The 460,008-nt window shown below is 70.0% G+C and carries 384 protein-coding genes, 7 tRNA genes, 2 pseudogenes and 3 riboswitches (2 of these 396 running past the window's edge); of the genes and pseudogenes, 186 read left to right on the top strand and 207 right to left on the bottom strand.

Annotated features, from left to right (window positions below):
• The 6 genes from ACOPJ3_RS03800 to ACOPJ3_RS03775 form a co-directional block, all read right to left on the bottom strand.
• On the bottom strand, nt 1-1,642 hold the 5' portion of the coding sequence (locus tag ACOPJ3_RS03800; RefSeq protein WP_427870505.1) for a flotillin family protein. Its footprint begins 116 nt before the window's first position; the window shows 1,642 of its 1,758 coding nt (coding positions 1-1,642); its start codon is at nt 1,640-1,642; the stop codon falls past the left edge of the window.
• Entirely contained in the window at nt 1,642-2,223 is a 582-nt protein-coding gene (locus ACOPJ3_RS03795; RefSeq protein ID WP_427870504.1) for a hypothetical protein, read from the bottom strand. The genes ACOPJ3_RS03800 and ACOPJ3_RS03795 overlap by 1 nt, the downstream gene beginning before the upstream one ends.
• A gap of 85 nt (nt 2,224-2,308) precedes the next feature.
• Nucleotides 2,309-4,813, bottom strand: a complete 2,505-nt coding sequence (locus tag ACOPJ3_RS03790; RefSeq protein WP_427870503.1) for an ATP-binding cassette domain-containing protein — start codon at nt 4,811-4,813, stop codon at nt 2,309-2,311.
• Nucleotides 4,810-5,829 carry an ABC transporter permease gene (locus ACOPJ3_RS03785; RefSeq protein ID WP_427870502.1) on the bottom strand — a complete coding sequence of 340 codons (1,020 nt, stop codon included), beginning with the start codon at nt 5,827-5,829 and terminating at the stop codon, nt 4,810-4,812. The genes ACOPJ3_RS03790 and ACOPJ3_RS03785 overlap by 4 nt, the downstream gene beginning before the upstream one ends.
• 37 nt (nt 5,830-5,866) lie before the next feature.
• Nucleotides 5,867-7,456, bottom strand: coding sequence for an ABC transporter substrate-binding protein (locus ACOPJ3_RS03780; RefSeq protein ID WP_427870501.1), 1,590 nt, complete (start codon nt 7,454-7,456; stop codon nt 5,867-5,869).
• Nucleotides 7,453-8,751, bottom strand: a complete 1,299-nt coding sequence (locus ACOPJ3_RS03775) for an amidohydrolase family protein (protein WP_427870500.1) — start codon at nt 8,749-8,751, stop codon at nt 7,453-7,455. The genes ACOPJ3_RS03780 and ACOPJ3_RS03775 overlap by 4 nt, the downstream gene beginning before the upstream one ends.
• 101 nt (nt 8,752-8,852) lie before the next feature.
• Here ACOPJ3_RS03775 and ACOPJ3_RS03770 point away from each other — a divergent pair, with 101 nt between their 5' ends.
• Entirely contained in the window at nt 8,853-9,218 is a 366-nt protein-coding gene (locus tag ACOPJ3_RS03770; RefSeq protein WP_427870499.1) for a DUF2568 domain-containing protein, read from the top strand.
• A gap of 112 nt (nt 9,219-9,330) precedes the next feature.
• A complete protein-coding gene (locus tag ACOPJ3_RS03765; protein ID WP_427870498.1) occupies nt 9,331-10,506 on the top strand; it encodes an LLM class flavin-dependent oxidoreductase in 1,176 nt (391 codons plus the stop codon).
• 578 nt (nt 10,507-11,084) lie between these two features.
• Here the strand turns inward: ACOPJ3_RS03765 and ACOPJ3_RS03760 are convergent.
• From ACOPJ3_RS03760 to ACOPJ3_RS03735, 6 genes are read right to left on the bottom strand one after another with little or no spacing between them, the layout of a single operon-like run.
• Nucleotides 11,085-12,149, bottom strand: a complete 1,065-nt coding sequence (locus ACOPJ3_RS03760; RefSeq protein WP_427870497.1) for a C45 family autoproteolytic acyltransferase/hydolase — start codon at nt 12,147-12,149, stop codon at nt 11,085-11,087.
• A gap of 43 nt (nt 12,150-12,192) precedes the next feature.
• Nucleotides 12,193-13,029: an ABC transporter ATP-binding protein gene (locus tag ACOPJ3_RS03755; RefSeq protein WP_427870496.1), complete on the bottom strand. Its 837-nt coding sequence runs from the start codon at nt 13,027-13,029 to the stop codon at nt 12,193-12,195.
• Nucleotides 13,026-13,892 (bottom strand): ABC transporter ATP-binding protein, encoded by an 867-nt coding sequence (locus tag ACOPJ3_RS03750; RefSeq protein WP_427870495.1) that lies wholly within the window; start codon nt 13,890-13,892, stop codon nt 13,026-13,028. Before ACOPJ3_RS03750 ends, ACOPJ3_RS03755 begins: the two co-directional genes overlap by 4 nt.
• On the bottom strand, nt 13,892-14,827 hold the full coding sequence (locus ACOPJ3_RS03745; RefSeq protein ID WP_427870494.1) for an ABC transporter permease: 936 nt from the start codon (nt 14,825-14,827) through the stop codon (nt 13,892-13,894). The genes ACOPJ3_RS03750 and ACOPJ3_RS03745 overlap by 1 nt, the downstream gene beginning before the upstream one ends.
• A complete protein-coding gene (locus ACOPJ3_RS03740) occupies nt 14,824-15,774 on the bottom strand; it encodes an ABC transporter permease (RefSeq protein ID WP_427870493.1) in 951 nt (316 codons plus the stop codon). The genes ACOPJ3_RS03745 and ACOPJ3_RS03740 overlap by 4 nt, the downstream gene beginning before the upstream one ends.
• 28 nt (nt 15,775-15,802) lie before the next feature.
• Entirely contained in the window at nt 15,803-17,455 is a 1,653-nt protein-coding gene (locus ACOPJ3_RS03735; RefSeq protein ID WP_427870492.1) for an ABC transporter substrate-binding protein, read from the bottom strand.
• 198 nt (nt 17,456-17,653) lie between these two features.
• On the opposite strand from ACOPJ3_RS03735, the gene ACOPJ3_RS03730 reads away from it, so the two are divergent.
• Nucleotides 17,654-18,694, top strand: a complete 1,041-nt coding sequence (locus ACOPJ3_RS03730) for a LacI family DNA-binding transcriptional regulator (RefSeq protein WP_427870491.1) — start codon at nt 17,654-17,656, stop codon at nt 18,692-18,694.
• A gap of 82 nt (nt 18,695-18,776) precedes the next feature.
• On the opposite strand, the gene ACOPJ3_RS03725 is transcribed toward ACOPJ3_RS03730, so the two are convergent.
• On the bottom strand, nt 18,777-19,991 hold the full coding sequence (locus ACOPJ3_RS03725) for an NADP-dependent isocitrate dehydrogenase (RefSeq protein ID WP_427870490.1): 1,215 nt from the start codon (nt 19,989-19,991) through the stop codon (nt 18,777-18,779).
• Nucleotides 19,992-20,233: 242 nt separating this feature from the next.
• On the opposite strand from ACOPJ3_RS03725, the gene ACOPJ3_RS03720 reads away from it, so the two are divergent.
• From ACOPJ3_RS03720 to ppk2, 4 genes are all read left to right on the top strand, one after another.
• Complete coding sequence (locus ACOPJ3_RS03720; RefSeq protein ID WP_427870489.1) at nt 20,234-20,686, top strand: GNAT family N-acetyltransferase; 453 nt, start codon at nt 20,234-20,236, stop codon at nt 20,684-20,686.
• Between the two features lie 3 nt (nt 20,687-20,689).
• Nucleotides 20,690-21,592: an EamA family transporter RarD gene (rarD, locus tag ACOPJ3_RS03715; RefSeq protein ID WP_427870488.1), complete on the top strand. Its 903-nt coding sequence runs from the start codon at nt 20,690-20,692 to the stop codon at nt 21,590-21,592.
• A 69-nt stretch (nt 21,593-21,661) separates the two neighbouring features.
• Nucleotides 21,662-22,021 (top strand): metal-sensitive transcriptional regulator, encoded by a 360-nt coding sequence (locus tag ACOPJ3_RS03710; protein WP_427871169.1) that lies wholly within the window; start codon nt 21,662-21,664, stop codon nt 22,019-22,021.
• Nucleotides 22,022-22,148: 127 nt separating this feature from the next.
• Nucleotides 22,149-23,105, top strand: a complete 957-nt coding sequence (gene ppk2 / locus ACOPJ3_RS03705) for a polyphosphate kinase 2 (protein ID WP_427870487.1) — start codon at nt 22,149-22,151, stop codon at nt 23,103-23,105.
• Nucleotides 23,106-23,113: 8 nt separating this feature from the next.
• Here ppk2 and ACOPJ3_RS03700 read toward each other — a convergent pair whose 3' ends face one another.
• Both ACOPJ3_RS03700 and ACOPJ3_RS03695 read right to left on the bottom strand, forming a co-directional pair.
• On the bottom strand, nt 23,114-23,572 hold the full coding sequence (locus ACOPJ3_RS03700) for an adenylyltransferase/cytidyltransferase family protein (RefSeq protein WP_427870486.1): 459 nt from the start codon (nt 23,570-23,572) through the stop codon (nt 23,114-23,116).
• Nucleotides 23,569-24,972, bottom strand: a complete 1,404-nt coding sequence (locus ACOPJ3_RS03695) for an O-antigen ligase family protein (protein WP_427870485.1) — start codon at nt 24,970-24,972, stop codon at nt 23,569-23,571. Before ACOPJ3_RS03695 ends, ACOPJ3_RS03700 begins: the two co-directional genes overlap by 4 nt.
• Before the next feature lie 93 nt (nt 24,973-25,065).
• Here ACOPJ3_RS03695 and ACOPJ3_RS03690 point away from each other — a divergent pair, with 93 nt between their 5' ends.
• Nucleotides 25,066-26,286, top strand: a complete 1,221-nt coding sequence (locus ACOPJ3_RS03690; protein ID WP_427870484.1) for a YveK family protein — start codon at nt 25,066-25,068, stop codon at nt 26,284-26,286.
• A gap of 16 nt (nt 26,287-26,302) precedes the next feature.
• On the opposite strand, the gene ACOPJ3_RS03685 is transcribed toward ACOPJ3_RS03690, so the two are convergent.
• The 7 genes from ACOPJ3_RS03685 to ACOPJ3_RS03655 all read right to left on the bottom strand — a co-directional run bounded on the left by ACOPJ3_RS03685 (nt 26,303) and on the right by ACOPJ3_RS03655 (nt 37,246).
• Nucleotides 26,303-27,031: a CDP-alcohol phosphatidyltransferase family protein gene (locus ACOPJ3_RS03685; RefSeq protein WP_427870483.1), complete on the bottom strand. Its 729-nt coding sequence runs from the start codon at nt 27,029-27,031 to the stop codon at nt 26,303-26,305.
• Nucleotides 27,032-27,034: 3 nt separating this feature from the next.
• Nucleotides 27,035-29,926: a fibrinogen-like YCDxxxxGGGW domain-containing protein gene (locus ACOPJ3_RS03680; protein WP_427870482.1), complete on the bottom strand. Its 2,892-nt coding sequence runs from the start codon at nt 29,924-29,926 to the stop codon at nt 27,035-27,037.
• 26 nt (nt 29,927-29,952) lie between these two features.
• A complete protein-coding gene (locus ACOPJ3_RS03675; protein WP_427870481.1) occupies nt 29,953-30,615 on the bottom strand; it encodes a hypothetical protein in 663 nt (220 codons plus the stop codon).
• Between the two features lie 40 nt (nt 30,616-30,655).
• Entirely contained in the window at nt 30,656-32,128 is a 1,473-nt protein-coding gene (locus ACOPJ3_RS03670) for a polysaccharide biosynthesis C-terminal domain-containing protein (protein WP_427870480.1), read from the bottom strand.
• Complete coding sequence (locus ACOPJ3_RS03665; protein WP_427870479.1) at nt 32,125-32,892, bottom strand: WecB/TagA/CpsF family glycosyltransferase; 768 nt, start codon at nt 32,890-32,892, stop codon at nt 32,125-32,127. The genes ACOPJ3_RS03670 and ACOPJ3_RS03665 overlap by 4 nt, the downstream gene beginning before the upstream one ends.
• The gene (locus ACOPJ3_RS03660; protein WP_427870478.1) at nt 32,892-34,274 is read right to left on the bottom strand and encodes a sugar transferase; all 1,383 of its coding nucleotides are present in this window, start codon (nt 34,272-34,274) and stop codon (nt 32,892-32,894) included. Before ACOPJ3_RS03660 ends, ACOPJ3_RS03665 begins: the two co-directional genes overlap by 1 nt.
• 278 nt (nt 34,275-34,552) lie before the next feature.
• On the bottom strand, nt 34,553-37,246 hold the full coding sequence (locus ACOPJ3_RS03655; protein WP_427870477.1) for a LuxR C-terminal-related transcriptional regulator: 2,694 nt from the start codon (nt 37,244-37,246) through the stop codon (nt 34,553-34,555).
• Nucleotides 37,247-37,418: 172 nt separating this feature from the next.
• On the opposite strand from ACOPJ3_RS03655, the gene ACOPJ3_RS03650 reads away from it, so the two are divergent.
• Together ACOPJ3_RS03650 and ACOPJ3_RS03645 are read left to right on the top strand one after the other, a co-directional pair.
• Nucleotides 37,419-38,570: a hypothetical protein gene (locus tag ACOPJ3_RS03650; RefSeq protein ID WP_427870476.1), complete on the top strand. Its 1,152-nt coding sequence runs from the start codon at nt 37,419-37,421 to the stop codon at nt 38,568-38,570.
• A 91-nt stretch (nt 38,571-38,661) separates the two neighbouring features.
• Nucleotides 38,662-39,546: a chlorite dismutase family protein gene (locus ACOPJ3_RS03645; RefSeq protein ID WP_427870475.1), complete on the top strand. Its 885-nt coding sequence runs from the start codon at nt 38,662-38,664 to the stop codon at nt 39,544-39,546.
• 54 nt (nt 39,547-39,600) lie between these two features.
• Here the strand turns inward: ACOPJ3_RS03645 and ccsB are convergent, their stop codons facing one another.
• Nucleotides 39,601-40,680 carry a c-type cytochrome biogenesis protein CcsB gene (ccsB, locus tag ACOPJ3_RS03640; RefSeq protein WP_427870474.1) on the bottom strand — a complete coding sequence of 360 codons (1,080 nt, stop codon included), beginning with the start codon at nt 40,678-40,680 and terminating at the stop codon, nt 39,601-39,603.
• Nucleotides 40,681-40,912: 232 nt separating this feature from the next.
• Between ccsB and ACOPJ3_RS03635 the strand changes: the two genes are divergently transcribed.
• On the top strand, nt 40,913-41,797 hold the full coding sequence (locus tag ACOPJ3_RS03635; protein ID WP_427870473.1) for an oxygenase MpaB family protein: 885 nt from the start codon (nt 40,913-40,915) through the stop codon (nt 41,795-41,797).
• A 109-nt stretch (nt 41,798-41,906) separates the two neighbouring features.
• Entirely contained in the window at nt 41,907-43,727 is a 1,821-nt protein-coding gene (locus ACOPJ3_RS03630; RefSeq protein WP_427870472.1) for a glycerophosphodiester phosphodiesterase family protein, read from the top strand.
• Between the two features lie 11 nt (nt 43,728-43,738).
• Here the strand turns inward: ACOPJ3_RS03630 and ACOPJ3_RS03625 are convergent, their stop codons facing one another.
• The 4 genes from ACOPJ3_RS03625 to ACOPJ3_RS03610 all read right to left on the bottom strand — a co-directional run bounded on the left by ACOPJ3_RS03625 (nt 43,739) and on the right by ACOPJ3_RS03610 (nt 48,271).
• Complete coding sequence (locus tag ACOPJ3_RS03625; protein WP_427870471.1) at nt 43,739-44,443, bottom strand: VTT domain-containing protein; 705 nt, start codon at nt 44,441-44,443, stop codon at nt 43,739-43,741.
• 167 nt (nt 44,444-44,610) lie between these two features.
• Entirely contained in the window at nt 44,611-45,489 is an 879-nt protein-coding gene (locus tag ACOPJ3_RS03620) for a bifunctional methylenetetrahydrofolate dehydrogenase/methenyltetrahydrofolate cyclohydrolase (protein ID WP_427870470.1), read from the bottom strand.
• 5 nt (nt 45,490-45,494) lie between these two features.
• A complete protein-coding gene (gene glyA, locus ACOPJ3_RS03615) occupies nt 45,495-46,778 on the bottom strand; it encodes a serine hydroxymethyltransferase (RefSeq protein ID WP_427870469.1) in 1,284 nt (427 codons plus the stop codon).
• A 48-nt stretch (nt 46,779-46,826) separates the two neighbouring features.
• A riboswitch (ZMP/ZTP riboswitch) is annotated at nt 46,827-46,910 on the bottom strand.
• Between the two features lie 59 nt (nt 46,911-46,969).
• A complete protein-coding gene (locus ACOPJ3_RS03610; RefSeq protein WP_427870468.1) occupies nt 46,970-48,271 on the bottom strand; it encodes a hypothetical protein in 1,302 nt (433 codons plus the stop codon).
• Between the two features lie 72 nt (nt 48,272-48,343).
• Here ACOPJ3_RS03610 and purU point away from each other — a divergent pair, with 72 nt between their 5' ends.
• Nucleotides 48,344-49,228, top strand: a complete 885-nt coding sequence (gene purU / locus ACOPJ3_RS03605; protein WP_427870467.1) for a formyltetrahydrofolate deformylase — start codon at nt 48,344-48,346, stop codon at nt 49,226-49,228.
• A gap of 456 nt (nt 49,229-49,684) precedes the next feature.
• Here purU and ACOPJ3_RS03600 read toward each other — a convergent pair whose 3' ends face one another.
• Entirely contained in the window at nt 49,685-50,410 is a 726-nt protein-coding gene (locus tag ACOPJ3_RS03600; RefSeq protein ID WP_427870466.1) for a TetR/AcrR family transcriptional regulator, read from the bottom strand.
• Nucleotides 50,411-50,574: 164 nt separating this feature from the next.
• Here ACOPJ3_RS03600 and ACOPJ3_RS03595 point away from each other — a divergent pair, with 164 nt between their 5' ends.
• The 3 genes from ACOPJ3_RS03595 to ACOPJ3_RS03585 all read left to right on the top strand — a co-directional run bounded on the left by ACOPJ3_RS03595 (nt 50,575) and on the right by ACOPJ3_RS03585 (nt 55,224).
• Nucleotides 50,575-51,984, top strand: coding sequence for an APC family permease (locus tag ACOPJ3_RS03595; RefSeq protein ID WP_427870465.1), 1,410 nt, complete (start codon nt 50,575-50,577; stop codon nt 51,982-51,984).
• A gap of 133 nt (nt 51,985-52,117) precedes the next feature.
• Nucleotides 52,118-53,761: an amidohydrolase gene (locus tag ACOPJ3_RS03590; RefSeq protein ID WP_427870464.1), complete on the top strand. Its 1,644-nt coding sequence runs from the start codon at nt 52,118-52,120 to the stop codon at nt 53,759-53,761.
• Between the two features lie 41 nt (nt 53,762-53,802).
• The gene (locus ACOPJ3_RS03585; protein WP_427870463.1) at nt 53,803-55,224 is read left to right on the top strand and encodes an APC family permease; all 1,422 of its coding nucleotides are present in this window, start codon (nt 53,803-53,805) and stop codon (nt 55,222-55,224) included.
• A 312-nt stretch (nt 55,225-55,536) separates the two neighbouring features.
• Here ACOPJ3_RS03585 and ACOPJ3_RS03580 read toward each other — a convergent pair whose 3' ends face one another.
• Nucleotides 55,537-56,382: a biotin--[acetyl-CoA-carboxylase] ligase gene (locus ACOPJ3_RS03580; RefSeq protein WP_427870462.1), complete on the bottom strand. Its 846-nt coding sequence runs from the start codon at nt 56,380-56,382 to the stop codon at nt 55,537-55,539.
• A gap of 254 nt (nt 56,383-56,636) precedes the next feature.
• On the opposite strand from ACOPJ3_RS03580, the gene ACOPJ3_RS03575 reads away from it, so the two are divergent.
• The 7 genes from ACOPJ3_RS03575 (at nt 56,637) to ACOPJ3_RS03545 (ending at nt 64,202) form a co-directional block, all read left to right on the top strand.
• Nucleotides 56,637-56,810 carry a CsbD family protein gene (locus ACOPJ3_RS03575; RefSeq protein WP_427870461.1) on the top strand — a complete coding sequence of 58 codons (174 nt, stop codon included), beginning with the start codon at nt 56,637-56,639 and terminating at the stop codon, nt 56,808-56,810.
• Between the two features lie 174 nt (nt 56,811-56,984).
• Nucleotides 56,985-58,928 (top strand): TPM domain-containing protein, encoded by a 1,944-nt coding sequence (locus ACOPJ3_RS03570; protein WP_427870460.1) that lies wholly within the window; start codon nt 56,985-56,987, stop codon nt 58,926-58,928.
• An 87-nt stretch (nt 58,929-59,015) separates the two neighbouring features.
• Nucleotides 59,016-59,750, top strand: a complete 735-nt coding sequence (locus tag ACOPJ3_RS03565; RefSeq protein ID WP_427870459.1) for a PspA/IM30 family protein — start codon at nt 59,016-59,018, stop codon at nt 59,748-59,750.
• A 123-nt stretch (nt 59,751-59,873) separates the two neighbouring features.
• On the top strand, nt 59,874-61,187 hold the full coding sequence (locus tag ACOPJ3_RS03560) for a hypothetical protein (protein WP_427870458.1): 1,314 nt from the start codon (nt 59,874-59,876) through the stop codon (nt 61,185-61,187).
• Nucleotides 61,188-61,293: 106 nt separating this feature from the next.
• Nucleotides 61,294-62,898 carry an acyl-CoA carboxylase subunit beta gene (locus ACOPJ3_RS03555; RefSeq protein WP_427870457.1) on the top strand — a complete coding sequence of 535 codons (1,605 nt, stop codon included), beginning with the start codon at nt 61,294-61,296 and terminating at the stop codon, nt 62,896-62,898.
• Complete coding sequence (locus ACOPJ3_RS03550; RefSeq protein ID WP_427870456.1) at nt 62,895-63,251, top strand: hypothetical protein; 357 nt, start codon at nt 62,895-62,897, stop codon at nt 63,249-63,251. Before ACOPJ3_RS03555 ends, ACOPJ3_RS03550 begins: the two co-directional genes overlap by 4 nt.
• 159 nt (nt 63,252-63,410) lie before the next feature.
• Nucleotides 63,411-64,202 carry an RNA polymerase sigma factor gene (locus tag ACOPJ3_RS03545; protein WP_427870455.1) on the top strand — a complete coding sequence of 264 codons (792 nt, stop codon included), beginning with the start codon at nt 63,411-63,413 and terminating at the stop codon, nt 64,200-64,202.
• 9 nt (nt 64,203-64,211) lie between these two features.
• On the opposite strand, the gene ACOPJ3_RS03540 is transcribed toward ACOPJ3_RS03545, so the two are convergent.
• From ACOPJ3_RS03540 to ACOPJ3_RS03515, 6 genes are all read right to left on the bottom strand, one after another.
• A complete protein-coding gene (locus ACOPJ3_RS03540; RefSeq protein ID WP_427870454.1) occupies nt 64,212-64,793 on the bottom strand; it encodes a hypothetical protein in 582 nt (193 codons plus the stop codon).
• Between the two features lie 251 nt (nt 64,794-65,044).
• On the bottom strand, nt 65,045-65,614 hold the full coding sequence (locus ACOPJ3_RS03535) for a hypothetical protein (RefSeq protein ID WP_427870453.1): 570 nt from the start codon (nt 65,612-65,614) through the stop codon (nt 65,045-65,047).
• 91 nt (nt 65,615-65,705) lie between these two features.
• A complete protein-coding gene (locus ACOPJ3_RS03530) occupies nt 65,706-69,194 on the bottom strand; it encodes a hypothetical protein (RefSeq protein WP_427870452.1) in 3,489 nt (1,162 codons plus the stop codon).
• Nucleotides 69,195-69,363: 169 nt separating this feature from the next.
• Nucleotides 69,364-71,952, bottom strand: a complete 2,589-nt coding sequence (locus tag ACOPJ3_RS03525; protein WP_427870451.1) for a LuxR C-terminal-related transcriptional regulator — start codon at nt 71,950-71,952, stop codon at nt 69,364-69,366.
• Between the two features lie 117 nt (nt 71,953-72,069).
• On the bottom strand, nt 72,070-73,143 hold the full coding sequence (locus ACOPJ3_RS03520; protein ID WP_427870450.1) for an HTTM domain-containing protein: 1,074 nt from the start codon (nt 73,141-73,143) through the stop codon (nt 72,070-72,072).
• Complete coding sequence (locus ACOPJ3_RS03515; RefSeq protein WP_427870449.1) at nt 73,140-73,898, bottom strand: DUF5819 family protein; 759 nt, start codon at nt 73,896-73,898, stop codon at nt 73,140-73,142. Before ACOPJ3_RS03515 ends, ACOPJ3_RS03520 begins: the two co-directional genes overlap by 4 nt.
• A gap of 809 nt (nt 73,899-74,707) precedes the next feature.
• Here ACOPJ3_RS03515 and ACOPJ3_RS03510 point away from each other — a divergent pair.
• Together ACOPJ3_RS03510 and ACOPJ3_RS03505 are read left to right on the top strand one after the other, a co-directional pair.
• Complete coding sequence (locus ACOPJ3_RS03510) at nt 74,708-75,154, top strand: hypothetical protein (RefSeq protein ID WP_427870448.1); 447 nt, start codon at nt 74,708-74,710, stop codon at nt 75,152-75,154.
• Nucleotides 75,155-75,206: 52 nt separating this feature from the next.
• A complete protein-coding gene (locus ACOPJ3_RS03505; protein ID WP_427870447.1) occupies nt 75,207-75,905 on the top strand; it encodes an NUDIX hydrolase in 699 nt (232 codons plus the stop codon).
• A 7-nt stretch (nt 75,906-75,912) separates the two neighbouring features.
• Here the strand turns inward: ACOPJ3_RS03505 and ACOPJ3_RS03500 are convergent, their stop codons facing one another.
• Together ACOPJ3_RS03500 and ACOPJ3_RS03495 are read right to left on the bottom strand one after the other, a co-directional pair.
• On the bottom strand, nt 75,913-76,581 hold the full coding sequence (locus tag ACOPJ3_RS03500; protein WP_427870446.1) for a class II aldolase/adducin family protein: 669 nt from the start codon (nt 76,579-76,581) through the stop codon (nt 75,913-75,915).
• Nucleotides 76,582-76,583: 2 nt separating this feature from the next.
• Nucleotides 76,584-78,200, bottom strand: a complete 1,617-nt coding sequence (locus tag ACOPJ3_RS03495) for a deoxyguanosinetriphosphate triphosphohydrolase family protein (protein WP_427870444.1) — start codon at nt 78,198-78,200, stop codon at nt 76,584-76,586.
• A 95-nt stretch (nt 78,201-78,295) separates the two neighbouring features.
• On the opposite strand from ACOPJ3_RS03495, the gene ACOPJ3_RS03490 reads away from it, so the two are divergent.
• The 4 genes from ACOPJ3_RS03490 to ACOPJ3_RS03475 all read left to right on the top strand — a co-directional run bounded on the left by ACOPJ3_RS03490 (nt 78,296) and on the right by ACOPJ3_RS03475 (nt 82,395).
• Nucleotides 78,296-78,865, top strand: a complete 570-nt coding sequence (locus tag ACOPJ3_RS03490) for a hypothetical protein (RefSeq protein WP_427870443.1) — start codon at nt 78,296-78,298, stop codon at nt 78,863-78,865.
• 25 nt (nt 78,866-78,890) lie between these two features.
• Complete coding sequence (locus ACOPJ3_RS03485; RefSeq protein WP_427870441.1) at nt 78,891-79,898, top strand: diacylglycerol/lipid kinase family protein; 1,008 nt, start codon at nt 78,891-78,893, stop codon at nt 79,896-79,898.
• Nucleotides 79,899-80,002: 104 nt separating this feature from the next.
• A complete protein-coding gene (locus ACOPJ3_RS03480) occupies nt 80,003-80,716 on the top strand; it encodes a YceI family protein (protein ID WP_427870440.1) in 714 nt (237 codons plus the stop codon).
• A gap of 140 nt (nt 80,717-80,856) precedes the next feature.
• Nucleotides 80,857-82,395, top strand: a complete 1,539-nt coding sequence (locus tag ACOPJ3_RS03475) for a hypothetical protein (protein WP_427870439.1) — start codon at nt 80,857-80,859, stop codon at nt 82,393-82,395.
• Between the two features lie 515 nt (nt 82,396-82,910).
• On the opposite strand, the gene ACOPJ3_RS03470 is transcribed toward ACOPJ3_RS03475, so the two are convergent.
• The gene (locus tag ACOPJ3_RS03470; protein WP_427870438.1) at nt 82,911-84,107 is read right to left on the bottom strand and encodes a RimK family alpha-L-glutamate ligase; all 1,197 of its coding nucleotides are present in this window, start codon (nt 84,105-84,107) and stop codon (nt 82,911-82,913) included.
• Nucleotides 84,108-84,131: 24 nt separating this feature from the next.
• On the opposite strand from ACOPJ3_RS03470, the gene ACOPJ3_RS03465 reads away from it, so the two are divergent.
• The 4 genes from ACOPJ3_RS03465 (at nt 84,132) to ACOPJ3_RS03450 (ending at nt 88,788) form a co-directional block, all read left to right on the top strand.
• A complete protein-coding gene (locus tag ACOPJ3_RS03465; protein WP_427870437.1) occupies nt 84,132-84,611 on the top strand; it encodes an ATP-dependent zinc protease family protein in 480 nt (159 codons plus the stop codon).
• A gap of 140 nt (nt 84,612-84,751) precedes the next feature.
• Complete coding sequence (locus ACOPJ3_RS03460; protein WP_427870435.1) at nt 84,752-86,077, top strand: heparan-alpha-glucosaminide N-acetyltransferase domain-containing protein; 1,326 nt, start codon at nt 84,752-84,754, stop codon at nt 86,075-86,077.
• A 54-nt stretch (nt 86,078-86,131) separates the two neighbouring features.
• Complete coding sequence (locus ACOPJ3_RS03455; protein WP_427870433.1) at nt 86,132-87,382, top strand: MalY/PatB family protein; 1,251 nt, start codon at nt 86,132-86,134, stop codon at nt 87,380-87,382.
• Entirely contained in the window at nt 87,379-88,788 is a 1,410-nt protein-coding gene (locus tag ACOPJ3_RS03450) for an O-acetylhomoserine aminocarboxypropyltransferase/cysteine synthase family protein (protein ID WP_427870432.1), read from the top strand. Before ACOPJ3_RS03455 ends, ACOPJ3_RS03450 begins: the two co-directional genes overlap by 4 nt.
• 116 nt (nt 88,789-88,904) lie before the next feature.
• On the opposite strand, the gene panB is transcribed toward ACOPJ3_RS03450, so the two are convergent.
• The 7 genes from panB to ACOPJ3_RS03415 form a co-directional block, all read right to left on the bottom strand.
• On the bottom strand, nt 88,905-89,750 hold the full coding sequence (gene panB, locus ACOPJ3_RS03445) for a 3-methyl-2-oxobutanoate hydroxymethyltransferase (RefSeq protein ID WP_427870430.1): 846 nt from the start codon (nt 89,748-89,750) through the stop codon (nt 88,905-88,907).
• Nucleotides 89,751-89,806: 56 nt separating this feature from the next.
• Nucleotides 89,807-90,655, bottom strand: coding sequence for a pantoate--beta-alanine ligase (panC, locus tag ACOPJ3_RS03440; RefSeq protein ID WP_427870429.1), 849 nt, complete (start codon nt 90,653-90,655; stop codon nt 89,807-89,809).
• Nucleotides 90,652-91,413 (bottom strand): DUF2520 domain-containing protein, encoded by a 762-nt coding sequence (locus ACOPJ3_RS03435; protein WP_427870428.1) that lies wholly within the window; start codon nt 91,411-91,413, stop codon nt 90,652-90,654. Before ACOPJ3_RS03435 ends, panC begins: the two co-directional genes overlap by 4 nt.
• Before the next feature lie 7 nt (nt 91,414-91,420).
• Complete coding sequence (locus ACOPJ3_RS03430) at nt 91,421-92,533, bottom strand: UDP-N-acetylmuramate dehydrogenase (RefSeq protein ID WP_427871168.1); 1,113 nt, start codon at nt 92,531-92,533, stop codon at nt 91,421-91,423.
• Nucleotides 92,534-92,595: 62 nt separating this feature from the next.
• Nucleotides 92,596-93,021, bottom strand: a complete 426-nt coding sequence (locus ACOPJ3_RS03425; RefSeq protein ID WP_427870427.1) for a MaoC/PaaZ C-terminal domain-containing protein — start codon at nt 93,019-93,021, stop codon at nt 92,596-92,598.
• A complete protein-coding gene (locus tag ACOPJ3_RS03420; RefSeq protein WP_427870426.1) occupies nt 93,018-93,467 on the bottom strand; it encodes an FAS1-like dehydratase domain-containing protein in 450 nt (149 codons plus the stop codon). The genes ACOPJ3_RS03425 and ACOPJ3_RS03420 overlap by 4 nt, the downstream gene beginning before the upstream one ends.
• Nucleotides 93,468-93,555: 88 nt before the next feature.
• Nucleotides 93,556-94,266: a DUF937 domain-containing protein gene (locus tag ACOPJ3_RS03415; protein ID WP_427870425.1), complete on the bottom strand. Its 711-nt coding sequence runs from the start codon at nt 94,264-94,266 to the stop codon at nt 93,556-93,558.
• Nucleotides 94,267-94,453: 187 nt separating this feature from the next.
• Between ACOPJ3_RS03415 and ACOPJ3_RS03410 the strand changes: the two genes are divergently transcribed.
• The 4 genes from ACOPJ3_RS03410 (at nt 94,454) to ACOPJ3_RS03395 (ending at nt 99,273) form a co-directional block, all read left to right on the top strand.
• On the top strand, nt 94,454-96,223 hold the full coding sequence (locus tag ACOPJ3_RS03410) for an acetyl/propionyl/methylcrotonyl-CoA carboxylase subunit alpha (protein WP_427870424.1): 1,770 nt from the start codon (nt 94,454-94,456) through the stop codon (nt 96,221-96,223).
• Nucleotides 96,224-96,435: 212 nt separating this feature from the next.
• Nucleotides 96,436-97,806, top strand: a complete 1,371-nt coding sequence (locus ACOPJ3_RS03405) for an MFS transporter (protein WP_427870423.1) — start codon at nt 96,436-96,438, stop codon at nt 97,804-97,806.
• Nucleotides 97,807-97,882: 76 nt separating this feature from the next.
• Entirely contained in the window at nt 97,883-98,869 is a 987-nt protein-coding gene (locus ACOPJ3_RS03400) for an LLM class flavin-dependent oxidoreductase (RefSeq protein ID WP_427871167.1), read from the top strand.
• 74 nt (nt 98,870-98,943) lie between these two features.
• Nucleotides 98,944-99,273: a hypothetical protein gene (locus ACOPJ3_RS03395; protein WP_427870422.1), complete on the top strand. Its 330-nt coding sequence runs from the start codon at nt 98,944-98,946 to the stop codon at nt 99,271-99,273.
• A gap of 27 nt (nt 99,274-99,300) precedes the next feature.
• Here the strand turns inward: ACOPJ3_RS03395 and ACOPJ3_RS03390 are convergent, their stop codons facing one another.
• On the bottom strand, nt 99,301-99,903 hold the full coding sequence (locus ACOPJ3_RS03390; protein ID WP_427870421.1) for a TetR/AcrR family transcriptional regulator: 603 nt from the start codon (nt 99,901-99,903) through the stop codon (nt 99,301-99,303).
• Nucleotides 99,904-99,951: 48 nt separating this feature from the next.
• Between ACOPJ3_RS03390 and ACOPJ3_RS03385 the strand changes: the two genes are divergently transcribed.
• Nucleotides 99,952-100,680 carry a CPBP family intramembrane glutamic endopeptidase gene (locus ACOPJ3_RS03385; RefSeq protein ID WP_427870420.1) on the top strand — a complete coding sequence of 243 codons (729 nt, stop codon included), beginning with the start codon at nt 99,952-99,954 and terminating at the stop codon, nt 100,678-100,680.
• 44 nt (nt 100,681-100,724) lie between these two features.
• On the opposite strand, the gene ACOPJ3_RS03380 is transcribed toward ACOPJ3_RS03385, so the two are convergent.
• Together ACOPJ3_RS03380 and ACOPJ3_RS03375 are read right to left on the bottom strand one after the other, a co-directional pair.
• A tRNA-Met gene (locus ACOPJ3_RS03380) sits at nt 100,725-100,801 on the bottom strand.
• Between the two features lie 28 nt (nt 100,802-100,829).
• Nucleotides 100,830-100,901 (bottom strand) — tRNA-Thr (locus tag ACOPJ3_RS03375).
• Nucleotides 100,902-101,031: 130 nt separating this feature from the next.
• Between ACOPJ3_RS03375 and ACOPJ3_RS03370 the strand changes: the two genes are divergently transcribed.
• Nucleotides 101,032-101,508 (top strand): hypothetical protein, encoded by a 477-nt coding sequence (locus ACOPJ3_RS03370; RefSeq protein ID WP_427870419.1) that lies wholly within the window; start codon nt 101,032-101,034, stop codon nt 101,506-101,508.
• Nucleotides 101,509-102,139: 631 nt separating this feature from the next.
• Here the strand turns inward: ACOPJ3_RS03370 and ACOPJ3_RS03365 are convergent.
• From ACOPJ3_RS03365 to serS, 3 genes are all read right to left on the bottom strand, one after another.
• Nucleotides 102,140-102,230 (bottom strand) — tRNA-Ser (locus tag ACOPJ3_RS03365).
• A gap of 13 nt (nt 102,231-102,243) precedes the next feature.
• Entirely contained in the window at nt 102,244-103,131 is an 888-nt protein-coding gene (locus ACOPJ3_RS03360; protein ID WP_427870418.1) for an HAD family hydrolase, read from the bottom strand.
• Between the two features lies 1 nt (nt 103,132).
• Nucleotides 103,133-104,419 (bottom strand): serine--tRNA ligase, encoded by a 1,287-nt coding sequence (gene serS, locus ACOPJ3_RS03355; protein WP_427870417.1) that lies wholly within the window; start codon nt 104,417-104,419, stop codon nt 103,133-103,135.
• 131 nt (nt 104,420-104,550) lie between these two features.
• On the opposite strand from serS, the gene ACOPJ3_RS03350 reads away from it, so the two are divergent.
• Entirely contained in the window at nt 104,551-105,552 is a 1,002-nt protein-coding gene (locus ACOPJ3_RS03350) for a diacylglycerol/lipid kinase family protein (protein ID WP_427870416.1), read from the top strand.
• Nucleotides 105,553-105,586: 34 nt separating this feature from the next.
• Here ACOPJ3_RS03350 and pheA read toward each other — a convergent pair whose 3' ends face one another.
• Nucleotides 105,587-106,561 (bottom strand): prephenate dehydratase, encoded by a 975-nt coding sequence (pheA, locus tag ACOPJ3_RS03345; RefSeq protein WP_427870415.1) that lies wholly within the window; start codon nt 106,559-106,561, stop codon nt 105,587-105,589.
• Nucleotides 106,562-106,596: 35 nt separating this feature from the next.
• On the bottom strand, nt 106,597-108,264 hold the full coding sequence (gene pgm / locus ACOPJ3_RS03340) for a phosphoglucomutase (alpha-D-glucose-1,6-bisphosphate-dependent) (protein ID WP_427870414.1): 1,668 nt from the start codon (nt 108,262-108,264) through the stop codon (nt 106,597-106,599).
• 129 nt (nt 108,265-108,393) lie between these two features.
• Here pgm and ACOPJ3_RS03335 point away from each other — a divergent pair, with 129 nt between their 5' ends.
• Nucleotides 108,394-109,188 (top strand): HAD-IIA family hydrolase, encoded by a 795-nt coding sequence (locus tag ACOPJ3_RS03335; protein WP_427870413.1) that lies wholly within the window; start codon nt 108,394-108,396, stop codon nt 109,186-109,188.
• 7 nt (nt 109,189-109,195) lie between these two features.
• Here the strand turns inward: ACOPJ3_RS03335 and ACOPJ3_RS03330 are convergent, their stop codons facing one another.
• The 8 genes from ACOPJ3_RS03330 to ACOPJ3_RS03295 all read right to left on the bottom strand — a co-directional run bounded on the left by ACOPJ3_RS03330 (nt 109,196) and on the right by ACOPJ3_RS03295 (nt 118,715).
• On the bottom strand, nt 109,196-110,725 hold the full coding sequence (locus ACOPJ3_RS03330; protein ID WP_427870412.1) for a carboxyl transferase domain-containing protein: 1,530 nt from the start codon (nt 110,723-110,725) through the stop codon (nt 109,196-109,198).
• Nucleotides 110,722-111,918 carry a CaiB/BaiF CoA transferase family protein gene (locus ACOPJ3_RS03325; protein WP_427870411.1) on the bottom strand — a complete coding sequence of 399 codons (1,197 nt, stop codon included), beginning with the start codon at nt 111,916-111,918 and terminating at the stop codon, nt 110,722-110,724. Before ACOPJ3_RS03325 ends, ACOPJ3_RS03330 begins: the two co-directional genes overlap by 4 nt.
• An 11-nt stretch (nt 111,919-111,929) precedes the next feature.
• On the bottom strand, nt 111,930-113,195 hold the full coding sequence (locus ACOPJ3_RS03320; RefSeq protein WP_427870410.1) for an amidohydrolase: 1,266 nt from the start codon (nt 113,193-113,195) through the stop codon (nt 111,930-111,932).
• A 93-nt stretch (nt 113,196-113,288) separates the two neighbouring features.
• Nucleotides 113,289-114,416: an ABC transporter substrate-binding protein gene (locus tag ACOPJ3_RS03315; RefSeq protein ID WP_427870409.1), complete on the bottom strand. Its 1,128-nt coding sequence runs from the start codon at nt 114,414-114,416 to the stop codon at nt 113,289-113,291.
• Between the two features lie 3 nt (nt 114,417-114,419).
• Nucleotides 114,420-115,214: an ABC transporter permease gene (locus tag ACOPJ3_RS03310; RefSeq protein WP_427870408.1), complete on the bottom strand. Its 795-nt coding sequence runs from the start codon at nt 115,212-115,214 to the stop codon at nt 114,420-114,422.
• Nucleotides 115,211-116,176, bottom strand: coding sequence for an ABC transporter permease (locus ACOPJ3_RS03305; protein ID WP_427870407.1), 966 nt, complete (start codon nt 116,174-116,176; stop codon nt 115,211-115,213). Before ACOPJ3_RS03305 ends, ACOPJ3_RS03310 begins: the two co-directional genes overlap by 4 nt.
• Nucleotides 116,173-117,252 (bottom strand): ABC transporter ATP-binding protein, encoded by a 1,080-nt coding sequence (locus tag ACOPJ3_RS03300; protein ID WP_427870406.1) that lies wholly within the window; start codon nt 117,250-117,252, stop codon nt 116,173-116,175. The genes ACOPJ3_RS03305 and ACOPJ3_RS03300 overlap by 4 nt, the downstream gene beginning before the upstream one ends.
• Nucleotides 117,249-118,715 (bottom strand): amidase, encoded by a 1,467-nt coding sequence (locus ACOPJ3_RS03295; RefSeq protein WP_427870405.1) that lies wholly within the window; start codon nt 118,713-118,715, stop codon nt 117,249-117,251. The genes ACOPJ3_RS03300 and ACOPJ3_RS03295 overlap by 4 nt, the downstream gene beginning before the upstream one ends.
• Nucleotides 118,716-118,890: 175 nt before the next feature.
• On the opposite strand from ACOPJ3_RS03295, the gene ACOPJ3_RS03290 reads away from it, so the two are divergent.
• A complete protein-coding gene (locus ACOPJ3_RS03290; protein ID WP_427870404.1) occupies nt 118,891-119,880 on the top strand; it encodes an Lrp/AsnC family transcriptional regulator in 990 nt (329 codons plus the stop codon).
• Nucleotides 119,881-119,942: 62 nt separating this feature from the next.
• Here the strand turns inward: ACOPJ3_RS03290 and ACOPJ3_RS03285 are convergent, their stop codons facing one another.
• From ACOPJ3_RS03285 to lysA, 8 genes are all read right to left on the bottom strand, one after another.
• Complete coding sequence (locus tag ACOPJ3_RS03285) at nt 119,943-120,716, bottom strand: sulfite exporter TauE/SafE family protein (RefSeq protein WP_427870403.1); 774 nt, start codon at nt 120,714-120,716, stop codon at nt 119,943-119,945.
• Between the two features lie 88 nt (nt 120,717-120,804).
• Nucleotides 120,805-122,379 carry a gamma-glutamyltransferase family protein gene (locus ACOPJ3_RS03280; protein ID WP_427870402.1) on the bottom strand — a complete coding sequence of 525 codons (1,575 nt, stop codon included), beginning with the start codon at nt 122,377-122,379 and terminating at the stop codon, nt 120,805-120,807.
• Nucleotides 122,376-123,128 carry a FadR/GntR family transcriptional regulator gene (locus tag ACOPJ3_RS03275; RefSeq protein WP_427870401.1) on the bottom strand — a complete coding sequence of 251 codons (753 nt, stop codon included), beginning with the start codon at nt 123,126-123,128 and terminating at the stop codon, nt 122,376-122,378. The genes ACOPJ3_RS03280 and ACOPJ3_RS03275 overlap by 4 nt, the downstream gene beginning before the upstream one ends.
• A gap of 151 nt (nt 123,129-123,279) precedes the next feature.
• Complete coding sequence (gene pyrE / locus ACOPJ3_RS03270) at nt 123,280-123,834, bottom strand: orotate phosphoribosyltransferase (RefSeq protein WP_427870400.1); 555 nt, start codon at nt 123,832-123,834, stop codon at nt 123,280-123,282.
• A 527-nt stretch (nt 123,835-124,361) separates the two neighbouring features.
• Entirely contained in the window at nt 124,362-125,168 is an 807-nt protein-coding gene (locus tag ACOPJ3_RS03265) for an amino acid ABC transporter ATP-binding protein (RefSeq protein ID WP_427870399.1), read from the bottom strand.
• On the bottom strand, nt 125,165-126,148 hold the full coding sequence (locus ACOPJ3_RS03260) for an amino acid ABC transporter permease (RefSeq protein WP_427870398.1): 984 nt from the start codon (nt 126,146-126,148) through the stop codon (nt 125,165-125,167). The genes ACOPJ3_RS03265 and ACOPJ3_RS03260 overlap by 4 nt, the downstream gene beginning before the upstream one ends.
• On the bottom strand, nt 126,145-127,074 hold the full coding sequence (locus ACOPJ3_RS03255) for an ABC transporter substrate-binding protein (protein ID WP_427870397.1): 930 nt from the start codon (nt 127,072-127,074) through the stop codon (nt 126,145-126,147). The genes ACOPJ3_RS03260 and ACOPJ3_RS03255 overlap by 4 nt, the downstream gene beginning before the upstream one ends.
• 94 nt (nt 127,075-127,168) lie before the next feature.
• Nucleotides 127,169-128,476: a diaminopimelate decarboxylase gene (gene lysA / locus ACOPJ3_RS03250; RefSeq protein WP_427870396.1), complete on the bottom strand. Its 1,308-nt coding sequence runs from the start codon at nt 128,474-128,476 to the stop codon at nt 127,169-127,171.
• An 89-nt stretch (nt 128,477-128,565) separates the two neighbouring features.
• Here lysA and ACOPJ3_RS03245 point away from each other — a divergent pair, with 89 nt between their 5' ends.
• Both ACOPJ3_RS03245 and ACOPJ3_RS03240 read left to right on the top strand, forming a co-directional pair.
• Nucleotides 128,566-130,185 carry a PucR family transcriptional regulator gene (locus ACOPJ3_RS03245; protein ID WP_427870395.1) on the top strand — a complete coding sequence of 540 codons (1,620 nt, stop codon included), beginning with the start codon at nt 128,566-128,568 and terminating at the stop codon, nt 130,183-130,185.
• Nucleotides 130,182-131,045, top strand: a complete 864-nt coding sequence (locus ACOPJ3_RS03240) for a Sir2 family NAD-dependent protein deacetylase (protein WP_427870394.1) — start codon at nt 130,182-130,184, stop codon at nt 131,043-131,045. The genes ACOPJ3_RS03245 and ACOPJ3_RS03240 overlap by 4 nt, the downstream gene beginning before the upstream one ends.
• 393 nt (nt 131,046-131,438) lie before the next feature.
• Here the strand turns inward: ACOPJ3_RS03240 and ACOPJ3_RS03235 are convergent, their stop codons facing one another.
• On the bottom strand, nt 131,439-132,479 hold the full coding sequence (locus tag ACOPJ3_RS03235) for a YeiH family protein (RefSeq protein ID WP_427870393.1): 1,041 nt from the start codon (nt 132,477-132,479) through the stop codon (nt 131,439-131,441).
• A gap of 83 nt (nt 132,480-132,562) precedes the next feature.
• On the opposite strand from ACOPJ3_RS03235, the gene ACOPJ3_RS03230 reads away from it, so the two are divergent.
• On the top strand, nt 132,563-133,552 hold the full coding sequence (locus ACOPJ3_RS03230; protein ID WP_427870392.1) for a LysR family transcriptional regulator: 990 nt from the start codon (nt 132,563-132,565) through the stop codon (nt 133,550-133,552).
• A gap of 38 nt (nt 133,553-133,590) precedes the next feature.
• Here the strand turns inward: ACOPJ3_RS03230 and ACOPJ3_RS03225 are convergent, their stop codons facing one another.
• The 3 genes from ACOPJ3_RS03225 to ACOPJ3_RS03215 all read right to left on the bottom strand — a co-directional run bounded on the left by ACOPJ3_RS03225 (nt 133,591) and on the right by ACOPJ3_RS03215 (nt 137,006).
• On the bottom strand, nt 133,591-134,970 hold the full coding sequence (locus ACOPJ3_RS03225) for a pyridine nucleotide-disulfide oxidoreductase (RefSeq protein WP_427870391.1): 1,380 nt from the start codon (nt 134,968-134,970) through the stop codon (nt 133,591-133,593).
• A 75-nt stretch (nt 134,971-135,045) separates the two neighbouring features.
• Nucleotides 135,046-136,104 (bottom strand): polyprenyl synthetase family protein, encoded by a 1,059-nt coding sequence (locus tag ACOPJ3_RS03220; protein WP_427870390.1) that lies wholly within the window; start codon nt 136,102-136,104, stop codon nt 135,046-135,048.
• Nucleotides 136,101-137,006, bottom strand: coding sequence for a class I SAM-dependent methyltransferase (locus tag ACOPJ3_RS03215; RefSeq protein ID WP_427870389.1), 906 nt, complete (start codon nt 137,004-137,006; stop codon nt 136,101-136,103). Before ACOPJ3_RS03215 ends, ACOPJ3_RS03220 begins: the two co-directional genes overlap by 4 nt.
• A gap of 83 nt (nt 137,007-137,089) precedes the next feature.
• Here ACOPJ3_RS03215 and ACOPJ3_RS03210 point away from each other — a divergent pair, with 83 nt between their 5' ends.
• Complete coding sequence (locus tag ACOPJ3_RS03210) at nt 137,090-138,439, top strand: isochorismate synthase (protein ID WP_427870388.1); 1,350 nt, start codon at nt 137,090-137,092, stop codon at nt 138,437-138,439.
• A gap of 392 nt (nt 138,440-138,831) precedes the next feature.
• On the opposite strand, the gene menD is transcribed toward ACOPJ3_RS03210, so the two are convergent.
• Together menD and ACOPJ3_RS03200 are read right to left on the bottom strand one after the other, a co-directional pair.
• Nucleotides 138,832-140,616 (bottom strand): 2-succinyl-5-enolpyruvyl-6-hydroxy-3-cyclohexene-1-carboxylic-acid synthase, encoded by a 1,785-nt coding sequence (gene menD / locus ACOPJ3_RS03205; RefSeq protein WP_427870387.1) that lies wholly within the window; start codon nt 140,614-140,616, stop codon nt 138,832-138,834.
• The gene (locus ACOPJ3_RS03200) at nt 140,613-141,161 is read right to left on the bottom strand and encodes a PLDc N-terminal domain-containing protein (RefSeq protein ID WP_427870386.1); all 549 of its coding nucleotides are present in this window, start codon (nt 141,159-141,161) and stop codon (nt 140,613-140,615) included. The genes menD and ACOPJ3_RS03200 overlap by 4 nt, the downstream gene beginning before the upstream one ends.
• Nucleotides 141,162-141,243: 82 nt before the next feature.
• Between ACOPJ3_RS03200 and ACOPJ3_RS03195 the strand changes: the two genes are divergently transcribed.
• Complete coding sequence (locus tag ACOPJ3_RS03195) at nt 141,244-141,519, top strand: DUF4229 domain-containing protein (protein ID WP_427870385.1); 276 nt, start codon at nt 141,244-141,246, stop codon at nt 141,517-141,519.
• Between the two features lie 62 nt (nt 141,520-141,581).
• Here ACOPJ3_RS03195 and ACOPJ3_RS03190 read toward each other — a convergent pair whose 3' ends face one another.
• The 5 genes from ACOPJ3_RS03190 to ACOPJ3_RS03170 form a co-directional block, all read right to left on the bottom strand.
• Entirely contained in the window at nt 141,582-143,399 is a 1,818-nt protein-coding gene (locus ACOPJ3_RS03190; RefSeq protein WP_427870384.1) for an ABC transporter ATP-binding protein, read from the bottom strand.
• A complete protein-coding gene (locus ACOPJ3_RS03185; RefSeq protein ID WP_427870383.1) occupies nt 143,396-145,222 on the bottom strand; it encodes an ABC transporter ATP-binding protein in 1,827 nt (608 codons plus the stop codon). Before ACOPJ3_RS03185 ends, ACOPJ3_RS03190 begins: the two co-directional genes overlap by 4 nt.
• Nucleotides 145,223-145,520: 298 nt before the next feature.
• On the bottom strand, nt 145,521-146,477 hold the full coding sequence (locus tag ACOPJ3_RS03180; RefSeq protein ID WP_427870382.1) for a 1,4-dihydroxy-2-naphthoate polyprenyltransferase: 957 nt from the start codon (nt 146,475-146,477) through the stop codon (nt 145,521-145,523).
• Nucleotides 146,474-147,766: an AMP-binding protein gene (locus ACOPJ3_RS03175; protein ID WP_427870381.1), complete on the bottom strand. Its 1,293-nt coding sequence runs from the start codon at nt 147,764-147,766 to the stop codon at nt 146,474-146,476. The genes ACOPJ3_RS03180 and ACOPJ3_RS03175 overlap by 4 nt, the downstream gene beginning before the upstream one ends.
• 74 nt (nt 147,767-147,840) lie before the next feature.
• Entirely contained in the window at nt 147,841-148,653 is an 813-nt protein-coding gene (locus ACOPJ3_RS03170) for an IclR family transcriptional regulator (protein ID WP_427870380.1), read from the bottom strand.
• A 101-nt stretch (nt 148,654-148,754) separates the two neighbouring features.
• Between ACOPJ3_RS03170 and ACOPJ3_RS03165 the strand changes: the two genes are divergently transcribed.
• On the top strand, nt 148,755-150,944 hold the full coding sequence (locus tag ACOPJ3_RS03165) for a malate synthase G (RefSeq protein ID WP_427870379.1): 2,190 nt from the start codon (nt 148,755-148,757) through the stop codon (nt 150,942-150,944).
• 576 nt (nt 150,945-151,520) lie between these two features.
• On the opposite strand, the gene ACOPJ3_RS03160 is transcribed toward ACOPJ3_RS03165, so the two are convergent.
• Nucleotides 151,521-152,435 carry a 1,4-dihydroxy-2-naphthoyl-CoA synthase gene (locus ACOPJ3_RS03160; protein WP_427870378.1) on the bottom strand — a complete coding sequence of 305 codons (915 nt, stop codon included), beginning with the start codon at nt 152,433-152,435 and terminating at the stop codon, nt 151,521-151,523.
• A gap of 96 nt (nt 152,436-152,531) precedes the next feature.
• Here ACOPJ3_RS03160 and ACOPJ3_RS03155 point away from each other — a divergent pair, with 96 nt between their 5' ends.
• Nucleotides 152,532-153,542 carry an o-succinylbenzoate synthase gene (locus tag ACOPJ3_RS03155; protein ID WP_427870377.1) on the top strand — a complete coding sequence of 337 codons (1,011 nt, stop codon included), beginning with the start codon at nt 152,532-152,534 and terminating at the stop codon, nt 153,540-153,542.
• 80 nt (nt 153,543-153,622) lie between these two features.
• Nucleotides 153,623-154,033 carry a VOC family protein gene (locus ACOPJ3_RS03150; protein ID WP_427870376.1) on the top strand — a complete coding sequence of 137 codons (411 nt, stop codon included), beginning with the start codon at nt 153,623-153,625 and terminating at the stop codon, nt 154,031-154,033.
• Nucleotides 154,034-154,051: 18 nt separating this feature from the next.
• On the opposite strand, the gene ACOPJ3_RS03145 is transcribed toward ACOPJ3_RS03150, so the two are convergent.
• Nucleotides 154,052-154,879, bottom strand: a complete 828-nt coding sequence (locus tag ACOPJ3_RS03145; protein ID WP_427870375.1) for a FadR/GntR family transcriptional regulator — start codon at nt 154,877-154,879, stop codon at nt 154,052-154,054.
• A 126-nt stretch (nt 154,880-155,005) separates the two neighbouring features.
• Between ACOPJ3_RS03145 and ACOPJ3_RS03140 the strand changes: the two genes are divergently transcribed.
• Entirely contained in the window at nt 155,006-155,911 is a 906-nt protein-coding gene (locus ACOPJ3_RS03140; RefSeq protein WP_427870374.1) for a proline iminopeptidase-family hydrolase, read from the top strand.
• A gap of 26 nt (nt 155,912-155,937) precedes the next feature.
• A complete protein-coding gene (locus ACOPJ3_RS03135) occupies nt 155,938-157,344 on the top strand; it encodes an APC family permease (protein ID WP_427870373.1) in 1,407 nt (468 codons plus the stop codon).
• 150 nt (nt 157,345-157,494) lie between these two features.
• Here the strand turns inward: ACOPJ3_RS03135 and ACOPJ3_RS03130 are convergent, their stop codons facing one another.
• Genes ACOPJ3_RS03130 through ACOPJ3_RS03120 form a run of 3 tightly spaced genes read right to left on the bottom strand, consistent with a single transcriptional unit; the run spans nt 157,495 to nt 163,009 of the window.
• Complete coding sequence (locus ACOPJ3_RS03130) at nt 157,495-159,261, bottom strand: AMP-binding protein (protein WP_427870372.1); 1,767 nt, start codon at nt 159,259-159,261, stop codon at nt 157,495-157,497.
• Nucleotides 159,262-159,266: 5 nt separating this feature from the next.
• A complete protein-coding gene (locus ACOPJ3_RS03125) occupies nt 159,267-162,392 on the bottom strand; it encodes a hypothetical protein (RefSeq protein WP_427870371.1) in 3,126 nt (1,041 codons plus the stop codon).
• A gap of 44 nt (nt 162,393-162,436) precedes the next feature.
• Nucleotides 162,437-163,009 (bottom strand): adenine phosphoribosyltransferase, encoded by a 573-nt coding sequence (locus ACOPJ3_RS03120; protein ID WP_427870370.1) that lies wholly within the window; start codon nt 163,007-163,009, stop codon nt 162,437-162,439.
• A 113-nt stretch (nt 163,010-163,122) separates the two neighbouring features.
• Between ACOPJ3_RS03120 and ACOPJ3_RS03115 the strand changes: the two genes are divergently transcribed.
• The 7 genes from ACOPJ3_RS03115 to ACOPJ3_RS03085 all read left to right on the top strand — a co-directional run bounded on the left by ACOPJ3_RS03115 (nt 163,123) and on the right by ACOPJ3_RS03085 (nt 170,582).
• A tRNA-Arg gene (locus tag ACOPJ3_RS03115) sits at nt 163,123-163,196 on the top strand.
• Between the two features lie 213 nt (nt 163,197-163,409).
• A complete protein-coding gene (locus tag ACOPJ3_RS03110) occupies nt 163,410-164,744 on the top strand; it encodes a hypothetical protein (protein ID WP_427870369.1) in 1,335 nt (444 codons plus the stop codon).
• Between the two features lie 48 nt (nt 164,745-164,792).
• Entirely contained in the window at nt 164,793-165,698 is a 906-nt protein-coding gene (locus ACOPJ3_RS03105; protein WP_427870368.1) for a GlcNAc-transferase family protein, read from the top strand.
• Between the two features lie 107 nt (nt 165,699-165,805).
• A complete protein-coding gene (locus ACOPJ3_RS03100) occupies nt 165,806-166,708 on the top strand; it encodes a TIGR01777 family oxidoreductase (protein WP_427871166.1) in 903 nt (300 codons plus the stop codon).
• A 335-nt stretch (nt 166,709-167,043) separates the two neighbouring features.
• Nucleotides 167,044-169,071 carry a hypothetical protein gene (locus ACOPJ3_RS03095; protein WP_427870367.1) on the top strand — a complete coding sequence of 676 codons (2,028 nt, stop codon included), beginning with the start codon at nt 167,044-167,046 and terminating at the stop codon, nt 169,069-169,071.
• A 20-nt stretch (nt 169,072-169,091) separates the two neighbouring features.
• Nucleotides 169,092-169,385: a response regulator transcription factor gene (locus ACOPJ3_RS03090; RefSeq protein WP_427870366.1), complete on the top strand. Its 294-nt coding sequence runs from the start codon at nt 169,092-169,094 to the stop codon at nt 169,383-169,385.
• A gap of 498 nt (nt 169,386-169,883) precedes the next feature.
• Entirely contained in the window at nt 169,884-170,582 is a 699-nt protein-coding gene (locus ACOPJ3_RS03085) for a hypothetical protein (RefSeq protein WP_427870365.1), read from the top strand.
• An 11-nt stretch (nt 170,583-170,593) separates the two neighbouring features.
• Here ACOPJ3_RS03085 and ACOPJ3_RS03080 read toward each other — a convergent pair whose 3' ends face one another.
• From ACOPJ3_RS03080 to ACOPJ3_RS03070, 3 genes are all read right to left on the bottom strand, one after another.
• A complete protein-coding gene (locus ACOPJ3_RS03080) occupies nt 170,594-171,385 on the bottom strand; it encodes an SDR family oxidoreductase (protein ID WP_427870364.1) in 792 nt (263 codons plus the stop codon).
• Nucleotides 171,386-171,507: 122 nt separating this feature from the next.
• Nucleotides 171,508-171,765, bottom strand: coding sequence for a DUF7218 family protein (locus ACOPJ3_RS03075; RefSeq protein WP_427870363.1), 258 nt, complete (start codon nt 171,763-171,765; stop codon nt 171,508-171,510).
• Nucleotides 171,766-171,901: 136 nt separating this feature from the next.
• A complete protein-coding gene (locus ACOPJ3_RS03070; protein WP_427870362.1) occupies nt 171,902-173,089 on the bottom strand; it encodes a carboxylate-amine ligase in 1,188 nt (395 codons plus the stop codon).
• A gap of 236 nt (nt 173,090-173,325) precedes the next feature.
• Between ACOPJ3_RS03070 and ACOPJ3_RS03065 the strand changes: the two genes are divergently transcribed.
• Together ACOPJ3_RS03065 and ACOPJ3_RS03060 are read left to right on the top strand one after the other, a co-directional pair.
• Nucleotides 173,326-173,598, top strand: a complete 273-nt coding sequence (locus ACOPJ3_RS03065) for a GlsB/YeaQ/YmgE family stress response membrane protein (RefSeq protein ID WP_427870361.1) — start codon at nt 173,326-173,328, stop codon at nt 173,596-173,598.
• Between the two features lie 56 nt (nt 173,599-173,654).
• Nucleotides 173,655-173,888 (top strand): hypothetical protein, encoded by a 234-nt coding sequence (locus ACOPJ3_RS03060; protein WP_427870360.1) that lies wholly within the window; start codon nt 173,655-173,657, stop codon nt 173,886-173,888.
• 51 nt (nt 173,889-173,939) lie between these two features.
• Here ACOPJ3_RS03060 and ACOPJ3_RS03055 read toward each other — a convergent pair whose 3' ends face one another.
• Nucleotides 173,940-174,230 carry a hypothetical protein gene (locus tag ACOPJ3_RS03055; RefSeq protein WP_427870359.1) on the bottom strand — a complete coding sequence of 97 codons (291 nt, stop codon included), beginning with the start codon at nt 174,228-174,230 and terminating at the stop codon, nt 173,940-173,942.
• Between the two features lie 2 nt (nt 174,231-174,232).
• The gene (locus tag ACOPJ3_RS03050) at nt 174,233-174,664 is read right to left on the bottom strand and encodes a hypothetical protein (protein ID WP_427870358.1); all 432 of its coding nucleotides are present in this window, start codon (nt 174,662-174,664) and stop codon (nt 174,233-174,235) included.
• An 84-nt stretch (nt 174,665-174,748) separates the two neighbouring features.
• On the opposite strand from ACOPJ3_RS03050, the gene ACOPJ3_RS03045 reads away from it, so the two are divergent.
• The 10 genes from ACOPJ3_RS03045 (at nt 174,749) to ACOPJ3_RS03000 (ending at nt 188,272) form a co-directional block, all read left to right on the top strand.
• Entirely contained in the window at nt 174,749-177,025 is a 2,277-nt protein-coding gene (locus tag ACOPJ3_RS03045) for a bifunctional alpha,alpha-trehalose-phosphate synthase (UDP-forming)/trehalose-phosphatase (RefSeq protein ID WP_427870357.1), read from the top strand.
• Between the two features lie 256 nt (nt 177,026-177,281).
• Nucleotides 177,282-178,784, top strand: coding sequence for a polysaccharide biosynthesis tyrosine autokinase (locus ACOPJ3_RS03040; protein ID WP_427870356.1), 1,503 nt, complete (start codon nt 177,282-177,284; stop codon nt 178,782-178,784).
• A gap of 25 nt (nt 178,785-178,809) precedes the next feature.
• Nucleotides 178,810-179,460: a low molecular weight phosphatase family protein gene (locus ACOPJ3_RS03035; protein WP_427870355.1), complete on the top strand. Its 651-nt coding sequence runs from the start codon at nt 178,810-178,812 to the stop codon at nt 179,458-179,460.
• A gap of 305 nt (nt 179,461-179,765) precedes the next feature.
• Nucleotides 179,766-180,434, top strand: coding sequence for a hypothetical protein (locus tag ACOPJ3_RS03030; RefSeq protein ID WP_427870354.1), 669 nt, complete (start codon nt 179,766-179,768; stop codon nt 180,432-180,434).
• Nucleotides 180,431-181,867, top strand: coding sequence for a sugar transferase (locus tag ACOPJ3_RS03025; protein ID WP_427871165.1), 1,437 nt, complete (start codon nt 180,431-180,433; stop codon nt 181,865-181,867). The genes ACOPJ3_RS03030 and ACOPJ3_RS03025 overlap by 4 nt, the downstream gene beginning before the upstream one ends.
• On the top strand, nt 181,867-182,853 hold the full coding sequence (locus ACOPJ3_RS03020) for a glycosyltransferase family 2 protein (RefSeq protein WP_427871164.1): 987 nt from the start codon (nt 181,867-181,869) through the stop codon (nt 182,851-182,853). The genes ACOPJ3_RS03025 and ACOPJ3_RS03020 overlap by 1 nt, the downstream gene beginning before the upstream one ends.
• Nucleotides 182,854-182,858: 5 nt before the next feature.
• Entirely contained in the window at nt 182,859-183,983 is a 1,125-nt protein-coding gene (locus ACOPJ3_RS03015; RefSeq protein ID WP_427870353.1) for an EpsG family protein, read from the top strand.
• Between the two features lie 15 nt (nt 183,984-183,998).
• Nucleotides 183,999-186,287 (top strand): glycosyltransferase, encoded by a 2,289-nt coding sequence (locus ACOPJ3_RS03010; RefSeq protein WP_427870352.1) that lies wholly within the window; start codon nt 183,999-184,001, stop codon nt 186,285-186,287.
• Complete coding sequence (locus tag ACOPJ3_RS03005) at nt 186,284-187,216, top strand: glycosyltransferase family 2 protein (RefSeq protein WP_427870351.1); 933 nt, start codon at nt 186,284-186,286, stop codon at nt 187,214-187,216. Before ACOPJ3_RS03010 ends, ACOPJ3_RS03005 begins: the two co-directional genes overlap by 4 nt.
• Before the next feature lie 15 nt (nt 187,217-187,231).
• The gene (locus ACOPJ3_RS03000; protein ID WP_427870350.1) at nt 187,232-188,272 is read left to right on the top strand and encodes a glycoside hydrolase family 88 protein; all 1,041 of its coding nucleotides are present in this window, start codon (nt 187,232-187,234) and stop codon (nt 188,270-188,272) included.
• 32 nt (nt 188,273-188,304) lie between these two features.
• Here the strand turns inward: ACOPJ3_RS03000 and ACOPJ3_RS02995 are convergent, their stop codons facing one another.
• Nucleotides 188,305-189,702, bottom strand: coding sequence for a lipopolysaccharide biosynthesis protein (locus ACOPJ3_RS02995; RefSeq protein WP_427870349.1), 1,398 nt, complete (start codon nt 189,700-189,702; stop codon nt 188,305-188,307).
• 281 nt (nt 189,703-189,983) lie between these two features.
• Between ACOPJ3_RS02995 and ACOPJ3_RS02990 the strand changes: the two genes are divergently transcribed.
• Entirely contained in the window at nt 189,984-191,030 is a 1,047-nt protein-coding gene (locus ACOPJ3_RS02990) for an LCP family protein (RefSeq protein ID WP_427870348.1), read from the top strand.
• A gap of 710 nt (nt 191,031-191,740) precedes the next feature.
• On the opposite strand, the gene ACOPJ3_RS02985 is transcribed toward ACOPJ3_RS02990, so the two are convergent.
• The 6 genes from ACOPJ3_RS02985 to ACOPJ3_RS02960 form a co-directional block, all read right to left on the bottom strand.
• Nucleotides 191,741-192,487: a TetR family transcriptional regulator gene (locus ACOPJ3_RS02985; protein WP_427870347.1), complete on the bottom strand. Its 747-nt coding sequence runs from the start codon at nt 192,485-192,487 to the stop codon at nt 191,741-191,743.
• Between the two features lie 87 nt (nt 192,488-192,574).
• Nucleotides 192,575-192,666 (bottom strand) — tRNA-Ser (locus ACOPJ3_RS02980).
• A gap of 83 nt (nt 192,667-192,749) precedes the next feature.
• Entirely contained in the window at nt 192,750-194,033 is a 1,284-nt protein-coding gene (locus ACOPJ3_RS02975) for an LCP family protein (protein WP_427870346.1), read from the bottom strand.
• 157 nt (nt 194,034-194,190) lie between these two features.
• Entirely contained in the window at nt 194,191-194,991 is an 801-nt protein-coding gene (locus ACOPJ3_RS02970) for an LPXTG cell wall anchor domain-containing protein (RefSeq protein WP_427870345.1), read from the bottom strand.
• Nucleotides 194,991-195,965, bottom strand: coding sequence for a hypothetical protein (locus tag ACOPJ3_RS02965; RefSeq protein WP_427870344.1), 975 nt, complete (start codon nt 195,963-195,965; stop codon nt 194,991-194,993). Before ACOPJ3_RS02965 ends, ACOPJ3_RS02970 begins: the two co-directional genes overlap by 1 nt.
• Before the next feature lie 107 nt (nt 195,966-196,072).
• Nucleotides 196,073-198,715 (bottom strand): LuxR C-terminal-related transcriptional regulator, encoded by a 2,643-nt coding sequence (locus ACOPJ3_RS02960; RefSeq protein WP_427870343.1) that lies wholly within the window; start codon nt 198,713-198,715, stop codon nt 196,073-196,075.
• A 222-nt stretch (nt 198,716-198,937) separates the two neighbouring features.
• Between ACOPJ3_RS02960 and ACOPJ3_RS02955 the strand changes: the two genes are divergently transcribed.
• The 11 genes from ACOPJ3_RS02955 to ACOPJ3_RS02905 all read left to right on the top strand — a co-directional run bounded on the left by ACOPJ3_RS02955 (nt 198,938) and on the right by ACOPJ3_RS02905 (nt 211,283).
• Nucleotides 198,938-199,816: an exodeoxyribonuclease III gene (locus ACOPJ3_RS02955; RefSeq protein ID WP_427870342.1), complete on the top strand. Its 879-nt coding sequence runs from the start codon at nt 198,938-198,940 to the stop codon at nt 199,814-199,816.
• 58 nt (nt 199,817-199,874) lie between these two features.
• Nucleotides 199,875-200,738 (top strand): exodeoxyribonuclease III, encoded by an 864-nt coding sequence (locus ACOPJ3_RS02950; protein WP_427870341.1) that lies wholly within the window; start codon nt 199,875-199,877, stop codon nt 200,736-200,738.
• Between the two features lie 45 nt (nt 200,739-200,783).
• Complete coding sequence (trpS, locus tag ACOPJ3_RS02945; protein WP_427870340.1) at nt 200,784-201,794, top strand: tryptophan--tRNA ligase; 1,011 nt, start codon at nt 200,784-200,786, stop codon at nt 201,792-201,794.
• Nucleotides 201,795-202,038: 244 nt separating this feature from the next.
• On the top strand, nt 202,039-204,192 hold the full coding sequence (locus ACOPJ3_RS02940) for a bifunctional lysylphosphatidylglycerol flippase/synthetase MprF (protein ID WP_427870339.1): 2,154 nt from the start codon (nt 202,039-202,041) through the stop codon (nt 204,190-204,192).
• A complete protein-coding gene (locus tag ACOPJ3_RS02935; RefSeq protein WP_427870338.1) occupies nt 204,189-204,884 on the top strand; it encodes a DUF1345 domain-containing protein in 696 nt (231 codons plus the stop codon). The genes ACOPJ3_RS02940 and ACOPJ3_RS02935 overlap by 4 nt, the downstream gene beginning before the upstream one ends.
• Before the next feature lie 28 nt (nt 204,885-204,912).
• A complete protein-coding gene (locus ACOPJ3_RS02930) occupies nt 204,913-205,335 on the top strand; it encodes a DUF1801 domain-containing protein (RefSeq protein WP_427870337.1) in 423 nt (140 codons plus the stop codon).
• A 96-nt stretch (nt 205,336-205,431) separates the two neighbouring features.
• Nucleotides 205,432-205,569, top strand: a riboswitch (FMN riboswitch).
• A 57-nt stretch (nt 205,570-205,626) separates the two neighbouring features.
• On the top strand, nt 205,627-206,757 hold the full coding sequence (ribD, locus tag ACOPJ3_RS02925; protein ID WP_427870336.1) for a bifunctional diaminohydroxyphosphoribosylaminopyrimidine deaminase/5-amino-6-(5-phosphoribosylamino)uracil reductase RibD: 1,131 nt from the start codon (nt 205,627-205,629) through the stop codon (nt 206,755-206,757).
• Nucleotides 206,757-207,416 carry a riboflavin synthase gene (locus ACOPJ3_RS02920; RefSeq protein WP_427871163.1) on the top strand — a complete coding sequence of 220 codons (660 nt, stop codon included), beginning with the start codon at nt 206,757-206,759 and terminating at the stop codon, nt 207,414-207,416. Before ribD ends, ACOPJ3_RS02920 begins: the two co-directional genes overlap by 1 nt.
• Entirely contained in the window at nt 207,413-208,678 is a 1,266-nt protein-coding gene (gene ribA, locus ACOPJ3_RS02915; protein ID WP_427870335.1) for a GTP cyclohydrolase II, read from the top strand. The genes ACOPJ3_RS02920 and ribA overlap by 4 nt, the downstream gene beginning before the upstream one ends.
• Nucleotides 208,679-208,747: 69 nt before the next feature.
• The gene (gene ribH / locus ACOPJ3_RS02910) at nt 208,748-209,236 is read left to right on the top strand and encodes a 6,7-dimethyl-8-ribityllumazine synthase (RefSeq protein ID WP_427870334.1); all 489 of its coding nucleotides are present in this window, start codon (nt 208,748-208,750) and stop codon (nt 209,234-209,236) included.
• 103 nt (nt 209,237-209,339) lie between these two features.
• On the top strand, nt 209,340-211,283 hold the full coding sequence (locus ACOPJ3_RS02905; protein ID WP_427870333.1) for an ABC transporter ATP-binding protein: 1,944 nt from the start codon (nt 209,340-209,342) through the stop codon (nt 211,281-211,283).
• On the opposite strand, the gene ACOPJ3_RS02900 is transcribed toward ACOPJ3_RS02905, so the two are convergent.
• From ACOPJ3_RS02900 to ACOPJ3_RS02880, 5 genes are all read right to left on the bottom strand, one after another.
• Nucleotides 211,280-212,395, bottom strand: coding sequence for an acyltransferase family protein (locus ACOPJ3_RS02900; protein ID WP_427870332.1), 1,116 nt, complete (start codon nt 212,393-212,395; stop codon nt 211,280-211,282). The two genes, ACOPJ3_RS02905 and ACOPJ3_RS02900, sit on opposite strands and share 4 nt — an antisense overlap.
• A gap of 889 nt (nt 212,396-213,284) precedes the next feature.
• Nucleotides 213,285-213,357, bottom strand: a tRNA-Thr gene (locus tag ACOPJ3_RS02895).
• Between the two features lie 92 nt (nt 213,358-213,449).
• The gene (locus tag ACOPJ3_RS02890; protein WP_427870331.1) at nt 213,450-215,027 is read right to left on the bottom strand and encodes an alpha/beta hydrolase; all 1,578 of its coding nucleotides are present in this window, start codon (nt 215,025-215,027) and stop codon (nt 213,450-213,452) included.
• 14 nt (nt 215,028-215,041) lie between these two features.
• Nucleotides 215,042-216,187: a DNA polymerase III subunit delta' gene (locus ACOPJ3_RS02885; RefSeq protein ID WP_427870330.1), complete on the bottom strand. Its 1,146-nt coding sequence runs from the start codon at nt 216,185-216,187 to the stop codon at nt 215,042-215,044.
• Nucleotides 216,188-216,291: 104 nt separating this feature from the next.
• Entirely contained in the window at nt 216,292-216,924 is a 633-nt protein-coding gene (locus ACOPJ3_RS02880) for a YigZ family protein (protein WP_427870329.1), read from the bottom strand.
• An 82-nt stretch (nt 216,925-217,006) separates the two neighbouring features.
• On the opposite strand from ACOPJ3_RS02880, the gene ACOPJ3_RS02875 reads away from it, so the two are divergent.
• Both ACOPJ3_RS02875 and ACOPJ3_RS02870 read left to right on the top strand, forming a co-directional pair.
• Nucleotides 217,007-217,381, top strand: a complete 375-nt coding sequence (locus ACOPJ3_RS02875) for an RNA-binding S4 domain-containing protein (protein ID WP_427870328.1) — start codon at nt 217,007-217,009, stop codon at nt 217,379-217,381.
• A 545-nt stretch (nt 217,382-217,926) separates the two neighbouring features.
• A complete protein-coding gene (locus ACOPJ3_RS02870) occupies nt 217,927-218,895 on the top strand; it encodes a CPBP family intramembrane glutamic endopeptidase (RefSeq protein ID WP_427870327.1) in 969 nt (322 codons plus the stop codon).
• 53 nt (nt 218,896-218,948) lie between these two features.
• On the opposite strand, the gene ACOPJ3_RS02865 is transcribed toward ACOPJ3_RS02870, so the two are convergent.
• Nucleotides 218,949-228,107 (bottom strand): isopeptide-forming domain-containing fimbrial protein, encoded by a 9,159-nt coding sequence (locus ACOPJ3_RS02865; protein WP_427870326.1) that lies wholly within the window; start codon nt 228,105-228,107, stop codon nt 218,949-218,951.
• Between the two features lie 178 nt (nt 228,108-228,285).
• On the opposite strand from ACOPJ3_RS02865, the gene ACOPJ3_RS02860 reads away from it, so the two are divergent.
• The gene (locus ACOPJ3_RS02860; RefSeq protein ID WP_427870325.1) at nt 228,286-229,251 is read left to right on the top strand and encodes a 3-methyladenine DNA glycosylase; all 966 of its coding nucleotides are present in this window, start codon (nt 228,286-228,288) and stop codon (nt 229,249-229,251) included.
• A 163-nt stretch (nt 229,252-229,414) separates the two neighbouring features.
• Here the strand turns inward: ACOPJ3_RS02860 and ACOPJ3_RS02855 are convergent, their stop codons facing one another.
• From ACOPJ3_RS02855 to ACOPJ3_RS02830, 6 genes are all read right to left on the bottom strand, one after another.
• The gene (locus tag ACOPJ3_RS02855; RefSeq protein ID WP_427870324.1) at nt 229,415-229,795 is read right to left on the bottom strand and encodes a hypothetical protein; all 381 of its coding nucleotides are present in this window, start codon (nt 229,793-229,795) and stop codon (nt 229,415-229,417) included.
• Between the two features lie 129 nt (nt 229,796-229,924).
• The gene (locus ACOPJ3_RS02850; RefSeq protein WP_427871162.1) at nt 229,925-231,805 is read right to left on the bottom strand and encodes a heavy metal translocating P-type ATPase; all 1,881 of its coding nucleotides are present in this window, start codon (nt 231,803-231,805) and stop codon (nt 229,925-229,927) included.
• A gap of 224 nt (nt 231,806-232,029) precedes the next feature.
• Nucleotides 232,030-233,100 carry an Rv2578c family radical SAM protein gene (locus ACOPJ3_RS02845; RefSeq protein ID WP_427870323.1) on the bottom strand — a complete coding sequence of 357 codons (1,071 nt, stop codon included), beginning with the start codon at nt 233,098-233,100 and terminating at the stop codon, nt 232,030-232,032.
• Between the two features lie 57 nt (nt 233,101-233,157).
• Nucleotides 233,158-233,469, bottom strand: coding sequence for a chorismate mutase (locus ACOPJ3_RS02840; RefSeq protein WP_427870322.1), 312 nt, complete (start codon nt 233,467-233,469; stop codon nt 233,158-233,160).
• A 59-nt stretch (nt 233,470-233,528) separates the two neighbouring features.
• Nucleotides 233,529-234,815, bottom strand: coding sequence for an adenylosuccinate synthase (locus ACOPJ3_RS02835; RefSeq protein WP_427870321.1), 1,287 nt, complete (start codon nt 234,813-234,815; stop codon nt 233,529-233,531).
• A gap of 84 nt (nt 234,816-234,899) precedes the next feature.
• Nucleotides 234,900-235,313, bottom strand: a complete 414-nt coding sequence (locus ACOPJ3_RS02830; RefSeq protein ID WP_427870320.1) for a DUF3151 domain-containing protein — start codon at nt 235,311-235,313, stop codon at nt 234,900-234,902.
• Between the two features lie 644 nt (nt 235,314-235,957).
• Between ACOPJ3_RS02830 and ACOPJ3_RS02825 the strand changes: the two genes are divergently transcribed.
• From ACOPJ3_RS02825 to ACOPJ3_RS02805, 5 genes are all read left to right on the top strand, one after another.
• Complete coding sequence (locus tag ACOPJ3_RS02825; RefSeq protein ID WP_427870319.1) at nt 235,958-237,592, top strand: ABC transporter substrate-binding protein; 1,635 nt, start codon at nt 235,958-235,960, stop codon at nt 237,590-237,592.
• Nucleotides 237,593-237,687: 95 nt separating this feature from the next.
• Entirely contained in the window at nt 237,688-238,713 is a 1,026-nt protein-coding gene (locus tag ACOPJ3_RS02820; RefSeq protein WP_427870318.1) for an ABC transporter permease, read from the top strand.
• Nucleotides 238,710-239,573, top strand: coding sequence for an ABC transporter permease (locus ACOPJ3_RS02815; protein ID WP_427870317.1), 864 nt, complete (start codon nt 238,710-238,712; stop codon nt 239,571-239,573). The genes ACOPJ3_RS02820 and ACOPJ3_RS02815 overlap by 4 nt, the downstream gene beginning before the upstream one ends.
• Nucleotides 239,570-241,303 (top strand): ATP-binding cassette domain-containing protein, encoded by a 1,734-nt coding sequence (locus tag ACOPJ3_RS02810; RefSeq protein ID WP_427870316.1) that lies wholly within the window; start codon nt 239,570-239,572, stop codon nt 241,301-241,303. Before ACOPJ3_RS02815 ends, ACOPJ3_RS02810 begins: the two co-directional genes overlap by 4 nt.
• Nucleotides 241,300-242,415 (top strand): peptidase C39 family protein, encoded by a 1,116-nt coding sequence (locus ACOPJ3_RS02805; protein ID WP_427870315.1) that lies wholly within the window; start codon nt 241,300-241,302, stop codon nt 242,413-242,415. Before ACOPJ3_RS02810 ends, ACOPJ3_RS02805 begins: the two co-directional genes overlap by 4 nt.
• Nucleotides 242,416-243,058: 643 nt before the next feature.
• On the opposite strand, the gene ACOPJ3_RS02800 is transcribed toward ACOPJ3_RS02805, so the two are convergent.
• Both ACOPJ3_RS02800 and ACOPJ3_RS02795 read right to left on the bottom strand, forming a co-directional pair.
• Nucleotides 243,059-243,793, bottom strand: coding sequence for a hypothetical protein (locus ACOPJ3_RS02800; RefSeq protein ID WP_427870314.1), 735 nt, complete (start codon nt 243,791-243,793; stop codon nt 243,059-243,061).
• Nucleotides 243,794-243,857: 64 nt separating this feature from the next.
• Entirely contained in the window at nt 243,858-244,346 is a 489-nt protein-coding gene (locus ACOPJ3_RS02795; RefSeq protein WP_427870313.1) for a YajQ family cyclic di-GMP-binding protein, read from the bottom strand.
• A gap of 149 nt (nt 244,347-244,495) precedes the next feature.
• Here ACOPJ3_RS02795 and ACOPJ3_RS02790 point away from each other — a divergent pair, with 149 nt between their 5' ends.
• Nucleotides 244,496-245,902: a dicarboxylate/amino acid:cation symporter gene (locus tag ACOPJ3_RS02790; RefSeq protein WP_427870312.1), complete on the top strand. Its 1,407-nt coding sequence runs from the start codon at nt 244,496-244,498 to the stop codon at nt 245,900-245,902.
• 10 nt (nt 245,903-245,912) lie between these two features.
• Here the strand turns inward: ACOPJ3_RS02790 and ACOPJ3_RS02785 are convergent, their stop codons facing one another.
• From ACOPJ3_RS02785 to ACOPJ3_RS02775, 3 genes are read right to left on the bottom strand one after another with little or no spacing between them, the layout of a single operon-like run.
• Nucleotides 245,913-246,623, bottom strand: a complete 711-nt coding sequence (locus tag ACOPJ3_RS02785) for a hypothetical protein (protein ID WP_427870311.1) — start codon at nt 246,621-246,623, stop codon at nt 245,913-245,915.
• On the bottom strand, nt 246,620-247,567 hold the full coding sequence (locus ACOPJ3_RS02780) for an ABC transporter ATP-binding protein (protein WP_427870310.1): 948 nt from the start codon (nt 247,565-247,567) through the stop codon (nt 246,620-246,622). Before ACOPJ3_RS02780 ends, ACOPJ3_RS02785 begins: the two co-directional genes overlap by 4 nt.
• Nucleotides 247,564-247,923, bottom strand: a complete 360-nt coding sequence (locus ACOPJ3_RS02775; protein WP_427870309.1) for a GntR family transcriptional regulator — start codon at nt 247,921-247,923, stop codon at nt 247,564-247,566. Before ACOPJ3_RS02775 ends, ACOPJ3_RS02780 begins: the two co-directional genes overlap by 4 nt.
• 158 nt (nt 247,924-248,081) lie before the next feature.
• Between ACOPJ3_RS02775 and ACOPJ3_RS02770 the strand changes: the two genes are divergently transcribed.
• The gene (locus ACOPJ3_RS02770; protein ID WP_427870308.1) at nt 248,082-248,891 is read left to right on the top strand and encodes a siderophore-interacting protein; all 810 of its coding nucleotides are present in this window, start codon (nt 248,082-248,084) and stop codon (nt 248,889-248,891) included.
• A gap of 43 nt (nt 248,892-248,934) precedes the next feature.
• On the opposite strand, the gene ACOPJ3_RS02765 is transcribed toward ACOPJ3_RS02770, so the two are convergent.
• The 5 genes from ACOPJ3_RS02765 to ACOPJ3_RS02745 all read right to left on the bottom strand — a co-directional run bounded on the left by ACOPJ3_RS02765 (nt 248,935) and on the right by ACOPJ3_RS02745 (nt 254,860).
• A complete protein-coding gene (locus ACOPJ3_RS02765) occupies nt 248,935-249,591 on the bottom strand; it encodes a response regulator (RefSeq protein ID WP_427870307.1) in 657 nt (218 codons plus the stop codon).
• Complete coding sequence (locus ACOPJ3_RS02760; RefSeq protein WP_427870306.1) at nt 249,588-250,919, bottom strand: sensor histidine kinase; 1,332 nt, start codon at nt 250,917-250,919, stop codon at nt 249,588-249,590. Before ACOPJ3_RS02760 ends, ACOPJ3_RS02765 begins: the two co-directional genes overlap by 4 nt.
• Nucleotides 250,920-250,976: 57 nt before the next feature.
• On the bottom strand, nt 250,977-251,861 hold the full coding sequence (locus tag ACOPJ3_RS02755) for an ABC transporter permease (protein ID WP_427870305.1): 885 nt from the start codon (nt 251,859-251,861) through the stop codon (nt 250,977-250,979).
• Entirely contained in the window at nt 251,858-252,808 is a 951-nt protein-coding gene (locus ACOPJ3_RS02750; RefSeq protein ID WP_427870304.1) for an ABC transporter ATP-binding protein, read from the bottom strand. The genes ACOPJ3_RS02755 and ACOPJ3_RS02750 overlap by 4 nt, the downstream gene beginning before the upstream one ends.
• A gap of 81 nt (nt 252,809-252,889) precedes the next feature.
• On the bottom strand, nt 252,890-254,860 hold the full coding sequence (locus tag ACOPJ3_RS02745; protein WP_427870303.1) for a hypothetical protein: 1,971 nt from the start codon (nt 254,858-254,860) through the stop codon (nt 252,890-252,892).
• 63 nt (nt 254,861-254,923) lie between these two features.
• Between ACOPJ3_RS02745 and ACOPJ3_RS02740 the strand changes: the two genes are divergently transcribed.
• Nucleotides 254,924-255,994, top strand: a complete 1,071-nt coding sequence (locus ACOPJ3_RS02740) for a threonine aldolase family protein (RefSeq protein ID WP_427870302.1) — start codon at nt 254,924-254,926, stop codon at nt 255,992-255,994.
• Between the two features lie 277 nt (nt 255,995-256,271).
• Here ACOPJ3_RS02740 and lysE read toward each other — a convergent pair whose 3' ends face one another.
• Nucleotides 256,272-256,886, bottom strand: a complete 615-nt coding sequence (gene lysE, locus ACOPJ3_RS02735; RefSeq protein WP_427870301.1) for an L-lysine exporter — start codon at nt 256,884-256,886, stop codon at nt 256,272-256,274.
• Nucleotides 256,887-256,984: 98 nt separating this feature from the next.
• On the opposite strand from lysE, the gene ACOPJ3_RS02730 reads away from it, so the two are divergent.
• On the top strand, nt 256,985-257,869 hold the full coding sequence (locus ACOPJ3_RS02730) for a LysR family transcriptional regulator ArgP (RefSeq protein ID WP_427870300.1): 885 nt from the start codon (nt 256,985-256,987) through the stop codon (nt 257,867-257,869).
• A gap of 327 nt (nt 257,870-258,196) precedes the next feature.
• Here the strand turns inward: ACOPJ3_RS02730 and ACOPJ3_RS02725 are convergent, their stop codons facing one another.
• Nucleotides 258,197-259,579, bottom strand: coding sequence for a TRAP transporter large permease subunit (locus ACOPJ3_RS02725; protein WP_427870299.1), 1,383 nt, complete (start codon nt 259,577-259,579; stop codon nt 258,197-258,199).
• Nucleotides 259,580-259,659: 80 nt separating this feature from the next.
• Nucleotides 259,660-261,318: an amidohydrolase gene (locus ACOPJ3_RS02720; protein ID WP_427870298.1), complete on the bottom strand. Its 1,659-nt coding sequence runs from the start codon at nt 261,316-261,318 to the stop codon at nt 259,660-259,662.
• A gap of 134 nt (nt 261,319-261,452) precedes the next feature.
• On the opposite strand from ACOPJ3_RS02720, the gene ACOPJ3_RS02715 reads away from it, so the two are divergent.
• The 3 genes from ACOPJ3_RS02715 to ACOPJ3_RS02705 all read left to right on the top strand — a co-directional run bounded on the left by ACOPJ3_RS02715 (nt 261,453) and on the right by ACOPJ3_RS02705 (nt 263,760).
• On the top strand, nt 261,453-262,160 hold the full coding sequence (locus ACOPJ3_RS02715) for a TetR/AcrR family transcriptional regulator (protein WP_427870297.1): 708 nt from the start codon (nt 261,453-261,455) through the stop codon (nt 262,158-262,160).
• Nucleotides 262,160-263,080 (top strand): AEC family transporter, encoded by a 921-nt coding sequence (locus tag ACOPJ3_RS02710; protein WP_427870296.1) that lies wholly within the window; start codon nt 262,160-262,162, stop codon nt 263,078-263,080. The genes ACOPJ3_RS02715 and ACOPJ3_RS02710 overlap by 1 nt, the downstream gene beginning before the upstream one ends.
• A 104-nt stretch (nt 263,081-263,184) precedes the next feature.
• Nucleotides 263,185-263,760, top strand: coding sequence for a nitroreductase family protein (locus ACOPJ3_RS02705; RefSeq protein ID WP_427870295.1), 576 nt, complete (start codon nt 263,185-263,187; stop codon nt 263,758-263,760).
• 232 nt (nt 263,761-263,992) lie between these two features.
• Here the strand turns inward: ACOPJ3_RS02705 and ACOPJ3_RS02700 are convergent, their stop codons facing one another.
• The 11 genes from ACOPJ3_RS02700 to ACOPJ3_RS02650 all read right to left on the bottom strand — a co-directional run bounded on the left by ACOPJ3_RS02700 (nt 263,993) and on the right by ACOPJ3_RS02650 (nt 275,624).
• Nucleotides 263,993-264,427 (bottom strand): hypothetical protein, encoded by a 435-nt coding sequence (locus tag ACOPJ3_RS02700; RefSeq protein ID WP_427870294.1) that lies wholly within the window; start codon nt 264,425-264,427, stop codon nt 263,993-263,995.
• Between the two features lie 4 nt (nt 264,428-264,431).
• The gene (locus tag ACOPJ3_RS02695; protein WP_427870293.1) at nt 264,432-265,226 is read right to left on the bottom strand and encodes a uroporphyrinogen-III synthase; all 795 of its coding nucleotides are present in this window, start codon (nt 265,224-265,226) and stop codon (nt 264,432-264,434) included.
• A gap of 186 nt (nt 265,227-265,412) precedes the next feature.
• The gene (locus ACOPJ3_RS02690) at nt 265,413-265,673 is read right to left on the bottom strand and encodes a DUF3618 domain-containing protein (RefSeq protein WP_427870292.1); all 261 of its coding nucleotides are present in this window, start codon (nt 265,671-265,673) and stop codon (nt 265,413-265,415) included.
• On the bottom strand, nt 265,670-266,128 hold the full coding sequence (locus tag ACOPJ3_RS02685; RefSeq protein ID WP_427870291.1) for a phage holin family protein: 459 nt from the start codon (nt 266,126-266,128) through the stop codon (nt 265,670-265,672). Before ACOPJ3_RS02685 ends, ACOPJ3_RS02690 begins: the two co-directional genes overlap by 4 nt.
• The gene (locus tag ACOPJ3_RS02680; RefSeq protein ID WP_427870290.1) at nt 266,125-266,511 is read right to left on the bottom strand and encodes a YtxH domain-containing protein; all 387 of its coding nucleotides are present in this window, start codon (nt 266,509-266,511) and stop codon (nt 266,125-266,127) included. Before ACOPJ3_RS02680 ends, ACOPJ3_RS02685 begins: the two co-directional genes overlap by 4 nt.
• Before the next feature lie 109 nt (nt 266,512-266,620).
• The gene (locus ACOPJ3_RS02675; RefSeq protein WP_427870289.1) at nt 266,621-267,970 is read right to left on the bottom strand and encodes a hypothetical protein; all 1,350 of its coding nucleotides are present in this window, start codon (nt 267,968-267,970) and stop codon (nt 266,621-266,623) included.
• On the bottom strand, nt 267,963-269,111 hold the full coding sequence (locus tag ACOPJ3_RS02670) for a CPBP family intramembrane glutamic endopeptidase (protein WP_427870288.1): 1,149 nt from the start codon (nt 269,109-269,111) through the stop codon (nt 267,963-267,965). Before ACOPJ3_RS02670 ends, ACOPJ3_RS02675 begins: the two co-directional genes overlap by 8 nt.
• A gap of 194 nt (nt 269,112-269,305) precedes the next feature.
• The gene (locus tag ACOPJ3_RS02665; RefSeq protein ID WP_427870287.1) at nt 269,306-270,691 is read right to left on the bottom strand and encodes a glycine--tRNA ligase; all 1,386 of its coding nucleotides are present in this window, start codon (nt 270,689-270,691) and stop codon (nt 269,306-269,308) included.
• Nucleotides 270,692-270,765: 74 nt separating this feature from the next.
• Entirely contained in the window at nt 270,766-271,326 is a 561-nt protein-coding gene (locus ACOPJ3_RS02660; protein WP_427870286.1) for a pyridoxine/pyridoxamine 5'-phosphate oxidase, read from the bottom strand.
• Entirely contained in the window at nt 271,323-272,264 is a 942-nt protein-coding gene (locus ACOPJ3_RS02655; RefSeq protein WP_427870285.1) for a 2-hydroxyacid dehydrogenase, read from the bottom strand. Before ACOPJ3_RS02655 ends, ACOPJ3_RS02660 begins: the two co-directional genes overlap by 4 nt.
• A gap of 723 nt (nt 272,265-272,987) precedes the next feature.
• Nucleotides 272,988-275,624: a DUF7507 domain-containing protein gene (locus tag ACOPJ3_RS02650; RefSeq protein ID WP_427870284.1), complete on the bottom strand. Its 2,637-nt coding sequence runs from the start codon at nt 275,622-275,624 to the stop codon at nt 272,988-272,990.
• 264 nt (nt 275,625-275,888) lie between these two features.
• Here ACOPJ3_RS02650 and ACOPJ3_RS02645 point away from each other — a divergent pair, with 264 nt between their 5' ends.
• From ACOPJ3_RS02645 to ACOPJ3_RS02630, 4 genes are all read left to right on the top strand, one after another.
• Complete coding sequence (locus ACOPJ3_RS02645; protein WP_427870283.1) at nt 275,889-276,551, top strand: dihydrofolate reductase family protein; 663 nt, start codon at nt 275,889-275,891, stop codon at nt 276,549-276,551.
• A gap of 284 nt (nt 276,552-276,835) precedes the next feature.
• On the top strand, nt 276,836-279,787 hold the full coding sequence (locus ACOPJ3_RS02640; RefSeq protein ID WP_427870282.1) for a hypothetical protein: 2,952 nt from the start codon (nt 276,836-276,838) through the stop codon (nt 279,785-279,787).
• A gap of 72 nt (nt 279,788-279,859) precedes the next feature.
• Nucleotides 279,860-281,350, top strand: a complete 1,491-nt coding sequence (locus ACOPJ3_RS02635) for a SpaH/EbpB family LPXTG-anchored major pilin (RefSeq protein WP_427870281.1) — start codon at nt 279,860-279,862, stop codon at nt 281,348-281,350.
• Nucleotides 281,331-282,278, top strand: a complete 948-nt coding sequence (locus tag ACOPJ3_RS02630) for a class C sortase (protein WP_427870280.1) — start codon at nt 281,331-281,333, stop codon at nt 282,276-282,278. Before ACOPJ3_RS02635 ends, ACOPJ3_RS02630 begins: the two co-directional genes overlap by 20 nt.
• A gap of 248 nt (nt 282,279-282,526) precedes the next feature.
• On the opposite strand, the gene ACOPJ3_RS02625 is transcribed toward ACOPJ3_RS02630, so the two are convergent.
• The 5 genes from ACOPJ3_RS02625 to ACOPJ3_RS02605 all read right to left on the bottom strand — a co-directional run bounded on the left by ACOPJ3_RS02625 (nt 282,527) and on the right by ACOPJ3_RS02605 (nt 287,964).
• Complete coding sequence (locus tag ACOPJ3_RS02625; RefSeq protein WP_427870279.1) at nt 282,527-283,561, bottom strand: P1 family peptidase; 1,035 nt, start codon at nt 283,559-283,561, stop codon at nt 282,527-282,529.
• A complete protein-coding gene (locus ACOPJ3_RS02620; RefSeq protein WP_427870278.1) occupies nt 283,558-284,322 on the bottom strand; it encodes an amino acid ABC transporter ATP-binding protein in 765 nt (254 codons plus the stop codon). Before ACOPJ3_RS02620 ends, ACOPJ3_RS02625 begins: the two co-directional genes overlap by 4 nt.
• Complete coding sequence (locus ACOPJ3_RS02615) at nt 284,319-285,296, bottom strand: amino acid ABC transporter permease (RefSeq protein ID WP_427870277.1); 978 nt, start codon at nt 285,294-285,296, stop codon at nt 284,319-284,321. Before ACOPJ3_RS02615 ends, ACOPJ3_RS02620 begins: the two co-directional genes overlap by 4 nt.
• 27 nt (nt 285,297-285,323) lie before the next feature.
• Nucleotides 285,324-286,307, bottom strand: coding sequence for an ABC transporter substrate-binding protein (locus tag ACOPJ3_RS02610; protein ID WP_427870276.1), 984 nt, complete (start codon nt 286,305-286,307; stop codon nt 285,324-285,326).
• A gap of 64 nt (nt 286,308-286,371) precedes the next feature.
• Nucleotides 286,372-287,964 (bottom strand): amidohydrolase, encoded by a 1,593-nt coding sequence (locus ACOPJ3_RS02605; RefSeq protein WP_427870275.1) that lies wholly within the window; start codon nt 287,962-287,964, stop codon nt 286,372-286,374.
• Between the two features lie 132 nt (nt 287,965-288,096).
• Here ACOPJ3_RS02605 and ACOPJ3_RS02600 point away from each other — a divergent pair, with 132 nt between their 5' ends.
• Nucleotides 288,097-289,047: a LysR family transcriptional regulator gene (locus ACOPJ3_RS02600; protein ID WP_427870274.1), complete on the top strand. Its 951-nt coding sequence runs from the start codon at nt 288,097-288,099 to the stop codon at nt 289,045-289,047.
• 31 nt (nt 289,048-289,078) lie between these two features.
• Here the strand turns inward: ACOPJ3_RS02600 and ACOPJ3_RS02595 are convergent, their stop codons facing one another.
• A complete protein-coding gene (locus tag ACOPJ3_RS02595) occupies nt 289,079-290,308 on the bottom strand; it encodes an amidase (protein WP_427870273.1) in 1,230 nt (409 codons plus the stop codon).
• A 177-nt stretch (nt 290,309-290,485) separates the two neighbouring features.
• Here ACOPJ3_RS02595 and ACOPJ3_RS02590 point away from each other — a divergent pair, with 177 nt between their 5' ends.
• Entirely contained in the window at nt 290,486-291,244 is a 759-nt protein-coding gene (locus ACOPJ3_RS02590) for an aspartate/glutamate racemase family protein (RefSeq protein WP_427870272.1), read from the top strand.
• A gap of 194 nt (nt 291,245-291,438) precedes the next feature.
• A complete protein-coding gene (locus ACOPJ3_RS02585) occupies nt 291,439-291,861 on the top strand; it encodes a hypothetical protein (RefSeq protein WP_427870271.1) in 423 nt (140 codons plus the stop codon).
• Nucleotides 291,862-292,322: 461 nt separating this feature from the next.
• On the opposite strand, the gene ACOPJ3_RS02580 is transcribed toward ACOPJ3_RS02585, so the two are convergent.
• Nucleotides 292,323-292,407: transfer RNA gene (locus ACOPJ3_RS02580), tRNA-Tyr, on the bottom strand.
• A gap of 87 nt (nt 292,408-292,494) precedes the next feature.
• Here ACOPJ3_RS02580 and ACOPJ3_RS02575 point away from each other — a divergent pair.
• Nucleotides 292,495-292,965, top strand: coding sequence for a GNAT family N-acetyltransferase (locus ACOPJ3_RS02575; RefSeq protein WP_427870270.1), 471 nt, complete (start codon nt 292,495-292,497; stop codon nt 292,963-292,965).
• A gap of 158 nt (nt 292,966-293,123) precedes the next feature.
• Here ACOPJ3_RS02575 and ACOPJ3_RS02570 read toward each other — a convergent pair whose 3' ends face one another.
• From ACOPJ3_RS02570 to ACOPJ3_RS02555, 4 genes are all read right to left on the bottom strand, one after another.
• Nucleotides 293,124-297,110 (bottom strand): aldehyde dehydrogenase family protein, encoded by a 3,987-nt coding sequence (locus ACOPJ3_RS02570; protein ID WP_427870269.1) that lies wholly within the window; start codon nt 297,108-297,110, stop codon nt 293,124-293,126.
• Nucleotides 297,111-297,539: 429 nt separating this feature from the next.
• Nucleotides 297,540-298,331 (bottom strand): ABC transporter ATP-binding protein, encoded by a 792-nt coding sequence (locus ACOPJ3_RS02565; protein ID WP_427870268.1) that lies wholly within the window; start codon nt 298,329-298,331, stop codon nt 297,540-297,542.
• 2 nt (nt 298,332-298,333) lie between these two features.
• On the bottom strand, nt 298,334-299,344 hold the full coding sequence (locus ACOPJ3_RS02560; protein ID WP_427870267.1) for an ABC transporter permease: 1,011 nt from the start codon (nt 299,342-299,344) through the stop codon (nt 298,334-298,336).
• Nucleotides 299,345-299,389: 45 nt separating this feature from the next.
• Nucleotides 299,390-300,412 (bottom strand): ABC transporter substrate-binding protein, encoded by a 1,023-nt coding sequence (locus ACOPJ3_RS02555; RefSeq protein WP_427870266.1) that lies wholly within the window; start codon nt 300,410-300,412, stop codon nt 299,390-299,392.
• Nucleotides 300,413-300,867: 455 nt separating this feature from the next.
• Between ACOPJ3_RS02555 and ACOPJ3_RS02550 the strand changes: the two genes are divergently transcribed.
• Complete coding sequence (locus ACOPJ3_RS02550; protein WP_427870265.1) at nt 300,868-301,518, top strand: Lrp/AsnC family transcriptional regulator; 651 nt, start codon at nt 300,868-300,870, stop codon at nt 301,516-301,518.
• Nucleotides 301,519-301,551: 33 nt separating this feature from the next.
• Here ACOPJ3_RS02550 and ACOPJ3_RS02545 read toward each other — a convergent pair whose 3' ends face one another.
• Nucleotides 301,552-302,109, bottom strand: coding sequence for a YbhB/YbcL family Raf kinase inhibitor-like protein (locus ACOPJ3_RS02545; RefSeq protein ID WP_427870264.1), 558 nt, complete (start codon nt 302,107-302,109; stop codon nt 301,552-301,554).
• A gap of 153 nt (nt 302,110-302,262) precedes the next feature.
• On the opposite strand from ACOPJ3_RS02545, the gene ACOPJ3_RS02540 reads away from it, so the two are divergent.
• Nucleotides 302,263-303,036, top strand: a complete 774-nt coding sequence (locus ACOPJ3_RS02540; protein ID WP_427870263.1) for a FadR/GntR family transcriptional regulator — start codon at nt 302,263-302,265, stop codon at nt 303,034-303,036.
• 33 nt (nt 303,037-303,069) lie between these two features.
• Here ACOPJ3_RS02540 and ACOPJ3_RS02535 read toward each other — a convergent pair whose 3' ends face one another.
• Nucleotides 303,070-303,930: a MerR family transcriptional regulator gene (locus ACOPJ3_RS02535; protein WP_427870262.1), complete on the bottom strand. Its 861-nt coding sequence runs from the start codon at nt 303,928-303,930 to the stop codon at nt 303,070-303,072.
• A gap of 136 nt (nt 303,931-304,066) precedes the next feature.
• Here ACOPJ3_RS02535 and ACOPJ3_RS02530 point away from each other — a divergent pair, with 136 nt between their 5' ends.
• Together ACOPJ3_RS02530 and ACOPJ3_RS02525 are read left to right on the top strand one after the other, a co-directional pair.
• On the top strand, nt 304,067-305,035 hold the full coding sequence (locus tag ACOPJ3_RS02530; protein ID WP_427870261.1) for a rhodanese-related sulfurtransferase: 969 nt from the start codon (nt 304,067-304,069) through the stop codon (nt 305,033-305,035).
• An 85-nt stretch (nt 305,036-305,120) separates the two neighbouring features.
• Nucleotides 305,121-306,170 (top strand): hypothetical protein, encoded by a 1,050-nt coding sequence (locus tag ACOPJ3_RS02525; protein ID WP_427870260.1) that lies wholly within the window; start codon nt 305,121-305,123, stop codon nt 306,168-306,170.
• 207 nt (nt 306,171-306,377) lie between these two features.
• Here ACOPJ3_RS02525 and ACOPJ3_RS02520 read toward each other — a convergent pair whose 3' ends face one another.
• The gene (locus tag ACOPJ3_RS02520) at nt 306,378-307,874 is read right to left on the bottom strand and encodes a CoA transferase (protein WP_427870259.1); all 1,497 of its coding nucleotides are present in this window, start codon (nt 307,872-307,874) and stop codon (nt 306,378-306,380) included.
• A gap of 349 nt (nt 307,875-308,223) precedes the next feature.
• Nucleotides 308,224-310,209 (bottom strand): M13 family metallopeptidase, encoded by a 1,986-nt coding sequence (locus ACOPJ3_RS02515; RefSeq protein ID WP_427870258.1) that lies wholly within the window; start codon nt 310,207-310,209, stop codon nt 308,224-308,226.
• A gap of 104 nt (nt 310,210-310,313) precedes the next feature.
• On the opposite strand from ACOPJ3_RS02515, the gene ACOPJ3_RS02510 reads away from it, so the two are divergent.
• The 4 genes from ACOPJ3_RS02510 to ACOPJ3_RS02495 all read left to right on the top strand — a co-directional run bounded on the left by ACOPJ3_RS02510 (nt 310,314) and on the right by ACOPJ3_RS02495 (nt 314,413).
• Nucleotides 310,314-311,639 carry an MATE family efflux transporter gene (locus ACOPJ3_RS02510; RefSeq protein ID WP_427871161.1) on the top strand — a complete coding sequence of 442 codons (1,326 nt, stop codon included), beginning with the start codon at nt 310,314-310,316 and terminating at the stop codon, nt 311,637-311,639.
• 133 nt (nt 311,640-311,772) lie between these two features.
• Nucleotides 311,773-313,113, top strand: a complete 1,341-nt coding sequence (locus ACOPJ3_RS02505) for an MFS transporter (protein WP_427870257.1) — start codon at nt 311,773-311,775, stop codon at nt 313,111-313,113.
• A 35-nt stretch (nt 313,114-313,148) separates the two neighbouring features.
• Nucleotides 313,149-313,841, top strand: a complete 693-nt coding sequence (gene nucS, locus ACOPJ3_RS02500; protein WP_427870256.1) for an endonuclease NucS — start codon at nt 313,149-313,151, stop codon at nt 313,839-313,841.
• 404 nt (nt 313,842-314,245) lie between these two features.
• Nucleotides 314,246-314,413 (top strand): hypothetical protein, encoded by a 168-nt coding sequence (locus ACOPJ3_RS02495; RefSeq protein WP_427870255.1) that lies wholly within the window; start codon nt 314,246-314,248, stop codon nt 314,411-314,413.
• Nucleotides 314,414-314,499: 86 nt separating this feature from the next.
• Here the strand turns inward: ACOPJ3_RS02495 and lepB are convergent, their stop codons facing one another.
• Nucleotides 314,500-315,033, bottom strand: coding sequence for a signal peptidase I (lepB, locus tag ACOPJ3_RS02490; RefSeq protein WP_427870254.1), 534 nt, complete (start codon nt 315,031-315,033; stop codon nt 314,500-314,502).
• Between the two features lie 361 nt (nt 315,034-315,394).
• Between lepB and ACOPJ3_RS02485 the strand changes: the two genes are divergently transcribed.
• Nucleotides 315,395-315,553, top strand: coding sequence for a hypothetical protein (locus ACOPJ3_RS02485; RefSeq protein WP_427870253.1), 159 nt, complete (start codon nt 315,395-315,397; stop codon nt 315,551-315,553).
• A gap of 58 nt (nt 315,554-315,611) precedes the next feature.
• On the opposite strand, the gene ACOPJ3_RS02480 is transcribed toward ACOPJ3_RS02485, so the two are convergent.
• Both ACOPJ3_RS02480 and ACOPJ3_RS02475 read right to left on the bottom strand, forming a co-directional pair.
• The gene (locus ACOPJ3_RS02480) at nt 315,612-316,385 is read right to left on the bottom strand and encodes a TerC family protein (protein ID WP_427870252.1); all 774 of its coding nucleotides are present in this window, start codon (nt 316,383-316,385) and stop codon (nt 315,612-315,614) included.
• A 90-nt stretch (nt 316,386-316,475) separates the two neighbouring features.
• On the bottom strand, nt 316,476-316,715 hold the full coding sequence (locus tag ACOPJ3_RS02475; protein WP_427870251.1) for a hypothetical protein: 240 nt from the start codon (nt 316,713-316,715) through the stop codon (nt 316,476-316,478).
• A gap of 146 nt (nt 316,716-316,861) precedes the next feature.
• Between ACOPJ3_RS02475 and ACOPJ3_RS02470 the strand changes: the two genes are divergently transcribed.
• Together ACOPJ3_RS02470 and ACOPJ3_RS02465 are read left to right on the top strand one after the other, a co-directional pair.
• Nucleotides 316,862-318,415 carry a carboxylesterase/lipase family protein gene (locus ACOPJ3_RS02470; protein WP_427870250.1) on the top strand — a complete coding sequence of 518 codons (1,554 nt, stop codon included), beginning with the start codon at nt 316,862-316,864 and terminating at the stop codon, nt 318,413-318,415.
• 237 nt (nt 318,416-318,652) lie between these two features.
• Nucleotides 318,653-319,756 (top strand): fatty acid desaturase family protein, encoded by a 1,104-nt coding sequence (locus tag ACOPJ3_RS02465; protein ID WP_427870249.1) that lies wholly within the window; start codon nt 318,653-318,655, stop codon nt 319,754-319,756.
• Nucleotides 319,757-319,762: 6 nt separating this feature from the next.
• On the opposite strand, the gene ACOPJ3_RS02460 is transcribed toward ACOPJ3_RS02465, so the two are convergent.
• Entirely contained in the window at nt 319,763-320,338 is a 576-nt protein-coding gene (locus ACOPJ3_RS02460) for a TetR family transcriptional regulator (protein ID WP_427870248.1), read from the bottom strand.
• Nucleotides 320,339-320,431: 93 nt separating this feature from the next.
• On the opposite strand from ACOPJ3_RS02460, the gene ACOPJ3_RS02455 reads away from it, so the two are divergent.
• The 4 genes from ACOPJ3_RS02455 to ACOPJ3_RS02440 are packed head-to-tail and all read left to right on the top strand — an operon-like array spanning nt 320,432 to nt 322,927.
• Nucleotides 320,432-321,094, top strand: a complete 663-nt coding sequence (locus ACOPJ3_RS02455; RefSeq protein ID WP_427870247.1) for a biotin transporter BioY — start codon at nt 320,432-320,434, stop codon at nt 321,092-321,094.
• Nucleotides 321,095-321,111: 17 nt separating this feature from the next.
• Nucleotides 321,112-321,831 carry an energy-coupling factor ABC transporter ATP-binding protein gene (locus tag ACOPJ3_RS02450; RefSeq protein WP_427870246.1) on the top strand — a complete coding sequence of 240 codons (720 nt, stop codon included), beginning with the start codon at nt 321,112-321,114 and terminating at the stop codon, nt 321,829-321,831.
• Complete coding sequence (locus tag ACOPJ3_RS02445; protein WP_427870245.1) at nt 321,828-322,442, top strand: CbiQ family ECF transporter T component; 615 nt, start codon at nt 321,828-321,830, stop codon at nt 322,440-322,442. Before ACOPJ3_RS02450 ends, ACOPJ3_RS02445 begins: the two co-directional genes overlap by 4 nt.
• A gap of 26 nt (nt 322,443-322,468) precedes the next feature.
• Nucleotides 322,469-322,927 carry an SseB family protein gene (locus ACOPJ3_RS02440; RefSeq protein ID WP_427870244.1) on the top strand — a complete coding sequence of 153 codons (459 nt, stop codon included), beginning with the start codon at nt 322,469-322,471 and terminating at the stop codon, nt 322,925-322,927.
• A 35-nt stretch (nt 322,928-322,962) separates the two neighbouring features.
• On the opposite strand, the gene ACOPJ3_RS02435 is transcribed toward ACOPJ3_RS02440, so the two are convergent.
• The 7 genes from ACOPJ3_RS02435 to pxpA all read right to left on the bottom strand — a co-directional run bounded on the left by ACOPJ3_RS02435 (nt 322,963) and on the right by pxpA (nt 328,255).
• A complete protein-coding gene (locus ACOPJ3_RS02435; RefSeq protein ID WP_427870243.1) occupies nt 322,963-323,550 on the bottom strand; it encodes an HdeD family acid-resistance protein in 588 nt (195 codons plus the stop codon).
• A 243-nt stretch (nt 323,551-323,793) separates the two neighbouring features.
• Nucleotides 323,794-323,988 carry a tautomerase family protein gene (locus ACOPJ3_RS02430; protein WP_427870242.1) on the bottom strand — a complete coding sequence of 65 codons (195 nt, stop codon included), beginning with the start codon at nt 323,986-323,988 and terminating at the stop codon, nt 323,794-323,796.
• A 1-nt stretch (nt 323,989) separates the two neighbouring features.
• The gene (locus ACOPJ3_RS02425) at nt 323,990-324,964 is read right to left on the bottom strand and encodes a biotin-dependent carboxyltransferase family protein (protein WP_427870241.1); all 975 of its coding nucleotides are present in this window, start codon (nt 324,962-324,964) and stop codon (nt 323,990-323,992) included.
• Nucleotides 324,954-325,847, bottom strand: coding sequence for a 5-oxoprolinase subunit B family protein (locus ACOPJ3_RS02420; RefSeq protein ID WP_427870240.1), 894 nt, complete (start codon nt 325,845-325,847; stop codon nt 324,954-324,956). The genes ACOPJ3_RS02425 and ACOPJ3_RS02420 overlap by 11 nt, the downstream gene beginning before the upstream one ends.
• The gene (locus ACOPJ3_RS02415; RefSeq protein ID WP_427870239.1) at nt 325,844-327,199 is read right to left on the bottom strand and encodes an acetyl-CoA carboxylase biotin carboxylase subunit; all 1,356 of its coding nucleotides are present in this window, start codon (nt 327,197-327,199) and stop codon (nt 325,844-325,846) included. The genes ACOPJ3_RS02420 and ACOPJ3_RS02415 overlap by 4 nt, the downstream gene beginning before the upstream one ends.
• A gap of 28 nt (nt 327,200-327,227) precedes the next feature.
• Complete coding sequence (locus tag ACOPJ3_RS02410; RefSeq protein WP_427870238.1) at nt 327,228-327,464, bottom strand: acetyl-CoA carboxylase; 237 nt, start codon at nt 327,462-327,464, stop codon at nt 327,228-327,230.
• 56 nt (nt 327,465-327,520) lie between these two features.
• Nucleotides 327,521-328,255, bottom strand: a complete 735-nt coding sequence (pxpA, locus tag ACOPJ3_RS02405; protein ID WP_427870237.1) for a 5-oxoprolinase subunit PxpA — start codon at nt 328,253-328,255, stop codon at nt 327,521-327,523.
• A 92-nt stretch (nt 328,256-328,347) separates the two neighbouring features.
• Here pxpA and ACOPJ3_RS02400 point away from each other — a divergent pair, with 92 nt between their 5' ends.
• Complete coding sequence (locus ACOPJ3_RS02400) at nt 328,348-329,814, top strand: PucR family transcriptional regulator (protein ID WP_427870236.1); 1,467 nt, start codon at nt 328,348-328,350, stop codon at nt 329,812-329,814.
• A gap of 550 nt (nt 329,815-330,364) precedes the next feature.
• Here the strand turns inward: ACOPJ3_RS02400 and ACOPJ3_RS02395 are convergent.
• From ACOPJ3_RS02395 to ACOPJ3_RS02385, 3 genes are all read right to left on the bottom strand, one after another.
• On the bottom strand, nt 330,365-331,759 hold the full coding sequence (locus ACOPJ3_RS02395; RefSeq protein ID WP_427870235.1) for a purine-cytosine permease family protein: 1,395 nt from the start codon (nt 331,757-331,759) through the stop codon (nt 330,365-330,367).
• A gap of 302 nt (nt 331,760-332,061) precedes the next feature.
• Nucleotides 332,062-334,092 (bottom strand): hydantoinase B/oxoprolinase family protein, encoded by a 2,031-nt coding sequence (locus ACOPJ3_RS02390; protein WP_427870234.1) that lies wholly within the window; start codon nt 334,090-334,092, stop codon nt 332,062-332,064.
• Nucleotides 334,089-336,131 (bottom strand): hydantoinase/oxoprolinase family protein, encoded by a 2,043-nt coding sequence (locus tag ACOPJ3_RS02385; protein ID WP_427870233.1) that lies wholly within the window; start codon nt 336,129-336,131, stop codon nt 334,089-334,091. The genes ACOPJ3_RS02390 and ACOPJ3_RS02385 overlap by 4 nt, the downstream gene beginning before the upstream one ends.
• Nucleotides 336,132-336,319: 188 nt before the next feature.
• On the opposite strand from ACOPJ3_RS02385, the gene ACOPJ3_RS02380 reads away from it, so the two are divergent.
• Nucleotides 336,320-337,564, top strand: a complete 1,245-nt coding sequence (locus ACOPJ3_RS02380; RefSeq protein ID WP_427870232.1) for a PucR family transcriptional regulator — start codon at nt 336,320-336,322, stop codon at nt 337,562-337,564.
• 73 nt (nt 337,565-337,637) lie between these two features.
• Nucleotides 337,638-337,928 carry a cupin gene (locus tag ACOPJ3_RS02375; protein WP_427870231.1) on the top strand — a complete coding sequence of 97 codons (291 nt, stop codon included), beginning with the start codon at nt 337,638-337,640 and terminating at the stop codon, nt 337,926-337,928.
• A 465-nt stretch (nt 337,929-338,393) separates the two neighbouring features.
• Here the strand turns inward: ACOPJ3_RS02375 and ACOPJ3_RS02370 are convergent, their stop codons facing one another.
• Nucleotides 338,394-338,795 (bottom strand): acyl-CoA thioesterase, encoded by a 402-nt coding sequence (locus ACOPJ3_RS02370; RefSeq protein ID WP_427870230.1) that lies wholly within the window; start codon nt 338,793-338,795, stop codon nt 338,394-338,396.
• Nucleotides 338,796-338,884: 89 nt separating this feature from the next.
• Between ACOPJ3_RS02370 and ACOPJ3_RS02365 the strand changes: the two genes are divergently transcribed.
• Nucleotides 338,885-339,100: an SCO4848 family membrane protein gene (locus ACOPJ3_RS02365; protein WP_427870229.1), complete on the top strand. Its 216-nt coding sequence runs from the start codon at nt 338,885-338,887 to the stop codon at nt 339,098-339,100.
• A 43-nt stretch (nt 339,101-339,143) separates the two neighbouring features.
• Here the strand turns inward: ACOPJ3_RS02365 and ACOPJ3_RS02360 are convergent, their stop codons facing one another.
• The gene (locus ACOPJ3_RS02360; protein WP_427870228.1) at nt 339,144-339,323 is read right to left on the bottom strand and encodes a hypothetical protein; all 180 of its coding nucleotides are present in this window, start codon (nt 339,321-339,323) and stop codon (nt 339,144-339,146) included.
• A gap of 111 nt (nt 339,324-339,434) precedes the next feature.
• On the opposite strand from ACOPJ3_RS02360, the gene tagD reads away from it, so the two are divergent.
• On the top strand, nt 339,435-339,833 hold the full coding sequence (tagD, locus tag ACOPJ3_RS02355; protein WP_427870227.1) for a glycerol-3-phosphate cytidylyltransferase: 399 nt from the start codon (nt 339,435-339,437) through the stop codon (nt 339,831-339,833).
• Between the two features lie 76 nt (nt 339,834-339,909).
• Here the strand turns inward: tagD and ACOPJ3_RS02350 are convergent, their stop codons facing one another.
• Genes ACOPJ3_RS02350 through ACOPJ3_RS02340 form a run of 3 tightly spaced genes read right to left on the bottom strand, consistent with a single transcriptional unit; the run spans nt 339,910 to nt 342,649 of the window.
• Nucleotides 339,910-340,689 (bottom strand): amino acid ABC transporter ATP-binding protein, encoded by a 780-nt coding sequence (locus tag ACOPJ3_RS02350; RefSeq protein WP_427870226.1) that lies wholly within the window; start codon nt 340,687-340,689, stop codon nt 339,910-339,912.
• Nucleotides 340,686-341,726, bottom strand: coding sequence for an amino acid ABC transporter permease (locus ACOPJ3_RS02345; RefSeq protein ID WP_427870225.1), 1,041 nt, complete (start codon nt 341,724-341,726; stop codon nt 340,686-340,688). The genes ACOPJ3_RS02350 and ACOPJ3_RS02345 overlap by 4 nt, the downstream gene beginning before the upstream one ends.
• 38 nt (nt 341,727-341,764) lie before the next feature.
• Nucleotides 341,765-342,649, bottom strand: a complete 885-nt coding sequence (locus ACOPJ3_RS02340; RefSeq protein WP_427870224.1) for an ABC transporter substrate-binding protein — start codon at nt 342,647-342,649, stop codon at nt 341,765-341,767.
• Nucleotides 342,650-342,926: 277 nt separating this feature from the next.
• Here ACOPJ3_RS02340 and ACOPJ3_RS02335 point away from each other — a divergent pair, with 277 nt between their 5' ends.
• Nucleotides 342,927-343,946, top strand: coding sequence for a methyltransferase family protein (locus ACOPJ3_RS02335; protein WP_427870223.1), 1,020 nt, complete (start codon nt 342,927-342,929; stop codon nt 343,944-343,946).
• Nucleotides 343,947-344,150: 204 nt separating this feature from the next.
• On the opposite strand, the gene ACOPJ3_RS02330 is transcribed toward ACOPJ3_RS02335, so the two are convergent.
• The 3 genes from ACOPJ3_RS02330 to ACOPJ3_RS02320 form a co-directional block, all read right to left on the bottom strand.
• Nucleotides 344,151-346,205 (bottom strand): BCCT family transporter, encoded by a 2,055-nt coding sequence (locus ACOPJ3_RS02330; RefSeq protein ID WP_427870222.1) that lies wholly within the window; start codon nt 346,203-346,205, stop codon nt 344,151-344,153.
• Between the two features lie 103 nt (nt 346,206-346,308).
• Nucleotides 346,309-347,028 carry a hydrogen peroxide-dependent heme synthase gene (gene hemQ, locus ACOPJ3_RS02325; protein WP_427870221.1) on the bottom strand — a complete coding sequence of 240 codons (720 nt, stop codon included), beginning with the start codon at nt 347,026-347,028 and terminating at the stop codon, nt 346,309-346,311.
• A gap of 79 nt (nt 347,029-347,107) precedes the next feature.
• Nucleotides 347,108-348,208 (bottom strand): ferrochelatase, encoded by a 1,101-nt coding sequence (locus ACOPJ3_RS02320; protein ID WP_427870220.1) that lies wholly within the window; start codon nt 348,206-348,208, stop codon nt 347,108-347,110.
• Nucleotides 348,209-348,505: 297 nt separating this feature from the next.
• On the opposite strand from ACOPJ3_RS02320, the gene ACOPJ3_RS02315 reads away from it, so the two are divergent.
• Nucleotides 348,506-349,288 carry a FadR/GntR family transcriptional regulator gene (locus ACOPJ3_RS02315; protein ID WP_427870219.1) on the top strand — a complete coding sequence of 261 codons (783 nt, stop codon included), beginning with the start codon at nt 348,506-348,508 and terminating at the stop codon, nt 349,286-349,288.
• Between the two features lie 305 nt (nt 349,289-349,593).
• Here ACOPJ3_RS02315 and ACOPJ3_RS02310 read toward each other — a convergent pair whose 3' ends face one another.
• From ACOPJ3_RS02310 to ACOPJ3_RS02280, 7 genes are all read right to left on the bottom strand, one after another.
• The gene (locus ACOPJ3_RS02310) at nt 349,594-350,370 is read right to left on the bottom strand and encodes a response regulator (RefSeq protein ID WP_427870218.1); all 777 of its coding nucleotides are present in this window, start codon (nt 350,368-350,370) and stop codon (nt 349,594-349,596) included.
• Nucleotides 350,367-352,916, bottom strand: a complete 2,550-nt coding sequence (locus tag ACOPJ3_RS02305) for an ATP-binding protein (protein ID WP_427870217.1) — start codon at nt 352,914-352,916, stop codon at nt 350,367-350,369. The genes ACOPJ3_RS02310 and ACOPJ3_RS02305 overlap by 4 nt, the downstream gene beginning before the upstream one ends.
• A gap of 2 nt (nt 352,917-352,918) precedes the next feature.
• Complete coding sequence (gene kdpC / locus ACOPJ3_RS02300; protein ID WP_427870216.1) at nt 352,919-353,536, bottom strand: potassium-transporting ATPase subunit KdpC; 618 nt, start codon at nt 353,534-353,536, stop codon at nt 352,919-352,921.
• Between the two features lie 92 nt (nt 353,537-353,628).
• Nucleotides 353,629-355,788, bottom strand: coding sequence for a potassium-transporting ATPase subunit KdpB (kdpB, locus tag ACOPJ3_RS02295; protein WP_427870215.1), 2,160 nt, complete (start codon nt 355,786-355,788; stop codon nt 353,629-353,631).
• Between the two features lie 2 nt (nt 355,789-355,790).
• Nucleotides 355,791-357,464, bottom strand: a complete 1,674-nt coding sequence (gene kdpA, locus ACOPJ3_RS02290) for a potassium-transporting ATPase subunit KdpA (protein ID WP_427870214.1) — start codon at nt 357,462-357,464, stop codon at nt 355,791-355,793.
• Nucleotides 357,464-357,553 (bottom strand): potassium-transporting ATPase subunit F, encoded by a 90-nt coding sequence (locus ACOPJ3_RS02285; protein ID WP_427870213.1) that lies wholly within the window; start codon nt 357,551-357,553, stop codon nt 357,464-357,466. The genes kdpA and ACOPJ3_RS02285 overlap by 1 nt, the downstream gene beginning before the upstream one ends.
• Complete coding sequence (locus tag ACOPJ3_RS02280; protein ID WP_427870212.1) at nt 357,550-357,804, bottom strand: hypothetical protein; 255 nt, start codon at nt 357,802-357,804, stop codon at nt 357,550-357,552. Before ACOPJ3_RS02280 ends, ACOPJ3_RS02285 begins: the two co-directional genes overlap by 4 nt.
• Nucleotides 357,805-357,897: 93 nt before the next feature.
• Between ACOPJ3_RS02280 and ACOPJ3_RS02275 the strand changes: the two genes are divergently transcribed.
• Both ACOPJ3_RS02275 and ACOPJ3_RS02270 read left to right on the top strand, forming a co-directional pair.
• Nucleotides 357,898-358,329: a DUF2871 domain-containing protein gene (locus tag ACOPJ3_RS02275; RefSeq protein WP_427870211.1), complete on the top strand. Its 432-nt coding sequence runs from the start codon at nt 357,898-357,900 to the stop codon at nt 358,327-358,329.
• Between the two features lie 159 nt (nt 358,330-358,488).
• Entirely contained in the window at nt 358,489-359,853 is a 1,365-nt protein-coding gene (locus tag ACOPJ3_RS02270) for a DUF2254 domain-containing protein (RefSeq protein ID WP_427870210.1), read from the top strand.
• Nucleotides 359,854-359,991: 138 nt separating this feature from the next.
• Here ACOPJ3_RS02270 and ACOPJ3_RS02265 read toward each other — a convergent pair whose 3' ends face one another.
• Nucleotides 359,992-361,644, bottom strand: coding sequence for a DUF7507 domain-containing protein (locus ACOPJ3_RS02265; protein WP_427870209.1), 1,653 nt, complete (start codon nt 361,642-361,644; stop codon nt 359,992-359,994).
• A 415-nt stretch (nt 361,645-362,059) separates the two neighbouring features.
• Here ACOPJ3_RS02265 and ACOPJ3_RS02260 point away from each other — a divergent pair, with 415 nt between their 5' ends.
• Nucleotides 362,060-363,574, top strand: a complete 1,515-nt coding sequence (locus tag ACOPJ3_RS02260) for a helix-turn-helix domain-containing protein (RefSeq protein ID WP_427870208.1) — start codon at nt 362,060-362,062, stop codon at nt 363,572-363,574.
• Between the two features lie 122 nt (nt 363,575-363,696).
• Here ACOPJ3_RS02260 and ACOPJ3_RS02255 read toward each other — a convergent pair whose 3' ends face one another.
• Nucleotides 363,697-364,062: an META domain-containing protein gene (locus ACOPJ3_RS02255; RefSeq protein WP_427870207.1), complete on the bottom strand. Its 366-nt coding sequence runs from the start codon at nt 364,060-364,062 to the stop codon at nt 363,697-363,699.
• Between the two features lie 195 nt (nt 364,063-364,257).
• Here ACOPJ3_RS02255 and ACOPJ3_RS02250 point away from each other — a divergent pair, with 195 nt between their 5' ends.
• Together ACOPJ3_RS02250 and ACOPJ3_RS02245 are read left to right on the top strand one after the other, a co-directional pair.
• Complete coding sequence (locus tag ACOPJ3_RS02250; protein ID WP_427870206.1) at nt 364,258-365,763, top strand: basic amino acid/polyamine antiporter; 1,506 nt, start codon at nt 364,258-364,260, stop codon at nt 365,761-365,763.
• Between the two features lie 38 nt (nt 365,764-365,801).
• The gene (locus ACOPJ3_RS02245) at nt 365,802-367,049 is read left to right on the top strand and encodes an arginine deiminase (RefSeq protein WP_427870205.1); all 1,248 of its coding nucleotides are present in this window, start codon (nt 365,802-365,804) and stop codon (nt 367,047-367,049) included.
• Here the strand turns inward: ACOPJ3_RS02245 and ACOPJ3_RS02240 are convergent.
• Nucleotides 367,043-367,804, bottom strand: coding sequence for an alpha/beta fold hydrolase (locus tag ACOPJ3_RS02240; protein ID WP_427870204.1), 762 nt, complete (start codon nt 367,802-367,804; stop codon nt 367,043-367,045). The two genes, ACOPJ3_RS02245 and ACOPJ3_RS02240, sit on opposite strands and share 7 nt — an antisense overlap.
• A gap of 646 nt (nt 367,805-368,450) precedes the next feature.
• Between ACOPJ3_RS02240 and ACOPJ3_RS02235 the strand changes: the two genes are divergently transcribed.
• Nucleotides 368,451-369,857 carry a YibE/F family protein gene (locus ACOPJ3_RS02235; protein ID WP_427870203.1) on the top strand — a complete coding sequence of 469 codons (1,407 nt, stop codon included), beginning with the start codon at nt 368,451-368,453 and terminating at the stop codon, nt 369,855-369,857.
• A 73-nt stretch (nt 369,858-369,930) separates the two neighbouring features.
• Here ACOPJ3_RS02235 and ACOPJ3_RS02230 read toward each other — a convergent pair whose 3' ends face one another.
• Nucleotides 369,931-370,806 (bottom strand): class I SAM-dependent methyltransferase, encoded by an 876-nt coding sequence (locus ACOPJ3_RS02230; RefSeq protein WP_427870202.1) that lies wholly within the window; start codon nt 370,804-370,806, stop codon nt 369,931-369,933.
• Between the two features lie 200 nt (nt 370,807-371,006).
• Here ACOPJ3_RS02230 and ACOPJ3_RS02225 point away from each other — a divergent pair, with 200 nt between their 5' ends.
• From ACOPJ3_RS02225 to ACOPJ3_RS02210, 4 genes are all read left to right on the top strand, one after another.
• Nucleotides 371,007-371,915 carry an ABC transporter substrate-binding protein gene (locus ACOPJ3_RS02225; protein WP_427870201.1) on the top strand — a complete coding sequence of 303 codons (909 nt, stop codon included), beginning with the start codon at nt 371,007-371,009 and terminating at the stop codon, nt 371,913-371,915.
• A gap of 104 nt (nt 371,916-372,019) precedes the next feature.
• A complete protein-coding gene (locus ACOPJ3_RS02220; RefSeq protein ID WP_427870200.1) occupies nt 372,020-373,060 on the top strand; it encodes a FecCD family ABC transporter permease in 1,041 nt (346 codons plus the stop codon).
• Nucleotides 373,060-373,872 carry an ABC transporter ATP-binding protein gene (locus tag ACOPJ3_RS02215; protein ID WP_427870199.1) on the top strand — a complete coding sequence of 271 codons (813 nt, stop codon included), beginning with the start codon at nt 373,060-373,062 and terminating at the stop codon, nt 373,870-373,872. The genes ACOPJ3_RS02220 and ACOPJ3_RS02215 overlap by 1 nt, the downstream gene beginning before the upstream one ends.
• Before the next feature lie 380 nt (nt 373,873-374,252).
• Nucleotides 374,253-374,537, top strand: coding sequence for a PLDc N-terminal domain-containing protein (locus ACOPJ3_RS02210; protein WP_427870198.1), 285 nt, complete (start codon nt 374,253-374,255; stop codon nt 374,535-374,537).
• Here ACOPJ3_RS02210 and nrdF read toward each other — a convergent pair.
• Together nrdF and nrdI are read right to left on the bottom strand one after the other, a co-directional pair.
• On the bottom strand, nt 374,534-375,577 hold the full coding sequence (gene nrdF, locus ACOPJ3_RS02205) for a class 1b ribonucleoside-diphosphate reductase subunit beta (RefSeq protein ID WP_427871160.1): 1,044 nt from the start codon (nt 375,575-375,577) through the stop codon (nt 374,534-374,536). The two genes, ACOPJ3_RS02210 and nrdF, sit on opposite strands and share 4 nt — an antisense overlap.
• A gap of 23 nt (nt 375,578-375,600) precedes the next feature.
• Complete coding sequence (gene nrdI, locus ACOPJ3_RS02200; protein WP_427870197.1) at nt 375,601-376,092, bottom strand: class Ib ribonucleoside-diphosphate reductase assembly flavoprotein NrdI; 492 nt, start codon at nt 376,090-376,092, stop codon at nt 375,601-375,603.
• Between the two features lie 283 nt (nt 376,093-376,375).
• Between nrdI and ACOPJ3_RS02195 the strand changes: the two genes are divergently transcribed.
• The 15 genes from ACOPJ3_RS02195 to ACOPJ3_RS02125 all read left to right on the top strand — a co-directional run bounded on the left by ACOPJ3_RS02195 (nt 376,376) and on the right by ACOPJ3_RS02125 (nt 394,548).
• On the top strand, nt 376,376-376,780 hold the full coding sequence (locus tag ACOPJ3_RS02195) for a hypothetical protein (RefSeq protein WP_427870196.1): 405 nt from the start codon (nt 376,376-376,378) through the stop codon (nt 376,778-376,780).
• A gap of 262 nt (nt 376,781-377,042) precedes the next feature.
• Complete coding sequence (locus tag ACOPJ3_RS02190; RefSeq protein ID WP_427870195.1) at nt 377,043-377,645, top strand: alternate-type signal peptide domain-containing protein; 603 nt, start codon at nt 377,043-377,045, stop codon at nt 377,643-377,645.
• Nucleotides 377,646-377,801: 156 nt separating this feature from the next.
• On the top strand, nt 377,802-378,401 hold the full coding sequence (locus ACOPJ3_RS02185) for a hypothetical protein (protein WP_427870194.1): 600 nt from the start codon (nt 377,802-377,804) through the stop codon (nt 378,399-378,401).
• Nucleotides 378,391-379,761, top strand: a complete 1,371-nt coding sequence (locus ACOPJ3_RS02180; RefSeq protein WP_427870193.1) for a hypothetical protein — start codon at nt 378,391-378,393, stop codon at nt 379,759-379,761. Before ACOPJ3_RS02185 ends, ACOPJ3_RS02180 begins: the two co-directional genes overlap by 11 nt.
• Nucleotides 379,762-379,767: 6 nt before the next feature.
• On the top strand, nt 379,768-380,556 hold the full coding sequence (locus ACOPJ3_RS02175) for a hypothetical protein (RefSeq protein WP_427870192.1): 789 nt from the start codon (nt 379,768-379,770) through the stop codon (nt 380,554-380,556).
• A 210-nt stretch (nt 380,557-380,766) separates the two neighbouring features.
• Complete coding sequence (locus ACOPJ3_RS02170) at nt 380,767-381,372, top strand: alternate-type signal peptide domain-containing protein (protein WP_427870191.1); 606 nt, start codon at nt 380,767-380,769, stop codon at nt 381,370-381,372.
• Between the two features lie 72 nt (nt 381,373-381,444).
• On the top strand, nt 381,445-382,062 hold the full coding sequence (locus ACOPJ3_RS02165; RefSeq protein ID WP_427870190.1) for a hypothetical protein: 618 nt from the start codon (nt 381,445-381,447) through the stop codon (nt 382,060-382,062).
• A complete protein-coding gene (locus tag ACOPJ3_RS02160; protein WP_427870189.1) occupies nt 382,052-383,446 on the top strand; it encodes an RICIN domain-containing protein in 1,395 nt (464 codons plus the stop codon). Before ACOPJ3_RS02165 ends, ACOPJ3_RS02160 begins: the two co-directional genes overlap by 11 nt.
• A gap of 6 nt (nt 383,447-383,452) precedes the next feature.
• On the top strand, nt 383,453-384,229 hold the full coding sequence (locus tag ACOPJ3_RS02155) for a hypothetical protein (RefSeq protein ID WP_427870188.1): 777 nt from the start codon (nt 383,453-383,455) through the stop codon (nt 384,227-384,229).
• Nucleotides 384,226-384,804, top strand: coding sequence for a signal peptidase I (locus ACOPJ3_RS02150; protein WP_427870187.1), 579 nt, complete (start codon nt 384,226-384,228; stop codon nt 384,802-384,804). Before ACOPJ3_RS02155 ends, ACOPJ3_RS02150 begins: the two co-directional genes overlap by 4 nt.
• 206 nt (nt 384,805-385,010) lie before the next feature.
• Nucleotides 385,011-385,448 carry a hypothetical protein gene (locus ACOPJ3_RS02145; RefSeq protein WP_427870186.1) on the top strand — a complete coding sequence of 146 codons (438 nt, stop codon included), beginning with the start codon at nt 385,011-385,013 and terminating at the stop codon, nt 385,446-385,448.
• Nucleotides 385,449-385,703: 255 nt separating this feature from the next.
• Complete coding sequence (locus ACOPJ3_RS02140) at nt 385,704-389,372, top strand: HtaA domain-containing protein (RefSeq protein WP_427870184.1); 3,669 nt, start codon at nt 385,704-385,706, stop codon at nt 389,370-389,372.
• A gap of 305 nt (nt 389,373-389,677) precedes the next feature.
• On the top strand, nt 389,678-390,118 hold the full coding sequence (locus ACOPJ3_RS02135; RefSeq protein ID WP_427870183.1) for a hypothetical protein: 441 nt from the start codon (nt 389,678-389,680) through the stop codon (nt 390,116-390,118).
• Entirely contained in the window at nt 390,070-393,717 is a 3,648-nt protein-coding gene (locus ACOPJ3_RS02130) for an HtaA domain-containing protein (RefSeq protein WP_427870182.1), read from the top strand. The genes ACOPJ3_RS02135 and ACOPJ3_RS02130 overlap by 49 nt, the downstream gene beginning before the upstream one ends.
• Nucleotides 393,718-393,867: 150 nt before the next feature.
• Nucleotides 393,868-394,548, top strand: a complete 681-nt coding sequence (locus tag ACOPJ3_RS02125) for a hypothetical protein (protein ID WP_427870181.1) — start codon at nt 393,868-393,870, stop codon at nt 394,546-394,548.
• 78 nt (nt 394,549-394,626) lie between these two features.
• On the opposite strand, the gene ACOPJ3_RS02120 is transcribed toward ACOPJ3_RS02125, so the two are convergent.
• Nucleotides 394,627-396,003: an NAD-dependent succinate-semialdehyde dehydrogenase gene (locus ACOPJ3_RS02120; protein ID WP_427870180.1), complete on the bottom strand. Its 1,377-nt coding sequence runs from the start codon at nt 396,001-396,003 to the stop codon at nt 394,627-394,629.
• Between the two features lie 155 nt (nt 396,004-396,158).
• Nucleotides 396,159-396,251, top strand: a riboswitch (TPP riboswitch).
• Here ACOPJ3_RS02120 and thiM point away from each other — a divergent pair.
• From thiM to thiD, 3 genes are all read left to right on the top strand, one after another.
• Nucleotides 396,243-397,091 (top strand): hydroxyethylthiazole kinase, encoded by an 849-nt coding sequence (gene thiM / locus ACOPJ3_RS02115; protein ID WP_427870179.1) that lies wholly within the window; start codon nt 396,243-396,245, stop codon nt 397,089-397,091. Its footprint overlaps the riboswitch before it by 9 nt.
• Nucleotides 397,091-397,780 carry a thiamine phosphate synthase gene (gene thiE, locus ACOPJ3_RS02110; RefSeq protein ID WP_427870178.1) on the top strand — a complete coding sequence of 230 codons (690 nt, stop codon included), beginning with the start codon at nt 397,091-397,093 and terminating at the stop codon, nt 397,778-397,780. Before thiM ends, thiE begins: the two co-directional genes overlap by 1 nt.
• Nucleotides 397,777-399,336 carry a bifunctional hydroxymethylpyrimidine kinase/phosphomethylpyrimidine kinase gene (thiD, locus tag ACOPJ3_RS02105; RefSeq protein WP_427870177.1) on the top strand — a complete coding sequence of 520 codons (1,560 nt, stop codon included), beginning with the start codon at nt 397,777-397,779 and terminating at the stop codon, nt 399,334-399,336. Before thiE ends, thiD begins: the two co-directional genes overlap by 4 nt.
• Here the strand turns inward: thiD and ACOPJ3_RS02100 are convergent.
• A complete protein-coding gene (locus tag ACOPJ3_RS02100; protein ID WP_427870176.1) occupies nt 399,333-400,682 on the bottom strand; it encodes an oxygenase MpaB family protein in 1,350 nt (449 codons plus the stop codon). The two genes, thiD and ACOPJ3_RS02100, sit on opposite strands and share 4 nt — an antisense overlap.
• Before the next feature lie 203 nt (nt 400,683-400,885).
• Here ACOPJ3_RS02100 and ACOPJ3_RS02095 point away from each other — a divergent pair, with 203 nt between their 5' ends.
• The 9 genes from ACOPJ3_RS02095 (at nt 400,886) to ACOPJ3_RS02055 (ending at nt 410,732) form a co-directional block, all read left to right on the top strand.
• Nucleotides 400,886-401,755, top strand: a complete 870-nt coding sequence (locus ACOPJ3_RS02095; RefSeq protein ID WP_427870175.1) for a LysR family transcriptional regulator — start codon at nt 400,886-400,888, stop codon at nt 401,753-401,755.
• A gap of 4 nt (nt 401,756-401,759) precedes the next feature.
• A complete protein-coding gene (locus ACOPJ3_RS02090) occupies nt 401,760-402,653 on the top strand; it encodes a LysR substrate-binding domain-containing protein (RefSeq protein ID WP_427870174.1) in 894 nt (297 codons plus the stop codon).
• A 93-nt stretch (nt 402,654-402,746) separates the two neighbouring features.
• Nucleotides 402,747-403,592, top strand: coding sequence for a tryptophan synthase subunit alpha (locus tag ACOPJ3_RS02085; RefSeq protein ID WP_427870173.1), 846 nt, complete (start codon nt 402,747-402,749; stop codon nt 403,590-403,592).
• Complete coding sequence (locus ACOPJ3_RS02080) at nt 403,589-404,440, top strand: GntR family transcriptional regulator (RefSeq protein WP_427870172.1); 852 nt, start codon at nt 403,589-403,591, stop codon at nt 404,438-404,440. Before ACOPJ3_RS02085 ends, ACOPJ3_RS02080 begins: the two co-directional genes overlap by 4 nt.
• A gap of 20 nt (nt 404,441-404,460) precedes the next feature.
• Nucleotides 404,461-406,059 (top strand): sugar ABC transporter ATP-binding protein, encoded by a 1,599-nt coding sequence (locus tag ACOPJ3_RS02075; RefSeq protein WP_427870171.1) that lies wholly within the window; start codon nt 404,461-404,463, stop codon nt 406,057-406,059.
• Nucleotides 406,056-407,036: an ABC transporter permease gene (locus ACOPJ3_RS02070; RefSeq protein ID WP_427870170.1), complete on the top strand. Its 981-nt coding sequence runs from the start codon at nt 406,056-406,058 to the stop codon at nt 407,034-407,036. Before ACOPJ3_RS02075 ends, ACOPJ3_RS02070 begins: the two co-directional genes overlap by 4 nt.
• Nucleotide 407,037: 1 nt before the next feature.
• Nucleotides 407,038-408,519, top strand: coding sequence for an FGGY family carbohydrate kinase (locus ACOPJ3_RS02065; RefSeq protein ID WP_427870169.1), 1,482 nt, complete (start codon nt 407,038-407,040; stop codon nt 408,517-408,519).
• A gap of 68 nt (nt 408,520-408,587) precedes the next feature.
• Complete coding sequence (locus ACOPJ3_RS02060; protein ID WP_427870168.1) at nt 408,588-409,529, top strand: sugar ABC transporter substrate-binding protein; 942 nt, start codon at nt 408,588-408,590, stop codon at nt 409,527-409,529.
• Nucleotides 409,530-409,805: 276 nt separating this feature from the next.
• Nucleotides 409,806-410,732 (top strand): EamA family transporter, encoded by a 927-nt coding sequence (locus tag ACOPJ3_RS02055; protein ID WP_427870167.1) that lies wholly within the window; start codon nt 409,806-409,808, stop codon nt 410,730-410,732.
• A 158-nt stretch (nt 410,733-410,890) separates the two neighbouring features.
• Here ACOPJ3_RS02055 and ACOPJ3_RS02050 read toward each other — a convergent pair whose 3' ends face one another.
• On the bottom strand, nt 410,891-411,670 hold the full coding sequence (locus ACOPJ3_RS02050; protein WP_427870166.1) for a GntR family transcriptional regulator: 780 nt from the start codon (nt 411,668-411,670) through the stop codon (nt 410,891-410,893).
• Nucleotides 411,671-411,849: 179 nt separating this feature from the next.
• Between ACOPJ3_RS02050 and ACOPJ3_RS02045 the strand changes: the two genes are divergently transcribed.
• The 6 genes from ACOPJ3_RS02045 to ACOPJ3_RS02020 are packed head-to-tail and all read left to right on the top strand — an operon-like array spanning nt 411,850 to nt 418,520.
• Complete coding sequence (locus ACOPJ3_RS02045; protein ID WP_427870165.1) at nt 411,850-412,776, top strand: phosphate/phosphite/phosphonate ABC transporter substrate-binding protein; 927 nt, start codon at nt 411,850-411,852, stop codon at nt 412,774-412,776.
• 45 nt (nt 412,777-412,821) lie between these two features.
• On the top strand, nt 412,822-413,667 hold the full coding sequence (gene phnC, locus ACOPJ3_RS02040) for a phosphonate ABC transporter ATP-binding protein (protein ID WP_427870164.1): 846 nt from the start codon (nt 412,822-412,824) through the stop codon (nt 413,665-413,667).
• The gene (locus ACOPJ3_RS02035) at nt 413,664-415,424 is read left to right on the top strand and encodes a PhnE/PtxC family ABC transporter permease (RefSeq protein WP_427870163.1); all 1,761 of its coding nucleotides are present in this window, start codon (nt 413,664-413,666) and stop codon (nt 415,422-415,424) included. The genes phnC and ACOPJ3_RS02035 overlap by 4 nt, the downstream gene beginning before the upstream one ends.
• Nucleotides 415,421-416,638 (top strand): TIGR03364 family FAD-dependent oxidoreductase, encoded by a 1,218-nt coding sequence (locus tag ACOPJ3_RS02030; protein ID WP_427870162.1) that lies wholly within the window; start codon nt 415,421-415,423, stop codon nt 416,636-416,638. Before ACOPJ3_RS02035 ends, ACOPJ3_RS02030 begins: the two co-directional genes overlap by 4 nt.
• Nucleotides 416,635-417,366 carry an HAD family hydrolase gene (locus ACOPJ3_RS02025; RefSeq protein WP_427870161.1) on the top strand — a complete coding sequence of 244 codons (732 nt, stop codon included), beginning with the start codon at nt 416,635-416,637 and terminating at the stop codon, nt 417,364-417,366. The genes ACOPJ3_RS02030 and ACOPJ3_RS02025 overlap by 4 nt, the downstream gene beginning before the upstream one ends.
• The gene (locus ACOPJ3_RS02020; protein WP_427870160.1) at nt 417,366-418,520 is read left to right on the top strand and encodes a zinc-binding dehydrogenase; all 1,155 of its coding nucleotides are present in this window, start codon (nt 417,366-417,368) and stop codon (nt 418,518-418,520) included. The genes ACOPJ3_RS02025 and ACOPJ3_RS02020 overlap by 1 nt, the downstream gene beginning before the upstream one ends.
• Here the strand turns inward: ACOPJ3_RS02020 and ACOPJ3_RS02015 are convergent.
• Complete coding sequence (locus tag ACOPJ3_RS02015) at nt 418,436-420,010, bottom strand: PLP-dependent aminotransferase family protein (RefSeq protein ID WP_427870159.1); 1,575 nt, start codon at nt 420,008-420,010, stop codon at nt 418,436-418,438. The two genes, ACOPJ3_RS02020 and ACOPJ3_RS02015, sit on opposite strands and share 85 nt — an antisense overlap.
• Nucleotides 420,011-420,104: 94 nt before the next feature.
• On the opposite strand from ACOPJ3_RS02015, the gene ACOPJ3_RS02010 reads away from it, so the two are divergent.
• The 4 genes from ACOPJ3_RS02010 to ACOPJ3_RS01995 all read left to right on the top strand — a co-directional run bounded on the left by ACOPJ3_RS02010 (nt 420,105) and on the right by ACOPJ3_RS01995 (nt 425,764).
• A complete protein-coding gene (locus ACOPJ3_RS02010) occupies nt 420,105-421,421 on the top strand; it encodes an MFS transporter (protein WP_427870158.1) in 1,317 nt (438 codons plus the stop codon).
• 8 nt (nt 421,422-421,429) lie between these two features.
• Nucleotides 421,430-421,894 carry an N-acetyltransferase family protein gene (locus ACOPJ3_RS02005; RefSeq protein ID WP_427870157.1) on the top strand — a complete coding sequence of 155 codons (465 nt, stop codon included), beginning with the start codon at nt 421,430-421,432 and terminating at the stop codon, nt 421,892-421,894.
• A 541-nt stretch (nt 421,895-422,435) separates the two neighbouring features.
• Complete coding sequence (locus ACOPJ3_RS02000; protein ID WP_427870156.1) at nt 422,436-423,989, top strand: FMN-binding glutamate synthase family protein; 1,554 nt, start codon at nt 422,436-422,438, stop codon at nt 423,987-423,989.
• Nucleotides 423,990-424,027: 38 nt separating this feature from the next.
• A complete protein-coding gene (locus tag ACOPJ3_RS01995) occupies nt 424,028-425,764 on the top strand; it encodes a thiamine pyrophosphate-dependent enzyme (protein WP_427870155.1) in 1,737 nt (578 codons plus the stop codon).
• 84 nt (nt 425,765-425,848) lie between these two features.
• Here ACOPJ3_RS01995 and ACOPJ3_RS01990 read toward each other — a convergent pair whose 3' ends face one another.
• From ACOPJ3_RS01990 to ACOPJ3_RS01940, 11 genes and pseudogenes are all read right to left on the bottom strand, one after another.
• On the bottom strand, nt 425,849-426,352 hold the full coding sequence (locus tag ACOPJ3_RS01990; protein ID WP_427870154.1) for a GNAT family N-acetyltransferase: 504 nt from the start codon (nt 426,350-426,352) through the stop codon (nt 425,849-425,851).
• A complete protein-coding gene (locus ACOPJ3_RS01985; protein WP_427870153.1) occupies nt 426,340-426,687 on the bottom strand; it encodes a TraR/DksA family transcriptional regulator in 348 nt (115 codons plus the stop codon). Before ACOPJ3_RS01985 ends, ACOPJ3_RS01990 begins: the two co-directional genes overlap by 13 nt.
• Nucleotides 426,684-427,079 (bottom strand): MmcQ/YjbR family DNA-binding protein, encoded by a 396-nt coding sequence (locus tag ACOPJ3_RS01980; RefSeq protein ID WP_427870152.1) that lies wholly within the window; start codon nt 427,077-427,079, stop codon nt 426,684-426,686. The genes ACOPJ3_RS01985 and ACOPJ3_RS01980 overlap by 4 nt, the downstream gene beginning before the upstream one ends.
• A 78-nt stretch (nt 427,080-427,157) precedes the next feature.
• Nucleotides 427,158-431,735, bottom strand: a complete 4,578-nt coding sequence (locus ACOPJ3_RS01975; protein ID WP_427870151.1) for an FtsK/SpoIIIE domain-containing protein — start codon at nt 431,733-431,735, stop codon at nt 427,158-427,160.
• 224 nt (nt 431,736-431,959) lie between these two features.
• Nucleotides 431,960-433,555 carry a mycofactocin biosynthesis glycosyltransferase MftF gene (gene mftF / locus ACOPJ3_RS01970; RefSeq protein WP_427870150.1) on the bottom strand — a complete coding sequence of 532 codons (1,596 nt, stop codon included), beginning with the start codon at nt 433,553-433,555 and terminating at the stop codon, nt 431,960-431,962.
• Between the two features lie 56 nt (nt 433,556-433,611).
• Entirely contained in the window at nt 433,612-434,886 is a 1,275-nt protein-coding gene (mftD, locus tag ACOPJ3_RS01965; protein WP_427870149.1) for a pre-mycofactocin synthase MftD, read from the bottom strand.
• Between the two features lie 130 nt (nt 434,887-435,016).
• Nucleotides 435,017-435,871: a vWA domain-containing protein gene (locus ACOPJ3_RS01960; RefSeq protein ID WP_427870148.1), complete on the bottom strand. Its 855-nt coding sequence runs from the start codon at nt 435,869-435,871 to the stop codon at nt 435,017-435,019.
• 135 nt (nt 435,872-436,006) lie between these two features.
• Nucleotides 436,007-437,002 (bottom strand): AAA family ATPase, encoded by a 996-nt coding sequence (locus tag ACOPJ3_RS01955; RefSeq protein ID WP_427870147.1) that lies wholly within the window; start codon nt 437,000-437,002, stop codon nt 436,007-436,009.
• Nucleotides 437,003-437,016: 14 nt separating this feature from the next.
• On the bottom strand, nt 437,017-437,859 hold the full coding sequence (locus tag ACOPJ3_RS01950; RefSeq protein ID WP_427870146.1) for a mycofactocin-coupled SDR family oxidoreductase: 843 nt from the start codon (nt 437,857-437,859) through the stop codon (nt 437,017-437,019).
• Nucleotides 437,860-437,877: 18 nt separating this feature from the next.
• Entirely contained in the window at nt 437,878-438,705 is an 828-nt protein-coding gene (locus ACOPJ3_RS01945) for a mycofactocin-coupled SDR family oxidoreductase (protein ID WP_427870145.1), read from the bottom strand.
• 108 nt (nt 438,706-438,813) lie between these two features.
• Nucleotides 438,814-439,638 (bottom strand): annotated as a pseudogene (locus tag ACOPJ3_RS01940) (mycofactocin-coupled SDR family oxidoreductase).
• 228 nt (nt 439,639-439,866) lie between these two features.
• Here ACOPJ3_RS01940 and mftR point away from each other — a divergent pair.
• Together mftR and ACOPJ3_RS01930 are read left to right on the top strand one after the other, a co-directional pair.
• On the top strand, nt 439,867-440,508 hold the full coding sequence (mftR, locus tag ACOPJ3_RS01935) for a mycofactocin system transcriptional regulator (RefSeq protein ID WP_427870144.1): 642 nt from the start codon (nt 439,867-439,869) through the stop codon (nt 440,506-440,508).
• Nucleotides 440,505-442,169: a GMC family oxidoreductase N-terminal domain-containing protein gene (locus tag ACOPJ3_RS01930; protein WP_427870143.1), complete on the top strand. Its 1,665-nt coding sequence runs from the start codon at nt 440,505-440,507 to the stop codon at nt 442,167-442,169. The genes mftR and ACOPJ3_RS01930 overlap by 4 nt, the downstream gene beginning before the upstream one ends.
• An 84-nt stretch (nt 442,170-442,253) precedes the next feature.
• Here the strand turns inward: ACOPJ3_RS01930 and ACOPJ3_RS01925 are convergent, their stop codons facing one another.
• From ACOPJ3_RS01925 to ACOPJ3_RS01910, 4 genes are all read right to left on the bottom strand, one after another.
• A complete protein-coding gene (locus ACOPJ3_RS01925; RefSeq protein ID WP_427870142.1) occupies nt 442,254-442,901 on the bottom strand; it encodes a response regulator in 648 nt (215 codons plus the stop codon).
• 207 nt (nt 442,902-443,108) lie between these two features.
• Entirely contained in the window at nt 443,109-443,240 is a 132-nt protein-coding gene (locus ACOPJ3_RS01920; RefSeq protein WP_427870141.1) for a carbohydrate-binding protein, read from the bottom strand.
• Nucleotides 443,241-443,481: 241 nt separating this feature from the next.
• A complete protein-coding gene (locus ACOPJ3_RS01915) occupies nt 443,482-444,279 on the bottom strand; it encodes a Fic family protein (protein WP_427870140.1) in 798 nt (265 codons plus the stop codon).
• Nucleotides 444,280-444,734: 455 nt separating this feature from the next.
• Nucleotides 444,735-445,202, bottom strand: a complete 468-nt coding sequence (locus ACOPJ3_RS01910; RefSeq protein ID WP_427870139.1) for a hypothetical protein — start codon at nt 445,200-445,202, stop codon at nt 444,735-444,737.
• Between the two features lie 393 nt (nt 445,203-445,595).
• Between ACOPJ3_RS01910 and ACOPJ3_RS01905 the strand changes: the two are divergent.
• Nucleotides 445,596-445,910: pseudogene (locus ACOPJ3_RS01905) on the top strand (integrase core domain-containing protein); the annotation flags it as partial.
• Here ACOPJ3_RS01905 and ACOPJ3_RS01900 read toward each other — a convergent pair.
• The 3 genes from ACOPJ3_RS01900 to ACOPJ3_RS01890 all read right to left on the bottom strand — a co-directional run bounded on the left by ACOPJ3_RS01900 (nt 445,907) and on the right by ACOPJ3_RS01890 (nt 448,667).
• Nucleotides 445,907-447,205 carry a lytic polysaccharide monooxygenase gene (locus ACOPJ3_RS01900; RefSeq protein WP_427870138.1) on the bottom strand — a complete coding sequence of 433 codons (1,299 nt, stop codon included), beginning with the start codon at nt 447,203-447,205 and terminating at the stop codon, nt 445,907-445,909. The pseudogene ACOPJ3_RS01905 and the gene ACOPJ3_RS01900 sit on opposite strands and share 4 nt — an antisense overlap.
• A gap of 189 nt (nt 447,206-447,394) precedes the next feature.
• Nucleotides 447,395-447,958: a WHG domain-containing protein gene (locus tag ACOPJ3_RS01895; protein ID WP_427870137.1), complete on the bottom strand. Its 564-nt coding sequence runs from the start codon at nt 447,956-447,958 to the stop codon at nt 447,395-447,397.
• Nucleotides 447,951-448,667, bottom strand: a complete 717-nt coding sequence (locus ACOPJ3_RS01890; RefSeq protein WP_427870136.1) for an alpha/beta fold hydrolase — start codon at nt 448,665-448,667, stop codon at nt 447,951-447,953. Before ACOPJ3_RS01890 ends, ACOPJ3_RS01895 begins: the two co-directional genes overlap by 8 nt.
• 285 nt (nt 448,668-448,952) lie before the next feature.
• On the opposite strand from ACOPJ3_RS01890, the gene ACOPJ3_RS01885 reads away from it, so the two are divergent.
• The 8 genes from ACOPJ3_RS01885 (at nt 448,953) to ACOPJ3_RS01850 (ending at nt 458,159) form a co-directional block, all read left to right on the top strand.
• Nucleotides 448,953-449,525: a hypothetical protein gene (locus tag ACOPJ3_RS01885; protein WP_427870135.1), complete on the top strand. Its 573-nt coding sequence runs from the start codon at nt 448,953-448,955 to the stop codon at nt 449,523-449,525.
• 42 nt (nt 449,526-449,567) lie between these two features.
• Entirely contained in the window at nt 449,568-453,317 is a 3,750-nt protein-coding gene (locus tag ACOPJ3_RS01880; protein WP_427870134.1) for an MBG domain-containing protein, read from the top strand.
• 47 nt (nt 453,318-453,364) lie between these two features.
• On the top strand, nt 453,365-454,180 hold the full coding sequence (locus tag ACOPJ3_RS01875; RefSeq protein WP_427870133.1) for a class I SAM-dependent methyltransferase: 816 nt from the start codon (nt 453,365-453,367) through the stop codon (nt 454,178-454,180).
• On the top strand, nt 454,177-455,379 hold the full coding sequence (locus ACOPJ3_RS01870; RefSeq protein WP_427870132.1) for a hypothetical protein: 1,203 nt from the start codon (nt 454,177-454,179) through the stop codon (nt 455,377-455,379). Before ACOPJ3_RS01875 ends, ACOPJ3_RS01870 begins: the two co-directional genes overlap by 4 nt.
• A gap of 3 nt (nt 455,380-455,382) precedes the next feature.
• Nucleotides 455,383-456,420 (top strand): ABC transporter permease, encoded by a 1,038-nt coding sequence (locus ACOPJ3_RS01865; protein WP_427870131.1) that lies wholly within the window; start codon nt 455,383-455,385, stop codon nt 456,418-456,420.
• Entirely contained in the window at nt 456,417-457,118 is a 702-nt protein-coding gene (locus ACOPJ3_RS01860; protein WP_427870130.1) for an ABC transporter ATP-binding protein, read from the top strand. The genes ACOPJ3_RS01865 and ACOPJ3_RS01860 overlap by 4 nt, the downstream gene beginning before the upstream one ends.
• Complete coding sequence (locus ACOPJ3_RS01855; protein ID WP_427870129.1) at nt 457,102-457,746, top strand: Crp/Fnr family transcriptional regulator; 645 nt, start codon at nt 457,102-457,104, stop codon at nt 457,744-457,746. Before ACOPJ3_RS01860 ends, ACOPJ3_RS01855 begins: the two co-directional genes overlap by 17 nt.
• A 68-nt stretch (nt 457,747-457,814) precedes the next feature.
• A complete protein-coding gene (locus ACOPJ3_RS01850; protein ID WP_427870128.1) occupies nt 457,815-458,159 on the top strand; it encodes a cupin domain-containing protein in 345 nt (114 codons plus the stop codon).
• A gap of 61 nt (nt 458,160-458,220) precedes the next feature.
• Here the strand turns inward: ACOPJ3_RS01850 and ACOPJ3_RS01845 are convergent, their stop codons facing one another.
• Both ACOPJ3_RS01845 and ACOPJ3_RS01840 read right to left on the bottom strand, forming a co-directional pair.
• Nucleotides 458,221-459,216 carry an ABC transporter ATP-binding protein gene (locus tag ACOPJ3_RS01845; protein ID WP_427870127.1) on the bottom strand — a complete coding sequence of 332 codons (996 nt, stop codon included), beginning with the start codon at nt 459,214-459,216 and terminating at the stop codon, nt 458,221-458,223.
• Nucleotides 459,213-460,008, bottom strand: the 3' portion of a protein-coding gene (locus ACOPJ3_RS01840; protein WP_427870126.1) for an ABC transporter ATP-binding protein. It continues 224 nt past the right edge of the window; only the last 796 of its 1,020 coding nucleotides appear in the window; its start codon lies beyond the right edge, outside the window; it ends in the stop codon at nt 459,213-459,215. Before ACOPJ3_RS01840 ends, ACOPJ3_RS01845 begins: the two co-directional genes overlap by 4 nt.

The following is a 460,008-nucleotide window of genomic DNA, read 5'->3' as shown; positions in this document are numbered from 1 at the left end:
CCGCGTCTGCCGCGTTCCCGGCGGAGTCGGCGAGCGCCTGCGCGGACTCGGCCGCGCGGCGCGCCGCCTCGCCCGCGGCGTTCGCCTCGATGGCCGCGGAGGGCGCGCCGGCTGACCCGCGGGCTGAGCCCGGCTCGGCGCCGCCGGCGCCGCGGGATCCGGATCCGGATCCGGATCCGGATCCGTCCGAAGAAGCCCCGTGGTCGCCCGCCGCCGCGCGCCTCGGCGCGCGCTGCTCGGAGGAGGCGCGGCCCGCCGCGGCGCCCGCGGCGCCGCCCGCGACGACGCCGTTGAGCATGCCCGCGAGGTCGATCCCGACCGTGTCCTTCGCCATCTCGAGGAGGCCCTTGATGTTGCCCATCGCGTCGGCCGCGACCTTGCCCGTGCCGTCGGCGGAGACGACCGTCATCTGGTCGATCGCGCCGATCGCCTGCGCGTACTCGCCCGCGATCTCGGGCAGCAGGTGGATGAGCTCCTGCGCGAGCACGGCCTGCGACTGCGTCTCGAGCGCGCGTGCGCGTGCGTCGATCGCGGCGGCCTCGGCCGTACCCTTCGCCTCGATCGCGGCGGCCTCTGCGCGGCCCTCGGCGGCGAGCGCCTCAGACGCCGCGATACGGGCGGCCCGGCTCGCGAGACCCTCGCGCTCGATCGCGGCGGCGCGGCCCTCGGCCGCGGAGATCGCGGCGGAGGCCTCGGCCTTCGCGAGCGCCTCGACCTTGTAGGCCTCGGCCTCGGCGACGGCGCGCACGTCGGCGTTCAGCTTCTCGGTCTTGAGCGCGACCTCCTTCTGCGCGGTGATCTGCTGCTGCTGCACGATCGCCTGCTGCTGGATCGCCTGCTCGAGCGGCTCGGCGGCCGACGCCTGCGCGGTCGCCTTGTCGGTTTCCGCCTGGATCTCGGCCTGGCGGAGCTTCAGCTCGCGGTTGCGGTCGAGCAGCACGCGCTCGGCGGCGATCTTCGCCTCCTGCGAGGCCTGGTAGGCGTTCGTCTCGGCGATGTCGGCGGCCTGGCGCACCTTCGCGGCCTCGGGGCGTCCGATGTTGGAGATGTAGTCCGCGCCGTCGCGGATCTCCTGGATCTGCAGGGTGTCGACGACGAGCCCCTGCTTCGTGAGCGCCTCCTCGGCCGCCTCGAGCACGCTCTGGGCGACGACCGCGCGATCGCGGATGATCTGGAGGACCGTGAGGCCGCCGATGATCGAGCGCAGCGAGCCCGAGAGCACCTCCTGCGTCGACTCGTCGATCTCGTCGGAGTTCGAGAGGAAGCGCTGGGCGGCCGCGCGGATCATCTCCTGCGTCCCGCCGACCTTCACGACCGCGACGGCCTGCGCCTGCATCGTGATGCCGTCGGTCGTCTGCGCCTCGGTCGTGATCGAGAGGCGGCGCGAGCGCAGCGAGATCGTGAAGGACTTCTGCACGAACGGCAGCACGAAGACGCCGCCGCCCGTCACGACCTTCTGGCCCGAGAGGTCGCGGGTGCGCTGGCCGCTCGCGTCGACGACCTCCTTGCCCTTGCCGCCCGTGACGATGATCGCCTCGTCGGGCTTCGCGATCTTGTACCGCTTGATGATGACGAGCGCGATCAGCACAAGTGCGATCACTGCCCCGAAAATGCCGATGATGGCCGGGGTGGCGAGGATCATTACGTCTCCTGTTCGAGGTTCGTGGTCTCGGGCTGGGGTGAAGCGTCAACGGCTTCGACGCGCACGGAGGTGGAGGTCACCGTCTGCACGATGCGGACCCGCGCGCCGCGTGGGATCGCCGTGTCGGCCGTCGCGGAGAGCGAGATCCGCTCGCCGTTGCGGATCACGGCGACCTCGCCGAGGCCCGTCTCGGGGATCGCGAGCACGACGGCGCCCGTCGCACCGATCAGGTCGTCGCCGCTCACCGCGGTCGTCGACTCGGCGCCCCTGATGAGCTTCGAGAGCCAGAACGCGGCCGCCCCGCCGACGAGGCCGGCGAGCGCGCCGACGACGGAGGCCGTCGGGGTGGACATGCCGGCGCCGACGCTCGCGAACGCGGTGAAGCCGAAGATCGCGGTGAACGCGGCGATCGTGGTGAGGCTGAGCGGCCCGTCTCCGAAGTCGAACGCGTCGAAGATCCCGTCGAGCACGAGCGAGATCAGCAGGAGCACGCCGCCGACGATGCCGATGATCAGGAAGATGCCACCGGCCACGAGCGACCCATCGAGCAGGCGATCGAGCCAATTCATGATCCCGTCCACGGGCTGGCTCCTCTCGGTCGACGCGGTCGATCTCAGCTATTACATGGAGCGTAGCAAGGTTGCGGGCCGGGGTGGGAGGCTGTCGTCATGAAGGGACGCCCAGGCGAGGAACCGAGGCAAGCAGCTCACGCGCATATCCGGAACGCGGCAGCGCGAAGAAGCTGCGCGCGGCCGAGCGCTCCACGACCCTGCCGGAGCGGAGCACGAGCACCTCGTCGCAGAGCGCGTGCACCACGGCGAGGTCGTGGCTCACGAAGACGAGGGTGAGCCCCAGGTCGCGGCGGAGGCTGTTGAGGAGCGCGATCACCGAGGCCTGCACGGAGACGTCGAGCGCGCTCGTCGGCTCGTCGGCGATGAGCACGTCCGGCTCGACGGCCAGCGCGCGGGCGATCGCGACGCGCTGCCGCTGCCCGCCCGAAAGCTCGTGCGGGCGGGCCGCGGCGATCCCTGGGTCCAGCCGCACGGTCGCGAGCAGCTCGGCGACGCGGGCATCGATGCGCCCGCGCGGCACGATCCGGTGCACGCGCAGGAGCTCGCCGAGGGTCTGGGCGACCGTCATGCGCGGGTTCAGCGAGGAGTAGGGATCCTGCGGCACGAGCTGGATCGCGCGCCGCTCGGCCGGCCCCCTGCGCGCTCTGAGGAGGCGGCCCGCGAGGCGCACCTCGCCCGCGTCCGGCCGCAGCTCACCCGCGAGGACGCGCGCGAGGGTCGTCTTGCCCGAGCCCGATTCCCCCACGATCCCGAGCGCGCGCCCCTCGCCGACCGCGAGATCGACGCCCTCGAGCGCGAAGCCGCTGCGGTAGCGGGCGGTGATGCCGGTGGCCGTCAGCCCGCCGGCTGGCGCGGGATCCTGATCCGGCGCGGGATCCGGATCCCGAGCGAGCGCGGGATCCGGCAGCCTCGGCACCGCGGCGATGAGCTCGCGCGTGTAGGGCTCGGCCGGCGCACCGACCACGCGCGCGACCGGCCCGGACTCGACCTCGCGCCCCGCGCGGAGCACGACGAGCCGGTCGCACACCGAGGCCGTGACGGCGAGGTCGTGGCTCACGAACACGAGCGTGAGCCCGCGCTCGCGCCTGAGCTCCCGCAGGAGGTCGAGGATCTGGCGCTGCACCGTGACGTCGAGGGCCGTCGTCGGCTCGTCGCAGAGGAGCACCGCGGGGTCGCCCGCGAGCGCCATCGCGATGACGACCCGCTGCCGCTGGCCCCCCGAGAGCTCGTGCGGGAAGCGCCTGGCGAGCTCGGCCGCGTCCGGCAGCCGCACGAGCGCGAGCAGCTCGAGCACCCGGTCGGCGGCGTTCTCACGGGCGGCGCCGGCCGCGAGCACCGCCTCGCGCAGTTGCGCGCCGACCCGGGTGAGCGGGTCGAGCGCCGTGAGCGGGTCCTGGAACACCATGCCGACGGGGCCGCCGACGCGCACCGCTCCCCCGCGCTGCTCGACCCCGTCGGGCAGGATCCCGAGCAGCGCGCGCAGCGTCAGGCTCTTGCCCGAGCCGGACTCGCCCACGATGCCGAGCGCCTCGCCGGGCGCGGCCTCGAGGTCGATGCCGTCGCCGGCCGAACCGACGAGCGGCCGGCCGTCGCGCGCGGCGATCCGGAGGCCCGCGACGCTGATCCGGCCGGGTTCCGCGTGCGCGTTCCCGGCCGCATTCCCGGCCGCATTCCCGGCCGCGGGCCGTCCGCTCGCGCCGGGCCGGCGCCTCCGGCGCAGCGCGGCGGGTGCCGGCCGCGCCCGCAGCGCGTCGGCGATCCCGTCGCCGAGCAGCGAGCAGGTGATGCCGGTGAGCACGACGGCGAGCCCGGGGAACGCCGCGAGCCACCACTGCGTCGTGAGGAACGGCTGGGCGTCCGCGATCATCGTGCCCCAGTCGGGCGTCGGCGGCTGGATCCCGAGCCCCAGGTAGCCGAGGGTCACGATCGCGACCATGATGAGCACGATCTCCGTCGCGAGCAGCACGATCGCCTGGGGCAGCACGTTCGGGAGCACGTGCCGCAGCAGCACGCGGGCGTGCGAGAGGCCGCCGCCGCGGGCGGCCGCGACGAAGCCGGACTCCCGGAGCGCCGAGGTCATGGCGCGGATCACCCGCGCGTAGCCGACCCAGCCGACGAGGGCGAAGGCGAGCACGATCCCGCCAGGCCCCGCGCCGACGGCGAAGACGATCGCGATCACGAGCACATAGAAGGGGAACGCGATCACGGTGTCGGTGATCCGCGAGGCCACCCAGTCGACCGCGCGCCCGAAGTACCCGGACACGAGCCCGATCCCGACCCCGATCACGAACGGGGCGAGGGCCGCGAGGGCCGCGAGCCCGAGGTCGGTGCGCGCCGCGAAGAGCATGCGCGAGAGCACGTCGCGGCCGAGCTGGTCGGTTCCGAGCGGGTGCGCCGCCGAGGGGGCGGCGAGGCCGTCCGAGAGGCTCTGCTCCCCCGGCGGGAACGGCGCGAGCAGGGGCGCGAGCAGCGCCGCCGCGACGAGGAGGAGCGCGAGGATCGCTCCCGCGACGAGCGCGGGCGACGGGCCCCCGCGGCGGCGCTCGGGCAGCGCGAGCGGGATCGAGAGCTCGGCCGTCTGCGGCCGCGACGCGCTCACGATCCGGCCCCGATCCCGCGCCGCAGCCGCGGGTCGAGCAGCGCCGACAGGCCGCTCGACACGGCCGTCACGATCACGACGAGCACGGCGCAGTAGAGCGCGACCCCCTGCACGACCGGGAAGTCCCTGCTGCCGATCGACTGAAAAAGAAGCGTGCCGATGCCGTTGATCCCGAACACCTTCTCGACGACGAGCGTGCCGCCGATGAGGTACGCCGTGTTGACCCCGAGCAGCGCGATGGTCGGGATCGCGGCCCCGCGCAGCACGTGCCGCACGAGGATGGTGCGCCGCGGCACCCGCGCCGCGCGAAGCGTCGTCACGAAGTCGGCCGAGAGCACCTCGATGAGCTGCGCGCGGAGCGAGCGGATGAGTGGCGGCGCGAGCCCGATCGCGACGGCGAGCGCCGGCAGCACGAGGCTCCGAAGCGGCTCGCCCGGGCCGTCGCCGACGCCCCCGACCGGGAGCCAGCGCAGCCGCACGGCGAAGAGAAGGATCAGCAGAAGCCCCACCCAGAAGAGCGGCATGCCCATGCCGACGGCCGGGATCACCCGGATCACGTGGTCGGCGATCCCGTCCTTGCGGAGCGCGGCGGTGAGGGCGAGCGGCACGGCGATGAGCACGGCGAAGACCACGGCGAGGCCGACGATCCCGAGGCTGATCGGCGCGCGCTCGAACACGAGCTCGCGCGTCGATGCGCCCGTGACCAGGGAGTTCCCCGTGTCGAAGCGGGTGAACACCTGGCCGAGGAAGTCGAGGAACTGCTGCCAGAGCGGCTGGTCGAGGCCGAGCTTCGCCCGGAGCTCTGAGATCGCCTGCGGCGTCGCCCGCTCCCCGAGGATCATCGCCGCCGGATCGCCTGGCACCATGCGCAGCAGGAAGAACACCGCGACGACGACCCCGAGCGTTACGGGGACGATGCGGGCGAGCCCGCCGCCCGCGGCGCGCAGGAGTCGGGGCAGCCGCGCGGCGCGCGTCGACGCGGATTGCGTCCGCGCGGCTGCCTCCCGATCCTCCACGACCGTCAGAATATCTCCCTACGTACCCGCTCAGCGGCTACTTCGCGGGCGTGAGCCAGGCGTTCTCGAAGCGGACGCTACCGTTCGGGAGCACCTCGAAGCCGTGCACCTCGTCCGTCGTCGCCTTCAGGTTCGAGGGGAAGAAGAGCGGGATGTACGGGGCCTCTTCCGCGAGGATCTTCTGGATCTCGCGGTAGATCTCCGTGCGCTCGTCGCCGTTCGGCGTCGTGCGGCCCTCGTGCATGAGCTTCGTGACCCGGTCGTCGGTGAAGTGCGTCCAGTAGGACTTGCTGAAGCCCTCGGGGTCGGCCTGGAACGTGATGAAGCCGTTCGGATCAGGGGCGTCCGACTGGCCGCTGTTGATCATGAAGTCGTAGTCGTAGGCGAAGAAGCGCTCGCGGAACACCGCGATGTCGAGCTGCTCGATTTTCACCTGGATCCCGATCTTGGCCAGGGACTCCTGCACGATCTGGGCCATCTGCGCGCGCTGCGCGTTGCCGCTCGGGATCATGAGCGTGACCTCGAAGCCGTCGGGGTACTTCGACTCGGCGAGCTCCTTCTTGGCCGCGTCGACGTCGAAGTCGAGGGCGACGCCCGGGTCGTTCGCCGAGTCGGTGATCGTCGGCGGGAGCAGGGCGTTCGCGACCTCGGCCGTGCCGAAGGTCGTGGCCTTCGTGATGCCCTCGCGGTCGAGCGCGTGGGCGATCGCGCGGCGCACGTGGCGATCGGCGAACTCCTCGCGCTGGGTGTTGAAGAACACCTGCTCAGTCGACCATCCCGCGGTCTTCGAGAGCCTCGTGTCGCCGGCCTGCTCGACCTCGGCGGCGTTCGCGGCCGGGACCGTGTCGATCGCGTCGAGCTGGCCCGCCGCGAGCTGCTGGCGCAGCTGCGTGTCGTCGGCCACGAACTTGTAGACGAGGCCGTCGAGGTAGGGCTTGCCCTCCTGCCAGTAGTGCTCGTTCTTCACGAAGCTCAGGTCGCCGTTCGGATCCCACTCGTCGACCGCGAACGGGCCGGTGCCGATCGGGGACTTGAAGAACTCCTCGGCGGTCTTGCCGCCGAAGTCGGCGGGGAAGATCCCGTTCGAGAAGCCCGCGAGCTCCGAGAGGAACGGGGTGTAGGGCTCGCGCAGCGTGATCGTGACGTCGTTCTCGCCGGACTTTTCGATCGCCTGGATCGGCGCGGAGAGCGGGAGTGGGCCCTCGACCTCGATGTGGCGGTTGAGCGAGAAGACGACGTCCTCGGGCGTGACCGGGTCGCCGTTCGAGAACGCCAGGCCGTCGCGGAGGGTGAAGACGTAGCTCAGCCCGTCGTCGCTCTCCGAGAACTCCGCGAGCCACGGCACGATCTTGCCGTCGGCGTCGAAGCTCACGAGGGGCTCGAAGATCTTGTCGATCGCGAAGGCGTTGTTCGCGGTGATCTGCTGATTCAGGTCGAGGTCCGTGACCGTGGCCACGCGGCCGAACGTGAGCGTGCCGCCAGCGACCGGCTCGCCGGCCGCATCGCCAGCGCCGCCCGCGCCCGATCCGCCTCCGCACGCGGAGAGGAGGAGGCCGGCCGCGAGCACGGCGGCCGCCGCCGCGATGCCGCGGCGCGCGGGGCGCTGGTTGTGTGGAGTGGAATTCACTGCTCGTCCTTTCGAGGGTGGGATGCGCGGAGGCCGCGCGCCGCGGCGCGAAGCGCCTCGGCCGAGTGGGTGACGCCGTCGAGCACGACGGCCTCGATGAGTTCCGGATCCCGGGCTGCGCCCGGCTCCCGGGGGTCGCGCCGAAGCAGCACAGCGTCGGCGAAGTCGGGGAAGTGGTGCGGGGCGGGATCCTGTGCCGGGGCGAGATCCGGAGCGGGATCCGGAGCACCGCTTGCGACCTTCGCGAGAAGCGCCGCGCCCGCGACCGTCGCTGCGAGGAGCGCCTCGCCCGGCTCGAGACCGGCCGCGACGAGCGCGTCCAGCTCGCTCCATCCGGAGGCGTGCTGCGCGGGCGTGCCGGAGTCGGTGCCGAGCGCGATCGGCATGCCAGCGTCGCGCGCGATGCGCACCGCGCCCGGGTGCGCGGCGATTGCTTCCTCGACGCGCGGGCGGAAGGCCTCGGGCAGCTCACCCTCGTCGATCATGTCGCGGACCTCGCGGTAGATCCGGAGCGTCGGCACGAGCGTAACCCCGCGCTCTGCGCCGCGTCGCGCCTGATCGGGGGTGAGGAAGATCCCATGCTCGATGCTGAGCGCGCCGGCCTCGATGGCGTCGTCGATGGCGCGGCCGCCCCAGGCGTGCACCATGACCCCGGCACCCCGCTCGGCGGCGACGGCCACGGCCTCGCGCAGCTCGGCGGCGCTGAATACGGGGTCGAGTCCGGTGCCCGCGGGCGAGGCGACGCCCGCGGTCGCGACGAGCTTCACCCAGCGGGCGCCGGCGTCGAGGGCGCGCTCGGCGGCCCGCGCCACGCCTCCGGCCGCGTCGGCGACCGCGCGGTCGATGAGCGTGACGGAGAGCTGCACTCGGGGAAGCGGGCTCGCCGTGGCCCCGGCGGCCGCGAGCGAGGCTCCCGGGCCCGCAAGCGACGCCCCCGGGCCCGCGCCAGCGAGCGCCGCGGCGCTCAGGCCGCCCGCGTCGCGGACGCTCGTGAATCCCGCCGCGAGCAGGGCCGCGAGCGCAGCGCTCGTGAGGCGCGCGGCGTCGGCGGGGTTTCGGCGAGCGCGGTCTGCCGCGTCGACGTCGTGCCAGGCGAGGTGCGCGTGGGCGTCGACGAGGCCTGGGATCAGCCAGCGCTCGGGCGACTCGGGCGCGCGCCCGGCCTCCGGCTCGGCGATCCGGATCCCGCGCTCACTCCATGCGACGTCGACGGGCGCGCTAAAGCCGCCGTCCGCGCGGAGCACGCGCACGGCCCGGGCGCTGCGAGCAGCGCCGACGTCGCCCCTTTGGTTCATTCTTCGAAGCTATATGAACCATCTCCAATGGACCACTTTGCGAGCGGGCCGCTGGACCACCGGCGGCATTCCGGGGATCCCGCGCCGGGTAGACTGTCGGGGTGACCAGCGCCTCCCCCCAGACCTCGACCCGTTCCAGCATGATCCTGCAGCTTCTGCGGTCGATCTTTCACCTCCTCGCGGTCGTGATCGTGACGGTCTGGGGCTTCCTCGCGTGGCCACTGCCCTTCCCCGGCATCCTCACGGGACTCGGCCTCCTCGTGCTCTCCGTGCTGCTCTGGGCGCTCTTCCTCTCGCCGCGCCCCGTGCTGCGCGTCGACCGCTTCGGCCAGGCGCTCTTCGAGCTCCTCCTCATCGCCGCCGCGGTCGCGGCGCTCCTCGCGCTCGGCGTGCACTGGGCGATCGCCGCGGTGTTCGGGATCGCGGCCGCGGCCGTCGGCTTCGTCGCCTCGGCGCGCGCGCACTAGCGGCGCGGGCGGGGTATCCGGGCGGGTTTCCGACGCCCCTCTTTCCGGCACCCTGGCTTTCCGGCACCCTGCGGAGCGGAATAGCAGCGAGCCGACTCTCGTTGCTTCGGGCATGACAGCATCCCCGGGCGCCGCCCAGCGCACCCCGCTCACCGCACCCGCCCCGCTCCGGGCGGTCGCGGGCGCGAGCCCCGCAGAACTCATCCTCGGCCTCGACACCTTCGGCGACGTCACGCTCGCCCCCGACGGATCCCGCAGCCCCCACGCGCAGGTCCTGCGCGACGTCGTCGAGCAGGCGGTCCTCGCCGATTCGCTCGGCGTCGACGCCATCACCCTCGGCGAGCACCACCGCGACGACTTCGCAATCAGCTCCCCCGAGATCGTGCTCGCGGCCATCGCGGCCCGCACCGAACGGATCCTGCTCGGAACGGGCGTGACCGTGCTCTCGAGCGACGACCCCGTGCGCGTCTACGAGCGCTTCGCGACCCTCGACGGCGTGAGCTCGGGCCGGGCGGAGGCGATCCTCGGCCGCGGATCCTTCACGGAGTCGTTCCCGCTCTTCGGCTACGACCTCTCCGACTACGACCAGCTCTTCTCGGAGAAGCTCGAGCTCTTCGCCCAACTCCGCGGCGAGGGCCCCGTGACCTGGTCGGGGCGGCTGCGCTCGCCGCTCGTTGAGCAGGAGGTCTTCCCGAAGACGGAGCAGGAGGGCGGTGTGCGCGCCTGGATCGGCGTCGGCGGAAGCCCGCACTCCGTGTTGCGCACCGTGCAGGTCGGCATCCCCATGATGCTCGCGATCATCGGCGGCGAGCCCTCGCGCTTCCTCCCCTTCGCGAAGCTCTACCGTGAGGCGCAGCAGGAGCTCGGCGTCGATCCCATGCCGCTCGGCGTACATTCGCCGGGACACATCGCTTCGAGCGATGAGGCCGCCCGCGAGGCGCTCTGGCCCCACTTCGCGCGAAACCGCAACCGGATCGGGGCGGAACGCGGCTGGGGCCCCGCCCGCCGCGAGGACTTCGAGGCGGAGGCCGACTCCGGATCCGTCTACGTCGGCTCCCCGGAGACCGTCGCCCGCCGGATCGCCGCGACGGTGCGCACCCTCGGCGCCGACCGCTTCGACCTGAAGTATGCGAACGGCGGCATGCCCCACGCGGAGCTCATGCGCAGCGTCGAGCTATACGCGACCGAGGTGATCCCGCGCGTCCGCGAGCTCCTGGCGGCCCCTGCGCCTGATTCGGCCCCCGCCCCCGCCTCCGCCTCCGCTGAGTTGACCGAAAGTGACGCCTAACCGCCATTATGCGTCACTTTGGGTCAACTCTTCCGGGCCCCCGGCCCGGCCGAGTGGGGAGGGCCTTGAGCGCGGCGCGCCGCAGCTCGAGTCGGCCGGAAGGCCCCATTCAGCCGCGCGAATGGGGCCTTACAGCCGACTCGACCCCACGATTGGGGCCTTACGGCCGACTCGACCGCAGGCACGGGGCAGGGACCGCGCAGGATCCCGCACCAGCTCACATCCTTGACCCGCACCACCCCTGAGTTGACCCAAAGTGACGCCTAACCGTCGGTTGGCGTCACTTTCGATCAACTCTTCCGGGGCCCCCGGCCCGGCCGCGCGCGGAGGGGCCGCAGCGCGGGGAGGGGCCGCAGCGCGGCGCGCCACAGCTCGAGTCGGCCGGAAGGCCCCATTCAGCCGCGCGAATGGGGCCTTACAGCCGACTCGACCGCGCGAATGGGGCCTTCCGGCCGACTCGACGGGCTCGGTGCGCGAAGCTCCCCTCTGAGTTGACCCAAAGTGACGCCTAATCGCGATTAGGCGTCACTTTGGGTCAACTCTTCCCAGGGGCAGGGCATGGCCGGCGCCGCGCGGCGCTACACCTCGAGCTCGCGCCAGGTGCCGGTCTCGGCCTCGGGCGGCATGCCGTCCAGGATCCGGATCGCGCGCGCCTCGGGGTCCGTCACGATCGTCGCAAGGGTCGCCCAGTGCTCGCCGTACGGCAGCGCCATGTCGGGGCGGCAGGTGAGCGGCGCCTCCCCTTCCGCGGATTCCAGCAGCCGGATCAGGGATTCTTCGCTGTCTGGCAGTCCGTGGGCGAGGCGGGAGCGCACGAGGCTCAGCCGCTCAGACGAGTCTGGCTCGTAGAGCTCGGACTTCTGCTCCGACAGCGGCTCCGCGCTGAGGAAGTGGTTCATGCGCTGCACGCTGCCGTCGCGCTCGGCGAGCTCGTACACGCCGACCGGGCTGATTTCGAGCGACACCGCGCGATCCGCATCCAGCATGGTGAACGAGGAGGACGAGCCGATGGGTGCTTCCCGCACGAGCTCGATCGCCTCGGCCACCGTGGCGCACTCGGAGAGCACCGCGGCGCTGAGCACGTGCATCGGGATCCCGCTCGTGCCATCGCCCGCGTGCCCCAGGATGTTGAAGTGGAGCGCGAGGCCCGCCGAGTTCACGCCGATCTTGCTCAGGATCCCCTGCTCGGTGAGCCCGGCGAAGGCGAACTTCGCGCCGCTCACTCGCTGGGTGTGCCAGTACGGGTCGAGTTCGACGTGCCAGTCCCAGGTCTGGGCACCGATCCGGCGCCCGTCGATGAGGGCGGTGACGGTCGAGCACTCGGCGGCGCCCTTGCGTCCGAGCGCGAGGATCTCGGTGCGCGCATTGAGTGCGGCGACCGCCTCGATGCTCAGCCCGGATCCCGAGGCGACGCCTGCGAGCTCCTCGACGAACGCGGGACGCCACGCCTCGATGTTGTCGAGCACCTGCTCGGCGCCCGCCCGCTGGGCCTCCTCAGAGACCCCCGCGGCGCGGAACAAGCGCTCGTACGCGACCAGGGCCTCTCCGAGGGTGTCCCGCAGCGCCTCGCCGCGCTGGAGCCCGCGGGTGCGCGCCGTGTCGCCCGCCACGTCGATGTGCAGTCGATCTGGTGTGTGAGTCATGTGTTCTTCCTGGTCCATCTGATCAGTGTTCGAGTCCCGGCCTCTACCCCGTCGCCCCGAGGAGCGCGTCGCGCATGCCGCGCCGCGGCCGCCAGCCGGGCCGCGGCGCCGAGGCGATGAGCAGTTGCGTGTAGGCATCCTGCGGCGCGTCGAGCACCGCGTCGACGGTGCCGCGCTCCACGATCCGCCCCTTCCGCATCACCACGACGTCGTCGGCGATGTCGCGCACGACCGACAGATCATGGGTGATGAACAGGTAGGACAGCCCGTGCTCGTCTCGGAGCTTCTTGAGCAGCTGGAGCACCTGCGCCTGCACCGAGACGTCGAGCGCGGAGACCGCCTCGTCGAGCACGATGATGCGCGGCTCGGCGGCGAGCGCGCGGGCGATGGCTACGCGCTGCTTCTGCCCGCCGGAGAGCGCCGCAGGCTTCGCGTCCGCGTGCCGCTCGGTCAGGCCCACCTCGTCGAACAGCTCGAGCACGCGTGCGCGGCGCCCCCGGGCGTCGAGGTCGGGGCGGTGGGCCCGGAGCATCTCGTCGATTGTTGCGCTGACCGCGAGGGAGCGATTGAGCGAGCCCTGCGGATCCTGGAACACCATCTGCACGAGCTTGGCGCGCTCGCGCAGCTGCGCTCGCGCCGTCGTCGGCTTGACCTCGGTGCCGGCGATGCGCACGGTGCCGGAGTCTGCGGATTCGAGGCCGACGATGACCCGGGCCAGCGTCGACTTGCCGGATCCGGACTCTCCAACGACCGCCAGGCACGTGCCCTCGCGCAGCTCGCACGACACGTCGTCGAGCGCGGCAACGCTCGCCTTCCGCCCGAGGTGGAAGGTCCGGCTGAGGTGCTCGACCTCGATGATCGCGTCTGCGTTGCGGTTCACAGCTCCCCCTCCTTCGCGGTCGCCTGGCTCGTGCCTTCCCCGTTCGGGCCTTCCGCGAGGAAGGCTGCCGGGTGACCCTCAGGGTAGAGCATGGGGCGAGCCTCCATCAGCTTTCGTGTGTACTCGGTCTGGGGCCGGTCCCGGATGTCCTCGGGCGTGCCGATCTCCAGGATCTCGCCGTTACGCATCACGGCGAGCCGGTCGCAGACCGCGGCGGCGAGATCCAGGTCGTGCGTCACGAAGATCATCGAGAGGCCGTGCTCGCGCCGCTTTTCGTCCAGGATCGCGACCACTTCGGCCTGGGTGGTGACGTCGAGGGCGGTCGTGGGCTCGTCCGCGAGCAGGAGCTTGGGCTCGCCAGAGATGGCGCCCGCAATGACGACGCGCTGGAGCAGCCCGCCGGAGAGCTGGTGCGGGAAGGAGGCCATGACGCGCTCCGCGTCGTCGATCCCCACCTCCCTCAGCAGCTCGGCCGCGCGCCGCGCCGCCTCGGCCCGCGGCAGGGTGCGCGCGTCGCTCATCCCCTCGATGAGGAACTGGCCGACGGGCAGCACCGGGTTGAGCGCTCCGTGCGGGTTCTGCGCGATGAGCGCGAGGTCCTCGGCGCGCACCCGGCGCAGCTGTTCGCCCTGCATCGCGAGCAGGTCGGCGCCGTCGAGCTCGATGGTGCCGTCCACGCGCGCGCCGGAGGGTTCGATCCCGAGAATGCACTTCAGGGTCATCGACTTCCCGGATCCGGACTCGCCGACGAGGCCGAGGGCCTCGCCCTGGCGCAGTTCGAAGGAGTTGCCGTGGAGGATCTCCGTCTCGGCGCCGGTGTCCGGGTCGGTCACCGTGAGCACGAGGTCGTTCACGTTCAGCATCAGCGGATCCTTCCTGCGGCACGTCGTCCGCCGAGTTGCTCGCCCACGTACCCGAAGGCGGCGACGGTGATCACGATCGCGAGGCCGGCGAAGACGCTCTGCTCCCAGTAGCCCTGCTGGAGCGAGGCCTGGCCGTTCGAGACCATGAGGCCCCAGTCCGGCGTCGGCGGCTGCACGCCGAGCCCGAGGAAGGAGAGCGCGGCGAGCTCGATCATCGCGTAGCCGAAGTTGATGGTCATGCCGGTGAGGATCTGGGTGCGCACGTTCGGCAGGATGTGTCGCGCCGTGATGAGGAAACCCGAGATCCCCTGCAGCTGAGCGGAGGACACATACGGCAGGTTCCGCTCGCGCAGCGCGACCGAGCGGATCACCCTGGCCGAGTACGGCGTGAAGCCGATGGCGAGCGCGATCGACGCCGTGATGAGCGACGGCCCGAAGATCGCGACCGCGAGGATCGCGAGGAGCATGTTGGGGAACGCGAACAGGATGTCGAGCACGCGGCTGATGAGCGCGTCGACCTTGCCGCCGAACCAGACGGCGGTCAGCGCAAGCGTCGTCGCGAGGAACGCCGTGATCAGGATCACGATCGTCGGGCCGATGAGGCTCGTGCGCGCACCCCACACGATGCGAGAGAGGATGTCGCGGCCGGACTGATCCGTGCCCATGAGGTGTGCGAGGCTCCACGCTTCGTGCCTCGCGGTGACGCTGCCCTCGTAGGGGTCGTAGGGAGCGATGAGCGGCGCGAAGGCCGCCATCAGGATGACGAGCACGATGATCGCGAGGCTCGCGATCCCGATGGGGCCGAGGCGCCTGGCGAGGAGGCGCCACCCGGTGATCGGGACATCGTTCCGGTGCTTCCGGATCAGCTGGACCGCCACGGTGTCCTGCGCTCGGGTGTTGGTGTTCCGAGCGGGCTTGAACTTCTGGTCGCTCATCGCGCACCTGCTCCCTTGCTCAGCCGCACGCGGGGGTCGATGACCGCGTACAGGAGGTCGACAATGAGGTTGATGAGCCCGAAGGCGAGCACCATGATCAGGGCGATCGCCTGCACGACCGCGAAGTCCTTCTTCTGCACGGAGTTCACGAGCAGCGAGCCGATGCCGTCGAGCGTGAAGGCGTACTCGATCACGAAGGCGCTCGCGAGCAGGCCGGCGATGTTGGTGCCGATGACGGTCGTGACCGGCAGCATCGAGTTCCGGATCGTGTGCCGCCAGAGCACGACCCGCTTCGGCACGCCGCGCGCGATCGACATGATGACGTGCTCCGAGCCCTGCTCCTCGCGCACGGCGGTCCGCGTGATGCGCGCCACGACCGCGATGCCGGGGAACGCGAGCGCGATCGCCGGGAGCGTGAGGTGCCAGATGCGATCCGCGAAGCCGGATCCGGATCCGGACACCGGGAACCATCCCAGGTTCGAGCCGAACAGGAACATGAGGATGAGCGCCGCGAAGAAGGTGGGGACCGCAAAGCCGAGGTTCGAGCCGAACACGACGAGCTTCTCAAAGACGCCGGAGCGCGTCGCGGCGAGAACGCCGAGGCCGACGCCGAACACGACGATCAGGATGGCGGCGAACGCGGCGAGGAAGAGCGTGGTGGGCAGCCGGGACGCGACGAGGCCCGTGACGTCCTGCTGCGTGAGCAGCGAACGACCGAGGTCGCCCTGCAGAACCTGCAGGAACCAGTTCCAGTAGCGCACGAGGAAGGGATCGTCCAGACCGTACTGCGCCCGGATTGCGGCGAGCACCTCCGGGCTCACGGTGCGTCCCTGCACGAGGAACTGCTCCGGGCTTCCGGGCGCGAGATACATTCCCGCGAACACGATGAAGCTGGACACGACGAGCACGGCGGCGAGCGCGCCGAGCCGTTTGAACACGTAGATCATGGACGATCCCTCCCTGCGGGGTCAGGCCCTACTCGGCGGAGCCGAGGTCGGCCGCCCAGGGGTAGTAGAGGTAGACGAACGAAGCGGGCGCGCCCGTGATCGACTTGTCCATGTACAGGCGCACATTGAGGTCGTTGATCGGGACCCAGGGCTGCTGCTCCATGATCAGGGCCTCGGCCTTGACCGTGAGCTCGGCGCGCTTGTCGGCGTCGGTCTCTGCGAGCGCGGCGTCGAGCGCGGCGTCGACCGCGGGATCCGAGAACCCGGAGTAGTTCTGGTCGCTTCCGGTCTTCGCGATGCTGATGAGGTGGAGGAGCGGCTCCGGGGCGCTCAGGTAGTTCGTGGTGACGAAGCCGTCGAAGCCCTCGCGCGCTGCCTCGTCCGAGAAGAAGGCACCGAACTGCGCGCTCGGCACACCCGTGGGCTCGAGGGTGAGCCCGAGTTCCTTCGCACCGTTCGCCATCTCGTTGAGGATGTCGGCGTAGAAGCCGCGCTCGCTGGGGTATCCGATCTTGATCGGCTTCGAGGTGTCGACCTTCGCGTCCTTGAGCGCTTCCTTCGCCGCCTCGATGTCGTAGCTCAGGTCGGGAAGCTCGGCGTCGCGCTGCTTGGCGACCTCGGGGTAGAGGCCCCAAGCGGACTCGGGCACGATCGAACGCGAGGCGTCGCCGGTGCCCTCGTAGACGGTCTCGGCGATCGCCGAGCGATCCGAAGCGCGGGTCAGTGCGAGGCGCACGGCCGGGTCGCCGAATGCACCGTTGCCCGTCGAGATGATGGCCATGTTCTGGAGGCCCTCGCCGGCGTAGAGCGTGCCGTTCGAGCTCGCGCCGAGCTCGCCGAGCGCGGGCAGGGGGACGTCGTAGGAGCCCTGGACCTCGCCGGTCGACAGGCTGTTCGAGATCGCGGTGGGATCGACGACGAAGCCGATCTCGATCTCCTTGGCCTTCGCGCGCTTGTCCGCGTTCCAGTAGTCGTCGAAGCGCTTGAGCGTGATCGACTGGCCCTGCTTCCAGTCGCCGGGCGTGAACTGGAGGGGCCCCGTGCACATGACGCCGGTCTCGGGGTTGCCGTAGTTCTCGCCTGCGGCCTTGCGCTGCTCCTGCTGCACGACGGTGCCGATCACGGTCGAGAGCGAGGACGGCAGCAGGGCGTCGGGCGCCTTGAGCGTCATCGTGATCTCCCAGTCGCCGGTCTGCGTGATGTCGGCGATGTTGTCGACGACCCCGCCGCCCCAGTAGCTGCCCTCGGCGGGATCCAGGTGGCGCTTCAGCGAGTAGATCACGTCGTCGATGGTCATGGGCTTGCCGTCCCAGAAGGTGACGTCGTCGCGGATCCCAATCGTCCACACGGTGCTGTCGGCGTTCGGCTCGGCGCCGGTCGCGAGGTTCTCGGTGACCGAGAAGTCCGGCTGCATCTGGAACAGCGACTCGCACAGGTTCGCCACGATCGTGTTCTCGGGGTAGTTGAACGCCTTGACCGGGTCGAGGCTCGCGAGCTCGCCGTAGGTCGAGTTCCAGGTGACCTTGTCGGCCTCCGACTTCGCTGCAGGGGTGACCTGCAGGAGTTCCGCGTCCGCGCCGCCCGCGTTCCCGCCGCCTCGGCTGCCCGTTGCGCAGCCCGCAAGCGCGAGACCCGAAATGGCCACAAGGGCGATGAGGGCCCTCGCCTTTCCGTGAGTCATGTAGTTCTCCTCGTTCGAAGTTTCGTCGTTGAATCTCCCGCGACCCGCGACTCGCGGGACGAAGACCCACGCAGGATCCTAGCACCCAAAACGATTTGTGAAAAACGGTTTGGTTTTGGCGCCTCGGACCGGGCGCGGCGCGCCATTTCACCCCCGCAGCGGAGTACCGAGCGCCGTCACTCGCGCTATCCTGACGGGGTGCAGCGAAGCGAACGACCGACGATCAAGGATGTGGCGAAGGCCGCAGGCGTGTCGCCGACGACCGTCTCGCACGCGCTCAACGGCAAGGGCGTCGTCCGCCGGGAGACGGTCGAGCGCATCGAACGCATCGCCGCGGAGATCGGCTACCGGCCGAGCCCGGTGGCTCGCGGGCTCCAGAACTCCCGCCTCGGCCTGCTCGCGCTCGTGATCCGGCCGCTGCACAGCCTCGACACGTTCCTCCCCACGGGCGTCGACTACTTCCTCCGGATGGCCGGCGCCGCATCGCTCGCCGCCATGGAGCACGGCTACAGCATGATGCTCGTCGACGACCCGACCAGGCCCGGGGCGCCGTTCAGCGCGCTCGCGGCGGACGCGTACATCGTCTCGGAACCGTTCGAGAACGACCCCGTGCTCACGCTCCTCGCCGAGAAGCGCATCCCGTTCGTGGCGGTCGGCGCGGATCCGGCGCGACCCGGCGAGTTCGTCGAGCTCGCCACCCGCGATCGCGAGGAGACCGTGCTCATGCTCGAGCACCTGCGCGACGCCGGGGCGAAACGGATCGCGCTCGTCTCGGGCACCGACCGCAACGCCTGGAACCTGCAATCGGAGCTCGCATACCGCGAATGGTGCGAGGCCAACGGGCAGGATCCCATCATGGAGTCGTTCCCCGAGGTCGACGGCGAGGGCATCGGCCCGGAGGCCGTGCTCCGCCTCTTCGTCCACCCGAGGGCGCCCCGGCCCGACGCGGTGTTCTGCCTGACGGGCCGCCACGCGGCCGGGCTCATGCGCGCGGCGATCGAGGCGGGCATCCGCGTCCCCGAGGCGCTCCTCGTCGCCGCCGGATCCGGGGCCACGCAGAATCGCCTCTCGCGCCCGTCCGTAACGACGCTCGATCTCAACCCCGAGGGCGCCGCGCAGCGCGCCGTGGAGGTTGCCGTGCAACTCGCGGAGGGCCGCAAGGTCACGGGGAGCATGACGGTGCCGCCGGCGACGCTCACCGTGCGCGAGTCGACCACTCGCCAGCTTCCCGCGGGATAGTCGAGGCGAGTCGACGCGAATGCAGGAACGCCGAAGGGCGCCGGCACACCGTGCCGACGCCCTTCGATCTGCGAGCCGCCCCTTAGGCCAGGCGCTGCTGCAGGTTCTCGTCGATCGCCGCGAGGAACTCCTCGGTCGTGAGCCACTGCTGCTCGGGGCCGACGAGGAGCGCGAGGTCCTTCGTCATCTTGCCCGACTCGACCGTCTTGATGACGACGTCCTCGAGGGTCTGCGAGAAGTCGATGAGATCCTGGTTGCCGTCGAGCTTGCCGCGGTGGGCGAGGCCGCGCGTCCAGGCGAAGATCGAGGCGATCGGGTTCGTCGAGGTCGGCTTGCCCTGCTGGTGCTGGCGGTAGTGGCGGGTGACCGTGCCGTGGGCCGCCTCGGCCTCGACGGTCTGCCCGTCGGGCGTCATGAGCACGGAGGTCATGAGGCCGAGCGAGCCGAAGCCCTGCGCGACCGTGTCCGACTGCACGTCGCCGTCGTAGTTCTTGCACGCCCAGACGTAGCCGCCCTCCCACTTCATGGCGGAAGCGACCATGTCGTCGATGAGGCGGTGCTCGTAGGTGAGGCCGCGCTCGTCGAACTCCTGCTTGAACTCGGCGTCGAAGACCTCCTGGAAGATGTCCTTGAACTGGCCGTCGTAGGCCTTCAGGATCGTGTTCTTCGTCGAGAGGTAGACGGGGTAGTTGCGCGAGAGGCCGTACTTGAACGAGGCGCGAGCGAAGTCGCGGATCGAGTCGTTGAAGTTGTACTGGCCCTGGATCACGCCGCCGCCCTCGGGGAGCGTGACGACGTCGAACTTCTGGGGCTCCGAGCCGTCCTCGGGTTCGAAGGTGATCGTCACCTTGCCGGGGCCGGCCTTGAAGTCGGTCGCCTTGTACTGGTCGCCGTGCGCGTGGCGGCCGATGATGATCGGCTTGTTCCAGCCCGGGACGAGCCGCGGAATGTTCGAGATGATGATCGGCTCGCGGAACACAACGCCGCCGAGGATGTTGCGGATCGTGCCGTTCGGGCTGCGCCACATCTTCTTCAGGCCGAACTCCTCGACCCGCGCCTCATCGGGCGTGATGGTGGCGCACTTGACGCCGACGCCGTGGCGCTTGATCGCGTTCGCCGCGTCGACCGTGACCTGGTCGTCGGTCTCGTCGCGGTGCTGGATCCCGAGGTCGTAGTACTCGAGATTGACGTCTACATACGGATGGATCAGGCGGTCCTTAATGAACTGCCAGATGATCCGCGTCATCTCGTCGCCGTCGAGTTCGACGACCGTGCCTTCAACCTTGATCTTCGCCAACGCTACTCCCAGTGTCGTGATGTGATGAGCTCGGGGGCGCGTGGCCCTGCTGGCGCCGCGCGCTGTCTTCGCGGGCGCGCGACGGTTGACGGCGCGCCCGTTCTTGGGCCCGATGGGACCGCGATCCAGTCTAGCCGAGATCCACGCGGTGTCTCGACATCGAGATAATCGGGGGCTCGTTCGCGCAGTGAATCCGCAGGTGGGGGGCTTGCGAACCGGCGGACAAGCGCTAGCCTGTACCCATGAGCGCCCTCCGACTCGAAGAGCTTTCCGCCGCGACCATCGTCGCCGTCAACAGCCTCGGCCTGAAGCCCGGCCAGGAGCAGTTCATCACGCCTGTCTCGTACGCAGCTGCTGCGGCGGTCACGCCCGCGCACAGCGCGTGGCAGCGGGTCGTGCTCGACGACGACCAAGTCGTCGGCTTCATCCACGGCAACTTCGATCCCGACGCGCCCGAAGAGGAGTTCCGCGCGGCGCTCTGGCGGATCAACGTCGACGCCGAGGCCCAGGGCATGGGCGTCGGCACCTTCGCCGTCGAAGCACTCATCCAGGAGGCGCGCAAGCGCGGCGTCGAGCGCCTGACGGTGCTCTGGGAGCGCGGCGAGGACGGTCCGGAGGAGTTCTTCCTGCACATCGGGTTCGTCCCGGTCGGCGAGACGCCCTACGGCGAAGTCATCGGCGCGATCGACCTGTAAGGGGTGCAGGGGGGCCACGGCCAGGGAACACGGGGAGCGCTCGCTTCCGTAGGCTCATCGGTTGCGTTCGCGGGCGTCTATTTCGTGACCCCGATGCTCGCCCCGGCCTCGGCCGAGTCGATCTGGGCGCTCCGCAACTTCATCGCGATCCCGCTCATCGCGCTCGTCCTCCTCGCGGTGCGGCAGTGGTACCTCGTCGTCGAGATCACCGCCCGGATCAGGCGAAAGCCGATCCTGGTGCTCCCGATTCTCGCCTGCGGCCTGCTCATCGGCGCGCAGCTCTGGGTGTTCAGCTGGGCACCCCTCCACGACCGCGGCCTGCAGGTCGCGCTCGGCTACTTCCTGCTGCCGCTCTTTCTCGTCATCATCGGCAAGTTTCTCTACAAGGACCGGCTCAGCTGGTGGCACTGGCTTGCGGCCGGGATCGCGGCGGTCGGCGTCATCTTCGAGATCGTGCGCGTGGGCGGGATCTCGTGGGAGACCCTCCTCGTCGCGCTCGGCTATCCCGCGTACTTCGTCCTCCGCCGGGCGGTCGGGACCGCCCACATCGGCGGCATGTTCTGGGAGTTCCTGCTCGTCGCGCCGCTCGCCGTCATCTTCCTCGGGCGGGAGCTCGCCGACGGGGCTGCGATCGCCGCGAATCCCGCCCTCGTCTGGTCCGGCCCGCTCTTCGCGCTCTGGACGGGCGTCGCCCTGATCCTCTACGTCGCCGCCTCGCGCCTCCTCACGATCAGCATCTTCGGCCTCCTCAGCTACCTTGAGCCCGCGCTCCTCGTCGTCGCTTCGATGCTCAACGGCGAGCGGATCGAGGGCGGCGAGTGGTTCATCTACGGCGCGATCTGGACCGCCGTCGGCGTTCTGCTCGTCGGCGGGACCGCGCAGCTGCTCCGCCGGCGCGGGCCCTGATCCGGGGAGGAACTGCGGCTCGCACCATCCCTCGCCGCGTGCGTGTAGGGTGCTGGCATGAGCGAAGAGATGGCCAGCCAGGCGGGCGGGGACATCGGCGCTGACAGTGGCGCTGCCACCGGCGCCGACGGCGAGGCGTGCGGGCACCAGACGCACGGCTACATCGACCACAAGGATCAGCTCCTGAAGCGGCTCCGCCGCGCGGAGGGCCAGGTCAGGGGCGTCCACCGGATGATCGAGGAGGACGTCTACTGCATCGACATCCTCACCCAGGTGTCCGCGGCGACGAAGGCCCTCGAGCGGGTCGCGCTCGAGCTCCTCGACGACCACCTCCGCCACTGCGTCGCGTCGGCCGCCGAGGAGGGCGGCCAGGTGGCGATCGACAAGCTCGAGGAGGCCTCGGCGGCCATCGCGCGGCTCGTGCGGTGACCAGACCCGGATCCGGATCCGGATCCGCAGCTCCTGCAGCCGCCAGAAAATGAGTCGTCCCCAGGTCCCACCGTCGTTTTAGACTGAAGGTGGAACGCGCACGCGCGCGTCCGGAGAGGCGCCCCGCATGGCCAACGAACCCCACGAGCAGAGCTCCGACGTTTTTGAGATGGCCGATCCCGGCCAGATCGACGTCACCCCCGAGATCGACGAGATCGGAGAACTCCTCGGGCGCGACCGACCCTCGGACGACGGCCCGGACGCCGCGTGGCGGCAGGGCTACCCCTACGACACGAAGATCTCGCGCAAGGAATACGAGAAGCAGAAGCACAAGCTCCAGATCGAGCTGCTGAAGCTGCAGGCGTGGGTGAAGGAGTCCGGCGAGAAGATCGTGATCCTCTTCGAGGGCCGCGACGCCGCGGGCAAGGGCGGCGCGATCAAGCGCTTCACCGAGCACCTGAACCCCCGCGGCGCGCGCGTGGTCGCCCTCGAGGTGCCGACGGAGCGCGAGCGCACCCAGTGGTACTTCCAGCGCTACGTGCAGCACCTGCCCTCGGCCGGCGAGATCGTGCTCTTCGACCGCTCCTGGTACAACCGTGCGGGGGTCGAGCGGGTCATGGGCTACTGCACGCCGCAGCAGTATCTCGAGTTCACGCGCTCCGCCCCCGAGTTCGAGCGGATGCTCGTGAACTCGGGCACGCACCTCATCAAGTTCTGGTTCTCGGTCGGCAAGGCCGAGCAGCACGAGCGCTTCATGTCGCGCTCGCTCGATCCGGTGAAGCAGTGGAAGCTCTCCCCCACCGACCTCGCGAGCCTCGACAAGTGGGACGACTACTCGGCCGCGAAGGAGGCGATGTTCTTCTACACGGACACCCCGCAGGCGCCGTGGACCGTCGTCAAGTCGAACGACAAGAAGCGCGCCCGCCTCGAGGCGATGCGCTGGGTGCTGTCGCGATTCGACTACCCGAACAAGGACCATGAGGTCGTGGGGACCCCCGATCCGAAGCTGATCGGCGCGCCGGATAGCGTGTACGACGACGGCGAGACCCCGACGGGCAGTTTCCCCGTCGTCGGCGGGAAGTAGGCACCGGGCTACGCGGCGGCCGAGTGACGCCCGCTGCTCACGCGGCCGAATGCGCCGAGTTCATCGAGGGCGCGGCGGATCTCCGTGCTCGAAGTAAACGAGGTGTACGGGAAGTAGACCACCTGCACCCCGACCCCGGCGAACCTGCGCTCGAGGCGCTGCCCCTTCCGCGTCCCCTGCCAGTCGTCGCCCTTGAAGAAGTGGGTGAACTGCACCTCGTGCCACACGTCGAGTTTGTCCGGTGTGCGCTCGATGTGCACCTCGTCTACGAAGTCGATGTGGCTCACGATCTCGGCCCGCTCCTCGGTGGGAATCACGGGAGATCTCCCGCGGGCACGCAGGAGCATCTCATCGCTCACCACCCCGGCAATGAGGGTGTCGCAGTGCAGGCGCGCCTGTCGCAGCAGGTTCAGATGCCCAACGTGGAAGAGGTCGAACGCTCCAGCGGCGTAGCCGACCCGCATCATGCCCTCCCCTTCCCGCCAGCTTCTCGCGGCGCACTGACCCTTCTGGGCCTCGACGCGCTCCGAGCGAGTCCCCGTTCCCTCACCGTACGCACGCCGCGCCTGCGGCGCATCGGCACTGATTGCGTAGTCCGGGCGTCATCGCGGGCGCGCGGCGGCGCGCCCTCTCGCAGGGCCGCGGCCCCCGCGATGAACGACACGATGAGCCCGTGGGGAAGCAGCCCGTAGAAGAAGCTCTCGACGAGCGTGACGAGTTGAATGGTGTGCAGCACCAGCACGTGCGGACCGCGCCATCTCGCCGTCGCGAGCACGAGCCAGACCAGCGCGAGGAGGAAGCAGGCGAGCGCGGGGAGCCCGTGCGAGAACATCACCATCCAGACCTGCCCCTGCGTTCCCACCGCGGGCTCTGCGACCTGCGAGGGCCGCGGGGCGCCGTATCCGAACAGCGGCGATTGCAGGGTGCGCTCCCAGGCCTCGAGGTAGAGGTTGGAGCGGGTCGTCGTTGAGGCGCTCACCTCCGTCCGCGCCGACAGCCGCTCGGGGAGGTCGAGCAGGAACACGGCGACGAAGCCCACGATCCCCACGCCGCCGAGCGCCCGCACCTCCCGCGCCCGGCCCGCGAGCGCGAATCGCAGCAGGAGGTAGGCTCCCGCAACCCCGAGCCCGAGCAGCATCCCCCGATTGAGTGAGAACGCGGCCGGGACAAACGAGACGGGGAAGGCGATGAGCAGCCCCTGGAATCGCCGCCCGCGCCCGAGCTCGCCCGCGTACGCCACCGCCGCCGGCAGCGTGAGCGAGTACACGCTCCCCCACGAGTTCGTATAGAGGAACGGCGCGGACGGGCGGGGCGCCAGCTCCAGGTGCCCGTCCGGGTTGTACTGCGCTGTGCGCCGGATCGCCATCTCGCCGACCAGTTCGTTCGAGAGCAGTGCGTCTGGCAGCACCCAGGCGAGCGGCGTGGCGAAGGCGAACTCCGGGAAGAGGATCCCCGCGTATCCGCCGATCCACGTGTAGACCCACAGCAGGGTGAGCAGGCCGAGCACCGTGCGCATCGGTAGGCGCTCAGGTGCGTTCAGCACGTAGACAAACACGACCGTCACCGACAGGTAGAGCAGCGCGCGATACCCGAAGGCGAGGAGCCGGCCCGAGCTGTCAATGCCGATCACCGAGACCAGCATGAGCACGAGAAAGAGTAGCCACAGCCCCATGCCGCGCGGGATCGAGATCCGGCCGCGACGCAGCATGAGCGCCGCCATGCAGCCGGCGATCGGGATCCAGACGATTTCCGCGAGGCCAGAGAACCACCACAGTGGCAGCCCCGCGATCATGAGCGTGAGCGGCCAGCTCGGCAGGACCGTCGCGCTGGCGCGGCTCCCGATGGCGCGGTCGTTGCGGCGGTTCATGGCTCTCCCGGAGATGACATAGGCTGGAGAACAGAAACCGGTGTCTGGGGGGACACTGCAACATCAGGCATTTCCCCGGAGGTCGGTTTTCTCATGTCTCGTGCCGAACACATCGACGAATCGCTTGGGCTCTGGCAATACGTGCGGGTGCTGCGCAGACAGCGCTTGTGCGTCCTGATCGGGACGGCCGCCGGGTTCCTCGTGGCCGCCGCCATCCTGCTCATCGGCCCGCACTCGTACACGGCCACCACCACGGTGAGCCTCAATGTCATCTCCACCGAGCCGTTCAGCCAGCAGCGCAACGCCGCGAGCCTCATCGACCCCCAGACGGAGGCCGACATCGCCCGCTCGCACGTGGTCGCGGAGAGCGCCTCGAAGGCGCTCGGAGGGGACCCGACGCCCTGGGAGCTCAGACGCGACTCCACGGTGCAGGCCCCGGGCGACGCGACCGTCGTGCGAGTGTCGTACACGGGCCCGAGCGAGGCGCTCGCCACCAAGGGCGCCGACGCCGTCGCGACGGCGTATCTCGAGTACCGCAGCGCGCAGGCCGAGGCCCGCCTGCAAAAGATGCAGACCCATGTCAACGAGCAGATCGAACGCCTCAACGAGGAGCTCGTCGAGGCCAACACCGCGGCAGCGGCGTCGGACGCGGACGAGGCCGAACGCGGGCGGGCGGCGGCGCTGCAGCAGCAGGTGCAGGTCGAGCTCGACAGCCTCCTCACCCACCGCATCGCGCTCGCGAACGTCGACACGACCGGGGGTGCGATCATCACTCCCGCCGAGGACTCGCCGCGCGAGCTGTCCCCCGGGATCTGGCTGACCCTCGGCACCGGGACCGGAGCGGGCGTGGTGCTCGGCATCGTTCTCGCGTTCGTCCGCGACCCCTTCGACCATCGTCTCCGCACCGAGGCCGACATTGCGGAGGCCCTCGGCGCTCCCCTCCTCGCCAAACTCACCGGAGAGCTCGGGCAACCGCTCTCCGAACAGGCCGCCGGCGAGGAGATGCGCGTCGTTCGTGAGCAATTGCTGCAGGTCGGCGCGGGCCACGGCCCGGTCCTCGTGTTCGATGCGCGGAGGTCTGAATCCCAGTCGACGGCCGCGGCTGCCCTGGAGTGGGCGGCGTCGAGATACTTCACCGTCGGCACCCTGCGGGCGACCGAAAGCCGTGCAGACTGCCTGGCAGCCCTGCGCACCAGCACCGCGACGCTCGTCGTGTGCTGGCCGCGGACGGCCCTGACGGACGACCTCAGCTGGTTTGCCCGGGAGGCCCAGCGGGCAGGCACGCCCGTGACGGGCTTCGTGATCGAGCCGTGAACCGAGGGGCGGCCGATCATGCCGGAACCGCGAGCGCCAGGTACTTCCGGCGCATGGAAACGACCGCGTAGGCGGCACTGACCAGGAAGAGCAAGCTGTACAGGCTCGCAAACGCGAGCGGGAAGCCCCACAGCACAAAGCTCCAGTACAGCGTCCCGGTGTCGACGGGCAGCAGGAGGAACGATCGCCACGGGCCGGCCCGATCGGTCCCGGAAGGCCCCGAGATCCGGCTGCGCAGCGCCAGCTGCTCCGCGAGGATCTGGCTCAGAAACTGTGCAGAGCCGAGCACCGAGAAGAGGAGCGGAACGAGCGCCCACCACGGCGGCAGCGCGCCGCGGGCAAGCATCCCCACGGCGACCGCGAGATGCACGAGCGGGCCCCGAGCCGCGTCGACCACGTGGTCCAGCCACTCGCCGGCGGGCCCGCCCGCGCCCGTGAGCCGCGCGAGTTGGCCGTCCGCCGAGTCGAGCGCGAAGCCCAGCGCGAGCAGGATCGCCGCCAGCACACCCGCGAGCACCGCGGAAGGCACGCAAACGAGGCAGGCGAGAGCCACGAGGGAGACGAGCCCGCTCGTGAGCGTGACCGCGTTCGGCGAGCAGCCCGCCACCGCCGCGAGGGCGGCGAGACGCCTCCCGACCCAGCGATTCACCCAGCGCATGTAGGCAGGCACGCCCTCGCCGCGCTTCTGCGCCCGATCGAGCTGAGCTACCGCCTCCCGGTACTTCCATCGCCTCGTTCCCGGCACCGGCTACCCCCGGGTCGCGCGCGGCACGGCCACGGCTTCGAGCTCGAAGCTGTGGCTCGAGGTGAGCCGGTACCCGGAGTGGACCGAAACCGCGATCGTGTTCGCGCCGCTGCGCAGCTGCTCGGCCGGAACGTCGATCACGACGGGATGGGCCAGGGCGGCCTGAGCGTTCGGCGAGCTGTCCGCATAGCTGCCGTGGCCCGCGAGCGGATCGCTCACGTTCGCCCTGCCAACCTCCGCGCCGTTCACGTACACCACGATGCCGTCGTCGGCGCGGGTCGTGAGGCGCAGCTGCGAGACCGCGGCCGCGTCCTCGATCTCGAAGGTCTTCCGGTAGACCGAGACGAGCGGTTTCGGGGTGTCGGCCTCCAGCTTCGTGGCGATGTCGGCGTGCCCCCAGCCGAACGGCGCGGGCCCCCGATCCCACGCAGAATCGTCGAACCCGGGGGCCGCCCAGTCCGCGGGGAGCGGCTTCGCGGAGAATGCGAACGACCACTCCGATCCCGCGTCGATGACCGGGAGGGGTTCCGGCGACTCGGGGTCAGGCTCCGTGGCCTCTCCCACGCGGGTGGCCGCTGTCGAAGCCGAGGCGTTCCCCCTGGCGTCGATCGCGCGCACGAAGTACCTCGCATCCGGCTCCTCCGCGGGCAGCGTCGCCTCGGTCCCGGTGACCGTCGCGAGCACACGGTCCTCGCGCAGGAGCTGGTACGCCTTCACCCCGCGATCATCGCTCGACGCATCCCAGCGGAACACGAGCTCGTCGCCCGCGCGCTCGATCCCGAAGCGCGCCGGCGTGCTCGGGGCCTGGGAATCGCGCAGTGGTTGCCGGGTGAAGCCGCTCGACCACTGCTTCGCGTAGCGCGCGTCGGTCGAGTGGGAGTAGTCGCCGCCCTGCCAGAGCGTCCCGGCGGAGTCGACGAACAGGGCCCAGGAGCCGGCGCCCCGATAGTTGCTGAACGAGCCGTTGAAGCCCGTGATGCGCTCCCCCGTGGCGGCGTCCCACGCGCCCGTGCCCCAGATGGGGTTGACCTCGCTCCAGGCGCTGCCGACGTTGGGCCAGGTGAAGGCGCCCTCGTACTGATCTCCGAAGCAGTGACAACCCCCGTACACGGCGTCACCGGCGGCCGCGAGCGCCTGGAAGTCGCCTCCCGGCAGCCCGATCGAGCCGCTCAGCCGCGTGAAGTCATCTCGCGAGAAGCTGAAGAGCGAGTGCTCGGAGCCCGCGAGCCAGACCCGGTCCCCCACTTCGAGCACGGCCTGCTGATACCCGCTGCGATTCGACGCGGAGTACTGCGGTCGCCAGGTGAAGAGATCGTTGCCCACCGCGGTCACCGCCGCAGCCTTGTTCGCGGTGCGCCCCCGTGACGCGGTGAAGTATCCGGCGAGATAGACACGGTCTTCCCGCTCCGAGGCGTCGATGGAGACGACGGTGCCGTTCAGTTCGGGGTTCCACGTGTGATCGGGTGTTCCGTCGTGCACGCTGAACCGCCCGGCCGCGCGCATGTACTGCTCGTTCGCGACCGTCCCGCCGAGGCCGTGGGTGAAGGACCCCGCGACATACAGCCAGTCGCCCTGCACGTCGAGCGCGCGCACGATGGGCACGCCCCCGCTCAGCCGGTTGACGAGCCTCCCCGTGAACTGCCGGTCAATCTCCCCGGTCACGGCGTCGAGAACGACGAGACCCTGGTGGCGCTCGTCGTTCACCCTCGTGAAGTATCCCCCGACGGCCACTCTGCCCCCGGGGAGCTCTGCGAGTGCTCGGATGGCGTTGTCGAAGCGAGGACGGAATGCTGGATCCCACTCGCCCGAGTCGCGATCGAACGCCGCAAGGTAGCGCTGATCGGCCTTGCCCGCGCCGGCCGCGGTGCGCTGCACCGCCGTGAAGTTGCCGCCGACGAACACGCGGCCACCGGATTCGGTGAATGCTGCGGCCTCGTTGAAGCCCTCGAGGCTCTGCGGTCCGGCGCCGAGGCCGGTCACGCTCCAGGGCTGCGGCAGGGCGAGCGAGTCGACGACCGTCGTCCCCGTGCGGGCGGGGGTGCCGGAGTCCGGGATCGGCGCGAAGAGGTCGCCGCTCTTGAGTTTCGGTCGGAGATAGACCTGCGTGAACGGCCTCGCATACCCGCTGCGGGTGTCCTTGGACCAGAGGTAGCTCGAGTCGCTCGGGTTGCCGCGCACGAGGCGGCCGAAGCCGAAGCCGCCCTGCCATCCCTGGGTCGCACCGGTCGTGGAGGACACCCGTCGATAGGAGCTATCGCTCCCGAAGTCGCGAGTGACGCCCCCGGATCTCGTCCGTCCATCGATCGTGAAGGATCGCACGCGCTGGTCGTTCTCGAACTGCCAGCTCCAGTCTCCGCGCGGGGTCGCGAAGGTGAAGCTCGCCTCCTGCCAGCTCGTTCCCCCCTGGTTCTTCGCGCGCACGAGTCGCACGCCGTCCTGGAGCTGATCGACGCGCTGCCCGCCGAGCAACTCCCCGATCGTCTCGGATGAGAGCTGCCGCGGCGAGAACGCGGACGGGCCGGTGACGGCGCTGCGCACCTCCGCGACCTCGCCCACTCCCGCATTCGCTGCAGACCACCCCTCGCGCCCGCGCCCGATCAGCACCCATCCACCGCCCTCGCGCTCCTGATCGCAGTAGAACTGCTCAGGACCGACCATCTCCGGGGTCGAGAGCCAGTACACCCCGCTTTTCGCCCGCGGGAACTCCTGCTTGATCTCCCAGCACGAGGCCGCGGCGGTAGCCTCGGTGCTTCCGTCCACCCGCGCAGCGGCCGAGGCGGCGTCGCCCCACGGCTGCGACCCCGGGGGGATCCCGAGCACCGTGGCTCCGACGCCGAGCGCCACGAGGGTTGCGAGGGTCCGTCGAAGGCCCCGTGAACCGGATGTCACACGCATGAGTCCGTCCTTTCGTCGTGCGGAGTTCAGCACCTGGCATCCTCCGGAAAATCGTGCCGTGCGATGCGCCACTGCCCGTCGTCGCCGAGGGCGAGGACCAGCCGGTGACGCGAGACGGCCTGCTCGTCGTCCTGCGCGCCGATCGGGGCGCCCTCCGAGTCGCGCAGCACGACGTCGCTCGAGTCGATGCACGCGATCACCTCAGCTCGGCCGTCGGCCGTGTCGCCCGTGATGGGGTCCACGTCGAGCACTCGCGGGGATCCGGAGAGGCTCCAGCCGTTCACCACGAGCTCACCCCACAGTGCTTCGATTTCGAGCGCGTACTCGTCAACCGCGACCCTGGCGAGCAGGGCGTCGAGCTCGTCCTCGGTCGTTTCCGCTGCGAGGCTCGGAGCAAGGCCCTCCACCAGGAGGGCCTCGGTGCGCTCGGGTGTGAGGGAACCCGCCCCCTCCGGTGGGTCTGGCCTATCGGTGGGGGGACCAGAGTCACCGGAGGGAACGGGGGCTTGGGGACCGGTCGTGGCGGGGAGCTCCGTCGCCACGACCGGAACGGTGACGGCGAGCAGGACGCCGAGCATCGCGCCAGCGATTGCGGCGGAACACGCCACGAGCATCGCCGTGCTGACCTTCCGTGGCTCGGGCCACGAGATGCGACGGCTGCGACGGCTGCGACGGCTGCGGCGACTCATCGGGCCATCTCCCGCACCGAGAAGCCGGGTCCCTGGTAGGTCAGGCCCAGGGCGCGGCGATCGAGCCGCAGAGACCGAATGCCACCCCGCCGACGAGGAGGGCGACGAGCAGCCCCACCCCGGTCGCGCCGAGGATCCATCGCGCGAGCACCGCGGGCAGGGCAATCGCGCCGCAGGCCACGGCAAGCCCGCGCAACCCCGCCGCCGCAGCGAGGGGAAGCCGAAGGATCCAGCGCACCTCGGCCCAGGCGAGCGCCGCATCGAGGGCGGTGGCGATGGTCCAGGCAACCGCCGCGCCCGCGATGCCGAATCGTGGCGTGAACAGGATGATAAGCGCGACGTTGACCGCGACGACAACCGCCTTGTTGGCCGCTGCGAGCCCGCTGCGGCCCGCCGTAAGGAGAATCGTCTGCACGTTCCCCGCGAGCGAGGTGATGATGGCGCCGACCGCCATGATCCCGAGTACCGGGGCGCCCTCCGCAAAGCTGTCGCCGAGGAGTCCGAGCCCGAACGGGGCGAACACGGCGAGGAGCACAAACAGCGGCGCACTGAACAGCACCAGCCAGCTCGTGGCGAGCTGATGCAGCTCGCGCACGCCGGCGCGCTCACCCCGGTGCAGCATTCGACTGAAGTTCGGAGCGAACACGATCCTGATCGTCGTGTCGACGATCAGTCCGGCCGCCACCAGGCGGCTCGCGACCCCGTACACTCCGGCCGCCGAGGGGCCGGACACGGCGCCCACGATCAGCACGGAAAGCCAGAGCAGCAGCTGTTCCAGGCCGGCGGAGACCACCCTGGGGACGGCGAAGCCCCAGACCTGCCGCACGGGCACCATCTCCGAGAGCCGAAACGCGCCCGCCGCGAAGAGCCCGCGCACCCCTCTGGCTGCAACGAAGAGCATCACGATCAGGCCGAGGAGGAACGGTAGCGCCCAGGCGACGAGCACGCTGGACAGGCTCGCGCCCCACAGAATGGCTGCCCCCACCGTCAGCAATCGGACCACCGGCACCCCTACGCTCCCGATCAGCACGTACTCGCGGATCCGGCCGAGCGCGCGGCTGACCGCGAGCACGGTCAGCAGCATGGCCGCGATCGGGAGGAAGGGCGTCACCGCACGAATCGCCGCCTGCAACTCCCGGCCGCCCTCTCCGTCGGGGATGAGCCCGTTTCCGCCAGCGACGACCGCCCAGGCGACGCACCCGGCGATCCCGGCCGTGGCAACCAGCATCAGAATCGTGGGTCGCAGGCTGCGCTGCTGATCGATCGCGAGCCGCGGAAGCAGCCACACGGCCGCGGAGTCCATCCCGAAGCGAGAGAATCCGAGCGCGATCATGAACGCCCCGACCGCCTGCAGCACGATGCCGGCATCGCGGTCGCCCAGGGCGCGCGCGATCCCGACGATGAACACGAAGCCCGCGATCGAGCTGCAGGCGGATCCGGCAAAGCTGAAGAGACTCTTGCGGGCCAGGCGCTCCTCGGCGCCGGCGCTCCGGCGCGGAACGGCGACCGTCATGGCCTGCCCCGTCCCGCAAGCTGCCGTGCGAGCGCGAACAGGAACTTCGCGTTGCCGATCACGTAGCGGCCGGCGAGACGGCGAGGCTCGCGGATCAGGCGCCACAGCCACTCCAGCCCGGCGTCGATCATCCAGCCGGGCGCCCGGCGCTGCGCACCGCTCAGCCAGTCGAAGAGCCCTCCGCAGGTCAGCACCACCGGGGGAAGATCCTCAGCGTGTTCGGCGATCCACCGCTGCTGGGCGGGGTCGCCAAACCCGACGAACAGGATCCCGGTCTCGTGGTCCGCGATGGCATCGAGCACCTCGATCGTCTCACTCGCACCGAAATAACCGTGCTGGGTCTTCACGCGCAGCTCCGGGATCCGTGCCCGGAGCCTGCGCGCGGCCTCCTCGGCGACGCCGACGTCGGATCCGAGGAAGAATACGGGGATCCCCTGTTCCGCGGCGGCGGCGAGCAGGGGTTCGGCGATGTCGGTCGTCGCGAGGCGCTCTTCGTGGCGACCGCCGAGCAGGCGCGCCGACCACACGATGGACTGGCCGTCGGCGTAGCACGCGCTCGCGGCGAGGAAGTCGCGCAGCCGCTCATCCCGTCGCGCCAGGTTGCACACGTGCGCGTTGACGCCCACCGCAACGTCGACGCCCGGGCGGCCCACCCACTCCATGACCGCGTCCGTGATGCTTGCCTCGCAGAAGGGCTCGACCGGCACCCCGACGACATCGACCGTGCCGGAGAGCGGCTCCCGCACGTTCATCTCCCGCTTCATCAGTACGCCCCCTCGCGGCTGACCACGGCCCGAGCCGTCCGCCAGATGATCTGCAGGTCGCTCATGAGCGACCAGTTCTCGACGTAGCTGAGGTCGAGCCGCACGCTCTCGTCCCACCCCAGCTCGCTGCGGCCACCCACCTGCCACGGCCCGGTAATGCCCGGCTTCACGTACAGTCGGCGCGGCACGGCCCCTCCGTAGACCTCGACCTCGCTCGGCAAGGGCGGCCTCGGCCCGACGACGCTCATGTCCCCGCGGAGCACGTTCCAGAACTGGGGCAGCTCGTCGACCGAGAAGGCGCGCAGGATCCGTCCCACGCGAGTCACCCGCGGGTCGTTGCGGATCTTGAAGAGCGCCCCGGCGGCCTCGTTCTGCGCCCGAACCTCGTCGAGCCTCCGCTCGGCGTCCCGGTGCATGGTGCGGAACTTGTACATGGTGAAGGTGCGTCCATCGCGCCCGACCCGCGCCTGGGCAAACACCGCCGGACCCCGGGAATCCACGCGGATCGCGAGCGCAATCAGGGGAAAGAGCACCCCGATCAGCAGGAGAGCCGGAATGGCGATCCCAATGTCGAGGGCCCGTTTGAGCAGGTGCCTGCCGCCCTCGTAGCTCGGGATCCGGATCCTGAGCATGGGGAGCCCCTCGACGGGGCGATAGGAGATCCGGGGGCCCGCCGCGTCGGTCAGGCGGCTCGAGACGACGATGTCCGCCGCCGAGCCCTCGAGCTGCCAGCTGAGCTGGCGCAGAAAGTCGGTCTGCCGCTCCGGGAGGCTCGCGACCACGATCGTGTCCGCCCCGAAGAGCACCGCGACGTCCCGAATCTCGCCGATGTCACCCTCGACCGGGATCCGGCGCCCCGCAACGACGAGGTGGTCGATCGGCTCCTCCCCGCTGCCGTGGCCTCCGGCCGAGAACAGGGTCGCCCCGACGACCAGGAACTCCGGGGCTCCCGCGTCGAGCGTGTGCACGGCGTAGCGCACGCTCTCAGCGTCTCCGATCACGAGCGTCCTGGCGGCGTAGCGCCCCTCCTCCTGCCTGCGGTGCAGCCAGGTGCGCCAGGCCCAGCGACTGACGAGCAACGTCAGCGTTCCCACGGGAAGCGCGGTGAACACCAGCACGCGCTCCGCGGTCTGATCGAACAGGACGAGGAAGGAGGCGATCGTGCCGAAGGTGAGCGCTGTCGCGTTGGCGACGCGCTGATACTCGACGGTGCCCGATCCGAGACAGTCCAGCTCCCGGCTCCTGAGGCCCGCGAGGAAGAGCCACCAGACTCCCACGAGCGCCCCGGCGACGAGCCCCGTCAGCGGCCGCACCTCGGCGACGGCCCATTGCACCAGGATCCCGGCTCCCGCGGCAGCCAGCACGCCGAGGCCGTCGGTCACCGCGAGACGGGCCCGCAGCGAGCGGCTCCATCGACGTCGGCGTTCCAGCGCGGGCAGGGGGCGAGGTGACACGGGAGAGGCGCACGCCCCGAGTTCGACGGGGGCGGCGTCTGCACGGGGTGTCCCCTCGCTCGCCCCGTGGGCACGCAGCAACATGCTCTCCTGCCAATCCCGCCGATTCACCGTCGTCTGTCCCGCACCGCCCCGGCTCATGAGGGAGCGGTGTCGCGGTCAGATTACGTTTGGGATTCTGCCGATCAGCGCGAAATGCGTATTCCTTACGGCCCCTGCGAGCGAGGTTCGGAACCCCCGTTGCGGGCGCTGTGTCCCGCCCGGAACCAGTCCCTGAGCCCGTCGCGACCCGCGACGCCCAGCTTCGTGAAGATGTGACGCAGATGCGTGTCAACGGTGCGGACCGACAGGAAGAACCTCGCCGCAATCCACTTGCTCGAGTAGCCCAGCGCGGCCAGCATCGCGATTTCCCGCTCCCGCGGCGTCAGCACGTCCGTGGGCGGAAGCGGCTGCCAGCGCCCCAGCTCGGCGAGGTTGCGCGCGCCAGGGGTGTCCGCGCCTCCCGCCCCGGCGAACAGCTCCTCGCTGTGCTGCGCCAACGCGTCGGAAAGCGGAGAGTTGATCGCCCTCGAGAGCGCGGAAACACGGGAGCCGAGCTGACGCGCATCGGAGCCGCCAACCGTCACGGCGATGTGGAGCGCCTGCAACTCGATCGCTGGAAGGCCCTGGCGCTGGGACCATTCGGCGAGCGCGAGCGCGGCGGTGCCCGTGTCCGCCGCGGCGTTCCAGAGCCGCGCCCTGAGCAGCAGCAGCCGGAGGCTCCCGCCCAGCACGCGCGAGAATCCGAAGCCCTTTGCCAGCGATCGCGTCATCGCCCGGCGGCTGAGCTCCACCTCTCCCAGGGCGGCGAGGGCGAGGGCGTGTGCGGCCTGGGCGAATCCGCTGAGCCCAAACCGGTCGAACGTGGCGAGGCCGGTGAGCAGCCGCTCGGCCCGCTGCGCGGCGAGTCGCCACGATCCATCGGACAGAGCGAGGAGGGTCCCGGCGGTCTCCACAAGGCACACCGAGCGGTCGTTGCCGAGCGACACCTCCTGATTTCGCCGCAGTGTGGCCCGCGCGCTTTCGACGGCCCCGCTCGCCCACGAGGCAAAGAACTCGCAGAAGAGCAGTAGTTCGCGGTGCTCCGAATGCGGGTTGCCTCCGAGCATGGCGAGCGCCCCTGCCGACTCGGCCACTTCGAGCGCGCAGCTGAACCTGCCCTGCTGGGCGAGCAGCAGGGAGGACACGGCACGTGCGCGGGCGCGCTCCCACTCGACGGGGATCGCCTCGAGCATCCCGGGGGGCGGGCACGCATCGTCCGCCGCCCGCAGCTGCCCCGAACGCGCCAGCAGGAGCATTCTCGCCGCCCGGATCGACTCCCGCTCGGCTTCGGCCCCGCCGAGCGGAGGCGCCGCCTCATGCGCTTCACGCTCCTCGTGCTCCTCGTGCGCCTCCTGCGCCTCGTGCGCCTCGTGCTCTCGCTCAGCTTCGTCGAGGAGGCGCGACGCCCCTTCGAGGTCGCTCGCCGTACACAGGAGGTGTTCGACGAGGTCCAGCTGGATACGCAGCCGCAGTGCCCGCCGCTCGCCGGGATCGCCGCTCGCGTTCCGAGCGCTCGACTCTTCGCCGCTGAGCCGGCGGAGCGCCTCACGCTGCGACTCGGCAAGTCCCGCCAGCGTTCGCGCGTCGCCGAGGATCCAGGCGGCGCGCACCGCGAGGATCGTCGCCCGCGCAAACTGCACGGCTGACGCGTCGGGGTGCGAGACGACGGCGAGTGCGATGCGCAGGTCAGCCGCCGGATCCTCGAGGCGGGCGGAGCGTTCGAAGGCGTCCCAGAGCCAGGCGATCGGGATCCGCGCGCCCGCGTCGAGGCCCGCGTTGACGGCGCGCATGATGAGTCGCCGGTCCGCCACGCCGTCGCGCGCGCCAAGCTCGCGGACGAGCCGCTCGAACACGGCCTGGGACATTGCGACTACGCGCCCGGTCGGCGTCAGCGCGCGCAGCGCTTCCCGGAGGAGCGGCGCACTCACGGAGAGGCCGGTCACCCCCTCCTCAGCGGTCGCTGCGACCACGAGGCCGCGGTGCCGCAAGGAGTCAACGACCCCGCCGTCGAGCTCTGCCAGCAGGGCGGCCTCGGTGACCGGCTCGAAGTTCGCGAGAAACTCCAGGGTGCGAAGCTCCTCCGGCGAGCAGGTCTCACGCAGGGACGCCTCGAGCTCCGGGGGCACGAAGCGCCCGTCGCCACGCTCGTGCACCACGCCCCGATCGCGTGCGAGTCGGCCCGCGCGGTCGAGCGCGGTCGCGAGGAGCGAGAGCGACTTCGCGTTTCCAGCGGTCGCACGAAACCAGCGGCCCATCGTGCGGAGGTCGATGGACTCCGCGCCGAGCACCCGCGCGACGTAGGGCTCGGCCTCGTCGAGCGCGAGCGGCGGGACCGCGAGCGTGCGCACCCGGGGGTGGCTCGCCAAGTACGAGGCCGCCCCGCTGAGGCGGCGCGCCGTCCCAATGACGCGCGCGCCGCCGCTCCGCACGACCCGCTCCAGTTCGCGCGTCTCGGCCGCCGAATACTCATTGAGCGACGGCGCCACCACGATGACCGCGCGGCCGTCCGCCCGGCGTTCGATGTCCCGCACGAGGTCGTGTGGCTGTCGCTCCCCTTCGGCGCGCGGCTCAGCATGGGCTCGGTGCAGGCCGACCACGACGATCTCCTCTGCGTGCTCCCGCACGAACGTCTCGACAGCCTCGCGGGCGAGACGCAGCTTGCTCGATCCCGCCTCGCCGACGAGGAGAACCGCGCTCCCCTCGCCCGAGAGCGCTTGCGTGATCTCCCCGATCCTGCTTGCGGAGAAGTTCAACCGCGCTGATTGGGCGTCGAGTCCCTCGCCGACCCACTGGTCGACGACCGACAACTGATACTCCACGGGCAAGCCCCTACTAACAACTCAATGAATCCTTAGCAGTCCCCCTTGCTGCGCGTAGCCATACCCAATGACTACGCATTACCCAGTCTGTGCCGTCCGCCCCAAAAGTACAATTTGGCCGTTCAGTCCAGACATTCAGGATCACGTCGCCCGCCCATCGGAGGTGTCACCCATGCGGCAGAATGACGCCGCCCACGGCCCCGCTCCGGCTTCGCCCTCGCCGAACCTGCTCGTCATGCTGAGCTCGGTGAAGTGGAACTTTGCCTGGCAGCGGCACCACTCCCTCGCACGAGCGGCGGCCGAGGCCGGGATGCGCGTCGTCTTCGTCGAACCACACCCTCGAAGCTGGCGCCAGGCAATCGGCGCGGCACGACGAGCCCTCGCACGCCTCGCCCCCGTCCGGCAGCACCCGGGGGCCGCTCCCGCGAGACCACGCCAGGCCGTGCCGAGCGGGGTCGCAGTGCTCCGTTGGACTCCGCTCGACGCCCTGCCCGGCTACACCGCGGGCCGCATCCGCGCACGCGCGGGCGCGACAGACGCGCCTCCGCTCGTGATCCAGTACGTCCCGTCCCGCTCCGCGCTCTCGCTCGCGCGGCGTCTGCGGCCCGCCGCGCACCTCTACGACCGCGTCCTCGACTGGGCCAGCGTGCCGCGGAGCTGGCATCCGCCCCGTGATTGGGAGGACGTCGAACGGCAGCTTCTCAGCGAGGCACGGCTCATGACGGACTCTGCGGAGATGCAGGAGCAGTGGCAGGCGCACGGACGCGGCTCACTGCTCCTCCCCCCGGCTGCCGATGAAGAGTTTGTCGAGCATCCGTGGTCGGCTCCACCCCCAGATGGCCCCGTCGGCTACTTTGGAACGGTGCAGCACGACATCGTCGACGTCCAGCTGCTCTGCGAAAGCGCGCGTCACGGACCGGTCGAGGTCGTGGGAAGCGTCGATGACGATGCCGCAGCGGCGTTGCGGGCCGCAGGGGTGCGCGTTCGCCCGCAGGTGCCCCTCGCGGAGCTCCCCGCCATCATTGACCGGTGGAGCGCCATCCTCCTTCCGTACCGCGTCGGCGCCCGGCGCGAGACCCTCGTCCCCGCCAAAGTCTGGAACGCCATCGCGACGAGACGCCCGGTGTTCACGAGCGGGCTCAGCCTCCCCGCGGAGCTCACCGCCAGGACAATCTCATTCGAAACGATCACGAACGGTGAGCGCCCGGTGCTGAGCGGGGCCCGATCCCGCGCACGGACCGCCGGGGGCATTCCGACGTGGACCGCGGCGTGGGCCGCCGTCCGCCGTCACGCGAGCGCGCAGAGCGGAGGGCCGGATGCCTGAGCACCTCGGCAACCGAATGCACCACAACATTTCTCCTGCCGGACGCACGCTCACCCTTGCGTTCGCGCGCGGTCCGCGGGACGATGAGGGCATGAGCGATACCCGAGTCGACGACACCGCAGGCCACACGACGGCGGAAGCCGATTCGACGGAGGGGGTCTCCCTCGAACCCGCTGCGGCGATGTTCGCCGTGTTCCGGCTGAGTTCTTCGCACCCCCTCGTGCTCGACGGCCGCGAGGTCGTCGGCGCCGTGCAGGAGCTCGAGGACGTCGTCGGCCTCGTCGAGAACGAGGGCGTTGCGGTGCGCGGCTGGTACGACGTAAGCGGTCTCCGCACCGACGCCGACCTCATGGTGGTGCTCTCGGGCGCGGCGGTCGAGGATTTGCAGTGGGCGCTGCGGGAGCTTCGCCGCACCGCCCTCCTCCAACCACTCATCAAGACGTGGAGCGGCGCCGGCTTCGCGCAGGACTCGGAGGCGTTCGGCGGCTCCGCGCCCCTGCAGTGGCTCACGGTGTCCCCCGCGTGGCCCGGAAGCGCCGAGGACCTGCTCGAGTTCCCGGACAGCGAGCTCGACGAGTCGGAGTACGGCGCATCTGAATTTGGCGCGGCGGAGTTTGGTGCGGCGGAGTTTGGTGCGGCGGAGTTCAGCGAAGCGCAGCTCGCGGGAGCATCGTCCGCGGGCAATGCTCGCGGGAGCGGCGACCTCGATGACGAGCTCGCCGACGCTGGTCCCGGTCGGACCGAGGGCGAACTACTCGACGAGGACTTCGCCGACGGAGACCTCGCGGTGCACCAGTTCGCGGCGTTCGGGCTCGGCGATCACGCCTGGCTGCTCGCCCTCGAGGGCGACGACCTGTACGAGCTCACCACGATCGTGGGCGAGCTCGTGAGCAACGACGAGGGCGTCATGCTCGACGAGCCTCGGATCACCGGCCGCCTGATCGAGCCTGCCGAGATCGTCGAGGTGCTGCAGTAGCGGGATCCGGATCCGGACCTGGAGCCCACTCCGGATCCGGATCCGAACGCCGGCTTACAGGCCCGAGTAGGCGTGCAGGCCCTTGAAGAAGACGTTGACGATCGCGAAGTTGAAGATCACCGCGGCGTAGGCAACGATCGACAGCCAGGCCGAGCGGGTACCGCGCCAGCCGCGCGTCGCCCGGGCGTGGATGAAGCCGGCGTAGAGCACCCAGATCACGAAGGTCCAGACCTCCTTCGTGTCCCAGCCCCAGTAGCGGCTCCACGCCGCTTCGGCCCAGATCGATCCTGCGATCAGGGTGAAGGTCCAGAACACGAAGCCGATGATCGCGAGGCGGTAGGCCAGGTCCTCAAGACGGACCGCCGTGGGCAGTCCGGTGAGGTAGTTCATGCCGGCGAAGTCGCCCGCCGCTGTGCGGTTCTCGCGTCGATTCTGCAGGAGCTGCAGCAGGGAAAGCCCGAACGACAGCGTGAAGAATCCGACGGCGAGGACCGCGACGAGGATGTGGATCACGAGCCAGTACGAGTCGAGGGCCGGCTGTAGCGGCACGATCTCCACGTAGTAGTTGACCTTGGTGATGCCGAGGAAGAGGACGGTGAGGCCCGTCACGAGCGTGCCGAGGAAGCGCAGGTCAACGACGAACTGGACGAGCAGGAAGATGAGCACGATCGCGCACGTCGCGGTCAGCGCAAACTCGTACATGTTGGCCCACGGAACCCGCTCGGCGCCGATGCCGCGGAGCACGGTGGCCGCGAGGTGCAGGAGGAAGCCGAGCGCCGTGAGCGAGAAGCCGATGCGGAGCGCCTTCGAGCGGCCGGCCTTGCCCGGGCCGTCGACGGGTGCGCTCGCGCCGGCGCGCGGCTGTACCGCGGGGGCCGGGCGAACCTTCGTCGCGGTCGATCCGACGGCGATCGATCCGGTGGCCGTGGCCTCGAGCGAGGAGGTGGCCGCTGCGGCGTGTTCGTCCGCAGGAGCGGCTCCCGCGGCCGCGTTCGCGTCCGCGCGGCCATCGGCCTGAGCGGCGTCGCCGCTCCGATTCGCCAGGTCCACGGCGTAAAAGACGAACGCGATCGCATACACGATCATGGCCGAATAGAGGGCGATCGTCGAGAAATGTTCCAGCTGGCTCAGCACAGTTTCCCAGGGTACCCGGAATGGGCGGAAGATGTCTGGGAACTGAACTCCCTGCGGGGGTGCGGAACCGAGTGGCCCTGCGCTAAACTTGGATAACATCCACTTTGCGGTCTCCTCGATCACCGGGGATTCCGGCCGCGGGGGTCGCGCGGCAACGCGCAAATTGTGGAAGCGCTGGTTTCGGCGCGCAGAGAGGCGACGCATGAATACTTCAGGATCAGGAGCGTGCCCGGTGGCGCACGGGGCCGGCAAGGACGGATCCCGATCCGGAGCCGGATCCGGAGCCGCCGCCCGCGCGGACGAGGGCTACTTCGGCCCGGACAGCGTGAGCTGGCGGGTCTTCTCGGACCCGTCATCGAAGCTCGGGGGCGTCGCCGCACTGCTGCTGCAGTCGCTCAATCCCATGATGATGCGGGTGTTCGCCGGCACGAGCGGGTATGCGACCGACATGGAGGGGCGCGGCGAGCGGACGGGGCGCTACGTCGACACCACGATCTTCGGCGACCGCGCGCACGCCGATGCGGCCGGGGCCGCCGTGCAGCGGCTGCACGCGGCGAGCGTGTGGACCGACCCGCGAACAGGCGAGGAGCTGCGGGCCGACACGGAGGAATGGCTCGCGTGGACGCACAACTGCATCGTGTACGGCGTGCTGCGCGCGGCCGACGCGTTCGGGCCGATCCTGACGGTCGCCGAGCAGGACCGCTTCGTGGTCGAGCAGCACGAGGCCGCGCGGATCGTCGGCATCACCGACCAGTCGTTCCTGCCCAGCACGCGGCAGGAGCTCGACGACACCATCGACGACAACAAGGACTGGATGGCGCTCACCCTCCCCGCCGCCGAGCTTTCCGCGAACATGCGGAAGCCCGTGCTCAAGGGGAACCCGTTCAAGGTGTGGATCGGGGTGAACATCCAGGACGGGATCCTGTCGCTCCTGCCGGACTGGGCCAGGACCCTCTTCGGTATCGAGGGCCGGCCGATGAATCTGCGGGCGGCCGCGGCGACGACGCGCCGCTTCATCGAGCGGGCGCGCACCCAGAAGTCGGCGGAGGAGCTCGTCACCGAGATCACCTCGCGCGTCGAAACCCACCCGTACGCAAAGGTCCGCCTCCGCCCCTAACCCATATCTTGCCGGTACTGCCCTGCCTGCGTGTTTTATCGGCGATACACCGCACAGGCAGGGCAGAACCGGCAAGGTCGGGGCGGAGTTGGGCGAGTGAAGGAGTGAAATGGGCGGCGTGTGGCGGCAGACCGGCGGGATGATCCGGGACGGGGTGCGACGCGTGCGCGCGGGCGGCTGGCGCCTCGCCGGCTTCTTGCTCGCGACCCAGCTCGTCATCGTGGGGGTCGCAATCCCCCTGATCGGCTGGCTCTTCCGCGAGGCGATCCGCGCCGGCGGCATGCACGGCCTCGACCTCGACGACTTCTCCTCCGCCGCGACTCTCCCCCTCACCCTGCTCGGCTTCGGGGTCATCGTGCTCATCGCGTTCTGGCTGCTCGCGCTCCAGTTCGCGGCGCTCGTCTTCCTCCTGCGCTGGCCGGAGGCCGGCTGGCGCGAGCAGCTCGCGCGCCTCCGCAGCACGGCGAGGCGCCTCGCGCATCCGCGGGTCATTCCGCTGCTCCTCTACCTGTTCCTGCTGCTCCCGCTCACCGGCTTCGGCTTCGCCTCGGTGCTCACCCAGGGCATCGCGATCCCGTCGTTCATCTCCGGCGAGCTGCTGAAGAGCCCGGTATCCGCGATCGCGCTCACCGCCTTCCTGCTCGCACTCGGGATCCTGAACCTCAGGCTCGCCCTCACCTTCCCGGCGTTCGCGCTCACCGACACCCGCGGCCCCGGCCGCGAGAGCCTGCGCCTCACCCGCGGCGTGCGCGGCTGGCTCCCGCTCGCGCTCGCGACCTTCGCGATCCTCTTCGTCGGCTCACTCGCGGGCTCGATCATCATCCTGCTCGCGCTCGGCCCGACCGCGATCAGCGACGCCATCAGCCCCGATGCCTCCCACATCGTCGCCGCGTACTCGCTCGGCGTCGCCCAGGTGCTCGGGATCTTCGTGAGCGGCCTCACGACGGCGACGCTCGCGGGCGCGCTCGTCGGCCGCGTGGTCGACCGCGCCGAGCACCTGCGACCGGGCACGAGCCTGCTCGTGGTCGCGCCAGGAACCCCGGCCCTGGCACCCCAGCGGGGCCGCCGCGCGCCCCTCATCGTCCTCTCCGCGGCGCTCGTCACCGCGCTCGGTTTCGGCACGCTCTCGATCGGGACCATGCGGTCGCTCTCCGAGTTCCCCGACACGCTCGTCCTCGCGCACCGCGGCTTCTCAGACGGCGGCGTCGAGAACACGATCGGCGGCCTCGAGGCCGCTGCGGCCGCGAACGCAGACCTCGTCGAGATGGACGTCATGCAGACGAAGGACGGCGAGTTCATCGCGATGCACGACGCGAACCTCAGCCGTCTCGCGGATCGCCCCGAGGCCGTCAAGGACCTCACCCTCGCCGAGCTCACGAAGATCGAGGTGCGCGACCAGGCCGGCCACACGGGACTGATCCCGAAGTTCTCCGACTACGTGCTGCGCGCGAAGGAGCTCGGGATCCCGCTCCTCATCGAAATCAAGCTCGGCGGTGCAGATACTCCCGATCACGTCGAGCGGCTCGTCGCCGAGCTCGAGGAGCTCGACGCGCTCACGAGCAACATCTACCACTCGCTCGACCCGAAGAGCGTCGCCAGGCTCAAGCAGCTGCGCCCCGACCTCACGGTCGGCTACACGATGGCCTTCGCGGGGGCGGAGGCCCCGGAGACCCCCGCCGACTTCATCGTCGTCGAGGAGTGGAGCGCGACCTCGGGCATGCAGGCCTCGGCCGAGCGCGCCGGCCTCGGCTTCATGGCCTGGACCGTCAACGACGACGCCGGCATGCGCGAGCTCCTGCGGCGCAACATCGACGGCATCATCACGGACCACCCCGACGAGGCGCTCAGCGCGCGCGAGGAGATGCAGGAGTCGACGGGACTCGCCGACGTGTTGCTCGACGCACTGAATCGCTTCGTGACCGTCGTCTGAGCCTCGCGGCGTCAGCCGAGCTCGCCGGCCTTCGCCGCGCGCCGCTTCGTACGCCAGGAGTTGAACGCCCTGATCGCCTCGATGAGGATCGGGATGCCCGGGATCAGCACGAGCACGATGATGAACACCTCGCTGTACTGGCGCACGAACGGGATCTGCCCGAGGAAGTAGCCGAGGAGCGTGACGCCGACACCCCAGAGGAGCGCGCCGATCGCGTTGTAGGCGACGAAGTGGCGGTAGGTCATGTTGCCGACGCCGGCCGCGGCGGGCACGAACGCGCGAAAGACGGGAAGGAAGCGGGCGATGATGATCGCCTTGGGGCCGTGCTTCTCGAAGAACTCGTGGGTGCGGGCCACGTTCTCCGGGTTGAAGAACTTGCTCTTCTCCTTCTTGAAGATCGCGGGCCCGAGTTTGCGGCCGATCATGAAGCCCATCTGGTCGCCCGCGAAGGCGAAGATGAAGAGCAGGATGCAGGTGATCCAGATCGGGATGTCGATGATCCCGGTCGCGGAGAAGAGCCCCACTGTGAAGAGCAGCGAGTCGCCCGGCAGGAACGCGAGCACGAGCACGCCGGTCTCGAGGAAGACGAAGGCGCACGCCAGGATGAGGGCGGCCCAGCCGCCGGCCTTGAGCAGTGTTTCAGGATCGAGCCAGTCGATACCGAGAAGCGCCGGGACGGCAATCGTCGAGTGCAGGACGGTATTCAGAAGGGGCACGCGCTGGCTCGCCTTTCGGTTGGTACACGGGAGTTTCGTCGTGTGGACGAGATCCAGTATCGCCGATCTCCCTGAGCCGACCCAGAAAACCGGGCCAGGAGAGCACGAAAGCGGCCGCCCGAACCGGGGCGGCCGCTTTCGGCGGCGTGATGTGGCGGCGCGCGCGGCTAGGCCCGCTCGGCCATTTCTACGACGTTCTTCAGGAGCAGCGCGCGCGTCATCGGCCCGACGCCGCCGGGGTTCGGCGACACCCAGCCCGCGACCTCGGCGACCGCGGGATCGACGTCGCCGACCACGCGGCTCTTGCCCGTCTCGGGATCGGTCTTGCGCGAGACGCCGACGTCGAGCACGATCGCGCCCGGCTTCACGTCCTCAGCGCGCACGATGCCCTCGACGCCTGCCGCGGCGACGATCACGTCGGCGCGGCGCAGCTCGGCGCCGAGATCCGCGGTCCCCGTGTGGGTGAGCGTCACGGTCGCGTTGTACTCGCGGCGCGTGAGCAGCGGCCCGATCGGGCGGCCAACGGTCACGCCGCGGCCGACGACGACCACGTTCTTGCCCGCCCACGACAGGCCGTTGCGCTCCACGAGCTCGATCACGCCGCGCGGCGTGCACGGCAGCGGCGAGGTGATCTCGGTGTTCGCGTTGAGCACGAGGCGGCCGAGATTCGTCGGGTGCAGCCCGTCGGCGTCCTTGTCGGGATCGATGCGCTCGAGGATGCGATCCGTGTCGATGTGCTTCGGGAGCGGCAGCTGCACGATGTAGCCCGTGCACTCGGGGTTCGCATTCAGCTCGTCGAGGACGGCCTCCAGCTCCTCCTGCGTCACGGACTCGGGCAGCTCGCGCTTGATCGACGAGATCCCGACCTCGGCGCAGTCGCGGTGCTTACCCGCGACGTACCACTGGGATCCGGGATCCTCGCCCACGAGCACGGTCGCGAGGCCCGGCACGATCCCGCGCTCGCGGAGCACTGCGACCCGTTCGGCGAGCTCGGCCTTGATGTCGGCCGCGGCGCGCTTGCCGTCGAGGACCTGAGCGGCGCTCACGCCGCTCACCACTCCTCGAGGCCGGGGTACAGCGGGAACTTGTCGGCGAGGGCGGTGACGCGCGCCTTGAGGGCCTCGATGTCGCCGGCCTGCTGCAGCGTGAGGGCGATGATGTCGGAGACCTCGCGGAACTCCTCGTCGCCGAAGCCGCGGGTCGCGAGCGCCGGGGTGCCGATGCGGAGGCCGCTCGTCACCATCGGGGGGCGCGGATCGAAGGGCACGGCGTTGCGGTTGACGGTGATGCCGACGGCGTGCAGCGCGTCCTCGGCCTGCTGGCCGTCGAGCGGCGAATTGCGCAGGTCAGCGAGCACGAGGTGCACATCGGTGCCGCCCGTGAGCACGTCGACGCCTGCGGCGCGCGACGCGTCGGTCGTGAGGGCCTCGGCGAGGAGCTTCGCGCCCGAGAGGGTGCGCTCCTGGCGCTCCTTGAACTCGTCGGTCGCAGCGAGCTTGAACGCGGTCGCCTTCGCGGCGATCACGTGCATGAGCGGGCCACCCTGCTGGCCGGGGAACACGTTCGAGTTGAGCTTCTTGTGGAGCTCCAGGTCGTTCGTGAGGATGAAGCCGGAGCGCGGGCCGCCGATCGTCTTGTGCACGGTCGAGGAGACGACGTGCGCGTGCGGCACGGGGCTCGGGTGCAGGCCGGCGGCCACGAGGCCCGCGAAGTGCGCCATGTCGACCCACAGGGTCGCGCCGACCTCGTCGGCGATCTCGCGGAACGCCGCGAAGTCGAGCGTGCGCGGGTAGGCCGACCAGCCGGCGATGATGACCTTCGGCTTGTGCTCGCGGGCCTTCTCGCGGACGACGTCCATGTCGACGAGGAAGGTCTCCGGATCGACGCCGTAGGAGACGACGTTGTAGAGCTTGCCGGAGAAGTTCAGCTTCATGCCGTGCGTGAGGTGGCCGCCGTGGGCGAGCTCGAGGCCGAGGATCGTGTCGCCCGGCTCAGCGATCGCCGAGAGCACCGCGGCGTTCGCCGAGGCGCCCGAGTGCGGCTGCACGTTCGCGTACTTCGCGCCGAACAGGGCCTTGGCGCGCTCGCGCGCGAGCTCCTCAGCGACGTCGACGAACTCGCAGCCGCCGTAGTAGCGGCGGCCGGGGTAGCCCTCGGCGTACTTGTTGGTCAGGACCGAGCCCTGCGCCTCGAGCACCGCGCGGGGCACGAAGTTCTCGCTCGCGATCATCTCGAGCGTGCCGCGCTGGCGGCCGAGCTCGTTCTTGAGGACCTCGGCGATCTCGGGGTCGACGACCTCAAGGGGCTCGTTGAAGAAAGCAGACTGGGTGGACATGGTGCTCCTCATCACTTCAGGTTCCGCGCGCGGAAATCATCTCGGAAATCTTACGACCCAGGCGAGCGGCCATTCCCTGACGAGTGTCGTTCCCCGATGGTGACCATCTGTACGCCAGTCACGACGGGTGACAGTCTACCCGGTTTCGGCTGCGCTCGACCAGGGCGGGACGCGTCACAGGCTCCCGGGGCTCAGCGCCGATCCGGGCCCGAAATCGTGCCCTCGATCTGGGCGAGCTCCGGCCATTCGTCTGCTGCGAACTCCCGCGAGCCAGGCCCGCTGCGATCCGCGTCCGGATCCTGCGCGACCTTTTTCAGCCAGTCGGTGAGCTCGCCGCCAACCCAGTAGTCGCCGCTCGCGATCCGGACGGAGAGGAGCCGACGCTCCCCCGGCCGCCACTCGTCGTCGCTATCCCCGGCGGGGTCTCCGGCGGTGCGGCCCTCGGCGATCACGAGCCGGTACCCGCGCTCATCCTCGAGCTGGTAAACGACGTTCGTGATCTGGCCGGCGTCGTTCCGGAATACCCGCTCGGCGTCCTCCTTCTGCCCGAAGCGGTCCTGACTGTGCGGAGGCTGCCAGCCGAGATCCCGAGCGGCGGCGCGCGCCTCCTCGGCGGCCGCGCCCGGCTCCTCCATCACATAGCGCTCCCAGCTGGCCTGCGCCGTGAACGTCGTCCACTCGCCGGTAACCTGTTCGCCCACGATCCCGCCCGTGCCGACGAGCCAGCCCCCGGGCGCGATCCGCTCCCGCAGCGGGACGAGCGCCTCCTGCGCCTGATCCCAAGCCTGCTCCTCGCGCGCCGTGCGCTCATCGGCCGTGAGCGACACGACGTCGACCTCCTGTTTGCCGGAGAAGTCCGGGGCGCCGTGCATCGCGATCCGCTCGCCAACGAGCGCGATCCCGACCATCACGACGGGCACGAGCACGAGCGCGAGCAGGGCGAGCCAGGTGTGCGGCCGCGCCCCCGTGCGCTGCGGCAGCGCGCTCGCGAGCACGAGCGCGACGATGAAGGCCCCGATGAACACGAGAAAGCCCATCGTCGAAAGCACGTCCTCCGCGCGCGGAGTGAGCGCCGGGAACGCGAGCCCCAGCGGCGAGTCATCGGTGCCGCTGTCGCCGGACGCCCGCATCGCGAGCAGCCCGAAGAACAGGCCCCAGCCGCTCGCCACCATGAGCGCGACGACGCTGCCGGGCGCCGCGGCGAAGCCGCGCTTGCGCAGGATGAAGCGGGGCAGGATCCCGAGGAAGCCGCACGCGGGGATCCAGAGCGGCGCCCCGAGCAGGAGAAACATCACCTCCCAGCCGGCGGACCCCGAGAACATCTTCACCAGAAAGAGGCCGGCGGGCAGGATCCAGACGAGCGGGAGCCAGGCCCGCCAGGCGACCCCCGCGAGACCCGTCGGCTTCACGAACGGCTGCCGCGCGGGCCGCTGCGCGGCGCCCTGCGCGCCGGGAGGTGCTGTGAGCTGGGGATCCTGCATCGGCTGCTCCATATCGCCCATCGTAGGCACCCCTCCGAGCAGCGGGCGGATCCCGCGCCAGGGAATCCACTACCCTTGAGGACCGTGAACACGATCGCGACGACAACCGACGACACCCAGTGGGTGCTCACCCTCTCCTGCATCGACGGCCCCGGGATCGTGCACGCGATCAGCGGCGCGATCGTGGCGGCGGGCGGCAATATCGCGGAGAGCCAGCAGTTCGCGTCGGCAGACACGGGCCGCTTCTTCATGCGCCTCCAGGTCGAGGCCGTCGCGCAGCCCGACACCTTCCAGGCGCGCTTCGAGGGTGCGCTCGCGCCCGTCACCGAGCGCTACCACATGACCTGGCGCCTCGACCGCGTCGGGCGGCCCGTGCGCACCCTGCTCCTCGCGTCGACCGCGACGCACTGCGTCAACGACCTGCTCTACCGCAGGCGCGGCGGCCAGCTGCCGATCGAGGTCCCGCTCATCCTGTCGAACCACGAGACGGTGCGCGACATCGCCGAGTTCTACGACGTGCCGTTCGAGCACCGCGCGATCGCGAACCCCGATGACCGCGCCGCCTTCGAGGCGCGCGTGCTCGAGGCCGTCGAGGAGCTCGACATCGAGCTCGTCGTGCTCGCCCGCTACATGCAGATCCTCTCCCCCGAGCTGTGCGCCGCGCTCGAGGGCCGCGCGATCAACATCCACCACTCGTTCCTGCCCGGCTTCAAGGGTGCGAACCCGTACAAGCAGGCGCACCAGCGCGGCGTGAAGCTCATCGGCGCGACGGCGCACTTCGTCACGACCGACCTCGACGAAGGCCCGATCATCGAGCAGGACGTCACCCGCGTCGACCACTCATACACGCCCCGCGAGCTCGTGCAGCTCGGCCAGGACGAAGAGGCGCGCGTGCTGCGCCGCGCGGTCGGCTGGTTCGCCGAGAACCGCATCCTCGCCGACGGCGACCGCACGATCATCTTCCGGTAGGGGTTCGGAGGGCCGGGCCGGGCCCCGCCTCGGCCAGCCCCGCCCCGCCCCGCCCCGGCAGTCGCTCGCAAATCTGCGCTCGCTCGCAAGCTTGGGCCCAGATTCGTAGGAGCGACCGCAGAAAGCGGAGCGAGCGCAGGGGGCAGGGCGCCGAATCCCGACTCAGCGTGGGGACGAGCTCGCCCCTCACCGCTACCGCCCGCGGCCGTCGCTCGCAAAACTGCGCTCGCTCGCAAGCTTTACCCCGGAATCGTGCGAACGACCGCAGAAAGCGGAGCGAGCGCAGGGGGCAGGGCGCCGAATCCCGACTCAGCGCGGAGACGAGCTCGCCCCTCACCGCTACCGCCCGCGGCCGTCGCTCGCAAAACTGCGCTCGCTCGCAAGCTTTACCCCGGAATCGTGCGAACGACCGCAGAATGCGGAGCGAGCGCAGGGGGCAGGGCGCCGGATCCCGCCTCAGCGCGCCGCAGGATCCGGATCCGGCCCCTTCAGCTCCTCCAGCTCGACCCGCAGCCCCGCGAGCAGCGCGCGCAGCCCCGTCTCGAAGGAGAGGTCGGCCGCCCGGCGCCCCCCGGCGGCGAGCCGCGCCGCCCGCGCGCGGTAGGCGGCGAGGTACTCGGGCACGTCGGTGCGGGATCCGGGGTTCATCATGTCGTCGTCGGCCGCGAGGTCGAGGGCCGCGCCCAGGATGAACGCCTCGACCGCGACGAGCACCTCGAGGTGCCGCTCCACGGGCCAGCCTGCGCGGCCGAGTGACGCGACGACGCGCTCGTACATCTCGGTCGTGACCGAGTCCTCGGAGAGCGGCAGCACGGCGAGGAGCGCGATCGTCGGCGGGTGGGCGGCGAAGGCCGCGCGGTAGTGGTGCGCCCACTCGGAGAGTGCCTGATCCCACGGCAGGGTGTCGAACATGTCGGTCGGGATCCGCTCGCTGATCAGCTCCCGCACCCCGGCGACGAGCTCGGGGTAGCCGGCGACGTGGTTGTAGAGCGCGGAGGGGCGGACGCCGAGTTCCTTCGCGATCGCGCGCATCCCGGCGCCATCGGCGCCGCGCTCGTCGATGAGCCGGAGCCCCGTCTCGAGGATGAGTGTGCGGGAGAGGATGCTCGTGGCCGGGCGGCCGGCGCGGCGGCGCGGCGGATCCGCCACCTCGGGAATACCGGGGGTTCCTCGTGTCGCCATCGTCACTCTCCTCGTCGAGCATGCAGCGGGCAGAAAACTCAGACTCGCGCCGGAGCGCATTTCGTACTATTCTCTACCCGATTCGTTTAACGAACCCTGTTCATTTACGATCATATCCGACGCCGCACCCGGCGCCTGCAGGACAGCATCAAAGGAGATCCACGGTGAGCGACACCGCGCAGCAGACCCACCTGAAACGAGAACTCGGGCTGGGGGGCCTGATCCTCTTCGGCCTCGCCTACATGGCGGTCGCGACCGTGTTCACGACGTACGGCATCGTGAACCAGATCACCGACGGGCACCTGCCCCTCTCCTACGTCGTGGCGTTGCTCACGATGCTCTTCACGGCCAACAGCTACGCGGCCATGGTGCGCAAGTTCCCGGTCGCGGGATCCGCCTACACCTACGTGCAGCAGGGCTTCGGCGGCGGCGTCGGCTTCCTCACCGGCTGGGTGCTGCTCCTCGACTACCTGTTCATCCCGATGATCAACTTCATGATCCTGGGCCTCTACGTGAGCACGCAGTTCCCGAGCATCCCGGCGTGGATCCCCTCGCTCCTCACCCTCATCGCGGTCTTCATCTTCAACATCACGGGCATCAAGCTCGTGAGCAAGCTCAACATCGCGGTCATCAGCATCTCGGTCGCCGCGGTCATTCTGTTCGCCGTGTTCGCGATCAAGACGGCGATCGGCGACCCCGATGCCCCCAGCATGATCGACCCCTTCATTCCGGGCCGCGAGGGCTTCAGCCCGATCTTCACGGGCGCCGGCGTGCTCGCGCTCTCCTTCCTCGGCTTCGACGCGGTCTCGACACTCTCCGAGGAGGCGAAGCACCCTCGCCGCGATATCCCGCGCGCGATCATGCTCACGACGCTCATCGGCGGCGCGATCTTCATCTTCGTGTCGTGGGTCGGCGCGATCTCCTACCACCTCGACGACTGGAGCGCCGCCCCGCGCGCGCTGCTCGACGCGGCCGGCATCGTGCTCGCGAATCACGTTGCGGGCGACTGGCTCGGGATCATCTTCGTCTTCATGTCGGTCACGGGCTGCTTCGGATCCGGACTCGCCGGCCAGGTCTCGGTCGCGCGCATCCTGTACTCGATGGGCCGCGACGGCACGCTGCCGAAGCCGCTCGGGATCCTGTGGTCGCGCTTCGGCACGCCCGTCGTCGCAGCGGCCGCGGTGTCGGTCTTCGCGCTCGCGAGCCTCTTCCTCTCGCTCGAGCAGGCCGCGTTCATGATCAGCTTCGGCGCGCTCGCGGCCTTCGCGATGGTGAACCTCTCGGTGATCCGGGTCTACATCTTCCCGAAGCGCGGCGAGGCGGCCCAGCGCAGCGCGAAGGACCTGATCCTGCGCGGCCTCTTCCCGCTCATCGGCCTCGCGCTCTCGCTCTGGCTGTGGACCTCGCTCGAGCCGATGACCTGGGTCGTCGGCGGGATCTGGTTCCTCATCGGGCTCGGGATCCTGCTCGCCAAGACGCGCTTCTTCCGCCGGCCCGTGCCGCGCATGGACTTCTCGGAGGGACCGGCCACCGAGGTCATCGACCAGATGACCGAGAGCACCCCCTTCAAGTAAGGAGCGTCGGGCTCCCCGCGATCGCCGCGGGGAGCCCGATTCAGCATCTGCGGGGAAATTCCCGCCCATCAGCCCATCACCCAGCCCCACGCGAGAGAATCGGACTCGCACCCAACGCCGCAAGGAGGCAGCCATGAGCACGACCGTCTTCACCGGGGGAACCATCCTCGTCGATCCGACCGCGGAGCACGGGCCGCTGTACGCGCCCGCGATCGCGTTCAGAGACGGCCGCGTCGTGGCGCTCGGAGGCGATGCGGACGAGCTGATCCCCGGCCTCGACCCTGCGGCGGGAGACGAGCACATCGACCTCGCCGGCGGCACGCTCGCCCCCGCGCCAGGCGACGGCCACGCGCACCCGCTGCCCGGCGGCGTCGAGGCGCTCGGCCCGCGGATCCGGCAGGCTGAGGATCTCCAGGGCATCATCGCCGCCGTCGCCGAGTGGAAGCGCGAGCACCCCGATGCCGCGTGGATCGTGGGCGGCAGCTACGACGCAACTTTCTCCGAGAACGGCCTCTTCGACGCCAGCTGGCTCGACGAGGTGACGGGCGACACCCCCACGATCCTGCGCGCCTGGGATTACCACACGGCCTGGGTCAACTCTGCGGCGCTCGCGGCGGGCGGGATCACCGCGGAGACCCCGGATCCCCCGCTCGGACGCATCGTGCGGCGCGCGGACGGCAGCCCGCTCGGCACGCTGCAGGAGTCTGCGGCCAACAATTTCCTCGGCGAGGTCGTGCCCCCGTTCTCGCTCGAGGATCGGCTCGACGCGCTCGAGCGCGCGACGCTCGCCTACGCGGCGCAGGGCACCACCTGGGTGCAGGACGCCTGGATCGAGCCCGTCGACCTCGAGGTCTACCACGCGGCCGTGGCGCAGGATCGCCTGCACACGCGCGTGAACCTCGCCCAGCGGGCCGACCCGCTCACCTGGCGCGAGCAGGTCGTGCGCTTCGTCGCCGAGCGCGAGCGGATCCGGGAGCTGGGGGCGGAGCGGCTCACGGCCGAGACGGTCAAGTTCTTTGTCGACGGCGTGATCGAGAGCCACACGGCGGCGCTCCTTGAGCCCTACGCCGACATGCCTGGCGAGTACGGCCTGCCGAACTGGACCCCGGAGGAGCTCGCCGCGGCCGTCACCGCGTTCGACGCCGAGGGCTTTCAGATCCACCTCCACGCGATCGGCGACGGCGCGAACCGCTTCGCGCTCGACGCGCTCGCGGCCGCGCGGGCGGCGAATCCCGCGCGCGAGCGGCACGACGTCATCGCGCACGTCGCACTCCTCGACCCCGCCGACCTCGGCCGCTTCGCCAAACTCGACGTCATCGCGAACTTCGAGCCCTACTGGGCGCAGTGCGACGCGGTGATGCGCGACCTCACGATCCCGCACCTCGGCCACCCCCGGGAGGACTGGCAGTACCTCATCGGATCCGTGGCCCGGAGCGGGGCGACGATCTCGTTCGGCAGCGACTGGCCCGTGACCACGATCGACTGGCGCCCCGCGGTCTCGACCGCGATCACGCGGCACAGCCACGAGGAGCCGGAGGCGAGCGCCTGGCTGCCGGATGAGCGGATCGATGCGGCGAGCGCCTACGCCGCATACACGAAGGGCATCGCGCGGCAGGCGCTCGCGGGCGAAGACCGGGGTACGCTGAGCGTGGGGAGGGTGGCCGACGCCGTGTGGCTGTCGGCGGATCCGCTCTCGGTCGAGCCGGAGACGATCCCGGGCATCTCGGTGCAGGGGACCTGGCTCGCGGGCGAGCGGACGTTCGCTCCGGCGCTGTGAATCACAGGCGTGAACCGCAGAATCCAATCGAGGGAGAAGCAGTGAGCGAGACGACGCAACCGCACCTGAAGCGAGCACTCGGCCTCACCGGCCTGACGCTCTTCGGCGTGACGTACATGACCGTGATCACGGTCTTCACGACCTACGGCATCGTGAACCAGGTCACCGACGGGCACCTCCCAGCGGCGTACATCGTGGCCGTCGTGACGATGCTCTTCACCGCGGCGAGCTACGGCGCCATGGTGCGCCGGTACCCGGTCGCGGGATCCGCGTACACCTACACGCAGCAGTCGTTCGGCGGCGCCGTCGGCTTCCTCACCGGCTGGGTGATGCTGCTCGACTACCTGTTCATCCCGATGATCAACTTCATGCTGATCGGGATCTACCTGAACACCCAGTTCCCGGCGGTGCCGGTGTGGGCGTTCACGCTCGCCGCCCTCCTCCTCGTGCTGCTCTTCAACGTGCTCGGGATCAACCTCGTCAGCAAGGTGAACATGGCGATCATCGCGCTCTCCGTGGTGCTCGTCGTCGTGTTCATGGTGCTCGCCTTCAAGTTCGCCTTCGGCGGCGACATGTCGGTGAACCTCATCGAGCCATTCACCTTCGGCGAGGGCGGGATCGGCGCGGTCGCCTCCGGCGCCGCGATCCTGGCGCTCTCCTTCCTCGGATTCGACGCGGTGTCGACCCTGTCCGAGGAGGCGAAGCGCCCGCGCAAGGACATCCCGCGCGCGATCGTGCTCGCGACGCTCGTCGGCGGCTTCTTCTTCATCCTCGTGTCGTGGGCCGGCGCCGTCGCCTACCACCCCGACTGGGCAGCGCTCAGCGACTCTGAGCTCGAGGCCGCCGGCGTCACCGTGATGAACAACATCGGCGGCGAGGCGTTCACCGCGTTCTTCGTGGCCGTCTACGTCGCGTGCGCCTTCGGATCCGGCATGACGGGCCAGGTCTCCGTCTCGCGCATCCTGTACGCGATGGGCCGAGACGGCATGCTGCCGAAGCCGCTCTCGCGCCTGCACCGCCGCTTCGGCACGCCGGTCGTCGCAGCGATGGTGGTGTCGGTGTTCGCGCTGTCGAGCCTGTTCCTCTCGCTCGACACGGTCGCGTTCATGATCAGCTTCGGCGCACTCGCCGCCTTCGCGCTCGTGAACCTGTCAGTGATCAGGACCTACCTCTTCCCGCGCGGCGGCAGGCGCGAGCCCGCGACCGCGTGGGAGTGGATCCGCTACGGCCTGCTCCCGCTCATCGGCTTCGGCCTCACCATCTGGCTCTGGACCTCGCTCGAGGCCACGACCTGGCTCGTCGGCGCTGCGTGGCTCGCCGTCGGCGTCATCATCATCGCGATCGTGACGGGTGGCTTCAAGCGGCCGGTGCCGAAGATGGACTTCTCGGAGGGCGATCCGACGACCCAGCAGATCGACCAGCTCGGGGAGGACTTCCCGCTCGAGGGCGACCGGCGAGAGTAGGGGCTGCCCGGCGGCCCGGCGGCCCGGCGCGGGGCGCCGGATCCGGAGCCTGCCGCGCTCGCTCCGTAATCTGCAGTCGCTCCTACGAAAGCAGGCCAAAACGTAGGAACGAGCGCAGAACACAGAACGAGCGCGGGGGCCAGGGTGGCAACCAACCTCTAGCACCTGCGGGCGCCGGATCCGGAGCCTGCCGCGCTCGCTCCGTAATCTGCAGTCGCTCCTACGAAACCCGGCCGAAACGTAGGAACGAGCGCAGAATTCGGAGCGAGCGCAGGGCGCCGGGCGCCGCGGCGCGCCCGCCCCGCCTCGCCCCTACCGCAGGTGCTCGACGTCTCCGGCGGAGACGGTGAGCTCGCCGCCCGTGGGGAGGTCGACGGTGAGCGACCCATCGGCGGCGAGCGCCCGTGCGCGGCCGTCGATCGTCTCACCCCCGGGCAGGTGCACGCGCACCTCGGTGCCGAGCGTGAGCGAGTGGCGGGCGACGCGGGCGCGCGCCGCTCCGGGATCCGACGTCGCGAGCCGTACGAGGCGGAGGAGCTCGCCCGCGTAGGCGTCGAGCACCTCGTCGGCGAGGCCGGCGCCCGCCGGGTCCGCGAGCGACTGAGCGCCCCCGACGTCGGCGCCGGCGGCGAGCAGCGAGGTTGCGCGCTCGGTGGGGAGGTCCCACTCGTCGATCAGGAGGTTGATCCCGGCGCCCACGATCACGGAGCCGTCGGGCAGCATCTCGCACAGGATCCCGCAGAGCTTCTTGCCCGGCCGGCCCGCGACGGCGTCCTCCTCGTCGCGCACGTGCACGTCGTTCGGCCACTTCACGCCGACGCGCATCCCCTCTCCGAAGCGCGGCTGCAGCGCCGCCGTCATCGCGGACCCCACCAGGAGGGGCAGCCACCCGATGCCGAGCGGGTCGGCAGCCGGATCCGGATCCGGACCCGCACCGAACGACCGGATCAGGATCGAGCTCGCGACGGCGCTCGCGGGCGGCGTTACCCAGCCGCGGTCGAGGCGGCCCCTCCCCGCGGTCTGGTGTGCGGTCGCGAGCAGGGTGCCGTGCGGCAGCTCGGCCGCGCTCGCGAGCTCGCGGAGCTCTGCGTTGGTCGACGGGGAGCTCTCGCGCCAGAGGACTCGCGGCAGGCGGGCGCGGGTGAGCGGCAGTTCCATGGTTCCCGAGGGTAGCGGAGCCAGCGCTTCCCGGTGCGGGAGAACGCGACACGCCCGCGATCCCCACCCAGCAGAAACACAGAGGATCCACAGATAAGACACCAACAGTATTGATTCCCCAAGTCCGCCGCGTTAGCGTGGTGACGCGGGCCTCAGGGGGGCAGCGCCGGAAGATCTTGTTCCGGGCCGGTTGGCCCTATCGAGTCGAGTTCCCTCGATTCGCTGGTCCGCTTCCTACCAGGAAGGACACCAACATGAGCGCTGAAGACAAGATCAAGGCCGCCGGCGAGAAGACGGGCGGCAAGGTCAAGGAGACCGTCGGCAAGATGACCGACAACGAGAAGCTCGTCGCAGAAGGCAAGGCCGATCAGGCCAAGGGTCACCTCCGCGACGCCGCCGAGGACGTCAAGGACACCTTCAAGAAGTAGGTGCAGCTGTGAAAAGCGGGGCGGTCGCTGAGCGGCCGCCCCGCTTTTTCGTCCCTGGAAGCCCCGGGAAAAGCCCTAGAACTCGCAGGTCAGGACTAATACACTCCGAGTGTGAGCAACTCGCGTTATCCACTCCGCAGACTGGCACTGGGCACGTTGGTTGGAGCAGCGTGGATGCTGGCCGCCGTCGCCTCGGCCTCCGCGACGCCGCCCGTCGCCCTGAATGACAGCTTCGTCACCGACCAGTCGGACGTCCTGTCACCCGCCGATGAGGCGCAGGCGAACGAGCGCCTCGCAGCGGCCTTCGACGAAACTGGGATCGACCTCTTCGTCGTGTTCGTCGACGACTTCACGGACCCGTCCGACCGCATCGAGTGGGCCGACGCCACCGCGATCAAGAACGGGCTCGGCGACTCCCAGTACCTCCTCGCGGTGTCGACCGACGGCAGACAATACTTCATCTCGGCCTCGAACGACGGCCCACTCCGCGACTCCCAGCTCACGAACATCGAGGAGCGGATCCTGCCGGAGCTGCGCGACAGCGACTGGCTCGGCGCCGTCAGCGTCGCGGCCGAACAGGTCGAGTCCGAGAAGGGCGCGTCGGGTCGCACCACTGCCGCGGTCGTGGGCACCATCGCGGGCGGCGGTGCGATCGCCGGCGCCGGCTACGGGATCTGGCGCGCGTCGAAGAAGCGCCGCACCAAGCGCGAGACCGAGGAAGAGCTGCAGGAGCTGCGCCGCACCGCGGGCTCCGCGCTCGTGGCCGCAGACGATGACGTCAAGGCCGGCCAGCAGGAGCTCGAGTTCGCCCGCGCCCAGTTCGGCGACGCTCCGACCCGCGAGCTCGCCGCCGCGCTCGAGACCGCGGGCACCGAGCTGTCCGAGGCCTTCGCCCTGCAGCAGAAGCTCGACGACGGCGTGCCCGACACCGAGGAGGACACCCGCGCCTGGCTCACCAGGATCATCGAGCTGTGCACCGGGATCGACGCCTCGCTCGAGGCGCAGTCGAAGTCGCTCCAGGACCTCCGCGACATCGAGAAGGACACCCCGCAGGCCCTCGCAGATCTGCAGGCCCGCGCCGCCGAGTCCGAGCAGGCGGGCCCCGCGGCCGAGGCCGAGCTCGCGCGGCTCCGCGGCATCTACTCCGAGGAAGCCCTCGCCGGGGTCGCCCAGGCCCCCGAGCAGGCCGCGGGCCTCGTGCGCTTCGCGCAGGAGCGGGGCGGGATCGCGCAGACCGCGGTCGCCGAGGGCCGAAACGGCGACGCGGCGATCGCGATCCACGAGGCCCAGATCGCACTCATCCAGGCGGGCGACCTGCAGAAGGCCCTGCTCGCGATCGGCACCGACCTCGGCACCGTCGAGGCGCGCGCCGCCGAGCTCATCGCCGACATGCAGAACGACGTGCAGCAGGCCCGCGCGATGCCGGATCCGGACGGCCGGATCGCGCTCGCAGCCCAGGAGACCGAGTCCCAGCTCGCCCGCGCGGCTTCGGATCTCGGCGCAACCGGCAAGCACCCGGCCCGCGCCGTGCAGGCGCTCGAGGCCGCGAACACCGCGATCGACGGCGTGCTCGAGACGGCCCGCGCGACCGAGCGCGCCCGCCAGCTCCTCGACGCGAGGCTTGCCCGCGCGAGCGAGAGCGTCTCAACGGCCGAGCAGTTCATCGCCTCCTACCGGGGCGGGATCGGACCGACCGCCCGCACCCGCGTCTCCGAGGCGCGCGCGGCGCTCGCCCGCGCCGAGGGGTCGAGGCAGACGGATCCGAACGGCGCGCTGCGCGAGCTCGACCGGGCCGAGCAACTCGCGAACGTGGCGCTCTCCACCGCGCAGTCCGAGATGAGCAACTGGAACAACGGCTACGGCGGGGGTGGATACGGCGGCGGTTACGGCGGCCGCAGCTCGGGCGACGACCTGTCCGCGATCCTCGGCGGCATCCTCGGCGGCTCCATCAGCAGCGGCTGGGGCGGCGGAGGCGGAAGCTGGGGCGGCGGCCGATCGAGCGGCGGCAGCAGCTGGGGCGGCGGCCGTTCCAGTGGCGGCCGATCGAGCGGTGGCGGCGGACGCCGGTCCGGCGGAGGCGGCGGCGGACGCCGCTCGAGCGGGGGCGGCCGATTCTGACGCCCCTTCCTCGACGCCCCGATCCCTCGTCCACGCATTCATAGACACGCACACGAACCCGAACACGCCACGGCGAAAGGAAACCCCATGAGCAAGCAGTCCATCTTCGGTCGGATCTCGACCCTCGTCCGCGCGAACATCAACGCGATCCTCGACTCCGCCGAGGATCCCGAGAAGATGATCGACCAGCTGATCCGCGACTACTCGAGCAACATCTCTGATGCCGAGGCCGCGATCGCCGAGACGATCGGCAACCTCCGCCTGCTCGAGCAGGACTACCAGGAGGACGTCCGCACGGCCGACGAGTGGGGCCGCAAGGCGCTCGCCGCGAGCAGCAAGGCCGACGAGCTCCGCTCGGCCGGCTCCTCGGCAGACGCCGACAAGTTCGACAACCTCGCGAAGGTCGCGCTCCAGCGCCAGATTACGGCCGAGGGCGAGGCCCGCACCGCCGAGCCGACGATCGCGCAGCAGCGCGAGGTCACCGAGAAGCTGAAGACCGGCCTCAACGGGATGAAGGACAAGCTGCAGCAGCTCCAGACGAAGCGCTCGGAGCTCGTCGCCCGCGCGAAGACGGCCGAGGCGCAGAACAAGGTGGCCGACGCGGTGAAGTCGATCGACGTGCTGGATCCCACGAGCGACCTCGGCCGCTTCGAGGACAAGATCCGCCGCCAGGAGGCGCTCGCCCGCGGCAAGCAGGAGATCGCGGCATCGACTCTCGACTCGCAGTTCAACGAGCTCGAGGAATTCGAGGCTGTCACCGAGGTGGAGGCCCGGCTCGCGGCGCTGAAGAGCGGCAAGTCGCAGCAGGCGCTCGAGCAGTAGACGGGCTCGACACGGGATCGGCGGGGGGCGCCGCGCACGGCGCGCGCCCCCCGCTTTTTCGTCCCTCTTCACGGTTTTCAGATGCTCTGCCGGGCATCAGACAAGCAGAACTAGGATCGGATCATGGCAGGTATTTGGGGGCGCCGCGGGCGCGAGCAACAGGCGGCGCAGCTCGCCGCCGACGAGCAGCTGTCGCGCACCGCGCGGGCGGCGCTCGTCACCGCCGACGAGCGGATCCGGGCCACGGGCGACGAGCTGGACTTCGCCACGGCCGAGCTCGGCGAGTCGGCGACCCGCCCGCTCCGCGAGGGCCTCGACGCCGTGAAAAAGCACATGGGCGAGGCGTTCCAGCTGCACCAGCTGAACCACGACCACATCCCCGACACCCCGGAGGAGCTGCGCACGCGCAACGCCCGCATCGTGCAGCTGTGCGAGTGGGCCGAGTCGGTGCTCGACGAGCGCACGGAGGCGCTCGAGGAGAAGGTGGCCAGGATCCGGCGCGCACCCGAGGTGCTGCAGCGGGTCCGAGCCGACGCCGAGCGGCTGCGCGAGCGGCTGCCGGAGATGCGGTCGACGCTCGAGAGGCTCGCCGCGCGATACCGCACGGACTCCCTGCAGCGCGTCCGCATGTCCGCCGGCGAGGTCGAGCGGCTCCTCGACTTCGCCCTCCACTCGGCCGATGTCTCCGAGCGCCGGCGCGCGGCCTCCCGGCCGGAGGACGCGAACGTCGCGCTCGAGGCGGCGACCGAGAGTGTGCGGCGCGCGGAGTCGATCTTCGACGGCGTCGACTCGTTCGAGATCGAGGCCCTGCGCGCCCAGAACACGCTCGCGGACGTGGTCGAGGACTCGCGCGGCGACCTCTCCGAGGCGCTTGCGGCGCAGCGCACCCCGGCGGTCGACCAGGCGATCCAGCGACTGCAGGACGCGCTCGCGTCGATCGACGCCGGCGGGGAGCGGGATCCCTTCGCTGATCTCGCGCTCGTCTCGGCGGCGAACGCGGCGCTCGACGCTGCCCGCGAGAAGGCCGCGAAGCCCGTTCCGTCGCTCGAGCATGTCCAGCACGACGTGTCCGCGGCCGACCACGCGATCAGCATCGCCTCGAGCCTCATCGAGGGCCAGCGCGGCTGGATCGGCGCCGACGCGCGCACCAGGCTCGCCGAGGCGCGCCGGACCCGCTCGGAGATCGACGCGCTGCCCGTCGAGGAGGAGACGCGCGAGCGCGCACAGCAGCTCGCGCGACGCGCGCAGGGCCTCGCCGACGAGGCGCTCAGGCTCGCGCAGCGCGACATCGACTCCTCCCGACCCGACGGCGACGACTGGGGCTGGGGCGGCGGACGCGGTCGTGGCGGCCCCCGCGGCGGCGGCGGATCCGGCATGCTCGGCCCCGTGATCGGGGGCGTCATCCTCGGCGGCCTGCTCGACGACATCTTCGACTGAGCCGCCCCGTGACCGCCGCGCTTCGTAGGGTTTCAACCAAGGTTTCTTCGTTCCATTGGAGAGAGTCGGAGAGTTTCGGCATGACCCCCGCGCTAGGCTGGCACTCGTGACTGCAGAGAACGCCACTGAAGCAGACGAGCTCGCGACGACCGCGGGCCGGATCGCCGACCACCGCCGGAAGTATCAGGAGGCCGTCGGGGACCGCGACGCTGCCGCCGCCGCGAAGCAGCACGCGCGCGGCAAGATGACGGCCAGGGAGCGCATCACCGCGCTCCTCGACCCGGGATCCTTCGTCGAGTTCGACAAGTACGTGAAGCACCGCACCCACGGCTTCGGCATGGAGAACTCGCATCCCTTCGGCGACTCGGTCGTCACTGGCGCGGGCACGATCCACGGCCGCCAGGTCGTCGTCTACTCGCAGGACTTCACGACCTTCGGCGGCTCGCTCGGCGAGGTCGCGGGCGAGAAGATCGTGAAGGCGATGGAGTTCGCCCTCAAGACGGGCGCGCCCGTGCTCGGCATCCTCGACTCGGGCGGGGCACGGATCCAGGAGGGCGTCGTGGCCCTCTCGAAGTACGCGAGCATCTTCCGCCTCAACACGATGTGCTCGGGCGTGATCCCGCAGATCTCGATCGTCATGGGCCCGTCGGCCGGCGGCGCTGTCTACTCCCCCGCGCTCACCGACTTCGTCATCATGGTCGACAAGACGAGCCACATGTTCGTCACGGGTCCCGATGTCATCAAGACGGTCACGGGCGAGGAGGTCGGCTTCGAGGAGCTCGGCGGCGCGCTCACGCACAACAAGACGAGCGGCGTCTCGCACTACCTCGCCGCGGACGAGCACGACGCGCTCGACTACGCGCGCACCCTCATCAGCTACCTACCGGACAACAACCTGGCCGAGGCGCCGATCTACGACAGTGACACCGCGCTCGAGATCACGGACGCGGATCGCCGCCTGAACACGCTGATCCCGGACAGCCCGAACCAGCCCTACGACATGAAGACCGTGATCGAGACGATCCTCGACGGCGGGGACTTCCTCGAGGTGCAGCCCCTGTTCGCGCCGAACATGCTCATCGGCTTCGGCCGCGTCGAGGGCCGCACGGTCGGCATCGTCGCGAACCAGCCGGCGCAGATGGCCGGCACCCTCAATATCGACGCGAGCGAGAAGGCCGCGCGCTTCGTGCGCTTCTGCGACTCCTTCTCGATCCCGATCCTGACCCTCGTCGACGTGCCGGGCTACCTGCCCGGCACCGACCAGGAGTTCCAGGGTGTGATCCGGCGCGGCGCGAAGCTCCTCTACGCGTACGCGGAGGCGACCGTGCCCCTCGTCACGATCATCACGCGCAAGGCCTACGGCGGCGCGTACATCGTCATGGGATCGAAGCAGATGGGCGCCGATTTCAACATCGCGTGGCCGACCGCCGAGATCGCGGTCATGGGCGGCGCCGGCGCCGTCAACATCCTGTACCGCAAGGAGCTCAAGGCGGCCGAAGAGGCCGGTCAGGACGTCGAGGCGCTGCGCGCCGAACTCACCGCGAAGTACACGGCCGACGTGACGAGCCCGTTCCTCGCGGCCGAGCGCGGCGAGCTCGACAACGTGCTGGAGCCCGCCGGCTCCCGCCTCGCGGTCATCAAGGCACTCCGCGGCCTCCGCGGCAAGCGCACCGAGCAGCCCGCCAAGAAGCACGGCAACATCCCGCTGTGAGCGAGCACGCGATGGAGCAGCAGGAGCAGCGGCGCGGCAGGCACCGCGCGGAGGAGCCGGATCAGGATCCGGCACCGGATCAGGATGCGGACCTGCCGCCGGACGCCGCCGCGCGCGACGCGTCGCGCCGCGCCGAGGCCGGCGATCCGGAGCCGCCGCTCGGCGAGACCGATATCTCCTTCGTGACGCGCGGCGTCTCCGCCGAGGAGCGCGCCGCGGTCATCGCGGTACTGACCCAGGTGCGCGAGGAAGAGACCCAGCAGGTGAAGCGGGTTGCGCGGCGCGACCGCGAGCCGTGGGCGCGCTCGCAGCGCGTGCCGGAGGGCATCTACGATCTGCTCGCGGAGGGCTGATCCGGTATTTTTCCGTGTCGCGCGGGTTCGGAAGAACCACTCGCAGCGCTCGCTGTGGCGCACCCAAGCGCGGCCTTTTGCCACCCAATATTGGGAGGCACCGCGCCTAGTTCACGATAGTCACCGCTCGTCGCGTATTTCGCGGCCGAGGCTGTCTATGTGTCAGCAATCACTGTTCAAGAACGGGTTCGCCGCGAACGCACCACAGGTGCCCCGAGCGACGCCGAGCTCATCGGCGCCGTGCGCCAGGGCTCAGCGCGCGCAAGCGCGGAACTCTGGCAGCGGCACTGGCGCTCGGCCGTGCGCGCGGCTTCCCGGCTGCTGTCCTGGAGCGACGCCGAGGACCTCGCATCGCATGCGTTCCTCCGGGTCCTGGAGACGATACGTAAGGGTCTCGGGCCAGAACAGTCCTTTCGCGCCTACCTCCTTTCTACCGTGCGCCACTCGGCCTACGAGCTCGTGCGGCGACGAGTTGAGATCCCATTCGGGTTCGCAGAGGATCTCCCCGCAGTCGACGAGATCTGGCCGATTGGGGTCGACGCGCAGCCGATCGCTCGAGCCTTCACGCGGTTGCCCGAGCGCTGGCGCCGTGCCCTCTGGCTCAGCGAGGTCGAAGGACTCAGCGTTGGCGAGGTCGGCGAGAAACTCGGAATTTGCGCCAACGCCGCAGCCGCACTGACCTTCCGCGCCCGCGCGGGCCTGCGTAACGAGTGGGTCGTCGCGACCGTGGAGCCTGACCTCACCTGCCCGACGCACGCCGCCTGGATGGCCGAGCACATGGTCGGCTATCTCAGGAATTCCCTCCGCAAGCGCGAGCGCGCGCGAGTCGAGGAGCATGCCGAGGCATGCGATGGTTGCAGCGCGGCTCTCGAACGCGCCGGCAGGCTATTTGAGGCGATCGAGGCCAAGAGCAAGCGGCAGGATCGAGCGGCGGCCTGCTCAGCTCGGTAGTGGTTGGGCTCATCCCTGAGGCTTGCTCGGCTTCTGCTCAGTCCCACCAAGTTCGACCTTGACGCCGCCCTGATACACCTCGCTCACGGGCGGCGGTGCGATGGACACCGGCTGCTTGGTTGAGGCGAGTTCGACGGTGCGCGCCCCACCGCCTGGCACCTCGGCGACGACGGACTGGATCCAAGGGTCCCCGTCCTGAGACACCGCTATCAGGTGTCGGGCCTCATCGAGAGTGACCACGAATTTGCCCTCGTCGGCCCCGGAGGTCAGGATCTCTGGCTCGTTGATCTCGTATGTCATGGTAAGCGTTTGCAGGAACGCCGTGACATCTGCGAAGGCGACGAGCGACTTCGCAGCATCTCCATTGAACGTCGCAAAGAGCTGCTGGCTGCCAAGTTCCCTCGCCGTTTCAGTCGGAACGCCGAGCGCCTCCCAATACTGCTGGGGCGCGCGGATCCAGGCAACCTCCCCGACGCGGATGATGGAGAGCGGCATCCCATCCGCAATAAAGTCGCCCTTCCAGGAGAGCAAGTCGCCGCTCACGAGCGCCTCACCGGACAGAATCTCGCGCGTCGTGGAGCCGACCGACATTCGGACTGCGATGCCCTTCTGATGCCGGATCGCCGCGCGGGCCTCGTCATACCGGGATTGTTCGGCCCTGCTGGGTGGGGCGGTCACCGGGTCCTGCGGCGGCACGGGGGTCTGCGTTGGCGTGGACGTTGCCGCGTCCTTTCCCGGCGGCGCATCTTCCGCGCCCGCGCAGCCAACCGCGCCGAAACAAAGTGCCGCAACGACCGCTCCAGTGGCAAGGCGTCGGGCAGACGCACGTGAACACCGGATCACTACTTCTGTACTCCCGCGCCGGAAGCAAGGAGTGCTTCGAGGTCGACGTCGCACCGCTCTTGCACGTCATCCGCATGAGCTTTGACGGCTGCACTGTAGACGAGGCTCAGATCGCCGAGAGAGGTGAGCGTCTCCTCGTTAAGCACCTCGCCGCCATACTGCGCGAGCGTCGCCTTCGTGGTCAGCGCCTGCTCACTGATGCGGGCCCAAGACTCTTGCTCAGCGGGGTCCTTTGCCACCTTCGCGAGCCGCGCGAATAGGCCGGACGTCTGTTCGAGGCGGTCGCCGATCGTCCCCGCTACGGACTCGGCGTCGAGCTCCTTCGTGAGCCCATCAACGTCCTCCATGACGTCGAACACCGCACAGTCGTCTTTCGCGTCATCGGCGTTCAGTGCGGCCAGCTCGGTCAGCGCCCTCTCGCTCCTGACCTTTGGATCATCCTGCTGGCTCGTCTGGTTCTGAGGCTCGGGCTTCTCGCCGTCCTGCGTGCACGCAGTCAGCGGCAGAAACACGAGAGCGGTCGCTGCCGCGACCGCTGCGAGCCGACGCCCACGATACTTCTCTTTCACTGTCAACCGTTCCTCGGTCTAGCCCCATGAGGGGGTGTGGAGAGCAGGATGCGGGGAAGCGTCGCCGCTCCCCCGCACCCGTGCTCAGTGGTTACTCCGCGCGAACCGCGCGGCGCTGACGGAGGGAAACCCCTCCGACGAGCGCACCCGCGAGCAGGAGCGCGATCGCAATGGTCCAGACCATCGCGCCACTGTTGTCACCGGTGACCGCAAGGTCCCCGCTCGCCGAGGCGTTGCCCTGGGCGCTGCCCTTCGGGCTCGCCGTGGCCGAGGCCGACGAGGTGCCCTTGTCAGCGGCCGAGGCGTTCGCCGCGGTGGTCGCCGACTTCGAGCCCTGATCGGCCGCGGATGCGTTGGCCTCAGCCTGCTGAGCGGCCTGCTCAGCCGTGGACGCGTTGGCCTCGGCCTGCTGAGCGGCCTGCTCGGCCGTGCTGGCGTTGGCCTCCTCGGTGCCCTGATCAGCAGCCGTGGCATTCGCCGCGGCCGTGGTCGAGGCATCAGTCGACGAGGTTGCGTTCGACGCGGCAGCAGCCGACGCCTCGGTGTTCGCCGTCGCGGCAGCAGAAGCTGCAGCGTTCGCCGAATCCGATGCGCTCGCGGCGACGTTCGCAGCAGCGTTCGCCGCCGTCGTCACGTCGGTCGACGCCTCGGTCGAAGCCGTCGTCTCGGAGGCCGCTGCAGCAGCAGCGTTCGCCGACACGTCAGCAGCAGCCGAGGCGACCTTCGTCGCATCCGCCATCGCAGCCTGCTGCGCAGCAGCCTGGGCTGCAGCGTTCGCCTGCGAGTCAGCCTTCGCCGACGCCGCAGCCGAAGCCGCAGCGTTCAGGTTGCCGTCAGCCGCAGCATCAGCGTTCTGGTCCGTCGTCGCATTCGCCGCGGCCGTGGTCGAGGCATCAGTCGACGAGGTTGCGTTCGACGCGGCAGCAGCCGACGCCTCGGTGTTCGCCGTCGCGGCAGCAGAAGCTGCAGCGTTCGCCGAATCCGATGCGCTCGCGGCGACGTTCGCAGCAGCGTTCGCCGCCGTCGTCACGTCGGTCGACGCCTCGGTCGAAGCCGTCGTCTCGGAGGCCGCTGCAGCAGCAGCGTTCGCCGACACGTCAGCAGCAGCCGAGGCGACCTTCGTCGCATCCGCCATCGCAGCCTGCTGCGCAGCAGCCTGGGCTGCAGCGTTCGCCTGCGAGTCAGCCTTCGCCGACGCCGCAGCCGAAGCCGCAGCGTTCAGGTTGCCGTCAGCCGCAGCATCAGCGTTGACATCCGCGGCGGCGTTCGCCGACGCCTCCGTCGACGAGGTCGCGTTCGACGCGGCAGCAGCCGACGCCTCGGTGTTCGCCGTCGCGGCAGCAGAAGCTGCAGCGTTCGCCGAATCCGATGCGCTCGCGGCGACGTTCGCAGCAGCGTTCGCCGCCGTCGTCACGTCGGTCGACGCCTCGGTCGAAGCCGTCGTCTCGGAGGCCGCTGCAGCAGCAGCGTTCGCCGACACGTCAGCAGCAGCCGAGGCGACCTTCGTCGCATCCGCCATCGCAGCCTGCTGCGCAGCAGCCTGGGCTGCAGCGTTCGCCTGCGAGTCAGCCTTCGCCGACGCCGCAGCCGAAGCCGCAGCGTTCAGGTTGCCGTCAGCCGCAGCATCAGCGTTGACATCCGCGGCGGCGTTCGCCGACGCCTCCGTCGACGAGGTCGCGTTCGACGCGGCAGCGGCAGCGGCCGTGGCGTTTGCGTTCGCGGCGGCCGTAGCCTCCGTGGTCTCCGTGCCGGTCGAGGCAGCGGCAGCGTTCGCCGAAGCGTTCGCAGCCGTCGTCACGTCGGTCGACGCAGCGGTGGAGGCCTCGGTCTCAGCAGCGGCAGCAGCGGCAGCGTTCGCTGACACGTCTGCAGCGGCAGACTGGGTCGTGTCCGCGTTCGCGGTCGCTGCGGCCTGAGCAGCAGCAATAGCGGCGGCGTTCACCTCGGAGTCGGCCTTTGCCGAGGCAGCAGCCGAAGCGGCGGCGTTGGCGTTCGCCTCAGATGCGGCCCGTGCGGACGCCTCGGTCGACGAGGTCGCGTTCGACGCGGCAGCCGCAGATGCCTCGGTGTTCGCGGTACCTACGACCGAAGCAGCGGCGTTTGGCGTTCCCGACGCGGCTGCGGCAGCGTTCGACGAAGAGTTCGCTGCGGTCGACACGTCGGTCGACGCCTCGGTCGATGCCGTGGCGGTGGCCGCAGCAGCAGCAGCAGCGTTCGCCGTCACGTCGGCAGCGGCGGACTGAGTCGTCTCCGCATCCGCCGTTGCGGCGGCCTGGGCGGCGGCCACGGATGCAGCGTTCATGTTGGAATCGGCCGATGCCGACGCCGAGGCAGAAGCTGCAGCGTTCAGATTCGGGTCAACCGGCTCTTCCGGAGTGCAGGAGATGCCGCCCGGCTGCATGTTTGCGCCGACGTCCGTCTTCATGATGCCGAACTCGAGGTTGCCGAGTGCGCCGACCAGCGGAATGTTGATGACGCTCACGTCCATGTCGAGGCCGTTCATCGTGCCCGAGGCGTGGGTGCCGTCAGGCAGCACGCTTTCGTTCGTGAGGCCCTCGTACGAGATCTCACCGTTCAGGATTGTCTGCAGGCCCGCGGGCAGCATCTGATCGAGTTCGAGAGACATGCCGGGGTGAAGCGAAACCGAGGTGTTGGGATCGTCGAACAGCGAGACCGTCATGTCCGGCATCTCCGTCGCCGTCAGGCTCGCGCCATCGGTCAGGCCGTTCGCCCGGGCCACGAGCTCGGGCCACTGGTTCGGATCCTGGCCAGCGCCCCACGAGATGCGGATGAGATTGCCGAGCACGGCGGCCTCTCCGAACTTCCAGCGGGACGACGACTCGATCGCGGTGCCGTCGATACAGGCGGCGTCAGCAACGAGGGACACGTCACCCTGCGTCTCGCCGATGTTCGCCTCGGCGAGGGGAAGGATGGGCGTCAGGACCGGAGGCAACCCGGGAACGTTGGGAAGCACATCAACGTTGAACGTCGACTGTTCCACCGCTGCGAGCACACCGTTCTTCGCGGTTACGACGGGCGTCCATGAACTGTCAGCGCTGCCGACAAGGCCATTGATCGAGAGGAGCGGATCGAGGTCGACGACCCCGAAGTCCTGCACGTCGAGCGCGCCCTCAGTGGTGGTCCGGGAGAACGACTCGGCCTTAATCGGTTGCACGGGAATTCCGAGAGCGCCGATCCCGAGGGGGGTGGCTCGCGCATAAGAGCGGGCATCGACGTCGTCAGTGATGGCGTCCGGAACTCCGAGGTCAAAGGCCCCGAGGTTACCGTACTTGGCGAGGCCAGCGGAGTCGGCGACGGCGATCGACTCGGCGATGTTCGCCCGAGCATTGATCAGGTTGCCGAGGATACCGCCTCCCAGGTCGGCAGCGGCAAACGCACCATAAGCACGCACGTGACCGCTAAAGTCACCGGTAATCGGCGCGGCCGACGCGGCAGTCGCGCCACCCGCGAGTCCCATTGCGACAACCGTCGCGGCGACGCCTGCGGCGGTAACCCTGCGCGCGACGCGCGCCGGATCCGCCGGGCGTGGGCGCTTCTTCGCCCGGAATCGTGAAGTCATGCTTCTCCATTCATTTGCTGAGTGGCCGCGCCCGTGTGACCCGTCCACGAGGGAACCGCGCCAGCGCGGCTGCCGGATGGCAACCCTCACAAAGAAGAGAGTGGGAAGCGCGAAGACCATTACGGTCGAAACTTGTTTCCTGCGAAACTCTCGGTGTGCTGATTCCGGATCAGGCGCTTTTCACTTCTGATTCGCGTGCGCTGCGACGCGGCTGGGCCACACGCACGAAGCCGGCGAGCTCGCCGCGCTGCTCAACTCCGGCCTTCCGCAGGATCCGATTCAGGTGGCTCTCGACCGTCCGAACGCTCACGCCAAGGCGTGAGGCGATCCCGGCGTTGCTGAGCCCCTCGACGACGGCGCTCACGATTTCGGACTCGCGCGGGGTGAGCTCAAGAAACAACCGGGAGAAACGTTCGCTGTCGAGGGCCTCAGAACCGAAGCCGGAGCGGAGGGTGCGGCGCGCGTCGCCGCACCGCTTCGCCAGTTCCTCATCGCCGGCAGCGGTCGCAAACTGCACGGCAAAGTTCCATGCGCGGAGCGCGTTGCCCTCTTCGCCCCGATCCTGCATGAGCTCAGCGATCTGCGCAATGCTCGCGGCGTCCTGCGCCGCGATGGCCTCGGCAAGATCGAACTGCAGCTGGAAAAGCGCGCTATCCACTTCTGAGAGCCAGCCGCGGATGAGTTCGAAATCGCTGGGCAAGGGGTCGATCTCAAGCGCCGCCAGTGCGTGCACGAGCGCGGCGGTACGCAGACCGCTTCCCCAACTGCCAATTGCTGACTCACGGAGCGACTCTGCCGCCTCCTCTCGACGCCCCTCGGTGACCCGGAGCTGCGCGATCGCAAGCGCTCGCCCCAGGCCGGGCCGTTCATCCGAGAAGTACGGGATCGTTGGCGCCCGGCGCACGAGCTCGGCCCCCTCCTCGACCTGGCCGCCGCGGACGAGCGCCAGGGCGCCGAGGTGCATGGCGTCCGCGTGGGCCTGAACCTGCAGGGAGGTCAGGCTCTCGGTCGCCCGAAGGGTATCGAGGAGCGGTGGGATCGGTGTGTAGCGCCCGCGGAACGTGAGGATAAGCAGGAGCACGAAGCGGGAGATGTGGGCGCGGTCGAGATCATACGCGGCACGCGCCTCCCGCAGTCCCTGCTCGGCCCGCTCCTGCGCTTCAGAGAGTCGGCCTTCTAGCCAGAGCAGCAACGCTTCGGAGCTCGGTTGATACGGGCCGTCGGCGCTGCGCATGCGCAGCAGGTCGTCGAGTGTCTGGCGCGCGTGTGCGATGTGCCCGAACCAGATTTCCCCCAGGAGACGAATGCTGTAGGTCGCGCGGACCTGCGCAACTGGGGTGAGCCCGGGAACGCGGAGGTGCACGTCTTCCTCGCCGATAATGCCACCCGATTCGAGTTTCAGGCTGAGCGCCATGAGGTCGACGGTTCCCGGTTGCAGCTCCCCCACGACTCGATGGAGCCTCGCGATCTCATCCTCAACTGATTCGCCGTCGGAGATCCGCATTCTGCTCCTCACGTACTCGAGCGAGCACTGCGATAGCGGATCGTCGTCGGCCATGAAGGGCCAATCGAGTATTTCCTCAATTTCCCTTCCCGAGCACGGTTTCATCGTGAGCGCGCGGACGTACTCAAGCGCGGCTGCGCGTGTGCGCCGGGTCTCCCACTGGTTGCGCAGTTCGAGTCGCTGTTGCTCGACCCGGTCGGCGAGCACTCGCGCGTAGAGCGGGTCGACCGCGATCCCTCTGGGCTTCTTAGCCCAGCGCTTCTCCTCTCCTCCGAGTTCGGACTCCCGAAGTGCACGTTGCCGCACGAGCTGGGCAGCTTCGGCCCGAAAGTAGTCGACGACTACGGGCGGGGAGACACTCACGCTCGGCTCACCCTCGACCTCAAAGGCAACGAGAAGGCCCTGGTCGTCGAGACGATCGAGGCACTCTCTCCCCACGAGTTGTTCAGCCGCCTCAATCGACGGCCCGCCCTCAAGCGCGAGCACCTGGAGCGCATTGCGTTTCGCCGGATCGAGGGTACCGAGGAACCCCTCGACGGTTCCCCGCAGCAGCTCGTCCCACAGCGTCTCTTCGAGCACCCAATACCCGTCGCTACTTTTCTCAATCCGCTCGGAAAACAGCATGGCATCCAGGATCCCGAGCGAGAGGCCGGCAATGCCGGCCGAATAGATGTAGATGCGGCTGGCCGAGGCGCGCTCGAGGGGTCCACCGAGGCGCCCTTCCAGCATTCGCTGCATGGCGGCAAACGGAAGGGCCTGGATCTGCACGACAAACGTGGATCGGGTCGACGCCCCGCCGAGCCCACTCGGCGTCTGGCGCGTCCCTGAATTGGGGCGTCTGGCGAGGACCATCGGGAGGCGCGTGCGGGCTTTCACCGTCTCGATGACCCCCCACGAGACCTCATCGAGGTCATCCCAATCATCGACGACGAGCGCCGCCCGGCCGACGCCCGCGAAGGCCTCGAGCGCCTGAACCGCGGCAACAATGGCGCCGAAGCGACCCTCATTCTGGGTACCGATCTCGGCGGCATGCAGTGCTGCAAGCGAGTGGGCTCGCAACGACGGCACGCCCTGGATTCGGAGCACACGCCACTCGCGTTCCTCCAGATGGAATGCGACCGCACGCAGCGTCATGCTGAGGCCGTGTCCGCGACGCCCAACGAGGTCAACATCGTGGCCGCGTTCGAGCATGGAGGCGATGCGTTGCACCATGCTTTCGCGGCCGATCATGGTCGCGCGGTCGAACGAAGTCATGCTCTTCACGGTCGCCTACACTTCCCCATTGATTGTGTTTCCCCAGCGCAACAACATGTACCTTCCTCTTCAGTAGAAGACATCTGTGTGGCAAGGGAATTCGGACGGAACTCCCGTTCAGCGGGATAGAGTCTGCTCAGGGCGCAATGCCGCCCTCGCCCGCTGCCACCGCGTTTCGAGTCCGGCCCAGCTTCGGTCACTGATGAAGATGGCGTCGAGTGCAATCATCCCCATCGAGAACCAGGGCAGACCCATCATCACGCCGATTGCGGCATGGAAGCTCATGATCACAATGAGCGCAATGACCCGGGTAAAGCGACGCATGAGCATGAGCGGGAACGCGGTCTGGATGAGCACCGTGCCAATCGTGCCGACGGCCACCATCGGTCCCCAGCGAGTGATGAGGTCACTCAGGATCGGCCAGGTGCCAAACTCCATGGTCTGCAGCGGTGCGTACACCGCAATTCCAGCTTGCCAGGGTTGACCGCCCGCTTTGAAGAGGCCGCCGGCCGCATATACAAAGCAAATCTGCACGCCGATCACGACAACCGCCGAGTTGTGCATCAGGTTCGACGCCCAGGCCGGCAGCACCGGCTGGAAGTTCCAGGCGCGACGAAGCAGCGAGCCGCCGCGATCCGCCGTCCGCGCCCGCCTTCGGGCATCGAGCGACCACCGCTCGGAAAGCCCGCTAAAGATGAGCGCGATGAACGCAATCCGAGTCAGATTGTCGCTCTGGTTCTGAACGAACAGGTTGATGTTCACGAAGCCCACCCAGAGAACAAACAGGGGGAACATCACGAGTCGCGTGCGGTATCCGATCATGAAGAGGAACGCACACAGCATGAGCAGCAGCATCACCGTGGTGATGCCTGCGTCGGTGCGGGCGGCTTCGCGGATAAGGCTGAAGGGCCACAACACCGAGAAACTGCTCGTCGGATACTGCAGCTGGCCCGTCCAAGCGGCACCCGGACCCCAGGTGTAGTTGCGCGTGCCAAACTCGGTCAGCGCACTCCCGAGAACCGTGAAGCCGAGAAGGATCCGCACCACGGCCATGCCGTACTGCGCGCGTTTTGCATCGAGCGCCCACACCTCGACGAAGTCGAATGCGCGAGCGAGCAACGCAACAGTCGACGCCCAGAGGCCTGCAAGCACCCTGCCTGTGGTTCGAACGACGGTCTTGACTGCGCTCACTGGCCGGACCTCCTCAATGCATCACGGAACGTCTTCGCGAAGGCCTCTTGCGATTGCCCTTCGAGCTCGAGCATTCCCCGCCAACCGGTTTGGATGATTTGCTCGTCCGGCCGCACGGCGTTCGGATCGTTTCGTTGTTCGAATGGGATCACGTTCTGTCGCATCACCTGGAACTGCACCTGTTCAACACCCTCGCCCCACACCGCCCGGGCGACCTGTGCCGCATACCCGGAGGCGTAGCGCTCGGACACGATGTACGAGATCACGTTCGGGTCCGTCTTGCCGCCGTCCATCTCAATCTTCATGCGACCGAGCCAGTCGTCCCCCTTGTAGTAGTTGAGCTTTGCGATCTCCTTCTGCTCATCGGTCAGCTTCATGTAGTCATCACGGAAGTCCGAGGACATCTGTGCGCCAAGGCCCGATCCGCGTGGAGGAAACAGGTTGTACCGCGAGAGCGAGAGTTCCGCGACCGCGGCGTCCACCCACTCGGTCTCCCGGTAGCTGCCGTCCTCATTCTTGACTTGCGCGCGCACCTTGAAGTGGTGATCACCATTGATCGGCTCAGGCGCGAACACGCTCCAGCTCTGCCCATACCAGGGGATCATGTATTCGGTGAGGAGGTTCCCCGGCACGAGTGCGCGAAGCTCGCTTGGCGGGCTGATCCAGAGGAACGATGCGAACACGTGCCAGCCGGTAAGTAACGCAACCACGGTGAGTCCGATGCGCGCGGCAACGGAGCGTTTCGGTCGGTCCAAGGCACAGCCTCCTACGGTTGGTGAAGGTTGCCCTCGCGGGCACAGCGCCACCCGTGATCGTGGGGGCATTAGATATCACCCGAAGATAGTGAGCCGCCGAGGATTCGACGCCTGACCGGGTCGATTCAGTACTCAAAGGGGCGGCCCTGCGTAGTGCCTCGTCCGGCTTCCGTGCGTGAGGCCGCGCGAATCGGTGAGCCCACGGCATGTCTCCGAGGCGCGGAGCCGTTGGGCACGGTCGAGCGGACGCGGATCAGCCGCTTCGACTTCGGCGGTCACCCGCCATCAGGTTGTCGCCCGGGGCGGCTTGTCACCTGGACCGGCTCGCAAGCGCACTCAAAAGGCCCGGATCACCACCCAATTTCACGCCCAAGGTACGGAATCGCGACCGCGTCCAACAAAGGACCGCCCCGCCCCGTTAGTGTCCAAAGTGTCTCGCGAGCGCCAGCCCCCCCCCATTTCGGCGCTCGGGAGACGCAACCAGACCGCGCGGGTCCGATGACACCGATACCTCTTCCCAATTCGAGACCTCGGGTGCCGCGCGGCTCCGATGGGCGGTCCGCAGCCTACTGGCGCGGGCCGCCCATCGCTGTTGAACACTCGTTAAACAACTGCAACATTCCTATGGAGTTCCCCTGCTAGCATCAGACCCACGAGAGCCGTACAGGAGATCAACCCCCACTATGAGTCCGCTCAGCTGCTTTCTCCTCTGTCTCGTGAGCGTGCGGGAGCCCTTTCCGCACGATCTCGTCAGGCTCGTGGAGACGGAAGGCCCGCTCCTCGTCGGAGTTACCGACCAGGGCGCGGTGATGCATGAGATCACTTGCCTCCTCGACAAGGACTTCATCACCGCCGTCCCGACGGGCGAGGCGCAGTATCCCGAGGGCCAGCGCTTCCGCGCGACGACCGCCGGCAAAGAGGCGCTGCAGGCGTGGCTCGCGTCGCCGTACACCCCGGCCCCGCGGGTCGAGGACACCGACATCCAGCTGCGGCTCATGGCGGCCTCGGTCCTTGACCAGTTCACGGCGCTCAGCCTGCTCGAGATCGAGGTAGGGTTCCGCCAGGCACAGCTCGACTACATTGAGCGGGGTGCCGCCGCCGCGGCTGCGCGGCGTCCCACGGACCATACCGACCCCGAGTGGTGCTTCACTGTCCTGCGCGATTACCACGCATCGACGCTTCGCCGGTGGTTGGATCTGCTGAATCAGTTGCACGCGCGGTTGACCACGCGTGAGAACGAGGACCCCGCCGGCTGATCGCGGCACCGCCCCGCCGTTCCAAGCTGCCGCGGCGGATAGGCTGGGATCCATGCTGGTCACGGTCGAAGACGCGGAGCGGGATCTCCGCGCGCTCATGCGCCGGGACGTACCGCTCGCCTATACCCCGCAGGGCGCGCTCGCGGACCTTCCGCTGCGTCGCTCCGCGGTGCTCATCCTCTTCGGCGCGCTCGACCGCACCCTGGCCGAGCCGCGCGGATCCAGGGCCGGCCTGGCTGCTCCGGCCGAGCTCGACGTGCTGCTCACCCTTCGTTCGGGCGCCATGCGCCACCACGCGGGCCAGTTCGCGTTCCCCGGCGGCGGGGTCGAGCCGGGAGACGCCGATGCTGCGGCCACGGCCCTGCGCGAGGCGAACGAGGAGACGGGCCTCGACCCGGCCGGCGTCGATATCCTTGGCGCCCTCGCCGACGTTCACGTTCCGGTGAGCAACAACCTGGTCACGCCGGTTATCGGGTGGTGGAGGCGGCCGAGCGAGGTCGCCGCGGACCACGCCGAGTCGGTGGAGGTGTTCCGCGCCCCGGTCGCCGAGCTGCTCGATCCCGCAGCGCGCGGCTTGTCGCTCCTCGCCAGGGACGGCGCGAGCTTCCGCGCACCGGCCTTCCGCCTCGCGCCCCGCCTCGGCGGCGGCATCGTCTGGGGGTTCACCGGCATCCTGCTGGCATCCCTCTTCGACGAGCTCGGCTGGTCGGTGCCGTGGAGCCGCGAGCAACTATTCCCGGTCAGCCCGTAGTTCCGGATCAGGCGTGCGTTGCCCCGAGGTCGGGGAATTGCGTGCGCTCGTCCCCCAGCTGCAGCGCCAGCGCGGTTGCCTGTGCCGCGTCCTCGAGGTTCAGCGCACGGCGATACGCCATGCCGATCGTGTCCGCGACGACGGAGCAACCGTGGTGCTGCATGATCACGCAATCGTGCGAACGGAGCTCCTCGGCCGCCGAGTCGGCGAGCTCGTCAGTGCCATTGTGATAGAACGGCGTCACGCCGATCGAGCCGAGGTAGTAGGCGTGGTCCAGCGTGAGCCTGCGAACCTCGCGCCCGAGGCTCGCGAGCACGACGGCGGTGCGCGGGTGCAGATGCAGCACGCACTCCACGTCGGGCCGCGCGCGGTAGGCGCGGTGGTGCAGTTTCCACTCGCTCGAGGGCTTCGGCCCGCCGGAGCGCGGTGCCCCGTCCTCGGAATCCGCGATCGTGAGCTCCGCGAAGTCGCCTGGCGTGAGCCGGTCGAGCCAGGTCCCGCTCGCAGAGACCACAAACGTGTGCTCCGAGACCCGCGCCGAAAGGTTGCCCGCGCTCGCGAGCACGAGCCCCCGCGCGACGGCGTCGCGCCCGACGTCGATCAGCTCGGCGATCAGGCCATCCCGATCCCGATCCCGATCCCGATCCCGAGGCTTGTGCGTTTCCTGCTGCGTCACGGTCAGTTCCCTCCTGAGAGTGCGCGGTGCGTGGTGAATGCCTGCTGGTCGCTGAGCGAGGCAACGTAGTCGAGGATCGCGCGTGCGCGCCCCTGCCGCCTGAGGCCGGCGTCGCTCGTGTCGCCCATGAGCAGCTCAGGCCGCGTGGCGCGCAGCGCGAAACTCGCGGCCGTCGCCTCCTCGACCCACTCGAGGAGCCGGCGCGGGGCGCGGCCAGAGTCGTAGGGGTCGGCGAGCCACTCGTCGAAGCCGAGCGCGAGGTTCTCGACGATGCGCGCCATGCCGCGCTGCGGCTGGCCGAGCTCGGGACGCTCGAGCACGAAGTGCGCGTGCACGAACTTCAGCACCATGACCTCGTGCCATGCCCCCGAGTCGAGCCGCACGTAGCCGCTTCGCACGTTGGGCCGCTCCTCCACCACGATCGAGGTGCGCAGGTGGTCGATCCAGCGTCGCGTGAAGCCCGAGACGGCGCGCTCGCTGTCGATGCCGCCGTCGTACGGGATCGCCAGTAGCGACTCGCCGACCTCCTCGGCGACCCGCTCGACCGCGGCGGCGAAGGCGTCGCGGTCCGCGATCCAGCCGTCCTTGTGCTCGAGGCGGCGCCAGAGCAGTTCGAGCGCGTGACCGGGATCGCGCCAGTCGGCGAGCAGCTCCTGCTCCGGCACGGCTGCGAGCGTCGCACTCCCCGAGAGCCACGCGCGCAGCTCCCCCATCACGGCCGACTGCTGCAGCATGCCCGCACGGGTGAAGTCGTCGAGATCGTGCACCGCGTAGGCGATGTCGTCCGCCAGATCCATGACGGCGCACTCGATCGTCTGAGATCCCTGCGCGATGCCGGGGAACGCGGCGAGCGCGTCCTCCATCTCCGGCGCGTCGAGGGAGTACGCGGAAAACTTCTCAGCGCCGCCAGCCGGATCCGCCCCCACGCCGCGGGGCCGCTCCCAGACCGGCAGGTCGCTCCCCGTCACTCCAACCCATGCCGCGCGGGTCCACGGATACTTGAGCGTCGCCGCCCTCGTGGCCGCGGTGAGGTTCAGCCCGGGAAAATCCCTGCCGAGCGTGTCGAGCTGGGTCAGGATCCGGAAGCTCTGCGCGTTGCCCTCGAAGCCCTCCTGCAGGCCGAGCCGCTCGCGGGCGACGCGGTCGAGCACGCGCTCGCCCAGATGCCCGAACGGCGGATGCCCGAGGTCGTGCGCGTGGGCCGCGGCCTGGGCCACGATCGTGTCGCAGCCGCCGAGCCGCGCGACGATCGCGCCGACCGCGTCGTCTTCGGCCCGCTCCCCGCGCGCGAACGCCTCGTGCCTAGCGACCCGGCCGGCGAGCTGGGCCGCGATGACGCGCGCCACGGCGCTGACCTTGAGGGAGTGCGTGAGCCGGTTGTGCATGACCGGGCCGACGCCCGACTGCGGCATCACCTGCGTCACGTCCGAGAGCCGGCCGAAGTAGGAGGAGAACCTGATCCGCTCGAGGTCGACGCGGAACTCCTGCGGCTCGTACCTGCCACTGCGCGTCGCGAGCAGCACGGCCTCATCGTCCGGCCGGTGCTGCGACGTCTCCTGTTCGACGTAGCGGCGGGCCTCGCGGGGCTCAACCTCCCGGTCCGCAACGGATCCTTGCATGCCTCCATTCAAGCACCTCGCTCGCGAACTGCCGCGCGGGACCTGCCGCGCGGCGGCCGGCGCGAGTACACTTTCGGCAAGGACAGGGGGGTTCGGTGGCAGCAGCTGAAACCGGTGGCAATCGCACGCGCGCGGAGAGCACGCAGAGCATTGAGCGCGCGACCGGGCGCTCCTGGAGCGAGATCGTCGCCGACTTCGATGCGGCAGGCGCCCGCGAAATGCGGCACCCGGAGATCGCGAAGCTCGCGCGCCGGGGCATGCCAGACTCCCTCAAGAATCCGGACTGGTGGGCGCAGGCGGTAGCGATCGCCTACGAGCAGCACGTCGGACTCAGGGTGCCCGGGCAGTCGTCTGCCGGCACCTTCCGGGTGAGCGCGAGCCGCACCTTGGAGCTCGACCGAGACGCCGCGATCGACGCGTTCGTGCGCGCCCACGGGGAGCGCACCGAGCACCTCGGCCACGCCGCGGGCTCCCCGCGCCCGTCACGCACTGAGAAGCGCACGTTCTGGCGATTCTCCCTCGAGGGGGCGGGCAAGGTCGAGGTCTCGGCGACGCCGAAGGACGACGGCCGCTCCTCCCTCGCGATCAGCCACGACGGACTCACGACGCCAGACGACATCGAGAACTGGCGCGCACACTGGAAGGCGCTGCTCGCAGAGCTGTAACGGCGCCGCGAACTGGGGAGGAACTATGGCAAAGGACGGGAGCACGGCCGAGCGCATCGGGATCGTGTGGAACCCTTCGAAGACGTCGGAGCGGGAGCTCCGATCCGCCCTCGAGGAGGCGCTCGCCGAGAGCGTCTTCGAGGCCGAGCGGCCCCACGTGAGCTGGTTCGAGACGACGCCGGAGGACCCGGGCCACGGGGCGGCACGCTCCGCCGTCGCGGCCGGCTGCGGGCTCGTGATCGCCGCGGGTGGCGACGGCACCGTGCGCGCGGTCGCAGAGGAGTTGGGGCTCGGCGAGCGCGGGTCGGAATCCGGGTCGGGATCCGGAGCGGCCTCGGCCGAGCTCGGCATCGTGCCGCTCGGCACCGGCAACCTGCTCGCGCGGAACCTCGGTGTGCCCCTCGGAAACCCGCAGGCCGCGTTCGCGCGTGCCCTCGAGAGCGAGGCCGTGGCCGTCGACCTGGGCGAGGCGAGGGTGACGCGGGCCGGCGGCGAAGACGAGACGTTCGGCTTCGTCGTGATGGTCGGCTTTGGCGTCGATGCGCAGATGATCGTCGAGACCGACGACGAACTGAAGGCCCGCTCCGGCTGGCTTGCGTACGTGGAGTCGCTCGGGCGCGCGATCAGCGGGAGCGATGTCGTCGAGTTTGAACTCTCCGTGGACGGCGGCGAGCCCCGGCGCGAGCAATCGCATACCCTGCTGGTCGCGAACTGCGGAACTCTGCAGGCCGGGATCACGCTGCTGCCGGACGCGTCTCCGTCGGACGGCGTCCTCGACGTGCTCATGCTGAGCGCCGACGACGTCGCCTCCTGGCTGGACACGATGCGCAACATGGTCTGGGACAACGGGCTCAAGCGCCTCATCACACGCTCCGAGCGTGCGGAGAGTTCGGACTCGACCGCGCACCTGCGCGCTGGCAGTCTCCGCGTCGAGCTCCCCGAACCGCGGGAGTTCGAGGTTGACGGCGAGGAGGTCGGCGAGGTCACCGGCTTCGAGGTGCGGGTGCACGAGGGGGCGCTCCGGATCCGCTGACCGGAGCAGAATTGTCAGCTTCCTCTCGACGGGTATGGAGGGCTCTCGCTAGCTGAGCTGGGAGAGTAGTGACCGATCCACCCCCGCATGCGTCAGGAGCTCGAGTGCTGAAGTCTCAGAAGGTCCTCTTCGGCATCGGCGCGGCTATCATCCTGCTCGTCGCGGCCGCGGCCTTCGCCGGCCCGTTTCTCTACAAGGAATACTTCGCGCCGCGCGCCGAGTCGTCCCCAACGCTGCGGGCGAACGAGGGCGTGCTCGATGGCACCGCAGCGGGCAAGCCGCTCGATCCCGCGGCCCTCGTCGGCGTGTGGCAGGTGTCCTCCGGCTCGGAGGCGGGCTATCGGGTCGACGAGGTCCTGAACGGCACCAACGTGACGGTCACGGGGCGCACGGAGAAAGTCAGCGGCACGTTCACGGTCGCCGACGACGGGCTCACCCTGCAGGCAGCGGATCTCACGGTCGATGTCGCGTCGATCGCGACCGACAGCTCCTCGCGAGACGCGTACTTCCGGAACGACGCGCTCAGAACATCGGAGTATCCGGACGCCAAGTTCGTGCTCACGCAGCCCGTCACGGTGGCGGAGGCGCCCGCCTCGGGTGGCGTGCTGACGGCCGACGTCGCGGGCGACCTCACGATCGCCGGCGTGACGAAGCCCGTGACGGCGAGTGTCGAGGTGCAGAGCGACGGAACGACCGCCCAGATCGCGGGCTCGATCCCGATCACCTTCGCCGATTTCGGCGTGACCGCGCCCAATCTGGGCTTCGTTTCAGTAGAACCGCAGGGTGCCGTCGAGTTCCAGCTGCGCGCCGCGCGGTAGCGGTCTGCCTGCTCCGTGACCGCTTGGCGCCTCATAGGATCATGCTAGCCTCCCGATAGGATCACTACAGCAGCTGCGCAGACAGGGAGCACGGCGCGACACCCGGTCGCGACACTGGCGCCGCGCGGCGGGGAGGCCCCATGCGTCGCCGCGACACCCGAGCAACACTCCACCGATCAGCGATTCTGGCGGCCTCCGCGGCACTCGCCGCCTCGGCGAGCCTCACGGGCTGCGTGCTCATCCCCGGGCTGCTCAGCGGATCCGACGGCTCGGGATCCGGCTCCGGATCCGGATCCGGGAGCTCTGGCGAGGTCCCCAGCAAGGCAACCCCGACGGGGCCGGAGTCGGCGTGGCTGCGCGCCGAGTACGGCGCGGGCGAGGTGATGCCGTGGGAGATTCCCGGCGGGCTCTGCGGGTTCAGCGCGGACGGGACCATCACGGTCACCGTCGGCGAGGACCCTGCGACGGGCGGCGACGCCGTCATCGCGCTCCGCACGGGCAGCGACGAGGTCGCGTGGTCGCGGCCGGGCGCCAGCTGCGGAGACGCATCGACGTCGAGCGACCGCACGCTCGTGCGGCAGTCGTCGGACGGGGGCGGATCCGACGCCTCGCTCGCGCTCCTCGACACGATGAACGGCGCGGCGATCTCCGAGACGCCCGCGCCGGGCGCGCGCGGCCTCGTGGACCTGTTCGCGGTCGATGATCAGGGCTTCCAGGCGGTCGTCTCGCGCGGCGAGTCGGCGAGCGTGGTCTCCGCCGGCGCCGACGGCACGGTGCGCTGGGAGACTGAGCTCCCCTCCGGCATCTGGGACTACGGCTCGGCCGCGAGCCTCATCATCGAGTACCCGGCGATCTGCACGCTCATCGGGGACCACACGGTCTGCACGAACCAGTCTGCGCACGAGATCACGGCCTTCGACGCGAAGACGGGCGAGATGACGCTCCCCGCCACCGCGGGCCGGGGCACCATCATCGCCACCCAGGACGGCTGGGTCGACGTGACCGCGATCGTGGCCTCTGAGAACGCCCCGGCGCAGAACGCGCTGCTCTCCTACGAGGGCAAGCAGACGGGCGAGGTTCCGAACGTCGCGAACCGAGCGGGGCTCGAGTTTGCCCCGGTCCCGGGGAGAAAGGCGGGGGTCTCCCTGCGGGCGATGGACCTCGCGACGGGCGCGACCATGGTCGCGCACGACGGCACGATCGTCGCCCGCGCGCTCGTCGGCGGCGAGATGTCGGTCGGGCAGACGCAGCTCGAGCCGTCGTGGTCGCCCGTCGGCGTCAGCGCCGACGGCGGCGTCGCGGTCGTCCACGACCAGCTCACCACGACTGTCGCATTCCTCGACCCCGGCGGCGACCGCCTCGGCGAATACGCGAGCGACGAGATGCTCCAGCTTGAGAACGTCGACGGCACCCTCGTGGAGTACGGTCTGCAGGGCAAGCGGCGTGGCGCTCCTCCCGTCGAGTCGGCCGTAAGGCCCCATTCCCCACGCCGAGTCGGCCGTAAGGCCCCATTCACGCGCCCGAAAGGGGCCTTACGGCCCACTCGACCCGCGGGGCGAGGGATCCGGGCCCGGATCCCGAGCCCGCGCGCACGCACCCGAGGCCTTGCACCCGCGCGCCCGCACCCCCGGGCCCCGCGCGCACGCAAACACCCCGCACCAACGCCGAGTCGGCCGTAAGGCCCCATTCCCCACGCAGAGTCGGCCGTAAGGCCCCATTCACGCGCCCGAAAGGGGCCTTACGGCCCACTCGACCTGCGGGACGAGGAATCCGGGCCCGGATCCCGAGCCCGCGCGCACGCACCCGAGGCCTCGCACCCGCGCGCCCGCACCCGCGGGCCCCGCGCGCACGCAAACACCCCACACCAACGCCGAGTCGGCCGAAAGGCCCCATTCCCCGCGCCGAGTCGGCCGTAAGGCCCCATTCACGCGCGCGAAAGGGGCCTTACGGCCCACTCGACCCGCGGGACGAGGGATCCGGGCCCGGATCCCGAGCCCGCAGCACGCGACCTCGCGCCCATTGGCACCCGCGCATACGCTCGCACCCGCGCGCCCTCGCACCCGCGCGCGCCAACGCCGAGTCGGCCGTAAGGCCCCATTCACGCGCCCGAAAGGGGCCTTACGGCCCACTCGACCCGCGGGCCAAACGCCCGGAGGCCAAGCAACCAAGCAGCAAGACCCCCAAACCCCAAGGCCTACCGCTCGCCGAGTTCCTTCGCCTCGCGCGGGAGCTTTCGCACGCGCGCGCGGCGGCGCTTGCGCTCCGGGAGCATCGAGCGCATCTCCTCGAGCTTGCCGAAGCAGAGCAGGCGGTCCTCGGCCTCGATGACGACGTGTTTGCGGGGGTTCGGGATCACCTGCACCCCGCGGTGCAGGGTGAGGACGGTGATGTCGCGATCCCAGAGTCCGAGGTCGCCGAGGCGTTTCCCCTCGTGCTCGGAGCCCGCGTGCATGGTGAGCTCGGCGACGCCGTAGCCCGTGGACACGCTGAGGCGCTGGCGCACGTCGATCTCGGGGAAGTTCACCTGGTTCGCGATGAAGTCGATGATGGCGCCCGCGACGTCGAGGCCGGTCGCGGCCTCGATCCCCTGGAGACCTGGCGAGGAGTTGACCTCCATGACCAGGGGGCCCTCGTCGCCCTCGAGCATGTCGACGCCCGCGACGCGCAGGCCCATGATCTGGGCCGCGCGCACCGCGGCCTGTTCGTAGGCGGAGTCGAGCTGCACGGCTTCCACGGTGCCGCCGCGGTGCACGTTCGAGCGGAACTCGTCGCCGCTCGCGATCCGGCGCATCGCCGCGACGACCCGGTCACCCACGACGAGCGCGCGCACGTCGCGCCCTCGGCTCTCCGAGACGAAGCGCTGGATCAGGACATTTTGCCGCGTGGAGTGCAGCGTCTCGATGATCGCCTCGGCAACCTTGACCTGCGGCGCCAGGATCACGCCGATGCCCTGCGTGCCCTCGAGGAGTTTGATGACGACGGGGGCGCCGCCGACGCTTTCGATCGCGGGGCGCACGTCTGCGCGGTTGCGCACGAAGGCGGTGGCCGGCATGACGATGTTGTGGCGCGACAGGATCTGGATCGCGCGGAGCTTGTCGCGCGCGTTTGAGATGCCGTTCGCCGTGTTGGGCGTGTACACGTCCATCTGCTCGAACTGGCGCACGACGGCCGTGCCGAAATACGTGATCGAGGCACCGATCCGGGGCAGTACGGCGTCGTAGTCGCTGAGCTGCTTGCCTCGATAGAGGAGGTCGGGATCGTCGCCCGCGAGGTCGATCGCGAACCTCAGCGTGTTGAGCACGCGGGCCTGATGCCCCCGGTGCGCGGCGGCTGCCATGAGCCGCTGCGTGGAATATGCCTGAGGCGAGCGCGAAAGAATAGCGAGTTTCACGAGGTTCCCTGCCAGGATAGAAGCGTGACCGTACCCCCTTATTCAAGCACTCTTACCGGGTGGCGCGAGTGGGTGAGCCTGCCCGACATCGGCGTGCCCTGGGTGAAAGCCAAGATTGACACCGGCGCGCAGACCTCGGCGCTGCACGCCACGGGGATCGAGGAGTTCGAGCAGGACGGCGCGCCGTGGGTGCGCTTCCGCGCGCACCCCTGGCAGCGCGCCGATTCCGACGAGGTCTGTGTCGAACTCCCCATCCACGATCGCCGGATCGTGCGCAGCTCGTCGGGGCACGCGCAGGAGCGCCCCGTGGTGCTCATGCACATCGGGCTTGTGGGCCGCGAGATCGAGGCCGAGGTCACGCTGACCGACCGCGACGAGATGGTGTTTCGCATGCTGATCGGGCGCGAGGCGCTCAGGCGCGACTTCCTCGTCGATTCCTCGGCGTCGTTCCTCGGCGGTAGGCCGCCGCGCAGAATCCGGCGCCGCAACCGCGGCAGGGACTAGCCCGGGCGCGGGCCGCGGCGCGTCACCGCAACACCGCAACACCGCGACACCGCGACACCGCGACACCGCGGCACCGCAGTACCGCGATCCGGCACCGCGGTCGGATCCGGATCCCAGGCCGCGCGGCCCACACTGGAAGCATGGAAGTCACCGTGCCACTCGCCCATTCGGCAACCCCCGAGACGGTCTCCTCGGCGCGCCCCGCGACGGAGATCCCGTCGCGCAGGGCCGCCCGAGTCCGCTATATCGGAGTTGACCTCGCACGTTTCCTCGCGATCGTGGGGATGATGGCGACCCACCTGCTCGTCGCCGGGCCGTCCGCGGAGCCGGGCTCCCCCGAGTTCGTGGCGACCGACATCACTCAGGTGGTCGCCGCGGGCACCTCGGCGGCACTCTTCGCGGTCCTCGGCGGCGTGAGCATGGTGCTCGCGGCGCGGCGCCGGATCGCGGAGGGCCGCACGGGCGCAGCGATCGGGGCGATCGCGGTGCGCGCGCTCATCGTAATCCTGATCGGGCTGCTGCTCGGCGGGATCGTGAGCCCCGTCGTGGTCGTGCTCGCCTACTACGGCGTGGCGATGCTGCTCGTGGCCCCGCTCATCGCGGCGCCCGGCTGGCTGCTCGCGTCGATCGCGCTCGTGCTGGGGATCGCGAGCGGGCCGCTGAACGCGCTCGCCCGGCAGGGGCTCGGCGTCGTGAACGAGGGCGGCTCCGTGAACTTCGAGCTGCTCGGCGCCGACCCGCTCTCGGCGCTCCGCGCCGTTCTCCTCACGGGCGAGTATCCGGCCGTGACCTGGGCGGTCTACCTCATCGTCGGGATCCTGGCCGCGCGCGCCCTCGTGGCTGCGACGGCGCGGGGCTCGCTCGCGCGGGTGGCCGGCACGGTCGCCGCCTCGGGCGCGGTGCTCGCGACGGTCGCGCAGCTCGTATCGGCGTGGGCGCTCGCGAATCGCGGGCTCCTCGGCGCGACTCCGGTGCCCGGCATCGACGAGCAGCTTCTCGCGCAGCTGCTGACCGCGCCCACCTTCGGCGCGCCGTTCGGCCCCGAGCTCTGGGCCCAGCTCATCGCCACCCCGCACTCGGGCTCGCCGCTCGATCTCGCCCGCACGATCGGGATCGCGCTCGCCGTGATCGGGCTCCTGGTGCTCGTCTTCGACGCGCTCCTCGGCGCGCGACGCCCCGGCCCCGTGCTCGGCACGATCCGGGCCGCCGGCGCGGCCCCGCTCACCGTCTACACGCTGCACATTGTCGCGACGGGTCTCACCCTCGGCTCGCTCGTGGAGCACCCCGAGCTCATGACCGCTGGCGTGCCCTGGTGGTCGCTGGGTCTTGGCGCCTTCGGCCTGCAGCTCGCGGGCGTGCTCGCGATCGGGGCGGTCCTCGCGGCGCTCGGCCGCCGCGGCCCGCTCGAGGCGATCACCTCGGGGGCGGTGAATCTCCTGGTCAGGAGCGGCCGTTCGCCAAGATGACGCCCGCTTACCGCGGCGTTCGCGGATCCGGCGCCCTGGCGCGACGATGGAGGCATGACCGAAGCCGCTTGTACCGACCCCGGGGGCACCCCCTTCGAGGAGCTCACCCCTGAACTGCTCGGGCGTAGGCGCACGAGTCTCAAGTGGACGAGGTACCCGGCGGACGTGCTGCCCCTGTTCGTCGCGGAGATGGACTTCGAGCTCGCGCCCCGGATCCGCGAGACGCTCATCGAGCGGATCGAGGCCTCCGACACCGGCTACCTCGACGGCGCAGGCCCCCTCGCCCCGGCGTTCGCCGCCTTCGCGCGCGAGCGCTGGGGCTGGGAGGTCCCGGAGGAGCACATCCACCTCGCGACCGATGTCGCGACCGGCGTGGTCGAGGCCCTCCGCGTCGGCCGCCCGGCGGGCGGCAGGCTCGCGCTCGCGACGCCCGTCTACCCCGGCTTCTTCGAGATGCTGGAGGAGGTGCCGTTCGAGACGGTCGAGATCCCGCTCGCTGTCGGGACGGAGGCCGGCGAAGGACCATGCGCCGGGGCGGGCGAAGGGGCAGGCGCCGGATCCGGATCCCGCCTCGACCTTGCCGCGATCGAGCGCGAGTTCGCCTCGCAGCGCGGCATCGACGCCTTCCTCCTCTGCAACCCGCACAACCCGCACGGCACCGTGCACACGGCGGACGAGCTCGCGGCGCTCGCCGGGCTCGCCGCCCGCTACGACGTCTTCGTCGTCTCCGACGAGATCCACGCGCCGCTCACCCACACGGCCGCGCGCTTCACCCCGTTCGCGCCGATCGCGGCGGCGGCCGGGGCGCTCGCGGTCACCGCGACGTCGGCGAGCAAGGGCTGGAACCTCGCCGGCGCGAAGTGCTCGGTGATCGTCGCGGCCGACGAACGCGCCGAGGCCGTGCTCGCGACCCTGCCGCCCGAGACGACGACGCGGGCGAGCATCCTCGGGCTGCACGCGGGTGTCGCCGCCTTCGCGGAGTCGCGCGTCTGGCTCGACCGGGCGATCGCGCAGTTCGAGGCGAACGACCGGCTGCTCGCCGAACTCGTGGCCGAGCGCCTCCCAGGCGTTGTGTACACGCGCCCCTCCGCCGGCTACCTCGCCTGGCTCGACTTCCGGGCGGCTGGACTCGGCGACGACCCGGCCGGCCGCATCCTCGCGGAGGCGCGCGTCGCCCTCAACGACGGGGCAGAGTTCGGCCTCGGCGGCGCCGGATTCGCCCGCCTCAACTTCGCCTGCGCGCCGGACACCCTGACGCGCGCCGTCGACCGAATCGCCGCGATCCTCCCGGGAGCACGCTCATGACCTCAGCACCGCTCGACTCGACCCCCGTCGCGACCGCACCGGAGCCATCAGCACCGGCGCCAGCCGCACCCGCGCCGGCCGCGCCGGCGCCCGCCGCACCCCCCGTCGACGACTGGGAGGGCTTCGACTTCGACACCCGGCAGGTGCACGCGGGCGAGTACGCCGACCTCAACACGGGCCTCCGGGTGCCGCCCATCGCGCTCTCCGCCGGCTACGTCTTCGACGACTTCGACGACCAGGTCGACCGCTTCGCCGGCCGCTCGACCGACCCGATCTACTCGCGCCAGGGCAACCCGACGAACGGGGTCGCCGAGGCGCGGCTCGCCTCCCTCGAGGGCGGCACGGTCGCCGTCGCGGTCTCGAGCGGCCAGGCGGCGATCTCCTCCGCCCTCTTCGCGCTCGCCCAGCAGGGCGACCACATCGTCTCGACCGCCTCGATCTACGGCGGCACCAGGATCCTCTTCGGCCGCAGCTTCCGCCGCTTCGGGATCGACGTCGACTACGTCTGGGACGCCGACGACGACGCCGAGTGGGAGCGCGCGATCCGCCCCGAGACGAAGGCGATCTACACCGAGACGATCCCGAATCCGCGCAACGACGTCACGGATCTCCCCCGCATCGCCCAGGTCGCGGCCCGCTACAACCTCCCGCTCGTGGTCGACAACACGGTCGGCACTCCCGCCCTCATCAGGCCGTTCGAGCTCGGCGCCGACATCGTGGTGCACTCGACGACGAAGTTCCTGTCGGGGCACGGCGCGTCCGTCGGCGGCGCGGTCGTCGACGGCGGCCGCTTCGACTGGGCGGCCGCCGAGCGGGCCGGCCGCTCGTTCCCCCTGGTCACGCAGTCGCCGCGGCCGGGCCTCGGCTCGATGCTCGAGCGCTTCGGCGACGGCGCCTACGCACGTGCCGTGCGCGAGGCCGTCGTGAACGACATCGGCCCGTCGCTCTCCCCCTTTAACGGCTTCCTCCTGCACCAGGGCATGGAGACGCTCTCGCTGCGCATGGAGCGCCACGTCGACTCGTCGCTCCGGATCGCCGCCTGGCTCGAGCAGCAGCCCGAGGTCGAGGGCGTCGACTACGCCGGGCTGCCCTCGAGCGCGCAGCACGCGATTGCGCTGCGCGACTACGCGGGCCGCACGGGCTCCGTGTTCGGCGTGACGGTGCGGGGCGGGATCGACGGCGCGCGCGACTTCGTGAACGGGCTGCGCGTCTTCTCCCGCATGACGGGCATCGGCGACACCCGCTCGATGGTCCTCCACCCGCTCACCTCGACCCACGCGACCTTCCCGCACGAGATCAACGACCGGCTCGGGATCACGCCCGGGCTGCTCAGGCTCTCGATCGGGCTCGAGTCGGCGGAAGACCTGATCCGGGACCTGCGCCGCGGCCTCGACCGGGTCGCCTAGCTGCACCCACCCGGGGTTCTGCGCGCAGCGAGGCTGCGTGCCCAAATACGGGAAGTTGCGTGCAGATTTCCCGCTGGGCGCTGCGGGGGGGGCGGCGCCCGCACCCGCCGCGCGCGCTACTGCGCGAGCGCCTCGCGTGCGGCCGCGACGGCGTCCTCGGCCGCCGCGTACTGGTGCTCGGGCCCGGGGAAGGATCCCGCGCGCACGTCTGCGGCGTAGGCCGTGATCGCGGCGACCGTCGCATCGCCCACCTCGCCGAAGCGCTTCACGAACTTCGCCGTGTGCCCCTCGGTGACGCCGATAAGGTCGTGCAGCACGAGCACCTGGCCGTCGGCCGCACCCGCGCCGATGCCGATGATCGGGATCGAGAGCGCCTCGCGCAGGAGCGCCGTGAGCTCGGCGGGAACCGCCTCGATGACGAGGCAGAAGGCGCCGGCCTCCTCGATGCCGCGCGCCTCGCGCACGAGCCTCGCGGCGCTCGCGGCGGTGCGACCCTGCGCCCGCAGGCCGCCGAGCGCGACCGCGGTCTGCGGGGTGAGGCCGATGTGGCCGACGACCGGCATGCCGGCGTCGACGATCGCGCGGATGCGGCTGAGGCGGGTCGGGTTTCCGCCCTCGAGCTTGATCGCGTCGGCCCCGGCCTCCTTCGTGAAGCGCACGGCGGTCGCGACGGCCTGCGCGTCGGACTCCTCCGTCGAGCCGAACGGCACGTCGCAGACGAGGAACGCGGTATCCGTGCCGCGGCGCACGGCCTTCGCGAGCACGAGCATCTCGTCGGTCGTCACCGCGACGGTGGAGTCGTGCCCGAGCACGACCTGCGCTCCGGAGTCGCCGACGAGCACCATGTCGACGCCCGCGCGCTCCGCGGCGCGCGCGCCGGGGAAGTCGTACGCGGTGACCATGACGATGGGCTCGCCCGCGAGACGCTTCTCCGCCAGCTGCGGGATCGAGATCCGTGACATCTTCACTCCTTCGGGAACGGTGGGTCTTGCGGGTGTGCGTGCGGCCGGGCCTCTGACTACGGCGTGAGGACCGCGTTGTCGATGAGCCGCACCTCGCCCACGCGCACCGCGATGGCGAGCAGCGCGGGGGCGTCGACCCGCTCGACAGCATCAAGAGTATCCGGGTCGACGATCGCGAGATACTCCGCGACCAGGTCTTCTGCGGCGAGCTCGCGCCCCGCGGCCTCCCGGATCGCCTCGGCCTCGCACTCGCCGGACGCGAGGGCGGCCGCTGCGGCTCCGAGCGCGCGCGGGATCGCGAGCGCTCTGGCGCGCTCGCCCTCGCTCAGCCGCGCGTTGCGGCTGGAGCGCGCGAGGCCGTCCTCGTCGCGCGAGGTGGGGCACGGCACGATCCGGACGGGGATCCCGAGGTCCCGCACCATCCGGGAGACGACGAGGACCTGCTGAGCGTCCTTTTCGCCGAAGTATGCCCGATCGGGCATGCAGGCGAGGAGGAGCTTCGAGACCACCGTCGCGACGCCGTCGAAGTGGGCAGCGCCCCGGGTCTCGCCCTCGAGCCGCTCGGTGATCGAGCCGCCGACGTGCACGGTCGTCGCGAAGCCCTCAGGGTACATCTCTGCCGCGGTGGGCGCGAAGATCACGTCGACACCGGCCGCCTCGGCGAGCGCCGCATCGGAGGCCTCCTGCCGCGGGTACGCCTCGAGATCCTCCGCCTCCGTGAACTGCGTCGGGTTCACGAAGATCGACATGACGACGAACCCCTGATCGGCGCGCGCGGCGTGAACGAGCGAGAGGTGCCCGTCGTGGAGCGCCCCCATGGTCGGCACCATGCCGACCTCAGAGCCGCGGGCGCGGGCCCCCGCGACCTCCTTGCGCAGCTGCGCGATCGTGCGAACGATCCTCATGGGGCATCCCCGTCCTTCTGCGCACCGCGCCTGGCGTCCGCCGCGAGCCGCCTCGTGGCGTCCGCGAGCGCGTCGAAGAGCCCCAGATCCCCGGGGGCTCGCTCGGTGATGGCCGCGCGCTGCGCCGCGACCGTGTCCTCGTCGCCCCGGGCGATCGGCCCAGTGAGCGCGCGCTCGGCCCCGAGCGCCGCCCAGTTGTCGAGCGCCGCGCGCGCGAGCGGCAGCAGCGCCTCGCGGGGCACCCCGGCCGATGCGGCGAGCCGCTCGGCCGCGCCCTCGACCGTGACCAGGTAGTTCGAGGCGATCGACGCCGCGGCGTGGTAGGCGGCGCGATCCGGATCCGCCACCCGGAACGTCCGCAGGCCGAGCGCGGCCCCGAGCTCGGCGGCGACGAGGGACGCCCGTTCCCCCGCCGCGTCGATCGCGGCCCACGCGCCCGAGAAGTCCGTGCGCTCGCCCGTCACCGTGAGCAGCGGGTGCACGCTGAAGACCTGCTCGTGCGGGGCGAGCGCGGAGAGCAGCGTCGCGCCCGAGAGGTGCCCGACCGCGGGCCCTGGCAGGATCGCCGCCGCGGCCTCGGGGATCGCTGCGTCCGGCACCGCGAGGAGCACGGCGTCGAATGCGCCCGCCTGACCGGTGGCTCCGTCGCGACCGGTGGCGCCGCGGCCGGCCGGCTCGGACGCGTCGACCCCGGAAGCGCGCAGTGCGGGCGCGAGCGCCCTCCCCATGCGGCCTCTGCCGACGATCTGGATCCGCATGGCCCGGCTAGAGCTCGAGCCCGTACAGGTTCGGCTCGGGCGCCAGGATCACGCCGAATTCCTGCTGCACGCGCTGCACCACGAAGCGGGCGAGCTCGGCCACGTCGGCGGCCGTCGCGGCCCCCCGGTTCGTGATCGCGAGCGTGTGCTTCGACGAGATCGCGGCGCCGGATCCGGGCAGCCTGAAGCCCTTTCGCACGCCGGCGTTGTCGATGAGCCAGGCCGCCGAGAGCTTGACGGAACGCTCCCCCTGCTGCTGCGGCACGCGGAGCGGCTGGCCGGCGGCGAGCTCCTCGAAGCTCGTGATCGCCGGCTCGTCCTCGTCGGCCTCGAGCTGGAAGCGCGGCGCGTCGTCCGGCAGGGTGCGGGCGAACTTCTCGGACACGATCGGGTTCGTGAAGAAGGATCCGGAGCTCCACGTGTCGTGGTCTGCCGGCTCGAGCACCATGCCCTTCGAGGCGCGCAGGCGCAGCACCGCGTCGCGCAGCACGCGCAGCGGCACGCGCTCGCCGACCTCGACGCCGAGCGCGCCGGCGAGCTGCGCGTAGGCGATCGGCGTGGAGAGCGCGACTCCGTTCGCGTCGGTCTCCGCCGGGGTGAGCAGCAGGTCGATCGACACGACGACCCCCTCTCGCCCGCGCTTGATCGCCGAGTCCCGGTAGCCAAGCTCGAGCTCCTCGCCCGTGAGCCGCACGGTCTCGCCGAGCTCGTGGTCGTAGAAGGCGACCGAGTGGAGCACATCGGAGAGCTCCTGGCCGTAGGCGCCGATGTTCTGCACGGGCGCCGCGCCGGCGAGGCCCGGGATCCCGGAGAGCGCCTCGATGCCCGCGAGCCCGCGATCCACGCAGGCGGCCACGAGGTGGTCCCAGTCGTGACCGGCCTGCACGCGCAACCTGAGCTTGCCGGCCGCGGCCGCATCGGGATCCTGAATCGGGGCCGTGCCCGTCGAGCGCACGAGCAGCATCGTGCCGGGATAACCCTCGTCGCTCACGACCGTGTTCGAACCGCCGCCGAGGAGGAGCCACGGCTCGCCCTCGGCCCACAGCTCGGCGGCGTGCGCCACCAGGTCCTCGGCCGAGCGCGCCACGAGGATGCGCTCGGCGGGCCCGCCGACGCGCATCGTCGTGAGCTCGGCGAGCGGCGTGCCGTCTCTGACCGGCTCGGGCAGGATGTCGGGGTAGCTCACGCGAATGCCACGACCATCTGGGACTTCCCCAGCACCGTCGCGCCGTCGAAGACGACCTTCAGGTCGATCCGGGCCGTGCGGGCCTCGGCGTCGAGCGCACCGACGGTCGCGGTCACGGTGACCGCGGCCCCGGCCTCCGCGTCGACGGGAACCGGGCGCGTGAAGCGCGACTGGTAATCGACGACGGAGCCGGCCGCGCCGAGCCAGTCGGTCGCGACGGAGCCGGCGGCCCCCATCGTGAGCATGCCGTGCGCGAGCACGCCGGGCAGGCCGACCGAGGTCGCGACATCGTCGCGGTAGTGGATCGGGTTGAAGTCGCCCGAGGCTCCCGCGTAGCGCACGAGGGTGTCGCGGGTGAGCGTGAACTCGCGCTCGGCGACCACGTCGCCCGTCGCGAGGGAGTCGAAGTTCGGGTTCGTCATGCTGCTTCCTCCCCGCGCACCACGAGCGTCGAGATCGCTGTGACGACGTGCGCTCCCTCGGCGTCGACGACGTCGCTCGAGGCCGTTACCATCGAGTGCCCGCCGAGCTGCTTGACCGCGGCGATCGTGAGCGTCGCCGTGAGCTCGTCTCCCGCGACGATCGGCCGCGAGTAGCTGAAGCGCTGGTCACCATGGACGACGCGCGTGAAGTCGACGCCCGCCTCGTCATCCGCGAGGAGCTGGGCGAGCGTGGCCTCCTGCACGACGACCGCGAAGGTCGGCGGCGCGACCACGTCGGCGTAGCCCGCCGCTCGGGCCGCCTCCGGATCGAGGTGGAGCGGCGACGAGCTGAGGACCGCGCGAGCGAACTCGCGCACCTTCTCGCGACCGACGAGGTACGGGGCGGTCGGCGGGTACACCCGGCCTTGGATATCTGGATTCACCACGTGCCCATTCTACCGAGCACCCCCAACACGCACGGAAACGGCCGCGGCCCGGGATCCCGGACCGCGGCCACCCGCCGCGCGATGAGCGCTACTTCTTGCCCCCGAGCAGGCCGCCCAGGATGTCGCCGAGGCCGCCGCCGGAGCCCGATCCGGAGCCGGATCCGGAGCCGCCGCCGAGGAGCCCACCGAGCAGGTCGCCGAGGCCGCCGCCAGCCGAGGAGCCGCCCTTTGCCTGGCCCCCTCCGAGCAGGTCGCCCAGGCCGCCGCCAGACGCGGAGCCGCCGCCGGATCCCGAGCCGCCGCCCAGCATGCCGCCGAGCAGGTCGCCCAGCACCCCGCCGAGGCCGCCGCCGGAGCCCTGCGCCTGGCCCTGCGCGGCGACCGTGCCGCCGCCACCGCCGAGCTTGCCCGCGAGGAACTGCATCACGAGCGGCGCGAGCATCGGGAGCAGCTGCGGGATCAGGTCGGCGATGACGTTGCTGCCCGAGCGCTGGCCCAGCGCCTGGGCCACGTCGCCCTCGCGCTCGCCGAGCACGTGCTTGACGATCTTCTTCCCGTCCTCGGTGTCGATCGCGTCGAGGCTCAGCTTGCCCTCGGCGGGCGAGTGCTGCGCGACGGCGCGCTCGAGCTTCTCGGCCCCGGCCGTGTCGCTCGCGTTCACGGCCATGCCGCCGACGAGCCCGGGGAGCGCCTGCTGCACCGCAGCCGACATCGTGTCTTCATCGACTCCGAAGCGTGCGGCGAGGTCGCCGATGGGCACCTGTCCGAGCAGCGCGTCGAGATCGTTGTTCTTTGCCATGTGATCCCCCTCATCGGGTAATTAGGCGACGCGTGTTCGCGCTCGCTGGACCCAGGCTAGCGCGTCGTTGCCCCGCGCACGAGGGGTTTCCCGCGGGGAGGTGCGTGTGGGTTCCGGTAACGAATCGCAGAAAGGTTTGTGCAATATATCCAAGGGATGGGCCTCCCCCTCGAATAGGCTGGAGCGCATGTCGCGCATTCGTAAAGTGCTCATCGCCAACCGCGGTGAGATCGCAGTCCGCATCATCCGCGCAGCCGCAGACAGTGGGATCGCATCCGTCGCCGTCTACGCCGATCAGGATCGGGACGCGCTGCACGCGCAGCTCGCCGACGAGGCGTACGCCCTGAACGGCACCACGAGCGCCGAAACGTACCTCGTGATCGACAAGATCCTCGCGGTCGCCCGCCGCTCGGGCGCCGACGCCGTGCACCCCGGCTACGGCTTCCTCGCCGAGAACGCGGACTTCGCGCGCGCCGTCATCGACGCGGGTCTCATCTGGATCGGCCCCGGCCCCGACGCGATCGAGCGCCTGGGCGACAAGGTCTCGGCCCGCCACGTCGCCGAGAAGGTCGGCGCCCCGCTCGCCGCGGGCACGAGCGACCCCGTGGAGAACGCCGACGAGGTGCTCGCCTTCGCCGACGAGGTCGGCCTGCCGATCGCGATCAAGGCCGCGTTCGGCGGCGGCGGCCGCGGGCTCAAGGTCGCCTACGAGCGCGACGAGGTCGCCGAGCTCTTCGAGTCGGCGACGCGCGAGGCCGTCGCGGCGTTCGGCCGCGGTGAGTGCTTCGTCGAGAAGTACCTCGAGAAGCCCCGCCACGTCGAGACCCAGTGCCTCGCGGATCAGCACGGCAACGTCGTCGTCGTCTCGACGCGCGACTGCTCCCTGCAGCGCCGCCACCAGAAGCTCGTCGAGGAGGCGCCCGCACCGTTCCTGAGCGACGCCCAGAACGAGGCCCTCTACGCGGCCTCGAAGGCGATCCTGAAGGAGGTCGGCTACGTCGGCGCCGGAACCTGCGAGTTCCTCGTCGCGAAGGACGGCACGGTCTCCTTCCTCGAGGTCAACACGCGCCTCCAGGTGGAGCACCCCGTCTCCGAGGAGGTCACGGGCCTCGACCTCGTGCGCGAGCAGTTCCGGATCGCCGAGGGCGGCGTCATCGACTACGACGACCCCGAGGCGCACGGCCACTCCTTCGAGTTCCGTCTGAACGGCGAGGATCCGGGCAACGGCTTCCTGCCGGCCCCCGGCCCCGTCACACTCTTCAAGCCCGCGCTCGGCCCGGGCGTCCGCGTCGACACGGGCGTCGCGTCGGGCGACGTCGTCTCGGGCTCGTTCGACTCGATGCTCGGCAAGCTCATCGTCACGGGCGCGACCCGCGAGGAGGCGCTCGAGCGCTCCCGCCGGGCACTCGACGAGTTCGAGATCCAGGGCCTGCCGACCGTGCTCCCCTTCCACCGGAAGATCGTGCGGGATCCCGCGTTCACGGCGCCTGACGGCCACTTCGGCGTCTACACGCTGTGGATCGAGAGCGAGTTCGAGAACGACATCGAGCCCTGGGAGGGCGAGGTCCCTGCGATCGGCCAGGAGGGCAAGCGCCGGAGCGTCGTCGTCGAGGTCGAGGGGCGCCGCGTCGAGGTCACGATGCCCGCGACGCTCGTTCCGCTCGTCGACCAGGAGGTCACCCGGGGCCCCGCGCCGAAGCGCGCGAAGGGCGCCGGCGTCGCCACCGCCTCCGGCGAGGCCGTGAACGCCCCGATGCAGGCGACCGTCGTGAAGGTCGCGGTCGAGGAGGGCCAGGCCGTCACCGAGGGCGAGCTCGTGGTCGTGCTCGAGGCGATGAAGATGGAGCAGTCGCTCTACGCGCATCGATCCGGAGTCGTCACCTCGCTCGACGCACCCGTTGGCCAGACCGTGCCGAACGGGCATCAGCTGCTCGCGATCAAGGATCCCGAGGAGTAATGCTCCCGCGGATCGTTCCGGATCCGCAGCAGATTCCTGCGCTTTTCGAGGCCCGGGTGGACACTGTCCGCCCGGGCCTCGCGTCGTTGGTCGACGCCTGTAGAGAATGTCACAGCTTGATTACGGTGCGTCACGATGCCCTCCTCGGCCGCCAAGGGACGTAGACTGGACGACAACACCCGTATTCGGTATTTGGACAAGGACGTCAAATAATGACTCAAGCGTCGTCAGCCCTCCCGGTCACCACTCCTCGCGAGCGCCGCAAAGTCGTCGTCGCGTCGGTCGTTGGCACAACGATCGAGTGGTACGACTTCTTCATCTACGCCTTCGCCGCGAACCTCGTGCTGGCCAAGCTCTTCTTCGAGCCAGCCGGCGCGGGGATGATGCAGATCCTCTCCCTGCTGACGATCGGGCTCTCATTCCTCTTCCGCCCCCTCGGCGCATTCCTGGCCGGGCACTTCGGCGACAAGCTCGGGCGCCGCCCCATGCTCGTCATCACACTGCTCCTCATGGGCATTGCGACGGTGGGGATCGGCCTCCTGCCGACCTACGACGCGATCGGGATCTTCGCACCGATCCTCCTGATCCTGCTCCGGATCCTGCAGGGCCTCTCCGCCGGTGGCGAGTGGGGCGGCGCGGTCCTCATGTCGGTCGAGCACGCTCCGGAGGGCAAGCGCGGCCTCTACGGCATCTTCCCGCAGCTGGGCGTGCCCTTCGGCATGCTGCTCGCATCGGCCATGCTCGCCCTCATGCGCGTGCTCGCACCGGGCGAGGCGTTCGAGCAGTGGGGCTGGCGCGTGCCGTTCCTCGTCTCGGTCGTGCTCATCGTGGCGGGCTTCATCATCCGCCGCTCGGTCGACGAGTCCCCCGTGTTCAGCGAGATCAAGGAAAGCCGTCAGCAGGAGTCGGCCCCGATCATCCAGGTGTTCCGCATGTACACCCCGCTCGTGATCCTGAGCGCGCTCCTCTTCGCCGGCAATAACGCCGTCGGCTACATGCTGACGGGCGGCTACGTGCAGGGCCTCGCGTCGCGACCGGAGAGCGAGGGCGGCCTCGGCTACGACCCCGTGCAGGTGCAGCTCGCGGTGCTCACCGCGGCCGTCGTGTGGGCCATCTTCACCTACTTCTCCGGCCCCCTCTCAGACCGCTTCGGCCGCAAGGTGATCATGAACATCGGCTGGGCCGTGCAGGCGGCGGGCGTGATCCCGCTCTTCCAGTTCGTCTTCAACGGCGGGATCCCCGGCGTCTACCTCGGCACGTGCCTCCTGGCGGTCGGCCTCGGCCTCACCTACGGGCCCGCGGCGGTCTGGTTCGCCGAGTCGTTCCCCGCCTCAGTGCGCTACTCGGGCATCTCGATCAGCTACGCGCTCGGCGGCGTCATCGGCGGCGCCTTCGCCCCGACAATCGCGCAGCTGCTGCTGCAGAACTTCGGGACGACCTGGGCGATCGTGGTCTATCTGCTGATCATGACGGGCCTCGGCCTGCTCGCAAGCACGCTGCTCAGGGATCGCTCCAACATCCCGCTCGATGCAAACTTCGAGCGCAGCGGCCAGTGGCAGGACTGGACCCCGGCAAAGCGGTAGGACACCTCTCCCCCGCGACGGGCCGCTGAGCTCTTGAACGGGGAATATCCCCCGCGGGGTGCCGGTTGTGTCTGACATGACCGGCACCCCGCTTTCGATCCTGGACCTGGCGACGATCGAAGCTGGCGGCAGCATCCCGGATGCCTTCCGCCACTCTGAGTCGGTCGCCAGCCTCGCCGAGCGCAGCGGCTACCGCCGCATCTGGTACGCCGAGCACCACAACATGCCGTCGATCGCCTCGAGCGCGACCGCGGTGCTCATCGCACACATCGCAGCGCGCACCGAGACGATCGGGCTCGGCGCCGGCGGCATCATGCTGCCGAACCACTCGCCGCTCGTCATCGCCGAGCAGTTCGGAACGCTCGCCGAGCTGCACCCCGGCCGGATCTCGCTCGGCCTCGGCCGCGCCCCGGGCACCGACGGCGCGACCTTCCGCGCGCTCCGCCGCACGCACCAGGCGGCCGAGAGCTTCCCGAGCGACGTGCTCGAGCTGCAGAGCTACCTCTCGGACGAGATCCCGCGCACGGGCGTCAACGCCTACCCGGGCCGCGGCACCGAGGTCCCCCTCACGATCCTCGGATCGAGCATGTTCGGCGCGAGCCTCGCCGCTCAGCTCGGCCTCCCCTACTCCTTCGCCTCCCACTTCGCCCCGCAGCAGCTCACGGCCGCGGTGCAGCACTACCGGGCGAGCTACGTGCCGAGCGAGCGCCACCCGGAGCCCTATGTGAGCGCCGGCGTCACGGTGGTCGCTGCGGCGAGCGACGCCGAGGCCGAGGAGATCTACGCGCGCACGGAGCTCAACCGCGTCCGCACCTTCCTCTCCAGGGGCCGCGAGCGCGAGCTCACGATGGCCGAGGCCGAGCCGCTCCTGAATACCCCGGCCGGGATCGAGATCCGGGGCATGCTGCAGTACCGGGCCGTGGGCGGCCCGGAGCGGGTGCGAGAGGAGCTGGAGCGCTTCGCCGCGTTCGCGCAGGCCGACGAGTTGATCACGGTGCACGCCGCACCAACGCGCGCTGAACAGCTCGAGTCGGTTCGGATCGCGGCGCCGGTTTCGGCCTAGCCGTTGGTGGGCGGCGCCGGTACATTGGAGGCGCAGGCGGCCGCGGCCGCGGCCGCACGGCCTCGAATGGGAGCGTGACCGTGAACCCTCGCCTGAAGTCCCTCACCATCCTCGGCGGCGCGCTGCTCGTACTGGGCGTTGCCTCCTCTCTCACCTACTTCCCCCTCGTCGAGCTGTTCGCCGCCCCTGGCGACGACGCTGGTCTCCTCCTCACGGAGGCGTTCTCCCTGTTCGGGCAAGCCGCCACGGCGCTCGGCGCGGTGCTGCTCGGCGGCGGAATCGTCGCGCACATCGCCACAGAGTCGCTCGCCGTACGCCTCGGTCGCCCGGGGGCGGCTCAGACCCCGCACGGGCGGCGGCACCCTCACGACCCGTACGGCGCCGACTGGGATCCGGACTCGTAGGCGAGTCGGGCGCGAGACGGGCGCGAGTCAGGCCCGTGTCACGAGGAGCCCGCACACGGCCTCCGCGATCCGCGGGCGCTCCCTGCGCGCCTCGGCCGCGGGCCCGGCGGACGCGGCCGCCTGGGCTGCACCGTCGAGCAGCCAGGACACCATGGTGCCGAGATCCCGCGCCGGAATGTCGCCCCGGATCTCCCCGGCCTCCTGGGCGAGCTGCACCTGGCGTGAGAGAAACCCCGCCGCAGCGGAGGCCTCGGCCTCGAGCCTCGCGGCCACCTCGGGCGTAGAGGCCACGGCGAGCAGCCCGTCGACGAATCCGGCGTAGCCGTCGTCGCTGATCTCGCGCTCGAAACCCTCCGCGTACTCGAGCAGGGCGGACAACCCCGACGAGCGCCCCTCGATCTCTGCGAGTCGCGCGAGCGCGCGCGCGTTCTCGGCATCGAGCACCCCGAGCAGGGCGTCCAGCTTGCTCGGGAAGTAGTGGAAGAACGTGCCGGAGGAAATCCCGGCCGCACGGCAGATCCCGGCGGTCGTCGCGGCGGCGTAACCGTGGGCCGCGAACTCGGACGCCGCGGCCTCCAGGATCGCGTCGCGCTTGCGCGCGTGCCGCTCGGGGTCGATCGGTCGGGCCATGCTCGGAGTCTAGCATTTCTAGAGTGATTGCTCTAGAGTAAGTGCTCCATGAATGAGAACGAGACCAGCAACGACGCCGGCCCCGAGCAGATGCGCCGGCGATCCGCCCCGCGCCCGGCACGCTGGGCGCTCGCCCTCGCCGGCATCGCGATCGCCTACTCCCCCTCGTGGCTACCGCCCCTCATCAGGGCATTCAACATGGAGTGGATCCTGCCCTGGGGCGAACGCTCCCCCGGGCCGCCCGCGCAGATCCTCTGGAACACCCTGGGCGTGGGCCTGCTGCTCGCCTTCATGTTCGGCGTCGAGCGCCGCCCGCTCGCGTCGATCGGGATCCGGCGCCCGACGGGCAAGCAACTCGAGTGGGCCCTGTACCTTTTCGGCTTCGCGATGACCTGGCAGTGGCTCGTGCACACTTTCTGGCCGCAGGGCGAGAACGCCGGCGAGACCACGATCGCGTCGCAGCCGATCGTCGCGGTGGTCGGGCTGATACTGTCCGCGGCGATCTTCGAGGAGATCCTGTTCCGCGGGTATCCCATCGAGCGGCTGGCGGAGCTCACGGGGCGCAGGTGGCTCGCGTTCGCGATCACGATCCCGCTGTTCGTCGCGCCGCACATCGCGTTCTTCGGCGTGCAGTGGCTGTGGACCGCGGGCGTCGGAACCCTCGCCATCTATGCGCTGTACGCGAAGACCCGGAACCTTCCCGCGTGCATGCTGCTGCACCTGTGCCTCAACCTGCCGATCCTGATCCCGACGATCGCGCACCGCATCGGCGGCTGAGGATACAAGAAAACCCCTGGCCAGCCAGGGGTTTCTCGTGACTCTGGTAGCTGAGGCGGGGCTCGATCCCGCGACCTCACGATTATGAGTCGTGCGCTCTAACCAGCTGAGCTACTCAGCCAAACTTCCGGAAGAACCGGCAGAGTCAGAGCCCCGAGCCAGGATTGAACTGGCGACCCCTTCCTTACCATGGAAGTGCTCTACCACTGAGCTATCGGGGCGCGGCCACCGTCGTGATGACAACCGTTAGAGAATAGCACTTTTCACATCGCGATGCGAAATCTGCTTGGCTAGAGGCGACGCCCCCGCGTTTCGCCCGATTGGGCGCCGGGGAACCCAGAAGGAGGACGCGTGAACGGCCGGATCGTGGCGATCATCGGAGTGGTGCTGGCACTGTGGATGTCGGTCGGGCGGTGGGCCTTCGGCATCGGCGGATCCCTGACCTGGTGGTACCTCCCGACGATCGGGCTCGGTTTCGCCGCGCTCCAGGTCTGGCTCGGATCCCGGCTCCGGATCACCCGCGCACGCGGCAAGCGCACGGGCCGCAGCACCGTCGTCTCGCTCATCCTCTCGTGGGTGTGCGCGCTCGGATTCGGCCTCACCGTGCCCGATCGCGTCGGCGATTCGCTCGTGTCGATCCTGAGCCTCTGGTCTGGCTCCGCGTTCTCGGCCGAGATGTCGATCGCGCTCTGCAACCCGCTCGGGATCATCGCCTTCGCGCTCGCGGTTGCCGCCGTGGCCTTCGCGTACCACGACGCCCGCGACCCCAAGCCCGAGGAAGACGAGGACCTCGACGAGGGCACCATGGTGCCCCACCCGCTGGCGTAGGGGCTGCGGGGCCCGCGCTCTCCCGCTCGCCCGTTCCCTGGGCCCGCCCGCGGCGTCGAGTGGGCCGTAAGGCCCCATTCAGCCCTGCGAAAGGGGCCTTCCGGCCGACTCGGCGCGGCGAATGGGGCCTTTGGGCCGACTCGGCGCGCGGCGCCACCCTCCAAGCGCCAGCGGACCCCGGATCCCGGCCCCCCGGCAATCCCTCCGCACATTTGCGCTCGCTCACGCGATCCTCACCCAGTAGGCCCACGCCCACCTCGAGTCGGCCGCAAGGCCCCAATCATCCCCGCGAAAGGGGCCTTCCGGCCAACTCGACGCCACGAATGGGGCTCAAGGGCCGACTCGGTGCGCGGCGCCACCCTCCAAGCCCCAGCGGACCCCGGATCCCGGCCCCCCGGCAATCCCTCCGCACTTTGCGCTCGCGCACGCGATCCTCACCCAGTAGGCCCACGCCCACCTCGAGTCGGCCGCAAGGCCCCAATCATCCCCGCGAAAGGGGCCTTCCGGCCCACTCGACGCCGCGAATGGGGCTTTAGGGCCGACTCGGCGCGAGCGGCGGCGCCGCAAGGCGCGGCAACCCCACCCGCACACAGCAAAGCCCCGCTCACCGGCAAGCCGGGAGCGGGGCGCGTGGCGGAGGGTAGGGGATTTGAACCCCTGAGACGGGGTTACCGCCTGCTTGTTTTCAAGACAAGTTCCTTCGGCCGCTCGGACAACCCTCCGCGGGAAAGACTATCAAGCGGAGGCGCCGCCCACCGAACCGAGTAGCGTGGGGAAGCGCTCGCGCAGCGCCGTAAGTAGTCCCACCTCGTCGATCGTTCCGGTGACTCGGCCGGCCGCGGCCTGCACCTCGGGCACGGCCTGGCCCATGGCGACCGCGTCGCCGCCGCGCGCAACCCAGCGGAGCATGTCGATATCGTTGCGGCCGTCGCCGGCGGCGAAGATGCGGCGGCGGTCGATGCCGAGGCGGGCGGCGACGACCTCGAGCGCGCTCGCCTTCGTAACGCCGTCCGGTGCGATGTCGAGCCAGGAGGTGTTGCCGACCGCGTAGGAGACGTGGGTGAGGCCGAGCGTCTCGACGGCGTCGAGGAACTCCTCGAGCACGTGATCGGGGGAAACCACGACCACGCGCGAGGCCTGCACGCCGAGGAGCTGGTCGAAGGGCACGCGTCGCTGCTTCGAGGGCAGTGTCCCGGTCGGGATCTCCTCGGTGTAGAGGAATCCGCCGTCGGCGAGCTCGACCGCGAAGCGGGCCGTGATGAGCCGGGTTCGGATCTTCATGAGCGCGTCACTCGGGTCAAAGGCCTCGACGTACTCGCGGCGGTAAGCCCGGGTCGCGAGCGGATCCCGCTTCAGCGTGACGGCACCGTTGGCAGCAATCACCCAATCGGGCCTGATCCGGAGCGTTTCCACGACGGGAAGCGTTGCGTCGACCGAGCGTCCGGTCGCAACGATGACCTCGTGACCCGCCTCGTGGAGCGTCCGGATCGCGACCGCGAGCTCGGGATCGATATGCCCCGACTCGTAGTCGTCGCCTGCGCCGCCGAACCCGTGGTTGAGCACGGTCCCGTCGAGGTCGAGCGCAATGATGTGCCGCTCCGCCGCGGCGATCCGTGCCACCACGCTAGATGCCTTTCTCAGGAACGAGTCGCTCAGGAACGAGTCGCTCGAGGCCGCCAAGATACGGGCGCAGCGCCTCTGGCACGATCACGCTGCCGTCGGCCTGTTGATGCGTCTCGAGGATCGCGACGAGCCAGCGCGTCGTCGCGAGCGTGCCGTTGAGCGTCGCGACCGGGGCGGTCTTGCCCGTCTCGGTGCGGAAACGGGTCGCGAGCCTGCGCGCCTGGAAGGTCGTGCAGTTGCTCGTCGAGGTGAGCTCCCGGTACGCGTCCTGCGTCGGCACCCACGCCTCGATGTCGAACTTGCGGGCGGCGCTCGAGCCCAGGTCGCCAGCGGCGACGTCGATCACGCGGTAGTGGAGGCCGAGCGCGCCGAGCATCTCTTCCTGCCACGCGACCAGGCGATCGTGCTCCGCCTCGGCGTCGGCCGGATCCGTGTACACGAACATCTCGAGCTTGTTGAACTGGTGCACGCGCAGGATCCCCCGCGTGTCCTTGCCATGCGACCCGGCCTCGCGGCGGTAGCACGTCGACCAGCCGGCGTAGCGGAGCGGCCCGCCCGCGAGGTCGAGGATCTCGTCGGCGTGGTAGCCGGCGAGCGCGACCTCGCTCGTGCCCGTGAGGAAGAGGTCATCGGCCGGCAGGTGGTAGACCTCGTCGGCGTGCTCGCCGAGGAAGCCCGTGCCGCGCATGACCTCCGGCTTCACGAGCGTCGGCGTGATGAGCGGGGTGAAGCCGTGCTGCAGCGCCCGGTCGAGGGCCATGTTCATGAGCGCGAGCTCGAGGCGCGCGCCGACGCCGCGCAGGAAGTAGAAGCGGGCGCCAGAGACCTTCGCCCCGCGCTCCATGTCGATCGCGCCCAGCAGCTCGCCGAGTGCGAGGTGGTCGCGCGGCTCGAAGTCGAACGTCGGCTTCTCACCGACCGTGCGGAGCGTGACGAAGTTCTCCTCGCCTCCCTGCGGCACGCCGTCGATCACGACGTTCTCGATCCGCATCGACGCGTCCTCGAACGCTGCCTCGGCCTCCTTCGCGCGCGCGTCGGCCGCCTTCACCGAGGCGGCGAGCTCCTGCGCGCGGGCGATGAGCGCGGGCTTCTCCTCCTTCGAGGCCGCCTTCACCTGCTTGCCGAACTCGTTCTGCTCGGCGCGCAGCGTCTCGAACTCGGTCAGCGCGGAGCGTCGCGACGCGTCTGCGGCGAGCGCCTGATCCACCACCGCCTCGTCGTTTCCACGGGCGCGCTGCGAGCGCTTGACGGCATCAGGATCGTTGCGGAGCAAGACTGGATCGATCACGGCACCAGCTTAGCGGGCACCTCCGACACGGAAGCAGGGAGTCGGCCCCGCAGGCTCGTGGCGCACGTCACCCCCGGGTCGGCACCTGCGCCCCAGGAAGTACATGCGCAACAGCAGATACGCTGGTGACCATGTCCTCCGCACCCGAGCGCTCCCAGCCGGGCGCCGCGGTCGTCTTCCAGCCTCACAAGACCGATCTCGCCGCCCTTCGCGCGGCCGTGAGTTCCCAGGAGAAGGTCGCCGGCTGGGCGCCGACGCGCTGGTACGAGACGGAGGCCGAGGACGCCGGGGTCGGCGCGACGAAGCGCGCGATCACTGACGGCGCGAACGTGATTCTCGCGAGCGGCGGCGACGGCACGGTGCGCGCGGTTGCCGAGGCGCTCCGCGGCACCGGGATCCCGCTCGCGATCGTGCCGCAGGGCACGGGCAACCTGCTCGCCCGCAACCTCGGCATGCCCCTGACCCGGATCACGGAGGCCGTCCGGGCCGCGTTCTTCGGCATGAACAGGCCGATCGATCTCGGCGTCGTGAGGATCGTGCGCGACGACGACTCCGAGGACGAGCACGTCTTCCTCGTCCTCGCCGGCATGGGCCTCGATGCCCGCGCCATCTCGGCGACGCGCTCGACCTTGAAGAAGCGGCTGGGCTGGCTCGCCTACGTCGACGCGGGCGTCCGCACGATGATCAAGGACAAGCCGCTCCACATCCACTACTCGGTCGACCGTTCTGAGGTGCGCTCGCTGTCGGTCTATACCGTCATGATCGGGAATTGCGGCCTCATGCCTGGCGGCGTGCTCCTCATCCCCGAGGCAGAACTCGACGACGGCAAGCTGGACGTCGTGGCGCTCAGGCCGCTCGGCCCGTTCGCGTGGCTCCGGATCTGGAACAAGATCGGCTGGGAGAACGGGGTGCTCCGCAAGACGAAGGCCGGCCGCCGCATCATCGATCTCGTGAACGACACCCGCTCGGTCACCTACCTGCGGGCGACGCGCTACGCGCTCGCCGTCTCGAAGCCCGAGCCCGTGCAGCTTGACGGCGACGACTTCGGGCTCGCGGTGGCCGTGAGCGGCACGGTCGACCCCGGCGCGCTCACGGTGCGCGTCATGCCGGAGTGGGTCGAGCCGCTCGGCTGACCCGGCCGGCTCCGGATCAGGATCCGGGCCCGGATCAGGCGTCCCCGTCCGCCGTCCCCTCGATGACGCCGCGCAGCCAGTCGCGCGCGTCGCGGAACGCGTCGTCGTCGTGCACGTCGCGCGTGGTCGCGGCGATGCGGTCTGCGCGCGGGTAGGAGCCGAGGAACACGACGCGGGGGCTGAAGCGCTTCACGCCGAGCAGCGCGTCGGCGACCCGCTCGTCTTTCACGTGGCCCTCTGCGTCGATCACGAAGCGGTACCGTCCCATGCGGTCGCCGATGGGGCGCGAGGCGAGCAGGGTGAGGTTGACGCCGCGCGCCGCGAACTGCTCGAGGAGGTCGAGGAGGGCGCCCGAGCGATCCTCCGGGAGCTCGACGATGAGCGAGGTCTTGTCGGCTCCCGAGGGCTCGCCGACGGGAACGGTCCTGCTCACGAGCACGAAGCGCGTCACGGCGTCGGGGTTTTCCGCGAGCCCCTCTGCGAGGACCTCGACGTCGTAGTGGTCCTCGATTCCCGGCGGGGCGATCGCGGCGTCGATGCCCTTTTCGGGGTCGAAGAGGTCTGCGGCGGCCTGCACATTCGAGGTCGCGGGCAGGTGGCGGTGACCGGGCGCGCGGCCGTCGAGCCAGGCGCGGCACTGCCCGTAGGCGACGGGGTGCCCGGAGACCACGGTGATGTCCTCGAGCCGCACCCCGGGTCGCGCGACGAGCACGAAGCTCACGGGGACCAGGTATTCCCCAACGATCCGCAGGCCGGGGATCGTGGCGAGCGCGTCTTGCGCGACCGTGACGCCGCCGTCGATCGAGTTCTCGATCGCGATCATCGCGGCGTCGCTCCGGCCCGTGACCACATCGTCGAGCGCTTCGCCGAGGTTCGCGACCGGGTTCCAGGTCTGGCCCTCCGCGTCGGTCACCTGCTTGAGCGCGGCCTCCGTAAAGGTGCCGGCCGGTCCGAGGTAGGAGTAGCGGCGGGTTCCCTCGGGGGCGCTCGGCCCGGTCTCGTGCGACATGGTCACCAGATTAGCTGCTCAGGATCCGGATCCCGCTACGCGGGCTCCGCCTCGCCGAGCGCCTGCGACACGAGCTGTTGGGCCGCCGCCTGCACCTCGGCGAGGTGCGCGGGCCCGCGGAAGGACTCGGCGTAGATCTTCATGACGTCCTCCGTGCCGGAGGGCCGCGCGGCGAACCAGGAGTTCGCCGTTTCGACCTTGAGCCCGCCGATCGACGCACCGTTGCCTGGCGCCTCGGTCAGGATCGCGGTGATGGGGTCCCCCGCGAGCTCCGTCTGCGTCACGTCGGCGGGCGAGAGCTTGCCGAGCCGGGCCTTCTGCTCAGGCGTCGCCGCCGCGTCGACGCGCGCGTAGGCCGGCTCGCCGAGCTCGGCGACGAGCGCGCGGTAGCGCTCCGAGGGCGACTGGCCCGTGACCGCCTGGATCTCCGCCGCGAGCAGGGCGAGCAGGATCCCGTCCTTGTCCGTGCTCCAGGCGGAGCCGTCGAGCCGCTGGAACGACGCCCCCGCGCTCTCCTCCCCGCCGAAGACGACCTCGCCGCTCGAGAGCCCGGGCACGAACCACTTGAAGCCGACCGGCACCTCGAGCAGCGTGCGGCCGCGGGCCGCGACCACGCGGTCGATGAGCGCCGACGACACGAGGGTCTTGCCGATCGCGGCGCTCGCGGGCCACTCGGGCCGGTGCGCGAGGAGATAGTCGATCGCGACGGCGAGGAAGTGGTTCGGGTTCATGAGCCCCGCGTCCCCCGTCACGATGCCGTGGCGATCCGCGTCGGCGTCGTTCCCCGTGACGAGCGGGAACTCTTCGCGGAACTCGTCGACCGTCGACATCACGTGCGCCGACGACGGATCCATCCGGATCTTGCCGTCCCAGTCGAGGTGCATGAACGCCCACTGCGGGTCGACGCCGGGCCCGAGCACCGTGAGGTCGATGCCGTGGCGATCCCGGATCGCCTCCCAGTAGGCGACGCTCGCGCCGCCGAGCGGGTGCGCCGCCATCCGGACGCCCGCATCGCGGATCGCGTCGAGGTCGATCACCTCGCCGAGCGCGTCGACATAGCCGCCCAGGAAGTCGAAGCGCTCGACCCCCGCATCCGCGCCGCCGTCCGCGGCGCGCGCGATCGCGCGAGCGCCGCCCGGGGCCGCGAGCAGCTCGTTGGCGCGGGCAGCGATCCAGCTCGTCGCGTCGGTGTCGGCTGGACCACCGTGCGGCGGGTTGTACTTGAAGCCGCCGTCGGACGGCGGATTGTGGCTCGGGGTGACGACGATGCCGTCAGCCCGCCCCGGATCGTCCTCCGCGCGGCCGCGGTTGTACGTGAGGATCGCATGGCTGAGCGCCGGGGTCGGCACGAACCACGCGTCGCCCACGCCGGCCGAGGCGAGCACGCGCACGCCGGCCGCCGCGAGCACCTCCCGCGCCGTGCGCTCGGCCGGGATCGAGAGCGGGTGGGTGTCGGCGCCGAGGAAGAGCGGGCCGCTGATCCCCTGCTCCGCCCGATACTCGGCGATCGCCGCGCTGATCGCCGCGATGTGGGCGTCAGTGAAGGAGCCGCGGAGCGACGAGCCGCGGTGCCCTGAGGTGCCGAACGCGACCCGCTGCGCGGGCACGTCGGGATCCGGCACCGTGTCGTGATACGCCGCAATCAGCGCATCGACGTCGATCAGATCCTCGGCTTGCGCTCTGCGCCCTGCTCGTTCGTGCATGCGCTCCAGTCTGCCAGGCACCACCGACATTGTCGGGAAACCCCGCGGCCCATGCGGAACACCAAGGTCAGTATCACCGGGCCGGCCCGCGAAACCGGGCGTTCATCCGGCCCGACTACTCTGGACGGCATGGAGCAAACCGCGATTCACCCCCGCCGCGAAGCGATCGAGTGCTGGCTCACCGACATGGACGGTGTGCTCGTCCATGAGGAGCGCGCAATCCCCGGCGCCGCCGAGCTGATCCAGCACTGGCGTGACCAGGAGATCCCGTACCTCGTGCTCACCAACAACTCGATCTTCACGGCGCGTGATCTGAGCGCGCGCCTCGCCGCATCGGGCATCGAGGTCCCCGAGGACCGGATCTGGACGAGCGCGCTCGCGACCGCCGCCTTCCTCAAGCAGCAGAAGCCGGGCGGATCGGCGTTCGTGATCGGCGAGGCCGGGATCCTTACGGCGCTGCATGACGCCGGCTATGTTATGACGGAGTCGAACCCCGACTTCGTGGTCGTTGGCGAGACCCGCAACTACTCCTTCGAGGCCATCACGAAGGCGATCCGGCTCATCATCGGGGGTGCACGATTCATCTCCACGAACCCCGACGCGACGGGCCCGAGCCCGGAGGGCCCCGTCCCGGCGACGGGATCCATCAACGCGCTCATCACGAACGCCACCGGCAAGCGCCCCTACATCGTGGGCAAGCCCAATCCGATGATGTTCCGCTCGGCCCTCAACAAGATCGGCGCGCACTCCCACAACACGGGCATGATCGGCGACCGCATGGACACCGACGTGATCGCGGGGATGGAAGCTGGCCTCCACACCGTGCTCGTGATGACGGGAATCTCGGACCGCACGGAGATCGAGCGCTTCCCGTTCCGCCCCGACGAGGTGCTGCCCTCGGTGGCGCAGCTGCTTGACTCATAGCTGGCACCTAGGGTCCGAGCCGCCGATACCGTTCGTGTCTGCGCGAGAGGCGGTGCTCTTTTTGCTCAAGCATGAGGGCTGCGAGCTCAGCCGAGATCGTCCCTCCCATGCGGGAGCAGAATTCCTCTGGCTCGTCGGCCGCGTCAGCCCGCTCGGGAACGATGACATCGACGATCCCGTTTCGCCTCAGCGAGCCCGAGGCGACGCCCTGTTGCTGGGCGAGTCCCGGCGCATGTGACGTGTCACGATACATGATCGCGGAGGCCCCCTCCGGTGGCAGCGGCGAAAGCCAGGCATGTTCCGCGGCGACGGTCCGGTCCGCGGGGAGAAGCGCGAGTGCGCCGCCCCCGGTCCCCTCGCCGAGCAGCACCGACAGGGTCGGCCCAGCGTGCATCGCGAGATCGGCGAGACAGTGCGCGATCTCGGCGGCGAGGCCGCCCTCCTCGGCGGCGGCGGACAGTGCCGCACCAGGGGTATCGATCACGGTGACCAGCGGTAAGCGCAGCTCATCGGCCAGATGCATCGCTCGTCGGGCCGCGCGCAGGGCTCCCGGGCCGAGCGGAGCCCTCGACCGCTGGGTGCGCCGGTCCTGACCGACGAGCACGACGGGCACGCCGTCGAACCGGGCGAGGCAGAGCGACAGGCCCGGATCACGTTCCCCCTGCCCCGTACCGGAGAGCGGAACGACATCGGTCGCGGCTACGCGGAGCAATTCACGCAGCCCGGGCCGCCGTGCGTCGCGCGTGCGCAGGATCGAGGCCCACGCCTCGTCCGAGCCCGAGCTCTCCAGCTCGGGCCACGATTCAGCCCGATCGGCCGAGCGCTCCAGCAGGTTCTCATAGCTTGGCGGGCGTAACACCCGAAGGGTTCTGGCAATCATCTCGCGGAGTTCCTCGGCTGGGAGCACACCGTCGATGACTCCAATCCGGGCGAGGTTTTCCGCTGATTGGATCCCAGAGGGGAATGGCGTGCCGTTGAGTGCCTCGAAGACTCTCGGCCCGAGGAATCCGACGAGCGCACCCGGCTCGGCTACGACGACCTGCCCGAGCGATCCAAACGAGGCGAGGGCGCCGCCCGTCGAGGGGTGCCGAAGGTAGGTGAGGTACGGCAGTCCTGCGCGCTGATGTGTCGCGATGGCCGCCGAGATCTTCACCATCGCGACGAACGCGATGGTCCCCTCCTGCATGCGTGTCCCTCCCGAAGCCGTCGAGGCGAGCACCGGCAGACGCTCACGGGTGGCGCGCTCCATGGCCGCGACGAAGCGCTCGGCCGACGCGAGCCCGATTGATCCGGCCATAAACTGGAACTCGCAGGCGATCAACACGACCCGTCGACCGTCGATTCTCGCCTCGCCCGTCACGATCGACTCGTCGACGCCGCTCCGCTCCCGCGCCGCCGCAAGCTCGGCCGCGTAGTCCTCGCCGAGCTCCGGCTGAATCGGCTCCTCGTCCCAAGTCCGGTAGCTTCCCTCATCCGAGATCAGGCGGATGAGGTCTGCCGCTGTGCGGCGCTGCCGTGTTCTTGCCTGACCGGTCACCGCGTTACCTCCTCGTCGTTCAGCCACGCGCGGATCGCGGAGCCGTGTTCGTCCAGCAGCGGCGGAGCCTGGTGCTGCGAACGCGAGCGCTCGGACTCGCCCGTCTCGTCGACGTCGAAAAACCGGATCGGGGGCCCGGGCAGCTCGATGCTGCCGAGAGCCGAGTGCTTAACGCTCACGACGAGGCCCTGCGATCGCACCTGCTCCCACTCGTACACCTCGGCGAGATCCCGCATGCGCCCTGCGGGAACCCCGGCCTTCGCGAGCCGCGCGAGTACCTCTTCGGCGTCGAGTTCTGAAAATGCGCCTTCGACCACCGCGATGGTCTCCTCGCGGCGTTCAACTCGCTCTGAATTCGACGCGAGCCCAGGTGCCTCGGGATCCAGCCCGAACTCGGCGCAGAACGAGTCCCAGAGGCGATCGCTCGCGACCGATACTTGCACGGCACCCCGGCCGCAGCGGAAGAACCCGTACGGCGCGATCGAGGGGTGATGGTTGCCTTGCGCCACCGGGGTCTCCTTCGCCACGGTCGCGCGGGTGCCCTGGAACGCGTGAACGCCGACAACTGAGGAGAGGAGTGAGCTCCTCACCACTCTCCCCCGGTTCGAGCGCGCCCGCTCGAACAGCGCGGCGAGGACGCCAATGACCCCGTGCATTCCGCCGAGTAGGTCGGCGATCGGCGTACCGACGCGCTGCGGATCGTCCGGCCCCGATCCCGTTAGCGACATGAGCCCCGCCTCGCCCTGGACGATCTGGTCGTATCCCGCACGACCGCCCTCCGGACCGTCGTGCCCGAACCCCGTGATGGAAAGTTGGACAAGCCGCGGGTTGAGCCTGGCGAGCTCGACCGTGCCGAAGCCGAGGCGATCCATCACGCCCGTTCGGAAGTTCTCGATCATCACGTCGGCCCGCGCCAGCAGGTCGCGCAGCACCCGGCGGCCGTCGTCGCTCTTCAGATCCAGGGCGATCGACTCCTTGTTCCTGTTGCAGGAGAGGAAGTAGGTCGAATAGCCCTCGCCGTCCTCGCCCTCCACGAACGGCGGCCCCCAGGACCGGGTGTCGTCGCCCGCGCCGGGCGCCTCGACCTTGATGACCCGCGCTCCCAGGTCACCGAGCATCTGCCCGGCATGTGGGCCCGCGAGGGCTCGTGAGAGATCGATGACGAGGAGGCCTTCGAGCGGGGCAGAAGTCACGATGGTTCCTTTCACAACGGCAGCACCGCAGACTGCCGATTCTGGCCTGAGGCGGGAGATGGTGAGCATGTAAGTGTTGTGAGCGAAGCAGAGATCGCGGCGATCGCAGCTCGCGTGCCTGTGACGAGCGCCGGCTCCGTATCCGGAAGGAAGTAGGGCGAGTGATTCACAGGCTGATCAGCCACGTTGTGTGTGTAAGCGCCAAAGAACCAGTAGACGCACGGCACTCCGATGGTGTCGGCTAGCCAGCCGAAGTCTTCAGATCCCATGTCGGGTACGCCGTCGTGTACGCGCTCGGTCCCCAGCTCGGCCGCGAGAGCCGCACGAACCGAGAGCGTGTGCTCAGCATCGTTCAGAAGCCTGGGGAATCGAGAGATTTCCTCAATGAGCGGTTGCGGCGCTCCTGAGGCCGCGGCCTCCGCGCGTACGATCCGGGTTATGGATGCGAGCACGCGCTCTCTCGTTGCCTCGTTTAGCGTCCGAATGTTCAAGGTGAGCTCGGCCCGCTCAGGGATGATGTTGTCCTTGAGCCCGGCATGGAAGCTGCCGCACGTCACGACAGCTGGCTCCGACGGGGAAAGCTCCCGAGAGACGATTGTCTGGAGCCGGGTGACGATGTGCGCACCCAGGACAACAGGGTCAATGGAGTCCTGCGGTTGTGAACCGTGGGACTGCCTGCCGAGAATGGTCACGCGGAGCGAGTCCGCCATGGCCATCGCCGTCCCCTCGACGACGGAAACATCGCCGGCGGGAATCACAGGCACCACGTGCTGGCCGAGTACGAGGCGCGGCTTCGGTGCGCGGTCCCACAGACCATCGCGCACCATCGCAAGGGCACCGGCCGCCGTTTCCTCCGCGGGCTGGAACACCCAGACGATCGTGCCTGACCAGGCCTCGCGATTTGTCGCAAAGTATGTCGCGGCGGCGAGTGCCACAGCGACGTGCACGTCGTGACCGCAGCCGTGCATGACCGGCACCTCGGTGCCGTCCGGAAGCGTGCCGCGCGCGCGGGAACGAAATTCGACTTCGGTCTGCTCCTCGATCGGGAGACCGTCAATGTCAGCACGGAAGGCGACGACGGGGCCGTCGCCGTTGACGTCGACACCGACGACGCCGGTTTCCGCACACCTGAAGTGCTCGATACCGAGTTCGTCGAGCCTTGATTCGATGAAGTCCGCTGTGCGGAACTCTTGCATCGAGAGCTCAGGATGCCGATGCAAGTGCTGGTAGTCCTCGATGAGTTTCGCGGTGTCAATCCCGTGAGCTTCGTCGACCATTCGCAGTTCTCTTCTCCACTCGGAGTCGTGCTGGTGATAGGTGTGCTGGGGGCCGGGAAGGGGCGGCACGCCGCGCCGCCCCTTCCCCAGCCTCTAGCCCTTGAACATGGTCCAGAGCTTGTCGTACTGCTCCTTCACATCTGCGGAGCACGGCTTCTGCTGAATACCTCGCTTAGCTTCTTCGTCGGTCGGGATGATTACCGGGGCGCCCCCGTCGTCAAGCTTCTTGAGTTCGTCCTCAATACCAGTCACCGGAAGGGTGTACTTGATCCAGTTGGCGTTCAGCGCCGCATTCTCAGGCTCGAGCAGCCAGTTCAGGAAGATCTTCGCGTTGTCGGCGTTTTTCGCATTCTTCAGGACTGCGAAGTTGTCCGACGCGAACATGTACCCCTCCTCCGGGAACACGTACTCGAGGTCCTGGTTCTGCGCCTTCGCGCGGGCGAACGAACCATTCCACATCGTCGAGAGCACCGTTTCGCCACCCGCGAGGCGGTCGATCGTGCCGTCTGAACTGATCACCTTGATCTCGGGCTTGAAGTCCTTGAGAAGCTCGAGCGCCTTCTCGTAGTCTTCGCCATTGGTGGAGCAGTGTTCACCTCCGACTGCCATGAGCGCGGTGTCGATCACAAAGTTTTGATCGTCGTGGAGGCCGATCTTCCCCGAGGACCCTTCCGGAACGCTGTAGTAATCCGCCCAGCTCTCAACTGGCGTGCTCACCGTTGCCGTATTGACACCAATGCCGTCGTACACGACCGCATAGGGAACCGTGAACTGACGCCCCTCGTCGAAGTAGACGTCCATGTAGTCGGATTCGATGTTTCCACCGTTGGGCCAAGACGACACATTTATCTCTGCCAGCTGGCCGCTCGAAATGAGATCTTCGGCGACGTAGTCCGAGACTGTGACGATGTCATACGTCGCGGTGCCAGTCTTCACCTTCGCGACCATTTCCTCGGCGGACGAGAAAGTGTCCACGTTGACCTTGATGCCCGTGTCCTTCGTGAACTTCTCGAGGGCATCAGGATTGATGTAGTTCGTGAAGTTGAAGAGGTTGAGCGAGCCCGACCCTTTTTCAGGGAATTCGCTCGACGAGGAATCGGATCCGGAGGCCTCACTGCCTGCGGTGGACCCGCTGCACGCGGTTGCTCCCAGGAGGATCGCCACTCCCGCCACTGCGGCAATGGTGGTGCGCGCTGAGGCGCGCTTCAACTTGATGGCCATGGATCAGCCCTTCTTTCTGGTAATGAGTTGGGATAGGAGAAGCACAGCGACTGAGGCGACAAGGATCAGCGTCGAGAGCGCGTTGATCTCGGGGGTAAGCCCGACACGGAGTGAGCCCCAGATATAGAGCGGAAGGGTGGTTGATCCGGGCCCCGCCGTAAAGAAAGACATGATGAAGTTGTCCATCGAAACGATGAAACTCAGCATTCCTCCGGAGACGATCGCCGGAACGAGCATAGGAAGCGTGATCCGGCGGAATATCTGGCGCTCGTTCGCGCCAAGGTCGGCTGCTGCTTCGAACTGGCTCCAGTCGGCCTCCGAGAGTCGCGAGCGAATCGTCATCAGGGCGAACGGCAGGCCCACGACCGCATGCCCGACGATCATCGCCGGGATCCCGAGCGGAACCTTCACAAACGCGAAGAGGCTCAGGATCGCGATTGCCAGCACGATCTCGGGCAGGATGAGCGGCGCCGAGAGCAATCCGCTAACCACGGCCGAATTCCTCCGTTTCATGCTCACGAGGCCCACGGCTGCGAGCACGGCGATGATGAGGACGAGCACAGTGGACCACACGGCGATCACGAGCGAGTTCACAAACGCTTGGCGGATCTGCTCTGACTGGAACACTTTGGCGAACCACTCGACGCTGAATCCGTCCCAGATCATCACGATGTTGTTCGAGTTGAACGAGTAACCGATGATCACCGCGAGTGGAAGGTACAGGAACAACAGGAGGGCAACACCGACCGCGGCAAAACCGGGGAAGGCGTTCAGTGCCTTGAACGCACGCGTTTTCATAGCAGGCTCGCTTTCTCCCCTTGCGCAGACAGTCGCTTCGCGGCGAGTGCGAAGCCCATCAGTGCGAGGAGGGTGAGTGCCAGAAGGGCAACAGAGATCGCTGCTCCAAACGGCCAGTTCATGGATTCCTTGAATTGACGCTGGATCACCGTGCCGATGAGATCCAGCTTTGCTCCGCCGAGCAGCATGGGCTGAATGAACGCCCCGAGCGCCGGAACGAACACCAGCAGGCTTCCGGCCAGAATCCCAGACCGGAGGCCAGGAAGCAGCACCCGTGTGACGACTCGCCAACGGGTTGCGCCAAGGTCGTACGCAGCCTCGGCCAGGCTGAAATCAAACTTTGCCGCGCTCGTATAGATCGGAAGGATCATGAACGGCACGAACACGTACACGAGTCCGATAGTGGTCGCGAACGGGCTGGGGAAGAGCGGCAGCGGCTGCGCACCGAGTGCCTTGATCCCGGAGTTAATAAGTCCCTGATCGTTCAAAAGAATCATCCAGGCATACGTGCGAATCAGGGTGTTAGTCCAAAACGGAATCGTGACGGCAAGCACGAGCAAGTTCCGCACGCGGGGAGCGCGCGTGGCGATCCACACCGCAGTCGGCACCGCGATCAGGATCGCCAGGATCGTGGTGAGCCCTGCCATCCACACGGATCGCCAGAGGATCTCGAGATATTGCGGGTTGAAGCTCTTGTTGCCGCTGAAGTCCTCCTCGAACACGAGCTTTTGCCAGCTGTCGACGCTGAACGGACCGGCAACCCCAACGCCGCCTGGCGCCTTACTCATGAACGAGTAGATGACGACGAGAATCACCGGGATCGCGACAAACACGACGCCCAGGACGATGCCTGGCGTCGCGAGCCAGAATGAGCCGCTGCCTGGGCGCCGCCAGGTAGTCGCCTTGAACTTCTCAGCCGAGGCGACATCGATTGGAACCGTCAGGTGGTTGGGCGCACTCATGAGCCGACCACCCTCGCGGTGCCCGGCGTGATGCTGAGCTCGACGGTGTCCCCGATCTCGCTCGGCCCGTCGTAGTTCGCATCGACCCGCGCCCAGATTTCCTCCTCGGCGCCGACGCGAGCGCAGAGCCGAAGATCGGTCCCGACATATTGCGAAGCCACAATCTCACCTCGGACACCCCGACCGGGGGTCACGCGGATGTGCTCGGGACGGACACCAATCACGGCGGTCTCGCTGCTCGGCATTGCTGTGGCAAGATCGGGCGTCGAGATGACGATGCCACCCTCGGAGCGATACCCGCCCTGATCCTTGGTCGTTCGGAGAAAGTTCATCTCCCCAATGAATTCCGCCACAAAACGATTCGCTGGCGCGGAGTACAGTTCACGGGGCGCTCCGAGCTGCGCAATCTGCCCCTTATTGAACACGGCGATCCTGTCGCCCATGCTCATGGCCTCTTCCTGGTCATGGGTGACGAACACGAAGGTAATTCCGGACTCCATCTGGATGCGCTTCAGCTCGGTCTGCATCCCTCGGCGAAGTTTGAGATCGAGCGCGGAGAGTGGCTCGTCTAGGAGCAATACAGCCGGCTTCTTCGCCAGCGCCCGGGCAAGTGCGACACGCTGCTGCTGACCTCCCGAGAGCTGCGAGGGCTTCCGACTACCGAAATCGGTGAGGCCGACGAGAGCGAGCATCTCGTCTACGCGCGAGATAACCTCGGCCGACTTCGCCGACTTCCCTTCCATCTCGAGGCCGAATGCGACGTTCTGTCGAACCGTCAAGTGCGGGAAGAGCGCGTATGCCTGGAACACCGTATTGACCTGCCTGCGGTACGGGGGCAACCGATCGATACGGGATCCACCGAGCCAGATCTCGCCGCTCGTCGGCTGCTCCAGCCCCGCAATCGACCGAAGCAGCGTCGTCTTTCCACAGCCGGACGGGCCGAGCATGACAAAAAACTCGCCGGGGACGATTTCGAGATCGATCCCGTCAAGGGCGGTAAAGCTCGTGCCCTCAGGGGTGGTGAATTCCTTCGTGAGGTTTCGAATTGAGAGCGTCGCATCGTCGCTGGAGCTCATTGTTGACCTTTCTTTGAGAGGGTGGTCGAAGAGTCGCACTCTTCACTGGTGTGGAAAGTCGGTGCAATACGCCACACCGGCCTAGCAGTCTCAAACTGACGGGCAAGCGAGAGCAGTAACCCTTCCTTGCCCGGCGGAGCAATGAGTTGAAGACCGACGGGAAGATTCCCGGAAGTAAAGCCGCATGGAAGGCTTAGCGCTGCGAAACCGGTCAGCGAGATGCGCCATGACGCTCTCATCCAGTCGAGATAGTCGGCCTGCTCCACCCCATTGATTGACTTTGGCCAGACGTCCCGAGCGGGGAAGGGAAGCGCCATGGTGACCGGGGCCGCGAGCACATCGATGTCTTGGAAGAGCTGAACGAGGCGGTAGTACACGCGCGTCCGGTCGGCTCTAGCGGAGAAGTAGTGATCGATGCCGAGCCCGAGCCCGTACTCCGTATTGACCACGAGTTCGGGACTGAACTCGCTTCGATGCTCGCTGAGCAGGTCTCCGAAGTTGTTCGCGTAGCCCAGGCCGCGCAACACTCGGAAGGCCTCGTCTGCGCCTGACATGTCTGGTTCGCACCCGGTGACAGCGTGCCCCAATTGCTCAAACGTTCGGCGGCCGTCTCGATCCAAGACCTCAGAAATCTCGGGCTCGATCTCGAGCCCCCCCAAGGTGTCGCTCCAGCCAATCCGCAGGGGGCCGCTCAGTTGTTTCACCGCAGGGGGGTACGGCTGCTGGATCGAGATTGGGCAACGCGGATCCTCACCCGCAAGCACGGAGAGAAGCAAAGACGTGTCGTCGACAGTCCTTGCCATGGGCCCATTCGTTGGCAAGGTCTCCCATGCGTTCGCCATCGGCCAGTTCGGCACGCGGCCAGCAGACGGACGGAGTCCTACAACATTGCAGAGCGCGGCGGGGTTCCTGAGTGAACCTCCCATGTCAGATCCGTCTGCCACTGAAACCAGACCGGCCGCAAGCGCCGCCGCCGCACCCCCACTCGATCCACCTGCGCTGAGATCAAGTCGGTATGGGTTCGCGGTTGTCCCGAACACCTTGTTGTAGGTGTGAGATCCGGTCCCAAACTCAGGCGTGTTGGTCTTCCCGTAGACGACGGCGCCCGCGGCCCTCATGCGTTCGACGACGAGGGTGTCCCGATCCGGTACGTAGTCCGCGTGCAGAAGTGAGCCGAAGGTAGTGCGCATACCAGCGGTCTCCTCGAGATCTTTGATCGCCACGGGCAGACCCTCGAGTGGCCGCTGTTGCAGCCCTCTGGACCTGCGCCGATCAGAGTCCGCCGCAGCTTGTTCGGCAGTGTCGAAGTCAGTCGTGACGACCGCATTGACACTCGGGTTTCGTCGCTCGAACAGCACCCGAGTTTCTTGCAGCAGCTCGCGTGCAGAGAGCTCGCCCCTCTGCATCGCCGCGAGCTGATCAACCGCGGGCCAGCGGCAAACGTCAGTGTCCAAATCGGTCACCCACTCCTCCTCGAATGAGCCAGAAACTACTATTTTTAAAGCGCCTGTGTCGCTTTATGCATTGATTCTCAGCCGTTATGTCTGATTTGTCAACGACATCTTTCTTGGGCGACTACTCTGGTGCAAGCACGGACGATATGCTCCGACGCAGATGTGTCAACGAAAGGGATGCGCGATGCACGAACCGCTGGATGAGCTGGATCGCCAGATCACAGCGGCTCTGCTGCGAAACGGGCGAGCCTCCTGGCGGCAGATTGCAAAGTCCATCGGCAGCCAAGAACGAACTGTGGCACGCCGGGGATCACGGCTGCTCACCGAAGACCTGGTGCGAGTGAGGGCCCTCTCCCAGCCGACGCTCGTCAACCGGGGAGACGGTTACTTCGCGAGAATCTCTTGCCCGCCTGATGCGCTGAAGGAGGTCGCGAGTTGGCTCGCCGAGCGGCCAGAAACCCTCTGGGTAAGCTCCCTGCTCGGCGAAAGCCAGATTGTCTCCGAGTGCTTTCTACGTCACGACTCGCGCGGAGCATTCATCGAGGAAGAGCTTGCGAAACTTCCGGTGACGCAGTGCTCGTTTACCCTACTCGGTGCGCACCACCGCACGGTGCGGGGCTGGCATGCGAACATCCTCTCGGACGAACAGCTCAACTCTCTCGGCCGAGATGAGAGCGCGGCACTCGCCTCTGGGAACCGAGCTCAGGATTCACCTGAGTTCACACCTGATGAGATTGACCTGGAGATCATTGCGGAGCTCAGCAAAGACGGACGCAAGAGTATCGAGTCAATCGCCAGCAAAGTTGGGATCGCCAAGCCCACGGTGCGAAAGCGGATCTCCCAGCTTCAGGAGACCGACTACCTCAGCATCCGGGCAGTCGTAGATCCCGTGCTCTTGGGGTTCCCTCTTGAGACGCTCGTCAGCGTTTTGGCACCGCCCTCGCAGCTGACCGCTATCGGCGAGCTCCTCGCCGCTGACTGGCGCACTCGCTGGGCGGCAACGCTCCCTTCGAGTTCCGGAGTTGAGGCCCTGGTCACCCTGCGCTCTCGGTTCGAACTCGCCGAATTCCTGAGCGAGATTGATACTCGGATCGGGGACGACCGGTCTGCAATTCGCGCGTCACCGATTCTGACCCATTACAAGAGAAGCGATGTCGTCCTTCCGCCGGAGTAGCTGCTGGCGTTGGTGCAATTCGGCGTCTTTTGGATTGCGACGCCATCACCGAACGACCCTTACTACTTTTTCTTCAGCGCCTTGACGACCATCTGCGCGAGGATGATCGCGAGCAGGATCGAGAAGGTCACGTTCGACCAGAACGGCGCGATGTGCGTCGCGACGATTGACCCGAGCGGGGAGAACACGCTGGCGGCGATCCCGAGCGTCGCGGCGGCACGCAGGTCGACGTTGCGCCGGCGCATGTTGCCGATCGTGCCCGAGATCGAGCCGGGGATCAGCATGATGAGCGAGGTACCCTTGGCGATGAGGTCGCTCGCACCGAAGAAGAACATGAGCACCGGCACGACGACGATACCGCCGCCCACCCCCAGAAGGCCGGACAGTACCCCTGTTGCGAGGCCCGTGACGATGAGCAACCCGATCACGAGCGGCGACATGTCAATCGAGGCGTCTCGCTGAGGAACCACGAACCAGAGGCTCACGATGACCGCCAGCAAGAAGGTCATGAAGAGCCACCGCAAGAACGCCGTCGGCACCCGTGACAGCAGCCAGCTGCCGATCTGCGCGCCGACCACGACGCCGATCGCGAGCGCGAGCGCCGCGATCCAGTCGACGTTGCCCTGCACCGCGTAGCCAATGCCGCCCACGACCGCGGCGGGGAGGATCGCCGCGACCGAGGTGCCTGCCGCGAGGCGCTGCTCGAACTTCAAGAACAAGACCATCATCGGCACGAGGACGACGCCTCCGCCGATGCCGAAGAGGCCCGACAGCATGCCCGTGAGGGCGCCGAGGACCATCAGGATGATGAGATTGGGGCGGGGTGCTTCTGGCATGGTTTCGCTTTTCTGGACGTTCTTTGGGGGCTTGCTCGGGATCCGGATCGCCCGGGCCTTGGGCTGTCGCCGCGGCACGGGCCCCCGGTCAGCCGTCGCCCGGCACGACGATCGCGGAGCCGTCGGATCGCGGGTCGCTCGCGGCGTCGACAAGCCGCGTGCCGCCGAGCGCGGCGCCGTCCGCGGACTCCCGGATCCGGATGAGATTCGAGCGGCCGAGATCCTCAGCGTACGGCGGCACGATATCGAGCGCGAATCCCGCGCGCTCGATGGCGTCGAGCGCCTCGCGGGGAACGTCGCTTTCGGCGGTCACGGTGGGCACGGCGCCCGCGACCTTTTGCTCACGGACCATCCAGCGCGGCGCGTGCGTCGCCTCGCTCGGCGAGGCGCCGGCGACGCTCCGCAGCAGCAATTGCGTGTGGATCTGCGGCTGGGCGGCTCCACCCATCGTTGCGGGCACCCAGGCGAGCTCGTTTCCGCGCAGGATCAGGACCGGCATGAGGGTGTGTCGGGGCCGCTTGCCCGGCGCGAATGCGTTCGGCGACGCCGGATCGAGCGAGAACGAGGTGCCGCGGTTCTGGAAGATGATCCCGGTCTCGGGCTCGAGGATGTGCGCCCCGAAACCCCAGTACACACTGTTGATGAGCGAGACGGCCCAGCCGTCGGCGCTCATCGCGGCGAAGCCGACGGTGTCGCCCGACGCCTTCGCCGCGGCGGCGGGATCGCCTCCCGGCACGGGCATGTCGACGAGCTCCTCGCCGCTCGCCCCGCCCATGCGCGGATCCGCGAGGAAGGCGGCGCGCACCGCGTTCGCGTCGCGGAACGCCGCGGCGAGCTCGCCCGCGCCCGCGCCCAGCGGGTCCTCGATGCCCGCCGCGACCGCGTTGAGGGCGCGCAGCAGCATGAAGCCCGAGGTGTTCGGGGGCCCGGTCAGCACGCGGAACCCGGCGAACTCCCCCGCGAGCGGCTCCGCCCAGTACGCGCTGTAGTCGATCGCGTCCTGCTTCGTGATCTTCGAGCCGAGCGCAGCGAGGCCGGCGATCCAGCGCTCCGCGGTCTCACCCTCGTAGAATTCGGCGGATCCGCCGGCCGCGAGCCGCTTCATCGTCTCGGCGAGCGCGGGCTGCCGCAGCGTCTCGCCCTCGGCAACGGGCCTGCCACCCGGATAGAAGACGTCACGGGCGCCGGGATCCCGCTCCAGACTCTCGCGGTCCTCGACGAGCGCGGCCGCGACCGATCGCGAGTTCGGGAACCCCTGCTCGGCGTGCCGAATCGCGGCCTCGAAGTGGGCTGACCACGGCCGCGTCGCGCCGTACTCGTGCAGCGAGTTCCAGCCGCAGATCCCGCCCGGCACGGTCACGGTGTCGATCCCGCGCAGGGGAAGCGTCTCGCCGTGCCGCTCACGCAGCGCCTCGAGCGACTGGCCGGCGGGCGCCGCGCCGGTTGCGTTGAGGAACCGAACCTCGCCCTCGGGGTTGCGCACGAGCGCGACGAGGTCGCCGCCGAGCGCAACGTTGTTCGGGTACACGACGCACAGCGTCGCGGCCGCGGCGAGCGCCGCGTCGACCGCGTTGCCGCCCGCCTCGAGCACGGCCGCCCCGGCCTCGGTCGCGAGGTGGTGGGAGGTCGAGATCGCGCCGCGGGCGCCTGAGATGGTGGTCATCGTGAGCGATCCTCCGAGAGTTCCTGATCCTGCGCCGCGCGCGCGATCTGCTGGCTGATGTCGAGCACGTGGGCCTTGGCCTCCTGCTCCGCAAGCTCAGCGTCCCCCGCGGCGATCGCCTCGTAGATGCGGCGGTGTGCCGCGCTCGAAGCTGTGCGCCGCTCACGGGTCTGATAGCGATTCGCCCTGCTCGGCGCGATCTGCTGCGCGATCTGCTCATTGATGAGCTCGAGCAGGGGGTTGTGGGCGTACTGCGCGATCGCCTGGTGGAAGGCGCGGTCGAGTTCCGCGTACCGCTCCTTCGTCACGTCGACCTCCATGGCCTCGACCAGCTCGCGCAGCTGGGCAAGGTCACGGGCGGTCGCCCGCGTGGCGGTGATCCCGGCGATCGGCGGTTCGATGATCGCGCGCAGCTCCATGATGTCCCACACCTCGGAGTGCGCGGCCCGCACCGCATCCGACACGTCGATCGCGATCCCGGACCGCTGCCCCGGGCCAAGCACGACCGTGCCGCGCCCCGGCTTGCGGTCGATGAGTCCGCGGTTCTCGAGCTCCCGCAACGCCTCACGGATCGAGACCCGAGAAACCCCGAGGTGCTCGGCGAGCTCGCGCTCGGGCGGCAGCCGGTCCCCCGGGGCAAGCTCACCATCGAGGATCAGGCGTTCCAGGTCGACAGATAGGCGATCAGGCAGCGACAGCCGCTCGTTCGCGGTCAGCGTGTCCCACACTCCCTGCTGCACGGCAACCACGCGGCTCCTCCCGTTTGGAACTGAAAAACTTCTGGTCTGACCAAGATACCTGATTCAGGGACAACGGGTGATGTATTCGTCAGTTCCGCGGAAAACACGAACGGACCCGGGATTCCTCCCGGGTCCGTTCGACAGTTCAGTGCGCCGCCACCTACTGCGGCTGCAGCCCGAGATCCTCCAGGCCGATCGCGAAGCGGTACTCGTAGCCCTCGCCCTCGATGCGGGCCTTCGCCGGCGCCTGGCGGTCAACGACCACGGCGACGGCCGCGATCTCCGCGCCGACCTTCTTGAGCGCCTCGATCGCCTGCAGGGGCGAGCCGCCGGTCGTGGACGTGTCCTCGACGACGACCACACGCTTGCCCTCGAGATCCGGACCCTCCACCTGGCGGCCGCGGCCGTGATCCTTCGGTTCCTTGCGCACCACGAACGAGTCGTACACCTTACCCCGCGCGACGCCCTGGTGCATGATCGCCGACGCGATCGGGTCGGCGCCCATCGTCAGCCCGCCCACGGCGACGACCCCGTCGATGTCGTCGATCAGGTCGAGCATGACCTGGCCGATGAGCGGGGCCGCGCGGTGGTCGAGGCTCAGCTTCCGCAGGTCGATGTAGTAGGTCGCCTTCTTGCCGCTCGTGAGCGTGAAGTCGCCGTGGAACACGGCCTCGGACTTGATGAGCTCGATGAGCTGTTCGCGTGCGCTGGTCATGGGTTCGATTCTATCTGCGCCTGGTCTGGGGCCGGATCGAGATCCGAGGCCGGATCTGGATCCGGATCCGGATCCGGGGCCGACCGTGCGCCCGCCCCATCCCGGCCCGGCGCTCACTCCGTAATCTGCGCTCGCTCCCACGGAATCGCGGCAATTCTTGCGAACGAGCGCAGATCGCGGAGCGAGCGCAGCGGCCAGCGGCATTCGCGGCGCAGCCGGGTTCGGGGACGGATCCGGATCCGGATCCGGGGCCGACCCGGCGCACGCCCGCTCCCGGCCCCGCGCTCGCTCAGTAATCTGCGCTCGTTCCCATGGAACCGCGATATTTCTTGCGAACGAGCGCAGAACGCGGAGCGAGCGCAGCCCAGCCCAGCGCAGCGGCGCCCCCACGAAACGCAGCAACCCGCCCCCACCCGGCCGAAACCCTGCGGTTCGACCCGGGCGAGGGCGGATCGCTGTTCGTGCGCGGCCGGGACCCACCCCTACGCGGCCGCTCCTCCTCGGGAGTTGACGAGGCGACGAATGAACTACTTCATCACGCTCTCGAGGAAGTTCTTGGTGCGCTGGCGCTGCGGGTTGTCGAGCACCTCCTCGGGCGGGCCCGCCTCGACGACGACGCCGCCGTCCATGAAGACGACCTGATCAGCGACACTTCGCGCGAAGCCGATCTCGTGGGTGACCACGATCATCGTCATGCCCTCGCGGGCGAGCTCGCGCATCACGTCGAGCACGTCGCCGACGAGCTCCGGATCGAGCGCCGAGGTCGGCTCGTCGAACAGCATGAGCTTCGGATCCATCGCGAGCGCCCGCGCGATCGCCACGCGCTGCTGCTGGCCGCCCGACAGCTGCGCCGGGTAGTGGTTCGCGAAGTCGGAGAGGCCCACGCGGTCGAGCAGCTGCCGCGCCCGCTCGCGCGCCTTCGCCTTGCTCGTGCCGACGACGCCGACGGGCGCCTCGCTCACATTTTCGAGCGCGGTCATGTGCGGGAACAGGTTGAAGCGCTGGAACACCATGCCGATGTCGCGCCGCTGCTTCGCGATCTGCCGCGGCGTCATCTCGTGGTTCTTCGCGCCGGCCTGGCGGTAGCCGATGAGCTCGCCGTCGACGATGATCCGGCCGCCGTCGATCGTCTCGAGGTGGTTGACGCAGCGCAGGAGAGTCGACTTTCCGGATCCCGACGGGCCGAGGAGCACCGTCACCGAGCCCGCGGGCACCGCGAGCGACACGTCGCGAAGCACCTGATGCGCCCCGAAGCTCTTGCGCACGCGCCGGATCTCGACGAGCGCGGTGCCCGTCTCCGCGGGGTCCGCTGTCACGAGGGTTGATTCGGTCATGGCACGCTCACAATCTCGGTTGCGGGGGCCGGCTCGGGGCCGGGCTTCCTGCTGTTCATCGATGCCTTCAGGCGCTGGAACGGCGTCGGCGGCAGGTTACGGGAACTGCCGCGCCCGAAGCGGCGCTCGAGGTAGTACTGCGGGATCGAGAGCACGCTCGTCATGAAGAGGTACCAGATGCTGACCACGATCAGGAGTTCGACCTGCTTGAGGTTCGAGGACGAGATCACGGAGGCCTGCGTGTACAGCTCCATGACCGCGATGACCGAGAGCAGCGAGGTGTTCTTCAGCATCGAGATGAGCTCGTTGCCCATCGGCGGGATGATGACGCGCATCGCCTGCGGCAGCAGCACCCGGCGGAACGTGTAGAGCGGCGACATGCCGAGCGAGTAGGCGGCCTCACGCTGCCCCTCGTCGACCGACATCATGCCGGCGCGCACGATCTCCGAGGAGTAGGCGGCCTGGTTGAGCGTGAGCGCGAGCAGGCCCGCGATGAACGGAGTGACCAGGGTGTTCGTGTCCATCTGCCAGAACACGACGTCAGTGAAGGGCACGCCGAGGGTGATCTTCTCGAAGAGCAGCCCGAGGTAGCCCCACAGCACGATCTGCACGAGCACCGGGGTGCCGCGGAAGGCCCACACGTAGAACCACGCGACGCTCGAGAGCACCGGGTTCGAGGAGAGGCGCATCGCCGCGATCACGATCGACAGCACGGTCGAGACCACCATCGAGATCACGGTGATCACGATCGTGAGCCACACGCCCTCGAGGATCCGCGAGTCGAAGAGGAACTCCCCCACGGTCGCGAAGTCGAGGTTCGGGTTCGTCGCGATGACGTAGACGAATGCCGCGACGAGCGCGATCACGACGACCGCGCTGATCCAGCGCCAGGGGCGCCGCAGCGGGATCGACTCGACGTCGTCCTCTGTGGAGAGGGCGGGCATCGCCGCCCCCTCGATGGTCGGAGCGCTCACGGTCATTCCGCCTTGGATCCGGCGTTCACCTCGGCGGACTCGACCGCGTAGGCGCCGATCTTGTTGCGATCGAGCACCTCCTGGTAGGTGCCCTCGTCGATGAGCGCCTGCAGCGCCTGCTTCACGGCCTCGACGAGCTCCGTGTCGTCCTTCAGGATCCCGATCCCGCTGTAGACCGGGTTGAAGCCGGCCGGGTTCTCGGGGTCGCGCACGATCTCGAAGGCGTTGCCGTCGTCGGTCGTCGCGACGACGTACTCGGTGACGACCGCGTCGGCCGCGTAGGCCTGGCTCTTGCCTGCGCGCAGCGCGGTCTGGGCGTCGAGGTCGCTCGGGAGCTCCATGACGTTGATCCCGCAGTCCATGTCGCGCAGCAGGTCGCCCTGCACTGTCGCCTTCTGCACCGAGACGGTCTTGCCGCAGAGGTCCTTCTGCGTCGTGATCTTCTCGGGATTGCCCTTCTTCACCGCGATCGCGAATCCGCCGTGCGTGTAGTCGACGAAGCTCAGCGTCTTCTCACGCTCGGCGGTGTCGTTCATGCCGCTCATGATCATGTCGTTCTTGCCGGCCTGCAGCGAGGGGATCACGGAGTCGAACGCCTGCTTGTTGAGCGAGACGTCGATCCCGAGCTTCTGCCCGATCAGGCGGCCGAGCTCCGGGTCGAAGCCGATCTCGCGGTTCTGGTCGTCGTACATCGCCATGGGCGGGTAGGGGATGTCGACCGCGATGTCGATCTTGCCCTTGTCGACGATGTCCTCAGGGAGGAGCTTCGTGAGCTCGGGATCGGCTTTCGTGCTGATCTCCTCGCCCGTCGGCACGTTGGGGCCGGACTTCGAGGCCGAGCCACCCCCGTCGCCGGATCCGCCCGAGCAGGCGGTGAGGGTGAGCGCGGCGGCGGCCGCGATCGCGAGCAGGGTGAGCGGAGTCTTCTTCATGGGGTTCCTTCGTCGTTGGAGGGGTGAAGCGGGGTGGGTCTGGAGGGGCGCGGCCGGATCCGGATCCGGATCCCACCGCGCCCCGTCGGCGCGGTTACGCCTCGAGCGCGGGGGCGTGCAGCCTGAGCAGGTCGTCGTACGTCTCGCGGCGTGCGACGAGGCGGGCCTCGCCGTCCTGCGCGAAGACGATCGCGGGCCGGAGCGCGCCGTTGTAGTTGTTCGTCATCGTGTAGGAGTAGGCGCCCGTGGTCGCCATCGCGACGAGGTCGCCGATGCGGGCCGCCGGGAAGCCTGCGCCGTCGACGAGCAGGTCGCCCGACTCGCACTGGCGCCCGACGAGCTGGACGCTCTCGGTCCACGGCTCGAGCATGCGGTTCGCCACAACCGCCTCGTAGCGCTGATCCGTGAGCGCGATATCGAGCTGATCCGCCATTCCGCCGTCGACCGCGACGAAGGCGCGGCCCGTGTGCTTGACGCTCAGCACGCGGTAGAGGGAGATCCCTGCGCGGGCGATCACGGAGCGGCCCGGCTCGATCATGAGGCGCGCGCCCTCGGGGAGATGCTGGCGGGCCGCGGCGACGATCGCGTCGAGGTAGGCCTCGACGCTCGGGGCGACCTCGTCGTATGTGTACTTGACGCCGAGGCCGCCGCCGACGTCGTAGGTCTCAAACTCGCCCGAGGTGGAGAGGTTCGCGACCGCCTCGGCGAACTGCCTGGTGTTGAGGATCTGCGAGCCGATGTGGATGTGCACGCCCTCGAACTCCATGAGGGGGTGCGCCTGCATGCGCTCGATCGCGCGCTTCGCCTGGTCCATGGGGAGCCCGAACTTCGACTTGTCGCCGCCCGTCGCCTGCGAGGCGTGGGTCTCGGCGTCGACGCCGGGGATCACGCGGAGGAGCAGCTTCTGGGGGCGCTCGAGCAGGCGCTCGAGGCGGTCAAGCTCGTCCTCGTTGTCGACGATGATGGTGCCGACGCCAGCGTCGAGCGCGATCTTCAGCTCGTCGTCCGACTTGGCGTTGCCGTGGAAGTGCAGGCGCTCGGGGGCGACGCCCGCGGCGAGCGCGAGCTTGATCTCGCCGCCGCCGGCCACGTCGACGGAGAGGCCCTCCTCCTGGGCGATCCGGTACATGCCGACCACGGGGAACGACTTCGAGGCGTAGAGCACCTCGGAGTTCGGCCAGCGCTCGCGGAGGCCGTCAACGAAGCGGCGGATCTGACGGCGGAGGCCCTTCTCGTCGATGATCTGGAGCGGGGTGCCGTACTGTTCGGCGAGCGCGTCGACGGGGACGCCGCCGATCGTGAGCACGCCGCGCTCGTCGCAGCCCGACTCCTCGGGAAGGATGTCCCACAGTTCCTCGAGCCTGGTGCCCTCGGCGGCGGGACGGGTTGCCTCTGCGGTCATGTCTTCTCACTCTCCGTTCGCATCGTTGCTTGACCACCATACGTTTCGATCGGCCCTCATTTTTTGTGGTAATCGCATATATTTAAGGGATGAATGACGCGGTTTCTCCAATTCAGGATCCGGGCGGGATCTCGCTCGGCGAGCTCGTCTCCGGTCTCGGCCCGCACACCGCGAGCCTGCTCGGGGCGGCCGCGGGATCGGGCGCCGTACTTGGCGCCGAGTTCTACGAGGCGCTCGAGGATCTGCCCGAGGATCCGCAGCTGCTTCTGCTCGCGCCGTCCGCCGGCGGCCTCATCGCCGAGCACCCGGAGCAGGTGACGGCGCTCGCGGAGCGCGCGGCCGCCTGCGGCGCCACCGCGATCGCCCTCAAGTGCCGCGACGACGACGTGCCCACGCTCGCCGCCATCGCCGAGACGAGCGGGGTGCCGTTCGTGCGCGTCGGCGAGCAGACGAGCTGGCGCCTCTTCGATGCGCTGCTCGCGCAGGCGCTCGGCGAGCAGCGCCACTCGGAGGACGCGCACCGCGACCGCGGCGCCGAGCCGCTCTTCGCGCTCGCGAACGAGCTCGCGGGCTTCTTCGGCGGATCCGTCGCGATCGAGGACCTGGGCCGCCGCGTCATCGCCTACTCCTCGGTTCCCGGCCAGCTCATCGACCGGCTGCGCACCCAAGGCATCCTCACGCGGCAGGTGCCAGACTCCCCGTTCAACGACGACCAGTACCGCACGGTGCTGCGCTCCGAGCGGCCCATCAAATACCCCCAACTCGAGGACGAGGAGCCGCGCGTCGCGTTCGCCATCAGGGCGGGCGCGCTTCCCCTCGGCACGATCTGGGCCATCGACGCGTCCGGGGATCCGGAGCTGACTGCCGAGCAGGAGGAGCGGATCCGCGCGGCCGCGACGGTCGCCGCCGCGCACCTGCTCGAGCAGCTGCGCTCCGGGGACGCGACCCAGGCGCCCCGCGTGGCCCGGCTGCGCACGCTGCTCGACGGCTCCGAGGTCGCGGGCTCCGAGCTGGCCGAGCTCGGGATCTCCGAGGAGCGCGGTGCCGCGCTCCTCGTGTTCGCGCCGTCGGACGACCGGCCCACCACCCTCGCGCAGCTGCGCACGACCGTGCAGCGCCAGCTCGCGCTGCACCACCCCGAGACGGTGACGGCGGCGCGCAGGGGCCGCGTCTACGCCCTCGTGGCGCGCGATCCGGGAGCGGCGGCTGCCGGGCTGATCGCCCCGCTCATCCCGCTGATCGACCGCCTGATCGGGCCCGGAACCAGGGTCGCCCTGCCCGGCGTCGCGCACCGCTCCGGCGAAGTCGCGCCGCTCAGGCAGCTCGCCGACCGCATGCTCGACGCCGCCGACGCGAACCCGCGGCTCGTGCGGGAGTCGATCCTCACGGTCGAGGCGCTCCGGCCGCTGCTCGTGCTCTCCCGCGTCGCCGGCGTGTTCGCCGCGGAGCCCGAGCTCTGCTCGCCCGCTCTCGCGCTGCTCGCCGAGCGCGATCCCGGCTACGCCGACACCCTGGTCGCCTGGTGCGCGTGCTTCGGCAACGTGGCGCGCACGGCGCGTGAGCTCGGCGTGCACGAGAACACGGTGCGCTACCGGATCAGGCAGGTGGAGGAGCAGTATGGAGTGAGGCTCGCCGAGCCCGACGAGCTGCTGACCGTCTGGCTGCAGCTGCGGGCCGCAGGCTCGGCCGGGAAGGGGGACGCGCGATGACCGACGAGGAACTGGAGGGGCTTGAGGAGCTGGAGGGGCTTGCCGGGCTCTTCGGATCCGGACCCGTGGCCGTGCTCACCGGGGCCGGTATCAGCACGGACTCGGGGATCCCGGACTACCGCGGTGCCGGATCCCCGCCCCGCACGCCCATGCGCATCGACCAGTTCATGACCGACCCCGCGTATCGCACCCGGTTCTGGGCGGGCGCCCGCTTGGGCGCGGACGCCGCGCGCGGGATCCGCCCGAACGCCGGGCACCTCGCGCTCGCCCGACTCGAGGCCGGCGGGCTGATCGACGGCGTGATCACGCAGAACGTCGACGGGCTGCACGAGCGCGCCGGCACCTCGCGGCTCGTCGAGCTCCACGGGCGCGGTGGCACGATCCGCTGCGTCGACTGCGGCACGCGCTTCACCCGGGAGGAGGTGCTGCGCTGGTTCGACGCCGGAAACCCGGGCTACGCCGAGCGCAACGCCGGCGCCCGGATCGCGCCGGACGGCGACGCCGAGGTCGGCTCGCTCGACGGGGTCACGATCCCGCGCTGCCCCGTGTGCGGCGGGATCCTGCGCCCCGACGTCGTCTACTTCGGGGAGACGGTGCCCGCGCCGGTGTTCGCGGCGGCCGAGTCGCTCGTCGCCTCGGCGGGCGCGCTGCTGCTCGCCGGGACGTCGCTCGCGGTCAACACGGGCGTGCGGCTGCTGCACCGGGCCCGCGCGCGCGGGATCCCGATCGCGGTCATCAACCGCGGGCCGACGGCGGCCGACGCCTCCGCCGACCTGCGCCTCGAGGCGGGCACGAGCGAGGCGCTCGCGGCGCTCGCCGACCGCCTGCTGTCGGGCCGCCCGGCTCGCCCAGGGGCTTGAGTCGACCCAAAGTGTCGCATTCTGCACTCCAGGGCTCAGTTTGGGTCAACTCCACCGGAGGCCCGTGCCGCCCGGGGCTTGAGTTGACCCAAAGTGACGCATTCTGCGCTCCAGGGCTCAGTTTGGGTCAACTCAACCGGGGGCGCTGGTCACCCGGGGGCTTGAGTTGACCCAAAGTGACGCATTCTGCACTCCAGCGGATACTTTGGGTCAACTCCACCGGGGGCGCCGGCCCCGCCACCTCCGCTGCCGGGCCAGTCCGGGCCGCCCGGGCCGCCCAGAGGCTTGAGTTGACCCAAAGTGACGCATTCTGCGCTCCAGGGGATAGTTTGGGTCAACTCAAGCTCGGCTAAGGCCCGGCCGGCGGGCCGGAGCGGGCCGCCGGCGCTGCGCTCAGCCGAGGTGGCCCGTCAGGGCCATCGCGCCGAGGGTAGTGGCGGCGGTCAGCACCGAGAGGATGCCGCCGAGGAGCAGCGGCCGCAGCCCGGCCGACCGGATCGCCGAGAGGTTCGTCGACAGGCCAATCCCGGCGAGCGCCATCGCCACGAGGAACACGCTCACGCGCGTGATGCCGTCGGCGACGGGGCCCGGGATCAGGCCGAGCGAGGTCAGGCACGCGACCAGGAGAAACCCGACAAGGAACCACGGCACGAGCTTCAGGATCCGGCGCGGCGTCATGCGCCCGCCGTCGCCCGAGCGCCGCCCCTCCATGACCGCGAGCGAGACGGTGATCGGGATGATCATGAGCGTGCGCACGAGCTTCACCACGACCGCGAAGCCGAGCGCCGACGCACTGAAGACGCTCGCCGCGGCGACCACCGAGCTCGTGTCGTTCACGGCGGTGCCCGCGAACAGGCCGAAGGAGTGCGGCGTCATCCCGAGCGCGTGCCCGATCGCAGGGAAGGCGAGCACCGCGAGCACGTTGAAGAGGAACACCGTCGAGATCGCGTAGGAAATGTCCGAACTCTTCGCCCTGATCACGGGCGAAACCGCGGCGATCGCCGAGGCCCCGCAGATGCCGGTGCCCACGCCGATGAGCGTGCGGATGTCGCGCTCGATCCCCAGCATCCGGCCCAGGATCCACGCCGCGAACAGGCACACCGCGAGACTCGAGAGCATCACGGGCAGCGACTCGGCGCCGACCTCGACGATGCTCCTGAGCGACAGCTGCGCCCCGAGCAGCACGACCGCGCACTGCAGTAGGAACTTGCCCGAATACCCGATCCCGGGCACAATCCGCCCGGCGGGTCTGCGCACGGCCGCGATCGCGACGCCGATCACGACGGCCGGGATCGCCGAGCCCAGAATCGGCAGGAACGAGCCGATCCAGGTCGCGACGCCCGCGATCGCGGCGCACACGAGCACGCCGGGCAACACCTCGATCCCGCGTGCCGTGAGTCGTGCCGGGAGGGTCGGGAGCGGGGTCAACTGCATACGAGCAAGTCTGCTCGGGATCGGGGCCCCGCGGTACCCGACGCGCGCTTGCAGGCCCCAACCAGCGCTTGTACCCTGACGGGATGAGCACCCCGCGCGACACCCCGCACCAACCCCCGGCAGCCACCTCGACCCCCGCACCCCCAATGGCCAACGCGACCCCCACGCTCGCCGAGCTGCGCTGCTTCGAGGCGGCCGTCCGCACGCGCGCGCTCTCGGCAGCGGCGCGCGAGCTCGGGGTCTCGATGCAGGCCGTGTCGGCGCGGATGCAGGGGCTCGAGCGTCAGCTCGGGTTCGAACTCCTGGTCAGGAGCCCGGGCGGCGTCTCCCCCACCCCCGACGGCGAGGCCGTGCTCGCGTGGGCGCGCGAGGTGCTCGCGGCCGTCGAGCGGCTCGACGAGGGCGTCGCGAGCCTCCGCGGCGACGCGCAGCGCCGGGAGCTTCGCGTCGGCGCGAGCCAGACCGTCGCGGCCCACCTGATCCCGCGCTGGCTCGTCGCGCTGCGCAGGCAGCAACTCGACGCGGGCCGCACGCCGGGCGAGATCGCCCTCCGCACCGCCAACAGCACCGAGATCGAGGCGATGCTGCGCGCGGGCGAGATCGACCTCGGGTTCGTCGAGTGCCCGGATCCTCCGCGCGGACTCGGCGCGGCCCGGATCGGCACCGACCGCATGGTCGCCGCCGTCGCCCCCGGCCACCCCTGGGCCGAGTTGGCGCACGTCACGCTCGCCGAGCTCGCCGCAGAACACCTGATCACCCGCGAGGAGGGCAGCGGCACCCGCGCGGCCTTCGAGGCAGCCGTGCGGGACCTCTGCGGCACCGAGCCGGCCGAGCCCGCCGTCTCGCTCGCGACCGAGGCCGCCGTGCGCTCGGTCGTCGCATCCGGCGCCGGCGCGGCCGTGCTCAGCGAACTCGCCGTCGCCGACGACGTAAGACTCGGCAGGCTGCGCGCGATCCCGATCAGCCCGGATCCGCTGACCAGGCCCTTCACCGCGATCTGGCGGGGATCCCGCCGCGACCTCACGGGCGCGCGCCGGGAGCTCGTCGCCCTCGCGGCGCGCGAGAGCGGCTGATCCAGCGGCCAGATCCGGCCGCAGGCTACGCCCGGCGCCTACTCCCCGCGCGCGATCCGCGTCATCTCGTCGCGCGGCACGACCTTGATCCGCGTGCGGCCCTCCGCGGCTCCGAGCCCCAGCTCGTGCTCGTCGAGCCGGTGCCAGCCGTCGATCGTCGTGTAGGGCACCTCGCGCGCGTGCAGCATGGCCGGGATCGCCTCAGCCTGCGGCACCTCGGGCTGCCACCACGAGTCGCGGTCCTCCAGCAGGCACTCGAGCGTCTCCATCGCGTCGGACTTCGTGTGCCCGATCAGGCCGATCGGTCCGCGCTTGATCCAGCCCGTCGCGTAGACGCCCGGGATCCGCTCGCCCGCGAGATCCTGCACGCGGCCCTGCTCGTTCGGGATCACGCCGCGCTGCTCGTCGAACGGGATCTCGTCGAGCGGCGAACCGAAGTACCCAATCGCGCGGTACAGCGACTGCATCGGGATGACCTCGAACTCGCCCGTGTCGATGACGCCGCCGTTGCCGTCGGGCGCGGTGCGCTCGATCTTGAGGCCGGCGACGCGGCCGTCCTCGACGACCACCTCGACGGGCTTCGACCAGAAGTGCATGTGCAGGCGGCGGGAGGCCCGCTCGCCGTTCGCCTCGCGCTCGCGCTGATCCTGGCGCCACTTGTCCATGATGCGCGTCATCACGAGGACCTGCTTGTTCTTCGAGAGCACCTCGTCGGCGTAGGCGTCCTCGCGGTCGAAGTCGCGCTCGTCGATCACCATGTCGACGTCGCGCACCTCGCCGAGTTCGCGCAGCTCGAGCGGCGTGAACTTCACATACTTGGGGCCGCGGCGGCCGAAGAGGTGGAGCTCCTCGATCGGGTTCGCCTTGAGACCCTCGTAGACGTTCGTCGGGATCTCGGTCGGGAGCAGGTCGTCCGCGTGCTTGATGAGCATGCGCGAGATATCGAGGGCGACGTTGCCGTTGCCGATCACGCCGACCTCGCGGGCCTCGAGCGGCCAGGTGCGCGGCACGTCGGGGTGGCCGTCGAACCAGCTCACGAACTCCGCGGCGCCGTAGGATCCGGCCGCATCGATGCCGGGCACGTCGAGTCCGGCATCACGGATCGCGCCCGTGGAGAAGATGACGGCGTGGTAGTGCTTCTTGAGGTCGGCGAGCGTGATGTCCTCGCCGTAGCGCACGTTGCCGAAGTAGCGGATGATCCCGCTGTCGAGCACGTCACGCAGCGCGTTGATGATGCCCTTGATCCGCGGGTGATCGGGAGAAACGCCGTAGCGCACGAGGCCGTAGGGTGCGGGAAGCTGCTCGAACAGGTCGATCTCGACCTCGAAGTCGCGCTCCGCCTTGCTCAGCAGATCCGCCGCATAGATGCCTGCCGGGCCTGCTCCAACGATCGCCAGCCGCATGGTGCTCGTGCTCATCGCGTGTCTCTTCCCTTTCCTCCCCCGCGCCGAACGGCACGGGTGCTCGTCTTCGTGCTGCTCTCGGGCAGCGGATCAGCCTTCGCGCTCGACGATCGAGTCGGCCATCCGCTCGAGCGCGCGCTTCACCTTCGACTTCGGCAGCACGCTGAGCGCGTCCTTTGCGTCCTCCGCCCAGCGGCGGGCGGTCGCCTCGGTCTCCCGCGTGACCGCGTGATCCCGCAGCGCCTCGACCTCGGGATCCAGGATCGCCGGGTCGGCGCCCTGCTCGATCCGCGCGACGCCGTCCTCGATCCGCGCGAGCAGCTCAGCGTCGGCGGCGTTGCCAGCGGCCGCGCTGTTGCGCAGCAGCAGGAGCGGCAGCGTCGCGACACCCGCGCGCAGATCCGTGCCGGCGCGCTTGCCCGTCTGCTCCTTCTTGGGCGAGAGGTCGATGACGTCGTCGATGAGCTGGAAGGCGACGCCGATCCGCTCGCCGTACTCCATCACGGGATCCGCGAACTCCGCGGGACCCTCGCCGAACATGACTCCCATGCGCGCGGCGGTCGCGATGAGCGCGCCCGTCTTGTCCGCGAGCACCTGCAGGTAGTGAGCGATCGGCTCGTCGCCCTCCTGCGGGCCGACGGTCTCGTGCAGCTGGCCGAGGCACAGCCGCTCGAACGTGCGCGCCTGCAGCAGAATCGCCTCCTCGCCCATGCCGGAGACGAGCGACGAGGCGCGCGCAAAGAGCAGGTCGCCGGCCAGGATCGCCACGGAGTTCGACCACACGGTCTGCGCCGCGGGAACGCCCCGGCGCAGCTTCGCGTCGTCCATGACGTCGTCGTGATACAGCGAGGCGAGGTGCGTCATCTCGACGGCCTCTGCCGCGCGGCGCACGAGCTCATTGGGTCCGGATCCGAGCTCGCTCGTGAGGAGCGTGAGCATGGGCCGGATCCGCTTGCCGCCAGCCGACATGAGGTATCGGCCGGGTGCGTCGGCGACGGGCGAGGCGAAGCGCAGGTGCTCCATGAGCTCCGACTCGATGATCTCGAGCTGCTCCTGGAGGGCCTTCGCCTGGCGCTTGTCCTGCGCCCCCCTGAACAGGCGCAGGGGAAGGGCCTGCGTCGCCGTGTCTTCTGCGATCGGACGGCTCACTTGTCGTCTCCGTTGGTCGTGCCGCCGGCTTCGCCGGACTTCGGTGCTGCGGGCTTGGGGGTCGCGGGCTTGGGGGTCGCGGGCTTCTTGGGTGCGGGCTTCTTGGCCGCTGGTTTCTTGGTCGCAGCAGGCTTCTTCGGCGCGGCGGCCTTCTTAGCGGCCGCGGGCTTCGCGGGCGCGGCGACGCGCGGCTTCCGCGGCACGAAGCCCCGATGGAGGGCGACGATGCCGAAGGTGAGGTTGCGGTAGGCGACCCGCTCGAGCCCGGCCTCGCGCAGCCAGCGCGCGAGCTTGTCCTGATCCGGCCACGCCTCGATCGACTCGTTGAGGTACTTGTAGGCCTCGGCGGCGTCCCGGTTGATGGCGCCCGCGATCCGGGGCAGCACGTGACGGCCGTAGAAGGAGTAGGGCCCGCGCACGATCCCGGACGGCGGCGTCGAGAACTCGGCGATCACGATCCGGCCGCCCGGCTTCACGACGCGCACCATCTCGGCGATCGCCTTGCGCGGGTCGCTCACGTTGCGCAGCCCGTAGGAGATCGTGGCGGCGTCGAAGCTGTCGTCCTCGAAGGGGAGATCCATCGCGTCGGCCCAGACGAACTCGATGAGCGGGTTGCCAGCGTGGCGCCTGCGCCCCTCGGCGAGCATGCCCTCGGAGAAGTCGGCGGCGACGACCTCAGCACCGTGCGCGGCGAACGCCGCGGACGAGGTGCCGGTGCCCGCAGCCAGGTCGAGCACGCGCATGCCCTTCCGCGGGGCGACGGCGCGCGTCGTGGCGATCCGCCACAGCCGGTCGTTGCCGACCGTGAGTACGTCGTTGATCAGGTCATACCGGGGCGAGACCTCATCGAACATGGCCGAAACGTCGGCAGCATGCTTGGTCGCGGTGTCGGGTCGGGTCACCTCACCATCGTAGCCCGTCGTCCCTCAACGATCACTGCTCGTTCACACGGTAAACCCTTCCCAGCGGGGCGCGGTAGATTGGCATGGTGACGAGCACTTCCGTAATTCCCCGGCTGCGGACCGTCACCCGACCCCTGACCGGCGCCCCAGACCTCGTCTCGCTCGCGGATCCCGAGGACCCGCTCGTGTGGGTGCGCGGCGACCGCGGCTGCGTCGGGATCGGGATCGCCGCCCGGATCACGTGTTCAGGGCCTGACCGCTTCCGCGAGGCCGCGGCGCGCTGGCGTGAAATCGCCGAAGCCGCCGAGATCGACGATCCCGTGCGGCTCCCGGGATCCGGCCTCGTGGCGCTCGGCGCCTTCGCCTTCGCCTCGGACAGCGCCGCCGAGAGCACGCTCATCGTGCCGAAACTCCTGATCGCGCGGCACCGCGACCGGTGGTGGATCACCGAGGTGACTGAGGCGACCGAGGCGAGCGGGGTTGCCGCGGGCGGGAGTGCCGCGGGCGGGATTGCCGCGTCGGCTCCGGATCCGGATCCGGAGCTGCCGTTCGACCTTGCCGCGGCGTCGCCGGTCGGCGAGTGGCCCGGTGTGGATTTCGCGCCCGTTTCGGCTGACGCCGTCGAGGCGTACCTCGCTGGCGTGCGGGAGGCAGGGCGCCGGATCGACGCTGGCGGCGTGGAGAAGATTGTGCTGGCCAGGCAGATTGCCGGCGAGGTGCCCTCGGGTGCTGACCTGCGGGTTCCACTCGGCCGCCTCGCCGAGCGCTACCTCGACTGCTGGACGTTCGCCGTCGACGGCCTCATCGGCGCGAGCCCCGAGACGCTCGTGCGCTCGACGGGCGGCGCCGTCTCGGCGCGCGTGCTCGCCGGCACCCGGGCGCGGCACGCCGACCGGCCGCAGCGCGACGCCCAGGCGCGCGACGAACTCCTGACCAGCTCGAAAGAACAGCACGAGCACGCGTTCGCGGTGCAGAGCGTCGTGACGGCGCTGTCGCCGTACGTGAGCGGGCTGCGCACGAGCGAGGAGCCGTTCCCGCTGCGCCTGCCGAACGTGTGGCACCTCGCGACCGACCTCGGCGCGACCCTCGACGACGGCAGCTCCGCCCTCGAACTCGTGGGCGCGCTGCACCCGACGGCCGCCGTCGCCGGCACCCCGACCGCCGACGCCGTCGCCGCGATCGGCGAACTCGAGCCCTTCGACCGCGGGCGCTACTCGGGTGCCGTCGGCTGGATCGACGCCGCCGGCGACGGCGAGTGGGTCATCGCGCTGCGCTGCGGGCAGTTGGCGGCTGGCGCCTCCCGTTCAGGGGCCGGATTCCGCCGCATGGTGGCGAGCGCGGGCGGCGGGATCGTCGCGGGCTCCGATCCGGAGCACGAGCTCGGCGAGACCGTCTCGAAGCTCCGCCCCATCACGGAGGCCTTCGCCCGCTAGTGCTGGGGGCGCCCCCCTCCGCGGGCTTGAGTTGACCCAAAGTGACGCATTCTGCACTCCAGGGCACACTTTGGGTCAACTCAGGCGGGGGCCCGCCGCCCCAACCCCCGACACGCGCGTTGAGTTGACGCAAAGTGACGCATTCTGCGCCCCAGGGGACACTTTGGGTCAACTCAGGCGGGGGGGCCAGCCCCCGCCACCCCGGCACGCAGATTGAGTTGACCCAAAGTGACGCATTCTGCGCCCCAGGGGACACTTTGGGTCAACCCAACTGTGGGGGCGCGGCGGCCGCCGGGTTGAGTTGACCGAAAGTGACGCATTCTGCACTCCAGGGGACACTTTGGGTCAACTCAAGGACCGGCCTGCCGGCCGGCGGGCGGGCCGGCGCCGGATCAGGCGCGGGCCAGCGGGACCTCGACGATGGTCGGGCCCGCCACCGGGGCCGTGAGCAGGCGTTCGAGTTCGGCGCGCGTGCGCACGACGACGTGCTCCCAACCGTAGGCGCGGGCGAGATCCGGGATCCCGACCCGCTGCGGGGTGAGCATGACGCGGTCGAAGGCGTCCGGGGCGGCGCTCCCCGCGACCTCGAGGCCGTCGAAGATGGTGCCGCCGCCGTCGTTGCCGACGAAGAGCTGGATCCGGGGCCGCGTCTCACCCTCGGGGATGAACAGGGAGCCGACGTCGTGGAGCAGGGCGATGTCCCCGATCAGCACGCGGGTGGTGCCGGCGGCGCGTGCCGGATCGGCGGCGCCCTGGCTTGCCGCGGCGATCCCGAGCGCCGTCGCGACCGTGCCGTCGATGCCCGCGAGTCCGCGGTTCGCGCGCACCTCGACGCGGCGCGCTGGCGCGAGCCCGTCGAGCACCCGCACGAGGCGGGAGGCCGCGAGCACAAGGCGGTCGTGCGGCCAGGTCGCGCGCCACACGGCCTCCGCGAGCATGGCCCGGGAAACCGGCTCGCGCATGGCCGCGACCTCGGCGCGGGCGTAGGCGTTGCGCTCCTTGTACCCGGATTCGAGCGCGGCGCCCAGGTCCGGTGCATGCACGGTGGTGCGCTCGCGCTGCAGCTCGCGGTCGGCGACGACCCAGGTGCCGAGCCAGCGGCGATGCGACCGCGGATCGTGGCCCTCGGCGACGCGGGCCGCGCGCACCACGCGCGCGCGGCGCCCGGGGTTGACGTGGTCGACGCCGGGCCCGTCGAACGGGTCCACGACGATCGTCTCGACGTCGTCGCGCGTGAGTAGGGCGGGAATCTGCCTGGTCAGCGTCGGGTGGCCGAACACGATCGCGCGCTCGACGAGGCCGCCGATCGCCGGGTCGTCGATGAGAGTCGCGTAGCCCGCGATCGCCTCGCGGCCGAATCGGGATCCGCTCGTCACCTCAGCGAGGAGCGGCAGCCCGGCGGCGCGGGCGAACTCCTCAGCCTCGGATCCCGCCCCCTCCCCCGCAACGACGACGGCGAGCGAGTCGCCGTCGTGGGTGTAGGTCTCGTCGTCGGAAAAACCCTGGTGGGTGCGCGCGTCGGCCGCAACGCCAGCCGCAGCGTCGGCCGCAGCCTGCGCGAATCCGGCGGCGATCATCGCGTCGAAGCCAGCGGTGCCCGAGAGCGGCTCGCGGAACGCCAGGTTCAGCTGCACCGGCCCGGCCGGCCGGCCGCCCGCGAACCCGGTCGCCGCCGCGAAGGCCGAGACGGCGAGGGTCGCCGGATCGAGGCCGGGGGCGGACCGCAGCTCGCCGTCCTGCCCGAACTCGGGAGCAGGCACGTCCGCCGACATGCGGGCGACGGCGTCGAACAGGCCCGCCTGCCTGGTGGTCTGGTTTCCCCTGATCCCGCGCAGTTCGATGGGCCGATCGGCCGTGAGTAGGACGAGCGGGACGCGCCCCTCGTGCGCCTCGAGCGCCGCGGGGAGGAGGTTCGCGACGGCCGTGCCGCTCGTCACGATGACGGGCGCGGGCACCCCCGTTTCACGTGCAACACCGAGCGCGAAGAATGCGGCGGATCGCTCGTCGAGACGGACGTGCAGCCGGATCGCGCCCGCGCGCTCGGCCGCCGCCGCGGCGAGCGCGAGCGCCTGCGATCGGGATCCGGGGCACACGACGACGTCGGTAACGCCCAGGCGCACGAGCTCACCGAGGAGCTCGACCGCGAAGACCGAGGCCGGCGCGGGGCCGGCGCTCACGGCTGGGCCGAGTCGCCGTCGGGGCGGGATCCCGAGCCGTTGGGCTTGCGCGTGCCGTCCGGGGTTCCCGAGTCGGGTCCGCTCGGACCCTCGGCCTCCCCGACCTCCCCCGCGTCGTCAGCAGTCGGACCGTCGCCCGATCCCGCCTGGTCATCAGGGGCATCGACGGGCTTCGCGGGGCGCGACTCGGATGCGCCCGAAGCACTGCCCTTCCCGCCCTGTTCACCGGGGAAGGTCTCCTCATCGAGCTCGCGCAGGCGCGCCTCGAGGTCGCGCATGTGATCGTCGAGGTCGTCGGAGGACATGCGGTTTCCACTGAACCGCGGATCGTCGTCCGGCGGCTTCGGCGCGGCGACGGGCATCTGGCCCTTGCCGATGAGGAACCACAGCACTCCGCCAATGACGGGCAGCAGCACGACGATGACCACCCACACCGGCTTCGAGACGCCACGGGCGCGGGCGTGGTCGGTCATCGCGGCGTCCACGAGCGCATACAGCGTGAAGGCGACGGCGATGACGATCCCAATGATCACGATTCGCACCATACCCCAATGCTACCCGTCACGAAACGGCCGGCCAGGGCCCCGGCTGAGGGGCGCCACAGGTGTCGCGGGTAGACTCGATCGGGTGAGCAAGACCCGCACCGCCTGGATTACCTATACCGTTGTCCGCCTGATGTTCTTCGCGGTCCCGTTCGCGCTCCTCTATCTGCTCGGGATCTGGCCCTGGCTCGCCGCGATCTTCGCGGCCCTGATCGGTGTTTCCCTCTCGGTCATCTTCCTGTCGCGTCCGCGCGAGACCGCCTCGGAGAGTATCTACGACTGGCGCAACCGCGATCGCACGGCCGACGACATCGTCGAGGATGAGGCTGTGGACGCTGCGGAGGAAGACCCCCGTCCCTAACTCTCAGGCCCTGCCGATTCTGCGCTCGCTGACCGGTGCCGGTGCAGGCACAGCAGGGGCGGTCAGAGCTGGGAGGCCTGCCACTCCTCGTGGAGGCGCGCGTAGCGGCCGCCCGCATCGAGCAGCTGGTCCGGGGAACCGTCCTCGATCACCTGGCCGTGCTCCATCACGAGCACCCGGTCGGCGATCGCGACCGTCGACAGCCGGTGCGCGATGATCACCGCCGTGCGATCGCGCAGGAGCCGCCCGAGCGCGTCCTGCACGAGCCGCTCGCTCGGCAGGTCGAGCGAGGCCGTCGCCTCGTCCAGGATCAGCACGGCCGGATCCGCGAGGAACGCCCGCGCAAACGAGATCAGCTGCCGCTGACCGGCCGAAACCCGCCCGCCGCGCTTGTTCACGTCGGTGTCGAACCCGTCGGGCAGCCCGTCGATGAACGCCTCGGCGCCCACGGCGCGCGCCGCGGCCCGGATCTCCTCTCGGCTCGCGTCCGGCCGCCCGAGCGCGATGTTCTCCGCGACGCTCCCGCCGAAGAGATACGCCTCCTGCGTCACCATGACGACGGCGCGCCGCAGCGCCCGCGGCTCGAGGTCGCGCAGGTCGACCCCGTCGAGCAGGATGCGCCCCGACGTCGGGTCATAGAACCGCGCGATCAGCTTCGCGAGCGTCGACTTCCCGGCGCCCGTCGTCCCGACGAGCGCGATCGTCTGCCCGCCGGGGATCGCGAGGTCGCAGTCGGCGAGCACCTCGCGGCCCGACACGTACGCGAAGCCGACGTGCTCCATCCGCAGTTCACCGCGCGGATCCGGAAGCGAGACGGGCGCCTCGGGATCCCGCACCGTCGGCTCCTCCTCGAGCACCCCCGACACCTTCTCGAGCGCGGCCGCGGCCGACTGGTACGAGTTCAGGAACATCGCGATGTCCTCGATCGGACCGAAGAAGTTGCGCACGTACAGCACCGCGGCGAGCAGCACGCCGATCGCGAGCGAACCGTCGAGCACGCGGAGCCCGCCCCACAGCAGCACGACCGCGATCGTCACGTTCGCGAGCAGCACGAGCCCGGGATCCAGCACGCCGAACAGCCGCAGCACACGCAGGTTCGCGAGCTTGTAATCCTTGGCCGACCGGGCAAACGCCTCGTCGTTCGCGCGCTCGCGCCGGAACGCCTGCACCGCGCGGATCCCCGTCATCGTCTCGACGAAGCGCACGATGAGGCGCGCGCTCACGACGCGCGTCTCGCGGAATCCGCGCTGCGACTGCACGACGAACCAGTGCATGAGCAGCATGAGCGGGATCCCCATGCACACGAGCACGAGCCCGCTGCGCCAGTCGATGATGAACAGCGCGATCGTCGTGAAGATCCCGATCAGGACCGCGTCGACGAGCTCGTGGAAGCTGCCGTCGAGGAGATCCTGGATCGACTCGAGGTCGCTCGTCTGGCGCGAGATGATCCGCCCCGACGTGTACCCCTCATGGAATTCGAGGCTGAGCCGCTGCGTGTGGCGGAACATCCGCGTGCGCAGCTCCAGCATCACGCCCTGCGTGAGGCGCGCGATGAGCACGACGTACCAGCCGACGAACGAGGCGCCGATCCCGCCGACGACGAGGAACCCGACCGTCGTCGCGATCGCCGGCCACCAGTCGCCGTGCTCGACGGCGCGTGGCAGCGCCGTGTCGATCCCGAACGCGATGAGGCTCGGGCCGACCGCGCGCATCGCGGTCGAGATCGTCACCACGATCACGGTCAGGATCAGGAGCTTCCGCATCGGTCGCAGGATCGAGCCGAGCAGCCGCAGCGAGCGGCGCCGGATCGCGCGGCTCTCCTCGCGCGTGTAGTCGTCGCGGTCTTCGCCGCGCGTGCCGCGCACGTTCTCTGCGCTCATCGGGTCACCTCCTCGGTGGTGCGGTCGGTTCCGGATCCGGATCCGGATCCCCCGCTCGTGATCAGCTCGCGGTAGTGTGCGCTCGTCGCGAGCAGCTCCGAGTGCGTGCCGACGGCGTCGATGCGGCCGTCGCGCAGCACGGCGACTCGGTCGGCGAGCGCGACGGTCGACGGCCGATGGGCGACGATGAGGGCGGTCGTGCCCGCGAGCACGCGCCGCAGCGCCGCCTCGACGAGCGCCTCCGTGTCGACGTCGAGCGCGGAGAGCGGATCGTCGAGCACGAGCACGTCGGGCGCCGCCGCGACGACCCTGGCGAGGGCGAGCCGCTGGCGCTGCCCGCCAGAGAGACTGAGCCCCTCCTCCCCGATCTCGGTGTCGAGCCCCGCGGGCAGATCCCGGGCGAACCCGGCCTGCGCGACGTCGAGCGCCTCGTTCAGCACGGCCTCGGCCTCGGGGGATCCGGGATCCAGATCCTGGCGGCCGAGCAGCACGTTCTCGCGCACCGACGCCGAGAACAGGATCGGCTCCTCGAACGCGACGCCGATCCGGCGCCGCAGCTCCTCGAGCGTCAACTCGCGCACGTCGATCCCGTCGAGCGTGACGGCGCCGCCCGTGACGTCGTACAGCCTGGTCGGAAGCGTCGTGAGGCTCGACTTGCCCGCGCCGGTCGCGCCGACGAGGGCGAGCGTCTCCCCCGGCACGAGCGCGAGATCGAGGCCGTCGAGGAGCGGCGGCTCGTCGGCGCCGGCATCGGGGTAGGCGAAGCGCACCCCGCGGAACTCGAGACGCCCCTCGGGGCGCTCGATCGTGCGGGGCCGCTCGGGATCCCGGATCAGGATCTCCGCATCGAACACCTCGAAGACGCGGTCGGTCGCGGTGCGCGCGTCGATGAGGAAGGAGAACAGGAAGCCAAGCGAGGACATGGGCCACTGCAGCGCGACGGCCATCGCGAAGAACGCGAACAGCTCGCCCACCGTAAGCTCGCCGCGGCTCGCGAGGAGCACGCCGAGGAGGAGGCAGACGCCCAGGGCGAGCACCGGCACGACCTCGTACCAGAACCAGATCCCGGCGACGGCCCGCGACTTGCGCAGCTCCGTCTCCCTGAGCGACTCCGCGCGGCGGGCGAAGCTCGCGAGCGCGTGGCCGCCTCGGCCGAACGCCTTGAGCACGCGGATCCCGTGCACGCTCTCCTCGACCGCGGTCGCGAGGTCGCCCGCCTGGTCCTGGCTGCGGCGCGAGAGCACGCCGTAGTTCTGCTCGAACAGGTAGCCGACGACCCAGATGGGGAGCGTGCAGACGACGAAGCCGAGGCCGAGCAGCCAGTGCCAGCGGAACAGCAGCGCCGTGCCGATCAGCATTGTGATCAGGTTGATGAGGAGCAGGATCAGGCCGAAGGCGAGCCAGCGCCGGATCAGGCCGATGTCCTGCATCATGCGGCTCAGCAGCTGGCCGGAGGGCCAGCGGTCGTGGAACGCGACCTGCAGGCGCTGGAGCCGGCGCGCGAACTCGGTGCGGATCGTGAACTCGACGTCTGTCGAGGGTGCGAGCACGAGACGGCGGCGCGCGAAAATGAGGAAGGCCTCGGCGACGCCGAGCGCGACCACGGCGAGAGCGGCCGCGATCAGAAGATTGCGGTCGCCGCTCGCGACCGGGCCGTCGATCGCCCACTGCAGCACGAGCGGGATCACGAGGGCAGCGAGCGAGGCGGCGAGGCCGACCACGAGGCCCGCGATGAGGCGTGGGAGCGCTGGGCGGACGAAGGGGAGGAGGCGCGCGAGTGCGCGAGGGGTCGAGAGGCGCTGGTGCGCGGTGGTGTCGTTCATAGTCCCTGGTGGGGTCGTGGCGGCTCGCTGTGCGAGCGCGCTGGGTCAGTCGAGTGGACCGGCGCCGGGGGCCGGTGCGGAGGAGGCGGCGCTGGGGCACTGTCGGCGATGCGACGTGCTCCCTATGGGGCTAGTGCCCGGTCAGCGGCGCGGCCGCCCGGGTGGGCGGGGTGGGCTTGATGAATGCAACCATGATTCCGCTCCTTCCCGGGTCTCGGCGTTCAACGACGTGACGAGCCTACAGCGCGAGCACCCCCGAGACAATACCCGCCCCGAAGGACCCCACACCCCTACCCACCTAGAAGGCGAAGGCCACCCCGAGGAGGACGCCGTAGGCGAGCGCCGCGAGGCTCGTGAGCTGCAGCACCAGGATCAGCTCGCGCGGCGTCTTCGCCGTGATCACGATGAGCACGCACGGCGCCACGATCAGCATGACGAGCCAGACGAGCAGCATCCCGGGGTTCGCGATCCCGAACAGCGCCGGCACCGCGAACGGCAGCAGCACGCACGCGATGTAGAGGGCCCGCGACGCGCGATCCCCGATGCGCACGGAGAGCGTGCGCTTCCCCGCGAGCCGGTCGGTCGGGATGTCGCGAATGTTGTTCACGACGAGCACCGCGACCGCGAAGAGCCCGACGCCCACGCCCGCGAACCACGCCTCCTGCGTCTGGATCTCGGTCTGCAGCCACACTGTGCCGACCGTCGCCACGAGGCCGAAGAAGATGAAGACCATGACCTCGCCGAGGCCCGCGTAGCCGTACGGCCGCTTCCCCCCGGTGTAGAACCAGGCGGCCAGGATCGCGACGACGCCGAGCGCCAGGAACCACCAGCGCCCGCTCAGCACGACGGCCACGAGCCCGGCTGCCGCCGCGAGCCCGAAGAAGACGAGCGCTGTGACCAGCACCTTCTTCGGGTTCACGAGCCCCGAGCCGGTGAGTCGAGCCGGCCCGACACGGAACTCGTCGGTGCCCCGGATCCCGTCGGAGTAGTCGTTCGCGTAGTTCACGCCGATCTGCAGGAACACCGCGACGGCGAGCGCGAGGAGCGTGAGCGGCCACGAGAAGTCGCGCACCATGTGCGCGATGCCGGCGCCTGCGGCGACGGGCGCGATCGCGAGCGGCAGGGTGCGCAGCCGCGCCCCGCCGACCCAGTTGCGCCAGGTGATGCGCGGCGGCGCGCCCGTTTCTGCCTGCCGCTCCGCGGCGGCCCGCACCGCTGGGTTTCCGGACTTCCGCCGATCCTTCGCCGCGTTCACGCCGGCGCCCCTTCCTCTTGCCCGGCGGTGCCGCCGGATTCCCCGGCCGACCGGCCGGAATCGCCCGAATCCGAGGCGCGAACCTCGGCAAAACTGCTGCTCAGCCGCTCGCGCCAGGTGCGCAGCGCCGCGTAGTCTGGCTTGCCGCCTGCGAGCCGCGGAAGCGCCTCGAGCTCGGTCGCCCACTCGGGCGCGGCCGCGGCGCCGAGCCGCTCCCGGATCGCGGCCCGCACCTCGTCGAACGGCGCCGCGCCCTCCGCGATCTCGACGACGAGCGACGCGCGCTCGCCCCACTCAGGGTGCGGCACGCCGAGCGCGACCGCGCTCTCCCAGCCGTCGATCTCGCGCGCGACCCGCTCGACCTCGTCGAGCGACACGTTCACGCCGCCCGAGATGATCACGCGGTCGAGCCGGCCCGTCACGGTGAGCATCCCGCCGAGCAGTTCGCCCGCGTCGCCCGTGCGGTACCACCTGGTCAGCGCACCATCGCGCCCCTCCTCGGTGATGAAGCGCTCCGCCGTCTGCGCAGCGTCGCCGAGGTAGCCGGCCGCGAGCGAGGGGCCCGCGATCTGCACCTCGCCCGCGCGGATCCGGATCCGCGTCTCGCCGATCTCGACCCCGTCGTACACGCAGCCGCCAGCGGTCTCCGTCATGCCGTAGCTGCGCCGCAGCTTCACGCCGAGCTCGTGCGCGCGCCGCCGCAGTGCGAGCGACACGGACTGCCCTCCGACGAGCACCGCGTCGAAACTCCGAAGCGCGTCCACGGTGTCGGGATCCGTCTCGGCGCGATCGAGCAGCCGCGAGAGCTGCACCGGCACGAGCGAGACGTAGCGCCGCGCGGCGGCCTCGGCGTCCATCGCAGCGGCGTCCATCTCATCAACTGCCGCGAGGAACCGTTCGGGATCGAAGCCGCCGTCGAGGAACACGGGCCGGGTGCCCGCGAGCTCGCTCCGCACGAGCATCTGCAGGCCGGAGATCAGGTGCGCCGGCAGCGCGACGAGCCACTGCCCCGGCCCGCCGAAGCGCTCGTGCGTCGCCTCGGCGCTCGCGCGCAGGGCGTCGGCGGTGAGCGCGACGGCCTTCGGGATCCCGCTCGACCCGGAGGTCCGCACGACGACGGCCGTCCCCTCCGGGAGCGGTTCGCGCTGGATCGCGGCGATCGCCTCGGGATCGACGTCGGGCCCGACGGGCAGCACGGGGGCGCCGCCCGCGAGCGCGTCGGCGAGCGCCGTCATGAGCCAGGCGCGATCCTCGGTGGGGATCGCACGGAGTCCGTTCAGCGCAGTCACCCCTCAAGGCTACTCGCTGCCGGATCGGCGCGGGCCGAGTCCCCGCATGGCGATCCCGCACAGAAAACCCCGGGTCAGGAGCGCGGCGATCCGGAAACTGGCGCCGCTCCCACCCCCGGCGCCGCGGCAAGCTCGCGCGCGGCCGCCGTGAGCTCGCGCACGCTCGTCTCGACGATCGCGTCGGTCATGCGGGCGGCCGGGCCCGAGATCGAAACGGCGGCCGGCGGCGAGGCGCCCGGGATCGCGACCGCGATGCAGCGCACGCCGACCTCCTGCTCGCCGTCGTCGATCGCGAAGCCTCGGCGGCGGGTCTCCCGCAGGTCCGCGAGGAGCGCGCTCTCGCTCGCGAGCGTCGTCGGCGTGTACCTCGGCTGGCCCGTGCGGCGCAGGATCTCGCGCGCCCGCGGCTCCGGGATCGCGGCGAGCATCGCCTTGCCCACCCCGCTCGCGTGGGGAAGCACCCGCCGCCCGACCTCGGTGAACATGCGCATGCGGTGCCGCGAGGGCACCTGGGCGATGTAGGAGACGAGGTCGCCGTCGAGGAGGGCGAGATTCGCGGTCTCCTCCGCGACGCCCTCGAGCCGCGCGAGCACGGGCTTCGCAAGCTCGGCGAGGCGCGGGGTCGCCCGCTCCCCCAGCCCGATGAGCCCGGCGCCGAGCGCGTAGTCGCGGTTCTCGAGCTGCCGCACGTGGCCGAGGCCCACGAGCGTGCGCAGCAGGCGGTGCGCCGTCGGCATCGCGAGGCCGGTGCGGCTCGCGAGCTCGGCGAGCGGCAGGGCGGCGCCCGCGTCCTCTGCGGCGAGCGCGTCGAGCAGCGCGAACGCGCGGGCGACCGACTGCACCTGCCCGTCCGGCCTCGCGCCGGGGGCGCCCTGGGGATCCACCATGCTTCCATAATACGGAATGAATATTCCAAAACAAGGCTCGGCTCCTATCGTGGAATGAGCGCATAACTACCGCCGCACCACCTCAGCCAAGGGAGCCCTGAATGTCCGCACGAGTCACCCGCGCCGACCTGTCGGTCGCCGAGCCGATCGCCGAGTTCGCCGAGGAGTCGCTCTCGCGCCACGGCATTGACGCCGCGGCCTTCTGGGAGGGCGTGAGCGAGCTGCTGCGCGACCTCGCGCCGCGCAACGCCGAGCTGCTGCGAGTGCGCGACGAGCTCCAGGCGAAGATCGACGCCTATCACCGCGAGCACCCCGGCGCCCCTGATCCGGAGCACTATCGCGGGTTCCTGACCGAGATCGGGTACCTGCGTCCGGAGCCCGCTGCCGGCGACGCGACCGTCACGACCACCGACGTCGCGCCCGAGATCGCGACGCTCGCCGGCCCCCAGCTCGTCGTCCCGATCCTGAACGCGCGCTTCGCGCTGAACGCGGTGAACGCGCGCTGGGGCTCCCTCTACGACGCCCTCTACGGCACGGACGCGATCTCCCGCGACGGCGAGCTCGCCCCCGGCGACGGCTACAACGAGGCGCGCGGCGCCGCCGTGATCGCCCGCGGGCGCGAACTCCTCGACCTCGTCGCCCCGCTCGCGTCGGGATCCCACGCCGACTCGACCGGCTACTGCGTGCGCGACGGCGAGCTCGTCGTCGCCCTCGCGAGCACGGGCGACGGCGCCGACGCGGATTCCGCGCTCGAGGATCCGGCCGCCTTCGCCGGCTTCACGGGCTCCCCTGACGCCCCCGCGTCGATCCTGCTCGTGCACCACGGGCTGCACGCTGAGATCGTGATCGACCCCTCTGGCCGCATCGGCGCCGGGGATCCCGCGGGTGTGCAGGACATCGTGCTCGAATCCGCGCTCACCACGATCATGGACCTCGAGGACTCGGTCGCCGCGGTCGACGCCGAGGACAAGGCCCTCGGCTACCGCAACTGGCGCGGCCTCATGGACGGCTCGCTCACGGAGGAGGTCGAGAAGGGCGGGCGCACCTTCACCCGCACCATGAACGCCGACCGCGTCTACACGGCGCCGGACGGCGGCGAGCTCGTGCTGCCGGGCCGCTCCGTGCTCTTCGTGCGCAACGTCGGCCACCTCATGCTCGGCGACGCGATCCTCGACCCGCAGGGCGGCGAGACCCCCGAGGGCATCGTTGACGCGATCATGACGGCGCTCGGCGCGCTCGACGACGTGCTGGGATCCCGCGCGAACTCCCGCACCGGATCGGTGTACATCGTGAAGCCCAAGATGCACGGACCCGACGAGGTCGCATTCACCGCGGAGCTCTTCGGCCGCGTCGAGCGGCTGCTCGGGCTGCCCGCGCTCACCCTCAAGGTCGGGATCATGGACGAGGAGCGCCGCACCTCGGCGAACCTCGCCGCCTGCATCGCGGCCGCGCGGGATCGCGTCGTGTTCATCAACACGGGCTTCCTCGACCGCACGGGCGACGAGATCCACACCTCGATGCACGCCGGCCCCTTCCTGCCGAAGGGCGCGATCAAGTCACGCCCCTTCATGGGCGTCTACGAGGCGCGCAACGTCGCGATCGGCGTCGACTGCGGCCTCGACGGCCACGCCCAGATCGGCAAGGGAATGTGGGCGATGCCCGACCTCATGCACGACATGCTCGAGCAGAAGATCGGCCACGTGCGCGCCGGCGCATCGACCGCGTGGGTGCCGTCGCCGACGGCCGCCACCCTGCACGCCACCCACTACCACGAGGCCGACGCCTTCGCCGCGCGCGCGGCCCTGCCCCAGCTCCCCGCCGACTCGCTCGGCACCCTGCTCGCCCCGCCGCTCGCGGGCGAGGCGGACCTCGCCCCCGAGGTCGTGCAGGAGGAACTCGAGAACAACGCCCAGTCGATCCTGGGCTACGTGGTGCGCTGGATCGACCAGGGCGTGGGCTGCTCGAAGGTGCCCGACATCCACGACGTCGCCCTCATGGAGGATCGCGCGACGCTCCGCATCTCCTCGCAGCTGCTGGCAAACTGGCTGCTCCACGGGGTGATCACGGAGGCCCAGGTCGACGAGGCGCTCCGCCGCTACGCGGGCGTCGTTGACCGCCAGAACGCGGGCGACCCCCGCTACGAGCCGCTGCTCGGCGCCGACGGATCCGGCCCCGGCGTCGCGTTCGAGGCGGCCCGCCGCCTCATCCTCGAGGGCACCGCCCAGCCGAGCGGCTACACGGAGCCCCTCCTCCACGAGCTGCGCCGCGCGAAGAAGGCCGGCGCGCGGTAGGGGTTGCGGTGGGGTTTGCCCGCTTGGGCTTGGCGTGGCCCGCTTGAGGTGGCCTGGCCCGCGTGGCCCGACCTCGCGGGCTCGAGTCGGCCGTAAGGCCCCATTCAGCCCCGCGAAAGGGGCCTTACGGCCCACTCGGCGCCGGGAATGGGGCCTTTGGGCCCACTCGGCGCGAGCGCGCGGGGGCGCGGGGGTGATGAGTTGCGCGATGGGTGCGCCCGCTCCCAGGGCATGCCCGGGCCCGGATCCGGAGCCTCGCGGGATCGAGTCGGCCGTAAAGCCCCATTCAGCCCCGCGAAAGGGGCTTTACGGCCCACTCGGCACCGGGAATGGGGCCTTTGGGCCCACTCGGCGCGTGCGAGGGATGCGGGCGCGGGGTTGAGGGGTAACGCCCTCTCCCCTGGCGTGCCCGGGCCCGGGCCCGGGCCCGGGCCCGGGCCCGGATCCGGAGCCTCGCGGGATCGAGTCGGCCGCAAGGCCCCATTCAAGCTCGCGAATGGGGCCTTACGGCCCACTCGGCGCGGGGAATGGGGTCCTACGGCCCACTCGGCGAGAGCGCCCGGGCCGAATCCACCCCTAGTAGTAGTACGGGTACGGGGCCCAGTCGGGGTCGCGCTTCTGCAGGAACGAATCGCGGCCCTCGACCGCCTCGTCGGTGCCGTAGGCGAGGCGCGTCGTCTCGCCGGCGAAGAGCTGCTGGCCGACGATCCCGTCGTCGACCGCGTTCATCGCGTACTTCAGCATGCGGATCGCCGTCGGCGACTTGCCGAGGATCGTGCGCGCCCACGCGATGCCCGTCTTCTCGAGCTCGGCGTGCGGCACGACCTCATTGACGGCGCCGATCTCGCGGGCCCGGTCAGCGGAGTATTCCTCGGCGAGGAAGAAGATCTCGCGGGCGAACTTCTGGCCCACCTGGCGGGCGAAGTAGGCGCTGCCGTAGCCCGCGTCGAAGGAGCCGACGTCGGCGTCGGTCTGCTTGAAGCGGGCGTGCTCGCGGCTCGCGATCGTGAGGTCGCAGACCACGTTGAGCGAGTGCCCGCCGCCCGCGGCCCAGCCGGGGACGAGCGCGATCACGACCTTCGGCATGAACCTGATCAGGCGCTGTACCTCCAGGATGTGGAGGCGTCCGGCGCGCGCCTGGGCTTCGGGGCCGACCGAGGTCTCGTCGTCCGAGTACTTGTAGCCGTCGCGGCCCCGGATCCGCTGGTCGCCGCCCGAGCAGAACGCCCAGCCGCCGTCGCGCGGGCTCGGCCCGTTGCCCGTGAGCAGCACGACGCCGACGCGCGGGTTCACGCGCACCCGGTCGAGCGCGTCGTAGAGCTCGTCGACCGTGCGCGGGCGGAACGCGTTGCGCACCTCCGGACGGTCGAACGCGATCCGCGCGATCCTGCCGTCCTTGCTGAGGTGGGCGGTCAGGTCGGTGTAGTCGGCGGCGCCCGGGGCGACCTCCCACTCCGACGGGTCGAAGATCTCGGAAACCTGCTGCGTCATGCCCAAAGTCTATTCGGGGCCGGATCCGCAGGCGGACCCGGCCCCGGCTCCGGATCGCGGGCCCGGATCCCCCGCGCCCGCGAGTAGAGTCGAGGCATGCCCGAGCTGCCCGGCCTCTCCGAGATCCTCGCCGCGACCAGGGTCGTCGCGATCCCGACGCGGACGAGGTTCCGCGGGATCGCCGTCCGGGAGGCGGCGATCTTCGATGCGCCAGCCGGGCCGAGCGAGTTCTCGCCCTTCCCCGAGTACGGCGACGCCGAGGCCGCAAGCTGGCTGCTCGCTGCGCTCGCCTTCGGCTGGGGCGAAACCCCAGCTCCCCGCCGCGATCGCATCGAGGTCAACGCGACGATTCCCGCGGTCGAGGCGGCTCGCGTGCCCGAGATCCTCGCCCGCTTCCCCGGCTGCCGCACCGCAAAGGTGAAGGTCGCCGAGCGCGGGCAGTCGCTCGCCGACGACATCGCCCGCGTGCGCGCGACCCGGGGGGCCATGGGGCCGGGCGCGCGCGTGCGCGTCGACGCGAACGGCGGCTGGTCCCCCGACGAGGCGGTACCTGCGCTCGCCGCGCTCGCGGAGTTCGACCTCGACTACGCCGAGCAGCCGTGCGCCGAGGTCTCGGGCCTCGCGGAGGTCCGCGCGCGGCTGACGCGCGGACCGGATGGCGGCCCGCTCGTCCGCATCGCCGCCGACGAGAGCGTGCGCAGGGCCGAGGATCCCCTCGCGGTCGCCCACTCGGGCGCGGCGGATCTCCTGATCGTGAAAGCGCAGCCCCTCGGCGGGATCCCGCGTGCGCTCGAGATCGTCGCGGAGGCGGGGCTCCCCGTCGTCGTGTCGAGCGCGCTCGATACTTCGGTCGGGATCTCGATGGGCCTGCACCTGGCCGCCGCCCTCCCCGAGGGCGTCCTCGCGGGCGCGTGCGGGCTCGGCACGGTCGCGCTGCTCGGGGGCGACGTCGTGGCGGAGCCGCTCGTTCCGGTCGATGGCGCGATCCCGGTCGGCAGGCCGCGGCTCGATCCGGAGCGGCTCGCCGAGTTTGCGGCGGATCCCGCGCGCGAGCGCTGGTGGCGCGAGCGCATCACGCGGGCGCACGCGATCCTGACCTCGCGGTAAGAGTTCGATGAATCCCCTGGTCAGGAGCACCGTTTCGGGTGCACACTGGCAGGTGTCGAACCCACGAGGAAGAGGGAATCATGTCTGACGCACAGCCCACACCGGGCCAGCCCATCCACTTCGAGATCCACGCGGCAGACCCCGCGCGCGCCACCGAGTTCTACACGAGCGTCTTCGGGTGGGAGACCGAGGACTGGTCCGAGTTCGCCGGGATGCCCTATTTCGGCCTGAAGACCGGCGAAGGCCCCGGCATCGACGGCGCGGTCATGCAGCGCCACGGCCCGAACCCCGAGCCGGGCGCCGCGGTCGCTGGCGCCGTGCTGACGATCGGCGTCGAGTCGTTCGACGACTCGGCCACGCGCATCCTCGCCGCGGGCGGAACCGTCGCGATGCCGAAGGCGGCCCTTCCCGGAATGGCCTGGCAGGGTTACTTCCTCGACCTCGACGGCAACGTCTTCGGCGTGCACGAGCCGGATCCCGACGCGAAGTAGGCCGCGGTGCCGGGGCGGCTACTCCGCCGCGGCGCCGTGATCCGCCCCGATCCCGGCCGCCTCCCGCACCGCGGCGAGCGAGTCCTCGAGCATCTCCATGTTGATGTGGGCGTGCGCGCGGCCGATGCGCTGCGCGCCTTCCAGATCCCGGCGCAGGATCGCGTCGACGAGGGCGCGGTGATCCTTCAGGGCGCGCCGCTCCATGTCCGACCACCCGGACTCCGGCCCCCACGGGTGCGAGGGCGCCGACAGGTGCATCTGCCGCTCGAGCGTGAAGAGCGCGTCGCTGAGCGCGGGGTTGTGGGCCGCGTGGGCGATCGCGAGGTGCAGGCGCTCGTCGGCGCGCTGGGAATCGGGGCCAGACTCGGCCTCCGCAAACTCCAGAAGCCGCTGCTGCAGGATCCCGATGTCTTCCTCCCTGTGGCGCTCCGCGGCCGCGGCGGCGATGGTCCCGTGCATCCAGCCCTGCGCCTCGTGCTGGTCGATCATGCGCTCCCAGACGCTCGTGAGCACCTGGGCGACCGTGGCGGAGGCGCCCGATGCCTCGGACGCCTCGGAGGCGCCGGAGTCGACGACGAACGTGCCGCCTCCGCGCCCCGGGCGGGAACGCAGCAGCCCGAGCGAGACGAGCCTGGCGATCGCCGTGCGCACGGTGACGCGGCCGACCCCGAGGGCGCTCGCGAGCTCGCGCTCGGCCGGCAATCGGGATCCGGGCAGGTATTCCCCGAGCGCGACCGCGGCGATGAGCCGGTTGGCGACCTCGCCCGCGAGGGTCGAGTCGCCGCTGGGCTGCGCTAGCTGCTTCGAAAGCATCGTCGGCGAGGCTGCGGCTCGTTCCGTTGACATGCCTTCCATTAAGTCACACATTAATGGTTCCATCATGCGACCTTTATGAGAGACTGTGAGGGTTCGAGCTCAGCGGCGACCCGCCGCCTCGACCACACCACGCCCGGCAGGTTCAAAGGAGAAGCAGTGACCGAGACGACCGAGGCGCTCCCCGAGGGCGTCGCGCACGCGGAGCCCTTCGAGGCGGCAACCCCGCACGGCACCATCCGCGGGCGGCGATTCGTGACCGCGAGCGAGCGGCCAGGCACGCCGCTCGTCATCCTCCACGGCGGCCCCGGCGCCTCGAGCGACTATCTCGCGCCCCTCGCCGCGCTCGCGGACGCGCGCGACGTGATCCTCTACGACCAGATCGGCTGCGGCGCATCCGATCAGCCGAGCGACGAAACAGCCTGGTCGGTCGACTCGTACGTCGCCCACCTCCGGCTCGTGCTCGATCGCCTCGGCATCGAGCGGGCGGTGATCCTCGGGCACTCCTGGGGCGGGATGCTCGCGCTCGCCGCGCAGGCGGCGCACCCCGACACTGTCGCGGGGCTCATCCTCGCGAGCCCGCTCGTCGACGTCGCCGACTGGGTGGCCGACGCAAACTCCCTGATCGAGGCGCTTCCCGAGCCGCACCGCACCGCGCTCCTCGCGGGCGAGGCGGATCCGGGCTACGCGGCCGGCGAGGCCGAGTTCTACCGGCGCCACTTCTGCAAGCTGGACCCCTGGCCCGCGATCCTGGAACGCTCGATGGCCGACATGGATCAGGCCTCCTACAACGCCATGTGGGGCCCGAACGAGTTCACGCAGACGGGCAACCTCCGCGGCGCGAGCTACGCCTCGCGGATCCGGGACATCGCGATCCCGATCCTCTGGATCACGGGCGCAGACGACGAAGCGCGCCCGGAAACGCTCCGCCGCTACGCGGCGACCGGGACGTCGAGCACGGTCGAGAACACCGTCGAGGTGCTCGCGGGGGGAACGCACAACGTCCATCTCGAGCAGCCCGAGGCCTACCTGGCCGCCCTGCGTCGATTCCTCACCACCCTGTAGCGCACACCAGAACATAGGAGACTGCGATGACGCATTCCTCAGCCGGGCAGGATCCCGGCAGCACTGATCCGACCGCGAGCGAGGCCGAGGCGACCCTCGAGTCGCTCGGCTACCACCAGGAGCTCAAGCGCTCGATGTCGCTCACCGACGTCGTCGTCTACGGGCTCATCTACATGGTGCCGCTCGCCCCGCTCGCGGTCTTCGGCATCACATACAACTTCTCGGGCGGCGTGCCGGCCCTCGTCTACCTTGTCGCGGCCTTCGCGATGGTGTTCAGCGCGCTCAGCTACAAGGAGATGGCGAAGCGCTTCCCCGTGGCCGGCTCGGTGTACTCGTACGTCCGGCTCGGGATCAACAAGTTCGTCGGCTTCATCGCGGGCTGGGCGATCCTGCTCGACTACCTGCTGCTGCCCGCGCTCCTCAGCGTGTTCGCGGCCGCGGCGATGACGAGCCTCCTCCCCGGCATCCCCGAGTTCGTGTGGGTGATCGTGTTCGTCGCCTGCGCCGCGCTCATCAATCTGCGCGGGATCAGCCTCACCGCGAACGTCAACAAGATCTTCCTCGCGATCCAGATGCTCGTGCTCCTCGTCTTCGTGGTCGGCGCGCTCATCGCGGTGTTCGAGGGCCGCGGCAGCTTCTCGCTCGACCCGATCTTCCAGGCCGACCAGTTCTCGTGGGCGATCGTGTTCGGCGCCATCCCGATCGCGGCGCTCAGCTTCATCGGATTCGACGCCATCTCGACGCTCAACGAGGAGGCGAAGGGCGGCGGCCAGACCGTCTCCAAGGCCACGATGATCGTGCTCGTCGCCGTCACGATCATCTTCGTGCTGCAGGTCTACCTCGCCGCGATCTTCGTTCCGAGCGGGACCACCTTCGCGCCTGGCGACGCCACGAACAACGCGTTCTACCACATCGCGGGCGACGTGATCGGGCCCTGGTTCGAGATCGTGATCACCCTCACCTCGGCGCTCATCGCGATCTTCGCGAACTCGCTCGCCTCGCAGGCGACCTCGAGCCGCCTCGTCTTCGGCATGGCGCGCGACGGCCAGCTCCCCCGCATCTTCTCCCACGTGGACAAGCGCCAGGTGCCGCGGAACGCGCTGCTCCTCATCGTCGCGCTCTCCCTCGTGATCGGGATCGCTGGGACGAGCGAGCAGGAGCTCCTCACCACGCTCGTCACCTTCGGCGCCCTCACCGCGTACATCCTGCTCAACATCGCCGTGATTGCGCGCTTCGGGGTCAAGGAGCGGAGCCGCAGCGTCTTCCTGCACTGGATCTCGCCCGTGATCGGGATCCTGGTGCTCGGGTACGCGCTCTGGAACGCGAGCACCCTGACCAAGGTCGTCGGGCTGTGCTGGCTCGTGATCGGTGCCGCGGTGGCGACGTACTGGCAGGTCCGCGGGCGCCGGGGCGCGGGCGCGGGCGCGGAGTAGGCGGCGATCGGGCGGCCCAGCCGCCCGACGCCTGCGCGCCTGCCGTCGTTCCGAGTTCTGCGCTCGTTCGGTTCCTTGGACCGGGATCCGTAGGAGCGAGCGCAGAACTCGGAGCGAGCGCCGGATCCGGAGCCGCTGAGGGCGGCTCCGCTACCCCTTGAGCCCGGGGAAGTCCTCCTCGCGCCACTCGCTCGCGATGCGCTCGCCCGCGGCGTGCGCCTCCTCTTCGCGGCGGCGCAGTTCGACGCGGCGGATCTTGCCCGAGGTCGTCTTCGGGAGCTCGAAGAATTCGACGCGGCGCACCCGCATGTAGGGCGGCAGCGCGACGCGCGCGTGCGAAAGCACGGCCCTGGCCGCGTCGGCGTCGGCGGCCACTCCGGGGGCGAGCGCGACGTAGGCCTTGGTGACGTTGAGGCGGGTCTCGTCGGGCGCGCCGACGACGGCGGCCTCCGAGACGAGCTCGTGCTCGATGAGCGCGCTCTCGACCTCGAACGGCGAGACCTTGAAGTCGCTCGACTTGAAGATGTCGTCGGTGCGGCCGACGAAGGTGAGCACGCCGCCTTCGCCGCGCTGCGCGACGTCGCCCGTGTGGAAGAGCCCGCCCGCGGTCGCGCGCGCCGTCGCCTCGGGGTTGCCGTAGTAGCCCGGCATGAGGTTGACGGGCGAGCGGCGCGGCTTGTCGCCGTCGACGGCGGGATCGGCCGCGACGATCCTGAGGCAGACCTCGCCCTCCTCGGCCTCCTCGCCCGTGAGCGGGTCGATCAGCACGGCGTCGACTCCGGGGAGCGGACGGCCCATCGCGCCGGGCACGAGCGGGTCGCCCGGCATGTTGCCGATGAGGGCGGTCGTCTCGGTCTGGCCGTAGCCGTCGCGGATCTCGAGCCCCCACCACTCCTGGATCCGGGCGATGACCTCGGGATTCAGCGGCTCGCCGGCCGACACTACCTCGCGGAGGCCGCGCGGCCGGGTGTCGAGGCGGCGCTGGATCAGCATGCGCCACACGGTCGGCGGTGCGCAGAAGGTGTTGACGCCCACCCGGTCGAGCTCAGAGACGAGGAACTCTGCGTCGAAGCGCGCGTAGTTCGCAACGAACACGGTCGCGCCGACGTGCCAGGGCCCGAAGAAGCTCGACCACGCGTGCTTCGCCCAACCGGGCGCGCTGATCACGAGGTGGATGTCGCCGGGACGGATCCCGAGCCACGACAGCGTCGTGAGGTGGCCGAGCGGGTAGCTCGTGTGGGAGTGCACGACGATCTTCGGCAGGCTCGTGGTGCCCGAGGTGAAGTAGAGGAGCGCGGGATCCGTGCTCGTGGTGCGCTTGGGCACGGGGGCCGTGGACGAGGCGCGCGACTCCTCGTAGCGCTCCCAGTCGTAGAGCGCGGCGCGGTGGTCGCGGGAGGCCTGCTCGAGGCCGACCCCGATGCCGCGGTAGTTGCCCGGCACCTCGGCGAACTTCACGGCGTCCTCGGCGGCCGCGAACACCCAGCTCACGGTTCCGCGCTCGACGCGGTCGACGAGTTCGTGCGAGCCGAGCACGACGGAGGTCGGCAGGATCACCACGCCGATCTTCATCGCGGCGAGCATGATCTCCCACAGTTCGACGCGGTTGCCGAGCATGAGCATGGCGACGTCCCCGCGCTTCGCGCCGATGCTGCGCATCCAGTTCGCGACCTGATCGGAGCGCTTCTTCAGCTCGTCGAAGCTGCGCTTGAGCTCCGCCCCGTCCTCCTCGGCGATCCACAGCGCGGTGTCGTCGTTGCCGTCGGCGATCACGTCGAACACGTCGTGCGCCCAGTTGAACACCGGCCCGACGTCTGGCCAGGTGAACTCGGCGCGCGCCCGGTCGGGGTCGCCCGCGAGGCCGAGGAGCTGGTCGCGTGCCGCGAGGAAGGCTGCGGTCGGATCGATTTTGGTCATGCGCTCTATTCTCTACCCTCGGCGGGCTTCCGCCCGCTCGATTTCTGCCGCTTCGCTGCGTCTGCGGGCGGCGGCTCCTTCTCGCCTTGGCGGACGATCCGGCGCACGACGATCCATGCCGCGGCGCCGACGGCGACGAGCATGAGCCCGCCCAGCACCATCGCGACGGGCCCGCGCCCATCTGAGCCGGCCATGCCGAGAATCGCCCAGCAGAAGACGACGCTCTGCGCGATCGCGAGGAGCGGCAGCGCGACGAACGCGATCGCCTTGAGCGAGGCGCTCGGCCTGGCGCGCGAGCGTCGGGCCGTCCAGGCCGTGGCGATCCCGAGCGCGGCGACGATCCCGGCGGACCAGAGCACAAGGGAGTAGGGCCGGCGCTGATCAGCCGCGTATCGCTCCGCGGCCCCGCTGTCGATCTTCGCAAATGTGCCGACGGGGAAGTCGATGACGGCCCCCAGGTCATCCGTGAGCTCGGTTTCGTGCTTGCCCAGGGCCGCGCCGCCGCCGGAGGCCTCATCGGCCTGGTCGAGGGCAATCTCCTTGACGGGCCAGCCGTCGTCGCGGGTCCGCTCGGCGCCCATCATTGCCTCGCGGCGCTCCTGACCGTCGCCCGGATACCAACGGATCTCGTATCGCCACGGCCGGTAGCCGTCGCCGTCCTCGGCCGGCAGGTCGACCGGGTCGTCGCCCGCGCGGGTGCTGTCGATCCAGCCGCCTCGGATCGCCTCGGCCGCGAGACCCGGCTCGATGGCGAGCGTGACGCGGGCGGGCCGCACCGGCGCTTTCTCCCCGTACCAGTCGGAGGGATCGACGGAGTAGCTTTCCTCCCAGAAATCGTAGAGGGCGACCCAGCGCACCTGCTCGACCTGGCCGCCTGTGGGCTTCGCCTCCCGGTCGGAGGCCATCGTCGGATCCGCGTCCACCGCCGGGTGCCCGAGCGAATATTCGACCTCGATGTCGTGGGTGCCCACGAGCGGCTCGGCGAACGTGGTGACGGCCGTCCGGCTCCAGGGACCGTCCACCTCGCGGAACGGGGCGTCCTCGCCGTCGATCCGCACCGCCTCGATCGAGATGCCAAGATCCTGCCCCAGTCGGTTCGCGGGCCACTCCCGCGCGAACTGCGGCACGACGGGCGCGTCCGGCTCGAACTCGACGGTGTGACGCTCAACGACTTCGATCCGCGCCTCCCGGTGCTCGGTGCGCGAGAGCTCCGCGTCGATCTCGAAGCCGCGGGTCTGCGTGTAGTTCGTGCCGGGCAGTTCGGAGTCCTGGGTCAGCATCCGGATGTCGTTGGGGTATGGCACCGGCTTCGTCGCGAGCACGATTGAGCCCGCGAGGAGGCCCACCGCGGCAATCACGGCGAGCACCGCCGGAATCCCGAGGAAGCGCTCCGTGCGCCAGCCCTCGGCGATCCGGCGATCTCCGGACTCCCGCACTGCGAGCTCCGTGACCGCATCGCCTGCGCGCCGGGGCGAGACGAACAGGGCGGCGTAGGGCAGCAGCCGATCGTCGAGCGGGCCCCGCTCGAGGAGGCGCGTCGCCCTCGCGTACGCGTCGATGCCCTTGAGATCCTGGACGACGATCGCACCCTCGCGGGTCAGCGGGCGGGGGTTGAGCACCGCGAGGAAGGCGACCGCGGCGAGCGCGGTCGAGAGCAGCACGAAGGCCGCCGGCCACCAGACGACCGACAGCACGACCTGGTGGGAGAGCTGCCTGAGCAGCCCCCACTGCACCAGCGTGAGCGCGACCGGGGCGAACAGGAACGTGTCGCGGACGTAGCCCTCTGGCGCCCAGCGCAGCTTGCGCTCGACCGCCCGGCCCGCGGCCGCCCACCGAATGCCGGAGCTCCAGCTCGCCGGGAGGTTCCCGAGGCGGCCGGCCCGGCGACCGGCTCGCGCAGCCTCCCGCAGCCAGGCGGTCTTCGCCGCCTCGCGCGCTCGTCGCGGCGGGTCCGAGATCGCCGCCGTGAGCTCCGCGTGCCGCGCCCTGCGCAGCAGTTGCGCCGCGAGCATCGGCGACACGTCATCCGGCGGATCCGACCGCGGCTTGTACCAGGGCTCGCCGACGCTTTCGGCCCATACGACCCGGCGCGCGGCGAGCGCGAGCACCGCGATGACCCCGAGCAGGGCGAGCGGTACGAGTGGACCGTAGGTCTGCACCCAGAAGAGCGGCGTCTTCGGCGGCAGTTCGAAGGTGCCGCGCTCGAAGTTCAGGATGAGCCAGAAATCGGGGTTGGGCGGGAACGTCTGGTCGTTCGAGAACGCGTACGTCACGCCCGCCCCGCTCTCGTCCTCGGGGGTGAGCCAGGCGCTCGCGCCGAACAGCAGCCAGCCAAGGTATGCCTTGGGCGTGCGGATCAGGGCCTCGTCGAGCTCCGGCGCGAGCGTCAGAGAAACCTGGAGCCCCTTCGTGCCCTGCGGCCAGGTCGGTGCGAACAGGGGCCACGACCAGCGATCCACCGCCTTACCGCTCGCCTCGTCGACGTCCTCGGCGATGAGGTGATGCAGCCGGTAGGAGACCGCGATCTCCTGCTCCCCCTCGAGTTTCTGCCCGGACGCCGGACGCAGACGAAGCTCCGTCGTGGTGGCCCGCTTGGTGAGGGTGACGTCTGCCGGCTCCCCATCCACGGTCGCCGACTCGAGCTCGAACTCGACGTCGTGCCCCTCGAACTCCGTCACGATCACGCGCTCGACAGAGCCCTCCGGCCCGTTCACGAACGCAGCCGTGAACGCCTCGGACACCTCCGCCACGAACATGCGCTCGGGATCCCGCTCGATCGAATAGTCGACCCGCGCGTCGCGGGCGATCCAGTCGACCTCCTCGACCTTGGCCGAGTCGATGATGTCGTCGAAATCGAGCGGCTTGTTGATGACCGGGCCGACGAGCAACAGGATCCCGAGCGCGGCGACGAGCACCCAGCCGGCCTTGACGGCGGCTCTGAGCCCCTTGCCGCCGCGCGCCCGCAGCCGCTCCTCGACGCGCGTGAGCACGCGCGCGAGCCAGGCGAACAGCGGGGTGTGACCGGGCTGCGGATCTGGAATTCTGCCGGACTTCAGCAGCTCGGGATCCGACTCCGCGAGCCCGAAGAAATCACCCTCGTGATCGCGCGGGGGCCGGGATCCGGAGGTCATGCAGCGACCCTAGCAACGGCCTCCGACATTGACGGTCGCTGGCCTCAGCTGCTGAAGACCGTGTGCAGCTGAGGGTCGTTCAGGGTGTCGCGCCCGCCGAGATCCTCGATCTCGAAGAGCACCGCGGTGCCCGCGGCGACGTAGCCGAGCTTGCCGAGGAGCGCGTGCGCGGCGGCGAGGGTGCCGCCGGTCGCGAGCACGTCGTCGATGACGAGGACGCGCGTGCCCCTCGGGAAGTCGGCGTGCGCCTCGACCTCGGCGACGCCGTACTCGAGCGCGTAGTCGACGCTCGCGGCGGGCCTCGGCAGCTTGCCGGCCTTGCGGATGGGCATGAGCCCGGCGCCCGAGGCGTAGGCCGCGGCGCTCGCGAACAGGAAGCCGCGCGCCTCGAGGCCGGCGACCACGTCGAATGTGCCGCGGAACGGGGCAATCAGGGCGTCGACGGTCGCGCGGAAGGCCTCGGCGTCGGCGAGCAGCGGGGTGATGTCACGGAACAGGATCCCCGCCGCCGGGTAATCAGGCACCTCGAGGATGAGGGATCCAGCCCGCGCGAGCTCGGGGCTCGACTCGGGGAAGCTCGGCAGATTCAGCTGGTCGCTCGGCGTATTCACGTGCACGAGAACCAGGGTACCGCGCCCGAACGACGCGCCCGGGCGGCCCGGATCCCGCCGCCTGGATTTTCGTTTTCCGGGCTGCTCGTGTAATGTCTTTCTGGTTGGGAAACCAACGTGCGCCCCTAGCTCAGCTGGATAGAGCATCTGACTACGGATCAGAAGGTCGGGGGTTCGAATCCCTCGGGGCGCGCAGATCACACCCCCGTCGCGGAAGCGGCGGGGGTGTTTGCGTTCCGCCTCCCTTGCCGGCAAGGTCGGTGCGGATCCGGGGCCGGGCCCGGGCGCGTCGATGCGTGTGTGGCGGGGGCGCGCTGCTAGCTTCTTGCTGGGGATCGCGGGAAACGGGCGTGCAGCTGGGCACGAGCGCGGGCGAACTCCCGTTGATTGATTCTGGGGGAATCTCGTGAGCGCATCGCTTCGCCATGCCACAACGTCCGCGGCCGCATGCGGCGTCATCATCACGGTCGGGGCGGTTCTCACGCCCGGGCTCGGGTCCGACGGTTCCGCACACGCCGCCAGCATCACCTACGACTTCACCACCGCCCGCATGCTCCACGGCGCATACCAGCAGAAGCTCCCGGTCGAAGCGAACGTCTCGAGCACGTCCGTCGGGTCGGCTGGCGAGCGCGTCGACTTCCGCTTCAGCGTCGACTACGGCAACTGGGAGCCGGGCTGGCTGTACCCCATCGACGCGTTCAAGCTCACGGTCGACCTGTCGCAGATCGCCGACGACGTCGCCGACATCGACGCAGTGTTCGATGAGCTCGAATTCACTCCTGTGCAGGGCCTCACCATGGAGCGCACCGGCAACGTCGTCACGTTCATCGGCGAGTTCGACAAGGCCCACGAGAACTTCGAGGTGCGATTCTCCGCGGTCCTCGCGCGCGGCGGCGACGGCTCGCTCAGCGCCGCAGCGCACGTGGAAAGCCGCGGAACCAACGAGTGGAACGGGGAGCGCTGGGACTACGGCCCCCACGGCGACATCGGAGTGGCGTCGATCGCGGCCAACCCGGCCCCGCTCGTCTCGAAGTCGGTCGACCGCACGCGCGTCACCGAGGCCGCCCCCGAGTCGCGGTACTCGATCGCCGTGCAGCGGCCTGCGGGCGGAAATCTCGGACCGAGCCAGTCGTTCACGCTCACCGACGACCTCAGCGACCTGCTCGCCGAGAGCGGCGGGATCGAGCCCCGCGATATCCGGGTCGAGCGCGGCGCAGTCCTCGGCGAGCCCACGATCGAGAACGGGATCCTCACCGCGACTGGCAACTACGACGAGCACGGCGAGTTCCTGCTCTCATTCGCGGCGTCCCATCTGGGCCTCGGCGACGGTGTCATGCGCAACACGGTGTGCGCCCAGAGCGCGCCGCGCACGACAACGGTGCAGGTCAACCCGAACATCCCCGTCACGGGCAACCCGGGTGACGGCACCTCGGCGACGGCCTCCGTGCCCGGCGAGTCGGCCTGCGCGGCGGCCCCCGACGTGCTGATCGACGGGCTGGTTCCGGATCAGGATCAAGATCAGGATCAGGATCAAGATCAAGATCAGGATCCGGATCCCGGGCTCGCCGTGAAGCCGGGCGCACCGGCCGCGCAGCTCGCGGCGACCGGCGCGGATCCCGCCGCTCCGCTCGCGCCGCTCGCGCTCGCTGCGGGCCTCGCGGTCGCGGGCGCGTCGGCCCTCGCCGCCGCGCGCCGGGGCAAGGCCGGGAACAAGGGCTCGGCCGCGCGTGCACGGGTCTAGCTGGCCTGCGGCGAGCGCGCCCGCCGACCCGAAGAGCCCGGCCGCGGCATGAATCGGGACATCCTCGTCCGTGTCGTGAGCTACCGCGACCCGGAGCTGCTGCACACGATCGGCTCGGCGTGGGAGCGCGCGGCCGATCCGGCGCGGGTCCGCTTCGCGATCGTGAACCAGGTCGGCCCCGAGACGCAGCACCAGCTCGACGCGGTGCGCGGCGACGGGCGCGTGACCTCGGTGGCGCTGCCCTGGCGGAGCGCCCGCGGGCTCGGCTGGGCCCGCCGGATGACGGACCGCATGCGGCGCGACGAGCGCTATACCCTGCAGGTCGACTCGCACACGCGCTTCGCTGACGGCTGGGACGAGGCGCTCGTCGCGCAGTGGGAGTCGCTGCGGGATCCGCGCGCGGTACTCTCCTGCTATCCGGGCGCGTTCGCGCCGGTCGGGGGCGATTTCGGCGCCGACGCTGGCGCCGTCGCCCAGACGACGGTGCCCCCGCACGCGATCGTACCGGCCGGCCAGGACCAGCACGGGCTCCCCCGCCAGGACGTCGGGCCGAGCGTGCCGGGGCTCGCCCGCACGGCGCTCGTCTCCGGCGGGTTCCAGTTCAGCGCGGGCGCCCTGTGCTCCGAGCTCGAGCAGGTGCGCGACGTCATGGTCGCCGACGAGCACGTGCGCGCGCTGCAGCTCTTCACACACGGCTGGAACGTGCACGCGCCCGAGAGCGTGCCGCTCTTTCACCTGTATGCGCGCGACAAGCCCGCCGGCGGGCACGGGTTCCTGAGCGACTTCGCCGGCGATCCCGGCGCTCGCGGGGTACTCGAGCTGCTGCTCGCCCGCAGCATCGACACGGCCCGCGCGATCATCTCCGGCGGCGGAGGCGGAGCGCTCGGCCGCGAACGCTCCCGCGCTGACTTCGATGCGGCCGTCGCGGCGCTGCCCCAGCGTTCCCGCCGCTGACCCCCGCCCCACCTTGCCGGTTCTGCCCTACCTGCGTTGTTTATCCCCGATAAATCGCACATCGAGCGCAGAATCGGCAAGTTGAGGGGGAGAATGGGGGCGTGGAGATGTTGCGAGTCATTGTGTCAGGGGCCTCCGGGCTGATCGGCCAGGAGCTCGCGCGCTCACTCCGCAGCGACGGGCACGAGGTCATCGAACTCGTCCGGCGCGCTCCCCGGAACGCCTCCGAAGTGGAGTGGCGTCCCGGCGAGGCGGCCCTGGATCCGGATCAGCTCCGCGGCGCAGACGCCGTCGTGAACCTCAACGGTGCGAGCATCGGCCGCCTGCCCTGGACGAAGGGCTACCGGCGCACGCTCCGCTCCTCGCGGATCGCGCCGACGCGCACACTCGCGGACGCGCTCGCGGCCCTCGGCGACGAGGCGCCCCACTTCCTTTCCGCCTCGGCCGTGGGCTTCTACGGGAGCCGTCCGGCGGAACTCCTCACCGAGGAGGCCTCGCCGGGCACCACGTTCCTCGCGCGGCTCTGCGTCGAGTGGGAGCGGGTCGCGGCCACCGCGGGCCCCGCCGCGCGGGTCACTCACCTGCGCACCGCGCCGCTCCTGCACCGCTCGGCAACGCTGAAACCCATGATCCTACTCACAAAGCTGGGGCTCGGCGGGCCGCTCGGGAGCGGCCGCCAGTACTGGCCATGGATCTCGCTCACCGACGAAGTGCGGGCGATCCGGCATCTCATCGAGCGAGGCATCAGCGGGCCGGTCAACCTGTGCGGACCCTCCCGCGCCACCGCTGGATCGATCGGACGCGAACTCGCATCGCAGTTGCACAGGCCCTTCCTCGTGCCGGCCCCGGCCCCGGCGCTGCGGCTTGCACTGGGCCGTGACGCCGCCGATTCGCTCCTGCTCGCGGATGCCCAGGTCGCCGCGAACGCGCTCGCAACGAGCGACTTCGAATTCGAGCATCCGACCGTGTCGGAGGCGATCGCCTCGGGACTCGCCTCGGGACTGACCTAGGGCGAATCCGGCCGCACCTCAGCGCCGACTCCCCCGATGGCACGACACTGCACCGCTGGAATTGGCGGTTGTGCCCGAGCAACATACGCTGGGGAGAAGCGAAGCAGGGGGCTCCTTCGCTGGCGTAGCTGACCCGGGATACCGGCGGCGGCCGGTCGCCCCCGGAATACCATGTGGGGGGCACGATGGGGTTCGAAGACAAGACGCCGTCCGGTTCGCGCTGGCGCCAGCTCTACGCCACCGGGGGACCCCGCGCGATTCTGCCGCGGACCGCGCTTGTGAACCGCGTGATCGGGGATTCTGCGCTGTGGACCGCGATTCTGGGGGCGCCGGGAATGGGGAAGTCGACGCTCCTCGGCCAGATCGGCGAGGCGTTTCAGCGGGAGGGTGCGCACGTTGACCACCTCGCGCTCATCTCGCGCACGTCGCCGCCTCCTGCCCTGAAGTCGGTGCTCGAGGCGGCGGCGAATCGCGACGGCCAGAGCGTCGTGCTGGTCGACGACTTCGACTGGTTCAATCTGCAGGACCAGGCGGGGTGGCTGGCGGAAGCCCTCCACGAGTCCGGCGCTCGGCTCATTACGGCGTCGGTGGACTCGCCGTCCTGGGCGATCTCCGATCGTGAGATCCTCGCCGAGATCGGCTCGAGCGAGATTAGCCTCAGCCGCCTCGAGCACCTTGCTCTCCTCGAGCTCACCTTCCCGGACGGCGTGGACCCCTTCGCGGACGAGCTGATCTGGCAGGTCGCCCAGGGCGGCGCGGCGGGCACCGCGTTCGGGATCGAGTGCTTCGTGAACGCCGCGGGCAACCCCGAGGTCATCAAGAACTCGTACTCCGAGCTCCTCGCGGTCAGCTTGCAGGTGTGCAACGAGGATGTGTCGCAGGCCAGCAATGGCCGGGGCATGCTTTCGGTTTCGCGGCTGCTCCGGATGCTGCCCCAGATCAGCAGCAAGCTCGTGGCGACCCTCCTCGGAGAGGCCGCGGCCGGCGCTTTCGAGAATCTGTACCGGCAGCCGACGCTCCTCCTTCCCTCGCCGAGACGCACCGGCTACTTCGAGTGGGCAGAGACGTTCTGGCAGGCATTCGACGACCAGGACGAGGAGTACCTGCGGTCGCGTGCGGCACTCGCCGAACAGTTGTGCGCGATCCCCGCCCCGATCGAGGAGCTGTGGCAGCGCCTCCTGCTGCGCGATTGGCGCCGCTCCGAACTGCTGCTGACCAGGCACTTCGCCGAGGCAGAACTGCTGCTGCCCGCCGCGGTCGCAAAGCACCTCTCCGCGAGCGACACCTCTCGATTCCCGCTGTGTCACGCGCTGCGACTGAGCGGCGAGGATGTGGCGCACGCACCCGGGTTCCGCGCACGCACGCGCGAGTTCGCCGAGCAGAAACCGCTGGTCGGCGGGGGCATGCACGCCGTGATCGTGAGCGCGTTGCAGGGGCGGGCAGCCCTGGGGCTCGGCGCCCGCGAGCTCGCGCAGGCGCATCTCGCACGAGCCTGGGCCGGGTTGCGCGAGATCCCTGCGGCCCACTTTGGTCACCGCGGCACGCTCACGGCGGTGTCGCTCATCTCCCAGTCGCTCGCGGCACGGGGCGACTGGATCTCGGCTTGGCGGATGCAGCGGTTCCTTGCGGCCAAGGGCGGGCTGACCGCACAGGACGAGGAGGCGAAGCAGGCGATCGAAGCCATGCTCCTCATCGGCGAGGTTCGCCCGGGCGGCTGCCCACGCGCCGAGCCGCACCCGAACCCGCGGGCACTCGCAAGCGAGCTGATCCTGCAGCACGGAGTCGGCGCCGCGTCCTGGCACCTGCTCGATGCCGGCCTCCCCGGTTTCGCTGCCGACATCATCGGCCCGTCGCGCAGGCGCTTCTCCTTCCCCACCGCTGGCATCGCGCAGACCGCACACGTGCTTGCGCTGCTCCTCGACGGCCGGAGCGAGGATGCCCAGAACCTGTTCCAGCAGAGCGACGCCGCCGCCGCGGTCGAGATGCAGAGCCCGGTGTTCCTGTGGGCCGGGGCGCTCGTCGCCCAGGCCAGGGGCAACCAGCTCGGTGCGGCGCGCCTCATCGAGCGGATCCCCATGGACCACCCCGCATTCGACCTCGCCTGCTCCATGTATCGGGCCATCGCGGGCGAGAGCACCAAGGCACGAGGCGAGCTCCCCGTGCACCGGAGTTACGGCGGTCGCGGGATCTCCTTCCGCGGGATCCTCGAGGCGGTCGACGCGAGCCGGGAGGACGCCCACTCCCGCGCGGTGGCGGCCGCCGCCGCGGCGATCCGGGACGGGGACACGGCGCCGTCGCCCTCGTCCTCCGTCTGCTCCCGCGCCGTGTCGTCGAGGCCCTCCTCGAGGCGACGGTTCGACTGAGCGACGGACCTCGCGGATCAGTGTCGTCGTCGACGACCCTGCAGCACGCGCTCAGTGCCAGGCTTGAGCGAGCCGATCTGTTCTTCGAGTCGGACTCCGCAAGCCCGCTCACCGAGCGCGAATTCATCATGCTCAAAGCCATCAGCCAGGGACTCTCGCTCGCCGAGATGGCGAAGCAGGAGTTCGTCAGCGTGAACACCGTGAAGACCCAGATCAACTCGCTCAAGCGAAAGCTCGGGGTGACCGGGAGACGGGAGCTCGCATTGGAGGCCGCAATCAAGCGGGGGTGGTTCACCTGGGACACGATGCCGTGACCCGACCCACCGACGCAGCGCATGCCGACGGGTGAAACGTGTGAATCTGCGGGTTAAATTCTTCGTATCAGGCACCGCGGCACCCCGCGGGCTGACACAATCCGACGAGACGCGAATGTTTCCCCGTCCGCCCTGCGTTCCCCAAATTCTGCAGGGCCAGTTCGCGTCCCCCGAGGACGGTCCGCGCAGTGCGTTTCCCCGCATCATCGACTGGGCGGACCGTCCTCTTCACCCCGGACCCTGATCCGATACCCATTTCGCGGACCAAATAGGGTAGGCCTCCGTCGCCGATCCTGCAAGGGACTGCCGGGCTCCGCGGCCCGCGAGGAGTCTGGAACTGAGAGCGGGATCCCGATTCTCCGGCGTGCCCGCGAGATGGAGGAACCACCATGTGGATGTAGCTCAAGCTCGAAGACGCGATGCATCGCGGTGCCTCCGGACCAGGCGGCCGAGGCCACCTGACCCGCGGGTTCCGCACCCCGAAGAAAGGTCAGGATCATGAGACACCACCAGCGAACAGGACACGGCCGTGACGGCCCGGGAGAGCCGTCGAACGCACCCTCCCCGGTCGAGTTTCCCGGCCGCGAGGGCGGCCCGAGCCCGTCGGCACACCCCGCTCCCGCCACCCCGATACCCGCTCCGCTCGTCGCACCCACCCAGACGCCGATCGAGCCCCCGGTGGACACGGACAGCGTCTCCCTGCTCGCCACAGAGCAGCACGACAAGCCTCACGAGGCAACCCGGTTCGACGCCGGCACGGGGCAGGGCACCGTCCACGAGTTCCCGAGGGGCGCAAAAGCCCAGGAGCGCCCGATCCTCGACGGCTCAACCGAGTCGCGCGCAGCCGAGGCCTCGACGCCGAACCCGAACCGGGGCGAGGCGGATCCGGCCCTGGTCACGCATCAGCCCGCGCTCACTTCCGCGAATTCGATGCGCTGGATCACCTCGGCGCTCGTCGCCGCGGTCGTGCTCATCACCGCCCTCCTCATCCTTGCCCAATGGGATCCCGTGTGGAGCGGGGTGGGGGTCACTGTGGTCTTCATCGGCCTCCTCGCGATGCACGCCGTCCGTCTCACCCGGTTCGGGCAGCGCGCGCGGCTTCGGATCGATGCCGCGCTCATGGCGATCATCTGCCTCGTGCCGATCGCGATCATCGTGACCGCGGTGCTGAGCTACGCGAACCGGGTCTGGTCGTAGGCGGGCGCAGCTCACAGGTGCTTGCCGCCCGTGACGGCGAGCACCGATCCGGAGACGAAGGACGCCTCCTCCGATGCCAGGTAGACGTAGGCGCCTGCAAGTTCTGCCGGCTGCCCCGGTCGGCCGAGCGGGGTGTCGGCGCCGAAGTGCACGAGTTTTTCGTCCCACCCCGTGGCCGGAATGAGGGGCGTCCATACGGGCCCGGGGGCGACGGCGTTCACCCGCACGCCGCGCTCTCCCTGCTCGACCGCGAGCGCCTGCACGAAGGCCACGAGCGCGGCCTTCGTCATCGCATAGTCGATCAGATCCGGGCTGGGGTTGAAGGACTGAATGGAGGCCGTCACGATGACCGAGGCCCCCGGGCAGAGATGCGGCGCGGCCTCGCGCATGAGCAGCAGCGGGGCGACGAGGTTTGTCTCCAACACCTGCATGATCTGCGCTTTCTCAAGCACCGTTGCGCCCTCTCTCGAGCGCTGTACCCCCGCGTTCAGCACGAGGACATCAATTCCGCCCAGCGCAGCGGTCGCTCGCTCAATGAGCGTGACGCACTGGGCCTCCTCGGTGAGATCACCGGGAACGAGCTCGCAGTGCCTCCCGGTTTCATCTACCAGGTCTCGGGTCCACTCCGCATCGACCTCTTCCTCCGGAAGATAGCCGATCGCGACGTCGGCCCCCTCTCGCGCGAAGGCGACCGCAACCGCGCGGCCGATCCCAGAATCTCCCCCGGTGATGACGCAGCGCTGGCCGGCGAGGCGCCCGCTCCCGCGGTAACTCAGCTCCCCGTGATCGGGTCGCACACGCATTTCCTCAGTGTGACCGGGCTGAGACTGCTGTCGCTCCTCGCTGAACGGCGGGACCGCGTACTTCGTTCTCGGGTCAACGTTGGGGCACATCCCACCACCTCCTTTCGAAACCGCGCAACGCGTCAGTGTTCCCGGATCAGCCTGATCAGTTCCGCTTTCCTGAGCTTCGAATACCCCGTGAGCCCGAGGTCCTTCGCCCGCCGACGCAACTCGGGCACCGTACGGTCTTCATAGTCTTCGGCGGAGCCGCCCCGCCGGCCGATCGCCGAGCGCCCCTCCTTCGCCGCGGCATTCGAGATGCGCGCTGCCTTCTCCTCTGACGCCCCCTCCTTCCGCAGGCGGTCGTAAAGCTCCGGATCCTTGAGCTGGGGGGTGGGCATGTTCCGACTCCTTCGCGTCTCGGTCAACCCGCGCTCCCGCGCGGCGTGAGTGGTGCTCCAGGCTAGGCGAGCCTGGCGGCCGTGACGAGACCCTCGACAATTGCTCGTCCCCCGCCTATCCTCACCGCGCGCCATCTCAGTCGCTCCCTGGCCCGGCGGTGCCTGCGCGCCCGGCGGTGCCTGCGTGCCCGGCGGTACTGTCGCGCGGAGCTGTGCCGTCGCGCGGAGCTGTGCCGTCGCGGAAGAGTTGCAGCAGCGCAGCGGACCCTCCCGCACCGAACGCACGCCGCTGCTCCTCCGCGGGGCTCCCAGCGTCGAGCCGCCTGGCCACATAGCGCTCGGCCAGCTCCCCATCGCCCGCACGTTCGAGGGCGGCCCCGGCGCGCTCGAGCAGCATCTCGAGGAACACCGGGGCGGGCAGCTTCGCCCCCAGCACGGGATCGACGATCGAGTCCGCGAGCCCGTCTCTGGCCGCCAACCACAGTGCGCCACTGAGGGGCCCGGGCGGAGCAGCGAGCCGTTCCTCCTCGGCGGTGCAGGCATCGTCGACCAGAGCGCGCACGAGAGCGGTGAAACCCACCGCGTCCTCGGCGCGCAGCTGCGAATCGGCGAGTCGCAGCTCTATGGTGGGGTACCGATCCGAAAGCCGGGCGGACCACGACAGCATTCCCGGATCGAGCACGATCCCGCTGGCCACCAGCGTGGCAACGGTCTGCTCGTACTCGGCAACGTCCACAAATGGAGGAGGCCAGCCCGCTACGGGCCAGTTCAGACTCATGAGGTAGCGCCAGCTGGCGAAGCCCGTGTCAACACCGCACCACAGGGGGGAATTTGCGGCGAGCGCGAGGAGCCCAGGCGCCCACCTGGAGAGGGCCGCGATGGCCCGCAGCCCAGTTTCGCGTGACGGCACGGCGACGTGCACGTGCGTGCCCGTGATGTATTGGAACTCGCCGACACGGCGCACTTCCCGCGCGATCGCGTGGTACCGATCCGCCTGGGTCACCGTGCCTTCCGTGTCGCCGCCAGCAGGCGGCAGTCCCGTTCCCGCGACGACGACGCCGCCGGCCGCCGCCGTGGCCGCCGTGGCCGCGGCCTCCCGGAACGCGCGCAGCGTGGCCTCGGCCTCGGCCATCGAGTGGCATACCGGGGTCGCAGTCTCGATCTGGCTCGCGAAGTACTCGTGCTGAGCGGTGTCCTGGCCCGGGGACAGCGCGGCGAGGAGATCCGCCGCACCGTTCACGGGCGCGCCGGTCGATGCGTCGAGCAGCAGGAACTCCTCCTCGATGCCGAAGCCTCGCGCCTCTGCGGGCGTCAGTTCGCTCATGGTCCCTCCCTCTTCCGGGGTGCGTGCAGCGTATCCGCGCTTTGCGTCGGGGCACACCGGGGTTGACCGGGTGAGGCTGGCCGGATAACGCCGCGAGGCGGCTGGAGAACGCCAGCTCAGCGAACCACTATCGCACGGGCGACTGCTGAAGCAACCCCCTGTCCAGGTGGATCGCGGCGAGGATAGCCTGGGGTACACGAGGACCAATCTGGCCACTCGGGGAAGGGAAAGAGACCATGAGTTTTCTGGCATTTCTGCTGCTCGGCCTCATCGCTGGAGCCATCGCAAAGGCAATCCTGCCCGGGCGCCAAGGCGGCGGCTGGTTCGTGACGCTGCTGCTCGGCGTCGTTGGTGCGATGCTCGGCGGCTGGCTCGGCTCGGTGCTCTTCGGCGCCAATCTTCAGGAGTTCTGGTCGCTCCAGACCTGGCTGCTCGCCATCGGCGGATCCATCGTCGTGCTCCTGATCTACGGCCTCATCGTTGGCGGCAGCCGCCGACGCGAGTCCTAGTCCAGCGTCCAACGGCCCAAGCGCGCCAGCGCAGCCACTCACCTGAGGAGGGGGAGATGATGCACACCACCGGTGACGGGAAGCACCGCGACGATGCAAACACAGGAGATGCGCTCACCGACGATCCGAGTGTCGTCGAGACGCAGAGCACCGAGGCGGGACCGCACGAGGAGTCCGAGAAGAAGGACGTCGTCTCGGATCCCGCTCGCGCGGACCAGCTCGGAACGGACTGGACTGACGAAGGCGGAGCAACCGGCGGCGGGCCGGCCACCCAGTCGGAGGCCGAATAGCTCGACGTGCTGTTCACGCGTGCCCTAGCGCCGGAGTTCTCCGCTCCGGCGCTAGGGCACGCGTGGTTCCTCAACGATGTGCAGACCGGAGGGACCATTCGCGAGGTCGCTCAGCCGTTCCACCCATTCCCGGTTGAGACCCAACCCCTCCGTGCTGTCGAACTCGAAGACGAGCTGCGAGCTCGGGTGCAGCCAGACGGTGCGCTGCACGGTCCCTTCGTTCCAGGTGAACATGAAGCTCTCGTGTCGCACCAGCTTCATCGTGATGACGCTGCGCAGGTGGGCGAGCAGCCGGTCCTCGAACTCGAAGGACTGGGTCCCGCCGTAGCTCAGGCTTCCCATGGTCACTCCCCCCGCTTCCCGCTGGTCTGCGCACCGGTCGATCCGGACGCGCGGGTCGATCCTGACGCGCCGGGATCTGCCAGCGGCGGAGCCGCCGGGCTGGCGTGTGATCCGAGCCGTTCCTTCGCGTATTTCTCGGCCTCTGACTCGGTGAGCAGCACCATTCCCCGCGGCGTATGGGCCAGATCCCGGAGCACCCCGAGCCAGATGGGATTCAGCTCGGGTGCCCGGCTCCCCGCAAAGCGGAAGATCAACGGGATGCTCGGCGAAACCCAGAGGGAGACCCTCCCGCTCCCCTGCTCGAGCGTGTTCGTCCAGCTCACGAAAAACGATTCCTGCCTGCGCAGCTTCTGTCCCACGGCGATCTTCAAGTGCGCGAGAGCCCGGTCCTCGATCTCGTACTCCGCACCGGCGCCGTATATCAAGTACCCCATTCCGCAATGCTCCCAGAGTTTGGAGCACATAGCCAGCAATACTGACCGTCATGTTTTCACTTCCCCCTGGACAATGAGGTGCTCATGAGCAGGCTTACTGACATTCTGGGCTCCAGAGAGCTCGTCATGGTGTCGAACAGGCTCCCCGTCGACCGCGTCGAGGAGGCCGATGGCACACTCACCTGGCGCACCTCCCCCGGCGGACTCGTGACGGCCGTCGAGCCGATCGTCGAGGAACTTGGCTGCACCTGGATCGGGTGGCCGGGCGGATCCGAGGATGAAATCGACCCGTTCACCATCGGTCCGATGCGGATTTCACCGGTCTCGCTCGACGCGCAGGACTTTGCCGAGTACTACGAGGGATTCTCCAATGCCACCCTCTGGCCGCTCTATCACGACGTGATCGCGACACCCGAGTATCACCGGGAGTGGTGGGAGCGCTATCGGAGCGTGAACCAGCGCTTCGCGGAACGGGTCGCTGAACGCGCGGAGCCCGGCGCGGTCGTGTGGGTGCATGACTACCAGCTGCAGCTGGTGCCCGCACGCTTGCGCAGGCTGCGTCCCGATCTCACGATCGGCTTCTTCATGCACATCCCGTTTCCGGCGCCAACGCTGTTCGCTCAGCTCCCCTGGCGACGCCACATCGTGGAGGGGCTCCTCGGCGCAGACGTCGTCGGCTTCCAGAGCGTGGGCGACGCGCAAAGTTTTCGCCTGGCGGCCGAGCGTTTCGGCCAGTCCCACGCGCTCGGGAACTCGCTCGTCATTCCCGAGGAGGCCGGGGAGCCCTCCAGGACGGTCATCGCCCAGGAATTCCCCATCTCGATCGACGCAGGCGGATTCGCCATGCTCGCGGAGCGCCGTGACACCCGGCGCCGGGCCGCCGAGATCCGGGCCGAACTCGGGAACCCCGGGCAGGTGCTCCTCGGCGTGGACCGGCTCGACTATACGAAGGGCATCAGGCATCGACTCAAGGCCTTTTCAGAGCTTCTGAGTGAGGGCGAGCTCAGCGCACGGGACGCGGTGCTCGTGCAGGTGGCAAGCCCGAGCCGCGAGCGAGTCGGGGCCTACCGTCGCCTCCGCGACGAGGTCGAGCGCACCGTCGGCCGCATCAACGGGGAACACTCGGGGATCGGTCGCTCCCCGCTGGTCTACCTGCACCAGACGTTCGACCGAAACGAGATGGCCGCACTGTACCTTGCCGCAGACGTGCTGCTGGTCACGCCGCTCCGCGACGGCATGAACCTGGTGGCGAAGGAGTTCGTGGCCTCGCAGGACGAGTCTGCGGGAGTCGTCGTCCTCAGCGAGTTCGCGGGGGCCGCCGCCGAGCTGCGCGACGCGCTGCTCGTCAACCCCCACGACATTGAAGGCCTGAAGTCAGCGATCGTGCGCGCAGTCCACATGCCGGCGGGCGAGCGCGAACGACGCATGGCGGCGCTGCGTGAACAGGTCTTTACCCACGACGTCGCCCACTGGGCCGAGGACTACCTCGGGAGCCTGTGCGCGGTTGCCGAGGAGCGCCTCACGCCCAGCACGCACGGCGTGGCCGAACCCACCGGCCCCATCCGCACCTCACAGGAATTCATTCCCGCAAGCGTCTCGGATCGCGTGAGGCGCATCGCCACCTCGCACGCACTCATCGTCGCGTGCGACTTCGACGGCACACTCGCTCCCATCGTCTCCCGCCCCGAGCGCGCACGGATCCTGCCGCGCGCCCAGGAGTCGCTCCACCTGCTGTCGCGGGCACCGGGCGTGCGAGTGGTCCTGCTCTCGGGCCGATCCATCGAGAGCCTTCTGGAGACCGGGATCGAGACGGACGACTGGATCGTCTCCGGCTCCCACGGCGCTGAAATCACCGGCCTCGACGGGGCCGGCCATCTCGCCCCCAGTGAACTCACGACGAGCGAGCGCGACAGGCTCGCCGCGCTGCAGCGACGGTTCGAGCGGGTGTTCGGTGAGGACCCCGGCGTGCGGCTCGAACGCAAGCCGTTCGGGCTCGCGACGCACACCCGCGGCGTCGCGGATCCCGTGCGCGCTGACGAAATCAGGCAGGCGGCGTCGAAGATGGCCCAGGAGGCCGGACTGCATGTCCGCTCAGGGAAAGAGGTCTCCGAGTGCAGCGTGCGACCGAGCGACAAGGGCACGACGCTGCTGCGGATCGCCGCGGAGCTCCCCCGCGCGCAGATTCTTTACCTGGGTGACGACGTCACAGACGAGGACGTCTTCGCCGCCCTCCGCACCGATGATCTCGGGATCAAGGTCGGCGAGGGCGCAACGCTCGCGCGGGAGCGGATCCCGGACCCCGCTGCGGCGGCCGCAGTGCTGGCAATGCTCGCCGAGCTGCGAACGGGCATCGCGGGGTAGAACCGCCCAGGGTGGCCGGCCCTAGCTGGGCGAGGAGCGCCCCGCGGCGTCTTGCGCGCGACCGGGCCATTCCGTGCTTCGCGGGATCGATAATTCCGACACGGAGAGTTCACCAATTTCCCAATGCGCAGGAGACGGGTTTTCTAATAGGCAAATCACAGATGACGGGGAAGTAAGCAACAGCTTGGTCTTGCCTGACAAATTGAACATTACGCGACGGCAAATATTGTTTGCTGTGCAATCCGAAACAGCTGTAATGTTAGCGACGCTTCGCAAAAGCTCACTCGCCAGGAGGCCGCCGCACATCATGGAGTTGCGCGACTACGTCAGAATCCTTCACAAGAATTGGATGCTGATCACAGCGTTCACGCTTATTGGCGTGTGCATCGCTGCGGGCGCCTCGCTGCTGATGAAGCCCAGCTTCGAGGCCGGCACCCAACTGTACGTCTCCGTGCGCAATGAGAGCCAGGCCTCGGGTGAACTCGTGCAAGGTTCGAACTTTGCTCGGCAGAGCGTGCAGAGTTACGTGAACATTGTGGCCACCGAGAGCGTGCTGGGCCCGGTCATTCAGGAGCTCGGCCTCGACACGACCACCGAAGCGCTCGCGAAGCGGGTGAGCTCCAGCGCGCCGCTCAACACCTCGCTGATCGATATTCGCGTCTCGGGCGAGGATCCGAAGGAGACCGCCGAGATCGCCAACGCGATCGGAGCGAGCTTCATCACCCTCGTCCAGGAGGAGCTCGAGGTGATTGAGAGCGGCACGGAGGCGAGTCCCGTCAAGCTGACGACCGTGCAGCCTGCGGAAACGCCGACAAGTCCAGTGAGCCCCAGGGTACCCCTCAATATCGCGCTCGGGGCGCTCGTCGGCCTCGCCCTGGGCGTAGGCATCGCGGTGCTCCGAAATGTGCTGGACACGAGAATCCACTCGCTCCACGATATCGAGCAGGTGACGGATGCACCGCTGCTCGGCGGGATCGCGTTCGACCCGGAGGCGAAGCAGCGTCCGCTCATCGTGCACGCGGACCCACGCAATCCGCGCGCGGAGTCCTTTCGTACCCTTCGCACGAACCTCCAGTTCCTGGCCGTGAATGAGGAATCAGAGAATCGCGGCAAGAGCTTCGTGGTCTCCTCTGCCGGGCCGTCTGAGGGGAAGTCGACGACCACGGCGAACCTCGCGATCGCGCTCGCCGAATCCGGCGCCCGAGTGGCGCTCGTCGACGGCGACCTCCGACTTCCGAAGGTCGCCGACAACATGGGGCTCGAGGGCGGCGTGGGCATGACGGATGTGCTCATCGGTCGAGCCGAGCTCGCCGATGTGCTGCAGCGCTGGGGCGCGGGGCAGCTCTACGTTCTCCCCGCGGGGAAGGTGCCGCCGAATCCGAGCGAGCTGCTCGGGTCCAAGGGCATGGAGCTACTGCTGGAGACCCTCAACGAACACTTCGACTACGTCCTGATCGATACGCCGCCGCTGTTGCTCGTGACTGACGCCGCCGTCGTGAGCAAGCACACGAACGGCACCGTCCTGGTGGCCGCGTCGGGCTCCACGAGGAAGCCCGCGCTTGAGATGGCCGTCCGCACGCTCGCGGCCGGCGGTGGGCACCTGCGAGGAGTCGTCATCACCATGCTTCCCACGAAGGGACCCGACAGCTATGGCTATGGCGCCTACGGCTACGGGACCGATCACTGGGCACAGACTTCGCAATCCGCGGAGAAGCGCACCGCCCGGGGGGAAAAGAGGCGGTCACGGGGGCAGAGCTAGACCGAGCGAATGGGGATACAGGGAGATGGCCTTCAGTCTTTTCGACACCGCGGCACCCGAAGGGCCGTTCAGCGTGTTGACGGTGTGCACGGGGAATGTGTGCCGCTCGCCACTTGCGGCGCAACTCTTGCAGAAGGCGCTGAGGGGCACGCCGTCGAGCGTTGGGAGCGCGGGGATCCAGGCGCTCGTCGGCGAGCCCATGACGGAGCAGAACCAGCGGATCGCGGTCGATCTCGGGGTGACCTCCGCGGAGCACCACCGCGCTCGCCAGCTCACGCCCGCGATGCTTCGCGACGCTGACCTCGTACTTGCGCTTTCCCGCGAGCATCGGCGCGCGGCCGTCGAAATGCTCCCGCGCGCGGCCCGCAAGACGTTCACGCTGCGGGAGTTCGGTCGCCTTGCTGCCGCACTCGATCCCGACGAGCTCGACCAGACGTCGCCCGCCGCCGTCGCAGAATCGAGCGGACCGGACCTGGCTCAACGCATGCGCTACGCCGTCGAGGCCATCGCGCGCATCCGCGGCACGATCCCGCCGCCGATGGCCCTCGAGGACGACGACGTGATCGACCCATTCCAGCAATCTGATGCGGTCTATGAGCGCTCCGCCGAGCAGATCGTCCCGGCCTTGAACGCAACCTCCCTCCTCCTCCGCGGCGCGGCAATCGGCAGGGGGTAAGGGAATTGGGTGGGAAACTGTTCTTTCGCTCCACTCCGGGGCGATCGCCGTCGGCGCGGCAGCGCGGTGTGATGATTGCCGCGCTCGCCCTTTTGGCGGCCACGGCGGTCGCACTCAGCGGCGTCGCGCTCTTGACCTCTCGTGCGGACCGGGCAGGCGACGACCCGGCTTCTCCGCCGAGATTCGGGGCGAACTCGCCTGGAAAGACGAGCCCGCCCACGGTCTCGGAGACCCCGGCCCCTCCTGCGATTACGGTTTCTGCCCCCGACCGCATCCTCGCTGTTGGGGCGCGGGATGGCCACCTCGTGCGCGGGACGACCGGGACGTGCGGGACGACCGCAGCGACGCTCGACGTCTCGAGCGATGGCGGCGCCCAGTGGCGCGGGGCGTCGCTCACCGACCTCGACGGCGGCGAGATCTTGGCCCTGGATGCCGGCGACCCGTCGGTGACCCGGATGGTCTACCTCGGCGGCGATTGCAGCCCTGAACTTGCGCGTTCCTTTGTTGGCGGGGCTGATTGGGAACCGACGACGGGCGTCGAGGCGTCGTGGTTCCTCCACCCGGCCGAGCCAGTAAGTGCGAACTCACCCGGCGGCCGGGTTCAACTGCCGTGCGGTGCGGTCTCTCTCGACGCAGCAGCTGAGCGCGGCATCGTGCTCTGCGAGGACGCGCGAATTGCGGTCACCAGCGACTTCGGTACTACCTGGTCGGCACCCGTCGCGGTGGCGGGCGCCGTCGCGGTCGCGCTCAGCGGCTCAGGGTTTGCGATTGCCGTTGAGTCCGAGGGCGAGTGCCGCGGCATCCAAGCGAAACGCTTCGTCGACGGGCGTCTCGGTGAGGGTGGCGCCTGCCTGGAGGGAGAGTTCCCCGAGAGTTCGGTGGTCATCGCGGGGAGCCCGCACAGCTCAGTGCTGTACGCGTGGGCCGGCGATGTGCTCGCCCGTTCCGAGGACGGGGGTTCATCGTGGATATGAGCGCCCCAGCGTGGGAACGACGGTATGGGCTCAAGCTCGCCCTCACCGACTTCATCATTGTGTTCGTCGCGGTGTTCGGCGCGCAGGTCCTGCGGTTCGGGATCCGGACCGAGGACGTGGACGTGGCACTCATCGCGAGCACAGAGGTGGTCGTCACCTATTCCCTCGTCTCCCTCGCACTCGCGCTGAGTTGGTTCATCACGCTCGGGATCGGCGAGAGCCGGGACCCGAAAGTGTTCGGGATCGGGCCCGTCGAGTACAAGCGGGTCGTCAGCCTCACGCTCTTCACGTTCGGCCTCTACGCGATCATCGCGTTTTCTCTCCGCGCACAGGTGGGGCGGGGCTACCTGCTCATCGCATTGCCTGCCGGCCTCCTCTTGCTCTTGCTATCGCGCTGGCTGTGGCGCAAGCGGCTCCACCGCCAACGCGCACGGCACAGGAATATCTACCGCGCCCTCGTCGTGGGCGAGCGCACAAAGAGTGCACACATTGCGCAACAGATCGCCCGGAACCGGCACGCCGGCTTTGGCCTGCTCGGGGCGGTGACAGAGCTCGGGAGCAACGCCGAGCTGCTGCCCGGTCTGCCCGTCGTCGCAAGCTATGACGACCTTCTTGAGGCGGTTGATCGCCTCAAGGTAGACACACTCATTATGACGAGCCCGGACTCGATTGCGCCGGAGCGCATGCGTCGCATCGGCTGGGAGCTCGAGGCCCGCAACGTGGACCTCATCGTCACGGTGGCGCTCACGGACATCGCCGGGCCCCGGATCCACACGACACCGATCTCTGGTCTCCCACTGATTCACGTCGAACACCCGAAGTTTTCGGGGCGTAAGCAGTTCGCGAAGCGGGTGTTCGATCTCTTGGGGTCGGCTGCGCTCATTGTCTTGACGGCACCCATCATGCTCGCGGTCGCAATCGCGGTCAAAGTGTCGAGCAAGGGACCGGTTTTGTACTCGCAACAGCGAGTCGGGCTCTCCGGTGGCGAGTTCCCAATGCTCAAGTTTCGGTCTATGGTGCAGAACGCGGACCAACAACTTGCCGGGCTCCTTCAAGCGCAGGGAACCTCAGACGTCCCTCTCCACAAAGTCGAGAATGACCCCCGGATCACCCCGGTTGGAAAAATCATCCGCCGCTATTCACTCGATGAGTTGCCACAACTTTTCAATGTGTTCGTCGGCTCCATGAGCCTGGTGGGCCCCAGGCCACAACGCGATGCAGAAGTCGCACTGTACCAGGATCATCACCATCGTCGACTCAAGGTCAAGCCTGGAATTACTGGGCTCTGGCAAGTGAGCGGACGGAGTGACCTCACATGGGAAGACGCGATTCGTCTCGACCTGTATTACGTTGAAAATTGGTCGATGGTCGGCGATTTGCTCATCCTCTGGCGAACCGTGCGGGCAGTAGTGGCTCCTGTGGGAGCCGTGTGATGATCATCGAAAGCCTACCGACGGCTCCAAGCGCACCCGAAGCGGACGGTACTCCGCTCGTCGTAATCTTGCTTGCAACATTCAACGGAGCCAAGTACCTCAAGCCGCAACTCGCCTCGCTCGATTCTCAGGTGCACAACAATTGGCATCTCGTGGTTTGGGACGACGGTTCCACTGACTCAACCCCAGAGCTGTTGAGGTCATTTGCCGATGCCCGCCCAGGGCGCGTGACCATTCTTGAAGGCGAACCCGTCCGATCCGCCAGTGGAAACTTCTTTCGGCTACTTCGAGCCGCACCTCCAGCGGACTTCTACGCCCTTTGCGATCAGGATGATGTGTGGCATCCTGACAAGCTCACGACGATGATCGCGGGCCTGCAATGGATGGGAGAACAGCACCCAATACGCTCCCCGGCACTGGCATTTTCTGATCTCAGGGTCGTAGATCGGGATCTCTGCCTGCTTCGAGAATCGTTTATGGGTCAAATCAAAGCTCGGCCGGAGCGCGCGTCATTTGGGTCTCTCATTGTGGAGAACCTCGCACCGGGATGCTCGATGGTGTTCAACTCAGCGCTCCTCCGCGAACTTTATGAAGAGCCGGAGACTCGAAACGCTGCAATCATGCATGACTGGTGGCTCATCCTGCTCGCAATCTCCACCGGTCGGGTTGGCTATGTCGATCGAGCTTTGGTCGACTACAGGCAACATGAATCAAACACTCTCGGAACCGTCACCCGGGCTGGCATCCGCTTTGCGCTCACGAAGCTGCTGAAGCCCAACGCTCCCAGCATTGCAGGCACGTATGCGCAGCTCGGCGCGTTACTCAGCCTCCACCAGCCCCAGATGCACAGCGAGGCGAGCAAAATCGCAAGGGCGTTTGTGGTTACAGAACACCAAACCAAGATCGCACGCATGATTGTCTGCATCCGGCACGGAATTCTGAAGCAGACATTCCCCCGTCGCCTGTATCAACTCTTGAAAATCTAACGAGAATGTCGTATCTCTTTTTCGCCTTCCTAGCGAGCGCATTGATGTTGCTCTACCGGCGACCGCCATCGGCAACCAGCCCCCTGTGGAACATCGTTGGTGGCGGCCCCGGGGTGCCCCGACGCCTGACTGCAGCAGGGAGCGTAACCCTCAGTAGGGTCGGTCTTCTGCTGAGCGCTTCAGTGCTTCTCACTGTTGCCGCCACTCGCTATGGCATTGGCACAGACTACTGGTCGCGGCACGTGCCGATGTTTATCCAAATTCGCAACGGCTGGAGAACCGATTACGAGCCCGGATTCATTGCCCTCAACCTGATCGTGGGCTACTTCACCGATGATCCGCAGTGGTTGATTGCGCTCCTTTCACTCCTCACTATTGCGCTCGTCTACAGGTTCATCGTGAGAATGTCGTTGAATCCTGCTCTTTCAGTGCTGTTGTTTGTGCTGGGCGGTTTTTACCTCGAGACCTTCAACCTTGCCCAACAGGGACTCGCCATCGCCCTACTCCTGAACACGATTGAGCTTGCGCTCCGACGAAAGCACCTCGCTTTCGTTCTCGTCGTGCTGGTCGCCACGAGCATTCATTCCAGCGCACTCATCTGGTTCGCGGTATGGCCGCTCTTGATGATCAGGCTCAACCGCTTTTGGCGCACGATGGCAGCTATCGGGGCAACGGCGCTGATTCTCGGAGCGTCACAGCTCCTGATCGCATGGGCGGCTCGCATTGCCCCAGACTATGCGTGGTACCTCACATCAAACTATGGTGATGCGCGCAATATCAGCCTCGGAGTGATCCTTTGCGCGTTCGCGGCGGCCGTACCCTTCATGCTTCGCGCGACTCCCGCAGGGGAAGGGGACTATTCAGGGGCGTTGGCAAATCTGCTGCTCATCGGAGCCCTCCTGCTCGTCACCGCTATTACGAGCGCCTACTTTTTCTCACGACTCGTCTACTACTTCACTCCGGTACAGATGGTCGCGATTCCCTACCTGCTGGCCACAATCCGCTCTGCAGTCACTCGACGAATCATCGGCAGCGCGTACGTTGTGCTGTACCTGAGCGCATTCGTATATCAGTTCATCGTATGGAACGCCCACGGGGTCGTGCCTTACGAGTCTGTCTTATTCCAGTAGAAGGAAGTTGAACTCATGAATGCAACGAACTCACTCCAGGTTTCGGTCGTTATCCCTACTTTCAATACCCCCCTTCCGCTGCTCATCCGAAGCGTTGAGAGCGCATTGGGTCAGGATCTCCCGCCAGCCGAAATCATCGTGGTCGATGATGGTTCAAGTGATGATCACGCAGCCAAAGTGGCTGACTATTGTTCGCGAACGGCCTCTGTCCGCCTTCGCAGGCAGCCGAATCTCGGCGTAGCTATCGCTCGGAATACTGGCATTCTCATGGCCAAGGGTGCGTACGTGTGTTTTCTCGACGCAGATGACACGCTTCGCCGAGAATTCATCTCGACCGCATCAGAAATCGCACTGAGAACTCGGGCTGACGCGGTCTTCGGCGGGATGACGGTCCATCGCGGTGGCGCCTCTGAGCCATGGCGCAGTCTCGAAGAGAGATCCCTGTCGAGCCAGCGCGAGATAGAACACGCCAGAATCGGTGCGCTCACGTTTTCCACGACTGCCTCGGGGCGCCCTGGACCCACCTCACTCGTCAATGCCGTCGGAGCGTTATTTCGCACAGCCATCGCGCGAGAAGTGCAGTTCCGCCCCGATGTGGCACACGCAGAGGACCGGCTCTTCGTGTCGGACTTTCTCTCCGTCGCGGCCTCAGTAGCCCTCTCTCCCGAAGTGTGGTACGACTACCGGATCTTGCCTTCTTCTGCGACCCAGGCGGTTGACTTTGCGTCTGCCGGCAAGCTGCCACCGACGGTACGAGCTTTGGCAAGCGTTGCATCCGACTGCGGCCTGCGGAAGAATGAGGCGGCTTCCTCGATCGCTGCCGTCGCGGCGATCGGCGCATTTGCGTACACCAAGCTCTTCCTGCAATTGGTGAGCTTGCCGGGGCACCGGGAGAAGGGCGGACAGGCACTCGCTGAGCTTCTGGGAGACCGAGAAGTGTCGGGTGCGTTGTCCCTGGCACAACCCAGCGGCCTGGCAGATCGCGTGCTGTGTCATCTCGCTTCGCGGGGAAACAGTCGTGCGCTGATGACGCTAGGCGCAACACACCAATGGTTCCGGCGGATACTCGACTCAGGCCGGCTTTCCCGAGAGCAGACCGCCCCGGAACCTACCGGTCAGGAGCGGCCACCTCGCTCCGAGAACCTGGCGCGCCCCTCCGTGGGACTGATCGTGCATTACAGCAACACGAACTACGGAAATCACCTGGTGAACTATGCGTCAGTTCGAATTCTTGAGCGCTGCGGATTCACAGCAACGCTCATTGACTTTGCCCCCATGCACCAGCCACTGCTCTCCACTGTGAAACGCATGCCACGCAAACTCCTTCGATTGGGAGTTTCTGGCGTATGGTCGCGGCTCCGAGGACGACTGATCCGCAAGCTCGATGCCCTGCGGAATTCCGAGCCCACTCACCCAGACGATTCCGCGCGAGCACAGCGCTTTTCCGCATTCGCTGAGCAGCACTTTGACCTCCTGAGAGTGCAGCCAAAAGACCGCGAATCGCTCGCCCAGGCATTTGATCGGTTCGCCGTTGGCGGGGATCAGATCTGGAACTTTGACCACTCTGCTAGAACCTGGCATTTCGCGGACTTCGCGGAGGGGCACATAGTTGCCACTCTGGCCCCCAGTGTTGGGCATTCGTCGATTCCCTTGGAATGGAAAGGCTATTACCGGCAACAGTTGAGCAGATTCGGGGAGTTCGGGGCTCGAGAAACGGATTGGCTCGATTCCTTAGGACCCCGCGATGGACTCCCCAGAGCCCAACTTCTCATCGACCCCACTCTCATGCTTGATGTCGCAGATTGGCGCGAGCTCGCCGCTCACAGTGAATTGAAGAACACCGGGCTTCTGGTCTACACACTGGGACCTCTGCTTGAGGACCAGGTTCGCTTTGTTCATGAGGTGTCGCAGTTGGGCGGGCTGCACGTAACCCACCTGTCACCGAAGGTCGGCGGGGAAATCTGGGGTACGGACGCGTCGGATTTCCTGGCGTTGCTAGATCAGTGCACTGCGCTCATTACTGATTCCTTTCATGGGGCCGCGTTGTCATTTCTCTTCGACAAGCCCGTGACGATACTCCCCCGCCACGGCTTCGCGCGTGCGATGAACACACGCATCGATACACTGGCGAGTCTCTTGCGGCTGCAGGATCGTTTCTTCCCCGGAGTCTCACCAGAGCAAGCGCTCAGGCACGACTACAGCTGCGGGCAAGAGGAATTGGCTCGGCAGCGGGTGCATTTCTGGGATTACCTGCAGCGATGTGGGTTCACTCAAGAAACTCGTCCGAGAGGGAAGCGCGGATGATGATTGCGGCTGGAATCGTGACATTCGATCCGGACTTGGCGAGACTGCATGACAATGTTGCTGCCATTGTTCCGCAAGTGGATCGAGTGCTCGTTTTTGACAATTCATCTGAGAATCAGGACGGCGTCCGCTCGATAGTTCGCTCATTTGCCAACGTGACACTGATATGCGGAACCGAAAACTTCGGAATTGGGTATGCGCTCAACAGGCTTGCTGAGGCGGCTCAAAGGGAGGGCGCAGAGTGGTTTGTGACGCTGGACCAAGACAGTGTCTGTCCGCCAGGCATGGTGGACACTTTGAGGGCGACGGCCTCCGACGCGACGGTGGCAATGGTCACGCCATACATCTGTGACAGGAACAAGTCGACCCCAAGTGCGGAAGAACTAGCACTGCTCCCAGAAACAGAGATATTTACGCAACCAGCAAGGCGCGGCGCAATCACCTCTGGTGCGCTGGTCAGGCTCTCAGCATGGGCCAATGTACACGGTTGCGACGAGATCTTCTTCATCGATTACGTCGACTATGACCTGAACCAACGCCTCATGGACAAAGGCTACGTCCTGATTCGTAACAACCGAACACAGCTTCTGCATGAGGTGGGAGCCGCGAGACCGACCTGGCTTCGCGTGCCTAGAAAAGACATGTCCGGCACCTGGCAAATCGAGCGCTTCTACGCTTTCGGACACAGCCCGTTTCGGTGTTACTACAAGGCGCGGAATCGTGTGCTTTTTACGCGCAAGCACTGGCGAAAGCTCGGCATCAGCCACGAAGGAATCTACCAACTACCCCAGCAGATAGCTCTCACAATCCTGTTTGAGCCCGACAAGCTAGCCAAGCTCAAGGCTTTTGCGCGGGGCGTTCGCGACGGGATCCTGCTGGATCTACAGCCAGACGCTTCCTCTGCTCCGGAGCGGAACAACCACACTTAGAAGAAGGTCCCACCCATGTCAGACCAAGGCGAACGCCACCCAACCGTTCACGCCATTGCCAGCGTTGCCGATCACATGATCTCGCAGAGGTTCCAGCTCGCCTCAAAGCGGCACCTCAAGCGAGCACTCAAGGCACGAAAGCTGCGACCAGATTTGCTCTTCTGGGATGTTGGCTCTCTGGCATGGGGAATCGCAAACTACTGCCGCTCGATGCCCGGGCATCCGGGAGAGTTCCGCTCCTTCGAACGACTGCATCGGCGCCCTCGTGCCTTGACCGCCGTAGACCATGCTGTCTATTTCTACGGCATGTATGACCAACTCACAGAGAAACAAAGATTTGCAGCCGTTCATTCGCTTAAATCAATGCCTCGTGACGCTGCGGGAAGTGTACTGTACCGGCCACAACACCGCGCCGCCTATCTCGACACCATCGGAATGATCACCCCCCTCCTCGCGCGTCACGGCTCCACATATCAGGATGCAGAGTCGATTTCTCTGATGCGCAATCAGTTCGAGGCGTTTACAGAGAACGGATATGACGGCGCGAGCGGGCTTCCTTACCATGGCTACGATCTCGCCTCAGGACAGAAGCAGGGCATCATCGGATGGGGACGTGGAGTCGGGTGGCTCTTGGTGGGACTCGCAGAATCGCTGATCTGGCTTGCCCCAGGCTCTCGCGAGTTTGAACAGGCCGCAGAAGCCTTCCGGAGCCTTGCCGAGGTAGTGGTCGGCTTCCAATCCGCGCAAGGTGCCTTTGCTTGGCAGCTTCAGTGCGTTGACGGCCCAATTGACACCTCCGCGATGTCAATGATTGGTTTTGCAGTCATGCGTTTCTCTCGAGCTACAGGAAACACCGATTTTGAACCAGCGCTTCAAGCACTGCAGCTCAGGCTCGAAGCAGAGATTTCCGAGAGTGGCACCGTCGGCAACTCTTCTGCAGAGTGCATGGGGTTCGCCATGTATCCACAAAAGTTCGAATCTAATGCCTGGGGCCAGGCCTACTCATTATTGTTTCTCACCGAGAGGGCCTCTCCGAAAAATCCGTGTTGGATGTGAGGACGGCTCCGACCGGATCAGGGTAGGCGCAGTCACTTGCCTCGAACCAGCATCGCGCGTAGGTCTCGCCGAAAATAGAAAACTACGGCTACGGCATACACAACCCAGCCGAGCAAGTGCCATCGGCCGAGTCTTTCACCCCACCAGACTGTCACCGTCGCGAGCATGACCGCGAGACCAACGACCAGGTGCATCGTTGCCCTCGATACACTGATCCAACTCCGTGCAGCCGTTTCCGCGTTGATCACAAAGAGCGCCCACATCGCAAACAAGCTCGCAAGCACGGCCCCTTTCGCTTCGAACCGTGGTACCAACGCCAGCGATAGCAACAAGCAAACCAGCAGCGCCACAACGGAGGCCCCTGCGACTTGACCCATCCGTCGCGCGATATTGTTGCCAATTCCTCCCGCGTCGCGCATCATCAGGAGCAGCGGAACAAGTGCGGCCCCAACAAGGAGAAACTCGATCTGGGCATACTCTTTGGGCAGCAGGAGGGGCAAGACCCAAGACAGAAGCGCCACTCCGGAAGCTACAATCGCAAAAATTGCACACACCGCGCGCAGCGCGCTTGGATAGACATCCAGCACGCGTCCAGCAGCATTCGCCTTAAAGATCGCCGGACCCCAGACTGTGTTAAACGAATACTGCACGACCCCGACCGCGGCAGCGATACTAACCGCGACAGAATAGATCCCGAGTTCATGGAAATCCGAGTAGACCCTCAGGGAAAACGGCCCGATCGCACTCATGGCCACAAATGAGAATGCCGCGATCATTGCAGGCAAACCGTACTTCAACAGGGACACCAGACGCCCCCACACGATCCGGAAGGACGATGTGAGCGGACGCAGTCTCAAGGTCGCCAAATTCATGTAGAAGCCCGCAACCCCGAGCGATAACAGCAGGACAAGGGCGAGAACCAGGAACCCGGGGCGGGTCGCCACGAGCGCGACGGTGCCTAATCCGGCAAGCGTGACAAGCTTTGGGATCACTTGGGAGAAGGTGAAGGTAATCGCCCACTCGTTCATACGGGCGACCAGAGCCCATTGCCGTATTAGCAGCGAGAGAAAAAGCGTGGCTACCGTAGCGTAGCCAAAAACCGCGGAGTCGAGGCCGTAAACAAGGGTTGAGAATGATGCGGGGAAGAGCACAACGGGGAGAGTGAGCACCCCAAGGAGCAACAGCGGCGGCGTCATCGTGGTGGAATACAGCGAAGTCCGATCGTCTTCTTCATGGAATTCGCGCACGAACGCGTTGTCAAGTCCCATGAACGCCAGATTCATTGAAACCGCAATCAAGGTTTGGAGAAGGTTTAGTCTCCCGATATCGTCGGGTTCGAATATCCAAGCGGTGAGTGGCAGGGTAATTAAACCAAGTGCCGCGGAAAGCGCCGGGCCGACCGCGAAGATCACCAATTTCCGCTTCTGCATTTGGGCACCGATCCTCGTCAGTCGTTGACGTTACATAGCTCAGGGAGACAATCCAGCTGTTCGCTACTCATCGGACTGTTTCGCAGCGCCACAATGCTCGACCGGAGCGCCAGCCGGACGGCATAGGAGACCATTCGAGCCAAGCCAGAAGAGCACAGAAACACTACCACTACACTTGTTAATCTGGGTGCTTCCGAAACTTCTCTACTGCAAGGGCGCGCGGGAAGCATCTTTGACCGACCACGCCCGCGCCCGCACCCGATCGATGGAGCTCAACACAGATGAGTATTGGGGCAGATTCTCCCGAACAGAGCGATGAGAGCGCAAAGAATCGCCACCCCATCCGCAACACCCTCATCGTGCTTGGCACACTCGTCGTGCTGCTCGGGATCGGCGCCGGCATCGCGTACGCGGTGGTGTCGAGCTCGTTCAACGAGATCAAGAAGGTGAGCATCACGCAGGATCCGGAGCTTGAGCGGCCCGAGCCCGTCGAGGTGGCACCCGGCGAGCGTGCGCCGCTGAACATTCTGCTGCTCGGCTCCGACTCGCGCGAGACGACCGACCCGAACGCGTCCGCGGAGGACCTCAAAGGCTTCCGCAGCGACGCCATCATGGTCGCGCAGATCTCTCCTGATCGGAAGCATGTCACCGTGATGTCGATCATGCGCGACAACTGGGTCGGGATCCAGGGGGTTGGCGAGGCGAAGATCAACGCCGCCGTCGCCTACGGCGGGCTCCCCCTCGCGATCAACACCGTCGAGAACTTCATTGGCGCCCGGATCGACCACGTCGCACTCATCGACTTCGAGTCGTTCAAGGGGCTCACCGACGCGCTGGGCGGCGTCACCGTGCACAATGACATCGCCTACACGGCGCAGAATGGTGGCGGCGGGTTCTCCTTCGAGCAGGGCGAGATCACGCTCGACGGCGCCAAAGCACTGTCGTTCGTCCGCGAGCGCTACGCCTTCTCCGACGGCGACTACCAACGCGCGCGCAACCAGCAGGCATACCTCAAGGGGCTGATGCACAAGGTGCTCAGCCGAGAGACCCTCGGCGACGCGACCAAACTCACGAGCACGTTTGAGGCGCTGAAGCCCTACCTCATCCTCGACGAAGGGCTCAACCTCCCCGCCGTCGTCTCGCTCGGCTTCGACATGCGGGGGCTCCGCCCCGACGACATCGTCATGTTCACGAGCCCAACGCTCGGCACCGGGACCTCCGCCGACGGTCAGTCGATCGTGCTCCCGGATCACGCGGCGCTCGAGCAGGTGCGCGCCGCGTTCCAGGCGGGAACCCTCCACGACTATGCGGCGGCGAACGCCGGCTGACGCGTCAACAGTTGACCGCGGCGATCGGCGGCCCGGCCGGGCCCATGGGGCGGGCCACGAAACACCGCCACGTCTCTCCTGCACTCTTCTCGAATTCTGCACGCGACAAGGCTGCCTGCCCAAAATCTTGGGTTTGAACGCAGATCTCTGGCTGGGCGCTGCGGCGGCCACGAGAGCGCGCCCAGCACCCCCAAGAGGAACAAGCGTCCCGGATCACCACAGCTCACTCGGCCGTATCGCAGCGCATATTCCCGCACCTGCATTTGCGCAGAACCGACCAGAGGGTCTAATTTCGTAGACGAGCGTCTACGTCAGCGAAGGGGACCGCTAGGACGCCCAACAATCGCAGTTCGGGGGAAACACATGGGGGGCCATCTGCGCCGCTCCGCAGCGCGGAGCGACACCACCCGGGGAAACACAGGGGCAGGAGCGCTCGCGCTCCATCACAGCGCTGTGGTCGGGTTGGGGAACCCGACCACAGCGGACACCTCGGCCGCCGTCGCCCTCACGCGACAAGCCGCCGCATAGACCGGACCGCCGCGGAGACCCCACCCACCGCGGCTGTCCCTCCCGCCCGGGCGGATCGACCCTCGCATCGATCCGCTCGGGCTCTCTGCTGCCCGCACCCGACCGTGCGGCGTGTGCGGCGTGCGCGGCGTACGCAGCGCACGCGGCGTACGCGGCATGCGGGCGGCCGGGAGGCGCAGGGATCAGTCCAGGCCTGAAAAGCGCTCGAGCTGATCGGTCGCATCGTCCACTGCCGCATCGACATCGCGCAGACCCACGGCGCGCAGCGCGAACCGCATCACGCTCAGGCCACGCTCCCGAGCATTCGGGTCGATCCTGCGCACCTCAAGCACGGTCGCGCCAAGCTTCGACACCGCGAGAAACCCCACCGCATCCGCAGCCTCGACCGCCTCGACCACCTCGCCGTCGGCAAGCGCCCGCTCGAAGAGCTCCTCCACGGCGGCGCGCCACAGCTCGAGCGAGCGCTTCGACTCGAGCGGCGGCAGCGCCCGATCCGACAGCAGCGAAATAGCGGCCGCCACCTGCGGCTCGCGACGCACCCGCACATCGACCCCGAACAAGAACCGCGCCAACGCGCGCGTTCCACTCCCGGGGAACGCGGCACTCGCCGCAGCGTGCTCCCCCTCGATCGCGCGGGCGAGGGACTCCATGATCTCGTGCGCCAGCATGCCCTTGGTCGGGAACTCGCGCGCGAAGGCCCCCTTCGTGAGCGAGAGGCGGGCAGCAATCGACGACAGCGACGAGGCGGCGTAGCCCCGCTCGATCATCTCCTCAGCAGCGGCATCAAGCATGCCATCGCGAGCACTCATCTGCGACCGTCCCCGAATCGGATCCCCACCATTGCGGATGCCGCCGACGGAACGACGACCATTCGAGCGTAGCGCACGCGAAGAGTCCTCCTGACACAGCGAGGGGCTCGCGATCAGCATCGACCCGGCGGGCTGAACGAGCTCCCAGGGGATAAGACGGAACCCCCTGCAAGCCTGCGCTCGCCGGGGGTTCCAGTGTTGTTCAAGTGGCGGAGACGGGGGGATTTGAACCCCCGGTCGAGTTTAACCCCGACCCTTCATTAGCAGTGAAGTCCGTTCGGCCGCTCCGGCACGTCTCCATAAGCGAACAACGACGACCATTCTATCGTGAGGATCCGCCGCACGGGAAATCGAACGGGCGATGCGTGCGGCTGATTCCCGGTTAGAACACGGTACGGCCCTGCGAACAGGTCTCCTCGCTCGCCCGCGTCCCCGTAATCGAGTCCGGCAGCTTGATCGTGCCGTCGCCGGCAGGCGGCGGGGTCGTGCCGTCAGTCGTTGCGCCCGGATCCTCCGCGGGGGCGTTCGGATCGACCGGGACCTCTTCACCCGGAGTCTCCGTCGGCGCGGACGGCTGCCCCTCGACCTCGACGCCCTCGCCCACGCCGGTGACCTCGAATGGCGCCCCGCTCTTCAGCACCTCGAAGAGCTGCTCCGCGTTCACACGATCGGGCGTCAGACGCCCCTCCTGATACGGGTGGGTGAAGGACGGGTACTGCACGAAGTTGATGCGGTCGAGGTCGATGTCCTTCACCGTGCCCGCGATCGCCTGCATGAACTGCACGCTCGCCATGTTGCTCGAGAGCGTCATATTGTCGACGCCAGCCTTCGCGAGGGCGTAGACCTTCACGGGATCCGAGAGCGTGTCGGCACTCTTCAGCTTGCGCACGAGCGCCGACATGAAGACCTGCTGGTTGCTGATGCGGCTCGTATCGCCACCGTCCCCAACGCCGTGGCGGGTGCGCAGGAACTGCAGCGCCTGCTCGCCGACGAGCGTGTTGATGCCCGCGGGAAGGTCCAGGTTGGCCGCTTCGTCGACGATGGGCTGCGTGAGGCACACGTCGACGCCGCCGATCGCATTCGAGATCCCGATCACACCGTCAAAGGTGACGAGCCCGGCGTAGTCGATCTCCATGCCGGAGAGCTCGCTGATGGTGCGTGCCACGCACGGCAGGCCGCCGTACTGCATCATGCTGTTGAGCTGCTGCTCACTCATCGCCGGATAGTAGTCGGGCTCCCCCTCCGGGCCCGGGCAGCTCGGCACCGGAACCATGAGGTCGCGCGGGAAGCTCACGACGGTCGCGTTCTGGTGATCCGCCGACACGTGGAGCAGGAGATTCACGTCGTTGAGCTCGCCCTCCTCGCCGTCGTTGATCGACTGCCCGGCGCGGGAGTCCGATCCCACGAGGAGGATGGTGAGCTCGCCGTCGATCTTCTGGGCGCCGGCGCCCACCGTCTTCGCGTTGTTGTTGCCGAGCTCGACCGTGCGCACGTTGTTCACGAGGCCCCAGACCGCGTAGGCCGCGGTCGCGACGCCGCTGAGCCCCACAACGACCGCGGCGGTGAGGAGCACGCGCAGCGCGTTGCTCCACCCGTTTGAGCGGCGCAGCCTGCCGTGGCGCACGAAAGATGCGCGCTCCGCATCCGCAGCGAGTTTCTTGCCCATCAAGTTTCCCCGGTCTCCGCGGGCGTCCCGACACGCCCGTCAATCCAGCACAAATGTACCCGAGACGACTGAGGAGGTGCTTGGAGGGCGAAGGAACGCGGCCCGTCACCCGGCGGGAATTCCGGGTGCGGGCCGCGCAGGATCGCGGTGCTGGGGATCAGCGCCCCGCGCTCCTTCTCCTGCTCGAGAGCAGGATCCCGGCACCGGCGAGCGCCAGGAGTGCCGCCGCACCCAGCGCCGACCCGTGATCGGGGGCGCCGGTCTCGGCGAGCTTGGGTGCGGTGCGCACGACGACGGGCGCCGTGTGCACGGCCGGCGGGTTCGGTGCCACCGGCGGGACGACCGGCGGCTCGACCGGCGGCTCGACCGGCGGTTCCTCACAGCGTTCCAGCGTGAGCGTGGCGGTCACGGGGTCGCCAGTCGCGGCGTCCCCGGCGGGGGCCAACTCGATGCTGTATCTCCCCAGCCCATGCAGCGGGAGGAGCACGTCGCCGGAGCCCGCCACCTGCTCGGTGTGACTCCAGTCGGTGCCGTCACTGATCGTCAGGGCGTACCGGCCAGCGCCCGTGAGCCCGGTCACCGTCGCGGTTATCGACTCCGGGATCGGGGCATCTGCGGTGAGGCACGGCACCTCGGGCACGGTCACTGCCGGGGTGTCGGGCTCCGGGGGAAGCTGCTTGCATCCCTGTTCGAAGAAGTCCCGGCCAGCCGCATCCCAGTTCTGGCTGAGTGTGGTGACGACTCCCTCAACGAGGCCCTGGAATGGTGGGATGACGTCCCCCACATGCACCCCGAAGTGCGAAGCCTGCACCTCGTCTGAGGGCAGCTCCACGAGAGAGAAGTTCCCGTCCTCGTCCGGACCGTGACAGAAGTCAACCGGCTCGGGTTCCGGTTCGGCGCACTGCGCGACCGAGAATGCGCGGGTCCCCACCACCCGGTCGCCATAGGTGAGCGTCACTACATAGTCGCCCAGGCCATGAAGATCGAGCACTGGACCCCGTTCGCGCTGACGGTGACGCTATCGCCCCATGCACCCTGCGCGATGGCGAGATCTGCGGTCTTTCCCTCGCCAAGCCCCTCGATCGTCACCGCGATGGAGCCGGGCACGCTCCCATCCGCAGGGACGCACGGCGGCGGATCGAGCGTCAGTGCGGGGTCGCCAGGCTCTGGCGGGGGCGGCGGAACGCTGCAGTCGTTGAAGTAGATCTCCTGCCCGGCCGCGTCCCAGTTCTGTCCGGGGAAGCTCGCGACAGTGCCGTGGTCGTTGTAGGTGAACGGCGGGATGATGTCGCGCCCGTCCTGGTGGCTCGCGCCCGCGTGCCCGCTGACGTCGCCATTGGCATTCGGGGTATTCACCACGTACGGGTTCGACGCCGACGAGGTCGCGTGGCAGATCGTGATCTTGACCTTCGGGTTGTTGCTCCCGTTGGACTTCGCCGCCGCATCCGTCAGCTGGTTCGCGTCGGTTCCCTGCTTCGACTGCTGGTCGCCGGCCTCCTGTGCCGCGGGATCCGGATCCTGGGCCGCTTGGGCGTCGGTCTCCTCCGAAGCGGAGGGATCCGCCGCCGGGGGTTCTGTGACCGGGGGTTCTGCGACCGGGGGCTCCGCGACCGGGGGCTCCGTAACCGGGGGCTCCGTGACCGGCGGCGCCGGAGCGACCACCTCGGGGGCGGGCGGCTCGGTGACCGGCTGCTCGATCACCGGCTGCTCGATCACCGGCTGCTCGGCCACCGGCTGCTCGGCCACCGGCTGCTCCGTGCCCTGCGCCTCCGAGGCCGCCGTGAGCGCGGGATCCGGAGCCGCGGCGTCATCGGCAACGGCCGCTGTCACCCCCGACCCGAGCACGATTGCGAACGCGCCCACCACCGCGAGCGCGGCGCGCCGCAGACCCCTGCCGGGGTCGCGACCTCCCGCGCGCATCGAATTCCCCATGATTCCCCGCCTCTCCTGGTGAGGAGCGGTGATCGAACAGGCCCCCCGTGTTTAGCTGCGATATTCCGCACCATAAAGACAGGGAAACGATCTGGGATCGGGGAAAACTACCTATTCCGCGCGCGTCGGTCCGAGCGCAGTCGCGCGGCCCACTCGCGCAGGTCGTCGCGCTTGTCGATCCCGAGCTTCGCGAAGACGTTGCCGAGGTGATGCTCGACCGTGCGCGTCGAGATGTGCAGCCGCTCCGAGATGAATTTGCTCGAGTACCCGAGCCCCGCGATGAGCGCGATCTCGCGCTCGCGCGGCGTGAGGTCGACCGTCGTCGACACCGGCAGCCACAGGCCGAGCTCGGCAAGGAGCCTGATCTCGGGTTCGATCTCGCCGTCCTCATCGCCCAGCTGCACCAGGCGGTCCATGTGGGCGCGGATCGCGTCGCCGATCGGGTTGTCGAGCGCGCTGGCGAGCTCGAGGACGCGCGCGATCTCGCCGCGGGGCGCGCGAACGGTCTCCGCGGCGATCACGTGTCTCGCCTGGACCTCGATGAGCGGGAAGCCCTCGCGCTGCCAGTCATCGGCCATGGACCGTGCGAACTCGACGGCGTCGGCGGTGTCGATCCAGAGCTTCGCCCGCAGGATCAGGACATCGCGGAAGCCGGCCATGGCCCGGGTGAGCCCCGGCCTCGGGTCGATCGCCGCGCGCAGCAACCGCGTCGCGGCGGCGCCCTCGCCGAGCACCGCGAGCGCGAGGCCGCGCGCGGCGCAGACGAACGGCGAGACACAGTAGCTGTCGGCCCGCTTGAGCCGCGCGAGCAGGCGCTCGGCCTGCTCATCGGCGTCGGCCCATCTGGACTCGAGGAGCGCGAGCAGCACCTCGGCCGTATCCATCAGGCCGGAGGCACGCACCTCCCCGAGGTCCTCCGTGGAGAGCTCCGTCGTGAGCACCTGCAGCGCGTCGCGGAGCCCCGTGGCGTCTCCGGACGCCCACTCCGCCAGCATCCAGGCGAAGCCGTGCAGATCCGAAGCCCCGGAGCGGGCGCGGGTGCCGAGCTTGCTGAGCATGTGCGCCTTCGTCGCGCAGTCGATCGCGCCCTCGAGATCCCCCTGCTGAGCGAGCAGAATCGAGCGAGAGGCCCGCGCGGGGGATCTCGCCCACTCGACCCTGAGATCCGGGTGGATATCCTCACCGGGAATGTGTTCCAGCGCCTCGCGCAGGCGGCCAGACGCCATGAGGATGATGAGTCGCGTGCTCCGCAGCGTCTCGGCCGCCACCCGGTCACCCCCATCCCCCTCGAGGAGCTCCGCGATCTCACCGAGCACCTCGTCACCGGGCTCCCCCGCCCACACCCGCTCCCTGAGGGCCGTGGTTTCGAGTGCTCGCCTGAGCCGCTCGTCGACGAGATCGACGGCGTCCGGATCCGAGAGCAGATCGTCAATCCGCTCGACCTGGGCCCGCAGCGTCGCGTCCTCGCCGAGCAACCGGGCGAGCCGGGTCGCCCGCACCAGCGCGGTTCCCCGCATCGGCACCTCGGCGCCGGGGTGCGAAGCGACCGCGACGGCGAGCCGCAGCGCGGTCACCGGATCGCCGGCACGAGCCATCCGCGTGAACGCCGCCCACAGCCAGTCGATGGGAAGATCGCGCCCGGCTGCGGTGCCGAACGCGACGAGCCGCATGAGCCGCTCCGGATCCTGCATCGGATCGAGGTGCCCGCGCCCGCGGTCCAAAATCTCGAACACGAGGGCGTTCAGCTCCTCGCGCCTCGCCGGCGCCATAGACGCGCGGATCGACGCGCTGAACAGCGGGTGGGAGATCTGGAGAAAGGGCCGGCTGCCGCGATCGCGCGACACGACGAGTCCGCCGTGCAGGAGGGTCGCGAGCACCGCGGTGTCGAGTCCGCTCAGCAGGGCAGTCTCCCCGATGGGCTCAGCGATCGCGACGAATTCCAGCATGCGCCATTCGTCGTCATTCGATGACGCGGCGATGAGCTGCGCATAGGAGCTCGGCACCTCGATCGCCGCCTCGTCGTCGACGACCCACGCCGCCCCGCGCGCCCGGCGCACGCGACCGGCCTGGTCGTTCGCGACGGCGAGCGCCGCGAGCCCGTAACTGTTGCCGCCAGATGCGTCGTGCCACCGCCGGAGGGTGCCCGCCTCGATGCGGTCCACGCCGAGCAGCGCACAGAGCACCTGCTGACTCTCCTCGAGCTCAAGCGGGCCGATCGAGAGCGTCGACGCGCTGCGTCCCCTGCGGAGGCGATCGATGTCGCGGGTGACCCGGCGCGCCGTGACGATGAGGCGGATCGTGGTCCCGCGGCACACCGCTGAGAGGAGCGACAGATCCCAGGGCGCGCACTCGTCGGCGTCCGGGGCGACGAGCACGAGCTCGCGGCCGTCGGCGAGCTCGAGAAACCGCTCGCGCAGCCGCCTCGCCCACGGCACGGTATCGTCGTCGACCCGCGCGGTCTCGGGCAGGTAGCTTTCGAGGATCGAGGCGACCCCGCCCTCGGGTCTCGCCATGGGCAAGACGAGAACCTCGACCGGCCTGCCGAGGCGGTCTGCGAGGGCGTGCGCGGAGCGCTCCGCGAGGTAGCCTTTGCCGCGCCCAGGGTCGCCGATGAGCACGGTGACGGATCCCGCCGGCTCGAGTTTCTCGAGCACCCGGTCTCGTCTCCCGTGCAGCGACTCCGCGGCGCGTGCGCGCGCAGCGGCGACGTCGTACTTTCTTGTGGCTCCCCCACCCCAAGCGCCAGCCATGACGCACCTCCCAGCTCCGGGCCGCCCCCAGGTGACCGTCGGAGTAAGGCCGATTCTCACCCCGGATTGACGAATTCGCAAATTCGATACAGGCCAATTGTGCACTATAACCAATTTCGGGGCGTGCCCGGATGTCAATTCTTGTTCGATGTGGATTCGCTTTCCGGATACTGTGGAGCGATCCCTTGCCGGGGCGGTCGCGGCCGCCGATAGGCTGGCTGCATGCGTATCGCCACCTGGAACGTGAACTCGATCCGGACCCGCTTCGGGCGGGTCGTCGACTGGCTCGTCCGCGAGGACATCGACGTGCTCGCGATGCAGGAGATCAAGTGCCGGCCGGATCAGTTCCCCGTCGAGGCGTTCGAGCAGGCCGGATACCAGCTCGAGATCCACGGCCTGAATCAGTGGAACGGGGTCGCGTTCGCGAGCCGCCACGAGATGACCGACGTGGAGCGCAGCTTCCCGGGCATGCCGGGCTTCGGCAAGCCCATCAAGGGGCAGGAAGAGGTGCAGGGCACCGGGCCGAACGGGCTCCCGCTCGAGGCGCGCGCGCTCGGCGTGACGGTCGGCGACCTCCGGCTCTGGAGCCTCTACGTGCCGAACGGCCGAGCACTCGACGACCCGCACCTCGCATACAAGCTGGAGTGGCTCGAGGCGCTGCGCACGAGCGCGGAGGGGTGGCTGGCCGAGGATCCCGAGCTGCCGCTCGCCCTCATGGGCGACTGGAACATCGCGCCCCTCGACGCGGACATGGGCGACCCGAGCTTCGAGGTCGGCCGCTCGACGCACGTCTCCCCCGAGGAGCGCTCGATGTTCGCGTCCTTCGCGCCGACCGTCGAGGACGTCGTGCGGCCGATCGTGCCGTCGGGGTACACGTTCTGGGACTACAAGGCCGGCCGCTTCCCGAAGGACGAGGGCATGCGGATTGACTTCATCATGGCGTCGCGCGCCTTCGCCGACGCGGTGACCGGGGCCGCGATCGAGCGCGAGGAGCGCAAGGGGGACGCGCCGAGCGACCACGTGCCGGTCGTCGCCGACATCGATCCGACCCTGCTCGGCGGCATGTTCGAGGACGAGTACGACCGTCCGATGGTGTTCTAGGCCGGTTCCCGAGCCTGCCCGCCGGGTCGCTGTCAGAGGCTCCAACTAGACTGGGACCATGGCTGAATCCCTGCGTCTGGCTTCCGTAAACGTCAACGGCGTGCGCGCCGCCTTCAAGAAGGGCATGGGCGACTGGCTCGAGGCCCGCGGTGTCGACGTGCTCGCGATGCAGGAGGTGCGGGCGGACGACTCGCACCTGGAGGCCCTGCTCGGCGACGGCTGGCACATCCTGCACGATCCCTGCCAGATCAAGGGCCGCGCCGGCGTCGCGATCGCGAGCCGCGTGCCCGCGGCCGCGCACCGGGTCGGCCTCGGCGCGCTCGACGCGCAGGAGAGCATCCAGTCCTCCGGCCGCTGGATCGAGGCGGACTTCGAGCTCGGCGGCGCCCCCTTCACCGTCGTGAGCAACTACACCCACTCGGGCGAGGTCGGCACCCCGCGCCAGGAGGCGAAGTGGGCGTTTCTCGACGCGATGGGCGAGCGCATGGGTGAGCTCGCGGAGGAGCGGGAGCTCGCCGCGATCGTCGGCGACTTCAACGTAGGCCACCGGGAGTTCGACATCAAGAATTGGAAGGGCAACGTGAAGCGATCCGGCTTCCTGCCCCGCGAGCGGGCCTACTTCGACCGCTACTTCGGCGCGCTCGGCGAGACCATCACGGGCGTCGACGGCAGCGAGGGCCCCGGCCTCGGCTGGGTCGACGTCGGCCGCCGCTGGGCCGGCGAGGTCGACGGCCCCTATACCTGGTGGTCGAACCGCGGCCAGGCATTCGACAACGACACTGGCTGGCGCATCGACTACCACGTCGTCACCCCCGCGCTCGCGGAGCGGGTCGCCGACTACCGGATCGACCGGGCCGCGTCCTACGCCGAGCGCTGGTCGGATCACGCGCCCGTCGTCGTGGACTACCGCCGCGACGCCTGATCACCGCACTATTTCTTGCCACTCTTGAACACTGAAAGCACAGCCATGAGCGAAACCGCAAAGCCCGTCATCTTCTCCGGCATGCAGCCGTCGAGCGACTCGCTACACCTCGGCAACTACATCGGCGCGCTGAAGCAGTGGACCCGGATGCAGGAGGACTTCGACGCGTTCTTCTGCGTGGTCAACCTGCACGCGATCACGGTGCCGCAGGATCCGGCCGAGCTTGCCGAGCGCACCCGCCGCACCGCGGCGCAGTACATCGCCGCGGGCATCGACCCCGCGAAGTCGACGCTCTTCATCCAGTCGCACGTGCCGGCGCACGCCGAGCTCGCATGGGTACTCAACACGCTCACCGGCTTCGGCGAGGCGAGCCGCATGACCCAGTTCAAGGACAAGTCGCAGCGTTTCGGTGCAGACACGACGTCGGTCGGGCTCTTCACCTACCCCGTGCTCATGGCCGCGGACATCCTGCTCTACCAGGCGAACTCGGTCCCCGTGGGCGAGGATCAGCGCCAGCACGTCGAGCTGACGCGCGACATCGCGAACCGCTTCAACTCGCGCTTCGGCGAGACCTTCGTGATCCCCGAGGCGGAGATCCCGAAGGGCACCGCGAAGATCTACGACCTGCAGGATCCGACCGCGAAGATGTCGAAGTCGGCCGCGACCGAGGCGGGTCTCATCAAGGTGCTCGACCCGGCGAACGTGACGAAGAAGAAGATCATGCGCGCCGTGACCGACGCCGACGGGGAGATCCGCTTCGACCGCGAGGCGAAGCCCGGCGTCTCGAACCTGCTCACGATTTATTCGGTGCTGACCGGGCGCGACATCGCGTCGATCGAGGCGGAGTTCGCGGGCCGCGGCTACGGCGACCTGAAGAAGGGTCTCGTCGAGGTCGTCGAGGGCACCTTCGAGCCCGTGCGCACCCGCACCGAGGAGCTGCTCGGCGATCCGGCCGAGCTCGACCGCCTCCTCGCGGGCGCGGCAGACCGCGCGAACGAGGTCGCGAGCCGCACCCTCGACACGGTCTACGACCGCATCGGCCTCCTCCGCCGCTAGCTGCAGTTCCGCGGGGCGCCTCCGCGTCTCTTCTGCACTCACCGAGAGTTCGGCACTCAAGAAGGCTGTCTGCCGAAGATCGTGAAGTTGAGCGCAGATCTCTGGCTGAGCGCTGCGGCTGGACGCGGTGCCCACCCCAAACACTCGCTACACCTTGCCGGTTCTGCCCTCCGTGTGCGTTTTATCGATGACAATTCGCGCATGGAGCGCAGAACCGGCAAGGTCGGGAAGTTAGACTGTGTACATGACTGACGCCGGGGTCCAGCCTCCTGTGGTGCGCGCTCTCGCGCTCGTCCGCCGCACGCCCTTCACGATCGCCTTCGTGGCCGCGATGCTCATCGTCGGCGCGACGACCGGCACCCTCACGTCCGCCGCCTCCGACCAGCTCTGGTACCCGAACGTCGCCACCGGCCTCCCTTCACTCCAGGACGGCCGCTGGTGGACGCTCCTCACGTCGCCCTTCTTCGTCGACCACCCGTTCGTCTACCTGACCCTCCTCCCGCTCGTGATCGGCGGTTTCGGCTGGGCCGAGTGGCGCTTCGGCGCCCTCCGGACGGCGGGCCTCGCCCTCGCGGGCCACGTCGTCGGCGTGCTCGGTGCGGCCGGGATCCTGCTCCTCCTCGCCCCGAGCGGCTGGCCCTGGGCCGCCCGCCTCGCCGGCGACTACGACGCCGGCGCCTCGTGCGCGGCGCTCACGACCCTCGTCTTCGCCATCGCGACACTCCCGGCGCCCTGGCGCCTGCGCGCCAGGATCGCGATCGGCCTGTGGGTCGGGATCTCCGTCCTCTACCTCGGCCACCTCGCCGACCTCGAGCACTCGGTGTCGATCGTTGCGGCGCTCCTCGCGAGCGGCTGGCTGCCCGCGTTCCGCCACCCGGCCGGTCGGCCGAGCGTCCGCGAGTGGCGGCTCATCGCGCTCGCCGCGATGATCGCGATCGGCGCGATCCAGCTGCTCGACCTCGTGATCCCGTTCCGCGGCCCGCTCGGGGAGAACGACCCGAGCGCGGGCGTCGTCGACGTCGCGATCGACGTGGTCGTGATCCTGCTGCTCGCGAACGGCCTCCGCCGCGGCTTCAGGGTCGCGTGGATCGGCGCCCTCGTGCTCGCGTTCTTCAACTTCGTCGGCGGTGCCCTCGCGATCGCCCTGATCCCGCTGCTGTTGGAGTTCGATCTGATCGATTCGGAGGGCGAGATCATCGCCCTCGTCGTTGCCCCCGGCGTGCTCTGGATCGCCCTCGTCGGGCTCCTCATCGCGGCGCGGGGCGCGTTCACGGTGCCGCTGCGGCGCTCGCGCCGCAGCCTCGGGGCGCGCGGGCTGAGCCGCGACGAGCTGATCGAGCGTCTGCAGACCTCCGGCGGCGGCACGATCTCCTGGATGACGACGTGGGACGGCAACCGCCGGATCGCCGCAGGCCCCGAGGGCGCCGGCGCGGTCGCGTACCAGGATCACGCAGGCGTCGCCATCGGGCTCGGCGATCCGGTCGCCCCTCCCGGCGAGATGGGCGCCGTGCTCGCCGAGTTCGCGCGCACGACAGAGCGCGCCGGCCTCACCCCGTGCGTCTTCTCCGCGAGCCGCGAGGTCGACGCCGTGCGGCCGGAGGGCTGGCGCTCGGTGATCGTCGCCGAGGACACGCTCGTCGACCTGCCCGAGCTGCAGTTCACGGGGAAGGCGTGGGGCGCGGTCCGCACGGCGATCAACAGGGCCAAGCGCGAGGGCATCGAGTTCCAGCTGGTCCGGCTCTCCGAGGCTCCGTGGGGCGTGCTCGCCCAGGTCCGCGCGATTTCCGAGCAGTGGTCCGGCGACAAGGGGCTCCCCGAGATGCGCTTCACGCTCGGCACCGTCGAGGAGGCGCTCGACCCCGAGGTGTGGGTCGGGATCGCCGTCGACGAGGGTGGGAATCTGCACGGCGTGACCTCCTGGCTGCCGGTGTACGGGCCGGCCGGTGAGGACGGCACGCCGCGCGTCGTCGGCTGGACCCTCGACCTCATGAGGCGCAGGGACGGCGGCTTCGGCCCGGTCATGGAGTTCCTGATCGCGTCGTCGGCGCAGCGCTTCGCGGAGCAGGGCTACCAGTTCGTCTCCCTCTCGGGTGCGCCGCTCGTGCGCCCCGAGGATTCGGAGGCCGGCCCCGTCGACCAGGTGCTTGAGCGCATCGGCGGCCTCATCGAGCCGCTCTACGGCTTCAAGTCGCTGCACCGCTTCAAGCAGAAGTTCAATCCCCGCTCCGAGCCGCTGTCCCTGCTCTATCGCGACGAGGGCGACCTGCCCCGGATCGGGATCGCGCTCACGCGCGCCTACCTCCCGGACGCGTCGCTGCGGGATCTCGCCGCGTCCGCGGCGGCGATCCAGCCCGCCTCCTCGCCGAAGGGCCGGCCGGCGAAGGAGACCGCCTCGTGACGACTCGGCGCGACTCACTCGCCACCGGGCTTGCGATCGCCGGCGAGATCTTCGGCATGCTCATGCAGCTGACCCTCGTCTGGCTCGCCTGGCGCCTGCTGTGGGAGAACGACGAGATCGTGAACATGCTCGAGCTACTGACCTGGTGCATACTCGCCACGGCATATCTCGGCGGCACCGCGCTCGCCCTCAACGTTTCCGCGCGCCGGCGCGCGCCAGAGACGGCGGCAACCCGGATCCTCATCGGCCATCCGCTCGCCCGCCTCCTCTCGACGCTCACCACGTTCGGCTCGAGCCTCATGGGGCTGTCGGTCGCACTCGACCTGATCACGAGCCTCGGCGCGGCTCAGCCGAATCCCGTCGCCGAGTTCGCGGCGGTGTGGGCCATGCTGCTCTCCTGGGTCATGTTCAACTGGGGATACGCGCGGATCTACTTCTCGCACTACCACCGCGCTACGGAGCCCCCGCTGGAGTTCCCCGGCACGGCCTCGCCGCGGATCTCGGACTTCGCCTATCTCGCGTTCACGAACGCCACGACGTTCGCCGTCTCAGACGTGAAGGTCCGTACGACGCGCATGCGCTGGACCGTGGTTTGGCACACGACGCTCGCCTTCTTCTTTAACGCGCTCATCATCGGCCTGACGATGAAGGTGATCTCGGACGGGCGGCTCTTCGCCGAGCTGTTCAGCTGATCCGGACCGATTTCTTGGAGGGAGAGCAATGGCAGCGAAGGAACCGGCGATGTCGCCGTCTGACCTGCCGGTCGCCGAGGCGCTGGATCGGGCCGCCGGCCCCCGGCGCGCGGAGGCCGACGAGCTCCTCGCGATGCACCGCGAGGTGAGCGGCCTGGAGCCCGTCGTGTGGGCCGACCGGATCATCGGCTTCGGCGAGTACGAGTACCGATACGACACGGGGCACGGCGGCCGCGCGCCGCTCCTCGCCTTCGCCACTGCGAAGTCTCAGCACACGATCTACCTGCCGAACGACTTCGCGGAGCGCTGGCCCGACCTCATGGCCGGCCTCGGCCCGCACCGCGCGAGCAAGGTGTGCCTCTATCTGACGCGGCTCAGCCGGGTCGACACCGACGTGCTCCGCAGCATGCTCGAGCGCTCGCTCGCGGAGACCCGCGAAACCTGGGGGTAGTGGCTGCGCCCCCACGCCAGGGGTGATCTTCGTTGCGCTCAGCGCGGAATCATGACGCCATCGGTGCGGCGACCCGCGCGAGAGGCTACGATGAGGAACGTGTTCCGGGGTCGGTGAGAATCCGAACCGGCGGTGAAAGTCCGCGAGCCGCGCATCCGCGTGGCCGAGCCGGTGGAACTCCGGCACCGACGGTGATGGGCCCCAGGGCTCGAGTCCGGATGAGAGGAACGCAGAGCCACGCACGCTCGTGGTCCCTTGCGTACCCGGACCTGGGCGGAATTGCGGGACCGGATGCTTGAGCGGGAACTGATCGAGAGCGCGATGCGTCGCGCGCTCGACATCGCTCGCCGCGGTCCCGAGCTCAACGAGAATCCCATGGTCGGGTGCGCGATCCTCGCGCCTGACGGCCGGATCGTCGCCGAGGGCTGGCACCGCGGCGCTGGCACGAACCACGCCGAGATCGAGGCGCTCGCGGCGCTCCCCGCCGAGTGGCGCGACCGCCCCGCCGAGCTCACCGCCGTCGTGACACTGGAGCCCTGCAACCATACGGGCCGCACGGGCCCGTGCGCCGTCGCGCTCGCGGAGTTCGGCATCGGCGCCGTCGCCTACGCGCTCGGCGATCCCGGCGACGCCTCGAGCGGGGGCGCGGCGACGCTCGCGGCCGCCGGCGTCGAGGTGCTCCCCGACGTTCTGCCCGATCAGGCGCGGGATCTCCTCGCGGGCTGGCTGGCGAGGCGCGCGGGCACCGCTGAGGCGCCGGATCTGCGCCGCTCGGGCCATGATTCTTCCCGCCGTCCGCACGTGACCGTCAAGTGGGCGCAGAGCCTCGACGGCCGCGCGGCCGCCGCCGACGGCACGAGCCAGTGGATCACCTCGCCCGAGGCGCGCGCGCACGTGCACGCGAGGCGCGCCGAGGCCGACGCGATCCTCGTCGGCACGGGCACGCTCCTCGCCGACGACCCCTCGCTCACGGCCCGCGACGCCGGGGGCGAGCTGCTCGTGCCCGCGGGCTCGCAGCCGGTGCCCGTCGTGCTCGGGCGCCGAGAGATCCCCGCGGGAGCCAGGATCCTGAGCCACCCGGCGCTTGCGGCCCGCGGGCTCGATGCGCCGATCCGGCTCACCGGCGAGGACCTCGCTCAAGACTTCGCGAGCCTCGCGGAACGCGGGATCGACCGGGTGTTCGTCGAGGGCGGGCCGACCGTCGCGAGCGCGCTCATCGCGGCCGGCCTCGCCGACGAGGTGCTCGTCTACGTCGCACCGGCGCTCCTCGGCGGGCCGAGGCTCGCGCTCGGGGATCTCGGGATCGCGAGCATGCGCGGGATCGTCCGGCTCCGCGACGTCAGCGTTGAGAGGCTCGGCCCCGACCTGCTGGTCTCGGCCGTGCTCGCGCACGAAGCAGAGGAAGAGGAAGAGGGAGAGTGATGTTCACAGGACTCATCGAAGAGGTCGGCGAGATCGTCGCGATCGAACCCGCCGGCGACTCCGTCCGGCTCACGATCGCCGGGCCCGTCGTCACGAGCGACGCCGTGCACGGCGCCTCGATCGCGGTGAGCGGCGTCTGCCTCACGGTCGTCGAACAGAGCGAAACCCCCGATGGCCGCGGCACCTTCGCGGCCGACGTGATGGCGCAGTCGATCCGGATGTCGACCCTCGGCGACCTCTCCCCCGGGTCGCGCGTGAACCTCGAGCGCGCAATGCGCGCCGACGCCCGCCTCGGCGGGCACATCGTGCAGGGTCACGTCGACGGCACGGCCGAACTCATCTCGGTGACCCCTCACGAGGCGTGGCGCACGCTCCGCTTCGGGATCCCGAGCGGGCTCGCCCCCCTCGTCGTCGACAAGGGCTCCGTCACGCTCGCCGGCGTCTCGCTCACCGTCTCCGACGTCTCGGAGCCCGCGGCCGAGTCGCCCTGGATCGAGGTCTCCCTGATTCCCGAGACGCTCACCGCGACGACGCTCGGGGCGCTCGCGCCCGGGGACCGCGTGAACGTCGAGACCGACATCCTCGCCCGCCACGTCGCGCGCATGCTGCGCTTCGACGCTTCCCAGACCACCAGCACTACCGAAGGAACCCTCTCATGAGCAATTCCGGAATCTCCTCGATCGAGGAGGCCCTCGAGGCCGTCCGCGCCGGCCGCCCCGTCATCGTCGCCGACGACGAGAACCGTGAGAACGAGGGCGATGTCATCATCTCGGCCGAGCTCGCGACGCCCGAGTGGATCGCCTGGACCGTGCGCTGGTCGTCGGGCCTCCTGTGCGCGCCGATGTCGAACGAAATCGCCGATCAGCTCGAACTTCCCATGATGGTCGAGCGCAACGAGGACGTGCGGGCCACCGCCTACACCGTGACCGTGGACGCCGCGCACGGCGTCACGACCGGGATCAGCGCGTCCGACCGCACCACGACGCTCCGCGCCCTCGCGAATCCGGACGCCGTTCCGACCGACGTCCGGCGCCCCGGCCACATCCTGCCGCTGCGCGCCGTCGACGGCGGCGTGCGCGCCCGAGCCGGCCACACCGAGGCGGGCGTCGAGCTCATGCGCCTCGCGGGCCTCCGCCCCGTCGCGGCGATCGCGGAGATCGTGGCCGAGGACGGCGAGATGATGCGCCTCCCCGGGCTCATCGAGCTCGGCGCCCGCGAGGGCGTGCCCGTCATCACGATCGAGCAGCTCATCGCATACCTTGACGAGCATGAGCCCGGCGGGCGCCCCGCAGAGGCCACGACGCACCGCAGCGTGAGCCTCCGCGCCAACACGATGCTGCCGACCGAGCACGGCGAGTTCCGCGCCATGGCGTTCCGCGACCGCAAGGCGGGAGTGGACCACATTGCCCTGGTCGCGGCGAACCCGGACGGATCCCCCATCGGCCCCGAGGCGCTCGTGCGCGTGCACTCCGAGTGCATCACGGGCGAGGCCTTCGGCTCGCTCAAGTGCGAGTGCGGGCCGCAGCTGCAGGCGGCACTCGATCACGTTCACGAGCGCGGCGGAGTCGTCGTATACCTTCGCGGGCATGAGGGCCGCGGCATCGGCCTCGCGAACAAGCTCCGCGCCTACCAGCTGCAGGAGCAGGGCGTCGACACGCTCGACGCCAACCTCCAGCTCGGCCTTCCCGCCGACGCGCGGGACTACACCGCGGCCGCAGAGATCCTCGCCGAGCTCGGGATCTCACGCGTGCGTCTCCTCACGAACAACCCCGAGAAGGCGTCGCAGCTCGAGGCGCACGGCGTCCAGGTCGTCGAGCGGGTTCCGCTCATCGTCGGCGTGAACGAGACGAACGCCGGCTACCTCGCGACCAAGCGCGACCGGATGGGACACGACATCCCCGCCGACGTCACGAACCTCTAGCACCAATTCCCCCGATCCGGCCCGGGATCCCGATCCGGAACCGCACCCAGAACACCAGAAGGAGACCACATGAGCGGCGCAGGAGCCCCCGACCTCACCTCCGACGCGAGCGGCCTCCGGGTCGCGGTCATTGCGGGCAGCTGGCACGAGGAGATCATGGAGCCCATGATCCGCGACGCCGAGGCCACCATCACCGAGTTCGGCGGCGAGGCGCGGGTCGTTCGCGTCGCTGGCGCCTTCGAGCTCCCGCTCGCGGCGCAGACGGCGCTCGCGGCGCGCGACGCCGGCGGCGGGGGCTTCGACGCCGCGGTGTGCCTCGGGGTCATCATCCGCGGCGGCACGCCCCACTTCGACTACGTCTGCAACGCCGTGACCGACGGCCTCACCCGCGCGCAGCTCGACGCGGGCAAGCCGGTCGGCTTCGGCGTGCTCACGACCGACACCGAGCAGCAGGCCCTCGACCGCTCCGGCCGTCCCGGCGCGCCCGAGGCCAAGGGGCGCGAGGCCGCCGAGGCCGCGCTGCACCTGGCCTCCGCGCAGCGGGCGCTGCGCGGGTAGACGCACGGCGGCGCAGGCCGGGATCCGCACAGCGGCGCGGGCCGGGATCCGCACAGCGGCGCGGGCCGGGATCCGCACAGCCGCAGTGGCTTAGAGTGGGGCCGTGACCGGGCGAACTGCAGAGGATACAGGCACGAAGCGACGGGGAGCGCGGCGCGGCCGCGGGGCGGCTCGCGGCGACGCGCCGCGCGGGCCCCGGGCGTCGCTCCGCGAGCTGATCCCGCACCTCTTCGCGCAGCGCGGCCTGCTCGCCCTCGCGCTCGGCCTCGGCGTCGTCGCGGCCGCCGCCTCTCTCGCGCAGCCGCTCCTGCTCGGCCAGGTCATCGCGCGGGTCCAGGAGGGGTCTCCGCTCGGCGCGCTCCTCGCTGCGCTCACCGCGATCGTCGTCCTCGGCGCCGTGCTGAGCGGCCTGCAGCACTACACGCTGCAGCGCATGGGCGAGGGTGTCGTGCTCTCGAGCCGGCGCCAGCTCATCGCCCGGATCCTGCACCTGCCGATCTCCCAGTTCGACCGCCGCCGCACGGGCGACCTCGTCTCGCGCGTCGGCAGCGACACGACGCTGCTGCGCGCCGTGCTGACGCAGGGCTTCGTCGAGGCGATCAGCGGGCTGCTCGTCTTCTTCGGAGCGCTCATCGGCATGCTCGTGATCGACGCTGTCCTGTTCGGGATCACTTTCGGCGTGATCGTCATCGCGCTCGTCGTGGTCCTGGCGGTGTCGAGCCAGATCCGGCCGGCCGTCGCGCGGGCGCAGGAGAAGGTCGGCGACCTCGCCGCGCAGGTCGACCGCACGATCTCCTCGATCCGGACGATCCGCGCCGCGGGCGCGGCGCAGCGGGAGCAGGCCGCCACCGAGGCTGACGCGCAGGAGGCGTTCCGGCTCGGCGTGAAGGTCGCGCGGATCTCGGCGTTCATCGTCCCCATCTCCTTCCTCGCGATGCAGCTCTCGTTCCTCGTGGTGCTCGGCCTCGGCGGCTATCGGGTGGCCACGGGCGCGATCACGATCGCGCAGCTCGTCACCTTCATCATCTTCCTGTTCCTCATGGTCATGCCCCTCGGACAGGCCTTCGGCGCCATCGCGGCGGTGGGCCAGGCGCTCGGCGCACTCGGCCGGATCCAGGAGATCACGAACCTCGAGACGGAGACCGAGCGCGACGCCGAGCGCTCCCCCGTCGGCCGGATCGTGCCGCTCGCCGAGGCGGCCGCGCCCGCCGGGCCGGCGATCGCGTTCGACGACGTCCACTTCACCTACCGCTCGGCCGCCCCGGAGCGCGCCGACGCGCGCGAGCTCGTGAAGACCGGCCGCGGATCCCGCCGCGACCTGGAGGCCGCACCGCCCGAGCTCATCGAGACGCCCGTGCTCCACGGGGTGACGTTCGAGGTGCCGCGCGGGGCGCGCGTCGCGCTCGTCGGGCCGTCCGGCGCAGGCAAGTCGACAATCCTCGGGCTCGTCGAGCGCTTCTACGATCCCGACGCCGGCGCCGTGTCCCTCTACGGTGCCGACCTCCGCACGCTCGACCGCGGCGAGCTCCGCGCCCAGATGGGCTACGTGGAGCAAGACGCGCCCGTGCTCGCCGGTACCCTGCGCGAAAATCTCCTGCTCGCGGCCCCGGATGCGAGCGACGCCGCGTGCGAGCGCGTGCTCCGCGCCGTGAACCTCGGGGGCCTCCTCGAGCGCGGCGTGCGCGCGGGCCTCGAGTTGCAGGTCGGCGAGAGCGGGCTCATGCTCTCCGGCGGCGAGCGGCAGCGCCTCGCGATCGCGCGCGCCCTCCTCACGGCGCCGCCGATCCTGCTCCTGGACGAGTCGACCGCGAGCCTTGACGGCGTGAACGAGCGCCTCATGCGCGAGGCCCTCGACTCGGTGTCGACGGGGCGCACCCTGATCGTGATCGCGCACCGGCTGTCGACCGTGGTCGACTCCGACCTCATCGTGGTACTCGAGGACGGCCGGGTCGTCGGCCAGGGCACGCACGAGGAGCTCGTCGCGTCGACGCCGCTCTACCGGGAGCTCGCGAAGCACCAGCTGCTCGTCGCGGAGGACCGGGACTAGTCCTGCCGCTTCAGCAGCCAGCCCACGTTCGGCTCGATGATCGGCTTGAACACGACCGTCACCCACTTCATGGACAGCAGCGCGGTGATCCCGAGCGCCATGATCACGATGAGCAGGATCCCGAGCGCGCCGGTGCCCGCGAGCCAGTCGATGACGCCCGTGCCGCGCAGCACCCAGATCACGACGCCGTGCAGCAGGTAGACGTAGAGGGTGCGGGAGCCCCAGACCGTGAGGCGGCCCCCGCCGCGCGGCACGACCAGGAGAATCGCGAGCGTCATGGCGCCGGCCGCGACGAGCAGGAGCGCCGTGACCCCGATGCCGGCCGCGGCGATCCCGAACCAGCCGCCCGCTCCTGAGCCGCCTGGATTCCAGCCGCCGAGCGTGGCGTGCTCGAAGAGCCAGAGGTAGTCGTCGCGCCAGGTCAGCCACTTGTCGATGCGCCAGTACTGCTTGAGGTTCGGCCACAGTACGAACAGCGCGGCGACGGCCGCGAGGATGCCCCAGCCGGCGGCCCGCGCGCCCCCGGTCGGCCGCGTGAACCAGTCGCCGGCGAGCCAGCCGCGCTCGCGCGCGAGCCAGCCCGCGACGAAGAACGGCAGGAACGTCAGCGTGCGCGAGGCCGAAAACTCGCTCCCGACCGCGGGAAACAGCCCCGAGGCGAGCGCGAGCACGATCGACACGAGGAGCGGGTGCTTGAGCCGTGCGAGATACGGGAGCAGGATCCGCATCGTCACGAGCGAGACGAGGAACCAGAGCGTCCACGCCGGCGACACCATGAAGCTCTTGCCCGGCGTCTTGCCCTCAACAAAGAAGTGGATGAGCGCCCAGATCGCTTCCCAGACACCCCACGTGATCAGGAGCTGGACCGTCGAGCGGATCGCCTTCGGACTCGTCTCCGGCCTCGAGAACATGCCCGAGAGCGCGATCATCGCGGGCATGTGGAAGAGATAGATGTAGGCGTACAGGCCGAAGCCGAGGGCCGACTGCGTGCGGATCGTCGAGATCGCGTGGCCGATGACGACGAGCACGATGAGCGCGAGCCGCGCGTTGTCCCAGGTGGCGACGCGCTGCTTCATTGCGGCGGGAGCAGGGATTCCGGGCGTGGTGGTCACGCTGACAGCCTATGCGGTGGGGCGGGGGCGGTGCGCTCGCGCTCCTGCGCCTGCGCCTGCGCCTGCGCCTGCTCCTGCTCCTGTGCCCGCTCCCATCGGCGGATCGGGCTCGGGGACTGCCCCGGGCTCCTCCCCTCGAAAGGGCCGGAAGGCCCCATTCCCGGGGCCGAGTCGGCCGTAAAGCCCCATTCAGGCGCGCGAAAGGGGCTTTGCGGCCGACTCGACGAGCGAGAAGGGGCGTGAAGCGGGATACGGGTAGGGCGGGGCTCTGGTGGGGGCTGGCGCGGGCGCGGGCACATGCGGAGACGCGGGGCCAGGATCCGGATCCGGATCCGGATCCAGGCCCGAGACGGACACAGACTCAAAGCCCCAGATCTTGGGCCTCCACCCCGAGTGGGCCGAAAGGCCCCATTCCCGGGGCCGAGTCGGCCGTAAGGCCCCAATCAGGCCCGTGAAAGGGGCCTTACGGCCGACTCGGCGGGCGGGAGAGGGCGAGAAGCGGGCTAAGGGGTGGGGCTAGGCTCAGGCGGTGCGGGCGCGGGGCGAGCACGGGCTCGGGCTCAGGCTCGGGCTCAGGCTCAGGCGCGGGCTCGGGCGCGGGCTCGGGCTCGGGCTCGGGCTCGGGGCCAGGATCCGGATCCGGGTCCGGATTCGGGCCCGAAACACGTGCAAACTCCATGCCCCAGATCTGGGCCTTCACCTCGAGTGGGCCGGAAGGCCCCATTCCCGGGGCCGAGTGGGCCGAAAGGCCCCAATCAGGCGCGCGAAAGGGGCCTTACGGCCGACTCGGCGGGCGGGAGCGGGCGGGCGCGGGCGAGGGGCCGCGCGCGGCGCGGAGCCGCCCCCAAAAAGCGAATCGGGCCCGGTTTCCCGGGCCCGATTCTGTCGGAGCCGCCTGCCGGAATCGAACCGGCGACCTATTCATTACGAGTGAATCGCTCTACCGACTGAGCTAAGGCGGCCTGGCGCGGAATCGCTTCCGCGCACAAGCAAATACTTTACCACGTCGCGGGGCCCCGTTTGTGCACGGTGGGCCCGGGGCGCGAAAGCGCGGTCACTCGCAGCGAGGATCCGAGGCGGGAACCGCGCCCGTGAGCAGGTAGTCGTCGACGACGTCGTTGATGCAGTCGTTCTCGCCGTAGGCGGTGTGGCCCTCGCCCACGCGGGTCACGAGGACGCCGCTCTCGAGCTGGTCGGCGAGCGACACCGCCCAGGAGTACGGCGTCGCGGGATCGCCCGTGGTGCCGAGCACGAGGATGGGGTCCGCGCCCGCAGCGGTGATCGGCGCCGCCTGGGAGTGGGATTCGATGGGCCAGCCGTAGCAGCCGATCTCCCCGTAGCCCTGATAACGCCCGATCGTGGGCGCAATCTTCGCGAGCTCGTCGGCGGAGGCGCGCGCCTGCTCCATGTCGAGCTCGGGAGCCGGGTAGTCGAGGCAGTTGATCGCGGAGAACGCCTCGGTCGAGTTCGTGAGGTAGCGCCCGTTCTCCCGGTCGTAGTAGAGATCCGCGAGGGCGAGCGCGACGTCGGCGTTGCCCTCGGCGACCGAGGTGAAGAGCTGGTCGAGGTAGTCCCAGCGGCTCTCGGAGTACAGCGGGGTGATGATCGCGGTGAGCATCGTGCCGACCGTGAGCGGTCTGCCGTCCGAGCCCCTGAGCGGGTGATTCTCGATCTGGGTGAGCTGCTCGCTGATCTCGCCCATCGCCTCGTCAACCGAGCCCGTGAACGGGCAATCGTCTCCCTCCAGGCAGTCCGTCACGTAGGCCCTGAGCGCGAGCTCGAAGCCCTGCGTCTGGTACCAGACGACGTCGCCCTGGGTGGAGGTGGGGTCCATCGCGCCGTCGAGCACGAGGCGGCCGACGCGCTCCGGGAACTCCCCCGCGTACATCGCCCCGATCTTCGTGCCGTAGGAGTAGCCGAGATAGTTCAGCTTCTCGTCCCCCACGATCGCCCGCAGCATGTCGAGGTCGCGGACCGTCGAGAGCGTGTCGACGTGGCCGAGCAGATCGCCCGTGCGCTCGAGGCACGCCTCGCCGAACTCGCGGGTCTCCGCCTCGGCCGCCGAGACCCAGGCGGGGCTTCCCTGCTCCAGGTCCGCGGTCTCGTCGTCGCCGAAGAGGTAGTCGTCCATGCCCTTCGCGTCGAGGCACTCGACGGGGGTCGAGCGCCCGACGCCCCGGGGATCCCACCCGATCACGTCATATTTCTGCAGCACGTCTTCCTGCACGGCGAACTCGACGCCGCCCGAGAGGTACTCGACCCCGGACGCGCCCGGCCCGCCAGGATTGAGGAAGAGCGTGCCGAGCGGCTCGGCGTCGCTCGCCTCGTGTTTGATGAGCCGCAAGGTGATCTTCTCGCCGCCCGGATCGCCCCAGTCGAGGGGTGCCCAGATGTCTGAGCACTGCATCCCGCTGCCGCAGGGCAGCCAGATCGGCTCCTGCGCGCCGAAGCCTTCAACGGTGCCGGCCGGCTCCTCAGGCAACTGGGGCGGGACGTCGAAGCCGAGGCCCGACAGCGCGCCCGCGAACGCGGTGCACCCGGAGAGGCCGAGCGCGAGCACCGCGGACCCCGCGACGGCCGCGAGCACACGGCGGCGAGCGCCGCCGCGGCGACGGCCAGCGGGCAGAAGCACAGCCCCAGCCTCGCTCACGCGCCGGCCTCGGAGGCAACCACCAGGCGGGAGAACATTGCCTCGAGCACGAGCCCCGGCGTAATACCGCGACCGAGCCTGGCCCGCGCCGTCTCGACGGCCGTGACGACCTCGAGCGCCTGCCGCGGCTTCCACCGCTCGGCGAGCTCCGTGATCCGGCGCGACTCCTCCCGGTTCACGAGCTCAGCCTCCGCCCCGAGCGAGGTGAGCAGCACGTCGCGGTACAGGGAGAGCAGGTCGGTCAGGATCCGGTCGATGCCGTCTCGCAGGCTCCGCTTAGCGCGCCGCTTCTGGTCCTCTTCAAGCGCCCGGAGTTGCCCCCTCATCTGGGGCGGGATCGCCGCGCCCGGCTGCAGCCCCAGGCTCCTGAGCGCGTCGTCGCGCTCCTGCTGGTCGAGCTGCTCCGAGAGCGCCGCGGCATCGGCCTCCGCGACTTTTGCGAGGGCGGCGGCCGCCCGCATGGCGTCGCCGAGGGTCTGGATCCCGAGCGCCGTCGTGATCGTGCGCTCGCGGCGGGCCATCGCATCGGCGTCCGTCGCGAGGCGCCTGGCCATGCCGATGTGGCTCTGCGCGAGCCGGGCCGCGCGCTCCGCCGCGACCGGGTCAACGCCGTCGCGCTCGTGCAGGAGCCCGGCGATCTCCGCTGGGCTCGGCGTCACGAGCCGCACCGAGCGCGTGCGCGAGCGGATCGTGGGCAGCAGGTCGGCCTCGCTTGGCGCGCACAGCACCCACACCGTGCGCTCCGGCGGCTCCTCGAGCGCCTTGAGCAGGACATTCGACGTGCGCTCCGGCATCCGATCCGCGTCCTCGATCACGATGACGCGGTAGCGGCCCTCCGCGGGCGCGTAGTGGGCCGTCGTCACGATCTCGCGCGCGGCCTTGATGTCGATCAGGAGTTTCTGCGTGGTGAGCACGCCAAGATCCGGGTGCGTGCGCGCGTTCACGAGATCCCACACCGCGCCCCGCTCCTCGGCGTCGCGCGCGATGAGCGCGCCGGCGAAGCGGTACGCGAGATTCGAGCGGCCGGAGCCAGGAGGGCCCGTGATCAGCCACGCGTGCGCGGTGGCAGCACCCGGCTCGGAGGCCCGCTGCAGCGTGCCAACGGCCTCAGGCTGGCCGACGATTTCGCCCCAATAATCCACCCGGCAAGCGTACCGCGGACCACTGACAAGCAGTCGGTGCGGCGGCGGGATCCGGCGCGGGATCCCGATCCGGGGCGGGATCCGGATCCGGCCGCCGCGTCTCGTCAGTCAGCGAGGTCGACGTAGCACGCGGGGCCCGGCCGCACCTCGGCCGCCCCCGCGCTCACCTCGGCGGCGAGCGCCGCGAGCGCGCCGGTCTCCTCCTCGGGGACCGCGAAGCACTGGGCGACGTGCTCCCCGTACTCCGCGCCGACGACGTCATAGCCGCGGCGGCGCGCCTCGGCCTCGATCTGCGGGGCGACGTCGTAGGCCGCGGTCACGGTGAGCTCGCGGCGCACGCCGCGGCGGACCCTCGGCACGGTCGCAAGCCCCTCGGCGACGGCCGCACGGTACGCCCGCGTGAGGCCGCCGGCACCAAGCAGCACGCCGCCAAAATACCTGGTGACGACAGCAACGACGTCGCTCAGCCCGGCCGAGGTGAGGACGTCGAGCATGGGGGCGCCCGCGGTGCCGCTCGGCTCGCCGTCGTCGTTCGAGCGCTGCACGCGGCCGTCGCTGCCGAGCACGAACGCCGAGCAGTGGTGGCGGGCGCGAGGGTGTTCGGCCCTGATCCGGGCGATGACCTCACGTGCGGCGGCCTCGTCCTCGACGCGCTCGATCCGGGCCAGGAAGCGCGAGCGCGAGATCTCGAGCTCGGCGTCGACGGGCCCCGCGATCGTGAGGTACTCGGCACTCATGCCTCCATCCTCTCAGCCCGCGGGGGGCTTGTCGCTCGGGATCCGCCGCGAGGGAGTTATCGCGCCGGGGTAGCATCGGATCGTGGGCGAAGGATCAGTGCGAGTTGACGCGTGGGTCTGGGGCGTGCGCCTCGCGAAGACGCGCAGCCAGGCGACGGCGTCGTGCCGCGCCGGGCACGTACGCGTGAACGGTGCTGCGGCGAAAGCCGCGCAGCCCGTGCGGCTCGGCGACGAGGTCAGGGTGCGCCTCCACGGCTTCGACAAGATCTACCGTGTGACCGGGCTTCCCACCAGGCGTGGCAGCGCCGAGGAGGCCGCCAAGCACTTCGAGGACCTCACCCCTCCCCCACCGCCGCGCGTCGAGCGGCCCGCTGCGATCGTGCGGGATCGGGGCGCCGGGCGCCCCACGAAACGCGAGCGCCGCGAGATCGACCGGCTGCGCGGGCGCGCGGAGTAGGGCTGGCTTCGGGATCCGGATCCTGGGCGGGGACTCAGGCCCGCGCGGGGTGCGCGGGATGCGCGGGGTGCGCGGGCACGCCGAGTCGGCGGTAAGGCCCCATTCGCGGGATCGAGTCGGCCGAAAGGCCCCTTTCGCGGGATTGAAAGGGGCCTTTGGGCCGACTCGGCGGGCGGGAGTGGGCGTCTCGGCGGGCGGGAGCGCAGATGCGGGGCTCGTGTCGGGAGGCGCGAGTGCGCGGGTAACTCGGGGCATGCGGGGGTGCGCGCGCACCTCGAGTCGGCCGTAAAGCCCCATTCGCGGGATCGAGTCGGCCGTAAAGCCCCATTCGCGGGATCGAGTCGGCCGTAAAGCCCCTTTCGTGGGCCTGAAAGGGGCCTTTGGGCCGACTCGGCGGGCGGGCGTGGGCGACTCGGCGGGCGGGCCCGGGCGAGCGGGAGGCGCGGGCGGGCGGGCGGGCGCGGGCGCCCAACTCATCCGCGCGGCGGAGCAGGTTCAGCCGGTCGGGGGATGACGCGGCGGGCGTGCGACGGGAGGCTGAAGGCATGGAAGAGAAGCTCGAACCCCCGGTCAACACGGATAACACGGTCAACGCGGCTCACACCCGCCACCTCGCGCACGCCCCGGAGCCCGACGTGATCCCGAAGCGGGTCCCGTGGGGCGCCGTCGCGCTCTACACGGTGCTCGCCTGCGGGCTCGCCTGGGCCGCGACCCTGCCGCTCTGGCTCGGCGACGGCCTCGAGTCGCCGTTCTTCACGGTGTCGCTCCTCGGCATGATGTACACCCCGACTATCGCGGCTCTCGTCTGCGTATTCTTCGTGGTGCGCCCGAGCCACAAGGCGCGCTACCTCGGGCTGATCCCGTTTCGCCCGGTCGGGAAGAAGATTGCGCTGTTTCTGCTGTGGCCGGTGATCTGGCTGGCGCTCGGCTTCGCCGCGTTCTTCGTCGCCGCGGCGCTCGGCTGGGTGGAGCCCGACTGGGCGATGACGAGCTTCGCGGCGCTCATCCCGGCGGGGGTGTCGGTGGAGCAGGGCCTGATCATCAGCTTCGCGACGCTCCCGATCACGATCATCATCGCGACGATATCGGCGTTCGGCGAGGAGCTCGGCTGGCGCGGCTTCCTGACGACGGCGCTCGCCCCGCTCGGCTTCTGGCGATCCGCCCTCATCTCCGGCGTGATCTGGGGTGTGTGGCACGCGCCCATCATCCTGCTCGGCTACAACTTCATGCGGCCGAACCTCGAGGGGCTGGCCTGGATGTGCGGCTTCACCCTCTTCGTCGGCGTGCTGCTGCAGTGGTCGCGCTACTGGACCCGCAACGCGTGGCCTGCGGCCGCGGGCCACGGCGCGCTCAACGCGGTCACGACCATGACCTTCATCTGGATGCCGAAGGAGCCGGATCCCGCGGTCGCCACCCTGCTCGGGGCGCCCGGCTGGATCGTGATGGGCGCCGCGATCCTCGTGCTGTTCGGGATCGGGATCCTGGGCCGCGGCTCAGCGAAGACGCTGCGCTAGCGGCGCGCGCACCCGGCTGGCGGGTGCGCGCGGCCGCAACGCAACTCAACCCCCTACGCCCTGCGCCTCCTGAGCACGAGCGCCGCGCCGGCGAGGAGCGCGAGGAGCGCGAGCACCGCGCCGAACGCGAGGCGATCTCCGCCCGTGAGGGCGAGCGGATCGGCCGCGACGACCGTGACCGTCGCCGAGTCAGTGAGCTTCGACTCGGGCGTCTTCTCGGCGGGCGAGTCGACGGTGACGGTGTTCGTGACGCTCGGGTACGCTCCCTGGCCGACGTGCACCACGAGGGTCAGGATCGCGGCCTCGTCGACGGCGAGGCCGTCCTCGAGCGTCCACGTGACGACGCCTCCGCGCACGACGACTCCCTGATCAGGCGACGAGGCGAAGCTCAGGCCGGCCGGCAGCGCGTCGGTCACGGTGATCGGGCCGGGATCGGCCGTCGGGCCCGTGTTCATGACGGTGATGCGGTAGGTGCCGCGCTCGCCGACCTTGAACTCGCCGACCGCGCGCTTCTCGGTCACGAGCGTGACCATCGCGGGCACGGCGACCTCGTCGCTCGCCTCGTTGTTCGTCTCGTCGCGGTCGGGCTCGGTGCCGGTCACGGTCGCGACGTTCGTCACGGCCGGGTAGGCGGCGGGCTCGACGCGCGTGAGCACGGTGAGCGCGGGAAGCGCGTCGCCGGGGGCCAGCTCCTCGGCCGCGTCGCGGCTCGCGACCACCACGGTCTCGCGCGAATCGCCCACCGTGACGGAGTCGATCGTCCAGCCGTCCGCGGTGTCGCCCGCGGCGCTCAGCACCTCGAGGCCCGCGGGAACCGTGTCGGTCACGGTGATCCCCGTGGCGACCGACGGCCCGGCGTTCGTGACCACGAGCGAGAACGGCAGTTCGTCGCCCACCCGCACGGCGGCGGGGTCGTGGCTCTTCGCGATCGCGAGGTCGACCTCGCGGATCACGTCGATGGCGGCCTCGTCCTCGTCGTTCTCGGGGTTCGGATCCGTCGTCCCCGAGGAGACGGCGGCCCGGTTCACGAGCGCGGGGACGACCGGATCGGCCTCGGAGGATGTCGCCGCGAGCGCGGGATCGAGCCGCACGCCGAACTCGATCGCGGGCGCCTCGGCGCCTGCCGCGAGCCCGAGGCCGCCGGCGAGCGTGAAGGTCACGCGCTGCGGATCGGCGGGATCCACCTCCGCGTCCCAGGCGCCGCCCGCGGCCCACGCCGTCTCGTCGAACGTCAGCCCGGCGGGCAGCGTGTCGACGACGGTGACGGGGGCGACCGCGTCGCTCGAGCCGTGGTTCGTGACCGCGAGGCGGTACGCGGCGGTCTCGCCCGCGACGGCGGGGCCGTCGGCGGGGGCCGCGACCGACTTCTCGATGCCGAGGTCGGCGAGCGCGGTCACGGTGATCGCGGCGGTGTCCTCGTCGCTGCCGGGGCCGTCGCTGTCGACCCACGTCACGGTCGCGGTGTTGACGAGCTCGGTGCCCTCGGGCACGGAGGCCGACAGGTTCGCGACCACGTCGATCGTGCTCGGGATCCCGACGGGCATGTTTCCGCCGTTCGCCGAGAACTCGCACACGCCGGTGGTGTCGCCCGCGGTCACCGCGTCGCAGCTCCACTCGGCCCCGGAGATCGAGGCGAGCGTGAGGCCGGCCGGCAGCACGTCGGTGACGCGCGTCGGCACCTCGGAGGGGCCGGCGTTCAGCACCGTGAGCGAGTAGCTCACCTGGCCGCCCGCGACCCAGTCGCCCGCGGCGCCGAGCACGGTCTTCTCGATCGTGACGTCGGCGCTTGTGCGCACGTCGGTCTCGTCGTCGTCCGTGTTGTTGCTCGGATCGGGATCCGTCGACTTGCTCGGATCGCTCGGGTCGTAGGGCTGCTCTACGGTCGCCGTGTTCACGAGGCGCTGCTGCGCCGGCACGCCGGCGTCAATCGCGGTCGTGAGCGTGATGACGATCGTCTCGCCGGGCGCGAGGGTCGCGCCGTCCGCGACCGCGGTCCAGCTGAGCTGCTGACCCGCGACCGTCGGCTCGGCCGCGACCGCCGTGCCGCCCGAGACGGCCACCCGCGCGCTGCCCGTCACGTAGCTGAAACCGGCCGGCAGCAGGTCGCCGACGACGATCTCGCCGTCCGCGACGCTCGGGCCGTGGTTCGTCGCGACGATCGTGTAGTCGAGGGTCCCGCCCGCGACCGCGTCGCCCGTGTGGGACTTCACGACGCCGAGGTCGGCGATCCTGTTCGACTCGGTCGAGTCCGGATCCCGCACCGGATCGGGCGCGTTGTCGGCCGTGGCCTCGACCCAGTTCGTGATGCCTGCTTCGGCGGGACGCGCGGCGTCCGTGTCGTAGGTCACGATGAAGGATCCCGCGTTCGCGGAGCCCACGAGGAGCGGGCCGCCGAGCGCGAAGGTGTCCCAGCTGGCGTCGGACTCGCCCGCGGCGTTCTGGCCGCCGGGCGTGAGCGTCCAGGTGCCGCGCTCGTCGACGTGCCGCGCGCCCGAGAGCCCGGCCGGGGTCTCGTCGACGACGCTCACGCCGTGCGCGACGGCGGGCCCGAGGTTCGTGACCGTCACCCGGTAGGAAACGGGCTCGCCCCAGGTCACGCGGTGATCCGCGGCCGCGGGCACCCAGACGCCGTCGACGAGCACCACGCGCGTCTTCGCCACGGCGAGCGCCGTGTCCTTCGCCGGGGTCGTCGTCACCGTCGAGGTGTTGTTGTCCTCGTCCGGATCCGGGGTCTCACCCGGGGCGATGACCGCCGTGTTGGCGATCTCCCCACCCGCGAAGTCGGCGTCGATCGTGCCCGTCAGGAGGATCGCGGGGAGCGCCCCGACGGGCGCGCTCACCCCCGTGTAGCGCCACGTGATCGTGTCGCCCGCGCTCCAGCCACCCGCGGGAGCTGTCGCGGACCAGGTCCCGGTCGCGTCGGCGAACGTGACGTTCGAGACGCCCGCGGGCACGCGGTCGGTGATGGTCACCGGCTTCGCGTCGGTGCTCGCGGAGACCGAGGGACCGAGGTTCGACGGCGTGAGCTGCCACGAGATCGCGGCGCCCGCGTTCGGGGCGGCCGTGTTCAGGGACTTCACGATCGCGAGGTCGGCGGCCGCGTCGGTCTCGAGGGTCGAGGTCGACGTGTTGTTCTCCGGGACCAGGTCGACCGTGCGGCCGGGGGTCACCTTAGCCGTGTTGCCGACCGTCGTCGCCGCCTGATCGGCCGCGATCCGCACCGACACCGTGATCGCGGGGAACGAGGCGCCGTTCGCGAGCGACTCGTCAGCCGTGACGCGCGCGCAGTCGATCGTCGTCGCGCCGTTCGCCGCACGGCTCGGGGCCGCGCAGCTCCAGCCGTCGCCGACCGCGCCCGTCACGACGATGCCAGCGGGCAGGGCGCCCGTCGTGTCGCGCACCGTGATCGGGCCCTCGGCGGTGTCCGGCCCGTGGTTCGTGACCACGATGGACCACGCCGCCCCCTCGGTGCCGGCGTGCATGGGCGCCGCATCGGCGCCGCCGACGCGCGACTTCACGATCCCGAGATCGCCTGCCGCGAGCTCGGCCTCGGCCGCGCTGTCGTCGCCCGTGAAGCTCGGGACGCTCTCCCCCGTGGGGTCGGTCGTCACGGCGCCGAGCGTGTTGGTGTGCACGCGCACGAGCTGGCCCGAGGCGTCGGTCGCCGCGGCCGCGGTCGGGATCGCCTGGAAGGTGATCACGGCCGTGCCGCCCGCGAGCGCGCCGCTCGCGCCCGTGCCGCCGAGGAGGGCGGCCCCAGCGTCGCCCGCGAGCGACCAGGTGAGCGTTCCCGCGGCGGCGTCGACGGCCGGCTCAATCTGGGTGGCGGCGCCGCCCGAGATCGAGACCTGCGCCGAGCCGTCCACGTACTCCCAGTGCGGGGGCAGCGTGTCGGTCATCGTCACGGTGTGGGCGTCGCCTGCTCCCGCGTTCGTCGCGGTGAGGCGCCAAGTGAAGGCCTCGCCGACGTGCGCGAGCGAGTCGCCGACGACCTCCTTCAGGAGCGCGACGCGCGGGAAGAGCGGCGCGGCCTTCGCCGAGCTCGTCACGGGCGGGACGCCGCCCGTGCCCGGCTCGGTCACCCTGCCGCCGCTCGGCCACGACTCGTAGCGGTCGACCTTCGCGACGTTCGTGAGCCAGGCGCCGACGCCTGCGGCCGAGGCCGCGGGGTCGAGGCTCGCGGAGTCCGCGAAGCTCGCCGTGTAGCTCAGCACGACGCGCTTGTTGGCGCCGGATCCGGACGCCGGATCGATGACCGGGAGGTTCTCCCAGGTGATCGTGCGGCCGTCCGCCGAGAGCTGGCCGCCGTGCGAGATGCTCGCGGGGTCGACGACGATGCCTGCGGGAACCGCGTCCGTCACCCGGGTGTGGTGCGCGGCGACGGCCCCGGTGTTCGTGAGCGCGATCGAGTAGGGGAACTCGCCGCCCGGGTTCGCGCGGTACTCCGCCGCGTCGTTCACGAGCTTCGAGATCTGCACCTGCGGGTGCTGCACGGTCGTGGTCGCGGTGCTCGTCTTCGTCGGCGCGGGATCCCCGCCGTCGACGCGGTTCCAGTCGAGGAGGGCCGTGTTGAGGAGTCCGTTCGAGGCGATCGCGTCGGTGATCCGGGCCTCGAAGGTGAGCGTGATGCTCCGCGGCTTCGAGGAGGTCGCGACGTCGCCGGGATCGAGGGTCCAGCTCAGCGTCTGACCCGCGGCGACCGTGCCCCGCGGCGCGGCCGCGACGACGCTCGGCCGCTCTGCGGCTGGGAGGTCGGCCCAGTCGACCGTGGTGCCCGTGGCGCGCACGAACTCGACGCCCTTCGGCAGCCGGTCCGTGACCTTCACGTCGTAGTAGTTCGCGTTCGCGGGGAAGCTCGCCTTCACGGTGTACTCGACGGTCTCGCCGACGGCGGCCGTCGGCTTGTTCACCGACTTCGCGATCCCGGCGTTCGCGACCGTGACGGTCGCGTTCGCGCTCACCGCGTACTCGGCGCGACGGTCGGTCGTGCTCTGCCCGTCGACCTGCGCCGGGAGCGAGTAGCCCGTGAGGGTCGCGTGGTTGCGGTAGCTCGAGCCGCCGCCCGCGGTGCCCGTCACGACGCCTGCGTAGCTGAACGTCTGCGGCGATCCGGCGTCGATGCGGCCGATCTTCCATTCGATCAGAGATCCCGTGCCCTGGCCGCGAACGACCTTGCCGTTCGCGAACGCGCACGTCTCGCCCGGGACGAGCTCGGCCGTGCCCGCGGACGGCGACAGCGTCGCGGCGTCGACGCCGATCTCGGCCGGCACGCAGTCGAGCAGCACCGAGTCATAGAGCGCGGGGCGCCCCGTCTGATTCGAGGCGGTGAGCGTGTAGCTCACGCGGCCGTCCGGGCCGACCTCGCTCGGGCCCGTGATGGCCTTCCTGATCGCGGGCTGCGGCGCCGTGTAGTGCGCGTCAGCGGTGTCCCTGACGGTCACCGTCTCGCCAGGCGCGCCCGGCTTCGGGTGCGCGAAGGTCGCGGTGTTCGTGAGCTTCGTCGGGACGGGCGTCACCGCCGGGTTTGTCGTCTTCGGCACGAACACGGTGATCCGGGCCTTGAACGTCTGGTCCGCGTTCGTCGCGTTGTCGTAGCTCGCGGGGAAGCTGAGCACGCCGTGCTGCGCTCCCGCGGTCTCGGCGCAGCGGAAGCGGTCGCTCGAGGTCTCGGCCGAGCAGGCCGCCGTGATGTCGGCGCCCGTCTCGTCGAAGAACTTCGCGCTGCCCGGCACGTAGCTGTAGGCGATCGACTTGCCGCCCGCGAAGGCGAAGCGACCCTGATCGGCGAGCACGGCGCCGCGCACGGTCGTGTGCGCCGGGATCGTGACCGCGTACTCGAACGTCGCGAGCTCACCCGGCACGACCGCGTCGTCGGGACGCGAGGCGGCCGCCCCCGTCGTGACCGACGAGTTGAGCGGGTCACTGGAGGGCGCAACTTCCGTGCTGATCAGGCGCTTGTCGAGCGTCACGCCGGGCAGGTGCACCTCGGCGGAGCCGTAGGTGTCGGTATCGGGGTGCGCGAACTCGCCGTCGCCCGGGGTGCGGTCGGTGATGACCTGGCCACCCGAACCGGGGCGCTGCGGCACGATCGTCGAGGTCTCGCCGGAGCCGTTGCTCGGGATCCCGTAGCTCACGATCGCCGCGGTGTTCTCGTAGCTCTGCGTGAGCTGGGCCGCCGGCCCGCCCGCCGCGCCGCCCGCCGCGCCGTCAGGCACGCGCAGCGTGTAGCCGAGCGTGAACCCGCGGGTCACGGCCGGGACGCCCGTAGCGGCAGCAGTGCTGCCCGGGATCGCCGCCGAGACCTTCCAGGCCACGATCGTGCGGTCGCTCGCGGTGGGCGTCGGGGCTCCAGCCGGCATCGGCTGGCCCGGGTCGTAGGCGTGCACCTCGAAGCCGGGCTTCTGGATGGCGGTCTCGGCGCCGCCGTCGTAGCGTGCGGCGGTCTCGCTGCCCGTCACGATGTCGGCCGCGCGCACGCCGGCCGGGAGCTGATCCCAGATCACGTAGTCGGTCGTCGCGTTCTGCGGCGCCGTGACGTCGATCCGGTAGGTCACCGTGTCGCCCTGCACGACGGCCTCGTTCGTGCCGCCGTTGCCGAAGGCACGGTCCGTACTGCCGCCATCGTGCGTGTTGGTCTTGATGCCCTTCTTCAGGGTCGCTCCCCAGTCGAGCGGGCTCGACGCCTGGTCACGCAGGAAGGACACGTCGCCGTCGACGTTGACCTGCTGGTACTTCGCGTGGTTCGCGGGGCTGTCGACGTCGTCCTTCGACGCGGAGAGGCCGGTTACGCGACCCTCGACGAAGACCGCGATCCGGCTGCTCTCCGGCATGAAGCGGTCCGTGCTGCCCGTTTCGAGGCGCTGGCCGAGGTTCCACGCGAGGTGCGTCGGATCCGCCGCGGGCGTGCCGACCGGGGCCGGGATCAGGGCCGCGGGGAATGCTGCGCCCGTGGAGCGCTGGATCGGGGCCGACTCGGGCACGTTGGCGAAGCCCGGAATCCCGGAGAAGGCGTAGCTCGCGCTCACGAACTCGACGCCCTCGGGGAGGTAGTCCTCGAGGATCGGGTTGCGGACGTCGATTCCCTCCGCGAACGGGACCTGCAGGCGGTACCAGATCCGGTCGCCCGCGGAGAACGGGGTCGAGGAGACCTTCTCCCAGTCGCCCGCGGTTGCTCCCGCGAGCGAGGCGCCGCGCTTCAGCACGGTCTTCGTAAGCTCAGAGGTGTCGGACACGACAGTCGCCGCCGAGTCGTCGGCCGGGAAGTACTCGCCGCCGACCTGCTCCGCGAGCTCGGGGTCGTTCGCGATCGCGTCGACCGGGGTCGTTTTCGCGGCGATCTTGACGGTGTTCGTGAGCGAGTCACCGGAGCTCGTCGCTCCCTTGTCGCCCGCGTAGTTCGCGCGCTGGAACAGGGTGTATCCGACGCCGGCCGTGCCGTTCGCCGGGATCGCGTCCGTCGCGAAGACCACGACGAACTCGCCCGTGGCAGCGCGGTACTCGATCGAACGCACCTCGGCGCCCGCGACGCTCGCGCCGGGCTGCGTGCTCGGGTAGGCACAGGCGGGGTCGCCGAGCTGCGCGCTCCAGGCCGCGGGATCAGAGGTCAGATCCTGGACGCCGGAAGCCGTGCGGATCGTGAGCTTCGGTGTGGATCCGGATCCGGAGCCCACCGCGGGGAAGGCGGGGCAGAGACCGTTCGGCACCGTGTCGGTGAGGAGCACGTCCTGCGCGTCGACGTACTCGCCGACGCGCACGTCGAGGCCGTAGCTTGCGAGCTTGCCGACGGTGAATGCCCCGGTCTCGACGCGCTTCACGACGTGGATGTCGACGGCCTCGACGAGCTCGGTGTCGGCGTCCGAGACCGCGCGGAGCGCCTCGTCGCCGTTCGCGACGGCGCCCTCGTAGCGGCCGGTCGCGACGACGCCGTTCACGAGCGTCTGCGCGTGCTCAGGGCTCGCGGCATCGGTGCTGCCGTGGCGGGTCGATGCGCCCGTGTTGTTGTCCAGATTCGCGGCCTGTGCTGCAGAATCGGGATTCGGAGCCGGATCGCCCCACATCGTGTTCTCGAACAGCGGGATCGCGGCCTGGTAGGTGAACTCGAAGCTGCCGGTCGTGCCGGCCGTGCCGGGGAAGGCCTGCGGCGTGCCGCCCGCGAGGGGCGCCGCGAGCACCCAGGTCACCTTCGTGTAGACACCGGCGCCCGCGAGCCCGAGCGCCTCCGCCTCGGCCGCGCCGAGCTCGACGGTCTCGACCCGCTCGCCCGCGTGCGTCCATGCGCCGGGGATGGGCCCGGATCCGGGGTACTCCTCGCCGCCCCGCGACTGGTCGCCGCCCGTGACGCCGAGGTACTCGAGGCCGGCGGGGAGGTAGTCGACGACGGTGACGCCGCCCGTGGGGGCCTCGCCCGAATTCTCGATCCTGATCGTGTAGGTCGTGGGGTGGTCGTGCGCGCCGCGGAGAAGCTCATCCTCGGGGCTCGGCTCCGACTTCGTGACGCGGATCGCCTGCACCGGGATCGGCGTCGCGTCGGCGTCGACGCCCGTGCCGGAGGTGTGCGCGCTGGACTTCGACTTGCCCGGGGAGCCGTCGAAGACGGGGAGCCGCGAGGGGTCGCTGCTCGTGTAGGCCTTCGCCTGGAAGTCGATCTGCGTGCCGACCGGGTACACGCTCGCGTTCGGGCGGAGCACAATCGAGGAGCTGATCGACGCGCCCTGCGGGAGATCGTCGACGTCGGAGAACACCCAGAGCTGCTTGCCCTCGGGCACGGCACAGCGGTTCGCGGGCCCGGGAGGCGTGAGCGAGGAGGCGCGGATCAGGCCCTGCGCCTCGCAGTCGGTGGAGTTCGTGCGGGCGCTGTTCGGCAGCACGCTCAGGGCGCCGAAGCGCTTGGGCGCGCCGAAGTGGCCGCTGCTCACGAGCTCGACGGAGTCCGGCAGCAGCGCGGTGAGCCCCGCGTTGAACTGCTTGCCGCCGTTCTCGTTCGTGATCGTGACGTCGACCGTCAGATCCTCGCCCGCGAGCACGAAGCCCTTCTCGGCGTCGTGCGAGATCGCGACGCTCGGCGCCCACGGGTCAGCGGACGCGAGCTGCGCCCCGACCCCGACCGCGACGAGCGATCCGGCGACGATCGCGCCGACCGCCGTCCCGGCGATCCACGATCGGACCCGCCTCCAGCCATTCCCCGAAACCTGCAAAGCAGCACTGTGCGACATCTGTCACTTCCCCCAATAGATGACAGCGCAATCGAGCGGGTTCCCCCTGGACCCGGTCACGCGACGTGCGCGACTCCCCAGACGCGCACGACAGCCGTAACCTATCGGATCGGAATGCCGGTAGTCAATTCGCGAATGCTTCGTGGGCCACGCATCGGGGCGGCGGTACACTCGGTGGGTGGCCGAAACACGCTCCCTGACGCTCGGCGCGGCCGAGTGGCGCGCCCGCGAATCGGCGCACCGGGACCGGGCCGACGCCCTCACTGCAGGGCACCGGGCCAGGCGGCTCCGCGGCGAGAAACACCCGGTGGAGGACTTCCTCTGGACGTACTACTCGGTCAAACCGAACGAGCTGGCCAGGTGGCACCCGGGAGCCGGGGTCGCGCTTGCGGGCGCCGGGGCCGAGCGCGCGGCTTGGAAGTTCTATCGCGGCTCCGGTGGGGGTGCCGTGGAGGGCGCGGCTGAGCCGTGCGCGGCCGAGGTCGATCCGGTCGCCTACTTTGCGAGGCGCGGCGGAACGGTTGACTACGTCGAGAACCTCCTGCGCGCGACGCTCGAACGCACGCCCCGCTACGGCTGCTTCGGCCTGCACGAGTGGGCCATGGTCTACCGCATGACGCCGGAGCAGCTGCGGCACGCGCAGCTCCCGCTCCGGATCGGGCACGAGGCGACGGATCGCGTCGTCGCGAGCCAGCGCATCTCGTGCACCCACTTCGACGCCTTCCGCTTCTTCACTCCGGAGGCCGCGCCGCTCAACACCCTGCAGCCGAGCCGGGAGACCCAGCCGGAGCTCGAGCAGGCGGGCTGCCTCCACGCCGGCATGGACGTCTACAAGTGGGCCGCGAAGCTCGGCCCCATCGTGCCGGGCGAGGTGCTGCTCGACGCCTTCGTGCTCGCCCGCGACATCCGCGAGGTCGACATGCGGGCCTCCCCCTACGACGTGCGCGGCTACTTCGGGGCCGACGGCGCCGAGCTCGTGCCGATCCCGATCGAGACCGCCCCGGGCAGGCGCGAGTACGCAGACCTGCAGCGCGGCTTCGCGGCCCGCGGCAACGCGCTCCGCGAGCGGGTGCTCGAGGCGATCGCGGGGGCGCGCGCTGCCCTGACGGGAGTGGCGTCGCCTCAGGAGGCGTGTTCCGCGTGAGGCGTGGCGCACGCGATCCGCGGGAGCCTGCAGCGCCCAGCAAGAGATCAGCACTCAACTTCAAGATTTTGGGCAGACAGCCCAGCTGGATGCAGAATTCGAGGCGGGCGCAGGAGGAACGCGGCGTCGTTCCGCTGCACGCCTGGTGGACCAGACCAAGGGGCTACAACGGGGCCGGTTTCTGCCGCGCCCGGAATCCACGGCCGATCAGCAAGCCGATCACCGCTCCCGTCGCGCACACGGCCCAGTAGGTGTCGCCGGTGACCACGGTGGCGACGACCGCCGCGGTGATCATCAGGATCCAGAGCACGTTCGCCACGCGCTGGCTCACCGAAACGCGACCGCTCTCGTCAGCGGCCTGTCCCCCGAGCCAGCGGGGGTGTCGAGTCGCTGCGAGGATCATCACGACGCTCGCGAGCAACAGGTTGACGATCAGGACGGTCGCGACGCCCACCTTCGCCGTCACCGCAAACATGACCGCGGTTCCCGCGAGCGGGCCAGCGATCATGACGTACAGGATCACGAGTAACAGCGTTTTCGGCATCGGCGTGCGTCTCCCTGGCCGAGAAACCCGGAGACGAAGCTGCCGCGGACCCGGCCTGAATCAACTGAACTGCATACAAACCACGGCACTAGCTCGTCCATCATAGGCAGGCGCCTCGGCGTGCCGCACTCAGTGCCCGCTGGGAATCGCGCGCGCCGCGCGCCGCGCCGGGCCGGAGCCCTTCACCGCGCGGAGCGCCCACAGGATCGCGACGAGGTCGACGAGCTCCTGCATCCAGGCGCCCGCGAGCGCGGGGAGGAAGCCGAGGGCCGCGACGATCATGAGGCCGACGCTGATGATGATGCCCGCCCAGATGCTCTGCAGCGCGATGCGCACGGTGTCGCGGCCGATCCGCACGGCCTCTGCGGCTCCCGAGATGCTGTCGAAACGGTTCACGACGTCGGCGGACTCGCTCGCCGCGGTCGAACCGCGCGCGCCCATCGCGAAGCCCACGTCGGCGGCCGCGAGCACGGGGGCGTCGTTGAGTCCGTCGCCCGCCATGAGGAGCGGCCGGGGCTCCACCTTCGCGACGATCGCGACCTTGTCGGCCGGCTGGCACTCGGCGTGCACCTCCTCGATCCCGAGCCGCCCCGCGACGACGTTCGCGGTCGCGGCGACGTCGCCCGTGACCATAATCATGCGCTCGACCCCGAGCTCGCGCAGCTCATCGAGCGCCGCGGGCGCCTCCTCGCGGAGCCGATCGCGCATCACGATCGCGCCAGCGAAGCGGTCGTCGAGCGAGACGAAGATCGCGAGTTCGCCGGCCTCCAGATTCGGCCGCTCGAGCCCGGCGGCGAAACCCTCGATCCAGCTTGGCTTGCCGACCCGTACGAGCCCCTCGGCGGTGCGCGCCTCGACGCCGTTCGTCGCGAACTCCTCGGCGGACTCCACGGGCAGCACGGGCACGCCGCGTTCGCGCGCCGCCGCGACCACGGCCCCCGCGAGCACGTGCGACGAGAACACCTCGGCAGACGCCGCGAGCTGCAGCACCCGCTCCTCGCTGAAGCCCTCCGCGACCTCCACGCGGCGCGGCTTCGGCCGCCCCGTCGTGAGCGTGCCCGTCTTGTCGAACGCCGCCGAGCGCACACGCGCGAGCTGCTCGAGCGTGCCGCCGCCCTTCACAATGAGCCCCGCCTTCGCGGCGCGGCTCATACCGCCGAGGAACGCGACGGGCGCCGCGATGAGCAGCGGGCACGGCGTCGCCACGACGAGCACCTCGGCGAAGCGCACCGGATCTCCGCTCACGATCCAGGCCGTCGCCGCGATTCCGAGCGACAGGATCGTGAACGGCACCGCGTAGCGGTCGGCGAGCCTGACCGTGCGGGCGCGACTCCCCTGCGCCTCGCGAACGAGCCGCACGATCTGCTGGTACTCGCTGTCGGCCGCGACCGCGGTCGCCCGGATGAACACCGCCGTCGTCCCGTTCACAATGCCCGAGGCGACGCGCTCGCCCGGCGCCTTCTCCACCGGCAGGCTCTCGCCCGTGAGCGACGACTCGTCGAACATCGCCGACTCCTCGAGCAGCAGCCCGTCGACCGGCACGAGCTCGCCCGGGCGCACCAGCAGCACGTCGCCGACGCGCACCTCCTGCACGTCGATCCGCTCGGTGCGCTGCTCGGCGCCTGAATCGCCCGTACCGCCGACGCCCGCACCGCCGATGTCCGCACCGCCGATGTCCGCACCGCCGATGCCCTCGCCGTGGCCGCCCGCGTCGAGACCGCCCACTCCGATGCCCTCGCCGTGACCACCCGCGTCGAGACCGCCCAGGCTGACGCCCGCCCCTGCCGCGACCCCCACCACGCGAGTCGCGTGTTGCGGCGCCCGGTTAAGGAGCGCGGTGAGTTCCCGCTTCGAGCGATTCTCGGCGTAGTCCTCGAGCGCTTCGCCGCCCGTGAGCATGAGCACCACGACGAGCGCGGCCCAGGGCTCCCCCACCAGCACCGCGGCGATGATCGCCGTGACCGCGAGGATGTCGAGTCCCGCGTGCCCGCGCAGCAACTCGCGCACCATCTGCACGGCCTGCCAGCCGGCGACGAGGAGCGCATAGCCGCCAACGAGCCAAGGCGCGATTGCACGGGCCGGGGTCGCGAGCAGCACCAGTCCGACGAGCCCAACCACGAGCGTCGCGGCCACGACCGGGTAGTTTCGTAGAGCAGAACGCAGAGTCTTCACACTCGCATTGTCTCTAAATACCTGTTCGCGCGCATCGCAGGCCAGGCTAGCCTTGCACGGCTCTAGAAAAGTGTCGGCTCTGGGACCCCCGGCACCCCCTCTCCCGCGGCGGCAGGCGCAACGACCCGAGCACTCCGCCACTCCAGTCCATAACGCCTGATCATCGGACGTATCCGGGCGGCAAGCGCCTGGCGGTACTCTTTCGTTGCCCGACTCGCGGCGCCCGGGTAGAGCGCGCGGTACTTCGAGACCAGCTCCGGGTGCTCACGCCCGAGCCACTCGAAGAACCACGGCTTGACATGCGAGCGCAGGTGCAGCGGCCCGTACATCACCGACTCGGCCCCAGCCTCCCTGATCTCACGCAGCAACCTGTCGAGCTCCGCCGCCCCGTCCGACAAGAACGGCAGCACCGGCATGAGAAACACCTGCGGCGCGAACCCCGCCTCCCGCGCGGCGGCGATCGTGTCGAGCCGCGCCCGCGTCGAAGGAACGCCGGGCTCGATCGACTTCTGCAGCTCCGGGTCCCCCACCGCGATCGACATCGCCAGGTCAACCGGGGCCGAGCGCGCCGCCTCGGCAAGCACCGGCAGATCCCGGCGCAGCAGCGTGCCCTTCGTCAGCACCGACATCGGCGTGCGGCTCCGCGCGAGCGCGGCGATGATCCCGGGCATGAGGCGATACCGCCCCTCGGCGCGCTGATACGGGTCGGTATTCGTGCCGAGCGCCACGGCCTGCCCGGCCCAGCCCGGCCTCGCGAGCTCCCGCCCGAGCACCTCGGCGACGTTCACCTTCACCACGATCTGCGTGTCGAAGTCACGGCCAGTGTCGAAGTCGAGATAGCGGTGCGAGCCCCTGGCGAAGCAGTACACACAGGCGTGCGCACAGCCGCGATACGGGTTAATGGTCCAGGAGAACGGCATCGACGAGGCACCGGGAACGCGATTCAGCGCGCTCTTCGCGAGCACCTCATGAAAGACGAGGCCAGCGAACTCCGGCGCGCGAACCGTGCGCAAGTGCCCGGGCACCGCCGCCACCTCCGCAAGCGAGAGCCCGGGCAGGGCGGCGTCGCGCGATCCGGCCGCCGACGCCTGCTTCGGGGCGCCGGGGGTGACCGATTGTCCGCTCCATCTCATGCGGACTATTCGAACATATGTTCGAATGGATCACAAGATGTGTCGGCTGGGAGTTGACTACTCGCCCCGCGCGGCCTTCTCGGACGCGGCGGCCGTGTGGTGCTGAATCACCTCAGCGACCACGAAGTTAAACCACTTCTCGGCGAACTCGGGATCCAGGTGCGCGTCCTCAGCGAGGCTCCGCAGCCGGGCGATCTGGCGCGTCTCCCGCGACGGATCCGACGCCGGCATCTCGTTCTCGGCCTTCAGCTGCCCGACCTCCTGCGTGCAGCGGAAGCGCTCGGCAAGCATGTGGACGAGCGCCGCGTCGATGTTGTCGATGCTCGAGCGCAGCCGCTCGAGGCGCTGGCGCGGATCCTGCTCGGTCACGGGCCCCACCCTCTCTGAAGTCGCGTCCCGCACGCGGGCGCCGGGATCAATTCACCTGTTCAGTCAAGCAGATCGTGGCGCACGACGACCTGCTCGCGCTCCGGGCCGACGCCGATCGCCGAGATCCGGGATCCGCTCATGGCCTCGAGCGCGAGGATGTAGTCCTGCGCGTTCTTCGGCAGGTCCTCGAAGCGACGGGCGCCCGAAATATCCTCTGACCAGCCCGGAAACTCCTCGTAGATCGGCTTCGCATGGTGGAAGTCGCTCTGGTTCACGGGCACCTCGTCGTGGCGCACGCCGTTCACATCGTAGGCGACGCAGACCGGGATCCGGTCGAGCCCGGACAGCACGTCGAGCTTCGTCAGCACGAAGTCCGTGACGCCGTTGATCCGCGCGGCGTAGCGCGCGATCGGCGCGTCGTACCAGCCGCAGCGGCGGGGTCGCCCCGTCGTGGTGCCGAACTCGAAGCCCTGCTTACGCAGGTATTCGCCCGACTCATCGAAGAGCTCCGTGGGGAACGGGCCGGCGCCGACGCGCGTCGTGTAGGCCTTGATCACCGAGATCACGCGGTCGATCGCGTGCGGAGGGAGGCCGGATCCGGTGCTCGCGCCACCCGCGGTCGCGTTCGACGAGGTCACGAACGGGTAGGTGCCGTGGTCGATGTCGAGCATCGTCGCCTGGCCCGCCTCGAAGAGCACCGTCTTGTCGGCCTCCATCGCCTCGTGCAGGAGCAGCCCGGTGTCGCACACCATCGGCTCCAGCATCTCGCGGTACGACAGGAGGTCATCGACAATCTCGTCGGCCGAGATCGCGCGGCGGTTATAGATCTTGACCAGGACCTGGTTCTTAAACTCGAGGGCCGCCTCGACCTTCTGACGCAGGATGCCTTCGTCAAAAATGTCCTGGATCCGGATCCCGACCCGATTGATCTTGTCGGCGTAGGCGGGGCCGATGCCGCGGCCCGTCGTGCCGATCTGACGCTTGCCGAGGAAGCGCTCGGTCACCTTGTCGAGCGTGCGGTGATACGCCGTGATGACGTGGGCATTCGCGCTCACCTTGAGGCGAGAAACATCGACGCCGCGGCCGCCCAGCGCCTCGAGCTCGCCGCGCAGCACCTCGAGGTCGACGACGACGCCGTTCGAGATGACTGGGGTGACGCCTGGCGTCAGGATCCCTGACGGGAGCAGGTGAAGCGCATACTTCTCGTCGCCGACGACGACCGTGTGGCCTGCGTTGTTGCCGCCGTTGAACTTGACGACGTAGTCGACGCGGCTGCCGAGCAGGTCGGTCGCTCGCCCCTTCCCCTCGTCGCCCCACTGGGCACCGGTGATGAGCACTGCGGGCATTTCAGCCCCTTCCTTTGCCTAGGCAGATACCGAGCCAGTCTACCCGGCCGCGATTCTCCCTGCCCGGAGCGGGGTTTGCGGGGCCTATTCGGCCTCAAGCAGCGGGATCACCTCGGGATCCGCGCCCTCCAGGAACTCGGTGAGGCGCACGACCTCGCCCTCCTCCCCGATGCGCGCGGCCGAGCGGCGGAGCGCAAAGAGCGCGCGCAGCACGCCGCGGTTCGGCTCGTGTGACCAGGGCACGGGGCCGGCGCCGCGCCACCCGGACTTGCGCAGCGAGTCGAGCCCGCGGTGATAGCCGACGCGCGCAAAGGCGTAGGCCTCAATGTCGCGGCCGTCGCCGTGCGCGGCGTCGGCGAGGGCGGCCCACGCTGCGGGCGACTCCGGGTGCTCGCGCACGATCGCCTCGGGATCCCGCCCCGCGGCGAGCGCGGCGTCCACCACGGGATCCGCGGCGAGCAGGGTGGGTTCGGGGCCGAGCAGGTTCTCTCCGATCATGGGGTCAGTGTAGCGAGGGTGGGGTTGTGCGCGCCCGGGCGCGGCGCCGGCGGCGCCGAGTCGGCCGGAAGGCCCCGATCAGCGGCGCGAAAGGGGCCTTACGGCCCACTCGGCCGCGGGAATGGGGCCTTACGGCCGACTCGGGGGGGGCCTGGGGAGAGCGCGAGGGTTACTCGGGTTGCTCGGGTTGCTGAGGTTGCAACTCGAGAGTGCGCGTGCGAACGCAAGCGCAAGCGCGAGTCAGGTTCCGCGCATCCTGCACCCTGCGCCGAGTCGGCCGGAAGGCCCCAATCAGCGGCGCGAAAGGGGCCTTACGGCCGACTCGACCGCGGGAATGGGGCCTTACGGCCGACTCGGCCCCCGCGCAACACCCAACACCCCCAACACCCCAACACCCCAACACCCCAACACCCCAACACCCCAACACACCCACCCACCACCCCCAAATTGATTCCAAATAAATAAGCGGCGATAATCGCTCCCATCAGCCAACCGCCCGATTGGTAAGTGTTTGTAAAGTCAAACGCGAAAGTCATAAGCGTGAATAATGCGAAATATGACGATGACGGGGAAGTCAATTCCTGATCCGGCGGCTAATCTGAGTCATCACCTGGGAAAAATCTTCCGCTGCAAAGGAGCGCAGAATGAAGTCCGCCAACCCAAGCCGCCCAAGCCGCCCGCGCCGCGCGCTCGTCGCCGCGCTCGCGGCCGCCGCCGCGCTGGTGCTCAGCGCCTGCACCGGGGGCGCAGGAGGCGCCGGCGGCGCTGCCGCCCCGAAGCCCGAACTCAAGGACAGCGGCAAGGAGATCGAGCAGGTCACCGTCGCCTTCCCCGGTTCCCTCGCCAATCTCTACATCGGCCAGGAGTCCGGGATCCTGAACTACTACCTCGCGGGCAACGTGCAGGAGGGGCTCGTCGGCATCGACGCCGACGGCAAGTTCGTCCCTGCCCTCGCGAGCGAGTGGGAAACCCCCGATCCCACGACCTACGTCTTCACGCTGCGCGACGACGCGAAGTTCCAGAACGGCGACCCCGTCACGCCCGAGGACGTCGTCTTCAGCCTCGAGCAGGCGAAGGATCCGACGGCATCGCCCGGCACCTCCTTCTACCTGCAGTCCCTCGCGAGCGCCGAGGTCACGGGCGACAAGCAGGTCACGATCAAGACGACGGCGCCCGACGCCGCCTTCCTCACGACGCTCTCGAACGTGGGCGCGCTCGTCGTCACGCAGAAGGCGTTCTGGGAGGCGCAGGGCGGCAAGGTCGGCACGAGCCAGGCCCTGCTCATGGGCACCGGCCCGTACCAGGTCACCGAGTTCCAGCCCGATTCGCACGTCACCCTCGAGCGCGTCGACACCTGGTGGGGCGAGGCCCCCAAGGTGAAGGAGATCCGCGTCGACTTCATCTCCGACGAGAACACCCGCCTCCTCGCCGCCCAGAAGGGCGACATCGACGTCGCGTTCAACGTGCCGATCAAGCAGGCGCAGCAGTGGGAAAAGATCAAGGACGGCCGCGTCGAGGCCGTCAACGACCTCTCCTACGCCGGCCTCATCTTCGACCACGAGGTCGCCCCGTTCGATGACCCGAACGTGCGCGCCGCGATCGCGAGCGCGGTCGACCGCGACGCGATCGTCGACAAGCTGCTGCGCGGATACGGCGAGGTCGCCGAGTCGATCATGACGCCCGAGTCGCTCAGCCAGGCTTACGACGCCGACGCCGCACGCAAGTTCCTCTCCGAGGTGCCGCAGCACGACTTCGACCTCGACAAGGCGAAGGAACTCCTGAAGGGCACGGAGGCCGAGAAGGGCTTCACGACCGAGATCACCTACCCGAACACGGGCCCCCAGCTCGGCACCGCGGCGCAGTCGCTCGCCGAGAACCTGAAGAAGGTCGGGATCACGCTCAAGGTGCGCGAGGTGCCGATCGAGGAGTGGCTCGCGACCATCGGCGACGGCGAGCACGGCCTCGGCTTCATGTGGTACTTCTCGACGACCGGCGATCCCGCCGAGGTGAACGGCTACCTGCTCGGAGCAGGGAACGACAGCCACTTCGACGACCAGGATGCGCAGAAGCTCATCGCCGACGCCGGCGCCGCGACGGATCCGGAGGAGCGCGCCGACATCCTGCTCGAGCTCGAGCAGCTGAACGCCGCCGAGACCCACACCGCGCCGCTGTGGTGGGGCCAGACGATCACGTACCTCGGGCCCGGGATCGGCGTGCACGACTTCAGCCCGTACACCTTCCTCGGCTCCTGGGGCACCCAGCTCTACGCCGCCGAGTAGGCACCGGCAGTACCGTGCTCCCGCGCCGGGACCGGATCCGCATCAGGATCCGGCCCCGGCCGCGAGGCACCACCCCGATCCAAAGGAGGACCGAGATGACCGCGGTCGAGATCGCCACCGTCGCGACACCAGACGGCCCACCGGGCAAGACCGGCTCCCGCATGGGAAAGAACCTGGGGAGGACCGTCGCGCTGCGCATCGCGGGCGTGCTCGTGATCCTCCTCATCATCTCGTTCGTCACCTTCTCGCTCCTGTATCTCGCGCCGGGCGACATCGTGAAGAACCTGCTCGGCAACCGGCCGACCTCCCCCGAGGCGATCGCGGCGATCCGCGCCGAGTACCACCTCGACGACCCGTTCTTCGTGCGCTACATCGACTGGCTCGGCGGCGCGCTCACGGGCGACTTCGGCGAGTCGATCCGCCTGCAGCAGCCCGTTGGCGACGTCATCGCCTCGCGCCTGCCGAGCACGATCGCCCTGATCGCGCTGTCGTTCCTCGTCGCGCTCGTGACCGCGATCCCGCTCGGGATCGTGAGCGCCGCCCGCGAGGGCCGCGCGACGGACCGGATCGGCAGCGCCCTCTCCCTGCTCGGGCTCTCGGCGCCGTCGTTCGCGCTCGCGATCCTGCTCCTCTACCTGTTCTCGATGCTGATCCCGCTCTTCCCCGCGTACGGCGGCGGCGACGGCCCGCTCGACGCGCTCTGGCACCTCACGCTTCCCGCGGTCGCGCTCGCGGCGGGCATCGGCGCGATCCTCATGCGCATGACCCGCGCCGCCGTGCTGCGGGAGCTGCAGAGCGACGCGATCACCTTCGCGCGGGCCCGCGGGCTCTCGGAGCGTGAGGTGCGCACGATCGCGCTGCGCGGGGCCGCGATCCCGATCGTCACGGGTGCGGGCCTGATCCTGACCTTTATCGTGGGCGGCACGATCATCGTGGAGACGGTGTTCGCGCTCCCCGGCATCGGCTCGCTGCTGCAGGAGGCGGTGCTCTTCAAGGACTTCCCGCTCGTGCAGGCCCTTACGATGCTGATCGCCGCGGTGATCGCGGTGATCACGATCCTCGTCGACCTGAGCTACCTCCTGCTCGACCCCCGCGTCCGCACGAAGGAGCTGAACCGATGACCGCACCGGCCCTCCCCAGAACCCGCGCGATCTCGCTGAAGCCCGCGCGGAGGCGCCCCGATTGGCTCGTCGCGGCGTGCGCGATCCTGCTCGGGATCGTGGCCCTCCTCGCCCTCGCCTCGCCGTTCCTCGTCGGCCCGGCCAGCGAGCAGAGCATCCTCGACGCACTGCTCCCCCCGGGTAGCCCCGGCCACCTGCTCGGCACGGACGAGCTCGGCCGCGACATCCTGCTGCTCACGCTCGCGGGCACCGGATCCGCGGTCGCGGGCCCCGCCGTCATCGCGGTCGGTTCCATGGTGCTCGCCGTGATCTTCGGCACGCTCGCCGGCTATTTCGGCGGCATCACCGACGGCGTGATCGGGCGAATCGTCGACGTACTCCTCTCGCTGCCCGTGATGCTCGTCGCGATCGTCGTCGCCGGCATTTTCGGGGCGGGCTACTGGGTCACGGTCGCGATGCTCATCGTGCTGTTCTGCCCCTCGGACATCAGGATCGTGCGCGCCGGCGTCACCGAGCAGGCCCCGCGCCCCTACGTCGAGGCCGCGCAGATGCTCTCGCTTTCGCCGCTCCGGATCATGTACCGCCACATCGTGCCGAACGTCTGGCCGCTCATCCTCACGAACGTCATGCTCAACCTCGGGATCGCGCTCGTGACGCTGTCGTCGCTGTCGTTCCTCGGGATCGGCGTCGCGCCGGGCACCCCCGACTGGGGCCGACAGATCGCGGACGGCCGCAGCGTCATGGCCGACAACCCGGCCATGCTGCTCGTGCCCGCGATCCTCATCGTGATCGTGACGATGGCCATCAATCTGCTCGGCGACCACCTCGGTGAGCGCCTGCGCGAACGGGGGATCCAGTGAACGCGAAGACCGAAGCCGCCGCGACCCGCGAGGGCGTCGCCGCGATCGGGCTCTCCGTCGAGGGGCCGGCCGGCACGATCGTCGAGCCGCTCGACCTCGAGGTGCGGCCCGGCCGCACGCTCGCGATCATCGGGGAGTCCGGATCCGGCAAGTCGATGACCGCCCGGGCGCTCACGGGCCTCCTCCCGCGCGGCACGAGCGCGACGGGCGAGGCCGAGATCGACGGCCACCGCTACTCGCTCGCGAGCCGGGACGACGCGATGTGGGCCGGGATCCGCGGCCGCCGGGCCGTGCTCCTGCTGCAGGATCCCTTCACGAGCCTGAGCCCCGTGATCAGGTGCGGGGACCAGATCGCGGCGACGATCCGGGCCCGCGTGCGCGCGGAGACGGGACGCACGCCGAGCCGCGCCGAGGTCGCGCCCGAGGTCGCGCGCCGGCTCGAGGAAGTGCGCCTCCCCGCCGAGACCGCGCGCCGCTACCCGTCGGAGCTCTCGGGCGGCATGCGCCAGCGCGTCGCCATCGCCGCGGCGCTCGCGGCCGAGCCACGCCTCCTCATCGCCGACGAGCCGACCACGGCGCTCGACGCGAGCAACCAGGGCGGCGTGCTCGACCTGCTGCGCGAGCTCCTCGCGAAGCACCGCATGAGCCTCATCCTGATCAGCCACGACCTCGGCGTCGTCGCCGGCCGCGCCGACGACCTGCTCGTCATGCGCACGGGCGAGGTCGTAGAACGCGGGCCGGCCGAGCAGGTGCTCGCGGCGCCCCAGCACGCGTACACGCGGGCGCTGCTCGAGGCGAACCCGACGATCGCCGACCGGCCGGAGGCGGCGGCCCGCGAGGGCGTTGGCGCCGGATCCGGGGTTGCCGGATCAGGGGTTTCGGGATCCGCCGCCGTGCTCTCCGCGCGCGGCATCTCGAAGAGCTTCGGCGCCGTGCGCGCCCTCTCCGACGCCTCGGTCGACGTCGCGTCGGGCGAGATCGTCGCGATCGTGGGCGAGTCGGGATCCGGCAAGTCGACCTTCGCACGCTGCATCGCCGGCCTCGACGTGCCGGACGCGGGCACCGTCGAACTCTCCGGCCGCGTGCTCTCCCCCGGACGCCCCGGGCGGAAGCCGGGCGAGATGCAGATCGTGTTCCAGGATCCGTACTCGACGCTCAACCCGTCGTTCACGATCGAGCAGTCGCTCGCCGAGGCGCTCCGCGCGGCGGGGCGCGACATCCGGTCAGGCCGCGGATCCGGATCCGGCCCCGGCTCCGGATCCGGCTGGCCCGACACGGTCACAGACCTCCTCCGCCTCGTCGAGCTCGACCCCGCGCTCGCCTCGCGGCGGCCCTCGCAGCTCTCGGGCGGCCAGCGCCAGCGCGTCGCGATCGCCCGCGCGCTCGCCCCGCGGCCGCAGCTCCTCATCTGCGACGAGAGCGTCTCGGCGCTCGACGTCTCCGTGCAGGCCCAGATCCTGGCCCTGCTCGCGCGGCTGAAGGAGGAGCTCGGCCTCGCGATGCTCTTCATCACGCACGACCTCGGCGTCGTCGCGCGCGTCGCGAGCCGCGCGATCGTGCTGCAGAAGGGCGAGATCGTGGAGGCCGGCACGACCGCCGAGGTGCTCTACGCGCCGCAGCACCCCTACACCCAGATGCTCGTGGCCGCGGCCGAGCACGACAGCATCCGTCGGGGCGGGGCCGATCCCGCGCCGAGGACCACCGCAAGCGACAAGGAGCAGCAGCGATGACCAGCGAGATCCCCGAGTTCGAGGCGGCGCCCGGCGCCGAAACCCCCGATGGGCTCGCGCCCGAGCGGGCCGCGCTGTGGGAGATCGAGCGGGCCGTCTGGACCCCGCGCACGATCACCGCGGGCGGCGCGACCGCCCTCACCGCGAGCCGCCCGCACACGGCGTACCGCAAGATCGTCGACGTGGTTTCCCCCGATGCGGGGGCGTTCCGCGCCGCCGTCGCTGCGGCGGCCGCCGACCGCGGCTACGTCGACGCCGAGCACCCGGAGCCCATCGTGATCCGCTTCGAGGAGCACCCGGCGCTCGCACCCCTCGACGCCGAGCGCGAGGCCGCGCTCGAGGCGCTCGGCTTCACGCGGGATCCTGACCCCGTGCCGTCGGTTGAGAGCACCAGGCAGGGCGAACCCGCCGGGGTGCGCGGGTGGTCGAAGTGGCTGGGCGAGGGGCCGCGAAGCACCGCGCCGTACTACGGGCAGACGACCGACGTGACCTGCGGCGCCGTGACCGCGCTCATGATGTTCGAGAGCGCCGGGGCGGGCGCCGCGCGCTTCGACGCTGATGGCGACGAGAATCAGGCGCGCGAGATCGCGTTCTGGCGGACGGCGACGAACTTCCCGGCGTGCGAGCCCGTCGGCCTCGCGGTCGCGACCGCGCGCGAGATCACGCGCACGGGCGCCGCGCGCACCCAGCCCCGCGTCGTGCTGAGCGCCCCCGACCTGGTGCTGCTCGAGTGGTTCGAGAAGGACGCGGGCGAGCTGCGCCTCCGCACCCAGCTGCAGCGCGACAGCCTGCGGCAGGCCGCCGAGCTCGGCCTCCCGATCGAGCGGCGCTGGATCGAGGCCGCGGAGATCCGGGACCTCGTGGCCGACGGGAACGACGTGTTCCTCCTCATCACCCTCGAGCCCCTCATCGCGGACCCCACCCCGCACTGGATCCTCGCGCACGACGTGATCGGGGATTCCGTGATCGTCTCCGACCCGTGGGTGGAGTCCGAGCACGGCGAGACCTGGGTCGACACGAGCGCGCTTCCGATCCCGCTCGCTGGCATCGACCTCATCACGCGCTGGGGCGACCCCGAGTACCGCGGCGTCGTGGTGGTCCCGCGGGGGTAGGGCTCGGGCGGTTCGCGCGGAGGGGCGGGCGCGGGGCTCGGGGCGCGGGTCGCGGGGTGCGGGGTGCGGCGCCGAGTCGGCCGTAAGGCCCCAATCACCCGCGCGAAAGGGGCCTTACGGCCCACTCGACCGCGGGAATGGGGCCTTACGGCCCACTCGAGGGTCGCGGGTGCACCCCGCACCCTGCGCACGCGAGCGCCCGGATCCGGACTCGGGTCCGGATCCAGGCCCACACCGCCGCCCCCAAGTTCTGCCCAGCGCCGAGTCGGCCGGAAGGCCCCAATCACCCGCGCGAAAGGGGCCTTACGGCCCACTCCACCGCGGGAATGGGGCCTTACGGCCCACTCGAGGGTTACGGGCGCGGGTGCACCCCGCACGCACACGTGCGCGGCCCCGGATCCGGACCCAGATCGCGCTCCGCGCCCCCGTACCCAATGCTCACCTCGCGCTGAGTCGGCCGAAAGGCCCCAATCACCCCCGCGAAAGGGGCCTTACGGCCGACTCGACCGCGGGAATGGGGCCTTGCGGCCGACTCGAGGGATGCGGGCGCGGGCGAGGGCGCGGGCGCGGGAGCGGGCGCGGGCGCGGGCGCGCACCCCGCGGCCGACGCCCCCGCAGCGCGCTACCCCGCAGTGATCGCGGGCTAGTCAGTGGGTTCCTCGGCCGCGGCGCTCGGGTCAAAGGAGAGCGAGAGGAGCACGAGCTTCTTGGTCTTGTATTCCGGCGTCTGCATATACGCCTCGGCCTGGGCGCGGCTCGCGAAGAAGCCCTGCTTGGAATGGGTATCCACCTGAACGGAGTCGGCGAACGCCATGAGGCCGTCGGCGCCGCTGATGAGGTTGTAGAACATGCAGGAGTCCGCGACCGGCTGGTTGGTCAGGGCCATGCTCGTCACGACGCCGCCGTCGAACTCCCCGATCCGGTACACGAATTGGAGTCCCGTCAGCGCCTCCCCGCCCGCCGCGGCACCCGCCTCGAAGCCGGGGGCCTTCGCCGGCGTCGTGTCGAGCTCGCTGACCTGCATAAGCGGGAGATCAGGGGCGCAGGCCCCGCCGAGGCCCTGCAGTCCGCCGCGGTTGAGCTGCAGCTGCGGGGCGTCGGATTCGTCGAGCAGCGTCAACTCGGTGACGCCCGGGCGTCGCTCCGCCTCGCCGGTGGGCGCCGCGTGCCAGTGGCTCGGGTAGTCGACCGCCATCTCTGGATCCCCGAACACGAGCCGGTTGCCCTTCGGCGTAACGTCAACAAGTTCCGTGTCGTGGGACTCGCCGCCCGCAGAGGGCTCGTCCACCGTCGGCACCGCCGAACTGCAGCCCATCGCCGCGATCGCGACCCCGGCCAGGAGCATCACTGCGGACGCCGCCCGCCCGCGAGACGTCATTCGATCCATCACTGCAGCGCCCGTCTCTGGCCCGGATGCGAGGCCTTCCCCGCGAAGCGACCGTCTAGCGGAAGTTCACGAATTGGAGCGCGACGTCGACGTCGGCCCCCTTGAGCAGCGCGATCGCGGCCTGCAGGTCGTCGCGGCTCTTCGAGGAGACGCGCAGCTCGTCGCCCTGGATCTGCGACTTCACGCTCTTCGGGCCCTCGTCGCGGATGAGCTTGTTGAGCTTCTTCGCCGTGGCCTGGTCGATGCCCTCCTTGAGCTTCGACTCGATCCGGTACTCCTTGCCACTCGGGAACGGCTCGCCGCTCTCGAGCGCCTTGAGCGACAGCCCGCGCTTGATGAACTTCGACTGCAGCACGTCGAGCACCGCGTTCACGCGCTCCTCGGTGTTCGCCTTGATCAGGATCGTCTCGCCCGAGAGGGAGACGTCGGCGCCAACGCCCTTGAAGTCGTAGCGCTGCTCGACCTCCTTGCGCGCCTGGTTCACCGCATTCTCGACCTCCATCGAGTCGATCTTGCTCACCACGTCAAACGAAGAATCAGCCATGCAACCAGCCTACCCGGAACGGGGCGGGCGGGCATCGATCCCGGGACCAGAAGTAACGCAACTTAATGTCTCGCATAACGGGGCCGAATAGTTTGATAGGCTCTCGGGCGGCCCACACCCGGGCCCGTGTGGCAACAGGAAGGATCCCCGTGACCGCCCCGATCGAACTGACCGACACCGCTCCCCCGAAGCGCCGCCTGCCCGGCTGGCTCACCTCGTTTGGCTGGCAGATCCTCGCCGGCCTCGTGCTCGGGCTCGTGCTCGGCGGGGTCGCGCGCACCATCGGGGCCGATGCGGAGGGCAATCCGAACGGGCTGCACGCCACGCTCGACACGATCGGGTCGAGCTACGTCTCGCTGCTGCGCGCCGCGGTCGTGCCCCTCATCTTCACCGCGGTCGTGTCGAGCATCGTCGGGCTGCGCCGCGTCACGAACGCCGCGCGGCTCGCCGGGCAGACGCTCCTGTGGTTCGCGATCACGGCGCTCATCGCCGTGACGATCGGGATCGCGCTCGGCGTGATTCTGCGGCCGGGCGCCGCGGCGTCGCAGACGGAGCTCGAGACGGCGGATCCGTACACCGTCGGGACCTGGTGGAACTTCCTCACGGGGCTCGTGCCGCAGAACTTCCTCGGCCTGAACGCGAGCGGCAGCCTCGACGCCGAGACCGGCGCGCTCACGGTGGCACCCGGCTTCAACGTACTGCAGGTCATCGTGATCTCCGCCGCGGTCGGGATCGCCGCCCTCAAGATCGGCGAGAAGGCCGAGCCCTTCATCCGACTCACCGAGTCGGCGCTCGCGATCATCCAGAAGGTGCTGTGGTGGATCATCCGCCTCGCGCCGCTCGGCACGATCGGCCTCATCGGCAACGCCGTCGCCGAGTACGGCTGGGACAAGATGGGGTCGCTGACCTGGTTCGTCGCGGTGCTCTACCTCGGCCTCGCGATCGTGCTCTTCGTCGTCTACCCCGTGCTCGTGAAGACGCACGGCCTGTCGATCCGGCAGTACTTCTCGGGCGTCTGGCCCGCCGTGCAGCTCGGCTTCGTGAGCCGCTCGTCGATCGGCACGCTGCCGCTCACCGAGCGCGTGACCGAGCGCAACCTGGGCGTGCCGCGCGGCTACGCCTCGTTCGCCGTGCCGCTCGGCGCGACGACCAAGATGGACGGCTGCGCCGCGATCTACCCCGCGGTGGCCGCGATCTTCATCGCGCAGTTCTTCGGGATTGAGCTGACGCTCGTGCAGTACCTGCTGATCGTGCTCGTGTCGGTCGTGGGTTCTGCCGCGACCGCCGGCACGACGGGCGCCACCGTGATGCTCACGCTCACGCTGTCGACGCTGGGCCTGCCGCTCGAGGGCGTCGGCCTGCTGCTCGCGGTCGATCCGATCATCGACATGGGCCGCACCGCGGTGAACGTGGCCGGTCAGGCCCTGGTTCCGGCGATCGTGGCGAAGCGCGAGGGGATCCTGGACCTCGAGCTCTACAACGCGCCGCGCAAGGGTCTCGCCTTCGACAACACCGACACGGAGCCCGAGCAGACGCGAGAGCCCGCCCGGGCATAACCGCCCGGGCCTAGCGGACGGCGGCCCTGCGCATCGCGAGCCAGGTGCCGAGCATCGCGAGGACGAGTACCGCGAGCGACACCCCCGCAATCGCGGGGCGGGTGATCGCGGCGAAGATCTCGCCGAGCTGCGGCGCGAACACGAGCACGAGCACCGCGATCACGAGGCCGAGGGCGAGGCCGGCGATCGCCGGCCCCTTCGCCCCGAAGCGCACCCAGATCGCGCCGAAGAATCCGCCGATCGTGAGGCACAGCAGCACCGCTACGAACGCCGAGGCCACCAGGACGAGCCCGTTGCCGGCGCCGAGCGCGTACACGTCGAGCACGTAGATCGACGCGAACCAGTGGTTGGTCAGCAGCTCGAGCCCGAGCAGCGCGAGCAGCAGCAGCGCGATGTACGCGGCCTGGATCGCGTTCGCGACCAGGGTGCCGAGGATAAAGTTGCGCCTCGTCGCCCCGAGCGCGAGCCCGAACGGGTACGTCGTCGCGACGCCCTGCACCCCGTAGTAGACGAGGAAGCCGGGCAGCGACCACACGACCGCCGAGTTGAAGCGCGCCCCCTGGATGTACTCGGCCGAGGTGGGGTCGACCCCCGTGCGCTGCAGCGCGAGCGAGATGATGATCGACACGACGAAGACGACCGCGAGGATCATGAGCGGGGTCATGAGGAACGTGACCCCCTTGTTCAGGTGAAGCCTCGTCACCTTCAGGATGCGGTTCATGATGCACTCCTCTCATGGGTGCGGCGGGGTGATGGTGAGCTGGTGTCGGATCCGGATCCGGAGTCGGCCTCTTCCGGGTCGAGCCCGTAGGCGGCGACGAGATCCTGCAGGGAGACGGCGCTGAGCTCGAGCCCGGCCGCATCGGCGGCGGAACGGTCCTCCGCGGTGAGGGCCCCCTCGATGACGGCGGTGCCGAGCCCGCCGATCGTGCGGCGGGCGAGCACCTCGCGCCCCGGGAGGAACGCCTCGATCGCGCTCGCCTTGCCGGCAATCTGGAAGGCTCCGCCGCGCAGCTCGTCGACGTCGGCGTGCTTCACGACCCGGCCCTTGTCGAGCACGATCACGCGCTCGAGCAGGCGATCCATCTCGTCGATGAGGTGCGTCGACAGGACGATGGTGCGCGGGTGCGCCGCGTAGTCGGCGAGCAGCTCGTCGTAGAAGATGCCGCGGGCCGTCGCGTCGAGCCCGAGGTACGGCTCGTCGAAGAACGTGATGGGCGAGCGGGAGGCCAGCCCGAGCACGATCCCGAGCGCCGACTGCTGGCCGCGTGAGAACTTCGTCACCGGCGTGCGATCCGGGATCCGGAACAGTTTCACGAGCCGGTCTGCGAGTTCCTGCGACCAGTTCGGGTAGCTGAAGCTCGCGGCGCGCACCGCGTGCTTCAGGCGGTAGTCGTCCGGGTAGCGCTGGTTGTCTCGGATGAAGCACATGGACTCGATCGCCTCGGCCCGCTCGAACGGGGGCTTGCCCCCGACGAGCACCTGGCCCGAGGTCGGGCGATCCTGCGCAGTGATGAGCGACATGAGCGTCGTCTTCCCCGCGCCGTTGCGGCCGAGGAGACCGGTGATGATGCCCTCCTCGATCGTGAGGGTGACGTCGTCGAGAGCGGCCCCACCCCGGTACCTGCGCGTGAGTCCACGCGTCTCGATTGCTGTTGCGTTCATTTCTCTGATTCCTTCTCGATGAGTCGGATGACGTCTTGGGTCGTGAGGCCGAGGGTGTCGGCCTCGGCAAGGAGGGGGGCGACGAAGTGCTCGCGGAATCCCTCCTGCCGTTCGGTGGCAATGAGGGCGCGTGCCCCCGGTGAGACGAACATGCCGATGCCGCGGCGCTTGAAGATCACGCCCCGGTCGACCAGGAGGTTCAGCGCCTTGCCCGCCGTCGCGGGGTTGATGCGCATGAAACCGGCGAGTTCGTTGGTGGACGGCACCTGCTCGTCCTCCGCGTACACCCCGCGCAGGATGTCCGCCTCGATGCGCTCCGCCAGCTGCTGGAAGATCGGGCGCGAGTCGTCGAACATGGTCACCTCCGTTCGTTAGTTAGTTACTTCACTAATGAACCTACGCACCGATCGCCCCTCGCGTCAAGAGAAACCTTGTAGTCGTTCATCTGATGAAGTATCGTGGGCGTGCGCGATCGCTGTGCCCGCAACGAATTCCCGCCGACGCGAAGGACGCCATGGTCTCCACCAACATCACCGTCGATCACGCCACGACGGGGCTCGTCACCGCCGAGGTGACCGCCGCGGAGCAGATCTCCCCCACGTTCATGCGGCTCACGATCGAGGGCGAGGAGCTCGCGGAGTGGCGCCACCTGGGCTACGACCAGTGGTTCCGGCTCGCGATCCCCGTCGCGGGAGAGGCGACCCGCTTCGACCGGCTCTCCCAGCGCTTCGACATGAAGGGGTACCTGCGCTACGTCTCGCTCCCCCGGGCCACGCGGCCCGCGATCCGCAACTACACGGTGCGCGAGTTCGATCCCGCGAGCGGCCGCATGCTCGTCGACTTCGTGCTCCACGGCGCAGATCCGGCCCACGCCGGGATCGCCGGCCCGTGGGCGGAGTCGCGCCCCGTCGGCGCGCGCGTCGGCCTCATCGACCAGGGCTGCGGCTATCGCCACTTCGAGGGGGCGGAGCGCGTCGTGCTCGTCGGCGAGGAAACGGCGCTTCCCGCGGTCGCCGGCATCCTACGCGACCTCCCGCGAGACGCCGTGGGTCACGCGATCATCGAGGTGCCGGACAAGGCGGACCGCGAGGAACTCGCGGGGCCCGAGGGCGTCGAGGTGCGCTGGCTCATCCGCACGGACGAGCGCACGCCGGGCGCCGCCGCCCTCGAGGAGCTCGTCGGTCTCGCGATCCCGAGCGGCCCGCTCTCGGCCTTCGTCGCGGGCGAGCAGAAGCTCGCCTCGGGCGGCAGGCGCCACCTCGTGGGCGAGTGCGGCTTCGACAAGGCCGCGGTCGACTTCTGCGGGTACTGGCGGGCGAAGTAGTCGGTTCCGGATCCTGATCCGGCGCCGGATCGGGACCCGCGCGCTACAGGATCCCGCACTCCATTGCGCGCGTCACGGCGCGCGTGCGATCCGACACCCCGAGCTTCTCGAACGCGTGCAGCAGGTGCGTCTTCACGGTCGACTCGCCGATGAAGAGCCGCGCCGCGATCGCGGGGTTGCTGAGCCCCTCGGCGACGCAGCGCAGGATCTCCGTCTCGCGCGGCGTGAGCGCGGCTCCCCGGTCGGCGCCCTGCCCCGCTGCGTGCGCCGATCCGGATCCGGCGCCCGAGGCGCGCGCGACGAGCTGCGCCGCGATCGACGGCGCGAGCACGGTCTGGCCCGCGGCGACGGCCCGCACCCCCGCGGCGAGCTCCTCGGCGGGCGCCGCCTTCACGAGGTAGCCGCTCGCCCCAGCCTCGATCGCGGCGAGGATCTGGTCGTCGTCCTCGTACGTCGTGAACACGAGCACGCGCGGGGAGCCGTCGCCGCGCGCGATCGCTCGGGTCGCCTCGACGCCGCCGATGCCGGGCATGCGGAGGTCCATGAGCACGACGTCCGGCGCGCTCGAGGCGACGAGCTCGATCGCCTCCTCCCCCGAGGCGGCCTCGCCCACGACGGCGAAGTCCGGCTCGGTTTCGAGGAGGCCGGAGATGCCGCCGCGCACGATCGGGTGGTCGTCGACCACGAGGACTCGGATCACGATTCGCTCCCCACTGCGTTCTGATCTTGGGATTCTGCCCGCGGTGTCGGGGCCTGCTCCGGCTCGGCCGCGAGGGCGCCCATGGTCGTGAGCGGCACCCGCACCTCGAGGCGCGCGCCGCCCCCGTCCCGCGGGCCGAACTCGACGGAGCCGCCCGCGGCGCGCACGCGGTCCGCGAGCCCGCTCAGGCCGAAGCCGGCCGGCGCCGCCAGGCTCGCCGCTTCCTGCGCGCCGGCCGCTGCGGCCCCGTCGTGCCCGGCGGGCCCACGGCCGTCGTCCTCGACGACGAGCCGGGCCCCCGGACCGGCGCCGTCCCCGTCCGCCGCGAGCGACACCTCGACACGCCTCGCGTCGGCGTGCTTCCACACGTTCGAGAGCCCCTCCTGGGCGGCGCGGAGGAGCACGACCTGGAGCTCTCGGTCGAGCTCGAGGGGCGCGATCCGGCACTCGACCGCAAGACCCGTGTCGGCGGCGATGCGGGCAGCGACCCGCTCGATCGAGGCCGCGAGCCCGCCCTCGCCGAGCGGCTGCGTCGTCGCCACGAGGGCGCGCGCCTCGACGACGGCCGCCCGCGCCGCGGCGCCGACCCGGTCGATCCGCTCGGCCGCGCGCGGGGTGTCGCCTGCGGCGAGCGCCCGGTCCGCCTGCTCGGTGAGCATCACGAGGCCCGCGAGCGTCTGGGTGAGCGTGTCGTGGAGCTCGCGGGAGAGCCGCTCGCGCTCGGCGCTCGCACCCGCCTCCTGCGAGAGCGCGGCGACCTCCGCCTGCGAGCTCTGCAGCTTCTCGGCGAGCTGACGGTGCGCCTCTGAGCGCTCGAAGATGCGGGTGATCCAGGTGCCCATCGCGATGGCGAAGGCGAGCGACAGCGCGGCGATGAGCAGGGCGGAGAGCACGGGGTAGTCGCTGCCGCGGCGCTCGTAGCTGACGATGGATCCGACCGCGACCGCGACCGCGAGCCCCACGCTCCAGGAAATCGCGGAGCGGTACTCGTCGACGATCACCCACAGCATCGGGAAGCACACGGCCTGCAGCGTCGCGAAGCTCGGGTCGACCGCGGCCGCGGCCCCCGCGATCACGACGATGAGCACGAGGTACACGAGGTCGGCCCTGACCGCCTGCTGCTCCCACGCGACGCGCCTGAGCGCCGCGTGACCCAGCACGACGTACACGACGAGGAACGCGACGAGCGGTGCGAGCACGAGCGCCGGGTGGACCGACCGCGGATCCTCCGCGTTCACGAGCCCGACCGCGCCGAGGAAGACCAGCACCCCGACGACGGCGATGTCCCACCAGAGGACCGGATACCGTCGACCGGGTGCCTGCGTCATGCGTTTACTCTCTCACGTCGGCACTGCTCAGGGTCGTGCCGCTCAGGATTGTGTGATTCAGGAGCGGCGCGTCCACCGGAAGGTGATGAGGCTGAGCACGAGCCCGACGACGAGCCAGACCCCGAGCATGATCGCGACGAGGCCGAGGTTCCACTCGCCGCCCGCCTCCGCGGCCTGCAGGTGCTCCGGCAGGAACACCGCGCGCATGCCCTGCGCGAGCCACTTCAGCGGGAACGCCGATGCGATGTTCTGTAGCCACTCGGGAAGCATCGAGAACTGCAGGTAGACGCCCGAGATGAACTGCAGCAGCAGCACGATCGGCAGCACGACGGCGGTCGCGCTGCGCGACGAACGCGGGAGCGCCGAGAGCGCGATCCCGAGCAGGGTCATCGTGACGATGCCGAGCGCGAAGATCCAGGCGAACCGGGCCCACTGTGCCGGCTCGGAGGGCAGGCTGACCTGGAAGACGACGACCGCGAAGCCGAGCAGCAGCGCGAGCTGCAGGAGCGAGGTGATGAGCGTCATCCCGGCCTTGCCGATGAAGTAGCTCACGGGCGAGACGGGCGTCGCGCCGAGGCGGCGGAGCCAGCCCTCGCTCTTCTCGCGGGCGATGTCGACCGCAAGGTTCTGGACGCCCGAGAGGAAGATGCCGGCGGCCACGAGCCCCGGCAGGTAGTACGCGGCCATCGAGATCCCGCCCGTGCCGTCGGGCTTCGCGCCGACCTCGCCCATCGAGTCGAAGGCGACGCCGAAGATCCCGAGCATGAGCACCGGGAAGAGGAAGGTGAAGAACACCGTGTCCGGCGAGCGGACGTAGGCCTTCAGCTCGAATCCGATCGCGGAGAGGCCCGCGCGCAGGATCCCGGGTGCGCTGCCCCCACTCCCCCTCGCGGGGGTGCCTGCCATCGGTGACGCTGCCGCCGACGCTGCCGTTGCGCTCATCGGACCGCTCCTTCCATGCTTGCCTCGCCCGCGAGGGATCGGGATCCGGATCCGGAATCTTCCCCGGGCCCTGCGTCCTCGTGGATGAACCCGAGGTAGATCTCCTCGAGGCTCGGCCGGCGCACCTCGAGGTCGCGGGGCTCGCCTCCGGCCGCCGCCGCGAGCCGCGCCACGAAGGCCGCCGGCTCGGTCGTCTTCTCCTCGCGGATCGCTCCGGCCTCGTCGCGCCACCGCACCGACGGCACGCGGGCGTCAGCGCCCCCGAGCAGGGCTGGCGGCGCCTCGGCCGCGATCCTGCCGCCCGTGAGCACGCCGACGCGGTCGGCGAGGTGCGCCGCCTCGTCGAGATAGTGGGTCGTGAGCAGGATCGCCGTGCCCTCGCCGGTGAGCCCCTCGAGCATCGTCCAGAACTGGCGCCTCGCCTCGGGGTCGAAGCCCGTGGTCGGCTCGTCGAGGAAGAGCAGTTCGGGGCGGCCGACGATCCCGAGCGCGACGTCGAGGCGGCGCCTCTGGCCGCCCGAGAGCTTCGTGGCGCGCCGCCCGGCGTGCTCCGTGAGGCCGACGAGCGAGAGCACCTCGTCGGTGCTCCGCGGGTGCTCGTACAGCGCGCCGAAGTGGCCGATCAGCTCGCGCGGCGTGAACGGCCCGAGGTCGTCGGTGCCCTGCGACACGATCCCGATCCGCGACCTCCAGGCGCGGCCGGCCGCGAGCGGCTCCTCGCCGAGCACGCGCACCTCGCCGCGGCCCGGGCGCCGCAGCCCCTCGAGGATCTCGATCGTCGTGCTCTTTCCCGCCCCGTTGGGGCCGAGCAGGGCGTAGGTCTCGCCCCGCGCGATGTCGAGGTCGATCCCGTCGAGGATCACCCGATCGCCGTACCGTTTCTCGAGCCCGCGAACGCGGACCGCGGCCTCTTCGGCCCCTTCGGCCTCTTCCCGATGTTTCGTCATGGTTCAAGGGTGGCGGGATCAGGGCCTTCGCGGTAGCAGCCGGGCGGATGAGATTCCGCATCCACCGATCGGTGGATGCGTTCAGACCGAGTTCGCGAGCACGGTCAGGCCGAGGTAGACGGCGCCGAAGAGCGCCGCGAAGATCGCGCCGGCGCCGATCCCGAACCGCAGCCTGCGCCCGCCAGCCGCGACCTTGCCGCCCGCGACCTTGCCGCCCGCGACCTTGCCGCCCGGCTGCTCGAGGCGGAGGCGCGCCCCGGCATCGCCGTGGGCGCGGTCGTCGCGCCAGCGCTCCCACTGGGTGATGCGGGCGCCGAGCGCCGAGACCGCCCTGGCGAGGCGCTGCCAGTCGGCGGGGTTGCGGGTGACCTGGTCGAGGCGGGAGCGCAGGATCAGGAGATTGTCGCGCAGCTCGACATCGTAGCCGCCCCTGCCGTGCGCGCCGGCACCCACGTCGTCGATCAGCCAGGCCATGACGTCGGGGGTGAAGAGGTAGAGCGCGTCGGACTCGTAGCCCTTCGGCGCGAACAGCTCGAAGTGCCGGTCGAAGTCGCCCTCGAGCGAGAGCCGCTGATCCCGGGCCGGTGCCGTGTACGCGGAGAGCGCGGGGACGCGCGGCCCCGCCTGCCTGAGCCGGATGTTCGGCAGCTCGGTCGCGAGCCGCACGATGCAGACCCCGCCGAAGCGCGTGAAGCCGTCGCCGCGGTCGTCGGCCGACGCGCTCTCGCGGTTCGCGACCGTGAAACGCCGCAGCGCGTCCCGCGACAGCATCGTGCTCGTCAGCGTGTCGGCGCCGTCGGCCGTGATCATGGGTTTCGGGGCGTAGTCGAAGCCGTTCGCCCCGGCAAAGCCGAGGAGCGCTGCGTGATCCCGCGCCGTCGTGAAGCGGGTCTGGGTCCAGGTCGTGAACCAGATCAGGATCCCGCCGCCGAGCAGCATGAGCGCGAAGATCGCGGACATGCCGAGGAGCTGCGAGGCCTTGTCGTCGCCGCCGTGCAGCGCCTCGTCGACCATCCCGAAGCCGAGCGCGAACAGCCCGATCGGCATGACCGCCGCCGCGAACCACACGTACAGCCGGCGCGCGCCGACGCGCTCGCCCCTGAGCTCGGGGAACTTCGTCACGAACTGGGCCAGCTCCGCCCGGGTGAGGCGGGTCAGCAGCGGGCGCACGTCGAACTCGACGGGGCCGGGGCTGGCGTTGCTGGCGCCGGTGCCGCCGGTGCCGCCGGTGCCGCCGGTGCCGCCGGTGCCGCCGGTGCCGCCGGTGCCACCGCCGCGCACGGTGTCGACCCCGCGCCACTCGTGCGCGAGCACCCCGAGGTTCGGGCCGGTCGTGCGCTCGCGGAGCACCGCGAGCCACGCGCCGATCTCCGCCCCCACCAGGAACGCGACCGGGATCGGCCACTCGCCGGGGCGCCAGGCGACGGCCAGGAAGAGCCCCGCGATCAGGCCCGGGATCCCGACGGTCACGAGCGCCCGCGCGACCGGCCGGCCGGGGCGCTTGAGGAAGAGGATGCGCCCGAGCGCCACGCCGAGGAGCGCCATCACGACCGTGCCGAAGACGTTGCGCGGCTCGGTGGCCCCGAGCAGGGCTGCGAGGAGTAGCCAGGGCAGCGCGGCCGCGAGGGCGCGTGCCGGGGTGGAGCCCGAGATGCCCGCGACGAGCTGGGCGAGGAGGGGGCCGGATGTGCGGCGCGGGGCGGGGTGGGGATCCGGGGCCTCGTTCGGATTCGGCGCCTGGTCGGGATCCGGGGCCGCGGCGGGATCCGGGGCCTCGGCGAGATCCGGGGCCAGGTCGGGATCCGGCCGCCCCGTGGCGGCGCGCTCGCGCGCGAGGAGCCGCAGCCCGCGCACGATTCCGGCCGCCCCGGCGAGCGCGAGGAGCGCGCCAGCGCAGGCGCCGAGCCAGACGCCGAGGCTCGTCCCGATCGGCTCGCCCATGAAGTCGAGCGGCCGGCCCGCAAACCAGAAGAGCGCCGCGATTGCCGCGCCGAGAAGGATCGCAATCCCCGATGAGAGCAAGATGTGCAGTGCCGCCGACCCCCGTTGCATATGAAGAGCCTATGGGCCCTCGTGCGCTCGCCCGAATCGCGGCGGCGGTCGTAGGCTGATCGGGTGGACACCGCAGACATCACACCGCTGAGCAGCACCTTCGCCTCGGACAACTGGGCGGGGGTGCACCCCGAGGCGCTCGCCGCGATTGCGGAGGCCAACTCGGGCTACGCGCCGGCCTACGGCGGCGACCCGTGGACGGCCGAGTTCGGTTCACTCTCGAAGCGCCTGTTCGGCGAGGAAACCGAGGCGTTCCCGGTGCTCAACGGGACGGGCGCGAACGTGCTCGCACTGCAGGCCGCGATCCCGCGCTGGGGCGCCGTGATCTGCGCCTCGACGGCGCACGTCGCGACCGACGAGACGGGCGCGCCCGAGAAGACCGGCGGGCTCAAGATGCTGCCGGTCGAGACGCCCGACGGCAAGCTGACGCCCGAGCTCGTGGACCGCGAGGCCTGGGGATTCGGCAACCCGCACCGCGCGCAGCCGGCGGTCGTGTCGGTGTCGCAGGTCACGGAGCTCGGCACCTGCTACTCGCCCGACGAGCTGCGCGCGCTCGCCGAGCACGCCCACGGGCACGGGATGCTCCTCCACATCGACGGCTCGCGGCTCGCGAACGCCGCCGCGCACCTCGGCGTCTCGCTCGGCGCGCTCACCCGCGACGTCGGCGCCGACCTGCTGAGCCTCGGCGGCACGAAGAACGGGCTGCTCGCAGCTGAGGCCGTCGTCGTGCTGCGGCCGGGCGCCGCGCCGGGCCTCGACTACCTCCGCAAGATCAACCTCCAGCTCGCGTCGAAGATGCGCTTCGTCTCCGCGCAGCTGCTCGCGCTCTACGGCGGCGACCTGTGGGAGCGCAACGCGCGGCACGCGAACGCGATGGCGGCGCGGCTCGCGGACGGGCTGGGATCCGGGGGCGGATCCGGATCCGGCGCCGGATCCGCCGCTGGAATCGAGGTCGCGCACCCGGTGCAGTCGAACGCGGTGTTCGCGCGCATGCCGGCCGAGCGCGCGGCGCGGGCGCAGGCCGCGTTCCCCTTCGGCTCGTGGCCGAGCGAGCCGGGCCTCTTCCGCCTCATGTGTGCGTTCAACACCGCCCCGGAGGACGTCGACGCCCTCCTCGCCCTCCTCGCCGACTAGCGCGGCCCGGTTTGTTGTTGTTGTCGTCGTTGTTAGCGATTTCGGGGCCTCGCGGCCCGCTGAAGCCCCGAAATCGCTAACAACGGGCCGGGCGCGGCGCGCGAGTGTGGCGGCGGGCTGCGCTGCCTCCGCAAACTACGCTCCCTCGCGAGTTTCCGCCCAAAACCCACCGAGCGAGCGCAGATCCCGGAACGACCGCCGCCCCCAACCATGTTGTTAGCGATTTCGGTTCGAATAGCGCCCTATTCGAACCGAAATCGCTAACAACCGCCAGGGGTTAGGCGCCCACGCCTCCGAAGGCGAGGCGAGCCGCGATCACGAGCATCACCGCGGCGACGACGCCGTCGAGGATCCGCCACGAGCGCGGCGTGGCAAAGAACCTGGTCAGGGCCCGGGCGCCGTAGCCGAGCACGAAGAACCACGCGACGCTCGCGAGCGCGCCGCCCGCGACGAACCACCAGCGCTCCGGGTCGCCCTGCGCGTTGCCGATCGAGCCCATGAGCACCATCGTGTCGAGGTACACGTGCGGGTTCAGGTAGGTGATCGCGAGGCAGGCGAGCACAGTCTTCTTGAGCGAGCCCGCGCTGCCCGAATCCGCGACGAGCGCCTCCGGCCGCATGGCCCTGCGCGCGGCGGTCCACGCGTACCAGACAAGGAAGAGCACGCCGCCCCACCGCACGATTTCCAGCACGACCGGGGCGCGCTCCCCGACGTACCCGATCCCGGCGACGCCAAGGAACTCGAGCAGCGCGTCCGTGAGCCCGCAGATGAGCACGACGGGAAGCACGTGCTCGCGCCGGATCCCCTGCCGCAGCACGAACGCGTTCTGCGCGCCGATCGCGACAATCAGCGAGAGGCCGCTGCCGATGCCGATGAGGAGGGGAAGGATCATGGTTTCGACGTTAGGGCCAGGGCGGCTCCGGATCCCAATTCAGGATGCCTAAACTTTCTGAAGGAGCATAAGCAGAACTGCAGAAAGGATCGGCGCGCATGGACCTGCCAGTCGAGCACCTCACGACCTTCGCGACGATCATCGCCGAGGGCAGCTTCGAGGGGGCGGCGCGCGCCCTGCACATCACGCCCTCCGCGGTGAGCCAGCGCGTGCGCTCGCTCGAACAGCGCGTCGGTTCGGTGCTCCTGCGCCGCACGCGGCCGGTCGAGGTCACCGACGCCGGGGCCACGATCCTGCGCCTCGCCCGGCAGCTCGACCGGCTCGTCGGCGACGCCGCACGCGAGCTCGGCGGCGGCGACGCCGACCGGGCGCTCGTGCCGATCGTCGTGAACGCCGACTCGCTCGCGACCTGGTTCGTGCCGGCGCTCGCGCGCGCCGCCCGCGAGACGGGCGCGAACTTCGAGCTGCTGCGCGCCGACGAGTCGATCTCGACCGAGCGCCTGCGCCGGGGCGACGCCATGGCGGCGCTCACCGCCCAGCGCGATCCCGTGCCGGGCTGCACCTCGACGCGCATCGGCCTCGACCGCTACCACGCGGTCGCGAGCCCCGCCTTCCTCGCCGAGCACTTCGCCGGCGGCGTCACAGCCGAGGCGCTCTCCGCCGCGCCCATGATCGAGTTCGACAGGCACGACGAGTTCCAGCGCCGCTTCATCAGGAGAATCACCCGCGCCGAGATGTCGCCGCCGCGCCACTTCGTGCCCTCATCGGCCGAGTTCGCCCACGCGATCGAGCTCGGCATGGGTTGGGGCATGCTCCCCGAGATCCAGTGCCAGGAGCCGATCGCGGCGGGTCGGCTCACCGAGCTCGGCCCGGCGGCCACGATCGACATGCCCCTCTACTGGCAGCGCTGGCGCCTCGACTCCCCCGTGCTCGACGCGCTCAGCGCGATCGTGCTCGAGGAGGGCGCCGCAGCGCTGCGGTGAGACGGCCGGCGTCCGCGCGCGTGCGCCGGGTGGGTGGCGGTTGTTAGCGATTTCGGGGCTTCGCGGCCCACTGAAGCCCCGAAATCGCTAACAACAGCCCCCGGGGGCGCGGATCCGGATCCGGATCCGCCCCGCGAACCGGCGCTCGCTCCGAAAACTGCGCTCCCTCGCAAGCTTTCGCCTCAAACAAGCGGAACGAGCGCAGATCCCGGAGCGAGCGCAGCCCGCACCCCACTGTGTTAGCGATTTCGGGGCTTCGCGGCCCGCTAAAGCCCCGAAATCGCTAACAACAGCAGCACAGCAGCAGCAGCAGCGGCAGTACCCCGCCTACGCCCCGACCAGGGCGTAGCCCGCGATGACGTAGGCGATGAGGGTGAGCACGCCAGCGGTCGCCGCGTAGGGCAGGATCGACAGCATGAGGTTCAGCGGCTTCACGCCGACCGACTTCGAGGCGAGGATGATGCCGTCGCCGTAGAGGCAGGTGGTCGAGCCGAGGGCGGCGCCCGAGAACACGGCCGTGCCGGCGAGCACGGGGTCGACGCCCACGGCGATCGCGAGCGGCAGCACGACGGGCGTGATGACGGCGGCGAGATCCCAGAACGCGCCCGTCGCGTACGCGTACACGCCGCACACGAGGAACACGATCGCGGGCAGCAGCGCCCCGTGCATCACGGGCTCGGTCGCGCCGATGACCCAGTCGGCGAGCTGCAGGTCCATGTTGATCTGCTGCACCATGAACGCGAGCGCGAAGAGCACCATGACGTAGCCCATGCTCATGATGCCCTCGAAGGCGCTCTCGAACACGGCCTTGATCGTCATGCGGCGCTGCGCGACGTAGAGGATGATCGCGACGACGACGGCCGCGGCCGCGCCCTTCACGATGTCGACCTCGGTGAGGATCGTGACGACCACGAGGGTCACGATCGGGATCAGGAAGTTGAAGGGCAGCGGGCGCTTGCTCGCCTCGACGTCGTCGGCGAGCTCGAAGGCGCGCTCCTCCTCGGTGAGGCCGGCGGGGAGCGGATCGCCCGTGCGGTCGGCGCGGAGCTGCTCCTTGCGGAGCGGGCCGACGAGGGGCAGCACGCCGAGGGCGAGGAGCAGGCCGATCGCGAGCGCGAACCAGCCGAAGAACACGAAGGGCAGGCCCTGGATGTAGGCGCCGAAGCCCGAGCCGTTCACGGTGACGCCGTCCTGCTCGAGGAGCGCGGCGAAGAACACGGCCCAGGTCGAGAACGGGATGATCACGGCGATGGGCGCCGAGGTGAGCTTCACGATCGCGCCGACCATGGTGCGCGGCACGTTGTAGCGATCCGTGACGCGCTTCATCGAGGTGCCGACGGTCAGCGCGTTCAGGTAGTCGTCGATGAACAGGGCGACCGTGAGGAGCCAGGTCAGGAGCAGGGACTTGCGCCGCGAGTTCACGAAGCGCTCGGTCCAGCGCGCGAAGTCGTTCACGGCGCCGGACGCGTTGAAGTACGCGATCAGGATCCCGAACAGCACGACGACGAGGATGAGCCAGTGCACGGTCTCGTTCGTCATGGAGGCGCCGAAGAGCTCGACGAGCTTGTCGAAGAACCCCCAGCCGCCAAGCAGGATCGCGCCGACGACCGTGCCCGAGAGGAGGCCGAGCAGGGCGCGCTTCGTGAGCACGGAGACGAGGAGGACGGTGAGCACTGGCAGGAGCGCGAGCGCGGTGTTCTGAACTTCCATGGGATCGGGTCCTTCGGGCTTCGGGCATCGCTGCCGCGGGAGAGGGAAAGAGGGGGAAAGCCGGTCGCCGGCCCGCCCGGCTAGGCCGAGTGGTCCTCGCGCTCGCCGTCGACGTACGTCGCGTGCACCGGGAGTTTGGCGAGGTCGTCGCCGTTCACGCGGAGCGGATCCTCGGACCACAGTGCGAGGTCGGCGATCGCGCCCGGGCGGATCACGCCCAGGTCGTCGTCGCCCTGCGCGAGGGCGGCGCCCCGCGTGTAGCCGTGCAGGGCCTCCGCGTTCGTGAGCCGCTCGTGGGGCTCGTACACGAAGCCGTCGGCGTCGCCCGGCTGGCGGCGGAGCACCGCCCAGGCGAGGCCCACGCGCGCGTCGACCTCGGCGACCGGCCAGTCGGAGCCGAGCGCGAGGCCGGCGCCGGCGCGCAGCACGGAGCCGGCGTTCCAGGCGCGCGCGGCGCGCTCGGGGCCGAGGCGGCGCGACCACTCGTCGCTGCCGTCGGCGATCCGCCACTGCATGTGGGGCATCTGCATCGAGGCGAAGATGCCGGTCTCGGCGAGGCGGGCGACGTCGCGCGGGTCGAGGGTCTCGAGGTGCTCGATGCGGTGGGCGACGCGGCCGGCGGGTCCGGATCCGGAGGCCCGGGATCCGGTCGTCTCGTACGCCGTGATGGTCTCGCCGACGGCGCGGTCGCCGATCGCGTGCGTCGCGATCTGGAAGCCGGCGTCCGAGAACTCGCGCACGGCCTCGGCGAAGCGGGCCTGGTCCTCCCAGAAGCCCGCGAGGCCCTCGCCCTCGGCGTCGGGCTCGTAGAGCCAGCCGGCGCCCGTCTCGATCACGCCGTCGGCGTAGAGCTTGATGATCCCGCCCCGCCAGCGCGCGCCCGCGCGGTCGCGCTGGGCGCGGATCGCGGCGCGCTGCTCGAGCGAGTAGGTGGGGCGCACGTCCATCGCGCTCGCGATGCGCACGGGGAGTCCGGATCCGGATCCCGCGAGGGCCTCGAGCAGGTCGAGGGTTTCGGCGTTGCCGTCCATGATCGTGCCGCCCGTGAGGCCCGAGGTGCGCATGCCGGCGAAGGTCGCGCGGGCCTGCTCGAGGTACTCCTCGCGGCTCGGCTGCGGGGCGACCGCGGTGATGGGCTGGTAGGAGCTCTCCTCGCGCAGCTCGCCCGTGGGGCGGCCGTCCGCGTCGACGACGATCTCGGAGCTGTCGCCGAAGACGCGGGCGCCCATGATGCCGCCGAGGCGGAGGGCCTCGCTGCTTGCGAGCGCCGTGTGGAAGTCGAAGAAGAAGAGGATCGCGGGGAGCCCGGCGAGGGTGTCCTCGATGAGCTCGGAGGTGAGGGGCAGCCCCTCGAAGACGGCGTAGTCGAGGTTCCAGCCGCGCACCCAGCCGGGGGTCGCGCCCTCGCCCGCGCGGACGCGCGCCGCCTCGGCGCGTAGCACATCGGCGAGCTCGCGGCGGTCGGTGATCCCGCCGAGGTCGATGCCCTGGCAGAGCTCGACGCCCTGGATCGGGTGGAGGTGGGCGTCGATGAGGCCGGGCGTGACGGCGCGGCCGCGGGCGTCGTCGATGCGGGTGGTGGATCCGGCGAAGGCCTCGCGCACCTCGTCCGGCGCGCCGAGCGCGATGATCCGGCCGCCCGCGATCGCGATCGAGCGGGGCGACGCGTCGGCGTCCCCCGGGACGAGCGAGCGCACGAGTGCGCCCTCGATGATCACATCGGCAATCGACTTCGACATGGCCGCTCCTCGGTTCCTCGGGGCCGGATAATGGGTATCGTGGCTCGCACGGACCCCGCGGCGTCGTGACGAACAGGGGCTAATTTACGCGCATTCAATAAATGTCGCAATGCGGCGGCACGAAAGGCAGGGCAATGGTCGAGAGCGGCGCGCGAGCGCGATCTGCCGGACGACCCAAAGAGGCGATCCTGTCGCACGACCGGATCCTCGACGAGGCCTTCGCGCTCTCCGACGAGAAGGGCGCCGACTTCACGCTCGCCGCGCTCGCCAGGCGGCTCGGCGTGCGCCCCTCGGCCCTGCACCACTACTTCCAGGGGCGCGACGCACTCATCGCCGGGATGCGCGGCAAGCTCACGCTGCGGGTCGGCGACCACGGCTTCGACTCCCGCCCCTGGCACGAGGCGATCGTGCCGTGGGCGCGCGCCTACCGCGACACGCTCGGCGCGCACCCCGCGCTCATCGCGGCCCTCGCGACGCTGCCCGTCGCTGGCGAGCCCGAATCGATCGCCGACTACGAGCGGATCGCCGCCGCGTTCCACCGCGACGGCTACCCCGAGCACCGGATCGTGCCGGCGATCATCGCGCTCGAGTCGTTCGTCGTGGGATCCTCGCTCGACGCGCTCGCGCCCGAGGACAATCTGCGGCCGCACGAGGGCGGGGCAGGATCCGGCGCGGGATCCAGCGCCGGATCCGGATCCGGATCCGCGCCCGCGCTCGCTCGCGCCGAGCGCGCGGCCCGCGCGAGCGCGCACGACGCGGGCGTCGACGCCGCGACCGCAACCTTCGAGTTCGGGCTCGCCGCCCTCGTCGCCGGCCTGCGCGCCGCGGGCGAACCCCGCTGATGCTCGGGGTCCTGCAGGGTTTCGCCCTGATCCTCGGCATCATCGCCGCCGGCTACCTCGCGGCGCGCGCCGGCATCGTCGTGGGCGACCAGCGACGCGTCCTCAACAACGTCGCGTTCTACGTCGCGACCCCGGCGCTGCTCTTCACCGTGCTGAAGGACAGCGACCCCGCCGTCGTGCTCTCCCCCGTGATCCTGGTCACGAGCATGTCCGCGCTCATCGTGGCCGGCGCCTTCATCCTCGCCTCGCGGCTCTGGTTCAAGCGCGACCTCGCGACCACGACTCTCGGCGCGACCTGCTCCGGCTACGTCAACTCGAACAACCTCGGGCTGCCCGTCGCGATCTACATCCTCGGCGACGCCGCCTACGTCGCCCCGCTGCTCCTCGTGCAGCTCGTCATCTTCACCCCGATCGTGCTCGCGATCCTCGAGTCGACCAGGGGAAACCAGCGCGGCGCGATCGTCGCGCTCGGGCGCGCGGCAACGAACCCCGTGATCCTCGCCTCGCTCGGCGGCTTCCTGTGCGCGCTGTTCGGGATCCGGATCCCGGAGTTCGTGATGCAGCCGATCGACATGCTCGGCGCCGCGGCGATCCCGATGGTGCTCATGAGCTTCGGGATGTCGCTGCGCGGGCAGCGGGCGCTCGAGCCGGGCACGGGGCGTGCGGCCGTGTTCGCGGCGACGGGCCTCAAGGTGCTCGGGATGCCGCTCGTCGCGTGGGCGCTCGCGACGGCGTTCGGCATGGCGGCGCACGAGGTGTTCGTCGCGACCACGATCGCGGCGCTCCCCACGGCCCAGAACGTCTACAACTACGCGGCGACGTATCGGCGGGCGGAGACGACCGTGCGCGACACGGTGTTCCTCACGACATTCGCGTCGCTGCCGGTGATCGCGGCCATCGCCTGGTTGCTCGGCGGGTAGGGATCCGGATCCCCCGCCCGGGAATACCGGGTGGGCGACGGGCGTTGCATCCGCGGGACGAACACCCGCCCATAGCACCACCAGAACTCGAGGAGCCCTCAGCAGTGAGCCCGCGTACCGCGCAGACCAGCGCCCCCGTCATCGACACCATCGCCGAGCGTTGGAGCCCCCGCTCCTTCGACGCGGATCACACGCTCCCCGAGGGCGCGCTCCGCGGCATCTTCGAGGCGGCGCGCTGGGCGCCGAGCGCCTCGAACACGCAGCCCTGGCGCTTCATCGTGACCCGCCGCGGCAGCGAGAGCTTCGCGCGCGTGGCCGAGACGCTCATGGGCTTCAACCAGCAGTGGGCCGTGAACGCCGCGGCGCTCATCGTGAACGTCGCGAACACGGTCGACGCCGAGGGCAAGCCGCTGCCGTGGGCCGAGTACGACCTCGGCCAGGCCGTCTCGCACCTGAGCGTGCAGGCGACGGCCGAGGGCTTCCACGTGCACCAGATGGGCGGCTTCGATCGCGCGGCCGTGGCCGCGGCGTTCGGGCTCGCCGAGACGCAGACCCCCGTGTCGATCACGGCGCTCGGCCGCCTCGGCTCCGCCGACCAGCTCCCCGACGTGCTGCGCGAGCGCGAGCTCGCCCCGCGCACGCGCGTCGACCTCGACGACCTCATCCTCGTCAACGACTGATCCCGGCCCTGCCGGCGGTCCGGGCGGTTGTTAGCGATTTCGGTTCGTAAGCGGCGCTATACGAACCGAAATCGCTAACAACCGCCGACCGCGGGTGCGGTCGTTCCGGGATCTGCGCTCGTTCCTACGAATTGGGGGCGGATCGTGCGAGGGAGCGCAGAATGCGGAGCGAGCGCCACGCGCGGGCGCGGCAGTGCCCGCGGGCGCCAGCAGCGGAGCGAGCGCCGCGCGCTCAGGAGGCCGGCGCGATCCCCGCGTCGGGGTCGGCGAGCGTGTCGCCGTCGAGGCGGAGCGCCGTGATGAGCTCGCCCGCGTGGATCGTCGACACGATCACGCGCGCGAACGGGTCGAACTCGCCGACCCAGCCGCGATCCTCCGCGGCACCCTCGGGCACGTCGAGGTCGATCACGACGGCCCGGCGCCCGCTCCGCGCGAGCACGAAGTCGCGCCCAGACAGGCTGCGCCAGGTGCCCGCGGCGAGCCGCCCCGGAACGTAGGTGCCGGGCGAGCGCACGCCCCGGATCCAGACCCACGGGTCGTCCGTCACAATCGCCGAGACGATCGCCGAGCGATCGAGCACGACGTCCCTGCGCCGCAGGGAGGCGACCCGCTCGGAGGCGGTCAGCCGGATGATGACCCGGTCCTTGTGCACCTCGACTCTGGCCACGGCGCTAGTCCAGCATGTCGCTCTGGTCGATGACCGACTCGACGGTGTCGATGACGGCGCGCTTCATGATGTAGTCCGGGTGGCTCGGATCCGACGCGTCGGCCGGCAGCCCGAGCGCCGCCGCGGCCTCGAGCGTGTTGACGCCGACGCACGCGACGATCGTGTCGGCCGGCAGCTCGGGGAACTGCTCGGCGACCTGCTCCGCGATCTTCGCGGAGGCGACGAGCAGCACGTTGATCCGGCCTGAGGCGATGTCCTCGGCGATGTGCACCGACGCAGGCACGCCGACGGTGCGGAAGGCGAGCACCTGCGTCACGTCGTGTCCGCGGCTGATCAGCCCCTGGGTCAGCACCGGGATCGCGACGTCTGAGCGGAGCGTCAGCACCTTCAGCACCTCGCCCGTGTCGATCTCGTCCCACTCCTCGAGGAGTGTGTGTGTGCTGTTCTCCTCACCCTCGGGCGTGCGCGTGATCGGGTAGCCCGCATCGCGGAACGCGACCTCGGTCGCCTCGCCGACGAGCGCGACCTTCGTGTCGGGCGGGATCACCGCGTTGTGGTGCTTCAGCACGTCGGCGACGGTCGAGCTGGTCGCCGTCATCCAGTCAAATTCGCCCGCCTCGAGCCGCCGCAGCGCCTCGACGAGCTTCTCTTCCTCGCTCGTGTGCGCGAAGTCGACGAGGGGAGAGATGACCGTGTGCGCGCCCTGCTCCCGCAGGGCTTTTGCCACCAGGTCGCCCCAGGTGCCCCCGCGCGGGATGAGCACCCGAAGCCCGCTGAGCGGTTTCGCCTCAACCGACATAGACCCCACTCACTCGACTGATCGGCTCGGCCATCCGACGGTAGCCCGCTCCCGCGTTGCGCACCGCCGCATCACCGAATTCAATGTCCCTATTCTCGCCCTGACACCGCGCGGAAGCAAAACGAGCGCTTCCCAGCCCCAAAACGCAACGGAAACGTGATGTCATCTGGGCGGGTTATGCGGATCTTAGGTGAAGCGCTTGGTGACCGCCGAGGCAATCCCCCAGACAACGAGCCCGGTGGCCACCGCGGCGCCCGCGACACCAGCGGCGAAACCCAGCGGGTTCCGGCGCTTCTCTGCCACGATTCGCAGCTTCGCCTCGTCGAGGGCGTCGTCGATGCGCTTGGCGTAGTTCAGCCGATCCTTCAGCTGCGAGAGCGTGTCGTAGAGCTCAGCGCGCGCGATCGTGGCGCTCGCCACCCCCCGCTCCTTCTCTTCCGAGGTCATCGCCAGTTCCCTTCTTCGCCGACGCGCGGCATCTGGTGCGGCCGCGGCGCGTGCGCGTCAGCGTTCACCCGGACCTCGCTGATCGCCGAGATGTCTCCGCCGACCCGCTCGAGCGTCTCCTCCGGCACCGGGTTGCCCCGCTTGATGAGCGCGATACCGGCCAGGATCGCGGCCGCTGCGAGCAGCAGGAGCCCCGCCGCGACGACGAGGGCCGCGAGCCACCAAGGCCACACGAGGGCGAGCGCGGCGATCGCCGCGATCACGAGCGCCTCGAGCATGAAGAAGAGGAAGAAGAGCGCGATCACGATCGCGCCGGCGCCGATGCCGGCCTTCTTCGCCTTCGAGACGACCTCGCGCTTCGCGTTCTCGTACTCGACCTTCGCGAGCGAGACGATCTGCTGCGGCAGCCGCGTGAGCAGCTCAAAGGTCCCCGCCTGGTCCTTCCGGCGGCTCATTCCGTGCCGCCGGTGTTCTCGGCGGGGCCGTCCTTCGCGCCAGATCCCGACTTAGCGCCGGATCCCGCTACGGCGGCGGATCCGGACGCGCCGCGCGCCGCACCCTCGGCCGCCTCGGAGCGCGCCCCCGCGGGCTTCGCCGTCGAGTCGTGCTGCACGAGTGCGGCAAACGCGCTCTTGCCCGCGCGCACGACGGAGTCCTTCAGTTCGTCGACGCGGCTCTGCGCGACACCCTTCACTGCTCCGACGCCGCGCTGAACGGGCTCGGTATTCCACAGCTGCTCGGCTCCGCGCTTAATCTGTTCGTAGCGCTCGCGTCCCGCCCGAGTACCGAGTACGTAGCCGACCGCCGCACCGAGAACGAATGCGATCTTGCCCTTCATGCTTTCCTCCAGCCGATGGCATTTCTTGGTCTTCGGTCCACCCTACTCCGGGATCAGGGGCGTTCGCATTCCCTCGCAGCCATATACCCAGTTCGGAGCGGGTTCGAAGTTACTCTGTGATCCCTGTGAGGCGGCGTCGCAGGGTGACGGCGGCCTCTCGCGCGTCTGCGATCGCGTCGGCGACGTCTCCGCCGTGGAGCTCCGGCCCGACGGGGAGCGCATCCTCGTGCGCCGCGCGCCAGACGGCGAGCCTCGACTCCTCGGCGTCGCGCGAGGCGATCTTGCCGTACGGCGCGGTGCCGCGCACGATCGCAATGTCGCCCGAGTGCGCCGCGTCGGCCTCGGCCCCCGCGGTCGTCACGGCCGTGAGCCCGTACTCGAGGATCTGCGCCTCGGAGAGCGCGGCCTCCTGCTCGACGGCCATCGCTGGCCCTCTCACGATCCCGCGCCAGCCCTCTGCGCCCCGCTCGAGCCGCACCGACCAGATTCCGGTCCCTGGCAGCTCGATCGACTCGACGGCTGGCCCAGCCTCGTGGCCCGCGGGGAGCCCCGGATCGGCGATCGGGATCCGGATCTCCACGCGGCGGGCCGCTGGCGCGAGCCGCGCCAGCTCCTCGGCCATACCCGTGAGATCGACCGTGTCGGGCCCGTAGCCCACGACCGCGGCGGCGGCCTCCGACTCGGCGCCGTCCGAGGTGACGACGAGCCAGCCCTCGTCGGCGCGGCGGAGCTCGGTCACGGTCTCGTCGACGAACTCGGCGCCGTAGAGCTCGAGCCGCCTGCGCAGCGCCGCGCGCAGACCGGCCCAGCCGCCCTTCGGCGCGATCAGGGTTTCGCGTGCAACGCCGCGCTCGGAATAGTTGAGCACCGCGCCCGAGAGCGAGCCGGCGGTCGTGAGGTCCTCGTTGAGCCCTGGAGCGGCGATCGCGACGTCGACGTCGTCGGCGCCCACGCCGAAGCGCTCCCGCACGAGGGGCTCGACCAGACGCTCGAGCGCCGACTTGCCGAGCCGCGAGCGCACGAGCTCGCCGAGCGCGTGCGTCTTGCCGATCGTGAGCACCGGCTTCACCCGGTCGAGATAGGCGCGCATTGCGGGGCCGGTGCCCATGAGCGCGAGCGACTCCGCGGCGAGCGGCACCGCGGGGATCCCGAGCACCGAGGGCTCGGGCTGCGGCGCCCACGCGCCGTTCGAGGCCCGGAGCAGCACGGCCGGGTTCGGAGTCGCCACCGGGGCCGCCTCGTCGTCGGCCTGGCCTCCCGGCTGCAGCGGTGCGGACGCGTGCTCGAGCAGCGCGCGCAGCGCACCATCGGGATCCGGCACCCCCTCCGGTGCCAGAGCGGCCCAGGCGCGATCGGTCGCCGGCCCCTCGGCGACGCGCACGCTCAGGCCGACCTCGGCGAGCTCGAGCGCCGCCGCGAGCTCCGCGAGTCCGCCCCCGATGATCCAGACTTCAGCCACGCTGATCCCCCTCCGTCTCCTGTGCCACCTGAACCGCGGGCGCAAGCTGCGGCTCCTGCACCGACACGACCGTGCGCCCGCGCGCGAGCTTCGAGTCTGCCGGCACGACCAGGAGGTCGATCCGTTCACGCCCGTGGCCGCCCCTGCGCCAGATCTTGAGCGAGAGCCACGCGAACAGCGCGAGGCCGGCAATCTCCCCGACGAGCGTGCCCGCGCCGCCAGCGCTCTCGGTCTGCGCGGTCTCGCCGCTCACCCCGGAGGCCATGACCCCAAACGCGAACAGGTTGTTGATCACGTGAATCGCGATCGCGGCCTCGAGTCCGCCCGTGCGCCAGGTCAGCCAGGCGGCCACGAGCCCCATGAGTCCGACCGCGAGGAGCCCCCACACATCGTAGATGTGCCCGAACGCGAACGCGACCGACGGGATCAGGATCGCGAACCACGGGCTCCTGAGCCAGCTGCCGAGCACCTGCATGAAGAGGCCGCGGAACACGACCTCCTCCGCCGTCGCCTGGATCGGCACGAGGATCAGGATGAAGAGACCGGAGATGAGCGCGGCGTTGACATCGAAGTCGGCGGTCTCGTTCGCGGCGGTTCCTCCGGCTCCAGCCGGGTTGAGGAGCATCTCGAAGCCGATGCCGACCGCGTTCATGACGATCACGGAGAGCACGGCCGCAGCGAGCGTGCGCCAGAGGATGCCCCAGCGGATCCGTCCCGCCACCGACCAGATCCGGCCGACCGGCCGCATGCCGAGGGTGAGCATCGCGAGGAGCACCGCGGGCAGCATCATGATGATCGAGAGCATCGCGAACACGATCGAGATCGGGCGCTGCGTGTCGAGGATCTCGGTCTCGCCGGCGAGCAGCTCGGTCGCGAACTGCGGGTCGAACGCGAGCATGATCGGGCTCATGATGAGGCCGATCGCGAAGCTCAGCGTGAAGAAGTAGGCCGTCGCGAGGAGGAGGAGGACGAGCGGCTTCCACCAGCTCGGCTTCGCGATCCCGCGCAGGAGCCGGTGGTAGGCGAGCGGCTCGGTCTCAACCGTGACGAGCGGCTGCGGCGGCTTCACCCAGCCCCACTCGGCCGGCGCCGCCTGCTGCGTCTCGGGCCTCGGGTCCACGGGGTGCTGCTGCTCGTTCACCCCTCTATCCTTGCCTATCTCGCCGAGCGTGCCCCGAAAATGCTGATGACGGGCGACCGCTCAGAGCACGACACCCCTCCGCGCCACTCGGTCGAGGGCGGGAGGGGTGTCGATGCGCGGGATCCCGATCCGGCGCGGGATCCCGATCCGGCGCGGGATCCCGATCCGGCGCGGGATCCCGATCCGGATCCGGATCAGGCGCCGCGCAGGCGCTCCGCGAGGAAGGCGTGCAGCTCTGCACGCGGCACGCGCACCTGCTGCATCGTGTCGCGCTCGCGCACGGTCACGGCGTCGTCCTCGAGCGAGTCGAAGTCGACCGTGACGCAGAACGGGGTGCCGATCTCGTCCTGGCGGCGGTAGCGGCGGCCGATCGCGCCCGAATCGTCGAAGTCGACGTTCCAGTCCTCGCGGAGATCCTGAGCAATCTCGCGGGCGAGGGGCGACAGCGCCTCGTTGCGGCTGAGCGGGAGCACCGCGGTCTTCACGGGCGCGAGGCGCGGGTCGAGCGCGAGCAGCGTGCGGGTGTCGGTGCCGCCCTTCGCGTTCGGCACCTCCTCCTCGCGGTACGCGTCGACGAGGAACGCCATGAGCGAGCGGGTGAGGCCAGCCGCGGGCTCGATGACGTAGGGCACCCAGCGCTCGTTCTTCGTCTGGTCGAAGTAGCTGAGATCCTTGCCCGAGTGCTCCGAGTGGGTCGAGAGGTCGAAGTTCGTGCGGTTCGCGATGCCCTCGAGCTCGCCCCACTCGCCGCCCGTGAAGCCGAAGCGGTACTCGATGTCGGCCGTGCGCTTCGAGTAGTGCGACAGCTTCTCCTGCGGGTGCTCGAAGAAGCGGAGGTTCTCGGGATCGATGCCGAGGCCGACGTACCACGCCATGCGCTCGTTCATCCAGTACTCCTGCCACTCCTCGTCCGTGCCGGGCTCGACGAAGAATTCCATCTCCATCTGCTCGAACTCGCGGGTGCGGAAGATGAAGTTTCCCGGCGTGATCTCGTTGCGGAAGCTCTTGCCGATCTGGCCGATCCCGAACGGGGGCTTCATGCGCGCCGACTGGAGCACGTTCGCGAAGTTCACGAAAATGCCCTGCGCCGTCTCGGGGCGGAGGTAGTGCATGCCGGCCTCGTCGTCGACGGGGCCGAGGAAGGTCTTGAGCAGGCCGGAGAAGGCGCGGGGCTCGGTCCACTCGCCGCGGGTCCCGCAGTTCGTGCAGACGATCTCGGCGAGACCGCCCTCGGGGGCGCGGCCCTTCTTCTCCTCGAACTCCTCGATGAGGTGGTCCTCGCGGTAGCGCTTGTGGCACTGGAGGCACTCCACGAGCGGGTCGCTGAAGACCTCGACGTGGCCGGAGGCCTCCCAGACCTGCTTCGGGAGGATCACGCTCGAGTCGATCCCCACGACGTCGTCGCGCTTCTGCACCATGGACTTCCACCACTGGCGCTTGATGTTCTCCTTCAGCGCGGTGCCGAGGGGGCCGTAGTCCCATGCGGAGCGGGATCCGCCGTAGATCTCACCCGCCTGGAACACGAAGCCGCGGTGGCGGGCGAGGGCGATGACCTTATCAAGGCGGGACTGTGCAGCCATTTTGCTATTCACTCCAAGGGGCAAGCGGGGATCTTGGCAGCGCACGGCGCTGGGCTCGTGCGCAATGTCCCAGTCTACCCGGCGGGCGTCTGAACCGGTCCGTGCGACCAGGCGGTCCCGTCGTGGAGGTACTCGATGCGGGTGTGTTGGCGGTCCTCGCGCGCCTGCATGAACTCGAACTCGACGGGGCGGAGCGCGTAGCGCTGCCAGTCGGGGTTCGGCGCGCCCGTGTAGCTCGGGCGGGCCTCCCAGTCGCGCTGCGAGGCCTCCTCACTGAGCGGGACCACGACGCCGGAGATCCGGACCTGCCTGCCGGACTCCCGCCAGAAGAAGACCATCGACGCCCGCGAGTTGTTCGCGAGCTCGGCGCCCTTCTTCGAGGTGCGGTGGGTGGAGAAGTGGTAGCCGTCCTCGTCGATGTCCTTGACGATGAGGGTGCGGCCGATCGGCATGCCGTCCTCGCGCACGGTCACGAAATCCATCGCGTGCGGCTGGCGGGCGCCGCTCGCGATCGCGGCGTCGAGCCACTCGGCGAACAGCCGGTTGGGATCCTCCGGAAGCCCCGCAGCCTCGAGCACGGGAAGCTCGGCGGGGAACGCCGGGAGCGCGCGCAGGCGCGCCTCGAGCTGCGTCATTCTGTCCACTCTCCAATCACGAGATTCTCGGGGCTCTCACCCCTCTTGAGGTGTTCGATCTGGCGCCGGATCAGGGCCGACATGCGCGGGAGCATCGCGCTCGAGTCGCCGCCGACGTGGGGCGAGATGAGCGTGTTCGGCGTCTCCCACAGGGGGTGATCCTGAGGCAGCGGCTCGGGATCCGTGACGTCGAGCGCCGCGCGGATCCGGCCCGTCTGCAGCTCGGCGACGAGCGCGTCGGTGTCGACCACGGGCCCGCGCGCGACGTTCACGAGGAGCGCGCCGTCCGGCATCGCACGCAGCTCCTCCGCCCCGATCAGCCCACGCGTCTCGGGAGTGAGCGGCACCGCGAGGATCACGATCTCGGCCTCGGCGAGCGCCTCCGTGAGGCGGTCGAAGCCGAGCACCTCGACCTCCTCCCCCGCGAGGTTGCGCTCGGTGCGCGCCGTGCGCGCGAGCCGCGTGATGTGCGTCTCGAAGCCCGCGAGCCGCGCCTCGGTCGCCTGGGACACCCCGCCGTAGCCGACGAGGAGCACCCGCCGGTCGGCGAGGCTCGGGAGGCTCGGGGCCTCCCAGCGGTGCTCGAGGCCGTCGCGCACGAAGTCGGGGATGCCGCGCTGCGCCGCGAGGGTGAGCGCGAGGGCGAGCTCCGCGGTGGACGCCTCGTGCACGGTCGCCGCGTTCGCGAGGGGCACGCCCTCCGGCAGGTGCCGCTCGACGCCGTTGTAGCCGATCGACTGCCACTGCACGAGCCGGACGCCGACGCCGCTCAGGCTCGCGAGCTGGCGGTTGCCGCCCCAGTAGGGCGGCACGACGATGTCGAAGCGCTCGCGCGGGGCGGGAGTGTCGAGCTCCCACTCGACGAACTCGACGCCGTCGATATCGCCGAGCGCTTCGCGCAGACCTTCACGGGGCAGGGAGACGACGAGGTCACTCATGGGTTCGAGTCTAGCGCCGGGGGTTTTGCGGCGCCTGGTGGAGCGTTTCGTCCCGAAACGTATCGACGCCACGCTCCGATCCCCCCACCGAAAGCATGGCGCCGCGGCCCCGAAGGGCCGGATATCAACCCTATCAGGCATTTCATCCAACACTTGACCCGGTCCAAGATCCGGGCGCGCCGCGCCCGCGGCGCCCCGGGCTTGCCCGGGCCCTTGAGTTGACCCAAAGTGAGCCCTAGCCGTGGTTAAGCGCCACTTTGGGTCAACTCAGGCCCGCGGTGCAGCGGCCGCGCCGCCAGGCGGCCCTGGATCCGGATCCGAGCGCGTAGCGCAAGGAGCTCGCCACCCGCCCCCATCTCCCCCACCAAACAGTTGACCCAAAGTGAGCCTTAACCGCGGTTAAGCGCCACTTTGGGTCAACTCAAGCCCACGGCGGGCCGGATCCGGATCCCAGCCCGCAAACAGTTGACCCAAAGTGCGCCAAAACTACGATTAGGCGCCACTTTGGGTCAACTCAAGCGCGCCGGCGGGCTACGGACCCCCGCAGCGCAACGTCCGCGCCGCCAGGCGGCCCCGGATCCGGATCCGAGCGCGTAGCGCAAGGAGCTCGCCACCCGCCCCCATCTCCCCCACCAAACAGTTGACCCAAAGTGAGCCCTAATCGCGATTAGGCGTCACTTTGGGTCAACTCAAGCCCGCGGTAGGCCCGCGGCGGGCCCGCCGCTACGCGGCGCGGCCGCGGATCCGTGCGCGGAGCGCGAGGAGCGCTCCGCCGGCGAGGAGCAGCCCCGCTCCGCCGAGGAGCGGCAGGAGCGGCGAGCCCTGGCCCGTGTTCGACAGGTTCGGGTTCTCCGGCGGGTTCGAGCCGCCGCCGCCATCACCGCCGCCGTCACCGCCGCCGCCACCGTCGCCACCGTCGTCGCCGACCCCAACCCCGTACCAGTCGGCGGAGCCGGTCACCTCGCTGCCGAGCGCGGTCACCGTCCCGGTCGCGGTTGCGGCGTTGTGGTACTCGCCCTCGGGCACGACTCCCTTCGCCGTGAACGTCACGGACGCGCCGGGCGCGAGCGTGCCCGCGAAGTCCGCGGGATCCGTCGCCGTAGTCACGGCTCCGAGTACCGAGTCGCTGAGCGCGAGCCCCGCGACATCGGTGTTGCCCGTGTTGGTCACCCGGTAGGAGAAGGTCACCTCGGCGCCAGCGTCGACGCGGATCGCGTCGTCCTTCGAAGCAGCGGCCTTGCCGTCGCCCGTCTTCTCGACCTCGAGCCCGGTGGTCACGCCGAAGCCGTACCAGGCGTCGGTCGCGGTCAGCTCGGCGTCGCCGTCGCGCGCAGTCGCCGTGGCGGTGTTGGTGTAGTCACCCGCGGAGACGGGGCCGGTCACGGTGAAGATGACCTGCTCCTGCGGGTCGAGCGAGCCGTCGAAGTCGTCCGGCGCGGCGACGGCGCCGAGCACCGAGTCCTCGAGCGCGACACCGTCGACCGGCACGTTGCCCGCGTTGGTCACGGTGTACTCGAACGTCACGTCCGCGCCGGCGGCGACCGAGACGGCCTCGCCCGCCGAGGCGGTGTGCACGCCGTTGCCCGTCTTCGCGACCGAGATCCCCGCGACGCGGTCCTCGGTGCGCCAGGTGATGTGCGCCGGATCGCCGGATCCCGCCTCGTTGTAGGGCGTGATCTGGGCCTCATACTCGGTGCCCGGGGTCAGCCCGGCGATGTCGGCGGTCGTCGCGGTGGAGGTCGCGGCTCCGCCCGGGTGAGCCACCGTGGTCCAGTCCGCGTCGCCGACCTTCCGGTACTGCACGACGTAGTCGAGGAGATCCGGCTGCTGGTAGCCGACGGCCGACTCGCCCCAGGTGAGGGTCGCGCTCGTGAGCGCGGGATCCGCCGCGGCAGTGTCCGCGATGGAGCTCGGGGTCTTGCCCCAGATCTGCACGATCGCGCGGGTCGTGCTCTCGGTGGTGCGATCCTGCGTGGTGGCGTACAGGAGGCCGCGGTCGTCCACCGCGAGCCCGCGCACGTAGTTCATGGCCGAGTCCTGCTGCCGGGAGGGGCTGTTGAGCGAGACCGGCGCATCGAGCACGGAGCCGGTCGCAAGGTCCAGCGCGCCGATTTTCTTTCCTGCGACCCCGTTCAGCGAGTAGTACAGGGAGCCGCTCTCCGGATCCGCCTCGAGGGCGAACACGGTTTGCCCGGTGAAGAAGGGCCGATTGAAGATGTTGAGGAGCTGGTTCTCCGGGAACTGCACGGCGCCGGCGTTGCCGAAGCTCGTGTCGAGCGTCCACTTCCACCCCTGCGGGTTCCACCGCTCATTCGTGGCGCCTCCCGACTGGGTCAGGATGTACTTCTTGATCGAGGCGGGCTTCGTGTGCTGCGCCGTCGAGCCGCTCTGGAAGTGCACCTTGTAGTCCGGCTGGTAGTAGGCTCCGGCGTCGCCGACGTAGACGACGGTCTGGCCGCCCTGGTCCATGACGCTGAGCCCGTAGGTCTCCCCGATCAGGTCGGGTTTGCCGTACTCGCGGGGCACATCGACGAGGCGGGTCGCCCACTTCACGCGATCGGCCTGGTTCGCTCCGTCCTGATCAAAGTAGACGCCGACCGAGCTGAGGAAGGACCCGCTCGCCGACTGCACGCTTACGCCGAAGTTCGTGCCGACGTAGACGTTGCCCGCGGCGTCGGTGTCGGTCGACACGGCGCCGGGAAGGTCGCCCGGCAGCTGCGCATAGTTCTGCCCCCACATGGCGATCGGTTCGCCGAGGTCGCCGCTTGCGTACTGGCGCATCTGCAGCGACGTCTTGGGATCCCCCGCCGCCTCGAACGACGACGTGTAGATGGACTGATCCGGAGCGAACGCGACGCCGCGCGGCCCGCGTGGGAGCGCCGTGTGATAGATGTCGATCGCACGCGGATCAACAATGTCCGCGGGATCGTCGGTGTCGCTCTTTGTGGTGCGGATGTCGTATTGCCCGGCCCCGAGGTAGTCCCCGTGTCCGGCGGCGCCGGGATCCGCTGTCTTCATGAACGTGTGCACCGAGTGGCCGTACGCCTTGTTGCCGCTCTCCCAGCTGGCAAGCCCGGAGTCGGTGACCGCGATCTCGTCGCCCTGGACGTCGATGCCATACGGCAGGAAGAAGGTTCCCGTCGTCGAGGGCGGTTCTGCGACGCGCTGGCCGAGACCGAACACACCATACTTGCCGAACTGGCCGACGTACCCCCACTTGCCCGAGCCGACGGAGCGGCCCTTTGCCGCCCCAACGTCGGCCGGAACGGCCTGTGCGGCCGCGGGTAGCGCGACGATTGTGCCGAGCCCGAGCGCGGCGACGCCGAGCGTCGCCAGGGCACCCAAAAACGTGCGTTTCACATTGTCCTCCTGGAAAATTGCAGGCTGCATGGCGACTACGTCATGCAGCCGGCTCCGGGAAGCCAGCGCACAAAAAAGTCCCCCCCGATCAGCGACTTTATCCAAGAGTGGCCCCTGGTCAAACTCTTTTGCGACTTTTCCTGCATGGTGAATTTCTTTTCAGACAGCTGTGCAAGAAACCCGGGGATTCCCAAGCTCCGCCCCAGGGGTTACAGTGCTCCCATCGGCCACCCGACCGCAGGCCGGAAACCAGAGGGGGCCGCCATGTCGCTCGTCCGGGTACACAACTTCTCGATCTCGCTCGACGGCTTCGGGGTCGGCGAGGGGCAGCGCCTCGACCAGCCGTTCGGGCACGCGGGCACGCGCCTCCTCGAGTGGGCGATCCCGACCCGCACCTTCGCGCGCATGGGCCAGCACGGCGAGGCCGCCGGCGCCGACGGCACGACCGGCGTCGACGAGGCCTTCGCGAGCCAGTGGGCGGCGGGGATCGGCGCCGAGATCATGGGGCGCAACAAGTTCGAACCGCTCGCGGGGCTTCCAGACGGCGAGGAGTGGCGCGGCTGGTGGGGCGAGGATCCGCCGTTCCACACGCCGGTCGTCGTCCTCACGCACGAGCCGCGGCCGCCGCTTGAGATGGCGGGCGGCACGACCTTCTACTTCCTCGACGCGACCCCGGCGGAGGCCCTCGCACGGGCCCGCGAGCTCGCCGGAGGCGGCGACATCCGCATCGGCGGCGGCACGTCGACCGTGCGCGAGTTCCTCGCCGCCGACCTCATCGACGAGATGCACATCGCGGTCGTGCCGATCCTGCTCGGCCGCGGCGAGCGACTGTGGGACGGTCTCGAGGGCCTCGAGACGCGGTTCCGGATCGAGACCGTCGCCTCGCCGAGCGGGGTCGTGCACCTCACGTTTGCGCGCCGACGCTGAGGCCTGATCCCGCCCCGCGTGGAAAGGGCCCTGCGGACTGCCCCCGCCCGGAGCCCGCACGGCAGAACACACGCGATTGCCGGCCCCATCCACGGGCGAGGCTGGTCGCCGCACGTATTCAAGCTTTCTTCGCCCCGCAATTGTGACGCGGGAGCACGCAAGTTAGCTTCCGCACGGGAAACACGCAGAAAAACTGTCACATTCGTCGAAGGATGACTGTGGGTGCTTGGGCGCGTTCGATCGAGAGGACCAGCAGTCTGATCGATTGAAGGGCGCACCGTGGCATGAGACTCTTTCGCATACGCACCCATGCGGTCGCGGTTGCTGGCGCGCTCGGTCTTGTCGCGGGACTCTTCGCCCCGTCCGCTCCCTTCCTCCCCACGGATGCGCCCGCAATCGCCGAGCCGCTCGCTCCTGACGCCAGCGAAGGGGCACCGCACTCCGCGCCGACGGGGGATGGGCCAGAAGCGCCTCCCGAGGCGCCCCAGGAGGGACAAACGCAGGATCCTGGGCAGGATCCGGGCGCCAATCCTGGGCAGGATCCTGGCGCCAATTCTGGGCAGGATCCGGAGCAAGATCCGGGCAGCGCAGAGACCGAGGAGCCGTCGGCCCCCGAGTCCGAGACACCTGGACCTCCAGCACCTCAGAATGCACCCTCCCCCATCGCGGCGGCTGCCGAGTCCGCCGCGGTCGCCGCGCAGATCGCTGCGAGCCCCGGCTGCTCGTATGCGGACGCTGGATCCGGCGCATTCGCGAAGTCGATCTGCTGGATCAACATGGACGGGCTCACGACGCAGTATGACGCGGTCGTCGACCCCAAGACCACGGCTGGCACGACCTGTGTCAATGTGCTCGGGCTCTACACCTGCACGTCCACCGGCACGTTTACGAGCCGCATGGGAAGCGCCCACGGAAACTACCGGGTCCAGGGGCTCCCCGGCGTTCCGTCGACGAACCAGGCCACGGCGCGCGCCAACGCGCTCGACGCCTTCTGGCCGGTGTTCGATACGACGACACCCCTCTACCGCGCCACGCCGGACGGCACCTATTGGGGGCCGGTCGCCAATGTGCCCGTGTCGTTCCCGCTGTCTTCGGCCCTCAGCTTCGAGGCGGAGATCGACATCGCGCTTGACTCCGGATCCCTCTCGGGCCGCGGGGTCGCCGTCCAAGCGGCTGGGATCCCGACGAGTAGCTTGGCGGGGCTCGGCAACAACGGGCTGTACACGGGCATCGCGGGGAAGCCCGCGATCCTGCAGCCCGCAATCTATGACACCGGGGTCACGACGAACACGGTGGTGACGATGGATAACATCGTGCTGAGGCGGTCGAACGGCTCGGTCGTGACGGGCGGGTACTCGATCGTCGGCGCCGATGCCGGGGCGACGACCGCGCTCGAGTCGGTCGCCTGGGCGACCGTCGACGGCGACGGCTTCCGCTGGCTCCCGAACGACCCCGTCGCATGGGCCGCGGCCCCGAACGACTCCGCACGCAAGGACGCGGCCGTCGGCACGAACGGCTGCGGTGCCACGCTCGCGGTCGAGTTCAATCCCCTGGCCGACATCATCCCGATCCCGGTGCGCGACTGCGTCGGCACCGGGTCAGGCGCGCGGGACGGTGCCGCGATGGTGCGCACCTCACCGCTCGGCCTCCCCCTCATTCCTTTCTCGGTGACCCAGCGGGTGCAGAGCGGCGGCACGCAGGCGGTCGCGTTCGGGATCCTGACCACGGGCGCCCAGATCAACGTCGCGGTGCAGGACCGGATCGTCAACACCTCGGGCGCCCCGACCACGACCGACTTCCGCGCCACCCTGACGCCGACGAGTGGCGGGTTCGGCGCCGCGGACGCCGTGACGTCCTCGACGGGCCCGACCGCCCTCGCGGGCACGCCCCAGGAACTTCGGGTGCCCGCCGTGGACGGCGGCTTCCAGTTCAACTTCGCGGCGACGACCGCGAGCGACCCGTACCTTTCCTCCTACACCCAGAACTGGGTGTGCTCGAAGACCTCCTCGACGTCCATGTCGAGCACGCCGTGGAGCGGCAACGGCACCCCGGAGAACCCGCAGCCGAGCCCCCCTCCTGCGTCGTGGTCGCTCCTGCAGGACGGCGAGTTCGCCGAGTGCACCGTCACCTACATTCCGCCCTATCTCACGCTCAAGAAGCAGGTCGACAACGCTGCGGGTGGCGCGGCCTCGCCAGCGGACTGGACGATCGCCGGCGCCTCCCCCGTGAGCGCGATCACGGGCCGCACGGGCGAGGCCACGGTGACGCGGGTGCCCGTCGCGATCGGCGACTACGCCATCACTGAAGCGGGCGCACCGGCGGACTACCGGTGGGAGAGCCTGAGCTGCGACGGCCCGGCTGGCTCGACGCACACCACCCCGTCACCAGGCGGCGGGATCGCGAGCGGCGGCGTGACGATGGCGAAGCTCGACGACACGACGTGCACGCTCACGAACCGCTTCGTCGGCGCGCACCTCACGCTCGAAAAGCGCGTCGAGTCGACGCACGGCGGCGGAGCCCAGCCGGGCGACTTCACGCTCGCCGCGGCGGGCCCGACGCCCGGGATCAGCGGGGTGACGGGGTCTGCTGCCGTCACGAACGTGCCCGTCGATCCGGGCAACTACACCCTCTCCGAGAGCGGTGGGCCTGCCGGCTACGCGGGCGCGTGGGAATGCTCTGACGGCGCGACCTCGCTCCCCGTCTCGGCGGCGGGCGTCGTCGAGGTTCCCGCGGCAGGCAATGTCAGCTGCCGGATCACGAACCGCGACCTCCCCGGCACTGTGGTCTGGACGAAGGTCGACGAGTCAGGCACCCCGATCGGGGGCTCCGAGTGGGTACTCACCGGCCCCGGCATCCCCGCCGCCGGTGTCGTGATCCCGGACTGCGAGGCCGCACCGTGCACGGGAAGCGGTCCGCACGACACGAACCCGGCGCCCGGCGGCTTCGCAATTGGTGGACTCTCCTGGGGCGAGCACGAGCTCGTCGAGCTCACGGCTCCGCCAGGGTTCCTCCGCGACTCAGCGACGCATCGGCTCGCGATCGGCCCGACGGCCCCCGCACAGTTGGCCTGGGATCTCGGGAACATCGAAAACGTGCGGATCACGGCCCCCGCGATTCCGCTCACCGGTGGCCTCTCCACCCTCGCGTTCGTACTCGGGGGCGGCGGCTTCCTCCTCCTGACGGCCGTCGCCGTCGCCAGGCAACAGATTCGGCGCAGGCGAGCACTTCTCGGATGACTCCACCTTCAGCACCAGTTTTCACCACCAGACAGCGGCCGCCCGGGGCGACCGGCAACGAAAGGAACACCAATGAGTAACAGCAGCAAGCCACGCGCGTGGCGACTCGCGCTGGGGGCCGCGGTTGCGGGCCTCCTGGCGGTCGCCGGGTTCGGCGCGCCGGCCCTCGCGGCACCGGGCGACTTCCCCGGCGGCTTCACCGAGGGCTCCCTCACCGTGCACAAGTTCGAGGAGGCCGGCAACACGGCCCAGTTCCGGCCCGACGGCACGGGGAACGACACCTCCACAATGACGGCGATGCCGGGCGTCGGCTTCACGGTGCGCCTGGTCCAGGGCCTTGACCTCACGCAGAGCGAGTCGTGGGACATCCTGAAGCGCCTGCAATTCACCGACGCAACGACGGCGACGGATCCCGGCGCGGTCGCCCCCCAGCCGTCGACGTACACACTCGTCGATCAGGCCACCCTGACGACGGACGCGAACGGCCAGGCCGTGTTCGCGGGCCTGCCGGTCGGCGCGTACCTCGTTGAGGAGACGACGCCCCCGCCCGGCGCGCTCGCCACCGCTGCACCGTTCTTCATCTCGATCCCGTTCCCCTACGAGAACGACTGGCTGCAGAACGTGCACGTGTACCCGAAGAACTCCGTCACGCAGCTCGACAAGGTCGCCGGCGACCCTGACGGCCAGGGCCTCGGCTCCAAGGTCCCGTGGACGATCACGTCGAAGATCCCGATGCTCGCCGCGGGCGAGGCCTTCACGAACTTCACGATCTCGGACGACCTGGATCCGCGCCTCACCTACGCCCCGGCCGCGACCGACTCGCTGCTCGCGGACGGCGTTGCCGTGCCGGCGTCGGCGTATACGCTCTCGGCGGCTGGCAGCGACCCGGTCGTGCTCAGCTTCACCGACCCTGCGGGCCTGGTCTGGCTCGCGGCGAACCAGGGAAAAACGCTGAGCTGGACTCTCACGACCCAGGTCGTGTCGAACGACGGCGATGGCAGCATTGAGAACAACGTGCTCGCGACCATCAACGACAACCAGTTCACGACGGATACGCCGGGCACGAGCAATTGGGGCGCGCTGCAGATCCTGAAGCACGTCGCCGGCGACCCGACGCGCACACTGTCGGGCGCCGTGTTCGAGGTCTACGAGACTGAGACGGGCGGCACGCCCATCCCGGTCTACGTCGACGCGGCGAACCCCGCACAGACCCAGTTCACCACGGGAGCTGACGGAGCCGTCCTGATCCCGGGTCTGAACGTCGGCCCGACGGGCAGCAAGGTCTACTACCTCCGCGAGGTCGTGGCACCCGCCGGTTTCGTGCTGTTGACGAACCGCTTGCCCGTCACCGTGACGACGAGCGGCGTCGCCACTCCGGTCGAGTTCTCAGTGGCGAACACCACGGACGAGAACGGCTTCCTGCCGAATCTGCCGCTGACCGGCGGCGCCGGCACGGTCATGCTGACCGTGCTCGGAGCGGGCCTCCTCGCGGCGGCGGGCGGCGCGGTGGCGCTCCGCAGGCGCCGGATCGCGACGGCCACGGGTGCGGACGCTCGTCCGTAGCACTGCCCCGCACGCAGCGCGGTGGCGGCCGCGCCGACCCTCGGTCGGCACGGTCGTCATCGCGCTGCTGTCACTCGCGGGCCTCGTGCTGCTCCTCTACCCGGGCACCGCGGCCTGGATTTCCCAGTACCGCCAGTCGCTGAACATCATCGACTACGACGCCGCGGTGGCGACCGCGGGGCCGGCGACGCTGCGCGAGGAGCTCGAGCTCGCGCGGGCCTACAACGCGACCCTTGCGGGGCGCGCCGTTGTTGGCGCAGGCAGCAACGTCCCGGTCTCGCTCGATTCCGGGGGCGCTGATGCGTTCTCCTACGAGCGCCTCCTCGCCTCAGACAGCGAGGGCATCATGGGCCGGATCCAGATCCCGGCCATCGACGTCGACCTTCCGATCGCGCACGGCACCTCGGAGGCGACCCTACTCAAGAGCGTCGGCCACCTGCGCGGCACGTCGCTCCCGGTCGGCGGCCTCGGCTCGCGCGCCGTGCTCACCGCGCACCGCGGCCTCGCCTCGGCGCGGCTCTTCACGGACCTCGACCAGGTGCGCGAGGGCGACCGCTTCACGCTCGCCGTCGCTGGCGAGGTCTTCACCTACGAGGTGATCCGGACCCAGGTCGTCGCCCCCACCGACACGGAAACCCTACTCCCGGAGCCGGATCGCGACCTCGTGACGCTCGTCACCTGCACGCCGCTCGGCGTCAACACCCACCGCATCCTCGTCACGGGCGAGCGCATCGAGCCCACCCCCGCGTCGGACATCGCCGCGGCGAGCGCCCCGCCCGAGGTGCCGCGCTTCCCGTGGTGGGCGGTCGCCCTCGGCGGCGGCCTACTCGCGATCGGGGCTTTCGTCTGGACGGATGGGTTTCGGGGTGGGCAGGGCCGAGACCGGCGGGCGGGCGGATCCGCAGGAACCGGCTCAGCAGCCACCTAGGGGTTGCTTTTCATCAGGTGGAGAACGGAAGCGAGGATTCTGCCTCGCGTTCCTGGCGGAGGTGTGTGCGCCTCGTAACGCACCCCCATTCGTCAGCGCCCAGCCAGAATTCTGCGTTCAATTTCACCTTTTTGGGCAGACAGCCTTGCTGAGCGCAGAATTCGAGGTGAGCGCAGGAGCACGGGAAACCCCAACACCCCGAAGCATTCGCCATTTTCCTACGCTCACAACGACTGGAGCACCGACAACTAGGCCACACCAATCCCAGCCTGCACGAGCCGCTCCCGCACCGCCCCGATCGGGATGCCGTGCGCGCACCGTCCCTCGAAGCCGGTCCGGGTCTCGGCCCGCAGCACCGAGTTCAGGAGCGCCTCTTCGACGACGTCCATCGCCGCGAGGAACGCAGGGGAGAGCAGCGCGTCGGCGGGAGGCGCGCCCGCGCCCACCGAGAACGCGATCGCGTAGTCCCCGCTCCCCTGCGCGTAGTCGGCCCCCGTGCCCCGCATCGCGAAGACCGCGCGGTTGGCGAGGCGTCCGAGCTGGCGCGCGTCGAGCGGAGCGTCGGTCGCGACGACAATCATGCAGGAGTTGCCCATCGTCTCCGCCGGATCGCTGCCGAGCAGTTCCTCCGCAGGCATAGGCACACCCGCGATGCGCATCGTCCCCGTGTAGTTGCTCTGCACGATCGCGCCGATCACGTATTCGTCGTCCCCCACGGTGACCCAGCGCGATGCGGTCCCGATGCCGCCCTTGTATCCGAGCGTGACGGTGCCGGTCCCCGCGCCGACGCCGCCCTCCTCCACTGGGCCAGACGCCGCGTCGGCGAGCGCCTCGCGCACGAGGTCCTCGCCGACGGGCCGGCTGCGGATGTCCGAGAGGAATCCGTCGTTCGTCTCCCCGACGACGGGGTTCAGGGTGGTGGTGCGTTCGTGTCCGGGCTGCTCGAGCATATACGCCACGAGCGCGTCGGCCACCCGGAAGGCGGAGAGCGTGCTCGTGAGCAGGATCGGCGTCTCGATCTCCCCGAGCTCGCGCAGCTGCGTCGCCCCCACGAGTTTGCCGTATCCATTGCCCACGGAGACCGCCGCCGGGAGGGTAGGCCGGCCGGGCCCCAGCTGCTCGGGCACGATCGCGGTGATGCCTGTGTTCAGCCGGTCGGTGCGCACGGTCACCTGCCCGATCCGGATCCCGGGAACGTCGGTAATCGCGTTCCAGGCTCCTCGGCGAAAGGCGCCCGCGGGAATTCCGAGCTCGGCGGCGCGTGGCCGCGCTGGACCGTTCACCGCACGCGATCCAGGAAGGCGCGCGTGCGCACCGAATCAGGGTCGGAGAGCACGGCCTCCGGCGTCCCCGACTCGAGCACGGCCCCGCGGTCGAAGAACGACAGCGAGTCCCCCACCTCGCGGGCGAAGCCGATCTCGTGCGTCACGATGATCATCGTCATGCCGCCCTCCGCAAGACGCCGCATCGTCTCGAGAACCTCGTCGACGAGCTCGGGGTCGAGCGCGCTCGTGGGCTCATCGAACAGCATGAGATCCGGGTCCATGGCGAGCGCCCGAGCAATCGCCACGCGTTGCTGTTGCCCGCCGGAGAGCTGATGCGGTCGCTTGAGCGCGTGCTCAGCTAGGCCCACCCGCTCGAGTTCGGCCGCGGCACGCTCGTGAGCGGCGGAGCGGGACATTCCCCGCACGTGGATGAGGCTGGCCGCGACGTTCTCCAGGGCGTCCATGTGCCCGTAGAGATTGAATCGCTGGAATACCATTCCGATTCGGGATCGGAATCGTGCCCACGCCTTGTCGTTCCACGGGTGGTAGCGGCCTTCGCTGTAGCGGAAACCAACCTGTTCACCGTCGACGACGAGGCTCCCGTTGTCGACCGTTTCGAGTCCGTTGATCGTGCGCAGGAAGGTGGATTTTCCCGAGCCAGACGGTCCGATGATGCAGCTCACCTCGCCGCGCCTGACCGTGAAGTCGACTCCGGTGAGTACCTTGTTTGCGCCGAACGATTTTTCGACCCGCACCGCTTCGACGAGGAGCTCGGTCATGCGTTCACCTCCTGTGTGTCGGCCCGGCGCCGGCCGGGCAGCGTGATGGCGCCGGTCGCGACACGCACCATCTGCTGCGTGAACGTCTCGCCGCGCACGAGCCGCACGCGATCCTGCCCGAACCGCTTCTCGAGCAGCGACTGCAGATAGGTCGCGATGGCCGTCATGAGCATGTACCAGAGGCTCGCCACGATGAGCAGCTCGATGATGAGGTTGTTCTGCTTGTAGATCTGACTTGCCTTCGTCATCAGGTCGTTACCCGCGACGACGACGATCAGCGAGGTCGTCTTCAGCATCGAGATGAACTCGTTGCCGGTTGGCGGGATGATGATGCGCAGCGCCTGCGGCAGCACGATGAGGCGCATCGTCTGGGCCCGAGTCATCCCACCGGCGAGCGCCGCCTCCGTCTGCCCGCGATCGACGGCCTGGATCCCCGCGCGCACCGTCTCCGCGAAGTACGCCGCGAGGTTGAGCCCCAGCCCCAGAAGCGCGGCAACGGAACCGCTGATCACACTGTTCGTGTCCCAGCGCACGCCGATGTTCGTGAACGGAATCTTGAGCGTCAGATATGGCAGCAGAAACGCCAGGTTGAACCAGAAGATCAGCTGAACGAGGACGGGAGTGCCCCGGAAGAACCAGATGTACCCCTCCGAGATCGCGCGGAGCACCGGGTTCGCGGAGAGCTTCATGACTGCGAGGATCACGCCGAGCACGAGTCCGAGGATCGTTGCGGCGAGGCTGACCCAGATCGTCACGAGGACGCCCTCCAGGATCCGCGGCGAGAACAGGTACTCCCAGACGCGCTCCCAGCGGATGCGCTCGTTGAGCACGACGAGCGAGAGCATCCACAGGACGATCGCGAGGGCGATCGCTCCCGTGATCCAGCGCTTCACGTGCCAGGGCCTGGCGATCGAGACGCTCGTCCCGTCCGCCCGGACGATGGGCGCGGTCCGCGCCCGGGTATTCAGTGCCATCAGGGGGTCCTTCTCCCGGCGCGCCGGCTAGGCTCCACCGTTGATGGTCGCCTTTTCGAGTGCCATGTCGCCGACACCGTAGGCGTCGAGGATCTTCTTGTAGCTGCCGTCGTCCATGAGCGACTGCAGTGCCGCCTGCACCGTCTTCGCGAGTTCCTTCTGGGAGTTGTCGACGCCGATCCCCCAGATGCTCTCGTCGCCGTCGATCCGCACGGCGTCCATCTGAGTCTCCGGGTTCTTGGCCCGCTCCACCGCGACGGGGAAGTCCGTGACCGTCGCGACCGCACGTCCGCTCTGCACCGCAAGGTTCGCCTCGCCGTCCCCGCTCAGCGACAGAATCTCATATCCGGGCTTTCCATCGGCCTCGCATGCCGCGGAGAAGTCTTGGGCGATGAGCGCCGAGGATCCCGATTCGACGACCGCAATGGTCTTGCCGCAGAGGTCCATTGGCACCTTGATCTTCTCCGGATTACCCTCGGCGACGAGGAAGGCGTTGCCCGCCTGCACGTAGTCGACGAAGGTCGTCGTCTCGCGACGCTCCTCGTTGTCGGTCATCGAGGAGAGCAGCACGTCGAAGCGACCCGAGATGAGGCCTGGAATCATGGCGTTGAACTCCTGATCCTCGAGCGACAGGTTGAGACCGAGCTTGCGAGAGATCGCGTGCGCCATTGCCGGATCGATGCCCACGATGTCGGTGCCGTTGCTCGCCCACTCCTCCATGGGCGGGTAGCCGACCGACGTCGTCGCCCGGAGTCCACTCTTGCGCATCTTCTCCGGGACCTGCGCGGCGAGCTTCTCGTCCGGCTCAATCTGCTCGAGCACGCTCTTCGCGAGTTCCTCGTCGCTGATGGGCGCAGGCTCAGCGAATGACGTGTTCCCGCCGGAGCCGCCGCTCCCCTCCTCGGCCTCCGCGAGGCTCTGACCGCCGCAAGCCGTGAGGCCGCCAAGCGCGAGCCCCGCCGCAGCGATACCGACGACGAAGCGAGTGATGGGGGTGGTGCGTGTCAACATGTACTACTCCTTTGTAGGGGTGTCCGGATCAGGGACGGTGATGAACGATTGATCTTCTCGGACCTCAGGATCCTGCGGCAAATGCGAGCTCTCCGCCCACGACCGTAGCGGCCACGGTGATACCGGCGAGCTCCGCCGGGGGGACCGACGTGGGATCTGCGGAGAGGGCGACGAAGTCGGCGAGCTGGGTCGGCGCGATCCTGCCGACGGCGTTCTCGAGCCCTGCGGCGTACGCGGATCCCGCGGAGTACGCTTCGAGCGCCTCGATCACGGAGATTCGTTCCTCCGGCTCAAATCCGCCTGGCGGGCGGCCCGCGAGATCCTGGCGAGTCACGGCCGCGTGAACGCCGAGCATCGGGTTGACGGGCTCGATCGGTGCGTCGGATCCAAAAGCCACGGCGGCCCCGGAATCGAGCAGTGAGCGCCAGGCGTAGTTCGCGAGCTTGCGCGTGCCGATCCGCTGCTCGGCCAGCAAGTAGTCGGTCGCGCAGTGGGTAGGCTGCAGCGAAGCCACCACGCCGAGCTCCGCGAAACGAGGCACATCAGAGGGGTCGATGTGCTGCGCATGCTCGACCCGGTTGCGCAGGCCGTTCGCGCGCGTGACATGGACATTCGCCTCATAGGCGTCGAGAACGAGACGGTTCGCGCGGTCTCCGATCGCGTGCGTCGCAACTGCGATCCCGGCCGTGTTCGCGGCCCGCACGAGGCCCACGAGTTGCTCGAGCGGCAGCACCTCAATCCCGGCGTTGCCCGGGTCGTCGGCGAAGTCGACGCACATGTGGGCGCTGTGAGATCCGAGCGCACCATCGGCGAAGAGTTTGACCGGGCCGACGCTCAGGCGGCTATCGCCCGCTCCGGTCCGTCGTCCCTCGGCGATCGCCGCCGCGAGATCGGCCATCGGGATCCCCTTGGACACCCGGACCACGAGGCGGCCGTCCGCGTGCAGGGATTCGTACGCCCGCCTCGTCGCGTCCTCATCGAGATCCGTGATCTGCGTGATCCCGAGCGAGAGCAGATGCTCCTGAGCGCGAAGGAGCAGGCCGGGAAGTTCGGGCGCGAGCCACGCCTCGGAGAGCTCGCGGACCGCGTCGGCCACGCTCTCGCGAACGACCCCAGCCGGCTCACGGCCATCCGCCTCCCGGAAGATGTCCCCGCCAGCGGGGTCCGCGGTGTCGCGATCGATCCCCGCAGCGCGCAGGCCGGCGGTGTTGAGCCAGGCGGAGTGCCCGTCAAGGCTGGCGAGGGCGACCGGCCGATCCGGGCACACCGCATCGAGATCGTGCCGCGTGGGCGTACCCGTTGGCCAGCGGTTGCTGTCGTATCGGCCCCCGATGATCCAGCCGTCGCTCGGATGCGCTGCAGCCCAGACCTGTACTGCGGCGAGCGCCTTGTCGAGCGAGGCGACTCCGCGCAGGTCGAGGCTCGCGAATCCGCGGGCCACGCTCCCCGAGTGAATGTGAGCGTCGTGGAATCCCGCGACGATCGCAGCACCCGGAAGGGCGATTTCGGCGTCGATGCCGGGAGCCGCACGGAGCTCCTGGCGGGGCCCGACGGCGACGATTCTGCCGCCGTCCACCAGGATCGCGTCGGCCCCACTGACGGCTGCATGCGCCCCGGGGACCAGGATCCGCGGGTGCGTGAACAGCGACCTGACCATCAGTGATCCTCACTCTTTTTCTTGCCCAATCGGGCCTCTGAGGCAAGACTAGGACGACATAAACACCCGATTCAATGCGCCTTTCGCGGGGAAACGCCATGCTGAGCCAAAGGAGTCCTTATGCTAAATCCCGTGCATCTCCGCACGCTGGTCGAGGTGGTCACGCTGGGCTCGTTCGCGGCCGCCGCGAACAGGCTCGGCTACACGGCGTCGGCGGTTTCGCAGCAGATGACGTCCCTCGAGCAGCACGTCGGACTCCCCCTCTTCGAGCGCACCGCGCGGAGTGCGCACCCGACCGAGGCCGCCCGCGCCATGGTCCGCGCCTCCAACTCGATTTTTGCGGGTCTCGAGGCCGTTCTCGAGGCCGCCCGCGGGGCGCACGAGGTGACGAGCAGCGAGGTGACGGTGGCAACGTACGACACGCTCGCGCGTGCGGTGCTCCGCGGTGTTTACGAGGATCCGGAAATCCGCGGCTCAGGGATCCGGCTGCGCGTGGAGATTCACAACCCCTCGATCGCGGTGCGCACGATCTCGAGCGGCGACTGCCCCGACATCGCGTTCGTCTACCGCTTCTCGGGCAGCGGGCTCGCCTGGCCTCCGGCGATGCGCCAGCTCGACTTCGGCCGAGACCGCTATCGGGTCGTCGCGCCCGCAGCGTGGGAGCTGGATGCCGCGGGCCCCCCGTCGGCCGAGGTGCTGTCCGACATACCTTGGGTGCTGCACCACCCGGGCACGAGCGACGCCATCGCGGTCGATTCTGCGTTCCGCAGCGCCGGGATCCGGGCGCGTGCGATGGGCCACAGTGACAACTTCGACGTCGCGATGGAGCTTGCCGCGGCTGGCGCCGCGGCGGCGTTCGTGCCTGAAATCGTGACGACCGGGATCCCGGCGGGGGCGCGCGTCGTTGACGTGCCGTCGCTCGACCTGGCGCGCGACGTGCACGCACTCGTCTCGCCGAGCGCGCCGGGCCCGGCGACAAACGCGGTGCTCTCCGCGATCCGGCGCGCCATGCCGGGACCGACGAGGGCCCGCCCGAGCGTGCCTGCGGCCGAACCAGAAGCTCGACCCGAGCCGGCGCACTAACCCCATCGGCTGCGGCAACTGCCGCCAGCATTCAGAGGTTCGGGATGGGCCGCAGGCCTGCCGCCTCGAGTGCGCCTCCCAGCGCAAGCACCTCGCCCTCCGTTCTGGCCACGAGCTGCACACGACCGATCGCGAGCGCCGGGAGGTCGAGCGCCGACCAGATCGCGGTGTATCGACCGAGGGGATCCTCGATCTCCTCCTCGTCCGCGTCGGCCCAGGGCACGGGACAGCCGAGGGTCGGCAGGACGAGCGCGTCGATGCCCTCCGCATCCCATTGCGCGAGCACCTGCGTTCGCGCCGCAGCGAGCTGTGCGAGGGAGGCGGCTCGGTCCCCCGCCGTCGCCGAGGCCGCTGCGCGCAGCTTGCGGGCGACGCTCTCCCCGTATTGATCCGGGCGAGCACGGAAACGATCGGCGTGCGTGGCGGCCGCCTCGGCCCGGAACGCCGGCCAGAGCAGGTCGAGGATGCGGTCGATCCACGGCTCGTCGACTCCCGACTCCCGCGGTGTCGCCGCGCCCATCACTGCAAGTGCCGGTCCGATCTGGGCGTCCAACGTCCTCTCAGGGTCATACACGGCGATGCGCGGCGCCTCCTGGCTCGTCCGGGCCGAGGATCGTGGAGGATCCAAGGGTGCTCCCCCGGACCGGAAGCCGGTTCCCGCCGCGCCCTTCGCGAGCGCAGTCCAGGCCGCCGCAACAAGCTGGACGCTCCGGGCGAGCGGCCCAACGGTGTCAAAGGACGGGCACAGCGGGGCGACGCCGGCGAGGCTGAGGGTGCCCGTGCGCGGACGAAGCCCGACGACCCCCGTGCACCCGGCAGGGATCCGGATCGAGCCCGAGGTATCGGTTCCGAGAGCGAGCTCGGCGATCCCGGCAGCAACCGCCGCCGCGCTTCCCCCCGAGGATCCGCCAGCGATCCTGTCCGGAAGCACGGGATTCGGCACCGCGCCAAACCACGGGTTTGCGCTCGTGACCCCGTAGGCGAACTCGTGCAGGTTGACCTTCACGCTCGGCTGGGCCCCGGCAGCGGAGAGCGCGGCGACGACGGGGGCGGAGACCGCGGGTATTCCAGCCTCTGAGGCTGCCCATCCGGAGCCCTCGGTGGTCGGAACACCCGCGACGTCAATGTTGTCCTTGACCGCGAGCGAGATGCCCGAGAGCGGCGCAGGAGCTGCCGAAATGCGCGATCGCGCGTCTCGCTCGTGACAGCTTTCTCGTGGGATCGGGCTAATCACGATCCCCGCCATGGGCGCATCGCTCATCCCGCTGCCCTCCCGCCTTTCACACCGCTCTTCCCGAACGTAGCAGGCGCGACGGACCGCCCGGACGCTGCCACCCTTCCCATTCCTGCTGCTCAGCATCGCGATCTCGCGGTGCGGACGTGTCGACGAATTCCCTAGCTTTGCTCGAGGGGAAGATTGACGTTCGGAGGGGGCGCAATGCCGCAGTCACAGAACCGGCCCGCGGTCATCGGCGTGCTCGGAGGCATGGGACCTGCAGCGACAGCTGACTTCTACCGCAAGATCGTCCTTGCGACCCCAGCACACCGGGATCAGGACCACCTCCGCACGCTCGTTTGGTCGGACCCGTCGATCCCCGACCGGACCGACGCGTTCCTCAATTGCGGGGAAAGCCCGATTCCCGCCCTCGTCGCGGGAGCGACACGCTTACGCGACGCGGGCGCCGACTTTCTGGCGATTCCTTGCAACACCGCGCACCTGTTTCTTGACGCCGTGCGCACAGCCGTGGAGATCCCCATCATCGACATGATCGACACGACGGTGACGGAAATCCGCGCGGAACCAGGCGCCGGCCACCCCGTCGCGGTGCTCGGAACACGGGCGACGCTCGCGAGCGGACTCTACCAGCGCGCACTGCGCGCCCGCGGCCTCATCTCCGTGGAGCCAGTCCCCGCTGAGCAGGCCGCAGTGAGCGCCGCAATCGCCGCCGTCAAGTCTGGCGATGAGCCCCTCGGAGCACAGCGGCTACTCCCCGTGCTCGATTCCCTCACGAATAGGGGCGTCCCCACGCTCGTGGCCGCCTGCACGGAGTTGCCACTCGCGCTCGCCCGCGCACAGGTTCGGCACGAGATCCGCGTGGTCGATCCCGGGCTGGCGCTCGCCCGCGCCTGTGTCGCGCGGGCGCTGCGTGGCGCGGCCCGGGACCCCCTCTCGCCGCCTCCTGTTTACACTCCGTGACCCGGCGAGATCCCGTCGTTCACGACCCGCCTGTAGGGTGTGCAGAGACGGGATCATCGGCTGGGGAGGCCGGTATGCGCTGGATCACCTGCGCGGCGCTCGCCGCCGCTGCTGTCGGTCTCGCGGGGTGCGTCGGATCCAGCTCACCCGCCGCACCCGCTGCCATCGACGCAGCAGACTCGGGGCCGAGACCCATGACCAACGATCTCTCGGCCTACATTGATGAGATTCAGGCAGAGTTCGAATCTCACCCCGGCTACTCCGGCGTTGAGATCGCGCGGGGCAATCGCGGCGCCCACGTCTGGTGGTATGGCGAAGTTCCCGAGACGTTGCGCCACGCACTCACGGAAGCGCCGCCCGGCACGAGCGCCTCAATTCTCGTCGCGGCGAACCCGCGCGGCCCGCTCGAGGAGGCGCGCGATCGCATCTTCACCGAGGGTGCCCAGCTGGGAGTGAGCACGGCCGGGATCGAGAGGGACGGCAGCCGCATCCTCGTCTACGTCTGGGGTGAGGCGCTCGCAGCGGACCCTGAGATCCCGGCGAAGATCCAGGCCCTCACTACATTCCCAGTGAAAGTCATGGCCGGGGGCGCTGAGCCTCTCCCGTCGCAACACTAGCGTGCCGGCGCCGCGCGGCAACGACGAAGGCCCCCGGCTCGACCCCGGAGCTAGGAGACGCTGCGCCCACAGCGTGCCCCGGAGCGAAACCGAGCCTGCGCACTTGCGGGCTCGTCGCGAGAAGTGGGGCGCCGCGCCGGGCTTGGCTCCTTCCTTGAGCCGCCGGTCGGCGTCCCGCCCCGGCGCTGCCATGCGAGCGCGAACCCCAGCACCGCGGTGAACGCGGGCGCGGCAGCGCCGAGGGGCGTGATCCGGCCGCCAATGATGACCGCGACGGTCAGCGCCAGGCCGACCACAGCAAGCCCGATCCCCCACCAGAACAGCGGGTGTCTCTCGCGTCGTACCCTGCGCATGCCGGCTCCCTCGTGTCGCCCCCGACCATTCCACCGCACGCGGCGCCGCCCGGCAACGACAAAGGCCCCGACTCCGCTGATTTCTCAACGAGGCCGGGGCCTTCATGCTGGTGGCGGGTGAGGGATTCGAACCCCCGTAGGCAGTGCCAGCTGATTTACAGTCAGCCCCCTTTGGCCGCTCGGGTAACCCGCCGTTGGCCGCGCGAACACGACCGAGAGTCCACATTACCGCCTCACCCCCTCCGAACGGAAATCGGGATCCGCGTGGCAGGATCGTTCCATGAACGCATCGCCAGCTCTGCCCACTGAGCTCACCCTGCGCGTCGCGCGCGGCCTCGACGAGATGCCCGCGCGCGTGTTCTATCGGATCGCGAAGCTTCGGCAGGAGGTTTTTGCCCTGGAGCAGGACTGCCTCTACCTCGACCTCGACGGGCGGGACCTCGAGGCGGGCGCGATCCAGCTCTGGGCCGAGTCCGCGGGCGGCGGGATCGCCGCCTCGCTGCGGATCCTGCCCGAGGACTCCCAGGAGCCAGGGCTCGTGAGCATCGGGCGCGTCGTGACCGCCCCGGAGTGGCGTGGGCGCGGGATCGCGGCCGCGCTCGTCGAGGCGGCGATCGGCGAGGTCGCCGGCCGCCCGATCCTGATCCACGCGCAGTCGTACCTCACCGAGTGGTACGCCCGTTTCGGCTTCGCGCAGACGGGCCCCGAGTTCCTCGAGGACGGGATCCCGCACACCCCCATGCGCCGGTAGCGGCGGTTGTTAGCGATTTCGGTTCGTAAGCGGCGCTATACGAACCGAAATCGCTAACAACCTGCGGCCCGCGGGAGGGTGTTAGCGATTTCGGGGCTTCCGGCGCCCGCGAAGCCCCGAAATCGCTAACAACCGCAACCGCAACCGCAACCCAGCCCCTACCCCCACTCCTCGATCAGGGCGTCGAGGCCGGGGGCTGGGGTGGCGAAGCCGTGGCGGTGCGCCCGCGCCGAGATCGCCTGCTCGCGCAGGAGCGTCAGGAGTTCGACGGGCCCGGCCATGGTCACGGGTTCGGCCCAGAGGGCGGCGCGGTCGAGCCCGCCCATCCACTCGGCGGTGCGCACGGCGTCGCCGCCGATGAGGCGCACGCGCTCGGCCCGCACCCCGTCGGCCCCGAGCGGCCCCGACACGGCGAGCCGCTCGACCCAGTCGTCGTCGCGCTCGAGCGACACCTCGATGCCCTGCCGCTCGAGGAAGTCGCCGACCTCCTCGGGCAGCAGCTCGCCCGTCGACACCGTCACGGGGGCGCGCACGAGCAGCGCGGCGGCGAGCACCCGCACGAGCTGCCCGATCGAGCCGCCCTCGGCGAGGCGCACGTGCGTCGCCACGGGGACGTAGCGCAGGGCGTTGCGCTCGATCCCGAGCCCGATCGTGTCGCGCAGCAGTCCGTAGGAGGTGCGCCAGGCGATCGCGTCGGAGAGCGCGGCGCGGCGCACGGCGTCGAAGTCCTCGTAGCTGAGGTTGGGCTGCGCCGCCTCGATGATGAGGCGTACCTCGGGGGCGAGCCCGCGCAGGTGCAGCGTCTCGCTGCGTGTGCCCTCGCGGAGCTCCCAGGATCCGAGCGGGATCAGGCGGTTCGGCCCTCCCGAGAGCGCCGGGAGGCCCATCGTCGCGTCTCCCCAGCCGCCGCCGGGCTGGCGCTCGATGCGGGCCTCGGTCGTCGGCCGGTTGATCGCGAGGGTCGCCGCCGACACCTCGGAGAGCCAGGCGAGGATCTCCTCGTCGTCGAAGGACTGGATCCCCGCGACGGCGCCGCTGCCTGCCGCGTTCTGCAGCGCGATCGCCTCCGCCATCGAGTGCGCGTGCGCGATCCCGATGACGGGCACCCCGCGGGCGTCGTCCCAGAACCGCGAGCCGGCGGCGACGCCGGTGCGCACGCCCGGCGTCCAGAGCAGGCCGTCCTCGTCGAGGCGGCGCGGGCGCACGAGCCACTCCTCGCCCTTGCCGAGCTCCGTGAGCGCGCGCAGGGCCGCGCTCTCCGGCGGCGCCGGCAGCGGGCCGACCGCGAAGCCGAGCGGGTCTTCGTGCTCCGGCCGCGCGGTGTCGCCGACCCGGATCGCCCGCACGGCGTCGGCGAGCCCCTCGCGGAAGCGCTTGGAGCGGGCGACGCTGCCGAGCAGGATCGCGACGTGGGCGGCGCGCGGGTCGGATCCGGCGCCCTTGAGCGCCGACGCGACGATGTCTCGCACCGCCGAGTCCAGGTCGGCCGAGGGCGCGACGACGATCGCGCCGCGCGCGTGGAAGCGGCCCTCGACGCGCAGGTCGGGGCGGCGGCGGGAGAGCTCGCGCGCGGTGTCGCGGTCGCCGAGCAGCGCGGCCCGGTCGATGTCGGGGCGCGCCGCGATCTCGGAGACGGTGTGCCCCACGACCGTGGCCTCGAGCCGCACGGCCCCGGGGGTGATGCCCGCGATCTGCCACTCCTCGACGAGCACCTCCGCGGCGCGGCTCACGCGCTGCGGCACGGTCCAGATGACGCCGTTTCCCGCCGCGAGCGCCGCGAGCACGGCCTCGGCCTGCGTTGCGAGCGGGGTCTGGTCGTCGGCGGCGACGAGCACGAGCCCCTCGGAGACGAAGGCCGCGCCGCGCACGGCGCCGAGGTTCTCGGCGAGCTGCCCCGCGTACCTGGCGGCGTCGACGAGGTCGTCGACCTCCGCGTCGAGCTCGGGCGCGGGCGCCCCGGTGTCGGCGGCAAGCGCCCTGATCAGGCGGTCTCGCGCCGCGACGACCGCGAGCGCCGCGCGGCGCAGGCGCGAGGCGCGCGCCGTGTGCGGCAGCGAGCCCCAGCGCTCGCCGGTCTCGCGTGCGACCTGCACGACGCCCGTCGGGTCGAGATCCGCGATCGACAGCGCCACGGTCTCGTTGATCTGGTCCCGCTCGCTCGCCTCCTCGGCGGCGTCCTCGAGGAGGCCGCGCACCCAGTCCCGGTTCGCGGCGATGCTCGCGTCGGTCTGCGGCTCGTTCGCGAAGCCCGACTCCGAGACCACGGGAATCGCGAGCGGGCTCTGCAGCTCCTCGAGCTGGAACTCCCCCGTGTCTCCCCTGGTCAGGCCGAGCACGGCGGCCGTCAGCCCACCCGTGTCGAAGCGCGAGGGCTCCTCGGGGGCGCGGTAGAAGAGCGCACTGTCGCGCTCGGTCGGGTCCCACTCCCGCGCGCGCAGCTGCGTGCGGTGCGAGGGCGGCGAGCACTCGACGGCGAGCTGCGCCGCCGCGGCAAACTCGCGGGCGGCCGCGGCGAGCGCGGGCCGCAGCGACGCGGCGGGCTCCGGATCCGGATCAGCCCGCTCCACCTCTACCTCGACGCCGGTGTTCACGCTGATGAACGTCTCTGCTGGCGGCTCGAGCGCCGACGCGGGCGCGGGATCCTGATCCGGCGCCGGCTCAGGATCCGGCGCCGCAGGCTCGCCCTCACCGGCGGGCGCCGCGGCCGCAGCGGCAGGGTCGGTGGCATCCTCGGCGGCGACCTCGGCCGCGCGATCCGCGCTCAGGCGCTCGAGCAGCGAGAGTGCCGAGTCGGGGTCTGCGGCCTCGGCCGCGAACGCGACGAGGGTCTCGACCGCACCCGAGAACTCCCGAGACGGGATCACGGGCAGCGAGACGCGCACCTCGGAGAACGAGCCTGCGACGGTCTCGGCGAGCCCGGGGGCCGCGCCGCTGCGCAGCTGGACCGACGCGAGCGCGGCGGCGCCGGGCGACTCTGCGCCGGCCCGCGCAATGAGCTCGGCGACGGCGCCGAGCACGAAGGGGTCCTCGGAGGCGATGACCGGGCGCAGCACGGCGGCGCGGCCGGGGTGCACCGCGAGCTCCGCGAGCCGCAGCAGCTGCGCGCGCACCTCGCGCGGCTCCTCGATCACGGGCACCGCGAGCCCGGTGTCGATCGACTCGATGCGCTCGGCCCCGGCGACGCGACCGACCCCGATCAGGACCTCAGCCGGCGCACCGCCCTCGGCGACGCGCCGCTGCGCCCACCGGCTCACGCGGTCGTAGAGCTCGCGCGACTCGGGCAGCTCCGCGAGTAGCCCGACGCCGACGCGCGCCCGGTCGAGCGCCGGATCGCCGAGCGCTGCCTGCAGCACGTCCGGCAGCAGCCGCGCCCAGCGCACCGAGCGCGGGGCGAGCGTCACGACCGTGCCGTGCTCCGCGGAGGCCTCGAGCAGGGGGCGCAGGCGGGAGGCCGCGAGCGCGACGTCGTCGTCGGCGCTCCACTCGCTGCCGCCCGGGACGATCCTGGCGGGGTCGACGATCAGGTGGCCCACCGTCGTCACGGTGGCGAGCTGGGCGAGACGCCGCACCTCGGCCTCCGCCGCCTTCGGGCCGTGAACGTGCTCCCCGAGCGGACGGATCACGGGCACGACGCCAGCCTCCGCGTGGGTGCGCAGCGCATCGACGAGCGCGGGGACGCGGGGCTGGGATCCGGATCCGGATCCTGAACCGGGCTTTGCCTCTGACTTTGCCGCGCCGTCCTGCTCCTGGCCGCTCGGCAGCTTCGTCGCGAGCACGAGCCCGGAGACCCGGTCGCGCAGCCACCGCCGCGCCATCGGCATGATCGCCCACGGCAGGCCCAGCGAGGCCGCGCCGCCGGCGCGCACCGCGATCCGGTCGCGCACGGGCATCGACGCGGGAACGTCCTGGGCCATTTCGCGCAGGCCGAGGGCCGATGCGAAGGCGTCCTCGGTGCCGGCGACAAGCTCGAGCAGTTTCCGCGTGAACTCGAAGCTCTCAGGGTCGCGGCGCATGCCGCCGAGCAGGTCAGCGGGGTGGGCGTCCTCGCGCTCGCCGAGGGCCGCGATCCACTCGTCGACGCGCTCCGTCGCGCGCGCCGCGACGTCGCCCCAGATCGAACCCGGATCGGAGGTGTCAGGTGCCATGACCCAACTGTAGAGGCGCGCGGGCGCGAAACGCGGAGCGCGCGCCGGGCTCGCGGCGGCTTCGCAGGCCGCGCGCGTTCCGCCTGGGGCGGCTGCGGCGGCTGCGGCGGCTGCGGCGACTCCGGGCGCGGGATCCCGCGCCCGCGCCTGCGCTCGCTCCGCAAACTGCGCTCGTTCCGTCGATCCCGCCCCGAAACGTAGGAACGAGCGCAGAACTCGGAGCGAGCGCCGCACGGTTCAGGGCGGAAGTGGGCTACTCAGGATCCGGCGCACCGAAGCCCACGCGCCAGCGCCAACACCAACGCCCCAGCCAGCGCCCACGCCTGCGCTCGCTCCGTAAACTGCGCTCGTTCCGTCGATCCCGCCCCGAAACTTAGGAACGAGCGCAGAACTCGGAGCGAGCGCCGGGCGGAGAAGCCCAGCAGCCCCCTAGGACAGCAGCGCGCGATCGTCGAGCTGGGCGCCCTTGATCTTGCTGAACTCCTCGAGCAGGCCGGCGACGGTGAGGTGCTGCTTCTCCTCGGCGGACGCCTCGAAGACGATGCGCCCCTCATGCATCATGATCAGGCGGTTTCCGAGTCGGAGCGCCTGCTCCATGTTGTGCGTCACCATGAGGGTGGTGAGGCCGCCCTGGGTCACGATCCGGTCGGTCAGCTCGGTCACGAGCGCGGCGCGCTGCGGGTCGAGCGCGGCCGTGTGCTCGTCGAGCAGGAGGATGCTGGGGTGCGTGAATCCCGCCATGAGCAGGGAGAGGGCCTGGCGCTGGCCGCCCGAGAGGAGGCCGACCTTCGCCGTCAGGCGGTTCTCGAGGCCGAGCTCGAGCGAGCGGAGCTCCTCGCGGAAGCGATCCCGCAGCGCCCGGCTGAGCGCGAGGCCGAGCCCGCGGCTCTGCCCGCGGCGCACGGCGAGCGCGAGGTTCTGCTCGATCGTGAGGTCGGGGGCGGTTCCCGCCATCGGGTCCTGGAACACGCGCCCGATGAACTTCGCGCGCTGGTACTCCTTGAGCCGGTTGACGCGCTGGCCGTCGATCTCGATCGTGCCCTTGTCGACCGTGTAGCGGCCGGAGATGGCGTTGAGCAGCGTCGACTTGCCCGCGCCGTTTGACCCGATCACGGTCACAAAGTCGCCCTCGTTCATGCGGAGGCTGAGCCCCGCGAGCGCGCGGCGCTCGTTGACCGTGCCGGGGAAGAAGGTCTTCTCGATGTTGTCGATCCCGAGCATGACTACCTCCCTGAGTTCTCGGTCGAGGCGTGCGCGGCACCGGCGGCGCCTGCCGCGCCGGCCGCAGCGGGCACCGGATCCGGATCCGGATCGGCATCGCGCGGCGGCACCTTGCCGCCCCGCCCGCGCAGCGACGGCACCCGCTTGAGGAAGCCCCAGCGCGGCAGCAGCAGCGCGATCACCACGAGCAGCGCCGTGACGAGCTTCATGTCGTTCGGGTCGAGGCCCGCGCGCAGGGCGAAGAAGATGATGAGGCGGTAGAGCACCGCGCCGAGCACGACGGCGAGGCTCGCGAGCCAGATGAAGCGCTGGCCGAAGATGGCCTGGCCGAGGATCACCGAGGCGAGGCCGACGAGGATGAGGCCGACGCCCATGCTGATGTCGGCGAAGCCCTGGTACTGGGCGACGAGCGCGCCGCAGAGACTCACGAAGCCGTTCGAGATCGCGAGCGTGAGGATCGTGGTGCGGTCGGTGTTGACACCGAAGCTCCTGATCATGGGGCCGTTGTCGCCCGTGGCCTGGATCGAGAGGCCGAGGTTCGTCGACAGGAACCAGTCGACGAGGAACTTCAGCAGCAGCACGGCGACCGCGATGATCCCGATGGAGCCCCAGGTGCCCATGAGGTCGGCGTCGCGGAGCGGGGTGAAGGCCGTCTCCGCGCGCAGCAGCGGCAGGTTCGCGGCCACCGTCGCGCCCTCTTTCGCCGTGCCCATGATTCTGAGGTTGATCGTCCAGAGGGCGATCATTGTGAGGATTCCCGCGAGGAGGCCGTCGATGCGGCCCTTCGTGTGGAGCAGGCCGGTCACGACGCCGGCCACGAGCCCCGCCCCGGCACCCGCGAGGGTCGCCAGGACGGGACTCTGACCGTTCGTGATCAGCGCGGCGGCGACGGCCGCACCGGTGGTGAAGCTTCCGTCGACCGTGAGGTCAGGGAAGTTCAGCACCTTGAAGGTGAGGTAGACGCCAAGGGCCATCACGCCGTAGATGAGGCCCAGTTCGAGCGCGCCGATCATGCGAAGGTGTCCTATTCGGTAGTGAGGATCAGTCGATTACTCGGCTTACTCGACGGTCTCGGCCTTGTCGAGGATCTCCTTCGGGATCTCGACGCCCATGCGCTTCGCGGCATCGGGGTTCACGACGTATGCAAACTCCTTGGAGAACTCGACGGGCATCTCGGCCGGATCGGCGCCGTCCTGCAGGATCTTGATCGCCATCTCGCCGGTCTGCTTGCCGAGCTCCGTGTAGTCGATGCCGAGCGTCGCGATTGCGCCGCCCTTGACGGTGCCCGACTCGGCGCCGATCACGGGGATCTGCTTGTCCTCGGCGACCTGCACAAGTGAGGAGATGCCCGAAACGACCATGTTGTCGGTCGGCACGTAGATCGCGTCGACGTCGCCGAGCGCCTCGGTGGCCTGCGCGATGTCGTTGGCCGTGGTGACGGTCTTCGTGACGATCTCGATGCCGAGCCCCTTGGCCGCGTCCTGCGCCGCCTTGACCTGGACCTCAGAGTTGACCTCGCCCGATGCGTAGACGATGCCGACCTTCTTGGCGTCGGGCACGATCTGCTGGATCATCTTGAGCTGGTCCTCGAGCGGCGCCATGTCGCTCGTGCCGGTGATGTTGCCGCCCGGCTTCTCGTTCGAGTCGACCAGCTTCGCCGCAACCGCGTCGGTGACGGCGGTGAAGAGAATCGGCTTGTCGGTGATTGCCTGCGCGGCGGCCTGCGCGGCAGGCGTCGCGACGGCGAGCACGAGGTCGTTGTCGGAGGTTGCAAAGTTCTGGGCAATGGTGACGGCAACCGCCTGCTCGTTGTTGGCGTTCTGCACGTCGAACTCGACCGTCTTGCCCTCCTCATAGCCCGCGTCGATGAAGGCCTGCTTGAAGCCGTCGGTGGCGGCGTCGAGCGCGGGGTGCTGGACCAGCTGGCTGATCCCGACCTTCACGCTCTTGAGGCCGGCGCCGTCGCCGCCCTCGTTTCCCGAGCCGGTGTCTGACGAGCTGCAGCCCGCGAGCGTGAGTGCGGCGGCCGCGGCGACGCCGACGATGGCGAGTGCGCGGCGGCGGAACGGAGTCTGTCGCATGTGTATCGGATCCTTAGTAAGAGGTACCGCCGCGACAGTGCCACGGCGAACTCGGAAATCGGCGCGAAAAAGCGCCGATTCCAAAATGGTAGACCGCGGTGACCGACTTCGCACAAACAGGGCGCTGCTTCGTGATCGAGACGTTGTGCTCAGACGCCCGCCCGTCGGTGGGAGAGAGTCAGGTCGGCGATGGGACAACGCCGTCCGGGTGTCGAGCGTAGGCGACCCCTCAATCGCCTGCCAACATTCGGGGTGATTTTCTGCACAGCACTGCCACCAGGGCTTCGCAGCCGCACGCGATTGTGTACAGCTTGCACGGTCTCACCCTCGCTCAACCCATAGCTGAGGCACAGAGTCCTCGGCATTCGGTACAGGGCCGCCCCGCTTCGCGGTTTGCGAGGATAGCCTGTTCGCGAATTCAGTCGACAGCTTGTTCACGGGGATCGAGGAGGATCATGAGCATCGACCAGTTAGACGTCCAACTCATCACGCTCATCAGCGAGCACACGGGCATCTCGGTGGTCGAGTGCGCGCGGAGACTCGGCGTCGCACGCGCGACCGCGCAGGGCCGTCTCGACCGACTCCGACGCAGCGGAGTCATCGCGTCCGAGGCCCCGACGATCGACCCGGAGGCCCTCGGCTTCCCGCTCAGGACCTTCTGCACGCTGCAGATCCGGCAGTCGATCGGGCATCACCGCGTCGCCGATGGCCTTGCGCGGATCCCGGAGATCGTCGACCTGCACACCATCACGGGTGACTACGACATGATCGCGACGATCGTGTCTCGCTCGACCCGCGACATGCAGCGCGTGCTCGACCTCGTGTCGAACACGGAGGGCGTCGCCCGCGTCTCGACGCGGCTCGCACTCGAGAGCCACCTCGAAAACCGAACCCTTCCTCTCGTGCGCACCTGCGCACCTGGACACGTGGGCTCCGCGGGTCCGCCAGGCGCCCCCGGAGCCGGTGCTGTGCCTGGCGCCGCCGCGCAGAACCCGCGGCCACGAACGGCGCCCGGATCCGGATCCAGGCCCGCCGCGAAGCAGACCGCCTCGAGCGCGAGCACCGGCACCGCGCGGATCCCGGTGCGCGGAAAGCGGCCGTGTTGACCCAGGAACGCGAGTACCGCCCGCGGTGACTGGCTAGGCCGCGCCGCCGAATTCGCCGGTCGCGACGATGATCGCGCGCGCAAGCACGGCCTCGCGCATCATGAAGCCCATGACCGCTGGCGTCGCCTGCGGATCAACCTCGACGCGCTCAACATCAAGGGCGTGCACCACGAACCAGTAGTGATGCACCCCGGTGCCCTCGGGCGGCGCAGCCCCCGTGAACGCGGGCTCGCGAGCCTCGTTCGGCATCATGGTCGCACCCGCCGGGAGGCCCGCTCCACCGAGTGCCCCGGCGTCCGGCCCGAGCTCAGTCACGGTCGCGGGGATGTTCGCGACCGCCCAGTGCCAGAATCCCGATCCCGTCGGCGCATCCGGGTCGAAGCAGGTCACGGCGAAGCTCTTCGTCCCCTCGGGGAATCCCGACCACGCGAGCTGCGGTGAGCGGTTCGATCCGCCCGCCGCCTCGGCGTAGACCTCCGCCGGCAGCGGCTCGCCGTCTTGAATCTCCGTGCTGGTCAGAGTGAAACTCGGCACGGCGCGCATCCCCGCATACGGGTTGATGGCGCCCCTGCCCGGATTTGGCTGTGTCATGGTTTCCCTCGCTTCTGATTCGCCCGCTCTCAGCCTATGGCCAGGGGCCTCATGTGGCCAGGCGTTCGGGGCCAAAGCGCTCGCTATACTGGGAATCCGGGCTGCGCGCCTGCACATTTTGTGCTGTCTGCGCACGACGAACGAAGGGCGATCATGGCAACGACGACAGGGTCTGAGCGGGCGAGAACCACGCTCGCGTACCTGCGCCGCAAGATCACTTCCGGTGACTGGCCGGTCGGCAGCCGGATCCCCATCGAGCCCGAGCTCGCGGAGGCGACCGGTGTCGGCCGCTCGACGATCCGCGAGGCCGTGCGCTCGCTCGCGAGCGTCGGCATGCTCGAGACGCTCCCCGGGCGTGGCACGTTCGTGCGCGCGGCGGCGCCGACGAGCGCGATGCTCAACGAGTTCCTGAGCGCGTTCACGCTCGAGGAGATCCTGAGCTACCGCCGCGCCCTCGAGGTCGAGGCCGCCCAGCAGGCCGCCATGCACCGCACCGACGAGGACGTGGCGTCGCTCGAGCGCGCCGCATCCGAGGAGATCGGCTGCACCCGCTGCCCCGTGCTCGGCTTCGCCGACGGCGAGGACTCGGCGTTCGACAGCCGCTTTCACCGTCTCATCTTCGATTCCGCGAAGAATCGCCTGCTCGCGTCGCTCTACGACGGCATCAACGCGCAGCTGCGCACGCCCGAGCACCGCGGCCGCCTCGCGAACGTCGCCACCGGAACCGAGATGGAGCGGGATCACGCCCGCGTGCTCGACGCGATCCGCCGCAAAGACTTCATCGACTCCGTGCACGCGATGGTCGACCACGTCGACCACGACGTGGTGATCGTGAACGAGCAGCACGAGGTCGTGCCGCCCCTCACGCGCACCGCCGAGCAGCAGCAGCGCATCGACGACGCGCGCGAGGCCCAGGCCAGGGCGTAGTTTCGCGGGTTCGCGGCGCCGCGCGACTCGCGGCTACGCGAGTTCGCGGGCCACGTACGCCCTGAGTGCGTCCCGCACGAACTTCGCGCCCTCCACGCCGCCATAGTTCGCGGCGAAGCGCTCGTCGGCGACGTACATCTCGCCGAGCCCGAGCACGTAACCCGCGAGGCCTGCGCCCCCGGCGCCCCGTGCGCCCTTGGCCGCAGAGGCCGCCGCAGCCGCCGGCGTGCCCGGGACCGCACGCAGCCACTCGACGTGGCGCGCGGCGAGCCGCTGCGCCTCCTCGGACGCGGGATCGATCCCCGCCCCGGCCGCCGACGCCCAGTCGGCGCCGAGCCGCGCGGCGGCCGCCTTCCAGTCGGCGCGGCCGTCCTCGCCCAGGCCCGTCCACCAGTCGTCGCTCTTCGCGTAGGCCTCTGCGCCCCAGCGCCGCTCCACCTCCTCGCGGTGCTCCGTGTGGTCGAAGCCGTCAAACATCTTCTCTGCCATCAGTTCTTTCCTCTCGTTGTTCCGGGTGCCGGCGGGCCCACGCCCGCCGCCAGGCTGCAGCGCCGCGATCGTGTGTTCCACGGATGCGATCTGGGCCTCGATCCGGAGCCGCTCGCGTCGCAGGAGCTCCAGATGCTGGCTCAGGATCTCGGCCTCGCCGCCGCTTCCCTCCGCCCCGCTCCGCTCGTCCTGGGCGCTGAGCACCTCGGCGATCGCGTCGAGCCCGAGCCCGAGTTCCCGGAGCAGCAGGATGCGCTGCAGCCGGATGAGGGCGCGGTCGTCGTAGAAGCGGTAGCCGTTGTGGCCGATCCGGCTCGGTTTCAGGATGCCGACCGCGTCGTAGTGTCTCAGCGTGCGCGAGGTCGTTCCCGCGACGCGGGCGACCTCGGTGATCGCGAGTTCCATCGGCCTGCTCCTCTCCATTCCTGTCCATTCCTGCGGGGGTGCGGCGCGCGAATCGCGCCGACACCCTCACGATAGAAGTTGACGTTACGTCAAGGTCAAGCGGTACGCGATCCGGTGCCGCGCGTACCATGGACGGGTGAGCGAGCCCAAGATCCTGCTGTATTACGTCTTCGCGCCGGTCGCCGACCCCGAGGCCGTGCGGCTGTGGCAGCGCGAGCTGTGCGAGTCGCTCGGGCTGCGCGGCCGGATCATCATCTCGAAGCACGGCATCAACGGGACCGTCGGCGGCGAGCTCGACGCCTGCAAGCAGTACCTGCGGCGCGCGCGCGAGTACGGCCCGTTCGCCGGGCTCGAAGCGAAGTGGAGCGACGGCACAGGATTCATCGCGAGCGAGCCCGAGCTGCTGCACGGCATCGACCGGCGCGCCCCGTGGCAGCGGCTCGCCGACTTCCCGAAGCTCAGCGTGAAGGTGCGCGATGAGCTCGTCGCGTTCGGGATCCCGGACGAACTCCAGGTCGACGCGCACGGCGTCGTCGGCGGCGGCGAGCACCTGTCGCCCGCGGCCGTGAACGAACTCGTCGCCTCGCGCGGCGACGACGTCGTCTTCTTCGACGGCCGCAACGCGTGGGAGGCCGAGATCGGGCGCTTCCGCGGCGCCGTCGTACCGGACACCCGCACGACGCACGACTTCATCAGGCAGATCGAGAGCGGCGCGTTCGACGAGCTGAAGCACCGCCCCGTCGTGACCTACTGCACGGGCGGGATCCGCTGCGAGATCCTGTCCGCGGCCATGCGCACGCGCGGCTTCGACGAGGTCTACCAGATCGACGGAGGGATCGTGCGCTACGGCGAGGCCTTCGGCAACGACGGGCTGTGGGAGGGATCCCTCGCCGTGTTCGACGGCCGCGAGGCGATGGACTTTGCGCCGGGCGCCGCCGTGATCGGCCGCTGCGGCGTTTGCGGCGAGCCCTCGAATGTCGTCGCGAACTGCGCAGACGCCTCGTGCCGGGCCCGCTTCGTCGCGTGTGCCTCGCACGCCGGCGCGAGCGAGTGCGGCGCGCACGCCGCCGAGAGCGCGCGGGCGGCCGCCGTTACCGGGGCGTAACCGCTTCCCCTGCCGCTTCCCAGCTTCGCTTCGCGCACAGTGAACATGCGTGACCTGGCACCCATCCCGACTTAGCATTCTGCCCATGGACCAGGGATATTTTCCGCAGCACCCCGAGCAGGCCTCCGGGCAGTCGGCGCAGCCTGCGGGGCAGTCGGCCGGGCAGGCCCCGCAGCCAGCGCGACCCTCCGGGGTGACGACTCGCGCGACGGTCAAGGCCGTCGAGAAGGCGCTCGATCGCGTCCTCGCGGTGCAAGAACCGCTCGTACTCGCTCACCTCAGGCGCGCGAGCTCCAAGCGGCCGGATGCTACGCCCGCGGAACTCGTGCGCATGCTCGAGCGCCGATTCCTCGCGACCGTGACGGTCGGCGGCGGGGCGGTCGGCGCAGCCGCCGCGATCCCGGGCGTCGGCACCGCGACCTCCCTCGCGCTCTCGGGCGCGGAGACCATCGGATTCGTGGAGGCCTCGGCGCTGTTCGCGCACTCGGTCTCGGAGGTGCACGGCATCTCGCGCCTCGATCCGGAGCGCTCGCAGTCGCTCGTGCTCGCCATGATGCTCGGGGAGGAGGGTGTTTCCCTGCTCAAGCAGGTTTCCGGGCAGGTGATGGGCGGCGCGACGCGCGGCGCCTTCTGGGGCGAGCTCGTGACCTCGTCGCTGCCGCGCCAGGCGGTCGGCCCGCTCCTCGACCGGCTGCGCGCGAGCTTCCTCAAGCGGCTCGCGCAGACGGGCACCGCCTCCGTGATCGGCAAGGCGGTCCCCTACGGCGTGGGTGCCGTCATCGGCGGTACGGGAAACCACCTGCTCGGCCGCGGCGTCGTGAAGTCGTCGCGCCGCGCCTTCGGGCCCGCCCCGCTGATCCTGCCGGAGCACCTGCAGCTGCCGGTCGACGGCCGCGGGGGTGGCGCGCCCAGGAAGCGCCTGCTGCTCCCCGGCCGCAAGAATCGTGCGCAGGATCAGGATCTCCTGGCCGAGGCGCCGGTCCACCCCGAGACCCTCCTGCTCCAGCCGGGCCAGCCCCCGGTGGCGTACGCGCCGCCCGTGTACGCGGCGCCGCCTGCCGAGGCCCCGCCGCGCTACGCGCCGCCCCGCTACGCACCGCCGGTCTACCCGCCCCACCAGGACTCCGCCGCCTGACCCGGATTGTTGTTAGCGATTTCGGGTCAATTGAGGCGCTATTCGAGCCGAAATCGCTAACAACGCGGTGCCCGTTGCGGGAGTGCGGGCGCGCGGCACGCGCGAGGGGCTGCGGCGCGCGCTCCCTCCGAGATCTGCACTCGTTCTGTCGAATGTGCGCGCTTTCGTAGGAACGAGCGCAGAATGCGGAGCGAGCGCCGCGCGCGCTCAGCGCGGCAGCCACTCCGGGTCGTCGGCGCCGAACTCTCGTCCCGACCAGGGCCCCGGATCCCCGCGCCACTCGGGCACGTACGCCTCCCCCACGATCGCGAGCTCACCCCAGGCGCTCGGTACACTCGCCGGCGGCGCGTCGAGCGCCGAATCCAGAGCCGGATCCGGAACCCGAGCCTGATCTGCGGATTCACTTGGCAACCCCGCCTCGAGCAGCGCCCGCGCCACCCCCTCGAGCGACACCTCGACGAACGCGGCCGGCGCCGGCTCGCGCAGCCGCGCGATCACCCCGGCAGCGAGGAGCGTTCCGCCCGCGTGGTCGAGCGCCTGCGCCGGCAGTCGCCCTGGCGCCGCAGCCCCGGCGCCCCCAGCACCGGCGCCCGCAGCCCCGGCACCCGCCGCCGCAGTCCCCGCCGGACCGGCCTCCGCGAGCGCGATCCCGCTCGCGACCTGGACCAGGCTGTCGAACCCGCGCCGCTCGGCCCACGCGCCGCCCCCGCCGGGCGACCACGCGCGCACGCGTCCGAGCACGAGCGACGGGTGCGACTCCGCCAGCTGCTCGGGCTCGAGACCGAACGCCGCGAGTGCCCCCGGCCGCGATCCCGTGACGACCACGTCGGCCTTGTCAAGCAGCGCGCGCAGGCGAGAAGCCCCGGTCGCGTCGACAAAGTCGAGCAGCGCCGAGCGCTTGCCCCTGCCCGTGTCGAGCCACTGCCAGAGCGGCTCGGGGCGCCTCGGCGAGTCGATGCGCAGCACGTCAGCGCCGAGCCCCGCGAGCGCACGCGTCGCGACCGGGCCGGCGATCACCCGCGTGAGGTCGAGCACTCGGAGACCAGCGAGTGGGGCCGACCCGCGGTCGACCTGCGCGCGGGACCTCCCGGCGAATGAGCGGCCGGATCCGGATCCGGATCCGGCGCTTCGCCCCGCAACCGATCGCACTGCCGCACCCCGCGGCCCCCGTTCAGAGGCCCATTCGTTGGCGGTGCGCGCCGCGACGGCGAGCGCACCGGCCGCGAACGCCCGAGCTTCCACCTCGCGGGCCGGCAGCTCGCGGATCGCACGGCTGAGAGCCTCCCGGTTTCCGGCCTCGAGCGCCAGCAGGAGCGCCTCGGCGTGCCAGGGGTAGTTCGCGTGGGTGCGGATCCAGCCGTCCGACGCCTCAAAAAACCCGGTCAGCGGGCTCCAGACGTCGGGCGGGGCGCCGCCGATGCGGCCGAGCCGGTCGCTGCGGAAGGAGCGCGAGATGCGCGCCGGGTCGAGCTCGATCCGGGCCCCGCTGGCTCCGGATCCGGCGCTCTCGCCCTCGCCTGCCCGCAGCGCGGCGATCGCGAGGGCGAGGGCCCCGACTGCGTCGGCCGCGAGCTCGCCCACCGGCAGCCGCGCCGGCAGCGGGACGGGCCCACCTCCGCGCAGGGAGATCCGCGCGGGATCGGGAGTTTCACTGCCCTCGCCGAGCCCGACGCCGCCGAGGAACTCCGCAATGAATCGCCCCATGCTCACGCCTCCGTCCGCACCCAGTTTCGCGCACGCCTCCGCCCCCGGGAAGAGGTTGTTAGCGATTTCGGTCCGTATGACGCGGGATACGAACCGAAATCGCTAACAACCTCCTGGCGGGCGGCGGTCGCTCCGAGATCTGCGGTCGCTCCGAGATCTGCAATCGCTCAGTCGCGCGGGCCCGGATCGGTGCGAACGAACGCAGATCGCGGAGGGAACGCAGGCCCCGCGGCGGCCCGGCCGCCCGGCCGCCCCGCCCCGGCCCCCCGTTGTTAGCGATTTCGGGGCTTCAGCGCCCCGCGAAGCCCCGAAATCGCTAACAACGACAAACGCGCGGGCGCGCAGGCCGTCACCAGATGCTGACGCGCTCCTCGGGGTCGAGCCACAGGCCGTCGCCCGGCTGCGTGCCGTAGGCCTCGTGGAACGGCGCGAGGTTGCGCAGGATCTGGTTGCAGCGGAACTCGTTCGGCGAGTGCGGGTCAATCGTAAGCAGGCGCTTTGTCTCCTCAGGCCGCGACTTCTGCTGCCAGGCCTGCGCCCACGACAGGAAGAAGCGCTCCGCCCCGCTCAGCCCGTCGATCACGGGCGGCTCCTCTCCGCCGAGCGAGCGCAGGTACGCCTTCCACGCGATCTCGAGCCCCGACAGGTCGCCGATGTTCTCCCCGATCGTGAGCTCGCCGTTGACCTTCTGGCCGTCTGCGCCCTCGGGCGAGAGCGCGTCGTACTGCCCGATCAGCGCCTTCGTGAGCTTCTCGAAGGCGGCGCGGTCCTCCTCGGTCCACCAGTCGGTGAGGCGGCCGTCGCCGTCGTAGCGGGATCCCTGGTCGTCGAAGCCGTGCCCGATCTCGTGGCCGATCACGGCGCCGATGGCGCCGAAGTTCGCGGCCGCGTCCGCGTGCTTGTCGAAGAACGGCGGCTGCAGGATCGCGGCCGGGAACACGATCTCGTTGAAGCCGGGGTTGTAGTAGGCGTTCACGGTCTGCGGCGTCATGAACCACTCGTCGCGGTCGATGGGCTTGCCCACCTTGCCGAGCTCGCGCGCGAACTCGTACTCGGCCACGCGGCGCGAGTTGCCCACGAGGTCGCCCGCGTCGACGGCGAGCGCCGAGTAGTCGCGCCACTTCACGGGGTAGCCGATCTTCGGCGTGAAGCGGTCGAGCTTCTCGAGCGCGCGCTCGCGCGTCTCGGGGCCCATCCAGTCGAGGTTCTGGATCGACGAGCGGTACGCCTCGATGAGGTGCTCGACGAGCCCGTCCATCTCGGACTTCGCCTCCTCGTCGAAGTGCTGCTCGACGTAGAGGCGGCCCACGGCCTCGCCCATCGCTCCCTCGACGAAGGAAACGCCGCGGCGCCAGCGGTCGCGCTGCTCGGGCGCCCCCGTGAGCGCGGTGCCGTAGAACTCGAAGTTCGCCCGCGACAGCTCCTGCGACAGGAGCGCGGCGGATCCGCGCACAAGAGCCCAGGTCAGCCACGCCTTCCAGGACTCGAGCTCGTCCTCGACCAGCAGAGCGGACAGGCCTGCGAGCGCCTCGGGCTGCGCCGCGACGACCTCCGCGAAGGCCGCCTCGGGCGCACCCATGGCGGCGAGGTACGCCGACCAGTCGAGCTCCGGCGTGATCTCGCCGAGCTGCGCGAAGCTGCGGAGGTTGTAGAGCTTCTGGATGTCGCGGCTCGCGACCTTGTCCCAGTGCGTGGCGGCGATCCGGCGCTCGAGCTCGTACGCGAGGCCCGCAAGCCGCTCGGCCTCGTCGCCATCGGCGACGCCCGCCAGCGTCAGCATGCGGGCGATGTGCGCGCGGTACTGATCCCGGATCTCGGCGAACTGCTCCTCGCGGTAGTAGGACTCGTCGGGCAGCCCGATCCCGCCCTGCATCACGAACACGATGTAGCGCGCGGGATCGCCGGGGTCGTTGTCGACGAACATGCCGTAGAAGCCGCCGAGTCCCTCGCGCTCGAGGCGGGCGACGAGGGCGACGAGTTCCGGGATCGACGCGACCGCGGCGACCTGCGCGAGGTCGTCGGCGATGGGCGTCGCGCCGAGGGCGTCTGCCCGCTCAGTGTCCATGAAGCTCGCGTAGAGCGCCGCGACCTTGTCCGCCTCCGACTCCGCTGCGGCGCCTGCTGCGGGGGCGTCGGTGCCCGTGATGATGTCGCGCACGGCCTCCTCCGCGTTCTCGGCGAGCACGGCGAAGGAGCCGTACCTCGCCTTGTCCGAGGGGATCTCGGTGCGGTCGATCCAGCGGCCGTTGACGTGCCTGAACAGGTCGTCTTGCGGGCGGATCGCCGGGTCGAGTTCGTCGATTTCGATGCCGGAGACGGGCGCTGCGTTGCTCATGGAACCAGCCTAGCCCCGTCAATGTCCGAGGCTCCGGATAGCGTTGAGTTGTGAGCATCCCACCAGGAACGGAATCGGCGCCGGCCGGCGGCAAGCCCGAGAGCCTGCGCGCCGAGCGGCGCCGCGTCGACGGGCGGATCGCGGCCCTCGCGATCCCGGCCCTCGGCGCGCTCGTCGCCGAGCCGCTCTTCCTCGTGGTCGACTCGGCGCTCGTCGGGCACCTCGGTGCGACGCCGCTCGCGGGGCTCGCGGTCGCGAGCGCGATCCTGCAGACCGCCGTCGGCCTCATGATCTTCCTCGCGTACTCGACGACGCCGCTCGTCGCGCGCAGGCGCGGCGCGGGCGACCTGCGGGGCGCGGTGCAGGCGGGAATTGACGGCCTGTGGCTCGCGCTCGGGATCGGGATCGTCGTCGGGGCCGCGCTCTGGGGCCTGTCCACGCCGCTCGTCACGGCGTTCGGCGCCGCGCCGGACGCGGCGGAGCAGGCGCTTGCCTACCTCACCGTGTCATGCCTCGGCCTGCCCGCGATGCTCATCGTGTTCGCGGCGAGCGGCCTGCTGCGCGGGCTCCAAGACACGCGCACACCGCTCTACGTCGCGACGATCGGCTTCGCGCTGAACGCGCTGCTCAACTGGTGGTTCATCTACGGCCTCGGGCTCGGGATCGCGGGCAGCGCGTGGGGCACGGTCGTGGCGCAGTGGAGCATGGTCGTCGTCTACGTGATCGTGGTCTCGGTGCACGCGCGGCGCGCGGGCGCCGGCTTGCTCCCGCACCTCGACGGCCTCGCGCACGCCGGCCGCAGCGGCGGCTGGCTCTTCATCCGCACGCTCGGCCTGCGGGCCGCGCTGCTCGTGACCGTGTTCGCCGCGACGAGCCATGGCACGGAGGCGACCGCCGGCTATCAGGTGGTCTTCACCGTGTTCTCGACCGCGGCCTTCGCGCTCGACGCGCTCGCGATCGCCGCCCAGGCCTTGGTGGGCGACGCGCTCGGGGCTGGCGACGCGCGCCGCGCGCACCTCGTGGTGCGCCGCACGGTGTTCTGGGGCGTGGGCTTCGGCGTGGTCATCGGGGCGGCGCTCGCGCTCTCGAGCCCGGTGCTCGGCAGGGTGTTCACCTCCGACGAGGCGGTGCTCGGGATCCTGCCGCCCGCGATTCTCGTGCTCGGGATCTCGCTGCCGCTCGGCGGCCTCGTCTTCGTGCTCGACGGCGTGCTCATGGGCGCGGGAGACGCTCGCTACCTGGCGTGGACGAGCATGGTGAACCTCGCGGTCTACGTGCCCGTGCTGTGGGCGCTCACCGTGGTCGTGCCCTCGGGCACCGCGGCGCTCGTCGCGCTCACTGCTGGCTTCACGATCGTGTTCATGCTGGCGCGCGCCGTCACGCTCGGGATCCGGGCGCGCGGCGACCGTTGGGTGCGGCTCGGCGCATAACACCAGCGCAGGAAGGAGGCCCAGCTCGGGGCCTGGATCCGGCGCGGTTCTCGGAGCGACCCCTGGGGGCGAGCGCGCAGTCGTTCGGATCCGGGGCCCCCAACTGGACCCCCGGTTCCCCTAGACTCGTCTGATGATCTCGAGCTCCCGACCATCCCCCGCGGGGGCACGGTTTGCGAGCCGGTGGACAGGCAGCATCCTCCTCGTCTTCGGCCTCCTGGGCCTCGGCTTCGGCACGTGGCTCGGCCGCATCCCCGCGGTGCGCGACCACCTGGGCGCGAGCACGCTCGAGATGAGCATCTTCGGCCTCGTGCTCGCGCTCGGCTCCGTCACGGGCCTCGTGTTCTCGGGGCGCACCGTGTCGCACTTCGGGCCGGCCCGCACCCTCGCCTACGGCGTGATCGGGCAGGCGTTCGCGATGACCGGCGCGGGCCTCCTCTTCTGGTACCACCTCCCGGTCCCAGCGGTGATCTGCCTTGCGGTGTTCGGGGTCATGTTCAGCACCTCCGACGTCGCGATGAACGTGAGCGGGGCGGGCGCCGAGCGCGCCCTCGGGCGGCCGCGCATGCCGCTCTTCCACGCCGCCTACAGCACGGGAAGCGTCAGCGCGATGGGGCTCGGTGCGGCGGCCGAGACGCTCCGGATCCCGGTCCCGCTGCACTTCGGCGCCGTCTACGTGCTCATCGCAGCCGGCGTCATTCTCGCGCTCAAGAACGTGCCGGACTCCGCGAGCGCGGAGCCGGATCCGGAGCCGCACCTCAGCGTGCACACGGGCCCAATTGAGATCCCGTCGGCCGAGGAGCGGGCGCGGATCGCGGCCGCGGCGGCGCGGGAGGCGGCGGCCGCGAGCGCGCGCCCGTACTCCCCGTGGCGCGACCCGCGCATCCTGCTCATCGGCCTGATTGCGATGAGCATGAGCCTCGCGGAGGGCACCGCGAGCGACTGGCTGCCGCTCGCGCTCGCCGACGGCCGCAGCTTCGCGAACGAGACGGCGACGCTCACGCTCGGCGCGTTCTTCGTCTCCATGACGCTCACCCGCGTCGCCGGATCCTGGCTGCTCGCGCGGCTCGGCCGGGTGCTCGTGCTGCGCGGCGGCGCCGTTCTCGTGATCGCGGGCGTCGCCATCACGATCCTCGCCCCCGGCTCATGGACCGCGGTGGCGGGCGCGATCCTGTGGGGCGTGGGCTGCGCGTTCGGCTTCCCGGTCGGGATCTCGGCCGCGGCTGACAACCCCCGGACGGCGATCCGGGACGTCGCTGCGGTCTCCGCGATCGCCTACACGGCGTTCCTGCTCGGGCCGATGATCATCGGCTTCCTCGGCGAGCACCTGGGCCTCCTGCGCGCGTTCTGGCCGATCGTCGGGTTCGCGGTGCTCGTGCTCGTCTTCGCGGGCACGGCGCGGGAGCCGGATCCGGATCCGGATCCGGAATCTGCGCCGGATCCTGAGCCGCGCCCGGCCGCACCGGCCGACTGAGCGTCTGCCCGGCTCGTGCCGGTACACTCGTGCGGGTGCGAATCGTTGTTGCTGACTGCTCTGTCGACTATGCGGGGCGCCTCTCCGCGCACCTTCCGCGCGCGAAGCGCGTGCTCATGCTGAAGAGCGACGGCAGCATCCTCGTCCACTCGGACGGCGGATCGTACAAGCCGCTGAACTGGATGAGCCCGCCGTGCGCGCTCGCCCCGCTCGAGCCCGACGAGGAGCAGATCGAGGCCGGCATCGTCGAGCTCTGGCAGGTGACGCACGCAAAGACGGCGGATCGCCTGATCGTCTCGGTGTTCGAGATCTTCCACGACTCGTCGCACGACCTGGGCGTCGACCCCGGCCTCATCAAGGACGGCGTCGAGGCCCACCTCCAGGAGCTCCTCGCCGACCAGATCGAGCTCGCGGGCGAGGGCCACAAGCTCGTGCGCCGCGAATACATGACGGCGATCGGCCCGGTCGACATCCTGGCGCGCGACGCGTCGGGCGCCTCCGTCGCGATCGAGATCAAGCGCAGGGGCGGCGTCGACGGCGTCGAGCAGCTCACCCGCTACCTCGAGCTCATGAACCGCGACCCCCTCCTCGCGCCCGTGACCGGGATCTTCGCGGCCCAGGAGATCAAGCCGCAGGCCCGCACGCTCGCCGAGGACCGCGGGATCCGCTGCCTCCTCCTTGACTACGACGCGATGCGCGGCATGGAGGATCAGAACACGCTGTTCTGAGAAATCCGGCAGACCAGCCTCCCCCAACCCCTGATCTCGCCCCGCTCCCGCAGAACGAGTAAGAATCGAGCGATACGCCTTAACCGCTAGAGGCCCACGGCAAGAGTGTTGGCAGATTCATAGCCTCTGTGGGCAGTACAGCAAATGGCGCGAACCGCCGCTCAGTTCTGCGCCCACGCACTAGCACCGGAGGAACAAGCGCGCTGCGCGGGGTGTACGGATGAAGCAGGATGCCTGGAGGGCCAGCGCACGTGATCCATGGGTTGCGTGCCGCGGCTCGAGCTCGGATCCTCGCTGGGTTCTTGAAACGTGAACTGAGGCTCCAACGAACTCGAACCACCCCGCCCACGCATTCCCCCTCAAGGGGGAAGCAGCCAGAAAACCGACCCTGTAACGTCTCAATCATGGATCAGGCACCGAAGACTCAACCCAACTGGTGGGCCGGGCTGATTGCGTTTGGGTTTCTCCTGCCCATCGGCACGATCTCCTTCGACAACTTCACGTCCGCGATGATTCTCGCGCTGGTCGGCGCAGCAGCGGGTACCTTGCTGTTCCCGAGGCGAGCTGAATAGGCACGCAGCTCACACGCGGCGGGGCAGCACAAAGTGGTGACCTCCCGATTCGGCGGACGCTCCTCCCTCGCCGCCTCGACCCACCCTCACAACCACCCAACTCGCTCGAGCGGCCAGGTGCGCATGAAGGCGCGGCCCACGACGTCGCGCTCCGCGACGAAGCCGCCGCTCGGAAGGCTCCGGTGCGAGCGGGAGTCCGCGCTGTTACCGCGGTTGTCGCCCAGCACCCAGAGGGAGCCCTCCGGCACGGTCACGTCGTACGCGACGTCCGGTGTGGATCCGGGCACCTCCGACCTGAGCAAGTAGTCCTCCGCGAGCGGGACGCCGTTGACGAGGACCCGTCGCTGCGCGTCGCAGCACACGACCCGGTCGCCGCCCTTGCCGACGACCCGCTTGACCAGGAAGTCGAGCCCCTCCTCCGGCAGGAGGCCGACGCCCTGGAGCGCTCCAGCGACCAGCCCGGGCCGATCCGGCTGCGGCGAACCAAGCTCGCCGCCCGAGTGCTCGACCCAGCCGGCCGTGTCCCGGAACACGACGATGTCGCCGCGTTCGATGGGGACCAGCGCCGGCACGAGCCGGTTCACCAGGATCCGGTCGTCAATCTCGAGCGTGCTCGCCATCGAGGGTGAGGGGATGAAGAAACTGCGAACAGGTAGCTGCGCGCCAGGAAGGAGATCACCAGCGCGCACGCGACGGTGAGGAGGCCCGCAAGGACACCCCTAAGCACCGACCTCCACCCAATGTGCTGCCGACTGCTCTCTCGCATCGCATTCGGTCCCTTGCTCGCGCCATTCGGACGAGTCCGCGTGTACCGACTGCCCGCCCCTCCAGGGTGGACTCTCCCCGGCTGGATCGCCATCACCGCTCTCCCAACCAAGGCACGCGGCGCACCGGCGTCGACGACGCGGAACGCGCGTCCCGCGACACGAACCACCGATCGCGCCCTGGACCTTTCCGTTCCTTTACGTCTACTATCCAATTATGAACGGAATTTTTATAGCAATCATTGTGATCGCCATCATCCTGGCGCTGGTGGGTGGCTTCGTCAAGGCCGTCAACTTCCTGCTCTGGGTGGGGCTCGTCCTCCTCATCGTCGCGGTCATCGCCTGGCTGCTCAGGAGTATCCGGAGCAATAAGTAACGAAACACCGACAGTGCCCCGCCGCCGACTATTGCGTCTGCGGCGGGGCACTGTTGCGTTAGCGGGAGGCCTCAGGCGTTGGATCGGCGGCAGCCTCCGTCAGCGTTCGCCGCTTCGCGGCCCGCCCCTGGGCGACGAGGTTCAGGGTCTCGACGAGCACCGCGAACGCCATCGGGCCGTAGATGAGGGCCTTGTCGATCTTGACGCCGAAGCCCTCCGCGATCAGGAACACCGCGATGAGCAGGAGGAACGACAGCGCCAGCATCTTGACGGTCGGATGCCGGTTCACGAACTGGAAGATCGTGGCCGACGCGAAGAGCATGATCGTGAACGAGATGAGCACGGCCGCGATGATCACGATCATGTTCGAGGTCATGCCGACGGCGGTGATGACCGAGTCGAGCGAGAAGACGAGGTCAAGGGCGAGGATCTGCATGATCACGGCGCCAAACGTCGCGGCGACGGCGCCGGGCTTCGCCATCTCCTCGTCGTGGCCCTCGAACTTGTGGTGGATCTCCTGAATGGCCTTGAACAGCAGGAACAGGCCGCCCGCGATCAGGATGAGGTCCTTGACGGAGAAGCCGAACTCGCCGAGGTGGAAGAAGTCCTCATTCAGGGTGATGATCCAGCCCGCGAAGAAGATCAGCACGATGCGCATGAGCATCGCGAGCGTGAGCCCGAGCTTGCGGGCCTTCGACTGCTGATGCTTCGGCAGTTTGCCCGCGAGGATCGAGATGAAGATCACGTTGTCGACGCCGAGCACCACCTCGAGGAGGAACAGCGCGAGAAAGACGGCGATGAGGTCAGGGGAGAGGGATAAATCGAACTCCATGTATCGACGCTACGGCATTCATCTGCTGTTCCCAGCGTCTGCCCAGCGGACTAGAGGCGGATCAACAGCCGCCTGGTGCTGAGGGGTCGCCTACTTACCGACCGAGGAGAAGCCGAGCGCGATGGCAACGCCGATTGCCGGGCCGAGCGCCAGCCAGACACCGACGTTCTCCGTCAGCGTGCCGATCGCGCCGCCGATCACGATACCTGCGATCAGGCCATACGTCAGCCACATCGCTCGCGGGCTGCGCTCCCCGAGCTCCTCATCCGAGAGGGGCGTCCCGTCCTCGTCGACCGGGATCTCATCCTCGGGTTTCTCTTCCCTCTCCATGGCGCCAGTCTAGGCGGGGCCTCTCGGAAAGGGCATCCCTGATTGGGAGGCCGCGCCTCCCGAGATGCGGCGGTCCACCAGTAGATTGAGTCCAGCGGTCAACAGGGCCGCGTCCCACCGAAGCCGTTGCCGCCAGAGGAGTCGCAATGACCATTCCCGTCGTGCAGATCTCGAGCGGCCGCCTCGCGGGTGTCGCGCGGGCGGGCGACCACGCCTATCTCGGCGTGCCGTTCGCCGAGCCGCCAGTCGGCGCGCTCCGCTTCGCGCCGCCGCGGCTGGCCGAGCCCTGGGAGGGCACGCGGCCGGCGACGAGCTTCGGCGCCACCCCGCTCCGGATCGAGGCCCCCGGCCTCATCCCCGAGCCCGCGATCCCCGGCGACTCGACCCTCAACGTCAACGTCTTCACCCCTGATCCGAGCCCCGATGCGCGGCTCCCCGCGCTCGTCTGGATCCACGGTGGCGGCTACACGGGCGGATCCCCCGCGAGCCCCTGGTACGACGGCGCGGCCTTCTCGCGGGCCGGGATCGTGACGGTCGTCATCTCCTACCGGCTCGGCTTCGACGGCTTCGGTGCGATCCCCGGCGGGCCGTGCAACCTCGCGGTGCAGGACTGGCTGCTCGCGCTCGAGTGGGTGCAGCGCAACATCGCGGCCTTCGGCGGCGACCCGGGCCGGGTCACGCTGGGCGGGCAGTCCGCGGGTGCTGGCGCGGTGCTCACGTTGCTCGGGATGCCCCGCGCGAGCGGGCTGTTCCGCGCCGCGTGGGCGAGCTCGCCCGTGCTCCCCGTCCGCACCAGGGACGACGCCGAGGCGACCGCGCTGCGTCTCGCGAGGCGGCTCGGGATCGCGGCCGGAGCCGGGTCGGCAGCCGGGCCTGGATCCGGATCCGGCGCCGGGCTCACTGCTGCGCTCGCCGCGCTCCCCGAGGCGCGCGTCCTCGCCGAACAGGGCGCCGCGGCGCGGGCGCACGGCCTCTCGCTCTCCGGCCGTATCGAGCGCGAGCCCGCCTTCAGCCCGATCGTCGACGGCGAGCTCGTCCCCGAGCCGACGCTCGCGGCGCTCGGCCGCGGCGTTGGCGCCGATATTCCCGTCGTGATCGGGTCGAACGACCACGAGATCGTGTTCCCGGACGGCCCGCTCCTCTCCCTCGTGCGGCACGCGCCGTCACGCCTCGTGCTGCGCGCCACGGGGGTGAGCGGCGAGGCGCTGCAGGAGTACGCCTCCGCGCAGGCGAGCGCGGGCGTCGCAGACGGCAAAGCCGCGCTCGAGCAGGAGATCTCGGACCGGGTGTTTCGGCGGAATGTGGTGCGGGTCGCCGAGGCGAGGCGTGCGGCTCCGGATCCGGAACGGGATCCCGATCCGGATCCCGGCCCGCGCCCCGAGGCGGCGCCGACTCGCGCGTACCGTTTCGCGTGGCCGTCCCCCACGAAGGGCGCGGCGATCCACTGCCTCGACGTGCCCTTCCTCTGGAATGTGCTGGATCATCAGGACGTTCCGGCCCTCGCGGGCGAGCGGCCGCCGCGGGAACTCGCCGACGCCCTGCACGGGGCCGTCGTCGCCCACGTGCTCGGGGATCCCGCGCCGTGGCCCGCGTGGGATGGGACGCGGCGCAGGGTCGCCGTGCTCGGCGGCGCCGCGGGGACCGTGGCGGTGCAGGACGACGGCTACGCGTCCCTCGCGGCGCTCGTTCCTGAGGGTTAGGTGCGAGTTGGGGGCTTCCGTCGCTCCGAGATCTGCCGTCGTTCGCACGAAAGCGCCCCATTTCTTGCGAACGAGCGCAGTTTACGGAGCGAGCGTCGCGGCCGCGGCCGCCGCCCGCCCCGCTACATGCCGCACCGGTCGGCTCCGCCCGATATGGTGAGGGCAGCGATCGGCAATGGCCTTTGGCTGAGATGAGCCTCCTACTCGCTGGCTCTCGAAGAAACCAGGTGCCGCGCAATGACTGCAACACCCGTACTCACCCGCAACGGGCTCGGCCCGCTCCGCCCCACGCGGGCACGCGCCGGTGATTTCCCCCCGATCGCGAAGGCGTTCGTGCGCGTCTCCCAGGAGGTCCGCGACGCGGGGCTCTTCCGCCGGGCGCCGCTCTTCTACCTGCTCGTCGGGATCGCGATCGCGGTCGCGTTCGGGGGCGTCGTCACGGGCTTCATTCTGCTCGGCGACAGCTGGCTCCAGCTCCTCATGGCAGGCGCCCTCGGGATCGTCTTCACCCAGATCGCCTTCCTCGCGCACGAGGCCGCGCACCGCCAGATCCTCGCCTCCGGCCCGGCCAACGATCGGCTCGCGCGCGTGCTCATCGGGATCGTCGGCGTGAGCTACGGCTGGTGGGACTCGAAGCACACGAGGCACCACGCGAACCCGAATCGCGTCGGCAAGGATCCCGACATCGAGGTCGACACGATCTCCTTCGTCGAGGAGGACGCCGCCGAGGCCCGCGGGCTCCGCCGCGCGATCACCCGCAGGCAGGGGTGGCTGTTCTTCCCGCTGCTGTCGCTCGAGGGGGTGAACCTGCACGCCCACAGCGCAAGGTACCTCGCGAGCCGCGAACCCGTGAAGCACCGTTGGACCGAGATCGGGCTCATCGCTGCCCGCTTCGCACTCCTGCTCACGCCGCTCTTCCTCGTGCTTCCGCTCGGGATGGCGTTCGCGTTCCTCGGCGTGCAGCTCGGGGTGTTCGGGATCTACATGGGCGCATCGTTCGCGCCGAACCACAAGGGCATGCCGATCATCGCGCACGACGCCAAGCTCGACTTCTTCACGAAGCAGGTGCGCACGTCGCGCAACATTCGCGGCGGCTGGTGGGCGACCTGGCTCATGGGCGGGCTCAACTACCAGGTCGAGCACCACCTCTTCCCGAGCATGGCCCGCCCGCACCTCGCGCGCGCCCGCCGGATCGTGCGGGAGCACTGCCGCGCGCTCGACGTGCCGTACACGGAGGTGTCGCTGCTGCGCTCCTACGCCATCGTGATCGAGTACCTGAACCGCGTCGGGCTCGCCGCCCGGGACCCCTTCGAGTGCCCGATCAGCGCCCAGTACCGGTAGCGGCGGTCACCGCCCGAGCCCGGCGAGGATGATCCCGAGCCCGCGGGCGAACGACGCGTCGAGGTCCTGATCCGGCGCCGGATCGGCACCCAGCTCGGCTGCCGGGTTTGCGCCGGGATCCGCGCCGGGATCCTGCGCCTGATCGGCACCGGGCACGAGCGCGCCGAGCGCCGCGGCCTGCCGGTGCATCTGCGTGGCCTGGGCCTGGCCGAAGGTGTAGAGCAGGAGGGTGCGGGCGCCGTCGGCGCCCACGAGGTCCGCGAGCCGGCGCTCGACCGCGGAGGCGCCGAGCCGGAAGGCGGCGGCCGTCGCGACGACCTCGGCGCCGTCTCTCACGGCGAGCATCGCGGTGCGAAGCTCGAGGCAGATCATGCCCGGATTGTCGAGCGTGCGGCCGACGCCGTGCACGATCTCGTCCGCCATCAGGGCAAGCAGCGTCTGCTTGTTGGGCACGTGGTGGTAGAGGGCGCTCGGCTGCACGTCGAGCTCCGAGGCGACCCTGCGCATCGAGCAGTTCTCGAGGCCGTGGGCGTCGAGCACGCGCAGCGCCGCATCGACCACGTCGGCGAGGCTGTTGCGCATTCCCCCACCCTACCGCTAACCTGAACACCGTTCACCAGAACACCGTTCAGGTTGGCGCGATCCCGCGCCTCACCCATCCCCCCAGGAGACGACGTGACCACCACCGACGCAGCGAGCGCCTCGACGCCCGCCCCCGGCCCCGCCCGCGCGCGCAAGCGCAGCGCGGCGACCGATATCGCCCTCATCGCGAGCTTCGCCGCCCTCATCGCCGCGTGCGCCCTCCTCCCCGCGATCAGCGTCGGCGGCGCCGTGCCCATCACGTTGCAGACCTTCGCCGTCATGCTCACGGGCGCCGTGCTCGGCGCGCGCCGCGGTTTCCTCGCCGTGCTCCTCTACCTCGCGGTCGGCGCGATCGGCCTGCCCGTCTTCTCGGGCGGCGCGGCCGGCCTCGCCCCCTTCGCCGGGCCGTCGGTCGGCTACCTCGTCGCCTTCCCGCTCGCCGCCGCCGCGACTGGCTTCTTCGTCGAGCGCCTCCCCCGGCGCCGGATCGCGACGAGCATCCCGCTCGTATTCCTCGCGGGCCTCGCCGCGAGCTTCATCTTCATCCACCCGCTCGGGATCCTCGGCATGGCCTGGCGCGCGGACCTCACGATCCCGCAGGCCTTCATCGCCGACCTCGCCTTCTGGCCGGGCGACGTCATCAAGAACATCCTGATGGCGCTCGTCGCGACGGCCGTGCACCGCGCCTTCCCGGCGCTGCTGCCCGCGCGCCGCGCCCGGGGTGCCGAGGCAGCCGCCGAGCAGCCCTCCGCCTGAGACAGCTGGACCCCCGAATGATCGAGTTCCGCAGCGCAAGCGTCGTCGTCCCTGATGGGGACGGCCACGCGACGATCCTGCAGCCCACCACGCTGCGGCTCGCCGAGCGCCGGATCTCGGTCATCGGCGGCAACGGTTCGGGCAAGTCGACGCTCGCGCGGCTCATCAACGGGCTCGTCGAGCCCGCCGCGGGGGCCGTGCAGATCACCCCGCATCCCGCGGGCAGACCCCTCGACACCGCCCGCGACGGCGCCGCCGTGCGCCGCGCGGTCGGCTTCGTCTTCACCGACCCGGCGGCGCAGCTCATCATGCCGACCGTCGCCGAGGACGTCGCCCTCTCCCTCCGCCGTTCGCACCGCGACAAGCGCGAGCGGCACGCGGCCGCGCTCGCCGTGCTCGAGCGCTTCGGGCTCGCGGCGCTCGCCGAGCGCAGCGTGCACGCGCTCTCGGGCGGCCAGAAGCAGCTGCTCGCGATCGCCTCGATCTTGGCCGGCGACCCCGCGATCCTCGTCGCCGACGAGCCCACGACGCTCCTCGACCTCAGGAATGCCCGCATGATCGGGGATCTCCTCTTCTCCCTCCCGCAGCAACTCGTCGTCGTGACGCACGACCTCGAGCTCGCTGCCCGCGCCGACCGCACCCTCGTCGTCGACTCGGGGCGCGTGGTCTTCGACGGCGAACCCGCCGCCGCGATCGCCCACTACCGCGCGCTCGCGGCAGCCCCGGAGCGGACGTGAGCGCGCGGAGCCCGCTCGGCGAATACCGGCCGGGATCCGGACCCCTGCACCGCCTGCGCCCTGGCGCGAAACTCATCGGACTGTTCCTCTTCGCGACCGCCGTCGTCGCGACGCCCGGCCCCATCTGGACCGGGATCCTGCTCGCCGCTGGCCTCGGCCTCGCGATCGCCGCGGGCCTGCGCGGCCGCGACCTCTGGCGCACGCTCCGCGGCTTCATCTTCATCGCGGTGCCGCTCTTCGCGTTCCAGGCCTGGCAGCACGGCTGGGAACGGGGCTTCACGGTCGTCGGCGACCTGCTCGCGCTCATTCTCGCGGCGAGCGCCGTGACGGCGAGCACCGCCGTCGAGGACATGATCGACACGATCTCGTGGGCGCTCCGCCCGCTGCGCCCGCTCGGCGTGCGCCCCGACGGGGTCGCCCTCGCCTTCTCGCTCGTGATCAGATCGATCCCGAACACCATCGCGGTCGCCCGCGAGGCGCAGGCCGCCGCACGGGCGCGCGGACTCGAGCGCAGCCCGCGCGCACGCCTCGTGCCGCTCGTCGTGCGCACCGTCGCGCACGCGCAGCTCACGGGCGAGGCGCTGCAGGCGCGCGGCATCGGCGACGACTGATCCCGGGCCGCAATAGAATCGGGGGCATGAGCGAGCCGCAGATTCCCGACGATATTCACGCCGACTACGTGAACGAGGGAGTGCAGGCGGCGCTCAAGGCCTTCGGCGAAACCCCAGATTACGAGCGCCTTGCCCGGCTCCTGAACGCGATGCGCGAGGGCTACCTCGTCGCCGACGTGACGGGCGCCCCCGGCAAGAAGAAGGGGCACAGGGTGCGCACGATCCGGTCAACGAAGGGCCAGCTCGTGCTGCCGCTCTTCAGCTCGATGGACGAGCTCCGCGCCGTCTCGGCCCCCGAGCGGCGCGGCGAGGTCCGCGGGGCCGTGATGCCGGGCCAGGCGGCGCTCGCCCTCATCGCGAGCGACCGCTTCGTGGCCGCGGAGTTCGACAAGGCGTCGGCCGGGCTCGTGCTGCTGCGCAAGTACGTCTCCCTCGCCGCGGGCACCGACGAGATCACCGCCGAGGTGCTCGAGGGGATGCGGTAGGGGTTTTCGCCCCGGGGCTGTTCCCCGCGTCCGGATCAGCCCGCGGGCGTGAAACGGATTGCCCTGATCGCTTGCACGATACCCATCACGAGCATCGAGGCGCCGAGCAGGATCCAGAGTGTCACCGCGCCGAGAATCGGCGAGAAAATCAGCGTCAGGCCCGCGAGCACGCTCACGATCCCGTAAACGATGCTCCACACCTTGTTCGCGCTCTGGCCCGCGACCGTGAACGAGACGACGGCCTCGATGAGCCACAGCACGCCGATCGTGACCGACAGGAACACGGTGAGTACGACCGCGGTCGCGCCGAGATTCGCCATCATGACCGCGCCGCCCGCGACGTACAGCACGCCGAGCACGATGTGCCCGACGCGCGCCCACCCGCCGAGCACGCGGCTGAAGATCGCCGAGCCGAGGTAGACGACGCCGACCACGAGGGCGTAGGCCGCGGTGATCGCGGCGACGATCTGCATCGTCACGGCGCCAGACTTCTCGGGGAACAGCAGGATCAGGAGCCCGAGCACGACGGCGATGAGCCCGCCGACTCCGAGCACGACCCGGAATCCGTCAGCTGCCGTATGTTGGTGGTTGCCCGCGCCCTGCGCGCTGGTGGTCTCGCTCATGAGATACCCCTCCCCTTCGACTTGCCCTGGCCTCATGTTACCCCGGGGTATTCGGGGCCCGGGCGGCAGGGATTCCGTGGCGCCCACCGAGACCACCGAGTCCACCGAGTCGGTCGAGTGGGCCGGAAGGCCCTCTTCAGCGCAGCGAAAGGGGCCTTCCGGCCCACTCGACCGCGGGAATGGGGCCTTCCGGCCCACTCGACCGCGCGCCAGCAACCCGGGCCAGCGACGGCGCCAGCACCCCTACCGCGTCTCCCCGTTGAAGGTCCACTGCTCGCGGGGCACGCCCTCGACCGTGACCCACGTGTCGGGGCGCTTGCCGTCGGGGCCCGTGCAGTACTCGGCGACGAGCTCGTCGATCGCGACCGCGAGGCGCCTCGCGAGATCCGGATCCTGCTGCAGCCGGTGCTCGAACATCTTGACGTTCACGAGCGGCATCTCAACTCTCCTCTCCCCAGACGCGGGCGATGCGCGCGCGCCGCTCCGCGCGCGCCGCGAGCGCCTCATCCATGGTGACCGGGACAAAACGCACCTTGGTTCCCGGCGCCATGCGCGCGAAGAGGTCCATGTCTGCACTGATCACGGTGCCCGCCTGCGCGTAGCCGCCGCCCGAGACCGCGTCGCAGTGCAGCACGATCGGCTGCGTGCCGCCCGGGATCTGGATCGAGCCGACGGCGTAGCCGGCGTCCGTGATGTTCGAGGGGTCCTGGCCTGCACCGAAGGGCTGCTCCTCGCGTTTCCAGGGCGCGCCCGGCCCGTCGAAGCGGAGGCCCATGCGGTCGGCGACCGGCGTGAGCGTCCACTCGGCGCCCGTGAGGTTCGCGAGCCCCTCGTCGGTGAGCTTGTGGTCGTAGAGGCCCAGCATGAAGCGCACCTCGACCTCGCGCGGGTACTCGGGCAGCAGATCGGCGGGGATCGCGTCGATCCGGGGCAGCGTCTCGGCGAGCGGCGCGCCCACGGGCACGACGTCGCCTGCGGCGAGCGCCCTGCCCTCGAACCCGCCCATCTTGCCGATCGGGTAGGTGGAGCGGGATCCGAGCACCTCCGGCACGTCGACCCCTCCCGCGACCGCGATGAAGAACTTCGCGCCGCCCCGGATCACGCCGAAGGCGAGCTCGTCGCCCGCCGCGAGTTCGATCCGCGCGTTCTGCACCACGGGTTCGCCGTTGACAAGCACGTCGATGGGGGCGCCGGTCACGGCGACGACGGCGGCGGCGTCGGTCCGCAGCTTGGGCCCGAGGTAGGTGCACTCGAGCATGGCCTCATCGGGGGTGTTGCCGACGAGCCGGTTCGCGAGGGTTGCGGCGTACTGGTCCATGACGCCGCCCTGCGGGATCCCGTAGCGGTAGTAGCCGAAGCGGCCGCGATCCTGCACTGCGGTCGCGAGCCCGGGGGTGAGAATCTCAAGCGCCATCGAGGGCCTCCAGGAGTGTGCGGTTGTAGCCGTCCGGGTCGGCGAGCGCCGCCGCGAGCGAGAAGGTGACGGGCGCCTGGCGGTAGCGGTAGGTGCCGGCGGCGACCTCCTCCTCGATGCGGTGGTACTCGGCCTCGTCGACGGGGCGGTACTTCACGATGTCGCCCGTGCGGAAGAGCACCATGAAGTCGGCGAAGTCGGCGAGCTTCTGTTCCGGATCGAAGATCGGAGTGGGGGTGATCCCGAGCATCTGGTAGCCGCCTGCGCCGCGCACGGAGTAGTGCGCCGTGAAGCAGCCGCCGATCCCGAGCGTGAGCGGGGGCGTGTCCGTGCGGGGGCTCAGGTACTTCGGCACCTCGAGCTGGCGCTCGCGCGGCGTCAGCTGGAAGAGGAACGGGAGGCCGGCCACGAAGCCCACCATCGAGACGAGCCAGGGCGTCTCGTGGTGGCGGCGGATGAACTCGGCAGCGTCGGCGAGCCCGTTGACCTCGGCGCTGTAGTCGAGGTCCGTTCCCTCGGGTCGCTGGTGGAAACCCTCGCGGAACCGCTCCCCCGTCTCCCGGGTGAACGGGTCGTCGTACCAGACCGGCACCTCGACGATGCGGGTCTCGAGCTCCTGCACCGTCGCCTTGCGCACCTCGGCCTCGAGCTCGCGCACGGCCGCCTCGAGGGCGTCGTGCGGGTGGGCGTCCGGATCGAAGCGCACGAGCAGCGAGGCGTTCGCCGGGCAGATGTCGACGATGCCGTCGAGGGCCCGCTCCTCCAGGCCGACCGCGATCGAGTTCGCGACGAAGTTCGCCTCGAGCGACATGTCCGGGGCGATCTCGACGAGCAGGAACTCGTCGCCTCCCCAGGTGTAGCGCGCGTGTTCTGGCAGGCTCATTTCACTTCTCCCATCAGGCTTTGCACCGATTCGATGGTGGTGGTGTGGTGGGTTGCTGTTGCGAAGTCGGCGAGCTCGACGAGGCGCCGCATGAGCGGCACGGTCGTCTTGATCCCCGAGATCTCGGTCTCGCCGAGGACCCGCGCGGCGCGGGCGCGGGCCTGGTCGCGATCCGGCGCCCAGACGATGACCTTGCCGAGCAGGGAGTCGTAGAACGGGACGACCGTCTGGCCCGCCGAGAAGCCGAAGTCGGCGCGGACGCCGGGGCCCCCGGAGAGCTCGAGCGCGTCGATCCGGCCCGGGCTCGGCATGAAGTTGTTGTCGGGGTCCTCGGCGTTGATCCGGAACTCGAAGGCGTGCCCGTCGAAGCGGATGTCGCCCTGGCCGTAGCCGAGGCGCTCGCCGCGCGCGATCCGGAGCTGCTCGCGCACGAGATCGATCCCGGTGATCGCCTCGCTGATCGGGTGCTCCACCTGGAGGCGCGTGTTCATCTCGATGAACGCGACCTCGCCGCGCGCGGGGTCGTAGAGGAACTCGACCGTGCCCGCCCCGAGGTAGCCGGACTGCCGCGCGAGCTCGACCGAGGTCGCGCGCATCTGCTCGCGGAGCTCGTCGGGAAGACCCGGCGCCGGGGCCTCCTCGATGACCTTCTGCTGGCGGCGCTGCATCGAACAGTCCCGATCACCCAAGTGAACGAACGTCTCGCCGTCGCCGAGCACCTGCACCTCGACGTGCCTCGCCTGCGACACGAAGCGCTCGAAGTAGACGTCGCTCGACTTGAAGGCGGCGAGCGCCTCGGCCTGCGCGACCTCGACCGTGCGGCGCACGTCCTCGCGGCGCTCGATGCGCCGGATCCCGCGGCCGCCGCCGCCCGCGGAGGCCTTCACGACGAGGGGGTAGCCGATCCCGTCGGCGATCGCCTCGATGTCGCCCGCAACGTCGAGGGCGCCCTCCGTGCCCGCGAGCACGGGCACGCCCGCGGCGATCGCGGCGCCGCGCGCCCGCGACTTGTCGCCCATGAGCTCGATGGCCGCGGGGCTCGGCCCGACCCAGGTGAGACCGGCCGCGATGACCCGGCGGGCGAACTCCGCGTTCTCGGAGAGGAAGCCGTAGCCGGGGTGCAGCGCGTCGGCCCCCGTGCTCCGCGCCGCGTCGAGGATCGCGTCGGGGTTCAGGTAGCTGAGGCCCGCAGGCGCCGGCCCGATCACCACGGACTCGTCGGCGAAGCGCTCGACGTTCGACCCGCGATCGGCCTCGCTCACGACGGCGACCGTCGCGATCCCCATCTCCCTCGCCGTGCGTATGATCCGCACCGCGATCTCGCCACGGTTGGCGATCAGCAGTTTCTTCAAGGGGCTCCCCTTTCTCTTCGAGCGGGGATCAGTCGATCGTCGCGATGACGTCGCCGGGGCCGACCATGCCGTTGTCCTCGATGGAGAACGACGTGAGCACGCCGGCGGACTCGCTCCTCACCTCGGTGAACTGCTTCATGATCTCGATGACCCCGATCGTCTGGCCCACCTCGACCGCGTCGCCCTCCTCCACGAAGGGCGCCTTGTCGGGTGCGGGGCGGCGGTAGAAGATGCCGGGGATCGGCGCGATGACCTGTGAACTCATGGGTGTGGGATTCGCTCTCTGATTGGGGAGTGAGTGGGTGTAGTGGGATCCGGCGGCTAGCTCGCGAGCACCCCGCGCACGGCGGTCGCGACCTCGACTGCGTTCGGGGTATCGGAGTGCACGCAGATGCTGCCGAACTCGATCGGGAGTTCCGTGCCGTCGTTCGCGAGGATCGTGCCCGTCTCGATCGCGCGGCGGGCACGCTCGGCGGCGGCCGCCGGATCCGTCGCGTGCGGCTGCCGCAGGATGATGAGCCCGCCCTGCGGGTTGTAGTCGAGGTCGACGTAGAGTTCGCTGACGAAGGGGACGCCCGCGCGCTCGGCGACCGTCTGATGCGCGGTGCCCGCGATCCCGAACACGGGGACGCCGAAGTCGCTCGCGACCGCGACGGCTCCGGCCATGAGCTCCTCGTCGCGGGCGAGCATGCCGTAGAGCGAGCCGTGGGGCTTGATGTGCGTGAGCGGAAGATCGTGCTTGCGCAGGAACGCCGAAAGCGCGCCGACCTGGTACCGGATCAGGTCCTCGACCTCCTGCGGCGTGAGCTTCATCTCGCGCCTGCCGAAGCCGACGAGATCGGGGAGCCCTGGGTGCGCCCCGACCCCGACGTTCTTCTCCCGCGCGAGCGCGACGGTGGCCTCCATCGCGCCCGGATCGCCGGAGTGGAAGCCACATGCGACATTGGCCACGTCGATGATCTCCATAAGCGCGGAATCGTTGCCGAAGGTGTGGAGGCCGAAGGCCTCGCCCATGTCCGAGTTCAGCGAAATATCGTCACGACGTTGTGCAGTCATGGGCACCAAGGTACGCGGGGCGGCGGCTCCGCGTTACTATGCAAGTGCAAGAATCTCTTGCACTTACTTGTGCAGATGCGAAGGAGCACCACGTGCGAGTCGCCGATCTCCTCACCGACCACACCCTCCAGCTCCGGCTCGAGACGCCGAGCGGCACGGCGAGACTCCGCCGCGAGATCGCGCGCTGCGCCCCCACGGAGCACCTCGATCCGACCCCGTTCCTCGACACGAACGTGCTGCTCCTCACGTCCGGGATCGGGATGAACTTCACCGAGCAGAGCATCTGGGACGGCTACGTCGAGCGCCTCGCGCGCGTGCCGATCGCGGCCCTCGGCTTCGCGGTCGGCACGGCGCACGCGAGCCTCCCGGAGGGGCTCGTCGCGGCCTGCACGCGGCACGACCTGCCGCTGCTCGAGGTGCCGACGACCGTGCCGCTCCTGAAGATCAACCAGCACGTCGAAAACATGCTGCAGGCGGAGCGGATCGCGCTCATCGACCGTGGCTGGCGGCTCGCCGACGAGTGCGCTCGGCTCGCGTCGCGCGGCGCCGAGATCTCGACGCTGCTCGGCGCGATCAACGCGGCGCTCGAGGTACCCATCGCGGTCTATGACGCGTACGGATCCCTGATCGCGCAGTATCCGGAGACGGCAACGTGGCGCGCCGGGCTTGAGAGCCTCGCGCAGCCGGACGTGCTCACGGTGCCGCTCCCGATGGGACTCAGCAAGCCGTGCCAGCTCGCCGTCCGCCTACACCGGCCCGCGAAGGAGATCGAGTCGATCCTGGCCCCCGTGACCTCGATCCTCGCGCTCCAACTCAACCGCTCGGTCACCGTGGATGCGAGCAGCCACCAGGACATGCTCCGCTTCGTGAATCGCTGCGTCGCCTGGTCGGAGTCGACGCGCGGCGACGTCGCGAACGCATTCCAGGAGCTCGGGCTCAGCCGTCGCGCCGAGACCTCACTGGTGGTCGCCGACATGACGGGCGAGCACGCGTCGGCCGCGTGGCGGCTGCGGGTCGCGCTGCACGACGCCTACCATGAGGTGCGCGTTACCGAGATCGACGACCGCCTGATCGCGCTCACCCAGTTCCCGCGCGAGAGCGAGTGCGACGCGGCGGAACAGCTGCTCGGCGCGCACGAGCACGTGCCACTCGTGTTCCGCGGGCCGACGCGCACGATCGACGAGCTCCGGATCGCGCTGGTGCACGCGCTCGACCTCGTGGGGCACGTGGAAGGCCCGGTCACGGCGCCGCCGCTCGGGCTGAGCGCCGTGGTCGCTGCCGCCGCCGGGCGAGGCGCGCGGGAGTCGGCGGAGCGCTTCCTCGCCCCGCTCATCGAGCACGACGAACAGCGCACGACGGAGCTCCTCCCCACCTTGCGCGCCTGGCTGCGCAACGACGCGCAGCCGTCGCGCACCTGCGATGAGCTCTTCATCCACCGCAACTCGCTCGCCTACCGGCTGCGCCGCATCGAGCAGGTGCTCGGCCTCTCCCTCGAAACCCTCGACGGCAAGGCAACCTGCCTGATGGCGCTGAGACTTGTGGACCTTGAGCCGTATTGATTGGGGTTGGGGGTTGGGTGGCCGCGCCGAGTCGGCCGTAAGGCCCCAATCACGAGCACGAAAGGGGCCTTACAGCCGACTCGACCCCGCGAATGGGGCCTTACGGCCGACTCAAGGCGGGGCGCGCGAGCCCTGGGATGCCCGGGTGTCAACTCAACGCCGGGCACCGGGCGCCGGGCGCCGGGATCCGGACCCGGACCCGGATCCGGACCCCGCGCAGCACCCGCCAACTTCCGACCGCACGCCGAGTCGGCCGTAAGGCCCCAATCACGAGCACGAAAGGGGCCTTACAGCCGACTCGACCCCGCGAATGGGGCCTTTCGGTCGACTCGAGGTCGAGCGCGAGCCTGGGATGCCCGGGTGTCAACTCAGCTCAGGGCGCCGGATCCGGATCAGGATCCGGACCCCGCGCGGCACCCTCCACCCCACCGACCGCCTGCCGAGTCGGCCGTAAGGCCCCAATCACGAGCGCGAAAGGGGCCTTACGGCCGACTCGGCGGGCGGAGCGAGCAGAGCGAGCAGAGCGGGCGAGGCCCGCGGCCCCGACCCCCTACGCCCCCACGACCTGGATGAGGCCGGTGCGGCTCGAGGGGTGGACCTTCCAGAGGATCGCGTAGACGACGCCAGCCGACACCGCCGTGAGGATCGGGCCCCAGGTGGAGCCGACGCCCGCGAGCTCCGGGTTGATCGTGCCGAACTGCAGCATCACGAGCCCGATGACCGTACCCACGATCCACGCGATCAGGCCGTTGCTGTTGAACGCCCGGTAGTGCTTGTCGCCGATCGCCGAGTGTTCCTGGTGCGCGCCACGGTCGAGCAGGATGTGGGTGAGCGCGATCGCGACCCACGCCGTCACGAGCACGCCCTGCCAGGCGAGCGCGAGCAGTAGGTACTGCACGATCGGCAGCAGCATGAGCAGGTAGATGATCACCGAGGAGATGAGCACCCACACGATGTTCGGCATGTTGATCCGGAGCACGCGCTCGCCGAACGCCTTCAGGTTCGCGGCGCCCAGGTAGTAGTTCGCCGTGTTGATGCGAGTCTGCGAGCTGATGATCACGATGAGGCCCAGGATCCCCATGAGCGACACGATGCCGCCGGCGAGGCCCGTCTCGGAGACCTCGATGCCGGGGATCGTGAACGTCAGGAAGATGCCGACGAGGGCCGCGAAGCCGTAGGCGAGCACGTAGAAGAGCGGGCCGAAGGACACGTTCTGGTGGAACTTCAGGTCCTTGCGCTTGCCGAGGGCCGCGTAGTCCATCGTGAACATCATCATGATCCAGACGCCCATGTAGCCCGCGAAGGTCGCGAGCCAGCCGGGCCCGCCGAGGGTGAAGGGCAGCTCGACCTCGGGCGCGTGCGTGAGCCAGGCGTCGCTGAAGCCGTACACGACACCGGCCCAGATCACTGCCGCGATCAGGCCGAAGAAGTAGATCGGCATGAGCCAGCCGTTGAGCTTGTCGAGGAAGCGGCGCACGCCGCCGATCACGAGCGGCGTCGAGTAGATGACGACGATGAGGCTCCACATCCACATCTCGCCACCGAAGGCCGCCATGAACGCGTACGCCACGATCGAGCCCTCGAAGACGGCGTAGTAGATCGCGACGAGCGCGAAGATGATGGTCGCGATCGACGATCCGGCGGTGCCGAGGATCGTCCGCGAGAACTGCGCGACCGTGGTCCGGTTGTTGATCGCGTAGCGCGAGAGCACCGCGTTGATCAGGCCGTAACAGATGATGGTCAGCGCGATTCCGATGAGCGCGTTGGCGGTGCCGTAGGCCGAAGCCATGGCCGCGCCGATGTAGACGAAGAAGAACGCGCTCGCGACGCCGTACCAGGCCATCGCGAGGGAGCCGCGGCTCATCTGGTCTTCGTCGTTGCCTTCCCGGGCGAGGGCGTCGGTTGCTTCGACGTCCTCATTGGTCCCTGTGAGATTCAGGCTCACGATGTGTACCTCCATTGGTATCAACTGGGCTGCGCAACGACACGACCGCGCGACGGTGCGCGGGCACGACGAAACACAGCTGGGGTCATCGTCGTCGGCTGCGCCGTGACGAAGTGTGCTGGGGTCGATGAGGAATCCGGCGCGGGATCCCCGCCGCGCGTCCATCGACAACCAATTGTCATGGCCCGTTCGGGCCGGTTGAACTGTGCAGGGGCCGGAAAACTGCTGGTCTGTCCATGCAGTTGCACAAGCCCGGGAGCGAGGCGGCCGGGCACCTTCGCCGCGGCCGCCTCGCGGGGGCGCTACGCCCTCCAGTGGGCGCCGGAGCGCCGACGCATCTGCTCGCGGTGCTGCCTGGTCGTCTCCGCGAAGAGCTCGCCAGTGCCCCAGTCGAGGATCACGCCGTGCCGGCGGATCACGTCGAGCAGATCCAGCTCGCCGCGGCGGTACTTCTCCGCGACGAGTGCGGGATCGGACTCGAGCCAGTCGGCCCGATTCGCCCTGATCCACGCACGCTTCTCAGTGGTGGCCTCGCGGTCGATCTCATACTGATCGAGCTCCGGATCGATGGCCCGGATCACGACGCCGTAGTCGGCGGCCGCGCGCTCGACCGAGACGTACTCGTCGATCACGTCCTCGAGCACCTCCTCGGGGGTGCGGTCGAGCGGATCGCCGAAGCCGCCGCCGCCGGCGGACGGGCGGTAGAAGGTGTCGCCCGGCTGCACCGGCACGGAAGAGAAGATCGAGCCGAGGAAGCGCTCGTTCTCGGTGTCGCGATTGAGCCACACGCCGTGCGGGATCGACGGCAGGCCGCCCTCGATGCCCCATGTGATCGAGCGGGCGCGGTCGCAGCAGTAGCTCATGACCGAGGCCTCCGCGTCGGTCAGCGTCCCACCCTTCTCGACGCCGCAGCCGCCGCGGAAGCGGCCGGGGCCGCCGGAGTCCGTGCCGATCTGGTGCATCGTGGTGAGCACGGGCGTGAGCCGCTCCTGGCCCTCGCACGCCTGCACGGCGAGGCCGACGCCGAACACGGGGGCCGTGGCGCTCGAGCCATCCTTCGAGGAGCGGCCGCCCCAGCCGCCGGCCATCCAGTCGTACCACATGAAGTACGGGTTCTCGTCGGTCCGGGCGTCGCGTCCGCCCACGAGCAGGTACTCGAGGTTGAATGCGCAGGCCATCGCGCGCTCGGGCATGATCTGGGACCAGATCTCGAAGATCCCGTTCATGAGCTTCTCGTAGGGGCCGGAGCAGAAGCCCGTGACCGCGTACGGCCAGCCGGCGTTCACGACCGTCCCCTCGGGCCCGATCTCCGCGGTGACCGCGGCGTAAAAGCCCGAGTTCAGCGGCACGTCCGGGAAGAACGTCTTCGTGCCGGCGTAGATCGCGGAGAAGGTCGTGCCGTATCCCGAGTTCAGGAACGTGTCGACCACGTCGGCGCTCCCCTCGAGGTTGTAGTGGATCCCCTCGCCGTCGAGCGTCATGACGATCTTGATCGGCACGAGGCCCTCGGACTTGCCCGGATCCAGGTCGAGGTAGTCGACCGTCTCCCAGCGTCCGTGTGGGAGGTCCGCGAGGCGGCGCCGCACGGTGCGCTCGACGTAGTCCTGCGTCTCCTGCATCGCCGCCTCGACCGTCGCGGTGCCGTAGCGATCCACGAGCCGGAGCACCTCGCGCTCACACACCGCCGTCGCCTCCGACTGGGCGTGCAGGTCGCCGAGCGCCTGCTCGGGAGCGCGGGTGTTCGCGACGAGCAGCTGGGCGACGTCGTGCAGGAACACGCCCTTCGACCACACGCGGATGGGGGTGATCCGGAGTCCCTCGCCGAAGTGCTCGGAAGCCGAGACGTCGAAGGATCCCGGCACCTTGCCGCCGATGTCGGCCCAGTGGCCCTTGTTCTGCGCGAAGGCGATGATCCGGCCCTCGGAGAAGATGGGGCGCACGAACGACACGTCGTTGAAGTGCGTGCCGCCGCGGTACGGGTCGTTGATCGCGAACACGTCGCCGGGGTTGATGTCGTCACCGAACTGCTCGATCACGGCCTTCGCCTGGAAGTGCAGGGTGCCGACGTGCACCGCGATATCGCCCGAGCCCTGCATCACCGTGTTGCCCTGCGCGTCGCAGAGCGCGGACGAGAAGTCGCGCGAGTAGATGACGAAGGAGTAGCAGGTGCGGAGGATCTGCTCGCTCATCAGGTCGACGCTGGTGGCGAATGCGTTCTTCAGCACCTCGAAGGTGACGGGATCGAGCCCGTGATTCGGGGCGTCGAGATCCGGCGCCTGCCGCGCCGCGTCCGAGTGCTTGGGCGCGGGCTTCGTGAGAGTGGTGTCGCTCATCGGGAGACCTCCTCGAGATGGATGCGGATGTTGAGCCACTCGTCGATCTCCGCGCGGGTGTGCGGCGGGACCACGGTGGTGGAATCGAGCTGGTTGATGATGGCCGGGCCGGTGAACGCCGTGCCTGCGGCGAGCGTGTCGCGGTCGTAGACCGGGGTGTCGAGCCAGCCGTCGCCGCCGAAGTAGACGGGGCGGCGCTCGCCCGGCTCGCCCGGCGCCTGCCGCACGATCTCTGCCGGGCGGAACGAGGGCTTCGGCGTCTTGCCGATCGCGCTGAGGTGCAGCTGGTAGACCTCGACGGGGGCGTCGTCCTGGCGGAAGGCGAACTCGCGCTCGTACTCCTCGTGGAACGTGCGCACGGCCTGGGCGAGGGCCCCTGGCCCTGAGCCCATCGGCACCTGCAGCGAGCGCCACTGGCCCTGGTAGCGCATCGAGATCTTGCGCGCGAGGACCGCGTCCTCGTCCGCGACGCCCTCGTGGCGGAGGCGGGCCGAGGCCTCGCTCTCGAGCCCGACGAACGCCTCCTCAATGCCCTCCTCGTCGGCCCCGGACGCGAGGCCCGTGTGCATCTGGGCGAAGTCGTGCTGGATGTCGACGAGCAGGCAGCCCATCGCCGAGGTCACGCCGGGATTCGGCGGCACGACGACCGAGGGGATCCCGAGCTCGCGGGCCACATCGGCGCCGTGCAGCGCGCCGGCGCCGCCGAAGGCGAGGAGCGCGAAGTCGCGGGGATCGTAGCCGCGGCGGATCGAGACGAGGCGCACGGCGTCGGCCATGTTCGCGTTCGCGACCGAGACGATCGCCTGAGCGGCCTCCTCGAGGCCCATGCCGAGCGGCTCCGCGATGACACGGCGGATCGCGTCCTCGGCGAGCGTGCGGTCAAGCTGTTTCACGCCGCCGGCGAGCGAGGTGCCGAGCCTGCCGAGCACGACGTTCGCGTCCGTGTTCGTCGGCTGATCGCCGCCCGTGTTGTAGCACGCGGGCCCCGGATCCGCGCCGGCCGACTGGGGGCCGTTCCGGAGCGACCCGGCGATGTCGATGTGGGCGAGGGATCCGCCGCCCGCACCGATCGTGAGCACCTCGATCGAGGGGAAGATGATCGGGTGGCCGTACTCGACCTGCCACTCCTGCGAGACGCGGAGCTCGCCGCCCGCGACGAGCGAGATGTCGGTTGAGGTGCCGCCCATGTCGAGGCTGACCGCGTTGTCGTAGCCGCACTGCTGCGCGATGTGCTTCGCCGAGATGGCGCCGGCCGCGATGCCGGATGCTGCGAGGCGGACCGGGAACTTCTCCACGAGGCGCGGCGTCATGGAGCCGCCGCCCGAGTGCAGGAGCAGGAGGTCGCCGCCGTAGCCGCCGTCGCGGAGCTCGCCCGCAAGGCGGTTCACGTAGCCGGAGACGAGGGGCGCGAGCACGGCGTTCGCGACGGCCGTGTTGAAGCGCGGGTACTCGAAGATCTCGGGCAGGATCTCGGCCGAGGTCGAGACGGTCGCCTCGGGGATGACCTCCTCGAGGATTTCGCGCATCCGTGTCTCGTGCGCCGCGTTGGCGTAGGAGTTCAGGAAGCAGACCGCGATCGTGCTGACGCCGCGGCGCTTCAGGAGCTCGGCGAGCGCGCGGGCCTCGTCCTCGTCGAGCGGGGTGATCGTGTTGCCCGCGAAGTCGACCCGCTCGCTGACCTCGAAGCGGTCGCGGCGGCGGATGTAGGGCGCCGAGACGTCGTTGTAGGCGTCCCACAGGTCGTCCTTCGTGCCGTCGCGGATCTCGAGCACGTCGCGGAAGCCGCGCGTCGTGACGAGGGCCGCCGCGGGGAAGTTGCGGGTGATCAGCGCGTTCGTCGCGACCGTCGTGCCGTGGGAGAAGAGCGAAACGTTCGAGAGGTCGATCTCGCCGCGCTCCACCCCGTTCATGACGGCGATCATCGGATCGCTCGGGGTTGACGGCACCTTCGTGACCCGCATCTTCTGCGTGTCGTCCTCGAAGATGCACACATCGGTGAATGTCCCCCCGACATCGACCGCTACGCGGACACTGCTCATGGGCTTCCTCCTGAATTTCGTCGTTGAGTTCTGGATGCCTCCAACATTCGTGGTCTAAGCATCTCGGGTCACTGGAGAATGCGAAGCTTTTTGGCTGGGCCGATTGTAAATACTCCAAAAAGGGGCGAGAATTAGGGCTGAAAACCTCTCGAACGCACAATTCGGGGCAAATAGAGCGCGGGGTGGGCATGGAAGCCGGAGCGAAGACAGCCGCCGAGGTCGAGCGCCTGGCGACGACCCTCGACATCACAAACACCCTGCTCTCGGCCGTCTCCTCGACGGATCCGGTGCGCGCCCTCGCCGCCAGGATCAGCACGATCTGCAGGGGCACGGCGGTCATCTACGACTTCGAGGGCAACATCGTCGCGAGCACGGGCGAGGCCCCCGTCCAGCTCATCTGGAACGACGTCGCCGCGACCCACCAGCGCGAACTCAACCTCGAGATCGGGCGCTGGTTCGTGCGCACGAGGCGCGTGGCGCTGCGCGACGGCGTGCACGTCATCGCGATCGCGAGCCGCGGCGAGGAGACGCTCGACCAGGTCGGCGAGCTGCTGCTCGACACCTCCGAGCGACTGCTCGGCGCGGTGCACGGGATCCGGTACGGGGCCAGCCAGCGGGATCGCCGCGACAACGAGCAGCTCATCGCCTCGCTCCACGACGGCGTCGTGCCGGCGCGCGAGCACCGCTTCTGGAGCCGGCTCGCGCAGTTCCGCTTCCCGGCGTACGCGCCCGTGCGGGCGCTCGAGTTCGCGCCGCTGAGCGGATCCAGTGCCGCAGAATCCCAGGTCACGGCGCTCCTTTCGCGGGCGCGCGGCGAGGACGTCCCGTTCCTCGTGATGCTCAGGCGCGCCGACATGGACGCCCCGGCCACGATCGCGGGGCTCGTGCCGGACTCGCCGGCAGCCGAGTCGTGGATCGCTGGCGTGTCCAGGCAATTCCTCGTGGGGGCCTCCGCCCCGTTCTCGGCGCTGTCGCAGGTGCCGGCGTGCGTGCGCGAGGCCGAGACGGCGCTCGGGATCGCCCGCCAGTGGGCCGCAGCAGCCCAGTCGCCCGAGCGGCTCGGCCCCGTCCTCATGGATCGCATCGACCTCTCCACCTGGCTGCTCTCGCACGTCGACCGGCGCCAGCTCGACGCGCGCATCTCGGGCACCCTCGCCGCGCTCGAGTCGGCCTCGCTGCGGGAGACCCTCACGACCTTCCTCGCGACGGGGCAGAGCATCGCCGCGACCGCCGACGCCCTCTTCGTGCACCCCAACACGATCCGGTACCGCCTCTCCCGCGTCGAGGAGGAGATTGGCGGGCCCGTGACCTCGCCCTTCGTGCTCTCGAACCTGATCCTGGCCCTGCACCCGGAGCTCATCGCGCGCGCTTCCGAGCTCAACAGGGACACCCCGGGGCCCTTCGGCGGCGCCCCCGCCGAGGACCTAAGCTGAGAACAGGGGTTCTTCCCCCGCGCCCCGCGTCTTCGGGGCGCGCACCACCCAGAAACACCGATCGAGGAGGATCATGAGCAACGGATCGAACGGCGAAGTCCAGCTGGAGAACGAGTACTTCCGCGTGACGAAGTGGACGATCGAGCCGGGCGGCGTGATTCCCATGCACCGCCACGACTACGAGTACGTCGTCGTGCCGATGGTCACCGACCGCATGCACGTCGCGAACGCCGACGGCAGCGAGATCGTCGCCGAACTCGTCACCGGACAGAGCTACACCCGCCCCGGCGGCGGCGAGCACGAGGTCTCCAACCCCTACTCGGAGCAGGACGTCGTCTTCGTGGAGGTCGAGCGCCTGGCGTAGGGGTCTGGGGTGCGGGCCGCGCGCCACGCCGCGCCGCGCCGTCCACCCGCACGCCTGCCCGAGCGCCTGCCTGCGCCGAGTGGGCCCTTAAGCCCCAATCGCGCCGATGAAAGGGGCCTTACGGCCGACTCGACCGCGCGAAAGGGGCCTTTCGGCCGACTCGAGGCCTGCGTGCGCAGATGCGGGACGAGAAGAGGCCAACGCGCACCCGCGGGCCAGGATCCTGGGCCCAGGCAAGCACACCCCGCGTACCCGCGACGCACCCTGCACCGTGCACCCTGCGCCCTGCGCCCTGCGCCCTGCGCCCTGCGCCGAGTGGGCCCTTAAGCCCCAATCGCGCCGCTGAAAGGGGCCTTACGGCCCACTCGACCGCGCGAAAGGGGCCTTTCGGCCGACTCGGCAGCGCGGTGGCCCGGCGGCGGGGCGGCGGCCCGGCAGCGACGCCGCCGCCGCGCGCCCGCGCCCCTACTCCCCCCGCAGGCGCTCCGTGCCCGGGGTGGCCTCCGTGCGGCCGTGGGCGACCGGGTGGCCCTCTGCGTCAACCGCGACGAACACGATCTGCTCGAGCGTGAGCACCTCCTGCCCGGTCACCGCGTTCTCGACGCGGCAGCTCAGCACGATCGAGGTGCGGCCGAAGCGCTCGACCCGGTACTCGAGCTCAAGGAGGTCGCCGCGATCCGCCCGCGCGGCGAAGTCGATCGCCGACATATGCCTGGTCACGACATCGATGGTGCCGAGCTGCGAGACCGCGACGATCGCGGCCTCCTCGTCCACCCACTGCAGCAGCCGGCCCCCGAAGAGCGCGCCGTGCTGGTTCAGATCCTCGGGCTTGACCCACTTGCGCACGATGTGCCTGAACTCGCTCATGCGCACGAGCCTAACGCGGCGACCCGCAACGTATCCACAGCCCAAGGCTGGCCCTGCCACAAGCGACACCCGTGGCCTAGACTGGCGGCATGGTCGTCTTCGCGGGAATCCTGCTGCTGGTGAACGCCGTCTACAACGTGATCGTGTGGCCGCGTTTCTGGACCCGAGTCACGAAGGACCCGCGGGCGCGCGACGACCAGGGCCGCCCCACGAGGTTCTACACGGTGCACGCCGTGCTGATCGGGATCGCGCTCCTCATCGCGGCAGTCTCCGCGCTCGCTGGCGTCATGCTGCTCGTCGCCTAGCGTCGAGACAGCAGGCGCGCGAGGTACACAGCCCAGAGGAGACCTACTCCTCCTCGTCGGCCTCCTCGATCTCCGCTTCCTCCTCGGGATCCACTCGTCCGGCGTCAAGGTGGGTGGCGGGCCCGAGGTGCGAGGCCCCGCCCTCGCCGACCCATCCGTCACCTGGCGTACGGGCGGGATCCGACTCGTGATCCGGAACAATCCTGTCGCGCTCGTCTTGCATCGCGCCCTCCCCTGGCTCACTGACGGCGGCGCCGTCACCTCCTTCCACCCTACGCGCGCCCACTCCGGAATGGAATGGCCCGGTCGGAGCGAGGGACCATACACTGGAGGGATGAAGCGGATCCTCACCTACGGCACGTTTGACCTCCTCCACTGGGGTCACATCCGCCTGCTGCGGCGCGCACGCGCCCTCGGCGACTACCTCGTCGTCGCCGCATCGACCGAGGAGTTCAACCTCGGCAAGGGCAAGAAGACGTACCACGACTTCGACACCCGCAAGAACATGCTCGAGGCGGTGCGCTACGTCGACCTCGTGATCCCCGAAGAGGCGTGGGATCAGAAGATTCGCGACGTGCAGAAGTACGAGATCGACGCCGTCGTCATGGGCGGCGACTGGGAGGGAGACCCGCGCTTCGAGGTGCTCCGCGACTACTGCGAGGTCATCTACCTCGACCGCACCGAGGGCGTCTCGACGACCAAGATCAAGCAGGACCTGGGGGACGGCGCGTAGCCGATCCCGCGCGAGAAAGCGAAGGCGGGGGTGGATCCGGATCCGGATCCACCCCCGCCTTTCGCCGTGCCGCCGCCTACAGCACCTTGGAGAGGAACGCCTTCGTGCGCTCGCGCTGCGGGTTCGTGAGCACCTCGGTCGGGTCGCCCGACTCGACGACGACGCCGCCGTCCATGAAGACGAGCTCGTCGGCCACCTCGCGGGCGAAGCCCATCTCGTGCGTCACGACGATCATCGTCATGCCGCTCTCGGCGAGGCCCTTCATGACGTCGAGCACCTCACCGACGAGCTCGGGATCGAGCGCCGAGGTGGGCTCGTCGAACAGCATGAGCTTCGGCTCCATCGCGAGCGCCCGGGCGATCGCGACGCGCTGTTGCTGCCCGCCCGACAGGTGCGCCGGGTAGTAGTCGTGGCGATCCGCGAGCCCCACGCGGGCGAGGAGATCCAGCGCCCGCGACTTGAGCTGCGCCTTGTTGCCCTTCTTCAGCAGACCGGGCGCGAGCATCACATTCTCGAGCGCGGTCATGTGCGGGAACAGGTTAAAGCGCTGGAACACCATGCCGATGTCGCGGCGCTGGCGCGCGGCCTCGCGCGGGTGCATCTCGTAGAGCTTGTCGCCCTGCTGCCGGTACCCGACGATCTCGCCGTCGACGAACAGGCGGCCGGCGTTGACCGTCTCGAGGTGGTTGATGCACCTCAGGAAGGTCGACTTGCCGGACCCCGATGGGCCGACGAGGCAGAGCACCTCGCCGCGCTGCACCTCGAGCGAGATGGACTTGAGCACGAGATTCGAGCCGTAGGACTTCGAGACGCCCTCGGCCCTCACCATGGGAACGTCGGTCTTGTGCGCGTTCATGCGCCGCCTCCCCCCGGTCGCTGGCCGGGCGGGACGATGCCCTTCCGGCCGTCCGGCTCCTCGTAAGTCGGGTAGTCGCCGAGCCCCTCGGGCTCGCCCTGGACGCTGATCGCACCCGTGGCGATCGAGGGCTTCATGACGTCCGGCCGCTGGCCGACGCCCTTCGCGAAGTGCTTCTCCAGGTAGTACTGGCCGACCATCAGGATCGAGGTGATCAGGAGATACCAGATCGAGGCGACGAGCAGCATCGGCACGGGCTTGTAGGTGACGGCCGCGATGTCGCGCTGCTTCGTGAAGAGCTCGAGCGTGAACGGCACCGCGGTCACGAGCGAGGTGGTCTTCAGCATCGAGATCACCTCGTTGCCGGTCGGCGGGATGATGACGCGCATCGCCTGCGGCAGCACGACGCGGGTCATCGTGTGCCACCAGCCGAGGCCGAGCGCGACCGCCGCCTCGTCCTGACCCTTGTCGACCGAGAGCAGGCCGGCGCGCACGATCTCCGCCATGTAGGCGGCCTCGTTGAGCGCGAGGCCGATGATCGCGAGCGTGAACGCGGTCATCAGGGCCTTCGTGTCGAACTCGAGGAGCGGCGGGACGCCGGGGAGGCCGATCCCGAGCTTCGGGTAGATCACCGCGAAGAGGCCCCAGAACGTCAGCTGCACGTACACGGGGGTACCGCGGAAGATCCACAGGTAGACCCAGGCGACGGCCTTCACGACGGGGTTCGGGGAGAGCCGCATCACCGCGAGGGTGACGCCGAGCACGATCGCGATCACCATCGAGTAGACGGTGAGCTGGAGCGTGTAGCCGGCGGCGGCGACGATCCGCGTGTCGAGCAGGTATTTGCCGACCTCGGGCCAGTCGTACGCCTCGCGGTTCGCCGCGTCCCAGAGGAACAGCGCGGCAAAGATTGCGAGGACCACCGCGAACGCGATCCGGCCCGGGTGCTTCAGCTTAATGGCCTGGATCGGCTCGGATTCGTAGAACGGTTGGGACTTCGGGGTCGCCCCCGAAGTCCCATTCGCATGTTCAGTCATGTCAGATGGGATTCTGCAGTGCTGCGAGCGACCGCGGCCTATGCGCCTGCGTTGATGGTCGCTTTGTCGATCGCGCCGTCCTCAACGCCCGCCTTGGTCAGGATCTCGAGGTACGTGCCGTCGTCCATGAGCGACTGCAGGGCCGCCTGGATCGCCTTCGTGAGCTCGGAATCCTTGGGGAGCGCGTAGCCGTAGGGAGCGACGTCGAAGCTCTCGCCAGCGGCCTCGATCTTGTCCTTCTGCGCGGCGATCGCCGAGAGGGTGACCGGCGAGTCGGCGCTGAACGCCTGGGCCTGGCCGAGCACGACCGCGTTGGTCGCCTCCGCCTGGCCCTCGAACGGCATGATCTCAATGGCTTTCTTGCCCGCGGCCACGCAGGCCTCGGACTTCGCGGGCAGCTCGTCCGTGTGCTGGAAGGTGCCGGCCTGGACCGCGACCTTCAGGCCGCACGCGTCGTTCGGATCGACGGTCTCGCCGATCGGGGCCGCCCACAGCACGCCGGCCTCGTAGAAGTTCACGAAGTCGACCGTCTTCTGGCGCTCGGGGTTGTCAGTGAAGGACGACGATCCCATGTCCATCTTGCCGCCCTGGATGCTCGGGATGATCGTGTCGAACCCGGCCTCCTCCCACTTCGGCTTCACGCCGAGCTTCGCCACGACCGCGTTCGCGAGGTCGACGCCCCAGCCGACGATCTCGCCGTTCGAGTCCTTGTATTCGTTGGGCGGGTACGAGGCGTCGGTGCCGATGATGATCTCGCCCGACTTCTTGATGTCCTCGGGCAGCAGCGCGGCGGCGGCCTCGTCGACCTTGATGCCGGAGGTGTCAGTGGTCTCCCGCTCGGGCCCCTCAGTGTTGGTGACGCAGCCGGTCAGCGTGAGCGCTGCCGCCGCCGCCAGAACAGGAATCGTGTAACGAAGCTTCATTGATCTCTCCCTCGAGACGCGGGTGATTTCTTCCATGCGAAATCTCGCTCCGAGTGTATGCCACCCGCGACCTGGTTCAACTTACAGGGTATCTACCAGGGTCCATACTAGGGCTGGAGCTGGAGGGGCGCTTCCGCGTGTTCCCGCGGAACCGGCCCCGGACCAGGGCGCACGCCCCGTCATCACGTTTCGATCACGCCGGGGAAAGCGGGCAGTTCGCCCCACTCGCTAGGCTGATCGGGAGGCGCGCCACCCTGGCCCGCGAAGGGGGTGCGCCGTGACCGGATCCACCCTCGGCCGTACCTACTTCGCGCTGCAGGCGACGGCCGGCGCCCTCTGGTGGATCGGCGTGTTCACCTGGGACCCGGTGCGAGCGCTCACCCTCGGCGGGCTCCCGCCCGTGTGGGTCGCGGCGCTCGACATCCCGCTCTTCGTTCTGGCCTCGGCGCTCGCGGCGCTCGGCCTGCGCGCCGCAGCGTGGGTCGCGGCCTGCTGGACCGCGCTCGTCGCGGTCGGCATGGTCGGCTACGCGACCGCCACGGGGCTCGCCGGCTGGGGCGCGCTCCTCATGGTCGCGGCGGCCGCGTGCGGCGCCGCGGCGCTCTGCCTCGTCACGATCGGCCGGCTTCCGACCGAACTCCTGCTCATCGGCCCCTTCCGCTTCCGCGAGGCGGACGCCCGCGGTGGGCGCGCCGCCCACGTCGGCGGAACCGCACTGCAGCTTCTCCTCTTCTGGGGCCTCTTCCTCGCGGTCATTCCGCTCGCGATCGCCTGGTTCGAGGCGCGCTGGGGGGTCGGGATCCGGGACCTTGGTGGGGCGCTTGGCGGGGCGCTTGGCGGGGCGCTCGGCAGCGCGCTTGGCACCTTGCTCGCGTGGGCGCGCTGGCTCGGGATCGCGCTGTTCGCTGCGGCGAGCGCGCTCGGACTGTGGTCGGCGCTCGCGATGTCCGTCCGGGGTGAGGGCACGCCGCTCCCCTCCTCGACGGCGCAGAAGCTCGTGCTGACCGGCCCGTATCGCTTCGTGCGCAATCCGATGGCGGTCGCGGGGATCGCGCAGGGGGTCGCGGTCGGGCTCATGCTCGGCTCGTGGCTCGTCGTCGCGTATGCGCTGTGCGGCTCGCTCGTCTGGAACTGGGGCGTGCGCCCACACGAGGAGGCGGACCTCGAGGCGCGCTTCGGCGCCCCCTTCGCGGACTACGCCGCCCGCGTCCCCTGCTGGCTCCCCGCCCCCGGACGGGCCAGGCGGTTGTTAGCGATTTTGGGGCTTCCGCGCGCCGCGAAGCCCCAAAATCGCTAACAACCGCCTCCGGCGGAGTGGGAGGTTATCCACAGGGGCGACGAGACGCAAACTACAGCGGTGTAGTTTCGAAGACGTGTTCGAGCCTTGCAACGACGCGAACTTGCCGGGATTTACCGCCCACCCGCAGCACTTTCCACAGGCGGCCCACAAGGTTTCACACAGAGTTATCCACAGGGGTGGAGAGCCTGGGGAAACGCGGGGTCAGGAACGCTCGTTCGGGCCCGGATCCGGATCCGGGCCCGGATCCTCATCGGGCTCCCCGGCCGCGCGGTGCGCTCGGCCCCGGCCACGCCCACGACCCCGGCCCCGGCCGCGCGCCTCGCGCGCCTCACGCGCCTCCTCGCCAACCGTCATCGACGCCTCGCCGGAGGCTGCACGCGACGGCAGGTCCTTGCCGGGCGGCTGGATGCGCCCGGGCTCGAGCACGCGGCGCACGTCCTCGGAGCTCACCTTCTCCATGGGCCCCGTCGTCGCCTCGACGTACCAGTCCGTGAGCGCCGGGTCCGAGCTGTTGAAGCCCGCGCCCGCGCCCTCGTCCGAGGGCACCTCGCTCGCCTCGAACACGAAGTCGTCGCCGTACTCGTCGATCCCGCGCCTCACGCCCTGCGCGATCGCGGCCCGCGCGTATCGGCGCCTGATCAGGTACGGATCCGTGCGGAGATCCCTCGCCCACGCGAACATGATCCCGATCACGATGAACGCGAACGGCAGCGCCGAGACGACCATGAGGGCCTGCAGCCCCGAGAGCGCTGACTTGCCGCCCGCGAGCAGCAGGGCGATCGCGATGAGCCCCAGGAGGAGCCCCCAGAGGATCGTGACCCACTTCGCTGGCTCGGGGCGTCCGCCCTGCGACATGGAGGCCATCACGATCGAGGCGGAGTCCGCCGCCGTGACGAAGAAGATAACGACCGCGACCATCGCGATGACCGAGGTGATGAAGCCGAGCGGCAGCCTCTGGAGCAGCTGGAAGAGCACCTCCTCGCTCGTGCCCCCGCTCTGCAGGTCTGCGCCCTGCTGCGTCATGAAAATGGCCGTTCCGCCATAGACGACGAACCACGCGATCACGATCGCGGACGGCACCAGCACGACCGTGGTCACGAACTCACGCAGCGTGCGCCCGCGCGAGATCTTCGCGATGAACATGCCGACGAACGGCGTCCACGACACCCACCACGCCCAGTAGTACGTGGTCCACGAGCCCAGGAACTCGACGGCGTCCGGGCCGTCGTTCGCGTTGAGCGTGAGCATCGCGCCGAGCTGGTGCACGAACTCGACGAGCGACGCCGGCATGTAGTTGAGGATGAACACGGTCGGCCCAGCAACGAACACGAACAGGGCGAGCGCCCCGGTCAGGATCATGTTCGTGTTCGAGAGGAGCCGGATCCCGCGCTTCACGCCCGACACGGCAGACGCGATGAACAGCGAGGTGAGCACGGCGATCGAACCGATCAGGAAGACGTTGCCGAGCGGCCCGATCCCGGTCACGAGCATGAAGCCGCTCTGGATCTGGAGCGCCCCGATCCCGAGCGAGACGGCGGTGCCGAAGAGGGTGACGATGATCGCGAAGAAGTCGATGAAGCGCCCGAGCACCCGGTGCGTCGCCCCGGGAAATACCGGCTCGAAGAGCGCCGAGATGAGCGGTGCACGGCCGCGCCGGTAGGCGTTGTAGGCGATCGCGCCGCCGACGAGTGCGTAGAAGGCCCACGCGATCGGACCCCAGTGCAGGATCGTCTGCGCCATCGCGGGCAGGATCGCCGCGGTGGTGCCCGGCTCGACGCTCTGGCTCGGCGACGGATCAAGGAAGTAGGTGAGGGGCTCGAGCGGCCCGTAGAAGAGCAGCCCGATCCCGAGCCCCGCAGCGAAGAGCATCGAGATCCACGACGCGGTCGAGAACTCGGGCTCCTCGTCGTCGGCACCAAGCCGGATGCCCCCGGTGCGGCCGTAGCCCACCGTGAGCATGAAGATCGCGATGGCGATGGCGAGCGCACCGAAGAGCCAGCCGAAGTTCTCGGTGACCCAGGCGAGGGAGTTCGTTCCCGTGTCTGACAACGACTGCGGCGAGACGAATGCCCAGATCACCACGCCGAGCGTCGCGAGCACCGCACCCGCGAGCACGACCTTGTTGGTCGGGAAGCGGACCCCGGTGTCTTCGACCCCGATCCCGGGGATGAGACCGGGGTGCGGGGGCGAGGCCGGCGCATCGGCCACCTTCTGGATTGCGCGCTTCAAGCGACCCGGCGGCTCGTTCTTCGGCATGGTCGACCCCTCCCCTGCGGGCAGTGGGCGCCCGACTCGAGTGTTTTCTATATAGAAGCTAACAACTCACTGTGGATTATCACATTCCATGCGGGGCGACGGGTCACGTGAGGGCGCGCGCGAGCAATTCCTCGGCGGGCCGCAGCGGGCCCGTGAAGAACGGTGTCTCCTCGATGACGTGGCGCCGCGCGCCCGTCGCACGCAGCTCGCGCATGAGATCCACGATCCGGATCAGCTCGTCGGCCTCGAACCCGAGCAGCCACTCGTAGTCCCCCAGGGCAAACGAGGCGACCGTGTTCGCGAGCACGTCCCGATAGTCTCGCGCGGCGGCCCCGTGCTCCCGGAGCAGCTCGCGCCGCTCCTCCTCGGGCAGGAGGTACCACTCGCGCCCGCGCACGAACGGATACACGCAGAGGTAGCCGCGCGGAGCCTCCCCCGCGAGGAATGCGGGGACGTGCGCGCGGTTGAACTCCGCCGCGCGGTGCACGCCGATCGTCGACCAGACCGGCGCAAAGCGGCCGCCGGAGCCCTCGAGCACGGCGCGGTAGCCGGCTTGCAGGGCCTCGGGCGTCGGCGCGTGCAGCCACACGAGCACGTCGGCGTCGGCGCGGAATCCCGAGACGTCGTACCAGCCGCGCACCGTGAGGTGCTGATCCGCCGCGAGCGCTTCGAGCCGGTCGAGCACGGCGCCCGCCGCGCCTACGCCCGGAGACGCGACGGACCGCTCCTCGCGGAACACCGCGTACATCGTGTAGTTCACCGACTCGTTGATCGACTCCGCGACGCCGGAATGGTCGACGACGGGATGGACTGCTTCAGCCATGATTCCTCCTCTTTCGAATTCCTCGGTGTGGTTGGCGCCGGATCCGGATCCGGACCAGGATCAGGATCCGGATCCGGGCTCAGTCCTCCTCGCCGGCGAGCACCGGGATCCCCGTGACCTCGCCGTGGCGCATGCGGCAGCTGCCGGGAGGCGCGACGTCGGGCAGCGCGCCGAGCGCGCCAGCGGTGCGGGCGCTCGGGGTCTCGCCGCGCTCCCGCGCCGCGCGCTCGAGCACCAGGTCGACGAGCCCGGCGATGAACGCGGGGCGCACGCTCGCCGTGCCGGCGCGCACGGCCTGGATCCCGTGCTCGGACGCGGTTTCGAGCGCCTCGATGTCGAGATCGAACGCGACCTCCATGTGGTCGGAGATGAAGCCGATCGGGGCGATCACGATCTTCGTGACGCCGCGGGCCGCGAGCTCCGCGATGTGGTCATTCACGTCGGGCTCGAGCCACGGGACGCGGGGGTCGCCCGAGCGCGAGCAGTAGGCGAGCGAGGACTCGACCTCGGCTCCATGGCGCGCTGCGAGTGCGGCGTCGATGACAGCCCGCACGTCCTCGTGCTGCTCGCGGTAGCCGGGGCCGGTAACCGCGGAGGCGTCCTGCATGGTGTCCGGGATCGAGTGCGTCACGTAGACGATGTGGGCGCCGTCGAACCCGCCGTCGAGCTCGTCTGCCGCCTCGACGATGGCCTCGAGGTTCGCCTCGACGAAGCCGGGGTCGTTGAAGAAGGGGCGCAACATGTCGATCTGAGGAGCGTGGTCGGCGCCGAGTTCTGCGCGCGCGGCCGCGAGGTGCTCGCGGTACTGGCGGCTGCCGGAGTACGAAGCATAGGCGCTCGTCACGAGCGTCAGCACGCGCTGAGCGCCAAACGCGGCAGCGTCGCGCAGCGTATCGACCGTGTACGGGTGCCAGTTGCGATTACTCCAGACGACCGGCAGCTCGATCCCGCGCCGAGCGAGTTCCGCACGGATCGCCCCCACGAGCGCGAGATTCTGCTCGTTGATCGGACTGCGCCCATCGAAGCGGTGATAGTGCTCGCCGACCTCGGCGAGGCGATCCTCGGGGATATTCTTGCCGCGCGTGACGTTGCGCAGGAAGGGGATGACGTCGTCGAGGCCGTTCGGGCCTCCGAAAGAGCAGATGAGCAGGGCATCGTAGGGAAGTACAGCGGAGGTCATACGGCGTACGCTATCCCAGCGTTCCTGTACATCTGATGTGATAGATCTGATGTAGTGGACCTGATCTGCGGCTTTCGCTAAACTCGCCGGATTTGCTCCGGTCGCCATCGATCGTCCGCGCGGAGCTGGGTCCGCGCGCTTCTCGCCCGACTTCCCGCGAGGCGCTTCGCTAAAATCTCGCCCTGATCAGGCACCTGATGATCGCCTGAGGTTCTCGGGCCGACGCCCGTGCGTGATGCGCGAAACGCTATCATCGAGGGGCTGGACCGGATCCGGTCGGCGGTTCCGGAGGTTCCCATGCTTACGACACAGAGCGGCTCGCAGAAGGCGCGCGACACGCTCGCCTATCTCCGTTCCCGGATCTCCAGCGGAGAATGGCCGGTCGGTTCCCCGATCCCGAAGGAACCAGAGCTCATGGAGCTCATCGGCGTCGGCAAGTCGACCGTGCGGGAGGCCGTGCGCTCGCTCGCGACGCTCGGCATGCTGAAGACTGTGCCAGGCGTCGGCACCTTCGTGCAGTCGCGCACGCCGGTGAGTTCGATCCTGACCGCCTTCCTTGCCGACCAGGATCTCGAGGAAGTCCTGGTCTACCGCCGATCGCTCGAGATCGAGGCCGCTCAGACCGCGGCGGTCAAGCGGAGCGATGAGCAGCTCGCGGCGCTCCGCGCGAGCTACGAAGCGAGCATTGACGGATCCGGCACGGGCGACGCGTGCCCCGAGCGCTGCGACGACACGACCCGGCCGGGCTCCTTCCACCGCCTCATCGTCGAGGCCAGCGGAAGCCGGCTGCTGCTCGACCTCTACACGGGCGTCATGGCCGTGCTGCGAGACGCGAGCCTCGCGGGAAAGGTCTTCCTCGGGACATCGCGCGAAACCATGAACCACGACCACGCGGCACTGCTCGCCGCGATCGCCGGGCGCGACGTCCGCGATGCAGCCCACACCATGGCACTGCACGCGGACCGCGACCTCGGCCTGCACGCCGACATGCTCGACCTCTCCCCCCACACCGAGCGAGCAGAAACCCTGATCGAGGCCGGGTACGACCCCAGCGCGGGCGAGTCGCCCCCCGACGCGTAACCCTGGCCGGCTGGCCGGCCGGCTGCGCCGCGGCCGCTGCCGCTGCCGCGGCCGCCGGTCCGGCCGGGTGGCGGGCCGGGGTGCCGAAGCGGCGGCGTGGGGCGGCGGCGCTTGGTGCGGCGGCGCGGGTGAGCGGCCTGACGGGCCGGTGGCCGCTTGAGTTGACCCAAAGTGACGGCTTGGAGCGCTCCAGGGGTCAGTTTGGGTCAACTGAGGGCCTGGATCCGGTGCCGCGAGGCGCGGCACCGGGCTGAGTTGACCCAAAGTGGCGGGTTAGAGCGCTCCAGGGCGCAGTTTGGGTCAACTCAGGAGAGGGGCGGCGCGGGCGGGACGGGCAGCGCGGGCGGCGCGGGCGGGGCAGGCGGGGCGGGCGGCGGCGGGTCGAGCGCCAGGCGGTAGCCCATGCCGGCCTCCGTCAGGAGGTGGCGCGGGGCCGCCGGGTCGACCTCAAGCTTCTTTCGCAGCTGCGACATGTAGAGGCGGAGGTAGCCGGTGTCGGTGACGTGGTCCGTGCCCCAGATCGAGGTGAGCAGGGTGTGCCTGGTCACGAGCCGCCCCGGGTTGCGCACGAGCAGCTCGAGCACCTGCCACTCCGTCGGCGTCAACCGCACCGCATGCGGCTCGCCGGGCGCAGAGGCGCCGCCCCGCGCCCGCGTCACGCTGCGCGCCGCGAGGTCGACCGTCACCTCGCCGAAGCGCACCACGGGAGACTCCTCGGCGCGCTGGTTTCCGCGCCTGGTCAGGGCCCGGATCCGCGCCAGGAGTTCCTCGATCGAGAACGGCTTCGTGACGTAGTCGTCTGCCCCGGCGTCGAGCGCCTCCACCTTGTCGGAGGCCCCCGTACGCCCCGAGACGACGAGGATCGGCGCCTCGGTCCAGCCGCGCAGGCCCTCGATCACCGTGACGCCGTCCATCTTCGGCATGCCAAGGTCGAGCAGGAAGAGCTCGGGGTGGTGGTCGGCCGCGACCGAGACCGCCTCGGCCCCGTCGCGCGCCGTGAGCACCTCGTAGCCCTTCGCGGTCAGCGTGATGCTCAGCGCCCGCAGGATCTGCGGGTCGTCATCGGCGATCAGGATCCTCATATCTGCTCCTCATCAGGGGTAAAAGCGGACACGGCGGGCGCCGGATCAGGCGCCGGATCAGGCGCCGGATCAGCCTCAGGCAGCGACACCACCATCGTGAGCCCGCCGCCCGGGGTGTCCTCGGGCGAGAGCGTGCCGCCCATGCCCTCGACGAACCCCTTGGAGAGCGCGAGTCCGAGCCCGAGCCCGGTCGTGTTGTCGGTGTCGCCGCGCCGCTGGAACGGCACGAACACGTCGTCGCGCCGCTCGGCGGGGATCCCGGGCCCGTGGTCGATCACGCGGAGCTCGACGCGGCCGCCGAACGCGCTCGTGCTCACGAGCACGCGCGAGCCCTCGGGCGCGTGGCGCATTGCGTTGATCAGCAGGTTCACGAGCACCCGCTGCAGCAGCACCGGATCGGCGAGGGCCTCGGGGGTGTCGGGGTCGACGGCTATCTCGACGCTGTCGGGGCCGCTGCCGAGCTCGTCGAGCGCCGTCGCGACGACGCCCGCCGGGTCGACGGGCACGGGCGTCACGGCAAGCACGCCCGCCTGCAGCCGGCTCACGTCGAGCAGGTCGGTCACGAGCTTCGCGAGCGCCGTGAGGCTCTCATCTGCGGTTTCGAGCAGCTCCTCGCGGTCGTGCGGCGAGAGCGCGTCGCCCGTCATGCGCAGCCCGCCGACGGCGGCCGTCGCGCTCGCGAGCGGGCGGCGCAGGTCGTGGCTGAGCGCCGAGAGCAGGGCGCTGCGCACCTTGTCGGTCGCGGCGAGCGGGCCGACCTCGCTCGCGACCTCCTCGAGGCCGCGGTGCGCGAGAGCCGCGTTGAGCTGGGCGACGATGGCCGCGAGCAGCCGCCGGTCCCCGGCTCCGGGCGCGACCCCGCGCAGCTCGAGCGTCGCCTCCCCCTCGAGCGGCACGACCTCGCCCGGCAGGGAGCCGGGCACGGGATCCCCGCACTCGGCGACGATCCGGTCGCCGTCGCGCAGCCGCACGAGCTCCAGGCCGAAGGCCTCCCGCGTGCGCTCGATGAGGGCCGGGATCGCGTCCTGCCCCCGGAGCACGCTGCCGGCGACGGTCTGCAGCAGCTCGGACTCGGCGGCGGCCCGCCGCGCGGCGCGCGTCTGCCGCGCGGCGCGGTCCACGATGAAGCTCACGAGCAGGGCGTTCAGCACGTACAGCGCGAGCGCGAGCAGGTGGCTCGGCTCGCTGATCGTGATCGTGTGGATGGGGTTGATGAAGTAGTAGTCGAGCGTGATGCCCGAGAGCACGGCGGCGAAGAGCGCAGGCCAGATCCCGCCCACGATCGCGACGAGCACGACGAGCAGCTGGTAGCTCAGCACATTCGTGGTGATCGCGTCGGGCGCGTCGAACATCCGGAGCACCCAGGTGAGGAGCGGCCCGCCGGCGAGCGCGACCAGGAAGCCGAGCAGCTGCCGCTTCCGTGTGAGCGCGCCGCCGAGGCGCGGCAGCGCGAGCCCGCCGCCTGCCGCGGCGTGGTTCACGATGTGCACGTCGATGTCGCCGGCCTCGCGGATCACGGTCGCGCCGATCCCGGGCCCCCCGAGGAGCGCGCCGAGGCGGCCGCGCCGGCTCACGCCGAGCACGAGCTGCGTCGCGTTCACGGAGCGCGCGAAGGCGACGAGCGCCGACGGGATGTCCTCCCCCGTGATCTGGTGGAAGCTGCCGCCGAGCTTCTCCACGAGCCTGCGCTGCTGCGTGAGCGCCGCCGGATTCTGGGCGCGCAGGCCGTCCGGGCTGATGATGTGCACGGCGATGAGCTCGCCGCCCGAGGTGCGCGAGGCGATCCGGGCACCGCGGCGCAGCATCGTCTCGCCCTCCGCGCCGCCCGCGAGCGTCACGACGACCCGCTCGCGTGCCTCCCACGTACCCTCGATGCCGTGCTCGGAGCGGTAGCGCAGGAGCGCCTGGTCGACCTCGTCCGCGAGCCAGATGAGCGCGAGTTCGCGGAGCGCCGTGAGGTTGCCGAGGCGGAAGTAGTTCGAGAGCGCGGCGTCGATCCGCTCGGCCGGGTAGACGAGGCCACCCGAGAGCCGGTCGCGGAGGGTCTGCGGCGCGAGGTCGACGACCTCGATCTGGTCGGCGCCGCGGAGGAACTGATCCGGCACGGTTTCGCGCTGCGGGATCCCGGTGATCCGCTCGACCACGTCGTTCAGCGACTCGATGTGCTGGATGTTGACGGTCGTGATCACGTCGATCCCGGCCGCGAGCAGCTCCTCGACGTCCTCCCAGCGCTTCTCGTTCGCGGCGCCGGGGACGTCGGTGTGGGCCAGCTCGTCGACGAGGGCGACATCCGGATCCCGAGCGAGGACCCCGCCGAGATCCATCTCGGCGAGGCCCACGCCCCTGTGGGAGAGGGTGAGGAGCGGCACGCTCTCGATCCCCTCGGTCATCGCCGCCGTGGCGGCCCGCCCGTGAGTCTCCACGACGGCGATGACGACATCGCGACCCTCGCTGAGCAGGCGTTTGCCTTCCTCGAGCATCGCGTAGGTCTTGCCGACACCGGGGGCGGCCCCGAGTAGGACCCGCAGCCGTCCCCGCTTCGACATGATCACTCCTTCAGCTCGTCCAGTGCCAGGTTAAGCCTAAGGACGTTGACGACGGGCTCACCGAGGTAGGTGAGATCCCGCGGGCTCGTGGCGTCCGCGACGAGCCGGCGCACGGTCGCGGGCACGAGGCCCCGCTCCTCGGCGACGCGGGCCACCTGGAGCTCCGCGTAGGCGGGGCTGATGTGCGGGTCGAGTCCGGATCCGGATGCCGTGACGGCCTCCGCCGGAATGGCCGACTCCGGCACCCCGTTGAACGCCGCGATCTGGGCCTTCCGCTCGGCGATCACGTCGATCAGCTCGGGGTTCTCCGGCCCGAGGTTCGAGCCGGAGGAGGCGCCACCGTCGTAGCCGTCGTCGCCGGCGGCCGACGGTCGAGACTGGAAGTACTGCGGCAGCGGATTGCCGTCCGCGTCCGTGAAGTTCTGGCCGATGAGCGCGGAGCCGACAGGCTCGCCGCCCGCGTCGGTGACCATCGAGCCGTTGGCCTGCCACGGCAGGGCGAGCTGCGCGAAGCCGGTCATCGCGAACGGGTACGCGAGCCCCAGCACGAGGGTGATGAGGGCCATGGAGCGCACGGCGACGAGGATCGTGCGCGCCGCCGAGCGGGTGGTGGTTGCCATGTGGGTTCTCCTTCGGAGATTGGGTCTGTGGTGTCGGGGCGGAATCCGGATCCGGCGGTTGGGGGGGGTCGGATCCGGATCCGGATCCCGCGCTAGAAACCGGGAATGAGGCGGACCAGGAGGTCGATGAGCCAGATCCCGATGAAGGGGGTGATGAGGCCGCCGAGGCCGTAGACCGCGAGGTTTCGGCCGAGCACCTTCGAGGCGTTGCCCGGGCGGTACTTCACGCCGCGCAGCGCGAGCGGGATCAGGAACACGATCACGATCGCGTTGAAGATGATCGCCGAGAGCACCGCCGAGGCCGGCGTGTGCAGGCCCATGACGTTGAGCGCGCCGAGCTGGGGAAACACCCCCATGAACATCGCGGGGATGATCGCGAAGTACTTCGCGACGTCGTTCGCAATCGAGAACGTGGTGAGCGCGCCGCGCGTGATGAGCAGCTGCTTGCCGATGCGCACGATCTCGATGAGCTTCGACGGGTCGGAGTCGAGGTCGACCATGTTGCCGGCCTCCTTCGCGGCCGAGGTGCCCGTGTTCATCGCGACGCCGACGTCCGCCTGCGCGAGCGCCGGGGCGTCGTTCGTGCCGTCGCCCGTCATCGCGACGAGGTTGCCGCCCTCCTGCTCCTTGCGGATGTAGGCGAGCTTGTCCTCCGGGGTGGCCTCGGCGAGGAAGTCGTCGACGCCGGCCTCGCGGGCGATCGCGGCCGCCGTGAGCGGGTTGTCACCCGTGATCATGACGGTCCGGATCCCCATCGAGCGCATCTCGGCGAACTTGGCGGGGAGCCCGGCCTTGACGACGTCCTTCAGGTGGACGACGCCGAGCACGCGGCCCTCTGCCCCCGGCTTCTTCATCGCGACGACGAGCGGCGTGCCGCCCGCCTGCGAGATGTCCTCGATCTCGGAGCGGAGCTCGGTCGCGCGGGCGGCCGACAGCTGCTCGCCGTCGCTCTCGACCCACTCGACGACGGCGGATCCCGCGCCCTTCCTGATCTGGGTGCCGTCCGGTAGGTTGAGGCCCGACATCCGGGTCTGCGCCGTGAACGGGACGATCTCGCTCGCCTCCGGCATCCGGACGCTGACGCCCAAATCGGCGGCGAGGTCGACGATCGAGGTGCCCTCGGGGGTCGGGTCGGCGAGCGAGGAGAGCGCCGCGGCGCTGATCAGCTCGGGCTTCTCGACCCAGGCGAGCGGCACGAAGTCGCTCGCGCGGCGGTTGCCGTAGGTGATCGTGCCCGTCTTGTCGAGGAGCAGGGTCGTCACGTCGCCCGCCGCCTCGACCGCGCGGCCCGACATCGCGAGCACGTTGCGCTGCACGAGGCGGTCCATGCCGGCGATGCCGATGGCCGAGAGCAGCGCCCCGATCGTGGTCGGGATCAGGCACACGAGGAGGGCCACGAGCACCGTGACGCTGACGGGGGCCGCCGCGAAGCCCGCGATCGGGTTCAGCGTCAGCGCGACCGTGACGAACACGATCGAGAGGCTCGCGAGCAGGATGTTGAGCGCGATCTCGTTGGGGGTGCGCTGGCGCGCGGCCCCCTCGACGAGCGCGATCATGCGGTCGACGAAGGTCTCGCCGGGCCGGGAGGTGATGCGCACGACGATCCGGTCGGACAGCACGCGGGTGCCGCCCGTGACCGCCGAGCGGTCGCCGCCGGATTCGCGCACGACCGGGGCGGACTCGCCCGTGATCGCCGACTCGTCGACGGAGGCGATGCCCCACACGACGTCGCCGTCGCCGGGGATGAGCTCCCCCGCGGTCACGACCACGATGTCGCCCAGGCCGAGCGCGGCCGACGCGATCTTCGTGGTGCTTGCACGCTCGGCCGCCGGATCCCCGGCCTCATCGTAGGAGTCGACGCGCTCGGCGAGGGTGCTCGTGCGGGTGCGCCGCAGCGTCTCAGCCTGCGCCTTGCCGCGGCCCTCGGCGATCGACTCGGCGAGGTTCGCGAAGAGCACCGTGAGCCACAGCCATACGGCGATCGCGCCGCTGAAGGAGCCGGGAACGGGCGATCCGCCCGACGCCTCGGCCCCGCCGAGGAACGGCTCGGCGATCGCGACGGCCGTGATGAGCACGGCGCCGACCCACACGATGAACATGACGGGGTTGTGCCACTGCTCCCTAGGGTGCAGCTTGCGGAACGCCCCGGGGAACGCCTCCCCGATCTGGCTCCAGGAGAGCCCGCGGCGCTTCGGCGGCCGCGGCGCGTGCTGCTGAGGCTCCGTCGTTTCGACGAATTCGGTGGTGGTCATGGTTACATCAGCCCTTCCGCCAGGGGACCCAGCGCGAGAACGGGGAAGAAGACGAGCGCTGTCACGAGGACCGTGACCGACGCGAGGAGCCCTACGAACAGCGGCCGGTGCGTGGGCAGCGTGCCCGACGTCGTCGGCACGCGATCCTGCTTCGCGAGCGAACCCGCGAGCGCGAGGACGAGCACCATCTGCCCGAAGCGCGCGATCAGGATCGCGAGCCCGAGCGTCGTCGCAAGCCACGGCGTGTCCGCCGTGATGCCCGCGAAGGCTGAGCCGTTGTTGTTCGAGGCGGAGGTGAAGGCGTAGAGGACCTCGGACATGCCGTGCATGCCCGGGTTCAGGATCGAGACCTCCGCGACCTCCTCGCGGACGCCGGGGATCGCGAAGCTGAGCGACGTGCCCGCGAGCACGAGCACCGGCATGATCAGGATGTAGAGCGCCGCGAGCTTGATCTCGCGCGCCCCGATCTTCTTGCCCAGGTACTCGGGGGTGCGGCCGATGAGGAGGCCGGCGATGAACACGGTGATGATCGCGAGCACGAGGATCCCGTACAGGCCGGAGCCGACACCACCTGGCGTCACCTCGCCGAGCATCATGTTGAGGAGCGGGAACATGCCGCCGAGCGCCGTGTACGAGTCGTGCATGGCCGAGACCGCGCCCGTCGAGGTGCCCGTGCTCGTCGTCGTGAAGAGCGTCGAGCCGATGATCCCGAGCCGCGCCTCCTTGCCCTCCATTGCGCCGCCGGCGAGCTGGGGGGCGGTGCCGAGGCCCGCGCCCTCGAGCGCGGTGAGCGCCGTGAAGGAGATCGTGTAGAGGAGCGCCATGACCGCGACGATCGCGAGGCCCTGCCGGTTGTCGCCGACCATCTTGCCGAAGGTGCGCGGCAGCGCGAACGGGATCACCAGCATGAGCAGGATCTCGAAGATGTTGGTCCAGGCCGTCGGGTTCTCGAAGGGGTGGGCCGAGTTCGCGTTGTAGAAGCCGCCGCCGTTCGTGCCGAGGAGCTTGATGACCTCCTGGGAGGCGAGCGGGCCGCCCGGGATCGTCTGCGTCTGGCCGGCGATCGTCGTGACCTCCGTGAAGCCGTTGAAGTTCTGCACGGCGCCGGCGATCATGAGCACGATCGCGCCGATGACCGCGATCGGGACAAGGATCCGGACCGTGCCGCGCGTGAGATCCACCCAGAAGTTGCCGATCGTGCCGGTCTTGCGCAGCGCGAAGCCGCGCACGAGCGCGATCGCGACGGCCATGCCGACGGCAGCCGAGGTGAAGTTCTGCACGGCGAGGCCGGCGAACTGCGCCGTGTAGCCGAGCGTGACCTCGGGCGAGTACGACTGCCAGTTCGTGTTGCCGACGAACGATGCGGCCGTGTTGAACGACAGCCACGGGGTCGGCGCCTCGAGGCCGAGCGAATACGGCAGCCACTGCTGCAAGCGCTGCAGGCCGTAGACGATGAGGAGGCCGACCGCCGAGAACGCGAGCACCCCGCGCAGGTAGGCGCGCCAGGTCTGCTCAGACTTCGGGTCGACGCCCATCACCCGGTAGGCGACCCGCTCGACCGCCCAGTCCTTCGTCGACTGGTACGCCCAGGCCATGTAGTCGCCGAACGGGCGGTAGAGGACGCCGAGGACGAGGGCGACCGTTGCAAACGCGAGCACCGCGTATCCCCACTCCATCAGAACTTCTCCGGCTTCGCGAGGGCGGACACGAGGTACACGAGGGCGGCGAGGCCGCCCACGACAGCGATGATTTCGAAGACGATCACAGTCGATCCACCGCCCGTCCCAGCAGGCCGAAGGCCGCGAACAACGCGATCACTCCGATCACGAACACGAGATCAAACACCATGGACTCCATTCGGAGGACACCGGTCGCGGAAGGCCCGCCGGCCGGGCGCCCCGGGTGGGCGCGGAATTGATTCAATACCCGCCGCGAGGCCGCGATGCCCGTCCTCACGGAATCCATACGGCCGCCGCCGCGATCCTCACGGATCCCTCGCGCGAAGGCCTGATCCAAGGTTCAATCGAAAGGTTGATGACCCCGCAGGGCTTCCTTGGGACGATGGTTCTGGATCAGTCTCGAACCAGCTCATCGAACAGAAAGGCCATCATGACCCGCCTCGCCTCCGTCGCCTTCACCTACATGCTCGTGGGGGTGGGATCCGGAGTCTTCTATCGCGAGTTCACGAAGCTGAACGGCTTCCCCGAGGGGGAGTACACCCAGCTCGGCGTGCTCCACACCCACCTGCTCACGCTCGGCTTCATCGGCTTCCTCATCGTGCTCTTGCTCGAGAAGTCGTTCGGCCTGTCGCACAGCCGCCACTTCACCTGGTTCTTCTGGCTCTACAACGCCGGAATCGTGATCACGGCCGGGATGATGGTGTGGCACGGCAGCCTCACGGTGCTCGGCCAGGAGTCGAACGCGATGATCTCCGGCATCGCCGGCATCGGCCACATCCTCCTCACGGCAGGCATGGTCTTCCTCTTCCTCGCGCTGCTGAAGGCGATTAAGCGCCAGCCGCAGGAGGCCGTCGCCGCGTAAGCGCGGCGCAGCCGCGTCGGGGGGACGCGGCTGGTGCGCGCCGGGGTGCGCGCACCACGGGATCCGGATCGGAGCAGGGGTTTGTGCCCCTGCCCCGATCCGGATTAGCGTTGCCTGAGCGCTCCGGCAGCCGCCGGAGCCAGGGAACGGGAGGACGAGATGTCCAGGTGGTGGATCATCGCGCGGCGCATCGCACGCGGGATCTGGTTCCGAGCGATGCTCTTCACGATCGCGGCGATCGTGGTCGCCGTGCTCGCGTGGGCCGCCAGCTCGCTCCTGCCCGACGACACGGGGATCGAGCTCGGACAGAGCTCGGTCGGATCCCTCCTCGAGATCCTCGCGACCTCGATGCTCGCGGTCACGACGTTCTCGCTCACGACCATGGTCGCCGCCTACACGGCGGCCGCGACCGCAGGCACCCCGCGATCCACCCAGCTGCTCATCACCGACAGCACCTCGCAGAACGCGCTCTCGACCTACGTCGGCGCCTTCGCCTTCTCCATCGTCGGCATCATCGCGCTCTCGCTCGAGGTGTACTCCGAGACGGGCAAGGCGCTGCTCTTCGCGGCGACCGTGCTCGTGGTGGCCCTCGTGCTCGTGAGCCTGCTGCGCTGGATCTCGTTCCTCGCCGACTTCGGCCGCACCCCCGACGTGATCGAGCGGCTCGAGCGCGCGGCCACTCGGGCGATGATCGCGCAGGCCAAGCATCCCCGCATGGGCGCATCGCGCTGGATCGCGCCCGCCGCAGAGGCGGTGCCGATCGCGACGCAACAGCCCGGCTACGTCGTGCGGATCGACGTCGAACACCTCGAGCGAGTAGCCCAGCACTGCGGCTGCGAATTCTGGGTGCTCGCGCGGCCCGGCGCCCGCGTCTCGCTCGGTGAGCCGCTCGTGCTCTCCTCGACCGAGCTCAGCCACGCGGCCCGCGAGCACGTGCTCGACGCCTTCTTCATCGAGGCGCACCGCACCTTCGAGCAGGATGCCAGGCTCGGCCTCATCGCGCTCTCCGAGGTCGCGAGCAAAGCCCTCTCCCCCGCCGTGAACGACCCGGGCACCGCCGTCGAGGTGCTCGGCGCGCTCGAGCGCGTGCTGCGGCACGCGATCGTCACGGATCCGGATCCCGAGGTCGTGTTCCCGCTTGTACGGATGCGGGGGATCTCGGTCCGCGACCTCCTCACCGACGCGTTCCGCCCGGCAGCACGAGACGGCGCGGCGATCGTCGAGGTGTGCGTGCGCCTGCAGCGGGAGCTCGGGGCGCTCGCAGCGGCGCTCGAGGTCGATCCCGTGCCGCGCGCCGAGCGCGAGGTCTGGGCGGGCGAGCTCCGCCGCGCGGGCGAGGAGGCGCTCGCCCGCGCCGAGCGCGGGCTCCACACCCCGGGCGACCTCGACGCGGTCCGCGAGGCGCACGCCGCGTGGGCGGATCCGGCCGCAGATCCGGCCTCGCGCGGTGCCGGAGCGGCCGGTGGGGCCGGTGCCGCCGGTGGGGCCGGTGCCGCCGGGAAACGCAGCGACCCGCGCACCTGAGCCCGCTTCGCAGGACACGACCCAGGTGCGCGGGTCACACGGATGCGGCGAGCCACCGCACCGACCCGGGCCGCCGTTCGGGGGGAGGACTGCGGCCCGGGGGGTCTCGGGGGCGGCCGCTGGCCCGCCCCCGGCTGATTACGCGTCTCGGCGCCTGATCAGGAGCGCGAGTGCCCCACCTCCGAGCAGCGCCGCGCCGAGCGAGAGCGCCCCGATGACGGAGGCGTCGCCTGTTGTCGCGAGCTGGTCATCCGGCTTCGGGGATCCCGGCAGCTCCGGATCCGGCGCCTTCGGGTTCACCGACGGCTCCGGCACCTCGTGCTCGGTGACGACCTCAGGCCCTGTGATCTCCTCATCGGTCTCCGGATCGGTCGCCGCCGCGGTTGCGCGGTTCTTGATACGCACGCCGGAAGCGTCCCGGTGCACGGTCACCGAGTAGGTAATCGTCGCGGTCTGTCCCTGCTCGAGCGACCCGACCCAGTTGAGCGTCGCGTCTGAGTGTGTCGCATACGAGATCGTCGCGCGGCCATCGGTCACAGCCACACCGTCGATCTCAGTCACCGGCTCGCCCACAAGGTCGGCATGCGCAAACACGCCGCTGAGGTCATCCGACACGGTGACCGGGTCGAGCCTGGTCTCGCCGGTGTTCGCTGCAACGATCGTGTACTCGATCGTGCTTCCGGGCAGAACCGAGGTGCCGGTGGCCGGGTCGGAGTGCTTCTCAAGCGTGAATCCCGGAACGAGCCCTGGCTGCGGCTTCGCGTCGTTCACGATCGTGCACACGACATTCGTGCCGCTCGGGTGGCTCGGAATCGTGACGCTCAGGTCGCTTCCCTGCCCACTCATCGGCACCTCGGTGTTCTCTTGGTCGACGCAGGTCACGCTCGACTCGTAGTTCGCGAGATCAGCTCCTGATGCCGCCGACTCACTGATCCGGTAGTCGACGCCTGGCGAAACGAAGATCGGCCCCACAGTCGTGTCCTGGATGCCGGTCGCGCTGCCCGTCGTCGTAGCGGTGATCGTGCCCTCAGGAGCGCCGATCGCCAACGCGAACTGGTCCGACTCTGCAAAGCGATCGACGACGTCCTTCTGCAGGGTCAGTGTGTTCGGGAACGAGCAGCTCGCAAGGTCAGTGTTGCCGAAATCCCCGGTGTCGAAGGTGCGCGTGAGGCTCCCCGTCGCAAGGTCGACCTCGCTGATCCTGTCGTGTTGAGAGACGAAGAGGCGCCCGTTCGCCCCGAACGCGATGCCGTTCCCGAGCGTTCCGTCCGGAAGCGTTGCGACCTCAGTGAGGGGGATCGGTTCGGACCCCGGCCGCGTGGGAAGATCGCCCGCGGCGACGCGGCCGATCATGTCGTCCTTCAACACATACAGGTCACCGTTCGCGCCGAACGCGAAGTCACCATTGCCGCTCCGGGATGTGGCCAGAAACCCGACCTGCCCGATTGCTTCGGCTGCCTCGGGATCGTAGGCTCCGAGGTACGATGGCACGCCGTCGCCGCCGTAATAGTAGAGGCCCGTTGCGGGGCTCACCGCCCCCCGGATCAGCACTCCCGGAACGCGGGGATCGCCGAGGGACTTCGTCACGGTTTCGCCGGTAATGGCATCGTGGATCGCGATCTGCTTCTCGAGCCCCGCCGAGGAGACGCTGTTGTCGAGGGTGTAGGCGACCGCTCCGTCGACACTCACTCCGAGCGCGTTTGCTCGCTGGCCTTCAGCATGAACAGGGCCGAGCACCCCCGCTTCGATGTCGACCGCGCGAATGGTGCCCTCGTCGTTCACCGTATACATCGTGTTCGCATCGCAGGCGAATGGCTCCGCGGCAGCGCGGGTCTTTCCCCTGCATCGGGAATGAGCGCTGCGGTGTCCACCGCAGAGGCGGCTACTGCGCCGCTGATCCGCTCCATCATGGAGTGTGTGCACTTCATCCTCTTTCTGGATTTCGCAATCTCTGGGCGTTCTGGTCCCGTCCGGGAAGAAAGCTAGCAAACGCCGCCCAGAGCAAAAGGACACGAAAAACTCTTCTGATCTGGCTTTATGCCCAATCTCGTCACCCCTCTACGCCCGCCGGTTCATCCTTTTCCGCAGCCAAGATCACCCTTTTGGCGACGCCCGAGAGATTAATGTCACAAAACGGCACCGGGCCCTAAATTCGGCATCACATGTGGCTTATTGTGTGATCAGACGCATATTTCGAGGGGAAGCATTGCTGCACAGAGGAACCGAGCTCGACGAGCTCTGCTGCGAATTGGAGGCGAGCCTCGACCGCGGCGACCACGCGCGGGCGCTTGCCCAACTTCGGCGCAGCGGGCCGGCCGCATGGTACCGGCTTCCTCGCGAGCGGTTCCGCGCAATCCTTGAGCTCATCCTCGCCGGCGGCGGCGAGTCCTCCGAGTTCGCGCGCCACATGCTGAAGTTCGTGAGCGTCGCGGATCACAGACACCTCGACCTCGAGCAGGCCGCAGCGATCCCGGACGGCGATCCATGCCTCACGACCATGCGGCTCATCGCCCGCATGATGGACCTGCGCCTCCGCGGCCGCGCGGGCGCGGCCCTCAGCCTCGTGCCCGAACTGCACGAGGAAGCGGTCAAGGTACACCCCATGTTCGACACCCGGAGCGGGTGGAACCTCCTGATCTCGGCCCAGTGCGGGGCCACCGCGATGCTTGCGGGCGAGTTCCGGGCGGCGCTCGACTACTTCGCGGCGGCGCAGTCCCACGTCATCGTGCCCTCGCTCCTCTTTTTCAACCGAGACGCGCACGTGAAGTCCGCCATCATCCACGCGCTCTTCGGCGACACGGAGGACGCGGTCATCGCGCTCGGCCAGGCGAAGCGGATCCCGCGCACTGCGAGCTGGATCGAGCCGATCATCGACGCTCATGCTGCGCTCGCGGAGGCCATCCTCGATCACGACTTCGACCGCGCCTCGCTGACCCTCCGCGCGCTCCCGCTCCGAGAGGTCGGTGAGATGTGGCCGTTCCTCGTGCTCGGGCTGCACCGCCAGCTCCTCCGCTCAGGCCGGCTCCTCGAACTGAGCGACCGCCTCGCGACCTTCGAGAATCTCGGCTTTCCTCGGATCGAGGGAGAGAGCTTCACGGGGAGCGTCCTCCCGATGTCCAGGACCGTGGTGCACCTCATGCGCGGCGACCTCGCCTCGGCCGAGCGCAGCATCGCGGCCGGAGACCCCGAGTTCGTGGGAACGCAGCTGGTCAGCGCGGCCGTCGCGGTCGCCAGGGGCCGCGGGCAGCGCGCACTGGAGCTCGCGCGCTCCTCCGCCGCCGGGACGGACGGGTTGCGGCAGCTCCAGCTCAGGCGCTACGGCATCATGGCGCACGCGCACCTCACGCTTGGCCGGCGGGATCAGGCGCTCGAGACCCTGCACACGCTCGAGTCCATCGCCGGGGGGAGCCGCGGCGAGGACGTGCCGTTTCTCGCCTCCGAGGTGCACGAGCTCGCCACCACGGCCGTGCCGAAATGGGAGGGACTTGAGGCTCCCATGAAGCCCGTCCGGCCGAACCTCGAGCTCCCCGTGCCGCTGACCTCGCGCGAGCGCGAGGTGCTGCACCTGCTCGCGAGCGGCGCGAGCCGCACCGAAATCGCAGAACGCCTGTTCATCTCAATGAATACGCTGAAGACCCACCTGCGCGGGGTCTATCGCAAGCTTGACGCCCCGAACCGGGCGACCGCGATCCTGCGCGCCGAGCGCGCGGGGCTACTGTAGGCGCGCGCGCTCGCTCGCTCCGCGATCTGCGCTCGTTCCTAGGTTTCGGAAGGGAATCGTGGGAACGAGTGCAGAATTCGGAGCGAGCGCCGGCGCGGGCCCCGGATCCGGATCCGCCGTCGCTACTTCTCCTGGCGCGCGAGCGTGCCGATCTGCTTGCCGCCCTCGCCCTTGATGATGAGCTCGTCGCCGCGCACCTCGCCGGTGACGAGACCGGAGAGCCAGGTGTCGACGTCCTGGCAGGCCATCATCGTCGAGGCGACCTGGCCGAATTCGACGACGCCGCCCTTCTCGCTCCAGCTGCCGACCAGCCGGTTGCAGCCGTCGGTGCCCGAGAGCTTGCCGTCCTTCGCGAGCTCGAGCTGGGGCTGCCCCTGCCCGGAGCTCCCCCACGTGCCTGCGGCGCCCTCGGCCTCGGCGGCGCAGCCGCTCAGTCCGAGCAGAGCCGTCGCTGCGATGGCCGCCGCGATCATCAGTTTTCCACGCATGTTCGGTCCCCGTTCTGTAACCCGTACCATCTCTACCCCGGCTCGCCTTTGAACCGGCTGAACCCCGCACTCAGCGGGCTCGCGGACCCCGCGAGGCTGCGCTGATCCGGCGACAAAAGTTGCTCTGATCACACTCTATTGCACGAATACAACATGTGTATATGATGCAGTTACTCAGCGTCGAGAGGACACAGCATGTCTGGTGGGGATGCAGCGTCGGGCGGTTCCACCGCGCCCTCCGCGCCCGGATCGGGGGGCGGCGAGACCGGATCCGGTGCCCCCGTCGCGAAGCTCTCGACGCTCGCGATGACGGGCATGGTCGTCGGCTCCATGGTCGGGGCCGGGGTGTTCACCCTGCCGGGCCGCTTCGCCCGCGAGACCGGGGTCGCTGGCGCCCTCATCGCCTGGTCGATCGCGGGCGCAGGCATGCTCATGCTCGCCTTCGTGTTCCAGCTGCTCGCGGTGCGCAAGCCCGAGCTCGACGCCGGGGTGTACGCCTACGCCAAGGAGGGCTTCGGCGAGTATCTCGGCTTCTTCTCGGGATTCGGGTACTGGGCGAGCGCCTGCGCCGGCAACACCTTCTACTGGGTCTTCATCATGTCGACCCTCACCGGCCTCGGGGTCGGCGGACTCGGAGCGGGAGACACCCCCCTTGCTATCGCGCTCTCCTCCGCCGGCCTCTGGGGGTTCTACCTCCTGGTCAGGCGCGGGGTTCAGGGTGCCGCCGCCATCAACACGATCGTCACGATCGCGAAGATCGTGCCGATCGTGATCTTCGTGCTGCTGTGCATCTTCGTCTTCGACCCGGCAGCATTCGCGGAGAACTGGGGCGGCGCAGACTACGCCGGGTCCCTCTTTGAGCAGGTGCGCGGCACGATGCTCGTGACGGTGTTCGTATTCCTCGGCGTAGAGGGCGCGAGCGTCTATTCCCGCCACGCGAAGCGGCGCGAGGACGTGGGGCGCGCGACCGTGCTCGGCTTCCTCTCGGTCTTCGCGATCTTCGCCTCCGTGACGATCGTCTCCTACGGAGTCATGCCGATGTCGGAGATCGCGGAACTCGCTCAGCCCTCGATGGCTGGAGTGCTCGAGCACGCGGTGGGGCCGTGGGGCCGCTGGTTCGTGAGCGCCGGGCTGATCGTCTCCGTGCTGGGCGCCTACCTCGCGTGGTCGCTCATGGCGGCCGAGGTGCTGAGCGTCGCGGCGGAGGATCGTGACATGCCCCGCTTCCTCGCCCGCACGAACCGGCACGGGGTGCCGGCGAACGCCGTGCTGCTCACGTCCATCTTTGTGCAGCTGCTGCTCCTCGCGCTGCTGCTCGCTGGCAACGCGCTCGACCTCGCGCTCGACCTCACGAGCGCGCTCACGCTCGTGCCGTTCCTGCTCGCGGCGCTCTATGCGCTGAAGCTCGTCGGCTCCCGGCCGGAACCCGGGCAGGAGCCGCAGGCACGCGGGATCGTGCGCGACCGGATCGTGTCGGCGATCGCCGTCGTCTACACCGCGTTTCTCCTCTTTGCCGCCGGCGTGCAGTTCGTGCTGCTCGCGCTCGTCATCTACGCCCCCGCGACGATCCTCTTCGCGATGGCGCGGCGCGAGCAGGGCCGCCGTGTCTTCTCGGCCCGGGAGCTCATCATCTTCGCCGTCTCCCTGCTCGGGGCGGTCGCCGGGATCGTGGCGATTGTCGCCGGGTGGATCACCCTCTGAGCCTTCACCCCCGCCCCTCACTCCGAAGGAGAACCGAGATGTCAGAATCAGCGCCGAAGGGCGTGCACTCCGAAGTCGGCGCGCTGCGGAAGGTGCTCGTGTGCGAGCCCCGGCTCGCGCACCGCAGGCTCACCCCGTCGAACTGCGACGAGCTCCTCTTCGACGACGTGATGTGGGTCGAAAACGGGCGGCGTGACCACGCCGACTTTGTCTCGAGCCTCCGCTCGAACGGGGTCGAGGTGCTCGAGCTCCACGACCTGCTCGCGCAGACGATGGCGATCCCGGACGCGAAGGACTGGCTGCTCGACCGCAAGATCACGCCGAACGAGGTGGGGCTCGGGCTCGTCGAGGGGACCCGCGGCTTCCTCGAGAGCCTGCCGGCGCAGCAGCTCGCCGAGTTCCTCATCGGCGGGCTCGCGACGACCGACCTCCCCGCCGACTACCGCAGCGACTACGTGAACCTCGCGCGCGAGTCGGCCGGGGTGAACGAGTACCTGATGCCGCCGCTGCCGAACACCCTCTACACGCGCGACACCACGTGCTGGATCTACGGCGGGCTCACCCTGAACCCCCTGTTCTGGCCCGCGCGGCACGACGAGACGATGCTCATGCAGGCGATCTACCGCTTCCACCCTGAGCTCTCGGGGTCGCGGGTGTGGTGGGGCGACGCCGAGGCCGACTGGGGGCGCGCGACCGTCGAGGGCGGCGACGTCATGCCGATCGGGCGCGGCACCGTGCTCATCGGCATGAGCGAGCGTACCTCGCGGCAGGGCATCACGCAGCTCGCCTCCGCGCTCTTCGCGCAGGGCGCCGCCGAGCACGTGATCGTCGCTGGCATGCCGCGGCTGCGCGCCGCCATGCACCTCGACACCGTGTTCACGTTCGTCGACCGCGACGTCGTGACGCTGTATCCGAAGATCATCGACGAGGTGCACTGCTTCTCGCTGCGGCCGGCTGCCGGCGCCGGCGGGATCCGCGTGACCGACCACGGGGACCGCCCGCTCGTCGAGGTGGTCTCCGCCGCGCTCGGCCTCGACGGGCTCCGCGTCGTCGAGACCGCGGGCGACAACTACGCCTCCGAGCGTCAGCAGTGGGACAGCGGCAACAACGCCGTCGCTCTCCGCCCCGGCGTCGTCTACACCTACGATCGCAACACCCTCACGAACGACCAGCTCGTGCGCGCCGGCATCGAGGTGATCCCCATCGTCGGCGCGGAGCTCGGCCGCGGGCGCGGCGGCGGGCACTGCATGACCTGCCCGATCGAGCGCGATCCCGTGGACTACTGAGGCGCCGGATCCTGAAGCTGCTCGACGAACTCGAGCATCATCGATGCGGCAGGCTCCGCGCTCTTGATGATCGCGTCGTGGCGCCGGCCCGGGATCTCCCGCAGCTCGGCCCCCGGCACCGCGGCGGCGATCTCGGCGGTCCAGCGCTGCGGCGCCACGAAGTCGCACTCGCCGCTCATGACGAGCGTGGGTGTGGTGATGAGGGGACACAGGTACTCGATCGCCTGCGCGAGCATCCGCCGCAGCCTCCCGACGAACCAGAACGGGGTCGTCTTCAGGTACTCAAACACGCCGATCAGGAGCACCTTCGGGCTTTCGCCGGCGAGGTCCTGGACCATTCGCAGCGCCTGCCGGGCGAAGCTCCGTTCGTGCCGGTTGATGGTCGGCGCAATGAGCACGAGCGCCTCGAGCAGCTCCGGGCGCGCAACGGCGATCTCGGCCGCGATCTGGGTGCCCATCGAGTGTCCGGCGAGCACGACGGGCCCGCAGTCGAGGTCGGCGATGAACTGTCCGATCAGGTCCGCATTCTCCGTGATCGTGTCGGCGGCGAGGGACCGGGGCGAATCGCCGAAGCCCGGGAGGTCCATCGCGATGACGCGCCCGTACGGCCGGAGAGTCTCCGCGACTCCCTCGAAGGTGACTCGGCCCATGCCGATGCCGTGCAGCAGCACATACGTGGCGCCCTCGGCCGGTCCGGAGTCTGCGTACACGAAGTAGGTGTCCGCGTAGGGATACTTGAGGCTGTCGGACGTCACAGATTCAGCGTAGACGGTCCGAAAGACGCTCGTGTCCGGAAAGGGGACGCCCCGGGCCAGGAGCATCTCGGGGAATCGATGCAACCTGCCCGGGGGCGTCACGACCGGAGGCGGGGTCCTCCGGTCGGGACCTGGGATCCGTGGCGCTGCCTCGCAAAACGGGGAAGATTCACTGAACGACAGCTACGCGGATGATTTCCCAGGTGGTCTCTAGTGGTGTTCCTTCCGTGCTCGCGCACAGAGAGACAGGCTCCTCCGACGTCTCGCCAGGGGCTTGGCGCCCCGCGATCTCGCCGAGAACTGGCTCCCCCACGCCGTTTCTTTTCTCAAAGGAGACTCTAAGGCAGTCGGGAGCAAATTTCACCTTGAATCACCAATCGGCGATTCCTCGCGGCACGAAAAGAGCCGCTGAGGGGACCGGTCCAGACACACGCACAGCCCGCAGAGGCCTGAGAACAATTATCATCACTGGGAGACACGCGTCGCCGGCGCGGCCCGCCGCAGACGCCCGAGAAGGAGGCAGATCCTGAGCCTGAAAGCGAGACTCGAGCGCGTCTGGAGCTCCCACGGCCACTCGCACGCGCACGCCGAAGTGGCCGGAGAGTTCGGGGGCGTCCCGGATCCCGACCACCGGGCGAGCCGCCTGGTGCGAACCATCACGGTCGGGATCCTCGTCGCGGTCGCCGCCGCGACGGTCGTCGGGATGGCGGCGCTCTGGCCGGACTACGCGAGGGTCGCAACGGTCGCCGAGCGGGCCGAATTCTCAGCCCCCGGCGTCACCTATGAGCGGGGCGAGATCCTCGGGCTCACGGAGGGTTGCGGGGCAGGCGCCGGTGCGCGGGGCGAAACCGGCGAGCGCGGCGGCTCGGGATCCGGACCCGAAGCACCGGGGGCCGGGGCCGGCTCTGATTCCGGATCCGGGTCCGGATCCGGGTCCGGGCAGCCTGCCCAGGACCGCTGCGTCACCGCGAGCGTCGGGATCCTGAGCGGCTCCGACACGGGCCGCATGGTGTCGATCCAGCTCCGCGGCACGGTGCTCGCCTCTGGCCTCACGCAGGGCGACCACGTGCAACTCATCGCGACGCCGGCGCTCACGCCCGACGATAGCGAGGCGACAGGCTACGCGATCGACCCGGACGCGCTGCCCGCCTACGGCCTCGCGGGCATCGAGCGGCACATTCCGCTCCTGATCCTGACCCTGATTTTCGTCATCGTGGTCGTCGCGATCGGGCGCATCCGCGGCTTCCTCGCGCTGCTCGCGCTCGGGATCAGCGCCGTCGTGCTGCTCGCCTTCGTGCTGCCCGCGCTCCTCTCGGGCGGGCCGGGGCTCCTCATCGGCATCGTCGGCTCGGTCGCGATCATGTTCATCACGCTCTATTTCGTCCACGGGCCCAACATGCGCACGACCGCCGCCCTGATCGGGACGCTGTTCGGGATCCTGTGCATCTCCGGGCTCTCGGAGCTCGCGGTGCGCGCGGCGCGGCTCAGCGGCGCGGGAAGCGACTCGTCGAGCCTGCTCTCGGCGATGGTCGGCGAGATGGACCTGCGCGGCCTCCTCACCTGCTCGATCCTCATCGCGGGGCTCGGGATCCTGAACGACGTCACGATCACGCAGTCGTCCGCCGTGTGGGAGCTGCGCGCGGCGGCGCCCCACCTCTCACGGCGCGACATCTACGCGCGCGCCATGCGAATCGGGCGCGACCACATCGCTTCGACCGTCTACACCGTGTTCTTTGCATACATCGGCGCCGCGCTCAGCGTGCTGCTGCTCCTCTACATGTACAACCGCCCGCTGCTTTCCCTGCTCACGGCGGAAGACCTGGGCATCGAGATCGTGAGCACGCTGTGCGGCGGCGTCGGCCTCATCCTCGCGGTGCCCATCACGACGTTCGTGGCGGTGCTCTTCACGCCCCCGGGCCGCGAGGAGCGCGAGCGCTGGGCGGCGTCCGCGCCTGCGTCAGCGCCTGCGTCAGCGTCAGCGTCAGCGCCTGCGTCCACGTCAGCGCTCACAGGGATTTCTGCACCCACCGAGGCTGAAAGCCCAAATTCTTGAATTTGAGTGCAGATCTCTCGGCGAGGGCGGCGGCCCGGGCGCGCCGGGCGCCGGGCCCCGCGCGCAGGGCGCCCTACCGCCGCGCGTAGACCACGTAGTCGTCGAAGTACTGCCAGAGGGTGCCCGCCTCCCGGAAGCCAGCGACCCGCAGCGACTCGGCGTGGAACACGGGCGACACGTCCCGCGCCTCGTCCTCCCAGATGGCGGCGAAGCGCGCGTCGCGCTCCGCGATCAACTCGTCGAACTCTCCGCCCTCGGAAAAGCGCTCCCACCAGCCGTCCCAGTCGAGCACGCCATCCTCGAATGCTGCCTGCTGACGCGCGTCATCCGCCGCGCTCACCGCCCGGAAGAACGAGCCCTCGACGCCGAGCGAGAGGTGGTCGGCGTTGAAGAAGAGCGCACCCTCAGGGAGCACGCGCGCGAGCCGCTCATAGAACGAGACGAGCCCGCCGGCCGGCAGCCAGTGCAGCGCCGTGCTCGACACCACAACCTCGGGTAGCCACCCCTCGAGCGCGGCCGGCCAACTCGGGTCGAGGAGGTTCGCCTCCACCACGAGCGAGCGCTCGCCGAACTCCGCGAGGTTCCTCCGGGCGAGCGCGAGGAGCGCCGGATCGTAGTCGAGCGTCACCACCCGCACCTCTGGGAATCGCTCCAGGATCAGGCGCGAGAACGAGCCGAGCCCGCCCGCGGCATCCAAGATCGTCGTGACGCCAGGTTTCGCGTACTGGATCGCGTCGAGCACGATTCCGAAACGCTCGGCGCGCTTCGCGACGTATGCGTCTTGCTGCATCTCCCACTCCGCGATGAGCGCACGCACCGGATCGGGCGAGCCGCCACTCGGGCGGGCACTCTGACCAGGGTCGGGATCCGACACGCCCGCGGCGCCTGATCCGGGGCGTTCGTCATGAATTTCGCGGCTAGCTGGGGTTGAGAAATACATGTCTGTCATGGAATAGACCTTTCCCTGGTCAATTTTCGGCGGCGAGGATACGCTCTGCTAGCATCCTAGACATGAAAATGAGAACGGTTATCATTACGGGTCTGACGGCGAGTTCGCTTCTGCTGTCGGGCTGCGCGTCGGGATCTTCGACCGACGCCGCAGGGTCGGTGTCGGCGCCATCCGCGACTCACGTCTCCAAGCCTGAGGGCGTGACGAAGTACCCGGTCACCCTCGAGAACTGCGGCGACAAGGTGAGCTACGACCAGGCTCCGAAGCGCGCCGTGACCCTGGATCAGGCCAGTGCGGAGGTGCTGATCCGGCTCGGCCTCGCCGACCGCATGGTCGGCACCGGATACGAGACCGACAAGCCGACGAAGGACATCGCGGAGGAGTACGCGAAGATCCCGCTCCTCGCTGAAAACGGCGCCGTCGTCTCGCACGAATCCCTGCTCAACGCGCAGCCCGACTTCGTGATGTCGCACTTCGCGAGCTTCTTCGCCGCAGACAAGGCCGGCGAGCGCAGGGAGCTCGACGAGCACGGCGTGCCCACCTACCTCACCGAGTTCGACTGCACCTTCCACCAGGCCGTCGATGGGGCTTCCTTCGAGATGCTCTTCTCGGAGTATGCGGATCTTGCGAAGATCTTCGACGTGCAGGGCGCAGGCGAGAAGCTCATCGCCGAGCAGCGGGCGGTCGTGGAGGACGGCCTGGCAACCGCGAAGAAGATCACGGGCACGCCGTCAATCATGTGGTTCTACTCCACCTATGACGGCGCACCCTACGTCGCGGGCCCCGGAGGACTGCCCCAGCACGTCAGCGAGCTCATTGGCGCAAAGAACGTCTTTGACGATGCCGAGACCAAGTGGCCGGAAACCAGCTGGGACGAGGTCGCCGCGCGCAACCCCGACGTCATCGTGCTCGCCGACCTCACGCGCGGCAAGCCGGGCGATTCCGCCAAGGAAAAGATCGAGATCCTGAAGAAGGATCCGCTCACCTCGAAGCTCGACGCCGTCAAGAACGAGCGCTTCATCATCGTTCCCGGCACCTACATGGACCCGAGCTACGGCAGCGTCTACGCGCTGCCCGCAGTCGCCGAAGGACTCGTCGACCTGCAGTAGCCACACGCGCGGGTGCGGCGGACCCCCAATGCCGCCGCACCCGTTTTTTCATGCCCGGATCCGGCACTGCGATCCGGATCCTCACCCCGCCCCAAGGAGTACACATGAGCGGAACGCGACACGTTCGCGCGCCCTTCCCGATCACCCTCGCCGTCGCCGTCATCGTCCTCGCCGCCTCGATCGTCGGCGGCACGCTCGTCGGCACGGCGAACCTCAGCCCGCTCGACGTCGTGTCGACGATCATGCGGCACATCGGCCTCGGCGCGGTCGCACCGACCCCCGCGCTCCCCGAGCTACTCGACGCGCTCGTCTGGGAGTCCCGGGTGCCGCGCGTCCTGCTCGCCGCGGTTGTGGGCATCGGCCTCACGGTGTCGGGCGCCGTCCTGCAGTCGGTCACCCGCAACCCCCTCGCCGACCCCTACCTGCTCGGCGTCTCCTCGGGCGCGTCGACCGGCGCGGTCGCGGTGCTCCTGCTCGGGATCGGCGGAGGGGCGCTTTCGCTGTCGACCGGGGCATTCCTCGGGGCGCTGCTGTCGTTCGGGATCCTGATGCTGCTCCTCGGTGGCGGCCGCGTGCAGAGCGCCTCGCGCGTCGTGCTCACGGGCGTGCTCGTGTCGCAGTTCTTCGCGGCGATCACGAGCGTCGTGCTCATGGTGAACGGTGACGCGAACTCGACCCGCGGCTTCGTGTTCTGGCTGCTCGGCTCGCTCGGCGGCGCGCGGTGGGAGCCGCTCATCGTCGCCGGGACGGTGATCCTCATCGGGGTCATCGCGGTGCAGTTCTTCGCGCCGGCGCTCGACGCCTTCACCTTCGGCTGGGATTCGGCCGCGGCGCTCGGGATCAACGTGCGCGCCGCCCGCGTCGCGCTCATGATCCTGACGGCCGTCGTCACGGCCGCCGCCGTCGCCGCCTCCGGCGCGATCGGCTTCATCGGACTCCTGATCCCCCACGTGATCCGGCTCCTCTTCGGCCCGACGCACCGGAGCCTCCTGCCGCTTGCGGGGCTCACGGGCGGCGCCTTCCTGATCTGGGTTGACGCCTTCGCGCGCTCCGCGTTCTCGCCCAACGAGCTGCCCGTGGGCGTCATCACTGCGCTCCTCGGAGCGCCCGCGTTCGCAATCGTACTGAGAAGGGCGGGCTCCTGATGGGAAAGATTTCTGCGCGGAACGTCAGCTGGTCGATCAGCGGTATCGAACTGCTGTCGGGGGTGGATCTCGACGCCGCGGACGGCTGCGTCGTCGGACTCCTCGGCCCGAACGGCTCGGGCAAGTCGACGCTGCTGCGCCTGCTCGCGGGGCTGCGGCGGCCAGACACGGGGGCGGTGCGGGTCGACGGCACCGACCTCTCCGAGATGTCGCGGCGCGGGATCGCGCGGCGCCTCGCCCTGGTCGAGCAGGACACGACGGCGAACGGCGACCTCACGGTGCGCCAGGTCGTCGAGCTCGGGCGGACCCCGTTCAGGGGGCGATTCGACGGGCTTGGCTCGCACGATGCCGCCGTCGTCGACGAGGCGCTCGCGCGCGTCAATATCGCCGAGAAGCAGCACCGGATCTGGCACACCCTCTCCGGCGGCGAGCGCCAGCGGGCGCAGCTCGCGCGTGCGCTCGCGCAGCAGCCCACGGAAATCCTGCTCGATGAGCCGACCAACCACCTCGATATCCGGCACCAACTGGAACTCCTTGAGCTGCTCCGGTCCCTCGGCATCACGTGTGTGATCGCGCTGCACGACCTGAACTTGGCCGCCCGCTACTGCGACCGCCTCGTCCTGCTCGACGGCGGGCGCGTCGTCAGCGCCGGCCTGCCGGAGGCGGTGCTCACCCGGCGGCGGCTACGCGAGGTCTACGGCGTCGACGCGCTGCTCGAGCGCGACGCCTCGGTGCCGTTCGGCTCGGTGCGGGTGAACTTCCTGCGCCCGTGGACGGATCCAGGTCCGGCGGTGGCGCCCGGGGCTGATTGAGAGGCGCCGGCTCTGGCCCGGCGCGGCGCCGCGCCGGGCCAGAGCCGCGCCGCGCCTTGGCCGCCTCGGCCGCCTCGGCCGCCTCGGCCCTGGGTTGAGTTGACCCAAAGTGACGCCTAATCGCCCTCAGGGCTCAGTTTGGGTCAACTCAGGAAGGCGCCGGGCTGAGTTCGGCCGGACAGCCGCCCGCGGCGAGTTGAGTTGACCGAAAGTGACGCTTAACCGCGATTAGGCGTCACTTTCGGTCAACTCAGACGAGGGCGAGAGCGAGAGCGAGGGCGAGGGCGAGGGCGAGGGGAGATCATGCTCGCGTGTCCCCGCGGGATCGCGTACCCTGCGAGTGCAGAGACCGGTTCGCCCGTCCGCAGAGGAGCCCTCCCTTGACCCTGCCCTTGCTCACGACCGCCCCCGCACTCTCGTCCCAGACCCCCACGCCGCCCGCGCAGTACGAGCTCTTCTTCATCGCCTGGCTGGCGGTCCTCGTCGGCGTTGGCATCATGTCGCTCGTCGCTCTCATCCAGCTCTGTATCGACGTCCCCAGACACCGCGGGGCCACTGCCCCGGTCTGGGCGCTCGCGATTCTCTTCGTGCCCGTCATCGGCCCGATCATCTACTTCAGCTGGCGTCGGCGCCTGCCCCAGCGCGGCCGGCGACCGAGGGCCTAGAAATCCCAGTCCGAGTCGGTCGTGTCCTCGGCGCGACCGATCACATACGCCGATCCCGAGCCGGAGAAGAAGTCGTGGTTCTCGTCGCTGCCGGGCGAGAGAGCCGCGAGGATCTCCGGGTTGACCTCGGTTTCCGCGGGCGAAAACCGTGCGGGGTAGCCGAGGTTCATGAGCGATTTGTTCGCGTTGTAGCGCACGAACACGGCGACGTCGTCCATGAGCCCGAGCGGCTCGTAGAGCGCGCCCGAGTAGTCGAGCTCGAGCTCGTACAGCTCCTCGAGCAGCGAGAAGGTGAAGTCGCGCATCTCCTCGCGGCGGGCGTCCGTGCAGCCGTCGAGGCCGCGCTGGTACTTGTAGCCCGAGTAGTAGCCGTGCACCGCTTTGTCCCGCAGGATCAGGCGAATCATGTCGGCCGTGTTGGTGAGTCTCGCCCGCACCGAGAAGTGCAGCGGCAGGTAGAACCCCGCGTAGAGCAGCAGTGAGGAGAGGAGGGTCGACGACACCTTCCGTTTCAACGGATCGTCCCCGTAGTAGTGCGCGAGTACGGTCTTCGCGCGCGCCTGGAGCAGGTCGTTCCCGACCGCCCACTCGTACGCCGAGTCGATCTCCGGGGTGCTCGTGAGGGTCGAGAACACGGAGGAGTAGGAGCGGGCGTGCACCGCCTGCATGAAGGCGATATTGGTGTAGACCGCCTCCTCGTGCTCGGTGCGGGCGTCCTGGATTTGGCATATCTCTCCGACGGTCGCCTGCACCGTGTCGAGCATGGTGAGTCCGGTGAACACGCGCATCGTCAGGGTTCGCTCGGTCTCCGACATCCGCTGCCAGTCCGGCAGGTCATTCGAAAGCGGCACTTTTTCGGGCAGCCAGAAGTTGGCGGTGAGCCGGTTCCACACCTCGAGGTCTTTCTCGTCGGCGACCCGGTTCCAGTTGATCGGCCTGAGCCGTGCCTCAGGATCGTGACGGTACGTCGGCGGGGTGACGGAGCGCGGCGTGACGGAGCCCAGTGCCGCCCCGCCCGCCGAAGGCGCGTGCTCGATCATGTCTCGGTGATCTCCCTTCTCACTCATGCGGACCGGCTTTCGGCCGCGTACTCCTCCTGCTGCGCCGCCCAGAACTCGCCGAGGCCCTCGCGGACCCGGTCGACGTCCCGCTCAGTGCCGAGCAGTTCGAAGCGGTAGAGCTCCGGGATCCGGCACTTCGCCGAGATCACGGGCCCGGCGAGGCAGTAATGCTCGCCGAAGTTCGTGTTGCCAGCCGTGATGACGCCGCGCATGAGGCCGCGATTCTCGGGGTCGTTGAGGAACTGGATCACCTGCTTCGGTACGGCGCCCGAGGGCTCGCCTCCGCCATAGGTCGGCACCACGAGCACGAACGGGTTCGTGACCCTGATTTGCCCCTCGATGCGGGGCCTGAGCGGGATCCTGCCGGCCTCGATTCGGAGCTTATCGACGAATCTGCGCGTGTTCTCGGACACGCTCGAGAAATAGATGAGCGCGGGCGATGCCGCGCGCGTCAGCACCGCGACAGGCGCCTCCCTGCGTCGATCTGCCTGCATGCGGCACACTCCCCTTTCGCTCCATGACACCTATATGTAGTGCATCTCACCGGTTTTGCCACTACATATAGGTGTAGCACGACATCGATCCAGAATTCTACGACATGCCGAACAATTATTGTTCGAGATGCCGAACTCAACGCGCCCCCTTCATGATCGAAGGCCGTCAACGTTCCGAACGCCCCACGCTCAGCCACTTCACGACTGTTGACCGGCAACTCGATAGGGTCCGCCAATAACTTGGCTCTCGCAACGCAACATCACCACCCCCCAAGGAGATGACATGTCCAAGCACCTGCTTTCCATCGCGGCCCTTGCAGCAGCAGCCGGCCTGCTGCTCTCCGGTTGCGCCCCCAAGTCCGCGACCGAGAACACGTCGCCGATGCCCGAGCCCGCCCCCGAGCCAACGACGAGCGTCCTGGTGTCGGAGAATCGTCTTCCCGAGGGCTTCCCCGAGACGGCCACCGAAATTCGCTCGGTTGTGGACGGCGAGAAGATCGCCTATGCGTGGCACGGCGAGGGCCGCACGCAGGGCTGCGAGCCGAGTGACGGCTTCCCCGACGGATACGCGGCCCCGCTCCTCCTCCAGGACGTCGCGCTGAAGAACGTCGTCAAGTGCGGAGATTTCTGGCAGGCCGAGCAGGCTGACGGATCATTCCTGGCCTGGAACACGCCGCACCAGCTGTAGACCGATCCAAACTTGCATGGCACCCAAAATGGTAGACAGCGCAGTCTTTTCGCTTTAACACAGTGCTCTTCCCCTGCGGGCGGCAGATGTGTGACTCCCCTCCAACGATTCGGGCGGTCACACATCTGTCGCTTTAGGTTAAGCCGTCCTCTCGGGGGAACCTCGGGCTCATCGGCCCGGCCCGGCGGGGACACTCAGCCAGGGGGCCAGCCGACGGGGTGTTTCGGCGTGCCCACTGGGCACACGCAACCAAGGAGCACCAGTGAAGAAGACGACCAAGGCAGTCCTCGCGGCAGGCGCAGGGCTGGCACTCCTCATCGGTACGGGCGGCACCCTCGCGCTCTGGAACAGTAGTTCCGAGCTCGCCGGGGGCACGATCACCGCCGGCACCCTACAGCTCGCGGCGTCGGGCACCCCGACCTGGCAGATCCAGCGCGCGGGCGCGACCACTCCCGAGGCCGTCACCGACCTCGCGGCACTGCGCATCGTGCCGGGCGACAAACTCATCTACACCGGGAACTTCACGATTGCCGCCGAGGGGCGCAACCTCAGCTTCCGCGCCAACATCGCGCCGGGCGCCATCACCCCCGCGCGGGCGGGCAATGCGGCTGACACTCGCCTCGCGCAGCAGCTCGACCTGACCGCGGCCTACACGATCAACGGCGTCGCGGGACAGACCGCGACCATCACCCAGACGAACGACGCCGCGAGTTCGTATCCGGCCCGAATCGTCGTCACGCTCGACTGGCCCTTCGACGACCCCGCCGGCTCCTCCGCGGCCCAGGACAACGTGGCCAAGCAGGGGCAGGTCTCGCTCGCCAACTTCTCGCTCACCGCCACCCAGGTCCAGCGCTCGGCGACCTAACGGGCGGCTTCCTCGGCCCGCCGCACGGGGCGGGGTCGGAGACTCCGATCCCGCCCCGTGCGACGGGCCCGGATCAGGATCCGGATCATAGCCCCGATCAGGGCCCGGATCAGGATCCGGACCCACGGTCGATGCCCGGCGCTCAGAGGGAGGGACATGAGCGAGCATCCAGTCGGCACCCGGCGTGAACTCCGCGCCACACATGGGCGCACGCGCCGGCGACGCCGTCTCCGCGCACTCGCGCTCTCCACCTCGGTGGTCGCGGGGGCGACGCTGCTCGGGATCGGGACCGCCGGAGGCACGTACGCGCTCCTGCAGACGCGCGCGGAGCTGCGCGGGGCCAGTCTCACAGCCGGCACGGCCGAGCTTCGGCTCAACGATGCCGTTTCTGCCGAGCTGGGCCCGGTGGTCCTGAGTCCGGCGGCGCCCGCCACGCAGGCCGTCAAGGTCACGAACATCGGGAGCGTTCGCCTGCGACTTTCCGGGCACACTTCGGCCGCGTCATCGACGGGGATCTTGCCGTACGTCCAGGCGCGGCTGACGCCGGTCGCGAACGCCGCCTCCTGCACGGCCGGGCTCGGCACGGCCCCGGCACCCCTCAGCTCCTTCGCGGCGCAGAACTTCGCAGAGCTGGCCCCGGGCGCCTCCCGCTGGGCCTGCCTCGAGGTCGCGCTCCGCCCCGGCACCCCCGCGGATCTTGCGGGCCAGCAGGTGCCGTTCACCCTCACGATCAGCGGAGTACAACATGCGGGGTAGCCAACGCCGACGCGTGCGCCAGCGGCGCCGGGCACTCCTCGGCTTCGTCGCGGGCGTCTCGGCCACCGCCCTCCTCGCGGGCGGTGGCTCCGCATGGGCGCTCTGGACGGCCTCGACGCAGGGCACGTCGACCGCGCGAACGAACGCCGTCACGGTTGCGGTCGCCGCGCACGGCCTCGACGCGAGCTACACCAATGAGCACTCAACCTTCGTGCACACCGGCTCTTTCACCGTCACCAACACGAGCGGCACGTCGGGCACGGTGGGCGCCACCGTCTCCGGTGGCGGTTCGCTCGCCGCCGGACTCCCGATCCGGATCTGGCCGGCGTCGACAGGGCCGTGCACGGCTCCACCGCCGCCGGGCGCTACCTCGGGGAGATGGGATTCGGCCGCCGCGCCGGCGGTGACAGGGGTGGCCCCCGCGGCGGCGGTCACCTACTGCGTGCGCACGGAGATCTCGGTCGACACTCGCAACGCGATCTCTACACCGACGGGGGCCATGGCCACCCACCCTGTCATCACCGCGTCGCTCACGACCGCTGGCTGGTCCGCGAAGACGGCGACGGTCGCGGTCACGCAGAGCACCCAGGGCATCTATCCGCTCGCGGGGAGCGGATGGCTGCCCCACGGGGTGGCACGCTGGTTCACGGTCCGGGCGGGCGCCAGCCCATCCGTGTGCCTCGATGTCAAGGGCGGGCGGAACGATCCGGGCACTCCCCTGCTCGCGTTCTCCTGCGGACCCGTCTCCAATCAGGCTTTTGAGCTCGTCCCGGTCGCGACTGGGAACGACTATCTCGTCACACTGCGCCCCGCGAACGCACTCCAGACCCGGGCCGCCGTGGACCCGGTGACCCAGCAGCAGCTCACCGCGGCCGCCGCACTCGGGGGCGCCACCGGCGCGGAACCCGCCGCCCAGCGCTGGTATGTGCAGCGCGTTCCTGGCAACAGGTGGTCGTTCGTCTCGGCGCTCGATGGGCGATGTCTGACTCTGCCGGGCACCTCGACCGAGGATCCGACGCACACAGGCCCGTGCACGGGGTCGAACGTCGCACTCGAACTCCGGCGGGAGCCCGTGACGTTCGCTGCCTCCGCCCAGGAGGTCACGGTGTCGTGGGGCATCGCCCCGGGCAACGCCGTGATCTTCAATCTGCAGACTCGGCCGGCGGGAGCCCACGAGTGGAGCAACCAGGTGACGAATACGGGTCCAGGGGCGCGCACCTTCACCTTTTCCACGGCCGGTTTCTCCCCGGGAACCCACGAGCTTCGCATCTCCGATTTCGGTGGCGGAACGATCTACGGTGACATGACCATGACGGTCGACGGCTCCGGGCGGGCGACCGCCGGCAGTGGATTCGGGTGATCGAGCGTGTGCGCTGCACGAGGGCGCGGGATCCCGATCATGCTCCGGATCCGGATCAGCGCCGCGGCACTCGGGACGGGGCTCGCGATCGCCGGACTCGCACTGATCGCCCCTCTCGCAGCTGCCCAGTCGCGCCCCGCCGCGACCGAACCGCTCGCGCTGTCGCTCGACGGGGTGCACTTCGACGACGGCGTCAGCCCTCGCTTGTTCTCGGCGCTCGGTGCGGTCGTGCCCGGAGACACCTCCTCGGCCGCGGTGTGGATCCGGAACGACGCTCGAGACCGTGCGACGCTCTCGGTCGACCTCGTCGACGTGGCGGCCTCGGACCGCGAGCTCGCGAGTGCCGCCAGCCTCAAGGTTTCCGCTGCGGGCAGAGAACGCGTGGTCACCGTCGCTGAGGCGCACACGGCAGGTGGCCGAATACGTGCGCTCGACGCTCTTCCACTCGCCCCTTCCGAGACCGTCCGCGTCGACGTGACACTCGCGATCGATGCGCGGCTCGGCGAGCGGCGGGGTGAGCCGGGTGTGGCCGGCGCTCGCGAGACCTTCTCGCTTCGCGTGCAGGCGGCGCTCGCCCAGTCGCCCGTGACGGCCGGCACCCGCGCACTGCCCGCCACGGGCGGCGGGGATCCCCGGCTGGGGATCGCCGGCGGCGCGCTCTGCGCCTCGGGGACGGGGGTGCTGGTGATGGCGCTCAGGAAGCGGGATCGGTGCGCGGGGAAACCACGCGTCGCCCCGTGCCGTCGCCGGGAGGGCGTATCACACTCAGTCCAAACTACTCAAGGGCACAATTAGTACGCAAGGTCACGAAAGCGCACCGATTTCACCGCTCCGCATAGGCGATTCCCTCCAAACCTTTTCGTGCCGGGCCGCACCCGGGCTACCTTGAACCGTCCTCGCGAGGTCGGCTGAAACACGCCCGAAAAGCGCTGAGGAAATTCATCTGGGGGGATCTGTCGATGGGACTATTCGGCGTGCCTCCAGGCACTCTCGAATAGGAAACCCATGAAGAAGATCACGAAGGCCACGCTGGCCGCCGGTGCCGGCCTCGCACTCCTCCTCGGCACGGGCGGCACCCTTGCCTACTGGAACAGCTCGGCGAGCCTCGGCGGCGCCACGATCACGGCCGGCAACCTGGCGCTCACGCAGGTGGGCACCGGCACCTGGCAGATCCAGCACACGAGCGCCGCGGCGCCCGAGCCGGTCGCCGACATCTCCGCACTCCGCCTCGTTCCGGGCGACAAGCTCATCTACACGGGCGACTATCAGATCACCGCGCAGGGGCGGAACCTGGTGTTCAAGGCCGACATCGCGCCCGGCGCGATCACGGCGGCGACCACGGGGAATGCCGCGGACGAGAAGCTCAAGACGCGCCTCACGCAGTCGGCCGACTACACGATCAACGGCGTCAAGGGCCAGACCGCCACGATCAAGCACAAGAGCGACAACTCGGGGACCTACAACGCGAAGATCGCCGTGACGCTCACCTGGCCGTTCGACCAGCCCGCAGGCACCTCGCCCGCAGAGGACAACCCGGCGAAGCTCGGCAAGGTCTCGCTCTCCGCGTTCGCCGTGACCGCAACGCAGCTCGACGGCACCACGACCCCGTAGTCGGCTCGGGATCCGGACGCCCGGCGCACCCGGATCCCGCACACTCACCCCAGCAGCAGAAAGGGAGTCCCAGTGACGTCCTCGGCACCCGTGACTCGGCGCGCGCTCCGCGCCGAGACGCGCAGCTCGCGCCAGCGGCGCCGCATTCGCGGCCTCGCGGTGTCCGCTGCGATGCTCACGGGCGCCACGCTGCTCGGGCTCGGCGCCGCGGGCGGCACGTACGCGCTCCTCAACGCGCGCGCCGAGCTGGGCGGGGCGACGATTTCGGCCGGCACGGCCGAGTTGCGTATCGACGGGGCGGCCTCCGCAAGCCTCGCCGACCTCAGCGTCGGTCCGGGCGCACCCGCGGCACGCGCCGTGACCGTCTCGAACACCGGCCACGTCACGCTCGACCTGTCCGCGCGTGCAACGCCCACGGCTGCGCCCGCCATCCTCGCGAATACGCAGATCCGGCTCACGCCCGTCTCCTCGGCCGCGCAGTGCGTGCCCGGCCGCCCCGGTCCGGCACCCGCGCCGCTCAGCGGTTACACGAAGAGCGGCATCGGCGCTCTCGCCCCGACGGGGCCCGCCTCGTCTGGGACCACGGTGCTGTGCCTCGAGCTCTCGCTCCGCGACGGCACCCCGGTGGAGCAGTCCGGCCAGCAGGTGCCGTTCACGCTCACGATCGAGGGGGTGCAGCGTGCGGGCTAACACACCCCCGTCCGCTCGCCACGGTCGCTCCGGGATCCGCCGCGCATTCCGGCTGCCGCGCCGCGTCATGGCGGGCTTTGCCGCGGGCGTCGCCGTGGCCGCGCTCGCCCTCGGCGGTGGTTCGGCCTGGGCATTCTGGACCGCAGGCGCGGAGGCGAGCGCCTCGATGAAGACGGCCCCCGTGACGCTCACGATCACCCCTTCGGCGCTCGACGGCGTCTTCGTCAACACGACGAGTACCCTCACCCGCACCGGATCATTCACGGTCACGAACACGAGCTCGACGCCCGGCGCGGTCGGCGCGACCATCTCGGGCACCGGTCCGCTCGCCGCGGGCCTTCCTGTCCGGATCTGGCCCAACACGGTTGCGGCCTGCACCGCGGGCACCCCGGCGAGCGCAACATCAGGCACCTGGGCCTCGGCCGTCGCGCCCTCTGTCCAGGGGGTCCTTCCCGGATCGAGCGTGACCTACTGCGCGCGCACTGACGTTCCCGTCGCCTCCCGCGACGCAATTTCAGCCGCCTCTGGCTCCCAGTCGACGAACCCCGTCGTCACCGGCACGCTGACGACCGCCGGCTGGCCCGCGAAGGGCGCCGCCGTGCAGACCACCCAGCGCACGCAGGCGATCTACCCGCTCCCCGCGGCGAACTGGCTGCCCGACGGCGTCTCGCGCTGGTACACCGTGCGCGCCGCCGCGAACACGAACGTCTGTCTCGACGTCTCGGGATCCGGAACCGCAGGCGGAACCCCGATCCTCTCGTACGGCTGCTACGTGACTTCCAATCAGGCGTTCGAGATCCTCCCCGTGGCCGCGGGCGATGACCGGCTCGTCGCACTGCGCCCGGCGAACGCGGTTGGCACGAGACTCGCGATCGACCCCGCGAACGGCCAGCAGATCATCGCGGTGAACGGCGCGGGCGACACCCGTGCCCAGCAGTGGTACCTGCAGACGATGCCCGGCGATCGCTGGCAGCTCGTCTCCGCGCTCAACGGCTACTGCCTTGTGCTCCCGACCTCGTCGTCGGTCTCCTCGACCTCCGCTGCGCCGTGCACCTCGGCGAACGTCTCCGTCGAGCTCCGCCGGGAGCCCGTTTCCTTCTCCGCCTCGGGCACCACCGTCAACATCAGCTGGGGCATTGGCGCGGGCAACTCGACCCTCCGCCTGCAGACGCGGAACGCGGGCACGACCGGCGACGCCGGCTGGACGACGCGCTCGACGCTGCGCGGTCTCGACGCGCGGACTTTCTCCTTCGCAATACCCAGGATCCCCTCGGGCGAGAAGGAGGCCCGCATCGTCGACGCGAACGACAACGTCGTCTACGGCGGCATGACCTTCACCGTGCCCCTTACCGGGGCGCTTACCGCCGGCGCGGGCTTCGGGTAGGCCGCCGTGCGACTCTCGAACCGCATCGCCGCTGGCACGGCGTCCCTGCCGCTCGCGCTCCCGCTCCTGCTCGGCGCTGGCGGGGGGATCGCCGCGACCGTTGCCGCGTCCACGCCAGCAACCGCGGTCTCGGATCCGCTCCTCATCTCCTCCGATGGCGTGCATTTTGCGCCCGGTCCCGGCCCGCGCCTCTTCGCGGACCTCGGCAGGGTGGTGCCGGGCGACCGGGCGCGGGAGACTGTGTGGGTGAGAAACGATTCCTCCGACCCAGCGTCGCTCGCCGTCGCACTCGTCGACGTCGCGGCCTCAGATCCCGCGCTCGCAGGCGCGTCGACGCTTGAGGTCGGCGTCTCGACCGGCGCGGCCGGCGATCCGCCCGGCGCGGGCACGCGCACCACGACGGTCGCGGCGGCGCAGGACGCAGGCGGGCGCGTGCCCGCGGCCGAGGCCGTGGCACTCGCTCCGGGCGCGACCGCACGCGTCGACGTCGCCCTCGCGGTGCACCCCGCGCTCGGCGAGCGCGCGGGCGAGGCGGGAGCAGCCGGCGCCCTCGCTGACTTCTCCTTCGGGCTCGAGGCGACGCTCACCCAGACCGGGCCGGGGCGAGGGGATCCGGAGCCACCCGCTGACGGGCCGCTCGCCGCCACCGGCTCGCGCGGATCGACCACCGCACTGCTCCTCGGAGCTTTCCTCCTTGCCGCTGGCGGGGCGGCCACCGCCCGTGGGCGGCGAGATCGCGGCGCACGCGGCGCACGCGGGGCATCCCGGCTGGGACGCGCGTGAACGCCAAACACGCCAGCAGCGAGCCCGAACGCTCACCCCGCCCCGCGCGCTCGGCTCTCTCCGCGGTCTGGTCGGGCATCATGGTCGCCGTGCTCCTCATCGTGGCCGGGATCGCTGTGCTCGCGATCGTCGTGCCCGCGGTGACCGGGGGCCGCGCGCTGACCGTGATGACCTCCTCCATGGAGCCGACGCTCCCGCCCGGCACCCTCGTGATCGTGCGGCCGACCCCCGCTGCGGAGGTCAAGGCCGGCGACGTGCTGACGTACCAGCTGCACAGCGGCGAGCCCACGCTCGTGACGCACCGGGTGACCCAGCGCCTCGCCCTCGCGAGCGGAGAGGCGTCGTTCATCACCCAGGGCGACAACAGCCCCTCCCCTGATCCGGCGCAGGTGCGGGAGGTTCAGGTCGTCGGCACGGTCTGGTATTCGATCCCGTACCTGGGGTGGCTCGCCCAGGCGCTCACTGGCGAGACCCGGGCCTGGCTGATCCCGCTCGTGGTGGCCGCGCTCTTCGGATACGCCCTCTGGATGCTCGTCTCCGCGCTCCGGGATCGGCGGCGCAGCTCGTCAGAGTGACCCCGGGCCCTTGCGGGATCCCGTCACCCGACTTAGTCTGATGAAGGTTAGCCTGACCTTAGTGCTTGCTGATTCTCGGGGTGGCAGCTTGCTTGGAGGCTAATCGACCAGAACCTTGGTCGCTGCGCCCGCGGTTAGGGCGCACTGCAGTACGCGGTGCGGTCGATCGGTCGCGCCGTTCCACTCGAACGAGAGGACAAGCAGTAATGGGAATCAAGAAGACACTGTTCCGCGGCTTTGCCGCGGGGGTCGCGACGGTCGCGCTGATCGCTGGCGGAGCGAGCGCGGCGAGCGCGCTCGAGTACGAGCCGCCGGTAGTTGACGGACAGTCACTCACCGTCGTATCCAGCAATGCGCTGGCCGCGGGCACCTACCGCGTCGGGATTTGCACGACGGCTACTTTCGGCCTGTTCCAGGCTCCGGCCTGCGGGGCAATGGTGGACGTGGCGCATCCGGGCGGGAAGCCTCTCACGGCTACGACACCCGCCGTGTACAAGCAGGGTAACGCCAATGCACACGTGAAGCTTCCCGGGCATAAGGGAACATTCGATTGCCCAACGGCCAGCTCCTGCGATGTCGTCATCGTGAAGCATGTTGGGCTGAGAACCGTTCAGATCGAGAACGCTCCGCTCATCTTCAAGTAACTCGCGGCGATGCGAGACCAGGTACGTGACGGTCTCGCTCTTCTTCGCCTCGGCGGAGCGGGCAGTGTTCGGTGCGGCGCATTGCCGCACCGAACACTGCCCCCCAATTTCCCTGACAACACCACCAGTTCCTGGAGGCCTCGATACACCATGCAAAACCATGACGGCGTGATACGCCGGCAATCCCGTCGGAGATGGCTCATCGCCACGGCAATAGTTAGCCTTTCAGCCCTTACGCTCCCGACCACACCGGCCATGGCAGCCGATGAGACCAACGTCCAGATCTCAGAGGGCTATGTGGACTGGGGAATCAAGGAATCCTGGCGAAACTACATCAAGGGCGGGGACCTCTCGGGCGGTGCCGAGCAGCTACCTGACGGCAACTATCGATGGCCGATCACGAGCGGTAGCTTCGATACCGAGTCGAAACTACTCCAGCTGAAGCTCGGCGGATCAATCAACTACAAGGGTTACTGCGCGGACGACGGCAATTGCCAGCTGGACTCAACCTTCGAGAACCTGAGTGTCGAGATCGGTCCGGATCGCCAGGTACTTTTAGGCACCTACGTGGGGAAGCCGCGCACCAATCCAGAAGCGGGACCCGAGCAAGTCACCGGTGTCCTCGCGACGCTTGACATTTCCCAAGCGACCGCCGGAACCGAGAATGGGACCGCAAACTGGTCTGGGATCACGTCGACAGCGGGTGACGCGCTCCTGCTTTATGCCTCCGGGACACCTACGGATCCCGTGACTATTCAGTACAAGGGCCCTGCTGGCCTCCCCGACATTTCTGAGCGGTGGGACACGCCGGGGGCACCGGCGTATGACCAATCTTCGAGTTGGAACGCAGAGAGCACATTGCCCCCGGCCTACTATCTGACGGAAGCAAGGGACACCCTCATCACCATCGAAACGTTTGAAGGGCCCACATCAAAGGATCGAAGCCAACGACTCTCTGCCCTGGATGCCAAGACACTCAAGTTGCTGGGGTCAACGAACGTCAACGTGGGGTCGCATTCGTACCTTCGCACCGCGTTTGATCCCCGGACAGGGACGGTGTTCTACAAGTCATCGGCATCCGCAGAAGGGCGTGCGACCGTTTCTTTGAATGCGGCAACTTGGAACTCGGGTACGCAGCAGTTCGAGGTTGAACAAGACATCGACGCTATCTCAAGAGATGGCGTCGATGTAAGCGCCATCCACGCAGGGGGAGTCATGGTATGGGTCCCCGCAACCGCGGAGCTCGTCTGGACGAGCTACGTTGACGCTCCGGGCTCGAATCCCATGTCAGATCAGAAAGTCCGAGTGGTTGCGCGCGGAGAGACCTCCCGGTGGTCAGCTCAGGAAACCTCGATCTCGGTCCCGCCCGAGATGGGGTCTCAGCCGAAACACGCTCAGTCGGGCTTCTTTGGGGCAACCGGCACTGGCGTGCACAACCCTCATGAGGCGCTCGCACTCAATGATGGAAGCATCGTGTTCACATCGAGTGGCGAACTCCAGGGCGCGGACGGAACGAGTGAGCCCATGCCTCTCGTGCATGTGTCGCGTCAGTCCGATGGCACCTGGCAATCCGTGCTGGTTCCGGGCGCATTCGGACCCGACACCGTCGGCTATGGCGCATATTCATACACGAGCGTTGTTGCTGCTGCGGATGGTTCGATGCTGGCGGGCGGGAACGCATGGTCAGGAGCTCTCGGCTACTACACGCAATCAGCTGACGGCAGCTTCGAGGCTGAACACGTTGACCCATCCCCCGGGGACAAGACGCTGAAGGTGCTGGGTGTCGGATCGGACGCCGCGCTCGGCTTCGACTTCTCAGTCGACTCCATCCAAGAAACCGTCAATGTCTTGAAGGAGCGAAAGCCGCTGTCGAGCTTCCCGCTGAAAAACACGGACTATCACTCTCGGATCGTTGCCACGCCAGACCACTCGCTTCTAGTCCTGACGTCGCCTGCCAATGCACCTCACACGATCCAGCGTCTCTCGCTTCTCGGCACTACCCCAGTGGTGGCTCTCCAGCCATCTGCGTCCTCCGTGTCTCTCGTGCAGGGGGCGCTCAGTGGGAGTGCGAGTTTGGGTGTGGAGTGGTCGGCCACGGGCGACACGACTGTGCAGTGGCAGCGGAAGCTCCCCACGCAGAAGCGCTTCACGGATGTGCCCGGCGCGACCACGGCGCAGTTCGCGCCCGAGGTTGAGCTCGAGCACGACGGGGCCGAGTTCCGGGCCGTGCTCTCCAACGCCGCCGGGAAGGTCGTCTCCGACACCGCGAAGGTGACCGTCGCAAGCGCACCCCGGTTCCTCGCCCAACCCACCGATCTCACCATCCGAGACGGCGACACCGCACGCCTCACCGCACCCATCGCCCCCGGCATCACAGGCGCACAGCGTTGGGAGCACCTCACCGGCGACACCTGGACCCCCATCGAAACCGGGGGACCGTTCACCGTCGCAGGCGACACGCTCACGATCATCGCGAACCCCGACCTCGACGGCGCACAGTTCCGCTCCGTCCTGGCCAACGATGTCGGCGAGAACACGTCAGACGCGGCCGCGCTCACGGTCCTCGCGAAGACCGTGATCCCGGCCGAGGGACAAAAATATGAGGGCGTCACCTTCGAGTGGGACGTCAGCAACGAAGTGCAAGCAAAGCCACCCTTTGGCGGCGCGAACCACCTCAGCGCCGGCGTCTCCGACGGATCCGAGGCCAGCTACCAAGCCGAGGCCGGCAACGTGCGCATCACGCACACCACCGCAGACGGCACCCGCACCCCGGCAAGCTACGCCACCCGGGCCGCGTTCGTCGGCACCGGCGGCAAGCAGCTCCTCACCCTCACCGGCGGTACTGCGACCGTGAAACCCGACGGGTCAGCTGTCGTGACCTGGCAGGGCGCGTTCTCGATCAACATGTACGGCGGACTCGTCCCCTTCACGATCACCAACCCCACCCTCACCGTCACCCCCGACGGCACCGGCACCCTCACCGGCGACATGAGCGGCTACGCAGGCGACATGCAAAACCCCACCGTGAAAACCCCCATCGACCCCGTCACCGGGGTAACGATCGCAACCTTCACCGGGGCAAAGCTTGACACCCTCAACCCGTTCACCGTCACACCCGAATACGCGGGCGTACGCGTCAACCTGCCAGCCGAGGCGACCCCGCAACTCCAGACAGGTGAGCACTGGGGATCCTGGCCACAAGGATTCGTCGACTTCCAAGTAAAGACCGGACTCTCCTCCTACTGGTACTCCTCCGGAAGCAGCTTCGACCCCAAAAAGGCCCCCAACCCCATCACCATCGACTTCACCACAGCCGAAGTCGTCACCCCACCCATCACACCCGAGCCGGAAACTCAGGCACCCGCGGTGACCCAGCACCCCACCGCGGTGTCCGTCGAGGCCGGCAAGCAGGCCACCTTCACCGCCCAGGCATCAGGCACCCCCGCACCCACCGTGCAGTGGCAACGCCAGATCGCAGGCGGCGAATGGGTCAACGTCGAGGGCGCCACCTCCCCCGAGTACGTGATCGCGAAGGCCGAGCTCGCTGCCAACGGCGCGCAGTTCCGGGCAGTATTCACGAACTCGGAGGGAACCGCGGAAACCAATGCGGCAGCCCTCACCGTGACGGAGCGCCTCGTCAAGCCAGAACCCACCGGCCCCGGGACCACTGACCCAGGCGCCACGGGACCTGGCACCACGGGACCAGGCGCGACGGGACCAGGCAAGACGGATCCCGGCGGAAAGTCCCCGTCCCCCGCGCCCGACTCGAAGGCACCGGGAGCCCAGGACGGTGACAAGAAGCTCGCCAAGACGGGAGCGGCGGACACCCTCGGCCTGAGCGCCGCGGCCGCACTCCTCCTCCTCGCGGGCGCCGCCGCAATGACCGCACGAGCCAAGAACAGGAGGGAACTCACCGACTCATAACCACCAGCCAGGCGCTCATACCCGCCCCCGGCAGCATCGCGCTGCCGGGGGCGGTCGCCGTTTCACCCAACTCGGAACCGTGTCGAATCGAAATCAAAGTCACCTCAAACGCACTGGCGACACTGGGCCCCCCTCCATAACCTAAGGAAGGCTAGCCTCACCTAACACAGACTCAGGCCATGAGCGGGGCAGCCAGACAGGCCGGGACTGCACTCCCGGCCACTGCGCCCGCGGTTGGGGCGCACTGCAGTAGCGGTGCGGTCGATCGGTCGCGCCGCTCCACTCCAACGAGAGGACGATCAGTAATGGGAATCAAGAGGACTCTGCTCCGAGGCTTCGCCGCGGGGGTCGCGACGGTCGCGCTGATCGCTGGCGGCGCGAGCGCGGCGAGCGCGCTCGAGTACACGCCGAACCCCGCGAATTCGGGCCAAACGATCACCGTCACTTCGAATAGTTCACTTGCCGCGGACTCATACCGGGTCGGCATCTGCACATCGCACGGAATCGGGCTGTTCCAGGCTCCGGCGTGCGGAGCGATGAGCAACGTCGCGCACCCCGGCGGTAGGCAGCTCGTAACGACAATTCCCGGCGTATCTAAGACTCGAATTGCGAACATGCACAAGAAGTTGCCCGGTCACGCCGAAACATTCGACTGCAGCACCGCTGGAGCCTGTGAGGTCGTCATCGTAAAGCACCGGTGGTACGGCTCGACGACTGTGGAGCGCGCACCGCTCGTCTTCAACTAGTGAGTTGCGGGGTGCGGCCGACTTGCGGACGCACCCCTCTCAGCCTAAGACGACCAGTTGCACAGCGGAAAATGAGGACAGGAATGAGATTGATCACACCGACCATTGGCCGGCGCAGTCGCCGCAGAGGCTGGCGTGCGCTCCCCGCACTCGCCGTCGCGGCCGCACTCGCCATCCCGGCAACCCCAGCCCTGGCGCAGGAGCAGGAGCCAGCGCCCATCACGGAAGGCTACGTCGACTGGGGAGTCAAGGAATCCTGGCGCAAGTATGTCGGCAACGAAGAACTCAAGGGCGGCGCAGAGAAGCTGCCCTCCGGCGAGTACCGGTGGCCGATTGCCCAGGGGAACTACGACCCGGAGTCCCAGTCGCTGCGGCTTGAGCTCGAAGGCTCCGTCCGCTTCCAGTCATACTGCGAGAATGACCTCTGCCAGCTCGACTCCACGTTCAGCGACCTCGTGCTCGAGATCACGGGCAAGCAGCAAACGATCTCCGGCACCTACACGGGCCGCCCAGAGTCGAACCCCGGTGGCCCCTTGGAGACGAAGCACGGGGTGTTTGCCACGATCGACATCTCGCTCACCGAGCCTGACCTCACCGACGGTCACACATCCTGGGCCGGCCTGCCCACCGTCGCCGGAGACGGGCTCTTGCTCTACGCCGCTGGCACACCCATCGACCCGGTCTCCATCAGGTACGCGGGCCCAGGCGGCAAGCCAAGCCTCGCAGAGAGGTGGGCTTCCCAGGGGGTCCCAGAGTTCACTCATGGGCCCGAATGGAAAGCAACGAGCAACGTCGTGCCCGGGTACTACCTTACCGAGGACCGCGAGACACTCATCGCCTTCGAGAAGTTCGACGAGGAAGGGCAAACGCCTGCCCATTTTCGCTTTACGGCGCTCGACTCCACTTCCCTAGAAGTGCTCGGTCAGACTGACTTCGCAGAAGGCGAGACGAGCTACGCGCATACTGCATTTGATCCGGGTCGCGGCACCATGTTCTTCAAGTCGGGCAGCCAGCACGCTGAGAACTATGTTGTCTCTCTCCATACAGCAACATGGTCCCCCGAGCTCCGAGAATTCAGCATTGAAAGAGCAATCGACTCCATTTCCAGCGACGGGCTGCAGAGCAATGAATTCCTAGCCGGCCCGCTGTTCGTATGGAACCCGGTCACTTCAGAATTCATCTGGTCTAAGCTTCGCAGGTCACCCGATTCTGATCCGCTCAATGACCACCGGATACGCTCACTCTCTCGAGAAGATGATGGGTCCTGGACGGCAGCTGAAGCGCAAATCACACTTCCAGAAGAGGCGCGAGCGCTTCACGAAGAAATGCAAGCGACCTTCTTCGGGAACGAGAACCCCGACAGTCACAACCCAGCCGAAGCGCTCATTTTGAAAGATGGATCCATACTTCTCGCGGTGCGGGTTGGGTTCGAATCGAGTCCCGGAGTCACAAAGCCCTTCCCACTCACCAAGATTGTGCGTGGCAGTGACGGTCACTGGTCAAGCGAAACAATCCCTGGAGCATTCGGCCAAGACTCCATCGGCTACGGAGAGTACGCCTTCGCGAACCTCGTCTGGGCTGCAGATGGATCGATCCTCGCGGGCGGCAACGCCTGGTCTGGGGCACTTGGCTACTTCACCATTGGAGACGGCACCTCCTCAGCAGAGCACATTGATCCCTCTCCTGGAAATAAGACTCTCAAGGTACTGGGAGTGGGATCAGACCCGGCCTTGGGAATCGACTACTCCGTCGATGCCATCAAGGGTTCAGTGAATATGCTCAAGAATCGAAAGCCTGTGGGGTCCTTCGACCTCCCCGATTCTGACTACCATTCCCGGATTCTCGCCACGTCGGATCACGGCATCGTGGTGGCAACGTCGGCCGGATACACGTCGCACTCGATCCGGCGGCTGGACCTCGTCGCCGTCGCTCCCGAGTTCACGACGCAGCCCGTCGACGCGACCGTTTCTCTCACGCAGGGGGCGCTCAGTGGGAGTGCGAGTTTGGGTGTGGAGTGGTCGGCCACGGGCGACACGACTGTGCAGTGGCAGCGGAAGCTCCCCACGCAGAAGCGCTTCACGGATGTGCCCGGCGCGACCACGGCGCAGTTCGCGCCCGAGGTTGAGCTCGAGCACGACGGGGCCGAGTTCCGGGCCGTGCTCTCCAACGCCGCCGGGAAGGTCGTCTCCGACACCGCGAAGGTGACCGTCGCAAGCGCACCCCGGTTCCTCGCCCAACCCACCGATCTCACCATCCGAGACGGCGACACCGCACGCCTCACCGCACCCATCGCCCCCGGCATCACAGGCGCACAGCGTTGGGAGCACCTCACCGGCGACACCTGGACCCCCATCGAAACCGGGGGACCGTTCACCGTCGCAGGCGACACGCTCACGATCATCGCGAACCCCGACCTCGACGGCGCACAGTTCCGCTCCGTCCTGGCCAACGATGTCGGCGAGAACACGTCAGACGCGGCCGCGCTCACGGTCCTCGCGAAGACCGTGATCCCGGCCGAGGGACAAAAATATGAGGGCGTCACCTTCGAGTGGGACGTCAGCAACGAAGTGCAAGCAAAGCCACCCTTTGGCGGCGCGAACCACCTCAGCGCCGGCGTCTCCGACGGATCCGAGGCCAGCTACCAAGCCGAGGCCGGCAACGTGCGCATCACGCACACCACCGCAGACGGCACCCGCACCCCGGCAAGCTACGCCACCCGGGCCGCGTTCGTCGGCACCGGCGGCAAGCAGCTCCTCACCCTCACCGGCGGTACTGCGACCGTGAAACCCGACGGGTCAGCTGTCGTGACCTGGCAGGGCGCGTTCTCGATCAACATGTACGGCGGACTCGTCCCCTTCACGATCACCAACCCCACCCTCACCGTCACCCCCGACGGCACCGGCACCCTCACCGGCGACATGAGCGGCTACGCAGGCGACATGCAAAACCCCACCGTGAAAACCCCCATCGACCCCGTCACCGGGGTAACGATCGCAACCTTCACCGGGGCAAAGCTTGACACCCTCAACCCGTTCACCGTCACACCCGAATACGCGGGCGTACGCGTCAACCTCCCGGCCGAGGCGACCCCGCAACTCCAGACAGGTGAGCACTGGGGATCCTGGCCACAAGGATTCGTCGACTTCCAAGTAAAAACCGGACTCTCCTCCTACTGGTACTCCTCCGGAAGCAGCTTCGACCCCAAAAAGGCCCCCAACCCCATCACCATCGACTTCACCACAGCCGAAGTCGTCACACCACCCGTTGCGCCCGAGCCGATCACCCCGGCGCCCGAAATCCCGGCGCCCGAAACCCCGGCGCCGGAAACCCCGAAGCCCGGGATCACGGACGTCGCCGACCCCGGCGCCGGATCGAAGGACACCGGATCGAAGGACACCGGGTCGAAGAACACTGGGTCGAAGGACACCGGGTCGAAAAACACCGCCGCGAAGGGAGCCCAGGACGGTGACAAGAAGCTCGCCAAGACGGGAGCGGCGGACGCCCTCGGCCTGAGCGCCGCGGCCGCGCTGCTCCTCCTCGCGGGGGCGGCCGCCGTCACAGTGGGATCCAGGACTCGAAAGGAGGCCGCAAGGCCGTAACTTACCGCACACACGGGCCCGCTCGCCCCCTGCCGCACCGCGCGGCCGGGGGCGAGCGCGTTCCCCCTCGGTCGGGACGCGACTACGCTGTCAGTACACATAGGAAACGCACAGCTCGTGAGGCGGCGAGCTCCCGGACGGAGGCAGAGCATGGCATCCCGAACCACGAAGATCACTCTCGGAATCGTCGGCGGCATAGTCGGCCTCGCGCTCATCGCCGTCTTCGCCCTCGTGCTCTGGGGAGTGTTCAGGCCCCCGCTCGTCGGCGACTACGAAGTCTCGCAGGGCGAGCTCGAAACGATCACGAATCTCAACGCGAACCCGCTCGAGGGCATGGTCGCCTCCGTCGGCGACGTGGAAGCCGCCGCCAACACCGACCCCGTTCAGCTCGACAACAGGATCTCGAACACCCTCGGGCAGGTCGGGGTGCTGCGCGAGAGCTCCGACGCCCTCACCGAGCGCGGGGCCGCGAAGCGGGATGCCGAGTTCGGAAAACTCGCGGAACGTCTCGACGACGCCTACGAATCGCTCGAGGATCAGCTCGGGGAGTGGCAGGACGAGGGATACGCCGACGTCATGGCCGCGGCACAGCTCTGTGCTGCGGATCCGAGCGGCGCCGAATGCAGGTCCGCACGTGGAACGCTCGAGGGCGAGAGCCCGGAAAACGCCGAGCTCGCAGCAATTGTGGAGGCGCTGCCGGGCGCGGGATCCGATCCCGAGCGGCTGGCGAGCGCACTGAGCGACTTCCGGGACGCGGTCACCGAGTCGTGGCAGCAGATCACCGACGCGACCGCAGAGGCCCAGAGCTACCTCGACGCACAGCTCGGCTGATCCCGCACCGAAACCGACCCCGGCACACGAAAGGGGGCCGTGGAATCCCACGGCCCCCCTTCGCGGCGTGCAACGAAACTACTCCGCGACGAAGAAGAGTCGCTTGTTCGCGAACTCCCCGATCCCGAGCGGACCCATCTCGCGGCCGAAGCCGGAGCGCTTGACGCCGCCGAAGGGCAGCTCAGCGGACTCCGCCGCAATCGTGTTCACGTGCGACATGCCCACCTCGAGGCGCTCGGCGACCTTGCGGGCGCGCGTCTCATCGGTCGAGAACACCGAACCACCGAGACCGAGCGCGCAGTCGTTGGCAAGCTCCAGCGCCTCCTCGTCGCTCGACACCCGGTAGACGGTTGCGACCGGCCCGAAGATCTCCTCGCCGTAGGACTCGGAATCGCGGGGCACATCCACGAGCACCGCCGGCGAGTAGTACGCCGCGGGGCCCTCGGAGAGCACGCCGCCCGCGAGCACGCGCGCGCCCTCGGAGACGGCCTTCTGCACCTGCGCGTCGACCGTCTCGGCCGCGGCGCGCGTCGACAGCGGCACGAACTCGCCCTCGCCGAGGTCGAGCTGGTCGCCCGGCTTCAGGCCCTCGGCGAGCTCGACGAGCGCGGCCACGAACTCGTCGTAGATGTCGTCCATCACGATGAGGCGCTTGTTGGAGTTGCAGACCTGGCCCGCGTTGTACGTGCGGAAGTCCCACGCCTCCTTCGCCACCGCGGCGACGTCGTCGGCGTCGAGCACGACCATCGGGTCGATGCCGCCGAGCTCGAGCACGCACTTCTTCAGGTGCGCGCCCGCCTGCGCGCCGATGATCGCGCCGGCGCGCTCGGAGCCCGTGAGCGAGACGCCCTGCACGCGCGGATCAGCGATCATCGTCGCGATCTGCTCGTGCGAGGCGAACAGGTTCTGGTAGCCGCCGACGGGGACGCCAGCCTCCTCCATGATCTCCTGGATCGTGAGGGCCGAGCGCGCGCATACGTCGGCGTGCTTCAGCAGGATCGTGTTGCCCAGCAGCAGGTTCGGCGCCGCAAAGCGCGCGACCTGGTAGTACGGGAAGTTCCACGGCATGACACCCAGCAGCGTGCCGATCGGCAGGTGCTCAATGTACGCCCGGCCCGGCACGGTCGACGGGATCTCGTAGTCCGTGATCAGGCTCGGGCCGTGCACGGCGTAGTAGTCGATGATCTGCGTCGCGAAATCCACCTCGTCGAGGCTCTCGGCGATGGACTTCCCCATCTCGACGGCGATCAGCTTCGCAAGCTCCTCGCGGCGCTCCGCGAAGATCTCGGCGACGCGCTTCACCACAGCGGCGCGCTCCTGCACGCTCCGCTCGCGCCACTCTCGGTACACGGTGTCGGCGCTCGAGAGCACCTCGTCAACCTGCGAATCGCTGAGAGCCTCGAACGTCTCGACGACCTCGCCCGTCGCAGGATTCTGCACCCGGTACTTAGACATGCATATCTTCCTCCAGATCTGGGAATTAAAGATTCGTCAACGCGCATGACAATGTGACGAATCCCTTGAAAGCTACCACTCAAACCCCGGCGCGGCACGGGAGCGGCGGCAAACAGGCAGGGTGACAAGTGTCGCCGATTCGCTATGCTGGGCAGGCAAGTGACACGGGGTGCCCCGCAGGGGCTGAGATCACACCCGTCGAACCTGATCTAGTTCGTACTAGCGAAGGGATGTCGCGCATGTCGCGCTCGCACGCAGAAATACCCGACCCCGCCGGCCTCGATCCGGCCCTCGTCACCCGGCTCCGCGAGGCGGCGCCGCTCGTCCAGTGCATCACGAACACGGTCACGACGAATCTCGTCGCGAGCGCCGTGATCGCGATCGGCGGGAGCCCCGCGATGGTCGACATCACGGGAGAGGCCGGGCCGTTCGCCCAGATCGCGGGCGGCCTCCTCATCAACCTCGGTACCCCGCCCGCGGAGCAGCGCGCCCCCATGCACCAGGCGGCGCGCGCGGCAGCCCAGGCCGGGACGCCCTGGGTGATCGACCCGATCGGCTTCGGCGCGCTGCCCGTGCGCACGCAGCTCGCCCGCGAGCTCATCGAGCTCGGGCCGACCGTGATCAGGGGCAACGCCTCGGAGATCCGGGCGCTCGCGGGTTCCGGATCCGGCGCCCGCGGCGTCGACGCCGTCGACGGCGTCGACGAGGCAGAAGCGGACGCGATCAGCGTTTCCCGTGAAACGGGCGCGGTCGTCGCCGTCTCGGGCGCCGTCGACCTCGTGACCGACGGGAGCGCCGTGGCCAGGATCGCGAACGGCGACCCGCTCTTCACCCGCATCACGGGGGCGGGCTGCGCCCTCGGCGCCGTCATCGCGGCCTTCGCCGCCGTCGCCGAGGACCCGTTCGCGGCGACGATCGCGGCGTGCACGAGCTACGCCGTCGCTGGCGAGCTTGCCGCCGAGCGGGCCGGCGGGCCGGGGTCGTTCGTGCCCGAGCTGCTCGATGCGCTCGACCGCGTGGACGCCGGGACGGTGGCCGAGCGGGCCAGGGTGTCCCTCGGCGCGCCGACTTTCGCCGCCGCGCGCTGATGATCGACCTCTCGGTCACCCTGGTCACGGACTCAGGGCAGTCCGAGTCCGCGGGCCGCGCGCTCGTCGACACCGTCGCGGAGGCCGTCGCCGGCGGCGTCACCGCCGTGCAGCTGCGCGAGAAGCACGGCGACGCGCGCCGCTCGCTCGAGCTCCTCGACGCGCTCGCGCAGCGCCTGCCCGAGCGCATCCCCGTGCTCGTGAATGACCGCGTCGACGTGTTCCTCGCGGCGAGGCTGCGCGGGATCCGGATCGCCGGCATCCACATCGGACAGGACGACCTGCCGCTCGAGACCGCCCGCACCCTCGTGGGGCCCGAGGCCGTGATCGGCCTCACGACGAGCTCCGCCGAGGAGGTCGACCGCGCGGCGGCGAGCGCGGCCCGCGCCGACTACCTCGGCATCGGCACGGTGCGCGAGACGCGCTCCAAGGTCGACGCGCCCCCGCCGCTCGGGATCCCCGGGGTCGCCGCCCTCGCCGAGCGCGCGGCGCGATCCGGGATCCCGGCCGTCGCGATCGGCGGGATCGTGGCCGACGACCTCCCGCTCCTGCGCGAGCGCGGGCTCGCCGGCGCCGCCGTCGTCTCCTGGGTGTGCGCCGCCCCGGATCCGCGCGCGGCGGCCGCCGCCCTCGCGGCGGCCTGGCGCACCCCAGCACCGAATACGAACCCCTGGAAAGGAACGAAGTGACCCCCAACGAGCAGCAGACCAGCCAGGCAGTCCCCCGCGTGCTCAGCATCGCGGGGACCGATCCGACGGGCGGCGCCGGGATCCAGGCCGACCTGAAGAGCATCGCCGCGAACGGCGGCTACGGCATGGCCGCCGTGACCGCGCTCGTCGCGCAGAACACGACGGGCGTGCGGAGCATCCACACCCCGCCCGCGGCCTTCCTCTCCGAGCAACTCGCGGCCGTGAGCGACGACGTCGAGATCGACGCGGTGAAGATCGGCATGCTCTTCGACGAGGGCGTGATCGATGCCGTCGCCGCGTGGCTCGAGGCCGTGCGCCCGCCGGTCGTCGTGTTGGATCCCGTGATGGTGGCGACGAGCGGCGACCGCCTGCTCAGCGCCGGGGCGGAGGAGCGGCTGCGCTCCCTCGTCGGCGCGGCGGACCTCGTCACGCCGAACATTCCCGAGCTCGCCGCGCTCACGGGCCGGCCCGTGGCGCGCAGCTGGGACGAGGCGCTCGCGCAGGGGCACGAGCTCGCGCAGAACGCTGGCGTGCTCGTGCTCGTGAAGGGCGGCCACCTCGAGGGTGCGGTCGCCCCCGACGCGCTCGTGGACGCCGGCGGGGTGCTCGCGGACTTCTCGGCGCCCAGGATCCGGACCAGGAACACGCACGGGACCGGGTGCTCGCTCTCCTCGGCCGTCGCGACCCAGCGGGCGCTCGGCCGCTCGTGGGAGGACTCGGTGCGGGCGGCGAAGGCGTGGCTGAGCGACAGCATCGAGGCGGCGGGCACGCTCGCGGTGGGCCGCGGGAACGGCCCCGTCTCCCACTTCGCCGGGCTGTGGGAGCGCGGCGGGATCGCGCGGCCGTCGGCCGCGGAGGTCGCACTGGAGTGGTGGGACGGGATCGCGCCGACGCGCGCCGCGATCGACGGGCTCGACTTCGTGCGCGGCCTCGCGAGCGGCGCCCTCGACCGCGACGCGTTCACCTGGTACCTGGAGCAGGACGCGCTCTACCTGCGGGACTACTCGCGGGTGCTCGCCGCGGCGAGCGCGCTCGCACCGACCCCAGGGGAGCAGGCCTTCTGGGCGAGCAGCGCGAACGGCGCGATCGCTGCGGAGCTCGACCTGCACGCGAGCTTCCTCGTGAGGGCCGGTGCGGACGGCGCCGGTGCCGACAGCACAAAGCCGGCCCGCGACCCCCTGTTCGGGGCCGAGCCGAGCGCCGTCACGATCGCCTACGTCGACCACCTGCTCGCGGCCGCCGCCCGGGGATCCTACGCGGAGATCGTCGCCGCGGTGCTCCCCTGCTTCTGGCTCTACGTCGACACGGGATCGCGCCTCCTCGACCACGCGACGGACGACAACCCCTACGCCTCGTGGCTGCGCACCTACGGCGATCCCGAGTTCGAGGGGCTGAACCGCGAGGCGATCCGCATCGTGACCGAGTGCGCGGCCGGGGCCGACGCGGCCACCCGCGCCCGGATGCGGCGTGCGTTCGAGATCTCGGCGAGGCACGAGCTCGAGTTCTTCGCAGAACCGCTCCGGAGGCTGGGCAGCCGCGTGGTCCGCAGGCGTTAGCGCGCGCCCGCCGCGGCGACGCCGAATCGAGAGCCTTCGAGGGCGTCGTCGTGGCCGCTGAAGTCGGTCGGCACCTCGGCCTGTTCGGACGCCATCTTCGCGTACTCGAGCAGCGCCGACATGTGGGGGTTGCCCTGCTTCGCGATCTCCACGCGCTCCGTGCGGAGCTCCGGAATCTCGTCGCGGAGCGCCGCGGTGAGCACCTCGCCGCGCGCGGCCGCGTGCCAGACGGAGGCCATGTAGTTCAGGTCGCTCGCCTCCCACTGGGTGCCCTCGACGAGGGCCTCGACCTCGCGCTGTCCCATGAGCCAGGTGACGCCTCCGAGCATGGCCCCGGCGAACTTCGGGCTCGCGGAGCTGAGCGCGCCAATCACGGCGCCAGCGACCTCCTGGCGGTACTGGTTCGGCACGCCCGCGTGCGCGAAGATGTAGTCCGCCATCGTGCGCATCTCCGCCCCCGTGCGCGGGATCAGCCGTTCCTCGACGCCGAAGAGGTACAGGATGTGGGCCCAGTGCATCGCGACGTCGTCCCACACGTGATCCGGCTGCGGGCGGCCGAGGATCTCGTCGGCCGCGAGCGGCATGAGCGCGAACCAGCCCTCGCCGCCGAGCAGGAAGGAGCTCGAGATCGGCATGCCGAAGTCGTTGAAGTGGCCGTCGCCCCACTTCTTCATGAGGCCGCGGTTGGCCTGCGCGTGCACGAGCCGGACATTCAGGATCGAGCGGAAGCCCGGGCTGCGGCGGTCGTGTACGTCGGAGTAAGTGATCTCGGTGAAGAACTGCGAGCTCTCGACGTTGCGCTGGATCGGCCGCGAGACCAGCATGTTCGTGGCGCCCACCGCGGCTGAGGTGCGCGTCTCCATCGAGGTTGCGAAGACTCCGAAGTTGAGCGCGAGCGACTGCGCGGCGCTCGTCACGTTGCAGAGCGCTATGCGCCCCCGCTCGGCGGCGACCGGGTCGTACCACTCGGGCAGCGAGTCGACCTGCGCGAAGAGCTCGACGAGCTCCGGTGCCGGATCCTCGACCGTCTCGATCCCGTTCTCGAGCGCATCGCGGAACTTGGCCCGCGCCTGCACCGAGCCTTCGCGGCGGAACATCTCGACCACGCGGTCCATGAGCTCGTCGCTCTGCCACATGTGGTCGTCGAGGAGCCGGGTCTGGGGCGTGTCGTAGCTCCAGTCGTCGCGCACCTCGTGCCAGCGGTCGAAGACCAGGTGGCGCATGTGGCCCCACGCCGGCGCGTCGGTGAGCGGCTTGGGCCGGCGGCGCAGCGGCATGCCGTCGCGGTAGTAGTAGCGGAAGTCTGCGGACGGGTTGTCCGACTCGAGTACCTGTTCGTGATTCACTGGAACACTCCTTTGGATCAGTGATGCGTTCGTTGCAGGGTCGGCGGAGGCCGCTCGTGCGTTCATGATCCGCCCGGATGGCCCTGCACGCCTTATTGTGCGCCGCCCTCGCGGCCCCCGTCCAAGGCCGATTCGTAGCCACGGGCGCAAGCAAACTGCATCAATCTCTCCCCCTGCGCGCGGATCCGACCTAGGCTGTGGCCATGAGCGACGAAGCGGCGAGCGACGGACGGTACTCGTCGCTGACGCTGCGCCAGCTCGAGTGCTTCCTTCGGGTCGCGAGCACGCTGAACTTCCGCCGTGCCGCCGAGACGCTCTTCCTCTCCCAGCCCTCGCTGAGCAGGCAGATCAGCTCGCTCGAGGCGATCCTCGGCGTGCCGCTCCTGCGCCGGACGACGAGATCGGTGGCGCTCACCCCGCAGGGCAGCCAGCTGCTCGCGCTCGCCACTGAGCTCCTCGCCGACGCGAACGAGGGCATCGCACTCGCGAGGGGCGCCGTCGCGTTCCCGGGTGTCATTCGGGTGTATCACCACGCCGAGGGCTCCGCGCTCGCGACGCGGATCGGCGGGATGCTGCGCTCCTCCGACCCCGAGAGCGAGATCCACCAGCACGAGGTGCGCGGGGAGGAGCTCGGGCAGATCGGGCGCGCGAACCCGAACTCGATCAGTGTCGATGCGGGGGAAACGGACGCCGCGGAAACCGGTGCAGCGGGATCCGGCGCCTTCGTGATCGCGAAGGACCAGGTCGTCGCGGCGCTCCCCGCGGACCACCCGTTCTTTGGGGTGGATCGGCTCGCGGCACGCGACCTCCGCAGCGCCGACGCGCACGCGCTCGGGCCGGCGGACGCCCCGGGGCTCCACGCGGTGCTCGCGCGGCACGGGATCCGCCCCCGCCAGCTCGAGAGCGGCGCCGAGGAGCGGGCCTTCCTCTCGGGCGGGATCCTGATCGACCTTGCGAGCCGCTGGCCGAACTCGACCTCGCGGTTTCGGGTCGCGGCCATCGAAGGCCTGGAGCACGTCGTTTTCTCGGCCCGCTCGACGAGCGCCCCGCTGCTCGCCAGGCTGGGCGGGTGATCGCGTGGTCTCGCTCGGCCAGATCGACGCGCTGCGGAGCGTGCTGCACCACGGCAGCTTCACGCGGGCCGCGGCCGAGCTGCGCGTCTCCCGCGCCGCCGTGTCCCAGCGGCTCGCCGCGCTCGAGCGCGAGCTCGGCGTGGAGCTACTCGACCGGAGCGCGCGGCAGCTCACGCTCTCGGAGGCTGGGAGGCTCCTCCTCGGGCGCGTCGATCCGGCGCTGACCAGGTTTCTCGACGCGCTACCCCGGCTCTCGGGCGCGGTCGTGACGGTGGGGCACACGATCACGACGGAGGTGCAGTTCGTGACGCGGCTGCTCGAGATCGCGGCGACGGAGCTGCCCACGCTCGACATCAGGCTGAGGCGGCTCTGGACCTCGGAGGCCTGCGAGGCCGTCGCGGCCGGCGAGCTGGGGCTCGCGGTCGTGCGACACCCGCCGTGGACGCCGGATCTCCGCTCCGAGCTCCTCTGGGACTCGGAGTTCGTGCTGCGCGTGCCCCGCACGCACCCGCTCGCGCGGCGCTCCGAGGTGCGCCTCGAAGAGCTGCGCGACGAATCATTCCTCGTGATCCCGCGCGAGCTCTCTCCCGGCACCTACGACCTCATCGAGAGCGTGCTCCTGCAGTCCGGGTTCGAGCCGCGGCTGCGCCACAACCCCGTGCTCTTCACCCGCATCGCCGACCAGCCGCCGAGCTTCCGCGGGGTGAGCCTCGCGCCGCGCTTCGACGACGAGGTCTCTGGCGACGACTTCAGACAGATCCGCATCGCCGGCCTCAAGCAGCACCACCGCATGGGAGTGCACGTCGTCTCGCGGCAGGCGGACCGCAGTAACCCCGTGGTGAACGCGCTGCTCGGGATCCTGCGCCGGATCGCCGCGGAGCAGGGCGACGACGGGTAGCTGGCGCCTCTCCACGAAAAACCTCTTGCGCTCCCGCTCAGCATCTCCCTACACTGATCTAGTCTTCTAGAAGATCGCGTTCAAGGGGGAACGATGACCACCAGACTGAGGCGCAGGCTCGAGCAGCTCGAGTCGGAGCGGCGCGGCATGCTCATGGGCTTCCTGCCCGCAGGATTCCCTGATCCGGCCGCGTTCACGGCCGCGGCCCGCGCCGGCTTCGACGCCGGGCTCGACGCGCTCGAGGTCAGCATGCCGGGCCCCGCCCCCGCGCTCGACGGGCCGCTCATCCAGCAGGCGGCGGAGCGGGCCTCGCAGCACCTGAGCGGCATCCCCGCGGCGCTTGAGCTCGCCGCGGCGAGCCGCTCGCTGCCCGACGACACGATCGTCGCGCTCGCGTACGCCTCCACGCTCGACGGCGTCGACCCCGACGACTTCTTCGACGCGCTCGCGGCCGCCGACATCGACGCCTACCTGCTGCCGCAGCACCCGATGGCCGAGCAGCTCGCGCTCGGCGAGCGGGCGCAGGCGCGCGGGATCGAGCCCGTCATCTTCCTCTACCTCGAGGAGGACCTGCCCGCGCTCGCGGCGAGCGCGATCGAGCGCCCCGTCATCTACCTGCAGTCGGCGTCGCTCCGCACGGGCGGGCAGTTCATCCCCGAGAAGGCGCAGGAGCGGCTTCGCGAACTCGGCGAGGCGCTCGGCGGCAAGCAGTACTTCGTGTGCGTCGGCTTCGGGGTGCGCGGCGCCGACGAGGTCGAGCTGCTCATGGACGCCGGCGCCCACGGCGCGATCATCGGAACGCGGCTCGTGCGCGCGGCCGAAGACGGCCCGGAGGCGATCACCGCGCTCGTCGACGAGGTCGCGCCGGCGCTCGTCGGCCGACGTAGGGCGGCAGACGCCGGATCCGGATCCGCGACCGAGCACCGGGCCGCCCGATGACGCGGCCGGCCGAGCGCGGCGCCTGGTCGCCGCAGCGCATCTCCTTCAGCCGCAACGACGGCCTGCCGAAGTATGTCGCGATCTCGCGCGCGATCACGGCGGCGATCACCGAGGAGGAGCTCGCGGTCGGCGAGCCGCTGCCCTCCCAGAAGGAGCTCGCCGAGAGCTTCGGGGTCACCCTCATGACGGTGCGCCAGGCGATCCAGCTCCTCATCGAGCAGGGCTTGCTCGTGACCGAGCAGGGCAAGGGCACCTACGTGGGGCGCGCGGCATTCCGGCTGCCGATGGGGCGGCTCTCGAGCCTCGCCGTGCAGGTCGCGGCGTCGGGCCGCACACTGCGCACCGAGGTGCTCGGCTTCGAGCCGATCGAGGTCTCCCCTCTCGAGCAGCACCGCATGGGGCTCGAGTCGCCCGCGGCCTACGAGCTCGTGCGCCTGCGCTTCGTCGACGGCGACCCGTTCATTCTGCAGTCCTCGGTGCTGCCGCTCGCGCTCGGGGCCAGGATCGACGCCGCGGCGCTCGGCGAGCGCTCGCTGTACGAGCTGATCGAGGAGTCGACGGGCACCGCGGTGGGGCGCGCGCACGAGACCGTGCAGGCCACGAACCTCGACGCCGAGTCCGCAGAGCTGCTCGGCAGGCGCGAGGGCGAGGCGGCGCTGCTCTCGTCGCGGCTGACCTTCAGCACGACGGGATCCGCGGTCGTCGACGATCGCGCGCTCACGGCAGGCGATAGCGTTGTCGTGTCAGTGGATCGGCAGGCGGATGAGAGGGGGCTGTCGTTGCTGCTTTCGAGTGACGCACCCGTGCTCGCGGACTCCTCGCTCCCCTTCGTGCGGGGCGGCCGCTAGACGCGGAGGGCGACGAAGCGATGACGACGACACCGGTGCCGAAGGCGGCGCACACGGAGACGGCACTGGCCGGGGCGAAGCCCGGCCCGCCGCTAGCGACCCGCGGGCTGAGCAAGGACTACGGGCCCGTGCGGGTCGTGGCCGGCATGACGCTCGAGTTCCACGCAGGCAGCGTCCACGCGCTGCTCGGCGAGAACGGCGCGGGCAAGTCGACCCTGATCAAGATGCTGTCGGGCGCGATCCAGCCGAGCGAGGGCGAGATCCTCGTCGACGGGGAGCCGCACCAGTTCCGCTCGGTCGGCGACGCGCAGGGCCGCGGCATCGTCGCGCTGCCGCAGGAGCTCACGCTCGTGCCGAGCCTCGGCGCCGCCGAGAACATCTTCCTCGGCGTGCGCCGCCCCGGCGCCGGGATCCTCGTGAACCGGGGGAGCCTGAACCGCGACGCCGCCGCGATCCTCGAGCGGCTGCGGCAGCGGATCCCGCTCGGCACCCCGGTCGGCGAGCTCTCCGCCGTGCAGCAGACGATGGTCGCGCTCGCCCGCGCCCTCGCCCGCGACGCCCGCGTGCTCATCCTCGACGAGCCCACCGCGGCCCTCACCGACACCGAGACCGAGCAGCTCTTCGCCGTGCTCCGCGAGCTCAGGGACGCCGGGACCGCGATCGTCTACGTCTCGCACCGGCTCGAGGAGGTGTTCGCGCTCTGCGACACGGCGACCGTGATGCGCAACGGCACGCACGTCTGGACGAAGCCCATCGGCGAGACCTCGCACGACGACGTGGTCTCCGCGATGATCGGGCGCGCGCACGGCCAGGCCTTCCCGCCGCGGGCCGACGAGCGAGCTGGCGAAGGCGGCGGCGCGGGATCCGGATCCGGATCCGGATCCAGCACCGAGCCCGTGCTCCGCGTCGAGGAGCTGAGCGGCTACACGCTGCGCGGCGTCAGCCTCGCGGCCCGCGCCGGCCGCGTGCTCGGGATCGCCGGCCTTGCGGGCGCCGGCCGCAGCGAGCTCCTCAAGATCGTCGCGGGCGCCCAGCGGGCGCGCGGCGGCCGGGTGCTGCTCGACGGGCGCGACGTGACGCGCCACTCGATCGGGCGTTCGATGGGCGACGGGATCGCGCTCGTGCCCGAGGAGCGGCGCGGCCAGGGCCTCGTCATCACCGACTCGATCCGAGGCAACATCGCGCTCGCGAACTTCGGCTCGCTCAGCGGTGCCGGGGTCATGAGCCGCGCCCGCGAGCACCGCACCGCCGAGAAGTGGGCGAAGGATCTCCAGATCAAGACGACCTCGGTGCGGCAGCCCGTCGAGGAGCTCTCGGGCGGCAACCAGCAGAAGGTCGTGCTCGCGAAGGTGCTCGAGCGCCAGCCCCGCGTGCTCCTCCTCGACGAGCCGACGCGCGGCATCGACGTCGGCACGAAGTCCGACATCTACGTGCTGATCAGGCGGCTCGCGGAGTCGGGCGTCGCCGTCGTCGTCGTATCGAGCGAGATCCCCGAGCTCATCGGCATCGCCGACGAGATCGCCGTGCTCCACGAGGGCGAGCTCACGGGCGTCGTGCCTGCGGCCGGCGCCTCAGAAGAATCGATCCTCTCCCTCTGCTACAGGAAGACCGCATCATGACCACGACTCCCCAGGCTCCAGGAACCGTTCCGGCGAAGCGCCGGGCCTCGCTCTCGTGGCTCGCGACCCTCGGCACCCTCTTCGGGCTGATCGGCCTCATCGTGCTGTTCTCGGCGCTCAGGCCGCAGGTCTTCCTCACGCCCGTGAACTTCGTCAACATCCTCGAGCAGCTCGCCGTGCTCGCGATCATCGCCTCCGTGCAGACGGTCGTCATGGTGGTCGGCGACTTCGACCTCTCCGTCGGCTCGCTCGCGAGCCTCACGGGCGTGATCGTCGCGCAGCTGCTCGTCGGCGGCACGCCGCCCGGGATCGCGATCCCGCTCGGCCTCCTCGCGGGGGTGCTCGCGGGCGCGATCAACGGCTTCCTCGTCGCGTTCCTCGGGCTCTCGGCGTTCATTTCGACGCTCGCGACGATGACCTCCTTCGCGGGCCTCGCGCTGCTCCTCTCCGACGGCACGACCGTGTTCGGTCTGCCCGACTCGTTCGTCTGGATCGGCCAGGGCCGCCTCGGCCCGATCCCGATCCCCGTGATCATCGCGGTGATCGTGGCGCTCGTGATCTGGTTCCTGCTCTCGAAGACCGTGATCGGGCGCAGTTGGTACGCGGTTGGGGGCAACGCCGAGGCGGCGCGCCTCTCCGGCGTGAAGACGCGCCTCGTGCGCTTCTCCGCGTTCCTCGTCTCGGGCTTCGGATCCGCGCTCGCCGGCATCGTGCTGACGGCGCGCCTCGCCTCCGGGCACCCCTCGGCGGCCGACGCCTTCATGCTCTCCTCGATCGCGGCCGTCTTCCTCGGGATCACGCTCTCGCGGGCGGGCCAGCCGACGGTCGGCGGCACGGCGGTCGGCCTCGGCATCGTCGGCGTGCTGAGCAACGGGCTCAACATCATGCAGGTCAACAGCTACGTGCAGCAGATCCTCACGGGCCTCATCATCGTGCTCGCCGTGAGCCTCAGCCGCCTGAACCGGCGGAGGCGCTGACATGGAGCTCATCGCGGGCCTCGACTTCGGAACGTCGAGCGTCAAGCTCGCCGTCGTGACGCCGGACGGCGAGGTGCTCGCCCGCGCGCACGCCGACTACCCGACGCGCGCAGGCCACTCCGGCGAGATGGAGCAGGATCCGGGCGACTGGTGGGAGGCGGCGCGGCGCGCGCTCGCGGAGACCGGGCTCGGGCAGCGCCTCGGCGCCCTCGGGCTCACGGGCCAGATGCAGGATCTCATCCCCGTCGCGGCGGGCCGCGCGCTGCGGCCGGCGCTCCTCTACTCGGACACGCGCGCGACGGCCGAGCACGAGCGCCTGCTGCGCGAGCTGCCCGACTGGGAGCGGCTGACCGGCAATCAGCAGGACGCCTCGAACGTCGCGGCGAAGATCGCCTGGCTCGCCGGGCACGAGCCGGAGACGCTCGCTGCGGCCGAGCACCTCCTGCTCGGCGCCCCCGGCTTCGTCGCGTGGCGGGCCACGGGCGCGGCCGTCGTCGACACGATCACCGCCTCGACGACGGGCCTCCTTGGGGTCGCGGAGCGCGCCTGGCTCGCGCCGGTCGCGCGGGCGGCGGGCTGCGACGCGGCCCTCCTCCCCCGGCTCCTCGGGCCGCTGCCGGAGGACGCCGTCGTGGGCGCCGTGACCGCCGCGGCCGCCGCCGAGCTCGGCGTGCCGGCCGGGATCCCCGTCGTGCACGCGATGGGGGACGCGGGATCCACGACCGACGGACTCGTGGGCTCCGAGCCGGGCGACGCCTACCTCTACCTCGGCACGACCGGGTGGTTCGCGGCCGTGACCGAGGTGGATCCCGCGGCGGAGCCCTCGCCGATCCACTCGCTCGTGATGCCCGGCTGGGACGCGCGCCTGCGCATCGGGGCCGTGCAGTCGGCCGGGGCGTCCGCGAACTGGGCGCGCAAGTGCTTCCTCCCCGGCCTCGACTTCGCCACGATCGAGACCCGGATCGCCGCGCGCATCGCGGAGCCTGGCTCGGCCGCGGCCCAGCCGCTCTGCCTGCCCGGCCTCGGCGGCGAGCGCACGCCCGTGCGCGACGCCGACTTCCGCGGCGCCTTCATCGGCGTGCAGGAGGCGACGGGGCCAGACGACTTCTACCTCTCCGTGCTCATGGGCGTCGCGATGGCGCTCAGGCACGCGGCCGACTCCCTCGGCGTGCACCAGCGCCGGATCCCGCTCGTCGGCGGCGCGGCATCGAGCGCCGCGTGGCGCCGGATCCTCGCCGACGTCTTCGACGCGACGATTGTGACGCGCGAGGCGAACGATCCCGGCACCCACTCCGCGGCGAGGGCCGCGGCAGCGGCGCTCGCGATCCCGCACCGGCTCGAACCGCTCTTCACGCCGGGGCCGACGGACATCGAGACCCGGCCGTCGCGGGACCGCGGGCTGCTCGAACCGCTCATCGCGGCCCACCGGAGGCTCTACGACGCGCTCGCGCCGAGCTTCCACGACATCGCGAATGCCCTCTAGGGATCGCGCACACCCGATACTTGTTGAGACGCTCCAGCAGCACCACCATGAAAGGCAAGACAATGAAGTTGACCAGGACTTTCGCAGCCATCGGCCTCGCCGCGGCAGCGTGCCTCGCGCTGAGCTCGTGCGCGAGCGGCGACACCTCGAACGCCGGCTCGGGCGGGGAGGGCGGATCGGGCGACGGGCTCACGATCGCCGTCGTCACCCCCTACCTCGGGAACGCCACCACCAAGGAGGTCATCGACCTCTTCAAGGAGGAGGGCAAGACGCGCGGCTGGGACGTCAGCGTCGAGGACACCGCGGGCGACATGAACAAGCTCAACAGCGCGTTCCAGAACGCCGCCGCCCAGAAGCCCGACGCGATCGTGCTCGGCATGGGCGATCCGACGCAGATCTCGCTCGGCCTGAAGGCCGCGGCCGACGCGGAGGTTCCCGTCTTCGCGATCGACGCGGCCGAGGCCGACGGCATCCTCGCGAACGTGACGAGCGACAACCAGGACCTCGGCGAGCAGAGCGCGAACGCGCTCATCGAGGCCATCGGGGGCGACGGTTCGATCGTGATGCTCACCCACGACCCGCACCCGGGCGTGAAGGCGCGCGCCGAGGGCGCCCGCGAGGTGTTCACGAAGGCCGGGATCACGATCCTCGAGGAGAAGCACATCGAGGTGCCCGGCCCCGTCGACAACGCGCGCAAGGCCGTGCAGGACATCGTCTCGGCGCAGGGCGACAAGCTGAACGGGATCTGGGGCGGCTGGGACGAGCCGGCGCTCGGCGCGACGCAGGCGCTCAACGCCGCGAACGTGACCGACGTGCCCGTCGTCGGGGTCGACGGCCAGGACTTCGCGATCGCCGAGATCGACAAGGGCGGCCCCTTCGTCGCGACCGTGAAGCAGAACTGGCCCGAGATCGCGAAGAAGGTCGCCGACCTCATCGCGGACAACGCGAAGGGCACGAAGCCCGAGCAGACGCAGTTCGAGCTGCCCGGCACGCTCTACACGAAGAAGTAGCGGCACCCGCACGCGAGAATCGGCCCGTCGGCCGCGGAATGGTTCCCTGTTCTGCGACTTCCGGGCCGATTCTTCGTTCCACGGGGTCGACCGGGCGCGTGCCGGCGGGGTAGCATGGTCGGCGATAGCGACTAGGGTTCCGGGGCCTCGCGGAGGTGCGGCCCGACTGGTCCGAGCGTCGCCACGGGGGATCCCGCGATCCCGCGTCATCTGACAGGACAAAAGCCCGGAGGAACCGCGCTCGCCTGCCCGAAACCGGCGAGCAGAAGGTTCCCCGTGTCGCTCACTGCTTTCCTCCTCGTCCTCGCAGCCGCCTTCGCCCACGCCGGCTGGAACATCATCGCCCACGGTTCGAGCCGCACGGGCCTGCCGTTCCTGTGGTGGGGCTCCGTCTTCAGCGTGCTGCTCTGGGTGGGCGCGATCCCGTTCACGGGCGGGATCGGCGCCTCCGACTGGGGCGGACTCGCGCTCGGGATCGGGGTGTCGGCGATCCTGCACGTCGGCTACATGCTGCTGCTGCAGCGCGGCTACGCGAGCGGCGAGCTCTCGACCGTGTACGCGACGGCCCGCGGCACGGGGCCGCTCCTCACCCTCGTCGTCGCGGTCGCGCTGCTCGGCGAGCGGCCGAGCCCGCTCGCGCTCGGCGGGGTGCTCGTGGTGATCGCGGGCGTCGTCGCGATGGGGCTGATCGGACGGCGGCCGGCGGGCGGCGGATCGCCGCGCTCCGGATCGGCAGGCGCGGGATCGTCGCGCACCGGATCCGCCCCCGCCGGGCGGCGCGTCGACCCGGCCATCGCGTTCGGCCTTGCGACGGGGGTCGCGATCGCCGCCTACACCGTGTGGGACACCCACGCGCTGCGCGAGTGGGGTATCTCCCCCGTCGCGTTCATGGTCGGCTGCACGGCGCTCGAGGTGCCGCTCTTCAGCCTCGCCGTGTGGCGCAGGCGGCGCGAGCTCGTGCCGACGTTCCGGGCCAACTGGGGCCGGCTCCTCGCGTTCGGGGTGCTGTCGCCGCTCTCCTACATCCTCGTGCTCACGGCCGTGACGATCGCGCCCGTCTCGCTCGTCGCGCCCGTGCGCGAGGTGAGCGTCGTACTCGTGAGCCTCTTCGGGGCGTTCGTGTTCCACGAGAAACGGCCGGTGCCGCGCGTCATCGCGGCGGTCGTCGTGACGGGAGGGATCGTGCTGCTCGGGATCGGCTAGCGGTTTTCCCTCCGGTTTCTCCTGCGCTCACCCTGAGTTCTGCGTTCAGCTCGACTGCCTGCCCAAAATTTTGCAATTGAACGTGGATCTCCGGCTGAGCGCTGCGGGTCGCGGCGCGGCGCGCACCCCGCGCCTCGCGCACCATCAGGGACCTCCGGCTAGCCCTGGAGCCCGCGCAGGTAGGGGCCGCCGTCGGCCTGCCTGCCGCGGCTCGCCCCGCGGCCGTTGCCGCCGCCCGCCGCCGCGACCGTGAAGCGCACGATGTCGCTGCGGTAGTGGTCGTCCGAGACCTCGGTGACGCGGCCCTCGGCGTCGCGCGCGACGCGGTGCAGGCGCAGGATCGGCGCCCCGACCGGGATCCCGAGCATGCTGCTGTCGAGCTCGTCCGCCGCGATCGCGTCGATCTCGTGCACGACGTCGATGCGCGGGAAGCCGTTCGTCGCGAGGAGCTCCGTGATCGAGAGCGTGTCGAGGTCGTGCTCGAAGAGGATGCGGCCGAGGTCCTCCCGGTAGGCGAGGCGCTCGAACATCGTGGGCCTCCCGTCGAGGAAGCGCAGGCGGAGCACCTCGACCACGTGCTCGCCCTCGGCGATCCCGAACGAGGAGGCGATGCGGGAATCCGCGCGCCGCAGGGAGATCTGCTGCGTGAGCGCGCCCGGCGTCGCCCCGATCGCCTCCGCCCAGCGGGTGAAGGGGATCTCGACGTCGACGGCCTGGCTCGGCTTGCGGGTCGCGACCCTGGCCGCACGGCCCCGGCCCGTCTCGACGAGCCCCTCGGCGCGCAGCGCGGCGAGCGCGTTCCGCACGGGCCCGCGCGAGGTCTGCCACTCCGCGGCGAGCTCGGCCTCCGTCGGCACGCTCTCACCGGGTGCGAGGCGGCCGTCCTGGATCCGGGCGCGCAGGTCCTCGGCAATCTGCAAGTAGACAACTTTGCTCACATAGGCATGTTATCTGTCGCGCCACACCCCCCTCAAGCCCCCAGGAAACCGTCATCAGCTGTTCAACTTAGGCCTTTCCCGGTAAACACCCCCTGAACATTTCTCAGATAGGTATATTTGTGCCCCGATCGGGTGCGAGGGTAGTGGCGGTTCGTATCCCACCCCTTCGAAAGGCAATCATGAACCTTCGTGCGCTCAAGGCCTCCGTGGCCATGGCAGGTATCGCCCTCCTCGGCCTCGGCCTGGCCTCCTGCTCCAGCTCGGCCGACGCCACCGAGTCCTCCGCCAGCGAGACCGGTGCCTTCGCGAGCAACTCGGACACGCTCGTCTTCGGCGTCGTCCCCGACTCGGTCGACACCGAGACCAACTACCAGCCGCTCATGGACTACATCGCCCAGGAGACCGGCAAGAAGGTCGAGTACCACGAGTCGACCAACTACGCGGCGCTCATCGAGGCCGCGATCGCCGGCAAGATCGACGTCGCCTCCTTCTCCGGCTTCACCTACGTCACCGCGACGAACAACGGCGCGGAGCTCACCCCGATCTCCTCGATCGTGACCGAGGAGGGGCAGGAGCCCGGCTACTACTCGGAGGCCATCGTCCCGGTCGACAGCGACATCACCTCGATCGCCGACTTCAAGGGCCACAAGGTGTGCTTCGTCGACCCGTCGTCAACCTCGGGCTACCTCTTCCCGAGCTACAACCTGCTCGAGGCCGGCATCGATCCGCAGAAGGACATCACGCCGGTGTTCGCGGGCAAGCACGACGTCAGCGTGCAGAAGGTCGGCGAGGGCAAGGAGTGCGAGGCCGGCTTCGCCGAGGACAGCGAGGCCGAGAAGTCGGACAAGGTCAAGGTCATCGAGAAGACGATGGTCCCCGGCGCCCCGATCGTGCTCGCGAACGCGCTGCCCGACGACGTGAAGAAGACCCTCACCGAGGCGCTCTCCGAGGTGTCGATCGACGAGATCATCAAGTCCGGCGTGAAGAGCGCAGACACCGACGCGTTCCGCGCGACCTTCTACTCGACCGAGCCGGTCGACGACAAGTACTACGACCAGATCCGCGACATTTGCAAGAAGACCGACGCGGAGCAGTGCAAGGCCTAGCGCCTGCCTGACCGCCGACGTCCCGGATCCCGAGAGGCAGACATCATGACCGCACCGCACACCTCACCCGTGATCGAGATCTCGGATCTCACGAAGCGCTACGGCGAGAGCACGACCGCGCTCAGCGCCGTCGACCTCCGGGTCGACCGGGGCGAGATCGTGGTGCTGCTCGGCCTCTCGGGATCCGGAAAGTCCACCCTACTGCGGCACATCAACGGCCTCGAGACCCCGACCGCCGGCTCGGTCGAGGTGCTCGGCGAGCCCGTGTCGCGGCTCTCCGGCGCGCGCCTGCGGGGCCTCCGCAGCCGCGTCGGCTTCATCTTCCAGCAGTTCGAGCTCGTGGGCGAGCTCACGGTGCTCGAGAACGTGCTGAGCGGCGCGCTCGGCGCGCTCCGCGGCCCGCGGCTCGGGCTCTTCAGCTACCCGGGCGCGCTCAAGCGCAAGGCGCTCGGCCACCTCGACCGGGTCGGCCTGCTCGACCGCGCCTACCAGCGCGCCGACACGCTCTCGGGCGGCCAGCAGCAGCGCGTCGCGATCGCGCGCGCCTTGATGCAGGATCCCGAGGTGCTCCTCGCGGACGAGCCCGTCGCCTCCCTCGACCCCGAGTCGAGCTCGCAGGTCATGGCGCTCATCCGCGAGATCGCCGCGGCCGACGGCCTCACCGTCGTGTGCAGCCTCCACCAGGTCGACCTCGCGATCTCGTGGGCCGACCGGATCGTCGGCCTCCGCCACGGCGCCGTCGTGCTCGACACCCCGGCCGACGGCCTGAGCCGCGCCGAGGTCATGGAGATCTACGGCCGCGTCGCGACCCCGACGGACGAGCTCGAGGCGGTCGACCGCGAGCTCCGCGCCGGCCTGCAGCCCCGCGCGCAGGAGGAGTTCGTCTCGTGAGCGTCGCAACCCCGCCCCGCACTTCGCCCCGCCAGGTCTCGGGCGACACGGGCATCCTCGCCCGCGCGCCCAGGCGCCAGCCGGATCCGCAGCGCATCGCCGCTGGGATCGCGCTCCTCATCCTCGCCGGCCTCGCCGTGTGGGCGCTCGCGCGCGTCAACATCTCGATCCCGAGCATGCTCGAGAGCGGCGCGAACGCTGAGCGCTTCTTCGCCCGCGTCGGCGGGCTGAAGTTCCCCGAGCCGGCCGAGCTGCTGCAGCTCACGGTGCTCACAGTCGGGCTCGTGCTCACGGGCACCGTGCTCGCCGCGCTGCTCTCCGTGCCGGTCGCCTACCTCGCGGCCGCCAACACGACCCCCGGCCCCGGCTGGCGCGCGTTCGCCCGCTTCATCGGGGTCTTTACCCGTGCGCTGCCGGATGTGGTGCTCGCGATGGTGTTCGTGCTGCTCTTCTCCCTCGGTGCACTCCCCGGCATCCTCGCGATCGGGATCCACTCGGTCGGCATGATCTCGAAGCTCTTCGCCGACGCGATCGAGCAGATCGACGAGGGCCCGCGGCTCGCGATCCGCGCGGCGGGCGGCTCCAAGCTGCAGGAGTTCACGGCCGGGATCCTGCCCCAGGTCATGCCCTCCTGGGTCGCGACCGTGCTGCACCGCAACGACATCAACCTGCGCGGCTCCGTCGTGCTCGGCTACGTCGGCGTCGCCGGCCTCGGGCTCGCGATGTCGCACGCCTTCAGCTCGCTGAACTACGGCCTCGGCCTCGGCATCGCCCTCGTGATGTTCGCGCTCTGCGTGCTCATGGAGGTCGTGTCGAGCGCCGTGCGCGTCAGCATGCTGGGCGAGAACGCCGGCCGTGGCGTCTTCGTGCGGCTGTTCTCGCGCGGCCGCTCGCGGCGCGGATCCCGCGGCACCGGCGGCCCCCGTGGCGCCGGCACCGCGCCCGCCGATCCGCGCTTCGCCTCGGTCGACGCCGCGATGCGCCGGCCGTGGACCGCTGGCCGCGTGCGCAACGTCGCCGCGGGCTGGATCGCGCTCGCGGCCGTCGTCGCGGGCGTCGCGGTGAGCGGGATCATCTGGTCCGACTTCCTCACGTTCTGGGAGAAGGTTCCCCCGGTCGCGGCGTCCTTCTGGCCGCCGAACTTCGGCAACTACGGCTTCGCGACGATCTTCGGAGCGATGGTCGAGACGATCCAAATCGCCCTCGCGGCGACGCTCCTCACCTTCGTCGCCTCGGTCGTGATCGGCTCGCTCGCCGCACGCAACGTCGCCCCCAACCCGGCGACGCGCTCCGGCTTCCGGCTGCTGCTCGTCGGCATCCGCGGGGTGCCCGAGCTCATCCTCGCGATCGTGCTCATCGTGATCACGGGGCTCGGGGCGCAGGCCGGCACGATCGCCCTCGCCTTTGGCGGCATCGGGCTCCTCGGCAAGCTCATCGCCGACTCCTTCGAGGAGGTGCCGCGTGGCCCCGAGCGCGCCCTCACGGCCGCCGGCTCCTCGCGCCTCCAGATGTTCTTCGGCGCGACGCTCCCCCAGGGCGCCCAGTCGCTCGTCGGCCACACCTTCTACCTGCTCGACACGAACATCCGCGCCGCCACCCTGCTCGGGATCGTCGGCGGGGGCGGCGTCGGCTACTACCTGCTGAACGCGGGCCAGGGCTCGAACTACCAGCTCGTCGGGTCGATCGTGCTCATGATTCTCGTCACGGTGCTGCTCGTCGAGGGCCTCGCGATGTGGATGCGGAAGGTGCTGAAGTGAGCGCGGCCGGGTCGGGATCCGGATCCGGCGCGGGATCCGGCGCCGCCTTCGACGTCGCCGTCGTCGGCTCGGGCATCGTCGGCCTCGGCGTGGCCTACGCCGCGGTGCGGCGCGGGCTCAGGGTCGTCGTCGTCGAGCGCCGATCCCGCATCACCGGCGCGAGCATCAGGAACTTCGGCCACCTCTGCATCGGCGCCCAGACCGGCGAGGCGCGCGCCTACGGCGACGCGGCGCGCGAGCACTGGCTCCGGCTCGCCCGCGACGCGGGCTTCTGGCTGCGCGAGTCCGGCACCCTCGTCGCCGCGCGCCACGAGGACGAGCTGCGGCTCCTGGCGGCCGCGGCGGAGGGCGGCGGGATCCGGCTCCTCGGCGCCGCCGAGTTCGAGGCGGCGGCCCCCGTCGCCCCTGGCCTCGTCGTGGGCGGCGGCCACATCGCGGCCGACCTGCAGACGAACCCGCGCGAGGCGGGCGCCAGGATCGCCGCCCACCTCGCCGAGCTCGGGGTCGAGTTCCGGATGCGCACCGCCGCGACGGGCTTCGTCGCGGGCGGCGGATCCGCCTCCCCGGCACTCCTCACGAGCTGGGGGCCCATCTCGGCCGACCGCGTGATCCTCGCCGTGAACCACGACCTCGACGAGCTCCTCCCCGAGCTCGCCGAGCGCCGCGGCGTCGAGCGCTGCGCCCTCGACATGCTCCGCGTGCAGGCCGCGCTCCCCCGCCCGCTCGACGCGCCGCTCCTCACCGGCTGGTCGCTCATCCGCTACGGCAGGTTCGCGGGCCTCCCCGAGGCCGCGCCCGTGCGCGAGCGGCTCCACGGCGAGCGCCCCGACCTCGCGGCCATCGACCTCAACCAGATGTACACGCAGCTGCCCGACGGCACGCTGCTCCTCGGCGACACCCACGCGACCGACGCGGCCCCCCTCCCCTTCCAGGCCGAGGACGGCCAGCAGGCGATCCTCGACGAGGCGCGCGCGCTGTTCGGGATCCCCGCGCCCCGCGTGATCGAGCGCTGGCAGGGCGTCTACGCGAAGGCGCCGGGCGAGTTCCTGCTCGAGCACGTCGCCGAGCGCGTCGTCGCGGCGTCGGTCACGACTGGCATCGGCATGACGACGGGTCTCGGGTTCGCGGAGCGCGTCCTCGCGGAGGCGCTCCGCGAAGCTCCCCTCCGCACTGAACCGCAGCACACGCAGGACATAGAACAGGAACACCCATGAACACCGCCCTCAACTCCGCCCTCCCGTCTGCCCTCCCGGCCCCCATCGAGCTCGTCGTCCTCGACATGGCTGGCACGACCGTGCGCGACGACGGGGTCGTCGAGCGCGCGTTCGCGCGGGCGAACGAGCGCACGGGCGTCGCGGCCCGCATGCCGTGGGAGGAGGCGCTCGCCTACGTGCGCGACACGATGGGCCGATCGAAGCTCGACGTCTTCACGTACCTCTCGGGCGGCGACGCCGAGCTCGCGGCGCGGGCGGCCGACGCGTTCGAGGTCGCCTACGCCGAGCTCGTCTCCGAGGACGGGGTCGAGGAGATCCCCGGCGCCGCCGCGCTCATCACCGAGCTCCGCGCGGCGGGCCTGAAAGTGGCGCTGACCACAGGCTTCGCCCCCGCGACCCGCGACGCGATCCTCGACGCCCTCGGCTGGCGCGAGCTCGTCGACGCCGCGCTCTCGCCGGTCGACGCCGGCCGCGGCCGCCCCGCCCCCGACCTCGTGCTCACGGCGCTCATCCGCACGGGCGCGACCGCCGTCGAGAACGTCGCCGTCTTCGGCGACACCGTGAGCGACGTCGCCTCAGGCCGCCGCGCCGGAGCCGGCCTGGTCGGCGCCGTGCTGAGCGGCGCGCACGACCGCGCCGCCCTCGAGGAGGCGGGCGCCGGGGTGATCCTGGACGACATCACGGGGCTGCGCGGGATCCTCCTGCCGCAGACCGCGGCCGCGGTGTGATGCCGCACGCCGCGGGGGGAACTGGTGCGGCGGAAGCTGGTGCGGCGGAGGCTGGTGCGGCGGAGGCTGCCGCGGCCCAGCTCTTCCTCGGGCCGGGCACGCCGCACGCTCCGCGCACCATCCCGCTGCCGGAGACCGCGCCGGGCGAGGCCCTCGTCTCGATCGAGCTGGCGACCGTCTGCGGCTCCGACGTGCACACCGCCCTCGGGCATCGGATCGAACCGACGCCGCTCGTCCTCGGCCACGAGGCCGTCGGCCACGTCACCGCGCTCGGCTCCCCCGCGCCGACGGCGCCGAGCGGGGAGCCGCTCCGGATCGGCGACCGCGTGGTGTGGTCGCTCGCCGTGCGCTGCGGAAGCTGCGACCGCTGCGCGCGAGGGCTCCCGCAGAAGTGCCGGTCGCTGCGGAAGTTCGGGCACGAAACCTTCCGCGAGGAGTGGAAGCTAAGCGGCGGCTTCGCCTCCCACGTGCTACTCCCGGCAGGCACCGCGATCGTGCCGGTGCCCGCGGAACTGCCCGCAGAAGTGCTCGCCCCTGCCGGCTGCGGGGTCGCGACGGCCTGGGCCGGACTGCGAGCCGCGGAGCGCACGCTCCCGCTCGAGGGCGCCACCGTCCTCGTCACCGGCGGGGGCCTCATCGGACTCGCCGCGTGCGCGATGGCCTTCGAGCGCGGCGCAACGGTGACCCTCAGCGATCCGGACCCCGTGCGGCAGCAGCTGGCGCTGCGCTTCGGCGCGGCGACGACGATCGCGCCGGAGGCTCCGGATCCCGCCGCCAGCGCGCGCGAAGCACACGGACCCGCGCGCGAATACGACGTCGTGCTCGACGCGTCAGGGGCGGCCTCCGCCGTCACGGCCGGGCTCGCCGCCCTCGCCGTCGGCGGGGTCGCGGTGTGGGTCGGAAGCGTGTTCCCGGGCCCGCCGGTGCCGGTGGATCCGGAGCGCATCGTGCGCGGCATCGCGACGATCACGGGCGTCCACAACTACGCCCCGCGCGACCTCGAGGAGTCGGTCGCGTTCCTTGCGCGCTGCCGCGGGCGCTTCCCATTCGAGGAACTCGTCGGCGCGCGCTACCCCCTCTCCGAGCTGGACGCCGCGCTCGTGCGTGCCGCCGAGCACCGCGAGGTGCGGGTCGGGGTCGTGCCGCGCGGCTGAATCGCGCCCCAGCGACCCTTCGCCCCGCCCGCACACCCGCCCAGCTCGTCGACGATGGCGGCGAGCGCTGCCTGCAGTTGCAGGTCGGTGGGGGCACCGTAGCCGAACACGATACCGTGACGGAGTCGCGGTGAACCGGGGTGGTAGTAGTCCGTGAGCGGCGCGACCCGGATCGAGCGCCGCGCGAGCGCCCGGACGACCTCGCCACTCGGGGGCCCGGAATCCCAGGTCAGCACCGCGTGCAGACCGCCCTCGACGGCGGCGAGCCGCACACCGGGCGCGAGCGCTTCGAGCGCACGCATCACGAGCCCGCGCCGGTGCGCGTACTCCCGGCCGCGACGGGCGAGGTGCCTCCGCAGGCCGCCCGAGCGCAGATACTCGGCGAGCGCGAGCTGCATCGCGCCCGAGACGGGCTGGCCGAGATCCTCGCGCACCTCGAGCATGCGCGCGCGGAGGCCCGGATCCGGCACCACGACGTAGCCGCAGCGCAGCCACGGCGTGAGCGTCTTCGAATAGCTGCCGATGTGCACGACCCGGCCGGTCGCGTCGAGCGAGGCGACCGCGGGGAGCGCGGGGGCGCCGTGCCGGAACTCGCTGTCGTAGTCGTCCTCGATGAGCACGGCGTCCTCGCGTTCGGCCCACGCGATGAGGGCGAGCCGGTCGGCGACGTGCAGGCGCCCGCCGAGCGGGTACTGGTGGCTCGGGGTGAGGAGCGCAGCCGCGAACGGACCCGGCGCCGCGGCGAGCGCTGCGAGGTCCATCCCGCCGTCGCCGAGCGGGATCGGGACCGCCTCGGCGCCGAGGCGCTCGAGCACTCGGCGCGCGGCCGGGTAGCCGGGATCCTCCGTCGCGATCCTGAGCCGAGGATCCTCTTTGCCCCCGGTCGCGCCGATCCGCCCGCGTGTCCGCTCGGCGAGTCCGTGGACGAGCAGCCCGAGCGCGTCGCTCGTGCCGGCCGTGATCAGGATCTCGTCCGCCGAGCACCGCACCCCCCGGTGAGCCGCGAGGTGCTGCGCGATGAGCTGGCGCAGGGGCGCCTCGCCGGCCGGGCCCGGCGGCACGGGAGGAGCCGGCGTGCGGAGCGCCGCGCGCCAGGCGGCCACCCACTCGCGATCCTCGTGGAAGCGCGCAGCCGGGCTGCCCGGCGAAAGACTGATCTCAGCGGTGTCGCCTGGCTGCGCGGCCTTCTGCCGCGGCCCGGTCGACGGTGCGGGATCCTGGGGCACGACCTTCGCGGCGCCCGGCAGCTCACGCGCGGCGAAGGTCCCGCTCCCAGGCCGTATCTCGACGTACCCCTCGCCCGCGAGGTCCTCGTACGCCGCGACGACTGTTCCACGTGAAACCGCCAGCGACGCGGCGAGCACCCGCGTCGACGGCAGCGGCTCCCCCGCCGCGACCTGGCCCGAAAGGAGCGCCGCCCGCAGCTGCCCGGCGACGTGCTGGCGCGCGCCGGTCCCGGGCGCCCGCTCGATGTCGAGAACCAGGTTCATCGGGGATTCGTGCCGCATGCTCGCCTTTCCGGACCACTCGAATCTTCATTATCCGGCATTCTCTCCCGGCCGGAAAGGCGGGCAGTATGGGCACATGGTCCAGGGAAGCACGGAGGTTCGGCGCGCGCCGGCGAGCCACGCGAGCGTCCCCGTGCTCGCCCCGCTGCTCAGCCTCTTCGTGCTCGGCTGGGGCACCCTCCAGTTCGCGCCGCTGCTCCTCTTCTTCCCCCGCATCGCGCCCATCGGCGACGTCGCGATCCAGGGCATCTTCGTCGTCTACGGCGCGAGCCTCATCCCCATGCTGCTCATCGGCGGATCGCTCTCCGACCGCTTCGGGCGCCCCAGAGTTGTCCTCGCCGCCGTCGCCGTCACGGGACTCTCCTCCGGGCTGCTCATGCTCGCCGGATCCCACCCTGAACTCGTGCTGATCGGGCGCTTCCTTACGGGAATCGGGTGCGGGATCGGCTTCAGCTCGGCGACCGCCTGGGTCACCGGGGCCGTCGCGGGCGCCCGTGGATCACGCCTCGCCATGGTGCTCACCACCGTCGGGATGGGCACGGGGGCGCTCGTCACCGGCTCACTCGCGTGGGCGCTCCTCGCGCTCGGGATCCCGCACCCGGCCGTGTGGGCGATGCTTCCGCACGTCGCGCTCTCGGCGCTTGCGGTCGGGGTGGTGCTGCAGGGGGTGCGCGGCACGCATCCTCGCGGCTCCGCGATCCCGGGCCGCGCGATCCCGGGCACGATCGCGCCGAGCCCCGCCCCGGCCGGGGCCGGCGACGCACGCCTCGGCCTCCGCGACCCGCGCTTCCTGCGCCTCGTGCTGCCGCTCGCCCCGTGGACCCTCATCTGCACGGCCGTTCCGCTCGCGACGCTGCCGAGCGCCGTGCGCCAGGAGGGCGGCATCGATCCCCTGCTCTTCAGTGCATTCCTCACCCCGCTCCCCGCGCTCGGCGGACTCTGCGTGCAGCCGCTCGCCGGCCGCGCGACCGCCTCGCCGCGGCTCCTCGCCCCGCTCGCCCTCGCCCTCGCGATGGCCGGAACCGGGATCGGGATCGCCGCAGTGACCGGGCAGTCGCTCGGGCTGCTCCTCGTGTCCTGCTTCGTGTTCGGACTCGCGCACGGATTCTGCCAGACAACCGGGCTCCGCCTGATCACGGCCATAAGCCCGGCCGGGCAACTCGGCCGCAACACCGCCGTGTTTCAGGCGCTCACCTACGTCGGCTTCTTCGCGCCGTTCCCGATCGCCCTGCTCGCGCAGCACTTCCCGCTACCTGACGTGCTGCTTGGATTACTCGCCCTCGCGGCGCTCACGCTCGTGCTGCTGCTCGCGCTGGGGCGGGCGTCGGCACTGTCATCCCCATCCGCCGCTGCATCCGCACCCGCATCCGCACCCACATACGTACCCCGATAGGAGCTCCCATGCCCGCAACCACCGCAGTGACCGTCCGCCCCGTAGCCCCTGCCGACGAGCAGCGCTGGCGCGAACTCTTCCGCGCCTACCGGGAGTTTTATCACCTCCCGGAGTCGGAGGAGATCGTCTCCCGCGTCTGGGGATGGGTCGCCGATCCCGAGCACGAGGTCGGCAGCCTCGTCGCCGAGGCCGACGGCCGCATCGTCGCGATCGCCGACTTCCGCCGCTTCTCGCGCCCCTCGACCGGAACCGTGGGGATCTGGCTCGACGACCTCTTCACCGACCCCGAGGTGCGCGGCCGCGGCGCGGGGCGCGCGCTCATCGACCGCCTCACCGAGATCGCCGCGGCCGAGGGACGCTCGGTCGTGCGCTGGATCACGGCCGACGACAACGCCCAGGCCCAGGCCCTCTACGACACCCTCGCCACCAAAACCCGCTGGCTCACCTACGACGCGCCCCCGGCGCAGGCGTAGTCGCGGCCGCCGGGCCGCCGGGCCGCCGGTGCGCCGTGTCGCCGCGTCGCCGGTGCCCCGCGTCGCCCCCCTGAGTTGACCCAAAGTGACGCTTTCTGCACTCCAGGAGACACTTTCGGTCAACCCAAGCGGTGGCCCTCCCCTTGAGTTGACCCAAAGTGGCGCTTTCTGCGCTCCAGGGCACACTTTGGGTCAACTCAAGCCGACTCCCGGCCTGCCGGCCTGCTCCCGCGGCCGCCGCCTGGCCGCTCACCCGGCAGCCCCGCGCGTTGAGTTGACCCAAAGTGACGCTTATTGCGCTCCAAGGCATACTTTGGGTCAACTCAACCGCAGCCAACCGCAGCCAACCGCAGCCAGCCGCAACCAACCGCAGCCAAGCGCACCTACCCGCCCTCGACCGAACCCCCCCCCCACCAAGCAACTACTCAGCCAGCGCACATGGCACACATAGCAGCGATATGGGACAGTGGCCATAACCTCATCCGGCCGCGGCGCTGGCACCCCAGTCCGCGTGGATGCGGTGCGAGAAAGGTGGCGAGTGGTGTCAGCGAAGCGGAGTGGTCGAGGACCAGGAGGGGGGCTCCGGATCGCCGCGGGCATCGCCGCGTCGGCGGTCGCCGCGCTCGGCGCCTTTGATCTCGCACAACGAAAGCGCGCGGTGCTGCGAACCTATCCGGTGGTCGGGCACGCGAGGTATCTGCTCCAGAAGATCCGCCCCGAGATTCAGCAGTACTTCATTGAGCGCGACTGGGACGGGCGGCCATTCAACCGCACCACCCGCCAGATGATCGACGACCGCTCTGAAAACGCGAAGTCTGAGGAAGCCTTTGGGTCGCTCAGGGATGTCCAGCGGCCCGGAGCCGAGTGGCTCGTTCACTCGGTCACCCCGCTTGAGCCGCCGGAGACACCGCCGCGAGTCCTCATCGGCGGCCCGGACTGCACCCAACCCTACGAGATGGCCATGCTCAATGTGTCGGCGATGAGCTTCGGCGCGCTCTCGAGCAACGCAATCAGCGCCCTGAACGCGGGCGCGAGGGACGGCGGCTTCGCTCACGACACGGGTGAGGGCGGGATCTCGAAGTACCATCGCCAGGGCGGGGATCTTGTCTGGGAGATTGGCAGCGGCTACTTTGGCGCGCGCACCGAGAGCGGGGATTTCTCCCCGGAACACTTTGCCGATCAGGCCGCGAACCCCCAGGTGAAGTGCGTCTCTCTGAAGCTGAGCCAGGGCGCCAAGCCTGGTCTCGGCGGGGTGCTGCCCGGCGACAAGGTCACTCCCGAAATCGCCGAGGCTCGCGGCGTGCCCGTCGGCGAGAAATGCGTGAGTCCCGCGCGGCACCGCGTCTTCTCGACCCCTCTCGAGCTCATCGAGTTCATTGCGCGCATGCGGGAACTCGCCGGCGGAAAGCCAGCGGGCTTCAAGCTCTGCGCCACCTCGCAACGGGACGTGCTCGCGATCTGTAAGGCAATGATTGAACTCGGCACCGCCCCGGACTTCATCGTTGTCGACGGATCCGAGGGCGGCACCGGAGCGGCCCCCGAGGAGTTCGAGGACAATGTCGGGATGCCGCTCACTCAGGGCCTCATGCTCGTGCACAATGCGCTCGTCGGCACCGGGCTGCGCGACCGGATCAAGCTCGGGGCGGCGGGCAAGATTGCGGCGGGCAGCGACATCGTGAAACGCATGATCCAGGGCGCAGACTACGCGAATGCGGCCCGGCCCATGATGATGGCGCTCGGCTGCATTCAGTCGCTGCGGTGTGCGTCGAACACCTGCCCGACGGGGGTCGCGACACAGGATCCGCGCAGGGCACGCTCACTCGATGTCACCACGAAGACGGTGCGCGTCGCGAACTATCAACGGAATACCGTGACCGAGGCCCTTCGCCTCATGGCCTCAATGGGGGCTCGGGATCGCGAGGACCTTTCCCCGCACATGCTGCGGCGCAATCTCAGCGAGGAGCGCAGCAGCTCGTACGCGGAGCTGTATCGCTGGCTTGAACCCGGGGAACTCCTCTCCTCGCCGCCCGAGTCCTGGGCGCGCGACTGGCGACTCGCGGATCCTGCGCGCTTCGGTCTTGCCGCCGACAGCTGAGGAACGGGATCCGGAGCAGAACGACGAAGGGGGAAACCATGCAGAGAACAGTGTCCGACGACCTCTGGAGCATGCTCGCGCAGGCAGGGGTGAAACGCTGCTACGGGATCGTGGGGGACGCGCTCAATCCCGCGTTCGAGGCGATCGGGCGTCATCCGGAGATCGAGTTTGTCCACGTGCGACACGAGGAGTGGGGCGGGTTCGCGGCCTCGGCCGACGCGAGAGTGAGCGGCGGGATCGTCGCGGTCTGCGGCACGGCCGGACCAGGCGTCACGCACCTCACGAACGCGCTCATCGACGCCCTCCGCGAGCGCGCACGCGTGATCGTGATCGGGGGCGACGTACACACGGACATCATGGACACGGGCGGCCTGCAGGAGGTCAACCCCTACGAATTGTTTCGCCCGGCGGCACACTTCGTCGGCCGAGTGGTCAGCGCGAAACAGGCTCGCGCCGTGTTCACGCAGGCCCTCGACGCCTGCGCCACGATGAGCGGCCCCGCTGTGATCTCCCTGCCGGGCGACATCGCCGGAGCAGCGTCACCGCTCGGGAATGAGCCCGTCTATCGTCCGCTCCCTCAGCCCGCGGTCGGTCCGAGTGCGGGGGACGTCGCGGCGCTCGCGCGCCTCATCAACGCTGCCGAGCGCGTCACGGTGTTCGGCGGCGCGGGCTGCGAGCAGGCGCGCGATCTCGTCGTCGAGCTTGCCGAGCGGATCGCCGCCCCGGTCGGCTTCTCGCTGAAGGGAAAGGCCTTCCTCGAGAGCGGCAACCCGAACGCGGTCGGGATGACGGGGCTCCTGGGATACGGCGGCTGCCACGAGGCGCTGAAGTCCGCCGATCTCGTGCTGCTCCTCGGCACCGATTTCCCGTATCCCGACTTCCTTTCCGTGGGCGAGGCGAAGTTCGTGCAGGTCGATCGGAGGCCCGAGCTGCTCGGAAGGCGTGTCCCGCTCGAGCTCGGGATCGGCGCGAGCCTCGAAGCCCTGCTGCCGGAGCTGCTCCCGCTCCTCGACGAGCGGACGGATCGCGCCCACCTGGATCGTGCGCTCAAGACGACCGCACGATGGGAGAAGAAGCTGCGCGCGTACGTCGATGACGGCGCGGAGCTCTCCCCCATCCGTCCGGAGTTTGTAGCCGCGACCATCAATGAGCTCCTGGATGACGACGCCATTGTCACGATTGACACCGGAACTCCTGTCATCTGGGCTGCACATCACCTCGATTTCCGGGGGCAGCGCACCCATCTGGGCTCCTACTCGTGGGCGTCGATGGCGAACGCCTCGCCCAACGCGTTCGGCGCGTGGAAAGCGGCGCCGGATCGCCAGGTCGTGGCGTTGTGCGGCGACGGCGGCTTCTCCATGCTCGCCTTCTCCGACCTCGTCACCGAGGTCGCTGCGCAGGCGCCGGTGGTGCACGTCATCTTCCACAATGCCCTCCTGGACTTCGTCAACATCGAACAGCAGGAGGCGGGGATGGTTCCGTGGGGGACCGCGCTCGACGAGATCGATTTCGCCCGGGTCGCCGAGGCGTTCGGCGCGACGGGGATCAGATGCGATGATCCGGCAACCCTGAAAGACGATCTTCGCCGCGCCCTTGCGCACCGGGGCGGACCCGTCGTGGTCGACGTGCGGGTCGACCGTTTCGCGCTCGCGGTGCCGCCCGGCGTGCCCGCCAGCACGGCTGCCGGGTTCGTGAAGAGCCTCGTGAAGCAGGCGGTGCACGGTGGATTCACCCGCGTGGTGAAGGAGGGCGTCGACAACGCAAGGCTGGTGTAGCGTGGCGGACGCACGCACGGCGCGCCTGCACTCCTGGCGTGCAGTGGGCACGTCAGAGCGTGAGTCCCCTGCTTCCGGCGGGGATCACCCGAGCGCTCGGGCGTAGAACACCCGGTCGAAGCCGTCCTCCTCCCGCCGCTCCACCTCGACGAAGCCGCGGCGCGGGTAGTAGCTGAGGTTCTCGGTCATCTTCGCGTTCGTGTAGAGGCGCAGCTCGCCGAGGCCGAGCTCGCGCGCCTCCCGCTCGGCGCGTTCGAGCAGGCGGGCGCCGAGGCCGGTGCCCTGCTCCTCGGGCGCGACCGCGATGTTCTCGACGAGCAGGAAGTTTTCCCCCGGCTCCGACACGAGCACCCCGACGAGCGCCGCGCCGCGCCGGGCAACCGTGACGCTGCCGCGCGCGATGAGCTCGGAGTAATCGGCGCCCATCGGCGCGGGCTCGCGCCCGATCCGCTCGACGTACGGCGCATACGCTCGGCGGACCAGGGCCAAGACCTCGCCGGCGTCAGCCGGCACCGCCGGCCCAATCCCGACGCCGGGATCGGCCCCGGCGCCCGCGCCGGCGCCCGCGCCGCCCATCACTTCGTGCATGCCACGCACGCCGCGCGGAACGGGCGCACCTCGAGCTGGCCGAGCGGGATCCGCTCGCCGCACACCTCGCAGACGCCGTAGCTGCCCTCCTCGAGCCTGCGGAACGCCTCGTCGATCGCCCGCGCGTCCTCCCTCGCGGATTCGAGCAGGCCCGTCCGCATCGACCACTGCGCCGAGAGCGTCTCCCCCTCGGGGTCGTGCTCGTCGTCGTCGGACTCGCTGCGGCGAGCGCGCGTCAACTCCGCGAGGTCGGCCTCCCGCTTGGCGACCCGCGCACGGGTGTGCTCGCGCTGCTCCTCGAGTAGTCGCCTGAGTTGCTCGTTCTCGGCCGTCATCCCGGCCCCTCCTTCGCCTGACCGAACGTGCCGGGATCCACCGGCCGTTTCGCCCGCGGCAGCCCCTCGACCACGAGGAGATAGGACTCGGTCACCAGGTCCTCCACGAGCTGCCGCTCGAGCGTTTTGCCCGGATTCAGCGTGATCCAGTGCCGCTTGTTCATGTGGTACCCGGGCGTGATCTGGGGATACGCGCGCCTCAGCACCTCCGAATCCGCGGGCTTCGCCTTCAGGATCACGAGCGGCTCGCCGCGCAGCACGGTGTGGGCCATGAACATCTTGTCGAGGATCCGGTAGACCGCGAACTCGGGCCCGAAGGGAAATGCGAGGTGCGCCCCAGGCAGCTCCTCGACGCGCTCGCGCGACCAGCGCTGCAGCGTGTCATTCGGCATGTTTCTCACCTCCCGGCTGGATCCCCAGCGTAGTCCTCGCCTCGGACATTGACGGATTCACCTCGCAGAAACCCCAGTTCACGCCGCACGCACCGGCGTCTCCGGAAGCGCAACGTGCACACCGGACATGCGGCCCCCTTCGAGCAGGTACCCGCGGCCGGGAGGGAAGTCTGCCCGTCGCGCGTGCGTGAACGGCGTGGCGAGCACGCTCGGGGTATCGTTCGCGTCCGGCTGCAGCGCGAGTGCCCAGCGCGCACCGCGGAGCGCAGCCGCGATCTCCCACACGGCCCCGAGGGTCGCGTTCTCCCCCTCGACGATGGCGGTGGTCTCGCCCGTCCGCAGGGCCTTGAGCAGCGCAGCGAGCCTCTGCTCATCCCCCGTTCCTTCGAAGCCGCCGACGTCCTCCACCACGATGACCCTGCGCCCGCGCACCGCAGATCGGCCTGCCGGGGCTCGCGCCCCGGGCCCCGCCGCCGCCGGACTCTGCGCTTCGGAGCCGCCGTGCGGGCCGAAGGCCTGAGCCAGCGCCTCGATCATGCTCGTCCGCTCATCCGGCGCATCGGCGACTGCCGCCCACAGCGGAAGGTCACGCAGCGCCGAACGTCGCGGGGCGAGGAGGACCGCCTCGAACTGAGGCTCTGATCGCGCGAGCGCACTCAGCAGCGTGCGGAGGGCGGTCGTGCGCCCCGAGCCCGCCGGCCCGGTCACGAGCGCGAGCCCTGATCGCGGCACGGCCACCGGTTCGAGGCGCACGGTGTCGACCCCGAACGGCGCCCTGCCGTCCGCCGCCGGCCCGAGCCCGTCAAGCGAGAGCGCGAGCGGCAGCGGCGGCACGCGCGTCGCCTGCACGGCTCCCTGCCGACGCATCTCCCCGCCGATCGCCTCGAGCGCCGCGTCGATCTCGACGGCCTCTCCGCTCACTCCCGGCAGCGCGAGCTGGAGTTCCTTCCGGTCCCCCACACGCACGGCGCGGCCGGGTCCCGCTCGCTCATCGGCGTCGGAGGGGACGCCGAGCACGCGAGCCTCCTCCGCCGACGCCTGGGCGAGCGCGAAGCGATCGGGAAAGTGCGCCGCAAGCGATGCGGGGAGGCCGTTGGATCGCTCCACGGTGACCCCCACGAGCACCCGGGCGGCGCGCCCCGCGGCGGCGATCCGCACGAGCCGTGCGACCGGATCCGCCCCGCCCCCGAGGTGCTCGTGCGCATCCCGGAACGCGGCGATCCCGTCCACGAGCAGGAGCAGTGGCGCTTCTCTCGCCCCCTCCGCCGCGTGTGCTCGTCGGGCGATCACCTCCTCCACGAGCCCCAGCACACGCACCATGCGGTCGCGGTCGCCGCTCTCACCACCCGGCACGATCTCGCCCGTGTTCGGAAGCCTCGACAGCGCCCCGAGCCGGCCGCCAGCGCAGTCGATCCCGTATACGGCGGCACCCGGAGCCTCTTTGATCGCCGCCGTGACCAGGGTGAAGAGCGCCGTCGTTTTCCCGCTCCCCACGCCACCGAAGAACGCCACGTTGCCGCCGGCGAGGTCGATCCACAGCGGCCGCTGTGCCTGACTTTCCGGCTCGTCCTGCAGCCCGATGACCACGCGCTGGCCGCGCGACCCGTCCCGCACGCCGGCGCCAGCGCTGGGCCCATCATGCGCTCCGAGGTCCGGCGGACGCAGGAGCGGCGATCCGAGCGGCAACACCTCCGGGAGTTCGTCGAGCCACGGCCGGCGCGGCTTCCTCGTGCGCGCGAGCCGGGCGGCCCGGGCGATGGTGCGGGCGAGCACCTCGATGTCGCGGGGCCTCGCGCGCGCGGTCGTGGGCGCGCGCCGGATCTCGGGAACCAGCGACCACGCGGCGCGCTCCCCGAAACCGAGCTCTCGCACCTCGACGATTTCGACGGCGGTCGCTCCGGCCCGTCCCCCCAGATAGGCCGCCTGGAAGTGCGCGGGACCACCGGCCCCGATCCTGAGCGCCGCCCGCCCCGGAATCTCCGGGGGGAAGCCCGCCGCGTCATCGGCGCCGAGCACGTCTCGGCTGTCCGCAGTGTCCGACATCCGCAGCGCCACACGGATGCTCGTGTTCGCGCGCAGGTTCTCCTTGATCACGCCGGCTGGGCGCTGCGTCGCCATGATCAGGTGGAGTCCGAGCGAGCGTCCGCGCTGCGCAACATCGATGACGCCGTCGACGAACTCCGGCACCTCGCGGACGAGGGCCGCGAACTCATCAATGACGATCACGAGCGCTGCCGGCGCATCCCGGTCACCCCTGCGCTCGAGCGCCTCGAGGTCTTTGGCCCCGCGATCGGCCAGGATTTCCTCGCGGCGGCGCAGTTCGGCCCGGAGAGAGGTGAGGACTCGGCGCGCGAGCCTCGGGGTGAGGTCGGTCACGAGCCCGACGGCGTGCGGCACACCGACGCAGTCGGCGAAGGCCGCACCGCCCTTGTAGTCCACAAGCAGGAAGTTCACCCGGTCGGGCGCGTACCGGGCGGCGAGCGACATGATCCACGTCTGCAGAAACTCGGACTTGCCCGATCCCGTCGTGCCGCCGACCAGCGCGTGCGGCCCGTGCGCCCTGAGGTCGATCTCGACGGGCCCCGTGGCGCCCTGCCCGATCACCGCGGCGAGCCCGCCGGAAGCGCGCTCCGCGCCCGGCACCCACTCGGCGACCAGGCTGTCGGTGTCCCGCCACTCGCGCAGGATCGCCTCGGCAGAGCCGAGGATGTCGGCGTGACGGAGCCTCGCGAGCCCGATGCTGCGCGGCAGGTCTGTTGCGTCGCGCGGCCTCGCACCCGCGTCGACGATGGGCGCGAGCGCGCGGGCGAACACCTCCGCGGCGGCCAGTTCCAGCGCCTCGGCCGCATCGAGCTCCACGACCTCGCCGTCGCGCACGCGGTGGACGCGCCTCGCCTCCTGCCCCACCTCGAGCACCGTGCGGCACGCAGCGGGCAGGGCAGCGGGTGTCGCCGCCACCCAGAGGACGTGCACCCCGGCATCGGGCCCGCGCTCGGCAAGCGCAACGAGCCGGGCGAGGTCGACGGGCGCAGCTTCGAGCACGAGCACGACGACTGCCGGCCCGACGGGTCGCCGTTCCTGCCCCCGGTCGGCGGCAAGCCCCTCCAGCGCTGCGAGCAATCGAGTCGCGCTCTCGGGGTCGGCCGCGAGGTGCGGCCCCGGGAGCGGACTGAACGCCGACCCGGCGTGCGGCACCCAGGCGAGCCAGCCCCAGTCACGCTCGGCCCGCGTTGAGGGCGCGAACGCCCCGATCACGAGGTCGGCCGGCGAGTGCAGAGCGAGCAGCTGCACGAGCACTGCCCGCGCAGCCGGCCAGGCCCACGACTCCGGGCCCGCGATCCCGAGCGAACCACAGCGCGCAAAGTCCTCGATGAGCGGCACGCCGTCGACGCGCGCGTACGCCACGCGCACCCGTTCGATCTCGTCCCATCCAGGACCGGAGCCCCGCCCGCGCGGGGGCGGCCGCACGCGCTGACGGCTCGGCAGCCGCGCCTCGCCGAGCCTGACCTGGAGAAACTGCCCGTGCTCTCGCCGTCGCGACCACAGGCGCGCGCCGCCGCTGGCGGGCAGCGCGGCGAGTTCTTGCGCGCCAGGCGCCTCCGCCGCGCGGGCCGTGCGCTCGGCGTCCGCCCGAGCGGCGAGCTGCCGCTCCGCGGCACGCAGCGCCCTCGCGAACTCCCGCTGACTCGCGCGATGCGCCCGGCGCCTCGTCGCCCTGCCGTCGAACCACGAACCCAGCAGCATGAGCGGCGACAGCGCGACGAACACCAGGCTGAGCGTCGAACGCGTCGTGAGGAACAGGATCAGCCCCATGATCAGGGGAGCAACAAGCGCGATGAGCGGCGCCCTCGCAGGATCTGGCGGGTCGGGCGGCTCCGAGAGCTCGAGCTCCTCCGGAGCGTAGACGGGCTCGACGAGCGGGGCCGGGAGATGCGCGACGCCGCACGCGGGCCCGGGCGCGGGCGGGCCCGCGGATCCGGCGCTCAGCGGTCGAGCCGCAGGCACTCGCCCCTCGGGCATCAGGGCTGGCGGCGCGACCTCGACCCTGACGGGCACGGCCCCGATCTCCACGACGGCGGTGGCGGCGATCCGGATCCGCCCGCCCTCGCTTGGCACGCGGCCGCCCTCGGCGTCGATCAGCGCGATGCCGTTCGCCGAGCCGAGGTCCTCGATTTCGATCGCGCCTCCTACCCGCCTGATCACGGCGTGGCGGCGCGAGACCTCGGGGTCGTGCAGCTCGATCCGGTTACCGCGCTCGCGCCCGATCCCGCACTCCGGTCCCGCTGCGAGAAAACGCACCCCGCGCTGGGCGCCGCCGAGCACGGTCAGGAGCGCGGTGGGCGGTCGCGCCCGCGGGCCCGCGCCGGCGTAGGTCTCGAGCACGGGCTCGACGGTGCAGCCGGAGACGAGTCCGGCGGAGGCAATCGTGTCGCCGGCGTCGAGGATGAGCGTGCCGCCTGGCAGTGTGACGCGCAGCGTCAGCGTGGCCTGCCGATGCGTCGCGAAGGGGAGCAGCCTGGGGTGCCCGATCCCGCCCCTGACCAGGGCGCGAGCAAGCTCCCCTACGGGCTGGGTGACGTCGATGGTGAGCCCGACGTTGCGCAGGCGACGGCGCGCACCGTCGACGTACTCGACGACCGAAACGCGCAGCTGCATGGGCCCTCCCGAGGAACGTGGGTCGCCAGACTACTCGCCCCTCCGCCTCTCACACAGAGTTATCCACACCCCAACGGGCCCCACCCCGCAGCGCTCACAGAGACTTCTGCACCCGTCGAGCCCAGATGCCCAAATTCTTGAAGTTGAGTGCAGAACTCAGTTGCAACGCAGCGCCGCAAGCCGCCCCCGCCCGCCGCACCCACAGCCAACTCACAACTCACAACTCACACCTCGGCGGCCTGCGGCCCCGCCTGCATCGACGCGCCGGCGCCCGTCTTCGGCCAAAACGGGATCCGCACCCGCGGCGTCACGACCCCCGGCACGCGCTTCCGGATCGCGTTCCGGATCACGCCGGAGCCGTAGGAGGCGTCGTCGAGCAGGCGCAGCGCGAGGCTCTTCACCGGCCCGAGCCTCGTCGGCCTGAGCAGGTGATCCCGCACCGGCTCCCACATCATCGCGCAGGCGACGCCGCGCGCGAGCCGCGAGAACGGCGTCAGTGCGAGCACGGCCCACCCGACAGGCCACCAGTCGCGCCGGAGCAGGTGCCCCATCCAGAACGCGTCGGACCACAGCGACCGTCCCGTCATCTCGATTGCGACGGAGACCGGGAATTCCTTGCCCAGGATCCGGCGCTGGCGCGCGAACTCGTAGACCGCGATCGGCAGCGCGAGCGCGCGCACCCAGCGGCGCTTGTTCGAGAGCACGGCGACCATCGCGAGGCCGGAGAGCGAGGGCTGCGCCGGCGTCAGGCGACCCGGGTGCCTGCGCTCCAGGTCAGCAGCGGAGGTGCCGTACATCGAGCGCCGCTCGCTGAAGTCCTTGAGCGCGGTGCGGACCTCGTGGTGGTTCACGACGTCCGGCACGTAGCGCACGGTCCAGCCGGCCTCGTGCATCCGCCAGAACAGGTCGACGTCCTCGCCCACCCGCATGCCGGGGTCGAAGGGCGGATCCGTGACGGCGCTTCGCCGCACGATGACGGACGCGCTCGGCAGCCAGCCCACCGGCACCCCGTAGACGACCCGGCTCGGATCCGGTCCCATATCGAGCTCCGATCGGGTCTCCTCGTAGAGCTCGATCGCAGAGCCGCCCTCGATCCGGGGCCGCACGCGCGGCCCGAGCGCGCCGACGAGCGGGTCGTCGAAGAGCGGCCGCAGCCGCGCGGCCCAGCCGGGCGAGGCCGTGACGTCGGCGTCGAGGAAGCCGACGAAGGGCGCTGTCGTCGCGGCGAAGCCGTCGCTGCGCGCGGCCCCGGGGCCGCCGTTCGTGTCGCGCACGATGAGCTTCGCGCCGTGCGCCTTCGCCGCCTTCCGGATCCGCGCGGCGTCCTGCCGGGGCGAGGCGTCGTCGACGACCGTCACCCTGAGCCCCTGGCCGTCGAGCGAGGCGAGGCAGCGCTCGAGCTGCTCCGCGTGGCGGTACACGGGGATGACGATCTCAATGTCGTCAACTCCCGCGGCACCGCCGGCGCCCGCGGCACCCCCGGCGCCCGCGACACCGACACCCTCACCGACCCCGAGCGGCAGCGGATCGGCGATCCCCCGGTCAAGCAGGAAGAGCGCGGCCTCCCGCTCCGCCGGGGTCTCGGCCGTGATCCCGCGCCGATTCGCGGCGAAGAGCCGCCGCGCGAAGGGCAGGAAGCGGCTCGGGATCCGGGTCACGAGCCACGGCGAGCCGCCGATCGTGACCTTGCCCGAGCGGAAGGCCACGCCCGAGGTCCAGGCGAGCGGCACGCGCGACGTGAACTCGCCGCGACCGGGCGGATCGACGGGAGGCTGCGGATACGGCGGGCCCCAGGGCACCGCGGAACCAGCTGAGGTCATGCGGATCGAGTCTCCTTCGGAGGTCACAGGCCAGGCGTCGTCGCGGCGCTGCCAGCCTACTGCTCGGCGCCCTTCGCCCCGCGGGAGGCCGAGGGCCTGCGCTGGTGCGAGAGGTCGAGCTCCGTGTGCCCCGGAATGTCGTCGACGCCGAGCACGCGCTCGAAGTTCTCGGGGATGTAGAGATCCGCGCGGCTGAGATCCGCGATTGAGGAGTGTCCGAGCCCGGTCAGCGCCGAATCGAGCCCCATGCGGAGCAGGTCGAGCACGTTCTCGACCCCGGCCTGCCCGTTCGCGCCGAGCCCCCACAGGTAGGCGCGGCCAATCATGACGGCGCGGGCCCCCAGCGCGAGCGCCTTCGCGACGTCGCCGCCCCGCCGCACGCCGCCGTCGAGCAGCACCTCGATCTGGTCGCCCACCGCGTCGACAATCGGGCCGAGGCACCGGATCGAGGCGGGGGTCGTGTCGAGGTTGTTGCCGCCGTGATTCGACACGGAGAGGCCGTCCGCGCCCATGTCGACGGCGCGCTTCGCGTCGTCGATCCGCGTGATTCCCTTGACGAGGAACGGGCCGCCCCACTGTTCGCGCAGCCAGGCGAGGTCCTCCCAGCTCGGCGGCGGGGTCTGCGTCCACTCGCCGTAACCACCGAAGAAGGTCGGCGCCGGCCCGTCCGCCGGCTTCAGATTGGGCGCGGTGAGATCCGGAAGCCCCGATCGCAGCCACTCGAGCGTCCACTTCGGCCGGATGATCCCCTCGGGTGCCATCTTGATGATGGCGGCGAGGTCCATGCGCTCCGGGATCGCCGGGCTCCCCCAGTCGCGACCGACGGAGAAGGACCAGTCGGTCGTCGTGATCAGCGCCTTCGCCCCCGCGGCGCGCGCCCGCTCCATGCGCGCGAGGATCGCGTCCTTTGAACCGGTCCAGTACAGCTGGAAGAACGTGTTCTCGTTGGCCGCCGCGACCTCCTCGACGGGCTTCGACGCGAACGAGCTGAGCCCGATGATCGTGCCCCGCGAGGCGGCCGCCTTCGCGACGGCGACCTCGCCCTCCGGCCGGATCGCCTGCACGCCGGTCGGCGCGATCATGACGGGCATCGACACCGGGATCCCGAGGATCGTCGTCGCCATGTCGCGCTGCGCGCGGTGCCCCGCGACGAGCGGCGCGAACTCCAGTTCAGCGAACGCATCGGTGTTGTCGCGAGGGGTCGCCCCGCGCTCGGAGCCGGCGACGAGCGCCGAATAGACGGACGGCGGCAGGAACGCCTTCGCGCGGCGCTGCGCCTCACGAACGGACTCGAACCAGGGGTTTCTTCCCCAGGGCCACAGGTTCAACATGCGGTTCTCGCTTTCATCCTTGAAGAGCCGGGGGTGCATGCGGGCGAACCCATCACGCCCGGACCACCGGCGACGCTTTCACCGCCTCCAGTATATTGACACCCGGTGTCATAAGTGAAGGGGCAGCCCCTCACCACCCGAAGATCGCGCTGAGCGCCCCCGGCACGTCGCGGTGGCTCCGGATCACGTGGCACGTGCCGCGCCCGCGCGAGGCGAGCTCCCTGCCGAGCTCGACGTCCTTCTCGCCGCTCGCGTCGAGCAGCACGTCGAGCCGCGGGAGCCGCGCCGCGAAGGACCTCGGATCCGGACCCGCGTTGTGCACGCAGTCGGAGAGCAGGATCACCCGCGCCTCGCGCGCCGGCACCTGCGCGAGCTGCCGCGCCGCGACCTCGAGGGGGAACGCCACGTTCGTGAGGCCGCGGGCCGGGATCCTGAGGATCTGATCGAGCAGCTCCATGGGCTGCACGGGCGAGCCGAGCTCGAGCAGCACGGCGGCGTCCGACCAGAAGGCGACGACCGCGAGCGAGTCGTGCGAGAGCTCGGCCGAGAGCGCACCGACCGTGGCCGCCGCCGTCTTGATCCGCTCGCCTCGCATGGAGCCTGAGACGTCGACGAGCAGCACGACCGAGCGCTTCGTCTGCAGCCGCTCGCGCACGAGGATGTCCTCCTCCTCGGGCACCGGGCGCTCGGCGAGCACCTCGAGCGTCGCATCGAGGTCGACCTCGTCCGAGGCGCCGCGGTAGGGCACGGTCTCGAGCTTGCCGATTCCGCGCACCGCCGAGGCGTCGCGGCGCGGCCGCCGCACCGCGAGCCGCGAGGCGATCTGCCGCGCGAGAGCGCGCACGCGCGGGTCGACGTCGGCCTCCTCCTCGGGCACGCCGAGGAGCGTCGCCTCCTCGTCCGTCTCCCCCGGCGCGATCACCCCGCGCACGCTCGCGGCGCCGGGGTCGCGGGATCCGCCGCCCGGCAGGACCATGCCCTGCATTCCGGGGCGCATCCTCGCGTCGTGCAGCGTCGGGGCCTCGTCGAGCTGCTTCGGCTTGCGCTTCAGCGGCTTGCCGCGGGGCCGCCTCGGACTGTCGGCGTCACGCGTGACGGGCGAGTCGGCCTCGACGGCTCTTCATCCCGGCGCCGCCGCGCTCGGCTGCAGGATGAAGCGGTCCTCCCAGATCTCCCGCAGCACCCGCTCGGGCGTGGTTTCGACCGCCTCGTCGACGTGGATCCTGCCGGAGAGGCCTACCGTCATCGCGTCGTAGAAGAGCTCGGGGTAACGCTCGTCTCCCGGGGCGTCGATCCCGCGCAGCTCGGCGAGCCGCTCGGCGATCATCGCCGTGTCGATCGCGCCGCGCACGCTCGATCCCTGGCGCACGTCGGGGTGCGTGCGGGTCGCGCGCGTCGTCGCGACCGCGTCGCCGACGATCCGCTCGCCGAGCGTCGCCGGATCCGCCCCCGGATCCGCCCCCGGCTCGGCCCCCGGATCCGCCCCGAGCCCGGCCCGCAGCCGCACGATCCGCGCCTCGGCCTCGGCGTCCTGATACCCGATCACGATCCGGTTCAGCCGGTCGTGGATGCTCTGCGACAGCCGCGCCGTGCCGATGTTGTCGTACGGGTTCATCGACGCGACGACCCTGAACGTGGGCAGCGCCTCGATCCTGCCGACGCGCGGCACCGAGATCGCCCGGTCCCCCATCGCCATGAGCAGGGTGTTCATCGTGTCCTCGGGCGCGCGGTTGAGCTCCTCGATGTAGAGGAAGCCGCCCTGCTGCATCGCGTCGACGAGCGGGCCGGGCACGAAGTTCTCTGCAGAGTAGTCCTCGCGCAGCACCTGCGCCGGGTTGTGATGCCCCACGAGCTTCGCCGGCGTGAGGTCCGCGTTCCCCTCGATGAAGAACATCGGGATCCCCCACTCCTGCGTGATCGCCTTCAGGATCGTGGTCTTGCTCGTGCCCGGCGGCCCCTCGAGGAGCAGGTCGCGGCCGGCGGAGACCGCCGCGAGCGCGAGTTCGACCTCGCGCTCGCGGCCGATGACCCGGCTCCGGATCCGCTCGCCCGCCAAGGCGGCCTCGCCCGCCTCGCGGCCAGCGCCGGCGCCAGCGCTAGCGCCGGCTCCGGGCATCCGACCCTCCTCCGTCATTTGATCGTGTACCCCGCGTCGACCTTGAGCTCGTTGCCCGTCACGTAGCGAGCCTCGTCCGACGCCAGGAACAGCACCGCGTTCGAGATGTCGATCGGCTCGACCCACGGCACGGGCAGTGCGTTCGTCGACGCGAAGATCGGCGCGGCCTGCTCGCGCGTCGGGTGCGGAACATCGGGCAGGAACAGGCGGAACGTCGCCTCGTTCTGGATCATGTCGGTGTCGACCCCCGTGGGGTGCACCGTGTTGACCCGCACCCGATACGGCGCGAGCTCGAGCGCGAGCGTGCGCATGATGCCCACGACCGCGTGCTTGCTCGCCGTGTACGCTGCAACGTTCGGCGTGCCCTTGATCCCGGCGGTCGAGCTCGTGATGATGATCGAGCCGCCAGTGTCCTGCTCGATCAGGTGCGGGATCACGGCCTTCGCCGTGTGCCACACACCCGTCTGGTTGACGTCGATCACGTCCTGCCAGTCCTGCTCCGAGACCTCGTGCGTCTTGTCGCCGAACGAGAAGATGCCGGCGTTCGCGGAGACGACGTCGACGTGCCCGAGCTCGGCGATGCCGGCGGAGAGCGCGGCGTCCAGCGCCTCAAAGTCGCGCACGTCGGCCTTCGTGGCCACGATCCGGCGATCCAGCGCCTCCACCTGCCGCACGGTCTCCGCGAGATCCTCCTCCGTCGCCCCCTTATAGAAGCGGCTGATGCTCGGCACCTCCTCGCAGAGATCGACCGCGATGATGTCCGCGCCCTCCTGGGCGAGCCGAATCGCGTGCGACCGCCCCTGCCCGCGCGCCGCGCCCGTGATGAACGCGACCTTTCCCTCAAGCCTTCCAGCCATGATGATGCACTCTCCCTCTTAAATCAGCTGAGCCCCGGCGTCAACCGGGAGCGGGACGCCCGTGATGTACCTGCCCTCGTCCGAGGCGAGGAACAGCAGGGCGTTCGAGATGTCGACGGGCTCGACCCACGGGATCGGGAGCGCGTTCATCGACTGCGACACCTTCGTGAACGCCTCCTTCGAGGGGTCGTCTGGCGAGAACAGCTCGAAGATCGCGTCGTTCATGATCATCGGGGTGTCGACCTGCGTCGGCATGATCGCGTTGACCCGGATCCTGTGCGGCGCAAGCTCGAGCGCGAGCGTGCGCATGAGGCCGACGACGCCGTGCTTCGCCGAGACGTAGTGTCCGACGTTCTGGAAGCCGCGCAGACCGGCCTCCGAGCTCGTGAACACGAGCGCGCCCCCACCCGCGGCCTTCAGGTGAGGGATCGCGGCCTTTGCCGTGCGCCAGACGCCCGCGAGATTCACGTCGAGCATGACGCCCCACTCCTCCTCGGACATCTCGGCGGTCTGCTGAGGCGTGCCCGAGATACCCGCGTTCGCCGAGACGATGTCGAGCCGGCCGAGCTCGGCGACGCCGTCGTCCACAGCCTTCTTCACCTGCGCGAAGTCGCGCACGTCGGCCTTCGTCGCGACGATCCGGCGGTCGAGCGCCTCGACCTGCCGCACGGTCTCGGCGAGATCCGCCTCCGTCGCGGGTTCGACGGGCCCGTTGCCCACCCGCTCGCAGGCGTCGATCGCGATGATGTCGGCGCCCTCCTCGGCGAGCCGGATCGCGTGCGACCGCCCCTGCCCGCGCGCCGCGCCCGTGATGAACGCGACCTTGCCTTCCACTCTTCCAGTCATGGTGTTTCCTACTTCCCCAGATCAGATCCGCGCCGCTTCGAGAGGGTGGCGGCTGGCCTGCGGCGCGTGCCCGGCCAGCCGCGGTGCGCCGCCCTGGGGCGGCGAGGTCTAGTACTGCGTCATACCGCCGTCGACCGCGAGCGCGTGCCCCGTAACCCAGGCCGCGTCCTCCGACGCGAGGAAGAGCACGGCGTTCGAGATCTCGCGCGCGGGCATCATGCCCGGGATCCACTGCGTGAGCATGCCCATGAGCAGGGGGTTCTCCTCGTTTCCGCGGGTGAAGCCGCTGTCCTCGACGCCCATGATCCCCTGTGCCATCGGGGTGTCGACGCCGCCGGGGTGCACGCTGTTGACGCGGATCCCGTCCTTCGCGAGCTCCTGCGCGAACGACTTCGCCATGCCAGTGACCCCGTACTTCGACATGTTGTACGCCATGTTCCACGGCCCGGCCTTCAGCCCGTTCGCCGAGCTCGTGAGCACGATCGAGCCGCCGTTGCCGGCCTCAAGCATCGCGGGGACCGCTGCCATCACGGTGTTCCAGACGCCGATCAGGTTGATGTCGAGGGTCGTCCGCACGATCTCCGGGGTCATGGAGTGTCAGGGGCCGACGATGTCGACGCCAGCGTTGCCGCAGACGATGTCGAGGCGGCCGAGCTCGGCGACGCCGCGCTGCACGACCTCCTTCAGCCGATCCGGATCCCGCACATCGCAGGTTTCCGCGACGATCCGGCGGTCGAGCGCCTCGACCTGGCGCACCGTCTCCTGCAGGTCCTCGGCCGTCGCGGTCGCGTACGGCACCCCCTCGACCTGCGTGTCGATGTCGATCGCGATGATGTCGGCGCCCTCTTCGGCGAGCCGCAGCGCGTGCGCGCGACCCTGCCCGCGGGCCGCGCCCGTGATAAATGCAACCTTGCCAGCAACTCTTCCGGCCATGACTACTCCTCACTACTTCTCGTCCTTGAGATATGCAGCGGATGACCCGTGTCGTGTCGCACCGGATTCCCCGAGGAGCGACGCATGCGGCGGGATGCCACCCGCACTGCCCACCATAGTGGCACTCAGTGCCGTTGGGAAGGGTCCCGGTGTTTTCGCAGGCGGGCTGGCGTTCGAGCCGCGGCGCCGCGGCCGGTAAGCTGCACGGCAGACAGATCGGAGCGGCAGATGGATCCCGAATCGCGCGAGGCACCCGAGATGGCCTCACCCAGCGACGCCGGCGCGTCGCGGGTCGGCAGAGCGCCGGCGACGACTCACGGCGAACTCAGCCACACGGCGCTCACTCTCTTCATGGAGCGCGGCTTCGACGAGGTCACGATGGACGACATCGCGCGCGAGGCCGGCGTCGGCAGGCGCACGCTCTTCCGCTACTTCTCATCCAAGAACGAGCTGCCCTGGGGCGACTTCTCCTCGCTGCTCGTGCGCATGCGCGCCCAGCTCGCGGCCATCGACCCGGAGATCTCCCTGCTCGCGGCCCTGCGCTCGGCGATCAGGGACTTCAACACCTTCCCCGACTCCGAGCTCGACTACCACCGCGGCCGCATGCGGCTGCTCCTCACCGTGCCCTCCCTCAACGCCTACTCGACACTGAAGTACGCGGACTGGCGCGAGGTGATCGCGGAATTCGTGGGGAGCAGGCGGAACGAGCCGGCCGACGGGATCGCCGCCCAGACGATCGCGTGGGCCTGCCTTGGCATGTCGATCGCCTCGTACGAGCGCTGGCTCGACGACGAGAGCGCCGACCTGCTCACCCTGCTCGACGAGGCGTTCATCTCGGCGGAATCCGTCTTCGGACTGCAGGGCGAATGACCGGGCCGCGGCCGATTCGCACCGTGGTGGTCGGGGCGGGCGCCGCGGGCGCACCCCTCGCCGCCCGGCTCGCCGAGGATCCGGGGCGGGAGGTCGTGCTGATCGAGGCGGGGGCCGCAGAGGTTTCTTCGCCTGGATCGCCGCTCCCCCTGCCTCTTTCTTTGCCTCCCGAGCTGCGCGACGGCGGGGCGCTCCGCGGTGCGATGCCGGATCACGCCGCGAACTGGGCGTACCCCGCCGAGCTCCGACCCGGACACGGGACCACGGTCGCGCGCGGGCGGATCCTCGGCGGTTCCGCGGCGATCAACGGCGGCTACTTCGTGCGCGCGACGGCGGCGGACTTCGCACGCTGGGCGGCGGTCGGTGGCCCGGCGTGGGAGCTCGAGCAGGTGCTGCCGCTCCTCCGCGCGCTCGAGCGCGACTGCGATCTTGGGCCGGCGCCCGGGGGCTCGCTCGATTCTGGGCCGGCGCACGGGGGCCCGCCCCTGCATGGCGGCGAGGGACCCGTCGCGGTCTCGCGCCCACCGCAGGGCGCGGCCGCGCGCGCCCTCGTCGCCGCGGCGAGCGCGCTCGGCTTCCCCGCCGAGCCCGACAAGAACGCGTTCGCTGCCCCGGGCGCAGGCCCCGTGCCGTCGAACATCGTGGACGGCGTGCGGGTGAGCCCCGCCGCCGCCTACCTCGGGCGCCTCGATCCCGGGGCCCGCTCGCGGCTCAGGATCCTGGGCGGAACGCGGGTGCTGCGCGTGGAGTTCGCGGGCGGCACCGAAGGAGGCGCGGCGCCGCGGGCCGTCGGCGTCCTGACGAGCTCCGGATCCGTCGCCGCCGACGAGGTCGTGCTCGCCGCAGGCGCGATCGCGACGCCCCAACTCCTCATGCTGAGCGGGGTCGGCCCGGCGGAGCATCTGGCCCGGCACGGCATCGCCTGCGTGCAAGATCTCCCGGTCGGCCTCGAATTCAGCGATCACCCCAACCTCGCGCTCGAGTGGCGCGCGGCGCCCGGCGTCGTCGACTGGGAGGCGGGCTTCGGCTTCCCCGCGGCGCTCAACCTCGACGCGGCCAGGGTCGATCCGGGGCTCGCCTCGCATCCCGAGGGCGACCTCGAGATCCTCCTCACGGCGAAGCCGCTCGGCACGCTCCTGACCGGCGCCCGGCAGGCGCCAGACACCCTGCACCTCATGGTCGCGCTGCAGCAGCACCCCGCCAGCGGCCGGGTGTCGCTCACCTCGGCCGACCCGCTCGCGCCACCGCGCATCGAGTACCGCTACCTGGAGGCAACGGCGGATCGGCGCCGCCTCCGCGCGGGCGTGCGGACGGCCGCCGCGCTGCTCGGATCCGCCCCCTTCGCAGGCATTTCCGAGGGGCTCGTCGACCTCTCGCCGGCCGAGCTCGCCGACGACGCCGCGCTCGACGGCTGGATCCTGTCGCACCTCGGCACCGCCCTCCACACCTGCGGCACGGCGGCGATGGGCCGGGTCGTCGACGGCGAGGGCCGGGTGCTCGGTGTCGCGGGGCTGCGCGTCGCCGACACCTCGATCCTGCCGACCGCACCGCACCGCGGCCCCGCGAACACGGCGGTCCTCATCGGCGAGCTCGTGGCGCGCGCGATGCGCCCGCCCCTGCGCCGTGGCCCAGCGTTCGCAGGGAATTCTGCACTCAGCTAGCCCAGATGCCCAAATTCTTGAAGTTGAACGCCGATCTCCCAGCGAGCGCAGCGCGGGGCGGCGAGCGCAGCGCGCTCGGCCCGCTCAGCGGCGGTTCGCGAACAGCACCGCCTGCACGCGGTCGCGCAGGTGCAGTTTCTTCAGGATCCGCCCGACGTGGGTCTTCACGGTGGACTCCGAGAGCGTGAAGCGCTCCGCGAGCTCCGCGTTATTGAGGCCCTCCCCGATCGCGCCCAGGATCTCGGCCTCGCGCGGCGTGAGCCCCTCGGCTCCGCCACGCACATCGCCCGGGAGCGGGATCCGGCTCGCGAAGCGGTCGAGCATGCGCCGGGTGACACGCGGCGAGATCACGGCCTCTCCCGCGTGCACTGCGCGGATCGCCGCGCACAGCTGCTCGGGCCCCGCGTCCTTCAGGAGGAACCCGCTCGCACCGGCGCGGAGGGCCGCGAACGCGTAGTCATCGACGTCGAACGTGGTGAGCGCGATGACGCGCGACTCCGGGTGGTCTGCGACGATCCGCCTCGTCGCCTGGATCCCGTCGAGGCCGGGCATGCGCAGGTCCATGAGCACGACGTCCGGCAGTGTCTCGCCGGTCATCCGCACGGCGCCACGGCCATCGTCGGCCTCCGCAACCACCAGCATGTCGGCCTCGGCCTCGACCACAAGCCGCAGACCCATGCGCACGAACTCCTGATCATCCGCGATCAGGATCCGGATCCTGCTGTCCGTCACTTCTCGCCGCCCGCGCGCGCTCCAGATCGCGCTGCCGCGGCAGCGCGCGCGTGCACCAGTGCGAAGATGACGATTCCAATCCCAGAGGCCGCCCGGAAGAGGGCACGGCAGACGGAACGCCCCAGCCCCAACCCGGTGAATGAAACTACAACTGTAGTGAATCGGGCTGGGGCGGGGCGCTGGGAATCCGCCGGGCGTGTTCGGCTGTTAGCCGACGCGCTTCCACAGCGAGCGGGCATTGATCCAGCTCGGGTCGCCGCTGCCGCGGTGGGTCTGCACCGCCTCGTAGGTCGCGCCGCGGTGGGTGACGCGGTCACCCTTGGCGTAGGAACCCGTCACTGACCAGGGCTGGAGGCCCCGCTCGGGTGCTGGGGCCGGAGCAAGCTTCGGCGCGACATTTCGGATGCAGTACCGGCGCCCTGAGCCTGGCTCATGCGGTTCTTGACGGTTCCCTCGGAGACACAGAAGGCGACCTCCCCGTTCGGGAATTACGAGCTTTGGAACGGAATGAGCACCTCGCCGAACGGAGCCTAGTACTCGGCGCCACAGGAGATGCAGATGCCGATACACAATCGTTCGCTTATGCGTCGGCTTCGTCGCTCGGCTCGCTCGACGGTATCTGCACCCACGGATTCAATTGGTCCTTGGGCCGCTGAACGCGGTTGCCGTTGACCCAATTGACCAGCACGCTCTTGAGCGCGCTCGATGCCACCGGCTGATTCATGCCGGCCGGCACGATGCCGAATCGCCGAAGCAGGTCATTCACCCCACCATGCTCGTTGAAGACGTATGCCTGAGCGAGGAAGTCGTTGAATAGTCGTACCGTTGACGGGTCTTTCTCGTCCACCGGGATGACGAGCATTTCCGGCTTGTCTCGCTGGAAGAGCAACGGCACATTCGCGGCAAACAGCGCAGTGCGCTTGTTCCCATCCATGAAGGGCTGAGCCTTGGCGATATTCACGAACAGCTCGATCGCCTGCTCATGAGGGTCATCGTGCGCGAGAGCCGCGTCGATGATCTGCTGCAGCGACTCATCGTCCTGGGCCGGCGGCTGGTGTTCCCCGTGAGGCGTCCAGACGCCGATCCCTTGTTCTGCTCGGCGGTATGCGCCTGGTTCCAGGGATCCGCTGCGGCGAATCGTGGCGTTGATCAACTTCACGAGGTCCACGTCGACGGAGCCCGAATCACGATCGACGATGAGCTGGGCGACGTCCCGCAGATCGAGAAGCAGCTCGAGGTCCGGTCGACTGGCGATGCCGGTCGTGTCACCTGAACGCAAAAACTCGGCCGTGCTGAGCCGCCCGGTCTGCAGGCCATCGAAGACCTTGCCAGACGAGTACACGACACCGGCGAGCTGAATGACGTTGATTCCAGTCATGATCCGCGTGCGCTCCTTTCCCGGGCATCAGATGAGCAGTTGGTTCTAGTCTCGCAGCTATTCGGGTGACGGGTAGGTCGCGGCACTTCGCCTGAGCGGTAACGCGGCACGGGAGCACATTGAGACCGGGTGGTCGACACGCACCAGTGGCTCGCCATTGATCATCAAATCGGTGGCATCAGGGCGAGCCACTGGTGAACGGTATGAGCTAACCCGACCAGCCGTTCTTGCCGTTCTGGGTGTCCTGACCAGCTGTACTCCCCAAATAGGTAGTGATGTGGAACACCGTTCTCGGTGGGACGCTCCCGCCCCCACGATTCTGAAATGTCCTCCAGCTGGGACTAACGCCAGAGAACCCGGCCGAGGCAAACGCGGGCACCCTCGCGCTTGAGTTTCGAATCGCGATCCGGAAATCCCAGATTCCAGCTTCGTTGCCCCAGTCAGTGCAGGCTCGATTAGCCTCCTTCTCCGGGCAAAAATGACATCGAAACCATCGTTCCGTTCGCGGCGCAGAGGGCGCGGGCCTCAGGTAGCTCTTCATGGAACTTTTCATCATTGCCATCGGTGAGGTGCCCTTGCATCTTCTTGAGGACAGTTGAGAAAGGCGTATCTAGGTCCGCCGCTGTGAGCCAGAGGTCCTTGAGCATCTGTTCCTGCGCCGCCTTGCCGGGTTCACCCGTGCCGGCATTCGAGAAACCTTTGAGTACTCGAATGTCGTAAGTCTCCAGCAGACTCAGCTGACCACATTGAAACGCGAGCGCTACCTCAGGCGCCACAGGTTCTTCGCCTTCCAGATATGGTGCGGAACCTTCAGAATCTGGCGGGTTCTCAGCTCCATCATCGGTCTGGTCAGACTTCTCGCTGGGGCTATCGCTTGGCACAAAGCAAGCCGTCAACGTGGTGAGCCCCAAAAGCACAAGCACTCCGGCCGAAATATGTGAAAGTCGCCTTAACATAGTCACCTCGCGTCGTCGGTCGGCGGAACGGATCGTCGCTGCGCCGGTGATGGAAGAAGGTATCAAGTGGGGGCAGCTGCCTGTTCCAAACTCAGGCCCAGTGTTCAGGCCTGAGCTAACGGGAGCTTTACCTAGCGGTAATGGATAGCAGATAGATGTGCGAACAACCGGGGCCAAATATCTGAATACGCAATACAGGGTCTATCCCGCCAACGACTACCTGCCTTGAGCGAGTGTTTGGGGAGGCCGACGTCACCTCGTCCCTACCCTTACTTCACTCTTGAAACGCCACGATGACCGATAGCCCCCGGCAGTGAGGTACGCGCGTGCACGCCCGGGCAGGAGCGTCCCCACCGCGCGGGTTTCGAGGTCCGCGAGGTCTTGACCGATAACGGCCCGTGTTACCGTTCCGGCGCGTTTGATGCCGCACTCGGTGATGGTGTCAAGCACCGATACACGCGCCCGTATCGGCCACAAACCAACGGGAAGATCGAACGGTTTAGCCGGGCCCTTGCGCCGGAATGGGCGTACGCGGCCACATATGGCAGTGATGAAGCCAGGGCCGCAACCTACGACACCTGGCTTCATCACTACAAGCATCACCGACCCCACAACGGGGTAGGTCGGCAGATTCCCTCAGACCGTGTTCACAACCTCATTAGGGACTACATCTAGCCGACGCGCTTCCAGAGCGAGCGGGCGTTGATCCAGCTCGGGTCACCGCTGCCGCGGTGCGTCTGCACCGCCTCGTAGGTCGAGCCGCGGTGGGTCACGCGGTCACCCTTGGTGTAGGAACCCCGCACCGACCAGGGCTGGATGCCCTGCTCGGGTGCCGGAGCCGGTGCCGGTGCCGGAGCCGGAGTCGGCTTCGGTGCAGGCTTCGGCGCGGGCACAGGCTTCGGCGCGGGGGCAGGAGCCGGAGCGGGCTTCGGCGCAGGAGCGGGCGCGGGCGCGGGCGCCGCGGCCTTCGTCGTCACGGAGAACACCTTGCTCGGCGCCGAGGAGTTGCCGTCGCGATCCACGGCGACGACCCGGTACAGGTAGCTCGCCCCGGCGGTGAGCCCGTTGTCGAGGAGCGAGGTCTTCGCGGTCGAGCCGATCTTCTCGAACGCCCCGCCCCGCTGGGCGCGGTACACGTCGTAGCGCTCGATCGACCCGCCGGACTCGAACCACATGAGGTCCACGCTCGTCGAGGTCGTGCCCATCGAGTGCAGGTGACCGGGCGCAGCAGGCGCAGCAGCCTGCGCAGGGGCAGGAGCCGGCGCAGGATCCGGAGCCGCGACCGGCGCGGGAGCGGGAGCCGGCGCGGGCGCGGGAGCAGGCGCGGGCGCGGGAGCGGGCTGCCCGGCCGTCCCGTTGATGTGCAGGTCGATGACGCTGTAGAACGCGTTGCCCGTGTCGTGCACATCCCAGACAGCGTAGATCACGTGATCACCGACGTGGTCGGCGGGAAGCGTCACCTGGTGGGAGCGTCCGTGGGGCGCTGCGCTGCCGTCGTGCGAGAACGAGGCGAGGGGTTCGAGGGAGGCGCGCGTGAGCGGCGCGCGCTGATCCCAGCCGTTCTTGGTGATGTAGTAGTGCCACTGCGAGGTGCGGTGGGGCGCGGTGTAGGTCCAGCCGACGTTGATCGTCTGTCCGACCGTGACCTCGTTCTCGATCCACCGCTCGGGGCTCTGCTCGTCGAGGTTGCGCGCCCCGGCGACGCCGGCGGAGGCGAGCTTCCCGTCGGCCGGACCGCCGGTCGACCGATTCAGGCTGAAGCCCTTTGGCCCCTCGACCGACTGCGGCTCCCACCGGATCGGCCCGAGGTCCCGGTTCGCCTGCATTGCGGCGCGGGCGACCACGTCCGACTGCCCTCCGCCGACGAAGCCGTGCGCGTTCGCGGCGGCCACGCCACCGCCGAGGACGATCGCCCCGACGAGTGCGGCGCAGGCGCCCGCCCGCGCGGCGGTTCTCACGTTCTTGTTCATGCTGTGCATTCCTTCTATCTGTGAGGATGTCTCGCTCGCCGAGGCACAGGATCGCCCCGGCCATTCAACGATTTCGGAATGCGGGCCCCGGCGAATCAGGCCGGGGCATGAACTTTTCTGTCATACCGGGGTGCGACGGGGCGGGGCGTTTGGCCCCTCTCGAGCCGTGCAGCCCCGAGACGGACCCGACTACCGACCCCACCCCACAAGCACCCCGTCCAGCGCGGCGACGATCCGCTCGAAGCTCGCCTCCACGCTGCGCCGCTGCTTGAACCCGTCGCCGCCCTCGAGCGCGATGAAGCCATGGAGCGTGGAGCGGATCAGGCGGATCGCGTCCGTGAGGTTGTCGCCCGCGAGGCCGTAGGCGCGGAGCGCCGTCGCCATTACGGCGATGAGCGCCTCAGCGGCCGCGCTCCCCTCGGCGTCGTCGGGATCCGGGGCCTCCTGCAGCGCCGCGTACCTCGCCGGGTGTCGCTTCGCCCAGGCTCGCAACGCTGCGGCGAGCGCCGCGAGAGCGGCCGCCCCTGAGAGCCCGGCGCACGCGGTCGCGAGCTCCGCGGCGGCCTCCCGGGCGGCGAGCCCGCCGATCGCGCGGCGGAGGTCTGCGAGGTCGGTGACGTGGCGGTAGATCCCCGGCGGGGTGACGCCGAGCTCCCGCGCGAGCTTCGTGATCGTCAATTCTTCGAGCCCGATCTCGTCGGCGAGCTGGGCGGCGCGCGCGACCACTGCGGCGCGGTTGAGTCGCTCAGCCACGGGCGCTTCCGCGCTCTGCCGCGTCGCGGAGGAAGGGGATGATCATGCCCGCAACCGTATCGGGCTGCTCGCCCTGCGGGTAGTGGCCCGCGCCGGGCACCACGCGGCGCTCGCCTCGCAGGGCAGCCGCGATCCACGCCGCCTCGGCCGCGGGATCCGGGAAGTCGCGATCCCGCTCCCCCATCACGACGAGCGTCGCGGCGTCGACCTCGGGCAGCGCCGCATCGGCTGCGGCGTGCGAGGAGCGCGCCGTCCGCTGGAAGGCGCGCCAGCGGCCGGGTCGACGGAGCAGCTCGAGCGCGCGGGCCGCGTGCTCGGCGTGATCCGCGGGCCGCCGCTCGCCGAAGAGCGAGCCGTAGTAGCCCTTCCAGGCGCCAGGGCCCCAGGGGCGCGCGAGCAGGATCCGCATCAGCGCTCGGCTCGCGGCCGAGCCGTGATCCCGCACGAAAGGCCCGATGAGCACGAGGGCGTCGCCCGCGCCCGCGGCGTCGTCGTAGGCGTCGAACTCGGCCGAGCTGTCGCCGTGGCCGCGGAGGTCCATGACCGCGACCCGGTAGCCTGCCGCGACGAGGAGCGGCGCCAGGTGCCGGAAGGAGCCGCGCGACTCCCCCATGCCCGGAATGCAGAGGACGAGGGGCCCGGATCCGGACACCTCGACGACGATCCGGCCGCCGCCGCGCGGGACCTCCACCAACTGGTTACTTTTCATAACTTGATGTTACGCCGCGTAACAAGTCGCGTCAAGGGCGCGCAGCGCCCGCGGGGAAATCGGCGTCCAAATTCAAGAATTCTGGCGACTGGTCAAGCTGAACGCAGATCTCCCTCGGAACGCAGCGCAGCGCAGCGCATCACCCACATCATCCGATCAAACTTTGGTAAGCCTCACCTTGGATAAGGTAACCATGGCAACCTTGACTTCATCAGATGAATGGAAGAGTGGCCTGCACCCGCCGCAATCCGGCCTCCACTCACCATCCTGCGCCTAAGGAGTTCCGTGTCACGCACACCTCGCGCCAATCGTTCCCGCTTCCTCGGGCTCGCGCTCGCCTCCCTCATCACCGCGACCTCCGCGCTCTTCGGTGCCGCCGGGCCCGCCAACGCCGAGTCTGGCCTGCAAGCTGGCAGCTATACCGTCTCCGCGAACCTCTACGTCGCCGCGAAGGACACGCCGATCGGCATGAACGCCTACGTCACGAACCCGGCGGCCCCGCCCTTCGGCTACCCGAGCACGCCCGTCTCGGCGAACGCGACCCTCGAGGTCCGCGCCGACGGCACGAAGCTCCTCACCGTCCCCATCGTGAACAACACCTTCGGCGTACTCGCCCTCCCCGCCGCCTCGACCGACGGCGCGGTGTCCGTCGCGAGCTCGGCGACCACGCCGTGGCGCACCGGGTTCGGCGGCCCGGGATCCCGCATCTCGACCGTCACCTTCGACGTCACAGGCTTCGCGGGTGGCAGCGCCGTCGCGACCTTCTCGCCCAGCCAGGAGTACGCGAACTTCTTCCTCTACCGGGGCTACAAGTCCTGGGACCTGAACCTCGTCGTCGACTTCGGCGCGGCCGCCTAGGCCTCCAGACCCACTTTCAAGCGCACAACGGAGCGATTCTTCATGCCGAAACTCCCCGGTCTCACCTCCTGGCTCGCGGGCCTCGCCGTGACCGCCCTCCTTCTCACGGGCACGCCGGCCGCCGCCCTCGCGGCGCCGCTCGACGCCCCCGCACCACCGTCTTCGACGAGCACCGAACCCGGCGCCAAGGAAGCTGCGGGAGAAAAGGCCCCCGGCTCGGAATCGGGCTCAGGGTCAGGATCCGGATCCGGCGCCGTCCCGACCGAGACACCTGCGCCGGCCCCCGCTCCGGATCCGGCACCGGCCCCGGCCCCGGCCCCGGCACCAGCATCGACACCGGCGCCGGAGTCGCCAACCACCTCACCCGCGCCCGAGATCGCACCCCCCGCTCCCGCCTCCGCCGGGACCGACCCGCTCGCCGAGCTCCTGGCCGGCCGCTCCGCGCTCCAGAACCGCGAGGCGCCGGCCTCGGCGGCGAAGCTCGCGCCGGGCACCTACACGGTGACGGCGAACCCCTACGTCGCGGCGAAGGACGCCCCGATCGGGGTGAACGTCTACATGTCCGACGCGGGCTTCCCGCCCATCAAGCCCCAGAAGCTCAACACGACGCTCCGGGTGGCGAAGGACGGGACCATCGAGGTCGACGTCCCCTTCAATCAGGAGATCTTCACGCTGCAGAAGATCGGTGACGGCGCGGACCTGCGCGTCAAGAACATCGTGCGCGGCGGCAAGATCGCGTGGGCCAACCTGACGCCGAACCCGCTGTACCCCGACCGGATCACCCTCGTCACGGCCGTGCTCGGCAACCACAGCGGCGAGTACACCTTCGGCGGGGCCATGCAGTACCCCGTGCCGCTGCAGACTGAGAAGCACTGGGACGTCCACCTGAACGTCGACTTCGCGAGCGCGGTGCGCCAGGTCAGCGGCGACTTCACCCAGACCTACCGGCACGCGGCGACGGGCGCGGAGGTCACGGTGGCCGCGGAGGCCGGCGACCCGAAGATCCCGGCCCTCACGGGCGCGACCCTCACGGCGAAGCACCCGGCGGGCGACCCGCAGCGCGCCGAGCGCGCCATCGCGGCCGAGTACGTCACGATGCCGAAGTTCGAGACCTGGGAGCTCGGGCTCGCGCACGGTGACGGCGCGATCGAGCTCGCTTCGATCGACCTCGGCGCCGCCCAGCGCACGACGGTGAAGCTCCCCGCCCCCGGCGCCGCGCCGACCGTGATGCGGATCGCGGACGGCAAGGCCACCCTCGTCTCCGGGGCGCGCCACGCCAACGGCACCGTGACCTTCGAGACCGAGCAGCTCGGCCTCTTCGCGCTCGTCGACACGAAGTCGGCCACGCGCTGGGAGCACACGAAGGGCTTCGCGAGCGATCTCGGGACCACGATGACCTACCGGACCACGGGCGAGGTCGACTGGGAGTTCCCGGGCATGGACTTCGCGTCGCTCGACTCGCTCGGCGCCTACTCCTCGGTTCTCGGGGAGGAGACCGACGCGACCCTCACCGCGCGCGCCGGATCGCTCGCCGGGGCCGGGTTCACGAACCCCGAGGCCCGCCTCTTCACCTTCGGCTTCGACCTGAGCTACGAGAACGTGCCCGGTGCGAACGTCGCGAAGCACCACGCCTGGGCGAATCCGCTCGGCGGGGGCAAGACGAGCCTCTCGGCCTCCGCCCCCGTCGCCGGCCCGGACAGCAAGGTGTTCCTCGTCTCGGGCACGGTCGGTGGCGGGCTCACGGCGGCGCAGGAGATTCCCTCGCAGGCTGCCGGATCCAGCGCGCTCTTCGACATCGTCCCGAAGGACACGGCGGCGGACTCCCCCGCCGCCATGATCCAGGTTCCGCTGTGGAACGCCGCGGCGGGCAAGGACGGAAACATCGACACGGCGCAGTCCGCCGGCACCCAGATCGCGTACATTGCGGTCGTCCGCGACCGGGCGACGCCCGTCGCGAAGCCCGTGGCCGCGCAGAACCTCGTCTACTCGGGGGCGGAGCAGACCGGAGTTGCTGCCGGATCGGGCTATGCGCTGAGCGCACGCCCGAGCGCGACCGACGCCGGCAGCTACCTCGCCCGCGCGACGCTGCTCGACGGCTTCGTCTGGGAGGACGGATCCACCGAGCCGGTGAGCCTGCCCTGGCAGATCGGCAAGGCGACGCTCACCGCGAGCTACGCGGGCGAACGGATCGACGCAGGCGCCAGCCCGCTCCTCGCCGTGACGGTCACCGGCTTCCTCGGCGCCGACACCGCGGAGAACGCGGCGGGCTTCACCCCGCCGAAGGTGCGCGGCCCCGAGCACCTCACCGCGGGCGGCAACTACGAGCTCACGCCCGCGGGAGGCACGGCCACGAACTACCGCTTCGAGTACGTCGGCGGCACCCTCACCGTCGCGGACAAGCCCGTGCCCGAGGGCATGAAGCCCGGCACCTACCGGGTCACGGCCAACCTCTTCGTCCCGGGTGAGAAGAACGACATCCTCGGCGTCACGGCCTACATGACGAACCCGAAGAACCCGCTCGTCGCGCCGAGCGACCCGAACTACGGGATCCCGACCTCGCCGGTGCGCGACAACGCGCGGCTCGTCGTCGGCCTGGACGGCACGCGCACGCTGCTGCTCGACGTGCCGAACCCGGCCTTCACGCTCGTCGAGCTCGGCGCGGCGCCCGAGGGCGTCACCGTCGTCTCGGCTCAGCGCGACGGCAAGGCCTACGGGTCCCACACCGACGGCCGGATCACGCGCCTCGTGATCGAGCTCGGCGCGAGCGACGGGAACCTCGTGTTCGCGAAGAGCGGCGTGTACGCGGCCCCGCTGCAGCTCGACAAGCGCTGGGATCTGAGCCTCGCCGTCGACTTCGCGAGCGCGCACCGCCTGAGCGATGTGACCGAGGTTCCGGATCCTGAGCCGGGCCCGAAGCCCGTGATCGAGCCCGGTCCGAAGCCTGGTCCCAAGCCGGGGCCGGCCCCGGTCGTGCGGCCGGTCGCCCCGGTCGCGCCCCCCGTCGTGCACCCGACGCCCGGCACGGCCGCCACGCAGCTCGCTCCCGGAAACTACGTCGTGAGCTCGAACATCTGGCTCACCCGCGAGGCCACCGGCCTGCCCCTGTCGCCGCACCTCACGAACGGCGCCTTCCCGCCGAAGGACCCGGTGACCGGCAACGCCACGCTGTCGGTCGCGACCGACGGCACCGGCAGGATCACGGTCCCGATCGTGATCCAGGACCGGATCATGACCGTTCGCAGCCTCTCGGGCGGCGGGATTGTCAGCACCTCGGGCGGTAATGCGGTGACGAGCGTCACCGTCGACCTCGGGCGCATCGATCCGAGCGCGACGTCGATCTCGCGCTCGATGACCGCTGCGGTCACGATCGGCGACCTCGCCTACAGCATCGGCGGCCCGATCTTCGGCGGCACCCGCGAGCACACCTGGCCGGCATCGTTCGAGGTGACGCTCGCCGGGGTGCCGACCTCGGGCGGCGGCATCGTGCCCGGCTTCGCGCTCGCGAAGATGCCGGGCGCGCAGACCGCCGACGAGCAGGCCGCGCTGCAGGCGCTCGAATCGGCGCGCGCGGCGAACGAGAAGTCGAAGCAGGCCGCGCGGGCGGGCGGCGAGGCGAAATCCGCCGTCGAGAAGGGCGGCGAGTCGCGCTCCGGGATCGCGGAGACCGCGAGATCCGGCACCGAGTTGCAGCAGTTCGCGATCATCGCGGGCGTCGGCCTCGCGCTCGCCCTCGCGGCCGGCACGGTCCTGCTCCTCAGGAGGCGGGGTCGCGAGACGGTCGACATCGAGTAGCCCGGCGCCCACATCATCCCCAACCCCATCTCGAAGGAGCCACCCACATGTCGAACACCCAGCCGGCCCTGCCGGAGCAGGATCGCCCGGTCGCAACCATGGCGGGCCACTGGCTGCTCGCGAAGCTCGGCAAGCGCGTGCTCCGGCCGGGCGGCCGCGAGCTCACGCAGCGGATGCTCGAGGCGGCGCGGATCGAGGGGCACGACGTCGTCGAGCTCGCGCCCGGGCTCGGTCACACCGCGCGCGAGATCGTGCTGCGCAAGCCGCGGAGCTACCGGGGCGTCGACTCGGATCCGGCCGCCGTCGCGCAGGTGAACAAGCGCCTCGGGCTCGAGGGCGCCGTGGTGCACGCGGACGCCGCCGCGACGGGCCTCGAGGCCGAGAGCACCGACGTCGTCTTCGGCGAGGCGATGCTCACGATGCACTCGGACCGCGCGAAGCAGACGATGATGGCCGAGGCATTCCGCGTGCTGCGCCCGGGCGGACGCTACGTAATCCACGAGCTCGGCCTCACCCCGGACGGCCTGCCGGAGGAGATCAAGCGGGAGATCCAGATGGCGCTCGCGAAGTCGATCAAGGTGAACGCGCGGCCGCTCACGAACACCGAGTGGCGCGCGCTGCTCGAGGGCGCCGGCTTCGAGGTGACCGAGGAGACGCAGTTCGCGCCGATGCGGCTCCTGCAGCCCAAGCGGATCGTGGCCGACGAGGGGCTCGGCGGCGCGCTGAAGTTCGCCGGGAACGTGCTGCGCATGCCCGACGAGCGGAAGCGGGTGCTCGACATGCGCCGCACCTTCACCGCCCACCGCGACGCGCTCATCGCCGTCGGCATCGTCGCGGTGAAGCCCGCGGCGCCCAGCGAGTGAACAGTCCCGCAGCGCCCGGCGGCCCGGTGATCCCGCGCCTCCCGTGCCACCCGCACCTCCCGCTCACCCGGCGCAGGCTCCTCACCGCGGCGGGCGCGCTCGGCGCGGCCACGGTACTCGCCGCCTGCTCCGGGCCGGATCCGCGCGCCGAGACGGGCCGCACCCCCGCGGCGGGCGCGGATCCGCAGGCCCCGCGCGAGCGGGCCGTGATGGGCTCGACCGAGGCGACGAGCGTGCGCGTCGGCCTCATCCTCGGCCCGCCCTCGATGGGCCTCAGCCGCTTCCTGCTCGCCGCGCAGGCCGGAGAGACCCACAACAGCTTCGACTTCGAGCTGATGGGGGTGGACTTCGCGGCGCTCGCGGCGCGCTTCAACCAGGGCGACTTCGACATCGTGACGCTGCCCTCGAACATCGGCGCGGTGCTCTACAACAACTCCGACATCACCACCGGCGTCGAGGTGATCAGCATCGGCAACCTGGGCGTGCTCTACGGCGTCACGACCGATCCGGGCGTCACCTCGCTCGCCGATCTCGCGGGCCGCACGGTCTACTCGATCGGGCAGAGCGGCACCCCCGAGTACACGATCGCGACCGTGCTCGAGGGCCACGGCCTCGCGGACAGCGTCACGATGGCGTACCGGGCGACTCCGTTCGAGGTGCTCAACCTGCTGCAGAACGAGCCGAATGCGATCGCCGTGCTGCCGCAGCCCTTCGTCGAGCTCGCGCGCACGATGGTGCCGGGGCTCCGCGCCCCCGTCGACCTCACGGCCGAGTGGGACGCCATGCCGACGAACACCACGAACTCGCAGGCCGTGACGACCCACACGATCGTCAACCGGAAGTTCCTCGAGGAGCACGAGTCGGCGGTCATCGAGTACCTGCAGCGGGCCGGTGCGTCGGTCGACTTCACGCTCGACCACATCGCCGAGGCCGCCGCCGTGCAGGAGGAGCTCGGCACCTTCCTGAACAACGACGTCGCCCGTGCGGCGATGCCGTTCTGCAGCCTCGTGAACCTCACGGGGGAGGTCATGCGCGACGCGCTCTCGGGGTTCCTCGCGGCGATCCACGCGCAGAATCCCCGCTCGATCGGCGGCGAGCTGCCGGGCGACGACTTCTACTACCTGCCGCCGCTCGGCGCGCTCGAGGCGGACGTGCGCGAGCTCACCGGCGGCCTCGATCCCGCCGAGCGGAGGGCGTAGGCGATGGCCGGCACGGGAGGATCCCGCGGGCACCAGCTCGCCTGGAGCGACGCCGAGCTGCTTGCGCTCATGCGCGAGCACGCGCCGGCCGGGGTCGTGCCCGAGGCGATGCTGCCCATGGTCCGGGAGCTCGTCGACGGCGGCGCCGATCCGCGCACGCTCGTCGCCGCGATCGAGGCGTCTCGCACCGCCGAGGCGGGTAGGGATATTGCCGCGCCGCCGCCGCTCGCACCGGCCGCGGATCCCGCGCCCGCAGCGGGCACTCGGCGCCGGCGCGGCTGGCGCCGGATCGCCTGGCGCTCGGCGATCGTGCTGTTCTGGCTCTCCGTGTGGGAGGTCGCCGACCGGCTCATCGACAATCGCCTCCTGCTGGCGGGCCCGATCCGCACCCTGCAGGCGCTCGCGGAGCAGATCCTGCTCCCGGAGTTCTGGGCGATCTCCGGCGCCTCGCTCGGACGGATCGCCCTCGGCTTCGCGGCCGCCCTCGTGTTCGGGATCCTGCTCGCGCTGCTCGCGCACCGCGCCGCCTGGTTCCGCGAGCTCATCGCGCCCGTGATGTCGGTCGCGAAGACGGTCCCGGTCGTGTCGTTCATCATCATGCTGCTGATCTGGCTCGGGGGCCAGGCGCTCACCTCGTGGCTCGCGTTCCTCATCGTCGTGCCGCTCGTGTACACGAGCATGCTGGCGGGGCTCGGCGCCGTCGGGCGGCTGGAGCTCGAGCGCGCCGAGGTCTACCGCGTCTCGCGCCTGAAGCGATTCTGGTACCTGTCGCGGCCGGCGTTCATGCCGTTCCTCACGAGCGCGTGCCGGGTGGGCGTCGGCATGAGCTGGCGGGCCGGGATCATGGCCGAGGTGTTCGCCGCGACCACGCAGTCGATCGGTAGGGAGATGTTCACGGCGAAGACGTTCCTCGACACCCCGACGCTCTTCGCCTGGACCGTCGTCGTGATGCTGCTCAGCGTCGCGTTCGAGCGGCTCGTCATGCTGCTGCTCCGGTTCCTGTCGCGGCCGTTCGGCGGCCTGCTCGGGAGCGCGTCGTGAGCGGGCCGGGCTTGCCTGGCGGGCCACGCATCGGCGCCGAAGTGTGGATCGACGGGCTCTCGAAGCGCTTCGGGCTGCACGAGGTGTTCCACGAGCTGACGCTCCGCATCGCGGCGGGCGAGCGCATCTGCCTGCGCGCGCCGTCCGGCGGCGGAAAGACGACGCTGCTCCGGATCCTGATGGGCCTCGAGCGCCCGGACGCCGGCCGCGTGACGGGCGCGCGCCCGGGGAGGATCTCGGTCATGTTCCAGGAGGATCGGCTGAGCGACCCCCTCACCCCGGTCGAGAACGTGGCGCTCCTGCACCCGGGCCGCCGCGTCTCACGGCGCGGGATCGCCGCCGAGCTCGCCCAGATCCTGCCCGCGCGCTCCCTGCACCAGCCCGTGGTCGAGCTCTCGGGCGGCATGCGCCGCCGCGTGGCGCTCGCGTGCGCGCTGCTCTTCCCGAGCGATCTCGTGCTGCTCGACGAGCCGTTCACGGGTCTCGACGCGGCGACGAAGCGCGAGGTCATCGACTTCCTGCTCGCGCGGCTCGGCGGCCGCACGCTCGTTGCCGCGACGCACGGCGACGAGGACGCGGAGCTGCTCGGAGCGCGCACGGTGCAGCTGGCTGGGGCGGCGGGGAGTGCGGCCGAGAGCGCGGCCGGATCCGCGACCGGTTTCGCGGCGGAAGGGATCGCCCGTGGTCTCACGCTTTGAGCCGGTGACCAGGCGCTCGCGGGTCTTCGCCGGCGTCGATCCGGAGCAGCACGGTGAGCTGCTGACATCAGTGCAGGCCGCGTCCCAGGGGTACCGGCAGGGCGAGAGCATCATTCGCATCGGCGAGACGGTGGCCTTCTTCCCGGTCGTGCTCGCCGGCAGCGTGCAGGCGACCGTGCCCCGCGGCAGCAACACCCAGATCGTCGAGCGATTCGGCCCCGGCGACTCGTTCGCGGAGGCCGTCGTCGTGAGCGGCAGCGCCTCCCCCGTCGAGATCGCGGCGCTCACGGACGCCCGGATCCTCCTCATCCACAAGCAACGCCTCGTCGCGTCGCCGCACCCGGGGGCCGCCGTGGTGCACGCGAACCTCGTGCAGGAGATGTCGCGAAAGCTCGTGCACCTGAGCGTGCGCCTCAATCTGCTCGCCGAGCCCAGGCTGCGCAGCAGGATCCTGATGTCCCTCGAAGACATCACCCCTGATGAGACGGGGTCGATCGCGCTGCCCTACAGCCGGCAGGACTGGGCAGACTACCTCGGCGTGAACTCGAAGGCGCTGCTCCGTGAGCTGCGCCGCATGCAGGACGAGGGCGTGATCACGCTCGACCGCAAGACCGTGCGCGTACTGTGAGCATGGGGGCCGCACCCGCGGGCGCGCGCATCCATCCGGCGTTCCCGCACCAGAACCGAGGAGATTCCATGACCACCCCAGCAACCGGCTTCGACATCCTGTCGGCGGGCCTCGCCGACTTCCAGGCGCTCGCCCCCATGCCGGAGGGCCGCGTGAGCGTCGGCCGCGTCTTCGACGGCGACACCCTGCGCGTGCGCACGATCGCGATCCCGGCTGGCGCCACCCTCGCGGAGCACGTCGCGGGCGCCCCGGTGCTCATCCACGTGGTCGCGGGCCGGGTCCGCTTCGACATCGGCGGCACGAGTCACGAGCTCGCCGCCGGCGCCCTCGTGCGCGCCGACCCGCAGGAGAAGCACGAGGTCCACGCGCTCGAGGACGCCCAGCTGGTGCTGACCTTTCACCCGGTGGGGTGAGGGGGGCGGAGCCCCGCTCGGCGATCGTCGTAGCTCCCAATCGCCCGCCCCCGCACCGCCGTCACGCGTAGTGGCAGGCCACGAGATGCTCCGCCCCCGAGTGCTGCGGAACGTCCCGCAGCACCGGCTCCTCGAGCGCACACAGCTCGGTCGCCAGCGGGCACCGCGTGCGGAATCGGCATCCGCTCGGAATGTCGTGCGGCGACGGCGGCTCCCCGTGAATCGCTGGCGCCGACGGCGCCCCATCAGCCCGGGCCCTCGGCACCGAGGCGATGAGCGCCCGCGTGTACGGGTGGAGCGGCGCCTCGAACAGTTCTGCGGACTCGGATACCTCGACGACCGTGCCGAGGTACATCACCATGATGCGGTCGGAGATGTTGCGCACCACCGCGAGATCGTGCGCGATGAAGACGAGCGTCAGGTCACGCTCGGCCTTCAGGTCTTCGAGAAGGTTCAGCACCGTGGCCCTGAGCGAGACGTCGAGCGACGAGATGGGTTCGTCGCACACGAGCACCCGCGCGCCGGCGACCAAGGCTCGGGCGATGGCCACCCGCTGGCACTGGCCGCCGGAGAGTGCCCCGGGCCGCCGCGATCCGTGGATGTCGGGGTCCAGCCCCACGGCTCGCAGGGCCTCCGCCACGACTTCGGCGCGCGACGCGCGGTTGCCGCGCCGCCAGATGACGAGGGGCTCCGCAACGATCTGCTCGACGGTGCGCTTCGGGTGCAGCGAGGAGCGGGGATCCTGGAACACCATCTGCATGTCGAGGCGCCGCTTGCGCAGCTCCGCGCCGGTGAGGGCGGCGAGATCGTTGCCTTCGAACTCGACCGACCCCTCACTCGGTGGCGGCATCTGGATCAGCGCGCGCCCGAGCGTCGACTTCCCGCACCCCGACTCGCCCACCACGCCGAGCGTCTCGCCCGCGTGCAGCTCGAAGCTCACCTGGGAGACCGCTCGCATCGCGCCGTAGTCGACGCTCAAATCTCGCACGCGCAGAATGGGCTCGGCGGTGCGCACCGGCTCGCGCTCCGCAACGCTCTCGTGCTCTGCACGCCTCATGATTCGCTCCTCGCGGGGGTGTCGGGATCCAGCGGAAAGTGGCAGCGGACCAGGTGCTCGGGAGCGCCGTCGAGCGGGTTCAGCTGTGGCGCTTCGGCGCGGCAGCGCTCCTGTGCGATCGGGCATCTCGCGGCGAATCGGCACCCCTGGGGAGTCTCGGAGAGGTCGGGGGGCGATCCCGGTATCGCGGCAAGCTGCACGTGCGTTGGCCCGCTGAGCGGTGGCACCGCGTCGAGCAGCGCTCGCGTGTAGGGCATGCGCGGCCCGTCGAACAGCACCGGGGTCGGGGCCTCCTCGACGATCTGCCCCGCGTACATCACCGCGACGCGATCGGTGCGGGCCGCCACGATGGAGAGGTCGTGGGTGACGAGCACGAATGCCATTCGCCCCGCCTTGCGCTCCCGGTCGAGCAGGTCAAGGATCTGCGCCTGCACGGTGACGTCGAGGGCCGTCGTCGGCTCATCGGCGATGAGCAGTTTCGGATCGCCGCTCAGTGCCATCGCGATCATGACGCGCTGCCGCATCCCGCCTGACATTTCATGCGGGTAAACGTTCAATCGCCTGGCCGGGTCGGCGATGCCCACCTTGCGCAGCAGGTCCTCGGCGATCCCTCTCGCCTCACTCGGCGAAGTGCCCGGGCGATGCCGGCGGATCGTCTCGGTCAGCTGCACGCCGATGCGCCTGACGGGGTTCAGTGAGGCGAGCGGATCCTGCAGCACGATCGACACGTCGGAGCCCCAGCGCTTCCGCAGCCGGCGAGCGGGTGTGCCGATCACCTCCTCGCCGAGGAGG

It is taken from the genome of Leucobacter luti (assembly GCF_050310065.1).
Classification (GTDB): domain Bacteria; phylum Actinomycetota; class Actinomycetes; order Actinomycetales; family Microbacteriaceae; genus Leucobacter; species Leucobacter luti_B.
The sequence above is the reverse complement of the archived record's forward strand: the minus strand, read 5'-3'. Positions and strand labels throughout refer to the sequence as shown.

Bases quoted from the DNA above. Each gene is read 5' to 3' on its own strand.
- ACOPJ3_RS03775 (WP_427870500.1), bottom strand. From the start codon at position 8,751: ATGAACCAAAGGGGCGACGTCGGCGCTGCTCGCAGCGCCCGGGCCGTG.
- ACOPJ3_RS03765 (WP_427870498.1), top strand. From the start codon at position 9,331: ATGACAGCATCCCCGGGCGCCGCCCAGCGCACCCCGCTCACCGCACCC.
- ACOPJ3_RS03760 (WP_427870497.1), bottom strand. From the start codon at position 12,149: ATGACTCACACACCAGATCGACTGCACATCGACGTGGCGGGCGACACG.
- ACOPJ3_RS03750 (WP_427870495.1), bottom strand. From the start codon at position 13,892: ATGCTGAACGTGAACGACCTCGTGCTCACGGTGACCGACCCGGACACC.
- ACOPJ3_RS03745 (WP_427870494.1), bottom strand. From the start codon at position 14,827: ATGAGCGACCAGAAGTTCAAGCCCGCTCGGAACACCAACACCCGAGCG.
- ACOPJ3_RS03740 (WP_427870493.1), bottom strand. From the start codon at position 15,774: ATGATCTACGTGTTCAAACGGCTCGGCGCGCTCGCCGCCGTGCTCGTC.
- ACOPJ3_RS03735 (WP_427870492.1), bottom strand. From the start codon at position 17,455: ATGACTCACGGAAAGGCGAGGGCCCTCATCGCCCTTGTGGCCATTTCG.
- ACOPJ3_RS03720 (WP_427870489.1), top strand. From the start codon at position 20,234: ATGAGCGCCCTCCGACTCGAAGAGCTTTCCGCCGCGACCATCGTCGCC.
- ACOPJ3_RS03710 (WP_427871169.1), top strand. From the start codon at position 21,662: ATGGCCAGCCAGGCGGGCGGGGACATCGGCGCTGACAGTGGCGCTGCC.
- ppk2 (WP_427870487.1), top strand. From the start codon at position 22,149: ATGGCCAACGAACCCCACGAGCAGAGCTCCGACGTTTTTGAGATGGCC.
- ACOPJ3_RS03700 (WP_427870486.1), bottom strand. From the start codon at position 23,572: ATGATGCGGGTCGGCTACGCCGCTGGAGCGTTCGACCTCTTCCACGTT.
- ACOPJ3_RS03695 (WP_427870485.1), bottom strand. From the start codon at position 24,972: ATGAACCGCCGCAACGACCGCGCCATCGGGAGCCGCGCCAGCGCGACG.
- ACOPJ3_RS03690 (WP_427870484.1), top strand. From the start codon at position 25,066: ATGTCTCGTGCCGAACACATCGACGAATCGCTTGGGCTCTGGCAATAC.
- ACOPJ3_RS03680 (WP_427870482.1), bottom strand. From the start codon at position 29,926: ATGCGTGTGACATCCGGTTCACGGGGCCTTCGACGGACCCTCGCAACC.
- ACOPJ3_RS03675 (WP_427870481.1), bottom strand. From the start codon at position 30,615: ATGAGTCGCCGCAGCCGTCGCAGCCGTCGCAGCCGTCGCATCTCGTGG.
- ACOPJ3_RS03670 (WP_427870480.1), bottom strand. From the start codon at position 32,128: ATGACGGTCGCCGTTCCGCGCCGGAGCGCCGGCGCCGAGGAGCGCCTG.
- ACOPJ3_RS03665 (WP_427870479.1), bottom strand. From the start codon at position 32,892: ATGAAGCGGGAGATGAACGTGCGGGAGCCGCTCTCCGGCACGGTCGAT.
- ACOPJ3_RS03650 (WP_427870476.1), top strand. From the start codon at position 37,419: ATGCGGCAGAATGACGCCGCCCACGGCCCCGCTCCGGCTTCGCCCTCG.
- ACOPJ3_RS03645 (WP_427870475.1), top strand. From the start codon at position 38,662: ATGAGCGATACCCGAGTCGACGACACCGCAGGCCACACGACGGCGGAA.
- ACOPJ3_RS03630 (WP_427870472.1), top strand. From the start codon at position 41,907: ATGGGCGGCGTGTGGCGGCAGACCGGCGGGATGATCCGGGACGGGGTG.
- glyA (WP_427870469.1), bottom strand. From the start codon at position 46,778: ATGTCCACCCAGTCTGCTTTCTTCAACGAGCCCCTTGAGGTCGTCGAC.
- ACOPJ3_RS03610 (WP_427870468.1), bottom strand. From the start codon at position 48,271: ATGGAGCAGCCGATGCAGGATCCCCAGCTCACAGCACCTCCCGGCGCG.
- ACOPJ3_RS03600 (WP_427870466.1), bottom strand. From the start codon at position 50,410: ATGGCGACACGAGGAACCCCCGGTATTCCCGAGGTGGCGGATCCGCCG.
- ACOPJ3_RS03590 (WP_427870464.1), top strand. From the start codon at position 52,118: ATGAGCACGACCGTCTTCACCGGGGGAACCATCCTCGTCGATCCGACC.
- ACOPJ3_RS03580 (WP_427870462.1), bottom strand. From the start codon at position 56,382: ATGGAACTGCCGCTCACCCGCGCCCGCCTGCCGCGAGTCCTCTGGCGC.
- ACOPJ3_RS03575 (WP_427870461.1), top strand. From the start codon at position 56,637: ATGAGCGCTGAAGACAAGATCAAGGCCGCCGGCGAGAAGACGGGCGGC.
- ACOPJ3_RS03570 (WP_427870460.1), top strand. From the start codon at position 56,985: ATGCTGGCCGCCGTCGCCTCGGCCTCCGCGACGCCGCCCGTCGCCCTG.
- ACOPJ3_RS03565 (WP_427870459.1), top strand. From the start codon at position 59,016: ATGAGCAAGCAGTCCATCTTCGGTCGGATCTCGACCCTCGTCCGCGCG.
- ACOPJ3_RS03560 (WP_427870458.1), top strand. From the start codon at position 59,874: ATGGCAGGTATTTGGGGGCGCCGCGGGCGCGAGCAACAGGCGGCGCAG.
- ACOPJ3_RS03540 (WP_427870454.1), bottom strand. From the start codon at position 64,793: ATGTCGGTCGGCTCCACGACGCGCGAGATTCTGTCCGGTGAGGCGCTC.
- ACOPJ3_RS03530 (WP_427870452.1), bottom strand. From the start codon at position 69,194: ATGACTTCACGATTCCGGGCGAAGAAGCGCCCACGCCCGGCGGATCCG.
- ACOPJ3_RS03525 (WP_427870451.1), bottom strand. From the start codon at position 71,952: ATGACTTCGTTCGACCGCGCGACCATGATCGGCCGCGAAAGCATGGTG.
- ACOPJ3_RS03510 (WP_427870448.1), top strand. From the start codon at position 74,708: ATGCATGAGATCACTTGCCTCCTCGACAAGGACTTCATCACCGCCGTC.
- ACOPJ3_RS03505 (WP_427870447.1), top strand. From the start codon at position 75,207: ATGCTGGTCACGGTCGAAGACGCGGAGCGGGATCTCCGCGCGCTCATG.
- ACOPJ3_RS03495 (WP_427870444.1), bottom strand. From the start codon at position 78,200: ATGCAAGGATCCGTTGCGGACCGGGAGGTTGAGCCCCGCGAGGCCCGC.
- ACOPJ3_RS03485 (WP_427870441.1), top strand. From the start codon at position 78,891: ATGGCAAAGGACGGGAGCACGGCCGAGCGCATCGGGATCGTGTGGAAC.
- ACOPJ3_RS03475 (WP_427870439.1), top strand. From the start codon at position 80,857: ATGCGTCGCCGCGACACCCGAGCAACACTCCACCGATCAGCGATTCTG.
- ACOPJ3_RS03460 (WP_427870435.1), top strand. From the start codon at position 84,752: ATGGAAGTCACCGTGCCACTCGCCCATTCGGCAACCCCCGAGACGGTC.
- ACOPJ3_RS03455 (WP_427870433.1), top strand. From the start codon at position 86,132: ATGACCGAAGCCGCTTGTACCGACCCCGGGGGCACCCCCTTCGAGGAG.
- ACOPJ3_RS03450 (WP_427870432.1), top strand. From the start codon at position 87,379: ATGACCTCAGCACCGCTCGACTCGACCCCCGTCGCGACCGCACCGGAG.
- panB (WP_427870430.1), bottom strand. From the start codon at position 89,750: ATGTCACGGATCTCGATCCCGCAGCTGGCGGAGAAGCGTCTCGCGGGC.
- panC (WP_427870429.1), bottom strand. From the start codon at position 90,655: ATGAGGATCGTTCGCACGATCGCGCAGCTGCGCAAGGAGGTCGCGGGG.
- ACOPJ3_RS03435 (WP_427870428.1), bottom strand. From the start codon at position 91,413: ATGCGGATCCAGATCGTCGGCAGAGGCCGCATGGGGAGGGCGCTCGCG.
- ACOPJ3_RS03430 (WP_427871168.1), bottom strand. From the start codon at position 92,533: ATGCGCGTCGGCGGGCCCGCCGAGCGCATCCTCGTGGCGCGCTCGGCC.
- ACOPJ3_RS03425 (WP_427870427.1), bottom strand. From the start codon at position 93,021: ATGACGAACCCGAACTTCGACTCCCTCGCGACGGGCGACGTGGTCGCC.
- ACOPJ3_RS03415 (WP_427870425.1), bottom strand. From the start codon at position 94,266: ATGGCAAAGAACAACGATCTCGACGCGCTGCTCGGACAGGTGCCCATC.
- ACOPJ3_RS03410 (WP_427870424.1), top strand. From the start codon at position 94,454: ATGTCGCGCATTCGTAAAGTGCTCATCGCCAACCGCGGTGAGATCGCA.
- ACOPJ3_RS03405 (WP_427870423.1), top strand. From the start codon at position 96,436: ATGACTCAAGCGTCGTCAGCCCTCCCGGTCACCACTCCTCGCGAGCGC.
- ACOPJ3_RS03400 (WP_427871167.1), top strand. From the start codon at position 97,883: ATGACCGGCACCCCGCTTTCGATCCTGGACCTGGCGACGATCGAAGCT.
- ACOPJ3_RS03390 (WP_427870421.1), bottom strand. From the start codon at position 99,903: ATGGCCCGACCGATCGACCCCGAGCGGCACGCGCGCAAGCGCGACGCG.
- ACOPJ3_RS03385 (WP_427870420.1), top strand. From the start codon at position 99,952: ATGAATGAGAACGAGACCAGCAACGACGCCGGCCCCGAGCAGATGCGC.
- ACOPJ3_RS03350 (WP_427870416.1), top strand. From the start codon at position 104,551: ATGTCCTCCGCACCCGAGCGCTCCCAGCCGGGCGCCGCGGTCGTCTTC.
- pheA (WP_427870415.1), bottom strand. From the start codon at position 106,561: ATGTCGCACGAGACCGGGCCGAGCGCCCCCGAGGGAACCCGCCGCTAC.
- pgm (WP_427870414.1), bottom strand. From the start codon at position 108,264: ATGCACGAACGAGCAGGGCGCAGAGCGCAAGCCGAGGATCTGATCGAC.
- ACOPJ3_RS03335 (WP_427870413.1), top strand. From the start codon at position 108,394: ATGGAGCAAACCGCGATTCACCCCCGCCGCGAAGCGATCGAGTGCTGG.
- ACOPJ3_RS03320 (WP_427870410.1), bottom strand. From the start codon at position 113,195: ATGGTCGACGAAGCTCACGGGATTGACACCGCGAAACTCATCGAGGAC.
- ACOPJ3_RS03315 (WP_427870409.1), bottom strand. From the start codon at position 114,416: ATGGCCATCAAGTTGAAGCGCGCCTCAGCGCGCACCACCATTGCCGCA.
- ACOPJ3_RS03310 (WP_427870408.1), bottom strand. From the start codon at position 115,214: ATGAAAACGCGTGCGTTCAAGGCACTGAACGCCTTCCCCGGTTTTGCC.
- ACOPJ3_RS03305 (WP_427870407.1), bottom strand. From the start codon at position 116,176: ATGAGTGCGCCCAACCACCTGACGGTTCCAATCGATGTCGCCTCGGCT.
- ACOPJ3_RS03300 (WP_427870406.1), bottom strand. From the start codon at position 117,252: ATGAGCTCCAGCGACGATGCGACGCTCTCAATTCGAAACCTCACGAAG.
- ACOPJ3_RS03290 (WP_427870404.1), top strand. From the start codon at position 118,891: ATGCACGAACCGCTGGATGAGCTGGATCGCCAGATCACAGCGGCTCTG.
- ACOPJ3_RS03285 (WP_427870403.1), bottom strand. From the start codon at position 120,716: ATGCCAGAAGCACCCCGCCCCAATCTCATCATCCTGATGGTCCTCGGC.
- ACOPJ3_RS03280 (WP_427870402.1), bottom strand. From the start codon at position 122,379: ATGACCACCATCTCAGGCGCCCGCGGCGCGATCTCGACCTCCCACCAC.
- pyrE (WP_427870400.1), bottom strand. From the start codon at position 123,834: ATGACCAGCGCACGCGAACAGCTCATCGAGCTCATCAAGTCCGAGGCC.
- ACOPJ3_RS03265 (WP_427870399.1), bottom strand. From the start codon at position 125,168: ATGACCGAATCAACCCTCGTGACAGCGGACCCCGCGGAGACGGGCACC.
- ACOPJ3_RS03260 (WP_427870398.1), bottom strand. From the start codon at position 126,148: ATGACCGTGAGCGCTCCGACCATCGAGGGGGCGGCGATGCCCGCCCTC.
- ACOPJ3_RS03255 (WP_427870397.1), bottom strand. From the start codon at position 127,074: ATGAAGAAGACTCCGCTCACCCTGCTCGCGATCGCGGCCGCCGCCGCG.
- lysA (WP_427870396.1), bottom strand. From the start codon at position 128,476: ATGACCGCAGAGGCAACCCGTCCCGCCGCCGAGGGCACCAGGCTCGAG.
- ACOPJ3_RS03245 (WP_427870395.1), top strand. From the start codon at position 128,566: ATGAATGACGCGGTTTCTCCAATTCAGGATCCGGGCGGGATCTCGCTC.
- ACOPJ3_RS03240 (WP_427870394.1), top strand. From the start codon at position 130,182: ATGACCGACGAGGAACTGGAGGGGCTTGAGGAGCTGGAGGGGCTTGCC.
- ACOPJ3_RS03235 (WP_427870393.1), bottom strand. From the start codon at position 132,479: ATGCAGTTGACCCCGCTCCCGACCCTCCCGGCACGACTCACGGCACGC.
- ACOPJ3_RS03230 (WP_427870392.1), top strand. From the start codon at position 132,563: ATGAGCACCCCGCGCGACACCCCGCACCAACCCCCGGCAGCCACCTCG.
- ACOPJ3_RS03225 (WP_427870391.1), bottom strand. From the start codon at position 134,970: ATGAGCACGAGCACCATGCGGCTGGCGATCGTTGGAGCAGGCCCGGCA.
- ACOPJ3_RS03210 (WP_427870388.1), top strand. From the start codon at position 137,090: ATGGTGACGAGCACTTCCGTAATTCCCCGGCTGCGGACCGTCACCCGA.
- ACOPJ3_RS03200 (WP_427870386.1), bottom strand. From the start codon at position 141,161: ATGGTGCGAATCGTGATCATTGGGATCGTCATCGCCGTCGCCTTCACG.
- ACOPJ3_RS03190 (WP_427870384.1), bottom strand. From the start codon at position 143,399: ATGAGCGCAGAGAACGTGCGCGGCACGCGCGGCGAAGACCGCGACGAC.
- ACOPJ3_RS03185 (WP_427870383.1), bottom strand. From the start codon at position 145,222: ATGAACGACACCACCGCGCACCAGCGCCTCTCGACCCCTCGCGCACTC.
- ACOPJ3_RS03170 (WP_427870380.1), bottom strand. From the start codon at position 148,653: ATGGTGGATCCCCAGGGCGCCCCCGGCGCGAGGCCGGACGGGCAGGTG.
- ACOPJ3_RS03165 (WP_427870379.1), top strand. From the start codon at position 148,755: ATGTCCGCACGAGTCACCCGCGCCGACCTGTCGGTCGCCGAGCCGATC.
- ACOPJ3_RS03160 (WP_427870378.1), bottom strand. From the start codon at position 152,435: ATGACGCAGCAGGTTTCCGAGATCTTCGACCCGTCGGAGTGGGAGGTC.
- ACOPJ3_RS03155 (WP_427870377.1), top strand. From the start codon at position 152,532: ATGCCCGAGCTGCCCGGCCTCTCCGAGATCCTCGCCGCGACCAGGGTC.
- ACOPJ3_RS03150 (WP_427870376.1), top strand. From the start codon at position 153,623: ATGTCTGACGCACAGCCCACACCGGGCCAGCCCATCCACTTCGAGATC.
- ACOPJ3_RS03145 (WP_427870375.1), bottom strand. From the start codon at position 154,879: ATGTCAACGGAACGAGCCGCAGCCTCGCCGACGATGCTTTCGAAGCAG.
- ACOPJ3_RS03135 (WP_427870373.1), top strand. From the start codon at position 155,938: ATGACGCATTCCTCAGCCGGGCAGGATCCCGGCAGCACTGATCCGACC.
- ACOPJ3_RS03130 (WP_427870372.1), bottom strand. From the start codon at position 159,261: ATGACCAAAATCGATCCGACCGCAGCCTTCCTCGCGGCACGCGACCAG.
- ACOPJ3_RS03125 (WP_427870371.1), bottom strand. From the start codon at position 162,392: ATGACCTCCGGATCCCGGCCCCCGCGCGATCACGAGGGTGATTTCTTC.
- ACOPJ3_RS03105 (WP_427870368.1), top strand. From the start codon at position 164,793: ATGAATCGGGACATCCTCGTCCGTGTCGTGAGCTACCGCGACCCGGAG.
- ACOPJ3_RS03100 (WP_427871166.1), top strand. From the start codon at position 165,806: ATGTTGCGAGTCATTGTGTCAGGGGCCTCCGGGCTGATCGGCCAGGAG.
- ACOPJ3_RS03095 (WP_427870367.1), top strand. From the start codon at position 167,044: ATGGGGAAGTCGACGCTCCTCGGCCAGATCGGCGAGGCGTTTCAGCGG.
- ACOPJ3_RS03085 (WP_427870365.1), top strand. From the start codon at position 169,884: ATGAGACACCACCAGCGAACAGGACACGGCCGTGACGGCCCGGGAGAG.
- ACOPJ3_RS03080 (WP_427870364.1), bottom strand. From the start codon at position 171,385: ATGCGTGTGCGACCCGATCACGGGGAGCTGAGTTACCGCGGGAGCGGG.
- ACOPJ3_RS03075 (WP_427870363.1), bottom strand. From the start codon at position 171,765: ATGCCCACCCCCCAGCTCAAGGATCCGGAGCTTTACGACCGCCTGCGG.
- ACOPJ3_RS03070 (WP_427870362.1), bottom strand. From the start codon at position 173,089: ATGAGCGAACTGACGCCCGCAGAGGCGCGAGGCTTCGGCATCGAGGAG.
- ACOPJ3_RS03065 (WP_427870361.1), top strand. From the start codon at position 173,326: ATGAGTTTTCTGGCATTTCTGCTGCTCGGCCTCATCGCTGGAGCCATC.
- ACOPJ3_RS03060 (WP_427870360.1), top strand. From the start codon at position 173,655: ATGATGCACACCACCGGTGACGGGAAGCACCGCGACGATGCAAACACA.
- ACOPJ3_RS03055 (WP_427870359.1), bottom strand. From the start codon at position 174,230: ATGGGAAGCCTGAGCTACGGCGGGACCCAGTCCTTCGAGTTCGAGGAC.
- ACOPJ3_RS03050 (WP_427870358.1), bottom strand. From the start codon at position 174,664: ATGGGGTACTTGATATACGGCGCCGGTGCGGAGTACGAGATCGAGGAC.
- ACOPJ3_RS03045 (WP_427870357.1), top strand. From the start codon at position 174,749: ATGAGCAGGCTTACTGACATTCTGGGCTCCAGAGAGCTCGTCATGGTG.
- ACOPJ3_RS03040 (WP_427870356.1), top strand. From the start codon at position 177,282: ATGTTAGCGACGCTTCGCAAAAGCTCACTCGCCAGGAGGCCGCCGCAC.
- ACOPJ3_RS03035 (WP_427870355.1), top strand. From the start codon at position 178,810: ATGGCCTTCAGTCTTTTCGACACCGCGGCACCCGAAGGGCCGTTCAGC.
- ACOPJ3_RS03025 (WP_427871165.1), top strand. From the start codon at position 180,431: ATGAGCGCCCCAGCGTGGGAACGACGGTATGGGCTCAAGCTCGCCCTC.
- ACOPJ3_RS03020 (WP_427871164.1), top strand. From the start codon at position 181,867: ATGATCATCGAAAGCCTACCGACGGCTCCAAGCGCACCCGAAGCGGAC.
- ACOPJ3_RS03015 (WP_427870353.1), top strand. From the start codon at position 182,859: ATGTCGTATCTCTTTTTCGCCTTCCTAGCGAGCGCATTGATGTTGCTC.
- ACOPJ3_RS03010 (WP_427870352.1), top strand. From the start codon at position 183,999: ATGAATGCAACGAACTCACTCCAGGTTTCGGTCGTTATCCCTACTTTC.
- ACOPJ3_RS03005 (WP_427870351.1), top strand. From the start codon at position 186,284: ATGATGATTGCGGCTGGAATCGTGACATTCGATCCGGACTTGGCGAGA.
- ACOPJ3_RS03000 (WP_427870350.1), top strand. From the start codon at position 187,232: ATGTCAGACCAAGGCGAACGCCACCCAACCGTTCACGCCATTGCCAGC.
- ACOPJ3_RS02995 (WP_427870349.1), bottom strand. From the start codon at position 189,702: ATGCAGAAGCGGAAATTGGTGATCTTCGCGGTCGGCCCGGCGCTTTCC.
- ACOPJ3_RS02990 (WP_427870348.1), top strand. From the start codon at position 189,984: ATGAGTATTGGGGCAGATTCTCCCGAACAGAGCGATGAGAGCGCAAAG.
- ACOPJ3_RS02985 (WP_427870347.1), bottom strand. From the start codon at position 192,487: ATGCTGATCGCGAGCCCCTCGCTGTGTCAGGAGGACTCTTCGCGTGCG.
- ACOPJ3_RS02975 (WP_427870346.1), bottom strand. From the start codon at position 194,033: ATGGGCAAGAAACTCGCTGCGGATGCGGAGCGCGCATCTTTCGTGCGC.
- ACOPJ3_RS02965 (WP_427870344.1), bottom strand. From the start codon at position 195,965: ATGGGGAATTCGATGCGCGCGGGAGGTCGCGACCCCGGCAGGGGTCTG.
- ACOPJ3_RS02960 (WP_427870343.1), bottom strand. From the start codon at position 198,715: ATGGCTGGCGCTTGGGGTGGGGGAGCCACAAGAAAGTACGACGTCGCC.
- ACOPJ3_RS02955 (WP_427870342.1), top strand. From the start codon at position 198,938: ATGCGTATCGCCACCTGGAACGTGAACTCGATCCGGACCCGCTTCGGG.
- ACOPJ3_RS02950 (WP_427870341.1), top strand. From the start codon at position 199,875: ATGGCTGAATCCCTGCGTCTGGCTTCCGTAAACGTCAACGGCGTGCGC.
- trpS (WP_427870340.1), top strand. From the start codon at position 200,784: ATGAGCGAAACCGCAAAGCCCGTCATCTTCTCCGGCATGCAGCCGTCG.
- ACOPJ3_RS02940 (WP_427870339.1), top strand. From the start codon at position 202,039: ATGACTGACGCCGGGGTCCAGCCTCCTGTGGTGCGCGCTCTCGCGCTC.
- ACOPJ3_RS02930 (WP_427870337.1), top strand. From the start codon at position 204,913: ATGGCAGCGAAGGAACCGGCGATGTCGCCGTCTGACCTGCCGGTCGCC.
- ribD (WP_427870336.1), top strand. From the start codon at position 205,627: ATGCTTGAGCGGGAACTGATCGAGAGCGCGATGCGTCGCGCGCTCGAC.
- ACOPJ3_RS02920 (WP_427871163.1), top strand. From the start codon at position 206,757: ATGTTCACAGGACTCATCGAAGAGGTCGGCGAGATCGTCGCGATCGAA.
- ribA (WP_427870335.1), top strand. From the start codon at position 207,413: ATGAGCAATTCCGGAATCTCCTCGATCGAGGAGGCCCTCGAGGCCGTC.
- ribH (WP_427870334.1), top strand. From the start codon at position 208,748: ATGAGCGGCGCAGGAGCCCCCGACCTCACCTCCGACGCGAGCGGCCTC.
- ACOPJ3_RS02880 (WP_427870329.1), bottom strand. From the start codon at position 216,924: ATGAGTGCCGAGTACCTCACGATCGCGGGGCCCGTCGACGCCGAGCTC.
- ACOPJ3_RS02870 (WP_427870327.1), top strand. From the start codon at position 217,927: ATGGAAGAGAAGCTCGAACCCCCGGTCAACACGGATAACACGGTCAAC.
- ACOPJ3_RS02865 (WP_427870326.1), bottom strand. From the start codon at position 228,107: ATGTCGCACAGTGCTGCTTTGCAGGTTTCGGGGAATGGCTGGAGGCGG.
- ACOPJ3_RS02855 (WP_427870324.1), bottom strand. From the start codon at position 229,795: ATGCCGAAAACGCTGTTACTCGTGATCCTGTACGTCATGATCGCTGGC.
- ACOPJ3_RS02850 (WP_427871162.1), bottom strand. From the start codon at position 231,805: ATGGTGCGCGAGTTGCTGCGCGGGCACGCGGGACTCGACATCCTCGCG.
- ACOPJ3_RS02845 (WP_427870323.1), bottom strand. From the start codon at position 233,100: ATGAGATGGAGCGGACAATCGGTCACCCCCGGCGCCCCGAAGCAGGCG.
- ACOPJ3_RS02835 (WP_427870321.1), bottom strand. From the start codon at position 234,815: ATGCCCGCAGTGCTCATCACCGGTGCCCAGTGGGGCGACGAGGGGAAG.
- ACOPJ3_RS02830 (WP_427870320.1), bottom strand. From the start codon at position 235,313: ATGATCGGAGAGAACCTGCTCGGCCCCGAACCCACCCTGCTCGCCGCG.
- ACOPJ3_RS02825 (WP_427870319.1), top strand. From the start codon at position 235,958: ATGAAGTCCGCCAACCCAAGCCGCCCAAGCCGCCCGCGCCGCGCGCTC.
- ACOPJ3_RS02820 (WP_427870318.1), top strand. From the start codon at position 237,688: ATGACCGCGGTCGAGATCGCCACCGTCGCGACACCAGACGGCCCACCG.
- ACOPJ3_RS02815 (WP_427870317.1), top strand. From the start codon at position 238,710: ATGACCGCACCGGCCCTCCCCAGAACCCGCGCGATCTCGCTGAAGCCC.
- ACOPJ3_RS02805 (WP_427870315.1), top strand. From the start codon at position 241,300: ATGACCAGCGAGATCCCCGAGTTCGAGGCGGCGCCCGGCGCCGAAACC.
- ACOPJ3_RS02800 (WP_427870314.1), bottom strand. From the start codon at position 243,793: ATGACGTCTCGCGGGCGGGCGGCGTCCGCAGTGATGCTCCTGGCCGGG.
- ACOPJ3_RS02795 (WP_427870313.1), bottom strand. From the start codon at position 244,346: ATGGCTGATTCTTCGTTTGACGTGGTGAGCAAGATCGACTCGATGGAG.
- ACOPJ3_RS02785 (WP_427870311.1), bottom strand. From the start codon at position 246,623: ATGAACCGCATCCTGAAGGTGACGAGGCTTCACCTGAACAAGGGGGTC.
- ACOPJ3_RS02780 (WP_427870310.1), bottom strand. From the start codon at position 247,567: ATGAACGCAACAGCAATCGAGACGCGTGGACTCACGCGCAGGTACCGG.
- ACOPJ3_RS02775 (WP_427870309.1), bottom strand. From the start codon at position 247,923: ATGTTCGACGACTCGCGCCCGATCTTCCAGCAGCTGGCGGAGCGCATC.
- ACOPJ3_RS02770 (WP_427870308.1), top strand. From the start codon at position 248,082: ATGGTCTCCACCAACATCACCGTCGATCACGCCACGACGGGGCTCGTC.
- ACOPJ3_RS02760 (WP_427870306.1), bottom strand. From the start codon at position 250,919: ATGACGCAGGCACCCGGTCGACGGTATCCGGTCCTCTGGTGGGACATC.
- ACOPJ3_RS02755 (WP_427870305.1), bottom strand. From the start codon at position 251,861: ATGAGCGCAACGGCAGCGTCGGCGGCAGCGTCACCGATGGCAGGCACC.
- ACOPJ3_RS02750 (WP_427870304.1), bottom strand. From the start codon at position 252,808: ATGACGAAACATCGGGAAGAGGCCGAAGGGGCCGAAGAGGCCGCGGTC.
- ACOPJ3_RS02745 (WP_427870303.1), bottom strand. From the start codon at position 254,860: ATGCAACGGGGGTCGGCGGCACTGCACATCTTGCTCTCATCGGGGATT.
- lysE (WP_427870301.1), bottom strand. From the start codon at position 256,886: ATGATCCTTCCCCTCCTCATCGGCATCGGCAGCGGCCTCTCGCTGATT.
- ACOPJ3_RS02730 (WP_427870300.1), top strand. From the start codon at position 256,985: ATGGACCTGCCAGTCGAGCACCTCACGACCTTCGCGACGATCATCGCC.
- ACOPJ3_RS02725 (WP_427870299.1), bottom strand. From the start codon at position 259,579: ATGGAAGTTCAGAACACCGCGCTCGCGCTCCTGCCAGTGCTCACCGTC.
- ACOPJ3_RS02720 (WP_427870298.1), bottom strand. From the start codon at position 261,318: ATGTCGAAGTCGATTGCCGATGTGATCATCGAGGGCGCACTCGTGCGC.
- ACOPJ3_RS02715 (WP_427870297.1), top strand. From the start codon at position 261,453: ATGGTCGAGAGCGGCGCGCGAGCGCGATCTGCCGGACGACCCAAAGAG.
- ACOPJ3_RS02710 (WP_427870296.1), top strand. From the start codon at position 262,160: ATGCTCGGGGTCCTGCAGGGTTTCGCCCTGATCCTCGGCATCATCGCC.
- ACOPJ3_RS02695 (WP_427870293.1), bottom strand. From the start codon at position 265,226: ATGTCGGTTGAGGCGAAACCGCTCAGCGGGCTTCGGGTGCTCATCCCG.
- ACOPJ3_RS02690 (WP_427870292.1), bottom strand. From the start codon at position 265,673: ATGACCTCGGAAGAGAAGGAGCGGGGGGTGGCGAGCGCCACGATCGCG.
- ACOPJ3_RS02685 (WP_427870291.1), bottom strand. From the start codon at position 266,128: ATGAGCCGCCGGAAGGACCAGGCGGGGACCTTTGAGCTGCTCACGCGG.
- ACOPJ3_RS02680 (WP_427870290.1), bottom strand. From the start codon at position 266,511: ATGAAGGGCAAGATCGCATTCGTTCTCGGTGCGGCGGTCGGCTACGTA.
- ACOPJ3_RS02665 (WP_427870287.1), bottom strand. From the start codon at position 270,691: ATGGCTGCACAGTCCCGCCTTGATAAGGTCATCGCCCTCGCCCGCCAC.
- ACOPJ3_RS02660 (WP_427870286.1), bottom strand. From the start codon at position 271,326: ATGACGCAGCTCGAGGCGCGCCTGCGCGCGCTCCCGGCGTTCCCCGCC.
- ACOPJ3_RS02655 (WP_427870285.1), bottom strand. From the start codon at position 272,264: ATGAGTGACCTCGTCGTCTCCCTGCCCCGTGAAGGTCTGCGCGAAGCG.
- ACOPJ3_RS02645 (WP_427870283.1), top strand. From the start codon at position 275,889: ATGTCGCTCGTCCGGGTACACAACTTCTCGATCTCGCTCGACGGCTTC.
- ACOPJ3_RS02640 (WP_427870282.1), top strand. From the start codon at position 276,836: ATGAGACTCTTTCGCATACGCACCCATGCGGTCGCGGTTGCTGGCGCG.
- ACOPJ3_RS02635 (WP_427870281.1), top strand. From the start codon at position 279,860: ATGAGTAACAGCAGCAAGCCACGCGCGTGGCGACTCGCGCTGGGGGCC.
- ACOPJ3_RS02620 (WP_427870278.1), bottom strand. From the start codon at position 284,322: ATGACCGAGCTCCTCGTCGAAGCGGTGCGGGTCGAAAAATCGTTCGGC.
- ACOPJ3_RS02615 (WP_427870277.1), bottom strand. From the start codon at position 285,296: ATGGCACTGAATACCCGGGCGCGGACCGCGCCCATCGTCCGGGCGGAC.
- ACOPJ3_RS02610 (WP_427870276.1), bottom strand. From the start codon at position 286,307: ATGTTGACACGCACCACCCCCATCACTCGCTTCGTCGTCGGTATCGCT.
- ACOPJ3_RS02605 (WP_427870275.1), bottom strand. From the start codon at position 287,964: ATGGTCAGGTCGCTGTTCACGCACCCGCGGATCCTGGTCCCCGGGGCG.
- ACOPJ3_RS02595 (WP_427870273.1), bottom strand. From the start codon at position 290,308: ATGAGCGATGCGCCCATGGCGGGGATCGTGATTAGCCCGATCCCACGA.
- ACOPJ3_RS02590 (WP_427870272.1), top strand. From the start codon at position 290,486: ATGCCGCAGTCACAGAACCGGCCCGCGGTCATCGGCGTGCTCGGAGGC.
- ACOPJ3_RS02585 (WP_427870271.1), top strand. From the start codon at position 291,439: ATGACCAACGATCTCTCGGCCTACATTGATGAGATTCAGGCAGAGTTC.
- ACOPJ3_RS02575 (WP_427870270.1), top strand. From the start codon at position 292,495: ATGAACGCATCGCCAGCTCTGCCCACTGAGCTCACCCTGCGCGTCGCG.
- ACOPJ3_RS02570 (WP_427870269.1), bottom strand. From the start codon at position 297,110: ATGGCACCTGACACCTCCGATCCGGGTTCGATCTGGGGCGACGTCGCG.
- ACOPJ3_RS02565 (WP_427870268.1), bottom strand. From the start codon at position 298,331: ATGCTCGGGATCGACAACATCGAGAAGACCTTCTTCCCCGGCACGGTC.
- ACOPJ3_RS02560 (WP_427870267.1), bottom strand. From the start codon at position 299,344: ATGATCGGCGCGCTCGAACTGGGCCTCATCTACGGCGTGATGGCCCTT.
- ACOPJ3_RS02555 (WP_427870266.1), bottom strand. From the start codon at position 300,412: ATGCGACAGACTCCGTTCCGCCGCCGCGCACTCGCCATCGTCGGCGTC.
- ACOPJ3_RS02550 (WP_427870265.1), top strand. From the start codon at position 300,868: ATGAGCATCGACCAGTTAGACGTCCAACTCATCACGCTCATCAGCGAG.
- ACOPJ3_RS02545 (WP_427870264.1), bottom strand. From the start codon at position 302,109: ATGACACAGCCAAATCCGGGCAGGGGCGCCATCAACCCGTATGCGGGG.
- ACOPJ3_RS02540 (WP_427870263.1), top strand. From the start codon at position 302,263: ATGGCAACGACGACAGGGTCTGAGCGGGCGAGAACCACGCTCGCGTAC.
- ACOPJ3_RS02535 (WP_427870262.1), bottom strand. From the start codon at position 303,930: ATGGAACTCGCGATCACCGAGGTCGCCCGCGTCGCGGGAACGACCTCG.
- ACOPJ3_RS02525 (WP_427870260.1), top strand. From the start codon at position 305,121: ATGGACCAGGGATATTTTCCGCAGCACCCCGAGCAGGCCTCCGGGCAG.
- ACOPJ3_RS02520 (WP_427870259.1), bottom strand. From the start codon at position 307,874: ATGGGGCGATTCATTGCGGAGTTCCTCGGCGGCGTCGGGCTCGGCGAG.
- ACOPJ3_RS02515 (WP_427870258.1), bottom strand. From the start codon at position 310,209: ATGAGCAACGCAGCGCCCGTCTCCGGCATCGAAATCGACGAACTCGAC.
- ACOPJ3_RS02505 (WP_427870257.1), top strand. From the start codon at position 311,773: ATGATCTCGAGCTCCCGACCATCCCCCGCGGGGGCACGGTTTGCGAGC.
- ACOPJ3_RS02495 (WP_427870255.1), top strand. From the start codon at position 314,246: ATGGATCAGGCACCGAAGACTCAACCCAACTGGTGGGCCGGGCTGATT.
- lepB (WP_427870254.1), bottom strand. From the start codon at position 315,033: ATGGCGAGCACGCTCGAGATTGACGACCGGATCCTGGTGAACCGGCTC.
- ACOPJ3_RS02485 (WP_427870253.1), top strand. From the start codon at position 315,395: ATGAACGGAATTTTTATAGCAATCATTGTGATCGCCATCATCCTGGCG.
- ACOPJ3_RS02480 (WP_427870252.1), bottom strand. From the start codon at position 316,385: ATGGAGTTCGATTTATCCCTCTCCCCTGACCTCATCGCCGTCTTTCTC.
- ACOPJ3_RS02475 (WP_427870251.1), bottom strand. From the start codon at position 316,715: ATGGAGAGGGAAGAGAAACCCGAGGATGAGATCCCGGTCGACGAGGAC.
- ACOPJ3_RS02470 (WP_427870250.1), top strand. From the start codon at position 316,862: ATGACCATTCCCGTCGTGCAGATCTCGAGCGGCCGCCTCGCGGGTGTC.
- ACOPJ3_RS02465 (WP_427870249.1), top strand. From the start codon at position 318,653: ATGACTGCAACACCCGTACTCACCCGCAACGGGCTCGGCCCGCTCCGC.
- ACOPJ3_RS02460 (WP_427870248.1), bottom strand. From the start codon at position 320,338: ATGCGCAACAGCCTCGCCGACGTGGTCGATGCGGCGCTGCGCGTGCTC.
- ACOPJ3_RS02450 (WP_427870246.1), top strand. From the start codon at position 321,112: ATGATCGAGTTCCGCAGCGCAAGCGTCGTCGTCCCTGATGGGGACGGC.
- ACOPJ3_RS02440 (WP_427870244.1), top strand. From the start codon at position 322,469: ATGAGCGAGCCGCAGATTCCCGACGATATTCACGCCGACTACGTGAAC.
- ACOPJ3_RS02435 (WP_427870243.1), bottom strand. From the start codon at position 323,550: ATGAGCGAGACCACCAGCGCGCAGGGCGCGGGCAACCACCAACATACG.
- ACOPJ3_RS02430 (WP_427870242.1), bottom strand. From the start codon at position 323,988: ATGCCGCTCGTGAACGTCAAGATGTTCGAGCACCGGCTGCAGCAGGAT.
- ACOPJ3_RS02425 (WP_427870241.1), bottom strand. From the start codon at position 324,964: ATGGCGCTTGAGATTCTCACCCCCGGGCTCGCGACCGCAGTGCAGGAT.
- ACOPJ3_RS02420 (WP_427870240.1), bottom strand. From the start codon at position 325,847: ATGAGCCTGCCAGAACACGCGCGCTACACCTGGGGAGGCGACGAGTTC.
- ACOPJ3_RS02410 (WP_427870238.1), bottom strand. From the start codon at position 327,464: ATGAGTTCACAGGTCATCGCGCCGATCCCCGGCATCTTCTACCGCCGC.
- pxpA (WP_427870237.1), bottom strand. From the start codon at position 328,255: ATGACTGCACAACGTCGTGACGATATTTCGCTGAACTCGGACATGGGC.
- ACOPJ3_RS02390 (WP_427870234.1), bottom strand. From the start codon at position 334,092: ATGAGCGACACCACTCTCACGAAGCCCGCGCCCAAGCACTCGGACGCG.
- ACOPJ3_RS02385 (WP_427870233.1), bottom strand. From the start codon at position 336,131: ATGAGCAGTGTCCGCGTAGCGGTCGATGTCGGGGGGACATTCACCGAT.
- ACOPJ3_RS02380 (WP_427870232.1), top strand. From the start codon at position 336,320: ATGGAAGCCGGAGCGAAGACAGCCGCCGAGGTCGAGCGCCTGGCGACG.
- ACOPJ3_RS02375 (WP_427870231.1), top strand. From the start codon at position 337,638: ATGAGCAACGGATCGAACGGCGAAGTCCAGCTGGAGAACGAGTACTTC.
- ACOPJ3_RS02370 (WP_427870230.1), bottom strand. From the start codon at position 338,795: ATGAGCGAGTTCAGGCACATCGTGCGCAAGTGGGTCAAGCCCGAGGAT.
- ACOPJ3_RS02365 (WP_427870229.1), top strand. From the start codon at position 338,885: ATGGTCGTCTTCGCGGGAATCCTGCTGCTGGTGAACGCCGTCTACAAC.
- ACOPJ3_RS02360 (WP_427870228.1), bottom strand. From the start codon at position 339,323: ATGCAAGACGAGCGCGACAGGATTGTTCCGGATCACGAGTCGGATCCC.
- tagD (WP_427870227.1), top strand. From the start codon at position 339,435: ATGAAGCGGATCCTCACCTACGGCACGTTTGACCTCCTCCACTGGGGT.
- ACOPJ3_RS02350 (WP_427870226.1), bottom strand. From the start codon at position 340,689: ATGAACGCGCACAAGACCGACGTTCCCATGGTGAGGGCCGAGGGCGTC.
- ACOPJ3_RS02345 (WP_427870225.1), bottom strand. From the start codon at position 341,726: ATGACTGAACATGCGAATGGGACTTCGGGGGCGACCCCGAAGTCCCAA.
- ACOPJ3_RS02340 (WP_427870224.1), bottom strand. From the start codon at position 342,649: ATGAAGCTTCGTTACACGATTCCTGTTCTGGCGGCGGCGGCAGCGCTC.
- ACOPJ3_RS02330 (WP_427870222.1), bottom strand. From the start codon at position 346,205: ATGCCGAAGAACGAGCCGCCGGGTCGCTTGAAGCGCGCAATCCAGAAG.
- hemQ (WP_427870221.1), bottom strand. From the start codon at position 347,028: ATGGCTGAAGCAGTCCATCCCGTCGTCGACCATTCCGGCGTCGCGGAG.
- ACOPJ3_RS02320 (WP_427870220.1), bottom strand. From the start codon at position 348,208: ATGACCTCCGCTGTACTTCCCTACGATGCCCTGCTCATCTGCTCTTTC.
- ACOPJ3_RS02315 (WP_427870219.1), top strand. From the start codon at position 348,506: ATGCTTACGACACAGAGCGGCTCGCAGAAGGCGCGCGACACGCTCGCC.
- ACOPJ3_RS02310 (WP_427870218.1), bottom strand. From the start codon at position 350,370: ATGAGGATCCTGATCGCCGATGACGACCCGCAGATCCTGCGGGCGCTG.
- ACOPJ3_RS02305 (WP_427870217.1), bottom strand. From the start codon at position 352,916: ATGTCGAAGCGGGGACGGCTGCGGGTCCTACTCGGGGCCGCCCCCGGT.
- kdpC (WP_427870216.1), bottom strand. From the start codon at position 353,536: ATGGCAACCACCACCCGCTCGGCGGCGCGCACGATCCTCGTCGCCGTG.
- kdpB (WP_427870215.1), bottom strand. From the start codon at position 355,788: ATGACCACCACCGAATTCGTCGAAACGACGGAGCCTCAGCAGCACGCG.
- kdpA (WP_427870214.1), bottom strand. From the start codon at position 357,464: ATGGAGTGGGGATACGCGGTGCTCGCGTTTGCAACGGTCGCCCTCGTC.
- ACOPJ3_RS02275 (WP_427870211.1), top strand. From the start codon at position 357,898: ATGACCCGCCTCGCCTCCGTCGCCTTCACCTACATGCTCGTGGGGGTG.
- ACOPJ3_RS02270 (WP_427870210.1), top strand. From the start codon at position 358,489: ATGTCCAGGTGGTGGATCATCGCGCGGCGCATCGCACGCGGGATCTGG.
- ACOPJ3_RS02265 (WP_427870209.1), bottom strand. From the start codon at position 361,644: ATGTATACGGTGAACGACGAGGGCACCATTCGCGCGGTCGACATCGAA.
- ACOPJ3_RS02255 (WP_427870207.1), bottom strand. From the start codon at position 364,062: ATGCGTGGAAAACTGATGATCGCGGCGGCCATCGCAGCGACGGCTCTG.
- ACOPJ3_RS02250 (WP_427870206.1), top strand. From the start codon at position 364,258: ATGTCTGGTGGGGATGCAGCGTCGGGCGGTTCCACCGCGCCCTCCGCG.
- ACOPJ3_RS02245 (WP_427870205.1), top strand. From the start codon at position 365,802: ATGTCAGAATCAGCGCCGAAGGGCGTGCACTCCGAAGTCGGCGCGCTG.
- ACOPJ3_RS02230 (WP_427870202.1), bottom strand. From the start codon at position 370,806: ATGACAGACATGTATTTCTCAACCCCAGCTAGCCGCGAAATTCATGAC.
- ACOPJ3_RS02220 (WP_427870200.1), top strand. From the start codon at position 372,020: ATGAGCGGAACGCGACACGTTCGCGCGCCCTTCCCGATCACCCTCGCC.
- ACOPJ3_RS02215 (WP_427870199.1), top strand. From the start codon at position 373,060: ATGGGAAAGATTTCTGCGCGGAACGTCAGCTGGTCGATCAGCGGTATC.
- nrdF (WP_427871160.1), bottom strand. From the start codon at position 375,577: ATGATCGAGCACGCGCCTTCGGCGGGCGGGGCGGCACTGGGCTCCGTC.
- nrdI (WP_427870197.1), bottom strand. From the start codon at position 376,092: ATGCAGGCAGATCGACGCAGGGAGGCGCCTGTCGCGGTGCTGACGCGC.
- ACOPJ3_RS02195 (WP_427870196.1), top strand. From the start codon at position 376,376: ATGTCCAAGCACCTGCTTTCCATCGCGGCCCTTGCAGCAGCAGCCGGC.
- ACOPJ3_RS02185 (WP_427870194.1), top strand. From the start codon at position 377,802: ATGAGCGAGCATCCAGTCGGCACCCGGCGTGAACTCCGCGCCACACAT.
- ACOPJ3_RS02180 (WP_427870193.1), top strand. From the start codon at position 378,391: ATGCGGGGTAGCCAACGCCGACGCGTGCGCCAGCGGCGCCGGGCACTC.
- ACOPJ3_RS02170 (WP_427870191.1), top strand. From the start codon at position 380,767: ATGAAGAAGATCACGAAGGCCACGCTGGCCGCCGGTGCCGGCCTCGCA.
- ACOPJ3_RS02145 (WP_427870186.1), top strand. From the start codon at position 385,011: ATGGGAATCAAGAAGACACTGTTCCGCGGCTTTGCCGCGGGGGTCGCG.
- ACOPJ3_RS02140 (WP_427870184.1), top strand. From the start codon at position 385,704: ATGGCAGCCGATGAGACCAACGTCCAGATCTCAGAGGGCTATGTGGAC.
- ACOPJ3_RS02135 (WP_427870183.1), top strand. From the start codon at position 389,678: ATGGGAATCAAGAGGACTCTGCTCCGAGGCTTCGCCGCGGGGGTCGCG.
- ACOPJ3_RS02125 (WP_427870181.1), top strand. From the start codon at position 393,868: ATGGCATCCCGAACCACGAAGATCACTCTCGGAATCGTCGGCGGCATA.
- ACOPJ3_RS02120 (WP_427870180.1), bottom strand. From the start codon at position 396,003: ATGTCTAAGTACCGGGTGCAGAATCCTGCGACGGGCGAGGTCGTCGAG.
- thiM (WP_427870179.1), top strand. From the start codon at position 396,243: ATGTCGCGCTCGCACGCAGAAATACCCGACCCCGCCGGCCTCGATCCG.
- thiE (WP_427870178.1), top strand. From the start codon at position 397,091: ATGATCGACCTCTCGGTCACCCTGGTCACGGACTCAGGGCAGTCCGAG.
- ACOPJ3_RS02095 (WP_427870175.1), top strand. From the start codon at position 400,886: ATGAGCGACGAAGCGGCGAGCGACGGACGGTACTCGTCGCTGACGCTG.
- ACOPJ3_RS02085 (WP_427870173.1), top strand. From the start codon at position 402,747: ATGACCACCAGACTGAGGCGCAGGCTCGAGCAGCTCGAGTCGGAGCGG.
- ACOPJ3_RS02080 (WP_427870172.1), top strand. From the start codon at position 403,589: ATGACGCGGCCGGCCGAGCGCGGCGCCTGGTCGCCGCAGCGCATCTCC.
- ACOPJ3_RS02075 (WP_427870171.1), top strand. From the start codon at position 404,461: ATGACGACGACACCGGTGCCGAAGGCGGCGCACACGGAGACGGCACTG.
- ACOPJ3_RS02070 (WP_427870170.1), top strand. From the start codon at position 406,056: ATGACCACGACTCCCCAGGCTCCAGGAACCGTTCCGGCGAAGCGCCGG.
- ACOPJ3_RS02065 (WP_427870169.1), top strand. From the start codon at position 407,038: ATGGAGCTCATCGCGGGCCTCGACTTCGGAACGTCGAGCGTCAAGCTC.
- ACOPJ3_RS02045 (WP_427870165.1), top strand. From the start codon at position 411,850: ATGAACCTTCGTGCGCTCAAGGCCTCCGTGGCCATGGCAGGTATCGCC.
- phnC (WP_427870164.1), top strand. From the start codon at position 412,822: ATGACCGCACCGCACACCTCACCCGTGATCGAGATCTCGGATCTCACG.
- ACOPJ3_RS02025 (WP_427870161.1), top strand. From the start codon at position 416,635: ATGAACACCGCCCTCAACTCCGCCCTCCCGTCTGCCCTCCCGGCCCCC.
- ACOPJ3_RS02020 (WP_427870160.1), top strand. From the start codon at position 417,366: ATGCCGCACGCCGCGGGGGGAACTGGTGCGGCGGAAGCTGGTGCGGCG.
- ACOPJ3_RS02015 (WP_427870159.1), bottom strand. From the start codon at position 420,010: ATGAACCTGGTTCTCGACATCGAGCGGGCGCCCGGGACCGGCGCGCGC.
- ACOPJ3_RS02010 (WP_427870158.1), top strand. From the start codon at position 420,105: ATGGTCCAGGGAAGCACGGAGGTTCGGCGCGCGCCGGCGAGCCACGCG.
- ACOPJ3_RS02005 (WP_427870157.1), top strand. From the start codon at position 421,430: ATGCCCGCAACCACCGCAGTGACCGTCCGCCCCGTAGCCCCTGCCGAC.
- ACOPJ3_RS01995 (WP_427870155.1), top strand. From the start codon at position 424,028: ATGCAGAGAACAGTGTCCGACGACCTCTGGAGCATGCTCGCGCAGGCA.
- ACOPJ3_RS01990 (WP_427870154.1), bottom strand. From the start codon at position 426,352: ATGCACGAAGTGATGGGCGGCGCGGGCGCCGGCGCGGGCGCCGGGGCC.
- ACOPJ3_RS01985 (WP_427870153.1), bottom strand. From the start codon at position 426,687: ATGACGGCCGAGAACGAGCAACTCAGGCGACTACTCGAGGAGCAGCGC.
- ACOPJ3_RS01980 (WP_427870152.1), bottom strand. From the start codon at position 427,079: ATGCCGAATGACACGCTGCAGCGCTGGTCGCGCGAGCGCGTCGAGGAG.
- ACOPJ3_RS01975 (WP_427870151.1), bottom strand. From the start codon at position 431,735: ATGCAGCTGCGCGTTTCGGTCGTCGAGTACGTCGACGGTGCGCGCCGT.
- mftF (WP_427870150.1), bottom strand. From the start codon at position 433,555: ATGACCTCAGCTGGTTCCGCGGTGCCCTGGGGCCCGCCGTATCCGCAG.
- mftD (WP_427870149.1), bottom strand. From the start codon at position 434,886: ATGTTGAACCTGTGGCCCTGGGGAAGAAACCCCTGGTTCGAGTCCGTT.
- ACOPJ3_RS01960 (WP_427870148.1), bottom strand. From the start codon at position 435,871: ATGCAGGGCATGGTCCTGCCGGGCGGCGGATCCCGCGACCCCGGCGCC.
- ACOPJ3_RS01955 (WP_427870147.1), bottom strand. From the start codon at position 437,002: ATGCCCGGAGCCGGCGCTAGCGCTGGCGCCGGCGCTGGCCGCGAGGCG.
- ACOPJ3_RS01950 (WP_427870146.1), bottom strand. From the start codon at position 437,859: ATGGCTGGAAGGCTTGAGGGAAAGGTCGCGTTCATCACGGGCGCGGCG.
- ACOPJ3_RS01945 (WP_427870145.1), bottom strand. From the start codon at position 438,705: ATGACTGGAAGAGTGGAAGGCAAGGTCGCGTTCATCACGGGCGCGGCG.
- mftR (WP_427870144.1), top strand. From the start codon at position 439,867: ATGGATCCCGAATCGCGCGAGGCACCCGAGATGGCCTCACCCAGCGAC.
- ACOPJ3_RS01930 (WP_427870143.1), top strand. From the start codon at position 440,505: ATGACCGGGCCGCGGCCGATTCGCACCGTGGTGGTCGGGGCGGGCGCC.
- ACOPJ3_RS01915 (WP_427870140.1), bottom strand. From the start codon at position 444,279: ATGACTGGAATCAACGTCATTCAGCTCGCCGGTGTCGTGTACTCGTCT.
- ACOPJ3_RS01900 (WP_427870138.1), bottom strand. From the start codon at position 447,205: ATGAACAAGAACGTGAGAACCGCCGCGCGGGCGGGCGCCTGCGCCGCA.
- ACOPJ3_RS01890 (WP_427870136.1), bottom strand. From the start codon at position 448,667: ATGAAAAGTAACCAGTTGGTGGAGGTCCCGCGCGGCGGCGGCCGGATC.
- ACOPJ3_RS01880 (WP_427870134.1), top strand. From the start codon at position 449,568: ATGCCGAAACTCCCCGGTCTCACCTCCTGGCTCGCGGGCCTCGCCGTG.
- ACOPJ3_RS01875 (WP_427870133.1), top strand. From the start codon at position 453,365: ATGTCGAACACCCAGCCGGCCCTGCCGGAGCAGGATCGCCCGGTCGCA.
- ACOPJ3_RS01865 (WP_427870131.1), top strand. From the start codon at position 455,383: ATGGCCGGCACGGGAGGATCCCGCGGGCACCAGCTCGCCTGGAGCGAC.
- ACOPJ3_RS01850 (WP_427870128.1), top strand. From the start codon at position 457,815: ATGACCACCCCAGCAACCGGCTTCGACATCCTGTCGGCGGGCCTCGCC.
- ACOPJ3_RS01845 (WP_427870127.1), bottom strand. From the start codon at position 459,216: ATGAGGCGTGCAGAGCACGAGAGCGTTGCGGAGCGCGAGCCGGTGCGC.